Below are 452,945 nucleotides of genomic sequence, written 5' to 3' on the forward strand. Positions count from 1 at the left end.
GCGCACGGCGAGGGCGGCTCGCTGGTGGCCACGGCCAGCACGGCGGCGGTGGAGGGTGCGGCGCGCAACAGCCACTACGGTGCCTCCAAGGGGGCCGTCACGGCCATGGTGCGCGCGCTGGCCGTGGAGCTGGCGCGCCACAGCATCCGCGTCAATTCCATCCTGCCGGGCTGGATCGAGACCGAGATGACCCAGCGCTCGTTCGCCAACGAGAAGTTCGCGGGGGCGGTGATGCCGCGCGTGCCGGCGCGGCGCTGGGGCTCGATCGACGACTTCGGCGGCATCGCGGTCTACCTGGCCAGCGACGCCGCGGCCTACACCACGGGTGAGCAGTTCGTCATCGACGGCGGCTACACCAAGTTCTGAACCGGCAGCCGCGCAGGCCGCCGGCCTACAGCGGCAGCGCGGGTGCTTTCCATACTGGCAGGAGCCGCGAAGGAGCTGCCATGCAACAGACACCGTTGCGCCATCTGGCGCTGTCCGTCGACGAGCCCGAACCGGGGCTGTACCACTGGATGATTCTCGAAAGCGAGGACGCCATGAAGACCTGGTTCGTGGTGGAGGCCTCCGACGACGCCTACGACACCTTCAGCGAGGCCTGGGAAGACGGTGCCTCGACCTTGCGCGGCATGGGCGACGGCCAGTACGGCCCGCGTGCCGAGACGGCGGAGGACGAGAGCGCCGACCCGGTGCTGGAGACCGGGCCCGGCGTGGACGACTGAGCTTCAGCCGCCGGAGCGCAGCAGACGTGCTGGCGACAACCGCAGCTGCGCGAGCAGCCACTGCGCGCCCAGGGCCAGGCTGAGCCCGCTGACGCCCAGTGCGGCCAGGGCGCCGGTCCAGTACAGGCCGCTGGCGTCCAGGTCCAGCTTCCCATGCAACAGCGTCACGGCCAGCCCACTGCCGGCCATGGTGGCGAACACGCTGGTCGCGCCGGCCAGCAGCGCGTACTCCCAGCGCAGCGCCAGACGCAGGCTGCCCAGGCGCGCGCCCAGCACGTGCAGCAGGCTCGCTTCATAGACCTGCCGGGCGCGGCTGGCTGCGACCACGCTGCTCAGCACCAGTAGGCTCGCGGCCAGGCAGATGCCCGCGATCACCGCCAGCGCGGCGCTGGCGCGGCCCAGCAGCAAACGGCTTTCGGACAGCAAGGCATCGGTGCGCACGCTGACGATGTTGGGGGCCACCGCGGCCAGCCGGTCCTGTGCGGCGATGGCCTGTTGCGGGTCGAGCCAGGCCGCGCCCACATGGCGCGTGATGAACGGGTCGAGCACGCCGTCGCTGAAGATGCCTTCCAGCCACAGCCGCGCCTGCAGCCGGCGCTGGCTGTAGATGGCGGACAGCAGGGCCTCGACGGGCTGGCCCTGGATGTCGAAGCGCAGGCGGTCGCCGACCTTCAGGCCGAGCTGGTCGGCCTCGCGGTCTTCCATGGCCACGAGCGGCGGCCCCTGGTAGTCGGCGGCCCACAGTACGCCGCGCTCGACCACCACATCGTCCAGGTTGCCGGCGCGCGTGGACAGCTTGTGCTCGTTGCGCGCCTCCCGCAGGCGGCCCGCGTCGCCGCTGTCGCGCAGCGCGTCGCCGTTCACGGCCGCCAGGCGGCCCAGCACCAGGGGCGCGGTCTGCAGCCGCTGCACCGGGCCGAGTTGCTCGTGCAGCAACGGCAACTGCTCTGTCTGCACGTCGTGCAGCACCAGGCCCGGGGCTTCGCGCGGCACGGTCTCGGCGATGGTGCGCAAGAGCGTGGCAACGACCAGCGTGCAGGCCACCAGCAGCGTCAGTGCCGTGCCCAGCGAGAGCAGGGCAGGTCGCAGCGCCGAGCCGGGCCGCTGCAGCCCTGCCAGCGCCAGGCGCAGTGCAAAGCCGGGCTGCCAGCGCGAGGCCAGCAGCCGACGCGCGAGCGCGCGCAGGATGCGCTGCACGCCTTCCAGCAGCACCAGCAGCGCCGCGACGACGGCCAGGAAGGCCCAGCCGATGCGCGCATCGGGCAGGCTGCCGACCAGCAGCGCGGCGATGGCCAGGCCGCAGGCGGCGCTCGCGGCCCAGGCCCAGGCGGGCGTGCGCAGCGCGGCCGCGTCCAGGCCGCGGAACAGCGCGGCCGGGGTGACCGCCAGCGCGCGGCCCAGGGCCGGCAGCGCAAAGGCCAGCGCGGTCAGCACACCGAAGCCCATGGCCAGCGCGGCCGGGCCGGCCATGGTGGCCAACTGCGGCCCGAGCTGCTGCACCAGCGGCAGGCTGCGCGCCGCGAGTGCAGCGCCGGCCAGTGCCAGCGCGCCGCCGGCCAGCGCGCCGCCGGCCAGCACGCCGAGCGCGCTCGCGGCCACGGCCAGCATCAGCACCTGCAGCAGCACCAGGGCCACGAGCCGCGCATCGCGCAGGCCCAGCGCACGCAAGGTGGCCAGCGTGGCGAGCTTGCCCTGCAGGTAGGCCTGCACGCTGTTGAACACGCCCAGGCCGCCGATGAACAGGGCCGACAGGCCGATCAGCATGAAGGCCGAGCCGACCTGCTCCAGCACCTCGGCCACGCGCTCGCTGCGCTGCGCGAAGCTGCGCACCTCGGCGTTGGACTGCGGGAAGGCGGCGACGAAGTTGTCGCGCCAGGCCGCAGGCGGCGTGGCAGTGCGCACGCGGTAGTGGTATTGCACGCGGCTTGCCGGCTGCACCAGGCCGGTGGCCTGCAGCGCGCCTTCGGCCAGCAGCACGGGCGCGCCGTTCCAGTCGGCGCGCAGGCTGCGGTCGGGCTGGCGTGCGATCACGGCGCGCACCTGCAGCGTGAGATCGCCCAGCTGCACGGTGCTGCCCGGTGCCAGGCCCAGGCGCCGGGCCAGCACGCCGTCCACGGCCAGGCCCCAGTGGCCGCCCCTCTGCGCCAGGGCATCGGCCAGCGGCTGCTCCGGTGACAGCGTGACCTGGCCGTACAGCGGGTAGCGCGCATCGGCGCTCTGCAGCGCCACCAGTTGGGCGCGGCCGTCCGGCACGCGCAGCATGCTGCGCAGCGCGATCGCGCGCGAGACCTCGCCGCGCGCCTGCACCCAGTCGAGTTCGGCCGGCGGCAGCGGGTCGGACTGGCGCACTTCCAGGTCGCCGCCGAACAGCGCGCGCGCATCCTCCTGCAGCGCGCCGGCCACCTGGCGGTACAGGCCGCCGCTGGCCGCCACCAGGGCCACGCCCAGCGCCAGGCAGGCGCAGAACACCCAGAGCTGGCGGCCGCTCGCGCGCAGGTCGCGCCAGGCCAGGCTAAGCAGCATGGGCATGCTGCGTTTCCTCGAGCTGCCCTTCGTGCAGGCGCAGCACGCGCTGGCAACGGGCGGCGAAATCCATGTCGTGCGTCACCAGTACCAGCGTGGCGCCGGCTTCGGCGTTCAGCTCGAACAGCAGTTCGCGCACGCGCGCACCGGTCTGGTCGTCCAGGTTGCCGGTGGGCTCGTCGGCCAGCAGCAGGCGCGGGCCGTGCACGAGCGCGCGCGCGATCGCCACGCGCTGCTGCTCTCCGCCCGAGAGCTGGCCCGGATAGTGGTGCTGGCGCGCGGCCAGGCCCACGCGGCGCAGGAAGTCGCGCGCCTTCGCCTGGGCATCGCGCCGGCCGGCCAGTTGCAGCGGCAGGGCCACGTTGTCCAGCGCCGTGAGGCTCGCAAGCAGGTGGAAGGACTGGAACACGATGCCGATGCGCTCGCGCCGCAGGTCGGCCAGCGCGTCGCGGTCCAGGGCGTCGAGCGCCTGGCCGTCCAGCAGCACACGGCCGCCCTGCGGCCGCTCCAGCCCGGCCAGCAGCAACAGCAGCGAGGTCTTGCCCGAGCCCGAGGGCCCGGCGATGGCCACGCTCTGGCCCGCGGGAATGGTCAGGTTGACGTCGCGCAGCACGTCCACGCGCGATGTGCCCAACGCATAGTGCAGGGCCAGGTGCTGGAGTTCGATCATGGCCGGGTGGGAGCCCGGCCGGTGCGTTTCGGTTCCGCCCGCCGTGCGGGCTTTACGCGGCGTTGGCGTCGCGGCCGATCTCGGGCCAGCGGTGGTGCAGCCAGATCCAGGCCACCAGGCCCACGCCCATCATGAGCAGCGAGGCCAGCGCCAGCAGCACGGTGGAATGCATGACCAGTGGCGCGATCACGCCGGCCACCACGCCATTGGCCGTGGAGCCGACCACGGCCTGCAGCGAGGAGGCCATGCCGCGCCGCGCGGGATACAGGTCCAGCACCAGCAGCGTGACCACGGGCACCATGAGCGCCCAGCCGAAGGCGAACACGGCGATCGGCGGCAGTGCCCAGAGCGGGTGGGCCGTCCACAGCAGGTTGGCGGCCAGGTTCAGCACCGCCACCACCGTCATGATCAGGAAGCCATGGCGGATCTGCCGCTTGGGCGCGATGCGCCCGGCCAGCCGGCCGCTGGCCCAGGCACCGCCCATGATGCCGGCAATGGTCAGGATGAAGAACCAGAAGAACTGCGTGGGCGCCAGGCCCATCAGCGTGCCCAGGAACTCGGGCGCCGACAGCACGTACAGGAACATGCCGTTGAACGGCACGCCGCTGGCGAAGGCCAGCAGCACGAAGCGCGGGTCAGACAGCAGCTGGCGGTAGCCGCGCATGAGGTCGGGCACATGGAAGGGCTGGCGCTGCGCTGGCTGCAGCGTCTCGGGCAGCAGCCGCCAGTTGCTGATCCAGAGCAGGGCGCCCACGGCGGTCAGGAACCAGAACACGCTGTGCCAGCCCAGGTGCACGAACAGCCAGCCGCCCACGATGGGCGCAATCGCCGGTGCCACGCCGAAATAGATGGTCACCTGGCTCATGACCTTCTGCGCCTCGGCTGGCGGGTAGACGTCGCGGATCACCGCGCGCGAGACCACGATGCCTGCGCCGGTGGACAGGCCTTGCAGCGCGCGGAAGAAGACCAGCTGGCCGATGTTCTGCGACAGCGCGCAACCGGCCGAGGCGATGGTGAACACCGCGATGCCCCACAGCACCACGGGCCGGCGGCCGAAGCTGTCCGACAGCGCGCCGTGGAACAGGTTCATGAACGCGAAGCCGAACAGGTAGGCCGACAGCGTCTGCTGCATCTCCACTGGCGTCGCGCCGAGCGAGCGGGCGATGCCGGAGAAGGCCGGGATGTAGGTGTCGATCGCGAACGGGCCCAGCATGCCCAGCATCGCGAGCAGCACGGCAAGGGCCCAGCGCGGGCCGCGCCACAGCGGCGTGGCCTCTGCGCTCATGGGTGGCTCCGCTTACAGGCCGGCTGCTGCGCGCAGCACGGCAGCCTTGTCGGTCTGTTCCCAGGTGAACTCAGGCTCTTCGCGGCCGAAGTGGCCGTAGGCGGCGGTCTTCTGGTAGATCGGGCGCAGCAGGTCCAGCATCTGGATGATGCCCTTGGGACGCAGGTCGAAATGCTCCTGCACCAGCGCGGCGATCTTCTCGTCGGAGATCACGCCCGTGCCTTCGGTGTAGACCGTCACGTTCATCGGGCGGGCCACGCCGATGGCGTAGGCGACCTGGATCTGGCACTGGCGCGCCAGGCCCGCGGCCACGATGTTCTTGGCCACATAGCGTGCGGCGTACGCGGCCGAACGGTCGACCTTGGACGGGTCCTTGCCCGAGAATGCGCCGCCGCCGTGCGGGCAGGCGCCGCCGTAGGTGTCGACGATGATCTTGCGGCCGGTGAGGCCGCAATCGCCCTGCGGGCCGCCGATGACGAAGCGGCCGGTCGGGTTGATCAGGTACTTGGTGTCCTGCAGCCATTCCTTGGGCAGCACCGGCTTGATGATCTCTTCGATGATGGCCTCGGTGAAGCTGGCCTTCATCTTGGTCGGCGTCTCGCTCTGGTCGGGGTGGTGCTGGGTCGAGAGCACCACGGTGTCGATGCTGTGCGGCTTGCCGTCCACATAGCGCATCGTGACCTGGCTCTTGGCGTCCGGACGCAGGAAGGGCAGGCGGCCGTCCTTGCGCAGCTGCGCCTGGCGTTCCACCAACCGGTGCGCGTAGTAGATCGGCGCGGGCATCAGCTCGGGCGTCTCGTCGCAGGCGTAGCCGAACATCAGGCCCTGGTCGCCGGCGCCGATGTTCAGGTGGTCGTCGCTGGCGTGGTCCACGCCCTGGGCGATGTCGTTGGACTGCTTGTCATAGCAGACCATGACCGCGCAGCCCTTGTAGTCGATGCCGTAGTCGGTGTTGTCGTAGCCGATGCGCTTGATGGTGTCGCGCGCGACCTGGATGTAGTCCACATGCGCGTTGGTCGTGATCTCGCCGGCCAACACCACGAGGCCGGTGTTGGTCAGCGTCTCGGCGGCCACGCGCGAGCGCGGGTCCTGCTCGAAGATCGCATCCAGGATGGCGTCGGAGATCTGGTCGGCCACCTTGTCGGGATGGCCTTCGGAGACGGATTCGGACGTGAAGAGGAAATCGTTCGCCATTTGAATAAACTCCTTCGCTTTGCAATGAAAGGCGGTTGCGTTGCGCGTTGCCTCTGGCGGGGAGCTCGTGGCGAACGCTTTAGCAGTTGTGTTTAACGTCGCCCTGCAAGTAGTTCAATAACTCAGCGACCGCGGCGATTCTAGCGTTCCGATGACCAAGATGTTTTGCTGCCGCCCTGTCGGCCTGCTGGCGAAATGAGCGGCTTTGCGATTGCCCTGCTGCGCCTGCTCGCGCCCCTGCCCCTGTCCTGGGTGCGGGCGCTGGGTGCGCTGCTGGGCCGGCTCCTGTACGCGCTGGTCGGCAGCCGCCGGCGCATCGCGCTGACCAACCTGGCGCTGTGCTTCCCGCAGATGGCGCCAAGCGAGCGCGAGGCGCTGGCGCGGCGCCACTTCGTGGTCTTCGTCCAGGCCTGGCTGGACCGCGCCTGGCTCTGGCACGCCCGGCCGGAAGTGGTGCGGGAACGCCTGCACATGACAGGTGCGCTGCACGAGCTGGACGGCACCGCGCCCACGCTGCTGTTCGCGCCGCACTTCGTCGGCCTGGATGCGGGTGCGACGGCGCTGTCGCAGCAGATTCCGCGGCAGTTCGCCACCATCTTCACCGCGCAGTCCAACCAGACCGTCGACATCTGGGTGGCGCGCGGGCGCCAGCGCTTCGGCAATGCCAAGCTCTACAACCGGGCCGACGGCATCAAGCCCGTGGTCGCGGCATTGCGGGCCGGTGAGCCGGTGTACCTGCTGCCTGACATGGACTTCGGTGCGCGCGACTCGGTGTTCGTGCCCTTCTACGGCGTGCCGGCCGCCACCGTGCCCTCGCTGGCCCGCTTCGCGCGGCTGGGCCGCGCACGCGTGGTGCCGGTGGTCACGCGGCTGACGCCCACGGGCTACGAGGTGCAGATCCTGCCGGGCTGGGATGGTTTCCCGGGCCCCGACGCCGTGGCGGACACGGCCCTCATGAACGAGCGGCTGCAGGGCTACATCGACACCATGCCCGAGCAGTACTTCTGGGTCCACAAGCGCTTCAAGACCCGCCCGCCCGGGGCGCCCTCGGTTTACTGAGCAGCAGCGGGGGCAGCGGCCTCGGGGTGGGCCCAGCGCCACAGCAACTGGCTGGCCTGGTCGATGCCCTGGCGCTTGAGCGCCGAGAACAGCATGGCCTCGCCACCGCCCGCGTTGAGCTTGGCGATGGCCAGCGCCTTGCTGGCTTCCATGCGCGTGAGCTTGTCGGCCTTGGTCAGGAGCAGCAGGAACTTCAGACCCTCTTCGACGCGCGGACGCACCACTTCGAGCAGCACCTCGTCGAGCTCGGTCAGGCCCAGGCGCGGGTCGCACAGCAGCACGATGCCCTTGAGGTTCTCGCGCGTGACGAGGTAGTTGGCCATCACCTGCTGCCAGCGGATCTTGTCGGCCTTGGGCACGGCCGCATAGCCGTAGCCGGGCAGGTCGGCCAGCACGGCGTCGGTCACGCCCTGCTTGCCAAGTGCGAACAAATTGATGTGCTGGGTGCGCCCGGGTTTCTTGGACGCGAAGGCCAGCTGCTTTTGCTGCGTGAGCGTGTTGATGCAGGTGGACTTGCCGGCATTGGAGCGGCCGACGAAGGCGATCTCAGGCAGGTCCAGCGCGGGCAGGAACTCCAGCTTGGGGGCCGTGGTCAGGAAGCGGGCGGTGTGGAGCCAACCCGATGCGACGGCAGCGGCGGAGGGGGCCGGTGCGGCGGCGGCGGGAGCGGGAGCTGTCATGTAGGTGCGGGGATGGCGTGGGGTCGCATTGTAGAATCGCCCGGTTTTGCGTACATAAAACCACCCTCGATATGAAGTTGCTTGCCACCATGGTTCTGGCTGCAGTGTTCGCAGCGCCTTCGTTCTCCAGCCATGCCGCCGACGCGGCGCCGGCCGCCGCGCCCAAGGCTGCGAAGCCCGACCTGGTCAAGGGCGAGCAGGGCTACACGGCGGTGTGCGCGGCCTGCCACGGTGCCGACGGCAACTCGGCCATCGCTGCCAACCCCAAGCTGGCGCACCAGCACCCGGAATACCTGGTCAAGCAGCTGCACGAGTTCAAGGACGGCAAGCGCAACGACCCGGTCATGAAGGGCTTCGCCTCGGCGCTCAGCGACGAGGAGATGCGTAACATCGCCTACTGGCTGACCTCGCAGAAGCCCAAGGCCGGCTTCGCCAAGGACAAGGAGCTCGTGCAACTGGGCGAGCGCATCTTCCGCGGCGGCATCCCGGACCGCCAGGTCGCGGCCTGCGCCGGCTGCCACAGCCCCAACGGCGCGGGCATCCCCTCGCAGTACCCGCGCCTGTCGGGCCAGCACGCCGACTACACCACCACGCAGCTGGTTGCCTTCCGCGACGGCAAGCGCAAGAACAACGCCCAGATGACGGGTGTGGCGGCCAAGATGAACGACCGCGAGATCCGCGCCGTGGCCGACTACATCGCCGGCCTGCGCTGAACCCTGCACCGCGCACGCCCGCAGCCGGGCGGAACCAAATGCCCGATTCCCACCCCAAGGAACGGGCGCCACGGCGGGCCGGCTGGTACAGCGGCCCGTTTTGTTTTTGACCGGGGCCTTGCACGATGACCACCACCACCCACGGCCTGCGCGTTCGCAGCGGCTCGCAAGCCTGGCGGGCCGCGGTGGAGCTGCTCTCGTCGATGCGCTTCGCGATCGCGCTGCTGACCATCATCTGCATCGCGTCCATCATCGGCACGGTGCTCAAGCAGCATGAGCCGGCCAACAACTACGTCAACCAGTTCGGCCCGTTCTGGGCGCTGCTGTTCGAGAAGTTCAGCCTCAACGCGGTCTACAGCGCCTGGTGGTTCCTGCTGATCCTGACCTTCCTGGTCATCAGCACCACGCTGTGCATCGCGCGCAGCACGCCCAAGATCTTCGCGGACCTCAAGGTCTACAAGGAGAGCATCCGCGCGCAGAGCCTGAACGCCTTCCACCACAAGGCCAGCGCCGTGGTCGCCGGCCAGCCCGAAGCCGCGGCGGCGCGCGTGGGCCAGGCCCTGGCCAAGGCCGGCTGGAAGGTCAAGCTGCAGCGCCGCGAGACACCGGCCGGCGAGGGCTGGATGGTGGCCGCCAAGGCCGGTGCGGCCAACAAGTTCGGCTACATCGCCGCGCACAGCGCCATCGTGCTGGTCTGCATCGGCGGCCTGCTGGACGGCGACCTGGTGGTGCGTGCCCAGACCTGGTTCAACGGCAAGACCATCTACAAGGGCGGCGGCATGATCGCCGACGTGGCGCCGGAGCACCGGCTGTCCATGCGCAACCCGACCTTCCGCGGCAACCTCATGGTGGCCGAGGGCACGCAGTCCAGCACGGCCATCCTGGCGCAGTCCGATGGCGTGCTGCTGCAGGACCTGCCGTTCGCGGTGGAGCTCAAGAAGTTCATCGTCGAGTACTACTCGACCGGCATGCCCAAGCTGTTCGCCAGCGAGATCGTGGTCCACGACCGCGAGACCGGCGCCCAGACGCCGGCGCGCGTGGAGGTCAACCATCCTTTCAGCTACAAGGGCGTGGAGATCTACCAGTCCAGCTTCGACGACGGCGGCTCCAGCGTGCAACTCAAGGCCGTGCCGCTGGTGCCGGGCGGCAAGCCCTTCGAGGTCGAGGGCGTGATCGGGAGCAGCACGGAGCTCAACCGTGGCGACGAGAAGATGACGCTGGAGTACCAGGCCCTGCGCGTGATCAACGTCGAGAACCTGACGGGCCAGACCGACAGCGCTGTGGACGTGCGCAAGGTCGACCTGCGCGGCGCCATCGACGCACGCCTGGGCGCGGGCAACAAGACGGTGACGCACCGCGAGCTGCGCAATGTCGGCCCCAGCATCACCTACCGGCTGCGCGATGCGGCCGGCCAGGCCCGCGAGTACCACAATTACATGCTGCCCGTGGACACCGGCGACGGCGTGGCGGCATTCCTGCTGGGCGTGCGCGAGACGCCGGCCGAGTCCTTCCGCTACCTGCGCGTGCCGGCCGACGAGAACGCCAGCATGGACACCTTCCTGCGCCTGCGTGCCGACCTCATGGACCCGGCCCGGCGCGCCGCTGCGGTGCAGCGCTATGCCACGCGCGCGGTCGATCCGCAGCGTCCCGAGCTGGCCGAGCAACTGGCTGCGTCCGCCGCCAAGGCGCTGGCCCTGTTCGCGGGCGAGGGCGCTGCAGCCTCGGCCACGCCGCGCGGCGGCCTGCAGGCGATCGCCGACTTCATGGAGACCAACGTGCCCGAGGCCGAGCGCGGCCGTGCCGGCGAGGTGCTGGTGCGCATCCTGAACGGTGTGCTGTTCGAGCTCGTGCAGATGGGCCAGGAGCGCGTGGGCGCCAAGCCGCTGGACAGCAGCGAGAAGACCCAGGGCTTCATGACGCAGGCCGTGCTGTCGCTCAGCGACGCCTCGCTGTACCCTGCGCCCATGGTCTTCCAGCTCGTGGACTTCAAGCAGGTGCAGGCCAGCGTGTTCCAGGTGGCGCGCGCGCCCGGGCGCAACATCGTCTACCTGGGCTGCCTGTTCCTGATCCTGGGCATCTTCGCGATGTTGTATGTTCGTGAACGCCGCCTGTGGGTCTGGATGGCGCCGAACGGCGACGCCACCCAGGCCACCATGGCCTTGTCGTCCAACCGCCAGACGCTGGACGTGGACCGCGAATTCGACCTGCTCAAAAGCCGGCTGATCGGCGCCAAGACCGGCGCCAAGGAGTGAGACGATGAACACCATCACACGCAGCCCCAGCGACACGCTGGTGCTCCACGAGGGCTTCCTGGCCCGCCGCAGCGGTTTCGACTGGCTGTTCGCCCTGCTGGTCGTGGCCGGCGGCGTGTTCGCGTTCTCGCGCTACCACGCGGCCATGGACATCTACGAGAAGTGGATCCTGGCGGGCGCCGTGCCCAGCCTGATCTGGCTGGGCTGGTTCTGGCGTCCGCTGCGCATGCTGATGCTGGTGGTCGCCGGCCTGGCGCTCCTGGCCATCGCGTCCTACCAGGTCGACGGCCGCGGCGACCTGGCACGCGCCGACCAGGTGTTCTGGCTCAAGTACTTCCTGTCCAGCCAGTCGGCCATCCTGTGGATGAGCATGCTGTTCTTCGTCAGCACGGTCTTCTACTGGGGCGGCATGCTCACGCGCAACCCGGCCGCGGCGCTGGAACTGCTGGGTTCGCGCATCGCCTGGGCGGCCGTCACGATGGCGCTGGTCGGCACCATGGTGCGCTGGTACGAGAGCCACCAGCTCGGCCCGGACATCGGTCACATCCCGGTCAGCAACCTGTACGAGGTCTTCGTGCTGTTCTGCTGGCTGACGGCCGCCTTCTACCTGTACTTCGAGGACCAGTACCGCACACGCGCGCTGGGCGCCTTCGTGATGCTGGTCATCAGCGCGGCGGTGGGGTTTTTGCTCTGGTACACGGTGGTGCGCGAGGCGCACGAGATCCAGCCGCTGGTGCCGGCCCTCAAGAGCTGGTGGATGAAGCTGCACGTGCCGGCCAACTTCGTCGGCTATGGCACCTTCGCGCTGGCGGCCATGGTGGCCTTCGCCTACCTGATCAAGCAGCAGGCCGGAGAGACGCGCTGGTGGCGCCTGGCGCCGCTGTGGGCCTTGGGCGTGGTGTTGTGCTTCGAGCCCATCGTGTTCCGCCAGGGCGGGGTGACGGGTGGCAGCAGCTACTGGGCCATCTACTTCGGCGTCTCGGCGCTGATCGTCGCGGCCATTCTGTTCGGCCGGCGCCGCATCGCCGAGCGGCTGCCCGCGCTGGAAGTGCTCGACGACGTGATGTACAAGGCCATCGCGGTCGGCTTTGCCTTCTTCACCATCGCCACTGTGCTCGGTGCGCTGTGGGCTGCCGAGGCCTGGGGCGGTTACTGGAGCTGGGACCCCAAGGAGACCTGGGCGCTGATCGTTTGGCTCAACTACGCGGCCTGGCTGCACATGCGGCTCATGAAGGGCCTGCGCGGCACCGTGGCGGCCTGGTGGGCGCTGGTGGGCCTGGCGATCACGACCTTCGCTTTCCTGGGCGTCAACATGTTCCTGTCGGGCCTGCACAGCTACGGAACGCTTTGAGCAGCGGCGGGTCCCACGACGAGACCTCTTGAGGAGCTTGCGATGCTGATCCGGATCCACGACGACGCCCACCCCCGCACCAGCGAGATCACGCCGCAAGGCGTCTACGCCGAGCGCCGCCAGCTGATGCGCTGGATGGCCGGCGGCGCGGCCGGCGCCGCGCTGGCGGGCTGGGCGCAGCGCGATGCGCTGGCCCAGGTGGCGCGGCCGGGCAAGCTCGCGGCCTTGCCGGGGGCGCGTTCCGCCGTGGCCGGTGCGGTGACGATGGAGAAGCTGACCTCCTACCAGGACGCCAGCACCTACAACAACTTCTACGAGTTCGGCACCGACAAGGCCGATCCGGCGCGCAATGCGCACACGCTCAAAACCGATCCCTGGAGCGTGGAGATCGAGGGCCTGGTCAAGAAGCCCGGCAAGTACGCGCTCGAGGATCTCCTCAAGCTCTCCGCCCAGGAAGAGCGCATCTACCGCATGCGCTGCGTCGAGGGCTGGTCCATGGTCATCCCCTGGGTCGGTTATTCGCTGTCGGCGCTGATCCAGAAGGTGGAGCCGCAGCCGAGTGCCAAGTACGTCGAGTTCCTGACCCTGGCCGACCCCAAGACCATGCCCTTCGTGGGTTCGCGCGTGCTGAGCTGGCCTTATGCCGAAGGCCTGCGCATGGACGAGGCCATGCATCCGCTGACGCTGCTCTCGTTCGGCATGTACGGCGAGGTGCTGCCCAAGCAGAACGGCGCGCCGGTGCGCCTGGTCGTACCCTGGAAGTACGGCTTCAAGAACGCGAAGAGCATCGTCAAGATCCGCTTCGTCGACAAGGAGCCCGCGACGGCCTGGAACAAGGCCGCTGCCAACGAGTACGGCTTCTATTCCAACGTGAACCCCAACGTGGACCACCCGCGCTGGAGCCAAGCCACCGAGCGCCGCATCGGCGAGGACGGGCTGTTCGCCAAGAAGCGCAAGACGCTGATGTTCAACGGCTACGAGGCCCAGGTCGGGCAGCTCTACGCTGGCATGGACCTCAAGAAGAACTACTGAAGTGAAAGCGTTGCTGCACCCTGCGGCCAAGCCGCTGGTGTTCGCGCTGTGCCTGCTGCCGCTCGCCTGGCTGACCTGGGGTGCGTTTGCCAACACGCTGGGCGCCAACCCGGCCGAGCACCTGATCCGCGCCGCCGGCGACTGGACGCTGCGCTTCCTGTGCATCGTGCTGGCCGTCACGCCCTTGCGCCAGCTCGCCGGCTGGCCCGCCCTGGCCCGCTTTCGGCGCATGCTGGGCGTGTTCTGCTGGTTCTATGGCGCCGTGCACCTGCTCTGCTACGCCTGGTTCGACATGGGCTTCGATGTGCCCGACATCGCCGCCGACATCGCCAAGCGGCCGTTCATCCTGGTCGGCTTTCTGGGCCTGGTGCTGCTGACGCTGCTGGCCGCGACCTCGTTCAACCGCGCCATCAAGGCGCTGGGCGCAAAGCGCTGGCAGGCGCTGCACCGTGCGGTCTATGCCGTCGCGGGCCTGGCCTTGCTGCACTTCTTCTGGATGCGCGCGGGCAAGAATGACTTCGGCGAGGTCGCCATCTACGCGGCGATCCTCGGCGTGCTGCTGGCCTGGCGGCTGTGGCGCCGTTTCAGCCCGGCAGCAGCGACTCGCCGCGCATCTGCGCCTGCGCGTCCTCGCGCGCGCGGATGAGGTGGGCGGCCTGGCCGTCGACCAGCACCTCGGCCGCCCGGCCGCGCGTGTTGTAGTTGCTGGACATGCTCATGCAGTAGGCGCCGGCCGAGAGCACGGCCAACTGGTCGCCGGGCTGCACGGCCAGCCTGCGGTCGCGGCCCAGCCAGTCGCCGCTTTCGCAGACCGGGCCGACCACGTCGTAGACGGTCGGCGCATCGGCACGCGGCGTCAGCGGCACGATCTGGTGGAATGCCTGGTACATGGCCGGGCGCGGCAGGTCGTTCATGGCTGCGTCGACGATGCAGAAGTTCTTCTGCGTTCCTGGCTTCAGGTACAGCACCTCGGTCAGGCACAGGCCGGCGTTGCCGACCAGCGAGCGGCCGGGCTCGATCATGAGCAGCCGGTCGCCGTAGCCGCGCGCGTCGAGCTTGGCCAGCAGCTGCTGCCACAGGCCGTCGGCCGCCGGCGGCGCGTCGTCGCCGGGCGCGCCATAGACGATGCCCAGGCCGCCGCCGAAGTCGATGTGTTCGATCCGGATGCCGGCCGCCTCGATCGCGTCGACGAGGTCGAGCACACGGTCCATCGCATCCAGGTAGGGCGAGGCGTCGGTGATCTGCGAGCCGATGTGGCAGTCGATGCCGACCACCTGCAGACCCGCCAGGCCGGCCGCATGGCGGTACAGCGCCAGGGCCTCGTCGTGCGCCACGCCGAACTTGTTGCCCTTCAGGCCCGTGGAAATGTAGGGATGCGTCTTGGCGTCCACGTCGGGGTTCACGCGGATGCTCACGCGCGCGCGGCTACCGTGCGCGCGCGCCACCGCGTCGAGCACGTCGAGTTCGGCGGCGCTCTCCACGTTGAAGCAGGCGATGCCGTGGTCCAGCGCCAGGCGCATCTCGGCGCGGGTCTTGCCCACGCCCGAGAAGATCACCTTGGCCGGGTCACCGCCGGCCGCCAGCACGCGCTGGAGTTCGCCGCCCGAGACGATGTCGAAGCCGCAACCCGCGCGCGCGAACAGCTGCAGCACGGCCAGCGTGGAGTTGGCCTTCATCGCATAGCAGATCTGCGCGCGCCGGCCTGCGAAGCCGCGCTGGTAGGCTGCCAGCGCATCCAGCATCGCGGCCTTGGAGTAGACGAACAGCGGCGTGCCGTGCGCGGCCGCGAGGTCGGCCAGGCGCACGCCTTCGACGTGGAGCGCACCGTCGTGCTGGTGGACGTGGGGATGGCCGGGCAGGGGCGTGGTGGTCATGGGGCAGGCAGCGAAAAGAGGAAGATGTTATGCAGGCCTGGCCAGCCATGCCATGTGCAAAGCAAGGCCTGGAGCGCCCGGCGCTTTCAATTCAACGGCGCTGGCAGCGCCCGGCCTTCACTTGCTCGGCAGCGGCAAGGGCTGGGTCGCTGGCATCAGCGACGGCAGCTCCTGGGCCTCGGGCGCCGGCGTGGCCGAAGCCGGCATCGAGGGACGCAAGGCCTGGCCCAGCGAGGCGCGGTTGCGCGCAGCGGCGTCCTTGGCGTAGTAGAGATCGCCCTTCTGGCCGCATGCTGCAGCCAGCAGCGCCAGCAAGGCCGCACCTAGAATCTTTGGCATAGAAGACATCCGCAAAATTATGACCGACCCCGAATTCATGGACCGTGCCGAGCAACTCCTGGCGGCCGTGGAAGCCAGCTGCGACCGCATCAACGACGAAAGCGATGCCGACCTGGACAACCAACGCGTGGGCGGCATGGTCACGCTGGCCTTCCCCAATGGCAGCCAGATCGTCGTGAACCTGCAAAAGCCGCTGCACGAGGTCTGGCTGGCCGCCCAGTCCGGCGGCTACCACTACCGCTTCGCCGACGGCCAGTGGCGCGACACCAAGGGCGGCGCCGAGTTCTTTGCCCAGCTGTCCAGCGATGCGAGCGCTCAGGCGGGCCAGGCGCTGGTCTTTTCCTAGTTCCGGAAGAGGTCGAGGATGCGGTTGCGCTCCTCGGCCGGCGGCGGCGCCGCCACCGTGCCACCGTTGCCATTGCTGCTAGGCAGCGGCGTGTCCAGGCCCAGGCTGTTGACGCCGGCGTTGTGGGCGTATTCCTCGTAGAACCACTCGCCGCCGCTGTTGACCACGCCGGGCGGCGGCGTCAGCGTGGCCACCGGCACGCCCTTGAGCGCCGTCTCCATGAAGTTGATCCACACCGGCAGCGACAGTCCGCCGCCGGTCTCGCGTGAGCCCAGGTTGCGCGGCTGGTCGTAGCCGATCCAGGTGACGGCCGCCAGCGTGGGCTGGTAGCCGGCGAACCAGGCGTCGATGGCGTCGTTGGTGGTACCGGTCTTGCCGTACACGTCGGGGCGCTTGAGCGTGGCCTGCGCGCGTGCGGCCGTGCCGCGCAGCGTGACCTCGTTCAGCAGGCTGTTCATCACGAAGGCGTTGCGCGCAGGGATGGTGCGCATGGATTCGTCAAGCACCGGCGGCTGCGTTTCCACCAGGATGCGGCCCTTGTGGTCGGTCACCCGGGCGATCAGCCAGGGATTGACGCGGTAGCCGCCGTTGGCGAACACCGAGTAGGCCGCCACCATCTGCATGGGCGTGACCGAACCGGCGCCCAGCGCCATGGTCAGGTAGGCCGGGTGGCGCTCGGCTTCGAAGCCGAAGTGCGTGATCCAGTCCTGCGCGTTCTTCGCGCCCACGGCCTGCAGCACGCGGATGGAGATCATGTTCTTGGACTTGGCCAGGCCCGTGCGCAGCGTCATCGGGCCATCGAACTTGCCGTCGTAGTTCTTGGGCTCCCAGGGTTGGCCGCCGGTGAAGCCGGCATCGAAGAACAGCGGGGCGTCGTTGACCACGGTGGCCGGCGTGAAGCCTTTCTCCAGCGCGGCCGAATAGATGAAGGGCTTGAAGCTGGAGCCGGGCTGGCGCCAGGCCTGGGTGGCGTGGTTGAACTTGTTCTTCTGGAAGTCGAAGCCGCCCACCAGCGCGCGCACGGCACCGCTGCGCGGGTCCATCGCCACGAAGGCGCCCTCGACCTCGGGCAGCTGGGTGATCTCCCAGGTGTTCTTGGGCGTCTTGACCGCGCGGATCACGGCACCGCGGCGGATCTTGATGTTGGGCGGCGCCGCAGCGGCCAGGCCGGACTGCGCGGGCTTCAGGCCGTCGCCCGTGATCTCGACCTCGTCGCCGTTGCCGCGCACCGCCAGGATGCGCTTGGGCGTGGCCTCCAGCACCACGGCCGACAGCACGTCGCCGTTGTCGGGATGGCCCAGCAGCACGTCGTCGATGGCGTCTTCCAATTCAGCGCCACCGGCCGGCAGCGTCACGAACTTCTCGGGGCCGCGGTAGATCTGGCGGCGCTCGAAATCCATGATGCCGCGGCGCAGCGCGTTGTAGGCCGCGACCTGCTCGCTGGTGTTGAGCGTGGTGTAGACGTTCAGGCCGCGCGTGTAGGTGGCATCGCCGTATTGGGCGTACATCAGCTGGCGCACCGTCTCGGCGACGAACTCCCCGTGCACGCGCGCGCCCTCGTTGCCCGGGCGGATGCGCAGTTCCTCGTTCTTGGCCTGCTGGGCCTGGGCGGCCGTGATGAAGCCGTTCTCCAGCATGCGGTCGATGATGTAGAGCTGGCGCACGCGCGCACGGTTCGGGTTGCTGATCGGGTTGTAGGCCGAAGGGGCCTTGGGCAGGCCGGCCAGCATGGCGGCCTGGGCCACCGTGATGTCCTTGAGCGGGCGGCCGAAGTAGGTTTCCGCCGCCGCGGCGAAGCCATAGGCCCGGTTGCCCAGGAAGATCTGGTTCATGTAGATCTCCAGGATCTTGTCCTTGGAGAGCAGGTGTTCGAGCTTGAAGGTCAGCAGGATCTCGTAGATCTTGCGCGTGTAGGTCTTCTCGGAGGAGAGGTAGACGTTGCGCGCCACCTGCATGGTGATGGTGGAGGCGCCCTGGCTCTTCAGGTTGCCCAGGTTCGCCAGCGCGGCACGGGCCACGCCCTTGTAGTCCACGCCGCCGTGCTCGTAGAAGCGCGCGTCCTCGATGGCCAGCACCGCGTCCTTCATGACCTGGGGGATCTCGGCGATCGGCACGAGGTTGCGGCGTTCCTCGCCGAACTCGCCCAGCAGCAGGTTGTCGGCCGAGTACACGCGCAAGGGCAGCTTGGGGCGGTAGTCCGCCAGGTCGGAGATGTCCGGCAGGTTCGGGTAGGCCACGGCCAGGGCGATGGCCACCATCAGGGCCACGGCCGCGACGCCCGCCGCCGCGATGCCCACCAGCCAGACCAGCACGCGGCCGACCCAGCCCCACGGACTGCGCGGGGTGGAGGGGGCGGCCTTGGGAGCGTCGCCGGGGGAAGACTTTGAAGGCATAGGGACTCGCGGGATGGCGCCGGCCGGGGCCGGGCGCGGGGCGTCATTTTGCCCTGCCACCCGTGGGCTGCGGGATTCCCGCGCAGGGGCTGCGTCCTGCCGTTGTTACAAATCCGGGCACCTTGGTGCCGCGAGACACGTCTGCTTTTACCAACGCCGCATGCGCGGCAGCGTACACAAGCGGTTCCCGCTCCAAACTGTTGCTGATAGCATCCATAAAGCTTGTCAGCATTTGTAGCTATATCCGAGCAATTCAGGGGCCTTGATTGATCTCTTTGGGGACGATGTTCAGCCGTAGACCGGCCCCGCTGCTGGGGATCGACATCAGCACGTCCAGCATCAAGCTGGTGGAACTCGACCATGACCCCGCCGGACGCCTGGTGCTCACGCGCTGCGCCATCGAGCCGCTGGAGAACGGCTGGATCACGGACGGCAACATCGAGAAGTTCGATGAGGTGGCACAGGCGCTGCGCCGGCTCGTCAAGCGCAGCGGCACGCGCACCAAGAACGTGGCCATGGCGTTGCCGCCCTCGGCCGTCATCACCAAGAAGATCGCGCTGCCCGGCGGCCTGACCGAGCAGGAGATGGAGTTCCAGGTCGAGTCCGAGGCCAACCAGTACATCCCGTTCTCGCTCGACGAGGTGAGCCTCGATTTCTGCGTGGTCGGGCCGAGCGCCGGTGGCTCTGGCGACGTGGAGGTGCTGATCGCCGCCTCGCGCAAGGAAAAGGTGCAGGACCGCCAGGGCCTGGCCGAGGCGGCGGGGCTGAATCCGGTGGTGCTGGACATCGAGTCCTTCGCCTCGCGGCTGGCCGTCGGCCGGCTGGTGGCGCACCTGCCGAACGAAGGCGCGGGCCAGATCGTGGCCCTGTTCGAGATCGGTGCGATGACCACCAGCATGCAGGTGCTGCGCGACGGCGAGGTGCTGTACGACCGCGACCAGGCCTTCGGCGGCGCCCAGCTGACCCAGCTGATCGTGCGCCAGTACGGCTTCTCGGCCGAGGAGGCCGAGCAGAAGAAGCGCAGCGGCGAGCTGCCGCCGGACTATTCCAGCAGCGTGCTGGCCCCGTTCGTCGAGGGGCTGTCCCAGGAGATCGGCCGGGCGCTGCAGTTCTTCTTCACGAGCACGCCGCACAACAAGGTCGACCACGTGATGCTGGCTGGCGGCTCGGCGCCGCTGGCGGGGCTGACGGAGGCGGTCACGCTGCACTCCTCGTTTCCGTGCAGCTTGGCCAATCCCTTCGACGGCATGGAGATGGGCAAGGACGTGCGCACGGCGCGCATGGGGCGCGAGGCCCCCGCCTACCTGACTTCCTGTGGCCTGGCGTTGCGCAGGTTTCCATGACGACAGTACGCATCAACCTGCTGCCGCACCGCGAGGCGGCGCGCAAGGCCCGCAAGGAAGCCTTCCAGGTCATGCTGGGCGTGTCGGCCCTGGTCGGCCTGGCGGTGGCCGGCGCGATCTACCTGTGGTTCCAGGCGCGCATCGAGAACCAGCAGGGGCGCAACCAGTTCCTGCAGTCGCAGATCCAGGTGCTGGACGTGCAGATCAAGGAAATCGCCACGATCGAGCAGGAGATCACAGCGCTGACGGCGCGCCAGAAGGCGGTGGAAGACCTGCAGGCCGACCGCAACCTGCCCGTGCACCTGCTCAACGAGCTCGTCAAGCAGCTGCCCGACGGCGTCTACATCACCAGCCTCAAGCAGGACGACCAGGCCGTCACGCTGCAGGGCGTGGCCCAGTCCAACGAGCGCATCTCCGAACTGCTGCGCAACCTGGCCGACAACACGCCCTGGCTGTCCAAGCCGGACCTGGCCGAGATCGTCGCCGGCAACGTGGCCCTGGGCCCGCGCGACAGCCGGCGTGTGGCCAATTTCAACCTGCGTGTGCGCCTGGTGCGTGCCAGCGAGGTGGCGGCCGCTGCCAAGGCGGCTTCGGCGCCTGCTGCTGCGAAACCCTGAAGAAGCGAGCGCCATGGCGACCCAACCCAAGAAGGCCCGCTCCATCGATGTCGCTGCGCTGCAGGCTCGGATCGCCGGGCAGTTCCGCAACCTGCATCCGTCCGATCCCTCGCAGTGGCCGCCCCTGCCGCGCGTGCTGCTGCTGGCCTTCGTGGCGCTCGCCGTGCTGGCCGTGGCCTGGTTCGCCTACCTCAGCAGCTTCGAAGACGACCTGATCGCCGAGCAGAACAAGGAAACGGAGCTGCGCAAGACCTACGACCAGCGCCTGGTCAAGGCCGTGAACCTGGACGCGCTCAAGAAGCAGCGCGAGCAGATCCAGCAGTACGTGACGCAGCTGGAGCGCCAGCTGCCCAGCAAGGCCGAGATGGCGGCTCTGCTGTCCGACGTGAACCAGGCCGGCCTGGGCCGCAGCCTGCAATTCGACCTGTTCCGTCCGGGCCAGGTGGTGGTGCGCCCGTACTACGCCGAACTGCCGATCGCCCTGCGCGTGACGGGCCGCTTCCACGACATCGGCGCCTTCGCGGCCGACGTGGCCAACCTTTCGCGCATCGTGACCCTGAACAACATCGCCATCGTGCCCGCCCGCGACGGCGCGCTGACCATGGATGCCACGGCACGCACCTTCCGCTACCTGGACGCCGACGAGATCGCCGCCCAGAAGGTCCCGGCCAAGGGAGGCGGCAAGTGAGCCGGCTGCTGCGGTCGGCCGGGCTGGGGGCGTGGGTGGCCGCTGTGCTGCTGCTGAGCGCCTGCACGGGCAACGACCAGGACGAACTGCAGCAATGGATGGCGGAGCGGCGCAGCCAGGTGCGCACCAAGGTGACGCCTTTGTCTGCCCCCAAGCAGTTCGTGCCGCAGGCCTACACGCAGGAAGCGTCCGTCGACCCGTTCAGCCAGCAGCGGCTGGCTTCGGTGCTGCGGCAGGACGCGGCGCCGAGCGCCAGCAACAGCGGCCTGATCGGCCCCGAGCTGGCGCGCCGCAAGGAGCCGCTGGAGGCCTATCCGCTGGACGCGATGACCCTGGTCGGCAACCTGCGCCGCGCCGGCGCCCCGGTGGCGCTGGTCCGCGTGGACAACCTGCTGTACCAGGTGCGGGTGGGCGAGCACCTGGGCCAGAACTACGGAAAAGTCACCAAGATCGACGAAGCGGAGGTGCTCCTGCGCGAGATCGTGCAGGACGGCAGCGGCGAGTGGATCGAGCGCGCGGCGAGTCTGCAGCTGCAGGAGAAAGTCAAATGAACAAGCACAACCACCGTCCCGGCAGCATCCTCGCGCGGGGCATGGCAGCGTTCGGGCTGGCGCTCGCCTGCTGCGGCGCCTGGGCCGTGCCGGCCATCCAGTCGGTCAGCGGTGCGGTGCAGAACGGCTCCGAGATCGTGCGCATCGACCTCAGCGAAGCCCCGGCCGCCCTGCCGGCCGGCGTGGCCATCCAGTCGCCTGCGCGCATCGCGCTGGACTTCGCTGGCGTGGTGAGCACGATGCCGCGCACGCCCATCGACATCAACCAGGGCAACCTGCGCTCGGCCAGCGTGCTCAGCGTGGGCGACCGCTCGCGCGTGGTGCTCAACCTCAAGCAGGCCACCTCGTACAAGGCCTTGCTGCAGGGCAATACGGTGCTGATCGTGCTCGACCCCGTGGCGTCTGCATTGCCGGCCAGCCCGGCGCCCGTGTTCCCGGATGCCGGCGCGCAGGGCCGCGCGGCGCTGCGCGACCTCGATTTCCGGCGTGGTGCCGACAACACAGGCCGCGTGCTCGTGGGCCTGGGCAGCAGCCAGGTCGGCGTGGACGTGCGCCAGCAAGGCCAGAGCCTGGTCGTGGAGTTCCTCAATTCCTCTCTGCCCGAGGGCCTGCGGCGCCGGCTGGACGTGGGCGACTTCGGTACGCCAGTGCAGACCATCTCGACCTTCCAGGTCGGCGACCGCGTGCGCATGGTCATCGAGCCGCGCGGCAATTGGGAGCACAGCGCCTACCAGAGCGAAGGCCAGTTCGTGGTCGAGGTGCGGCCGCAGCGCGTCGACCCGAACCGCCTGAGCCAGGGGCCGGGCTTCAGTGGCGAGAAGCTGTCGCTGAACTTCCAGAACATCGAGGTCCGCGCGCTGCTGCAGGTGATCGCCGACTTCACCAACTTCAACGTCGTCACCTCCGACTCGGTCACCGGTGCGGTCACGCTGCGGCTCAAGGACGTGCCCTGGGACCAGGCGCTGCAGATCATCATGGACGCCAAGGGCCTGGGCATGGAGAAGAGCGGCAGCGTGCTGTGGATCGCGCCCAAGGACGAGATCGACGCGCGCAAGAAGAAGGACCTGGAGTCCGCCGCGGCGCTGGAGAACCTGGAGCCGCTGCGCACCCAGTCGTTCCAGATGAACTACGCGCGGGCGGTCGACATCGCCGCGCAGATCACCAATGCGGGCGGAGGCGGCACCGGCTCCACGGGCAACAGTCGCTTTCTGAGCACCCGCGGCACGGCCATTCCGGAGCCGCGCACCAACCAGCTGTTCGTGACCGACGTGGCGAGCCGGCTGGAGGCCGTCAACGAACTGATCAAGAAGCTCGACGTGGCGGTGCGCCAGGTGCTGATCGAGGCGCGCATCGTCGAGGCCTCCGACACCTTCGGCAAGTCGCTCGGCGTGCGCCTGGGCGGCGGCAACGGCAACGGCTACAGCATCGGCGGGGGCAACCGCATCGTGGCCGGCACCAGCTACAGCAACGCCACGGCCGCGGCGAACGGCAATGCCATCAACACCAGCAGCAACTTCGTCAACCTGCCGGCCACGGCCCAGGGCAGCGCGACCGAGGCGGCCAGCTTTGCGGTGTCGATCTTCAAGGAGGGGGTGGGCCGCTTCCTCACGCTGGAGCTGTCGGCCATGGAAGCCGACGGCAAGGGCAAGGTGGTGTCCAGCCCGCGCGTGGTGACGGCCGACCAGACCAAGGCCTTGATCGAGCAGGGCACGGAACTGCCCTACCAGGTCGCCACCTCCAGCGGTGCGACATCGATCGCCTTCCGCAAGGCCAACCTCAAGCTGGAGGTGACGCCGCAGATCACGCCCGAGGGCAACATCATCCTGGACCTGGACGTGAACAAGGACAGCGTGGGGCAGAGCACCTCGGCCGGTTTTGCCATCAACACCAAGCACATCAAGACCCAGGTGCTGGTGGAGAACGGCGGCACGGTGGTGATCGGCGGCATCTTCGAGCTGACCGAGAACGACGACGTGACCAAGGTGCCGCTGCTGGGCGACATTCCCATCGCCGGCAACCTGTTCAAGAGCCGCACGCGCACGTCGAACAAGACGGAGATGCTGGTGTTCATCACGCCGAAGATGATCGCGGACCGGATGGCGGGGCGCTGAGGCGCCAGGCTGCGGCACAGACACAGAATCACAAGAGGGAAGAGCTATGCGTTGGATGCGATACCTGGCGGCGGTGGCCGTGGCTGGATTGGTGGCGGGTTGTGGAGGGGGCGGGGGCTCCACCGGCAGCACCGGTGGCAGCAACGGCGGTGGCACGACGACGCCGACGATGACCGTGGCTGTCATCAACAGCGGTGGTGCCGTCGTGACCAGCGTCAGCGTGGGTGGCGCAGCCATGGCCCGAGCCACTTTGCGGGATGCGTCCGGTGCTGCGATTGCCGGCCGCCTTGTCAACTTCACTGTCTCCGACGAAGCCATTGCGGCGTTGTCGCCGGCAACGGCCCTGACAGACGCTTCTGGTGTTGCCCAGGTGAGTGTCGAACCTGCTTCGCTGTCCGCGCGCGGCGCGGCTTCGGTGACGGCCAGCGCAACGGTCGGCGAGACCGCAGTGTCCGGCAGCACCGATTTCTCGGTCTCCGCGTCCAGCTTGGCGTTGTCGGCACTGTCGATCAGCCCGACTGCGCTGGCGTCGGGTGGGAACGCCACCGTGTCCACGACCGCGAGCATCGCTGGTGTTGCGGCCGGCGCGACGCCGGTCAATGTTGCGTTCTCTGCATCCTGCGGTCGCATCGATGGGCAGGACACCGGCTCTGGCGGCTTCAGCAAGACGACAAATGGCAGCGGTGTCGCCTCGGTGACCTATTCTGCTGTTGACAGCGCGGGGCAGCCTTGCAGCGGAACGGTGACCGTGACCGCGTCCAGTGCGGGGGCCTCGGCGCAGACGGGAACGCTGACCGTGGCGGCGCCTGTGGCCAACACGGTGACGTTCGTCGATGCCACGCCGCAGCAGATCTTTGTTGCCGGAAGTGGAGCGGCTGAGCAGTCCGTGCTGCGGTTCCGCGTGTTGTCGTCCGTTGGCACGTCGCTGGCCAGCGTGCCCGTGCAATTGAGCATCGAAACCAACCCTGGTGGTGTCGGACTCGACGCTTCGGGTTCCCCGGCGGCTGTCACCAAGACCAGCGATGCCGATGGCTACGTGTCCGTTTCTGCGTTCTCGGGAACCATTCCTGGCGCCGTCAAGGTGCGGGCCGCGCTGGTCAGCAGCCCAACGGTGTTTGCTGAGTCGCAGTTCCTGACGGTTGCTTCGGGTCCTCCTTCCCAGCGCTTCATGAGCCTGTCGGCTGGCCAGTTCGCGTTGGAGGGCTGGGCGGTGGATGGGACGTCGACGACGTTGACCGTGCGCTTGGCTGATCGCCAAGGCAATGCGGTGGAAGATGGCACGGTCATCAATTTCACGGCGGAAGGTGGTCAGGTCGCCCGCAGCTGCGCGACCACGCGCACCAACAACATCTCGTCCTGCTCCGTGACCTTCGTGACGCAGAATCCGCGCTCTGTCGGTGGGCGTGCTTCGGTGCTGGCCTACACCGAGGGCACCAAGGACTATGTGGATGTGAATGGCAACAACATCTTCGATGCAGGCGATACCCTCGTTCAGATCGGCGATGCCTACCGCGACGACAACGAGAGCAATGTCTTCGATGCAGGAGAGTTCGTGGTACCGCGTGGTGCCAGCGGAGCTTGTACTGGCGCTGGTGGTGCTTTCCCGTCGAGGTCCAATACTTGTGACGGCGGCTTGGCCACCACGGTTCGTCAGCAAGCGGTCCTGCTGTTCGCGTCGACGACGCCTGCAATTTCCTCTGTTTCTGCAACGCGCAGCAGCCTCAGCTTCAAGCTCCACAGCTCGGACAATCTGTTGTTGCCAATGCCTGCGGGTACCCGGGTCACGGCAACGACTTCACCGACGACTTGCTTGATAGACAATATTGCAGGGGCTCCGCTTGCGGATGCCCGTCCGACGCCTGGAAGACCGCTGGAGGATTTGGCGACGACGGTGGCGCTGTCCTTGAGTGGCTGTGCTGCCGGTAGCGCTGTGACGATCACGGTCACCGCTCCTTCGGGTCTGGCCACGACGTTCCCTGCTGTGACATTGCCTTGAGGTTTCTGTTTGAACATAGCGCTAGTCGGCCTGCCCGGATCGGGCAAGTCGACCGTCGGTCGCCAACTGGCGCGCCGACTCCAACTCCCCTTCGTTGACGCCGACCAATGGGTCGAGCGGCAACTCGGCTGCTCGATCCGCGAGTACTTCGAGCGCGAGGGCGAGGTCGGCTTCCGCGACTTCGAGCAGCAGGCGCTGGCCGACATCGCGGCCGCCGGCCCGGCCGTGATCGCCACCGGTGGCGGTGCCGTGCTGCGCGAGGCCAACCGCGCCTGCCTGCGCCAGAACACGCGGGTCTTCTACCTGTTCGCCACGCCGGAGGAGGTCTACCGCCGTCTGCGCCACGACCAGGTGCGGCCGCTGCTGCAGGTGGCGGATCCGCAGGCCCGTTTGCGCGAACTCTTCGCGCAGCGCGATCCGCTGTACCGCGAGACCGCGCACGAGGTCATCACGATCGGCCGGCCATCCACGGCGGCACTGGTCAACACCATCGCCGAGATCGTGCAGCGTCCGCCTGTCTGAGCGCTGCGGCTTACACTCGGCGCCCTCATGGACGCCACCCTTTCCGCCCTCCCCACGGCCCAGGTGCAGATCGCGCTGGGCGAGCGCAGCTACCCGATCGCCATCGGCGCGGGCCTGTTCGACCGGCCCGACACCTACGCCGCCGTGCCCAAGGCCGCAGCGGCATTGATCGTCACCAACACCCTGCTGGCGCCGCTCTACGCGCAGCGCCTGCAGCAGGCACTGGCCGGGCGCTATGCCGCCGTGCACACCGTGGTGCTGCCCGATGGTGAGGCCTACAAGACCTGGGAGACGCTGAACCTCATCTTCGACGCGCTGCTGTCGCGCGGCTGCGACCGCAAGACCGTGCTGTTCGCGCTCGGCGGTGGCGTGGTGGGCGACATCACGGGTTTCGCGGCCGCCAGCTACATGCGTGGCGTGCCCTTCGTGCAGGTGCCGACCACGCTGCTGGCGCAGGTGGATTCCTCGGTCGGCGGCAAGACGGCCATCAACCACCCGCTGGGCAAGAACATGGTGGGTGCGTTCTACCAGCCGCAGCTGGTGGTCTGCGACCTGGACGTGCTCAGGACGCTGCCGCCGCGCGAGCTCAGCGCCGGCCTGGCCGAGGTCATCAAGTACGGCCCCATCGCCGACGCGGCCTTCCTCGACTGGATCGAGGCCCATGTCGACGCACTGCGTGCAGGCGACCCGGCCGCGCTGGCGCATGCCGTGCAGCGCAGCTGCGAGATCAAGGCCGATGTCGTCGGCCAGGACGAGCGCGAGGGCGGGCTGCGCGCCATCCTGAACTTCGGCCACACCTTCGGCCACGCGATCGAGGCCGGCATGGGCTATGGCGCCTGGCTGCACGGCGAGGGTGTGGGCTGCGGCATGGTCATGGCCGCGCGGCTGTCGCAGCGCCTGGGCCTGCTGGACGCTGGGCAGGTGGAGCGGCTCACGCGCCTGGTCGAACGCGCCGGCCTGCCCACGGTCGGGCCCATCCTGGATGCGGCCGACAACCCCGGCCGCTACCTCGAACTCATGCGCGTGGACAAGAAGGCCGAGGCCGGCGAGATCAAGTTCGTGCTGATCGATGGCATTGGCCGCGCCGTGGTGCGCGGCGCGCCCGACGCGCTCGTGCGCGAGGTCGTCGACGCCTCCTGCGCCTGAACGCGATGCAAGGCGTGCTGGCTCCCTACGCCTGCGATCCGGCCGCGAGCCGGGGACGCCGGCATGCCGAGGTGCCGGCGCCCACGCGGACCGAATACCAACGCGACCGCGACCGCATCGTGCATTCCACCGCGTTTCGCCGTCTGGTCTACAAGACCCAGGTGTTCCTGAACCACGAGGGCGACCTGTTCCGCACGCGGCTCACGCATTCGCTGGAGGTGGCGCAACTGGGCCGCTCGGTTGCGCGCTCGCTGCGACTCAACGAAGACCTGGTGGAGGCCATCGCGCTCGCGCACGACCTGGGCCACACGCCCTTCGGCCACGCCGGGCAGGATGCGCTGAACGCCTGCATGGAACCGTGGGGCGGCTTCGAGCACAACCTGCAAAGCCTGCGCATGGTGGATCAGCTCGAGGAGCGCTATCCGCGCTACGACGGACTGAACCTCTCGTTCGAGACGCGCGAGGGCATCCTCAAGCACTGTTCTCGCGCCAATGCCGAGCGGCTGGAGGCCGAGTGCCCGGGCGACGTGGGCCTGCGCTTCCTGGAGCGCACCCAGCCCAGCCTGGAGGCGCAGCTGTGCAACCTGGCCGACGAGATCGCCTACAACGCGCACGACATCGACGACGGCGTGCGCTCGGGCCTGCTGGTCATGGCGCAACTCGAAGAGGTGCCGCTGTTCGACGACCACCGCCGTGCCACGCTGCGCGAGCATCCAGAGCTGGCCGGCCGCCGGCTGCTGTACGAGAGCATCCGCCGCATGCTGAGCGCCCAGGTCTACGACGTGATCGATGCGAGCAGCGCGGCGCTGGCGCGCGCGCAGCCCGGCAGTGCCGATGCGGCACGCCGCTGCGTCCCGCTGATCGGCTTCGGCGAGGCCATGCGCGATGCTTCACAGCAGCTCAAGCGCTTCCTGATGCGCAACCTGTACCGGCATGCGCAGGTGGTCGAGGTCACGGGCCGGGCCAAGGCCGTGGTGCAGGAGCTGTTCGCGGCCTACCAGCAGGCACCGGCCGAGATGGCGGGCGGCTTCGCCGAGCGCGCGGCCTCTCGCTTCGCTGCCGTGGGCATGGAGGGACAGGCCCGCGTCGTGGCCGACTACATCGCCGGCATGACCGACCGTTTCGCCGCGCGCGAGCATGAGCGGCTGACCGGCCAGCGCCTGCTCGGATGAGTGCCATGCCTTCTGAAGACCTCGTCCGCGCCGACACGCAGCGCTGGCTGGAACGCGCCGTGATCGGCCTGAACCTGTGCCCTTTCGCCAAGGGTGTCGTGGCCAAGGGGCAGCTGCATGTGGCCGTCAGCGACGCGCGCGGCGACGATGCCGTGGAGGCCGTGCTGCGCGACGAAATCCAGGCGCTGCTGGCGCTGGACGCCGAGGTTCGCGACACCACGCTGCTGGTGCTGCCGCGCGCGCTGCACGACTTCCTGGACTTCAACGACTTCCTGGACCGCGCCGATGCCGTGCTCGACGAACTCGACGCCGTCGGCGAGCTGCAGATCGCGAGCTTCCATCCCGGCTACCAGTTCGCCGGCACCGATCCCGACGACGTGACCAACTGCAGCAACCGCGCGCCGTACCCCATGCTGCACCTGCTGCGCGAGGACAGCGTGGAACGTGCCGTCGCGGCCTTTCCCGATGCTGCCGAGATCTTCGAACGCAACATGGCCACGCTGGAGAAGCTCGGCGCGGATGGCTGGGCCGCGCTCGGCGTCGGCGCCACCAAGGAATCCCCATGAAACGCCAAGCCAAGGTTCCGGTGGATCCGGCCGCGGCCCTGGCCGCCGAGCTGCGGCCCGGCCAGTCCATCGAGTTGCTCAAGGAGCTGCACATCCTCACGCGCGAGGGCAAGCTCAACCAGGACTCGCGCCGCAAGCTCAAGCAGGTCTACCACCTCGTGCAGTTCATCGAGCGCGAGATGCGCGAAGGCTTCGCGCCCGACGCAGCCGTCACGTTGGCCGACCATGGCGCAGGCAAGTCCTATCTGGGCTTCATGCTCTACGACCTGGTGTTCGCGCAGCGGCCCGGCCATGTCTACGGCGTCGAGACGCGTGCCGAACTGGTCGACAAATCGCGCGTGTTGGCCGAGCGGCTGGGTTTCGGCCGCATGTCCTTCCTGAACCTCAGCGTGGCCGAGGCGGGCGAATCCAAGCAGCTGCCGCCGCGCATCGACATCGTCACGGCCCTGCATGCCTGCGACACCGCCACCGACGACGCCATCCGCTTCGGCCTGCAGAAGGATGCCGCCAGCATGGTGCTGGTGCCCTGCTGCCAGGCCGAGGTGGCGGCCAGCCTGCGCCAGCACAAGGCGCTGGCGCTGGCGCGCACGCCGCTGGCCGAGCTCTGGCGCCATCCGCTGCACACGCGCGAGATCGGCAGCCAGCTGACCAACGTACTGCGCTGCCTGTACCTGGAGGCCTGCGGCTACCAGGTCACGGTGACCGAGCTCGTGGGCTGGGAACACAGCCTCAAGAACGAACTCATCGTGGCGCGCAAGACCGGTCGCGGCAAGCGCAGCGCGGCCGAGCGGCTGGGCCAGCTGCTCGACGAATTCGGCCTGCAAGCGCTGCGCGAGACCCGCTTCGACCTGCTGCCGGCCTGAAGAGACATGGCGCGCCTGCCCCGCCTGTCCCTGGCCGGCCAGGTGCACCACGTGCTGCAACGCGGCAACAACCGCCAGCCCATCTTCACGACCGCCGAGGAACACGCGGCCATGCTGCAGCTGCTGGCGCAGGAGTGCCGTAGCGCGGGCGTGGCGCTGCACGCCTACGTGCTGATGCCCAACCACTTCCACCTGCTGTTGACGCCGCCGCAGGAGGGCGCGCTCTCGCACGTCCTGCAGGCCGTGGGGCGCACCTACGTGCGCCGCTTCAACCTGGCCCATGGCCGCAGCGGCACGCTGTGGGAGGGGCGCTACCGTTCCACGGTCCTGCAACCCGAGCTGTACCTGCTGCCCTGCATGGCCTACTTCGATCTGAACCCCGTGCGCGCCTCGCTGGTGCAGGCGGCCAAGGACTATCCCTGGTCCAGCCATGGCCACTACGCGGGACTGCGCAACGATGGCTGGCTCACGCCGCCGCCCGCCTACTGGGCGCTGGACAACACACCGTTCGCGCGCGAGGCCGCATACGCCAGCATGGTGCATGAAGGCGTCACATCGGCGCAGCAGGATGCACTGACACGCTCCGTTCTGGGGGGCTGGGCACTGGGCGACGAGGGGTTCGTGGCGCGTTTGCAGCAATCCGCGCCGCGCCGGCTCACGCGCAGCCAGCCGGGCCGCCCGCGCAAGACCTCCTGAGCATCGGCCGTCGCCGTGTACACAAGGGCGGTGATCGGCCTGGATTTGATGTGTCCCTAGATATTTTCTGATGAAAAAACTCGGGATTTAAAAGGGATCTGACCCTATTTTTTCTGCTTGGCATCCTTGTTGCAACGCACTATGCTCCGCTTCCCCCGCGATTGAGTGAAAACCCGAAGGAGTGCGTCGATGACCACGGATGCAGAAATCCAACACCTGGCCCAGCACGGCCTGTATTCCGCCGCACACGAGCACGACGCCTGCGGCCTGGGCTTCGTGGCCCACATCAAGGGCGAGAAGCGGCACGACATCGTGACCCAGGCGCTCAAGATCCTGGAGAACATTGACCACCGCGGCGCAGTGGGCGCCGACAAGCTCATGGGCGACGGTGCCGGCATCCTGATCCAGATCCCCGACCTGCTGTACCGCGAAGAGATGGCCAAGCAGGGCGTGACGCTGCCACCGGCCGGCGAATACGGCGTGGGCGTGATCTTCCTGCCCAAGGAACACGCCTCGCGCATGGCCTGCGAGCAGGAGATCGAGCGCGCCATCAAGGCCGAAGGCCAGGTCCTGCTGGGCTGGCGCGACGTGCCGGTCAACAAGGACATGCCGATGTCCCCGGCCGTGCGCAAGACCGAGCCCATCCTGCGCCAGGTCTTCATCGGCCGCGGCGCCGACGTGATCGTGCAGGACGCGCTGGAGCGCAAGCTGTACGTGATCCGCAAGACGGCCAGCGCCAACATCCAGAACCTGGAACTGAAGCACTCCAAGGAGTACTACGTCCCCTCCATGTCCAGCCGCACCGTGGTCTACAAGGGCCTGCTGCTGGCCGACCAGGTGGGCGTGTACTACGTCGACCTGGCCGACGAGCGCTGCGTCTCGGCCATCGGCCTGGTGCACCAGCGCTTCTCCACCAACACCTTCCCCAAGTGGCCGCTGGCCCACCCGTACCGCTATGTCGCCCACAACGGCGAAATCAACACGGTGCGTGGCAACTACAACTGGATGCTGGCGCGCGAGGGCGTGATGTCGTCCCCGGTGCTGGCGGCCGACCTGGCCAAGCTGTACCCGATCAGCTTCGCCGGCCAGTCCGACACGGCCACCTTCGACAACTGCCTGGAACTCATGACCATGGCGGGCTACCCGATCGCCCAGGCCGTGATGATGATGATTCCCGAGCCCTGGGAGCAGCACGAGAAGATGGACGAACGCCGCCGCGCGTTCTACGAGTACCACGCCGCCATGATGGAGCCCTGGGATGGCCCGGCCTCCATCGTGTTCACCGATGGCCGCCAGATCGGCGCCACGCTGGACCGCAACGGCCTGCGCCCCTCGCGCTACATCATGACCGACGACGACATGGTCATCATGGCGTCCGAGTCCGGCGTGCTGCCGATTCCCGAGCACAAGATCATCAAGAAGTGGCGCCTGCAGCCCGGCAAGATGTTCCTGATCGACCTGGAACAGGGCCGCATGATCGAGGACGAGGAGCTCAAGTCGCTCGTCGTCAACACCAAGCCCTACAAGCAGTGGATCGAGAACCTGCGCATCAAGCTGGACGACCTGTCGGAAACCTCCGGCGCGCCGTCTGACAGCGCTGTCTCGCTGCTGGACCGCCAGCAGGCCTTCGGCTACACGCAGGAAGACATCAAGTTCCTGATGAGCCCGATGGCGCAGGCCGGTGAAGAGGGCATCGGCTCCATGGGCAACGACAGCCCGCTGGCCGTGCTGTCCTCCAAGAACAAGCTGCTCTACAACTACTTCCGCCAGATGTTCGCGCAGGTCACGAACCCGCCGATCGACCCGATCCGCGAGGCCATCGTGATGTCGCTGAACAGCTTCATCGGCCCCAAGCCCAACCTGCTGGACATCAACCAGGTCAACCCGCCGATGCGGCTCGAAGTGAGCCAGCCCATCCTGGACTTCGCCGACATGGCCAAGCTGCGCGACATCGAGCGCATCACCCAGGGCAAGTTCCGCTCGGCCACGCTGGACATCACCTACCCGGCCGACTGGGGCCGCGAGGGCGTGGAAGCCAAGCTGGCCTCGCTGTGTGCCGAGGCTGTCGACGCGATCAAGGGCGGCGCCAACATCCTGATCGTGTCCGACCGCGCCGTGAGCGCGACCCAGGTCGCGATTCCCGCCCTGCTGGCCTCCAGCGCGATCCACCAGCACCTGGTGCGCGAGGGCCTGCGCACCACGGCCGGCCTGGTCGTGGAAACGGGCAGCGCGCGTGAAGTGCACCACTTCGGCGTGCTGGCCGGCTACGGTGCCGAAGCCATCCACCCCTACCTGGCCATGGAGACGCTGGCGGCCATGCATGCCGACCTGCCCGGCGCGCTGTCGGCCGAGAAGGCCGTCTACAACTACGTCAAGGCGATCGGCAAGGGCCTGTCCAAGATCATGTCCAAGATGGGCGTGTCGACCTACATGTCGTACTGCGGCGCGCAGCTGTTCGAGGTCATCGGCCTGAACAACAGCACGGTCGACAAGTACTTCAGCGGCACCGCCAGCCGCGTGGAAGGCATCGGCGTGTTCGAGATCGCCGAAGAAGCGCTGCGCATGCACGCGGCTGCCTTCGGCGACGACCCGGTGCTGGCCGGCATGCTGGACGCCGGCGGCGAGTACGCCTGGCGCACGCGTGGCGAAGAGCACATGTGGTCGCCCGACGCGATCGCCAAGCTGCAGCACAGCACGCGCGCCAACAACTGGAACACGTACAAGGAATACGCGCAGATCATCAACGACCAGAGCCGCCGCCACATGACGCTGCGCGGCCTGTTCGAGTTCAAGATCGATCCGTCCAAGGCCATCCCGGTGGACGAGGTGGAAGCCGCGTCCGAGATCGTGAAGCGCTTCGCCACGGGTGCGATGTCGCTGGGCTCGATCTCCACCGAGGCGCACGCCACGCTGGCCGTGGCCATGAACCGCATCGGCGGCAAGAGCAACACGGGCGAGGGCGGGGAAGACCCCGCGCGCTACCGCAACGAGCTCAAGGGCATCCCGATCAAGCAGGGCGACACCCTCAAGAGCATCATCGGCGACAAGGAGGTCGAGGTCGACCTGCCTTTGAAGGACGGCGACTCGCTGCGCTCGCGCATCAAGCAGGTGGCCTCGGGCCGCTTCGGCGTGACGGCGGAGTACCTGTCGTCCTCCGACCAGATCCAGATCAAGATGGCCCAGGGCGCCAAGCCTGGCGAGGGCGGCCAGCTGCCCGGCGGCAAGGTCACCGAGTACATCGGCAAGCAGCGCTACGCCGTGCCGGGCGTGGGCCTGATCTCGCCCCCGCCGCACCACGACATCTACTCGATCGAGGACCTGGCGCAGCTGATCCACGACCTGAAGAACGTGGCGCCGCACGCCTCCATCAGCACCAAGCTGGTGTCCGAAGTGGGCGTGGGCACGATCGCCGCGGGCGTCACCAAGTGCAAGAGCGACCACCTCGTGATCGCCGGCCACGACGGCGGCACGGGCGCCTCGCCCTGGTCGTCCATCAAGCATGCCGGCGGCCCCTGGGAAATCGGCTTGGCCGAGACCCAGCAGACCCTGGTGCTGAACCGCCTGCGCGGCCGCGTGCGCGTGCAGGCCGACGGCCAGATGAAGACCGGCCGCGACGTCGCCATCGGCGCGCTGCTGGGCGCCGACGAGTTCGGCTTCGCCACTGCGCCGCTGGTGGTCGAGGGCTGCATCATGATGCGCAAGTGCCACCTGAACACCTGCCCCGTGGGCGTGGCCACGCAGGACCCGGTGCTGCGCAAGAAGTTCTCGGGCAAGCCCGAGCACGTGGTGAACTACTTCTTCTTCGTCGCCGAGGAAGTGCGCCAGATCATGGCGCAGCTGGGCATCCGCAAGTTCGACGACCTGATCGGCCGCGCCGACCTGCTGGACATCAAGAAGGGCATCGCCCACTGGAAGGCCAGGGGCCTGGACTTCTCGCGCCTGTTCGCGCTGCCCGAGGTGCCGGCCGATGTGCCGCGCTTCCATGTCGAGAACCAGGAGCATGGCCTGGAGCACAACCTGGACACGCGTCTGATCGAGAAGGCCAAGGACGCCATCGAGAAGGGCGAGAAGGTGCGCTTCATCGAGGTGGCCCGCAACGTGAACCGTACCGTGGGCGCCAAGCTCTCGGGCGCCGTCACCCGCGTGCACCCCGAAGGCCTGCCGGACGACACCATCCACATCCAGTTCGAGGGCACGGGCGGGCAATCGTTCGGCGCCTTCCTCGCCAAGGGCATCACGCTGTACCTGATCGGCGAGGCCAACGACTACACGGGCAAGGGCCTGTCGGGCGGCCGCGTGGTCGTGCGCCCCAGCCTGGACTTCCGTGGCGAGGCCGTGCGCAACATCATCGTGGGCAACACCGTGATGTACGGCGCGACCACGGGCGAGGCCTACTTCTGCGGCGTGGCCGGCGAGCGCTTCGCCGTGCGGCTGTCGGGTGCCACGGCCGTCGTGGAAGGCACGGGCGACCACGGCTGTGAGTACATGACGGGCGGCACCGTCGCCGTGCTGGGCAAGACCGGCCGCAACTTCGCCGCCGGCATGAGCGGCGGCGTGGCCTATGTGTTCGACGAGGACGGCCAGTTCGCCAGCCGCTGCAACCCGGCCATGGTCACGCTGGAGAAGGTGCTGACCACGGCCGAGCAGACCGCCACCGTCAAGCGCGGCCACTGGCACGCCGGCCAGACGGACGAGGCCATCCTGCGCAAGCTGCTGGAAGACCACCACCGCTGGACCGGCAGCAAGCGCGCGCGCGACCTGCTGGACGACTGGGCCAACACGCGCGGCAAGTTCGTGAAGGTGTTCCCGAACGAATACAAGCGCGCCCTGGGCGAGATCCACGACCGCAAGGTCGAGCTGGCCAGCAGCGGCAACAACGCGCACGTGGGGCTGGAGCCGCACGCAGTCCGTCAGCCCGCCAAGGTCTGAACGCAGCCAGAACAACGAGGAAGAACACGATGGGAAAGATCACCGGCTTCATGGAGCACGAGCGCATCGAGGAGGGCTACAAGCCCGTCGAGGAGCGCTTGAAGCACTACAAGGAATTCGTGGTGGCGCTCACGCCCGAGCAGGCCAAGGTCCAGGGCGCGCGCTGCATGGACTGCGGCACGCCGTTCTGCAACAACGGCTGCCCGGTCAACAACGTCATTCCGGACTTCAACGACCTGGTCTACCGCAACGACTGGCAGAACGCGTTCGCGGTGCTGGACTCCACCAACAACTTCCCCGAGTTCACGGGCCGCATCTGCCCGGCGCCCTGCGAGGCCGCCTGCGTGCTGAACGTGAACGACGACGCCATCGGCATCAAGTCGATCGAGCACGCCATCATCGACAAGGCCTGGGAAGAGGGCTGGGTCACGCCGCGCCCGGCCAAGCACAAGACCGGCAAGAAGGTCGCCGTGGTCGGTTCCGGCCCGGCCGGCCTGGCCGCCGCCCAGCAGCTGGCGCGTGCCGGCCATGACGTGACCTTGTTCGAGAAGAACGACCGCGTCGGCGGCCTGCTGCGCTACGGCATCCCCGACTTCAAGATGGAGAAGTCGCACATCGACCGCCGCGTCGAGCAGTTGCAGGCCGAGGGCGTGACGATCAAGACCAGCACGGTCGTGGGCACCTGGCCCAAGGACTCCAAGGTCACGAACTGGGCCAAGCACAGCGTCACGCCCGAGCAGCTGCAGAAGGACTTCGACGCCATCGTGCTGACCGGCGGCTCCGAGCAGTCGCGCGACCTGCCCGTGCCGGGCCGCGACCTGGACGGCATCCATTTCGCGATGGAGTTCCTGCCGCAGCAGAACAAGATCAACGCGGGCGACAAGCTCAAGGGCCAGCTGCGCGCCGATGGCAAGAACGTCATCGTGATCGGCGGCGGCGACACCGGCAGCGACTGCGTGGGCACCAGCAACCGCCATGGCGCCACCAGCGTGACGCAGTTCGAGGTGATGCCGCAGCCGCCCGAGGTCGAGAACCGTCCGCTGACCTGGCCCTACTGGCCGATCAAGCTGCGCACCAGCTCCAGCCACGAGGAGGGCTGCGAGCGCGAGTTCGCGATCTCCACCAAGGAGTTCATCGGCGAGAAGGGCAAGGTCACGGGCCTCAAGACCGTGCGTGTGGAGTTCAAGGACGGCAAGCTGGTGGAGATCCCGGGCACCGAGGTGGTCATGAAGGCCGACCTCGTGCTGCTGGCCATGGGCTTCGTGAACCCGGTGGCCTCGGTGCTGGAATCCTTCGGCGTCGACAAGGACGCCCGCGGCAACGCCAAGGCGACGACCGAGTTCGATGGCGGCTATGCCACCAACGTGCCCAAGGTCTTCGCGGCCGGCGACATGCGCCGCGGCCAGTCCCTGGTGGTCTGGGCGATCCGCGAGGGCCGCCAGGCCGCACGCGCGGTCGATGAGTTCCTGATGGGCTTCTCGGACCTGCCGCGCTGATGCGCCTTAGGGGAATAGCCGCGTATACGATCGCCCGCGCGGCATCCCTTATCATCGTCCAAGGCCGGAGCTCTCCGGCCTTCTTGTTTTGATGGACGCTATCCCCGCCCCTGCCGCACCCCTGGTTGAACTCAAGGACCTCTCGTTTTCATACGGAGAGCGTCCGATCCTGGATGGCGTTTCGCTGACCATTCCGCGCGGCAAGGTCACAGCGCTGATGGGTGCCTCGGGCGGTGGCAAGACCACCGTGCTGCGCCTGATCGGCGGGCAGATCCGCGGGCAGAAGGGCCAGACGCTGTTCGATGGCCAGGATGTGGCGGCGCTGGACCCCACCGGCCTGTACGCGATCCGCCGCCGCATGGGCATGCTGTTCCAATTCGGCGCGCTGTTCACCGACCTCGATGTGTTCGAGAACGTGGCCTTCCCGCTGCGCGAGCACACCGACCTGTCCGACGCTCTGGTGCGCGACATCGTGCTCATGAAGCTCAATGCCGTGGGCCTGCGTGGCGCGCGCGATCTGATGCCCAGCGAAGTCTCGGGCGGCATGGCGCGCCGCGTGGCGCTGGCGCGCGCCATCGTGCTCGACCCCGAGCTCGTGATGTACGACGAACCCTTCGCCGGCCTGGATCCGATCTCGCTGGGCACGGCGGCCAAGCTGATCCGCCAGCTCAACGACGCCATGGGCCTGACCAGCATCGTCGTCTCGCACGACCTGGACGAGACCTTCGCGATCGCCGACCAGGTCATCGTGCTGGCCAACGGCCGGATCGCTGCGCAGGGCACGCCGGCCGAAGTGCGCGCCAGCACCGATCCGCTGGTGCACCAGTTCGTCAACGCCGAGGCCGAAGGCCCCGTGCAGTTCCATTACCCCGGCCCGAACATCGACCAGGACTTCGGTCCCACGCATGGGCCTTCCGTGGCGGTGCGCAAGAAATGAGCTGGTACAAGCCCGCCGACATCGGCTTCGCCGCGCGCACCGCCCTGGCCGACCTCGGCGAGGCCGCGCGCCTGTTCGTGCGCCTGCTGGGCCTGGGTGGTGCCAGCCTGCGCCGCTTCGGCCTGGTGCGCGACCAGATCCACTTCCTGGGCAACTACTCGCTGGCCATCATCATGGTCTCGGGCCTGTTCGTGGGCTTCGTGCTGAGCCTGCAGGGTTACTACACCTTGCAGCGCTACGGTTCTTCCGAGGCGCTGGGCCTGCTGGTGGCGCTGAGCCTGGTGCGCGAACTGGGGCCGGTGATCACGGCGCTGCTGTTCGCAGGCCGCGCTGGCACCTCGCTGACGGCCGGCATCGGCCTCATGAAGGCCGGCGAGCAGCTCACCGCCATGGAGATGATGGCCGTGGACCCGGTCAGCCGCGTCCTGGCGCCGCGCTTCTGGGGCGGCGTCATCGCCATGCCCCTGCTGGCCGCGCTGTTCTCGGCCGTCGGCATCATCGGCGGCTGGCTGGTCGGCGTGGTCATGATCGGCGTGGATGCGGGCGCCTTCTGGAGCCAGATGCAGGGCGGCGTGGACTGGCTGGCCGACGTCGGCAACGGCGTGCTCAAGAGCATCGTGTTCGGTTTCACGGTCACCTTCGTCGCGCTGCTGCAGGGCTGGCGCGCCCAGCCCACGCCCGAGGGCGTGTCGCGTGCCACCACGCGCACCGTCGTCGTGTCCTCGCTGGCCGTGCTGGCGCTGGACTTCGTGCTGACGGCCGTGATGTTCAATATTTAAGGGCCCGCGAGCCGGGTAAGAGGGAAGGCGATGCAACGTTCCAAGACGGATGTGTGGGTGGGGTTGTTCGTGCTGCTGGGCGCGGCTGCCATCCTGTTTCTCGCGCTGCGCGCGGCCAACCTGACCAGTCTGAACTTGTCGTCCACCTACCAGATCGCCGCCAAGTTCGACAACATCGGTGGCTTGAAGCCCAAGGCGGCGGTCAAGAGCGCGGGCGTGGTCGTGGGCCGCGTGGAAACCATCGAATTTGATGACAAGAGTTTCCAGGCGCGTGTGACGCTGGCGATGCAGAGTCGCTACACTTTTCCCAAGGACAGTTCGCTCAAGATCCTGACCAGCGGCCTGCTCGGCGAGCAGTACATCGGCATCGAGGCCGGTGCCGACGACAAGAACCTCTCCGCAGGCGATACCGTGACCACCACGCAATCGGCTGTGGTGCTGGAGAATCTGATCGGCCAGTTCCTCTACAACAAGGCAGCAGACACGCCCGCGGCGCCTGCGCCAAAAAAATAAGGGTACCCCGCCATGAAGTTCTCTTTCGTCCGAACCCGTGCTGCCATTGCCGGCGTGCTGGTGCTGGCCTTGCTTGGCGGCTGCGCCACCGGCCCGAACGCCGACCCGCGCGATCCGCTGGAGCCGTTCAACCGCGGCGTCTACAGCTTCAACGAAGGCGTGGACCGGGCCGTGCTCAAGCCCGTGGCCCAGGTCTACAACGACACGCTGCCCAGCCCGGTGCGCACCGGCGTGCGCAACTTCTTCAACAACCTGGCCGACGCCTGGACCGCCGTGAACGCGCTGCTGCAACTGCGCGGCCAGGCGGCGGTCGAGAGCCTGTTCCGCTTCCAGGTCAACACCGTGTTCGGCCTGGGCGGCCTGATCGACATCGCCAGCGACGCCGACATCCCGCGCCACCGCGAGGACTTCGGCAAGACCCTGGGCCGTTGGGGCGTGCCGACCGGTCCCTATCTGGTGCTGCCGCTGCTGGGCCCGTCGACCATCCGCGACACCGCTGCGCTGCCGGTGGATACCTGGGGCAACCCGGTCTCGCACCTGGACGACCATGGCGCGCGCTATGGCCTGTACGGCCTGCGCATCATCGACACGCGCGCGCAACTGCTGCGCACCAGCACCGTCCTGGACGAGGCGGCGCTCGACAAGTACAGCTTCACGCGCGACATCTACCTGCAACTGCGTGGTGCCACGGACTACGACGGCAATGCCGATGATCCGGATGCGCAGCCGGCGGCGGCGCCGGCAAAGTAGGCGGCTGCACATTCTGTTGCACCCTGCCTGGCCTCCGCGGAACCAGAACGCGGCCGGCGGCTTCCAAAATCCCATGCATACACAGGGGCCGCGTGCCCCGTCGGAGAGAGCGAAATGATGAACCGCAGACAACTGGCCCGCTGGGCCGGCGTGGCCAGTCTGGTGCTGGCCCAGGGCATATCCAGCCTGGCCCTTGCCGCCGACGAGGCCCCGGACGCCCTGATCACCCGCCTGTCGACCGACGTGCTGGCTGCCATCAAGGCCGACAAGTCGATCCAGGCTGGCGATGTCAGCAAGATCGTCACGCTGGTCGACACCAAGATCATGCCCAACGTGAACTTCCAGCGCATGACGGCTTCGGCGGTCGGCCCGGCCTGGCGCCAGGCCACCGATGCGCAGAAGCAGAAGCTGCAGGACGAGTTCAAGGTGCTGCTGGTGCGCACCTACTCCGGCGCGCTGGCCCAGGTCAGCGACCAGGAGATCTCCGTGCGCCCGCTGCGTGCCGCGGCCGAGGACAAGGAGGTCGTGGTGCGCTCCGAAGTGCGCGGCCGCGGCGATCCGGTGCAGCTGGACTACCGGCTCGAGAAGACGCCAGGCGAGGGTGCCGGCTGGAAGATCTACAACCTCAACGTGATGGGCATCTGGCTCGTGGAGACCTACCGCAGCCAGTTCTCGCAGGAGATCAACGCCAAGGGCCTCGATGGCCTGATCGCGGCGCTGGCCCAGCGCAACAAGTCCAACGAGAAGAAGAGCGGCTGATGCTGGTGTTGCCGGCCGCGCTGACGCATGCCGAGGCCTCGGCCTCGTTGCACATGCTGTTGCAGGGCTTGGCCTCGCAGACCGGGCCGGTGCTGGTGGATGCCAGCGCGCTGCGGCGTTTCGACTCGTCGGCGTTGGCCGTGCTGCTGCAGTGCCGGCGCGAGAGCATGAGCCAGGGCCGTGGCTTCACGGTGCGCGGACTGCCGGAGCGGCTGCGTTCGCTGGCCAGGCTGTACGGTGTGGACCTGCTGCTGCCGGCTGCCGTCTGAGCCTTTCCCGCCGCCTGCAGCAAAAGCCGGCGGCCTTTAGAATGCCGGGTTGCCCATGCCCGCCATCTCCTTTCAGTCCGTCAGCAAAACCTACTCGGGTTCCAAAGGCGGCAGCTCCCCCTTCCGTGCACTCGACGATGTCAGCTTCGACATCGCGGAGGGCGAATTCTTCGGTCTGTTGGGCCCCAACGGCGCTGGCAAGACCTCGCTGATCAGCATCCTCGCCGGCCTCTCGCGCGCCAGCAGCGGCCGCGTGGCCGTGCACGGGCACGACGTGCAGGGCGATTTCGCGCAGGCCCGGCGCAAGCTCGGCGTGGTGCCGCAGGAGCTGGTGTTCGACCCCTTCTTCAACGTGCGCGAGGCGCTGCGCATCCAGTCCGGGTACTTCGGCGTGCGCAACAACGAGGCCTGGATCGACGAGCTGCTGGAAAGCCTGGGGCTGTCCGACAAGGCGAACTCCAACATGCGCCAGCTGTCCGGCGGCATGAAGCGGCGCGTGCTGGTGGCCCAGGCCCTGGTGCACCGCCCGCCCGTGATCGTGCTGGACGAGCCAACGGCTGGTGTCGACGTGGAACTGCGCCAGACGCTGTGGCAGTTCATCGCCAAGCTCAACAGGCAGGGACACACCGTGCTGCTGACCACGCACTACCTGGAGGAAGCCGAAGCCCTGTGCACGCGTATCGGCATGCTCAAGCAGGGCCGCATGGTGGCCCTGGCCGAGACCAGCGAGCTGCTCAAGTCCGCCTCCAGCAACGTGCTGCGCTTCAAGGTGGATCGTGAGCTTCCGCCCGCATTGGCGCGCACCGCGCGCGTGACCGGCCGCATCGTGCAACTGCCGGCCCAGGGCGCGCTCGAGATCGAGCAGTACCTGGCGGCCGTGCGCCAGGCCGGCCTCACGGTGGAAGACGTGGAAATCCGCAAGGCCGACCTGGAGGACGTGTTCCTGCAGGTCATGGCCGCCGAACGCAACCCCGACGCATTGGTGGCCTGATGACCGGCTGGCAAACCCTGTTCTACAAGGAAGTGCTGCGCTTCTGGAAGGTCGGCTTCCAGACCGTGGCCGCGCCCGTGCTGACGGCCGTGCTGTATCTCTTGATCTTCGGCCACGTGCTGGAAGACAAGGTCAAGATCTACGACACCATCGGCTACACGGCGTTCCTGGTGCCCGGCCTCGTGATGATGAGCGTGCTGCAGAACGCGTTCGCCAACAGCTCGTCCTCGCTGATCCAGAGCAAGATCATGGGCAGCCTGGTGTTCGTGCTGCTCACGCCGCTGTCGCACTGGAGCTGGTTCGTGGCCTACGTGGGTTCGTCCGTGGTGCGCGGGGTGCTGGTGGGCTTCGGCGTGTTCCTGGTCACGGTGGGCTTCACGGGCGTGCACATGGTGGCGCCGCTGTGGATCGTCGTGTTCGCCGTGCTGGGTGCGGCGCTGCTGGGCACGTTGGGCGTGATCGCCGGGCTGTGGGCCGAGAAGTTCGACCAGATGGCCGCGTTCCAGAACTTCCTGATCATGCCCATGACCTTCCTGTCGGGCGTGTTCTATTCCATCCACTCGCTGCCGAGCTTCTGGCAGACCGTGAGCCATCTGAACCCGTTCTTCTACATGATCGACGGCTTTCGCTACGGCTTCTTCGGCATCAGCGACATCTCGCCGTGGACCAGCCTGGCCATCGTGGGCACGGCGCTGGTGGTGGTGAGTGCCATCGCCGTGCACCTGCTGCGCATCGGCTACAAGATCCGCAACTGAAATTTCTGCCCATGACCGCCGACCAACTCCGCTCCCTGATCGCTGCCGGCCTGGCCTGCGAGCATCTGCATGTGCAGGGCGACGGCCGGCATTGGTACGCGACCATCGTTTCCACGGGCTTCGCGGGCAAGCGCCCGATCCAGCGGCACCAGATGGTCTACGCGACGCTGGGTGAGAAAATACGCAACGACGAAGTGCATGCGCTGTCGATGAAGACCCTGACGCCCGACGAGTGGGTGGCCCAGGGCCAGCCCCAGCACTGAGCGCTTCCCTTCGCCCGCAGCGGCCCCTGCTGTGCGGGCCTGATTTCCTGAACGGCTTCTGATGGACAAACTCTTGATTCGCGGCGGCCGCCGCCTGAGCGGCGAGGTGCGCATATCCGGCGCCAAGAACGCGGCCCTGCCCGAGCTGTGTGCAGCCCTGCTGACCGACGAGAAGGTCGAACTGTCCAACGTCCCGCACCTGCAGGACGTGGCCACCATGCTCAAGCTGATCCGCAACATGGGCGTGGCGGTCGAGCAGCACGACGACGGCCGCGTGGCGATCAACGCGCGTGCGCTGTCCAAGCCCGAGGCGCCGTACGAGCTGGTCAAGACCATGCGTGCCTCGGTGCTGGCGCTGGGCCCGCTGCTGGCGCGCTTCGGCCATGCCACGGTGTCGCTGCCCGGCGGCTGCGCGATCGGCTCGCGGCCCGTGGACCAGCACATCAAGGGGCTGCAGGCCATGGGCGCGCAGATCGTGGTCGAGCACGGCTACATGCTCGCCAGGCTGCCCGAGGGCCGCACGCGCCTGCGCGGTGCCCACATCACGACCGACATGGTCACCGTGACCGGCACCGAGAACTTCCTGATGGCCGCTGCGCTGGCCGAGGGCGAGACCATCCTGGAGAACGCCGCCCAGGAGCCCGAGATCCCCGACCTCGCGGAGATGCTGATCGCCATGGGCGCTCGCATCCACGGCCACGGCACGCGCCGCATCGTCATCGAGGGCGTGGAGCGCCTGCACGGCTGCACGCACGCCGTGGTGGCCGACCGCATCGAGGCCGGCACCTTCCTGTGTGCGGTGGCCGCCACGGGCGGCGACGTGCTGCTGCAAGGGGCGCGCGCCGACCACATGGATGCCGTGATCGAGAAGCTGCGCGACGCGGGCGCCCGCGTGCAGGCCGTCGAAGGCGGCGTGCGCGTGCAGGCCGATGCGCCGGCCTACGAATTCCTGCGCGCCCAGAACTTCCGCACCACCGAATACCCGGGCTTCCCGACCGACATGCAGGCCCAGTTCATGGCGCTCAACTGCATCTCGCAGGGCGCGAGCAAGGTCACCGAGACCATCTTCGAGAACCGCTTCATGCACGTGAACGAGCTGGTGCGCCTGGGCGCGCGCATCCAGATCGACGGCAAGGTCGCGCTGATCGAGGGCGCGCCGCGCCTGTCGGGGGCCACCGTCATGGCGACCGACCTGCGCGCCTCGGCCAGCCTGGTCATCGCCGGCCTGGTGGCCGACGGCGAGACGCTGGTCGACCGCGTCTACCACCTGGACCGCGGCTACGACCGCATGGAAACCAAGCTGCGTGGCATCGGCGCAGACATCGAACGGGTGAAGGCATGATCACGCTGGCTCTGTCCAAGGGACGCATCTTCGACGAGACGCTGCCGCTGCTGCGCAGCGCCGGCATCGAGGTGCTGGAAGACCCCGAAACCTCGCGCAAGCTGATCCTGGCGACCAACCAGCCGGACCTGCGCGTGGTGCTGGTGCGCGCCACCGACGTGCCGACCTATGTGGAATACGGCGGCGCCGACCTCGGCATCACGGGCCGCGACACGCTGATCGAGCACGGCGGCCATGGCCTGTACCAGCCGCTGGACCTGGACATCGCGCGCTGCCGCATCAGCGTGGCCGTGCGCAAGGACTTCGACTACGCCACGGCCGTGCGCCAGGGCTCGCGCCTGCGCGTGGCCACCAAGTACGTGGGCATCGCGCGCGACTTCTTCGCCACCAAGGGCGTGCACGTGGACCTGATCAAGCTCTACGGCAGCATGGAACTCGCGCCGCTGACGGGGTTGGCCGACGCCATCGTCGACCTGGTCTCCACCGGCAACACGCTGCGCGCCAACGGCCTGGTCGAGGTCGAGCGCATCATGGACATCAGCTCGCGCCTGGTCGTGAACCAGGCTGCGCTCAAGCGCAAGCAGGTGGCGCTGCGCCAGGTCATCGACGGCTTTGCCGCGGCGCTGCGCCAGCCGGCCGGGAGCGCCGCATGACGCTGTCGGCCCGCCCGTTGCGCCTGGCGACCACGCAGGCCGATTTCGAGGCCCAGTTCAAGGCGCGCCTGCACTGGTCGGCCGACACCGATGCCGCGATCGAGCAGCGCGTGGCCGAGATCCTGGCCGACGTGCAGCAACGCGGCGATGCCGCAGTGCTCGAGTACACGCGCCGCTTCGACGGCCTGGATGCGCCCGACCTGCAGGCGCTGACGCTGCAGCCGGCCGAACTCAAGGCCGCCTTCGATGGCCTGCCCGACGCCCAGCGCAAGGCCTTGCAGGCCGCCGCGCAGCGTGTCCGCGCCTACCACGAGGCCCAGAAGAAGGCCTGTGGCGAAAGCTGGAGCTACCGCGACGCCGACGGCACGCTGCTGGGCCAGAAGGTCACGCCACTGGACCGCGTGGGCATCTACGTGCCGGGCGGCAAGGCCGCCTATCCGTCCAGCGTGCTCATGAACGCGATTCCCGCCCAGGTGGCCGGCGTCGGCGAGATCATCATGGTCGTGCCCACGCCGCGCGGCGAGAAGAACATGCTGGTGCTGGCCGCCGCCTACGTTGCTGGCGTGACGCGCGCCTTCACGGTCGGCGGCGCCCAGGCGGTGGCCGCGCTGGCCTACGGCACGGCCACGGTGCCGGCCGTGGACAAGATCACCGGCCCCGGCAACGCCTACGTGGCCGCCGCCAAGCGCCGCGTGTTCGGCACCGTGGGCATCGACATGATCGCCGGCCCCAGCGAGATCCTGGTGCTGGCCGACGGCAGCACGCCGGCCGACTGGGTGGCGATGGACCTGTTCAGCCAGGCGGAGCACGACGAACTCGCGCAGAGCATCCTGCTGTGCCCCGACGCCGCCTACATCGACGCCGTGCAGGAGGCCATAGACCGCCTGCTGCCCGCCATGCCGCGCGCCCAGATCATCGCCGCCAGCCTGAATGGCCGTGGCGCGCTGATCCACACGCGCGACATGCAGGAGGCCTGCGCCATCAGCAACCGCATCGCGCCAGAGCACCTGGAGGTCAGCAGCGCCCAGCCGCACCGCTGGGAGCCGCTGCTCAAGCACGCCGGTGCCATCTTCCTGGGCGCCTACACGAGCGAGAGCCTGGGCGACTACTGCGCCGGCCCCAACCACGTGCTGCCGACCTCGGGCACGGCGCGCTTCTCCAGCCCGCTGGGTGTCTACGACTTCCAGAAGCGCAGCAGCCTGATCGAGGTCAGCGCGGCTGGTGCCCAGGTGCTGGGGCCCATCGCTTCCGTGCTGGCCCGTGGCGAGGGCCTGCAGGCCCATGCCCGTGCGGCCGAACTGCGCCTGAATCCATGACCGCATCACTCGCCCCCCGTCTCGCCAAGCTCATCCGCCAGGACGTGCAATCCATGCACGCCTACGCCGTGCAGGACGCCAGCGGCCTGCTCAAGATGGACGCGATGGAGAACCCGTACCGGCTGCCCGCCGCGCTGCAGGCGCAGCTGGGCCACCGCCTGGGCGCCGTGGAACTCAACCGCTACCCCGGCAGCCGGCTCGACGACCTGCGCGAGGCGCTGGCACGCCATGCGCAGATGCCCGAAGGCTTCGGCCTCATGCTCGGCAACGGCTCGGACGAGCTGATCTCGCTGTTGGCGATGGCCTGCGACCGGCCCGGCGCGACCATCCTCGCGCCCGTGCCCGGCTTCGTGATGTACGCCATGAGCGCGCAGCTGCAGGGCCTGAACTTCGTCGGCGTGCCGCTCACGGCCGACTTCGAACTCGACGAGGCTGCCATGCTGGCCGCCATCGCCGAGCACCGACCCGCCATCGTCTACCTGGCCTACCCGAACAACCCCACGGCCAACCTGTGGGACGACGCGGCGATCGAGCGCATCGTGGCCGCCGCGCCGGGCCTGGTGGTCATGGACGAGGCCTACCAGCCCTTCGCCAGCCGCAGCTACATCGACCGCGTGGCGCGCCACGGCCATGTGCTGCTGATGCGCACGCTGAGCAAGTTCGGCCTCGCCGGCGTGCGCCTGGGCTACATGATGGGCCCGGCCGCGCTGATCGCCGAGATCGACAAGGTGCGCCCGCCCTACAACATCAGCGTGCTCAACGCCGAATGCGCACTGTTCGCGCTGGAACACGCCGAGGTGTTCGACGCCCAGGCCGCCGATCTGCGCAAGCAGCGCGATGCCTTGCTGCCCGCGTTGCGCGCGCTGGGCCTTCAGGTCTGGAAGAGCGACGCCAACATGGTGCTCGTGCGCGTGCCGGGCGGGGATGGTTCTGCGCAGGCCGTGTTCGAGGGCATGAAGGCCCGCGGCGTGCTCGTGAAGAACGTTTCTAAAATGCATCCTTTGCTGGCCAACTGCCTGCGCCTGACGGTCGGCAGCGCCGACGACAACGCCCAGATGCTGCGGGCCCTGCAGCAATCCCTATGAGCAGCCTAGTTCCCACACCCACCGCGCCACTCGCGCGCATCGCCGAGGTCAGCCGCAACACCGCCGAGACCAAGATCACGGTACGCGTGAACCTGGACGGCACCGGCCAGGCCAAACTGGCCACCGGCATCGGCTTCTTCGACCACATGCTGGACCAGATCGCGCGCCACGGCCTGCTCGACCTGGACATCGCGGTGGAAGGCGACCTGCACATCGACGGCCACCACACCGTGGAAGACGTGGGCATCACGCTGGGCCAGGCCGTGGCCAAGGCCATCGGCGACAAGAAGGGCATCCGGCGCTACGGCCATGCCTACGTGCCGCTGGACGAAGCGCTGAGCCGCGTGGTGATCGACTTCTCGGGCCGTCCAGGCCTGGTGCTCAACGTCCCGTTCACGAGCGGCATGATCGGTGCGTTCGACACCCAGCTCACGCACGAGTTCTTCCAGGGCTTCGTCAACCATGCCTTCGTGACGCTGCACATCGACAACCTGCGCGGGGTGAATGCGCACCACCAGTGCGAGACCGTGTTCAAGGCCTTCGCACGCGCACTGCGCGGCGCGCTGGAGTTCGACCCGCGCGCGCTGGGCACCATTCCCTCCACCAAGGGTTCGCTGTAATGGCCGGCAACACCGTGGCCGTGGTCGACTACGGCATGGGCAACCTGCGCTCGGTGTCGCAAGCCGTGCAGGCTGCCGCAGCCGGTGAAGGCGTGGACGTGATCGTGACCAGCGATCCGGCACAAGTCCGCGCCGCCACACGCGTGGTGCTGCCGGGCCAGGGTGCCATGCCCGACTGCATGCGCGAGCTGCGCGACTCCGGCCTGCTGGAATCGGTGCTCGAAGCCGCGGCCAGCAAGCCCCTGTTCGGCGTCTGCGTGGGCATGCAGATGCTGCTGGACCGCAGTGCCGAAACCCGTTCCGGCGACGCCGGCGGCACCACGCCCGGCCTGGGCCTGATCGCGGGCGAGGTGCTGCGCTTCGAGCTTCAGGGCCGCACCCAGCCCGATGGCAGCCGCTACAAGGTGCCGCAGATGGGCTGGAACCGCGTCGCACAGCAGCAGCCCGGCGGGCACCGCCACCCGGTCTGGGGCGAGGTGCCGGACCAGAGCTGGTTCTACTTCGTGCACAGTTTTTACGCGCGTCCGTCGGATCAGCGCCACAGTGCAGGCTTGACGGAGTACGGGGAAACCTTTACCTGCGCCATCGCCCGCGATAATATTTTTGCGACCCAGTTCCACCCGGAGAAGAGTGCAGCGCATGGTCTGGCGCTGTACCGCAACTTCCTCCACTGGAATCCCTGACCCCTTCCTTCCCACCGCTCCAGGCTGCACTCAGCACCATGCTCCTCATTCCTGCAATCGATCTGAAAGACGGTCAATGCGTGCGCCTCAAGCAAGGCGACATGGAACAGTCCACCACCTTCAGCGACGATCCGGCCGAAATGGCGCGCAAGTGGGTCGACCAGGGCGCGCGCCGCCTGCATCTGGTCGACCTGAACGGCGCTTTTGCCGGCAAACCCAAGAACGAGATGGCCATCCGGCGCATCCTGAAGGAAGTGGGCAGCGTGGTCGATGTGCAACTGGGCGGCGGCATCCGCGACCTGGACACCATCGAGCGCTACCTGGATGCGGGCCTGCGCTACGTGATCATCGGCACCGCCGCGGTCAAGAACCCCGGCTTCCTGCACGACGCATGCACGGCCTTTGGCGGCCACATCATCGTGGGCCTGGATGCCAAGGACGGCAAGGTCGCCACCGACGGATGGAGCAAGCTCACGGGCCACGAGGTCGTCGACCTGGCCAAGCGCTTCGAGGACTACGGTGTCGAGTCCTTCATCTACACCGACATCGGCCGCGACGGCATGCTCACGGGCATCAACATCGACGCCACCGTCAAGCTGGCCCAGGCCCTGACCACCCCGGTGATCGCCTCCGGCGGCCTGTCCAACATCGGCGACATCGAGAAGCTCTGTGAGGTCGAGAGCGAAGGCGTCGAAGGCGTGATCTGCGGCCGCGCCATCTACACCGGCGACCTGGACTTCGCCAGCGCGCAGGAGCGCGCCGACAACTACAACAATGGTTGAGCTGGCGGCCGCGGCCGAATCCTTCCGCGGCCAGCCCTGCCTGCGCCTGACCTGGGGCCCCGACGACAGCCTGCTCGTGGCCCTGCATGGCGCCCACGTGCTGTCGTGGACCGGTGCCGGGCGTGAACGCCTGTACCTGAGCCCTGCGGCGGTGTTCGACGGCCAGGCCGCCATCCGCGGTGGCGTGCCGGTTTGCCTGCCGCAGTTCAATGCGCGCGGCCCGCTGGCCAAGCACGGCTTTGCGCGCAACCTGCCCTGGCATTGCGGCGGAGCGCGCGTGGATGCGGCGTCGGGCGATGTCTTGCTGACGCTGGTCCTCGACAGCGATGCGGCCACGCGCGCCTCGTGGCAGGCGGACTTCCGCTTCGCGCTGACGCTGCGGCTTGGCGCTGGCCGGCTGGAAATGCTGCTGGAACTGGAGAACACCGGCGCCGCGGCCTGGACCTTCACGGGCGCACTGCACACCTACCTGCAGGTGCAGGACATCGCCGGCGTGCGGCTGCAGGGCCTGGACGGCCAGCCTTGCTGGGACGCCCTGGCCGACACCCGCGCCACGCACGTCGGCGAGCTGCGCTTCGACGGCGAGTTCGACCGCGTGTTCCGTGCCGCTCCCGCGCCACTGCGCCTGCTCGATGGCGACACCCGGCTGGAGATCGCCCAGAGCGCGAGCTTCGAAGACACCGTGGTCTGGAACCCCGGCGCGGCCAAGTCCGCCACCATGGCCGACATGGCGCCCGGCAGCTACGCGCAGATGCTGTGCGTGGAGGCCGCCCAGGTCGAGCGCGCGCTGAGCCTTCGGCCTGGCGCGCAGTGGACGGGCTGGCAGCGCCTGACCGTCGTCGCCTGATTCCTCCCTTTTTTCCGAGCAGAACGCCCATGCTGGCCAAACGCATCATTCCCTGCCTGGACGTCACGGGCGGCCGTGTCGTCAAGGGCGTCAATTTCGTCGAACTGCGCGATGCGGGCGACCCCGTGGAGATCGCGGCGCGCTACAACGAGCAGGGCGCCGACGAACTCACCTTCCTCGACATCACCGCCACCAGCGATGGCCGCGACCTGATCCTGCCCATCATCGAGGCGGTGGCCTCGCAGGTCTTCATCCCGCTGACCGTGGGCGGCGGGGTGCGCACGGTCGCCGACGTCCGCCGGCTGCTCAATGCCGGCGCGGACAAGACCAGCTTCAATTCGGCCGCCATCGCCGATCCGGAAGTGATCAACCAAGCCTCGGACAAGTACGGCGCGCAGTGCATCGTGGTGGCCATCGACGCCAAGCGCCGCAGCCCGGAAGATGCCGCGCAGCGCGGCGCCGGCTGGGATGTGTACAGCCATGGCGGGCGCAAGAACACCGGCCTGGACGCCGTGCAGTGGGCCGCCGAGATGGCGCGGCGCGGCGCGGGCGAGATCCTGTTGACCAGCATGGACCGCGACGGCACCAAGTCCGGCTTCGACCTGGCGCTCACGCGCGCCGTCAGCGATGCCGTGAATGTTCCGGTGATCGCCTCGGGCGGCGTCGGCAACCTGGACCACCTGGCCGACGGCGTGCAGTCGGGCGGTGCCGACGCCGTGCTGGCCGCCAGCATCTTCCACTACGGCGAGTTCACCGTGGGCCAGGCCAAAGCCCACATGGCCGCGCGTGGCATTCCCGTGCGGCTTTGATGTCATCGTGATCGCCGAGAATCCCGCGATGGACTGGTTGGACGACGTGAAGTGGGATGCGCAGGGCCTGGTGCCCGCGATCGCCCAGGAAGCCGCGAGCGGCGATGTGCTGATGTTCGCGTGGATGAACCGCGAGGCGCTGCAGAAGACCTTCGAGCTGCAGCGCGCCGTGTACTTCAGCCGTTCGCGCGGCAAGCTCTGGTTCAAGGGCGAGGAGTCCGGCCATGTGCAGACCGTGCACGAGATCCGGCTCGACTGCGACGCCGACGTGGTGCTGCTCAAGGTCACGCAACTGGGCCACGAGCCCGGCATCGCCTGCCACACGGGCCGGCACAGTTGCTTCTTCAGCAAGCTCGAGGCCGAGGGCGGCGGTGCGCGCTGGCAGGCCGTCGATCCGGTCTTGAAAGACCCCGAGTCCATCTACAAGTAGGCCGCATGAGCACTTTGTCCCAGGATGCATTGGGCCGCCTCGCGGCCGTGATCGAGAGCCGCAAGCCCGCGGCCGGCGGTGACCCCGAGGCCAGCTACGTGGCCCGGCTGCTGTACAAGGGGCCGGACGCCTTCCTCAAGAAGATCGGCGAGGAGGCGACCGAGGTCGTCATGGCCGCCAAGGACATCGACGCCGGACGCGGCGACGCCGCGCACCTCAAGGGCAAGTTCGTCGCCGAGGTGGCGGACCTGTGGTTCCACTCGCTGGTGGCGCTGGCGCACTACGGTGCCGGGCCCGAGGATGTGATCGCCGAGTTGCTGCGCCGCGAAGGCACCAGCGGCATCGAGGAAAAGGCCTTGCGCAAGGCCGTTGCACGCGAAGGAGACGGCCGTGGCTGATGACATCGTCGACGTTCAGGTCAAGGACAGCGAACAGGCCCAGCAACTCAAGACCGTGGGCTGGATCAGCTACCTGCTGCACCTCGTGGTGGCGGTGGCGGCCGTGGTGCCCTCGGCCCAGCCCAGCATCGGCCTGCTGCTGATCGCGCTCGTGATCGACCTCGTCAAGAAGTCAGATGCCGAAGGCACCTGGCAGGCCAGCCACTTCTCCTGGCGCATCCGCTCGGTGCTGTGGGCCGGCGTGCTGTACCTGGTCACGCTGCCGCTGTTCTTCCTGTTGTACCTGCCCGGCGCCATCGCCTGGCTGGTGATTTCCATCTGGTTCCTGTACCGCATCGTGCGGGGCATGGTGGACATGAACGCCAGCCGCCCGGTCGGCCTGTCCCGTTGAGCGAGCCCGCATGCACGATCCCGATTGCCTGTTCTGCAAGATCGCCCAAGGGCAGATCCCGTCCCGCAAGGTCCACGAGGACGACGAGTTCTTCGCCTTCCACGACATCCGCCCGGCCGCGCCCATCCACTTCCTGATCGTCCCCAAGCACCACGTGGCCTCCATGGCCCAGGTGACGGACGAGCACGCGCCCATGCTGGGCCGCATGCTCACGCTGGCGCCGCGGCTGGCGCTGCAGGAAGGCTGCAACCCCTATCCCGATGGTGGCTTCCGGCTGGTGGTGAACACCGGCTCCGAAGGCGGCCAGGAGGTGCATCACCTGCATCTGCATGTCCTGGGCGGCCCGCGCCCCTGGGCGCGCGGCTGATCCGTCTTATTCGCCCTGCGCGGGAATGGTTCATCCCGCGCACTAAAATTCAACGCAATTCGTTAGGAGTACTTCCATGGGTTCTTTTTCCATCTGGCACTGGCTGATCGTGCTGCTGATTGTGGTCATGGTGTTCGGCACCAAGAAGCTCAAGAATATGGGCAGCGACCTGGGTGGCGCCGTCAAGGGTTTCAAGGACGGCATGAAGGACGGCAGCGCGCCGGAAGACAAGGCCGCGACCGGCCCGAACGCGCAGGTGGGCACCACGGCGGCCAACGCCGAGAAGTCCACCATCGACGTCGAAGCCAAGACCAAGTCCTGATCGTCCGCCCGTGATCGATCTCGGCATCTCGAAGATGGCGCTGATCGGCGCGGTGGCGTTGATCGTCATCGGGCCGGAGAAGCTGCCGCGCGTGGCCCGCACGGTGGGGGCCTTGCTCGGCAAGGCGCAGCGTTACGTGGCCGACGTCAAGGCCGAGGTCAACCGCTCCATGGAGCTGGACGAACTCAAGAAGATGAAGGACACGGTGGAAGGTGCCGCACGCGACGTGCAGACCTCCATGCAGACCACCGCCAGCGAGTTCGAGAAGGACTGGGCTGCCACCACGGCCGGCCTGGACGGCAGCACGACGGCCTCTTCCGACAGCACGACGGGCGAGGGGTTCGTGCAGTACCCCGAGTACAAGCACCCCAAGAAGCACTGGCGTGTGAAGCAGGGCGCCATGCCGCAGTGGTACAAGGCGCGCACCGGCGTGCGGACCAAGGCCTTGTCCGGCGCAGCGCGGGTGGCCCGCTACCGGCCCCAGAAACTCAATTGACCACGGTTCGCACCGTGTCCGGCCGGCGCAGCAGCCCGCCGCCCATCCGCTTGCACCATGCCTGATCCGAACAAGAAGGAAGACGAACTCGCCGGTACGGAGCAGCCGTTCGTAGAGCACCTGATGGAGCTGCGCGACCGGCTGATCAAGGCCGTGGTCGCGATCGGCATCGTGGCGGCGGTGCTGGCGGTCTATCCGGGACCGGGCGCGCTGTACGACCTGCTGGCCGCGCCGCTGGTGTCGGCCCTGCCGGCGGGGGCCACGCTGATCGCCACGTCGGTGATCTCACCGTTTCTGGTGCCGCTCAAGATCCTGCTGATGGCGGCCTTCATGATCGCGCTGCCGGTCGTGCTCTACCAGGTCTGGGCCTTCGTGGCACCGGGTCTGTACTCGCACGAGAAGAAGCTGGTGATGCCGCTGGTGATCTCCAGCACCATCCTGTTCCTCGTCGGCGTGGCGTTCTGCTACTACTTCGTGTTCGGCCAGGTGTTCAAGTTCATCCAGAGCTTTGCGCCCAAGAGCATCACGGCGGCGCCTGACATCGAGGCCTACCTGGGCTTTGCGCTGAGCATGTTCCTGGCGTTCGGCCTGGCCTTCGAGGTGCCGATCGCGGTGGTGGTGCTGGCGCGCGTGGGCATCGTCACGGTGGACAAGCTCAAGAGCTTCCGCGGCTACTTCATCGTGGTGGCCTTCGTCGTGGCCGCCATCGTGACGCCGCCGGACGTGGTGTCGCAGCTGGCGCTGGCCATCCCCATGTGCATCCTGTACGAGGTCGGGATCTGGGCGGCCCAGCTGTTCATCAAGCACACCAAGGCCCCGGAAGAAACCGAAGCCGAGGCCAGCGGCAACGGCTCGTAGATCAGGGCCGCTGCGCGCGCTGCGGCTTGGGCCGCACGCCCGGCGTGACCTGCAGGCGCAGGCGTTCCTCGCGCCGCAGCACTTCGAACTCCGAGGCCTCGCCGGGCTTGAGCGCGGCCACGGACGACAGCAGCTCCGTCACGTTGCCGATGGCCTTGCCGGACACCGCGGCGATCACGTCGCCCGGCCGCACGCCCGCCTGCGCCGCCGGGCCGTTCTGCAGCACGCCCGTGATGATCACGCCGGCCGTGGTCTTCACGCCGAAGGTCTCGGCCAGTTCGGGCGAGAGGTCGTTCGGCTCCACGCCGATCCAGCCGCGGCGCACCTGGCCGTCGCGCACGATGCCTTCGAGCACCAGCTTGGCGGTGGACACGGGGACCGCGAAGCCGATGCCCATGCTGCCGCCCGAGCGCGAGTAGATCGCGGTGTTGATGCCCAACAGGTTGCCTGCCGTGTCGACCAGCGCGCCACCCGAGTTGCCGGGGTTGATGGCGGCATCCGTCTGAATGAATTCCTGCAGCGGGCTCATGCCCAGCTGGTTGCGGCCCAGCGCGCTGATGATGCCGCTGGTGACCGTCTGGCCCACGCCGAAGGGGTTGCCGATGGCCAGCACCTGGTCGCCGACCTGCAGCGCGTCCGAGCTGCCCAGCACCATGACGGGCAGCTTGTCGAGGTCGATCTTCAGGATTGCCAGGTCGGTTTCGGGATCGGTACCGATGACCTTGGCCTGGGTGCGCCGGGCGTCGTTGAGGATCACCTCGATCACGTCAGCGCCTTCGACCACATGGTTGTTGGTCAGCACATAGCCTTCGGCGCTCACGATCACGCCGCTGCCCAGGCCGGCGCGCGCCTCGCCGCCGCGGTCGCCGAAGAAGAAGCGGAACCACGGGTCGTTGCTGTTGGGGTGGGGCTGGGCTGCCGTGCTGGTGTTGATGCTGACCACGGCGGGCGCTGCGCGCTTGGCCGCCGGGGCGAAGCTGCCGGCCGCCACGGTGCCGGGCGGTACGGCCGGTGCTTCGATGACCGAGATGCTGCTGCCCGTGAAGCCGCGCTTGCCCAGCCACTCCGGCTTCAGGGTGGCGACAACGAAGTAGGCCGCGAGCAGCACGGTCACGGATTGGGAAAAGAGCAGCCAGAAGCGCTTCATGGTGGCAATGGGAAATCCGGGAAAGCGCGCATTGTCGGCCATGGCGGTAGGCGCCTCACGGGCCGTACGCGAGCCCCCGGTCTGCAGAATTGCGGGTAAACCCTTAGAATTGCGCCCCTGCGTCAGCCGCTGCGTTCCCCGCCATGCCGAACCGGACACCCCGGTGGCGCGCATGGCCCCAGGCCCCATCCGGACCCCCGTCGAACGATCCCCATCGTGCCGCCCATCCCGCGGCCGCGTCCTGCGCAGACGCGATCCTGCCTCCCGTTCCCGGAAAAAGCCTCTATGACCACCATCGTTTCGGCGGCGTCCCAGCCGGACGCCGCACCCCGACGACCGCTCACCCGCCGCGATCTCCGCACCCTCGGCCTCTCGGCCCTGGGCGGCACGCTGGAGTTCTACGACTTCGTCGTCTTCGTCTTCTTCGCCAACGTGCTGGGCGCGTTGTTCTTCCCGGCCGACCTGCCGGACTGGATGCGCCAGCTGCAGACGCTGGGCATCTTCGCGGCCGGCTACCTGGCGCGGCCGCTGGGCGGCATCGTCATCGCCCACTTCGGCGACATCCTGGGACGCAAGCGCATGTTCACGCTGTCGATCTTCCTGATGTCCGTGCCCACGCTGGTGATCGGCCTGTTGCCCACCTACGCGTCCATCGGCATCGCCGCGCCGCTGCTGCTCTTGGCCATGCGCATCCTGCAGGGGGCAGCCATCGGTGGCGAAATGCCGGGGGCCTGGGTCTTCGTGGCCGAGCATGTGCCCAAGCGCCACTACGGCCTGGCCGTGGGCACGCTGACGGCCGGCATCACGGGCGGCATCCTGCTGGGCTCGCTGGTCGCCGTGGCGCTCAACACCCACTACACGCCGGTCGAGATCCACGACGGGGCCTGGCGCATCCCGTTCATCCTGGGCGGCGTGTTCGGCCTGGTGTCGGTCTACCTGCGCCGTTTCCTCGAAGAGACCCCGGTGTTCCAGGAGTTGGCCGAGCGCAAGAAGGTGGCGCGCGAGCTGCCCGTGAAGACCGTGCTGCGCGAACACCGTGCCGCCATCGTGCTGGTCGCGCTCATGACCTGGGTGTTGTCCACCGCCATCGTGGTCGTGATCCTGTTCACGCCGGCCTACCTGCAGAAGGTGTTCCAGATTCCGGCCAAGCTCTCGCTGCAAGCCAACCTGGCCGCGACCTTCACGCTGACCCTGGGCTGCGCGGTGGTGGGCTGGGCATCCGACCGGTTCGGCACCCGGGCCGTGATGCTGGTCGGCTGGGGCGGGCTGTTCGCCACGACCTATCTGTTCTACCTGGGCCTGCCGGGCACGTCCGCGTCGCTGGTGTGGAGCTATGCGCTGGTCGGTTTCTTCGTCGGCTCCATCGCGCTGCTGCCCATCGTGGGGGTGCGCGCCTTCCCGCCGGCCGTGCGCTTCTCCGGGCTCTCGTTTGCCTACAACATGGCCTATGCGGTCTTCGGCGGCTTCACGCCGGTGCTGATCAGCGTCTGGCAACAGGTCGACGTGATGGCGCCGGCCCACTACGTGGCCGGTGTCGCAGTGCTGGGCTTCCTGATCGGCCTGTGGCCCTTCGCCTCGCGCGGTTGGCAACCGCGCGCCTGATCGGCGGTATGGCCTGAGACAATTCGGCCATGCACACCACCACGCGCGACGAATTGCTGCAGGCCTGCGATGCACTGCTGCAGCCGGCCCGTTTCAAGGACTACGGGCCGAACGGCCTGCAGGTGGAGGGCAAGGCGCCGATCCGCCGGCTCGTCAGCGGCGTCACGGCCAGCCGGGCGCTGATCGAGGCAGCGATTGCCGAGGAGGCGGACGCCATCTTCGTCCACCACGGCCTGTTCTGGCGTGGCCAGAGCGGCACCGTCACTGGCTGGATGAAGCAGCGCCTGGCGCTGCTGCTCGTGCACGACATCAACCTGCTGGCTTACCACCTGCCGCTGGACGCGCACCCTGAACTGGGCAACAACGCGCAGCTGGGCCGCGTGCTGGAGCTGCCATTGGAATCGACGCGCTTCGGCGAGCAGGACCTCGGGTTCGTGGGGCAGGGCGCGTTCGCCGATGCGCAGGCGTTGGCACGGCATGTGGAGCGGCGCCTGGGCCGCGGCGTGACGCTGGTCGACCCCGGGCACGGCCGGCCGCTGCGCCGCATCGCCTGGTGCACGGGCGGCGCGCAGTCGTACTTCGAGGCGGCCATCGCGGCCGGCGCGGATGCCTTCATCACGGGCGAGATCTCCGAGCCGCAAGCCCATCTGGCGCGCGAGTGCGGCGTGGCCTTCCTGGCCTGCGGCCACCATGCGACCGAACGCTACGGCGCGCCGGCAGTGGCCGCCCATGTCGCGGCCCAGTTGGGCATCGCGCACCGTTTCATCGAGATCGAGAACCCCGCGTGATGGTTGCGCTGCCGATCGCCATCAGCATGGGCGATGCCGCAGGCATCGGCCCCGAAATCATCGCCAAGGCTTTCCAGGCGGAGCCTGCGCTGCTGCAGGGCTGCTTCGTGGTGGGCGATGTCGGCCTCATGCGGCGTGCGCTGGCGCTGCTGGCGGGCGTTGCACCGGCGCTGGCACCGATCGCGACGCCCCAGCAGGTCTGGCAGCTGCCGCCGCGTTGCATTCCGGTGCTGCAGCCGGGCCCTGATACGCCCGCCATGCCCTACGGCGCCGTCAGTGCGGTGGCCGGCCGCCTGGCCGCCGATTGCGTGGCATGGGGCGCGCGCGCTGCCTTGCGCGGCGAGGTGGCGGCGCTGGTGACGGCGCCGGTGCACAAGGAGGCACTGTCCGCTGCGGGCGTGCCCTATCCGGGCCACACCGAGTTGCTGCAGGCCGAGGCCGCGGCCCATGCCGGCCGGCCCGTGGCCGAGATGCCGGTGCGCATGATGCTGGCCAATCCGGAGCTGCGCACTGTGCTGGTCAGCATCCACGTGTCGCTGCGCGCCGCGCTGGACGCCGTGACCTTCGACAACGTGCTGCAGACGCTGCGCATCACGCACGCCGCTTTGGCTGCGGTGCTGGGCCGCACGCCGCGCATCGGCGTGGCCGGCCTGAACCCGCATGCGGGCGAAAGTGGCCTGTTCGGCCACGAAGAGATCGAGACCATCGCGCCAGCCATGGCGGCGGCGCGCACCGAAGGCATCGATGCCCAGGGGCCCTATGCGCCCGACACGGTGTTCATGCGCGCTCGCACGGGCGCCTTCGACGTGGTCGTGGCCATGTACCACGACCAGGGCCTGATCCCCGTGAAATACCTCGGTGTGGAGCAGGGCGTGAACGTGACCCTGGGCCTGCCGCTGGTGCGCACCAGCCCGGACCACGGCACCGCGTTCGACATCGCCGGCACCGGCCGGGCCGATGCGCGCAGCCTCGTCGAGGCCTTGCGCATGGCGCGCCAACTGGCGCGCGGCTGAAGCGAACTACTTCTTCAGGCTGTCGCGGATCTCGCGCAGCAGCATCACGTCTTCGGGCGTGACCGGGGCGGCAGGTGCGGGTGCCGGTTCCGCGCGCTTGAGGCGGTTGATCTGCTTGACCATCATGAAGATGATGAAGGCCAGGATGGCGAAGTTCACCGCGATGGTGATGAAGTTGCCATAGGCCAGCACCGGCACGCCGGCCTTGCGCAGGGCGTCCAGCGTGTTCGGCACGCCGGCTGGCGCGGTGCCCAGCACCACGAAGAGGTTGGAGAAATCCAGTTTGCCGAAGACCAGGCCGACGACAGGCATGATCAGGTCGGCCACCACAGAGTCGACGATCTTGCCGAAGGCGCCACCGATGATCACGCCGACGGCCAGGTCGATCACATTGCCCTTGACCGCGAACTCCCTGAATTCCTGCATCATGCCCATGGCATCCCCTCGCTTCGGTGAGTGAAAAACCCGCGCATTCTCGCTGCATTCGCCTGTCGCGCAGGGCGCACAGACCGCATCAGCGCGCCTTGAGAGCGAATAACCCTGTCCGCTACAATCTTTTGTTGACTCCAATAAGAGACTATTGAGGAACCCCATGAGTGACATTCCAGTCGACCGTAGCAAGCGGACATGGCTGATCGCCTCCGGTTGCGCGGGGGCGGTAGGTGGTGTGGCAACCGCAGTTCCGTTCGTGAGCACATTTCAGCCTTCGGAGCGCGCCAAGGCTGCGGGTGCCGCTGTCGAGGTCGACATCTCCGCACTCAAGCCCGGCGAGAAGGTCACCGTGGAGTGGCGTGGCAAGCCGGTGTGGATCATCAAGCGCACGCCCGAGCAACTGGCCGAGCTGCCCAAGCTCGACAGCCAGCTGGCCGACCCCAAGTCGCTGCGCAAGCCATCCGAGCTGACGCCCGAATACGCACGCAACGAGGGCCGCTCGATCAAGCCCGATGTGCTGGTCGTGGTGGGCATCTGCACCCACCTGGGCTGCTCGCCGGTCGACAAGTTCACGCCCGGGCCCCAGCCCTCGCTGCCCGACAACTGGGAGGGCGGCTTCCTGTGCCCCTGCCACGGCTCGACCTTCGACCTGGCCGGCCGCGTGTTCGCCAACAAGCCCGCGCCCGACAACCTCGAAGTGCCGCCGCACCAGTACCTGACCGACACGCGCCTGCTCATCGGCGACGACAAGAAGGCTTGAGGGGGCACGACGGACATGGCTGAATTCAAGGAAATCTCGCCCAACGCGCCGATTGGCGCGCATGTGACCAACTGGCTGGAGAACCGGTTCCCGACCGCGTTCGACGCCTACCGCGTCCACATGTCGGACTACTACGCGCCGAAGAACTTCAACTTCTGGTACATCTTCGGCTCGCTGGCGCTGCTGGTCCTGGTGATCCAGATCGTCACCGGCATCTTCCTCGTGATGCACTACAAGCCCGATGCGAACCTCGCGTTCGCCTCGGTCGAGTACATCATGCGCGACGTGCCCTGGGGCTGGCTGATCCGCTACATGCACTCCACGGGTGCCTCGGCCTTCTTCGTGGTGGTCTACTTGCACATGTTCCGCGGCCTGCTGTATGGCTCCTACCGCAAGCCGCGCGAGCTGGTCTGGGTGTTCGGCTGCGCGATCTTCCTGTGCCTGATGGCCGAGGCCTTCATGGGCTACCTGCTGCCCTGGGGCCAGATGTCCTACTGGGGCGCCCAGGTGATCGTGAACCTGTTCGCCGCGATCCCCTTCATCGGCCCCGATCTGGCGCTGCTGATCCGCGGCGACTACGTGGTCGGTGACGCCACGCTGAACCGCTTCTTCAGCTTCCACGTGATCGCCGTGCCGCTGGTGTTGCTGGGCCTGGTGGTGGCGCACCTGCTGGCGCTGCACGATGTGGGTTCCAACAACCCCGACGGCATCGAGATCAAGGCCACCAAGGGCCCGAACGGCAAGCCGCTGGACGGCATCCCGTTCCACCCGTACTACACGGTGCACGACATCTTCGGCGTGTGCGTGTTCCTGATGGCCTTCACGGCGGTGATCTTCTTCGCCCCCGAGTTCGGTGGCTACTTCCTCGAGTACAACAACTTCATCCCGGCCGACCCGCTGAAGACGCCGGCGCACATCGCGCCCGTCTGGTACTTCACGCCGTTCTACTCGATGCTGCGCGCCATCACGAGCGAGATGATGTATGTGCTGATCGCCTGCGTGGTGCTCGGTGCCGGCCTCATGACGCTCAAGCTGCGCCTGCCTGGTTTTGTCAAGGCGTTCATCGTCGTCGCGGCCGTGGCCGCAGTGGCCATGATGCTGTCGATCGACGCGAAGTTCTGGGGCGTGGTCGTCATGGGCGGCGCCGTCATCATCCTGTTCTTCCTGCCCTGGCTGGACCACAGCCCGGTCAAGTCGATCCGCTACCGTCCGAGCTGGCACAAGTATGTGTATGGCGTCTTCGTCATCAACTTCGTGGTGCTGGCCTACCTGGGCGTTCAGGCTCCTTCGCCGATCGGCGAGCGGGTCTCGCAGGTCGGCACGCTGTTCTATTTCGGCTTCTTCCTGCTGATGCCCTGGTGGAGCCGCCTGGGCGAGCCCAAGCCGGTGCCCGCGCGCGTGACCTTCAACCCGCACTGAGCCCACGGAACAGACGAAGACCATGAAAAAGAATCTCCACGGTTTCATCGCTGGCCTGCTGCTGTCGCTGGGCCTGGCCGCCGGCACCGCGCACGCGGCCGAAGGCGGCATTGCCTGGGACAAGGCGCCGGTCAAGACCAACGACATGGCGTCGCTGCAAAACGGTGCCAAGCTGTTCGTCAACTACTGCCTGAACTGCCACTCGGCGGCGTTCATGCGCTTCAACCGGCTGCAGGACATCGGCCTGACCGAGCAACAGATCAAGGACAACCTGCTGTTCACGACCGACAAGGTCGGCGAGACCATGAAGGCCGCGATCGACCCGCGCCAGGCCAAGGAATGGTTCGGCGCCAACCCGCCCGACCTCACGCTGATGACGCGCTCGCGCTCCGGCCATGGCGGCACGGGTGCCGACTACCTCTACACCTACCTGCGCACCTACTACCGCGACGAGACCAAGGCGACGGGCTGGAACAACCTGGCCTTCCCCAGCGTCGGCATGCCGCACGTGCTATGGGAACTGCAGGGTGAGCGCAAGCCCGTCTTCGAGGAAATCCAGAGCCATGGCCATGCCACTGCCGTGTTCAAAGGCTGGGAGCAGGTGAAGCCGGGCACAATGACGCCCCTGCAATACGATCAGGCCGTTGGCGATCTGGTCAGCTTCATGGCCTGGATGGCCGAACCCGCACAGAACACGCGCGTGCGCGTGGGCGTCTGGGTGCTGCTGTTCCTCGCGGTCTTCTCGGTCATCACCTGGCGCCTGAACGCTGCGTTCTGGAAAGACGTCAAGTAAGCAGTCCATGCCCGGCAGCAGCAGGCTGCGGGCGTGATCAGAGTGGGTGCGGATGCCGCACCCACTCTTTTTGGTTTTTTAGGAGTCTTCTCTCATGATGGTCTTGTACTCGGGAACGACCTGCCCCTTCTCCCACCGTTGCCGCTTCGTGTTGTTCGAAAAGGGCATGGATTTCGAAATCCGCGACGTCGATCTCTACAACAAGCCAGAAGACATCAGCGTCATGAACCCGTACGGCCAGGTCCCCATCCTGGTCGAGCGCGACCTGATCCTGTACGAGTCGAACATCATCAACGAGTACATCGACGAGCGCTTCCCGCACCCGCAGCTGATGCCCGGCGACCCGGTGGACCGCGCCCGCGTGCGCCTGTTCCTGCTCAACTTCGAGAAGGAACTCTTCGTGCACGTCAGCCTGCTTGAGAACCGTGCCTCCAAAGGCAACGAGAAGGCGCTGGAAAAGGCCCGTGCCCACATCCGCGACCGCCTCACGCAGCTGGCCCCGGTGTTCCTCAAGAACAAGTACATGTTGGGCGAGAACTTCTCGATGCTGGACGTGGCCATCGCCCCGCTGCTGTGGCGCCTGGACTTCTACGGCATCGACCTCAGCAAGAACGCGGCGCCGCTGCTCAAGTACGCCGAGCGCATCTTCTCGCGCCCGGCCTACATCGAAGCACTGACGCCGTCCGAAAAGGTCATGCGCAAGTAAGCACGGGAAGCTGGACCGGATGAACGCGCTCGACGCCACTTCCACCCGCCCGTACCTGATCCGGGCGCTCTACGAATGGTGCACCGACAACGGCTTCACGCCGTACATCGCGGTGCTGGTGGACGAGACCGTGCAGGTGCCGCGCGAATACGTCAAGGACGGTGAGATCGTGCTGAACGTGAGCTTCGACGCCACCAGCGCGCTCAAGCTCGGCAACGACTTCATCGAGTTCAAGGCGCGCTTCGCGGGCACCGCCCGCGAGATCCTCGTGCCCATCGGCCGCGTGATCGCCATCTACGCCCGCGAGAACGGGCAGGGGATGGCCTTCCCCTCGCCGGTGGCTGCCGCCGCTGCGCCCGAGGCCGCACCGGCCCCTGCCGGCGCGCCTTTGCCAGCCGAGGCGCCCGATGACAAGGCGCCCAAGGTGCTGCAGCTCGCGCCGGTCGAATCCGCTGACGAGGGCGCCGAGCCCGAGCCGCCCAAGCCCGGCGGTGGCGCGCCCCGCCCGGCGCTCAAGCGCGTCAAGTGACCGCGTAGAATCGCCGCTGGTTTTCGCCGATTTAGCTCAGTTGGTAGAGCACCCGCCTTGTAAGCGGACGGTCGTCAGTTCGATTCCGACAATCGGCACCACCGGACAGTCTCAGGACGTCCCACAACCCGCATGCCGGCCCGGCATTGCGGGTTTTTTCTTGGCTATGCAGTGCCACTGCGTGCCATGGGCCAGCGTTTCGGCGGCAAACAGAAGTTGCTGGTGGTGGGTGTACCCCGAGGTCAGTCTGGCAAAGGCCCGCAAGCGACGCGAGCAGGCGCGAGAAGGAGCAGACGCACGTGGCCGAGACCGTCAACACCTTCGGCGCCGTGGCGATGGAGTGGCATGCGATGAGGGCCAAACGCGGTGAAGCCGCCACGACCACGGGCAAGCGTCTGGCCCACCTCGAAACCCATGTGCTCCCCGAGATCGGCGGTCGGCCCATCGAAGACCTCAAGCCTTCCGAGGTGTTGGCGATGCTGAACAAGGTCGTCGACGGCGGCAGTGCCTACACGGCCACCCGTCTGCGTGAGATCTGCGGCCAGATCTTTCGCTATGCCATCGCCACGGACCGCGCCGACCGCAACCCGGCGGGCGATCTGCGTGGTGCGTTGGAGGTTCCGCGGGTCAAGCACCGGCCGGCGTTGACAACGCGGCGCGAGTTCGGCGAGTTCCTGCGCAACCTGCTGACCTACGAAAACTGCCAGCCGATGACCAGGCTGGCGGCCCGCCTCGCGGTGCTGACGTGGACCAGGCCGGTCGAGCTGCGCACGGTGCGGTGGGAGCACTTCGACCTTGAAGCCAGGGAGTGGCGGGTTCCGGCCGCGAACATGAAGGAGGGCAAGCACCTGCAAGCCCACACGGTGCCGTTATCCGCTCAGGCTTTGTCGGTACTTGCCGAACTGCGAGCGCTCAATGGGGAGCGTGGGCAGTGGCTGTTTCCAGGCAACCACGGTGCCGACAGCATCATGAGCGAAAACACCTTGAACTTGCTGTTCAAGCGGATGGGCTACGAGGGAAAGCAGAGCCACCATGGGCTGCGAGCCTCAGCGCGTAGCCAGCTGTCTGAGCGGGGCTGGTCAGCGGCGGCGCTGGAGACGCAGTGGACCATGCGGAGCGGAGCAAGGTCGTGGCCGCCTATGCACGCAGTGAGCATCTCGTCGAGCGGCGGAAGATCATGGGACGATTGGGGCGGGCTGGTCGCTGCGATGGAGCGCGGTGACAACGTTGTGCCGTTGCGGCCGGCAGCGTAGAGCTTGCTGTAGTCCATGCAACCGGTTCACATGACGCGCCTGATACTCAAAGAATTCCCCGAGTGCGAGTAATCCAATCTCTTTGGCGAATTTCCCTTGTTGGACTCAAATAGTCAGAGATTCTTTAGTGAGCAAGGCCGAAAAAAACCCCGGATGAAGAAGCATATTGCGTATAAGTAGGGGGAATCACGCAAACTACCAGAAGGCTGCTACTGCACTGCGAAAAAAAAGGAAGAAACCAAAAATGTACGTAACTGGTTTTATCCACCCGATAAACTCAATGATGCGATCCGTCACCAGATGCTGAAAAGACAGTGCTGGTCGTTTATCAAGGTCCCTGAGCGTGCTTCCTGGCGATGCCAACGGCGCCCAGTACTTTCTCATAAAATCGTCACCACTAAAGTAATGACTGTGCCCTCCAGGGAAAAACCGATTCTTGAAAAGCTTATCTTGGAAGCCGAAGAAACCGACTTTTCCCGCCATCCCTCCGCCAAGTACAACGGCCTGACTCAAATAGAGAACGTAGTCATCATCCCCGCAATCGTTGACCACGCGAATTCCCGCATTGTTAAAAGAAGAAAAGTCAAAGGACATTGGTAAGATGCTGCCGCCCAGAACCACTGTATGCACAGGAACCTCTCGGTTCTTTAGTATCCGCTTTAGGGCGCGGACAACCAAGTATGTTCCAAAGCTGTGGCAGTAAATGGCAAAGGACTTATCTTTATCTGAATCAAAAAGTTTGCAAAGCTTTCTCTCCAGGATGACGATCTGAATCCAACGAAGTGGGGGGATTAGAAGAGAAAGTACAGAGAAAATTCCGTACTTGTAAGCATGAGCCGATACTGGACCAACCACCTCTGCGACCAGTCGTGCGAGCCGCCCCTGCCACGCGCCAAAGGTTTGCACGCCATGAACTGTAATCAATCCAAACTTTTCATCATTGACGGAGCGTTTCAGGCGAGAAGAATATGTGTAGGAGATGGCTTGGATAATGGATTTCCGCCAAGCTGCCTCTCCTATGCGAGCTTCAACAATAACTTGGCAATGCTGCGAGAAGCTTTCACGATACCGCTCCAATGAAGAGGAATTTGCCGTTATTCCAATAATTCTCTCCGGTTTCATGTATAGCTTTGAGCGAGATACGACCTCAAGCAACTCAATGCCGCCCTTTGGGATTGGCGTTTCGCCGGATCGTCTTGGAAGCATTACATCGAGTATCAGCGCATCGTAGTGCCACTTCTGGAGAAGATTTTTTGCGGAGTTCAGGCAGTCTGCCGAATGTATCTCAACTTCGTCACCAAAATCTGAGCCTGCGATTTCGGCTTGGAGTGCAGAGGCGCGAACTCTATCATCATCAACGATCAGTATCAGCAATTTTTACCCGCATTAAACATCATCAGCTCAAGCTCATTTTTCCAAGAAATCTGAGATCCATCGTAGTAAATCATTCCAAAGAACGCTGATCCGCATTCTTTCAGCATGATCTCTTTTAGTTGCTCGAAGGAAAAAGATGCCCCTTTGTCGCTGAACGACTTATATTGAGTGATAAATATTATCTTCTCGCCTCTGTGGTGTCGAGATATCTTCCGGCCGATCTCACGGCCCGCGAAGGGCCTAAATCTTCCGCCGCTCTGAGCCTCGTTCTTGTCGTAGGTCGGTAGACTAATATCGGCAATAACGATGTCGTAAAGTTTTGACTCAAATTCCTGGCAGCCTGAAGAGAAGGAATGCGCTTCGGTTATTTCGAGGGGCATTCTCTTGAGAGATTGAAGAAAATCAATAATGCGCACTCTTTTGAATGAGTTGTCTTCTATTAGTAAAACGCTAGTTGCCATATATGACCTTGGCGACTACTTGTTCATCGCGACGGCTCAGAATAACGTCGTTTTTTGAGCGCCCATTCTTTATCTGATTGAATGCTTTGAAAACGCCCGATCCGCCCTCGGCGCGAAGTAGTACAAAAGATCGTTCTGCGCGAATCTCTTCATTTACTTTTGACAGATGCGATGATTTGATCTTCTCGCCCTGCTCAGCGCTAAGCTCGTTGATCACCTCAGCGTGCACCATCTCGCCGATCACCGTGGCGTTGATCACGACTTTTGTATTTCGCCCGTATCCACTATGGCGAAAGCAATTGTCCAGCAAGTTGATGAACGCAATGATCACTGGGCGGACCTCCATAGGGGGGACGCTTATTTTCGATACGTCCCAAGAGATATTCAGGATGAAGTTTCCAACGACCCCCTTGACGCGTTCGAATGAGCTTACGGCAGTTCTAATTACATGATCGAAGGAGCGGCGCTCAAAACCAGATATGCGACTGCGCTGGAACCATTCTGTCACTGTCGTCACGTCCTCATTTATTAGTGTCCTTGAGCGCTGAATAGCATCCGCCATCTTAAGTCTAGGCGCATCATTGCAAGCCTCAGACAGGTCTCGATCTAACTCATCAATGAGTTTATTCGCGCTGGCCCGAAACTCTTGATCAAGGCGCTCTCTAAGTATTTGAAGTTGCTTCTCCACAAGCTTCCACATCAAACTCAGAATCGCTTCAATTGCGTGTCCTGCTGACTGGCTTCTTCCGACCTTATCGGCAAGACCGTCAAAATCAACCGTAGATAGTTCAATATTGATGCCTTCCTCACCTGTGGCGACGGAGATTTGCATTAGCGTCTCAGTTTTGTCGAGTAGGAGCGCCCAGGATTTCGAAAAGTCATAAAGGATCTCGTCAAACCGATTTAGTATCGGATTGGTAAAAAACGAATTGGCGTCGCGCCAATAAACGTTTGGTCGGACGAGGCTGGCCTTGTCGATCTCTGTGAGCAGAGTAGCCTTTTCAAGCCTTGATCGCATGAGATTCGAGAAAAATCCATGGCGAATCTCCGTGCTCAGATTCTTGTCAAGTCCGTGCATCTCCTCAAATAGAAATGCGTTCCTTACAACCGAGAACATTCGAACTAGCAGTTCAGAGCGTCTGCCAGTCGCGAAGGCAACCGTTTCATTGGGCAATGAGGCACTGTGAAGGAGGGTGAGCTTATCGTCAGACTCTTTGGACGATTTTGCCTTAATATAAGAGGAAAAAAGCGCTCGAATTTCTTCATGCACTTGTTTTGCAATAACTCCGTCATCCACATATATCTTCGGGCCATTTATTCGGTTGGTGTCGGCCTCGACTATCGCCTCTTCAACTAGTTCCTCAACTTCTTGCATTCGGCTTTCTGTGGATATTTCTCCGCGATCAAGCAAATTGTCGAGGATTTGAACGCGCTCGGCTCGCAACATGTCGGTGTCGGAGAAGCAACTTAGATAATCTAGGACTTCCAATGAACATATGTCGCGAAAGAAGAACGCTTCGGCTTCGTTGAGTGTGTCGATAGACGCAAGCATCTCGCTAGGTCGATCACACTCACAAGAATGAAGAAGTTCTTCCACACATTCGTTCAGAACATAGTCTTTGTCGCTAGACACATAGCGCAGATAGTGGAAACAGACGATGGCGGCATCTAGCGTCGATATCCGTTGCCGTTCTATTACATCAACCAATCGTCCGAGCGGTAGACTCAAGTGGCTGTGATAATTTCCGAGAAGGTGGCGTGCGGCAACAGGAATGAGTCGCTCCTCCTCGTTGTACTTAAAATATGCTGTCGTGTATATCTCAAGGAGATCCTTTTGCAGTCCAGCAGATGCTTCAACATCTTTAAGCGCCAGTTCAACCTCTTCCACTGGCGAATTTGCCTCAATGAGGGCCTGGACAGACCAGCGAGCCGCTCGCTCCCTTGGAATTGGGTCGGAATCCTCCCCTATCCTACGCCCCAAGAATCCCACTGCATCGTTGCCGGCCAATTGAAGCGCGAGTGGGGTGGCACTTTTTGTACTTAAACAAGAGAGTTGAGCTGCTCGTCGGACATCCTTTTCTAGATAGCCGTAGGGCAACGCCATGTATAGATGGGCCTGAATTTCCAAGCTGCATGGAAGCCCGTGCAGTCTAATAATCCAAGATACCAGATCGTCTTTTGCCTGCCTGCTTGTGTCATCCAGCCTGTAAATGGAGCTGAGTGCATTGACTGTCTCTACAAACAATCCTTCGCCTGACAAGCGTTCAGACGGAGAAATCCTTGCAAGCGACTTTGCTACCACTGTCAAGATAGGTAGGGGGAGTGAGCTTCGCAACGAGTAATTCTGCACTTCTGCAAGAACTTGAAAATATTCGCCCTGCTCATACAGAGCCGTAACCTGGTCTACGAATATTTCGCAGTCGCCCGATTCTATTGATTGAGCGTCAGTCAAATCAGCCAGCAACGGATCACGCACTGATCTCTGAATCCTTGCAAGCGTTGACGGGCGGGGTAGATACTTCGCTGCTTCGCCTTCAGGCATGCACCGAAGTTCTCTTAGAATTGCGACGAGACCTTCATAGAGGTCTATTGCTTGGAGTCCTTGAAGGCCTCGAAAACCCTCGGAGTAGTCATCGGTGCTAAGGAGAGGATTGGGGCTGCACAGAATTCCTATCACTGCCGCAGCGTCCTCCATTCCAGCCTGAGTATATTCTCGGACTACTGCGCCTACCATCTCCCGCCAATGAAGCAGAGCTCCCTTATTTGTACCAATTATTAGTTGGTATGCGGCGGCCATGTACCCTATAAAGCGACTTGTTTTTTGCAGGTTCTGACACAGTTCGTTCACCTCTTCAGATCGGCCGAGTAGTGAGTGCAGCAGAATTTTCAGTCGCAAATACCAATACCCATCGCCAGCTTCAGCTCTCAGTTGGTCCAGTGTCTTGAGAGCCTGTTCATAGTCCCCCATGACAATGGCCGCTTCGATCACCGGTCGAGTATCTAGATACTTCTGTATTCGTTCGCGATTACTCTCAATTAGCTGGGAGTAAAGGATCCAACCTGGCTCCGATGGCCGGTCTCCAGTTAGGAATATGTCGGAGGGCTGAATATCAATGAGATTTCCTTTGAAGGCGTTAAACCTTGATTTGAACTTCGAGGTTCGCGCGACGATCGCGAGTTTTTCGGCAAGTCTCTCCGGTGGTTCGGTGATGAGGACTGTTTGTAGCGCGACGTCGAAGCTTTCCGCATCGAGTGCGCCGGAGGTAATAGGATTGCTCAGAACCAACCATGCGGATGGTTTTTTCTTGTATGGAGTGCGGCCCATATGTGTTCAGTCGTTGTTCCGAGGTAGGAGCGGGCGGATCGTAGCAATTTGTAGCATCCAACAGATTGTGGAGCCATGCGTGAGCTGCAGGAACTTCTGCACCCATTTGCGCGATGGCAGTTGCGGTTGATGGAGAGGCGGCCTCGGACGAACGGGGCGTTTGTTGGTTGCAGCTCGGCCGGCTGCTATAGACGCACAGCACTCGATCACCGCTGTTCTGAGCCTATCGTGAGGCTTTGATCTCCCGATGTTCCCGAGCGAGTGGTCTCGGTGGTAGGGCGGACCGACGATCTTTCGAAGTGCGAATGGACGGTGCCCGGAAGCGCTGGCGCGCAGACGCCTTGATCACGCAACGCGGCCTTGTCCTACAGCCGCATGCGCCTGCCAGTCGCCGAACCGTCACATGGCGCACCTACCATCTCGTCCGTTGGCGCTCGCGCCCCTGTCCACTAGGAAGTGTGGGCTGCTGGAGATCAGGCTTCTCTCGCCCCACCCGAGCGCATCGGGGAGAACTCCCCAGAGGGTCGTAAACGTGAACCGCGCAAGAGTCCACGACCAATTCCAAAGCCCGCCACCGTGCGGGCTTTTTCGTGCCCGCACGCGTCATCGTCGACCGGTGCGAGGCGGCGCAGATTTGGCACAAAGCAACAGGCCCCAGCTGGATGCATGCGAACCGCACGGAGCATCGCTATGCTGTGGCATCCGTCCAAGGAGGTTTCGTTGCCCGCTGAATCGCAGAGCCGAATCCCGCGCTTGACGCTGTTCCAGCGCAGGTTGTGCAAGCAACTCGGAATGCCGCCGCTGCAAGTGGCGCGCTTGACGCGGACGGACGTGCGAATACCGACGCGCCCCAGCTGAGGCCGCCCTGCGGGGCTGGCGCCTACGCCATCGGCCGCCAGGCCGTCTCCTGGCGCGTGTCTTCTCCCTCGAAGGTCACCCGCAACAGCACCTTCGGGCGATGGTGCTCCAGGGGCGCATGTGCGCTGTGCACCCAGGCCTTGACCACGCGCAGCCGGCCGGTGTCCATCTTGTGGGCCCAGTGCTGCTCGCCGTCGTGTTCGACGAAGCCGATGTGCGCCCAGGTCTTCCACAGGCCCCAGAAGCGGGGGCAGCGCAGCCAGACGCCAATGGCTTCCGGATGCTTGCTGGCGGCTTCGCGGCGCAGCTGCACTTCGGCACCCTGGCGTGCGAAGGCCTTGATCAGGTCGGAACGCCCTCCAAGGGCGGTGCCTGCAACGACTGCCGAATAGGTCCTGCGTGCCATGGTGTCTCCCGCCACAGAATTTAGCGAGGGCGTTGCGCTCTGCGCCGGCAGAGGGTGCAACTGGGGGTTTCAAGCGTCACATCTGTGTACGAAGCCAGGCCGCCGGTTTCGTTGGTTTCATGCCGGTCGCGCTGGTTCGGCGCCAGGTGTCCGCGGCCTTGTCCTACTTGCGGGGCGGTGGTCGGGCGATGGCGGCACCATGACGTGCGGTGCAAGCTTCACGCTCGCCCTTGTCCTTTCCCTTCCTTCCCAGCGGCGCGCGGCAGCCGCTGGCCGATGTCCATGCCCCATGCCTGGCAGTTCTTTCGCGCCGGTGGCGTCGATCAGGTCCTGATCGCCCGCGGCGCCGACCTTCTTCATCTGCGCGAACTCGACCAGAAGCTCTGGGTTGCGCTGGCCTGTCCCACGCGTGGCCTGCATTTCGATGCACGCACGCTGGACCTCATCGACACCGACAACGATGGCCGCATCCGCGCACCCGAGTTGATCGAAGCCTGCGAATGGGCCTGCGCCCGCCTGCGCGACCCGGAGCGCCTGCTGCGCGGTGGCGACCGGCTGGCCCTGGCGGACCTGGCCGGGAGCGAGGAGGGCCAGGCACTGGTCGCTGAGGCGCGGCGCACCTTGGTCGGTCAGGGCCACGCCGATGCCGCAGACATCGGCCTGGCCGAACTGGCGGAGCGGCAGAAGCACCTGGCAGGCGAGCGCTTCAACGGCGACGGCATCGTCGTGCCGGCCACGGCCCAGGACGACGGGGCGCTGCGCGTGCTCATCGAGCAGATCGTGGCGACGCAGGGCGGCGTGGCCGATGCCAGCGGCACACCGGGCGTGGACGAAGCGCGCGTCAAGGCCTTCTTCCATGAGGCCGAGGCGCTGTTCGCCTGGCATGCCCAGGGCGAGCGCGACTGCGGCACGCTGCGGGCAGCGGCGCAGGCCGTCGAAGCCGTGTATGCCAAGGTCGAGGATTTCTTCGCGCGCTGCCGCCTGGCCAGCTACGACCCGGCGGCCGCCGCTGCGCTGAGCGTGCCCACGCCCGAGCAGCTGCGCAGCCACGCGCTGCAGCCGCTGGCGGTGGACGCGGAACCGCTGGCGCAGTTGCCGCTGGCGCCAGTGGCGGCCGGCCGCGCGCTGCCACTGGACGCCATGGCACACCCGGCCTGGCAGGCCGCCCTGCGCACGCTGCGCGACAGCGCCGTGCGGCCCTTGCTCGGTGCGCAGGTGGGCGATGCGCTAGACGAGGCCGGCTGGCAGCGCCTGAAGGCGCATGTCGCGCCCTGCCGGGCCTGGCTGCTGCGGCGCCCGCCGGGCGCGGTCGCGGCGCTGGGCAGCGAGAAGCTGCGCGCACTGGTGGGTGAGACGGTGGCACTGGCCCAGGCCCGCGTGCTCGACCTGATCGCGCAGGACGTGGCCGCAGGTGGCCAGCAGGGCCGCGTGAACGCACTGGAAAAGCTGTTGCGGCTGCAGCGCGACCTCGCGGTGCTGGTGCGCAATTTCGTCTCGTTCGAGGCCTTCTACCACCGCGAGGGCGCCGTGTTCCAGGCCGGTCGTCTGTTCCTGGACGGGCGCAGCTGCGAGCTGACGGTGCAGGTGGCCGACGCCGCCAAGCACGCCGTGGTTGCCGGCTTGGCCAAGACCTATCTCGCGTACTGCGAATGCCAGCGCGGCAAGGAGAAGATGACGATCGCCGCCGCGTTCACGGCCGGCGATGTGGACTTCCTGTTCGTGGGCCGCAACGGCCTGTTCTACGACCGCGAGGGGCGCGACTGGGACGCACGCATCGTCAAGGTCATCGAGAACCCGATCAGCATTGGCCAGGCCTTCATGTCGCCGTACAAGAAGTTCCTGCGCATGGTCGAGGAGCAGGTCGCCAAGCGCGCCGCCGCCGGCGATGCGATGCAGCAGAAAGGCCTGGGCAACCTGGCGGGCCAACTGGCCACGGTGGACAAGGCCGCGCCGGCGGCGGCCGTGCCGGGCGCTGCCGCCGCCAGTACGCGCGGCCGCTTCGATGTCGGCACCGTGGCGGCGCTGGGCGTGGCGCTGGGCAGCATCAGCGCCGTCATGGTGGGGCTGTTCACCAAGTTCGTCGATCTGGGGTGGTGGATCCCGATGGGTGTGCTGGGCATCGTGCTGTCGATCTCCGGTCCCAGCATGCTGATCGCCTGGCTCAAGCTGCGCCAGCGCAGCCTGGGCCCCATCCTGGACGCGAGCGGTTGGGCCATCAACGGCCGCATGCGGCTCAACGTGCGGCTGGGCGCTTCGCTGTCGCAGACGGCGCAGCTGCCGCCGGGTACGCGCCGGCTGCGCGACCCCTTCGCACCGCGCAGCGCCACGCCCTGGCTCGCCGTGCTGCTCGTGCTGGCCTTGGGCTTGGCGGCCTGGCGCTGGGGGCTCTTCGCGGCGTGGCTGCCGGCGGCCTGACCGTCATTCGCGCGGCGGCGCTTCGCCGGTGTGCCAGGCGGGCAGCTGCCAGCCCGTCCACAGGGCGATGGCGCGCAGCAGCAGCGCAGTGCTGGCCCCGGCCACCATGCCGAGCCAGTCGTCCATGCCGAGCCGGTGCCCCAGCACCACCACCCAGGCGCCCATGAAAGCGCAGACGGCATAGGGCTGGTGGTCGCTGAAGGCGCGCGGAATCTCGTTGCAGACGATGTCGCGCAGCACGCCGCCGAACACGGCCGTCATCGTGCCCATCAGCACGGCGACCACGGCCGGCGAGTCGGCCTGCAGCGCGATCTGCGTGCCGCTGGCCGCGAACAGGCCCAGGCCGAACGCGTCGGGCCATTGCATGGCGCGCTCGGTCGCGGCGAAGTGGCGGGTGCGCATGAACATCATGGCCGCCACGCACAGCGCCAGCAGCGCCCAGAGCCAGCCCGCATGCTCGACCCAGAAGAAGGGCCGGCGGTCCAGCAGCACGTCGCGCAGCGTGCCGCCACCGAAGGCCGCCAGGCCCGCGACGATGCACACCCCCACGGGGTCGAGCCGCTTGCGCGCCGCCGCCAGCAGCCCGGATGCTGCGAAGGCGAGCGTGGCGGCGGTCTCGATCACGATCTGCGCGTTCGACAGCGTCAGCACCTGGGCCAGCGGAAGGGCTTGCATGGCCGGGGATGGTAGCGAGCCGGATGCGCATTTGTCCGACACCGCGGGGCGGGCAGGCGGCGCAGCATCGGGCCATGACACATCCATCCATGCAACTTCTGGTGGAGGAGCCCATGCCGGGCGCCTTCGTGTGGACCCTCGCCGAGACCGACGCACGCGGCCGCCCGACCAAGGTGGCGCGCCGCGCACTGGAGCCCAGCGACAGCTACGAGGCCGCGCTGGCCGCGGGCACGCATGCGCTGAACGTACTGATGCGCGCCCAGTCGGCCCCCGCACCGGCCTGAAACGGCGCGGCGCGGTCCGCCGTCCGCGGGCAGGGCCCTGGCACGATCTGCAACCCTTGTGGCTGCAATTGCACGGCCGCAGGGGGTACCCTCGGGGTCTCTTCCTGGAGACAAGACCCCCATGCCCGTTCTGGAGACCAAGCTCAACGTCCGCTCTGCGGAGTTCCAGGCCAATGCCGAGGTGCTGCGCGCCGCCGTCGCCGACCTGAACGCCAAGCTGGCGCAAACGGCGGAGGGCGGTGGCCCGGCTGCACGCGCCAAGCACCAGTCGCGCGGCAAGCTGCTGCCACGCGAACGCGTGCAGATGCTGCTGGACCCTGGCACGCCCTTCCTCGAGTTCTCGCCGCTGGCCGCGCTGGCCATGTACCCCGACCGCGACGGCAGCGACAGCGCGCCCTGTGCCGGCATCATTTGTGGCATCGGCCGGGTCAGCGGCGTGGACTGTGTGGTGGTGTGCAACGACGCCACCGTCAAGGGCGGAACCTACTACCCGATGACGGTCAAGAAGCATCTGCGGGCACAGGAGATCGCGCAGCAGAACCAGCTGCCCTGCATCTACCTCGTCGATTCGGGCGGCGCCAACCTGCCGAACCAGGACGACGTGTTCCCCGACCGCGAGCACTTCGGCCGTATCTTCTACAACCAGGCGAACATGAGCGCCCAGGGCATCGCCCAGGTAGCCGTGGTGATGGGCTCGTGCACGGCCGGCGGCGCTTATGTGCCGGCCATGAGCGACGAATCCATCATCGTCAAGGAGCAGGGCACGATCTTCCTGGCCGGCCCGCCACTCGTGAAGGCGGCCACCGGCGAGGTGGTCTCGGCCGAAGACCTGGGCGGTGGCGACGTGCACACGCGCCTGTCCGGGGTGGCCGACCACCTGGCGCAGGACGACGCCCATGCGCTGGCGCTGGCGCGCCAGGCCGTGGCCCACCTGAACCGCAGCAAGGCGCCGCAGATGGCGCTGCAGCCCAGCCGCCCGCCGCGCTTTGCCGCCGAGGAGCTGTACGGCGTGATCCCGGCCGACACGCGCAAGCCCTACGACGTGCGCGAGGTCATCGCCCGCATCGTGGACGACAGCGCCTTCGCCGAGTTCAAGGCGCGCTACGGCACCACGCTGGTCTGCGGCTTCGCCCACATCGAGGGCATGCCGGTGGGCATCGTCGCCAACCAGGGCGTGCTGTTCTCCGAAGCCGCGCAGAAGGGCGCGCACTTCATCGAGCTGTGCGGCCAGCGCAAGATTCCGCTGGTGTTCCTGCAGAACATCACCGGCTTCATGGTCGGCAAGAAGTACGAGAACGAGGGCATCGCGCGCCACGGCGCCAAGATGGTCACGGCCGTGGCCACGGTCAACGTGCCCAAGTTCACCGTGGTCATCGGCGGCAGCTTCGGTGCGGGCAACTACGGCATGTGCGGCCGCGCGTATTCGCCGCGCTTCCTGTGGATGTGGCCCAACGCGCGCATCAGCGTGATGGGCGGCGAGCAGGCCGCCAGCGTGCTGGCCACCGTCAAGCGCGACGGCATCGAGGCCAAGGGCGGGCAGTGGAGCGCCGAGGAAGAGGCCGCCTTCAAGGCGCCGATCCGCGAGCAGTACGAACACCAGGGCCACCCCTACTACGCCACGGCCCGGCTCTGGGACGACGGCGTGATCGACCCGGCCGACACTCGCCGCGTGCTGGCGCTCGGCCTGTCGGCCGCGTTGAACGCGCCCATCCCCGAGCCGAAGTTCGGCGTGTTCCGCATGTAAGGAGGCCCGCATGGCCATGCTCACCACCCAGGTCCAGAACCACATTGCCACCGTCACGCTCACGCGCGGCGACGTGCGCAACGCCTTCAACGACGAGCTCATCGCCGCACTGACCCAGGCCTTCGGCGAACTCGGCGGGCGTGCCGACGTGCGCTGCATCGTGCTGGCGGCCGAGGGCAAGTCCTTCTGCGCCGGCGCCGACCTGAACTGGATGCGCCGCATGGCCGACTACACGCGCCCGGAGAACCTGGCGGACGCCGGCAAGCTCGCCGAGATGCTGCGCGTGCTCTACACCTGCCCCAAGCCGACCATCGCGCGCGTGCAGGGCGACGCCTATGCCGGCGGCACGGGCCTGGTGGCGGCCTGCGACATCGCTGTCTCGGCCGACACGGCGGGCTACTGCCTGTCCGAGGTCAAGCTGGGCCTGATCCCGGCCACCATCAGCCCCTACGTGGTCCGCGCCATGGGGCCGCGCGCCGCGCACCGCTACTTCCTGACGGCCGAGCGCTTCGACGCGGCCGAGGCGCTGCGCATCGGCTTCGTGCACGCCGTGGTGCCGGCCGAGGCCCTGGACGCCAAGGTGGCCGAACTCGCGCAGGCGCTCGTGAACGCTGGCCCTGAGGCCGTGAAGGCCTGCAAGAAGCTGGTTCAGGACGTGGCGGGGCGCGCCATCGACGCTGAGCTGATCGCCGCCACGGTGGAGGGCATTGCCGACATCCGCGCCAGTGCCGAGGGCCGCGAGGGCGTGCAGTCCTTTCTGAACAAGCGCGCTCCGGCCTGGCTGCCGGCGCGCTGAGCATGGACCTGCTGGCCTCCTGGTGGAACGCGCTGGTCGCCTGGCTGGGCATGGCCGCGGGCCAGGCCGGCAGCGCCGCGCAGGCGGGCGCCAGCGGGCTGGACATGGCGCAGCTGCTGGCCCTGGCCGGCGTGCTCGGCTGGGCCAGCGGCATCCGGCTCTACGCCGTGGTGTTCCTGGTCGGCATGTCCGGGTGGCTGGGCTGGCTGCCACTGCCCGCAGGGCTGCACGTGCTGCAGCACCCGGCCATGCTGGCGGCCAGCGGCTTCATGCTCTTCGTGGAGTTCTTCGCCGACAAGATCCCGGGGCTGGACTCGGTGTGGGACCTGCTGCATTCGGTGATCCGCATTCCGGCCGGCGCCGCGCTGGCGGCCGGCGTGTTCGGTGCCGACAGCGGCACCATGGGGGCGGTGGCCGGCCTGCTGGGTGGCTCGCTCGCGGCCACCGCGTTCGCCACCAAGGCCACGGCGCGCGCGGCCGCCAACACCTCGCCCGAACCCTTCTCCAACCTGGGCCTGAGCCTGCTGGAGGACGGCCTCGTGGTGGCGGCCGTCTGGCTGGCGACCCACCATCCCGTTGCCTTCGGCATCTGCCTGCTGCTCGTGCTCGTGCTGAGCGTGCTGCTGCTGGTCGTGCTGTTCAAGTTCCTGCGCCTCGTGGCGCGCAAGCTGGCCTCCCTCTTTTCGAACACCGCATCCCAAGGTAGCTGAGACATGTTCAAAAAAATCCTGATCGCCAACCGTGGCGAGATCGCCTGCCGCGTGGCTGCCACGGCGCGCCGCATGGGCGTGCAGACCGTCGCCGTCTACTCCGACGCCGATGCCAACGCCCAGCATGTGCAGGCCTGCGACGAGGCCGTGCACATCGGCGGCAGCGCGCCCAAGGACAGCTACCTGCGCTGGGAGCGCATCCTCGAGGCCGCCAGGGCCACGGGCGCGCAGGCCATCCACCCGGGCTACGGCTTCCTGAGCGAGAACGAGGAATTCGCCCAGGCCTGCGCCGCCGCCGGCCTGGTTTTCATCGGCCCGCCCGCCTCGGCGATCCAGGCCATGGGCCTGAAGGCCGAGTCCAAGCAGCTCATGGAGAAGGCCGGCGTGCCGCTGGTGCCGGGCTACCACGGCAGCGACCAGGATCCGGCCCTGCTGGCGCGCGAGGCCGACCGCATCGGCTACCCCGTGCTGATCAAGGCCAGCGCGGGCGGCGGAGGCAAGGGCATGCGCGCGGTCGACACGCCTGCGGACTTCGCAGCGGCGCTGGCCTCGTGCAAGCGCGAGGCCATCAACAGCTTCGGCGACGACGCGGTGCTGGTCGAGAAGTACGTGCAGCGCCCGCGCCACATCGAGATCCAGGTGTTCGGCGATACCCAGGGCAACGTGGTCTACCTGTTCGAGCGCGACTGCTCGGTGCAGCGCCGCCACCAGAAGGTGCTGGAAGAGGCGCCCGCGCCCGGCATGCCGCCCGCCATGCGCCAGCAGATGGGCGAGGCCGCCGTGGCCGCGGCGCGTGCCGTGCACTACGTGGGCGCCGGCACGGTGGAGTTCATCGTCGAGCAGCGCGCCGACGGCACGATGAACTTCTTCTTCATGGAGATGAACACGCGGCTGCAAGTGGAGCACCCGGTGACCGAGGCCATCACGGGCCTGGACCTCGTGGAATGGCAGCTGCGCGTGGCCAGCGGCGAGCCGCTGCCGCTGCGCCAGGACCAGCTGCGCATCCAGGGCCATGCGATCGAGGCGCGCATCTGCGCAGAGAACCCCGACAAGCAGTTCCTGCCCGCCACGGGCACGCTGCACGCCTACCAGCTGCCCGACTGCGTGCGCTTCGAACGCGGCGCGGTGCGCGTGGACTCGGGCGTGCGCGAGGGCGACGCGATCTCGCCGTTCTACGACTCCATGATCGCCAAGCTCATCGTGCACGGCGACACGCGCGAACAGGCGCTGGCGCGGCTGGACCAGGCGCTGGCCGCCATGCGCGTGGTGGGTGTGCAGAACAACGTGCAGTTCCTGCGCCATGTGCTGGCCAGCCGCTCCTTCGCCCAGGCCGACCTGGACACCGCGCTGATCCAGCGCGAGCAGGCCGTCTTGTTCAACCAGGAACCGCTGGGGCGCGATCTGGCCGTCGCCGGTGCCGTGGCGCAGCTGCTGCAGGCCGAGCAGGCAGCAGCGGCACCGGCGCCCGGCACCTGGGCCGACCCCTGGAGCCGGCGCGATGGCTGGCGTGCCTACACGCCCATGCTGCGACGCATCGACTACGTCTTCCGCGGCGAGGAGGGCGCGGCCGAGCTGCGCGTGCTGCACGACGGCGCTCTGCAGCTGCGCGTGGGCGAGTCCACGGGCGTGCTGGCCTCCAGCACGCGCGCCGATGGCCGCATCGACCTGCAGTTCGCCGGCCAGCGCGTGGTGCTGGGCTGCGTGCGCCAGGGCGAGACCGTGCACCTGTTCGCGCCACAGGGTGCCACGCAGGTGCTGCTGGTCGATGCGCTGGCCCATGCCGGCGAACACCAGTCCGAAGGCGGCCGGCTCACGGCGCCGATGCCGGGCAAGGTGGTGTCGTTCTCGGTCAAGGCCGGCGACAAGGTCGCCAAGGGCCAGGCCCTGGCGGTGATGGAGGCCATGAAGATGGAACACACCATCGCCGCGCCGGCCGACGGCACCGTGGCCGAGCTGCTCTACGCGCCGGGCGACCAGGTGGCCGAGGGGGCGGAGCTGCTCAAGCTGGCGGCGTAGTTAGCATCGGACCTTTTCACCGAAGGTTCGAACCCGATGCGCATCACCGTCTGCCTCCCCGAGAAGCCCGAGCCCTGGGTCCAGGGCCTGCAACAGGCGCTGCCCGAGGCCGAGGTCCTGGCCTGGGAGCCGGGCCAGCCGGCAGCGGACTACGCCGTGGTCTGGGCACCGCCGCAGTCCTTCATCGACGCGCAACCCCGACTGCAGGCGCTGTTCAACATCGGCGCGGGCGTGGACGCGCTGATGCAGCTCAGCATCCCGGCCAGCACGCGCATCGTGCGGCTGGACGACGCCGGCATGTCGGTGCAGATGGCCGAGTACGTCTGCCATGCGCTGATCCGGCATTTCCGCGAGTTCGACGTCTACGAGGCCGAGGCCCGCGCCGGCCGCTGGGTCTACCGCAAACCGCGTGAGCGCGCGGACTTCCCGGTCGGCATCCTGGGCCTGGGGGTGCTGGGCGAGCGCGTCGCCAAGGCCGTGGCGCAGTTCGAGTTCCCGGTGCTGGGCTGGAGCCGTTCGCGCAAGGAGATCGAGGGCGTGCGCGCCTATGCGGGCGAGGCGCGGCTGGGCGACTTCCTGGTCGGCACGCGCGTTCTCGTCAACCTGCTGCCGCTGACCGATGCCACGCGTGGCATCCTCAACAAGACCACGCTGTCGGCACTGCAGCCGGGCGGCTACCTCATCAACATCGCGCGCGGCGGCCATTTGGTCGAAGACGACCTGATCCCCTTGCTCGACAGCGGCAAGCTGGCCGGCGCGACGCTCGATGTGTTCGAGACCGAGCCGCTGCCGGCCGCGCATCCGTTCTGGCAACACCCCAAGATCAGCATCACGCCGCACGGCTCGGCGCGCACGCTGCGGCGCGAGTCGATCGCGCAGATCGCCGGCAAGATCACGGCGCTGGCGCGTGGCGAGGCCGTGGCTGGCGTGGTGGATCCGGAGCGCGGCTACTGAGGGCTACAGCAGCCTCCGTGCGTCGTGCTGGCGCAGCACCGCGCAGAGCGCTGCGTCGTCGCGGCCGAAGCTGAAGTCGGCGAAGTCGAAGCCTGGTCCCACGGTGGCGCCCACGTAGGCAAAGGCGCCGAGCGGTTCTGCCGCCTGCCACCAGTGTGCCGGCACCACATGGCGCGGCGCGTGGCCGGCTTCGTCCACGGGCGCGAGGTCCACGTGCGTGAGTTGCGACAGGTCGGGCGGCAACAGCCACAGCCGCAGCGGCCCGGCTTCGAGCAGGTGCCAGGCCTCGTCGGAGGCCACGCGGTGCCAGGCCGAGAACTGGCCGCGTTCCAGCAGGAAGTCGATGCTGGTCAATGCGCTGCGCGGTGGGCGGCCACCGTCGGCCTGCACGCTGGCGGCCGAACGGAACCATTCGCGGAAGTCACCGCCCTCGGGATGGGGCTGCAGGCCAAGGGCGGCGCGCAGCACGCTTGCGCGACCGGGTGGAGGGCGTGGATGTTCCATTTGATGCATCATGGCATCTTTTTGGATGCAGGCACGCCATGCGAACGACCGTGACCATCGACGACGAGCTCTACGCCCAGGCATTGGAAGTGGCCGATCCCGACCTGGACAAGGCCGACCTGTTCCGTGAGGCCATGCGCACCTTCGTGCGCGTGCAGTCCGCCAAGCGCCTCGCGGCGCTGGGTGGTCAGGCGCCGCAGATGCCGCAGGTGCCCCGGCGTCGCGGCGAATCCGCCATGCCATGACGGTGCTGGTCGACACCTCGGTCTGGGTCGCCCATTTCCGGGAACGCCACGCGGCCCTGGTCGAACTGCTCGAAGCGGACCAGGTGTTGGCACATCCCATGGTGCTGCTCGAGCTCGCTTGTGGCACGCCGCCAGCGCCGCGCGCCCGCACGCTGGCCGCGCTGGGGCGCTTGCGCCAGGCCGCGTCGAGCAGCATGGCGGAGGTCATGGCCTTCGTGGAGCGTGAGAAACTGTACGGCCTGGGCTGCGGCCTGGTCGACATCACGCTGCTCGCATCCACCCTGATCACGCCGGGCGCCCGGTTGTGGACGCTGGACCGGCGTCTGGCCGAACTGGCCCAGCGCTTCGGCATCGCGCATGCCGCGCCCATGCACTGACGGCGCGCGCGGCCGGCTGGCACGATCCGATACCCGCTTGGCCGACCAGGTGCCGCGCGATGCGCTAGGCTTGCGGGCTTGCCCGCAGCAACCCCCAAGAGACAGACCATGACGCTCCCCACCCGCGTGAAGATCATCGACGTCGGCCCGCGCGACGGCCTGCAGAACGAGAAGCAGCCGGTGCCGGCCGAGGCCAAGATCGGCCTCGTGCACCGCCTGCAGGAGGCCGGCCTGCGCGAGATCGAGGTGACGAGTTTCGTGAGCCCCAAGTGGGTGCCACAGATGGGCGACAACGCGCAGGTCATGCACGGCATCCGGCGCCAGAGCGGCGTGCGCTACTCGGTGCTGACGCCCAACCTCAAGGGCCTGGAGGCCGCCATCGCCGCGCCGCGCGAAGAGTGGCCCGACGAGATCGTGGTCTTCGGCGCCGCCAGCGAGGCCTTCAGCCAGAAGAACATCAACTGCTCGATCGCCGAGAGCATCGAGCGCTTCGCGCCCGTGGTGGATGCCGCGCTGGCCAAGGGCATCGCCGTGCGCGGCGCCATGTCGTGCACGGTGGGCTGCCCCTACGAGGGCGAGATCGCGCCCGAAAAGGTGGGCTACCTGGCGGGGCTCATGAAGGGCATCGGCGTGCAGCGCGTGGACGTGGCCGACACCATCGGCGTGGGCACGCCGCTCAAGGTGCGGCGCGCCATCGAGGCGACGCTGGCGCACTACGGCGTCGACGCCATCTCGGGCCACTTCCACGACACCTATGGCCAGGCCCTGTCGAACACGCTGGCCAGCCTGGAGATGGGGGTCTGGAACTTCCAGTCCTCGGTGGCCGGCCTGGGCGGCTGCCCCTACGCCAAGGGCGCCACCGGCAACGTGGCGACCGAGGACGTGGTCTACCTGCTGCACGGCATGGGCATTGAAACCGGCATCGACCTGGACAAGCTGATCGACGCCGGGGTCTACATCAGCGAGGTGCTGGGCCGCGAGCCGCACTCGCGCGTGTCCAAGGCCATCCGCACCAAGCGCTGCGCTTGAACGGGGAGGAGAAGATGGAACTGCATGTCTGGATGGCCTACTGCGTGGCGGCCTGGGTGATCGCCCTGTCGCCGGGCTCGGGCGCGGTGCTGAGCATGAGCCACGGGCTCTCGTACGGCGTGCGCAGCACCACGGCCACCATCGTCGGCCTGCAGATCGGTCTGGCGGTCACGCTGCTCGTGGCCGGGGCCGGCATCGGCGCGCTGCTGATGGCCTCGGCCGTGGCGTTCACGGTGGTCAAGGTGCTGGGCGCGGGCTACCTGCTGTGGCTGGGCTGGCGCCAGTGGCGCGCGCCCGTGCATGGCGACGCGGACACCGGCGTGGTGGCGGGCGAGGCCGCGCTGTCGGTGGGCCAGCGCGTGTTGCGCGGCGCGCTGACCAACATGACCAACCCCAAGGGCATCGTGTTCATGGTGGCCGTGCTGCCGCAGTTCATCGATCCGGCACGGCCGCTGTGGCTGCAGCTGCTGGTGCTGCTGGCCACCACGGTGGCGGTCGACATGGTCGTCATGCACGGCTACGCCTGGCTGGCCTCGCGGCTGCAGCGCGTGTTGCGCAGCGCGCGGGCGCGACGGTCGCAGAACCGCGTGTTCGGCGGCGTGCTGATGGCCATGGGCGCCAGCCTGTTCCTGGTCAAACGTGTCTCGAACTGAGGAAGAAAACGTGTGTGGAGCTGAGTTGACGGCACTGCCTGAGGGCGTGCAGCGCGTGGCGCGCGCATTGCAGGACAAGGCGCATCCGCATGCGCCGCGCATGCTGGACGATGCCGCGCGCACGGCCCAGCAGGCGGCCGATGCGCTGGGCATCGCGGTCGGGCAGATCGCCAAGAGCATCATCTTTCGGCGCAAGAGCGACGACGCGGCCGTGCTGGTCGTGACCTCGGGCGACCGGCGTGTGGACGAGAAGAAGGTCGATGCGCTGGTCGGCAAGACCGGCCGCGCCGATGCCGAGTTCGTCAAGAGCCGGACCGGCTTTTCCATCGGCGGCGTGGCGCCGCTCGCGCACACCACGCCGCCGGTCACGCTGATCGACCGCGAGCTGTTCCGCTTCGAGGAGATCTGGGCTGCGGCTGGCCACCCGCACGGCGTGTTCAAGCTGCGGCCGCAGGACCTGGAGGCGCTGACCGGCGCCCCCGTGGCCGACGTGGTGCAAGCACCGTGACCCCGGCCCAGGCCCTGCTGCGGCGCGGTCCGCGCATGCTGGCTGCGGCCGGCGATGTGGGTTCGCCCTGCGTCTCGGTCTGCCGCATGGGGGGCGACGGCCTGTGCGAAGGCTGCCTGCGCCGGCTCGAGGAGATCGCGGGCTGGTCGCGCATGGACGATGCCGCACGCCGTGCCGTGTGGCGCCTGGTGCTGGAACGCGCAAGCGAGGCTGTGGCATGAAGAAAATCGACTTCTATCTGGATTTCCTCTCGCCCTACGCCTACCTGGCGTTCGAGACGCTGCCCGTGGCGCTGCAAGGCCTGAGCTACCAGGTGCAGTACAAGCCCGTGCTGCTGGGCGCCGTGCTGCGCGCGCACGGCCTGCGCGGCCCGGCCGAGATTCCGGCCAAGCGCAGTTTCATTTACCGCCAGGTGCTGTGGCTGGCGCACCAGCATGGTGTGCCCATGGAGCTGCCGGCCGAACATCCCTTCCCGCCCCTGCCGCTGCTGCGCCTGGCACTGGCCTGCGGCGCCGGCCCGCAGCCCAACCGCTATGTCTGCGAGACCGTGTTCCGCCATGTCTGGCGTGGTGGCGCCGATGCCAATGCACCCGAGCGCCTGCAGCAGTTGGCGGCCGACTTGGCGCCGGTGCGCGAACCGGCCGGCGAGGCCGTCAAGGCGCAACTGCGTGCCAACACCGAGGCCGCCACGGCGGCCGGCGTGTTCGGCGTGCCTGCACTGGTGGTGGACGGCCGCGTGTTCTGGGGCCTGGACGCGCTGCCCATGCTGCGCGCCTACCTCGAAGGCGATGCCTGGTTCGCGACCAGCGCCTGGGACGAGGCGCCCCTTCGGCCCTCGGCGCTCGACCGCCAGCCATAGTCCTGCTGCGCGGCGCGGGCAGAATCGCGCCACGATGCAGCCTTCTACCGCGCTCCACCAGCACCCGGACCGGGTGCTGTTGCACAACGAAGTCCATGCCCGGCCGCCCGAGGCGCTGGCGACGCCGTTGGCCATCACCCACGTGGTCATGCTGGCCGATGCCGCAGGCCGGGCTGCGAGCCGCGCCCACCTGGCGGCGCTGCTGCGCGACCACCACCAGCCGCTGCCCGACGACCACACCACGCACCTGCGCGCGAGCCTGGGACCGTTGCGCCTGCGCTGGGAGCTGCACACCGAGTTCGTGACCTGGACCTTCATGCTGCCCATGACGGCCCCGCCCGCGGCCGAGCGCGTGGCCGACAGCGCCACCGCCGAGGTGCCCCGGGACTGGCTGGCCGCGCTGCCCGGCCAGTGCCTGTCGCACCTGAATCTGTGGGTGCTGTCCGCGCGCGACGGCGAGGTCGAGGCCCTGGCGCGCCATTGGCTGCACGAGGACCCGCAGGTCGGCTCCAGCGTGGCGGGCGGGCTGGCCGAGGTCTACACCGACTTCACGATCCATGCCGACGGCAGTTCGCGCATGCTGCTGCGCGTGGGCAGCCTGTCCACGCGCCGCTTGGGCCGGCTGGTGCAGCGGCTGCTCGAGATCGAGACTTACCGCATGGTCGCCATGCTGGGTCTGCCCGCGGCGCGCCGCGCCAGCGCCGTGCTGGCCAGCGCCGAGGGCGAACTCGCGGCGTTGGCCGAGGCCATCCGCAGCGCCGACCGCGACGCCGAGCCCGCGTTGCTGGACCGCCTGACGCGGTTGGCCGGCCAGGTCGAGAGCCAGCACGCGGCCACGCATTCGCGCTTCTCGGCCAGCGGCGCCTACTTCGAGCTCATGGACAGCCGCATCGCCGACATCGCCGAAGTGCGCCGCGCCGGCTTGCAGACGATTGCCGAGTTCATGGACCGGCGGCTGACGCCCGCGCGCAAGACCTGCGAGTGGGCGGTGCGCCGGCAGGACGCGCTGTCGCAGCGCGTCTCGCGCATCAGCAACCTGCTTCGCACGCGCGTGGAGATCGAGCAGCAGCAGAGCAGCCAGGCGCTGCTGGCCACCATGAACACGCGCCAGGACCTGCAGCTCAAGCTGCAGTCCACTGTCGAGGGCCTGTCGGTGGCGGCCATCACCTACTACATCGTCGGCCTGGTCAGCTACCTGGCCAAGGGCGCGCAGAAGCTGGGCTGGCCCTGGTCGGCCGAGAGCACTGCAGCGCTCGCGATTCCGCTCGTGGCCGGCTCGGTCTGGTGGTCGTTGCGGCAGCTGCACCGGCGCATGTTCAGCCATTGAGGTCGGACAACCCACATCCTGAAACGGAGCCTGCGGGTTAGTACCTGAGTTGTAAGAATGCGTTGGCCCGGTGTCAGAGACGGGTCAGTGCGCACTCCAAAAATGCGGCCAGGCCCCGTCCCGGGGCCGGCTACAACAGGAGACAACGCAATGGCAGCCACAATGCAAGGGGGCAAGCCGGTCGCGGCCAGCCGCCCCATGACCAAGGAGGAGCGCAAGGTCATCCTTGCCTCGTCCATCGGCACCGTGTTCGAGTGGTACGACTTCTACCTCTATGGCACTCTGGCCGTGATCATCGGCAACCAGTTCTTCTCGGCGCTGGACCCCGCTTCCCGGACCATCTTCTCGCTGCTGGCCTTCGCGGCCGGCTTCATCGTGCGGCCGTTCGGCGCACTGGTGTTCGGGCGCCTGGGCGACATGATCGGGCGCAAGTACACCTTCCTCGTGACCATCCTGCTGATGGGCTTGTCGACCTTCATCGTCGGCCTCTTGCCCGGCTACGCGAGCATCGGCGTGGCGGCGCCCATCATCCTGATCGTCCTGCGCATGCTGCAAGGCCTGGCGCTGGGCGGCGAGTACGGTGGCGCGGCCACCTACGTGGCCGAACATGCGCCACCGGGCAAGCGCGGCTTCTACACCTCGTGGATCCAGACCACGGCCACGTTGGGGCTGTTCCTGTCGCTGCTGGTGATCCTGGGCGTGCGCACCGCCATCGGCGAGACGGCGTTTGCCGAATGGGGCTGGCGTATCCCGTTCCTCGTCTCCATCCTGCTGCTGGGCGTGTCGGTCTACATCCGGCTGTCCATGAACGAGTCGCCGGCCTTCGTGAAGATGAAGTCCGAAGGCAAGGTGTCCAAGGCACCGCTGACCGAGTCCTTCGGCCAATGGCGCAACCTCAAGATCGTGATCCTGGCGCTGGTGGGCCTGACCGCCGGCCAGGCCGTGGTCTGGTACACGGGGCAGTTCTATGCGCTGTTCTTCCTGACGGGCGCGCTCAAGCTCGACGGCGCCACGGCCAACATCCTGATCGCGATCTCGCTGGTCATCGCCACGCCGTTCTTCGTGATCTTCGGCAGCCTGTCGGACCGGATCGGCCGCAAGCCCATCATCATGGCCGGTTGCCTGCTGGCCGTGCTGACCTACTTTCCGGTGTTCAACGCGCTGACCAAGGCCGTCAACCCGGATCTGGCCGCGGCGCAGGCCAAGAACCAGGTGATCGTGACGGCCGACCCCAAGGAATGCTCGTTCCAGTTCAACCCCACCGGCACCTCCAAGTTCACGAGCTCCTGCGACATCGCCAAGCAGGTGCTGTCGGCCAGCTCGGTCAGCTATGAGAACGTGGCCGGTCCGGCCGGCGCGCCGGCGACCATCAAGATCGGCGAGCAGGTCATCACGAGTTACAACGCGGCGGGACTGGCGGCCGACGAGCTCAAGGCCAAGGACTCGGCGCTCAAGAAGGCCGTGGCCGACGACCTCAAGGCCGCGGGCTACCCGGCCAAGGCCGACCCGGCGAAGATGAACACCTTCCTGACCATCGTGATCCTGGTCTACCTGGTGATCCTCGTGACCATGGTCTACGGGCCGATCGCCGCCATGCTGGTCGAGATGTTCCCGACCCGCATCCGCTACACCTCGATGAGCCTGCCGTACCACATCGGCAACGGCTGGTTCGGCGGCCTGCTGCCGGCCACCGCGCTGGCCATCGTGGCGCAGACCGGCAACATGTACAACGGCCTGTGGTATCCCATCATCATCGCAGCCGTCACGCTCGTCATCGGTACCTTGTTCGTCAAGGAAACCAAGGACAACGACATCTACGCCAACGATTGAGCGGCGCCCAGCGCCCCAAATGACAAGGCCCGGATCACCGGGCCTTTTTTATTCCACGCGCGCGATGCGCCCTTCCTCGTCGTGGTGCACGGTGACGATGTTCATCTGCTGCCAATGCGCGACCTCTTCCGGCTGGCGGCCATGGATGGCCGCGAGGTCCGCCGGCGTGGGCGGCTCGAAGCCCTTGCGCCGGTCCACACCGCGAAAGCGCAGGTGGTTGTACTTGGCCCAGGCCATCAGGCCGCCGCCCAACAGCAGGATCACGAGGGCGTACATGCCCAGCACACCGAGGAAGCTGGCGTAGCCCTCCGTGTCGATCATGTGGAACTTGAACTGGTAGCCGAAGAAGGCCCAACCCAGAACCGTGATGAGCGGCAGCCACAGCACCACCCACAGCAGCCAGAACACCGCCGTCAGCACGCCGAAGACCGCGCGCTGGTTGCCGCTCTGCAGGTCTGGGCGCTCGATGATGAGCGGGTTGGTGGGGCGCTGGCCCAATTCGATGGAAAGACTGCTCATGTCTCACTCCCTGATCATGGTTGGGCCCGGATGCCGCGGTCCGGGCTGACCCAGGTGGCGCGCTTGCTGCCGCGCAGGATCACGCGCGGCACGGCCACCAGGGTGGTGAAGACGTTGAGGATCCAGAACGCCAGCGGATACCAGATCATCCAGTAGTAGTTGCGGCCCAGGCCCTGCTCGTAGCGGCGGTCCAGGAACATGGACACGGCGAACTGCAGCAGGCAGGTGGTGCCGATCACGACGCCGTGCCAGCCCGGGATCAGCGTGTCGACATGCCAGGGCGCAGGGATCTGTACGAACAGGCCCGCGATCCAGAGCAGGATCACCGCGGCCATGGTGTAGGCCCACAGCACGCTCGTGAAGTACTCGATGTAGACCGGGATCATGCGGCGGTGCCGCCACTGGCCGAACACGGCGCGCCGGCCGAACAGCACCTGCGTGCCCCCCATGGACCAGCGCAGGCGCTGGCGCCACAGGCCGCGGAAGGTTTCGGGCATCAGGATCCAGCACAGCGCTGCGGGCTCGAAGCGCACGTCCCAGTGGCGCAGTTGCAGCCGCCAGCTGATGTCGATGTCCTCGGTCAGCGCGTCGGGGTTCCAGTAGCCGGCGTCGTGCAGCGCCGCGCGTCGGAAGCACACCATCACGCCGGACACCGTGAACACCTTGCCGTAGGTGCGCTGGGCGCGCTTGATGAGGCCGATGATGGACGAGAACTCGCCGACCTGGATGCGGCCCAGCAGCGTGGAGCGCGTGCGGATGCGCGGGTTGCCGCTCACGGCGCCCACGCGCGGGCTGGACAGCAGCTGACGCATCATCCAGCGCAGGCAGTGCGGATCGACGATGGAGTCGCCATCGATGCACAGGAAGTAGTCATAGCGGGCCAGCGCGGCGGCCGTGTTGAGCCCAACGGCCTTGCCCTGGTTGGCGGCCAGGTGGATGGCGCGGATGCGGCTGTCCTCACGCGCATAGCGGTCGATCAGGGCCGGCGTGGTGTCGGTGCTGCCGTCGTCGATCAGCAGGATCTCGAACTCGGGGTAGTTCAGCGCGCGCAGGGCCGCCACGGTCTCGTGCAGGTTGGCGGCCTCGTTATGGCAGGGCACGAACACGCTGACCGGTGGGTAGGAGGGCAGCGGCGGCGGCTGGTCGTAGGCCGGGTCCTTGCGCTCGTAGTGGAAGTAGTAGTACAGGCCGCCGCACATCCACACATAGGACATGAACAGCGGGTAGTAGAAGGTGAAGTCGAACAGCCAGCCGATGCTGCGGCCCAGGTTGAAGTCCATGCGGTTTCTCCTGTGGCTCAGAAGCGCCAGGTGGCGTGCAGGTAGATGTAGCCCTTGGTCTCGTACACGCCGTCGTACGGGAAGCGGCGCGTGCCGACGCCGTAGCGGGTCGAGAAGTCGGGGCCGATGTTCCACTCGTGCTCGTAGCGCAGGTCGTGGAAGAAGTTCCAGCCGTAGTCCTCGCGCATCCATCCGCCCCCCGGGGCGTGTACGTCGCTGAACTGCTTGTAGCTGCCAATGGTGATGGCGGCGCGCTGGTTGAAGCTTTTGTCGTAGCGCCGCCAGGTCAGCCAGTCGCCAGCCAGCGTGACCGATAGGGCCATGTCGCGCGCCGGATTGAAGTAGATCGCGTCGCGCAACGTGTTGGCGCTGGCGTAGAAGGCCGGCTGCAGATCCAGCGTCTTGCCGTAGCCGCTGTACAGCCGCTCGGTCCAGCTCACGGCGAGCGACTTGCGACGGTTGCCGTCGTTGAAGTCGTAGTAGGCGAGGTCGGCTGCGACGCGGCGCGACTCGTTCCACTGGTAGGCCGCGCCGACCAGGCTCTTGCTGGCATGCAGGTAGCGCGGCGCGTTCAGGTAGTTTTCCGCGTCCGGCATGCGGCCCTTGAGCGGGAAGTCGTTGGTCTGGCTCTCGTGCCGGGCACGCACCGAAAAATGGTCGCCGAATTGGCGGCTGCCGCTGATGGCCCAGTAGGCGTCGTCGCCGTTGCGCAGGTCCCGGCCCACTTCCATGCTGGCCTGCCAGTCGCGGCGCGTGATCTCGATGCCCATGCCGACGCGCTCGTGCTTGGCCGAGTTGTCGTCGAAGCTGGCGCGCGCCAGGTGGTGGTTGGCGTAGACGCGCTGGCCGTCGCCGAACATACCGCTGTACAGCGTGGACTCCCAGACCAGATCGTTGTTGCCGGCCACATGGCCCTGGCCCAGGCCGCGCGTGGCGCCGCTGACGAGCAGCGGGCGCTTGCTGCGTTCCCAGGCGCGGACCAGGCGCTGCACGGCAGGGTGTTCAGGGGCGCTGCGTTGCAGGTCTTCGATGGCCGAGCGGGCTCGGGCGATGTCGCCTTGGGCCCAGATGGCTTCGGCCATGCCCACGCGCGCGCGGATGTTGTCGGGCGATCCGTTCAGCACGGCCTGGAAGCGTTCCGCGGCTGCGCGGGGCAGGCCGCGCCGCGCCAGCAGTTCGCCCTGGTCGAGCCACAGGCCGGCGTCGTTTGGCAGTTCGACCTGCAGGGTGTTCAGCGCCGCCTCGGCTTCGTTCAGGCGGTCGGCGAAGCGCAGCAGCATGATGTCGGTCCGGCGCGCAGAGACGCTGGCACCGCTGTCACGCAGCTGGTCCTGCGACACCGCTTCGGCGGCGGGGAAGTTCTCGGCCTCGACCTCGGCAAAGATCAGGCCGGAGCGGGCTGCGGCGTTGGTCGGCTCCTGCTGCAGCACGCGGCGGTACAGCGCGCGCGCTTCTGCCGGTTGGCGCAGTTGCAGTTGTGCATCTGCCGCAGCCAGCACGACATAGCTGGGCTGAACGCCCTCGGCCTCGAGTTCTCGGAACTGCGCGAGGGCTTCTTCCGCCTGGCCGCGCTGCCGCAGCGCAACGGTGCGGTCGCGGCGCAGGCGCAGCAGCACATCGTTGGCGCCTTGCCGGCGGGCTTCGTCGATGAGCCTGGTGTTTTCGGCCAGGGCGGCGTCGATGGGCGCGTAGCGTGCCGGCGTGAAGTCGCGGTCCAGCACCTCGATGGCTTCACGGATGTGGCGGCCGTTCGTGGCCTGCGCGTCGGCCAGCGTCGGCGCGGGAGCGGGGGCCGGTGTGGCAGCAGCCACAGGCGCAGGCGCTGCCGGTATGGCTGCAGGAGCAGGCGCGGCCACGGCAGGTGGCTGCGCGCCCAGGGCCAATAAGCGTTCGCCGAAGGGCCGCGCGCGCTGGTCTTCGCCGCGCGCCTGCAGGGCTGCGAAGGCCGACTGCAACATGGGCACATCCTGCCGTGCCAGCACCAGCGTACGGCGCAACTGCGCGTCTGCCTGGGCCGGCTTGCCATCGGCCAGCAGCGCCAGGCCCGCCCCCAAGGCGGCATCGGCACTGCGCGGACGGCGTTGCGCCAGCAACCCATAAGCCTGGGCTGCGCGCGCACCGTCGTTGCGGCTCAAGGCCGACTTGCCGATGGCGGCCAGCACGTAGTCCGGCGTGGAGGTTCCCAGGCGCAGCGATCGGCTGCTGGCCATGGCCTCTTCGTGCCGTTCGGCCCAGCTTTGCACGGCGATCAGGTCGTGCCGCACATCGAGGCGGCGCGGGTTCTGCGCCAGCAGATCCTGCAGCGTGGCCAGGGCGCTGTCGTACTGGCCGGCACGCGCTTGGGCGATGGCCTGTCCGTAGCGATCAGCCGCCCAACCGGGAAGTGCGAAGCTGGCCAGCAGCAGTGCTGCGAGGCAAGCCTGCACGCGTGAGCGGGCGTGGCGCTGGCTGGGCGCCCGGCTCATGCGGCCGACCGCGCGGCCGACAGGCCGCGCCGGCGAATGCCCCACAGGCCCAGCAAGGCGGCGCTGAACAGCGCCACCGAGGTGGGTTCCGGCACCTCGTTGTACAGGTTGCCTTCGTCGATGCTCGTCCAGGCGGTGGCGCCGGGGCCGCGCCAGCCCAGGTCGATCACGCCGGCTTCCAGGCGGTTGAAGTAGGTCATGTCGATGCCGTAGTAGCCTTGTTCCAGGTACAACTCGTCGATGCCGTTCATGGCCAGCAGTTCGTACAGGCCACGCCCGCTGCTGCCCGCCAGGGTGTCGTGCGCCATGCCGAGGCTGGCGTTCATGCCGGTCAGCGTGAAGGTGAACCCATCATCGGCGAACACGCCGAAATCGTAAACACCTGCAGCACCCACGTAGAGGTAGCCGGAGAACACGGCCGCATAGTTGAACTCGCCGCTGCAGTGCGCCAGGCTCTCGGCCTCCGTTTGCAGCGGGCAGCCGTTCGCGCCGCCGACGATGGGGGCCAGCGCGCGCTGGTAGTCCTCGCCCCAGACACCGTAGGCGCCGCTGGCCTGGGTGTTGTTGTAGATGTTGTTGGCGTAGCTGACCTGGCCCGTGCTGGTGGCGGTCTTGGTCACGTAGGGATTGCTGCCCGAGGCGATGCCGCCGATGTCGCTGGTGGACCAGATGCCGGTACCCCAGCTGTAGGCGCCGATGGCCTGGGTCTTGCCGGTCTCGTCGGTGTAGACCTGGTTGCTGAAGCGCGCATCGTTCTGCACCTTGTACCAGGTGCCGGCCAAGCCACCGGCCACGCTGCCGGTCGGCGCAGCGCCGGTGATGAGCGGATTCAGCGTGACGGTGGTCGCCGCAGCGGCCGACGACAGCGCCACGCCTGCGCACAGCAGGGCGATCTTGGACAGCTGCAAGCGAAGGGTGGATTTGCTCATGTTCAGTACCTAGTGCGGGTTGGTTTGTATGCAGTGAATTGTGGAAACTTCTGAGAAATCGACTTGTGAATAAGTCGACGCAGCGGACTGCTGCGAGGCGTTGCAGACCGGTCTTTCGGAAGACCCGGACGGTCTTTGTGAACATTTGCACGCTTTCAAGCACGGATCAAAACGCCTTCCTACAATCCTCCGCCCTCCACGTCTGCCACCCTCCAATACGCCATGTCCCAGGGAACCATCGCCATCCGTGGCGCGCGCCAGCACAACCTCAAGAACTTGGACCTCGACATCCGCACCGGCGAGTTGACGGTGGTGACCGGGCCCAGTGGCTCGGGCAAGTCCAGCCTGGTGTTCGACACGCTCTACGCCGAAGGCCAGCGCCGCTATGTCGAGACCTTCTCGGCCTACGCGCGCCAGTTCCTGGACCGCATGGACAAGCCCGCCGTGGACAAGGTGGAAGGGGTGCCACCGGCCATCGCCATCGACCAGACCAACCCGGTGCGCTCCTCGCGTTCCACGGTGGGCACGATGACCGAGCTCAACGACCACCTGAAGCTCTTGTTCGCGCGCGCCGGCCAGCTGTTCGACAAGGTGACGGCGCAGCCCGTGCGCCACGATTCGCCCGACAGCATCTACGCCCAGCTACAAGCGCGCGCGGCAGAGCAGGGCGATCCGCGGCTGGTGCTGACCTTTCCGGTCGAGCTGCCGGCCAACACCTCGGCCGAGCAGGTGGCCGAATGGCTGTCGGCCAGCGGCTTCACGCGCATCCAGGCCGAGCGCGAGGTGGGCACGCCGGCCGGCCCGCGCAAGCTGCTCGACGTGGTGGCCGACCGCTTCCGCCTGGCCGGCACCGAGCGCGTGCGCGCGGTCGAGGCCATCGAGACCGCGCTCAAGCGTGGCGCGGGCCGGCTCAACGTCTACGCGCTCGCGGCCGATGCCGAGGCCGCGCCCGACATCTGGCGCTTCTCCACGGGCCTGCACTGCCCGGACAGCGACCTGCGCTACGCCGATCCGATTCCGTCCATGTTCTCGTTCAATTCGCCGGTCGGTGCCTGCGAGGCCTGCCGCGGCTTCGGCCGCGTGATCGGCGTGGACTACGACCTGGTCATCCCGAACGACAAGATGACGCTGCGCGCCGGCGCCATCAAGCCCATGCAGACGCCCGCCTGGCAGGAGGCGCAGGACGACCTCATGCGCCACGCCGAGGCCGCCGGCATCCCACGCGACACGCCGTACAAGCAGCTCACGCCCGAACAGAAGCACTGGGTCATCCACGGCTCGCCGAACTGGAACGGCAAGTGGAACCAGCACTGGTTCGGCGTCAAGCGCTTCTTCGAGTACCTGGAGAGCAAGGCCTACAAGATGCACATCCGCGTCTTGCTGTCCAAGTACCGCAGCTACACGCCGTGCGAGACCTGCGGTGGCGCACGGCTGAAGACCGAGAGCCTGCTCTGGCGCCTGGGCAGCAAGGAAGACGCCGATGCCGTGCTCGAACCCGCCAAGCGCTTCCTGCCGCAGGGCGTGCAGTGGTCGCGTGCGCAACTCGAGGCGCTGCCGGGCCTGACACTGCACGACCTCATGCTGCTCCCGATCGACCGGCTGCGCCGCTTCTTCGACCGGCTCTCCTCCCGCACACAGGCGGTCGACCAGGGCGAGGCCCAGGCCCTGCGCCTGCTGTTCGAGGAGATCACGACGCGGCTGCGCTACCTCTGCGACGTGGGCATCGGCTACCTCACGTTGGACCGCCAGAGCCGCACGCTGTCGGGCGGCGAGGTGCAGCGCATCAACCTCACGACCGCGCTGGGCACCTCGCTGGTCAACACGCTGTTCGTGCTGGACGAGCCCAGCATCGGCCTGCACCCGCGCGACATGCACCGCATCATCGAGGCCATGCACCGCTTGCGTGACGCCGGCAACACGCTGGTCGTGGTCGAGCACGACCCGGCCGTGATGTTCGCGGCCGACCGCATGATCGACATGGGCCCCGGCCCGGGCGAGCGCGGCGGCCAGATCGTGTTCGACGGAACCACGGCGCAGCTGCGCCATGCCGACACGCTGACCGGCCAGTACCTGGGCGGGCACAAGCAGATCGGCATCGGCCAGCGCCGCGCGGTCGGCGACAACACGCCGCGCCTGATCCTCGAAGGCGCGCGCGAGCACAACCTGCGCGATGTCTCTGTCGACATCCCGCTGCAGCGCCTGGTCTGCGTGACCGGCGTCAGCGGCTCGGGCAAGTCCACGCTGATCCAGGACGTGCTGGCGCCCGCGCTGGTGCGGCATTTCGGTCGCGCCACCGAATCACCGGGCCTGCACGACCGCCTGCTCGGCGCCGACCACCTGGCCGACGTGGTCTACGTGGACCAGTCGCCGATCGGCAAGACCGCGCGCTCCAATCCCGCCAGCTACGTGGGCGCCTGGGACGCCATCCGCGCGCTGTTCGCCGACGCACCGCTGGCGCGCCAGCGCGGCTACACGCCGTCGAAGTTCAGTTTCAACAGCGGCGACGGGCGTTGCCCGACCTGCGGCGGCTCGGGCTTCGAGCATGTGGAGATGCAGTTCCTGTCGGACGTCTACCTGCGCTGTCCGGACTGCGATGGCAAGCGCTACCGGCCCGAGATCCTGGAGGTGCACATCGAGCGCCGCGACGTGGCCCAGGCCAAGCGCCGGCCCTTCAGCGTGGCCGATGTGCTGGATCTCACCGTCAGCGAGGCCGCGCAGGTGTTCGAGAACGACCGCGAGGTCGTGCGCGCGCTGCAGCCCATCCTCGACGTGGGCCTGGAATACGTGAAGCTGGGCCAGCCCGTGCCCACGCTGTCGGGCGGCGAGTCGCAGCGCCTCAAGCTTGCGGGCTTCCTGGCCGAGGCGGCGAAGACTGCCGCGTCCTCGCGCCAGAGCCTGGCGCGCAAGGGCACGCTGTTCCTGTTCGACGAGCCGACCACTGGCCTGCACTTCGACGACATCGCCAAGCTCATGCGCGCGCTGCGCAAGCTGCTCGACGCGGGCCATTCGCTGGTCGTGATCGAGCACAACCTGGACGTGATCCGCGCCAGCGACTGGCTCATCGACATGGGCCCCGAGGGCGGCGATGGCGGCGGCTTGGTGGTGGCCACGGGAACGCCCGAGCAGGTGCGCGAACATCCCACGTCGCACACGGGCGCCGCGTTGCGCGAGTATGAGGCCGCGATGCAGCCAGGCCAGCCGCTGCTGGCGGCCGAGCCGGCCGCGCGTTACGCCGCGCCGCCCAACGAGGCCATCGAGATCGTCAACGCCAAGGAGCACAACCTGAAGTCGCTGTCGGTGAACATCCCGCGCGGCAGCTTCAACGTGGTCACGGGCGTCAGCGGCTCGGGCAAGTCCACGCTGGCCTTCGACATCCTGTTCAACGAAGGCCAGCGCCGCTACCTCGAATCGCTGAACGCCTACGCGCGCAGCATCGTGCAGCCGGCAGGACGGCCCGAGGTCGACGCGGTCTACGGCATCCCGCCGACGGTGGCGATCGAGCAGCGCCTGTCGCGCGGCGGCCGCAAGTCCACGGTGGGCACGACCACCGAGGTCTGGCACTTCCTGCGCCTGCTCTACGTCAAGCTGGGCATCCAGCACTGCGTGAAGGACGACGCCCCCGTGCAGCCGCAGACGCCCGACAGCATCGCGGCCCAGCTGCTGCGCCAGTTCCGCGGCCAGCACATCGGCCTGCTGGCCCCGCTGGTCGTCAACCGCAAGGGTGTCTACACCGAGCTCGCGGACTGGGCGCGGCCGCGCGGCTACACGCATCTGCGCGTAGACGGCAACTTCCTGCCGACCACGGGCTTCCCGCGCATCGACCGCTTCAAGGAACACACGATCGAGCTGCCCGTGGCCAGCCTGGACGTGCTGCCTGCCAACGAAGGCCGGCTGCGCGATGCGCTGGCCCAGGCGCTGGAACACGGCAAGGGCGTGGTCCATGTGCTGAGCCAGCTCGATGGCCTGCGCGTGGCCCTGGCCGACGCCCAACCCACCGCCCACATCGGCGAGCTGCTGGTGTTCTCGGCCAAGCGTGCCTGCCCGGTCTGCGCGACCTCGTACGCCGAGCTCGACCCGCGCCTGTTTTCCTACAACAGCAAACACGGCTGGTGCCCCGACTGCGTGGGCACGGGTGTCAAGCTCACGAAGGAGCAGCGCGCCGTCTACGACGACTCCGTGCGCGATGACGACAACAAGGGCCGCGAGCAGACCTTCGCCGAACCCGAGGCCGAGGACGTGGGCGAGCACGCCTGCCCCAGCTGCGCCGGCACGCGGCTCAATCCCACGGCGCGCGCCGTGCGCTTCGACGGTCGCGCGATCTCCGACATCGCGCGCATGTCGGTGCGCGATGTGCGCAGCTGGGTCCAGGCCCTGCTGGCCGCCGGCCGCCTGTCGGCACGCGAGGCCGACATCGCCCGCGACCTGCTGCCCGAGATCGCCAGCCGGCTGGAGTTTCTGGAAGAGGTGGGCCTGGGCTACCTGACGCTGGACCGCGGCGCACCCACGCTGTCGGGCGGCGAAGCCCAGCGCATCCGCCTGGCCGCGCAGCTGGGCAGCAACCTGCAGGGCGTCTGCTACATCCTGGACGAGCCGACCATCGGCCTGCATGCGCGCGACAACCACATCCTGCTCAACGCGCTGCACAAGCTCGGCGACAAGGGCAACACGCTGGTCGTCGTCGAGCACGACGAAGACACGATCCGCCGCGCCGACCATCTGATCGACATCGGCCCAGGTGCCGGCAAGCGCGGCGGCCGCCTCGTCGCGCAGGGCAATGCACAGGACCTGGCGAACGCCGAGGATTCCGTCACCGGCCGCTACCTGCGCGATGCCATGCGCCATCCGCTGAAAGCGCGCAGGGGCACGGAGCCCGGCACCAGCTGGCTCTCGGTGCGCGGCGCGCGCGAGCACAACCTGCAGAACGTCGATGCCGAGGTGCCGCTCAAGCGCCTGGTCGTCGTGACCGGCGTCAGCGGCTCGGGCAAGTCCACGCTCGCACGCGACGTGCTGCTGTCCAACGTGCAGACCGTGGTCGCGCAGAAGTCCACCCAGGCCGGCCTCGCGGCGCTGACGCTGCACGGTGCCAGCTGGACCGGCTGCGACGAGGTGCGCGGCTACGAGCAGATCGACCGCGTGCTGGAGGTCGACCAGACCCCCATCGGCAAGACCCCGCGCAGCTGCCCGGCCACCTACATCGGTTTCTGGGACACCATCCGCAAGCTGTTCGCCGAGACGCTGGAGGCCAAGGCGCGCGGCTACGGCCCCGGCCGCTTCTCGTTCAACACCGGCGAGGGCCGCTGCCCGAGCTGCGAGGGCCAGGGCATCCGCACCATCGCGATGAGCTTCCTGCCCGACGTGAAGGTGCCCTGCGAGAGCTGCCACGGCGCGCGCTTCAACCCCGAGACGCTGGCGGTCAGCTGGCGCGGCAAGAGTATCGGCGAGGTGCTGCAGATGGAGGTCGACGAGGCGGTGGAGTTCTTCGCCAGCATGCCCAACATCGCGCACCCTTTGCAGTTGCTCAAGGACGTGGGACTGGGTTACCTCACGCTAGGCCAACCCTCGCCCACGCTGTCGGGCGGCGAGGCGCAGCGCATCAAGCTCGTCACCGAACTCAGCAAGGTGCGCGACGACGTGGGCCGCCGCGGCCAGAAGGCGCCGCACACGCTGTACGTGCTGGACGAGCCCACGGTGGGCCTGCACATGGCCGACGTGGAGAAGCTGATCCGCGTGCTGCACCGCCTGGTCGATGGCGGCCACAGCGTGGTCGTGATCGAGCACGACCTGGACCTCATCGCCGAGGCCGACTGGGTGCTGGACCTGGGGCCTGAGGGCGGTGACGGCGGCGGCCGCATCGTCGGTGCGGCGCCGCCGGAGGAACTCGTGCGCCTGGGCACGGCGACGGGCAAGGCACTGGCGCCGGTGCTGGCGCGCTGACGCCTACTTGGCGTAGGACTCCAGCGGCTTGTCGTTCGGCTCGCGGAACAGCTGCTGCAGCGTGTCGCTCATGGCCAGGTTCAGGTTGGCGTTCTTCGGCGGGATCGGCGACATGAACCACTTGGCATAGAGCTTGGCGGCGTCGCCCGACAGCATGAACTTGCGCAGCGAATCGTCCACGGCCTTCTTGAACGCCGGGTCGTCCTTGCGGAACAGCAGCGCGATCGGCTCGGAAGCCAGGGCCTCGCCGACGATGCGAAAGCCGGTGGGATTGCGGCCATTGGCGATCAGGCCCGCCAGCAGGTTGTCGTCGAGCACGAAGGCGTCGGCCCGGCCCGATTCCAGCATCAGGAAGCTGTCGAAATGGTCCTTGCCCAGCACGGTCGGGATCTCGATGTTCTTCGTCTTGGCGTAGCCGCGCAGCAGTTGCACGGCCGTGGTGCCGGTCGATGCCGCCACGTTGCGGCCGGCCAATTGCTCGAACGAGGTGATGTTCGAGTCGACGCGCACCGCCATGCGCACCTGGCTCACATAGCTGGTCAGCCCGAAGGCCACCTGCTGCTGGCGCGTGAGGTTGTTGGTGGTGGGCCCGCAGCCGATGTCCACCGTGCCGTTCTGCACCAGCGACATGGTGTTCTGCGCGGTCAGCACCTTGTAGTCGAGCCTTGCGCCGGGTGCGATTTCCTTGAGCACGTGTTCGCACAGCTCGACGTGGTAGCCGACGAATTTCTCGTTGGCGCCGAGCGCGTAGGCCATGGGTGCGGAGGCTTCCCGCACACCGAGCACCACGGCGCCGGTGGCCTTGATCTTGTCGAATGTGCTGGTTGGGGGCGTGCCCTGGGCTGCGGCTGCGCAGGCGAGGGTGGCGATGGCAAGGGATGCCGCGGTGCGGTGGAGCTGGTTCATGGCGTGGTCGGGATGGGTTGGTGCATGCAGTTTGGATGCGTCGTCACCCTAGCTGTTCCTCTGCATACCGTCCATGGCAGAAACGCGGATGCCGCGTGCCGTGCCGGCCTATCCCGCTGGATTCCCGCGCGTCATGGTGTTCCCGCCCCGGGCACGTCGACCGGCGTCGCCCAGACCGCCGCCTCGCGCGCGGCCTGGCGCGCGGCTTCGTGGAAGTCCGGGGCCACGCACAGGAACAGCGTGCGCCGGTCCGGCCCGCCCAGCGTCAGCGCGAAGCAGCCCATGTTGCCGGTGGGAATCGACTGCAGGATCTCGCCGCCCGGCGCCATGCGCACGGCGCGGTGGCCCACGGCGTCGGCGAACCAGACCGCACCCTCGGCGTCCAGCACGGCCCCGTCCGGCGCCGCCTTCAGGCTGCCCAGCACGGTGGGTACATCGGTCATCGATGGCTGCGGCCCCCACACCGCCCAGTCGCGCCGCGGGCCCAGGCCGCCGTCGGCCTGCACATCGAAGGCCGAGATGCGGTTGCCCATGGTCTCGCAGACGACCAGGGTGCGGCCGTCGGGCGTCAACATGGCGCCGTTCGGAAAGTGCAACCCCTCGGCCGCCACCGACACCGTGCCGTCCGGGTCCACGCGCGCAAGCCGGGCCAGCGCCGGTGGACCGCCGCCCATGAGGTCGAAGCCAAAATTGCCCACGTAGGCGCGGCCTTGGCCATCGACCACCATGTCGTTGGCATGGCCGCAGGCCACGCCCGACAGGTCGGCGTGCTGCACGAGCCGGCCGTCGGCCTCGCGCCGCAGCACGCGGCGGTCGCGCATGGAGACGACCAGCAGCCGCCCGTCCGGCAGCCAGCCCAGGCCCGACGGCTGCTGCGGCACCGCGGCGATGGTCTCGGTCCGGCCGTCCAGGCCGACCGCGATGACGCGCTGCGTGTAGAAGTCCGACAGCCAGAGCCGGCCATCGTGCCAGCGCGGGCCCTCGAGAAAGCTGTAGCCGGTGATCAGTTCGGAAAAGCGCGGTTCCGCCATCGGGTCTCCTGTTCTGTGCGGCCGGATGCTGCCGCGGGCCGCAGCATCATAGGCAGCGCGCGCCCAGGGACATCACCGATGCGGGCCGCTGCCATGTGGTGTTGAATGGCGCGCTTTGCATCCGCCACGATGAGAAACCGCTCCATGTTCCGCCGTTCCCTGCTGGGCGCCACCGCGCTCGCCTCGCTGACCACGCTCGTGGCCCCCGTCACCGCCCAGGCCCAGGCCTGGAAGAACTTCCCCAGCAAGCCGATCAAGCTCGTCATCGCCTTCCCGGCCGGTGGCCCGACCGACATCACCATGCGCTCGCTGGCCGACAACGCGGCCAAGGTGCTGGGCCACCCCGTCATCATCGAGAACAAGCCCGGCGCCGGCGGCACCCTGCCCGCACAGGCACTGCAGATCTCGCAGCCCGACGGCTACACCATCGCGCAGATTCCGCTGGGCGTGTTCCGCCTGGGCTACACCACCAAGATCAACTGGGACCCGATCAAGGACATCAGCTACGTGATCAACGTCACGGGCTATGCCTTCGGTGTCGTGGTGCCGACCGACAGCCCGTTCAAGACCTGGGCCGACTTCGTGGCCTACGCCAAGGCCAACCCCGGCAAGCTGACCTACGGCTCCACCGGCACCCTGACCAGCCCGCACCTGACGACGGAGATCATCGCCCAGCAGGCCGGCATCGACCTGCAGCACGTGCCCTACAAGGGCAGCGCCGACCTCATGCTGGCCGTGGTCAGCGGCCAGCTCATGGCGGCGGTGGACTCCACGGGCTTCGCGCCGCAGGTCGAGGCCGGCAAGCTGCGCGTGCTCAATACATGGGGCGAGAAGCGCCTGCCCAAGTTCCCCGATGCGCCCACGCTCAAGGAGCTGGGCTACAACATCGTGCAGAACTCGCCCTTCGGCATCGGTGCGCCCAAGGGCACGCCGCCCGAGGTCGTCAAACGCCTGCATGACGCCTTCAAGAAGGCCATGGAAGAGCCGAGCTACGTGGCCACGCTGGCCAAGTACGACATGCTGCCCGACTACAAGAGCACGGCCGACTACACCCAGTTCGCGCGGGACACGGTGGCGCGCGAGAAGGTCGTCATCGAGAAGCTGGGGCTGGCCAAGCCGCAGTGACCACAGTGGCCTGACGCGGCATCATCGCGTCATGGCCCGTTCCGAATCCTCCACGCCAACCGACTGGCAGGTCGTGCACGTGCATCCGCACGCGCCGGCCAAGCCGGACCATGGCGCGCCGTGCAACGGCTGCGGCATGTGCTGCCTGCTGGAGCCCTGTCCGCTGGGCATGCTGCTGTCGCGTCGCAGGCGTGGCGCCTGTGTCGCCGTGCGCTGGGACGGCGCGCAGGGCCGCTACCTGTGCGGCGCGCTGAGCGCCCCGGCCGAGGTGCTGGGCGCGCGCTGGCTGGCGCCGCTGGCGCGACGCTGGATCGCGGCAGGCATCGGCTGCGATGCACGTTTCAGCATCGCGCCCGATGCCGAGGAGATCACTCCGGCTCGATCCCGGCCGCCCGGATGATCTTGCCCCAGCGCTCCAGCTCGCCGAGCTGGAATTTCGCCAGTTCCTCCGGCCCCATGAAGGCGGCTTCCTGCCCGGTCTTCTCGATGACCTGCTGCACGTTCGGCGCGGCCAGCGCCTCGCGCACCAGGCTGGCCATCTTCTGCACCACCGGCGCGGGCGTGCCGGCCGGTGCGTACAGCGCGTTCCAGTAGCCGAACTCGTAGCCCGGCAGCGACTCGTTGATCGCCGGCACCTCGGGCGCCAGCGGCGAGCGTTTCGGGCTGCTCATGCCCAGCGCACGCAGCTTGCCGGCCTTGACCTGCGGCAGGCTGGTCGTGAGGTCCACGATCATGAGGTCGATCTGCCCGCCCACGAGGTCCAGCACGGCCGGCGGGTTGGCCTTGTAGGGCACGTAGTTGAACTTGGTGCCCGTGGCCTGCTGGAACAGTTCGGTGGCGATCTGGGCCGAGGAGCTGCCCGAGCCGTAGTTCAGCTTGCCGGGCTGCGCCTTGGCCAGCGCCACGAGCTCGGCCACGTTGTTCGCCTTGACCTGCGGATTCACCACCAGTGCCAGGTAGCCGCGCGCCAGCAGCGCCACCGGCGCGAAGTCCTTGATCGGGTCATAGGCGATCTTCCTCAGCAGGTGCGGATTCGCAGACTGCGTGGTGTTGGTCGTCATGAACAGCGTGTAGCCGTCCGGCTGGGCCTTGGCCACGTACTGCGCCGCGATGCTGCCGAAGGCGCCGGCACGGCTCTCGACGATCACGGGCTGTCCGCTGAGGCGTGTGATCTCGGCGCCCATCGCGCGGGTCAGGCCGTCGGTGGCGCTGCCGGGCGTGGAGCCGATGACGATGGTGATGGGCTTGGCCGGGAAGGCCGGCGTCTGGGCCGAAGCCAGGGGGGCGATGCAGGCCGTGCAGGCGAGCGCGATCATCGCGCGACGTGTGCGCATGGTTTGTCTCCGGTGAAGTGGAAGGAAAAAGCGGGAAGGCTCAGCGCAGCAGGTTCCAGCCGCCGAGCAGGCTGCGCAGCTGTTGTTGCTGCTTGTCGCTCAGCGGCCAGGCCGAAGGCGGCCGCGTGGCGCCGCAGTCGTTGCCCATGAGTTGCAGCGCGCTCTTGACCACGGTCACATTGGTGCCGTTGTTCTCCTGCGCACGCAGTTCCTCGAAGGGCAGCATTTCTTCGATGAGGCGCATGGCCAGTGCCTGGTCGGCGGCCTCGAGCGCGTTGTAGATCGCGACCGAGCGCTCGGGCAGCACGTTGATGAGGCCGGAGGTGAAGCCACGCGCGCCGACCGCGTAGAACGGCGGCGCCCAGACCTCGGCCAGGCCGCCGACCCAGGCCAGCTGCCGGTTGGCCGTGCGGCGCATGGCGGCGGCCAGCACCAGCGGCGTCGGCGAGGCCCACTTGATGCCCACGACCTCGGGGACGCGGCACAGCGCCTCGATCGCATCCAGGCCGATGTTCTCGTTGCGCAGGTACAGCACCAGCGGCAGGCCGGCGCCGGCCTCGGCGATGCGCTGCACATAGGCCAGCACGCCGCGCGGCGCGACGAAGGGGTCCGGCGGCTGGTGCACCATGAGCGCGTCGGCGCCGGCTTCGCGCGAGACGCGCGCCAGCGCACAGGCCTCGCCCACGCTGCGGCCCACGCCGGCCAGCAGCGGCACGCGGCCGGCCACGCAGTCGGCCGCGATGGCCACGGCGCGCTCGGCCTCGGCCGGCTGCAGGCCGTAGAACTCGCTGGTGTTGCCGTTGGCCACGAGCACCTGCACACCGGCCTGCACGGCGCGGTCGACCACGGGCTTCAGCGGTGCGGCGACCACGCGGTCCTGCGCGTCGAAGGGCGTGACCAGGATGCCGGAAATGCCGTTGAGCGCCTGGCGCAGCGCGGGACCTTGGAACGAGGGCATGGGGGAGAACTCCAGGAAGCGGTGAAACGGGGTGCTACTCTAGAAAGGCAGCCCGCCGTCGTCCAATCCAATCTGGCGATCCCGCCATCCAAGTTCTGAATCGTGTTCCAGCTCTCGCAACTGCGCTGTTTCGTCGCCGTCGCCTCCGAACTGCATTTCGGCCGTGCGGCGGCGCTGCTGCACATGACCCAGCCGCCGCTCACGCGGCAGATCCAGCTGCTGGAACACGAGCTCGGCGTGCAGCTGCTCGAACGTGCGGGCGGCACGGTGCGCCTGACGCCGGCCGGTGCCAGCTTCCTGCGCGAGGCCGAGGACATCCTGCGCCGCAGCCAGGCCGCCATGCTGGCCGCGCGCCGCGCCATGCGTGCCGATGCGGGCACGGTCACGCTGGGCTTCATCGCGGCGGCCAGCTTCGCGCTGCTGCCGCAGGTGCTGGGCGCGATCCGCGCTGCGCTGCCCGATGTGGAGGTGGTGCCGCGGGAGCTGCAGACGGTGGACCAGCTCGACGCGCTGGGCAGCGATCGCATCGACCTGGGCATCGTGCGGCCGTTCGCGCCGCGCAGCTTCGCGGCCTCCTGCATGCTGCTGCGCGAGCCGCTGCTGCTGGCCGCGCCCGCGGGCCACGCCATGTCGCACGGCGAGGCCGCCACGCTCGCCGAGCTGCAGGGGCAGCCCTTCATCGCCTATTGCCCGTCGGAGACGCGCTACATCTACGAGCTCATCGCGGGTCGGCTGCGTGCCGAGGACGTGGCACCCGACACCGTGCTGACACTGAGCCACACGCACTCCATCCTGGCCATGGTCGACGCGGGCTGGGGCGTGGCGCTGGTGCCGGCTTCCGCGCAGCGCCTGGGCTACGCACGGGTCGCGTTCCGGCCGCTGCGCGACCCGGCCGGCCTGCACGCCGAACTGCACCTGGCCTGGCGCGCGCAGAGCCGGCATGTGGTGGCCGACACCGTGCGCGAGGTACTGCAGCGCGGCGTCTAGGTGCGCTGGGCCAGCACCAGGCGCGCAAATTCGGCGAAGCCCGCGCCGCGCGCGCCCTGCGCCACGTAGCGCGGCAGGTGCGCCAGCTGCGGCACGAAGCGCGCGATGTTGGCGACGCCCACGCTGTTCTCGAACACCTCGAACATGCGCGCGTCGTTGGTCGAGTCGCCCACGTAGGCCCACTGGCCGAGCTCGGCGTCCAGGTCGCGCTGCCAGAGTTCGCGCACGATCCAGCGCGCGCCCTGCAGCTTGTCGTGCGTACCGAACCAGGCATTCACATGGATGGAGGAGACCGTGGCGTGCAGGCCGGCGCCGTGCATGGCCTGCACCACGGCATCGATCTGCGCCTGGTCCAGTTGCACGAACTCGCTGTGGTCGATGGCGATGTCGGTTTCGCGGCCCGCCGAGTCGCCGGCCCGCAGCGCGCCCGGGATGCCGTGCTCGATCTGGGCCAGCGCCTGCTGCATGCGCGCGAAGTTGGCAGCGCGCGTGGCAGCGTCCTGCAGGTAGCGCTTCTCCACCAGGCCGTCGGCCCCGCGCAGCAACGCGACGGCACCGTTCTCGGCGACGATGGCATCGACCGGCCACGCCGCTGCGAACGGCAGGCTCCAGCCGACGGAGCGGCCCGTGATGGCGACCACCGCGAGGCCCGCAGCGCGCAGGTCGGCCAGGGCCTGCAATGCGTCCGCGGTGATGGCGCCCTCGGTGGTGAGCGTGTCGTCGATGTCGGTGAAGACGCCGCGCAGGGCGAGCGAAACGGTCGCAGGCCAGTTCATCGACAAGGGCTTCATGGGCTGTTCACGGGTTTTGCTTGTGTCTGAAGACGAGGTGGCGGGCCAGCAGGTAGTTGACGACCAGTCCCCCCGCACTGCCGAGCGCGACGCCCACGGCGGGCGCGTGGTCGCCACGCAGCCCATGCAGTGCGCCCAGGTAGACGAGATAGTTCACGACGCCTCCGCCCAGCATGGATGCCAGGTACCTGAGGTACTCGCGCAGCACGGCGGGAGCGGACGCGTGCGGGTCGCGGCCCGTGAATGTCAGGCGCCGGTTGAGTGCCCAGGTGGCCGTGGCAGCGCACAGGAAGGAGATGAGGCGCGCCGCATACCAGCCCAGCGTGTCTGACAGGGCATAGAGCGTCGCCACGTCCACGACGAAGCCGATGGCTCCCACCACGCAGAAGCGTGCGAACGTGCCGACCTGTCTCACTTCATGGCCCCGAGGCGGGCCTGGCGAGCGGGATCGACAGGTAGTGCCGGCGCTTCACCTCGCGTCTGCCCACGGTCACGGTGTGGAGCACCGCGCCGCAGACGAACGACAACATGGCGCACATCATCAGACCGGTCACCAGCACGGCCGTAGGAAGACGTGGAACCAGCCCGGTCTGCATGTAGGTCAGGGCCAGCGGCAGGCTGAGGCCGACCGCCAGCAAGGCCAATGCGCCCGCGACCCAGGTGAAGAAGCGCAGCGGGCGCTCGGTGATGAACAGCTTGGCGATGGTCTTCACGATGCGCCAGCCGTCGCGGTAGGTCGACAGCTTGCTGGTCGATCCTTGCGGCCTGGCGCGGTAGACGACCGGTACTTCGGCCATCGGCATGCGCAGTTCCAGGGCGTGCACCGTCAATTCGGTCTCGATCTCGAAGCCTTGCGAAATCGCCGGAAAGGATTTGACGTAGCGACGCGAGAACACGCGGTAGCCAGACAGCATGTCGCCGAGCGTTCCCCCGAAGATGCGCGAGACGGCCTGCGTCAGGCCTTGGTTGCCCCAGCGGTGCCCGGGGCGGTAGGTCTTGGTGTCTGCCGCATCGTCGGTGCGGTGACCGACCAGCATGTCCAGCGGTTGTTCCTGCAGCAGGGCAACATGCTCGCGCAGGCGGCTCGGATCGTAGGTCGCATCGCCATCCACCATGACATAGATGTCGGCCTCGACATCGGCAAACATGCGGCGCACCACGTTGCCTTTGCCGCGCAAACCGACGTGCACGACATGTGCGCCGTGCGCACGCGCGATGCTGGCGGTGTCGTCGCTCGATGCGTTGTCGAAGACGTACAGCTGCGCCTGCGGCAGGGCCAGCCGCATTTCGTCCAGCGTCATGGCGATAGCGGCCGCCTCGTTGTAGCAGGGGATGACAACGGCAATGCGCATGGCGGGGTGATCGGAGAAAACGGTGGATGCCAAGATCATGGTGCGACCGGGGTCCGCAGGCGGTACAGCTGGACACTGCCATCGCTGCGCAGCAGCTCGAACCAGTCGCCGAATGCCGGCTGCGTGACGAGGCCAGGCACGCGCTCCGTGTCGACCACGAGCGCATCGAAGTGCTGGCTCGACAGTTTGCGGTGCATCTGCTGTGCAGGCAGATTTTGCACATCCCGGTAACGCCAGGGGCCGAACACCTCGCCCCAGACAGGCTGGGGGGCGTAATAGAGCGAGTCCTCCACACCCAGCTGGTAGATCCGGCCAATGGGGTGCGCGCGCAGATGCTCCCAGATGCCGTAGCCGCGCACTTTGTCGCGCAGCATGGCGTTCCTGGCCTCTGCCGTCGCCGCGATGCCTTTGCTCTGCTTGTGGAATCCGGCCATGGCGGCAACCGCAACGGCGATGACCAGCAGCCAGGCTGCGCCTCGCGCGACGGGGTGCGCTTGCGCCCGCTGCAAGGTCGGTACACGGGCAAGCATGTGCAGCACGCTGGCCACGGACAGCAATGCCAGCAACGGATAGGCGGGAATGAGGTAGCGCGGGTAGCGTGAACTCACCAACCAGACGAGCAGCATCCACCCGCACAGCCAGATGGCCCCGCGTGTGGCGGCAGATTGCCGCAACGCGGGCAGCCAGGGTGCCAGCAACGCGGGCCACAACAACCAGGATGGACGTCCCGCGTTGCGCCGCAGGTCGGCGAACTGGCCTTGGTGGTCTGCGGCGTCCCAGTCGGTGAATCCGAAGAGGGGGCCGCCGATCGGGTTGAACGGATCGCCGGTGGCGATGGCGTTGCGTGCATACCAGTACGCACACGGCAATGCCAGGCTGGCCGTGGCGATCAGCAGGGTGGAGGCGCGCCGGTCGTGCCGCAGCAAAGCGATCGCGAAGAAGGGCAGCAGGCCAAGCGCCTGGTACTTGGAGCCTACCGCCACACCGAGCAGGAAGGCGCTCGCCGCCAACCAGGTCCGTTGCCGGCCGCCACTGCGCCAATGCACGAACGCAATGGCGGCGGCCAGCACGAACATGGCCACACCCATGTCGACGTAGGCGTTGTCGTATTCGCCCTTGGTCAGCAGGAGCCAGAGAATGGCTGCAGAGGCGCCGACGATGCGACTGGCGTGGCGGGCGCCCAATGCATAGACCAGCCAGGCAGTGAGCCAGCCGGCGGCCGCATGGAACAGGTGCGGCAGGATGTCATTGCCGAACAGCAGCGCGGCGGCGTAGAGCAGGTCGAAGTTGTACGGAAACCAGGGGTAGCGCAACCAGGGGTTGACCTGCAACCGACCCGTCTCGGCCCACTGCTGCGCATGCGGCAGGTGGTACATGAGTTCGTCCCAGGCCAGCGGTGGCCCCAGAGGGCGTGGCAGCACGGAGAGCAAGGCCAGCGCCAGGCAGGCCAGTGCAATGCGGTCGCCGAATCCTGCTGCGGGCCATGTGGAAGCTGGCGCTGGCGCGCGTCGCCGCATGTGCACCAGCTGGTGGCAGGCGGCCAGCAAGCCCAGGACCCACAGCGTGCCGACCGCATGTACTGTGAGCCATCCGAAGACGGCGAGGGCCTGCAGCGCGCAGATGGCCATGCCCAGGCCGAAGACGACCGCGAACGGTGTCGTCAGGCCAGTTGCCAGCGGTGCAGACCTGCCAACGCAGCCCAGCGCGAGGTGGCCCACACCCCAGGCTGCCAGCAGAACCATGCCCAGCAAGGCGTAGTGCTGGAGTGCAAAAAGCAGTGCCTGCATGATGGCGGCCGTTGTGCGGCCGATCAGCCCGCGTTCTGCAGCGCCAGCCCCGCATGCTCGCGCAGCGGGTGGAAGTGGATCTTCGGAAAGCGCTCCTGCGCCAGCCGCACGTCGTAGGGCGAGGTGCACAGATAGGCCAGCGTGTCGGCCGCATCGCGCGCCATGCGGGCCGGGTAGGCGTCGATGAACTGGCGCAGCTCGGCCGGCGTGTCGGCGGTGATCCAGCGCGCGCCCGTGTACTGGCAGCCTTCCAGCCGGATGTCGGCGTCGTACTCGGCCTTCAGGCGGTGCTGCACCACCTCGAACTGCAGCTGGCCCACGGCGCCCAGCAGCATGGCGCCGCCGGCCTCGGGCTTGAACACCTGGATCGCGCCTTCCTCGCCGAGCTGGGCCAGGCCCTGCTGCAGCTGCTTGGTGCGCAGCGGGTTGCGCAGGATCACGGTCATGAACATCTCGGGCGCGAAGAAGGGCAGGCCGGTGAACTGCAGGTTGGCGCCGTCGGTGATGGTGTCGCCCAGCTGCACGCCGCCGTGCGTGGTGAAACCGATGATGTCGCCCGCATAGGCCTCGTCCACGGCCTCGCGGCGCTGGCTCATGAAGGTCACGACCGAGGTCGGCCGCAGCTCCTTGGATGTGCGCTGCACCTTGAGCTTCATGCCCGGCGTGTACTTGCCCGAGGCCATGCGCACGAAGGCGATGCGGTCGCGGTGGTTGGCGTCCATGTTGGCCTGCACCTTGAACACCACGCCGGCGAAGTCCTTGTCCTCGGGCTGGATCTCCTTGGTGACGGGCTGGCGGTTCACCAGCACCGTGCTGATGCGCTTTTGCGGCGGCGGTGCCAGGTCGACCAGCGCGTCCAGCACCTCCATCACGCCGAAGTTGTTGACACCCGAGCCGAAGAACACGGGCGTCTGCTTGCCGGCCAGGAAGGCGGCATGGTCCCAGGCGGGCGAGGCGCCCGTGGCCAGCTCCATGCTGTCCATGGCCGTCGTGAATTCGCTGCCGAAACGCGCTTCCAGCGCGGCACGGTCCGCCAGGGGCATGGTGTCGAAGTCCTGCGGCCGGCGTTCGCTGCCGGACTCGAACACCGTCATGGCCTGGGTGCGCAGGTTGATGATGCCGCCGAAGGCCTTGCCCTGGCCGACCGGCCAGGTCATGGGCACGCAGGGCATGCCGAGTTCGCGCTCCACCTCGTCCAGGATGTCGAGCGGCTCGCGCACCTCGCGGTCCATCTTGTTGACGAAGGTGATGATGGGCGTGTCGCGCTGGCGGCAGACCTCGATCAGCCGGCGCGTTTGCGCTTCCACGCCGTTGGCCGCGTCGATCACCATCAGTGCCGAGTCCACGGCCGTCAGCACGCGGTAGGTGTCTTCGGAGAAGTCCTTGTGGCCCGGCGTGTCGAGCAGATTGACCACATGGTCGCGGTAGGCCATCTGCATGACCGAACTGGCCACCGAGATGCCGCGCTGCTTCTCGATCTCCATCCAGTCGGAGGTGGCGTGGCGGCTGGCCTTGCGCGCCTTGACCGAGCCGGCGATCTGGATCGCGCCGGAGAACAGCAGCAGCTTTTCGGTCAGCGTCGTTTTACCCGCGTCGGGGTGGGAAATGATGGCGAAGGTGCGGCGACGCCGGGTTTCGGAGACGAAGGACAAAGCGCGGTTCCAGGTGAAGGGGGCGGGCGGCGCGGCAGGGGCGCGGCCGGAAAACCGCTATTTTCGGGCAAACCCGGATCAGCGCGGGCAGCGGCCGTCGACGGGCATGGAGCCGTCGCGGCATTCGGTCAGGATGGGCGCGCTGCTGCGGGGCGGGGCGTCGCCCTGCACATAGACGATCTTCTTGCTGCCCATGGCGCAGCTGCCGACCACCTGGCCCGGCGCGCTCTGCGCGGCGTCCACCACGGTGACCACGGGATTGGCGATGCCGCCCGCGCGGATGCGCGCCTCGATGCCGCTGCGGATGGCTTCGCAGTTGTCGGCGGCGTGGGCGCTGCCGGCGAGCAGGCAGAGCACGGGGATCAGCCAGGGTTTCATCGTGGCGAGTGTCGCAGCTGCAAGAATGCCCCGCGTGACGAAAGTTTCGATGCTGCGCCAAGCGGCCTTGCCCTGCCTGCTGGCCGCGCTCTCGGCCTGCACGCCGGTGCGGGCGCCCCTGGTGGCCTACACCTGCGAAGGCGGTGTGCGGCTGGACGTGCGTTTCGAGCGCAACCATGCACTGGTGAGCGTGCCCGGCGGCGGCGAGGCGCGGCTGGCGCAGCAGGCCAGCGGCTCGGGCTTCTGGTACGCAGGCGCCGGCCACCAGCTGCGCGGCAAGGGCCAGGCCCTGCAGTGGACGGTGGGCGAGGCCCAACCGCTGGCCTGTCTTGTGCTCGGCCCCTGATCAGATCAGGTTGCGCATGGCCTGCGCGGTTTCGCGCAGTACGGGCAGCACGCGTGCGACGGCGTCGTCGCTGCTCTCGTGGCCCATGGGCATGGTGATGTTGAGCGCGCCCACCACCTCGCCGTTGCGGTCGCGCAGCGGTACGGCGATGCCGCGCGAGTTCAGGTCCAGCTGCTGCTCCGACAGCGACCAGCCCTGCGCGCGGATGCGCGCGAACTCCAGCCGCAGCCGGTCCTTGCTGGCGATGGTGTGCGGCGTGAACACGCGCAGTTCGTGGGTCTGCAGCCACTGCTCGGCCTCGGCTTCGATCCGCAGCGCCAGCATCAGCATGCCCGAGGCCGTCAGCTGCAGCGGCACGCGCGCGCCCAGCACGTAGCCGGTGTTCATGCTGCGGTTGGGGCCGTTGCGCGCGATGTAGACCACGTCGTCGCCGTCCAGCACCGCCAGATAGGCCGTTTCGTGCGTGCCCATGGCCACGCGCTGCAGAAAGGGTTGCACCACGCGGGGCAGCCGCGCCGATTCCAGGTAGGACTGGCCCAACCTCAGCACGCGCGGCGTGAGCCAGAACAATTTCCCGTCGCCGGCCACATAGCCCAGGTGCTGCAGGGTGAGCAGGTAACGCCGCGCCGCGGTGCGCGTCATGCCGGTGCGCTGGCCGATCTCGCTGGCTGTCATGCGCGGGTGGGCGTCATCGAAAGCCTCGATCAGCCCCAGGCCACGGTCCAGCCCGGCAATCCAGTCGCGCCGGTGCAGGCCGGCTGGCGCGTTGTCAGAGGGATCGATCATCAGTGAAAACCCTTGATGCGAGCGATAATCGCACGTTTTTGTTCGATTATCGATCGATGGCGGATTGTTTGCTCTGTGCGATGTGGAGGCCAGCTCTTTAGAGTTCGATCCGTCGCACTTGCCGTGCGATTGTCGAACAGCTTCACTCTTCAGGAGACAAACCATGAGCACCCCATCCGCCGCGCACGCGCCGCAGGGCCGGCACCAATCCAAGAAGGCCGCCGCCAGCGGTTGGATCGGGTCCGCGCTGGAGTACTACGACTTCTTCATCTACGCCACGGCCGCGGCGCTGATCTTTCCGCAGATCTTCTTCCCCAAGGGCGACCCCGGCATCGCCATCATCGCCTCGCTGGCCACCTATGGCGTGGGCTATGTGGCGCGCCCGATCGGTGCCTTCGTGCTGGGCCACATCGGCGACACGCACGGCCGCAAGAAGGTGCTGGTCTGGTGCATGTTCCTGATGGGCTTTTCGACCATCGCCGTCGGCCTGCTGCCGACCTACGAGCAGGTCGGCCTGTGGGCGCCATTCCTGCTGGTGGTCTGCCGCCTGGTCCAGGGCTTCGCCGTGGCCGGCGAGATCTCGGGCGCCAGCTCCATGATCCTGGAGCACGCACCGTTTGGCCGCCGTGGCTTCTTCGCCAGCTTCACGCTGCAGGGCGTGCAGGCCGGCCAGATCCTGGCCGCCGCCGTGTTCCTGCCGCTGGCGCACTACATGCCCGAGGAATCGTTCAACACCTGGGGCTGGCGCATCCCGTTCCTGCTGTCCTTCATCGTGATCGTGGCCGGCTACATCATCCGCCGCGAGGTGGACGAGACCCCCGCCTTCACCGACAAGACCGAACAGAAGCAGCGCGCCCGCTCGCCCATCGTCGACGCCTTCAAGTACAGCTGGCGCGACATGCTGCGCGTGGTGCTGATGGCGCTCATGAACGTGATCCCGGTCGTGGCCACCATCTTCGGCGCCGCCTACGCGGTGCAGCCGGCCTACGGCGTGAACTTCGCCAAGGACGTGTACCTGTGGATCCCGGTGATGGGCAACATCCTCGCGGTGCTGGTGATCCCCTTCGTCGGCAACCTGTCGGACCGGATCGGCCGCAAGCCGCCGATCATCGTGGGCTCGCTCGCGGCCGGCCTGCTGGCCTTCGGCTACCTGTACGCCATCAGCATCCACAACGTGACGCTGGCCATCGTCATGTCGCTGCTGATGTGGGGCGTGGTCTACCAGGGCTACAACGCGGTGTTCCCGAGCTTCTATCCCGAGCTGTTTCCCACCCGGACCCGCGTCTCGGCCATGGCCATCTCGCAGAACGTGGGCACGGCCATCACCGCCATGCTGCCGGCGCTGTTCACCGTCGTGGCCCCGCCCGGTGCGCAGAACATCTGGCTGACGGTGGGTGCCATCGCCTTCGGCATCACGGTCATCGCGGCGCTGGCCGCCGCCAGTGCCCGCGAAACCTTCCGCATCCAGATGCAGGACCTGGGCCGGCCCGATGCGCAGCCCGTGCCGCTGGCCGACTACCAGCGCCAGCGCGCGGCGGCCGTGGCCCAGGGCCGCACCGGTTCCTGATGTGCCCGATGCATCTGACAATGCGCCACCTGTCCCCGAACGCACCGCACACACCATGATCTCCGGCAAAACCACGCTGATCGCCCACCTGGGCTACCCCACGGCCACCTTCAAGGCGCCGATGATCTACAACCCCTGGTTCGAGCAGCAGGGCATCGACGCGGTGGTCGTGCCCATGGGCGTGCTGCCGGAGGACTACGCGGTCTCGCTGCGCCAGATCATGCGCTTCACCAACCTGCGCGGCGCGCTGGTCACGATGCCGCACAAGGTCGTCACGCTGGACCTCGTGGACGAGGCCACGCCCACGGCGCGCATCGCCGGTGCCTGCAACGCCATCCTCAAGCGGCCCGACGGCAGCCTGCTGGGCGACATGTTCGACGGCGCCGGCTTCGTGCGCGGCGTGCAGCGCAAGGGCCGCAGCTTCGCCGGCGCGCGCGTGCTGGTCTCGGGCGCGGGCGGCGTGGGCTCGGCCATCGCGGCCTCCATCGCCCAGGCCGGCGCGGCCGAGCTGGCGCTGTTCGACGCGCGTGCCGAATCGGCCGAGGCCCTGGCCGCGCGGCTGCGCCAGCACTACCCCAGCCTCACGGTGCGCACCGGCAGCAAGGACCCGGCCGGCTTCGACATCGTCGTCAACGCCACGCCGCTGGGCATGCAGGAGGGCGACCCGCTGCCCTTCGACATCGACCGCATCGCGACGACTGCCTTCGTCGGCGAGGTCGTCATGAAGAGCGAGTACACGCCGCTGCTGCGCGCCGCCATGGACAAGGGCTGCGCCGTGCAGGTCGGCACCGACATGCTGTTCGAGCAGATCCCGGCCTACCTGGAGTTCTTCGGCTTCGGCACGACCACGCCCGAGGCGCTGCGCGCTGTGGCCAGGCTGCAGTACTGAATGCTGTGGCCATGAGCCTCTTCGAAGGCTACCTTTCCACCCCCGAGGCCGTGGCCGCGTTTAGCGGCTCCGGCGTGGTGGCGGCGATGCTGCGTTTCGAGGCGGCACTGGCCCAGGCCCAGGCCGACGAGGGCCTGGTTCCGCCGGCGGCGGCACGTTCCATCGTGGGCAGCTGCCGCGTCGAGCTGTTCGACGTGGAGAAGATCGTGCGCGACAGCGGCCGCGCCGGCAGCGTGGCCATCCCCCTCGTCAGGGCGTTGCGCGAGGCCGTGGGACTGTTCAACGCCGAGGCCGTGGCCTGGACGCACTTCGGCAGCAGCAGCCAGGACGTGATCGACACTGCGCTGGTGCTGGTCACGCGCGACGCGCTGGCCCTGGTCGACGCCGACCTGCAGCGCTGCACCGAGGCGCTGCTGGCGCTGGCCGAGCGGCATGCCGACACGCCCATGCTGGCGCGCACGCTGATGCAGCCGGCCTCCGTCACCAGCCTGGGCTTCAAGTGCGCCGACTGGGCTGCGCCGCTGGTGCGTGGCCGCCAGCGGCTGCAGCAGGCCGCGGCCCAGGCGCTGCAGCTGCAACTGGGCGGTGGCGTCGGCACCCTGGCGCAGATGCGGTCGGACGCACCGCGCGCCGCGGCCGTGCGTGCGCGCGTGGCCGCGGCACTGGGCTTGCGCGATGGCGGCAGCGCCTGGCACACGCAGCGCGACGACTGGGTGGCGCTCGCCTGCGCGCTGGGCGTGGTGACAGGCAGCCTGGGCAAGCTCGCGGCCGACCTGGCGCTGCTGGGCCAGCACGAGGTCGGCGAACTCATGGAGCCGGCCGAGTCCGGTCGCGGCATCTCGACCGTGATGCCGCACAAGCGCAATCCGGTGGCGTCCATGGTGGCCCTGTCGGCCGCCCAGCGCGTGCCGCAGCGTGTGGCGGCCTTGCTGGCCGGCATGGTGCAGGAGCACGAGCGTGCGCTCGGCGCCTGGCAGGCGGAACAGGCCGAATGGTCATCGCTGTGGATGTCGGCGCACGGCAGCCTGCGCGCGTTGGCCACGGCCCTGCCGGGCCTGCGCGTGGATGCAGCCCGCATGCAGGCCAACATCGACCACGTCCGCGCTGGGTTGCCGCACGAAACCGTGCAGGAGTGGTTCGCGCCGACGCTGGTGGAGATCGCCAGCGTGCAGGCACGCCACCGCGTGGCCGAGCTCAGGCGCGTGGCTGCCTGAACCAGTCTTCGAACTGTTCGGCCGGCATGGCCTGGGCGAACAGGTAGCCCTGCGCGTAGTCGCAGCCGGCCTCCAGCAGCAGGGCGCGCTGCGCGAGCGTCTCCACGCCTTCGGCGATCACGGCGATGCCGAGCTGGTGCGCCATCACGATCATGGCCTTGCACAGTGCCAGGTCGTTCGAACCCGGCGCCAGTCCGGCCACGAAGGACTTGTCGATCTTGATGAAGTCGATGTCGTAACGCTGCAGATAGGCCAGCGAGGAGTAGCCCGTGCCGAAGTCGTCCAGCGACACGCCGATGCCCGCCTGGCGCAGCGCCAGCAGGTGCTCGGCGACGTTGGGGCTGGGGTCCAGCAGCAGGCTTTCGGTGATCTCCACCGTCAGCGCATGGCGCGGCAGCCGCAGTGCGGCCAGCTCGCGCAGCCATTGCGCGTGGTCTTCGTCGGCACGGTGGAACTGCACGGGCGACTTGTTCACGCTGATCTGAAAGCGCGGGTCGAACTGCGCGCGCCAGCGCTGGGTCTGGCGCGCGGCTTCGCCGAACACCCATTCGCCGATCTGGATGATCATGCCGTTGGCCTCGGCGATGGGCACGAAGTCCATCGGCGCCATGCGGCCGCGCTGCGGATGGCGCCAGCGCAGCAGCGCCTCGGCCATGTGCACCTCGCCGCTGGCCAGCGCGACGATGGGCTGGTACTCGACACTGAACTGGCGCGCCGACAATGCGCCATGCAGGTCGTTGGCGACGCGGGCGCGCAGCTGGGCGCCTTCCTGCAACGCCGGCGTGAAGTAGCCGAAGCGGTTGCGCCCACCGTCCTTGGCAGCGTAGAGCGCCTGGTCGGCCTGGCGCAGCAGGTCGTCCACGGTCTGGCCATCGCCAGGGTAGAAGGTGATGCCGATGCTGGCACTCACGAAGGCGGGCTCATCGCCGAGGTGGAAGGCGCGTGCCAGCTCGCGCAGAATGGCCTGCACGATGCGCTCGACTTCGCGCACCTCGCGCAGTTCGGGCAGCACCACGGTGAACTCGTCTCCGCCCATGCGGGCCACGGTGTCGGAGGCGCGCACGCAGCGGCTGATCCGCTGCGCGGCCTCGACCAGCAGGCGATCGCCGCCCTCGTGGCCCAGCGTGTCGTTGACGGCCTTGAAGTGGTCCAGGTCGATGAACAGCAGCGCCAGCTGCAGCCGTTCGCGGTCGCACCGCAGCATGTGCTGGCCCAGCCGGTCGCGCAGCATGCGGCGGTTGGGCAGGCCGGTCAGTGCGTCGAAGTTGGCCTGGTGCCAGATCAGTGCCTCCGCTTCCTTGCGCTGCGTGATGTCGGTGTGCGTGCCCACCATGCGCAGCGGCTTGCCGTGTGCATCGCGGCTGATCACCATGCCGCGCGCAAGCACCCACTTCCAGCTGCCGTCTGCGCACAGCACCCGGTGTTCGTTCACGTAGCTGGGAGCGTGGCCTTCCAGGTGCGCCCGGCGGTCGTGGAGCATCCGAGCCTTGTCGTCCGGGTGCGTGCGCTGGTCCATGGCGTGCGGGGTGGGGCGCAGGTCGTGCGCGCCGAAGCCGTACATCTCCAGGCAGCGGCGCGACATCCTGGCCACGCCCTCGGCGAGGTTCCAGTCCCAGACGCCGTCGCCGGTGCTCTCCAGCGCGAGCTTCCAGATCTCGTCGCGCCGACGCAGTTCGGCCTCGGCGCGCACGCGTTCGGTGATGTCTTCCACCGTGCCTTCGTAGAACAGGATGTGGCCGGCGGCATCGCGCACCACGTGGGCGTTCTCGCTGACCCAGATGCGTTCGCCGGTCTTGTGGCGGTAGACCTCGGAGACGAAGCCGCGCACGTAGCCCTGGCGCTCGAGCAGGTCACGGAAGACCGTGCGGCGCGACGGCTCCACATACCACTGGCGGGCGATGTCCTGCATCGCGGCGATGAGTTCGGCCTCGTGCGTGTAGCCGTTCAGCTGCACCTGCGCCGGGTTGGCGCGGATCTGCCGGCCATCGGGCGAGGACCGGTACGCCCCGATGGGCAGGAAGTCGAACAGCGTCGAGAAATCGACGGCCTGGGCTTGTGTGGCGGCGGGCACCAGTGGGCTAGGTGGGTCGGCGGTTTCCATGCGCGGCGTATTGTTCCGACGAATCGTGCAAGTGCGCACATGCATTCGTGTACTTTTGCACGGTATGGGCTGGAGCATTCCCTAGCTGCGGCGCAGGGCGATGCAGCCCGCCAACGCCACGCCGGCCAGCGCCAGCGGAAAGCCCAGCAAGGGCGAATGGTCCAGCAGCCAGCCGGAGGCGGCCGAGGCACAGGTGCTGCCCAGGGTGTACGACAGCACCAGCACGGCCGTGCTGTTGACCAGCGTGATGCCCTGCTCGCGCGCGCCGATGTCGATCATGGCCAGCGTGTAGAGGCTGCCGGCCGCACCGCCCCAGGTGAAGGCCAGCAGCCAGGCCAGCCAGCCCAGTTGTGCGACGAAGGGCATCGCGCAGGTCGCGACCAGCGTGACGGTGGCCAGAGTGCGCATGAGCCGGCGCCGGCCCTGCGCCGGGTCGGCGAAGCGGTCGGCCAGCATGCCGACGGGCAGCATCAGCACGGCACTGCCCAGGCCGCTCGCGGAGACCAGCAGCGCCGCGGCCGCGGCCGTCAGGCCCAGGCTCAGGCCGTACAGCGGCAGCACCGAGGTGATGCCTGCCTCGAAGAAGCCACCGACGAAGCCGGCCAGCATGATCACCGGGTGCGCGCGCAGCGCGGCCCAGACACCGCGCAGGCCGACGTGGGCCGCGTGTGCATCGTCTGCCGGTGGCACGCGCGGGATCAGCAGGCTGGCCAGCAGCCCGGCAGCCATGCAACCCACGGCGATCCAGGGTGCGGCGGGCGCGTCGGCGCCGACCCAGACCAAGAGGGCCGGGCCGATCACGAAGGTCGCGCCCACCATGGTCTCGAACAGGCCCACGTTGCGCCCGCGCGTGCGCGCGGTCGAGAACTCGGCCACCAGCGCCTCTGCCAGCACCCAGCGCAGGCCCGAGGCCGCGCCGGCCAGCATCTCAAGTGCGAACCAGACCGGCAGTTCGCGCGTGAGCGCGAAGCCGCAGCAGGCCAGCGCCGGCACAGCCGCCGACAGCCATAGCGTCTGCCTGCGCCCGAGCGCGCGCGTGACCCAGGAAGAGAACGGCGTGACCAGGAAGATCGCCGCCCAGCCGGTGGCCGCGAACAGACCGGCCAGGGTGCTGGAGACCGCCGCGCCCTTGAGTTGCAGCAGCAGCCAGGGCGTGACCATGAAGTAGCCGACCAGTTCCAGGAAGGTGGAGACGAAGAGGGCGACAAGGCCCAGCGCCGGGGCGCGTGCGGCAGGCATGGCAGAAGGCATGGAGGATGCGAGGGGCGGGCGATTGTCGCCAAGGCCGGCCCTCCTATAATCGCGCGCTTCCGAGGAGCGTTGCAGCGCCAGCATGGCGCGAGGCTCGGATTCCATTCGCAACGACGCTCGCCCACGCTCCGTGCGGTGAGTTCATTCCCCCAAAGCGTGGTCGTCTTCAACCTGTCCCTTCCCGGGACCACGGAGCCGTCATGAACGCCCCTGCCTCTTCCAAGCAACTGCTGAACACCGATTGCGCCATCGCCGACCTGGGCCTCGCCGCCTGGGGCCGCAAGGAAATCGCCATCGCCGAAACCGAAATGCCCGGCCTGATGGCCATCCGCGACGAGTTCGCCAAGAGCCAGCCGCTCAAGGGCGCGCGCATCACGGGCTCGCTGCACATGACGATCCAGACCGCCGTGCTGATCGAGACGCTGCAGGCGCTGGGCGCGCAGGTGCGCTGGGCCTCGTGCAACATCTTCTCGACGCAGGACCACGCCGCCGCCGCCATCGCGGCCTCCGGCACGCCGGTGTTCGCCATCAAGGGCGAGTCGCTGGTCGACTACTGGGACTACACGCACCGCATCTTCGAATTCACGGGCAAGAACGACGGCCCCAACATGATCCTGGACGACGGCGGCGACGCCACGCTGCTGATGCACCTGGGCGCCAAGGCCGAGAAGGACATCAAGGCCCTGGGCCGCGCCAAGAGCGAGGAAGAGAAGATCCTGCACGCCGCCATCAAGGCCAAGCTCAAGGTCGATCCGACCTGGTACAGCCGCCGCCTGAAGAACATCATCGGCGTGACCGAAGAGACCACCACCGGCGTGCACCGCCTCAACGAGATGTCGGCCAACGGCACGCTGCAGATGCGCGCCATCAACGTCAACGACTCGGTGACCAAGAGCAAGTTCGACAACCTGTACGGCTGCCGCGAGTCGCTGGTGGACGGCATCAAGCGCGCCACCGACGTGATGATCGCCGGCAAGGTGGCCGTGGTGGCCGGCTACGGCGACGTGGGCAAGGGCTCGGCCCAGGCCCTGCGCGCGCTGTCGGCCCAGGTCTGGGTGACCGAGATCGACCCGATCAACGCGCTGCAGGCCGCCATGGAAGGCTACCGCGTCGTGACCATGGAATACGCCGCCGACAAGGCCGACATCTTCGTCACGACCACCGGCAACAAGGACGTGATCCGCTACGAGCACATGGTGGCCATGAAGGACCAGGCCATCGTCTGCAACATCGGCCACTTCGACAACGAGATCGACGTCGCCGCGCTGGAAAAGAACTGCCAGTGGGAAGAGATCAAGCCTCAGGTCGACCACGTGATCTTCCCGAAGGTCGGCCGCAAGCCAGGCAAGCGCATCATCCTCTTGGCCAAGGGTCGGCTGGTGAACCTGGGCTGCGGCACGGGCCACCCGAGCTACGTGATGTCGTCCTCGTTCGCGAACCAGACCATCGCCCAGATCGAGCTCTACACCAAGCCCAAGGAATACAAGGTCGGCCAGGTCTACGTGCTGCCCAAGCACCTGGACGAGAAGGTTGCCCGCCTGCAGCTGTCCAAGCTCGGCGCGCAACTGAGCGTGCTGACCAAGGAGCAGGCCGCCTACATCGGCGTGCCGGTGCAGGGCCCGTACAAGCCCGACACCTACCGCTACTGATGGCGGCGGGCCTGGGCATGCGTGCCGACCAACTGCTGGTGGACCGCGGCCTGGCCGCATCCCGCTCGCAGGCCCAGCGGCTCATCGCCGCCGGCCTGTCCTGGCGCGTGGGCAACGGGCCCTGGAAGGCCGTTGCCAAGAACCGCGACGAACTGCCGGAGGCGGCCGAGCTGCAGCTGGCGGATGCGGCCGAGTCGCGCTACGTCTCGCGCGGCGGACTCAAGCTCGAAGGCGCTCTGCAGTCCAGCGGCGTCGACCCGGCCGGCCTGGTCTGCCTGGATGTCGGCCAGTCCACGGGCGGCTTCACCGACTGCCTGCTGCAGCACGGTGCGGCGCATGTCGTGGGCGTGGACGTGGGCCACGGCCAGGTCCATGCGCGGGTGCGCGCGGACGAGCGCGTGGACTGCATCGAGGGCGTGAATGCGCGCGCGCTGCAGGCCGAACACCTGGGCGATGCGCTACCTGCGGAGGGCTTCGGCCTCATCGTGGGCGATCTGTCCTTCATCTCGCAGACGCTGGTGCTGCCTGCCGTCGTGCCGTTCTTGGCCGACGACGGCGCATTGCTGATGCTGGTCAAGCCGCAGTTCGAACTGCAGCCCGGACAGGTGGGCAAGGGCGGCATCGTGCGCGACGAGAGCCTGTACCCCGTCGTGCGCGCGCGCATCGAGGCCTGCTGCGCCGAGCTGGGCCTGGCGGTGGCCGGCTGGTGGGACAGCGCGATCAGCGGGGGCGACGGCAACCGCGAGTTTTGGATCCTGGGGAGAAAGCAAGCATGAACACGGGCACGCAACCGGCCACGCCGGTCAGCTACGAGTTCTTTCCGCCGAAGACGCCCGAGGGCGCGGTCAAGCTGCGCGGCGTGCGCCAGGCGCTGTACGCGCGCAAGCCGCAGTTCTGCTCGGTCACCTACGGCGCCGGTGGCTCGACGCAGCAGGGCACCTTTGGCACCGTGGGCGAGATCCTGGCCGAGGGCGTGGACGCGGCCTCGCACTTCTCGTGCATCGGCGCCACCAAGGAGACCGTGCGCACGCAGCTGGCCGAGTTGCGCGCCATGGGTGTCAAGCGCCTGGTGGCGCTGCGCGGCGACCTGCCCAGCGGCTACGGCGCGGGCGGCGAGTTCCAGTACGCGAGCGACCTCGTGGCCTTCATCCGCGCCGAGACCGGAGACGCCTTCCACATCGAGGTGGCGGCGTACCCGGAAGTGCATCCGCAGGCGCGCTCGCCCGAGGCCGACCTGCAGGCCTATGCGGCCAAGGTGCGTGCGGGGGCCGACTCGGCCATCACGCAGTACTTCTACAACGCCGACGCCTACTTCCGCTTCTGCGCGGACAGCCAGCGCCTGGGCCTGGACGTGCCCATCGTGCCGGGCATCATGCCGATCGGCAGCTCCACGCAGCTCATGCGCTTCTCGGATGCCTGCGGTGCCGAGATCCCGCGCTGGATCCGGCTGCGGCTGCAGGCCTTCGGCGACGACACGGCCTCCATCAAGTCCTTCGGCCTGGACGTGGTGACCACGCTGTGCGAGCAGTTGCTGCGCGGCGGTGCGCCGGGGCTGCACTTCTACACGATGAACCAGTCGGTGGCCACGCTGGAGCTCTGCCGGCGCCTGGGCCTGTAGATCGTTTGACACAGCGCAAGCCGGCGGCGGGTTCGGGCCGCCGGTGCCGCGCTGTTTGAGGCGCATCAAGTCGCGCACGCCACGGTCCTTCTGTAATCGGTCTCGGGAGTGTTCCCGGACCGATGACAGAGAAAAGACCATGAACAAGCAATTGATCGCCGCGGCCGTGCTGGGCCTGGCGGTGGCGGCCCCCGCAATCGCACAAAGCACCGCGACCGGACCCTGGCAGGTGCGCGTGCGCGCCGTGCACCTGAACAGCGACAACGGCGACAGCACGGGCCTGGGCTTGTCCATCAACAACAAGACCATCCCCGAAGTCGACATCAGCTACTTCTTCACGCCCAACATCGCCGCCGAGCTGGTGTTGACGATCCCGCAGAAGCACGACCTGCGTTCCAACGGCACCACCATCGGCACGCTGCGCCACCTGCCGCCCACGCTGACGGCGCAATACCACTTCAACCCGACCGGCAGTGTGCGGCCCTACGTGGGTGCCGGCGTCAACTACACGCGCTTCAGCTCGGTGCACCTGCCGGCCGGCGTGGGCATCGACCGCAGCAGCTTCGGCGGCGCGCTGCAGCTGGGCGTGGACATTCCGCTGCCGTACAAGAACCTGGTGCTGAACTTCGACATCAAGAAGGTCTGGCTGGGCACGGACGTGAAGGTCGCGGGCACCAAGGTCGGCAGCTTCGACGTGGACCCCGTGCTGTTCGGCGTGGGCCTGGGCTGGCGCTTCTAGCCGATGCCCAGGGCCAGAGCCAGCGCATGGCCCTGGCGCCGCAGCCGGCGCGAGCTTGGCGTCAGCCGCGCCTGCTGTTGCACGAGGTGTTGCGCCTCGGCCAGCTGACCGCCGCGCGCAAGTGCGTCGATGTAGATCTGCTGGAACAGATCGCGCTGCGCGTGGCTGCCGCCGATCTCGCGCAGGCGGGGCAGGGCGCGGGCCAGTCCATACGCTGCGTCCGCATGCTGCCCGCGCGCATGGGCCACGAGGCCCTGGGCCGCTGGCAGGGCGATCTCTCGCCAGTGATGATCTTCGGCCGCGCGCTGCGCGAGGTTGGCCAGCAACTGGCCGGCCTCGGGCCGGCCTGCGCGCGCCAGGCCGTAGAGGTACTGCAGATCCAGGAAGGCCAGCACCTGGTCGGCCACGCGCGGGGCAAGCCAGGTCGCCAGCTCCTGCCAGCGTGCACCCACGTCGGCGCCGGCCAGTTCAAGCCGCGCGAGCAGCGAGACCGCGTTGATCTGGTCCTGCGAGTAAGCCGGCAGCACGCCCCAGACCTGTTCGTCGTACAGCCGCAACGCATCGTCGAACTGTTCCAGTTCGATTGCGAACAGCGCGGCATGCCACCAGTTGTGCGTACGCATGAAGGAGTTCAGGCCGGCCCAGTGCGGTGCCATCGCCGCCATGAATTGTTGGCCTTCCGCGATTCGCCCCTCGGTCAGCATCACGTGCGCGAGCGCGTGGTGTGCCCAGGGCTCACCGGGTTCGCCTGCGAGTGCCTGCCGCGCGGCGGCCTCGGCCTCGTCCAGGAAGTGACATTGCTCCCAGCCAAAGGCCAGCATGCCGTGCAGCTGCGGCACGTCGCCAGCGGCTGGCAGTACGGCGCGCGCCAGCCGCAGCATGCCGGGCGCATCGCCGCGGTTGAACAGGTGGTACTGGCCGAGCTTGACGGAGACCAGGTCGCGCGGACATTCGACGGCCTGTTCTTCGTGCAGCGTGATGGCGCGGGCGATGTCGCCGGCCACCCAGGCCGCGACGGCGGCCACGAAGCGCTGTTCGCGCGGCGTCGTCCTTGCGGCCGCGGCTTGCGCGCGCTCCACGTGCGGCCTGGCGGCAGCTGGCGCACCGGGCGTCTCGGCGAACATCTGCAGCGCTGCGGCGTAGGCCTGCACGAGCGCAGCGGACTCGCTGTCCGCGATCTCCAGCAGCGCCACCGCGCGTGGCTCGTAGCGCAGCAGGCCCTGCACGAAGTCGTCGACGCGCGCAAGGCTCGCCGCGTCGTCCAACGTGACGGGGTTGCCCAGGCTGTCGACGGGCATGCCGGTCAGCTCAACCCCAGGACAGGGCGCCCAGGTCGTTGGCGAAGATCGGCAGGCTGGTCCACAGGCCCTTGACGTTCTTCTTGGCGATGGTGGGGAACTGCGGCTGGTACAGAAAGCCGTTGGCCGCGTCCGTGGCCAGCAGGCGCTGGGCGTCGCCGAGCAGCTTGTTGCGCTCGGCCAGGTTGCCCGTGGCCATGAGCTTGTCGTACAGCGCGCGGTACTCCTTGGAGTCGTAGCCCCAGTAGTAGTCGGGCTTGGCGTAGTTGTTGAGGTCGAAGGGCTCGACGTGCGAGACGATGCTCAGGTCGAAGTTGAAGCCGCCGCCGTAGGTGCCCGACAGCCACTGCGCCCATTCCACGTTCTGCGTCTTCACGGCGATGCCGATCTTGGCCAGCTGCGCCGTGATGACCTCGCCGCCCTGGCGGGCGTACGGGGGCGGCGGCAGCGTCATGGTCAGTTCCAGCGGCGTCTTGATGCCCGACTCCGCCATCAGCTTCTTCGCCTTGTCCAGGTCGAAGGGGTTGATGCCCGTGGTGTCCACGTAGCCCGGCGCGCCGGGCACGTAGTGGCTGCCGATGGGCGTGCCGAAGCCGTCGGCCGCGCCGTCGATCACCATCTTGCGGTCGATGGCGGCCAGGATGGCGCGGCGCACGCGCAGGTCCTTGAGCGGGCCGCGGCGGTGGTTGAAGGCCAGGATGGTTTTGGCGCGCGAGCCGGCCAGGATGGTCTGGAACTGCGGGTTGCCCTTGAACTGCGCGACCACGCGCGTGGCGATGCGCGGGAACGCGTCCACGTCGCCGGCCAGCAGCGAGGCGGCCTGGGCGGCCGGGTCGGAGATGAAGCGGAAACCGATGCGCGAGAGCTTGGCCGCGGCGGGGTTGCGGTAAGCCGCCCACTTGCGCAGCCACAGCGCCGAGCCCTTGTTGTAGCTTTCGAGCTGGTAGGGGCCGGTGCCGACGGGCTTGGCGGTGTTGGTGTCCACGCTCTTGGGCTCGACGATGACGGCCGTGGCCTGGCCCAGCGCGAACGGCAGGTCGGGGTCGATCTCCTTGTTCAGCAGCACCACGGTGTAGTCGTCGACCGCCTGCACACCCAGGTTGGCGAAGGTGCGCTTGTCCTTGTTGGTGCTCTTCTCGCCGCCGGCACGTTCGAACGCGAACTTGACGGTCTGCGCGTTGAAGGGCTCGCCGTTGTGGAACTTGACGTCCTTGCGCAGCCGGAAGGTGTAGGTCTTGAGGTCGGGCGAGACGTCCCAGCTCTCGGCCAGGAGCGGCACGACGCGGCCGTCGGGCTGGATCTTGGTCAGCGTCTCGTAGATGCTGTAGAGCGTGACCTCGGCGATGGAGGCGGCGGCGCTGACGGTCGGGTCCAGGCCCGTGGGCTCCAGCGTCATGCCCAGCACCATGGCGTCCTTGCGGTTCTGCGCAAAGGCCGGCAATGCGGTGCTGAGAGCGCCAGCGGCGCCGGTGGTCAGGACGGTACGGCGGTTCAACATCTCTACGTCTCCCAAAGAACAAGCAGGAAAAACCGGCGGACCATACCTCAAATCGGACGCCGGTCCGGCGGTTCGGCGCGCGGCACGGCCGCCAGCAGCGCCTGGGTGTAGGGGTGCTCGGCGTGCTGGAACAGCCGCGCCGTCTCGCCGCGTTCGACGATGAGGCCGCGGTGCAGCACGCAGACCTCGTCGCACAGGTGGTGCACCACAGCGAGGTCATGGCTGATCAGCAGGTAGCTCACGCCGTACTTCTCGCGCAGGTCCTGCATGAGGTTGAGCACCTGGGCCTGCACCGAGACGTCGAGCGCGCTGACGGGCTCGTCGGCCACGATGAGCTTGGGCCGCGTGATGAGCGCGCGGGCGATCGCGATGCGCTGGCGCTGGCCGCCCGAGAACTCGTGTGGGTACTTGTCCAGGTCGGTGCTGCGCAGGCCCACGGCGTCCAGCATCTCGGCGGCGCGCTGGCGCTGCTCGCTGGTGCTCGATCCGGCCAGGGCCGCCAAGGGTTCGGCCACGATGCGGGCCACGGTCTGGCGCGGATCCAGCGAGCCGTAGGGGTCCTGGAACACCATCTGGAAGTCGCGCCGCGCCGTCTTCAGCGCATCGGTGTCCAGCTGGTGCAGGTCCTGGCCCTGCAGGCGCACGCTGCCGCTGGTTGGGCGGTCCAGCGCCATGATCAGGCGCGCGATGGTGGATTTGCCGGATCCCGATTCGCCGACGATGCCCAGGCTGCGGCCGGCCTGCAATGCGAAGCTCACGCCGTTGAGCGCACGGACCATGGGCGGCGGGCCGAACAGGCTTTCGCGCGGCATTGCGTAGTGGCGCACGAGGTCCTGCACTTCCAACAATGCCGTCGTCATGCCGTCGCTCCAGCGATCTCTTGCAGGCGGATGCAACGCACCGCATGGTCGTGCGGTAACAGCGTCGGCGGCGGGGGCGTGGCCTCGCAAGCGGGCACGGTGTAGGCGCAGCGGCCCGCGAACGGGCAGCCCGGCGGCAGGTCGACCAGCTCGGGCACGCTGCCGGCGATGGTCGCCAGCCGGTGGCCCTTGGCCGCGCCCAGCGCGGGCCGGGCCGCGAACAGGCCCTGCGTGTAGGGATGGGCGCGTGCTGCGAACACGGCGGCCGTGGGCCCGCTCTCGACCACGCTGCCGCCGTACATGACCAGCATGCGCGAGACGGTCTGCGCGATCACGCCGAGGTCGTGCGAGATCAGGATCAGCGCCATGCCGCGCTCGGCCACGAGCTCGGCCAGCAGGTCGAGGATCTGCTTCTGGATCGTCACGTCCAGCGCCGTCGTGGGCTCGTCGGCGATCAAAAGGTCAGGCTCGCAGGCCAGCGCCATGGCGATCATGATGCGCTGGCGCTGGCCGCCCGAGAACTGGTGCGGGTAGGCGTCCAGGCGCTGCGCTGCGTCGGGGATGCCCACACGGTCCAGCAGGGCCAGGGCCTCGCGCCGGGCGTCTGCCTTGGACAGGCCGCGGTGCAGCCGCAGCGGCTCGGCCACCTGGCGCGCGATGGTGTGCACCGGGTTCAGCGCCGTCATGGGCTCCTGGAAGATCATCCCGATGCGGTTGCCGCGGATCTTGCACATCGCGGATTCGGGCAGGCCCACGAGTTCCTGGCCGCCGAAGCGGATGCTGCCGCCCACGCGCGCGTTGGCGGGCAACAGGCCCATCAGCGACATCACGGTGATGGACTTGCCGCAGCCCGATTCGCCGACGATGCCCAGCGTTTCGCCGCGGGCCAGGTCGAAGGAGACGCCGCGCACGGCGTCGGCCGGGCCGCGCTGCGTGGTCAGGCCGATGCGCAGGTCGCGCACCTGAAGAAGGGGTTCGCTCATTGCGTTCATCGGGCGCGGGCCAATCGCGGGTCGAGCAGGTCGCGCAGACCGTCGCCCAGCATGTTGAGCCCCAGAACGGCCAGCGCGATCGCCAGGCCCGGGAACACGGCCAGCAGCGGCTGCTGGAACATCAGCGTCTGGGCTTCGCTGAGCATGCGGCCCCAGGACGGCTGCGGCGGCTGCGTGCCCAGGCCCAGGTAGGACAGCGCGGCCTCGGCCAGGATGGCGATGGCGAAGCGGATCGTGCTCTGCACGATCAGCGCGGCCGAGATGTTGGGCAGCACGTGCTGGAAGGTGATGGCCCAGGCGCCCTTGCCGCAGGCGCGCGCGGCCGTCACGTACTCGCGCGCCCAGACCGCTTTGGCCGAGCCACGGGCGATGCGCGCGAACATCGGGATGTTGTAGATGCCGATGGCGACGATGGCGTTGACGATGCCGGGCCCGAACACCGCCGTCAGCATGATGGCCGACAGGATGGCCGGGAAGGCCAGCGAGAAGTCCGCCAGCCGCATGATGGCTTCCTCGACCCAGCCGCGCCTGGCTGCGGCCAGGAGGCCCAGCGCCGTACCGGCGACGAGGCCGATGCCGACCGCGATCACGCCGACGAGGATGGACGCGCGCGCACCCACGAGCAGCAGCGAGGCCACGTCGCGGCCGAAGGCGTCCGTGCCCAGCCAGTGGCTGGCCGTGGGCCCCTGCAGCTTGTTGGCCATGTCCATCTCCAGCGGCGCCCAGGGCGTCCAGAGGTAGGAGAGCAGGGCGGCGGCCAGCAGCAGCGCCGTGAGCACGGCGCCGATCACGAAGCTGCGGTGGCGCAGTGCGCGCGACCAGAAGCTGGGTGCCTGCGCGGCAGGGAGGACGGCGCTCATATGTCGGACGCCTTCAAGCGCGGGTCGATCACGGCATAGAGCAGGTCGACCACGAAGTTCACGATGACCACCATGGCCGCCAGCAGCATCACGCAGTTGCGCACCACGATCAGGTCGCGGTTGGCAATCGACTGGAAGATCAGCCGGCCCAGGCCAGGCAGGTAGAACACGTTCTCGACCACGATGGTGCCGGCCATGAGTTCGGCGAACTGCATGCCCATGACCGTGATGACGGGGATCAGAGCGTTGCGCAGCACATGGCCCCAGAGCACGGCGCGCTGGCGCAGGCCCTTGGCGCGCGCGGTGCGCACGAAGTCTTCGCGCATGACCTCGAGCACGGCCGAGCGCGTGATGCGCGCGAGGATGGCGGCCTGCACCACGGCCAGCGACAGCGCGGGCAGCACCAGGGCCTTGAGGCCTTGCAACAGGCCCTCCAGGCCCTCGCCCCAGCCGTCGAAGCCGCCGGCCGAGAACCACTGCAGCTTCACCGAGAACAGCAGGATCAACAGGATCGCGAACCAGAAGTTCGGGATCGCGATGCCGACCTGGGTCAGGCCCATCAGGCCCACGTCGCCGATCTGGTTGTGCCTGGACGCGGCCGTGACGCCCACGATCAGCGCCAGCACGGTGGTCAGCAGCATGGCGATGATGGCCAGCGGCATGGTCAGCGCGAGGCGTTCGAGGATCAGGTCCAGCACCGGCGAGCCGTAGGCGTGGCTATCGCCGAGGTTGCCGGTGACGAGGCCGCCGATCCAATGCCAGTAGCGGGTCCAGGCCGGCTGGTCCAGGCCCAGCTTGCTCGCGAGCTCGGCCACGGCCTCGGGCGAGGCATCGGGCCCGAGCAGGATTTGCGCGGCATTGCCGGGCAGGATGTCGAGCACCAGGAAGACGATGACCGAAGCGCCGATCAGCGTGGCGACCAGGGTGGCGAAGCGCTTGGCCAGGAACAGGCTCATGGTGCGCCGCGAAATGTTGTGGGCCTTGGGCCTTGTGTGGGGCGGGTCATCGCGGCCGCCATGATAGCCACCGCGGCGCCGGCTGGATAATCGCGCCATGGCCCTGACCATCACCGATGAGTGCATCAACTGCGACGTGTGCGAGCCCGAGTGCCCGAACGACGCCATTTCCATGGGCGAGGCGTTCTATGAGATCGCGCCCAACCGCTGCACCGAATGCGTGGGCCACTTCGACGAGCCGCAGTGCGTGCAGATCTGCCCGGTGGCCTGCATCCCCGTGCACCCGGACTTCGTGGAGAGCAAGGAGACGCTCTGGGCCAGGTACCGGCGGCTTCAGGCCGAGGCCGGCAAGCCGGTCTCCGGTGCAGCGCCTCAGGCCTGAGGCGCGGCCGGCGGCGGCTCCGGCCGAGGTGGTTTGGGCCGGGGCGGCTTGCTGGTGTGGATCTGCATCATGGCCTGCGTGAAGTCGCCCGCCACCAGCAGCGGCAGCGCGCGCACCGAGCGCTGGATGCATTCGTCGATCGCGTCGCGGTGCTCGGCCATCGGCTTCTTGAGCACCCAGCTCAGCACCTGGTCCTTGGCGCCCGGATGGCCGATGCCCAGGCGCAGCCGCCAGTAGTCGGGCGAACCCAGCTGGGCGTGGATGTCGCGCAGGCCGTTGTGGCCGGCGTGGCTGCCGCCCTGCTTGAGCTTGACCTGGCCCGGCACGATGTCGAGCTCGTCGTGCGCGACCAGCACCTCCTCGGGCGCGATCTTGAAGAAGCGCGCGAGCGCCGCGACCGACTTGCCCGACAGGTTCATGAAGGTCTGCGGCTCCAGCAGCCACAGCGTCTGGCCCTGGAACTGCGCACGCGCCGCCAGTCCGAAGTAGCTTTTCTCGGGCACGAGAGAAACCTTCAGCTCGCGTGCCAGCGCGTCGATGAACCAGAAGCCGGCGTTGTGCCGGGTCTGTTCGTAGTCAGAGCCCGGGTTGCCCAGGCCGACGAAGAGCTTGATCCCCATGGCCGCGATTATTCCGCCGAGATCTTGGCGGCGCGGATGATGCGGCCGTTGGCCTCGTATTCGGCCGCGATCGTGCGTGCGAACTCGGCCGCCGTGCCGCCCGTGGGCAGGTTGTCGGTGGCCTGCAGCTTGGCGCGCAGGTCGGGCGTGGCCAGGGCCTTGTTGATCTCGGCGTTGTAGCGCGCGAGCAGCGCGGCCGGCAGGCCCGCAGGCGCGAAGATGCCGAACTGCGAAGACAGGTTGGCGGCCGGCACGCCGAGTTCGGCCAGCGTGGGCACCCGGGGCAGGCTGTCCAGGCGTGTCGGCGAACCCACGGCCAGCGGACGCAGCTTGCCGCTGCGGATGTGGTTGACGAGCGCGGGGCCGGCGTTGGTCGACAGGATCTCGAACTGCCCGCCCAGCGCATCGTTGAGCTGCTGGCCGCCGCCCTTGTAGGGGATGTGCGTGATGTCCACGCCGGTCACGGCACGCAGCTGGGCCAGCATGATGTGGCCCAGCGAGGCCTGGCCGGAGGTGGCCCAGCGCACGGCGCCGGGCTGGTCGCGCGCGAGTTCGAGCACGGCCTTGAAGTCGGGCGCGGCGCAGGCGGGCGTGGCCGCGAGCACCACGGGCGAGACCATCACGCTGGCCACGGGCGCGATGTCCTTGAGCGGGTCGAACGGCGACTTGCCCAGGTGCGGGTTCAGCACCAGTGGGCTGACGGCCGAGAAGCCCAGCGTGGCGCCGTCCGGCGCGGCCTTGGCCACCATGTCCATGCCGATGCTGCCGCTGGCGCCGGCCCGGTTCTCGACGATGACGGTGGTGCCCAGTTGCGCGGCCAGCTTGTCGGCCAGCGCACGCGCGACCACGTCGGACACGCCACCGGCGGGGTAGGCCACGACGATGCGCACGGTCGACAGAATGGACTGGGCGAGGCCGGCCACCGGCAGCACAGCCAGGGCGCCCAGCACACTGCGGCGGGACACGGAGAGATTCATGGATCGGTGTTCGACAAATGCGGAAATGAAAACGGCCCGCCGAGGCGGGCCGTCGTGGCGAAGCGCAGAGCTTACTTCTTGCCCTTGCCCTTGGCAGGAGCGGCCGGGGCAGCAGCCACCGGTGCCACTTCTTCTTCGACCACCGGTGCGGTGGCCGAAGCCAGCACCGGAGCCTTGCGGCCGTGGCTGACCCACTTCACGCCCTTGGGCAGCTTGATGTCGTTCAGCGTCACGGTGCCGTTGTTCTTCAGGCCCGACAGGTCGACTTCGATGAACTCGGGCAGATCGGCCGGCAGGCTGTTCAGTTCGAGTTCGGTCGTCACGTGGTTGACCAGGTTGTGGTCCAGCTTGACGGCGTCGGACTCTTCCTCGCCCTTGAAGTGCACGGGCACCTTCTTGTTCAGGCGGGTCTTGGCATCGACGCGCTGGAAGTCGATGTGCAGCACCAGCTGGCGGAACGGGTGCATTTGCACGTCACGCAGCAGAACCTTGCTGACCTGGCCGGCCACTTCCATCTCCAGCACGGAGGAGTGGAAGGCTTCCTTCTTCAGGGCGTGCCACAGTGCGTTGTGGTCCAGCTCGACGAGCTGGGGCTCGCCGGCGCCGCCGTAGACGATGCCGGGGGTCCGGCCGGTGATGCGGAGACGGCGGCTCGCACCCGTGCCCTGCTTGGCGCGCTCAAAAGCGACGAATTTCATGGTGAACTCCTGTAGGAACGGGCCGCGACCAGCCTGCGCTCCGGTTGAAAAAACGCCGCCACGCGCAAGGCGGGGGCGGCGTTGCTTGTGCTCCCGGCTCAGAACAGGTTGTCCTGGTCCGAGAACAGACTCATGACCGACTCGCCCTTGGCAATGCGCTGGATCGTCTCGGCGATCAGCGGTGCCACGGTGAGTTGGCGGATCTTCTTGCAGCCCGCAGCGGATTCGCTGAGCGGGATGGTGTTGGTGACGACGACTTCGTCCAGGGCCGAGCCCTGGGTGATGCGTTCGATGGCCGGACCCGAGAAGATCGGGTGCGTGCAGTAGGCGTAGACCTTCTTGGCGCCGCGCTCCTTGAGCACCTCGGCCGCCTTCACGAGCGTGCCGGCGGTGTCGATCATGTCGTCCATGATCACGCAGTTGCGGCCGTCGATCTCGCCGATCACGTGCATGACTTCGCTGACGTTGGCCTTGGGGCGGCGCTTGTCGATGATGGCCATGTCGCAGCCCAGCTGCTTGGCCAGCGCACGTGCGCGCACCACGCCGCCCACGTCGGGCGACACCACGATCAGGTCTTCGTAGTTCTGCTGGCGCAGATCGCCCAGCAGCACGGGCGAGGCATAGATGTTGTCGACCGGGATGTCGAAGAAACCCTGGATCTGGTCGGCGTGCAGGTCCATGGTCAGCACGCGGTCGACACCGGCGGACTGCAGCATGTTGGCCACGACCTTGGCCGTGATCGGCACGCGGGCCGAACGCGGACGGCGGTCCTGGCGGGCGTAGCCGAAGTAGGGGATGACGGCACTGATGCGCTCGGCCGAGGCGCGCTTGAGCGCGTCGACCATGATCAGCAGTTCCATCAGGTTGTCGTTGGTCGGCGCGCACGTGCTCTGCACCACGAACACGTCGCGGGCACGCACGTTCTGGTTGATCTCGACCGTGACTTCTCCGTCGGAGAAGCGGCCGACGCTGGCGGCGCCCAGCGTGATGCCGAGGTGGTGCGCGATCTCAGCGGCCATACCGGGATTGGCATTGCCGGTGAAGATCATGAAATCGGGATGGAGGGCCTGCATCACGTGCCTCGGCTGAGTTAGCCAGAAAAAACAAAGGGCCTGAACTCAGGCCCGACTTGTCAGGTGGCAGGGGAAGAAGGATTCGAACCTTCGCATGCTGGAATCAAAATCCAGTGCCTTAACCAACTTGGCGACTCCCCTACACAGGTGTCCGGCAAAGCCGTCCACCGATCAATTGTCTCCGGATGCCCACCCCGCCAAAGGATGGACGCCCATGTTGCTGCAAATCCGTGCCCGCCAACCCTGCGGAACGACCGGTTGGTCATCACGATCCCAGAGTGCAAACACTGCGCTTCCAGAGCCCGTCATTCTGCCATTTTTTCCGTGTGCCGAGAGCCATTTGAGGGCATCTGCAACATCGGTACTCAGGGCCTGAGCGACGTCTTGCAAGTCGTTTCTACCGAAGTAGAAGGGCTGTGCAGCAAAGCCTAAGAGTATAGCACTATCAGAATCGCGCTTCAACGAAGGAGACCCAAAAATTTTTGCAGTCTCCAGTCCCTGGGGTGGTTTGACCACCAGGAAGCGGGCCGGCGGCACATCGACGGGCTGCATGGATTCGCCGATGCCTTCGACCCAGGCGTTGCGCCCGTAGAGGAAGAAGGGCACATCCGCGCCCAGCTTCAGGCCGATGGCCGACAGTTGGCGCACGCTGAGGTTCAGCCCCCACAGCCGGTTCAGCGCCAGCAAGCAGCTCGCCGCGTCCGACGAGCCCCCGCCCATGCCGGCCTGCGCCGGCACCCGCTTGAGCACCCCGATGTGCGCGCCCAGCCGCGTGCCGCTGGCCTGCTGCAGCGCGCGCGCGGCGCGCAGCGTGAGGTCGTCGGCCGGCAGCGCGGGGCCGAGGTCTTCGCGGCTCAGCTGGCCGTCGCTGCGCAGTTCGAAGTGCAGCGTGTCGTGCCAGTCGATCAGCATGAAGACCGACTGCAGCAGGTGGTAGCCGTCGGCGCGCCGGCCCGTGATGTGCAGGAACAGGTTGAGCTTGGCCGGCGCCGCGACCTCGTACAGCGCCTTCATGGCAGCTGCAGCACGATGCGCAGTTCGGCCGTGGGCAGCGGCGCGCTGCGGCGCGCGATGAGGCGCCCATCGGCGATGCGCGACAGGTCGGCCTGCCAGCCCGGCACATCGGCCGGCTGGCCGTCGAGCCAGGCGAACAGCGCGGGCAGCGGCAGCGCCGTGCCTGTGGCCTCCTGGGTCAGTGCGTCGATCGATGGGTACTGGCGGCGCTGGCCATCGGCCTGGAGCTCGGCCATGCCGGGCGCCCAGCGCAGCTGCGCGAGCGTGGCGCCGAGTGGCGAGTACAGCGAAAGCTCGCCGGCCTGCGGCGCGCCGCGCAGCTCGAAGCCGGCCGAGAACGACTGGGGCTTGTCGCCATCGACCTGCAGGCCGAGCCGGCCGTTCCAGTAAGGCTGGCCTGCCGTGTCGGGCGCACGGGGCGGCAGGGCGCAGGCGCTCAGTCCCAGCGCGGCCGCCAGCAGCAGCGCGCGCCGCGCCAGCACCCCACTCATTGCAGCCCGGGCACGCGCAGGCGCTTGAGCGTGGTGCGCAGGGTTTCGTTGTCGGCGTTCAGGCCCAGGCCTTCGCGCCAGATGGCGACGGCGCGTTCGCGCTGGCCGCCGGCCCACAGCACCTCGCCCAGGTGGGCGGCGATCTCGGCATCGGGCTTGGCCTGGAAGGCCTGCGACAGGATCTTCTCGGCCTCCGCCCGGTTGCCCAGGCGGAACTCCACCCAGCCCAGGCTGTCGGCGATGAAGGGGTCGTTCGGCACGATCTCCAGGGCTTTCTGGATCAGGCGCTTGGCCTCGTCCAGCCGCACGTTGCGATCGGCCAGCGAATAGCCCAGTGCGTTGTAGGCATGGTGGTAGTCCGGCCGCAGCTCGATCAGCCGGCGCAGCAGGCGCTCCATCTCGTCCAGCCGCGAGAGTCTTTCGGCCACCATGGCCTGCTCGTAGAGCAGGTCGGTGTCGTTCGGCTCGCGCTCCAGCGCCTGCTGCAGGCGGTCGTAGGCCTCCTGGTAGCGCTTGGCATCGCGCAGCAGCTGCACCTCGGCGTTGAGCTTGGCGCGGGCCTCGGCCTCGTTGCGTTCGGGCAGGCCGCGGATCAGCGCGCGTGCCTCGTCGAACCTGCCCTGGCGCGCGAGCAGCGAGGCACGGCGGTTCTGCGCCGCCAGCATTTCCTCGGCGTTGTCGATGCGGCCCAGCCAGCCCTCTGCGGCGACGAAGTCCTTGCGCTTCTCGGCGGCCTGCGCCAGCACCAGGTAGGCCTGGTTCATGGCGCGCTTGCGTTGCTCGCTCTCGGGCAGTGGCTGCGCGAGCGCGAGAAAGCGCTTGAGCGACGCCTCGGCCTGCTCGGGGCGGCTGTCCTGCACCTGCACCGAGCCCAGCACGAGCCAGCCGTCCGGAAACTCTGGGTAGCGTGTGGTCAGCTGCTCCAGCTGCGTCGCCGCTTCGGCGTAGCGCATCTCGTCGAGCAGGCCGCGGGCGTAGGCCAGCTGCATCTCGGGCGAGGGGCTGGCCTGCAGCTGGCGCTTGACGATCTCCTCGGCCTGCGGCTGGCTGCGGCCGAACAACTCCAGCGCCAGGATGGCCGGGGCCTGCGCGCCGGGCTCGATCTCCTGCCCGCTGCGGGCGGCTTCCAGCGCACCGGGCGCGTCGCCTGCCAGCAGGCGCATGCGGCCCAGGGTGGCCCAGGCCGATGCACCCGTGGTCTGGTCCTGCAGGTAGCCCTGCAGCGACTGCTCGACGGCCTGCAGCGCGAGCTTCTTGTCGGGCACGCGGCCGTACACGCGTGGCACGGCCAGGATGGCGGCATTGCGTTCCATCGGTGGGCTGCTCGCGATCTCGCTGCGCAGCGGTTCGACGGATTCCAGCACCCGGTTGGCCGCGACCAGGATCTGCAGCAGGAACCGGTTGGCCTCGCGCGACTGCGGCAGCGTGTCGCGCCAGGCACGCGCTGCGCGCAGCGCGGCGTCGGGCGAGCGCGACTGCAGCGCCAGTTCGACCGCGCGCTGGAACAGCTGCGGGTCCTTGGCCTTGATGGCAGCGTCGAGGATCAGCGCGTAGCCGGTCGCGCGCTCGCCGCCGGAGGCGTTCATCTCGCCCAGCAGCAGCTCGTAGAACAGTTCCGCGGTCAACGCGGATGGGGTGGTGGGTGGTGGTGCTTCGCCGTCGGTGGCGGAAGGTGCTTGCGCATGCGCCGGCAGCAGGCCCAGCAGCAATGTCAGCGAGACAAGACCACGGGCGGCCGGTCGCAGGAGACGCTTCATCGGCCCATCATAATGCAGCCCGCCAAGCCCCACGGACCATGCCTGAACTGCCAGAAGTTGAAGTCACGCGCCGCAGTTTTGCCGAGCGCATCGCCGGCGCGACCGTGACCGGTGTGCGCCTGGGCAAGCCGTTGCGCTGGGCCCTGGGTGTCGCACCCGAGGCCCTGGTCGGCCGCCGCGTGCAGGCCGTGCGCCGGCGCGGCAAGTACCTGCTGCTGGACCTGGACCGCGGCCTCTTGCTGCTGCACCTGGGCATGTCGGGCAGCCTGCGCTTCGACCTGCAGATGCAGCCCGCAGGCCCGCACGACCACTTCGACCTGGAAACCTCGCTGGGCCTGTTGCGCCTGCACGATCCGCGCCGCTTCGGCGCCGTCGTGCATGCCGACAGCCAGGACGCGCCCGAGGCGGTGAAGCTGCTCGGCCGCCTGGGCGTGGAGCCGCTGGACGAAGGCTTCGACGCCGCCGTCTTCCACGCCGGCCTGCGCCTGCGCGCGGCGCCCATCAAGCAGGTGTTGCTGGCCGGGGAGCTCGTGGTCGGCGTGGGCAACATCTATGCGTCCGAGGCCTTGTTCCTGGCCGGCATCCGCCCGACCACGCGGGCGCGGCGCATCGGGCCGCTGCGCGCGCGCAAGCTGCATGCGGCCGTGCGCGAGGTGCTGGCGCGTGCCGTGCAGCGCGGCGGCAGCAGCCTGCGCGACTTCTCCAATGCCTACGGCGAGCAGGGACACTTCCAGTTGGAAACCATGGTCTACGACCGGGAAGGCCTGCCGTGCCGCGTCTGCGGCACGCCGATCCGCGCGCTGCGCCAGGGCCAGCGCTCGACCTTCTTCTGCCCGCAGTGTCAGAAAGCATGAGCGGACCGGATCCGCGCGAGCCCGGTTGGGCCGCTCAGCAGGTCGTGCAGTGGCAGGCCACCCATGGCCGCCACGCGCTGCCCTGGCAGAACACGCGCGACCCGTACCGGGTCTGGCTGTCCGAGATCATGCTGCAGCAGACCCAGGTCGCGGCCGTGCTGGGCTACTACGCGCGCTTCCTCGCACGCTTTCCCGACGTGCAGGCCCTGGCCGCCGCCAGCGAGGACGATGTCTTCGCGCACTGGGCGGGCCTGGGCTACTACAGCCGCGCACGCAACCTGCACGCCTGCGCGCGCCAGGTGGTGGCCTTGCACGGCGGGCAGTTTCCACGCACGGCCGAGGCCTTGCAGACCCTGCCCGGCATCGGCCGCTCCACGGCGTCTGCAGTGGCGTCCTTCTGCTTCGCCGAGCGCGTGGCCATCCTGGACGGCAACGTCAAGCGGGTGCTCACACGGCTGCTGGGCTATGGCGAAGACCTGGCCGAGGCCCGGCACGAGCGCGCGCTTTGGGCGCTGGCGACCGAGCTGCTGCCGCAGACCGACCTGGACCAGGCCATGCCACGCTACACCCAGGGCCTGATGGACTTGGGGGCCACGGTCTGCACGGCGCGCAGCCCTTCCTGCCTGCTGTGCCCGCTGCAGTCGCGCTGCGTGGCCCGGCATGAAGGCCGCATGCAGGACTACCCGGTCAAGACGCGCAAGCTCAAGCGCGGCCGGGCCGATTGGTGGCTGCTGTGGGCCGAGGATGCCGAAGGCCGCATCTTCATCGCGCGGCGCCCGTCCACGGGGATCTGGTCGGGCCTGCACTGCCTGCCCGTGTTCGAGGGCGAGGATGCGCTGCTGGCCGCCTTGCCGGCCGGTGCCCGTGCCCAGGCCCAGCCGCTGCCGCCTTTCACGCATGTGCTGACGCACAAGGACCTGCTGCTGCACCCGGTCCACGTGCAGCTGTCGCAGGGCGACCTGCCGCGCGAAGGTCAGTGGCTGCTGCCCGGAGAGCTGGCCGGCATCGGCCTGCCGGCCCCGGTCAAAAAACTGTTGAGCCCCATTTCGGGTCTGGTGCCGGCCCCATGACACTGCCGGCGTGGGCGTCCATCTCCCGGTGGCGCTTGAGCGTGACCCAGTTGCGGCTGAAGCTCCTGGCCAGTTGCTCGACCAGGTAGACCGAGCGGTGCTGGCCGCCCGTGCAGCCGATGCCCACCGTCACGTAGCTGCGGTGGTCGCGCGCGAGCGGCTCCATCCAGTGCGTGAGGAAGCGCTCGATGTGCGCGAACATCTGGCCGACCTCGGCGCTCTGGCTGAGGAAGTCGGCCACCGGCGCGTCCATGCCGGTCAGGGGCCGCAGGTCCGGGTCGTAGTGCGGGTTGGGCAGCATGCGCACGTCGAACACGTAGTCCGCGTCGAGCGGGATGCCGCGCTTGAACGCGAAGGACTCGAACACCAGCGTGAGCTGGCTGTTGGGCGCGGCGATCAGCGACTTGACGTAGCCCTGCAGCTGCGAGGCGCGGATGATGCTCGTGTCGATCACGTGGGCCTGCTCGCGCAGGTCGGCCAGCAGCTCGCGCTCGAGCTCGATCGCCTCGTAGAGCGCGTTCTGCTGGTCCAGCAGGTCGCGCCGCGACAGCGGATGGCGGCGCCGCGTCTCGGAATAGCGGCGCACCAGCGTGTCGGTGCCCGCGTCCAGGAACAGCGACTTGACCGTCACGCCCTGGCCGCGCAGGGCCGCGAGCTGCGCCGGCACGAGGGGAAGAGAGGTGGCGCTGCGCACATCCATGGCAATCGCCACGCGCCGGCTGCCGTGCTTTTGCTCCAGCTCCGCGAGGTTCAGCAGCAATTCGGGCGGCAGGTTGTCGACACAGTAGTAGCCTGCATCTTCCAGCGCGTGCAGCGCCACCGACTTGCCCGAGCCGGACATGCCGGTGATCAGCACGATGTCCAGGTTGCCGGGCTCCGTGCTCACGATGCCACCTCCGTGCCCTCGCGCGCATGCGCAGGCTGCGCTGGTCGGTGGCCGGCGCCATGCGCGCTGCCGTCGATCCCCGCTGCGCGGGGCCCCTCGCCGGGTGTCATCGCTAGAGTACCTGCGCGCTGCGCGCTTCGGTGCCGAGCACCTTGGGGCGGCGCGGCGGTGCTCATGTCGCCACCCCCAGCATCTCGCGCGCATGGGCCAGCGTGGTGCCCGACAGCCGCTCGCCCCCGAGCATGCGGGCCACCTCGGCCACGCGCTGCTCGCCCTGCACCTCGCCGACGTGGCTGAGCGTGGCCGCGCCTTCGCGCTGTTTGGCGACGACCAGGTGGTGGTCGGCACAGGCCGCCACCTGCGGCAGGTGGGTCACGGCCAGCACCTGGCGGTCGGTGCCCAGCTGTTTCATGAGCCGGCCCACGGTCTCGGCCACGGCACCGCCCACGCCCGAGTCGACCTCGTCGAAGATCAGCGTGGGCGCGCCGCCCAGCGCGCTGGTGGTCACGGCGATGGCCAGCGCGATGCGCGAGAGCTCGCCGCCGGACGCCACCTTGCCCACCGGGCGCGGCGTGCTGCCGGCATGGCCGGCCACAAGGAACTGCACCTCGTCCAGGCCATAGGCCGCCGGTTCGGCCAGCGGCTCCAGCGCCACGGCGAAGCGGCCGCCCTGCATGCCCAGGCTCTGCATGGCGGCCGTGATGGCCTTGGCCAGCTTAGGCGCGGCCTGGGCGCGGGCCTTGGCGATGCGCTTGGCCTCGGCCTCGAAGGCCGCGAAGGCCTGGCGCTCGTTGCGTTCCAGCGCGGCCAGGTCGGCGGCCGCGTCGAGCTTGGCGAGCTCCTCTTTCCAGCCGGTCCATAGGGCCGGCAGCTCGGCGGGCTGGCGCTTGTAACGCCGGGCCAGGCCCATCCACTGGGCCAGCCGCTCGTCCAGCGCCGCCAGGCGCTCGGGGTCCAGTTCGGTACGGCGCTGGCTGGCGTGCAGCGAATGCAGTGCGTCCTCGGCCTGGGCGAGGCTGTTGGCCAGCACCTCGGCCATCTCGGCGTATTCGGGGGCCACGTGCTGCTGCTCGGCCAGCGCGGCATGGGCGCGGGTGAGGCCGCGCAGCGCGCCCTGGTCGTCGTCGTCGAGCGCGGCGATGGCCGTCTGCAACGCATCGATCAAGGCCTGGGCATGGGACAGGCGGCCGTGATCGGCGTTCAGCGGCTCCCACTCATCATCGCCGGGCGCGAGCTTGTCGACCTCGGCGATCTGCCAGGCCAGGCGCTCGCGTTCGCGTTGCAGCGAATCCTGGGCCTGGCGCGCATCGGCCAGGCTGCGCGCGGCCGTGCGCCACCCGGCCCACAGGCGTTCCAGCGGCGCCAGGTCCAGGGCGGCATAGCCGTCCAGCAGGCCGCGCACGCTGGCGGGGCGGGTCAGGCTCTGCCAGGCGTGCTGGCCGTGGATGTCCAGCAGCAGTTCGCCCAGTTCGCGCAGCTGCGTGGCCGTGGCCGCGCTGCCGTTGATCCAGGCGCGGCTCTTGCCTTGCGCATCGACCATGCGGCGCAGCAGCAATGCGTCCGACGCGTCGAAGCCGGCCTGCTGCAGCCAGTCCAGCACGGCCGGTGTGGCATCGAACTCGGCACTGACCTCGCTGCGCGCCGCACCTTCGCGCACCACGCCTGCGTCGGCCCGGCTGCCCAGGGCCAGCTGCAGCGCATCGATCAGGATGGACTTGCCTGCGCCGGTCTCGCCGGTCAGCACCGTGAAGCCGCCGGACAGGTCGAGTTCCAGTTCGCGCACGATCACGAAATCGCGCAGTTGCATGCGCCTGAGCATCTTCAGCCGCCTCCGTTCCAGTGCAGTTTGGCCCGCAGCGTGTCGAAATAGTGCCAGCCCTTGGGATGCAGGAAGCGCACGCGGTGCTGCGAGCGCCGCACCGTGATGCGGTCGCCTTGCTGCAGCGAGGCCAGCGACTGCATGTCGAAATTGGCGCTGGCATCGCGTTCGGACACCAGCTCGACGGCCACCTCGGCCGGGTCGGCCAGCACCAGCGGCCGGTTCGACAGCGAATGCGGTGCGATCGGCACCAGCACCCAGCCCGGGATCGAGGGATGCATGAGCGGCCCGCCGGCCGACAGCGCATAGGCCGTCGATCCGGTGGGCGTGGCGACGATCAGCCCGTCGCAGCGCTGGTTGGACATGAAATGCCCGTCGATCTCGATGCGCAGCTCCACCATGCCCGAGGTCGGGCCGCGGTTGATCACCACGTCGTTCATCGCCCGCGCGTCGAACACGCACTCGCCTGCGCGCATCACGCGCGCATGCATGAGGCTGCGGTGGTCTTCCTCGTAGGCGCCGGCCAGCATGGGGGCCAGCGTGGTCTGGTAACCCTCCAGCGGGATGTCGGTGATGAAGCCCAGCCGGCCCTGGTTGATGCCGATCAGCGGCACGCCGTAGGGCGCCAGCTGCCGGCCGATGCCCAGCATGGTGCCGTCGCCGCCGACCACCAGGGCCAGGTCGCACTGCTCGCCGATGGCCTCGATGTCCTGGGCCTCGAACTCGTGCAGGCCGGCATTGGCCTGGGTCTGCCGGTCCACCACCAGCTCGCAGCCCTGGCTGACCAGGAACTGCGCGATCTCGCGCATGGCCGGTGACGGCGTCGAGGACGAACCGCCGAAGGCCGAAGGCTGGTACTTGCCGAACAGCGCGACCCGGCGGAACGTGGATTTCATTGGCAAATTACATCACTAAAATGTGCCAATGCTGGATGACAGAGCCAAGTTGTTGATGAAAGCGCTGGTCGAGCGCTACATCGCCGATGGCCAGCCCGTGGGCTCGCGGACATTGTCCAAGGCCTCGGGCCTGGAGCTGTCGCCCGCCACCATTCGCAATGTGATGTCCGACCTCGAGGAACTGGGCCTGATCGCCAGTCCCCACACCTCGGCCGGGCGCATCCCCACGGCCCGCGGCTACCGTCTGTTCGTCGACACCATGCTGACGGCCCAGCGCGACCAGCTGCCGGCGCAGCGCCTGGCGGCCGAGCAGCCGCAGAAGGTCATCGCCAACGCAGCCAACCTCCTGTCCAGCCTGTCGCAGTTCGTTGGTGTGGTGCTGGCGCCGCGCCGGGCCTCGGTGTTCCACCACATCGAGTTCCTGCGCCTGTCCGAGCGGCGCGTGCTGGTCATCATCGTCTCGCCCGACGGCGACGTGCAGAACCGCGTGCTGTTCACCGAGGCCGACTACACCCAGTCGCAGCTGGTCGAGGCGGCCAACTACCTGAACGCCAACTACGTGGGCATGGCCTTCGAGCAGGTGCGCGACAAATTGGCCAGCGAGGTCGAAACCCTGCGCAGCGAGATCGCCACGCTGATGCAGGCCGCCGTCAACCTGAGCACCGATGCCTCGGACGCGCAGGACGAGGTCGTGATCTCGGGCGAGCGCAACCTGTTGGCCATCAGCGATTTCTCCAGCGACATGCGGCACCTGCGCCGTGCCTTCGACCTGTTCGAGCAGAAGACGCAGCTGCTGCGCCTGCTCGACGTGTCCAGCCGCGCCGAGGGCGTGCGCATCTACATCGGCGGCGAGAGCCAGGTCGTTCCGTTCGAGGAGCTGTCCGTGGTCAGCGCGCCCTACGAGGTCGACGGCCAGATCGTCGGCACGCTGGGCGTGATCGGCCCCACGCGCATGCCCTACGACCGCATGATCCAGATCGTGGACATCACCTCCAAGCTGGTCAGCAACGCGCTGAGCCGGCCGCGCTAGCACCCCTACAATCGGCGCCGCCCGCCACCGGTCGCGACCGGTACGGCGCGGGGCCCTAGCTCATGTTGGTTAGAGCAGCGGACTCATAATCCGTTGGTGCCGAGTTCGACTCTCGGGGGCCCTACCAACACCCCTGCAGTGCTTGAGGCCATGCCCGATGGATGGCGCAGTGCCCATCGCAGGTCGGCCACATGTGTTCGCCGTGCCATCCGGGGCTTCTGCCACAGACCTGTCAGACTCGCACCACGACCTTCCTGGTGCCCTGGCCGTCATTTCCATCTGAGCGCACCGCAGTCCTGGAGCGCATGCAATGACGGAATCCATTCTCCTGACCACCGCACGGGTCACCACCTTCGATGGCGACCGGCTGCTGACCGGGGCCAGCGGCTTCTTCTTCGAGCGCGCGGAGCGGCTGTTCTTCGTGACGAGCCGGCACGTGCTGCAGGACGCGCCCAGCAAGCACCACCCCAACCGCATCGAGATCGAGCTGCATGTCGATGCCGTGAACCTCACGCGCTCGGCCATGCTGTCGGTCTGGCTGTTCAAGGACGGCAAGAGCCAGTGGCGCCAGGGCCAGGACTCGGGTGGCGAGATCGACGTCGCCGTCATCGAGATCGACCGTGCCACCGTGCCGGCGGCGGCCGAGTTCCGCTGCTTCACCGCCGCGCACCTGCAGGTCGAATTGAGCCAGGTCGAGGTCGGCACGGGGCTGCTGGTGGTCGGCTTCCCGCTGGGCTTTCACGACACGATGTACCACCTGCCCGTGGTGCGCCATGCCGTGATCGCTTCGGCCTTCGGCATCCGCTTCCAGGGGCAGGGCTTCTTCCTGACGGATGCGCGCACGCACCGTGGCACCAGCGGTGCGCCCGTCGTCATGCGCGATGCCACGGCCGGTGCAGCGCTGCCCTGGAAGCTGCTGGGCGTGCACTCGTCCCGCATCGACATGGGCACGCGCGACCTGGTGCTGGACGAGTCGCTCGGCCTGAATGCCGCCTGGTATGCCGCCATCCTGCTGACGCTGACGGCGTGATCGCTCAGTAGCCGCCCATGGTGGCCAGCCGGTCGGCATGAAAGCCGGCATCGCCGTAGCGCTCCTGCAGCACGCGCACGCGCTTCATGAAGAAGCCCATCTCGAACTCATCGGTCATGCCCATGCCGCCGTGCATCTGCACACCTTCCTGCACCGCCAGCGTGGCGCTGCGGCCGGCACGGGACTTGGCGACCGACACGGCGGCGCTGGCTTTTGCGGGGTCGGCGTCCAGCGCCTGCAGGGCCTGGCCCACGGCGGCGCGGGCCAGTTCGATGTCCACCATGAGCACCGCAGCGCGGTGCTGCAGCGCCTGGAATTCGCCGATCACGCGGTCAAACTGGCGGCGCTCCTTGAGGTAGGCCAGGGTCCGCGCGAACACTTCATCGGCGATGCCCAGCAGCTCGGCCGCGGCGGCGGCGCGGCCTGCGTCCAGTGCGGCCTGCAGCGCGGCGTTGCCCTGGTCGGGCGCGCCGAGCAGGGCATCGGCGCCCAGCTGTACATCCTGAAGTTGCAGCCGGGCCGAAGCCTGGGAGTCCACCATTGCCACGCGTTCGGTCTGCACGCCCGGTGTGCCGCGTGGCAACACGAACAGCCCGATGTCGCCGGCTCCACGGCCCGTGCGGGCCGCCACGACGAGCAGGTCCACGGCATGGCCGAACTCGACGAAGGTCTTGCTGCCGTTCAGCACCCAGCCTTCGCCGTCGCGCCGCGCGGTCAGCGCGATCTGCGCCGGATCGTGCTTGCTGCGCTCGTCCACGGCCAGCGCCGCGATGCGTTCGCCGCTCGCAATCGCCGGCAGCAGCGCGGCGCACTGGGCCTCGCTGCCGGCGGCGCGGATGGCACTGGCCGCCACGATGGCAGACGCGCTGAAGGGCAACACGCTCAGGTGCCGGCCGATTTCCTGCATGAGCAGGCCGGCGTCGGCATGGCCCAGGCCCAGGCCGCCATGCACCTCGGGCACCAGCATGCCCGTGAATCCCAGGCCGGCGAAGCGCTGCCACAGCCCGCGGTCGAAACCATCGCCCGTGGTCTGGGCGCGCAGCGTGCGCAGTTGTGCCACAGGCGCCTGTTCGGACAGAAAGGCGCGCGCGCTGTCGCGCAGCATGGTCTGTTCCTGTGTGGGGAGATAAGACATGGGATCAGGCTCCGGGCAGTTCGAGGATGCGTTTGGCGACCACGTTGAGCTGCACCTCGCTGGTGCCGCCCTCGATGGAGTTGCCCTTGGTGCGCAGCCAGGCGCGCGCCGCGTGTCCCTGCTGCGAGCGCGCGCTGTCCCACTCCAGCGCGTCGCCGCCGCCGGCGGCCATCAGCAGTTCGTGTCGGCGCTTGTTGAGTTCGGCGCCGTAGTACTTGAGCACCGAGGAGAAGGCCGGGTGCGCCTGCCCCGCGCGCGCCACCTCGCCGAAGCGTGCCAGCAGCGCGCGGAAGGCCGCCTCGTCCACCTCGAACTCGGCGATCTGCGCGCGCAGCAGCGGGTCGGCCAGCCGCCCCTGTGCGTCGGCACCCACCTGCTCCAGCGCCGTGCGGCCCAGCGGCGTGGGCGCGGCGCGGTCGCCGATGGCGCTGATCATCTCGCGCTCGTGCGTGAGCAGGTACTTGGCGACCGTCCAGCCCGCGCCGGCCTGGCCGACCAGGTTGCGCTTGTCCACGCGCACGTTGTCGAAGAAGGTCTCGCAGAACGGCGACTTGCCCGAGATCAGCAGGATGGGCCGGGTCGAGACGCCTTTGCTCGCCATGTCGAACAGCACGAAGCTGATGCCGGTGTGCTTGCTGGTCTTGGTGTCGGTGCGCACCAGACAGAAGATCCAGTCGGCCTTGTCGGCGTAGGAGGTCCAGATCTTCTGGCCGCTCACGACGAAGTGGTCGCCCTGGTCCTCGGCGCGCGTCTGCAGCGAGGCCAGGTCCGAGCCCGCGCCGGGCTCGGAATAGCCCTGGCACCAGCGGATCTCGCCGCGCGCGATCGGCGGCAGGTGTTCCAGCTTCTGCGCCTCGGTGCCGAACTTCAGCAGCGCCGGCCCCAACATCCAGATGCCGAAGCTCGACAGCGGCGGCCGGCAGCCCAGTGCGCGCATCTCCTGCGCCAGCACCTTGGCCTGCTCGGGCGAGAGGCCGCCGCCGCCGTAGTCGCGCGGCCAGGCCGGCACGGTCCAGCCGCGCGCGGCCATGCGCTGCAGCCACAGGCGCTGGGCCTCGCTGCTGAAGCGCGCGTTGCGGCCACCCCAGCACATGTCGTCCTCGCTCGCCACGGGCTGGCGCATCTCGGGCGGGCAGTTGGCTTCGAGCCACGCGCGCGTTTCGGCGCGGAAGGTGGCGAGTGCTTCATGGCTGTGCATGGCGACCTCAGATGGTGACGCCACCATCGACCACGATGGCCTGGCCGGTCATGAAGGAGCCCGCCTTCGACGCCAGGAACACGGCGGCCCCCGCGATCTCGTCGGGCTCGCCGATGCGGCGCAGCGGCGCGTTGGCCGTGGCCTTGGCCAGCGTGTCCGGGTTCTCCCAGAGCGCGCGCGCGAAGTCGGTGCGGATCAGGCCGGGTGCGATGCAGTTCACGCGTACGTTGTGCGGTCCGTATTCCACCGCGAGGTTGCGGGCCAGCTGGAAGTCGGCTGCCTTGGAGATGTTGTAGGCCCCGATCACGGGCGAGCCGCGCAGGCCGCCGATGGACGAGACGATGACGATGGCGCCGTCCCTGCGTTCCACCATCTGCGGCGCGACGAAGCCGATCAGCCAGTGGTTGGCGATCACGTTGTTCTCCAGCACCTTGCGGAACTGCTCGTCCGCGATGCCGGCCATGGGCCCGTAGTAGGGGTTGGACGCCGCGTTGCAGACCAGGATGTCGATGGCGCCCAGCTGCCGGTTGGTTTCATCCACCAGGTGCTTGAGCTCCTCTTTGGACGAGATGTTGGCCGGCACCGCGATCGCGCGGCCCGCGCCGTGGCGTGCGTTGATGCCCGCGGCCACCTCGTCGCAGGGCCCGGCCTTGCGCGAGGAGATGACCACGCGCGCGCCTTGCTCGGCCATGCGCTCGGCGATGGCGCGGCCGATGCCGCGCGACGAACCGGTGATGACGGCGACCTTGCCGTCGAGTGCGAAAAGTGACATCGCTTGCTCCTGTGTGTGGTCGTTCTGATGAAACCTCATTTTCTAAACCCATCATCAAGTGGGTCTTGTAATGTGAGAGACATCCACAGGTGGGGCATACCCCACGTTCCAATTTCGGACCGAATCACTAGACTGCGCTGACCAAAACGCCCCGCGGCACAGTGCTGCCGCAGCGGGCGCAACGACATCAAAGGAGACACATGCGATCACCCGTGACGCTTTGCCAACGATGTTCCCTGGCCGCTTGCGCGGGTGGTGGGCGGGGCTGAACCATGCACGCCTACGTCGCCCGCCGCCTGCTCTCGCTGTTGCCGACCCTGGTCATCGCCAGCCTGATCGTGTTCATCTCGATCCGGCTCATCCCGGGCGATGTGGTCGATCTCATGCTCAGCAACAACGACATCTCGGCCGAGCCCAAGAGCCGCGACCAGCTCATCGCCGCGCTGGGCCTGGACAAGCCGATGTGGAAGCAGTACCTGCTCTGGGTGCGCGCCATCGTGTTCCATGGCGACCTGGGAACCTCGCTCTGGCAGGGCACCTCGGTGGCCGAGCAGATCGGCCACCGCCTGCCCGTGACCATGGAGCTGGGCCTGATTGCGCTGGTGGTCTCGCTCACCATGGCGCTGCCCATCGGCATCTACTCGGCCATGCGCCAGGACACGGCCGGCGACTACGCCGCGCGCTCCTTCTCCATCCTGCTGCTGGCCGTGCCCAGCTTCTGGCTCGGCACCATGGTGGTGGTGTTCCCCTCGATCTGGTGGGGTTGGTCGCCGCCCATCGACTACGTGGGCTTCTTCGCCAACCCCTGGCAGAACCTGCAGCAGATGGTGGTGCCGGGCATCGTGCTCGGAACCTCGCTGTCGGCCATCACCATGCGCATGACACGCACCATGATGCTGGAGGTGCTGCGCCAGGACTACATCCGCACCGCGCAGGCCAAGGGCCTCAGCGAGCGCGTGATCGTGCTGCGCCATGCGCTGCGCAACGCGCTGATCCCGGTGGTCACCCTGATCGGCCTGCAGGCGCCGCTGCTGTTGGGCGGCGCCGTGATCATCGAGCAGATCTTCGTGATCCCCGGCATGGGCATGCTGCTGCTGGAGGCCGTGAGCCAGCGCGACTACCCCATCGTCACCGGCGTGTTCCTGATCGTCGGCGTGGCGGTGCTGTTCATCAACCTGTTGGTCGACCTGAGCTACGGCCTGCTCGACCCCAAAGTGAGGAACCGTTGAGCATGACCACCGCCACCAGTCTGCCCGTCGCAAGCCCCGTTCCGGTGACCGGTGGCGTCCTGGCCTTCCTGCGCCGGCTCGTGCGCGAGAAGCCGCTCGGCGCAGCCGGCGGCGCGCTGCTGCTGTTCTTCCTGTTCTGCGGCGTGTTCGCGGACTTCATCGCGCCGCACGGCTTCAACGACATCGCGCCGGCCGAACGCCTCAAGCCGCCCGGCGCCGCGCACTGGTTCGGCACCGACAACCTGGGCCGCGACCTGCTGTCGCGCTGCATCTACGGCGCGCAGCTGTCGGTCATCATCGGCTGCGCTGCCGCCTTGCTGGCCACCGTGATCTCGGCCGTGCTGGGCATCGTCAGCGGCTACTTCGGCGGCAAGATCGATCTGTTCATGCAGCGCTTCGTCGATGCCTGGATGAGCTTTCCCGACCTGGTGGTGCTGATCGTGGTGGTCTCGGTGCTGGGCCCGGGCATGCCGCAGATCATCGTCACGCTGGGCGTGCTGCTGGGCATCGCGGGCTCGCGCATCGTGCGTTCGGCCGTGATCTCGGTGCGCGAGAACACCTATATCCACGCCGCGCAGTCGCTCGGCGCCTCGTCGCCGCGCATCCTGTGGCGCTACGTGCTGCCCAACGTGATGCCGCCCATCATCGTGCTGTTCACCACGCGCGTGGGCACGGCCATCCTGGCCGAGTCGGGCCTGTCCTTCCTGGGCCTGGGCGTGCCGCCGCCGGCACCCACCTGGGGCTCCATGCTGTCGGGCAGCGGGCGCACCTTCATGTTCGAAGGGCCCTGGCTGGCGCTGGCACCGGGCCTGTGCCTGACGGCCGTGGTCTACGCCACCAATGTGTTCGGCGACGCCTTGCGCGACCTGCTGGACCCGCGCATGCGCGGCACGCGCTGAGCACCGCCAATTCCAAGAATGCAAGGAGACCGCATGACCGCATCCCGCAAGTTCGCCAGCGTCCTCGTGGCCGCACTGGCCGCCGCCTCGGCCTTCGCCCAGGCCCCCGCCAAGCCGCAGTACGGCGGCACCATCAACATCGGCACCATCTTCCTGACGGTGCCGCCGCTGTCCTTCGACAGCGCCGACTGGACCTGGAAGTTCAACCACGACATGGGCCTCACCTACGAGTCCCTGTTCGCGGCCGACCTGTCCAAGGCCAAGCGCAACGGCGGCCCCTACGACTTCACCATCGACGCCTTCCTGCCCAGCGACGCCATCCGCGGCGAACTGGCCGAGAGCTGGAAGATGCTGGACAACCCGCGCCGCGTGGAGATCAAGCTGCGCAAGGGCGTGATGTTTCCGGCCAAGGAAGGCGTCATGGCTGCGCGCGAGCTCACTGCGCAGGACGTGGTCTACAGCTACAACCGCTACGAGCAGAGCGCCAAGAAGATCCCCAACTACTTCGACCATGTCGAGAAGGTCGAGGCCACGGACGCCAGCACCGTGGTGTTCACCTTCAAGGCCTTCCACGCCGAGTGGGACTACCGCTTCGGCTGGGGCTACTACTCGGCCATCGTGCCCAAGGAAGTCGTGGAGGCCGGCGCCAAGGACTGGCGCAAAGCCAATGGCACCGGCCCCTTCGGCATCAGCAACTACGTGCAGGGCAACACCGTCACCTTCACGAGGAACGCCAACTACTGGGACAGCGAGACCATCGCCGGCCAGAAGTACAAGCTGCCCTTCGTCGACACCATCAACTACCGGCAGATCAAGGACGAGTCGACCTACCTCACGGCGCTGCGCACGGGCCGCCTGGACCTGCTGGAGGTGGTGGGCTGGACGGCGGTGGACGAACTCAAGAAGAGCGCGCCGCAGCTGCAGTGGAGCCGCTACCTGGCCGTCAACGGGCCCGTGCTGGCGCTGCGCGTGGACACCAAGCCCTTCGACGACATCCGCGTGCGGCGCGCGCTGAACATGGCGGTCGACCGCGACCAGATCATGAAGTCCTTCTACGGCGGCAACGCCGAGTTGATGTCGTATCCGATGCATCCGTCGTACGGGCCGTACCACGAGCCCGTGTCGTCCATGCCGGCCAGCATCCAGGCGCTGTTCAAGCACGACCCCGAGCAGGCGAAGAAGCTGCTGGCAGAGGCCGGCCTGGCCAAGGGCTTCACGTTCAAGGTGCAAACGCATTCCGGCAGCCTGGACAACGACCTGCTTTCGCTGATCGCGGCCCAATTGGCCAAGGTCAACGTGAAGATGGAGATCCAGGTTATGGAGTACCCGGCCTACCTGTCGGCCATGACCACCAAGACCAACGCGCCGGGCTACTTCGTGAACCTGGCCGCGACCAACCCGACCACGGCGCTGCGCAAGACCTTCGTCACGGGCCAGACCTGGAACCCCTCGCAATACAGCGACCCGGCCTTCGACAAGCAGGTCGACGCCATGCTGGCCGAGCCCGACGAGGCCAAGCGCCAGCAGCTGCTGCGCGGCATGACGCGCGAGATCCTCGACAAGGCGCCGCACATCTGGCTGCCCACGCCCTACCGCTACACGGCCTGGTGGCCCTGGGTCAAGAACTACAACGGCGAGCTGCGCGCGGGCGCGGAGCGGCCCGGCCCCATCCACGCGCGCATCTGGATCGACCAGGAGCTCAAGAAAAAGATGGGTTTCTGAAGCACCGCGGCGCGGCCGCAAGGCGCGCCACCCGCCACAAGAAGGAGACAGCATGACCCCCTTGCGCAACATTGCCGGCCTGGCGCTGCTGGCGGCAGGCGCCGCGTTCGCCCAGGCTCCGGCCAAACCCCAGTACGGCGGCACGCTCAACGTCGGCACGGTCTACGTCACGCGCACCGCGCTGTCCTGGGACGGCGCCGACTGGAACTGGAAGTTCAACCACGACGCCGGCCAGATGTACGAGCAGCTGTTCGCGGCCGATCTGTCCAAGGCCCAGCGCAACGGCGGCAAGCAGGCCTTCGCGGCCGACGCCTGGGTGCCGTCCGACGCCATGCGCGGCGAGCTGGCCGAGAGCTGGAGCTGGACCGACCCGCTGACGCTCACCGTCAAGCTGCGCAAGGGCATCAAGTTCCCGGCCAAGGAGGGCGTGATGGCCGAGCGCGAGCTCGTGGCCGACGATGTGGTGTTCTCGTACACTCGGATGGACAAGAGCCCCAAGCGGATTCCGACCTACTTCGACCACATCGACAAGGTCGAGGCCACCGACAAGCACACCGTGGTGTTCCGCTTCAAGAGCTTCAACGCCGAGTGGGACTACCGCTGGGGTTGGGGCTACTACTCCAGCGTGGTGCCGCGCGAGGTGGTGGAAGCGGGAGCCGGCGACTGGCGCAAGGCCAACGGCACGGGGCCCTTCCTGCTCAGCAACTTCGTGGCCGGCAATTCCAACACCTACGTCAAGAACGCCGGCTACTGGGACAAGGAGAGCATCGGCGGCCAAGCCTACCAGCTGCCCTTCGTCGACAGCATCACTTACCGCACGATCAAGGACGAATCCTCGCAGCTGACCGCGCTGCGCACGGCGCGGCTCGACATCCTGGAGACCATCCGCTGGACCTCGGTGGACGAGCTCAAGAAGAACGCGCCCGCGCTGAAGTGGAAGCGCTTCCTGGCCACCAGCGCCAACTACCTGGCCATGCGCGTGGACCAGAAGCCCTTCGACGACATCCGCGTGCGGCGTGCGCTGAACATGGCCGTCAACAAGCAGGAGGTGGTCAAGCAGTTCTACGGCGGCAACGCCGAGCTGTTCAGCTTCCCGATGAGCCCGGCCTTCGAGGGCTACTACGAGCCGCTGTCGGCCATGCCGCCCGAGGTCCAGCAGCTGTTCACGTACGACGTCGAGGGCGCCAGGAAGCTGCTGGCCGAGGCCGGCCATGCCAAGGGCTTCAGCTTCAAGGTGCAGGTCTGCGCCTGCGAGCCCAACAGCATGGAGCTGCTGCAGCTGCTGGCCGGCTACCTGCAGAAGGTCAATGTGCGCATGGAGATCCAGTCCATGGAGTACGCGCCCTTCCTGTCGGCCATGACGTCCAAGACCAACGCGCCGGGCTACTACATGAGCAACGGCTTCACCAACCCGACCACCTCGTTGCGCAAGAACTTCATGTCGGGCCAGACCTGGAACGCCGCGCAGTGGGCCGACCCCAAGTTCGACGCCCAGATGGAGGCCATCTACGCCGAGCGCGACGAGCCCGCGCGCCAGGCCAAGATCAAGCATGCCACGCGCGACATCCTGGCCGCTGCGCCCTACATCTTCATGCCCACGCCGTACTACTACGCGGCCTGGTGGCCGTGGGTGAAGAACTACGACGGGGAGTTGTTCGCCGGCGCGGCGCGGCCGGGGCCGATCTATGCACGCATGTGGGTGGACCAGGAGATGAAGAAGAAGATGGGATTCTGAAATGCAGCGCCCTCAACTTCCGAACTGCGGCTCCAGACCCACGGGCCGAGCGCAGCGATGGCCCGAGTCCCAGGCCGAGCGCAGCGATGGCCCGTGTGGGACTTCCCCCTGTGCCCCTGCCGAGGAGCGCAGTGCCATGGGCTGCGCGGGGACCCTCGCGCTTCAACATCTGACTCATTGCGCTTGTTCGAATGCAGTGAACGAAGTGAACAGCATGAGTTGCGCAATGCAGCCCATGGCGCGAGCACCGCAGGTTGCCCGGAGCGCTAGCGTAGGGACAGGGGCACCGGGGTCGCCTTCTTTTGCTTACTTTTCTTGGCGAGACAAGAAAAGTCAGTCGGGGTGTGGGGGAGAAGCCCCCACCTCCTCACCTCGATCCACCGTAGTGTCATTTGTTGGCACCAGAGGCCGGGATTGCCCCCGGCAGTGCAGTCACTTTCTCTTGTTTCGCCAAGAGAAAGTAACCAAAGAGAAGGCGACCCCGGTGCCCACGACCCTCCGCTGGCGCTTCGGGCAACCTGCGGTGCTCGCGGCCTGGGCGCATTGCACAACTCGCACCACTCACTGCGTTCGTTCAGCTCGGACAAGTGCAATGAGTCAGATGACAAAGCGCGAGGTTCCCCGCGCCGCCCAGGCCACTGCGCTCCTCGGCGTGGGCACAGGGGCCCCGGGAGCGGGGTCACATGCGGGCCATCGCTGTGCTCGGCCGCGCGGCTTCCCGGCGCTCCGTTTTGAGGACAACTGACATGTCACCAATCCTTCAAGTCCAGGGCCTCACCACCCGCTTCCAGACCGAGCGCGGCCTGTTCACCGCCGTGGACGATGTGTCCTTCGACGTGCATGCCGGCCAGACCCTGGCCATCGTCGGCGAGTCCGGCTCGGGCAAGAGCGTGACGGCCATGTCCATCATGCGGCTGATCCCCGAGCCACCCGGCCGCATCGAGGCCGGCCAGGTGCTGTTCGACGGCAAGGACCTTTTGAGGCTCAGCGAGTCGGAAATGCGCCAGGTGCGCGGCAACCGCATCGCCATGATCTTCCAGGAGCCCATGACCAGCCTGAACCCCTCGCTGACCATCGGCTTCCAGATCGCCGAGGCGCTGATGCTGCACCGCGGCCTGGACCGCGCCGCCGCCGAGGCCGAGACCATCCGCCTGCTGGAGAAGGTGCGCATCCCCGCCGCCAAGACGCGCTTCGGCGAGCACCCGCACCGCTTCTCAGGCGGCATGCGCCAGCGCGTGATGATCGCCATGGCGCTGGCCTGCCGGCCCCAGCTGCTGATCGCCGACGAGCCCACGACGGCGCTGGACGTGACCATCCAGGCGCAGATCCTGGAGCTCATCAAGACCCTGCAGGCCGAGGAGGGCATGGCCGTGCTGTTCATCACGCACGACATGGGCGTGGTGGCCGAGATCGCCGACCGCACGGTGGTCATGTACAACGGCAGGGCGGTCGAGAGCGGCAGCACCGAGGACATCTTTGCGCGCGCCGAACACCCCTACACGCGCTCGCTGCTGTCGGCCGTGCCGCGCCTGGGGGCGATGCACGGGCGGCTGCGGCCCATGCGCTTCCCGGTGGTGGACCGCGCCACAGGTCTCAGCGACGTGCCCACAGAGGTGGCCGACACCGTGGCCACCGGCGTGCCACCGGTGCTGGAGGTGCGCAAGCTCACCACGCGCTTCGAGGTGCGCGGCGGCATGCTGGGCCAGGTCACGGGCCGCGTGCACGCGGTGGAGAACGTGTCGTTCAGCCTGCAGCCCGGCGAGACGCTGGCGCTGGTGGGCGAATCGGGCTGCGGCAAGACCAGCACGGGCCGCTCCATCCTGCGGCTGGACGAGCCCGTGGCCGGCGAGATCCTGCTCGATGGGCAGGACCTGCTCCAGCTGCCGAAGTCCGCCCTGCGCGAGCAGCGCCGCCACATGCAGATGATCTTCCAGGACCCCTACGCGAGCCTGAACCCGCGCATGAAGGTCGGCGAGGCCATCGCCGAGCCGCTGCTGATCCACGGCCTGGCCACGCCCGCTGCGGCGCTGACCCAGGTGGCAGAGTTGCTGCGCCGCGTGGGCCTGGCGCCCGACATGGCCAGCCGCTACCCGCACGAGTTCTCGGGCGGCCAGCGCCAGCGCATCTGCATCGCGCGCGCGCTCGCGCTCAAGCCGCGGCTGATCGTGGCCGACGAATCGGTCTCCGCGCTCGACGTGTCGGTCAAGGCCCAGGTCATCAACCTGATGCTGGAACTGCAGGAGCAGATGGGCCTGGCCTATCTGTTCATCTCGCACGACATGGCCGTGGTCGAGCGCATCGCCCACCGCGTGGCCGTGATGTATTTGGGCGAGATCGTCGAGATCGGCCCGCGCGAGGAGGTCTTCGGCAACCCGCAGCACCCCTACACCAAGCGCCTGCTGGCGGCCGTGCCGATTGCTGACCCGGCGCGCCGGCTGCAGAAGCGCCCGGTGTCCAACGACGAGATCAAGAGCCCCATGCGGCCAGTCAGCTACGTGCCGCCGCAGCGCCAGGTGCGCGCCGTGGGGCAGCGCCACTCCGTGATGGAGTGGGACGACAGCTGGGAAAAAGCCCTGCCCGCAGCGCAGCCGGCATGAGGGCTGGCCCGTCTGTCGCGCAAGTGATCGCAGGCGCTGCGCCGCTTTGGCACGCTGGCCCTCCCATTCCAACACCACGAGGACAAGCCATATGGCGGAACAACTGAGCGGCAAGGTCGCCATCATCACGGGCGCCGGCTCGGGCATCGGTCGTGCCGCGGCGCTGCGCTTCGCGGCCGAGGGCGCACGGCTGGTGCTGGGCGACAAGACCGAGGCCGTGCACGCCACCGCGCGCGCCGTGCAGGAGGCCGGCGGCCAGGCCGTCGCGCAGCAGATGGACGCAGGCCTGGAGCCCGACGTGGCCCGGCTCGTCGCCACCGCACAGCAGCAGTACGGCCAGCTCGACGTGGCCTTCGCCAACGCCGGCATCTCGGGCGGCCGCGCCGGCATCTTCGAGCTCACGCCGCAGGACTGGACCGAGGTGCTGCGCGTGAACCTGATCGGCCCCTGGCTCATGGTCAAGCACGCGGGCAAGGCCCTGGCGGACGCGGGCCGCGGCGGCTCCATCATTTGCACGGCCTCGGTGGCCGGCATCCGCTCGGGCGCGGGCGGGGCGGCCTATTCGGCGTCCAAGGCCGGCGTGATCAACCTGGTGATGGTCTCGGCCCAGCAGCTGTGCGAGAGCAATGTGCGCGTCAACGCGATCTGCCCGGGCCTGACCGAGACCGGCATGACCCAGCCCACCTTCGACTACGCGCGCGAGAAGGGCGTGGACCACAAGCTCGGCCGCCTGAACCCGCTGCGCCGCGCGGCCCAGCCCGAGGAGCTGGCCCAGGTGGCGTTGTTCCTGGCCTCCGACCAGAGCAGCTATGTGAACGGCCAGGCCATCGCGGTGGACGGCGGGCTGTCGAGCTCGCACCCCGTGACGCGCCAGTTGCCCGGCCAGACCGCCGTGTAAGGAGAACCCATGGACCTGAACTACTCCGCCGAAGAACTGGCCTTCCGCGACGAGGTGCGCGGCTGGCTGGACGCCAACCTACCCGCCGACATCCGCGACAAGGTCACGCACTACAAGGGCCTGAGCAAGGACGACATCCTGCGCTGGCACCGCATCCTGGCCGCCAAGGGCTGGGCCGTGCCGCACTGGCCGGTGGAGTGGGGCGGCACGGGCTGGGACATCACGCAGCGCTACCTCTACGAGGAGCAGTTCGGCCTGGCCGGCGCGCCGGCGCTGCCGTCCTTCGGCCCCAGCATGTGCGCTTCGGTGCTGCTCAAGTTTGGCACGCCGCAGCAGAAGCAACATTTCCTGCCGCGCATCCGCGAGGGCCAGGACTTCTGGGTGCAGGGCTATTCGGAGCCCGGCGCGGGCTCGGACCTGGCCGCGCTCAAGACGCGCGCCGTGCGCGATGGCGATGTCTACCGCGTCACGGGCCAGAAGATCTGGACCACGCTGGGCCATTTCGGCGACTGGATCTTCTGCCTGGTGCGCACCGACGCCACGGCCGAAAAGCGCCAGGACGGCATCAGCTTCCTGCTGATAGACATGCAGACGCCCGGCATCACGGTGCGCCCGCTGATCCTCATGGACGGCGGCCACGAGGTGAACGAGGTGTTCTTCGACGAGGTGGCGGTGCCCGTGCAGAACCTCGTGCACGAGGAGAACAAGGGCTGGACCGTGGCCAAGTACCTGCTGGGCCACGAGCGCATGGGCTCGGGCAATGTGGGCGGCTCGCGCCGTGAGCTGGCGGCCCTCAAGGCCCTGGCCCGGCGCGAGCAGAAGGATGGCAAGCCGCTCATGGCCGACCCGCGCTTCCGCGACCGGCTCTCGCGCGTGGAGATCGAGCTCGACGCGCTGGAGCTGACCTCCATGCGCTTTCTGGACAAGATGCGCCGCAGCGGCCAGCCGCCCGGTGCCGACGTGTCCATGCTCAAGATCCGCGGCACCGAGGTGCAGCAGATGATCACCGAACTCATGATGCAGGCCGCCGGCCCCATGGCCCAGCTGTTCAAGGCGGAGGAGGGCGGTGCCATCGACCATGTGAGTTCGCGCCTGGCGCCGCGTTACTTCAACTACCGCAAGGCCAGCATCTACGCCGGGTCGAATGAGATCCAGCGCAACATCATCGCCAAGATGACCTTGGGGCTGTGAGCGGGAACACGACATGAACTTCGAACTCAGCGACGAACAGCAGCAACTTTCCGAGTCGGTGCGCAAGTACCTCGCCAGCCACTACGGCTTCGAGCAGCGCAAGGCCGTGATCGCATCCCCGCAGGGACAGAGCGAGGCCGCCTGGCGCGCCTTCGCCGAGATGGGGCTCACGGCCATTGCGCTGCCCGAGGCCGATGGCGGCTTCGGCGGTGGCGCGCTGGACCTCATGCCCGTCATGGAAGCCCTGGGCGAGGCCCTAGTGGTCGAGCCCCTGCTGGACGGCATCGTGGCTGGCCGCCTGCTCGCACGCACGGCCAGTGCGGCGCAGCGCGCGGCCCTGCTGCCGGGCCTGGCCGATGGGACGGCCGCGCTGTCCCTGGCCTACCTGGAGCCCGGCCGCCGCTACGCGCAGGCGCCGGAGACCACCGCCGCGCGCCGCAACGGTGCCGGTTGGGTGCTGGACGGCGCCAAGAGCGTGGTGGTCGGCGCGGCCACTGCCGCACGCCTCATCGTCTCGGCCCGCACCGAGGGCGGCACCAGCCTCTTCATCGTCGACCCACGCGCGGCCGGCGTGACGCTGAACCCCAGCCGCACGGTGGACGGCCTGCGCGTGGCCGACGTGGCCTTGCGCTCCGTGCAACTCGGCGCCGATGCGCTGCTGGGTGCCGAGGGCGCGGCCCAGCCGCAGCTCGACGAGGCGCTGGACTTCGCCTGCGCGCTGCAATGCGCCGACGCCATCGGCGCCATGCGCTACGCCCACGAGGCCACGCTGGAGTACACCAAGACGCGCAAGCAGTTCGGCACGCCCATCGCCTCGTTCCAGGTGCTGCAGCACCGCATGGTGGAGATGCTGATCACGCTGGAGCAGGCGCGTTCCATGGCCATCCTGGCCGCGGCGCGCGTCGATGGCGCGGTCGATGCCGAGCAGCGCCGCCGCGCGGTCTCGGCCGCCAAGGTCAAGATCGCCGACGCGGCCCGGCTCATCAGCCAGGAGTCGGTGCAGCTGCACGGCGGCATGGGCATGACCGAGGAGCTGAAGGTCTCGCACAGCTTTCGCCGCCTGACCATGGCCGGCCAGCGCTTCGGCGACGCCGACCACCACCTGGAGCGCTTCGCCGCCCTGGACTAAGAGCTTGAGAGGCGATCGCTTGGGCTCACGCAAGACCCCGGCAAGTGTCGGTTGGCGGACGAATGATGGAGCGCGGGGTCTTGCCCTGTGGGCCGCGGCACCCGCAGTCGCCGGGCGGCGTTGCGCCGCTTGCCCATATCTCGATATGGGCCGCGCGACGCGCCTTGCCCAGCGGCTGCGGGCACCACGTCGTGAGCCCAATCAATTGCCTCTCAAGCTCTGACCCAAGGAAAACCCTAGACGCGGCTGTCCCCGGCTGGACTGTCCGCGCCCTGGGGGGCTTCCATACTCATCGGATGAACGCAGCACTTCCCCCCAGCACGCCAGCGGGCCTCGCGTCCGTGGACAGCGTCACCGCCCTGCTCGAAGGCGTGGGCTACATCGCCTCGCGCCCCATCGCCACCGCGCTCTACCTGGCCCACCACCTGCGCAAGCCGGTGCTGATCGAAGGCCCCGCCGGCGTGGGAAAGACCGAACTGGCGGTCTCGGCCGCGCGCGCCCTGCAGTTCGAACTGCTGCGCCTGCAGTGCTACGAGGGCCTGGACGACAGCAAGGCGCTGTACGAATGGAAGTACGGCAAGCAGCTGCTCTACACGCAGATCCTCAAGGAGAAGATCGGCCTCTTGGTGGACGACGCCGACACGCTGGACGGCGCGTTCAAGAAGCTCGCGGGCTTCCAGGACCTGTTCTTCTCGCGCGAGTTCCTGGAGCCGCGCCCGCTGCTGCAGGCCATGGAGCAGCCCGGCGGAAGCGTGCTGCTGATCGACGAGATCGACAAGTCCGAGGAGTCCTTCGAGGCCCTGCTGCTGGAGGTGCTGGCCGACTACCAGGTCACCATCCCCGAGATCGGCACCATCCGCGCCGAGGTGCCGCCGCTGGTCATCCTCACATCGAACAACACGCGCGAACTCGGCGACGCGCTCAAGCGCCGCTGCCTGCATCTGCACATCGGTTTTCCCGATGCGGCGCTGGAGCAGCGCGTGCTGCGCGCACGCGTGCCGGGCATCCAGGGCCAACTGCTGGCCCAGCTCGTGGCCTTCGTGCAGGCGCTGCGGGCCGACAACATTCGCAAGCCGCCGTCCATCGCCGAGTCGGTGGACTGGGCGCGCACGCTGATGTTGTTGCACGCTAGCGTGCTCGACGAGCAGACGGTGCGCGACACGCTGGGCGTGCTGCTCAAGCGCGAGACCGATGTGCGCGAGGTCGACGGCCGGCTGGCGAAGATGACCCAGGCCGCGCTGGCCGCCGGCTGATGGACAGCATCCTCGCCGGCTTCGTGCGCGCGCTGCGGGCCGCGGGGGCCGAGGCGTCCACGGCCGAGACCATCGACGCGGCACGCGCGCTGGCGCTCGTGGGCTATGCCGACCGCGCCGGCCTCAAGGCCGCGCTGGGCCTGGTGCTGGCCAAGTCCGAGGACGAGAAGCAGATCCACGACGAGGTCTTCGACCTCTATTTCGGCCGGCCGCAGCCGGTGGCCATGGAGCAGGCGGCTGCGCAGCTGCGCACGGGCGATGCCGAGGTCGATGCGCTACTCGACCTGGCCCAGCCCGGCGCGGACGGGCAGGGTGGCGACCCCCTGGCTGCTGCGCTCGCACGTGCCGCCGCCAGCGCCGGCGTGGACGAGATCCGCTTTGCCACGCAGACCGGCTACTACGCGCGCCAGATGCTGGAGGCGCTGGGCATTGCGCCGCTCGAAGCCCGGCTGGCCGCACAGCGCGCCGACCCCGAGGCCCAGGCCGAGGTGCAGGCCCTGGAGATGGCGCGCGACCAGCTGCGCCGCCAGGCCCGCGCCGTCGTGCAGCAGCGCTACGCGGTCTTCGGCAAGCCCGCCACCGAGGCCTTCATGACCGAGGTGGTGGTCACGCGCGCGCTGGGCCGCATGGCGCCGGCCGAGATGGAGCGCATGAAGGCGGCCGTCGCGCGCATGGCGCGCAAGCTGGCGGCGCGCCACGCACGCCGCCAGCGCGTGGAGCTGCGCGGCCAGCTGGACCTGCGCCGCACCATGCGCGCCAACGCCGGCCACGACGGCGTGCCCGTCACCCTGGCCTTCAAGCACCGCCGCCGCGACAAGCCGCGCATCGTGGCGGTCTGCGACGTCTCGGGCTCGGTGGCCTCCCATGTGCGCTTCCTGCTGCTGTTCCTCTACGCGCTGCACGACGCCGTGGGCGATCTGCGCAGCTTTGCCTTCTCCAACCGCCTGCAGGACGTGGCCGAGCCGCTGGAGAAGCTGCCCTTCGATGACGCGATGGCGCTGATCCTCAAGGAGGTCGGCAACGGCTCCACCGACTACGGCCAGGCCTGGGTGGACCTGCACGACCGGCATTGGGACGCGATCGACCGCCGCACCACGGTGATCGTGCTCGGCGACGGGCGCAGCAACGGCTCGGATCCACGGATCGATCTCTTCGCCGAACTGGCGGGCCGTGCCAAGCGTGTGGTGTGGCTGTGCCCCGAGGCGGAGGGGCGCTGGGGCACGGGCGACAGCGCGATGCTCCAGTACAGGCCTTACTGCACCAGCATGCGCCATTGCGCCACGGCGAACGACCTGGAACGCACGCTGGACGAGGCGCTGGAGGCCTACCACTGATGAGGCGACCCACTGCGCCCCGAGGCCGAGCGAAGCGATGGCCCGGATCCCAGGCCGAGCGCAGCGATGGCCCGTGTGGGACTTCCCCCTGTGCCCCTGCCGAGGAGCGCAGTGCCATGGGCTGCGCGGGGAACCTCGCGCTTCAACATCTGACTCATTGCGCTTGTTCGAGCGTAGTGAACGCAGTGAACGGTGCGAGTTGCGCAATGCAGCCCATGGCGCGAGCACCGCAGGTTGCCCGGAGCGCCAGCGGAGGGACAGGGGCACCGGGGTCGCCTTCTTTTGCTTACTTTTCTTGGCGAGACAAGAAAAGTAAGTCCGGGTGTGGGGTGGATAGCCCCACCTCCGAACGCCGATCAGCAAGTAGTGTGCATAGAACCCACTGCTTCAAACCAAGCCTCAGGGACCGGGATATGCCCCCGGCAGTGCAGTCACTTTCTCTTGCTCCGCCAAGAGAAAGTAACCAAAGAGAAGGCGGCCCCGGTGCCCCCGTCCCTCCGCTAGCGCTCCGGGCAACCTGCGGTGCTCGCGGCCTGGGCGCATTGCACAACTCGCACCACTCACTGCGTTCGTTCAGCTCGAACAAGTGCAATGAGTCAGATGTTGAAACGCGAGGTTCCCCGCGCCGCCCAGGCCACTGCGCTCCTCGGCGTGGGCACAGGGGTGGGAGCGGGGTCACACACGGGCCATCGCTGCGCTCGGCCGCGGCGCTCCACCGACAACCGACATGACCGACACCACCTCCACACCGACCGACCACGGCTTCGACGAAGCCACGCTGCAGACCTGGCTCGCGCAGAACGTCCCCGGCTTCACCGGCCCCATGACCGTCAGCAAATTCCCCGGCGGCCAATCCAACCCCACCTACAGCATCACCACCCCCACCCAGCGCTACGTGATGCGCGCCAAGCCCGGCCCCGCGGCCAAGCTGCTGCCCAGCGCCCACGCCGTCGAGCGCGAGTACACCGTGATGCAGGCCCTGCACGGCAGCGGCGTGCCGGTGGCGCGCATGCTCGCGCTGTGCAGCGACGAGGCCGTCATCGGCCGCGTGTTCTTCATCATGGAGCATGTGGAGGGGCGCGTGCTCTGGGACCCGGCCCTGCCCGGCATGGCTCCGGCCGAGCGCGCCGCCCACTACGCCGAGATGAACCGCGTGATCGCCGCGCTGCACCGTGTGCCCTTCGCCGAGCGCGGCCTGGCGGGCTACGGCAAGCCTGGCAACTACCTGGAGCGCCAGATCGGCCGCTGGGGCAAGCAGTACCAGGCCTCCATCACCACGCCCATCCCCGAGATGGACGCGCTGATGGACTGGCTGCCGGCCCACATCCCGGCCAGCGGCCGCGACGAGCAGGCCTGCATCGTCCACGGCGACTACCGGCTCGACAACATGATCTTCCACCCCACCGAGCCGCGCGTGCTGGCCGTGCTGGACTGGGAGCTGTCCACGCTGGGCCACCCGCTCGCGGACTTCAGCTACCACTGCCTGGTCTGGCATGTGGAGCCGTCCACGCAGCGCGGGCTGGAGGGGCTGGACCTGGCCGCGCTGGGCATCCCCACGCTCGATACCTACATGGCCATGTACTGCGAGAGCAGCGGGCTCACCACGCCCGAGGTGCTGCGGCAGGACTGGTCGTTCTACATGGCCTACAACCTGTTCCGCCTGGCCGCCATCGCCCAGGGCATCGCCAAGCGCGTGGAGGCCGGCACGGCATCCAGCGCCCAGGCCAGGGCGGCCGGCGCCAGCGCCGCACCGCGTGCGCGGCGTGCCTGGCAGTGGGCGCAGCAAGCCTGAACAACATCAACGGAGACAAGCCCATGCCCACCTACCGCCCGCGCGCCCTGCTGCCCGACGACCAACCCGGCCCCTGGAGCGATCCGGTGGCCATCGCCTACACGCAGCGCGACGTGCTGCTGTACGCCGTGGGCATCGGCTGCAGCGACCTGCGCCATGTCTACGAGCAGCACCCGCAGTTCGCCGTGTTTCCCACCTTCGCGATCCGCTGGGGCGCGGCCGGCCTGAAGCTCGACACGGAAGCCATCCCGAATTCGCCGGGCCCGCTGATGCTGGACGCCGAACGTTATCTGGAGCAGCTGGCCCCATTGCCCACCGAGGGCCAGGTGCAGGTGCGCGCGCGGCTGCTGTCCGTGCACCCGCGCCCGCGCGGCGCGGCCTTCGCCGAGGTCGAGGCCGAGGTCATCGATGCCAGCGGCCAGGTCTGCGTGCGCATGGTCAGCGGTTCGTTCCGGCGCGGCGTGGCGGCGCTGGGCGACATCGAACCCTTCGAGGGCGCCGGCATCGCGCGCTCGACCAAGCGCAGCGTGCCCGAGCGCGCGCCCGACCTTGACCTCTCGGTGACCATCCCCGCCAACCAGGCCCACATCTACCGGCTCTCGGGCGACTACAACCCGCTGCACATCGCGCCAGACGCAGCCAAATTCGGCGGCTTCGAGCAGCCCATCCTGCACGGCCTGTGCACCTACGGCCACTGCGGCCAGCTGCTGCTGGGCGCGCTGTGCGGTGGCGACGCGGCGCGCTTCCAGTCGCTGGGCCTGCGCTTCTCGTCGCCGGTCTACCCAGGTGACAGCCTGCGCATCGTCGGCTGGCACGACGGCCCCGGCCAACTGGTCTTCGAAGGGCGGGTGGGCGACAAGACCGTCGTCTCCAACGCCAGCTTTCGCCACCACTGAATTCCATCAGGAGCCTTCCCATGTCCGAACCCACCGTGATCGACACCGGCACCCCCGAGCTGCTGGCCCAACTGGACGCCGGCGTGCTGACGCTGACCATGAACCGCCCCGACGCGCGCAACGCCATGAGCCGCGCCATGAACACCGCCCTGCAGGAGCAGCTGGCGCTGGCCGAGTTCAACCATGCCGTGCGCTGCATCGTGCTGACGGGCGCGGGCAAGGGCTTTTGCGCGGGCGGCGACGTCAAGGGCATGGCCGCCAGCGGCGACGGCACGGTGGGCGCGCAGACCATCGACCAGGCCATCCACCGCCAGCGCGTGAACCAGCGCGCCACGGCCGGCAAGCTGTTCAAGATGCCCAAACCCACCGTGGCCGCGCTGCCGGGCGCAGCCGCTGGCGCCGGCCTCGCGCTGGCCCTGGCCTGCGACCTGCGCATCATGGCCAGCACCGCCGTCATGACCACGGCCTTCGCCAAGGTCGGCTTCTCGGGCGACTATGGCGGAAGCTACTTCCTCACCCAACTGGTGGGCACGGCCAAGGCGCGCGAGCTGTACTTCCTGTCCGAGCGCGTGGGCGCCGACGAGGCCCTGCGCCTGGGCCTCACGAACTGGGTCTGCGCGCCCGAGGAACTGGCCGAACGCACGCGCGCGCTCGCGCTGCGCCTGGCCACCGGCCCCACCGTGGCCTACCGCTACATGAAGGAAAACCTCAACCGCGCGCTGGCCGGCGAGGTCGACGACTGCATGGACCTGGAGGCCACGCACCACGTGCACTGCGGCCAGACCGAGGACCACCGCGAGGCCACCAAGGCCTTCGTGGCCAAGCGCGAACCCGTGTTCAACGGCCGCTGACATGGCCCAGCCCACCACCCGCGCCGAGGCCATCGCCACGCTGACCGCGCCCGGCATGCCCTATGCGCTGGAAGAGGCCACCGCGCTGGGCCGCCGCGTGCGCGTGTTCGCCAATGCCCCAGCATCGCTGCGCGCGCTGTACGAGGACACCGCGAGCGACCTGCCGTTCCTGGTGTACCAGGACGAGCGCATGACGTTCCGCGAGGCCTGGGCTGCCGCCAGCCGCATCGGCCATGTGCTGGTGCACGGCTGCGGCGTGCGGCCCGGCGAGCGCGTGGCGATTGCCATGCGCAACTACCCCGAGTGGGTGCTGGCCTTCTGTGCTATCACCAGCATCGGCGCCGTGGCCGTGGCCATGAACGGCCACTGGCAGGCCGACGAGCTGCTCTACGGCCTGCAGGACAGCGGCGCCCAGGTGGTGCTGGCCGACGCTGAACGTCTGGCGCGGCTCACGCAGCCGCAGGTGCGCGCCGCGCTGCCGCAGCTGCAATGCCTGGCCGTGCGCACCGACGAACTGCCGCCCGGCGTGCGCGCGCTGCGGTCCCTGACGGACCCGCTGGACGATGTGCCCATGCCGGCCGCGGACATCGCGCCCGACGACCACGCCACCATCCTCTACACCTCGGGCTCCACGGGCCATCCCAAGGGCGTGGTGTCCACGCACCGCAACATCCTCTCGGCCCTGCTGTCCTGGGAGCTGGACCGCGCCGTTGCCGAGCGCGTGGCCGGCCTGGAGCCGCCGGCCGTGCCGCCGCCGCAGCCCGGCACGCTGCTGGCCATCCCTCTGTTCCACGTGTCGGGCCTGCACGCGTCCTACCTGGTCGGCTACCGCATGCAGCGGCGCATGGTGGCCATGTACCGCTGGGACGCCGAGCAGGCGGCCGAGCTCATCGCACGCGAACGCCTGACCTCCATCAACGCGCCCGCCGCCATGACCGGCGACCTCGTGCGCGTGGCGCGGCAGAACAGGCACAGCCTGGCCACGCTGCTCACCGTGGGCGGCGGCGGCGCACCGCGCGCGCCCGAGCAGGTGCGCCAGATCGGCGCGAGCTTCGGCCAGGCCCTGCCCAACACGGGCTGGGGCATGACCGAGACCAATGCCATCGGCACCGGCATCGGCGGCGAGGACTACCTGGCCCGCCCAGCCAGCGCGGGCCGCTGCGCGCTGGTGCTGGAACTCAAGGTCGTCGACGAGACCGGCCGGGCCCTGCCGGCGGGCGAGCGCGGCGAGCTGCTGGTGCGTGGCACCTCGGTGTTTCCGGGGTACTGGAACCGGCCGGAGGCCAATGCGCAGTCCTTCCTCGAAGGTGGCTGGTTCCGCACCGGCGACGTGGCCTACCTGGACGAGGAGGGCTTCCTGTTCATCGTCGACCGCATCAAGGACCTCATCATCCGCGGTGGCGAAAACATCGGCTGCGGCCAGGTGGAAGCCGCGCTGCTGCTGCACCCCGACGTGCATGAGGCTGCTGTCTACGCCGTGCCCGACGAACGCATGGGCGAGGAGGTGGGCGCCACGGTGTACGGCGCGCCGGGCCTGGACGTGGAAGCCCTGCGCGCCTTTCTGGCCCAGCACCTCGCGCGCTTCGAGATCCCGCGCTATGTCCGGGTGGCGCCCGGGCCGCTGCCGCGCACGCCGTCCGGCAAGATCCTCAAGCGCCAGATCCGGCAGGCAGCGCTGGCGGAACACCCGGGCCACGCCGCCAGCGTGTGAGCACCCCCGTCACCGCGTCCAGCCACAGCCTGGCCGGCCGCTTCGTTGCCGGGCCGATCGCGCCCACGCTGATGCGCTTCGCGCTGCCGCTGCTGGCCACCAACCTGCTGCACGCGGCGACCGGCACCTGGGCGGCGGTGTGGGTCGGCCAGCTGCTGGGCGCCAGCGCGCTGCCGGCCGTGGCCACCGCCGCCGTGCTGCTGTTCATGCTGATGGGCGCGGTGATGGGCATGGGGACGGCTGCCGGCGTGGCCATCGGCCAGTCGCTGGGGGCGGGCGACCTGCATGCCGTCAAGCGCGTGGCCGGCTGCGCGCTGGCCTTCGTCACCGGCTTTTCGCTCATCGTCGCGGCAGCGGGCTGGGTGCTGGCGCCGCTGCTGATCGACGCGTTGGGTACACCTGCCGAGGTGCGTGCCTACGCGGTCGTGCACCTGCGCTTCACCTGTCTGTCGATGCCGGCCATCTTCGTCTACCTGGTGCTGGTCATGATGCTGCGCGGCAGCGGCGATGCGCGCACGCCGTTCCGCTTCACGCTGGTCTGGATCGGCCTGTCGCTGCTGCTGGTGCCACTGCTGCTGCGCGCCTTCGGCATCGCCGGCGTGGGCCTGGCCAACCTGCTCAGCGCTGGCACCGCGCTGGCCGCGCTGCTGGCCTACGTGTACCGCCGCCGCCTGCCCATCGCGCTGCACGGCGACGACATCCGCCACCTGCGGCCCGAGCGTGCGCTGCTGCTGCTCATGCTGCGGCGCGGCGTGCCGATGGCGCTGGAATCCATCGTCACGCAGGGTGCCTACTTCGCGCTGCTGGGCCTGGTCAACCGCTACGGCGCCACCACGGCCGCCGCCTACGCGGGCGCGGCCCAGCTGTGGACCTATGTGCAGGTGCCTGGCAACGCGCTGGCCGCCTCCATGTCGGCCATGGCGGCCATGAACATCGGCGCCGGCCGCTGGCCGCGCGTGGAGCAGATCGCGCTGCGCGGCTGCCTGGCCGGCCTGGCCGTCTCGACCACGGCCACGCTGCTGATCTATGCGCTGGGCGCGGCCTTCGACGACCTGCCGCTGCGCCTGTTCATCCGGACCGATGGCGAAGTGCTGGCGCAGGCGCGCCGCATCAACTTCATCGCGCTGTGGGGCTGGATCGCGCTGTCCATCACCATGGGCCTGTTCGCCGTGGTGCGCGCCAACGGCGCCATGCTGGCGCCCACGCTGGTCTTCATCGTCACGATGTGGGTGTTTCGCGTGCCGTTCGCGGTATGGCTGGAACCCTGGCTGGGCAGCGCCGCGATCTGGTGGAGCTTTCCGTTCGGCAGCATCACCTCGGCGCTGCTGGCCTGGGCCTATTACCGCTGGGGCAGCTGGCGGCGCCGGCCGCTGATGTTGAGCCCGCTGGCCAGCACGGCGGCCGCCGCCGCGGCGGCCGATACGTATCTCGGCGAGTAGCCGCGCCTCAGGAGGCCACCACGACCAGCACCTGGTTCTCCTGCACCTCGTCGCCTTCGCCGACCAGCAGCTGCTGCAGCACGCCGTTGGCGGTGGCGTCCAGCGGGATCTCCATCTTCATGGACTCGAGGATCAGCAGCGTGTCGCCGGCGGCAACCTGGTCGCCGACCTGGCGCTCCAGTTTCCAGACTTTTCCGGTGACGGGGGATTCGATGCGGTGCATGCCCATGGTGTGGTGTCTCCAGTGCGAATGGCTGCTCGATTGGACCGGCGCGCGGGCCTGCGAGACATAGGGGAAAACACTCCGAAATTGTTAACAAATGACAGTTTCAATGGACGCCTCGGATTTCTAGAATCAACGCGCCAAGGTGCATGTCAGAGATGCCACACGCCCGCAAGACCCCTGCCAAAACCGCTGCAAAGGTCTCGTCCAGCGCCGCTGGAACGTCGACGGGGCGCGCCGTGCGCAAGGCCGCGAAGACCGCCGCGGCGACGACGGCCACCACCGCCACCACCGGCGAGCAGATCGCCAAGCAGCTCGGCCAGGCCATCCTCGAAGGCCGCCATGCCATCGGCGCGCGCGTCGGCGAGCAGGCCGTGGCCGAGATGTTCTCGGTCAGCCGCGGGCCCGTGCGCGATGCGCTGCGCATCCTCGAACGCCAGGGCCTGATCGAGATCCAGGCGCGCCGTGGTGCGCGCGTACGCCATCTCTCGCACAACGAGGTCGCCGACATCTTCAACGTGCGCGGCGTGCTGCTGGGCCTGGCGGTGCGCTACCTCTCGCGCAACCCCGACAAGTCCGGCCTCGCCGAGGTCGATCCGCGCCTCGCGCAGCTGCGCAAGCTGGCCGTGCAGAAGAAACCCTCGCTGCTCGATTTCGCGCAGGCCACGGGCCGCGTGGCCATGGGTCTGCTGGCCGCCTGCCGCAGCCCCAAGGTGCTGCAGACCACCTACCGCGATCTGCCGCACGATGCGCTGTGGCGCATGCTGTGGGTCAAGCCCGCGCCGCCGGACTACGAGAGTTCGGCGCGGCGCACCGCGACCTACGAAGACTACGCGCAGCTGCTCGAGACGATCCGCGCCAGCGATGCCGACGCGGCCGAGGCGCTGATGCGCAAGATCATGAGCAACACCCGCGACGAGGTGCTGCACTACCTGGGCCTCCTGGACGCCGACGACGCGGATGCCTTCCGCCGCCAGGTGCTCTGAGGTCTTGACCCACACGGCCCCACCATGCTCGAAGTCCAGGATCTCTCCGTGTCCTTCCTCACCGCGCGTGGCCAGGTGGCGGTCACGCGCAAGCTGAACTTCTCCATCGCGGCCGGCGAGCGGCTCGGCGTGGTGGGCGAGAGCGGCTGCGGCAAGTCGGTCACCGGCCTGTCCATCCTGCGGCTGCTGCCGCCGCAGAACACCGTGATCGAGGGCCGCGTGCGGATGCAGGGGCAGGACCTGGTCGGCCTGCCCGAGGCACGCATGCAGGCCATCCGCGGGCGCGACATCGCGATGATCTTCCAGGAGCCGATGACCGCGCTGGACCCTGTGTTCAGCATCGGCCACCAGATCGCCGAGGCCTACCGCTGCCACTTCCCGGTGAGCGCGGCCGAGGCGCGTGAGCGCGCGGTCCAGGCGCTCGCGCGCGTCGGCATCCCCTCGCCCGCGCGCCGCTTCGACGAGTACCCGCACCAGTTCTCCGGCGGCATGCGCCAGCGCGTGATGATCGCCATGGCCCTGATCTGCGAGCCCAAGCTGTTGATCGCCGACGAGCCCACCACCGCGCTGGACGTCACGGTGCAGGCCCAGATCACCGACCTGCTGCGCGAACTCAGCGAGCGCGCGGGCACGGCCATGCTGTTCATCAGCCACGATCTGGGCGTGGTGGCCGAGGTCTGCACGCGCATGCTGACCATGTACGCGGGCGAGATCGTCGAGGACGGCCCGGTCGACGCCGCGCTGGTGCGGCCGCGCCATCCCTACACCTCGGGCCTGCTGCGCTCGCTGCCGCGGCTGGCCAAGCGGCGCGAGGCCCTGCCGTCGATCCGGGGCCGTGTGCCCTCGCCGAGCGAGATGCCCGCTGGCTGCCGCTTCCGCGAACGCTGCGACCACGCCCTGCCGCACTGCGTCGAGGAGCAGGTGGCGCAGCAGGTCGAGGTCGGCCACCTGGCGCGCTGTGAACGTGCCACCGAGCTGAGCCTGCCGGGAGTGCTGAATTGACTGCCGCCACAGCCGCGCCGCCGCTGCTCAGCGTGCGCGACCTCGCCATCCGCTTCCCGTTGCCCGAGCGCGGCCAGACCGTGCGCGCCGTCGACGGCGTGAGCTTCGATGTGCTGGCCGGCGAGACCTTCGGCATCATCGGCGAATCGGGCTCGGGCAAGACCACGTTGGGCCGGGCCCTGGTGTCGCTGCTACCGCCGACCGAAGGCCAGGTGCTGCACGACGGCGTGGACCCGCGCACGCTGGGCGCGCGGGCGCTGCGTGCGCACCGGCGCGACTACCAGATCATCTTCCAGGACCCGCATGCCGCGCTGAACCCGCGCCAGCGCGTGCTCGACAGCGTGTGCGAGCCGCTGGAGATCGCCGGCGGCATGAACGCGGCCGAGCGCGAGCGCCGCGCGCTGCAGGCGCTGGACCGGGTCGGCATCGCGGCCGAGTACGCGCAGCGCTACCCGCACATGCTGTCGGGCGGGCAGAAGCAGCGCATCAACATCGCGCGCGCGCTCACGTTGCAGCCCAAGCTCATCGTCTGCGACGAGGTGGTGGCGGCGCTGGACGTGTCGATCCGCGGCGACGTGCTGAACCTGTTCGCCGACCTGCAGCGCGAGCTGGGCCTGACCTACGTCTTCATCACGCACGACTTGTCGGTGGTCTCGCACGTGAGCGACCGCATCGCCGTGACCTACCTGGGCCGGCTCATGGAGGTCGGGCCGACCGAGGCCGTGGGCGAGCGCCCGCTGCACCCCTACACCGAGGCGCTGATGTCGGCCGACCCGCTGCCGCTGCCCTCGCACCTGCGCACCCACAAGCGCATCGTGCTGCAGGGCGAGATCCCGAGCCCGATCGACCCGCCCTCGGGCTGCCGCTTCCGCACGCGCTGTCCCAGCGCGCAACCGCGCTGCACGGCCGAGGTGCCGGCCTGGCGCGAGCTGCGGCCCGCGCACTGGGCGGCCTGCCACTACGCCACGGCCGACGGGCCGCCGCAGCGGCAAGGCCCCTGAGCGCGCGGCCCGCGGCAGAGCGCTTCACAGAACACCACAGAAGGAGACAAGCATGAGCCAGCCAGCATCCGCATCCGAAACCGAGCGCGCATCCTTGGGGTTGTCGCGCAGAGACCTCATGGTGATGGCCGGCGCCATCGCCGGCACGGCCGCCACGGGCGGCGCCTGGGCCCAGGCCGCCGCCCCCAAACGCGGCGGCGTGCTCAAGGTCTCGGCCAACGCCAACCCTTCCAGCCTGGACCCGGCCACGGGCGGCGCGGGCTCCGACCACACCTTCCTGTGGACCATCTTCGACACCCTGGTCGAGTGGGACTACCAGACGCTCAAGACCAAGCCGGGCATGGCCAGGTTCTCGTTCCCGGACCCGCTGACCATGGTGCTGGACATCCAGCCCGGCATCGTCTTCCACGACGGCACGCCGATGAACGCCGAGGCTGTCAAGTTCAACTTCGACCGCAACCGGCAGGACCCACGCTCCAACATCAAGGCCGACCTGCAGAACGTGGGCGAGGTGCTGGTCAGCGGCCCGCTGCAGGTGACGGTGAAGCTGCAGCGGCCCGACACCGCGCTGCCGGCCATCCTGTCGGACCGCGCCGGCATGATGGTCTCGCCCAAGGCCGTGCAGGCGCTGGGCGCCGAGCATGACCGCAAGCCGGTGGGGGCCGGCCCCTGGAAGATCGTGCGCTGGGCGGCCAACGAGAAGGTCGAGGTCACGCGCGCCGACAACTACTGGCGCAAGGACCGCGCCTTCGTCGACGGCATCGAGTTCTTCATCATCCCCGAGCTGGCCACGGGCCTGCGGGCGGTGGTCAGCGGGCAGAACGACTTCGCCTACCAGGTGCCGCCGCGGCTGATCCCCCTCATCACCAAGGCCAAGCAGCTGCGCCAGATCAGCGGCCCCACCCTGTACTGCCTGCAGCTGTACCTGAACATGGCCAAGCCGGGCCTGGACAAGCTCAAGGTGCGCCAGGCCATCAACCATGCGGTGGACCGCCAGGCCTTCGTGAAGGGCTCGCTGGCCGGCGTGGGCGAGCCCGCCTACATGAACCTGCCCAAGAGCCACTGGGCCTTCGACGAAAGCCTGGTGGGCCTGTACCTGCGCGACGTGGCCAAGGCGCGCCAGTTGCTCGCCGAGGCCGGCTACAAGGACGGCATCGAGCTCTCCGTGGGCAGCTACACCGACCAGGATTCGGTGCGGCGCAGCGAGATCATCATGGAGCAACTGCGCGAGGCCGGCATCCGGCTCAAGTTCATCACCGGCACCATCCCCGAGATCAGCGGCCAGTTCTTCGGCACCGAGAAGAAGTTCGACATGCTGCTGTCGGCCTGGACCGGCCGGCCCGATCCGAGCATGACCTACAGCCTGATGTACAGCAAGGACGCCTACTTCAACGCCGGCCGCGTGGACACCGGCAAGGAGCTGGCCGACATGCTGGCCGAGAGCCGCGTGGCCGAGCGCATCGAGTCGCGCACGCTGATCTTCCGGCGGCTGCAGCGCCATGTGATGGAGAACGCGCTGGTGGTGCCGCTGGCCTTCCAGTACGAGCTGGTGGCCGCCTCGTCCAAGGTCCAGGGCTACACGTCCAACCTGCTGGGCAAGCCCAAGTACGAGTTCATCGCGCTGCAATGAATGCTGCCCTGAACGAGAGCGGGGGCGTGCCATGCTGAGCTCGGGGCGCCTGCGCGTGGTCCGGCGGCGGCTGCTGCAGGCCGTGCCGGTGCTGGTGCTGGCCACCTTCGTGGTCTACAGCCTGCTCAAGCTGATGCCGGGTGACATCGCGATCACGCTGGCCGGCGAGAACGCGACCGAGGCCCGCATCCACGAGATCCGCGAGATCTACGGCCTGAACCGGCCCTTTCTCGTGCAGTACGGCAGCTGGCTCGCGCATGCCGTGCAGGGCGACCTGTCGCGCTCGCTGGCCACCGGCGAGGAGGTGGCGCGCTCGATCGCGCGGGCCTTCCCGAACACGCTGCTGATCGTGGTGCTGGCCATGGGCGTGGCGCTGCTGGTCGGCGTCCCGCTGGGCATGCTGGCCGCCAGCCGGCCCGACGGGCTGCGCGACCGGGCCGTGACCTCCATCGCCTCGCTGGGCATCGCCGTGCCCAACTTCTGGCTCGCCATGCTGCTGGTGGCCTGGCTGGCGCTGGACTTCGGCTGGTTCCCCGCCACCGGCGCCAAGCCGCTGCAGGACGGCATCTGGCCCGCGCTGCACCACGCCATCCTGCCGGCGCTGGCGCTGGCCGCGGGCGGCGTGGCCGAGGTCTCGCGCCAGCTGCGCAGCTCGCTGGTGGAGATCCTGTCCTCGCCGCCCGTGCGTACGCTGCGCGCCAAGGGCCTGAGCCCCGCCGCCATCCTCTGGAAGCACGGGCTCAAGAACGCCGGCGTCAACCTGCTGACCGTGGTCACGCTGCTGTTCAACCGCATGCTGGCGGCCACGGTGGTGGTCGAGGCCGTGTTCGCCATCCCGGGCATGGGCAACCTGATCGTCAACGCCGCGCTCACGCGCGACCTGCCCGTGGTGCAGGGCGTGGTGTTCGTGATGGTGCTGGTGGTCATCGCGGTGAACCTCACGGCCGACCTGCTCTACACCTTCCTCGACCCGCGCATCGCATGAGTACCGTCCAACCTCTCCAAGATGTCGGCACCGTGGTCCGCCCGCCGGCGGCCCGGCCGACCGGCATCCGCCGCCTGCTGGCCTGGCTGCGCAGCGACCTGCGCGCCGCGCTGAGCCTGGCCTTCCTGGCCTCCCTGGTGGTGCTAGCCCTCACCGCGCCGCTGATCGCACCCTATACCGTGGAGGCGCAGGACCTGGACAACACGCTGGCCGCGCCCAGCGCCGCGCACCTGCTGGGCACCGACGACCTGGGCCGCGACGTGTTCAGCCGCATGCTGCACGGCGCCGCCAGCACGTTGTACGCCAGCCTGCTGGCGGTCGGCATCGCCATCGTGCTGGGCGTGCCCGTGGGCCTGCTGGCCGGCTACCGGGGCGGCTGGGTGGACGATGGCATCAGCCGCTTCATCGACGCGCTGCTGTCCTTCCCGTCCATCGTGCTGGCCATCGCCGTCACCGGCGCGCTCGGCATCGGGCTGACCAACGGGATGATCTCGGTGGGCATCGTGTTCTCGCCGCAGCTGGCGCGGCTGGTGCGGGCGCGCGCGCTGGTGGTGCGGCAGGACCTGTATGTCGATGCCTCGCGCTGCTTCGGCGCGAGCACGGCGCGCATCCTGTGGCGCCATGTGCTGCCCAACACCGTGCAGCCCGTGATCGTGCAGGTCACGCTGCTGCTGGCGGCGGCGCTGCTGGCCGAGGCCTCGCTGAGCTTCCTGGGCCTGGGCATCCAGCCGCCCAGTCCGAGCTGGGGCTCGATGCTGGCGCGGGCGTACCAGAACATGGAACTGGCCCCCGAGCAGATGTACGCGCCCGGCATGGCCATCCTGCTGACCGCGCTGGCCTTCAACACGCTGGGCGAGTCCATGCGCGTGGCGCTGGACCCGACCACCAAACGCTGAACGACAAGGAGACACACCGATGACCTGGACCCCCGAACTCGACGAACTGGTGCAACGCCAGGGCATGGCCCGGCAGATGGGCGGGCCCGACAAGGTGCAGCGCCAGCACGATGCCGGCCGGCTGACGGTGCGCGAGCGCATCGACCGGCTGGCCGATGCCAAGAGCTTCCACGAGGTCGGCGAGCTGTCCGGCATCGGCACCTACGACGCCGAGGGCAGGCTGCAGCAGGTGATGCCGGCCAATTGCGTGTTCGGCCGCGCGCGCATCGACGGCCGGCCCGTGGTGCTGGTCGGCGACGACTTCACGGTGCGCGGCGGTTCGGCCGATGCCTCCATCGCCGCCAAGCCGATGATGGCCGAGGACATGGCCGCGTCCTTCCGCCTGCCCATCGTGCGCATCATCGAAGGCTCGGGCGGCGGCGGCTCGGTCAAGACCATCGAGACCAAGGGCGCGTCCAACCTGCCGGGCGGCGTGGACCAGACGCGCGGCTTCTACATGATGACGGCCAACCTCGGCGAGGTGCCCGTGGTCGGCCTGGGCCTGGGCTCGGTCGCCGGGCTCGGCGCGGCGCGGCTGGCCTCGAGCCACTTCTCGGTCATGACGCGCAGCTCGGCCATGTTCGTGGCCGGCCCGCCGCTCGTGGCGCGGCTGGGCCAGAGCCTCACCAAGCAGGAGCTGGGCGGAGCCGACATCCAGGCCCGCAGCGGCGCGATCGACCAGGTGGTCGACACCGAGGAGGAGGCCTTCGACTGCGTGCGGCGCTTCCTGTCGTACCTGCCTTCTTCGGTTCACGGCGTGCCGCCCGTGTTGCCCAGCCAGGACGACCCCGCGCGCGCCGACGAGGCGCTCATGCAGGCCGTGCCGCGCAACAAGCGGCAGGTCTACAAGATGCGGCCCATCATCGCCGCGGTGGTCGATGCGGGCAGCTTCTTCGAGATGGGCGCGCAGTTCGGGCGCAGCATCATCACCGGGCTGGCGCGCATCGACGGCCACCCGGTGCTGCTGCTGGCCAGCGACCCCTACCACTACGGCGGCGCCTGGAGCGCAGACGCCTGCCAGAAGGTGGTGCGCTTCGTCGACCTGGCCGAGACCTTCCACCTGCCTGTCGTCTACCTGATGGACTGCCCGGGCTTCATGATCGGCCAGGAGGCCGAGCGCACGGCCACCATCCGCCACGGCGTGCGCGCCATGGCCGCGATGAACCAGACCACCATGCCCTGGTGCACGGTGATCGTGCGCAACGCCTTCGGCGTGGCCGGCGCGGCCCACCAGCCCAGCGGCCGGCTGTCGCTGCGCTATGCCTGGCTGTCGGCCAGCTGGGGCTCGCTGCCGCTGGAGGGCGGCATCGAGGCCGCCTACCGCGCCGACATCGACGCGGCCGAAGACCCGGCCGCCGAGCTGCGCAAGATCGAGGCCCGCCTCAACGCGCTGCGCTCGCCCTTCCGCAGCGCCGAGAAGTTCTGGGTCGAAGAGATCATCGACCCGCGCGCCACGCGCGAGCGCCTGGTCGATTTCGTGCACCTGGCCGAGCCGCTGCGCACGCCGGGCCGCAGCGGCCCGGCCATGCGGCCGTGAGGGGCGGCCGATGACGGGCGCCACACCCCAGCGTGCCGCTCTGGCCGGCCTGCGCGTTCTGGAGATCGGCGGCGGCGCGGCCGCGGCCTACTGTGGCCGCCTGCTGGCCGATGCCGGTGCCGAGGTCTGCAGCACGGCCCTGCGCGAGCCGCTGCGCCTGGCCGGCATCGTGCGCGCCGACGACCCCGTCGAGCAGGCCTACGGCCACTGGCTCGCGGCCGGCAAGGCGCTGCTGCCGGCCATGGCGCAGGACGCGGTGCAGGCGCTGAGCCGCGGCTTCGACCTGGTGCTGGTGGGCGAGGCCTCGCAGTGCGCGGCCGCTGCGCTGCAGCCGCGCGTGGCCAGCATCGATCTGTCGTGGTTCGGCCGCTGGGACCCACGCCACGGCTGGCCCGGCAGCGACCTGGTCGTGCAGGCCTTGAACGGCATGCCCCACATGGTCGGCCGGGAGGACGGACCGCCGCTGGCCAACGGCGACCGGCAGGCCACCATGGTCGGCGGTGTCACGGCCTACATCGCCGCCTGTGCCGCGCTGCTGGCCGAACCTGCGGGCGCGCCGCGCCGGCTCGAGGTGTCCATCGCCGAGGCCAACCTGGTGCTGGCCGAGATGCACATGTACTTCTTCCAGCGCGACGGCCAGCCGATGCGGCGCTGGGGCATCAACCGCTTTGCGCCCAACAGCCCGGTCGGCATCTACCCCTGCCGCGAGGGCTGGGTCGGCATCACCGTGGCCACGCCCGACCAGTGGCGCGCGCTGTGCGAGGCACTGGACCTGAAGACCATGGCCGCCGACGAGGGCCTGGCCACGCGTGAACTGCGCTTCGGCCGGCTGGACGAGGTGGAGGAGGGCCTGTGCGCCGCGCTGGCCCGGCGCACGGCCACCGAATGGGCCGCGGTCGGGCGCGACTACCGCGTGCCCATCGTCGTGGTGCCCGATGCCGAGGGCATCCTGCAGCACCCGGTCTTCGGCGCGCGCGCATCGCTGAGCCGGCTCGCGCTGCCCGGCGGCGCGGTGCAGGTGCCGCGCACGCCCTTCGGCCTCACGGAGACGCCGGTGCCGACCCAGCTGGCGCCCGCGCGCGCCGTGGCGGCCGAGCACCCGGCGGGCCAGGCGCTGTCCGGCGCCGCGCCGGCCGAGTCGCCCCACGCGCCGCCGTTGCAGGGCATCACGCTGGTCGACTTCTCGATGGGCTGGGCCGGGCCGCTGGCTTCGCGCCTGCTGGCCGATCTGGGCGCCACCGTGGTCAAGGTCGAGGCGGCGCGATACCCCGACTGGTGGCGCGGCGTGAACTGGACGCCCGAGTTCATCGCCGAGCGCGGCTACGAGCTCTCCAGCATCTTCTGCGGCATGAACCGCGGCAAGCAGGGCGTCAGCATCGACCTGACCACCCCGGCCGGCCGGCAGATTGCGCGCGACCTCGTGCGCAATGCCGACGCCGTGGTCGAGAACCAGGCCGCCGGCGTGATGGCCAAGTTCGGCCTGGACTACGCGCAGCTGCGCGAAGTGCGGCCCGACGTGGTGATGGCGTCCATGTCCTGCTTCGGCACGGGCAACGCCTGGTCCGGCACGCGCGCCTACGGCTCCACGCTGGAGCAGGGCAGCGGCCTGCCCAGCTTCACGGGCACACCCGGCACCGCGCCGACCATGACGCACCTGGCGCACGGCGACCCGGTCGGCGGCCTCTACGGCTGCGCCGGCCTGCTGACCGCGCTGGTGCACCGCCGCCGGCACGGCCAGGGGCAGTACGTGAACATCAGCATGGTCGAGGCCATGCTGCAGTTCACCACGCCGGCGCTGCTGGCGCACCAGTTGGCGCCCACCGCACCACTGCGGCGCGGCAACCGGCGTGGCCACGCCGTGCCGCACGGCATCTACCCGGCCGCCGGCGACGACCAGTGGCTGGCGCTGGAGGTGGCCGACGCGCAGGGCTTTGCCGCGCTGTGCGGGCTGCTGGGCCGCAGCGACTGGGCGCAGGACCCGGCGCTGCGCACTTTGGCCGGCCGGCGTGCGCATGAGGACGCCATCGACGCGGCCATCGCCGCCTGGTCGCGCCCGCAGGCGCCCGCTGCGGCCGCGGCCGCATTGCGCGCGGCCGGCATCGCTGCGGCACCCGTGCTGCGTGCCGACCAGCTCGAAGCCGACGCCGACCTGGCCGGTGCCGACCTGTTCATCGACCTCGCGCGTGCCGTGTCCGGCCCGCAGCGCCAGGTCGGCCCGGCCATCCGCCAGGACGGCCAGCGCCTGGGCGCGCACAGCCCGGCGCCTCTGCTCGGCGAGCACAGCCAGGCCGCGCTGCAGGCCCATGCCGGCATCGGCCCGGCGCGCTTCGACGCGCTGGTGGCCGAGGGCGTGATCGGCCTGTCGCCCAAGCCCGCGCGCAACCTTGTGTAGATCCACTTTCAGGAGACCTGACCATGACCCATCCCGCACCCGGCTCCGACGCCTGGCTGAACCAGGTCCGCGAAGAGCCCATAGCCCCGGACCGTCCCATCATCGACCCGCACCACCACCTGTGGCATTCGCGCGGCGACTGGGGGCCCTACCTGCTGGGCCAGCTCTGGGCCGACACGGGGGCCGGCCACAACATCCGCAAGACCGTGTTCATCGAATGCCGGGCCAGCTACCGCGCCGAGGGGCCAGAGCATTTGCGCAGCGTGGGCGAAGCCGAATTCGTCGCCGGCATCGCACGCGCGAGCCGCGAGGGCGGTGGCGGCGCCGAGATCGCGGGCTTCGTCGGCCACACCGACCTGCGCCAGGGCGAGGCGCAGCTGCGCGAGGTACTGGCCGCGCAGCAGGACGCTGCGCAAGGCCTGTTCCGCGGCATCCGCCACGCCGGCGCGCGTGACCCGAATCCCGAAGCCCTGAGCATCCCCGGCCGCGGCAGCGAGGGCCTGTACGCGGATGCCGACTTCCGCGCCGGCGTGGCCCTGCTGGGCCGCCTGGGCCACAGCTACGACACCTGGCACTACCACCACCAGAACCCCGCCTTCGCCGCGCTCGCGCGTGCCGTGCCGGACACGACGCTGGTGCTGGACCACTTCGGCACGCCGCTGGGCGTGGGTGGCTACGCCGGCCAGCGCGACGCGATCTTCAGCCAGTGGCAACGCGACATCGCCGAGATCGCGCGCTGCCCCAACGTGGTCGCCAAGCTCGGCGGCCTGGCCATGCCCGACAACGGCTTCGGCTGGGACCGGCGCGCGTTGCCCGCCAGTTCGGACGAACTGGTCGAGGCTCAGGGCCGCTACTACCGCCACACCATCGAATGCTTCGGCCCGCAGCGCTGCATGTTCGAAAGCAACTTCCCGGTGGACCGGCGCTCGCTGCCCTATGTGAGCTACTGGAACGCGATGAAGAAGATCGCCAAGGGCTATTCGGCGGACGAGCAACACGCCATGTTCCATGGCACGGCGCAGCAGGTGTACCGGCTCTGAACGCTGCAGCAGCCCCCAGCGCGGCGCACCCCTCAAGGAATGGAGACGAGATGGAGCTTTTCTTTCAGCAGGTCCTCAACGGCCTGACGCTGGGCGGCATCTACAGCCTGGTGGCACTCGGGCTGACGCTGGTCTACGGCATCCTGCACGTGCCCAACTTCGCGCACGGCGCGTTCTACATGGTCGGTGCGTTCGCGTCCTTCCACCTCATGGTGGCGTGGGGGCTGAACTACTGGGTGGCCATGGCCGGTGCCGCGCTGTGCGTGGCGGTGCTGGCCACGCTGGCCGAACGCCTGGTGTTCCACCCCTTGCGCAACGCCAGCGGGCTGCATCCCATGATCGCGGCCATCGGCCTGCTGCTGTTCCTGGAGGCCGGTGCGCAGGCCATCTGGGGCGCAGACTTCCACCGCATGCCGACGCCCTACGGCGGCATGGTCGAAGTGGCCGGCGTCACCGCGCCGGTGCAGCGCCTCTTGATCATCGGCGCCGCCTTCGCGCTGATGCTGGCGCTGCACCTGTTCCTCACGCGCACGGTCATGGGCTCGACCATCGTCGCCATGGCCCAGAACCGCGACGGGGCCTCGCTGGTGGGCATCGACGCCAACCGCGTCGCCATGCTGACCTTCGCCATCTCGGGCGCCCTCGCCGCCGTGGCGGCCGCCTTGTTCGCGCCGATCAACCTGGTCTTTCCGGCCATGGGCAATCTGGTGATCACCAAGGCCTTCGTCATCATCATCCTGGGCGGCATGGGCAGCGTGCCGGGCGCCATCGTCGGCGGCCTGATCATCGGCTTCGCCGAGAGCTTCGGCGCCTTCTACATCTCGACCGACTACAAGGACATCATCGCCTTCGCGATCCTGGTGATCATCCTGTCGCTGCGCCCACAGGGCATCTTCTCGAAGGGGGCGCACTGATGGGCGCGGGCGCTGCACGCATCGGCTGGGCCGCGCTGTTCGCGGCCGGCCTGGCGTTTCCGCTGCTGGCCCGCAACGACTACCACCTCACGGTGATGTCGACCGCCTACATCTTCGCGCTGGCCACCCTGGGCCTGAACCTGATCGTGGGCTACACGGGCCAGTTCAACCTGGCCCACAGCGGCTTCATGGCGGTCGGTGCCTACACCGTGGGCATCCTGACGGTCGACCACCAGGTGCCGTTCTGGATCGCGTTTGCGCTGTCGGGTGTCTTCGCCACCGTGCTGGGCTTCTTCGTCGGCATCGTGTCGCTGCGGCTGAAGGGCCACTTCTTCTCGATCTTCACGATGTCGGTGGGCTACATCATGTTCCTCGTCATCGAGAAGTGGGACGGCCTGACCCACGGCCCCGTCGGCATCATCGGCATTCCGGTGCCGTCGCCGATCGGCCCGCTGCGCTTCGAGACGCCGCTGTCGCTGTACTACCTCGTGTTCGCCGTGCTCGTGGTGGGCGTCTGGCTGATGCACCGCATCACGCGCTCGCTGCTGGGACGCTCGTTCATGGCCATCCGCAACAGCGATGCGCTGGCCGAGTCGATCGGCATCAACCTGATGCGCACCAAGCTGCTGGCCTTCATGCTGTCGGTGTTCTACGCGGGCATGGCCGGCGGCCTCTATGCCGGCTTCGTGCGCTTCCTCGGCCCGGGCCTGGCGGGCGTGGAGACCACGTTCGACATGACGGTGTCGATGCTGGTCGGCGGGCTGGGCACCCTGCTCGGGCCGCTGGTCGGCGCCATCATGATGCCCTGGCTCGCGCAGTACCTGCAGTTCCTGCAGGAGTACCGCTTCATCGTGTTCGGGCCCATCCTGATCCTGCTGGTGATCTTCGTGCCGCACGGCATCGTCGGCAGCTTCCTGGCCTGGCGCGTGCGCCGCGTCGCGGCACAACGTGCACCGGCGGGAGGAGATCGCCATGCTTGAGATCAGCCACCTGACGAAACGCTTCGGCGGCCTGGCGGCCGTCAACGACGTCAGCACCACCATCGAGGCCGGCCGCATCAACGCCATCATCGGCCCCAACGGCGCTGGCAAGACCACCTTCTTCAACCTGATCAACGGCGTGCACCGGCCCACCAGCGGGCGCATCGTCTTCCAGGGCCAGGATGTCACCAACCTGCCAGCGGACCAGATGGCGCGCCTGGGCATCGCGCGCACCTTCCAGACCACGACGCTGTTCGACGTGGCCAGCGTGCTCGACAACCTGATCGTCGGCCACCGCCTGCGCACGCGCTCCGGTCTCTGGGATGTGCTGGTCGGCTCCCGGCGGCTGCGGCAGGAAGAGCAGGCCTGCCGCGAGAAGGCGCGTGCGGCGCTCGACTTCGTCGGCCTGGCCCACCTGGAGCACCGGGTGGCCGGCGACATCTCGCAGGAAGAGCGCAAGCGCCTGGCGTTTGCGCTGGCCTTGTCGACCGACCCGTCGCTGGTGCTGCTGGACGAGCCCGCCGGCGGTGTGAACCCGGACGAGACGCTCGGCCTCGCCGAGCTGATCCGCAAGATGGTGAGGAGCGGCCTGACCGTCTGCCTGATCGAGCACAAGATGGACATGATCATGAGCCTGGCCGACAAGATCCTGGTGCTGAACCATGGCGAGCGCATCGCCGAAGGAACGCCGGCCGAGATCCGCCGCAACCCGGCCGTGATCGATGCCTACCTCGGCACCGACCACGCGGGCATCGACCATCTGGAGACCGCCGATGCTCGCGCTTGACCAGGTCAGCCTCAACTACGGCAGCTTCCGCGCACTGGACGGCGTGAACCTGCATGCGCGCGAGGGCGAACTCGTGGTGCTGCTGGGCGCGAACGGTGCCGGCAAGAGCTCGATCTTCCTGACCGCCAGCGGCCTGCACAAGGCAGCCGGCGGCAGCATCAAGTTCCAGAACCGGGAACTCGTCGGCATGAAGCCGTCGCAGATCGTGGCCTCCGGCGTGGTGCAGTGCCCGGAGGGGCGCAAGCTGTTCCCGCAGATGTCGGTGCTGAAGAACCTCACGCTGGGCGCCTATGTGCACCGCGGCGACCGTGCCGGCAACCAGAAGGTGCTGGACGAGGTGCTGGGCATGTTCCCCATCCTCGACGAGAAGAAGGACGATCCGGCCGGCTCCCTGAGCGGCGGCCAGCAGCAGATGGTGGCCATCGGCCGCGCACTGATGGGCCGGCCCAAGGCACTGCTGCTGGACGAACCCTCGCTCGGCCTCGCACCTCTGGTGGTCAAGATGGTGTTCGAGGTCATCCAGCGCATCAACCAGGCCGGCACCACGGTGCTGCTGGCCGAGCAGAACGCCTTCGCGGCACTGCGCATCGCACACCGCGCCTATGTGCTGGAGCGTGGACGCATCGTGCTCGAAGGCGACCGCGAAAGCCTGCTAAACAACGAAGCCGTGCGGCGCGCCTACATCGGCGCCTGAGCGTTTATTTTTCACACGAAGGAGACTGCCATGCGTTTGCAACCCACCCGTCTTGCCACCGCACTCGCCGCCGGGCTGGTGCTCACTGCCCCTGCCTGGGCGCAGGAGGTCGTGAAGATCGGCTTCTCGGGCCCCCTGAGTGGCGGCGCTGCCCTGTACGGCAAGAACGTGCTGGACGGCATGAACATGGCCGTGGACGAAATCAATGCCGCAGGCTTCGAGGTCGCCGGCAAGAAGTACAAGCTGGAGATCGCGGCGCTGGACGACAAGTACAACCCGTCGGAGACCGCCATCAACGCGCAGCGCCTGGTGCAGGAGAGCAAGACACCGGCCATCCTGGTGCCGCACTCTGGCGGGATCTACGCCCTGCAGACCAACAACGAAGCGCAGAAGTACCTGGTGCTGGCCTACAGCAGCACACCGCAGATCACCGCGCGCGGCAACAAGCTGACCTTGCGGATTCCGCCGGACTTCACCTCTTACATCGAGCCCTTCATCAACTACACGACGAAGAAGTTCGGCAAGAACGTGGCCATCGCCGATGCCGACCACGACTACGCCAAGGCCTGGAACGCAGCGTTCAAGCCCCTGCTCGAAAAGGCCGGCGGCAAGGTGGTGGCCGACAACCCCATGAGCTACACGCGGGCGACGGACTTCTACAGCGGTGTCAGCCGCGCGCTGGCCGGCAAGCCCGATGTGCTGTTCATCGGCGGACCGTCGGAGCCGACCGGTCTCGTGGTCAAGCAGGCCCGCGAACTCGGCTTCAAGGGCGGCTTCATCCTGATCGACCAGGCCAAGCTGGACGAGGTGGCCAAGGTCAGCGGCGGTTACGGTTCGCTCAACGGTGCCATCGGCGTGCTGCCGGTCATGGAAGACAAGCTGCCCGAGTCGGTCGCCTTCGTGCAGCGCTTCCAGAAGCTGTACCCGAACCGGCTCGTGACCTCGGAGACTTCCTTGAATTACAGCGCCGTCCATGCCACTGCGCTGGCCATGAAGCTGGCCGGCAGCGTGACCGACGCCACGGCCATCCGCGCCAAGCTCAGCGAGGCCTTCAAGACCATGCCGCGCAGGGAGAACATGTTCGGGGTGTCCGGTGTTGACGCTACTGGCAGTTCGGAGGCGGATGGGCGGGCTGCGGTGGTGGAGGATGGGAAGATTCGGGAAGTCATGCTGAACTCGCTCAAGTAGGCGGGGCTTGAGAGCGCGAGGTGGCTCCGGTCACGGTGTCGCAGTCGGGCAGCACGAAGTGGTTGTCAGCAAGCGGCAGCGCGGCATCGAAGAGATTGCGCGCTGCCCCAACGCGGTTGCCAAGCTCGGCAGCCAGGCCATGCCCGACAACGGCTTCGGCCGGGACCGGCGCGCGCTGCCGTATGTGGGCTGCTGGAATGCGATGAAGAAGATCGCGGCCGGGTGTTCGCAGGGGGAGCCGGAGGCGATGTTCTGGGGGACGGCGGAGGGGGGCCATCGGACGGGCGGGGACGTCCTCGCCAGGCGTCTGCTTCCCGATGCCCGGAACCCCGGGTCGCGCTTTCGTCGCAATGGACGAAGCGCCGCGGTGTGCCCGAACACTAAGCTGCGGCCCATGTCGACCTACCTTGCCCTCGTTTGCGACAGGCTCTCGGACGACCTGTCGGGCCTGCAGTTGCGCGCGTTGCCGCGCCGTGCACTGGAACCGTCCGAGGTGCGGGTGCGCATCCACGGGGCTGGCCTGAACTTTCCCGACCTGCTGATGACACGCGGCGGCTACCAGTTCAAGCCCGAACTGCCGTTCGTGCCCGGCATGGAAGGCAGCGGCACGGTGGCCGAGTGCGGTGCGCAGGTGTCGGGCTGGCGACCCGGCGACGAGGTCTGCTTCAACGAGAAGACCGGTGCCCTGGCGCAGGAGATCGTGTTGCCGGCCACGGCGCTGCGGCGGCGGCCGCAGCAACTGGACCTGGACGAGGCCGCCTGCCATCACGTCACCGGCCTGACGGCCGTGGTGGCGCTGGAGGTGGTGGGCAAGCTGCAGCCGTCCGAGCGCCTGCTGGTGCACGGGGCGCGGGGCGGTGTCGGCCACGCCTGCGCGCGGCTCGGCCAGTATCTGGGTGCCGAGGTCATCGCCACGGCCACCGATCCACAACAGATCACGGCGCTGGCGGCCCTGGGCATCCGCACGGTGAGCGCCAGGCCCGGCTTTCGGGATGCCGTGCTGCAGCACACCGACGGGCACGGGGCCGACGTGGTCGTCGACCCAGTCGGCGGCGATGTCTTCGACGAATCCATGCGGGCCGTGGCCTGGGGCGGCCGGCTGCTGGTGCTGGGCTTCGCCAGCGGCCGCATCGCGACGCTGGCCACCAACCGGGCGCTGATCAAGGGCCTGGCCGTCTTCGGCGTGCGCGCTGGCGAGTACCTGCGCCGCCATCCGGAGCAGCGCGCGCAGGTGTTTGCGCGCGTGGAGGCCCTGGCCAACCAGGGCGTGCTGCGGCCGCTGATCGGCTGCAGCTACGCGCTGGGCGAGGCCGTGCAGGCGCTGCAGGCCTTGGAAGGCCGCGGGGTGCCCGGGAAGATCCTGGTGCGCGCGGACGGCGCATAGCGTGGAGCGGCTGGCTCAGGCGTAAGCCTGGAACTGGTTGCTGTCGCGGCTGAGCAGCTGCATCAGCTTCGGGTGGATGAACAGCTTCTCCTTGCCGAACGGCATTTCGCGCAACACGCCGAGGTCGGCCAGGTCGTGCAGGTAGCGCGATGCGGCCTGGCGCTGGGCGATGCCCTTGTCCACGAGGTTGCCGATGCGGCAATAGGGCTGTTCGAAGACCACGTCCACCAGCTCCCGGCTGTAGATCTTGGGCAGCCGCGTGCGCACATGCTCGGTGGTGTGTTCGGCAAGCGTGCGGATGGCGGCAATCTTGCTGGTCGTCCATTTCGATGTGTCGGCCACGGCCTGCAGCATGAACAGCAGCCACGGCTCCCAGGCCTGGTCGCGGGTGATGCCGAGCAGCAGGCGGTAGTAGTCGGCCTTGTGCGCAATCACGTGGCGGCTCAGGTACAGGATGGGCAGGCTCAGCAGCTCTTGCTGGATGAGATAGAGGATGTTGAGCACGCGGCCGGTGCGGCCGTTGCCATCGATGAACGGATGGATCGCCTCGAACTGGTAGTGGCCCACTGCCATGCGGACCAAGGGGTCCAGTTCGGTCTGCTCGTGCAGAAAACGCTCCCAGTTGGCCAGCATGTCGCGTAGGCGGGCTTCGCCTTCGGGCGGGGTGTAGACCACCTCGCCGGTGCGGTCGTTGGCAAGCTGGGTGCCGGGGGTGCGGCGGATGTCCATCTCCACGCCCTTGAGCGTACGGCAGACATCGACGGCGGTGGCCGTGCACAGCGGCCGCGCCTGGAGCGACTGGAAGCCCTGGTGCAGGGCGGTGCGGTAACGCAGCGCTTCCTTGGTGGCGGCATCGGCGCTGTCGTAGCCCTGCGCGTACTGGAACAGCTGGTCGGTCGTGGTGACGATGTTCTCGATCTCCGAACTGTCCTTGGCTTCCAGCAGCGGGATGGTGTTGATCAGCATCGCCTGGTTGGGGATGAGCTCGGCCGCCTGCTTGAGTTCGGCCAGCGCGGCGCGCGCCTCGATGCAGGCCTTGAGCACGACCCTGGTTTCCAACGCGTGCGCCGGAGGAAGTGCAGGCAGCAGGTTGTAGGGCTGCTCGGGGCGCCAGGCGGGGATGGCGTCGGTCATGGTGCAAAAAGCCTGTTTTGTCGACAGGTAGGGAGCGTATGTCGCAGGCGGCGACACGTCAATGGAACGTGTTCTTGTTCTTTGGAAATAACGACACGTTGTGGTTGCTCTCTAGAACAATGTGGACCCGGGACGATAAGAAGGCGCCCGCGCCACCGCCTTACTTGGTGAAACGCTGCCCCTCCGCCGCCATCCTCTCCAGCAACGGCGACACGGTGAACCCCGGGCCCATCCGCCCCCCATACCCCTTGAGCTTCTCGACGACGGTTCCCAGTCCCACCGTATCCGCATAGAACATCGGCCCACCTCGGTACACCGGCCACCCGTAGCCGTTGACCCACACCACGTCGATGTCGCTGGCCCGGATGGCAATCCCCTCGTCCAGGATCTTGGCCCCCTCGTTGACCATGGCGTACACGCAGCGCTCCAGGATCTCTTCCTTGCTGATCTCTCGCGCCACCTTGCCCTGTTCGCCCATGAGGTCACGGATGATCCCGCGCGTGACCTCGCTGGGCTTGGCAATGCGCGTGCCGTCCACCACCTCGTAGTCGTAGTAGCCGGCACCGTTCTTCTGGCCGCGCCGGTCCATCTCGCACAGGCGCTCGCGGATGGTGGCGCCCTTGCTGGTCTCCTTGCTCCAGCCGATGTCCAGGCCCGCGAGGTCGCTCATCGCGAACGGGCCCATGGGCAGACCGAAGTCGTAGAGCACCTGGTCGATGTCCCAGGGCATGGCGCCTTCCAACACCATGGCCTGGGCCTGGGCGCTGCGCGCGGCCAGGATGCGGTTGCCGATGAAGCCGGGGCACACGCCCGAGACGGCCGCCACCTTGCCGATCTTCTTGGCGATCTGCATGGCCGTGGCCAGCGCAGTGTGGCTGGTCTCGGCACCACGCACGACTTCCAGCAGCTTCATGACGTTGGCCGGCGAGAAGAAGTGCATGCCCACCACGGCCTCGGGCCGTGAGGTGGCGGCGCTGGCGATCTCGTTCACGTCCAGCGCGGAGGTGTTGGTGGCCAGTACGGCGCCGGGTTTGCAGATGCGGTCGAGCTTGCCGAAGATCTCCTTCTTGACGGCCATGTTCTCGAACACGGCCTCGATGACGAGGTCGCAGTCGGCCAGCGACTCCATCTGCAGGCTGCCCGTCAACAGGGCCATGCGCTGCTCGACCTGCTCGCTGGTGAAGCGGCCACGCTTGGCCGAGTTTTCGTAGTTCTTGCGCACCACGGCCAGGCCGCGGTCCAGCGCGGCCTGCTGGGTCTCCACCAGCACGACCGGGATGCCGACGTTGGCGAAGTTCATCGCGATGCCGCCACCCATGGTGCCAGCGCCGATGATGCCGACCTTGGCCACCTTGACCGTCGGCGTGTCGTCGGGCACGTCGGGGATCTTGGTGGCCTTGCGCTCGGCGAAGAAGGCGTAGCGCTGCGCGATGGAAGGCGTGCCGGCCACGAGTTCGGTGAACAGCCGGCGCTCGGTGGCCAGGCCTTCGTCGAAGGAGAGGTTGACGGCGGCCTCGACGCACTGGATGTTGGCCTCGGGGGCCGGGAAGCCGCGGAACTTGCGTGCGTTGGCCTGGCGCACGTTGGCGAAGATCTCGGGATGGGCGCGCGCGGCGATGAGCTTGTCGTCGTTGTCGCGCACCTTGCGCAGCGGCCGGTTCTCGGCCAGCACGGTCCGCGCGAACGCGATGGCGCCGGCGCGCAGTTCGCCCTCGGGCACCAGCGCGTCGACCAGGCCCATCTCCAGGCACTTCTTGGCCGGCACATGGCTGCCGTTGAGGATCATGTCCAGCGCCTGCTCCACGCCCACGATGCGCGGCAGGCGCTGCGTGCCGCCCGCGCCCGGCAGCAGGCCCAGGTGCACCTCGGGCAGGCCGCATTTGGCGCTCGGCACGGCCACGCGGTAGTGGCAGCACAAGGCAACCTCCAGACCGCCGCCCAGGGCCGTGCCGTGGATGGCGGCGATGACGGGCTTGGATGCGTTCTCGATCTGGTCCTGCGCCTCGCGCAGCGAGGGCGCCTTGGGCGGCTTGCCGAATTCGGTGATGTCGGCGCCGGCCAGGAAGGTGCGGCCGTCGCAGATCAAGACCACGGCCTTGATCGCAGGGTTGGCGTTGGCCTCGCGCATGCCTTCCACGATGGCCTCGCGCATGACCTGCGAGAGCGCATTGACGGGTGGGTAGCTCAGCGTGAGGACGCCGATGTCGCCTTCGATGGCGAGCGAGCGGGCGGGAACGGTGGCAGCGGTCATGGGATGTCTCCGAAGTGGGTTGTCGTTTCAGTGATGGGGGGCTGCGCGAGAGGAGCTGGGGCCGAGCGCAGCGATGGCCCGTGTGTGACCCCGCTCCCGGGGCCCCTGTGCCCACGCCGAGGAGCGCAGTGGCCTGGGCGGCGCGGGGAACCTCGCGCTTTGTGAACTGACTCATTGCACTTGTTCGAGCTGAACGAACGCAGTGAGTGGTGCGAGTTGTGCAATGCGCCCAGGCCGCGAGCACCGCAGGTTGCCCGGAGCGCCAGCGCAGGGTCGGGGGCACCGGGGTCGCCCTTTCTTTGGTTACTTTCTTTCGGCGAAACGAAAGAAAGTGACTGCACTGCCGGGGGCATATCCCGGCCTCTGGTGCCAGCAAATGACACTACGGTGGATCGGGGTGAGGAGGTGGGGGCTTCACCCCCACACCCCGACTTACTTTCTCTTGCTTCGCCAAGAGAAAGTAAGCAAAGAGAAGGCGACCCCGGTGCCCCTGTCCCTACGCTAGCGCTCCGGGCAACCTGCGGTGCTCGCGCCATGGGCTGCATTGCGCAACTCGCACCGTTCGCTTCGCTCACTACGCTCGGACAAGCGCAATGAGTCAGATGTTGAAGCGCGAGGTTCCCCGCGCAGCCCATGGCACTGCGCTCCTCGGCAGGGGCACAGGGGAAATGCCGATCCGGGCCATCGCTGCGCTCGGCCTGGGGCTCGGGCCTTTGCTGCGCTCGGCCGCGGTATGGGGTGTGGGCTGGGGTTGTCATCTCCACCTCAACCTCCCGGCGGCGCCAGGATGCCGGTGAACAGCGGTTGGGCGTAGAGCGGCACGGCATCGTCCATGTCGATGCCGGCCACCCAGGTGCGCAGCGACGAGGCGGCGTTGACCATGCCGGCCACCTGCTGCGCGGCCAGGCTGGCATCGACGGGGCGGATGGCGCCTTCGCGCATGCCGTCCACGATGAACAGGCCGAAGCGCTCGGTCAGCTGGTTGCCGCGCTGGATGGGGTCGTGGCGTGCGCCCTCGGCCAGCACGCTGCGCGCCGAAGAGCGCAGCAGCGGCCCGGCCTCGGACAGCTGGAAGCGCACCAGCGCGCAGCTGCTGGCCACGAGCCGCTCCCAGCCCGAGGCGGTCTGCGCCATGGCCTGCAGCTGGGTCTGGCGGATCACGTCGAAGCTGCGCGCGAAGCACTGGGCGACGAGATCGTCCTTGCTCGCATGGTGGTGGTAGAACGAGCCCTTGGTCAGGTGCAGCCGGGCCGAGATCGCGTCGACCGAGGCGCCGCGGAAACCCTGTTCGTTGACCAGCGCCGTGGCCGCGCGCAGGAAGGCCTCGCGCACCTCGGTGCCTTCGGCCTGCGTGGCCTGCAGAACCGGGCCGGGCTGGGCCTGCCAGCGCCGCGGGTCGGTGGCCAGGCCGCCGAGCAGCAACTCGGCCAGCGCGTCGGCGGCCAGCAGATAGTCCTGGGGCTCGTAGCGGTCGATCCAGGTGCGCATGATGTTGGCCAGGGCCAGCAGCAGGTGCGTGCGCGCATTGCGCTGGGCCGGGTTCCAGCCGGCGCTGGGGAAGCATTCGCGCAGGCTGCGGAACAGCGCGTTGTAGGCCGCGACTACCTGGTCCACCTGCGGCGTGGCCAGCGCGCGGATCTCGTTGAACGAGACCAGCGCGCCGCGCCGGCCCGTGGCGATGTCGGCCAGCAGCGCGGCCTGGCCATGCAGGAAGGCGCGGATGCGGCGCTCGGGCGTGGGCTCGGCCAGCGCGGCCTTCACCACCTCGTGCATGGCCGCCACTGCCTGCAGCATGCAGTCGGCCGCGAGGTCTTCCTTGCGGCGGTGGTAGTAGCCCACGCTGGCCTTGTGCAGGCCCACGCGCTCGGCCACGCCGGCCAGCGTGACGCCCTTCATGCCATGCCGGTTGAACTCCTCGGCCGCGGCAGCCAGGATGGCCTCGCGCTTGACCTGGAAGCGGTCGGTGGTGCGGCTGGCCGGCGCCTGGGTGGCAGGGCGCCGGCGTGTGGGCGCAGCAGCCGCCGTCACAACACCTCGAACAGGCCCGCGCCGCCCATGCCGCCGCCGATGCACATGGACACCACGACATGCTTGGCGCCGCGGCGCTTGCCTTCCATGAGCACGTGGCCCGTGAGGCGCGCGCCGGTCATGCCGAAGGGGTGGCCGATGGCGATCGAGCCGCCGTTGACGTTGTAGATGTCGGGGTCGATGCCCAGCTTGTCGCGGCTGTACAGGCACTGGCTCGCGAAGGCCTCGTTGAGCTCCCACAGGTCGATGTCCTGGATCTTCAGGCCGTGGCGTTCCAGCAGGCGCGGGATGGCGAACACGGGGCCGATGCCCATCTCGTCGGGCTCGCAGCCGGCCACGGCCCAGCCCTTGAACGCGCCCAGCGGCTGCAGGCCGCGGCGCTCGGCCTCCCTGGCTTCCATGAGCACGACGGCGGCGGCGCCGTCGGACAGCTGGCTCGCGTTGCCCGCGGTGACGAACTTGCCCGGGCCCTTGACGGGCTCCAGCTTGGCCAGGCCGGCGAGCGTGGTGTCGGGCCGGTTGCACTCGTCGCGGTCGACCACGGCATCCACGTAGCTCTCGGCCTTGGTCACCTTGTCGACGACCTTCATGCGCGTTTTGACCGGGACGATCTCGTCCTTGAACTTGCCGGCCTCCTGGGCCGCGGCCATCAGCTGCTGCGAGCGCAGCGCGTACTCGTCCTGGTACTGGCGCGACAGGCCGTAGCGCTCGGCCACGATGTCGGCGGTGTCGATCATCGGCATCCAGAAGGCGGGATGCTGCTGCTCAAGGAGGGGGTCGCGGCCGCCGCCGCCGCCGCCCTGCAGGCTGATGGAGTCCACGCCGCCGCCGACCATGACGTCGGCGTTGCCCTCGACGATGTGGTGCGCTGCCACGGCGATGGCGTTCAGGCCCGAGGAGCAGGCGCGGTGCAGCGTCATGCCGGCCGTGGTGACGGGCAGGCCGGCCAGCAGCGCGGCGGCGCGCGCCACGTTGCCCGACGAGGCCACGCAGCCGGCGATCACGTCCTCGACCTCGGCCGGGTCGGCGCCCGAGCGTTGCACGGCATGGCGGATGGCATGGCCCAGCATGGTCATGGCGGGCGTGTCGTTGAAGCCGCCGCGGCCGGCCTTGGCGAGGCCGGTGCGGGCATAGGAGACGATGACGGCTTGGCGCATGGGGTGTCCTGTGGGTTGGGGATGAAGAGCGCGGGGCGGGCTGCGTGTCCGGTGCGGGACAAGCCGTACCCCAGGGATGAAACGCCAAAAATGGTAGCGGTGCAGTCGGCCATGCTGCTCGGTGCAAACCCTGTAAGCCGCTGTCGCGGATTGGACTCCGCGGCGCATGGCGATCTTCCATACTGCATGTCTGAAACAACCGACAGACACACCGATCAACAGCACGCCTGGAGACCCCTGACCATGAGCAAACCCACCCCGGCATTCGGGTTCAATCCCACCGACGAACTGAACGACCTGCGCATGTCCGCCAAGGCCTTGCCGCTGTACGAGCACGTCAAGCGCTTCGTCGCCGAGACCGTGACGCCGATGGCCGCCAAGTACGAAGAGCTGGGCAAGAACCGCGTGGGCGCAGAGCGCTGGCAGTACGCGCCGGGCCAGCTGGAGCTGCTCAACGCCGCGAAGGACCAGGCCAAGAAGGAAGGCCTGTGGAACTTCTTCCTGCCCGACGCCGAGACCGGCGAGGGCCTGTCGAACCTGGACTACGCCTACATCGCGTCGGAGCTCGGCAAGGTGCCGCTGGCCAGCGAGAGCATGAACTGCTCGGCGCCCGACACCGGCAACATGGAGGTGCTGGAGCGCGTGGGCACGCCCGAGCAGAAGGAGCGCTGGCTCAAGCCGCTGCTGAACGGCGAGATCCGCTCGGCCTACGCGATGACCGAGGTGCACCACGCCTCATCGGACGCCAAGAACGTGGCCACCAGCGCGGTGCTCGATGGCGACGAGTGGGTCATCAACGGCGAGAAGCACTACATCTCGGGCGCGGGCAGCCCGCGCTGCAAGATCCTGATCACCATGGTGCGCACCAGCCCCGATGCGCCTTCGCACAAGCAGCAGTCCATGATCCTGGTGCCGACCGACACCCCGGGCGTGAAGATCATCGGTGCCATGCATGTGTTCGCCGAGGACCATGCGCCGCACGGCCACATGCACATCGTGTTCGACAACGTGCGCGTGCCCAAGTCCAACATGCTGCTGGGCGAGGGCCGCGGCTTCGAGATCTCGCAGCTGCGCCTGGGCCCGGGTCGCATCCACCACTGCATGCGCTCCATCGGCGCAGCCGAGAAGGCGCTGGACCTGATGGTCGAGCGCGGCATCTCGCGCGAGGCCTTCGGCAAGCAGCTGGCCTGGCTGGGCGGCAACGTGGAGATCATCTCGCGCGCGCGCATCGAGATCGAGAGCATGCGGCTGATGGTGCTCAAGGCCGCCAAAGCCATGGACGTGCTGGGCAACCGCGAGGCGCGCCAGTGGGTGCACATGGTCAAGGCCATGGTGCCCGAGCGTGTCTGCAAGATCATCGACCAGGCGATCCAGATGCACGGCGCGCTGGGCGTGTCGCAGCACACGCCGCTGGCCCACATGTACGCGCAGCAGCGAACGCTGCGCCTGGCGGACGGCCCGGACGAGGTGCACCACCTCGTGGTGGGCCGCAACGAGATCCGCATGCACGAGGGTGGCAAGGAAGACGACGCCAGCATGGCGGCGGTGTTCCGGAACTGAACGGCGGCGGCTCGCGGACAATCGCGGCCGCCCCATGAACACCTCTCCCGCGCAGACCACCAAGTTCGCCGACAAGCGCGAGGCGCTGATCGCCTCTGCGTCCGGCCTGCTCAACGAGCACGGCATCCGCGGCACCACGCTGTCGGCCGTGGCCGAGGGTGTCGGTCTCGTCAAGAACAGCGTCACCTACTACTTCCGGCGCAAGGAAGACCTGGCGGCGGCCTGCTACCTGCGCAGCATCGATCTCTACAACCGCCTGACCGACGCGGCCATGGCGCAGACCGGCCTGCCGGCGCGGCTGGGCGCGCTGCTGCGGGCGCACGCGGAGCTGCAGGCGTCGGTGGAGCAGGGCCGGCATGCGCCCGTGACGCGCTTTCACGACCTGCGTGCGCTGCGTGGCGAGCACATGGTGCCCGTGTACGCGGCCTACGAAGACATGTTCCGCCGGCTGCGCCGCCTGCTCAACGACGACGAGGCCACGGCGGACCGCAGCGCCGCCAATGCGCGCACGCACATCGTGCTGGGCGTGGTCAACGCGCAGCGCGTGTGGCTGCTGCGGCACGAGCCCGAGCGCTTCTGCGCCGTGGCCGACAGCATGCTGGGGCTGTTGCTGCGCGGGCTCATGGCGCCCGGTGCGCGCTGGCAGGACCAGGGTTGCGAGGCGCGCTGGCAACTGGGCTCGGCCGACCTCTCGCCCTCGGCCGCCTTCCTGCGCACGGCCACGCAGCTCATCAACGAGCAGGGGTACCGCGGTGCCTCGGTCAACCGCATCGCCGAGCGGCTGAACATGACCAAGGGCGGCTTCTACTACCACAACGAGACCAAGGACGACCTCGTCGCCTGCTGCTTCGACCAGACCTTCGCCATCGTGCGCCAGGCGCTGGCCCAGGCCGAGCGGATGGAGGCGAGCGGCTGGGAGCGGCTCAGCGCGGTGGTGCGCGCGCTGGTGCTGTTCCAGATCACGCCCGACGGCAGCCCGCTGCTGCAGTGGTCGGCCGTGCCCGCGCTGCCGGACGCGGCCGAGCGCAGCCGCATCCGCCAGGCGCTGGGCCGCATCGGCGAGCGGCTGGCCTCGCTGGTGGTGGGCGGCATGGTGGACGGCTCGGTCCGGCCGCTGGACCCGATGCAGGCGGCGCAGCTGGCGATGGTGGGCATCAACGCCGCGGCGGAGCTGCAGCGCTTCGTGCCGGGCACGACGCCGCAGGCGGCCGTGGAACTCTACGTGCGGCCCTTGCTGATGGGGCTGGAGTAAGGCTCAGCCGAACAGGCCGGCGCGGCGCTGCAGGACTTCGGTCGACAGCACGTTGAGCAGGCCGTCCTGGGTGTCCAGCACGCGGATGCGGCGCAGGTCCTGCATGCCCTGGTTCAGGCGCTGGCGGCTGGTGGCGACCAGCTGCGCCAGGTCGGTCTGCGTGAGCGGCAGCGCCACGCGGAAGCCTTCGTCCTGCGGCTGGCCGAAGCGCTGGCCCAGGTCGAGCAGGCAGGCGGCCAGGCGCTGGCTCAGCGGCGCGCTCGCGGCTTCGAGCACGGCGTGCATCCAGGCGCTCTGGCGGGCCGAACTCCAGCGCAGCAAGGCGTGGCGCAGGTCGGCATGGTGGGCGGTGAGCCGGCGCAGCGCGTCGGCGCGCAGCGAGACCACCACGCTGTCGACATGGGCGTGCGCACTGCAGGCCTCGGGCAGGTCGCCGGCCACGCCTTCGCCGAACCATTCGCCCGGCGCGACGAGCGCGGTGCTCAGTTGCCGGCCCGAGGCGCTGACGCTGTTCAGGCGCACCGCGCCGCTGGCCACGCCGTGCCAGGCCGTGGCCTGCGCACCCTGGTGCAGGATCTGCTCGCCGGCCTTCACGGTGCTGGGTTGCAGCGACTCCACGAGCGCTTCGCGTGCGGCGCTGCCCACGTCGGCCAGCCAATCGGCCGCCAGCAGGGTGCGCTGTTGCGCCGGTGAGGCCAGGGGCGGCCGTGGCCGCTCCAGCGTCCAGGAACGCAGGTTCGCATTCGAGCCAGGCTCGGGGCGCCAGACCAGGGCGTGCAGCGGAACGAAGCGGTCGGAGACGGCGGAAGCGTGCAGGTTCACGTGTGGAGCGGCGTGGCAGAGGAAGGACAATGGCCCGCTGACGGCAGGCCGGGGAGACCCGCAGCTTGCCAGCGGTGCCTTCCGATGGCGAATGCAATGTGCGCATCACGCGGTATGTGCCGCGTGCATAGCCTGCCCAACCCTGGCGCGAGACCATGCAGCTGTCCCGAATCGACCTGAACCTGTTCGCCGTCTTCGACGCGATCTACCGCGAGCGCGGCATCACGGCGGCTGCGCGCCAGCTGCACCTGTCGCAGCCCGCGGTGAGCCATGCGCTGGCGCGCTTGCGCGAACTGCTGGGCGACCCGCTGTTCGAGCGCCAGGGCAATGTGATGACGCCCACGCCAATGGCGCGCAGCCTGGCCGGCACGGTGCGCTCCTCGCTCGGCGGGCTGGACCAGGCGCTGCGGCAGGTCGGGCAGTTCGACCCGGCCAGCAGCCAGCGGCTGTTCAAGGTGGCGACCAGCGGTTCGGCCGAACTGTCCTTCCTGCCGGACCTGGCCGAGCGCGTGGCGCGCGAGGCGCCCGGCATCCGGCTGGCCACGGTGCGGGCCGACCGCGGCAACCTGGAGGAAGACCTGCGCAGCGGCGAGCTCGACCTGGCGCTGGACATCGGCTTGCCGCTGACGGCGGAGATCCGGCGCCAGCAGATCGGCGCGAGCGAACTCGTGGTGCTGGCCCGGATCGGCCATCCGGCCATCGGCCCGGGCTTCGACATGGAGGCCTACCTGGCGCAGGAGCATGTGCTGGTGACGGGGCGTCGGCGCGGCGTCGGGCTCGAAGACGTGGCGCTCGGCCGCCTGGGCATGCGGCGCCGGATCCGCGTGCGCTGCCAGCGCCACGGCGCCGCCAGCGCCATCGTCGCGCGCACCGACCTGTTGGCCACCATGTCGCGCTCGCAGGCCGAGCTGGACAACGTCCAGGCCGGCATCCAGGTGCTGGCCCTGCCGGTGGCGTTGCCGGCGCTGGAAACCTTCGTGTACTGGCATGCGACGGCCGATGCGGACCCGGCGTCGCAGTGGTTCCGCAGGGCCTTCCTGGAGGCGCTGCAAGGCTGATGGGGCCTTCCCTGGCCGCTGCATGGCTGACACAAGGGTTGGCACGGCCCATGCTATTCTTGCCGCGCCACAGTCGCCGGAGGGCCCAGAGCCTCGAACGGCGCGGCAAGAACCATCTCCCGCCGGCCTGCGCCGGCATTGCAAAGAACACCACATGATTCTTGTCACCGGCGGCGCCGGCTACATCGGCTCCCATGTCTGCGTCGAACTGCTGCAAGCCGGCCACGACGTCACCATTTTTGACAATTTTTGTAACAGCAACCCCGAGTCGGTGGCGCGCATCGAACGCATCGCGGGCAAGGCGCCCAGACTGGTGCGTGGCGACATCCGCGACCGGGCCGCGCTCGTCGATGCATTGAAGACGAGCGGCGCGAGCGCCGTGATCCACTTCGCCGGGCTCAAGGCCGTGGGCGAATCGGTGCAGCAGCCGCTCTCTTATTACGACAACAACGTCGTGGGCACGCTGCGCCTGCTGGAGGCCATGCGCGAATGCGGTGTGCAGCAGCTGGTGTTCAGCTCGTCGGCCACGGTCTACGGCGACCCGCAGCGCCTGCCGCTGACAGAGGACCATCCGCTGTCGGCCACCAACCCCTATGGCCGCAGCAAGCTCATGATCGAGGACATGCTGCGCGACCTGCAGGTGAGCGACGCGTCCTGGCGCATCGCCATCCTGCGCTACTTCAACCCGGTGGGCGCGCATGCCAGCGGCCTGATCGGCGAGGACCCGCGCGGCGTGCCGAACAACCTGATGCCTTACGTGGCCCAGGTGGCCATCGGCCGGCGCGAGCAGCTGCAGGTCTGGGGCAACGACTACCCGACGCCCGACGGCACCGGGGTGCGCGACTACATCCACGTGGTGGACCTGGCCGTCGGCCATTTGCGTGCGCTCGAGCGGCTGCAGACGCAGGAGGGCGGCCTCACCGTCAACCTGGGCACCGGCACCGGCTACAGCGTGCTCGACATGGTGCGCGCCTTCGAAGAGGCCAGTGGCAAGCCCGTGCCTTACCAGCTGGCGCCGCGCCGCGCCGGCGACGTGGCCTCCTGCTATGCCGACCCGGCCGCGGCGCTGGCCGTGCTGGGCTGGCGTGCCGAACGCGACCTCGTGGCCATGTGCCAGGACGCCTGGCGCTGGCAGAGCAGCAATCCCAACGGCTACGCCGCCTGAACCCGATTCCAACTCCGTCTGAAGCAACCATGCTGATCCAACCTGTTGTCCTGTCCGGTGGCTCCGGCACCCGCCTGTGGCCGCTGTCGCGCGAGAAGTACCCCAAGCAGCTGCTGCCGCTGATCGGCGAGGATTCGCTGCTGCAGGCCACGGTGCGCCGTGTCGAGGGCCTGGCCGGCGTGTCCGTCGCCGCGCCCATGGTGGTCTCCAACGAGGAGTACCGCTTCGTCATCGCCGAGCAGCTGCGCCTGATGGGCAAGCCCGGCACCATCGTGCTGGAGCCTTCTGGCCGCAACACCGCACCCGCGCTGACGCTGGCCGCGCTGGCGGCGCGCCGCGACGGCGCCGACCCGGTGCTGCTGGTGATGCCGGCCGACCATGTGATCGTCGATGTGCCGGCCTTCCAGGCCGTCGTGGTGCAGGGCGCGCAACTGGCCGAGGCCGGCGCCGTGGTGACCTTCGGCATCACGCCCGACACGCCCGAGACCGGCTACGGCTACATCCAGTCCGGCGCGGCCTTCGAGGGGGGCGCGCACCGCATCGCGCGTTTCGTCGAGAAGCCCGACCGCGCCACCGCCCAGGGCTACCTGGACGCGGGCGGCTACGCCTGGAACAGCGGGCTGTTCATGCTCAAGGCCTCGGTCTGGCTGGCGGCGATCGCGGCCTGCCGCGCCGACATCCTGGCCGCCTGCGAAGACGCCTTCGCCAAGGGCTCGGCCGATGGCGAGTTCCTGCGCGTGGACAAGGCCGCCTTCACGGCCTGCCCGAGCGACTCCATCGACTACGCCGTCATGGAGCGCCTGGCTGCCGGCGGCCGCGAAGACCTGCCCGCCGGCGTGGTGCTGCCGCTGTCGGCCGGCTGGTCCGACGTGGGCGCCTGGGACGCGCTGTGGCAGGTGCTGCCCAAGGATGAGAGCGGCAACGTGAAGCAGGGCGACGTGCTGCTGCACGACAGCCACAACACGCTGGCGCTGTCCGAAGGCCGGCTGATCGCCTGCGTGGGCGTGGACAACCTGATCGTGGTGGAAACCGCCGACGCCGTGCTGGTGGCCAACAAGGACAAGACGCAGGACGTCAAGAAGATCGTCGACGCGCTCAAGCGCGAAGGCCGCTCCGAAGGCCAGCTGCACCGCAAGGTGTTCCGGCCCTGGGGCTGGTACGACAGCGTGGACAACGGGGCGCGCTTTCAGGTCAAGCGCATCGTGGTCAAGCCGGGCGGCCAGCTGTCGCTGCAGATGCACCACCACCGCGCCGAGCACTGGATCGTGGTCTCTGGCACGGCCAGGGTCACGCGCGACAAGGAAAGCTACCTGGTCTCAGAGAACGAGTCGACCTACATCCCGCTGGGCTCCACGCACCGGCTGGAAAACCCGGGCCGCCTGCCGCTGGAGATGATCGAAGTGCAGTCGGGCAGCTACCTCGGGGAGGACGACATCGTGCGCTTCGAGGATGTCTACGGCCGCTCGCAATGAACATCGCCAGCACGTCCGCAGTCCAGGCCGCCACGGCCAGTGCGGCGTCGTCGTCGGCGCCGGCCGACGGGGTGCAAGCCAGCGTCCAGCTGCGCGTGCTGAAGAAGGCCCTGGACGCCCAGGAAGCCGCGGCGGCGGCGCTCATCGAATCCTTGCCGCCGCCACCGCCCGTGCCGCAGGGCATGCTGGGCACGCGGCTCGACGTCTACGCCTGAGCCGCGGCCCCGCCGCGTGAAGCGGCTCAGCCGGTGTTGCGCAGCCCGGCCGAGATCCCGTTGATGCAGATGTGGATGCCGGTGCGCACGCGCTCGTCGGCCTGGCCGGCGCGGTAGCGGCGCACCAGTTCCACCTGCAGGTGGTGCAGCGGGTCGATGTAGGGGAAGCGGTGGCGGATCGAGCGCTGCAGCGATGCGTTGCCGGACAGGCGCTGCTTCTCGCCCGTGATCTGCGCCAGTGCCTGCGCCGTGCGCTGCCACTCGGCCTCGATCGCGCCGAACACCTTCTTGCGCAGCCGCGCGTCGCTGACCAGTTCGGCATAGCGCGAGGCCAGCTGCAGGTCGCTCTTGGCCAGCACCATGTCCATGTTGGACAGCAGCGTGCGGAAGAAGGGCCACTGGCGGTACATCTTCTGCAGCAGGGCCAGGCGGTCCTTGGCGGCGGTCACCTTTTTGCGGCCCGCGGCGGCCTCGTCCTGCCCGTCGCCAGCCAGGAAGGTCTCGACCGCCGAGCCGAAGCCGTACCAGCCCGGCAGCGTGAGCCGGCACTGGCCCCAGCTGAAGCCCCAGGGGATGGCGCGCAGGTCTTCGATCTTCTGGCTGGCCTTGCGCGAGGCCGGGCGCGAGCCGATGTTGAGCTCGGCGATCTCGCGGATCGGCGTGGACTCGAAGAAGTAGTCGGTGAAGCCCGGCGTCTCGTAGACCAGATGCCGGTAGGCGCGCATGCTGGCCTCCGAGAGCAGGGCGGCCGCGTCGAGGAAGGCCGGCGTGGCGGCCTTGGTCGGCTGCAGCAGCGTGGCCTCCAGCGTGGCGGCGACCAGGGTCTCCAGGTTGCGCCGGCCGATCTCGGGGTTGGCGTACTTGGAGCCGATCACCTCGCCCTGTTCGGTCAGCCGGATCTGGCCGCGCACGGTGCCGGGCGGCTGCGCCAGGATGGCCTGGTAGCTCGGGCCGCCGCCGCGGCCGACGGTGCCGCCGCGGCCGTGGAACATGCGCAGCGTGATGTCGTGGCTGCCGGCGAGTTCGTCGAACAGCTCGACCAGGGCCAGCTCGGCGCGGTAGAGCTCCCAGTTGCTCGTGAAGATGCCGCCGTCCTTGTTGCTGTCCGAGTAGCCCAGCATGATGTCCTGCTCGCCACCGGAGCGCTGCACCAGCCGTGCGATGCCGGGCAGCGCGTAGAACTCGCGCATGATGGGCGCGGCGTTGCGCAGGTCCTCGATGGTCTCGAACAGCGGCACCACGATCAGGTCGCAACTGGCGCCTTCGCCGCGCGCGCCCTTGGCCCGGGCGTCGTCCAGCAGGCCGTGCATGAGGCCGACTTCCTTCTGCAGCAGCAGCACCTCCAGCAGGTCGCTGACGGTTTCGGTGTGGCTGATGATGTAGTGGCGGATCGCGTTGCGGCCGTAGCGCTGCAGTACGCTGCGCGCGTTCTCGAAGATCGCGAGTTCGTGGCGGGCCAGGTCGGAATACTGCGCGCCCAGCACGCGCAGCGGGCGGGCGTCGTTGAGCAGGCGCAGCAGCAGTTCGCGCTTGGCCGCCTCGTCGAGCGCGGCGTAGCTCGGCTCCAGGCGTGCCGTGGCCAGCAGTTCGGCCACCACCTCCTCGTGCTTGTCCGAGCTCTGGCGCAGGTCCAGCGTGGCCAGGTGGAAGCCGAACACGTCGACGGCGCGGATCAGCGGATGCAGGCGCTGCGCCGCGAACGCCGCGCCATGGTGCGACTTGAGCGAGGCCTCGATGGTGCGCAGGTCGGCCAGGAAGTCCTCGGCCTTCAGGTAGGCGTTCTGCGGCGCGACGGCATGGCGCGCGGCGTCGCCGCCCGTCAGCGTCTTGAGCGTGGCCGCGAGGCGCGCGTACATGCCGGTCAGCGCGCGGCGGTAGGGTTCGTCCTTGCGGTGCTCGCTGGGGTCGGGCGAGCGCTCGGCCAGGGCCTGCATCTCGGCCGGGATGTCGACCAGACGGGCCGACAGCGAGAGCTCGGCGCCCAGGTGGTGCACCTCGGTCAGGTAGTGGCGCAGCGCCATCTCGGCCTGGTGGCGCATGGCGTATTCCATGGTCTCGGCGCTGACGTTGGGGTTGCCGTCGCGGTCGCCGCCGATCCACTGGCCCATGCGCAGGAAGCTGGCCACCGGCTGGTTGCCGAGCTCGCGCTCCAGTTGCGCGTAGAGCTTGGGGATCTCGCGCAGGAAGGTCGCCTCGTAGTAGGACAGCGCGTTCTCGATCTCGTCGGCCACCGTGAGCTTGGAAAAGCGCAGCAGCCGCGTCTGCCACAGCTGCATCACGCGGGCGCGCAGCTGGGCCTCGTTGGCGGCGAGTTCGCGCGGCGTCAGCGCGTCGCGGCCGCCGCCGGACAGCAGGGCACGCTGGCGCACTTCGTCGCGCGCGGTGAGCAACTGGGCGATGTCGCGCTCGGCATCGAGGATGCTCTTGCGTTGCACCTCGGTCGGGTGGGCGGTCAGCACGGGCGAGACATAGCTCGTGGCCAGCGTCATCGCGATGGCCTTGGGCGAGATGCCGGCCCAGCGCAGGCGCGACAGCGCCACGTCGATGCTGCCTTCCTGCGTGTTGCCGGCGCGCTCGTGCACGGCGCGGCGGCGGATGTGGTGGCGGTCCTCTGCCAGGTTGGCCAGGTGGCTGAAGTAGGTGAAGGCGCGGATCACGCTGACGGTCTGGTCGGCCGTCAGGCTCTTGAGCAGCTTCTTGAGCGCCTTGTCGGCCTCCTCGTCGGCGTCGCGGCGGAAGGCGACCGAGAGCTTGCGCACCTGCTCGATGAGTTCGAAGGCGGGCGCGCCATCCTGCTCGCGGATCACGTCGCCGAGCAGTCGCCCCAGCAGGCGGATGTCCTCGACCAGGGGCCGCTCCGCATCGCGCGCCGCGGCACGGCTGCGCTGGGGCGTCTCGTCGTTGGCAGGGGCCGCGGCGGCAGCGGCGGGAGAGGGCGCCTGGTCTTGTGTTTTCATGTTGGAACGGGGGCTGTGCAAGCGCCCTGCAAGAAGAATGCCATGCCCTGATGCGGGTTGACCCCATGCTAGCATCCGGCCCCCGCGGCCGATTACGAACTGGTTACCTGCGTGCGCTCTCATCCTTCTTCCACCATCGTCATCGCCACCCGGGAGAGCCGCCTCGCGCTGTGGCAGGCCGAGCATGTGCAGGCCTTGCTCGAGCAGCGCGGCCACACGGTTGCATTGCTGGGCATGACCACCCGCGGCGACCAGATCCTGGACCGCTCGCTGAGCAAGGTGGGCGGCAAGGGCCTGTTCGTCAAGGAGCTGGAGACCGCGCTCGAAGATGGCAGCGCCGACATCGCCGTGCATTCGCTCAAGGACGTGCCCATGGAGCTGCCGGCCGGTTTCGCGCTGGCCTGCGTGCTGGAGCGCGAAGACCCGCGCGACGCTTTCGTCTCCCCGCGATACGCATCGCTGGACGCCCTGCCGCAGGGCGCTGTGGTCGGCACCTCCAGCCTGCGCCGCACCGTGCTGCTGCAGGCACTGCGGCCGGACCTGGACATCCAGCCGCTGCGCGGCAACCTGGACACACGGCTGCGCAAGCTCGACGAAGGCCAGTTCGCGGCCATCGTGCTGGCGGCCGCCGGCCTCAAGCGCCTGGGTCTCGCGGAGCGCATCCGCGAAGTCTTCGCACCCGAGCGCATGCTGCCGGCCGCCGGCCAGGGCGCCTTGGGCATCGAGGTGCGGGCCGACCGCAGCGACCTGCTGGACGCGCTGGCGCCGCTCGCGCACCAACCGACCTGGAAGGCCACGGCCGCCGAGCGCGCCGTGAGCCGTGCCATGGGGGGCAGCTGCTCGATGCCGCTGGCTGCGCATGCGCTGTGGGCCGATGGGCGCTTGCAGCTGCGCGCCGCCTGGGGCGACCAGGAAACCCGGGGGGCGCTCGTGCGGGCGGACGTCGCGGGCCCTGTCGATGGCCTGGTTGCCGCCGAAGCACTGGGCCAGCAGGTGGCCGAGGCCCTGCAGGCCGGTGGTGCCCGCAAGGCGGACTGACGCGCGCATGCGCGTGCTGGTCACCAGGCCTTTGCGCGAAGCGCTGCACTGGTGCGAGCAGCTGCGCGCACGCGGCTTTGCGGCCGAGCCGCTGCCCCTGATCGCCATCGTCCCCACCGATCCTGCGCCCGTGGCCCAGGCCTGGGCGCAGCTCGCGCAGTGCCGCGCCGCCATGTTCGTGAGCGCCAACGCGGTCGAGGCCTTCTTTGCGGCGAAGCCCGCGGCACTCGGCTGGCCCGCGCAGACGGCGGCCTGGGCCACCGGCCCCGGCACGGCGCGCGCTCTGCGGGCGGCCGGTGTGCCGGCGCAGGCACTGGTCGCACCGCCTGCCGATGCTCCGCAGTTCGACTCCGAGGCGCTGTGGTGCCTGGTCGGCAGCGATGCCAGCCTGGCCGGCGCCCAGGTGCTGATCGTGCGCGGCACCGATGCCGATGGCCGCCTGGCGGGCCGGCCCTGGCTGGCCGACCAGCTCGCGGCCGTTGGCGCGACCGTGCATGCGCTGGCCGCCTATGCGCGCCAGTTGCCGCGCTGGGATGCGGCAACGCGTGAACGGGCCGCGGGCGCGACCGACGCGCTGTGGCTGTTCAGCAGTTCCGACGCGGTGCGCCACCTGCAGCAACTGCTGCCCGGCGCCGACTGGCGCACCACGCGCGCGCTGGCCACGCATGCGCGCATCGCCGAGGCGGCGCGCGCGGCCGGTTTCGGCCGGGTCGACACCGTGCGCCCCGCTCTGGACGACATGGTCGCGTCGATAGAATCCGCCCGATGAACGCTGCCGAGCTGTCTTCAGAACCCCTGCCGGGCCAGGCCGCTGCAGGGCCAGCCCTCCAAGCCCGGCCGCCGGCCACCACCGCACCGCGGGTGCTCGTGCTGTTCCTCGCCTTGCTGGTCGTGCTGGCGCTGGCGGCAGTCGGCCTGCTGTGGCAGAAGGTCGGCGGCATGCAGGAAAACCTCGCCCGGCAAAGTGCCGACACGCAGGCCCGCGCGATGGAAGCCCGGGCGGCGGCCCGCGAAGCGCAGGATCTCGCCCGCGAGACCGCTGCCCGCCAGGCCGTGACCGACACCAAGCTCGGCGAAGCCACGCTGCAGCGTGGGCAGATCGACGAGTTGCTCGCGAGCCTGTCACGCTCGCGTGACGAGACCCTGGTCGTGGACCTCGAGTCCTCGCTGCGGCTGGCCCAGCAGCAGGCCCAGCTGACGCTGACGGCCGAGCCCTTGCTGGCGGCGCTGCGCACGGCCGACCAACGCCTCGAACGGGCGGCCCAGCCGCGGCTGGAGCCCGTGCGCCGCGCGGTTGCGCGCGACACCGAGGCGATCCGCTCCACGCAGATCGCCGACACCCAGACCATCCTCGAGAAGCTCGACGACCTGGTGCGCCAAATCGACGACGTGCCCATGCTCAACGCCGTGCTGGCCGCCAACCTCGCCAAGGGGCAGGTGGAGGCCGAGCCGCCTTCCGAGCAATGGTGGCTGCGCATCTGGCAACTGGTGCGGACCGAGGCCGCGCGGCTCATGCGCGTGTCGCGCATCGACCAGCCCGAAGCCGCGCTGCTGGCGCCCGACCAGACCTACTTCCTGCGCGAGAACCTCAAGCTGCGCCTGCTGAACGTGCGCATGGGCCTGCTGGCGCGGCAATTCCCGTCGGCCCGCGCCGATGCCGCGGCCGCGGCCTTCATGCTGCACCGTTACTTCGACCCGGCGGCGCGGCGCACGCAGCAGTTCGCCAACACGCTGTCCGAGGTGCAGGCACAACTGAAGGCGGTGGAGCTGCCGCGCATCGACGAAACGCTGTCGGCCCTGGCCACGGCGGCAGCGGGGCGCTGAACCGCATGATGCGCGCCCTGCTGTGGTTCCTCGCGCTGTTCGGTCTGGCGGCCGGTGCCGCGCTGCTGGCTGGCAACAACCAGGGAACGGTCACGCTGTTCCTGCCGCCCTACCGCGTCGATCTGTCGCTGAACCTGGTGCTGGCCACGCTGGCGCTGGGCTTCGTGCTGCTGCACCTGGCGCTGCGCGGCCTGTCGGCCCTGTTCTCGATGCCGCGCCAGGCCCAGCGCTGGCGCCTGCAGCAGCGCGAGCGCGCCATGCACGCCGCCGTGCTGGACGCGCTGACGCACCAGCAGGCCGGCCGCTTCCTGCGTGCACGCAAGGCGGCCGAGGCGGCGCTGCAGCAGGAAGAGATGCTGGCAGCCAGCGGGCATCCGGTCCAGCACGCCGGCAAGCTGCGGGCCACCGCCCACCTCGTGGCCGCCGAGAGCGCCCACGCGCTGCAGGACCGCACGACGCGCGAAACGCACCTGCAGCAGCTGCTCAAGGAAACCGAAGCGCGTGAAGCGCAGGAGACGCGCGAAGGCGTGCAGCTGCAGGCCGCGCGCTGGGCGCTGGCCGACCGCGATCCGCAGGCTGCGCTGCAGTGGCTGGACGCGATGCCGCAGGGTGCATCGCGCCGCACGCTGGCGTTGCGGGCGCGGCTCAAGGCCACGCGGCTGTCGCGCCAGACCCTGCCGGCGCTGGAGACGGCGCGGCTGCTGGCCAAGCACCGGGCGTTCTCGCCCGAGGCTGCGCACCTGATCCTGAAGGGCCTGGCCCTGGAGCTGATCCAGGGCGCACACGATCCCGTGCAGCTGCAGCGCGCCTGGGCCGAGCTGGAGCCGGCTGAGCAGACCATGGCCGAGGTCGCGATCCAGGCCGGCCACCGCCTCGCGGCCCTGGAGGGCGATGTGGCCTTGTCGCGCCAATGGCTGCAGCCGGTGTGGGACGAGCTGCTGCGCGCGCCCAAGCTGCGCGAGCAGGTGCCGGTGCTGGTCAAGCTCATCCATGCGCTGGAGGAAGGCTTCGGCGCAGAGGCCGGCGCGAGCGACCTGCAATGGCTGGAACGCATCGAGGCCGCCCAGCGCCAGCATCCCGAGAGTGCCGAACTCAAGTACCTGGCCGGCATCGCCTGCCTGCGCCACCAGCTGTGGGGCAAGGCCCAGCAACTGCTCGCACAGGCCCAGGGCCGGCTGCAGGATGCGGAGCTCAGGCGCAATGCCTGGCGCGCGCTGGCGGCGCTGGCCGAGCAGCGCGGCGACAGCGTCGCTTCGCAGCAGGCGCTGCGCGAGGCTGCGCTGCTGTAGATCCCGGCTCGGCGAAGGCTGCCGCGGGCGTGCGGCGCTGCGACAACGTCGCCCTCCTGCCGGAGTTGGTGACTGCACCCCGGCGCCGCGCTCTGCACGCCGTCCACGGTGACGCCGCGCATCCCATGCCGGACCTCAGCCCGGTGTGCTGAAAACGCCGGGCAAAAAAAAGACCGCCTCGAGAGGCGGTCTTTTCGTTGGGGCGCTACCGGCTTCAGAACGGCAGCTGCATGCTGCCCAGGTCGCGGCGGGTCTCGACCAGGATCAGCGGCTCGTCAGAGATCTGGACCACGGGCGGGCGCTCACGCGGCACATGCACGGGTTTGGGCTCGGCGGCGATGGCGGCTTGCACGGCAGCGCTCTTGGCGGTGTCGGTGGAGATCCACTGCAGGCCGGAGCCAAGCGCGATCTGCTCCAGTTCGCCGACCGGCAGCGTGAAGGCCGGCACCTGGGGCAGGACGGCCGCGGCGGGTGCCGTGGCGACGGGAGCCGGTGCAGGCACGGGTGCCGGTGCCGGTGCGGCCACCACGGGTGGAGCCACCGCCGCCTGCACAGGTTCCGGTGCGGCCGCGGCTTGCGGCGCGATGGGCATGGCGGGTGCCACGTCGGCAGTCTCGCCATCGGCTTGGTCGGCCGGGCGCGGACCGCGCTCGCCACCACGCTCGCGGCGGTCGCGGCCGTAGCGGTCGCGCGACCGCTTCTCGCGGCGCGGCGCTTCTTCTGCATCGGCACGCGGGGCGGCTTCATCTGCGTCAGCGGACGGGGCTTCGGCGGTGCCTTCGGCCTGTGGTGCGGCTTCCGGCGCCTGCGGTGCCGAGAAGTAAGACGCGCGATCGGTGCGCTCCGCACGGGCCGGTGCATCGTTCACCGCCTCTTCGCCGGTGTTGCCGGTGGCTTCGGCATCGCCGCCCACACGTTCCTCGCGTTCGCCACGGCCCCGGCCACGGCCCCGGCCGCCTTCGCGTGGCTCACGGGGTTCACGCGGCTCGCGTGCTTCGCCGCGTTCGCTGCGCTCGGCATTGCGTGGCGGGCGCTGGCGCTCGGCCGGGGCCTGGTCTGCGCCTGCTTCGCCATTCAGCGGCAGCGCGGCCTGGCCTTCGTTGCGGGCGTCGGCATCGGCGCGCTGGCGTGCGCCCTGGCGTTCACCGCGGCCACGGCCGCGGGCCTCGGCGCCTTCGCCGCGGACCTCGTCGGCGCGCGGTGCGCGGGGTTCACGCGGCTCGCGGGCCTCGCGCGGTTCGCGGCCTTCGCGGCCTTCGCGCGGCTCGCGCCCTTCACGGCCTTCGCCGTTGCGGCCACGGTTGCCACGGCCACCACGGCCCTGGCCTTCGCCGCGCGGACCACGGCCTTCCGTCTTGGGCGCAGCCGCGGGTGCAGGTGCAGCCATGGGCGCGGGTGCCACGGGCGCCGGCGCGGGGGCCGGACGGGCGCCGAACAGGCTCTTGATGAAGCCGAGGAAGCCCTTTTCCTCGTGCACGGGCGGCACGTAGGCGGCGGGTGCCGGCGCAGGTGCCGGAGCGGGCGCCTCGACGGGCTTGGCCACGGGTTGCGGGGCCGGCGCGTCGGGCAGCACGCCCTTGATCAGCGGGGTCTGCTTGTTGGTGGGTTCCTGCGAGCGGCGCGTGACGCCGGTGCGGTCCTCGACCTCTTCGGCGAGCTTGTAGCTGGCCTGCATCTGGTCCAGGCGCGGGTCGTCGTGCTTGAGCCGCTCCATGCGGTAGTTCGGCGTTTCCAGCGTCTTGTTGGGCACCATCAGCACGCTGATGCGCTGGCGCAGTTCGATCTTGGCGATCTCGGTGCGCTTCTCGTTGAGCAGGAACGAGGCGACCTCGACCGGCACCTGGCACAGCACCGAGGCCGTGTTGTCCTTTTGCGACTCCTCCTGGATGATGCGCAGGATCTGCAGTGCAGAGCTTTCGGTGTCGCGGATGTGGCCGGAGCCGCCGCAGCGCGGGCAGGGGATCGAGGAGCCTTCGGACAGCGCTGGGCGCAGGCGCTGGCGGCTCATCTCCATGAGGCCGAACTTGCTGATGGTGCCGAACTGCACGCGGGCGCGGTCCTGGCGCAGCGAATCGCGCAGCCGGTTCTCGACCTCGCGGCGGTTCTTGGACTCCTCCATGTCGATGAAGTCGATCACGATCAGGCCGCCCAGGTCGCGCAGGCGCATCTGGCGGGCCACTTCCTCGGCGGCCTCCAGGTTGGTGCGGGTGGCGGTTTCCTCGATGTCGCCGCCGCGGATGGAGCGGGCCGAGTTCACGTCGACGGAGACCAGCGCTTCGGTGTGGTCGATCACGATGGCGCCGCCGGAGGGCAGCGTCACGGTGCGGGCGTAGGCCGATTCGATCTGGTGCTCGATCTGGAAGCGGCTGAACAGCGGCGCGTCGTCGCGGTAGCGCTTCACGCGCGGTGCGTGCTCGGGCATCACGTGCGCCATGAACTGCTGCGCCTGCTCATACACGTCGTCGGTGTCGATCAGGATGTCGCCGATGTCGTGGTTGAAGTAGTCGCGCAGCGCGCGCACCACCAGGTTGGATTCCTGGTAGATGAGTTCGGGCTTGCGCAGGCTCTTGGCGGCCTCGTCGACGGCCTTCCAGAGCTTGAGCAGGTAGTTCAGGTCCCACTGCAGTTCGGGGGCGCTGCGGCCGATGCCGGCGGTGCGGGCGATGATGCTCGAACCCTTGGGGTACTCGAGCTGGTCCATCGCCTCCTTGAGCTCGGCCCGGTCGTCGCCCTCGATGCGGCGCGAGACGCCACCGCCGCGCGGGTTGTTGGGCATCAGCACCACGTAGCGGCCGGCCAGCGAGATGAAGGTGGTCAGGGCCGCGCCCTTGTTGCCGCGCTCTTCCTTCTCGACCTGCACGACCAGTTCCTGGCCTTCGCGGATCACATCGTTGATGCGCGCCTGGCTGACCGAGACACCCTCGGCGAAGTACTGGCGGGAGATTTCCTTGAACGGCAGGAAGCCGTGGCGGTCTTCGCCGTAGTCGACGAAGCAGGCTTCGAGCGATGGCTCGACCCGCGTGACCACGGCCTTGTAGATGTTGCCCTTGCGCTGTTCGCGCCCTTCGATCTCGATTTCGTAATCGAGCAGCTTCTGCCCGTCAACGATGGCCAGGCGGCGCTCTTCGGCCTGCGTGGCATTGATCAGCATCCGTTTCATGGGTAGCGTCCTCTGGGCTCCACTGGAGCCCGGTGTGTCGTCAAAACGTCGTGGTTCCGTGGGAACCTGTTTGATGCCTGAACGAACGCGCTTGAAACGAAGGGAATTGCCGGAGAGCCGTCACTCACGAGCCATCGGGCTCGCGCAATGGGGCATGGGCGCGTGGATGGAGCAAGGGCTGTGCAGGGCCTGTCCGGGCCGCGGGTGCGGCGATCGGCCAGGCGTGCCGGGGTGGTGCGTGGCTTGCGCGCAAACCCGGCCAGGCGGGCGCTCGCCCGGGCTGGCAGGTTCGGGAAGGGGGCCTCCACACCATGTTCTTGCTTTGATCCGCCAGCCTGGCTGCGCTGCCATGGGCAGCCCGGCCAGGCCGGTTTGGGGTATTCCGTATCAGGGTTTCAATTGCGTCAGCCCGCCTTGAAAGCCACCGGCTGCCACCTGAGGCCGCACGGGCCGGGGGTCTGCAGCCGACGCCTGCAAGTGGCATCGCCTCCCAGCGTGTTCGGAGTCGTGCTCTAAACTCGTGGTTTATCAAGCACTTAGGCCGAGACGCTGGTGAAAAATATTATAGGTGCAGCGCAGGCCCCGTCGGCGCCGGCTGCACAGCTCGTTGAAATCGGCCCGGATGCCGAAGGCCAGCGCCTGGACAACTACCTGCTGCGCGTGCTCAAGGGCGTGCCCAAGACCCATGTCTACCGCATCATCCGCAGCGGCGAGGTGCGCGTGAACAAGGGCCGCGCCGATGCCGCCACGCGGCTGGCGCTGGGCGACAGCGTGCGGTTGCCGCCCCTGCGCCTGTCCGAGCGCGCCGAGGAAAAGGCCGAAGCCATGGCGCGCAGCACGCCGGCCCGCAGCTTTCCGGTGCTGTACGAGGACGAGGCCTTCCTGGCCATCGACAAGCCGGCCGGCGTGGCCGTGCACGGTGGCAGCGGTGTGGATTTCGGCGTGATCGAACAGCTGCGCATGGCCCGGCCCGGCGCCCCCATGCTGGAGCTCGTCCACCGGCTGGACCGCGAGACCTCGGGGGTGCTGCTGGTGGCCAAGAAGCGCAGTGCGCTCCGGCACCTGCAGGACCAGTTCCGCGAGCGCGAGACCGGCAAGACCTACCTCGCGTTGGCGCTGGGCCAGTGGCCGGCCAAGTGCAAGGTGCTGGACAAGCCGCTGGTGCGCTACCTGCTGCCCGGCAAGCCCGGCACCGAGGGCGAGCGCCGCATGCGCATTGCGGCCGCCGACGATCCGCAGGGCATGCGGTCCATCACGCTGGTGCGGGTGGCCGAAACCTTTGCCGACTACAGCCTGCTGGAAGTGACCATCAAGACCGGCCGCACGCACCAGATCCGTGTGCACCTGGCCAGCGAGGGCCATGCGATCGCGGGCGACGACAAGTACGGCGATTTCGCACTGAACAAGGCGCTGGTCCGCCAGGGGCTGTCGCGCATGTTCCTGCACGCCTGGCGGCTGCGGCTCACGCACCCGGCCAGTGGCGAGACGGTGCAGCTGGAGGCGGCATTGCCTCCCGATCTGGCCGGTTTCCTGGCGGCCTGCCGGCCGGCTGTCACGGGCCAGGGGTGACAATCGCCGCATGCAAGCCAGACGCTTTGACCTGATCGCCTTCGACTGGGATGGCACGCTGTTCGACTCGACGGCCATCATCACGCGCTGCATCCAGGAGGCGGTGCGCGACGTCGGCGGCACCGTGCCCACGGACACCGCAGCTTCCTTCGTGATCGGCATGGCGCTGCCGCAGGCGCTTGCCCACGCCGCGCCGGACGTGCCGCGCGAGCGCTACCCCGAATTGGCAGCGCGCTACCGCGTGCACTACATGCAGCACCAGAACGACATCGTGCTGTTCGACGGCGTGCTGGAGCTGCTGCGCGCGCTCAAGCAGCAGCAGATCCTGTTGACCGTGGCCACCGGCAAGTCACGCCGTGGCCTGGACGAAGCCCTGCGCGTGGTGGAGTTGCAAGGCCTGTTCGATGGTTCGCGTACGGCCGACGAGACCGCCGGCAAGCCGCATCCGCGCATGTTGCACGAGCTCATGCGCGAGTTCGACGTGGCGCCCGAGCGCACGCTGATGGTCGGCGACACCACCCACGACCTGCAGATGGCGCTGAACGCGGGCTGCTCCAGCGTGGGCGTGGGCTATGGTGCGCATCCCCACGGCGAATTCGCCGCGCTGCAGCCGCTGTTCGTGGCCCATTCGGTCCGCGAACTGCACGACTGGCTGCTGGTGCCGGCCTGAAGCTTGCATGCAGCGCCGCCATGGACCGCGTCGCCCTGTGCAATTCCCGTGACCTCGCCGAGGGCGGCGAGGCCGTGCCCTTCGATGTGCTGTACCAGGGCCAGACCTGCCGCGCATTCGCCGTGCGCTGGCGCGGCCAGGCCCATGCCTACCTGAACCGCTGCACCCACGTGGCCATGGAGATGGACTACCAGCCCAACCGTGTCTTCGACGACAGCGGCGAGTGGCTGCTGTGCGCCACCCACGGCGCCGCCTACCGGCCCGATTCCGGGGCCTGCGGCGGCGGTCCATGCCGCGGTGGCCTGGTCAAGATTGCGCTGTCCGAGTCGGATGGCGTCGTGCATTGGCATACTCAGCCCCAATTGCAACCCGTTTTCTTCTAGTAGCCTTAACGCCATGAGTGAACCGCACCCCGCCGGCTCCCCCCCGTCCGATCCGCAATGGGAGCGCAGCCTGCTGGAGCGGCTGGCCTTTGCATCGCTGAAAGAGCAGCGCGCTGCCCGCCGCTGGAAGATCTTCACGCGACTGGCCTGGCTGGGCTTCTTCATCGCGCTGGCCTGGCTGTTGCTGCTGCGCGCCGCGCCAACGACCGACACCTCGTCCACGCACACTGCCGTGGTCGAGATCAAGGGCGAGATCGCCTCGGGCGCCGACGCCAGCGCCGAGGCCATCGTGGCCGCCATGCGCAGTGCCTTCGAGGACCAAGGGGCGCAGGCCGTCGTGCTGCTCTGCAATTCGCCTGGCGGCAGCCCGGTGCAGGCCGGCATGGTCAATGACGAGATCCTGCGGCTCAAGGCCAAGCACAACAAGCCGGTCTACGCCGTGGTCGAGGAGGCGTGTGCCTCGGCCGCCTATTACATCGTCGTGGGCGCCGACAAGATCTTCGTCGACAAGGCCAGCATCGTGGGCAGCATCGGCGTGCTGATGGACGGCTTCGGCTTCACCGGCCTCATGGACAAGCTGGGCGTGGAGCGTCGCTTGTTGACAGCGGGTGCCAACAAAGGCTTCCTCGACCCGTTCAGCCCCATGAGCGAACACCAGCGCACGCTGGCGCAGAACATGCTGGACACCATCCACCAGCAGTTCATCGGCGTGGTCAAGAAGGGCCGTGGCGACCGGCTCAAGGAAACCCCCGAGACCTTCAGCGGCCTGTTCTGGAGCGGCGAGCAGGCCGTGCAGATGGGGCTGGCGGACCAATTGGGCAGCCTGGACTACGTGGCGCGCGACGTGGTCAAGGCCGAGGAGATCGTCGACTACACGCGCCGTGAGAACGTGGCCGAGCGGCTGGCCAAGCGCTTCGGTGCGGCCATGGGCGAGGGCGCCCTGCGCGCGCTGCAATCGGTGCCGGCGCTGCGCTGAGCGCTCTCAGCGTCCGATCGCAAAGACCGCGGGTGCGTCGGGCAGAGGCTCGGCGTGCTGGCGCCAGGCCTTCACGGTCTGGCTCAGGATGCTGGCCTTGTCCAGTGTCAGGCCGGTGGCAATGGCCAGCCGCGTGTTGTGCTGCAGCGTTTGCACGAGTGCGCGGCGCAGGGTTTCCGTGCGGTAGGGCGTTTCGATGCACAGCTGGGTCTGGCCAGTCTTGAGCGCCAGGGCCTCGAGTTGGCGCACGCGCTCGGTGCGGGCCTCGGCATCCTGCGGCAGGTAGCCGACAAAAGCGAAGTTCTGCCCGTTGAGGCCGCTGGCCGCCAGCGCCAGCAGCAGGGCGCTGGGGCCGACCAGGGGCACGACCGGCACGCCCAGGGCATGGGCGGCGCGCACCACCGAACTGCCCGGATCGGCCACCGCGGGCATGCCGGCTTCGCTGACCAGGCCGATGTCGTGGCCCTGCAGTGCGGCCGCCAGCAGCGGTGTCGCGTCGAAACCGGGGCCGTGGTCGCCCTTCTTGTGCACTTCGCGCGGCAGTTCCGTCATCGTCTGCTGCTGCAGCGGCAGGGCGAGCGGCACGACGCCGTCGACGCGCTTGAGGTAGGCGCGCGTGCTCTTGGCGTTCTCGCAGATCCAGTGCGACAGCCGGGCCGCCACCTGCAGCGTGCCCAGCGGCACGGCATCCTGCAGCGGTGCCTGCTCGGCGCAGCCGAAGTCCAGCGGCGCCGGCACCAGGTAGAGGCGGCCGCTCACAGCAACTTGACGCCGGCGGCGCGCAGCATGCGGCTGGTCTGGATCAGCGGCAGGCCGATCAGTGCAGTCGGGTCGTCGCTCGTGATGGCGTCCAGCAGCACGATGCCCAGGCCTTCGCTCTTGGCGCTGCCGGCGCAGTCGTAAGGCTGCTCGGCCTGCAGGTAGGCCTCGATCTCGGCGTCGTCCAGGTTGCGAAAGCGCACCTGCACGGGCACCAGCGCGGTCTGCGCGAAGCCCTGCGCGGCGTGCACGACCGACAGCGCGGTCTGGAACACCACGGTCTGGCCGCGCATGGCGCGCAGCTGGGCGGTAGCGCGTGCGTGGTCGCCAGGCTTGCCGAGCGGCTGGCCGTGCAGGTCGGCGACCTGGTCGGAGCCGATCACCACGGCGTCCGGATGTTGGGCGGCAACGGCCCGGGCCTTGGCCAGGGCCAGGCGACGGGCGAGGTCGGCCGGCGCTTCGCCGGCCAGAGGGGTTTCGTCGACCTCGGGCGCGACCACATCGAAGGCGATGCGCAGGCGTGTCAGCAGTTCGCGGCGGTAGCGCGAGGTCGATCCCAGGATGAGGCGTGGCATGGCGCGATTCTCTTACACTGCCCCGCATGACAGCCCCCAAGCAGGCACGTGGCCTGGACATCAAGGCCTTCGCCCAATCGGGTGGTGATCGCCAGCAGGAAGACCGGCTCGCCGACCACCCGCGCCTTTTGGAAGAGGCCTCGGGCCATGGTGCCGACCGGCCGGTGCGCTGGCGTGCCGTGGGCCAGATGCGCGACGCGGCCGGCGTGGTGCCGCAGATCTGGCTGCATCTCATGGCCGAAACCGAGCTGCCGCTGACCTGTCAGCGCTGCCTGGAGCCGGTGGACGAGCCGTTGGCGGTGGACCGCTGGTTCCGCTTCGTGGCCGACGAGGCGCAGGCTGCGCGCGAGGACGAGGATGCCGACGAGGATGTGCTGGTGCTGGACCCGGCCTTCGACCTGCAGGCCCTGGTCGAGGACGAGTTGCTGATGGCGCTGCCGCTGGTGCCGCGCCACGAACACTGCCCGGGCGAGGTGCGGATGGAGGTGACCGATCCCGGCTTTGCGCAGGCCCTGGCCGACAAGCCCAACCCTTTCGAGGTGTTGGCCGACCTCAAGCGCAAGCCCGGTGGGGGCGCTCGCTAGCCGAAGCGTTCGAAGCCGGGCTATAATGGCTGGCTTCGCGTGCCGCGGGCCTGATGTTGTCGGGCTCGATTTTGGCCAGATCGCTCCAGATATCTCCCTCGGTGAGAGTTTTCGGGTTGCGATCCCCGCAAACCTCTACTTTGATTCAAGGAGCCAAGCATGGCAGTCCAGCAAAACAAGAAATCGCCGTCCAAGCGCGGCATGCACCGTTCGCACAACGCGCTGAACGTGCCCGGCATCGCCGTGGAACCCACCACCGGCGAAACCCATCTGCGTCACCACATCAGCCCGAACGGCTTCTACCGTGGCCGCCAGGTGCTCAAGAACAAGTCCGAAGCCTGATCGTTTCGCCCACAAGGCCCGTGGCTGCCTCGCGTAGCCGACGGGCCTTTGTTTTGGTGACCGTTCACTTCCATCTCGAATTCGTGCGTCCCGTGGACGTACAGTCGCGCCCATGATCACTGTGGCTGTCGACTGTATGGGGGGCGACCATGGCCCCGGCATCACGCTGCCGGCGTGCCAGGCGTTCCTGGCGAAGCATGCTGATGCGCAGCTGCTGCTGGTCGGCCTGCCCGAAGCCCTGAAGGACTTCTCGCACCCGCGTGCGCGCGCCGTTCCAGCCAGCGAGGTCGTCGGCATGGACGACCCGGTGGAGGTCGCGCTGCGCAAGAAGCGCGACTCGTCCATGCGCGTGGCGATTGCCCAGGTCAAGGACAAGGCGGCCGACGTGGCCGTGTCCGCCGGCAACACCGGCGCGCTGATGGCGATCGCACGCTACCTGCTCAAGACCGTGCCCGGCATCGACCGACCGGCCATTGCCACCCAATTGCCCAATGCGCGCGGTGGCGCCACCACGGTGCTGGACCTGGGTGCCAACGTGGACTGCACGGCCGAACACCTGCTGCAGTTCGGCCTCATGGGAGCGGCGCTTGTGTCGGTGCTCAAGGGGCACGACGAGCCCACGGTCGGCCTGCTCAACATCGGCGAAGAGGCGATCAAGGGCAGCGAAGTCATCAAGCAGGCGGGCGAACTGTTCCAGGCTGCGCATGCCGCCGGCCACCTGAACTTCCATGGCAATGTGGAAGGCAACGACATCTACAAGGGCACGACCGACATCGTCGTCTGCGACGGCTTCGTCGGCAATGTCGCGCTCAAGAGCAGCGAAGGCGTGGCGTCGATGATCAGCGGCTTTTTGAAGGCCGAGTTCTCGCGCAGCATCTGGACCAAGGCTGCTGCGGTGGTCGCCTATCCGGTGCTGCAGGCGCTCAAGCAGCGTGTGGACCACAGGCGCTACAACGGTGCAGCACTGCTGGGGCTGCGCGGCCTGGTGTTCAAGAGCCATGGCTCGGCTGACGCCTTTGCGTTCGAACAGGCGTTGAACCGCGGCTATGATGCGGCGCGCAACAAGCTGCTGGAGCAGGTGCAGGCACGTATCGCCAAGACCGCGCCGCAGCAGGCCCTCGATTCGGGAATTTCGGCCCCAATCGAGTTGGCAGCCCACTGACAAGCATCCATGCCCACCTATTCCCGCATCACGGGGACCGGCAGCTACCTGCCGCCGCGCCGCCTGAGCAACGCTGACCTGGCCGCCGAACTGGCCGCCAAGGGTGTCGAGACCTCCGACGAATGGATCGTCGAGCGCACCGGCATCCGGGCGCGCCACTTCGCCGCGCCGGACGTCACCTGCAGCGACCTGGCCGTGCCGGCCGCGCAGGCGGCCATCGAAGCCGCGGGCATCGCGCCGCAGCAGATCGACCTCATCATCGTCGCGACGTCCACGCCGGACATGGTGTTCCCCTCGGCCGCCGCGATCCTGCAGCACAAGCTCGGCATCGCCGGCTGCCCGGCCTTCGACGTGCAGGCTGTGTGCAGCGGCTTCGTCTACGCGCTGACTGTTGCCGACGCGATGATCCGCGCCGGCAACGCCACGCGCGCGCTGGTGGTCGGCTCCGAGGTGTTTTCGCGCATCCTCGATTTCAACGACCGCACGACCTGCGTGCTGTTCGGCGACGGTGCCGGCGCCGTGGTGCTGGAGGCGTCGGAGACGCCAGGCATCCTGGCCAGCGACCTGCATGCCGATGGCAAGCATGTCGGCATCCTGTGCGTGCCCGGCCATGTGTCCGGCGGCGCGGTGCTGGGCGATCCACTGCTCAAGATGGACGGCCAGGCGGTGTTCAAGCTGGCCGTCGGCGTGCTCGAAGACGCGGCGCGTGCCACGCTGGCCAAGGCTGGCAAGACGCAGGACCAGATCGACTGGCTGATTCCGCACCAGGCCAACATCCGCATCATGCAGAGCACCGCGAAGCGCTTGAAGCTGCCGATGGACAAGGTCGTCGTGACCGTGGACCAGCATGGCAACACCTCGGCGGCCTCGATTCCGCTGGCCCTGGACCACGCCGTGCGCCAGGGCCAGGTCAAGAAGGGTGATCTGCTGATGCTCGAAGGTGTCGGCGGTGGGTTCACCTGGGGCGCCGTCCTGCTGAATTTCTGAGGAAACCGTGCGCGACGGGCACCTGCCAAGGTACCCACGCGCCTCCCAAGTCATGACCACACCATTCGCATTCGTTTTTCCGGGCCAGGGTTCGCAGGCCGTCGGCATGCTGGACGGCTGGCAGGGCCACGCCGTCGTGGCCCAGACGCTGGCCGAGGCCTCCGAGGCGCTGGACGAGGATGTCGCCAAGCTGATCCACGAAGGTCCAAAGGAAGCCCTGGCGCTGACCACCAACACCCAGCCCGTGATGCTGGTGGCCGGCGTGGCCGCCTATCGTGCCTGGATTGCCGAGACCGGTCTGGTGCCGGCTGTGGTCGCGGGCCACTCGTTGGGCGAATATTCGGCGCTGGTCGCCTCCGGGGTGCTGACGCTGGCCCAGGCCGCGCCGCTGGTGCGCTTTCGCGCGCAGGCCATGCAGGACGCGGTGCCCGTGGGCGTCGGTGCGATGGCTGCCATCCTTGGCATGGACAGCGCCCAGGTCGCAGCGGGCTGTGCCGAGGCGCAGGCCGCGCTGAACCAGCCCGGGGAAGTGGTCGAGGCCGTGAACTTCAACGACCCGGCGCAGACCGTGATCGCCGGCAGCAAGCTGGCGGTCGAGAAGGCTTGCGAGTTGCTCAAGAGCAAGGGCGCCAAGCGCGCGCTGCCGCTGCCTGTGTCCGCGCCGTTCCATTCCAGCCTGATGCGCCCCGCCGCCGAGCGCTTGCGTGAACGCCTGGCCGGTCTCACACTGGCTGCGCCGCAGATTCCCGTGCTCAACAACATCGACGTGGCCGTGCAGCAGGATGCCGACGCGATCCGCGACGCGCTGTACCGCCAGGCTTTCGGCCCGGTGCGCTGGGTCGAGTGCGTGCAGGCCATCAAGGCGCGCGGCATCGGCACGCTGATCGAGTGCGGGCCCGGCAAGGTGCTGGCCGGCCTGGTCAAGCGCATCGACGCCGAACTGGCCTCGGCCGCCGTCTACGACCCTGCCACGCTGGTCCAGGCCAGGGCACAGATCGAAGGAGCGACGGCATGAGCGCACCCGCCATTTCCGAACAGGTCGCGCTGGTCACGGGCGCCTCGCGCGGCATCGGCGCCGCCATCGCCCTGGAGCTCGCAAGGCGCGGCTTCAAGGTGGTCGGCACGGCCACGAGCGAAGCCGGCGCTGCCAACATCACGCAGGCGCTGTCCGGCCATGCCGGCAGCAGCGGCCGCGTGCTGGACGTCAACGATGCCAAGGCCGGCGAGGCATTGGTCGAGGCCATCGCTAAGGAGCATGGCGCGCTGCACGTGCTGGTCAACAACGCGGGCATCACGCGCGACATGCTGGCCATGCGCCTCAAGGACGAGGACTGGGACGCCGTGCTGGACACCAACCTCAAGGCCGTGTTCCGCATGAGCCGCGCCGTCATGCGCGCGATGATGAAGCAGCGCTATGGCCGCATCGTCAACATCACCTCGGTGGTGGGAGCGTCCGGCAACCCGGGCCAGGCCAACTACGCGGCCGCCAAGGCCGGCGTGGCCGGCATGACACGCGCACTGGCGCGCGAACTGGGCTCGCGCGGCATCACGGTCAACTGCGTCGCGCCGGGCTTCATCGCCACAGACATGACCGACAAGCTCTCGGACGAGCAGCACAAGGCGCTGCTCGGCCAGATCCCGTTGGGCCAACTGGGCAAGCCATCCGATGTGGCCCATGCCGTGGCCTATCTCGCCTCGCCCGAGGCGGCCTACGTGACGGGGCAGGAACTGCACGTCAACGGCGGCATGTACATGTAGCCGGCGGGGCGGCCGGCGGATTCCCTGCGCAGCGGGGGGCAACTGTCGGTGAAGCCGCCTCGCTAAAATCACCGATTCTTTACAAACCCTAAGAGGGAACCATGAGCGATATCGAAGCACGCGTCAAGAAGATCATTGCCGAGCAACTGGGGGTGGAGGAGTCGCAAGTCACGAACGAGAAGTCGTTCGTTGCCGACCTGGGCGCCGACTCGCTCGACACCGTCGAACTGGTCATGGCGCTGGAAGACGAGTTCGGCATCGAGATCCCGGACGAAGACGCCGAGAAGATCACCACGGTGCAGAACGCCATCGATTACGCCAACAGCCACCAGAAGGCCTGAGGCCGAAGGGAACCGCCGCTTATGTCGCGTCGTCGTGTCGTCGTCACAGGTCTGGGCTGCCTGAGCCCGGTTGGAGCAACGGTGGAATCGTCCTGGCAGGCCTTGCTGGCTGGCCAGTCCGGCATCGATCTGGTCCAGAGCTTCGACGCAAGCAACCTGGCCTGCAAGTTCGCAGGTGAAGTCAAGGGCTTCGACGTCGCCAGCTACATCCCCGACAAGGAAGCGCGCCACATGGACCGCTTCATGCACCTGGGCATTGCTGCGGCATGCCAGGCGGTCGCGGACTCCGGCCTGGCCACGGGCGAGGCCTTGGGCGAGGAAGAGGCCACGCGCATCGGCTGCAACATCGGCTCGGGCATCGGCGGTCTGCCCATGATCGAACAGACCCACGCCGAACTGGTGAACCGCGGCCCGCGCCGGGTGTCGCCGTTCTTCGTGCCGGCCTCGATCATCAACATGATTTCTGGCCACGTCTCGATCAAGTACGGCTTCAAGGGCCCGAACATCGCCGTGGTCACGGCCTGTACCACCGGCCTGCATGCGATCGGCCTGTCGGCCCGCATGATCGAGTCCGGCGATTGCGACGTGATGGTGGCCGGCGGCGCCGAGTCCACGGTCTCGCCGCTGGGCATCGCTGGCTTCGCTTCCGCACGTGCCCTGAGCACGCGCAACGACGATCCCAAGGGCGCATCGCGTCCCTGGGACAAGGGACGCGACGGCTTTGTGCTCGGCGAAGGGGCCGGCGTGGTCGTCCTCGAAGAGTACGAGCATGCCAAGGCCCGCGGCGCCAAGATCTACGCCGAAGTCGTTGGCTTCGGCATGTCGGGCGACGCGTACCACATCACTGCGCCCAACGTGGACGGCCCGCGCCGCTCCATGCAGATGGCGTTGCGCAACGCGGGCCTGAATCCAGACGAGGTCCAGCACCTGAATGCGCACGGCACCTCCACGCCGCTGGGCGACGCGAACGAGACCAACGCCGTCAAGGCGGTGTTCGGCGAGCACGCGTACAAGCTGGCGATCAACTCGACCAAGTCCATGACCGGCCACCTGCTGGGCGGCGCGGGCGGCATCGAGAGCGTGTTCACGATCCTGGCACTGCACCACCAGAAGATTCCGCCGACGATCAACCTGACCGATCCGGACCCGGAGTGCGACCTGGACTACTGCGCCAACACGGCCCGCGATGCCCGCATCGACGTGGCGCTGAAGAACAACTTCGGCTTTGGCGGCACCAACGGGTCGCTGGTGTTCAAGCGCGTCTGAGCCATCCGCAACCTTCCTGTTCGGCATGCACAGCGCTCCGGCGGTCCGTTATCCGGTGCCGCGGTCCGCGCGTGCCGGCCGCGCATTGGCATGGCTGTGCCTGGCCCCGGCCGTTCCCTGCCTCTATGGCTGGGCATCCGGCTTGCCGGCAGCGGCATTGGCCGCCGTCGGAGCCAGCTGGTTGCTGGCAGCGGCCGTCCTCTTTCTCCAATGGCGCGGCATGCATGCCGGCCGGTTGCGCTGGGATGGTCAAGCCTGGTGGTGGCTGGCGGACGATGCAGCGCAGGCGGATGAGCACGCCGTGACCGTGGCCCTGCACCTGGATCTGCAAGCGGCCGTGCTCGTGCGCATGGTGGGTGCGCCTGGCCGTGTGCATTGGCGCTGGCTGGAGCGTGCCGCTGCGCCTGCCGGCTGGAGCGCACTGCGCCGAGCCCTGTGCCAGCGCAGCGTCGCGGCACCCGCGGTGCCGGAGCCTCAGCGGTGAGCGGGGCGACGCCCCCGGCAGGCGACAGCGACCTGGTGCTGGTCGAGCGCGCGGTAGCTGGCGACCAGCGCGCGTTTGAACTGCTGGTGCTCAAGTACGAGCGCCGCATCCAGCGGCTCATCGCCCGCATGGTGCGCGATGTGGACCTCGTCGAGGACATCGCCCAGGAAACCTTCATCCGCGCCTACCGCGCGCTGCCGAAGTTCCGCGGCGATGCACAGTTTTACACTTGGCTGTACCGCATCGCGGTCAACACGGCCAAGAAGACGCTGATGGATTTCAAGCGCGATCCCACCGTTGCGGAAGCCGCGCTGCGCTCCGGCGACAACGACGATGAAACTTACCGCGGCGAAACCGAACCAATCAGCCATGAGACGCCGGACACCGTGCTGGCGGCCAAGCAAATCTCTTCGGTGGTGAACATGGCGATGGAGGCCTTGCCCGAGGATTTGCGCCAGGCCGTGACGCTGCGCGAGATCGAGGGTCTCAGCTATGAAGAAATTGCCGAAGCCATGGATTGCCCCATCGGAACCGTGCGTTCCCGCATCTTCCGGGCGCGCGAGGCGATTTCGGCCAAGGTCAAGCCCCTGCTGGAAAACCAGTCGGGCAAGCGCTGGTGACAGCGCGGCGGAAACAGTGATGCAGGTGACGACGATGAACCAGGACGATGTGTTGAAGCTGCACGAACGGCTTTCGGCGTTGGCCGACGGCGAGCTCGATGGCGACGAGGCCGCGCAGCTGATGGCGGTGCCCCAGGCCGGGCGCGACGGCCTGCACGCGACCTGGCAGACCTACCACCTGATCGGCGACGTGCTGCGCGGTGGCGAGCAGACCGCCGTGCACGCGTCTTCCGACTTCCTGTCGCGCCTGCAGACACGGCTGGCGCAGGAGCCGCCACTGATGCCTGCGCGCCCGGTGACCATGCCGGTGGCAGAGCCCGTGGCCGTGGTGGTGCATGGCCGCGAGCCGGCCAACGATGCGAGCTTCCGCTGGAAGATGGTGGCGGGTTGCGCGTCCTTCGTCGCGGTCGCGGCGCTGGCCTGGACTGTGGTCGGTGGGGCTGGTTCCGCCGTGCCGCAGCCCCAGATGGCCGCCGTCGAGGCGCCCGTGGTGGAGGCCAAGGTGGCGCCGCAGGTCGTCGAACACGAAGTGCGGCTGCCCAGCGGCGAGGCGCAGGTGATGTTGCGTGATGCGCGCCTGGACGAGTTGCTGGCCGCGCACAAGCAGGCGGGCAGTTCCAGCGCGCTGCAGATGCCCGTGCCCGCCGGCCTGCTGCGCAGCGCCACGTTCACGGCGCCGGAGCGTTGATGGCCGGTCAAGGGTGAGTTTGCTGTCGATGTCCATGCTGTCCTCCGGCCGCGCTGCGGTGGCCGTGGTTTCCCTGGGTCTGGCCGCCTGTACCGTGCTGGCGCAGGTCGCTCCGGCGACGGTGGATGCCGTGCCTGCGGCGGTCGAGCAGCGCAGCATTGGCGAGTGGCTGACGCGCATGCACGATGCCTCGCGCAAGCGCGCCTACACGGGCACCTTCGTCGTGTCGTCGGAGGCCATGCTGGCCAGCGCGCGCATCTGGCATGCCTGCGAAGGCGAGCAGCAGATCGAGCGCGTGGACGCGCTGACGGGGCCGCCACGCACCACCTTCCGGCGCAACGACCATGTCGTCACCTTCCTGCAGGACAGCAAGGTCGCGCGCATGGAAAAGCGCGAGGCCCTGGGGCTGTTCCCCAATCTGCTGCAGGCCGCCGACACCTCGATCGCCGAGTTCTACGGTGCCAAACGTCTCGGCCAGGACCGCGTGGCCGGCTTCGAGGCCGACATCGTGCTGCTCAAGCCCAAGGACAAGCTGCGCTTCGGCTACCGGGTCTGGAGCGAGAAGAAGTCCGGCCTCGTGATCAAGCTGCAGACGCTGGATGTGGACGGCAAGGTGCTCGAGCAGGCCGCCTTCTCCGAACTGCAGATCGACGCGCCGGTGCGGCTGGAAAACCTGGCGCGCATGATGAACAAGACGGCTGGCTACCGCACCGAGCGGGTGGAGACGCTGGCCACGGATGCGGCCACCGAAGGCTGGGCGCTCAGCGAGCCTGTGGCGGGCTTTCGCTCCATGAGCTGCATCAAGCGCGCGCCGCAGCCGGGCATGCCGCCCAGCACCATGCAATGGGTGTTTTCCGACGGCCTCGCCTCGGTGTCCTTGTTCGTCGAGCCTTACGATGCTCAGCGCCACCTCAAGGAGGGGCTGGTGGGAATGGGCGCGACACAATCCCTGATGCGCCGCAGCGAGGACTGGTGGCTGACCGCCGTGGGCGAGGTCCCGGTGGCCACGCTCAAGAGCTTTGCCGCAGCGCTGCAGCGCACCCGCAAATAGATGAGCCATGGGGCGCAGGCCCCTGTGAACCATGTGATGGAGAGAGGTGGATGACGATGTCGAGCTTCGCCGGACGACAACTGCGCGTGCAGGCCATGGCCTGGGCCATGGCGCTCACCGCAACCCTGGCGCTCGCGCCGCATACGCCGGTCCTGGCGCAGCAGGTGCGCGCGCTGCCGGACTTCACCGACCTGGTCGACCAGGTCGGTCCCTCGGTGGTGAACATCCGGACGGTCGAGCGCGCGGCCGCGCGTCCGGGCCCGGGTGGCACGGACGAGGAGATGCTGGAGTTCTTCCGCCGTTTCGGCATTCCGCTGCCCAACATTCCGCGCCAGGGCCCGCGCCCGCAGCAGCCCGATGGCGAGTCGCAGCCGCGCGGCGTGGGTTCGGGCTTCATCCTGAGCGCCGACGGCCTGATCATGACCAACCACCATGTGGTCGACGGCGCGGACGAGGTGCTGGTCACGCTGACCGACAAGCGCGAGTTCAAGGCCAAGCTGATCGGCTCGGACAAGCGCACCGACGTGGCCGTCGTGAAGATCGAAGCCACGGGCCTGCCGGCCGTCAGGCTGGGCGACGTCAACCGCCTGCGCGTGGGCGAGTGGGTCATGGCCATCGGCTCGCCGTTTGGCCTGGAGAACTCGGTGACGGCCGGCATCGTCAGCGCCAAGCAGCGCGACACGGGTGACTACCTGCCCTTCATCCAGACCGACGTGGCGATCAACCCCGGCAACTCCGGCGGGCCGCTGATCAACATGCGCGGCGAGGTGGTGGGCATCAACAGCCAGATTTACTCGCGCTCGGGCGGCTTCATGGGCATCTCGTTCGCGATCCCGATCGACGAGGCCACGCGCGTGAGCGAACAGCTGCGCGCGACCGGCCGCGTTTCGCGCGGCAAGATCGGCGTGCAGATCGAGCAGGTCACCAAGGACGTGGCCGAGTCCATCGGCCTGGGCAAGCCGCAGGGTGCGCTGGTGCGCAGCGTGGAGCCCGGCTCGCCAGCGGAGAAGGCCGGCATCGAAGCGGGCGACATCATCACGCGCTTCGAAGGCCGTGTGATCGAACGCTTCGGCGAGCTGCCGCGCCAGGTCGGCAACACCAAGCCCGGTACCAAGAGCGCCATCACCGTGTTCCGCCGTGGCGCAACCAAGGAGCTCAGCATCCTCGTGGCCGAGATCGAAGCCGAGACGCCGGTTGCCAAGGCCCCGGCCAAGGAAGAGCGCCCACGCGGTTCCGCCGCAGGCCAGGCCCTGGGCCTGGTGGTCAACGAGGTGCCCGATGCGCAGAAGAAGGAGATGCGCATCAAGGGCGGCGTGAAGGTCGACGCCGCCACCGAGGGTGCGGCACAGGCCGGCCTGCGTGAGGGCGACGTGATCGTCGCGATCGCCAACACGGAGATCGCGGGCGTCAAGGACTTCGAGGCCGTGATTGCCAAGGTCGACCGCAGCAAACCAGTGAACGTCCTGTTCCGGCGCGGAGACTGGGCACAGTACGCGCTGATTCGCGCGCAACGCTGAGCGGATTGCCGCTGATAAAGGCCCCAATCTCTGCTCAGGTTTGCAGGGAATGGGGCTGGCAATGGTGGCGCCGATGCGACTCTCTGCTGTTTTTTTTAACAGTATTTTTTTTCTGACTTGGAAGTTAGCGCCCGCCAGCTTTTTCAGGCCATCAAGCGGTTTGGATAGAATCAAGCGTGCAATGTTGGCGGACTGGGCATATTGAACCGTTTGCCAATCCACGATGCGGGATGCCAACAGGCAACCACCCGGCGATCCACAGGGCGCCCACAAGTTGTCCAGAGCCCTATTCAGGAATCCTGTGGATAAGTTGTAGATAAAATGCTTGTTGTGACCCTGCAACGACCCCTTGGACCAGTTCCCTCGGCTATGCAGTTCAGCCTTTTTGCCTACAATGAAGTTCCAACTATCGCAGTTGCCAAAGATTGTTGGTTCTGGGCGCGTCGTTGATCGACGCGCCCTTTTTCTTTTTGTGCGCCCTCTAAATTCAATTACTTAAAGCTTCCCGTTGATGCAGCACATCAGAAATTTTTCGATCATCGCGCACATCGACCATGGCAAATCGACGCTCGCAGACCGCCTGATCCAACGCTGCGGCGGCCTCGCGGAGCGCGAGATGGAAGCCCAGGTGCTCGACTCGATGGACATCGAAAAAGAGCGTGGGATAACTATCAAGGCACAGACGGCGGCATTGAAGTACACCGCGCGTGACGGCAAGGTCTACAACCTCAATCTGATCGACACGCCGGGCCACGTGGACTTTTCCTACGAGGTGAGTCGCTCGCTGTCTGCATGCGAAGGTGCGCTGCTCGTGGTGGACGCGTCGCAGGGCGTCGAAGCACAGACCGTGGCCAACTGCTACACCGCGCTGGACCTCGGTGTGGAGGTGCTGCCGGTGCTCAACAAGATCGACCTGCCCAACGCCGATCTGGACAACGCGCGCGCCGAGATCGAAGACGTGATCGGCATCGACGCCACCGATGCGATTGCCTGCTCGGCCAAGACCGGCGTCGGCATCGACGAGATCCTCGAGGCCGTGGTCGCCCATGTGCCCGCGCCCAAGGGCAATCCTGACGCGCCGCTGCGCGCGATGATCATCGACAGCTGGTTCGATTCGTACGTCGGCGTCGTCATGCTGGTGCGCGTGGTCGACGGCCGCCTGGTCAAGGGCGAACGCTTCAAGATGATGGCCTCGGGCGCGGCCTACAACGCCGACAACCTAGGCGTCTTCACACCGGCCAACGAGCCGCGTCCTGCGCTCGAAGCGGGCGAGGTGGGCTACATCATCGCGGGCATCAAGGAGTTGCAGGCCGCCAAGGTCGGCGACACCGTCACGCTCGAGAAGAAGCTGCCCAACAACCTCGGCCCTGCCGAGGAGCCGCTGCCGGGCTTCAAGGAGATCCAGCCGCAGGTCTTCGCCGGCCTGTACCCGACCGAAGCCAGCGAGTACGACTCGCTGCGCGATGCGCTCGAGAAGCTCAAGCTCAACGATGCCTCGCTGCACTACGAGCCCGAGGTCAGCCAGGCGCTGGGCTTCGGCTTCCGCTGCGGCTTCCTGGGCCTCCTGCACATGGAGATCGTGCAGGAGCGGCTCGAGCGCGAGTTCGACCAGGACCTGATCACGACCGCGCCCAGCGTGGTCTATCAGGTCATGAAGAACGACGGCGAAGTGATCATGGTCGAGAACCCGTCCAAGATGCCCGACATCGGCAAGACGGCAGAGATCCGCGAGCCCATCGTCACCGTGCACCTGTACATGCCGCAGGAGTACGTGGGTGTGGTCATGACGCTGGCCAACCAGAAGCGCGGCGTGCAGATGAACATGGCCTACAAGGGCCGCCAGGTGGTGCTGACCTACGAGATGCCGCTCGGCGAGATCGTGCTGGACTTTTTCGACAAGCTCAAATCCGTGAGCCGCGGCTACGCGTCCATGGACTATGAGTTCAAGGAGTACCGCGCCTCCGACGTGGTCAAGGTCGACATCCTGCTCAACGGCGAGAAGGTCGACGCGCTGTCCATCATCGTGCACCGCAGCCAGTCGCAGTACCGTGGCCGCGCCGTGGTGGCCAAGATGCGCGAGATCATTTCGCGCCAGATGTACGACGTGGCGATCCAGGCTGCCATCGGGGCCAACATCATCGCGCGTGAGACAATCAAGGCTTTGCGCAAGAACGTCCTGGCCAAGTGCTACGGCGGCGATATTTCCCGCAAGCGCAAGCTCCTCGAAAAACAAAAGGCTGGCAAGAAACGCATGAAGCAGATTGGCTCGGTGGAAGTTCCTCAGGAGGCCTTCCTGGCCATTTTGCAGGTGGAAGACTGATGCCGGTCATCACTGCCGCCATCCTCGCCGGCTTCGTGGCCTACGCGGGGGCCTGGTACCTTGGGCGCCTCGAAGGCAACTTCGCACTGTTGCTGTTCCTCGCAACCTTCGTGACCGGCCTGTACTGGCTCGCCGAGCGCTTCTATTTCCTGCCACGACGACGCAAGGCTGTGGCGGTACTCGAGCAGCAGACTGCGCAACGCAAGCAGGACCTGGCCGCCAAAGGCATCACCCAGGTCGACAACGTGGACCTGGCCGAGGCCAAGAGCCGTCTGCTGATGCAGCCCTGGTGGCTGGACTGGACCGCCGGCCTGTTCCCGGTGATCCTGGTGGTGTTCCTGCTGCGCTCCTTCCTGTTCGAACCGTTCAAGATCCCCTCGGGCTCGATGATCCCGACGCTGCTCGTGGGCGACCTGATCCTGGTCAACAAGTACCACTACGGCGTGCGCCTGCCGGTCATCAACACCAAGATCACCGAAGGCAATCCGCTGCAGCGCGGCGACGTGGTGGTGTTCCGCTACCCGCCCAAGCCCAGCCTGGACTACATCAAGCGCGTGGTCGGCGTGCCTGGCGACGAAGTGGCCTATCTCAACAAGCGCCTGACCGTGAACGGTCAGCCCGTGCCCACCAGTTCCGTGCCCGAGTTCTTCGACCAGGACGCGATGCGTTACTTCAAGCAGTACGAGGAAAAGCTCGGCGACAAACCGCACCGCCTGCTGATCGACGATGATCGCCCCGCCTTCATCCCCGGCGTGGAGAACTTCGCCGGCAAGGACCAGTGCCGCTACAGTGTCGAGGGTGTGGTCTGCAAGGTGCCCGAGGGCAACTACTTCATGATGGGCGACAACCGCGACAACTCGCTGGACTCGCGCTATTGGGGCTTCGTGCCGGACGCCAACATCGTCGGCAAGGCTTTCTTCATCTGGATGAACTTCGGCAGTTTCGGGCGCATCGGCGCCTTCAATTGAGGAGGCGGACAGTGCGGACTCTTTCGCAGCATCGGCGTCTGGGTGGCCGGCAGACCGGCCTGAGCTTTTTCGGCGTGGTCATCCTCGGCGCCATTGTGGTGTTCTGTTTCGTGGTCGGCGCCAAGGTCGTACCGACCGTGGTGGAGTACCAGGCCATCCGCAAGGCGGCCGACCGCGCCGCCGCGGGTACCACCGTGGCCGAAGTGCGTTCGCTGTTCGACCGTTCCGCAGCCGTGGACGACATCTCGTCCATCAAGGGCACGGACCTTAACATCAGCAAAGAAGGCGAGAAGGTCGTCGTGTCCTTCGCCTACAACAAGGAGATCGAGCTCTTCGGCCCGGCCTACCTGCTGCTCAAGTACCAGGGCCGGTCCCGCTAGTGTTTCCGCGTGAATCCTGACCTCGCGGCGCTGCAGCAGCGCCTGCACTACCGCTTCTCCGACGAACGCCTGCTGCTGCGCGCCGTCACCCATCGCAGTTTTTCGGCCGACCACAACGAGCGCCTGGAGTTCCTGGGCGATTCGGTGCTGAACCTGTCCATCTCCGGCCTGCTGTACCAACGCCTGGCCGACCTGCCCGAAGGCGACCTCTCGCGCGTGCGTGCCAACCTGGTCAAGCAGGACACGCTGCACGGCATCGCCGTCGGCCTGGACCTGGCGGCGGTGTTGCGTCTGGGCGAGGGCGAGGCGCGCTCGGGCGGCTTCAAGCGGCCGTCCATCCTGGCCGATGCGCTGGAAGCCGTGATCGGCGCCACCTACCTGGACGGCGGTTTCGCCGCGGGCGAGGCCCTGGTGCAGCGCCTGTTCGCCAAGGTCACCATCAACCCGCAGATGCAGGCCATCGGCAAGGATCCGAAAACGGCCTTGCAGGAGTGGCTGCAAGGCCGCAAGATGAAGCTGCCGGCCTACACCGTGGTCAGCATCCTGGGCGCGGCCCACAGCCAGACCTTCGACGTGGAGTGCGCCATCGAGGAGATGGGCCTGCGCGAACGCGGCATCGGCGGTTCGCGCCGTGCCGGCGAACAGGCCGCCGCCACCGCCATGCTGGCCAAACTGAAAGTGAGCAAGCCATGAGCGAAGAAGCCAATCCCCCCCTGCCGGAGATCCCGCCGGTGCCGGGCGCCGAGGGCCAGCGCTGCGGCCTGATCGCCATCGTCGGCAAGCCCAACGTGGGCAAGTCCACGCTGCTCAATGCGCTGGTCGGCCAGAAGATCAGCATCACCTCGCGCAAGGCGCAGACCACGCGCCACCGCATCACCGGCATGCGCACGCGCGGCGCTACGCAGTTCGTGTTCGTCGACACGCCGGGTTTCCAGACCCGGCACGACAACGCGCTGAACCGCTCGCTGAACAAGACCGTGCTGGGCGCGGTCGGCGATGTGGACCTGGTGCTGTTCGTGGTCGAGGCCGGCAGCTTCACGCTGGCCGATGCCAAGGTGCTCTCGCTGCTCAAGGAGGGCACGCCCGTGGTGCTGCTGGCCAACAAGCTGGACAACGTGCACCGGCGTGCCGAGATCGCGCCCTGGCTCAAGTCCATGCAGGAGCGCCACGCGTTCGCCGAGTTCGTGCCCATGTCGGCCAAGAACGCCAAGGACATCGAGCGCCTGTTCGGCATCTGCGAGAAGTACCTGCCCGAGCAGGCCTGGTTCTACGCCGAGGACGAACTGACCGACCGCAGCGAGAAGTTCCTCGTCACCGAGACCGTGCGCGAGAAGCTGTTCCGCCTGACCGGCGACGAGCTGCCCTACACCTCGACCGTCATCATCGACCAGTACAGCGAGGAGCCCGGCCGCGGCCCGAACAAGCGCCTGGTGCGCATTGCCGCCACCATCGTGGTCGAGCGCGACGGCCACAAGGCCATGGTGATCGGCGACAAGGGCGAGCGCATCAAGCGCATCGGCACCGAGACGCGTGTCGAGCTCGAGAAGCTCATGGACGCCAAGGTCTTCCTCGAGCTGTGGGTCAAGGTGCGCTCGGGCTGGGCCGACGACGAAGCGCGCGTGCGCTCGTTCGGTTACGAGTGAGCATGTGGCCGTCCGACGGGTTCTCGACGAGCCGGCCTATGTGCTGCACCGCTACGACTGGAGCGAGTCCAGCCTGATCCTGGACGTGTTCACGCGCCGCCATGGGCGCGTGGCGCTGGTGGCCAAGGGGGCCAAGCGGCCCAGTTCGAGCTTTCGCCCCGTGCTGCTGCCTTTGCAGGCGCTGCGCCTGGCCTTCGGTGGCGACGGCGAGATCCGCACGCTCAAGGGCGCGGAATGGGGCGGCGGCCACGTCATGCCGACCGGTGACGCACTGCTGGCCGGCTACTACCTCAACGAGCTGCTGCAGCGCCTGCTGGCGCGCGAGGACGCGCACCCCGAACTGTTCGATGCCTATGGCCAAGCGGTCGCGCTGCTGGCCTCTGAGCACGGCGAGGCCTTGCAGCCCGTGCTGCGCAGCTTCGAGCTGCTGCTGCTGCGCGAGACCGGCGTGCTGCCGGCGCTGGATCTGCAGACCGCCACACTGGCGCCGCTCGAGCAGGACACCCAGTACACGCTGGTGCCCGAAGGTGGCCTGCGCGAGCGCCATGGCGACGACCGGGCCGGCCTGGCGGGCGCGCAATGGGTTTCTCTGCACGAGGCCATGCAGGACGTCGCGCCCTTCATGGCCACGCTGCACGCGGGCGCCCACTTGGCATCCGCGCTCAAGCCGCAGCTGCGCACCCTGCTGCACTACCATTGCGGTGGCACCCCGCTGCACACCCGGCAGCTGATGATGGACCTGCAAGCCCTATGACCTCCCACCCTTCCGCGCGCTGCGCGCTGTCCGTCAACGTCAACAAGGTTGCGCTGGTGCGCAACACACGGCACCTGGGCATTCCCAGCGTGCTGCGCGCGGCCGAGCTGTGCCTGCAGGCCGGCGCCCAGGGCATCACCGTGCACCCACGGCCCGATGCGCGCCATATCCGCGCGGACGACGTGCACGCACTGGCCGCGCTGATGCAGGCCTGGCCCGACCGCGAATACAACATCGAGGGCAACCCCTTCCAGAATCTCATGGACTTCGTGCGCGCCGTGCGGCCCGCGCAGTGCACCTTCGTGCCCGATGGCGAAGACCAGTTCACGAGCGACCATGGCTGGGACCTGGCCAAGGACGGCGAACGCCTGCGCCCGCTGATTGCCGAAGCCCAGGCCCTGGGCGTGCGCGTGAGCCTGTTCATGGACCCGGAGCCGGGCGCCATGGCCGCGGCGCGTGCCGTCGGAGCCGACCGCGTGGAGCTCTACACCGAGCCCTATGCCGCGGCCTTCGGTGGCCCGCGCCAGGCGGAGGTGCTGCAGGCCTTCGCCCAGTCCGCCAAGGCGGCCGCCGCAGCCGGCCTGGGCGTCAACGCCGGCCACGACCTCAACCGCGACAACCTCACGCCCTTCCTGGCGGCCTGCCCGGCCGTGCAGGAGGTCTCCATCGGCCATGCGCTGGTCGCCGACGCGCTGGAACTGGGCTACAGCGAAGCCGTGCGCGCCTACCTGGCCTGCATAGCAGCCGCATGATCCACGGTCTGGGCACCGACATCTGCGACGTGCGGCGCATCCGCGAGAGCGTGGAGCGCCATGGCGAGCGCTTCGCCGAGAAGGTGCTCAGCGAGGCCGAACTGGCCGTCTACCGCCGCCGCAGCGCACGCTGGCCCGACCGCGGCCTGCGCTACCTGGCCACGCGCTTCTCGGCCAAGGAGGCCTTCAGCAAGGCCATTGGCCTGGGCATGCGCATGCCTATGACCTGGCGCACCTGCGAGATCGCCAACCTGCCAAGCGGCCAGCCCGTCATCGTGCTGCACGGCGTACTCAAGACCTGGTTCGAGGCGCAGGGCCTGACGGCACACGTCACGCTGACCGACGAGACCGACTACGCGGCGAGCTTTGTCGTCGTGGAAAAAAACTGAAGATGCAACACGCCCCCCTGATCCTCGACATCGCCGGCACCCTGCTGACCGACGACGACCGCCGCCGCCTGAGCCATCCGCTCGTGGGCGGGTTGATCCTGTTCGCGCGCAACTGGCAGGATCGCGCCCAGCTCACGGCGCTGTGCGCCGAGATCCACGCCCTGCGCTCCGATCTGCTGATCTGCGTGGACCACGAAGGCGGCCGCGTGCAGCGTTTCAAGAGCGATGGCTTCACGCACCTGCCACCCATGCGCGCGCTGGGCGAGCTCTGGCTGCGCGCCGACGAGCAGCAGCCCGGCGAAGGCGCAATGGCCGCCATGGCCGCTGCCACCGCCTGCGGCTATGTGCTGGGTGCCGAGCTGCGTGCCTGTGGCGTGGATTTCAGCTTCACGCCCGTGCTCGACCTGGACCACGGCGGCAGCGGCGTGATCGGCGACCGCGCTTTTGCGCGCGACCCGCGCGTGGTCGCCATGTTGGGGCGCGGGCTCACCCAGGGCCTGCTGCAGGCCGGCATGGCCAACTGCGGCAAGCACTTCCCCGGCCACGGCTTCGTGCGTGCCGATTCGCACACCGACACCCCCATCGACCGCCGCAGCCTCAAGGCCATCCTGGCCGACGACGCCCAGCCCTACCGCTGGCTGGACGGCGTGCTGACGGCCGTGATGCCCGCGCACGTGGTCTACACCAAGGTCGACGCGCGCCCGGCCGGCTTTTCGCCACGCTGGCTGCAGGACATCCTGCGTGGCCAGCTGGGCTTTGACGGTGCGGTATTCAGCGACGACCTCAGCATGGCCGGCGCACGCCAGCTGGACGGTCGCACCCTGTCCTACACCGAGGCCGCATTGGCCGCGCTGCAGGCGGGCTGCGACCTGGCGCTGCTGTGCAACCAGTCGCTGGGCGACGGCACGGCGCTGGACGAACTCATCAATGGCCTGGCCCGGGCGCAGATCGAGGGCCGCTGGCAACCGTCAGAAGCCTCCGAGCAACGCCGGCTGGCCCTGCTGCCGCGCACGCCGGCCACGGACTGGGATGTGCTCATGACACAACCGGCCTACATGCAGGCGCTCTGGAAGCTGCCCTGATGAGGCTTCAGGCGCCGTACAGCGTGCGCGCCTGGTAGGCCAGGCCGGCGGCCACGCCGCCGAACAGATCACCCTCGACCAGCGGCACGCCCGCGAAGCCGGCCTGCAGCGCGGCCTGGAACGGCCGCAACGCCGACGAGCCGCCGGTCAGGTAGACGGCATGCAGCTGGTTCGGCGCGATGCCGGCAGCGCGCACGCAATCCTGCGCGCAGGCCACCACGCGCGCGAGCAGCACGTCGAGCTCTTCAGCCAACTGCGCCGGTGTCAGCGCGATGGCCAGCCCCGGCTCGATGCAGTCCAGCGCCATCGCGGTGTCGGCGTCGCGCAGCGAGGCGGCGATCTTGGCCCGCTCCACGGTTTCCGCGATGCGGTGGCCCTGGCCTTCGCCGACCACGTGCAGCAGCCGGTCGTGCAGGCGCAGGTCGCTGTAGTTCACGCGCAGTGCACGTGCCTCGCGCACGGCGCGCGGACCCGACACCCAGTGGATCAGATGCCAGGACGAGAGCTCGAAGAACATCGCGCTGGGCACCTCGCGCCCGCTTGGCCCGTGGTGGCCGAAGCCCAGCGCCGGCATCACGCGCGCCAGATTGAGGCGCTGGTCGAAGTCGGTGCCGCCGATGTGCACGCCGCGCGTGGCCAGCACGTCGCCGCTGCGGTCGGTCGCATCGGCGCGGCCGGGCGCCAGTCGCACGACCGTGAAGTCCGAGGTGCCGCCGCCGATGTCGGCCACCAGCACCAGCGACTCGCCCGCGATGCGGCGCTCGTAGTCCAGCGCCGCGGCGATGGGTTCGAACTGGAAGGCGATGTCCTCGAAGCCCGCGCTCAGCGCGGCGGCGCGCAGGCTGTTTTCGGCCTGGCGGTCGCGCGCGGCGTCGTCGTCGACGAAATGCACGGGCCGGCCCAGCACCACGCGGCGCGGCCGGGCGCCCAGCTGCCGTTCTGCACGCGTGGCCAGTTCGGACAGGAACAGCGCCACCACGTCCTCGAAGCGCACCAGCTGGTCGCCGATGGCCGTGGTCTCCTGCATCAGCGCGCTGCCCAGCACGCTCTTGAGCGAGCGCATGAGCCGGCCTTCCAGGCCCGCCAGGTACTGCTCCATGGCGTCGCGGCCGAAGTGGCGTTGGCCTTCCTCGGTGTTGTAGAAGACGGCCGTGGGCAGCGTGGTGGCCGCACCTTCCACCGCCAGGGCCTGTGCCAGGCCGCTGGCGCCTACCCAGGCCACGGCCGAATTGGAGGTGCCGAAGTCGATGCCGAGTGCCGGCGCAGAGGTCTTCACAGCGACAGCGTGGCCGGGTCGGTGCGCCAGCGGCGCAGCGACTTCTGGAAGAACAGCGCGTTGGGCACCTGCAGCAGCGCGCCGGCGTGCTCGGCCGTCACGTCCTCCAGCGTGGTGTAGACCAGCTGGATGTCGATCACGCGGCCCTTGATGCCAGGCTTGTCGCCCGAGTCGATCAGCTCCACCACATCACCGAGCCGGAACGGCCGCGTGCTGAAGATCAGCACCGCGCAAAACAGGTTGGACAGCACGCTCCAGGCCGCGAAGAAGGCCACCGCGGCCACCGTCACGAAGCCCGTGAAACCGGTCCACAGCACCGTGGCCGAGACGCCGAGCCGCTCCATCACGAGCAGGAAGGCCGCGCCGTAGATCAGGTAGCGCAGCATGTTGCGCACTGGCGCCACGAGATCGGTCGGCAGCTGGTAACGCAGGCCCACGCGCGTGACCAGGCGGCGCAGCAGGTACTGCAGCAGCCAGGCTACGACCAGGATGCCGACGATCTGCAGCCCCGGCACGATGATGTCGATCCAATCGTGCGCCCACAGGGGCAGGTACTCGCGCAAGCGCAACAACTCAGCCCTCGCGGCGCAAAGCGGGGAACAGGATCACGTCGCGGATGCTGGGCGAGTCCGTCAGCAGCATCATGAGCCGGTCGATGCCGATGCCGCAGCCCCCCGTGGGGGGCATGCCGTATTCGAGTGCGCGCACGAAGTCGTGGTCGAAGTACATCGCTTCGTCGTCGCCGCTGTCCTTGGCGGCCACCTGCGCCTGGAAGCGCGCGGCCTGTTCTTCGGCGTCGTTGAGCTCGGAGAAGCCGTTGCCGAACTCGCGGCCCGTGATGTACAGCTCGAAGCGCTCGGTCACTTCGGGCCGCGCGTCGTTGGCGCGCGCCAGCGGCGAGATCTCGGTCGGGTGCTCCATGATGAAGGTCGGCTGCCAGAGCTTCTCTTCCACGGTCTCCTCGAAGTACAGCACCTGCAGGCTGGCCAGGCTGCGCTTGGACAGGCGGTCTTTCTCCTCCGTCATGCCGAGTTTGCGCAGCGCCGCGATGAGCCACTCGGTGCTGTCGACGTTGTCGCCGGCTTCGGTGTGGGCCACGATGGCCTCGCGGATGGTCAGGCGTGCGAACGGCTGGGCCAGATCGACAGGCTTGCCACCGTAGGTCAGGGCCAGCGTGCCGCAGGCCGTCTGCGCGGCGTGGCGGACCAGCGCCTCGGTGAAGTCCATCAGGTCGCGGTAGTTCCAGTAGGCCGCGTAGAACTCCATCATCGTGAACTCGGGGTTGTGCCGGACCGAGATGCCTTCGTTGCGGAAGTTGCGGTTGATCTCGAACACGCGGTCGAAGCCGCCGACGACCAGGCGCTTCAGGTACAGCTCGGGTGCGATGCGCAGGAACATCTCCTGGTCCAGCGCGTTGTGGTGCGTGGCGAAGGGCTTGGCGTTGGCGCCGCCCGGGATCGGGTGGAGCATGGGTGTCTCCACCTCGAGGAAGCCGTTCTCGACCATGAAGCCGCGGATCGCCGAGACGGCCTGGCTGCGCGCCGTGAAGCGCGCACGCGCGTCGGCGTCGGTGATCAGGTCCACGTAGCGCTGGCGGTACTTCTGCTCCTGGTCCTGCATGCCGTGGAACTTGTCGGGCAGCGGGCGCAGCGACTTGGTGAGCAGGCGCACGCTGGTGGCCTTGACCGAGAGTTCGCCGGTCTTGGTGCGGAACAGCGTTCCCTCGCAGCCGACGATGTCGCCCAGGTCCCAGTGCTTGAAGGCGGCCAGGGTTTCCGGGCCCACCAGGTCCTGCGTGATGTAGAGCTGGATGCGGCCGGTGGCGTCCTGCAGCGTGGCGAAGCAGGCTTTGCCCATGACGCGCTTGAGCATCATGCGGCCGGCCACCACGGCGCGCACGGCCTGGGGCTCGAGCGCATCGTTGGCCACGCCTTCGTGCGCGGCCTGCAGCGCGGCGGCCTTGTCCTGCGGCTTGAAATCGTTGGGGAAGGCCACGCCGCCGCCTTCGGCCTGCAGTGCGCGCAAGGCCTTGAGTTTCTCGCGCCGCTCGGCGATGAGCTGGTTGTCGTCGGTGGCGGTGGGCGTGCTGGTGGGTTCGGACATGGCTGAAAAGAACGGGTGGCGCGCGGGCGGGCTGCCTGCGGCGAACCCGCCATTTTAGAAGCTCAATGGGACACCCCGTCGCGGGCCAGCACCTTGCGCGCGGTGCGCCACAGGATCAGCAGATCCAACCGCAGGCTGCTGTGCTGCAGGTACCAGTGGTCGAACGCGACCTTGGCGGGGATCGGCAGCTCGTCGCGGCCGTTGATCTGCGCCCAGCCCGTGAGGCCGGGCGCCAGTGCATCGACACCGTGCTGCGTGCGCAGTGAGACCAGGTCGTGCTGGTTGAACAGGGCCGGGCGCGGGCCGACGAAGCTCATGTCGCCCAGGAGAATGCTCCAGAGCTGGGGCAGCTCGTCCAGGCTGCTCTTGCGCAGGAAGCTGCCGATGGGGGTCAGGTACTGCTCGGGGCGTTCGAGCAGGTGCGTGGCGACGGCCGGGGTGTCGGTGCGCATGCTGCGGAACTTGGGCATGCGGAAGATGCGGTTGTGGCGGCCGACGCGGTCGGACCAGTAGAGGGCGGGGCCGGGGGAGGTGAGGCGGACCAGCAGCGCGAGCGAGAGCAGGACCGGCATGAGCACCACCAGCGCCGGCACCGCCACCAGCAGATCGAACAGCCGCTTCATGGCGTGCGCAGCGGTGCCATGGCCCGCCGCAGGCCCTCGGCCACTCCGACGACGGGGGTCCAGCCCAGCAAGGTGCGGGCCAGTGTGCTGTCCACCTGCAGCGAATCGCACAGCCGTTGTGCCGCCGCGCGCCGGCCCAGCAGCGTGCCGGCGGCGCGCAACCACGCGGAAGGCACCGGCAGCAGGTGCGGGCTGCGGCGTCCGGCGGCGGCCGCCATGCGGGCGATCCATTGCGGGGTCGACAGGTCCTCGCCATCGGCAACCAGGAAGGTCTGGTTGCGGGCGGCGGGATGCTTGGCGCACAGCGTCAGGAAATCGACGAGGTTGTCGACCGCGACGAAGCTGCGGCGGTTGTGGATGGCGCCCAGCGGCAAAGGCCAGCCGCGCGCCACAGCTCGTGCCAGCTGCGCGAAGTTGCCCGGTGCACCGGCACCGTAGACCAGCGGCGGTCGCACGATGACGTGCGCCAGGTCGGCGGCTGCGACGATCAACTGCTCGCACGCGAGCTTGCTGCGGCCGTAGGCTTCCTCCGGTGCCGGCGCGTCCCGCTCGGTGAACGGGGCGTCCACGGTGCGCTGGCCATGGACGCCGACCGAACTCACGAACACCAGGCGCGCCGCACCCTGCGCGCGGCAGATCTCCACCAGAGCGGCGGTGGTGCGCAGGTTGTCGGCGAAGTCGTCGTCGTGCGCCTGGCCCGGGCGGTGCGCGCGCGCGGCCAGATGGATGAGCACATCGCCCGCGCGCACCCATGGAGTGAGAGCCACTGTCGTGTACGCCGCCACCACACCGTCGACCGCAGGCCCGGCGCGCCGGCCTATGCCCGCGCACGGGCGGCCGAGCGTGCGCAGGTGCTGCACCAGGGCGGCGCCGATGAAACCGCTCGCGCCCGTGACGACCAGGCGGCTCATCGCCGCGCCCCCGCGAGAAAGGACAGGGCCACGCCCACGCGGTCGACCAGCACGCGCCGCATGTGCCCGGCCTGCAGTGCCAGGACCAGCCGGTCGATGGCGCTCAGGCGCTGCAGCCGCACGATGCAGGGCAGGCTCTGGGCATCGCAGAAGCGGGCGATGTGCAACACCTGCTCGCGGTACCAGCCATCGCGCACCATCTGCCAGCGCTTGTGCCACATCTGCCAGCCCGAGCGTGAGCCGAACACATTACCGCCATGCTGGCGGTAGCGCAGGCTGGGCCAGGGATCGGTCCACCAGCTGTAGCCGCGGCTGCGCACCCAGGCCTGGATCAGCCAGTCGTGGAAGCCGATGGCCGGCAGCTGCGCGGCCTTGGCCCGGATCTCGCCGGCCAGCAGCTGCGCAGGTGTCCAGCGCAACACATAGGTGCAACCGGGCCCGGCCGATTCGAACAGGTGGTTCCACGGTCCGGGCGGCTGGTCCTTGCGGATCAACTGCTCGCGCCCGTCCGGCCAGAACGCCACCACGTTCGTCGAGATGGCATCGACACCGCGTGCGCGGATGGCCTCCACCGCGCGGCACAGCTTGTCGGGGTGCCAGACGTCGTCCTGGTCTGCCAGAGCCACGAAGTCGCAGGGATGGTCCGGCACCAACGACAGCAGATGGAAGAAGTTCGCAGCGGCCGAGCCAAAGCGCCGTCCGCTGCTGACCAGCTCGGCCGGTTGCTCCGCGCACCACTGCTCCAGCGCCGCCAGCGTGCCGTCGGTGGAGCAGTCGTCGCTGACCAGCACCCGCAAGTTGACATCGCGTTGCGCGGCCAGGCTGTCGAGCTGCTGGCCCAGCCAGGGGCCGCCGTTGTGGGTGGCCAGCAGGACGAGCACGCGGGGCAGCGTGCTCATGTGGCGACTGACCGCGTGGGGCCGAGGATGGTGTCGAGGATGCGCAGCGCCGCGGCGGACTGGCGCTTCAGCAGCTGTGCTGCGGTGGGGCGCGGCGCGGGGGCCACCGTCGCCAGCGCCAGCAGGTCGGCGGCGCTAGCGGCCTTGACCACGGCCACGCCGTCCCGATCCATCGATGCATTAAAGACGCCATCGACATCGATCTGCGCGGATGTCACACCGACGCTGGCGGCCTCATGCAGCACCGTCGACGAGTAGCCGACCACGAGCGCCGAGCGCTGCAGGCAGGCATCGAGCGGCCCGGTGTCGAGTTGGGTGAAGCCGAAACCGTGCGCCAGTGTCCGCTCGCAGGGATGGGGGCGGAACACCACCTCGGCCTGCGCCGCGAGCAGCTGGGCCTCCAGGCTGCGCAGGCGGTCGAGGTAGCGTGCGCCGAACGCTGTATTGCACTGGTGCCAGCCCTCGCCCAGCAGTGTGATGCGCATGCCGGCTGGCGCGGGCCCGTCCGCTGCCACGCGCGGAATGAAGAAATCGGGCTCCACGAGGAAGCGCGTGGCCGCAGCGCTCTGCGCGATCAGTGCGGCATCCAGTTGGGAGCGGACCACGTTGATGTTGGACAGGCTGCCATCGCGCTCGGCGATCGCGCTGCTGATGTGGAAGATGCCGTGCTGCAGGCACACCGTCGTGAGGCCCAGGCGCTGCGCGGCCAGCACCACGGCCCGGCCCAGCGGCAGCGCGTCCGAATGGTGGACCAGCGTACCCGTGCAGATGCCGGCCAGCCGCAGCTGGGCCGCGAACAGGCGCACGGCCACCTGGCCGACACGCTGTTGCCAAGCGGCCGGCAGGAACAGCGCGGCAGTCAGCAGCAGGTACAGAGGCGATGCCGGCACGTACACGCCGCCATGCCGCAGCGCCGACAGCAGCAAATGCGGCGCACCGACCCAGGCGGCGCCGCAGCTGGGCAGCCTGGCGATCCAGGCGGCTGGCGGAGTGGTCAGGAACAGCAGGCGCTGGGGGCGCGCGCCGCGGATGCGGCCAGCGCAGGCGTCGACGGCCAGCCAGGCCAGGTCGAACGGCAGTGCCAGCGCCAGTGCCAGCGCGCGCCGCAGGTACAGCGCACGCGCGAAGCGGAAAAACAGGACGCCGGCCTGGCCAGGTTCACGCTGCCGGGCGTAGGAGAACACATCGCTCATGCGGCAGGCACCATGGGCGAGGCTGCGCGTGTCTTCAGCACGCCGAGCAGCAGCAGTCCACCCAGCACGCCGGCAGCAAGCCAATTGGGCTCTTGGAGCTGCCATGCCAGCAACACCCCTGCTGCGAAGGGCAGCAAGCCCGCCAGGTGGATCAGGCAGACCAGCCCGTCCTGGCTGCGGCCGTACAGGATGTTGGCCGCCCCGGTCGTGCTCGCCGACACGGTGTAGGCCACGAGCAGCAGGTAGCCGAACAGCTTGTGCTCGCCCAGCACGGGCTTGTCGATGAAGGCGATGACCGCGTCGATCAGCAGTGCGTAGGCGGCCAGCGCGGCCAGCCCCATGCCGAGCGCCCAGCGCCGCATGGAACGCAGCACGGGGGCTGGGTCGGCCGACGCGGTGGCGGCCGCGCTGATCAGGCGCGGCGACAGCCGCGCGAGGATGCCCGCATCCAGCATGGCCAGATAGGCGGCGGCCACGGCCACATAGAAGCCGTAGATCCCGGTCATCGCCACGCCAAAGATCTGCTCCATGGCCGTGCGGTCCAGAGAGAACAGGGCGCGCAGCGCCAGCGTGCCCAGCAGCAGCCGTGGTAGCAGCGCCCAGGCCTTGCGGAAGTAAGCGGCGGGTGCCTGGCTGGTTGCTACTGCGCGCGCCGTGACCGGCACCCGCCAGCAGCCGAACGCCACGGCCGCGCCCAGGCCAGCGGTCCATGCTTGGCACACTCCGGCCAGGTGCACATCCGCGCTGGCATGGACGTTTGCGGCCCAGGGCAGCATCCAGGCCGCCGACTTCAGGAACAGGACCGCGTTGGCCGAGCTCGGCCGTCCGCAGACGATCAGCACGCGCACCAGTTCGGCGGAGATGGTTTCGCCAGCCACGATGGCCAGCAGCCAAAGCACGAGCCAGGGTGCAAGCGTGTGCGCCGACGCCAGACTGCCGACCAGCAGCGCCAGAGGCAGCGACGCGGCCAGCAACAGCCCCTGCGCGCGGACGGTGGCGGCCAGCGTGCAGCGGGCGGCCAAGTACTCGCGGTGCGCATAGGCGTAGAAGTCTGCGCCGCCCAAGTAGACCAGGAAGGCGCTGGCGGCTGCGATGTAGGCGTAGGTGCCGAATTCGTCCAGCGGCATCACCTTGGCCAGGTAGAAGGTGAAGGCCGCCCGGACCGTGATGGTCAGGCCGCGCAGCACCATGTCGCCCAGCAGGCCAAGGCTCACGAGAGCAGGTCCCAAGTCACTGGGGTGCCGGCCGGGGCGGCCCGGCCGATGCGGCGGCCTAGCACCGCGTCGAAGTGCTTGGGCGCCAGGCCGTCGCCGGGCCGCACGATGCGCAGGTCGGCCGCGGCCAGCGTTTCGCCGGCCTGCATGTCGCGGCCGATGTAGAGCGTGCGGCGAAAGCGTCTGGACTTCTCTTCCGCCGCGGTGCCGCCGTACATCACCTCGCCCAGCGCCTGCCAAGCGCGTTCGGTCTCGGTGCGCAACTGGCGGAACTCCTCGGGCTCGAGAGAGAAGCTGGCATCGACGCCGCCGTCTGCGCGGCGCAGCGTGAAGTGCTTCTCGACCACCGTGGCCCCCAGGGCCACGGCGGCGACGGCTGCGCCGCAGCCCATGGTGTGGTCGGACAGCCCGACCTCGCAATCGAAGGCTTGGCGCAGGTGCGGGATGGTGCGCAGGTGGGTGTTCTGCGGCGTGGCCGGGTAGGTGCTCGTGCACTTAAGTAGCACCAGTTCCGGGCAGCCGGCGGCCAGCGCAGTGCGCACGGCCTCGTCGATCTCGGCCAGCGTCGCCATGCCGGTCGAGATGATCATGGGCTTGCCGGTGGCCGCGACCTTGCGGATCAGAGGCAGGTCCGTGTTCTCGAACGAGGCGATCTTGTAGGCGGGCACGTCCAGCGATTCGAGGAAGTCCACCGCGGTGGTGTCGAACGGCGAGCTGAAGCAATGCAGCCCGTGCGCGGCGGCGCGCGCCATGATCGGCCCATGCCACTTCCAGGGCGTGTGCGCCTCTTCGTAGAGTTCGTACAGCTGGCGGCCGGCCCAGGGGCTGTCGGCGTCCTCGATGACGAAGCCCGGGCCGCGCACGTTCAGCGTCATCGTGTCGGCGGTGTAGGTCTGCAGCTTGACCGCATCGGCACCGGCCTGCGCGGCGGCGTCGACGATGGCCAACGCGCGCTCCAGCGAGCGGTTGTGGTTGCCCGACATCTCGGCGATCAGGTAGGGTCGCTCGGCCAGGCCGATGGCGCGTCCGGCGATCTTCATGCTGCGGCTCCCGGCTGCAGCGGCTTGGTCCAGCCCTTGCCGGCCGGCGCGTAGCCCGCGGCTTCGAACAGGCGGGCGGAAGCTGTGTTGCCGGCCAGAACCTCGGCGTACAGGGTGGTGGAGGAGGGCTGCATGGTCCGGTATTGTGTTTCAGCGGCGGCCAGCAGCGGGCCGCCCAGTCCCAGGCCCAGCAACTCGGGGTCGAGGTGGATCGAGACCTCGGCACGCCTGTCGTCGAGCCGGTCGAAACGCACGCTGCCGACCGGGATGGCACCTACTTGTCCGACCCACAGGCTGCGGCTGGGGTCGGCCAGCACGCGGTCCAGCCAGGCGGCGTGAGCGGCCGGTGCGATCGGCGCGCCATTGCGCGATGCCGCGCGCACGACGGCGTGGTTGCGCCAGCGCAGCAGCAGGTCCCGGTCGGCAAGCCGCACCGGCCGCACGCCGACCTGTGCGGCCAGCAGCCGCAGCGCCACGCGCTGCGCACCGCGCCCGTCGACCCATTCTAGGCTGCGCTCGTGCAGGCGCTGCCGGCCTGCTGCATCGGCGATGAGCCGGGCCACGGCCGCGCCGACGGTGTCGATCGCCAGCGGCGCGCCGGGCGGCAGCGTGGCCACCGCCCCGCTGGCGCCGAGCAGTGGGATGCTGTGTTGCTGGTTCGGCGCCACGGCCAGTGCCAGCGTGGGCGCGCCGATGCAGCAGCGTTCCCACAAGGCCCCGCCGCCGGCACCGATCTGCAGGTCGTGGCGCGCGAAGAAGCTCGCTAGATCGGGCTGGTCCAGCAGCAGCGTGGTATTGGGCCATTGGCCAGCCAGGCGGGCCAGCGCCGCGCGGTGCGGGTTGGCCGAGGTTGTGGCGATCTCCACCGGCCCCGCGAAGCCGGCGTGCTCGCGCAGCGCGCGCAGCACGAGCGTGCTGGCGTCGGCGCCGTCGGTGCCGCCCATGAACACGCCGATGCTGCGCACCCTGGCCTGGAAGCGGTGCCGGGGCGCGGCGGCATAGGCCGGCGCCAGCAAGGCGTAGCGCGGGCCGCCGAGGATGGGCGTGGTGGGTGCGATGCAGCGGCCGTACTTGTGCCGGTGGTCGGGGGCGGCGAGGTTGTGGTCGACCAGCAACCCGGCCTGCAGCGGCCGGTCCGCGAGGTCGTCGACCACGGCCACCTCGGCGTGCAGCGCAGCGGCGACGGCGGCATGCCAGCGCGCGTCCAGCGCGTAGTGGTCCACCACGATCCAGGCCGGCGGGGCGGCCGCCAGCGCTGCCACAGTCTGCTGCGCATCTTGCTCCCACGGCACGTGCGGGCCACCGTCCGCCGGCAGCAGAACGAGGGCCAGGCCGCGCAGCTGTGCTGCGAGATCCAGCCCCAGGTCGCGGCTGACGAAGACCACCTCGGCGCCGGCCGAACGCAGCGCCAGCGCCAGTGACAGGCAGCGCTGCAGGTGCCCCAGCCCCATGGCGGCGCTGGCATCGGCGCGCACGGCGACCTGCATGGCGTTCAGCGCAGCTTGAACAGCGGCACCAGCGGCGTGCAGCGCAGCGCGGCTTGCAGTCCCTGGGCATCCAGCGTGCGGCCGATCTCCGGCAGCACGCTGTCGTAGGCGCGCAGCAGGGCGTCCACGTCGGCGTCGGAGTGCGCGTAGCTCATGTTGTGTGTGCCCACGGACAGGAAGCCCTGCTGGTGCATCTCCTGCATCCACAGGGTCTTGATGTCGAACGCGGTCGCGCCACGCGCATCGCGGATGTTCAGAAAGCTCCAGCTGGGGTGGCCGCTGACCGAGAAGATGTCCTGCAGGCCGTGGGCCTGGAGCAGGCTGGCTGCGCCGTCGATGAGCCGCTGGCCACGGCTGGCCAGCGTGGCCGTGACGGGCTCGCGCTGCAGCTTTGTCAGCGTGGCCCTGGCCGCCGCCAGCGACAGGGTCTCGCCGCCGAAGGTGAACGAGAAGAAGATCTCCTCCATGAGCCGCATGAGGTCGCGGCGGCCGGCCACTGCCGAGACCGGATAGCCGTTGGCCAGGCCCTTGCCGAAGGTCGCGAGGTCAGGCGTGACGCCGAACAGGGCCTGGGCGCCGCCATTGGCGAAGCGAAATCCCGTGATCGTCTCGTCGAACACCAGCAGCGCGCCGTGCTGCTGCGCGAGTGCTTGCACGCCCTGCAGGAAACCGGCCTCGGGGAACGCGACGTTCATGGGCTCGAGCACGACGGCCGCGAACTGCCCGTGATGGGCCTGCAGCACGGCGCGCAGCGAGTTCAGGTCGTTGTAGGCGAACACATGGGTCAGGTCGCGCACGGCTTGCGGCACGCCCTGGTGCCGCGCGGTGCTGCCGATGTACCAGTCCTGCCAGCCGTGGTAGCCGCAGACCGCGACATGCTCGCGGCCGGTGGCGGCGCGTGCGAGCCGCACGGCGCCGGCGGTGGCGTCCGAGCCGTTCTTGCCGAAGCGCACCATCTCGGCGCAAGGCACCATCTCGCAGATCAGCTCGGCGACCTCGGCCTCGAGCCGGTGCGGTAGCGAGAAGATCACGCCGTCGTCCAGTTGCGCGCGCACGGCCTGCGTCACGTCCGGATCGTTGTAGCCCAGCGTGATGGAGGCCAGGCTACTGACGAAGTCGGTGTAGCAGTTGCCGTCCATGTCCCAGACCCGCGCGCCTTCACCGCGGTCGATGAAGTAGGGAGAGGCGCCGTAGGGATACTGCGTGCGGCTCTTGCTGAAGGTCTGGCTGCCGAGCGGGATCACGCGCTCGGCGCGCGCCAGGTAGTCCATCGAGGCTTGGAAGGATTTCATGCAGTCAGGCCGTAGGCCTGCTCCAGGGATTTGCGACACAGGCTGAGTGCCACGCGTTCTTGGGGACCGGCCGCCCAGCCCTCGCTGTCGTGCTGCAGGGACAGCTTCTCGACCAGCACATACGCCGGGTTGGCAAGGAACAGCCGGGCATGGTCCATCTTGTAGGAGTGCAGGCCCGGACGGTGGTGGTAGGCTCGCCGGCACGGCACCGCGGGGTCGAAGTCGAGGATGGCCAGCAGCCCGCCGTCGCGCAGCACGCGGTCGGCTTCGGCCACCACACGCTGCAGCAGCGGGCGGTCGACGAGGTACAGGCAGAAGCCGAACCAGACCACATCGAAGCTGGCATCGCCGTAGGGCAGGGCATCGGCCGTGGCCACCTGCAGCGCCAGCACCGGACTGCGGGCCTGGCCTGCCGCCACGGCCGCGGCCGAGGGGTCCACGCCATGGGCCTGGATCGGACGCAGGCGGCCCAGTAGCTCCAGGTTGGCGCCTTGGGCGCAGCCGATCTCCAGCACCGTGGTCGGATGGTCGGGCGCCAGCTGCCGCGCCACCCGTTGCACCACGGCCTCGCGCTGGGTACTGTGCTGCGCCAGGGCCGCGCGGTTGCGGGCCAGCCATGCGTCGCCCTCGCCGCCGAGGAAGGCGGATTTCTGCGGCAGTGCCGTCATGCCTGGCCTCCTTCCTGGGCCAGGCTCTTGGCCAACCCCTCGTTGCGCGCGTGCGCGTTGCGTTGCAGGCGGTCGGGCGCCTGGGCGATGGCGCGCAGCATGTCGTACAGGTCGAAGTGCGGCCGGCCGAGCGTAGCCACAAGCTCGCGCACCACGTCGAGGTCGTCAGCGTAGTCCACGGTCAGGCGCAGGCCGGAGAAGTCGGCGATGGCCTGCACGTTGGCGTGCACGCAGCCGTTGTCTGCGCTGCGCATCCAGGGCGTGACATGTTCGCGCTCGGAGGGCAGCGCTGCATGCCGGGCGGCCCGGTCGAGAGTGGCGCGCGTGAAGCACTCCACATCCAGTCCGTCCGGAAAGCTGGGCGGCGCGGTGTTGGTCGCGTAGTCGGCGCCGGCGCTGCGCCGGGCCGCTACCACCTCATCGATGAGCTGCGGGTCGATCAGCGGACAGTCGCCGGTCAGCCGGACGATCTCGTCGGCCTGGCTGGCGGCGGCGGCCGTGGCATAGCGTTGCAGCACGTCGTGCAGGTCGCCGCGGTACACGGGCAGGCCGGTCTGCGCCAATACGGCGGCGATCGGGTCGTCGCTGGCATCCGTGCTGGTCACGACGACGACCTCGTCGAGCAACTGCGCACGGCGCGCCCGGTGCACCATGTAGACGAGCAGGGGCTGGCCCGCGAGGTCCGCCAGCGCCTTGCCGGGAAGGCGGGTGCTGGACATGCGGGCCTGGATCAATGCGACGGTGCGTGTCATGGGGCGGCCTGTGTCCAGGTGCGGGGATCGATGACCCGGAGGTCGGATTCCTGCAGGTCGGCGGCGTGCAGCGGCGCGGCGCGGTCCCAGGCGTCCAGGATGGCCTGGAACTGCGCCAGGCTGTCGGCGCCGACCAGGCAAACCGAGGCTGCACGGGTGGCCTTGACGCTGCCGAGCGCCGCTTCCAGCGGTGCGGTGCCCCGGGCCCGGCACCAAGCGTGCCAGCGGCGCAGCGCGGCCGCCGCGGCGGGCAGCCGGGCACAGGCGTGCGCTTCGTCCATCAGCAGCAGGCCTTGCAGGAACACCGAACGCAGGTGGATTTCTGTGGGACGTGGCGTCGATGCCACCAACTGCGTGAAGCGGCGGTCCAGCGCGTTGCCTGGCAGCTGCGCGACCGCGATCGGCCAGCGTGCCTGGAGGGCTTGCAGGGTGTCCGGTGCGTAGCACGACACGCCCAGTGCGATGCCATGCTGGTCGGCGACGCGCGCGCAGGCGCCCCAGAGCGCAGGGCCCTGCGGTGCCAGCAGGTCGTCGCTGCGGTGGAACAGCAGCGTGCGCAGCGTGCCCGACCCGATCCGGTGCAGGCTGCGCTCTACCTGGTCGCGGGCCCAGTCCTGCAGGGCCGGACCCGCCAGGCCCGCCGGGCAGGGCTGGATCTTGCTGACAACCTGGAACGCGTGCAGGTGTGCCAGCGCCGACAGCTGTGCCTCGATGTCGCCATAGGCGGGGGCCGTGTCGAGCACGCGCACGCCGCGCTCGGCCGCGCAGGCCAGGATGTCGCGGACCTCGGTCTGCGGCACGGGTGCCGTGCGGCCCGCCACGCCATAGGCGAGGCCGAACTGCACGGTGCCCAGGCCCAGTTCCATGTCAGGCCTCCAGCACGCGCCGCAGGCAGTCGGCGACGCGTTGCTGCTGCGCCGGTGCCAAGGTCGGGAACAGTGGCAGCGACAGGGCGCGGCCGTAGTAGCGCTCGGCCACCGGAAAGTCGCCCGGTGCGAAGCCACGCGCGCGGTAGAAGGGCTGGGTATGGATCGGGATGTAGTGCACGTTCACGCCGATGCGCGCATCGCGCAGGGCCTGGAACACGGCGCTGCGGCCGACCGGCGTGCGGGTCTCGTCGACCTCGACCACGTAGAGGTGCCAGGCGCAGCACGACAGCGCCGAGCGCGGTGGCAGCACCAGGGGCAGTTCGGCGAGCAGCGCGTCGTAGCGGTCGGCCAGTGCCTGCCGCTGCGCCTGCAATGCGTCCAGGCGCGCCAGCTGCGACAGGCCGAGGGCGGCCTGCAGGTCCGTCATGCGGTAGTTGAAGCCCAGCGATTGCTGCTCGTAGACCCAGGGCTCGGTCTCCGTCAGCTGGAAGTCGGTCACCTCGCGGGTCATGCCGTGCGCGCGCAGCAGGCGCAGCTGCTTGGCGAGAGCGGCGTCCTGCGTCGTCACGATGCCGCCTTCGGCCGTCGTCACGATCTTGACGGCGTGGAAGCTGAAGACCGTCAGGTCGGCGTGCCGGCTGCCGACCGGCTGGCCCAGATGGCTGGCGCCCGTGGCATGGGAGGCGTCCTCGATGATGCGAAAGCCGTAGTGGTCGGCCAGTGCGCGGATGTCCTGCATGGCGCAGGGCAGGCCGGCGAAGTCCACGGGGATCACGACCTGGGGCAGGCGGCCTTCGCGCGCGGCCTGCTCCAGCTTGGCGCGCAGCGCGTCCACGCCCATGTTGCGCGTGCGCGCATCGATGTCGACGAAATCGATGTCGGCGCCGCAGTACAGCGCACAGTTCGCCGAGGCGAGGAAGCTGTTCGGGCTGGTCCAGACCAGCGTGCCCGGCCCCACGCCCAGCGCGAGGCAGGCCAGGTGCAGCCCGGCTGTGGCATTGCTGACGGCAACGGCATGCTGCACCGCATGCCGCGCGGCAAACGCGGCCTCGAAGGCCGGGATCTGGGGCCCCTGGGTCAGGAAGGGCGAGCGGAGCGTCGCGACGACCGCCGCGATGTCGTCCTCGGAGATGGTTTGGCAGCTGTAGGGCAGCCAGGGCAGCGCGGATGCGTCGTCGGGTGGCGTCACGGTGCCGGGGCCTCCTGGGCGGACACATGGTCCTGGATCAAGGCCCGCAATTGTTCCACCGTGAGGAATTCTGGGTTGCGGTCGCTGCTGTACGAGAAGCCCGCAGGCACCGGCTGCGCGCCGGTGCGCCGGCAATACGCGTCCAGGCTGTCGGCGCCGCCTGCGGGCAGGATTGCGTAGTAGGCGCCCAGGTCCACGGTGTTGTAGCTGTCGCTGGCGGTGATCATCTCCTCGTGGATTTTCTCGCCGGGCCGCACGCCGACCTGCACCTGCCGGCATTCCGGCGCGATGGCCTGTGCCACGTCGGTGATGCGGTAGGACGGAATCTTGGGCACCAGGATCTCGCCGCCCAGGGCATTCTCCAGGCTCCACAGCACCATGTTGACGCCTTCCTGCAGGCTGATGTTGAAGCGGGTCATGGCCGGATCGGTGATCGGCAGTTCGCCCGAGGCACGCCGGCCCAGGAAGAAAGGGACCACCGAGCCGCGGCTGCCCATCACGTTGCCGTAGCGCACCACGCTCAGGCGGATGTCGCGCTTGCCGCGGATGTTGTTGGCGGCGACGAACAGCTTGTCCGAGCAGAGCTTGGTGGCGCCATACAGGTTCACGGGCGCGGCCGCCTTGTCGGTGGACAGTGCCACGACCCGCTTGACGCCGGTGTCCAGGCAGGCCTCGATCAGGTTCTGCGCGCCAATGACATTGGTCTTGATGTATTCGAAGGGGTTGTATTCGGCGCTGACGACCTGCTTGAGGGCTGCTGCATGCACGACCAGATCGATGCCTTCCAGCGCCCGGCGCAGGCGGGCCTCGTCGCGCACATCGCCGATGAAGTACCGCAAGCCGGGGTACTGCCGGTCCGAGAAGCGCTGCTGCATCTCGAACTGCTTGAGCTCGTCGCGCGAGAACACCACCAAGCGCTTGATGGTGGGGCAACGCGTGAGCACCTCCTGGACGAAGGCCTGTCCGAACGAGCCCGTGCCGCCGGTGATGAGGATGGAGTGGTTGGGGAGCATGGCCTGTGTCTTCAGAGGTGGGGCGCGGGTGTCAAGACGATCCTTCCGGTCGGAAGCTCGGCACCAGCCGGCGCAGCAGCGCCAGCATGTGTGCAGTCTCGCCGTGGCGTGCGGCATCGATCAGCGCCTGCAGCGGCGCGCGCAGCGCGTCCCAGCCCAGGTGTTCTTCATGTGCCCGCAGGATCCGCGGATGTTCTGTGGCTTCGGGGTTGTCGCCGATCAGAAGCTCCTCGTAGAGCTTCTCGCCTGGGCGCAGTCCCATGAAGACCAGATCGATGTCGCCGCCGGGATGCTCGGGCGTGCGCACCGACAGGCCGGCGAGCTTGGCCATGCGCAGTGCCAGGTCGTGGATCTTCACGGGACGGCCCATGTCCAGCAGGAACACATCGCCGCCGCTGCCCATGGCGCCGGCCTGCAGCACCAGCTGCGCAGCCTCGGTGATGGTCATGAAGTAGCGCGTGACCTCGGCATGCGTCACGGTCAGCGGGCCGCCGGCGGCCAGCTGGCGCCGGAACAGCGGCACGACGCTGCCGCTGGAGTCCAGCACGTTGCCGAAGCGCACCATGCAGAACTGCGTGCTGCGGGCCAGCACCACGGCGCCGGCATCGGCCGGCATGTCGAAGCCGATGGTCGGGCTGGCGGCCAGTGCCTGCAGGATCATCTCGGCCACGCGCTTGCTGGCGCCCATCACGTTGGTGGGGCGCACCGCCTTGTCGGTGGACACGAGCACGAAATGCTCGACCCCGCTCGCGATGGCCGCACGGGCCAGGTTCAAGGTGCCGAGCACGTTGTTCATGACGCCTTCGGTGGCGTTGTCCTCGACCAGCGGCACATGCTTGTAGGCGGCTGCGTGGTACACGCTGGTAGGCCGCCAGGTGCGGCACAGCGTGGCCAGCCTGGCGTAGTGGACCACGCTGCCGAGCACGGGAACCAGCTCGGTGTGTCCGCCCTGCAATGCACACAGCCCGCGCAACTCCTCGTGGATGCTGTACAGCGCGAACTCGCTGTGGTCCAGCAGCAGCAGGCGCTGCGGACGCTCGCGCACGATCTGGCGGCACAGCTCGCTGCCGATGCTGCCGCCGGCGCCCGTGACGAGCACCGTGCGGCCGGTCAGGTTGCGCGCCAGCAGTTCGGGACGCGGCGGCACGGGCTCGCGGCCGAGCAGGTCTTCGATGTCCAACTCCCGGATGTCCTGCACGCTCACGCGGCCGGACGCCAGGTCTGCGAGGCCGGGCAGTGTGCGCACGCGCACGCCCAGTGGTTGCAGCCGCTGGATGATCTGGTTGCGGCGTTCGCGCGTGGCGCTGGGCAGCGCCAGCAGGATGTCGCTGATGCGCAAGCGCGGCACCAGCGAGCGCAGTTCGTCGGGCGCGTAGACCCTGGTGCCGTTGATGCTGCGGCCGACCTTGCCGCGGTCGTCGTCGATGAAACCCAGCAGGCGGTCCGGTTGGCGTGCGCTGGCCAGGGCGGCGGCCATCTGGGCGCCGGCCGAGCCGGCGCCGTAGACCAGCAGGCGCATGCCGCTGTTGCGGCCGCGCCTGCGCACCAGATGGTCGAGCAGCGAGCGTGCCGCCGTGCGGCTGGCCACCACGAGGATCAGGAAGATCAGCGGCTGCAGGATGCCCAGGCTGCGCGGCACGACCGGCAGGCCGGATTTCTGCAGCGCGAGCAACACGGCCGACAGCAGCACGACGTACAAGGCCGTGGCCTTGGCCGCTGCGCTCAGTGCCGAAAGGCCGGCGTAGCGCAGGATGGCGCGGTACAGGCCGAAGTGCGCGAACAGCGGTATCGACAGCAGCGGCGCAGCCGCATACACGACCCATTGGTGCGGCGACGGCCAGTGCAAGGTGTCCAGGCGCAGCGTGAAGGCCAGCCACATGGCCAGCAGCGCGAGCACGGAGTCTGTCGCCATCACGGCCAGACGCTTGATCCGGGGCGGCCAGTTCAGGATGGTGGCCGGTGCGAGCAACTCTGGCATCGCTCAGCCGGGCTGGTTGTGCTGGGCCAGCAGATCGCCCACCAGCTCCAGCCGCACCAGCGGGTTGTCCAGTTCCATGAGCTGCTGCTTCACCGTCGGCGGCAGCGGCAGCAGTTCGCACCAGCGGTTGGACAGCCAGCCGCAGTCGTCCCAGCGCCAGGGCGCGCGCAGCGGCCATTGGTCTTCGGGAATCGCGCGCGCGCGCCAGCTGTCCAGCAGCTGTTCGAGCGCCGTGGCCACCTCGCGCAGGTCCTCTGGCACCGCCACGGGGGCGTCGTCGGGGAGCATCTGCGCGTCGGCCATCCACAGCCCATGCGGCAATTGGCGCGCGGCCTGGATGCGAAAGCGCGTGCCACCCTCGCAGACGATGTTCATGAGTCCCGGCTGCGGCCGGTCGAACGCGCGCACATGGGCCAGCGTGCCGACCTGCAGGAATTCCTCCGCCGGTGCCCCGGCGCGGCGCACCTCGCTGCCCTGGTGCAGGGCCACCACGCCAAAGGGCTTGCCCTCGCGCTGGCATTGGCCGATCAGGTCGAGGTAGCGCACCTCGAAGATGCGCAAGGGCAGCAGGCCACCCGGGAACAGCACGGTGGACAGCGGAAACAGGGGCAGGGGCGAGGGGATCAAGGGGCGGACGGCAATGGTGCAGCCGCTATCATCCCATGCGCTTTTTATTCGACCGCATGCTGTACCAAATCTCCGCCTTTCTGCTCGAAGTCATCGCCGGGCTGCTGGGCAGCGCCTGCCTGCTGCGCCTGTACATGCAGCACCAGCGCATCCCGTTCGGCAACCCGATCGGCAGCCTGGTGTTCGCACTGACGGATTGGCTGGTGCTGCCGCTGCGCAAGGTGCTGCGGCCCGTGGCGCGTTGGGACCTGGCCAGCCTGGCCGGCGCCTTCCTGCTCAAGCTGGCGCAGTACTTCCTGCTCTGGCTGGTGACGGGCGGCGCACTCGTCGTGGTGCCGGTGATGGCCTTGTTCGGCGTGATCGGCCTCGTGATCTACGGCCTCACGGGCCTGCTGATCGTCTACGCCGTGATGTCCTGGGTGCAGACGCAGTCGCCGCTCTACGACGTGCTGTCCCGCCTGCTGGCGCCGCCGCTGCGGCCGCTGCGGCGCATGGTGCCGCTGGTCGGCGGCATGGACCTCACGCCGCTGATCCTGCTGGTGCTGCTGCAGGTGGCGTCCATCGTGCTCCAGCACGCCTTGCGCGGCGTGCTGGGTGGCATGGTCCTGTAGAAAAGCCGGTCAGCTGGCGCTGACGGCGTCGGCCGGCTGGCGCTGCAGCATGGCCAGCGAGCTGGCGATGGTGCGGCGCAGGTCCTTGCGGTTGCAGATCAGGTCGACCGCACCCTTTTGCTGCAGGAACTCGGCGCGCTGGAAGCCTTCGGGCAGCGTCACGCGCACGGTGGACTCGATCACGCGCGGGCCGGCGAAGCCGATCAGCGCCTTGGGTTCGGCGATCACCATGTCGCCGACGAAGGCGAAGCCGGCGCTCACGCCGCCCATGGTCGGGTCGGTCAGCACGCTGATGTAGGGCAGGCCCTTCTTGGCCAGGCGCGTCAGGGACGCGTTGGTCTTGGCCATCTGCATCAGCGACAGCAGGCCTTCCTGCATGCGCGCACCGCCGGTGGCGGTGAAGCAGATGAAGGGCACCTTCTGGTCGATGGCCGCGTGCACGCCGCGCACGAAGCGCTCGCCCACCACGCTGCCCATGCTGCCGCCCATGAACTCGAACTCGAAGCAGGCGACCACCACGTTCAGCCCATGGAGCGCGCCGCCCATGACGATGAGCGCATCCGTTTCCTCGGTGTTGTCCAGCGCTTCCTTGAGCCGCTCGGGGTACTTGCGGCTGTCCTTGAACTTGAGCGGGTCCATGGGCAGGACCTCGTGGCCGATCTCGTAGCGGCCTTCGGGGTCCAGAAAGCTGTCCAGACGCGCGCGCGCGCCGATGCGGTGGTGGTGGCCGCAGGTCGGGCAGACGTTCAGGTTCTTTTCCAGATCCGTCTTGTAGAGCACGCTCTCGCAGCTCGGGCACTTGATCCACAGGCCCTCGGGCACCTGGCGGCGCTCGGCAGGGTCGCTGGGCTGGATCTTGGCGGGAAGCAGTTTTTCGAGCCAGGACATGGGATTGGCTACTCCGGAGGGACGAACGGGGTGGGGATTATGCGTCGAGCGCCGAACGGATGCCGCGCAGGAACGCGGCGGCCGTGGGGGCGACCTGGTCGCGCGGCTGGTCGTCGAGCAGCTGGATGATCCTGCTGCCGATGACCACGGCGTCGGCCACGCGGCCCACGGTCTGGGCCGTGGCGGCGTCGCGGATGCCGAAGCCAACGCCCACGGGCAGTTGCACATGGCGGCGGATGCGCGGCAGCATGGCCTCGACCGCGGCCGTGTCCAGCGTGCCCGCGCCCGTCACGCCCTTGAGCGAGACGTAGTAGACGTAGCCGCTGGCTACCTCGGCCACCTGGCGCATGCGCTCGTCGGTCGAGGTGGGCGCCAGCAGGAAGATCAGGTCGATGTTCTTGGCGCGCAGGCGGGCCGCGAAGTCCACGCATTCCTCGGGCGGGTAGTCGACGACCAGCACGCCGTCCACACCGGCGGCCGCCGCGTCACGCGGGAAGCTGTCGGCACCATGGCGCTGCTCGTAGCGCTCGACCGGGTTGGCGTAGCCCATCAGCACCACGGGCGTCTGCGCATCCTGGTCGCGGAAGGCTTTGACCATGGCGAACACCTGGGCCATGCCGATGCCCAGCGCCAGGGCTTTTTCACCCGCCTCCTGGATCACGGGGCCGTCGGCCATGGGGTCGCTGAACGGCACGCCGAGTTCGATCACGTCGGCGCCGGCCGCGACCATGGCGTGCATGAGTTCGGGCGTGACGTCGGCGTACGGGAAGCCGGCCGTGACATAGGGGATCAGGGCCTTGCGGCCATCCGCCTTGAGCCTGGCGAAGGTGGCTTGGATGCGGCTCATTGCTGGCCCCCCTTCACGGCGTGGCCGCGCATGGAGGGGCGGTCGTAGAAGTCCTCGCCCGACAGGTCGGCCACGGTGCCGATGTCCTTGTCGCCGCGGCCGGACAGGTTCACGAGGATGCTCTGGTCCTGGCGCATGGTTGGCGCCAGCTTGCGGGCGTAAGCGAACGCGTGGGCCGACTCCAGCGCAGGGATGATGCCCTCGGTGCGGCACAGATAGTGGAAGGCATCCAGCGCTTCGGCGTCGGTGGCGCCGACGTATTCGGCCCGGCCGATGTCCTTCAGGAAGGCATGTTCCGGCCCCACGCCCGGGTAGTCCAGGCCGGCGCTGATGCTGTGCGTCTCGGTCACCTGGCCGTTCTCGTCCTGCAGCAGGTAGGTACGGTTGCCGTGCAGCACGCCTGCGCTGCCGCGCTGCAGGGATGCAGCGTGCTTGCCGCTGTCCAGGCCCTGGCCAGTGGCTTCCACGCCGATCAGGCGGGTGCCTGCATGGTCGATGTACGGGTAGAAGATGCCGATGGCATTGCTGCCGCCACCCACGCAGGCCAGCACGGCGTCGGGCTGCTCGCTCTTGCAGCCGGCGGCGGCCAGCATCTCGGGCATCTGCACCAGGCATTCGTTGCCGATCACGCTCTGGAAGTCGCGCACCATCATCGGGTAGGGGTGCGGGCCGGCCACGGTGCCGATGATGTAGAAGGTGTTGTCCACGTTGGCGACCCAGTCGCGCATGGCCTCGTTGAGCGAGTCCTTGAGCGTCTTGCTGCCGCTGTCCACGGGCACCACGGTGGCGCCGAGCAGCTTCATGCGGAACACGTTAGGGCTCTGGCGCTTGACGTCCTCGCTGCCCATGTAGACCACGCACTCCAGGCCGTAGCGCGCGCAGATCGTGGCGGTGGCCACGCCGTGCTGGCCGGCGCCGGTCTCGGCGATCACGCGCGGCTTGCCCATGCGCTTGGCCAGCATGGCCTGGCCGATCACGTTGTTGATCTTGTGGGCGCCGGTGTGGTTGAGGTCTTCGCGCTTGAGGAAGATCTGCGCGCCGCCGTGTTCCTGGCTGCTGCGCGCGGCATGGTAGACGGGCGAAGGCCGGCCGACGAAATGCGCCAGTTCGCTCTCGAATTCGGCGATGAACTCGGGGTCGTTCTGGTAGCGGGCGTAGGCCTCGCGCAGTTCGGCGATGGCGTGGGTCAGCGTCTCGGAGACGAAGCTGCCGCCGTAGACGCCGAAATGGCCTGAGGCATCAGGCTGTTGATAAGGGGTCGACATGTTGAATCTCTGCAAAGTGCGCGTCGGCGGCGCGAACGGCCGCGACGAAGCGGTTGATCTTGTCGGCGTCCTTGATGCCCTTGGAGGCCTCGACGCCGGAACTCACATCAACGGCCAGCGACAGCGCGCGTGGCCGCACCTGCAAGATGCCATCGGTCACGTTTGCAGGCGTGAGTCCACCACTCAAGACGAGGTGAGAGTCGACGCTTGTTGGCAGGAGTGACCAATTGAATGCCTTGCCGCCGCCGCCGTATCCCTCGACATGGGCGTCGAGCAGGATGGCCTGGGCTTGGGAGAATTCGGCCGCGAATCTTACCAAGTCGAACCGACCTGCGTTTTCATCCAGCGGAATGCGGGCCGCGCGCAGGAAGGGGCGGGCCGGGTGCGCCGTGGCGGCCAGGCACTGGGCCGGCGTCTCGTCGCCGTGGAACTGAACCATGGCGCCGGGCACCTGGTCGCAGGCGGTGGCGACCTCTTCGGGCGGCGTGTTGACGAACAGCAGCACGGGCGTGACGAAGGGCGGCAGCCGGCGGGCGAGCGCGGCCGCGCGCTGCGGCGTCACGTAGCGCGGGCTCTTGGCGTAGAGCACGAAGCCGACGGCGTCGGCGCCAGCGGCGACGGCGGCGTCCAGGTCCTGCTCGCGCGTGATGCCGCAGATCTTGATGCGGGTTCTGATCATGGGAAAACCTCTGGCCCGGGGCGGGCCGCGGTGGGAGCGCTCTCAGACGGGGCAGCGCTCAGGGGAGCCAATCATAGGCAGCCGTGCGTTCCGGCAGGCCCCAATGGTCTTCGTAGCGCGGGCCCAGGAAGTACAGGCCGTCCGGCGAGAAGGTGGGCGCCGCCACCTGGCGGTTGCGTGCGGCCAGCACCTCGGCCATCCATTCCACGGGCCGGTCGCCCTTGCCGACCACGAGCAGGCAGCCCATGAGGTTGCGGATCATGTGGTGCAGGAAGGCGTCGGCCTCGAACTCGAAGCGCCAGTAGGCGCCGCGTCGCGTGATGTCGATCCGGCGCATGGTCTTGACGGGCGTGCGCGCCTGGCACTGCGAGGCGCGGAACGAAGTGAAGTCGTGCTCGCCCAGCAGCAACTGGGCGGCCGCCTGCATGGGCACCTGGTCCAGCGGGCGGTGCACCCAGCCGATGCGGCCACGCTCCACACTGGGCCGCACGGGCGATTCCATGAGCACGTAGGCGTAGCGCCGGCCGATGGCGCTGGCGCGGGCGTGGAACTGCGCCGTGACCGGCTGCGCCCATTGCACGGCGATGTCGCCCGGCAGGTAGCTGTTGGTGCCGCGCACCCAGGCATGGGTCTCGCGCACGACCGTGGTGTCGAAGTGCACGACCTGCATGAGACCGTGCACGCCGGCGTCGGTGCGGCCGGCGCAGATGGTGCCGATGTCCTGCTGCGCGAAGCTGCGCAGCGCCTCCTCGAGCTTGTCCTGCACGGTCTTGCCAGAAGGTTGGCTCTGCCAGCCATCGTAGGCCTGGCCCGCATAGCTGACCCCGAGTGCCAGGCGCACCGTCGAATCCTCGTCCGCCAAGATGGGTCAGCCGAGCTCGGCCAGGAAGCGCTGGGCCTGGGCCTTGAGCGGCCCGGTGGCTTCGGCCAGCACCTCTTCGGCCAGCGCACGCGCGCCGTCGTCGTCGCCGATGGCCTGGAACTCCTCGGCCAGGGCCAGCTTGGTGGCGAGCGGGTCGTCGGCGTCCGGTTCGGCGATGGGCTCGGCGGCCGGGGGCTTGCTGGCGGGTTCTCCGAGGTCCAGCGACAACGAGCCCAGGTCGAACGACAGCGGGTCGGTGTCGGCGGCAGGTAGGGGCGCAGGGGCTGCTGCCAGGGGCGCCTTGTAGGTGCTCTGCACGTCGAAATCGAGGTCCATGGCCTCGGCCATGGGCGGGGCTGGGGGCTCGGTATCGGGCACAGGCTTGGACGGGACGGCCGGCGGGGCCGGGCTGTCGTCGTCGCCGAGGTCCAGGCTGATGTCCGGCATTGGCATTGGCTGCAGCGCGGGTGCGGGCGGCGCGGGCGGCGTCAGCATGGAGTCGGGCCACAGCGATTCGCCGCTGTCCTCTTCTTCGGCGTCGGCGGGCGGCGGCGTCGCAGCAGCAGCGCCTGCGACGGCGGCAGCAGCGGCTGCGGCGCCAAGGCCGGCCACCGCGGCATCGCGCCAGAGCGGGTGCTCGGGTTGCAGTGTGCGGCCCAGCGCGGCGATGGCCTCCCACTCGGGGCCGGTGCCGTCGGTCAGCGCGTGCGCCTTCTCGGCCGTGGCCTGCAGCGCGATCGCGTCGCGGCGCTTGGCGTAGATTTCGGCCAGCTTGGCGTGGATGGCCACGCGCTCGGGCGTGGTGCGCAAGGCTTCCTTGAGGATCTCCTCGGCCTGCAGGTCGCGGCCATAGGCCAGGTAGACCTCGGCCTCGGCCACGGGATCGACCTCGCTGCTGGTGTCGAACTGGCTGGGCGAGTAGACGGCCGAGGCCGCAGCTTCGCTTTCGGCGGCGGTGTCCACATGCTGGCCGCCGCTGCTCGCGAAGAACGACTCCACCGGCTCCTGCAGGCGGCTTTCTTCATCAGCTGCCTGGCGGCGCTGGCGCGCGCGGTAGATGCCCAGTGCGGCCAGCAAGGCGATCAGCGCCGCCGCAGCGGCCAGCAGCCATGGGTTGCTGCGCAGCCTGTCAAGCAGGCCAGCTTCGTCCTGCATGGGCACCGGTCCGGGCGCCGGCAGGGCCTGGGCGGCAGAGGTTGGTTCTGCGGCAGGTGCAGGTGGTACGGGTTCCGGTTCGGGCGCGGGCGCGGACGCAGCAGCTTGCGGTGCTGGTGCTGGCTCCGCAGGTTCTGGTGCAGGCGCCGGTGCCGGTGCTGGTGCGGGAGCGGGAGCGGGCGCTGGAGCCGGTGCGGAAGAGGCTGCACCCCCAGCGCCCAGCTTGTTGAGCGCGTCGATGTTGCGCGACAGTTCCGCAACGCGCTCTGAGGCTTCCTTGCCGGCCTTGTCGCGCGCGATCTTCTCTTCCTGCGCGCGGCTCTGCACGCCGCCCTTGGACAGGGTGAGCCGGTCGGGCGCCGTCGCCGCGGGCCGGTTGTCTTCGACCCTGCCCTGCACGCGGCCACTGGCCGAACGCTGCGCGCCGCCGGGTACTGCGGGCACCTGGCCCGCCATCTGGCTGCGATAGGCATTGAAGTCGCGCGACTGGGCCGCGATGGTGCGCGTGGCCTCGTCCGCGGGAATGGCGGCGGCCTGGTTCGCGCTGGGCAGATCCAGCACCGCGCCTGCGCGCAGGCGGTTGACGTTGCCGTCGATGAAGGCGTTCGGATTGCCGCGCAGCATGGCGACCAGCATCTGGTCGAGCGAGACGTTGGGCGGCTTGTTGGCGGAGGCGATGCGGCTGGCGGTATCGCCGCGTCGCACCGTGGCGGTTCCCGGTGCGGCGCTGGGTGCCGGTGCCGATGCCGCCGCCCGTGCTGCCGGCGCTGCGGGAGCGGGGGCTGGCGCTGGAGCGGGGATGGGGGCCGGTGCTGGTGCAGGGACTGGCGCTGGTGCAGGAGTGGGCGCTGGCATGGGCGCTGCAGCGGCGGGAGGCGGCGCAGGCGAGCGTGCGGCCGGCGGCGCCACGGCGGCGCCGGGTGGCAACTGCGGCGCCGTCGGCGCAGCGGCTTGGCGTTGCTGCGGCGGGTCTAGCAGCAAGGTGTAGTCGCGCACGACCCGCCCGGAGGCCCAGTTGGCCTGCAGGATCAGGTCGATGAAGGGTTCGCTGACGGGCTGGTCGCTGCTGAGCCGCAGCACGGTACGGCCGTCGGCCCGGCGGGCCCGCTCGATGCGCACGCTGCCGAGGGCAGCGTTGTATTCGAGGCCGGCCGCCCGGAAGGCCTGCGGCGTCGCGATCGCGGCCTGCAGCGTGCGGGACTCTTCTTCCGTGATGTCCGGCAACTCGATCTCGGCGCGCAACGGCTCGCCCAAGGCCGATTGCACGGTGGCCCGGCCCAGCGTCAATGCCTGGGCCTGCTGTAGCGGGGCGAGGAGGGCCGCGGTGGCGGTCGCGGCCACCATGCCGCGCTTCCAACCCTGCAGAGCCGGCTTCACCTTTGGTTTGTCATCGGCCTGTTCAGCAGCATTGGAACGTTTGATCATGCAAATGGACGGGCCGACTTGGTTACTAAAAAGAACGGTAGCAGCAATGCTTTAGGCTGACAAGCTCAAGCGGGTTCGAACCTGGCCTGCATTCCGGCAGGCCATTCTCGCTGCACTGCAATGTTGCCAGACGACAACGGCCCGCCAGGGGCGGGCCGTGTCAGTGGGGCGTGGGGTGGCTCAGGCCTGCAGCAGCACGCGCAGCGTACGACGCAGCGGCTCGGCGGCGCCCCACAGCAGTTGGTCGCCGATCGTGAAGGCGCCCACGTATTCCGGGCCCATGGCCAGCTTGCGGATGCGGCCGACCGGGATGTTCAGGGTGCCCGTGGTGGCCACGGGCGTCAGGCCCTTGAGCGTGTCTTCGCGCGTGTTCGGCACCACGCGCACCCATTCGTTGTCGGCGGCCAGCATGGCTTCGATGTCGGCCAGCGGCACGTTCTTCTTGAGCTTGAAGGTCAGCGCCTGGCTGTGGCAGCGCATGGCGCCAATGCGCACGCAGAAGCCGTCGACCGGCGTGATGCCGGTGCCGAAGGACGGGCCTTGGCCCAGGATCTTGTTGGTCTCGGCGCCGCCCTTCCACTCTTCCTTGGACATGCCCCATTCGGCATCGTCCTGCGACTTGCCCAGGCCCAGGTCCTTGTCGATCCAGGGGATCAGGCTGCCGCCCAGCGGCACGCCGAAGTTGGCCGTCTCGTCCGCCGTCAGGGCCTTCTGCTTGGCCAGCACCTTGCGGTCGATTTCGAGGATGGCGGACTTGGGGTCGTTGAGCAGGTCGCGCACCTCGCCGTGGATGCTGCCGAACTGCGTCAGCAGTTCGCGCATGTGCTGGGCACCGCCGCCGGAGGCGGCCTGGTAGGTCATGGTGCTCATCCACTCGACCAGGCCGGCCTTGTACAGCGCGCCCACGCCCATCAGCATGCAGCTCACGGTGCAGTTGCCGCCGATCCAGTTCTTGCCGCCCTTGGCCAGTGCGCGCTGCATCACGGGCAGGTTGACGGGGTCGAGCACGATGACGGCGTCGTCCTTCATGCGCAGCGTGGAGGCGGCGTCGATCCAGTGGCCGTTCCAGCCGGCGGCGCGCAGCTTGGGGAAGACTTCGGTGGTGTAGTCGCCGCCCTGGGCCGTGATGATGATGTCGCAGCGCCTGAGCGCGGCGATGTCGTAGGCGTCCTGCAGCGTGGTCTCGTTCTTGGCCTGCGCGGGGGCCTTGCCGCCCGCGTTGGAGGTCGAGAAGAACACCGGCTCGATGAGCGCGAAATCGCCCTCGGCCTGCATGCGGTCGATCAGGACCGAGCCGACCATGCCGCGCCAGCCGACGAGGCCGACCAGATTACCTACCTTCATCACATTGCCCTTTCAAGTAAAAAAAACAAACAGCGCCTAGAAGGACTGCTCGCCTGGCGCGTCGACAGCCAGGAAGGGCGCACGACGAACCAGGCTGAGTCAGCCCGTAATGGTGGTCGTGGTTTTTGTGGAGATGTCGGCCGCCGCAGCCATACCGAACGGCATGGACAGAATTGCGGAGCAGGCGGCGGCGGACATGGGGCGCGATTCTAGCCCAGCGCCTTCAGCACTGCATCGCCCATCTCGCGCGTGCCGACCTTGGTCGTGCCTTCGCTGTAGATGTCGGGCGTGCGCAGGCCTTGCGCCAGCACTTTCTGCACAGCCGCCTCGATGCGGTCGGCAGCAGCGGCTTGGTTGAGCGAGAAGCGCAGCATCATCGCGGCCGACAGGATCGTGGCCAGCGGGTTGGCCACGCCCTTGCCGGCGATGTCGGGTGCGCTGCCGTGGCTGGGCTCGTACAGGCCCTGGTTGCTGCTGTTCAGGCTGGCCGAGGGCAGCATGCCGATGGAGCCGGTCAGCATGGCGGCGGCGTCCGAGAGGATGTCGCCGAACATGTTGCCGGTCACGACCACGTCGAACTTCTTCGGTGCCTTGACCAGCTGCATCGCGGCGTTGTCCACGTACATGTGGTCGAGCGCGACGTCGGGGTACTCCTTGCCGATCTCGGTGACCACGTCCTTCCAGAGCTGGAAGGTCTCCAGCACGTTGGCCTTGTCCACGCTGGTCACGCGCTTGTTGCGCTTGCGCGCGGCCTCGAAGGCCACGCGGGCGATGCGCTCGATCTCCGGGCGCGTATAGCGCATGGTGTCGAAGGCTTCCTCTGCACCGGGGAAATGGCCGTCGGGCGAGACACGGCGGCCGCGCGGCTGGCCGAAGTAGATGTCGCCGGTCAGCTCGCGGATGATCAGGATGTCCAGACCCGACACCAGCTCGGGCTTGAGGCTGGAGGCGCCGACGAGTTGCTCGTAGCAGATGGCGGGGCGGAAGTTGGCGAACAGGCCCAGGTTCTTGCGCAGGCCAAGGATGGCCTGTTCGGGCCGCAGCGGGCGGTCCAGCGTGTCGTACTTCCAGTCGCCAACCGCGCCGAACAGCACGGCGTCGGCCTCCTTGGCCAGCTTGAGCGTGGCCTCGGGCAGCGGGTGGCCGTGGGCGTCGTAGGCGGCGCCGCCGACCAGGGCGGTTTCCAGCTCGAGCTTCAGGTCAAGAGCCTTGAGCACGCGGACGGCCTGTTCGACGATTTCGGTGCCAATGCCGTCACCCGGCAGAACTGCGATTTTCATGTGCGTAGAAAGTAGGTTGAAGGATCAGGCAGACAGCATGGTGTTGGCCAGCCAGGGCTTGGCCGCCAGGCGTTCGGCCTCGAAGGCACGGATCTTGTCGGCATGGCGCAGCGTCAGGCCGATGTCGTCGAAGCCGTTGAGCAGGCAGTATTTGCGGAAGGGTTGCACGTCGAACGCGATCTCCTCGCCCTGCGGCCGCACGATGACCTGGCGCTCCAGGTCTACCGTCAGCTGGTAGCCCGGGAAGGCGAAGCACTCGTCGAACAGCTGGGCGATCGTGGCCTCGGGCAGCACGATGGGCAAGAGTCCGTTCTTGAAGCTGTTGTTGAAGAAGATGTCGGCAAAGCTCGGCGCCAGGATGGCGCGGAAGCCGTACTGGTCCAGCGCCCAGGGCGCGTGCTCGCGCGAGGAGCCGCAGCCGAAGTTCTTGCGCGCCAGCAGCACCGAGGCGCCGGCGTAGCGCGGCTGGTTCAGCACGAAGTCGGGGTTGGGTTTGCGCGCAGACTCGGGCACGCCGGGCTCGCCCTTGTCGAGGTAGCGCCACTCGTCGAACAGGTTGATGCCGAAGCCGGTCTTCTTGATCGACTTCAGGAACTGCTTGGGGATGATGGCGTCGGTGTCGACGTTCTCGCGGTCCATCGGCGCGACCAGGCCCTTGTGGATGGTGAATTTCTGCATGGCGGTATTCCTGTGTTTATTTGGCCGAGCGCTCGATGGCTTCGCCGGCACGTTGCACGTCCTTGCCAACGCCCTTGACGGTGTTGCAGGCGGCCAGCGCGAGAGCGGCGGCCAGCAGCAGTGCGGTGGTGGCTTTCATGGTGTGCCGCTCCTTCAGGCGAACTGGCGCACGTCGACGAAATGGCCGTGCACGGCGGCGGCCGCGGCCATGGCCGGGCTCACCAGGTGGGTGCGGCCGCCGGCGCCCTGGCGGCCTTCGAAGTTGCGGTTGCTCGTGGAGGCGCAGCGCTCGCCTGGCTCCAGCCGGTCGGCGTTCATGGCCAGGCACATCGAGCAGCCCGGTTCGCGCCATTCGAAGCCGGCGGCCTTGAAGATCTCGTGCAGGCCTTCGCGCTCGGCCTGCTCCTTCACGAGGCCCGAGCCCGGCACGACCATGGCGAGCTTGACGTTCTTGGCGACCTTCTGGCCCAGCTTCTTGACCACGGCGGCGGCCTCGCGCATGTCCTCGATGCGGCTGTTGGTGCAGCTGCCGATGAAGACCTTGTCGACGAAGATGTCGTCCAGCGCCTTGCCCGGCTCCAGGTTCATGTAGGTCAGCGCGCGCTCGATGGCGCCGCGCTTGTTGGCGTCCTTCTCCTTGTCGGGATCGGGCACGCGGCCGTCGATGCCCAGCACCATCTCGGGCGAGGTGCCCCAGGTGACCTGCGGCACGATCTGCGTGGCGTCGAGTTCGACCACGGTGTCGAACTTGGCGCCCGCATCGGAGTGCAGCGTCTTCCAGTAGGCCACGGCCTGGTCCCAGGCCACGCCGGTCGGTGCCAGCGGGCGGCCCTTGACGTACTCGATGGTCTTGTCGTCCACCGCCACCAGGCCGGCGCGTGCGCCGCCTTCGATGGCCATGTTGCAGACCGTCATGCGGCCTTCCATGGACAGGCCGCGGATGGCCGAGCCCGCGAATTCGATGGTGTAGCCCGTGCCGCCGGCCGTGCCGATCTTGCCGATGATGGCCAGCACGATGTCCTTGGCGGTGACGCCCTTGGCCAGCGCCCCATCGACCTTGACCAGCATGTTCTTGGCCTTCTTGGCCAAGAGCGTCTGCGTGGCCATCACGTGCTCGACCTCGCTGGTGCCGATGCCGTGCGCCAGCGCACCGAAGGCGCCGTGCGTGCTGGTGTGGCTGTCGCCGCACACCACCGTCATGCCCGGCAGCGTGGCGCCGTTCTCCGGGCCGATCACGTGCACGATGCCCTGGCGCTTGTGCATGAAGGGGAAGAACGCGGCCGCGCCGAACTCCTTGATGTTGCTGTCCAGCGTGGTGATCTGCTCCTTGCTGATCGGGTCGGAGATGCCGTCGTAGCCCTGTTCCCAGCCCGTGGTGGGCGTGTTGTGGTCGGCCGTGGCCACGATGGAGCTCACGCGCCAGACCTTGCGGCCGGCCTGGCGGATGCCTTCGAAGGCCTGCGGGCTCGTGACCTCGTGCACCAGGTGCCGGTCGATGTACAGCACCGCGGTGCCGTCTTCCTCGGTGTGGACCGTGTGCTCGTCGAAGATCTTGTCGTAGAGGGTGCGCGCACCCGCTTGGCTGGTGGTGAGGCTCATGGGCTTCTTTCGTGGGGGACTGGTTTATTCAAACGGGTTCAGACGGTCAGGGCCTGGTCCGTGGACTGCGGCTCGTCGATGGTTTCTGGTGGCGGCGCCAGGTGCTCGACGAGCAGCCGCGCAGTGACAGGCAACGTGGAGAAGTCGCGCGCCACCATGCGGATCTGGCGCTCGGCCCAGGCGTCGCTGAGCGGCACGTGTTCGAGGTCACCGACGCCGTGCATGAGCTCGAACGCGCGCTGCGGCATCACGCCGATGCCCAGGCCGTTGTGGATCATGCGGCACATGGCGTCCAGGCCCGTGACCTGGATGCGCAGCTTGATGGCGTGGCCCAGCTGCGCGGCGGCGCTGCGTGTGGCCAGGTGGATGGAGCTGTTGCTGGGCAGGCCGACCTGGTCGAAGGCCAGCGAGGCCTCGTACGGCACGGCGCCGCGGCCGGCCAGCGCATGGCCGCGCGGCACGATCAGCACGAGCCGGTCGCGCCGGTAGGCGCGCGTCTGCAGGGCCTCGCCAGCGGATTCGGCCGCCGCGGCATTGCACAGCCCCAAGTCGGCCGCGCCTTCCTGCACGGCGCGCACGATCTCGCTGGACAGGTGCTCCTCCAGGTCGATCTTGATGCCGCCATGGGCACGCACGAAGGCGCCCAGGTCTTCGGGCAGAAACTGCACGATGGCCGAGATGCTGGCGTGCACGCGCACATGGCCGCGCACGCCGTCGGCGTACTCGCTGAGCTCACCCTGCATGCGGTCCAGGCTGAACAACACCGAGCGGGCATGGTGCAGCAGGCTTTCGCCGGCCGGCGTGAGGTCCACGCCGCGCGCATGGCGGTACAGCAGCGTGGTCTGCAGCAGGGTTTCCAGGTCCGACAAGCGCTTGCTGACGGCCGAGGCGGCGATGAATTCGCGCTCCGCCGCCTTGCCGATGCTGCCCAGTTCGTAGACGGCCACGAACAGCTGCAAAGACGTGAGGTCGATGCGGCGGGCAAAGTTACGTTCGGAGGGCTTCATCATGGTGGGGCATCGCCTGTGGCGACGGGGGTGGCCATTTTCCTACGGTTTTCGTGCGCATGGCATCGCGGATCACGATGCCCCTCCTGCCGGCCGTGGACGAGAAAAAGCCCCGCGGGCCAGGGGGCCGGCAGGGCTCAGCGCCTGAAGGCGAGCGGCTATCAGCGCTTGGCGAGCGGCTGCACGTCGCGCTTGACGGAACCCGTGAACAGCTGGCGCGGCCGGCCGATCTTGTACTCGGGGTCGCCGATCATTTCGTTCAGCTGGGCGATCCAGCCAACCGTGCGGGCCAGCGCGAAGATGGCCGTGAACAGCGGCACCGGGATGCCGATGGCGCGCTGCACGATGCCCGAGTAGAAGTCCACGTTCGGATACAGCTTGCGCGAGACGAAGTACTCGTCTTCCAGGGCGATCTTCTCCAGCTCCTTGGCCAGCTTGAACAGCGGGTCTTTCTCCAGGCCCAGCTCGGTCAGCACCTCGTTGCAGGTTTCCTGCATGAGCTTGGCGCGCGGGTCGTAGTTCTTGTAGACCCGGTGGCCGAAGCCCATCAGCTTGACGCTGGAGTTCTTGTCCTTGACCTTCTTGATGAACTCGCCGATCTTCTCGACACCGCCTTCGCGCTGGATGTCATAGAGCATGTTCAGCGCGGCCTCGTTGGCACCGCCGTGGGCAGGGCCCCACAGGCAGGCGACACCGGCGGCAATGGCGGCGAACGGGTTGGTGCCCGAGGAGCCGCACAGGCGCACCGTGGAGGTGGAGGCGTTCTGCTCGTGGTCGGCGTGCAGGATGAAGATGCGGTCCAGCGCGCGCTCGAGCACCGGGCTGACCTTGTACTCCTCGCAGGGCGTGGCGAACATCATGTGCAGGAAGTTGCCTGCATAGCTGAGGTCGTTGCGCGGGTACATGTACGGCTGGCCGATGGTGTACTTGTAGGCCATCGCGACCAGCGTCGGCATCTTGGCGATCAGGCGGATCGCGGAGATGTTGCGGTGCTCCGGATTGTTGATGTCCGTGCTGTCGTGGTAGAAGGCCGACAGGGCGCCGACCAGACCGGTCATGATGGCCATCGGGTGCGCATCACGGCGGAAGCCACGCAGGAAGAACTGCATCTGCTCGTTGACCATGGTGTGGTTGGTCACGAGCTTGGTGAACTTGCCCTTTTCCTCCGTGTTCGGCAGCTCGCCGTACAGCAGCAGGTGGCAGGTTTCCAGGAAGTCGCAGTTGGTGGCCAGCTGCTCGATCGGGTAGCCGCGGTACAGCAGTTCGCCCTTGTCGCCGTCGATGTAGGTGATGGCGGACTGGCACGACGCCGTGGACAGGAAGCCCGGGTCGTAGGTGAACATTCCGGTTTGCGCGTAGAGCTTGCGGATGTCCACGACATCCGGACCGACGTTGCCCTGGTACACAGGCAACTCAACGCTCGGACTGCCATTGCTGAACGACAGCGTGGCTTTGTTTTCGGCTAGTTTCATGTTCACCCTTTCAGCGGTTTTCTCGTAACAGATTCAGGACAGCGCGCGTCTCGGCGTTGTCCAGCGCAGGACTGACCTGTTCCAGCGTCTTGCGTGCCAGTTGCAGGTCGAGCAGGTCGTGGTCTCCCAATTCCATCAATTGCGACAGGGCGTCGGCCTGTGCCGCAGTGACATTTGGACCGTGGCGTTCGAAGAATCGTTCCAGGAACAGATCGTTCTCCAGCAGGCCGCGCCGGCAGCGCCAGCGCAGCATCGCCAGCGCGCGTTCGTCGAGGACTTCCTGCGCTTGGGCCACGGCATCAGACGGTGCGAAGCACCATCATCTCCTTGATCTTCCCGATGGCCTTGGTCGGGTTCAGGTGCTTGGGGCACACGTCCACGCAGTTCATGATCGTGTGGCAGCGGAACAGGCGGTACGGGTCTTCCAGGTTGTCCAGGCGCTCGGCCGTGGCTTCGTCGCGGCTGTCGGCGATGAAACGGTAGGCCTGCAGCAGGCCGGCCGGGCCGACGAACTTGTCCGGGTTCCACCAGAAGCTCGGGCAGCTCGTGGAACAGCTCGCGCACAGGATGCACTCGTACAGGCCGTTCAGTTCCTCGCGCTCCTCGGGCGATTGCAGGCGTTCCTTGTCGGGTGCCAGGCTCTCGGTGATGAGGTAGGGCTTGATCGAGTGGTACTGCTTGAAGAACTGCGTCATGTCCACGATCAGGTCGCGGATCACGGGCAGGCCGGGCAGCGGCTTCAGGACCACGGGGTCCTTCAGCGTGTTCATGTTGGTCAGGCAGGCCAGGCCGTTCTTGCCGTTGATGTTCATCGCGTCCGAGCCGCAGACGCCTTCGCGGCAGGAGCGGCGGAACGAGATGGTCGGATCCTGTTGCTTGAGCTTGACCAGGGCGTCCAGCAGCATGCGCTCGCTGCCGTCGAGTTCGATCTCGACGGTCTGCATGTAGGGCTTGGCGTCCTTGTCCGGGTCGTAGCGGTAGATCTGGAATGTGCGCTTCATCGTGTGGGACCTTGTTAGAACGTACGGACCTTGGGCGGGATCGAATCGACCGTCAGGGGCTTCAGGTTGACCGGCTTGTAGGTCAGGTTGTTGCCTTCGCTGTGCCACAGCGTGTGCTTCATCCATTCCTTGTCGTTGCGGCCCAGCGGGAACTCGGCGTGGTCGGCCGGGTGCTCGTAGTCGTAGACGGTGTGGGCGCCGCGGCATTCCTTGCGGGCGGCGGCCGAGGTCATGGTGGCCTGGGCGACTTCGATCAGGTTGTCGACTTCCAGGGCTTCCATGCGGGCCGTGTTCCAGACCATGGACTTGTCCTTCAGCGTGACGCCGGAGACGCGGTCACGGATGGCGTTGACCTTGGTCACGCCTTCGTCCATGCTGGCCTGCGTGCGGAACACGCCGGCGTGCTGCTGCATGGTGCTGCGGATGTCGTTGGCCACGTCCTGGGCGTAGGCGCCGCCGGTGGACTCCTGCAGCTGGTTCAGGCGCGCCAGGGTCTTGTCGCCCGCATCGGCCGGCAGTGGCTTGTGCTCGCCGCTGCCTCGGATGAAGTCGACGATGTGCTTGCCGGCCGACTTGCCGAACACCAGCAGGTCGAGCAGAGAGTTCGTGCCCAGGCGGTTGGCGCCGTGCACCGACACGCAGGAGCATTCGCCGACCGCGTACAGGCCGTTGACGACGTTGTTCTGCTGGCCGTCGTGCGTGACGACCTGGCCGTTGATGTTGGTCGGGATGCCACCCATCTGGTAGTGGATGGTCGGCACCACAGGGATCGGTTCCTTGGTGATGTCGACGTTGGCGAAGTTGTGGCCGATCTCTTCCACCGAGGGCAGGCGCTTGCGGATGGTGTCGGCGCCCAGGTGGTCCAGCTTCATCAGGATGTAGTCCTTGTTGGGACCGCAGCCACGACCTTCCTTGATCTCCTGGTCCATGGAGCGCGAGACGAAGTCGCGCGGCGCCAGGTCCTTCAGCGTGGGCGCATAGCGCTCCATGAAGCGCTCGCCGTTGCTGTTCAGCAGGATCGCGCCTTCGCCGCGGCAGCCTTCGGTCAGCAGCACGCCGGCGCCGGCCACGCCGGTCGGGTGGAACTGCCAGAACTCCATGTCCTGCAGCGGGATGCCGGCGCGTGCCGCCATGCCCAGGCCGTCGCCGGTGTTGATGAAGGCGTTGGTCGATGCCGCGAAGATGCGGCCGGCGCCGCCGGTGGCCAGCAGAACGGCCTTGGCCTGCAGCGCGTAGAGCTCACCGGTTTCCAGTTCGAGTGCGGTCACGCCGACCACGTCGCCGCTTTCGTCGCGGATCAGGTCCAGTGCCATCCACTCGACGAAGAAGTTGGTCTTGGCCTTGACGTTCTGCTGGTACAGCGTGTGCAGCATGGCGTGGCCGGTGCGGTCGGCTGCGGCGCAGGCGCGTTGCACGGGCTTTTCGCCGTAGTTGGCGGTGTGGCCGCCGAACGGGCGCTGGTAGATCGTGCCGTCCGGGTTGCGGTCGAACGGCATGCCGAAGTGCTCGAGCTCGATCACGACCTTCGGGGCTTCACGGCACATGAACTCGATGGCGTCCTGGTCGCCCAGCCAATCGGAGCCCTTGATGGTGTCGTAGAAGTGGTAGTGCCAGTTGTCCTCAGACATGTTGCCCAGCGAGGCGGACACGCCGCCTTGCGCCGCCACCGTGTGCGAACGCGTCGGGAAGACCTTGGACAGCGAGGCGACCGACAGGCCGGCGCGCGAGAGTTCGAGCGCGGCGCGCATGCCGGAGCCGCCGGCGCCGACGATGACGACGTCGAACTTGCGTTTGTTGATGTTCTTCTTGGTGTAGCTCATGCTCACAGTCTCCAGATGACTTGGATGGCCCAGCCGGCACAGCCGACCAGCCAGACGATGGTGAAAATCTGGAGCACGAGACGGAGCCAGACTGCTGCGGTGATGTAGTCCATCAACACGTCGCGCATGCCCACCCACACGTGGTAGAGCAGGGCGATGATCACGGAGAAGGTCAGCACCTTCATCCATTGGGCAGAGAAGATGCCGGACCACAGGTCGTAGCCGATGGGGCCCTTGGTCAGCATCAGTTGCGCGAGCACGATGACCGTGAACAGCGCCATGAGCACGCCGGTGACGCGCTGCGCCAGCCAGTCGCGCAGGCCATAGTGCGCACCGACGACGATGCGTTTGGATCCGTAGTTGACAGCCATGGGGAGACTTTTCCTTGTTGTGATCAGTAAACGCCGAACAGCTTCAGACCCAGCACCAGCGTGAGGCCCAGGCTCAGCGCCAGCACGGTAACGGCCGAGGTCTTGCCGAACTGCTTGTTCACGGCGTTGTGACTCACGTCCATCCACAGGTGACGCAGGCCCGCGATGAAGTGGTGCAGGTAGGCCCACATCAGCGCCAGCACCACCAGCTTGAGGAACCAGCCTGGTGCGAAGCCCAGGCCGGTGTTGAACGCGGCCTTGAAACGCGCGAACGACAGTTCGGACGTGACCGAGGTGTCGAACATCCAGATGATGAAGGGCATCAACAGGAACATCAGCACCCCGCTGGCGCGGTGCAGGATGGACACCCAGCCCGCAGCCGGCAGCCGGTAGGTCGGCAGGTCGGTGAGGGCGTTGATGTTGCGGAACTCGGGGCGTTTGGGTCGTGCTGAGGAGGCGGCTTCTGTCATGAATGCGCTTTCGTGGATGTAACTGCCTTGTAATTGTGTCGCGGCGGTTAGCCCAAAATTCTATTGCAATGCAACAGGGCAAACGCGACGAAGCGTTGCAAAGCCAGTCGCACATGCGTCTGGCGCTGCGCGAATGTCAGCTCAGATCGTTGCGGTAGTGGTGCGTGTCGGTGCGGTAGAGGCCGCGCCGCAGCTCCATCGGCGTGTCGTTGTAGGTGTAGGCCACGCGCTCTACGCTGAGCAGCGGCGTGGCGGGTGCGACCTGCAGGATGGCGGCCTGGTCGGCGTCGGGCAGTACGGCGCGGATCTTCTCTTCGGCACGCACCATGCGCACGCCGAACTCGGTTTCGAACAGCGCGTAGGTGGGCCCGCGAAAGCCCGCCATGCGCTCGGCCGTGAGGCCCTTGAAGGGGCCGCCTGGCAGCCACAGGTCTTCGAGGATGGTTGGTGTCTGCGTGCCGCCATCGGCGGCGAAGGAGAGCACGCGGCGCACCTGCATCACCGCGTCGCCGCTGCGCAGGCCGAGCGCGCGCGCGATCTCGGCGTTGGCGCGGGTGCGTTTGCATTCGAGGAAGCTGCGCTGCGCCGGGCCTTCGCGGTCCACGTCGCCGTCGTCGGGCACGAGCTTCAAGAAGCGGTAGCGCACATGCTGCTCGGTGTGCGTCGCGACGAAGGTGCCCTTGCCCTGGCGCCGCACCAGCAGGTTCTCGCCGGCCAGTTCGTCGACCGCCTTGCGCACCGTGCCCTGGCTCACGCGGAAGCGGGCGGCCAGCTCGATCTCGCTCGGGATCAGCTCCCCGGGCTTCCACTCGCCGGCCTGCAGGCGCTGCAGGATCAGGCCCTTGATCTGCTGGTACAGCGGGCTGAAGGCCGGTGTGGCGTTCGGACCCGTGTCCAGGGATGGCTCTGCGGCGTTGCCAGGGATGGGTGCGGGCATGGAACTTGGGGCGGGTGCCGGGAGTCGGAACGCCTGGCGGGGTTGGGTGACGCGCGGACGGCCGGCGTCGCCGCCAGCCTTCCATGCCCGCGCACGCGGCGCCGCAGCGTGCGGCTGCGGGGTAGTCAATCTTATCTTATATAAGACATAAGACAAATTGACCACTTTCATGGAACACGGGTAAACTCTAGGGCTGTCCCCCGGGCCTGTGCGCTCGATGTTCCGTCGCCTGGGCGGGGGTGTTTCTCCCTCCTTCCTTTCCGGAGCCTTCCTCATGAGCAAAAAGCCTGTCCGCGTGGCCGTCACTGGTGCAGCTGGTCAAATCGGTTACGCCCTTCTGTTCCGCATCGCGTCGGGCGAAATGCTGGGCAAGGACCAGCCGGTGATCCTGCAATTGCTGGAGATCCCGGACGAGAAGGCCCAGAAGGCGCTCAAGGGCGTGATCATGGAGCTGGACGACTGCGCGTTCCCGCTGCTGGTCGGCATCGAGGCCCACAGCGACCCGATGACCGCGTTCAAGGACACCGACTACGCGCTGCTGGTCGGCTCGCGTCCGCGTGGCCCCGGCATGGAACGTGCCGAGCTGCTGGCCGTGAACGGCGCCATCTTCACGGCCCAGGGCAAGGCGCTGAACGCCGTCGCCAGCCGCAACGTCAAGGTGCTGGTGGTCGGCAACCCGGCCAACACCAATGCCTACATTGCCATGAAGAGCGCGCCGGACCTGCCGCGCAAGAACTTCACCGCCATGCTGCGCCTGGACCACAACCGCGCTGCCAGCCAGCTGGCCGCCAAGACCGGCAAGCCCGTGGCCGACATCGAGAAGCTGACCGTCTGGGGCAACCACTCGCCCACGATGTACGCCGACTACCGTTTCGCCACGATCAAGGGCGAGAGCGTGGCCAAGATGATCAACGACCAGGTCTGGAACGCCGACACCTTCCTGCCCACCGTCGGCAAGCGTGGCGCCGCCATCATCGAAGCCCGCGGCCTGTCGTCGGCTGCCTCGGCCGCCAACGCCGCCATCGACCACATGCGCGACTGGGCTCTGGGCACCAACGGCAAGTGGGTCACCATGGGCATCCCGTCGGACGGCCAGTACGGCATTCCGAAGGACGTGATGTTCGGTTTCCCCGTCACCTGCGAGAACGGCGAGTACAAGCTGGTCGAGGGCCTGGAGATCGACGCGTTCAGCCAGGAGCGCATCAACAAGACGCTGAAGGAACTGCAGGACGAGCAGGCCGGCGTCGCCCACCTGCTCTGATCCACGGACGTTCGCACGCTCCCATGGCCGACTGGAACCCCGCGCTGTACCGTCGCTTCGAGGACGAGCGCACGCGCCCGGCGGCCGAGTTGCTGGCCCGTGTGCCTTTGGGACGTGCGACGTTCACGGTGGACCTGGGCTGCGGCCCGGGCAACTCCACCGAATTGCTGGTCAAGCGTTTTCCGCAGGCGCGGGTGGTCGGCGTCGACAACTCCGCGTCCATGCTGGTCAGCGCGCGCGAGCGGCTGCCCAGCGCTGAATTCATCGAATCCGACATCGCCAGCTGGACGCCCGCCCCGGGCGAGGCGCCCGACCTGCTGTTTGCCAACGCCTCGCTGCAGTGGGTGCCGGATCACGCCGAACTGCTGCCTAGGTTGTTTGGGCTGCTGGCTCCGGGGGGCGTGCTGGCGATCCAGATGCCCGACAACTGGCAGGAGCCCTCGCACCGCCTGATGCGCGAAGTGGCGCGCGACCCGGCCTGGGCCACGCAGATCGGCGATGCCGAGCGCCTGCGCACGCCGTTGCTGGGCATCGGCCGCTACTACGACCTGCTGGCGCCGTTGGCGGCCGAGGTCGATGTCTGGCACACCATCTACCAGCATCGCATGGCCGCCCCTGCCGCCATCGTCGAGTGGCTGCGCGGCACCGGCCTGCGTCCCTTCGTCGACCGGCTGTCCGATGCGCAACGGGCCGGCTTCCTGGCCGAGTACGAACGCCGCATCGACGCGGCCTATCCGCTGCGCGCAGACGGCCAGCGCCTGCTGGCCTTCCCGCGCTTGTTTCTCGTGGCCCGCAAGGCCGAAGACTCCGCGCCATGACCCGTTCGAACCCCGCCCATCCACGCGACGTGCTGCTGGGCGCGCACGCCGGCCAGATCGTGCTGCCGGTGTGCGACCACTACAGCGGCGTCGAGCTGCGCATGCGCAAGAGCCTGACGCTGCAGGCCGAGATGATCGAGGAGTTCGGCGCCTGCGTGTTCGACGTGACGCTGGACTGCGAAGATGGCGCCCCCATCGGCGGCGAAGCCGACCACGCCGCGCTGGTCGTCGCCCTCGCGCAGGCCGCCGACCCGCGTGCCCGCGTGGCCGTGCGCGTGCACCCGGTGGACCATCCTTCCTTCGAAGCCGACATGGCGGCCATCGCCGGCCAGGCCGGCGGCCGGCTGGCCCACATCATGGTGCCCAAGGTCGAGAGCGTGCAGGACGTCGAACGGGCCGAGCGCGCCTTGCTGGCTGCCGGTGCCGCCGACCTGCCGCTGCAGGTGCTCGTCGAATCGCCCGGCGCCGTGCACCGCGCCTTCGACATCGCCGCGCATCCGCGCGTGCAGTCCATCAGCTTCGGGCTCATGGACTTCGTTTCTGCCCATGCGGGCGCGATCCCGGCCGAGGGCATGAGCGCCCAGGGCCAGTTCACGCATCCGCTGGTGGTGCGTGCCAAGCTCGAGATCGCCTCGGCTTGCCACGCACATGGCAAGGTGCCCTCGCACTGTGTGGTCACCGAGTTCAGCGACGCCGACGCGATGCGCGCGGCCGCCCGCCGCGCCGCGCGCGAGTTCGGCTACACGCGCATGTGGAGCATCCACCCCGCGCAGATCCGTCCCATCGTCGAGGCACTGGCCCCCAGCGCCGAAGAGATCGATACCGCGAGCCGCCTGATCCAGGCCGCGGTGTCGGCCGACTGGGCACCTGTCGCGTTCGAGAAGCAGTTGCACGACCGTGCCAGCTACCGCTACTTCTGGCAGGTGCTGGAACGTGCACACCAGACCGGCCGGCCCCTGCCTGCCGAAATGCATTCCTATTTTTCCGACCATCCGGCCCAGACCGCGCCGGCCAAGGAGGCATGAGCATGATGAAGTCCACGCTGTTGACCCTGGTTCTGGCCGCCTCGGCCGGTGTTGCATTGGCCCAGAGCGACGCCGCCAAGGCGCCTGCGAAGGCGGCGGCCAAGCCGGCCGCCAAGAGCACCGCGGCCAAGGCGCCCGCCAGCAGCACCAAGACGAACACGGCCAAGACGACCACCGCCAAGAAGCCCGCGCCTGCCAAGGGCAAGCTCGACGTGGACCAACTGGCTGCACACGCGCCCGCCACCGAAGCCGTGCTGGGCGCCGCCGAGCTGGCGATCGCCGAACGTGTGCACGTCGGTGCGCTGCCCTGCGAACTGGGCAACACCGTGCAGCTGACGGCCGATGCTGCCAAGCCGGGCTACTTCGACCTGCAGATCGCCAAGACGCGCTACCGCCTGATTCCTGTGGCCACCACCACCGGCGCCATCCGCCTGGAAGACGCGCATTCCGGCGCCGTCTGGCTGCAGCTGGCCAACAAGTCCATGCTCATGAACCACAAGCTCGGTCAACGCATGGCCGACGAATGCAAGAGCCCGCAGCAGGTGGCCGTGGCCGAGCAGTTCAAGCTCACACCGCCGCCCAGCGTGCTCGACGCCGCGCCGGCACCGGCCCAACTGCCCGCTGGCACGGCCGTTGCTGCGCAGCCGGCGGCCAACCGCTGACCGCGCGCGCACCCCTTTCCCCACATCCCAGAACCGGAGAAGAACGCCATGTTGCAAGCCTACCGTGAACATGTTGCCGAGCGCGCCGCGCTCGGCATCCCGCCGCTGCCCTTGTCGGCGAAGCAGACGGCCGAGCTCATCGAGCTGCTGAAGGCACCGCCCGCGGGCGAGGAGGCGTTCCTGCTGAACCTGATCACCAACCGCGTGCCGGCCGGTGTGGACGACGCCGCCAAGGTCAAGGCCAGCTACCTGGCGGCCGTGGCGCACGGCACCGAGAAGAGCCCGCTGATCTCGCGCGCCAAGGCCACCGAGCTGCTGGGCACGATGCTGGGCGGCTACAACATCGGCCCCATGGTCGACCTGCTCAAGGACGCCGAGGTCGGCACCGTGGCCGCCGACGGCCTCAAGAAGACGCTGCTGATGTTCGACCAGTTCCACGACGTCAAGGAACTGGCTGACGCCGGCAACGCCAATGCCAAGGCCGTGCTGCAAAGCTGGGCCGATGCCGAGTGGTTCACGGGTCGCCCGGAAGTGCCGCAGAGCATCACCTTCACGGTGTTCAAGGTGCCGGGCGAGACCAATACCGACGACCTGTCGCCCGCGCCCGACGCCACCACGCGCCCGGACATTCCGATGCACGCGCTGGCCATGCTCAAGAACAAGCGCGAAGGCGCAGCCTTCGTACCCGAGGAAGACGGCAAGCGCGGCCCGGTCAAGTACATCGAGGAGCTCGTGGCGCGCGGCCTGCCCGTGGCCTATGTGGGCGACGTGGTCGGCACCGGCTCCTCGCGCAAGTCCGCCACCAACTCGGTGCTGTGGTTCACCGGTGACGACATCCCCTTCATCCCGAACAAGAAGTTCGGCGGCATCTGCCTGGGCACGAAGATCGCCCCGATCTTCTACAACACCATGGAAGACGCCGGCTCGCTGCCGATCGAGCTGAACGTGGACCAGATGAACATGGGCGACACCGTCGAGCTGCGCCCCTACGAGGGCAAGGCGCTCAAGGACGGCCAGGTTATCGCCGAGTTCAAGGTCAAGAGCGAGGTGCTGTTCGACGAAGTGCGCGCCGGCGGCCGCATTCCGCTGATCATCGGCCGCGGCCTGACGTCCAAGGCGCGCGAAGCCCTGGGCCTGCCGGCGTCCACGCTGTTCCGCCTGCCGCAGGCTCCGGTCGATTCCGGCAAGGGCTTCTCGCTGGCGCAGAAGATGGTCGGCCGCGCCTGCGGCCTGCCGGAAGGCCAGGGCGTGCGCCCGGGCACCTACTGCGAACCCAAGATGACCTCGGTCGGCTCGCAGGACACGACCGGCCCCATGACGCGCGACGAGCTGAAGGACCTGGCCTGCCTGGGCTTCTCGGCCGACCTGGTCATGCAATCGTTCTGCCACACGGCCGCCTATCCCAAGAAGGTGGACGTGAAGATGCACCACGAGCTGCCCGACTTCATCAGCACGCGCGGCGGTATCTCGCTGCGCCCGGGCGACGGCGTGATCCACAGCTGGCTGAACCGCCTGCTGACGCCCGACACCGTGGGCACGGGCGGCGACTCGCACACGCGTTTCCCGATCGGCATCAGCTTCCCGGCCGGCTCCGGCCTGGTGGCCTTCGCGGCCGCCACCGGCGTGATGCCGCTGGACATGCCCGAGTCCGTGCTCGTCAAGTTCAAGGGCAAGATGCAGCCCGGCGTGACCTTGCGTGACCTGGTCAACGCGATCCCGCTGTACGCCATCAAGCAAGGTCTGCTGACGGTCGAGAAGAAGGGCAAGAAGAACATCTTCTCGGGCCGCATCCTCGAGATCGAAGGCCTGCCGGACCTGAAGGTCGAGCAAGCCTTCGAACTGTCCGACGCCTCGGCCGAGCGTTCGGCCGCCGGCTGCACGGTGCACCTGAACAAGGAGCCCATCGCCGAGTACATCAACAGCAACATCACGCTGATGAAGTGGATGATCGCCGAGGGCTATGCCGACGCGCGCACGCTGGCACGCCGCATCGCCGCGCAGGAAGCCTGGCTCAAGGACCAGCAGCTGCTCAAGGGCGATGCCGACGCCGAGTACGCCGCCGTGATCGAGATCGACCTCGCGGACATCCACGAGCCCATCGTGGCCTGCCCGAACGACCCGGACGACGTGAAGACGCTGTCCGACGTGGCCGGCGCCAAGATCGACGAGGTGTTCATCGGCTCGTGCATGACCAACATCGGCCACTTCCGCGCCGCTTCCAAGTTGCTCGAAGGCAAGCGCGACATCCCGGTCAAGCTGTGGATCGCACCGCCGACCAAGATGGACGCGCACCAGCTGACCGAGGAAGGCCATTACGGCGTGTTCGGCAATGCCGGCGCCCGCACCGAGATGCCGGGCTGCTCGCTGTGCATGGGCAACCAGGCCCAGGTGCGCGAAGGTGCGACCGTCATGTCGACCAGTACCCGCAATTTCCCGAACCGTCTGGGCAAGAACACCTTCGTGTACCTGGGCTCGGCCGAACTGGCCTCGATCTGCTCCAAGCTGGGCCGCATTCCGACCAAGGAAGAGTACCTGGCCGACATGGGCGTGCTGACGGCCGCCAGCGGCCAGATCTACCAGTACCTGAACTTCGACAAGATCCAGGACTACACGGACGTGGCGGACAAGGTTCCGGCCTGATCTTTCCAGCGGGTGCACTGCCCGCGCCCAAAGAGAAAGCCCGCATCGCGGGCTTTTTCTTTGGTAGACGAAGGAGCCTTATTCCTTGGGCCGGAAGCTGATGGTCATGAGCCCGGGCACGCGGCCGTCGGTGTCGCGCGGCATGGTTTCGGTCTTCTCGATGGCGCGCAGTACGGCGTCGTCCCATGCCTTGTTGCCGCTGGACTTGGTGAGGCGCTTGCCGACGATGGTGCCGTCGGGTGCGCTGCGCACCTCGACCTCGGCGCTCGGGTTGCCCTGCACGCTGTCGGGAAACACGATGTTGGGCCGCACGCGTGCCGCCACGCGCGCACCGTAGCTGGCCGAGGGGCCAGAGGACTGCAGCGCGCTGCCGGTGGCCGTGGCGCCGCCGCTGGCGCCAGCCATGCCTTGCATGCGGCGGATGTTTTCCTGGCGGCGGGCCTCGGCGGCCTTCTCGTCGGCCGCCTTCGCCGCTGCCTGTTGCTGCTTGCGCTTGGCTTCGGCTGCCTCGGCCGCCTTGCGTTCTTCGGCGTCGGCCTTTTTCTGTGCCTCTGCCTTCTTCTGGGCTTCGAGTTTCTTCTGCGCTTCGGCCTTCTGCAGGGCTTCACGCTTGGCCTCGGCCAGGTCTTCCTGGCGCTGCTTCTCGGCTGCGGCCTTCTTCTGCTGCTCGCGCCGCTCGACCAGCTCGCGCTCGCGCTCCTTGCGCTCGCGTTCCTGCTTCTCGCGCTCCAGCGCGATCTGCGCGTCGCGCACGCTGGTGTCGGGCGGCGGGGCGGCCTTTGGCGGTGCTGGTGGCGTCGGCGGCGGCTCGACCTTGGGTTGGGGCTTGGGCGGTTCGGGCTCGGGCTGCACGGCCGGCGGTTCGACGGCACGCGGCGCCGCCTGCTGGCGCACGGACGACCAGATCTCGGCTTCCACCGCCGGGGTTTCCTGCGACTTCCAGTTCACGCCCCAGGTCAGCGCGGCGATCAGCAGCGCATGCGCCACCAGCGCCAGGCCGACGGAGCGCAGCAGGCCGCCCTGTTGCGGTGGTGCGAGGCTGGACGGGTCCAGCGCGGCGTGGGTCAAGGTGGCCATAGCCCTCGCTTACTGGCCGAGTTGCACCGACAGGCCCACCCGCGCGACGCCGGCGCGCTGCAGCGCGTCCATGGCCTTGACCACGGTCTCGTACTTCACGTTGCGGTCGGCACTGATCACGACAGGTGCATTGGTGTCGTCGCCCTGCGCGCGCTTGACGGCGGCCGCCAGTTCGCGCTGCGAGACCTGCTGGCTGCCGTCACCGCCCTTGACCTCCAGCCGCTCGTCTTTGTTGATGACGACCTGGATGATTTTGTCAGGCTGGCGCCCGGCCTTGCCCACGCTGGGCAGGTCGATCAGGCTGGGCGTGACCATGGGCGCCGTGACCATGAAGATGATCAGCAGCACCAGCATCACGTCGATGAAGGGCACCATGTTGATCTCGTTCATGGTGCGGCGGCCGCGGCCTCGGGAGATCGTTCCTGGCATCTCAGTGGCCCGAAGGCGACTGCGTCGCCACGTTGCGCTGCAGGATGTTGCAGAACTCTTCGATGAAGGTTTCCAGGCGGATCGCGGTGCGGTCGATGTCGCGCGCGAAGCGGTTGTAGGCCACCACAGCCGGGATTGCGGCGAACAGGCCGATGGCCGTGGCCACCAGCGCTTCGGCGATGCCGGGCGCCACGGTGGCCAGCGTGACCTGCTGCATGCTGGCCAGGCCGGTGAAGGCGTGCATGATGCCCCAGACCGTGCCGAACAGGCCGACGTAGGGCGAGACCGAGCCGACCGAGGCCATGAACGAGAGGTTGGTCTCGATCACGTCCATCTCGCGCTGGAAGCTGGCACGCATGGCGCGGCGCGCGCCGTCCATCAGCGTGCCGGCGTCGGAGATGCGGCGCTCGCGCAGCTTCTGGTACTCGCGCATGCCGCTGGCGAAGATGCGTTCCATGGGGCCGGCGCTCTTGGCGTTCTGCGTGGCTGCCGCGTGCAGTTCGTTGAGGTTGCTGCCGGACCAGAAATCGCGCTCGAACTCCTCGTTGAGCGCGTGCACCTTCTTGAGCGCGAACAGCTTGCGGAAGATCGCCGCCCAGCTCGCGATGGAGACGCAAACCAGCAGCGCCATCACGAACTGGACGACGAAGCTGGCGTTGAGCACCAGGTGCAGGATGGACATGTCCTGGTTCATCGGGGACTCCGGACGGAAGGGCGCAAGGTAGGCGTCATGGATGTTCGAGCACGTTCAAAACGGAGGGCGGGATTCTCGCAGGGCGCAGCGTGTCGGCCTGGACCCAGCCGATGCGGATGCTTCCCTCGCAAAGAACGGGCCCACCGGGCTCCGGCCCTGCCAGCACCTGCTGGGCCAGTAGGAGCGAGGCGGCGCCGAAACGTTCCACGCGCACGGTGACCAACAGTTCGTCGTCCAGCCGCGCGGGCTGCAGGTAGCGCACCTCGGTCGCGCTGACGACGAACATGCCGCCGCTGGCGTCCTTGAGCGCGCGCTGGCCGATGCCGCGCGCGCGCAGCCATTCGGTGCGGGCACGTTCGAAAAACTTCAGGTAGTTCACGTAGAACACGATGCCGCCGGCATCGGTGTCTTCCCAGTACACGCGCACCGGGAAGTGGAAGACATCGGCCGTCATGCGAGCAGGGTGCGCAGGCGCGCCACGGCTTCCTGCAGGTGGGCCATGGAACTGGCGGTGGAGAAGCGGATGAAGCGGCCGGTGTCGGCCTGGCCGAAATCGCGGCCCGGCGTCACGGCCAGGTGGGCCTGGCGCATCAGGGCGAACGTGAGGTCCCAGCTGCCCTGCACGCCCAGGCGCTCGCAGGCCTGGGTGCAATCGGCCCAGGCGTAGAAGGCGCCGTCGGGCATGATGGGCACCTTCAGGCCCAGCGCGTCGAGTGCCGGCACGAAGTAGTCGCGCCGCGCGCGGAATTCGGCGCGGCGCTGCTCGTACAAGGCGATGCTCTCGGCCTCGAAGCAGGCCAGCGCGGCATGCTGGGCCACGGTGCTGGCGCAGATGAACAGGTTCTGCGCGATGCGCTCGATGACTGGCACCAGCGCATCGGGCACGACCAGCCAGCCCAGCCGCCAGCCCGTCATGTTGAAGTACTTGGAGAAGCTGTTGATGCTGACCACGTCCTCGCCCAGCCCCAGCGCGCTGCGGCCGAAGGCCGGGTCGTAGGACAGGCCCAGGTAGATCTCGTCGACGAGCGTGATGCCGCCACGCGCCTGGACCTGGGCGTGGATGCGGGCCAGTTCGTCGGGCGCGATCGAGGTGCCGGTCGGGTTGGACGGCGAGGCCAGCAGCACGCCGCGCGTCTGCGCGTTCCAGGCCGCGGCGACCTTGTCGGCGCTGAGCTGGAAGCGCTCGGCCGCCGTCGTCGGCAGCAGCACGGCGCGGCCTTCGGCGGCGCTGACGAAATGCCGGTTGCAGGGATAGCTCGGGTCCGGCATCAGCACTTCATCGCCGGCCTCGATCAGCGCGAGGCAGGCCAGTTGCAGCGCGGCCGAGGCACCGGCCGTGACCACGATGCGGTGCGCCGGAACCTGCACGCCCAGGCGCTCGGCATACCAGGCGCTGATGCGCTCGCGCAGCTCGGGCAGGCCGGTGGCCTGGGTGTACTGCGTGCGGCCATCGCGCACGGCGCGGGCGGCGGCTTCCTGGACCAGCGGCGGCGCGGTGAAGTCGGGCTCGCCGATGTTCAGGAACACCATGGGCTGTGAACCGCCGGCCACCTCGCGTGCGAGCGCGGCGGCCTCTTTGGCCACCTCCATCACGTAGAAGGGTTCGATGGCCTGGGCCCGGCGCGAGATTCTCATGCGCTTGACGGCTTCTTCTTGCCGCGGTCGGCCTCGACCTCGGTGGCGCGCAGCTGCGGCGACAGGCCGTTCAGGATGCCGTTGACGTACTTGTGGCCGTCGGTGCCGCCGAATTCCTTGGCCAGCTCGATGCACTCGTTGAGCACCACGCGCCAGGGCACGTCCGGGCAGTGGCGCATCTCGTAGATGCCGATCCACAGGATCACATGCTCGATCGGCGAGATGCGCTCCATGGTGCGGTCCAGCAGCGGCTCCATCAGTGCATCCATCTGGCCCGCCTCGGCGATGCAGCCGTGCAGCAGGGCGTCGTAGTGCACGGCATCGGCCTTGTGGAAGCCCGACAGGTCGCGCGTGAAGACGTCGATGGCCGCCGCGTCGTTGCCGCTCACCACGTGCTGGTACAGCGCCTGCAGCGCGAACTCGCGTGCGCGGCTGCGTGCGTTCTTGGCCGCGGCCTTGCGCGCGCCGGTGGCGGTGCGGCCGGTGCGGGTCTGGTGGCCCTGAGGGGTCTCGGGGGCGCTGTCGTCTTGGGATTCGGTCATGGGCGCAGTTGTTCGAGCAGGCGTGCCATCTCGACCGCCACGCGGGCCGCGTCGCGGCCTTTGTCGGTCTGGCGGGCCACGGCCTGCTCCATGTTTTCGGTGGTCAGGATCGCGTTGGCGATCGGGATGCTGTGGTCCAGTGCGATGCGGCTCACGCTGGCGCCCGATTCGTTGGCCACCAGCTCGAAGTGGTAGGTCTCGCCACGCACGATGCAGCCCAGCGCGACCAGGGCGTCGTAGCGGCGCGAGGCGGCCATGGCCTGCAGCGCGGTCGGCACTTCCAGCGCGCCGGGAACGGTCTCGTGGCGGATCTGTTCGGCAGCGACGCCCAGGGCGGCCAGTTCCTGCTTGCAGGCGTTGGCCAGCGCGTCGGTGATGTCGGCGTTGAAACGGGCCTGCACGATGCCGATGGACAGGCCGCGGCCATCCAGGCGGGGATCGTTGCCGGCGAGTTCGCCCTGGTTGGCACCCTTCATTGTTCTTCCTTGTCTTGGCCGGGCGTGAGGTAACCCGTGCTTTCCAGGCCGTAGCCCGTCATGCTGGGCATGCGGCGCGGGTTGCCCATCAGACGCATGCGGTGCACGCCGCAGTCGCGCAGGATCTGCGCGCCCACACCGTAGGTGCGCAGGTCCATGCGGCCGCGTTCGGGCGCCTGGGCGGCGCGGGCCGTGCCTTCGAACTGGGCCAGCAGCTCGGCCGCGCTTTCGCCGCAGTTGAGCAGCACGGCCACGCCGGCGCCTTCGCGCGCGATGTGCTCCAGGCTGGACGGCAGCGTCCAGGAGTGCATGGAGCGGTCGACTTCGAGCAGGTCGAGCGCGGACAGCGGCTCGTGCACACGCACGGCCACGCTGGTTTCCGGGCTCCAGCTGCCCTTGACCAAAGCCAGGTGCACGCTGGCGCTGGGCTTGTCCTGGTAGGCGTGGGCGGTGAACGGGCCGTACGCGGTCTGGATCTCGCGGGTGCCCACGCGCTCGACGAGCGATTCGGTGCGGCTGCGGTACTCGATCAGGTCGGCGATGGTGCCGATCTTCAGGCCATGCTGGGCGGCGAACAGCTGCAGGTCCGGCAAGCGGGCCATGGTGCCGTCCTCGTTCATGACCTCGCAGATCACGGACGCCGGGCTGCAGCCGGCCATGACGGAGAGGTCGCAGCCGGCTTCGGTGTGGCCGGCGCGCATGAGCACACCGCCGTCCACCGCCTGTAGCGGGAAGATGTGGCCGGGCTGCACCAGGTCTTCGGCGCGCGCGTTCGGCGCCACGGCGGCCTGCACGGTGCGCGACCGGTCGGCAGCGGAGATGCCGGTGGTCACGCCCTCGGCGGCCTCGATCGAGACGGTGAAGGCCGTGGAGTGCTTGGCGCCGTTGCGCGCCACCATGGGCGGCAGGCGCAGGCGTTCGCAGAGCGCGCGCGACAGCGTCAGGCAGATCAGGCCGCGCGCATGGCGGGCCATGAAGTTGATGGCCTCGGGTGTCACGTGGTCGGCGGCCAGCACCAGGTCGCCTTCGTTCTCGCGGTCTTCCTCGTCCACGAGGATGACCATGCGGCCGGAGCGCAGCTCGGCCACGATGTCCGCCACCGGGGAGATCGGGGCTGGGGAGAGGGATGTCATGCGTTGTTGTCCTTGTCCAGCCGCAGCATGCGTTCCACGTAGCGGGCGATGGTGTCGATCTCCAGGTTCACGGGCGAGCCCTGGCGCAGGTCGCCCAGGGTCGTGTGCTCCACAGTGTGCGGGATCAGGTTGATGCGGATCACGCAGCCGCCGGCCACATCCTCGACGGCATTGACCGTCAGGCTGACGCCCTGGACCGTGACAGAGCCCTTGTAGGCCATGTAGCGGGCCAGTTCGGTGGGCGCCAGGATGTCCAGCGCCCAGCTTTCGCCGACCTGCTCGAAGCGCTGCACATGGCCCAGGCCGTCGACATGGCCCGAGACGATGTGACCGCCGAGCCGGTCGTGCGCGCGCAGCGCCTTCTCGAGGTTGACGCGGCCGGTGTCGGCCAGGCCCGCGGTGCGGGCCAGCGATTCGGCCGAGACGTCGACGGTGAAGCGCAGCGCGGGGGCGTCCAGCGTCGTGACCGTCATGCAGGCGCCGTTGAGCGCGATGCTGTCGCCCAGGCCCACGTCGTCGAGGTAGCCGGTCGGCGTCTCGATGACGAGCCGCTTGCCGTAGCTGGAGGAGCTGCCGAGGTCGTGGACAGCGGCGATGCGCCCCACTCCGGTGATGATTCCCGTGAACATAGCCGCGCATTTTCGCAGGCTTTGCGCCAGCGCCGGGCGCGTGGGGTCAGAACCGGTCGCGGCCGGGGACGCGGGCGAGGATGCGCAGGTCGGCGCCGACGCGTTCCACGGCGCCCCATTCCAGCGCCTGGGCTTGGGCCAGGTCGTCCAGCGGACCCAGGCGCGCCATGCCCATGCCCTGGCCGATCAGCTTGGGGGCGAGGTAAACCAGCAACTCGTCCACCAGCCCCTCGCGCAGCAGCGAGCCGTTGAGCTGGGTGCCGGCCTCCACGTGGACTTCGTTGACCTCGTGCACGGCCAGATCGCGCAGCAGGGCGGCCAGGTCGACCTTGGCCGCGGTCTGCGGTGTCGGGCCGGGTACGACGGTGACAGTGGCGCCGCGCGCACGCAGCGCATCGGCCTTGGCCGCATCGTCGCTGGCGGTGTAGATGAGCAGCTGGCGCTCGGGACCGAACAGCTTGGCCGTCAGCGGCAGTTGCAGCCGGCTGTCGACCAGCACCAGGTGTGGCTGGCGCGTGCTGGGCACCAGGCGCACGTCGAGCTGGGGATCGTCTTGCAGGACGGTGCCGATGCCGGTCAGCACGGCACATGCACGCGCGCGCCACGCATGGCCGTCGGTGCGGGCGGGCGTGTCGGTGATCCACTGGCTGCGGCCATCGTCCAGCGCCGTGCGGCCGTCCAGCGAGGCGGCGATCTTCATGCGCACCCAGGGCTGGCCGCGGACCATGCGGCTGAAGAAGCCGATGTTGAGCGCGCGCGAAGCGGCGGCACCCGGCCCGCACTCGACTGCGACGCCGGCCGCCACGAGGCGAGCCAGGCCCTGGCCGGCCACCTTGGGGTTGGGGTCTTCGCAGGCCGCGACGACGCGGGCCACGCCGGCGGCGATCAGCGCATCGCAGCAGGGGCCGGTGCGGCCATGGTGGGCGCAGGGTTCCAGCGTGACCCAGGCTGTGGCGCCGACCACCGAATGGCCTTGCGCCTGGGCATCGCGCAGCGCCATGACTTCCGCATGCGGCCCACCGGCCTGCTGCGTGAAGCCACGCCCGAGCACGCGGCCGTGGGCGTCGCTAAGCACACAGCCGACGCGTGGGTTGGGATTGGACAGGGTCAGCGCCTGTTCGGCCAGCGCCATTGCCTCGGGCATGAAATCGGGGGTCACGCCCCGGATTGTCGGGGATCGCTCAGGGCTGCTCGCGCCAGCCGGCCCGCGCGCCCACGGTCGCGCTGGTGCGCAGCGCCATTTGCTGGCCGGAGGCGGAGCGCAGCAAGGCGTCGCGGTGGCCAGGGCGGCGCGACAGCAACGCCGGGCCGGCCGGCGCGCTGGCCATGGCCAGCGGCTGCGCCTGCAGACTGGTGTCGGCCAGCACGAAGGGCGGCTGGGCCGGCGGCATGCCGGTCAACAGGTTCAGCACCGACACCCAACTGCGCCCCGCGTTGCGCGGCCCGGTGCCGCCGAAGGGCGCCACGCTGCGCACCAGCAGCTTGTAGCCTTCGAGCAGCTGCGGGTTGTGCAGTACGCGCTGGCCGGGGTGCGGGAGATCGATCCACCATCCGCGCGACCGTACAGCGCCCTCGGGTTGCGCCAGGCTCTGGATGCGGTGGTAGTCCGTGCCTTGCGAGATGCTGGCCTCGCCGTAGGCCAACGCGCTCAGCGTGTCGGGGCGCCGGCAGGCGGCTTCGTCGGGCTGCAGCGGGTCGGACGGGCCGCGGTCATGCAGGCCGTACAGCGACTGCGGGTTGGTGATGGGACTGTCTTGGTCCAGCAGGTGGCGGCCGGTGCCGAATGCCAGCATCCATCCACCCTGGGGATGCGGCTGCGCATACGGCGCCGTGGTGATGGGCTGGCGGCGGCCTTGTGCGTCGCAGGCGGTGAAGAGGCGGCTGGCGCGCCAGCCGCTTTCGGAACCGCCCAGGTCGAAGCGCCACAAGCGCCCCTGCAGATCGCCGGCATAAGCTAGGTCCACGCGGCCATCGCCGTCGGTGTCGAGCAGTCTCGGCATCGCCAGACCGTTGCCGTCCGCATAGGTGCACGGCGCCCCGGCCATGCAGGGCGACAGGCGCAGCAGCTCGCGGCCTTGGTCGAGGTACTGCACGAGCAGGGCCGGCCGGCCCGCGCGGCTGAAATAGCCGTTGCCGATCACGAGTGCCCAGCGGCCGTTGGCCATCTGCACGATGTGGCGCGCATGGTTGGCGTTCGCGTCGTCGAGCACGGGTGGGGCGTGCAGCTGGCCGATGTCGGCATCGGTGCCATCGGTGGTGTCGGCGACGACGAGATCGGCCTCGCTGGCCGAAGCGAAGCGGTCGGGCGCGCCCACATCCAGCACCACGTAGCCCGGCCCGCCCATGCCGAGACCGGCGACGAGCAGGCTGCGCGGCGCGGCCTGCGCGCCGACCGGGGCTTCGCCGCCGAACAGCGGACCATCGACCGCCGCTGTGCCGGACCGACGCTGCAGCCGGCGCGGCACATAGGCCAGCAATTCGCTTCCATCGTCGGCGGCGAACCCGTGCAGCATGCCGTCGGTAGCGCCGGCATAGACCATGGTGGGGCGCGCCAGCGCGCCGCCACGCCCCGCGATGAACCACAGGTTGGCGTTGCGTACCGCGCCCAGGGGCGTGTTGCCATACTGCGCGACCAATGCGGCCCAGGCTGCGCTGCCGCGCTCCACGCCCGCGCTGGCCAGGACGCGCGATGCAGCGCCCAGGCCTTGCAGCTGCCGGGCAGCGCTCCAGCGCGGATGGCTTGCCGCAGGGCTGTCCAGGGCTTGCACATCGCCGGTGGCGTCGTCGTACCAGCCGACGAAGCGCTGCTGGCTTTGCATCTGGCTGCCCGAGGCGGCGGCGACCGTGCTGGGCTGCGGCTCGGCGGTGGCGTTGGTCGCGAGTACGCTGAGCAAGGCAGCACAGGCGCGCAGGGTCAACGGTTTCATTGCAACTGGCTCCTGGGATAGGGCACGAACAGGCTCCTGAGCACCACCTGCGTACCAGGCTTGCGGCCTTCTGCCAGTGCGGTGATACGGTAGACGAAGGGGCGCGCCGGGTCCGGCAAGGCGTGCTGCAGGCTGGCCGGTGTGGGGCCTGCGCCGCGGAACAGGAAAATCTCGACCCAGTACCAGCCGCGCACACTGGGTTCCGGCGCCGCGCCATCGCTCGCCAGGGTGAACTGCCCAAGATGAGCTCCGAGCGGTTGTGGCAGGGGGCCGGTGCGGGCCAAGGCTTGCAGGCTGCTGGGCACGCAGATGCCATCGCGGCAGGGCACCGCCGCGCCGACCTGGAGCAGAGCGCGCACCTCGTCGAACTCGTCGGTGTCTTGCGGAAAGTAGGGGGCCGTGGCGACCGATGCCGTGCCGCGTTCGCGGCAGCCGATGAAGCCGCTTGCAGTGCGCTGCGGCTCCACAGGGCTGGGGTGGCAGGGCGCATCGCCACGACGTCCGAGGATGTCGGCCTCGGCGTCCAACAGCAAGGCCTCGGCCATGGCCTGCGCGCGCAGGCGGTCGGACTGGTGCCCAGCCACCATCTCGTGCAGCAATCCGGCGCGGGCGCTGGCCAGCACCGCCAGACCGGCAAGCACCAGGGCCACCATCACGCTCAGCAGGGCGATGCCACGTTCTTGCATGCTGATCTCACTGGCCGGTGGAATGGAGGTTGCGCAGGCTGAACGTGGCGTAGGCCACGCGGTGCAGCCGGCCATCTGCGGCCTGGTCCACGCCCTGACAGTTGCGCACGCCTGTTGCCTGTGGGTGCGGGCCTTCGCTGCGCAGCTGCAGGCAGACTTGGACGACAGCCACGTCGGCCCACCGGCCGGCCATGTCGTCGGCGTCGACGAACCGGAACTGGTCGCCACCGGAGCCGGCCGAGCGGATCCCATAGAGCACCTGGAAGTCCTCCACACCGTCCACGATGACCTGGCTGCCGCTGGCCGCCTGCGCCCCAAGGCAGCGCAGGCTGCCGTTGGCCACGAAAAAGCGGCTGTCAATGCGGATGCCTTGGGCCGCGGCGTCAGGGCGATTGCCAAGGCAATCGTGTGCCTCGCCGTTGTCTTGGTAGCTGGCGCTCAACGCGTCGGGTGCGCCCGCGCGGCCATTCTCGCCCTGCACGGCGTAGCCACCGGTCGCATAGCCGTCGAACGCGGTACTGAAACGCACGCTGCCGTCGGTGTTCTCCGCCAGGTCGACGGCGCCGGCTTGGCGCAGTTGCAGTCCGATGGCGCGCAACGCGATGTCCGCGCGCTGCTGCACTCGGAGCGCATCGCCGTGGACGGCGGCGCTGGCCTGCACGAATGCCAGCGTTCCCATGGCCGTCAGCACGACACCCATCCCCACTGCGAGCGCCACGACGAGTTCCAGCAGCATACGGCCGCCTTGCCGTTCAGAATGGGACGTAGGTGACATGGCAGTTGCTCTGCACAGGGCAATCGAGGCTTGTCGCCGGCGCCAAGGCGCTGGCGCCGGTTGAACGCCAGGAGATCGCGATTCCCATCTGTCGACCGCTCCCGCCCACGGCGAACACATGGGCGTCGCTGCCAGGAAGCGCTTGCGCCAAGGCATCGCGCCATGCAGACAAGTCGGCGCGTGCCAATGCGCTACCCAGGCAGGGCGCACTGCGGCAATCCGCCGACGCCGGACGCTCGCCCCAAGCCAGCTGGTAGCTACCGCTTGCTGCTGCGTTGCGGTTGAAGAGCATGCGGTCTGCGAGATCCTCGGTCAGGAGAAGCGCCATGCTGCGTGCGGCGGTGTCGCGGCCGTCGCTCAGGTGCCGCGCCTGGGTCCAGGCCAGCGCACCGATGCCGGTCGACAGCACGAGCATGGCCACCAGCGATTCCAGCAAGGTGATACCGGTCTGGTGCGTGCGATGGTTGAGGTTCAGCATGTGGCTACCCCCGTGACGGTGCGCACACGCCCTGTGCGGTTGACGCACAAGACGGTGGTCATCGGTGTGACTTCTGCTGCTGGAGAGATGACGAACTTGTGGGCAACCAGCACAGGCACGCCGCTTCGGCTGAACTCCATCGCGGGTCCGCCGCCTGGGTGCGTCAATCGCAGGCCGGGTGGCGGAACGAAGCGCTGCAGTGTCCGTGCTTCGCCCGGTAGTGCCGCTTGCACATCCCAACCGCAGCCCCAGTCGTGTACGGTGGCCAGCAGCGCACCGCAGTCGATCCGCCGCTGCAGTGCGATCGGGGCGTTGCGTCGCACTGCCTCCCAGCGTGCCAACTGCATTGCGCTGGTCAGTTCGGTGCGCACCGTGGCGACGCGCTGGCGCAGCAAAAGGTCGCGCCACGCAGGCCCGGCCAGCGAGACCAGCACACCAACGATCAGCAGACAGACCATGGTCTCGACCAAGGTCACGCCTGCAACGGCGCTGTGCGCGCCAACCCTCAAACGGAAGAACCTCATGACGACCTCTCAGCGCTTTGGCAGGAGGCAGTCTAAGGATTCAATTGCTTACAAAAAAGATGAGAAGTTCACGGCAAGTCCTTCTGCATACGATTTGCCGAATTTTTCAGCGTTTGACCTCGTCGACGAGTGTCTTGAACTCCTCGATGTCGGCGAAGCTGCGGTAGACGCTGGCAAAGCGCACGTAAGCCACCTTGTCGAGCTTTTTCAACTCGCGCATGACGAGTTCGCCGATGGACTGCGATGGAATTTCGCGCACGCCCAGGTTCAGCAATTTCTCTTCGACGTGCTCGATCGCCGCGTCCATCTGCTCTGTGCTGACGGGTCGCTTGCGCAGCGCCAGCGCGAAGGAAGAGCGCAGCTTGGCCGGTGAGTACTCGGTGCGCCGGCCATCCTTCTTGACCACGGCCGGGAAGCTGACTTCGGCGCGCTCATAGGTTGTGAATCGCTTGTCGCAGCCGGCGCAACGTCTGCGCCGACGGATGAAGTCGCCGTCTTCCGAAACCCGGGTCTCGGCGACCTGGGTTTCGGTATGGCCGCAGAAGGGGCACCGCACAGCGGACTTGCGCTCGCCCGCCCGATCAGCGGTAGACCGGGAAACGCTGGGTCAGCGCAGCGACCTTGGCGCGCACCTGGGCCAGGTTGGCTTCGTCGCGCGGGTTGTCGAGCACGTCGGCGATCAGGTGTGCCGTGGCATGGGCTTCTTCCGTACCGAAGCCGCGCGTGGTCATGGCCGGGGTGCCGACGCGCACGCCGCTCGTGACCATCGGCTTTTCCGGGTCGTTCGGGATGGCGTTCTTGTTGATGGTCATGTGGGCGGCGCCCAGCACGGCCTCGGCTTCCTTGCCGGTGATGCCCTTGGCGCGCAGGTCGACCAGCATCACATGGCTTTGCGTGCCGCCGCTGACGATGCGCAGTCCACGCGCCGTCAGCGTCTCGGCCACCACGCGGGCGTTGTCGAGCACGCGCTGCTGGTAGCCCTTGAATCCGGGCGTCAGCGCTTCCTTGAAAGCCACGGCCTTGGCCGCGATCACGTGCATCAGCGGACCGCCCTGCAGGCCCGGAAACACGGCGCTGTTGATGGCCTTCTCGTGCTCGGCCTTCATGAGGATGATGCCGCCGCGCGGGCCGCGCAGGCTCTTGTGCGTGGTGGAGGTCACCACATCGGCATGCGGAACCGGGTTGGGGTAGACGCCTGCAGCGATCAGGCCGGCGTAGTGCGCCATGTCGACCATGAAGATCGCGCCGACATCGCGCGCCACCTTGGCGAAGCGCGCGAAATCGATGTGCAGGCTGTAGGCCGAGGCGCCAGCGATGATCAGCTTGGGCTTGGTTTCGTGCGCGCGACGCTCCATCGCGTCGTAGTCGATCTCTTCCTTGGCGTTGAGGCCGTAGCTCACCACGTTGAACCACTTGCCGCTCATGTTCAGCGCCATGCCGTGGGTCAGGTGGCCGCCTTCGGCCAGGCTCATGCCCATGATGGTGTCGCCGGGCTTGAGGAAGGCCAGGAACACGGCTTGGTTGGCCGAGGCGCCGCAGTGCGGCTGCACGTTGGCGGCGTCTGCGCCGAACAGTTGCTTGACGCGCTCGATGGCCAGTTGCTCGGCCACGTCCACGTACTCACAGCCACCGTAGTAGCGGCGGCCGGGGTAGCCCTCGGCGTACTTGTTGGTCAGCTGCGAGCCCTGTGCGGCCATGACGGCGGGCGAGGCGTAGTTCTCGCTGGCGATCAGCTCGATGTGGTCTTCCTGGCGGCGGTTCTCGGCCAGGATGGCGGCGTACAGCTCGGGGTCGGTTTGTTCGATCAGGATGTTGCGGTCGTACATGGCAGTCCTCAGAGGTATGGCCTTGTATCAGTACAAGGGCTGCCCAGGCGAACGGCTGAACGCGGGGGATCACAAGGATCCTGCGGTACGCTTCCCAGTGGTTGTCGAGGAGCTTATGAAAGTCCGGCGGTTCCACGTCAGCATGCGGTCTGCGCTTGACCGCTGCCTATCGCCAGTTGCGTACGGGCGCTAGTGTAGCCGAGCCACCGGCCCGGCTGCCCGCGTCAGGAAGCGCTCTGAGACAGCGACAGCAGCGTGTCGTCGGCCTTGGTTTGCACGGGGGCAAGCTGCGGTTCTTCGGCCGGTGCGGCTGCCGGAATCACGCGCGGCTCGGGCGGTGGCAGCGTGCGGCCGGTGGCCACCTGAAACAGCCGGGCGTGTTCGGCCAGCACCTTGAGCGCATAGTTCTGGCCTTGTTCACCGAGGCCATCGCCCACGTAGTGGCGCAGGCCGCCCTCGATGGAGCCGGCGCGGGCAATGCACTCCTGCAGCACCTTGACGCCGACCTTGAGGTTGGTGACCGGGTCGAACGCCGCCAGCGTGCCGCCGAAGCGGTCGTACTTGGCGGTGTGCACGCGCGTCATGACCTGCATCAGGCCCTGGGCACCCACGGTGCTTTGCGCAAACGGGTTGAAGCCGGACTCGACCGCCATGATGGCCAGGATCAGGGTCGGATCGAGCTTGGTCTGGCGGCCCACATCGTAGGCTTCTGCCACCAGCGCGCCGAGCGGCTCGGGCGCGACGCGGTACTTCTTGCTGAGCCAGAACGCCACGGCGGCCTGCTGCTTGGGCAGCTCGGCCGGGTTGGTGGCGGTGGCGCGCTCGATCGCGCCGGGCTCGGACGGTTGCCAGGCGGCTTCGGTGGTGGCGATGTGGCGCTCCTGCAGCCAGCCCATCAACTCCACTTCCGCGGACTGACGCAGGTCGGGCCGCGCCAATGCGGTACCGGCACACACCACCACGACCAAGCCCAGCAGGGCGAAGCCGTTGTGGGTGATCTCGAAGAACCCTTGGGCGACGTCGGACGCGAACGTCCTCAGCCCTTGCCCGATGTTCTGTAAAAGCTCCATAGCCTTCCTTCTCTCAGAAGCCCGCCGCCACGGCGCGGGGCTGTGGCGGAAGGGCTTGTCGATCGGATGGGGTCCATGTCCGGAATCGCGGTGTTCCTGCAGAAGGATGCGACTCTTGGCCTCGTGGCACTACGGGAAAACCCCAGGGTCCCCTGTTGGGGCTGGCGGATTCTAGAAGTGGCTTTAATAACAAGTCAAGAATATCAATTCTATTCTTTATTCTCTATGGGAATTTTAAAAGTGGGCGGGCTAGGCAGTTTGTGTCAACACAAGCGCATCAATGGCGAACACTTTTGTCATTGAAATACCGGCTTTGCCAGAGCTTGTGGTGGCGACTAGAGTGAAGGCGCTTGCCTGACAGCGAGCATTCCACCGGTAGGAGCAGTTCTGCGGCATTCGTGCCAAGGGTTGCAGCCCCGGTCACCCCTTGGAGGCAATACCTTGCCTCCACCGCATGGCAGGACATTGACCTCCAGCCTGCGAAAACGGCGGCGAAAGACGATGAGTCCGCTGCCCGGTCCGGCGTCCAGGATCTTCCTGGCGCCGGGCTTTCTTGTTGGGGCCGGCGCAGTAGGATGCCGGCATGTTCGCAGCGCTTCGCTCCCGTCTTCCCCTCTGGCTGCAACGCCTGGCCCTGACTCTCCTTGTCTTGGCGTTTTTCTGGAGCGCCGGCATGCTGTGGGTGCCGTGGCTGCTCAAGCCCCAGGCCGAGCGTGCCATCGGCGAGGTGCTGGGCCGCAATGTGCAGATCGGCAAGGTGGAGTTCCGCCCCTGGAGCCTGGAACTCACGCTGCAGGATCTGGCCGTGCGCACCCAGGACGGCGCAGGCGACCAGCTGCACATCGGCCAGATCTACGTCAATGCGGCGCTGGCCTCGCTCTGGCGCCTGGCACCGGTGCTCGATGCGCTGGAAGTGAGCCAGCCGCGGCTGCAACTGCGCCAGCAGTCGCCGGGGCACTACGACATCGACGACGTTCTGGCGCGCCTGTCGGCGCCCTCGGACAAGCCGCCGGGCGAGCCGCCGAGGTTCGCGCTCTACAACCTGGCGCTGACGGACGGGGCCGTCGAATTCCAGGATGACGTGGTCGGCCGCCAGCACTGCCTGCGTGGGCTCCAGCTGGGCCTGCCCTTCCTGAGCAACCTGCAGGCCGACCGCGAAGTCCAGACCCAGCCCCGGCTGGCGTTCACGCTCAACGGAAGCACCTTCGACTCTTCCGCCCAGAGCACGCCGTTCCTGGATTCGCGCAAAACGGCGGCGCACTTCGCCATCCGTGGTTTCGATGTGCAGCCCTACCTGCCCTACTGGCCGAAGGGGCTGCCGGTCAAGTTGCAGGGCGGTGTGCTGGAGGCCGATCTGGCCCTGGATTTCGAGCAGACATCGAACGCCTCCGTGGTCGTCAAGGGCCAACTGGGCCTGCATGGCCTGCAACTGCAGGACGCTGGCGGTGGCGAATTGCTGCGGGTCGAGCGCATCGCGCTGGACGTGGCCGAGTTGCGCCCGCTGCAGCGCGTGCTCCGGCTGGCCTCGCTCGAGATCGACGGGCCGCAGTTGCGGGTGGAGCGTGACGGCGCTGGCCGGCTGAACCTGTTGCCTGCTGCGCCAGCGACGGCAGAGCCTGCGCCAGCCGCCGAGCCGGCCGTCCCTGCGCCGGCCTGGTCGGTGGTGCTGGACAAGGCCGTGCTGCAGGGCGGGCGCATCGCCTGGCACGACCAACTGGCAGTGCCCGGCGGGCCGCCAGCAGAACTCTCGATGGACCAGTTGACGCTGGCGCTGCAGGAGCTGGCCTATCCCTTCACCCAGCCCATGCGCTTGCAGGGCTCCGCCCGGATCGGCGGCGTGGCAGCTCTGGCCTTCGAGGGCAGCGCGACCGACCAGGCGGCCGACCTGCATGCCACGCTGGACAAGGCCCCGCTGGAACTGGGCGCACCCTACCTGGCCGCCGTGGTCAAGCCGCGCCTCAAGGGCGAGCTGTCGGCGCGGCTGGCACTGGCCTGGAAGGCCGAGGGCGGCCTGGTGCTCAACGCCGAGCAGCTCAGCGTCGCACAGCTCGCGCTGGCCACAGCCGAGCCCACCGACATCCGCAAGCTGGAAGTGCGCGACGCCCGCGTCGATCTGGCCAACCGGTCCGTGGACGTGGGCCGCGTGCAGGTGGAGCGGCCCCGCCTGGCGCTGGCGCGCGATGCCAAGGGGCGCTGGATGTTCGAGGACTGGCTGGTGCCTGCGCGCGCCGAGCCTGCACCGACGCCCGCGCCGGCAGGCGCGCCCTGGCGCGTCGGTCTGCGCTCCGTGGAAGTCGACGAAGGTGTCCTGGGCTATGCCGACCAGTCCACGGCGAGGCCGGTCGCGCTCGCCGTCTCTGCGCTCAAGCTGCGGGCCGGCCCTTTGCAACTCGACCAGCGCGCGCGCCTGGTGCCCGTGGAATTGTCGGCCGCCATCGCCGCCGGCAAGACGACGCCGGGCAGGCTTTCGCTGCGCGGCCAGCTGGCGCTGGAACCGATGGTCTTGCAGGCCGACCTTGACCTGCAGGCACTGCCACTGCACGCCTTGGAGCCTTACTTCGGGGAGGCGCTCAACGTGCGGGTGCAGCGCGCCGACACCAGTTTCAAGGGCAGCCTGCGGTATGCGGCCCTGAGCGGCGGTCCGGCATTGCGCGTGGCGGGTGACCTGGGCATCGACGACCTGCGCGCCCAGCAGGGCACTGCCGACACCGCGCAAGCCACCACCGGGCGCGACCTGCTGACCTGGAACACGCTGCGCCTGCGCGGCCTGGCACTCGAGATGGCGCCCGGCGCGGCGCTCGCTCTGGCCGTGGACGCAACGGCGCTCAGTGATTTCTACGCGCGCGTGATCGTCGACGAGACCGGCCGCATCAACCTGCAGGACCTGGTCAAGGCCGCGCCCGCTGAGGCCACGGCCGCTGCCGCTCCGCCCGCCCCGGCACCGAACATCCGCTTCGGGCCGATCCAGGTGCAGGGCGGCCGCGTGCTGTTTTCCGACCGCTTCGTCAAGCCCAACTACACGGCCAACCTCACAGAGCTGCAAGGCCGTCTGAGCGCCTTCGATTCGGCCGGCGTCGCTGGAGGCCAGCCGGCCATGGCCGACCTCACGCTGCGCGGCCGGGCCGAAGGTACGGCCTCGCTGGAGATCGACGGCAAACTCAACCCGCTGGCCAAGCCGCTGGCGCTGGACATCCGTGCCAAGGTGCGCGATCTGGAACTGCCGCCGCTGTCGCCGTATTCCGTCAAGTACGCCGGCCACGGCATCCAGCGCGGCAAGCTCAGCGTGGATCTGCACTACGAGGTGCTGCCCAACGGCCAGCTCACGGCCAGCAACAGCCTGGTGCTGAACCAGCTGACCTTCGGCGACCCGGTGCCGGGCGCGCCGGCCAGCCTGCCCGTGCGCCTGGCCACGGCCCTGCTGGCCGATCGTAATGGCGTGATCGACCTGAATCTGCCGATCCAGGGCTCGCTCAACGACCCGCAGTTCAGCATCGGACCGGTGATCCTGAAGATCCTCGGCAACCTGATCCTCAAGGCCGTGACCGCGCCGTTCAGCCTGCTGGCCAGCGCCTTTGGCGGTGGCGGAGAGGAGCTCGGCAAGGTGGACTTCGCGCCTGGCCTCGCCACGCTCGACAAGGACGCCGAACAGCGGCTCGACAAGGTCGCCCGTGCATTGACCGACCGGCCGGGCCTCAAGCTTTCCGTGATCGGCACGGCCAGCCCCGAGGCCGAGCGCGAGGCCTTGAAGCGCGCACGGCTCGGGCGCCTGGTGCAGGCCGAAAAGCGCCGCGAAGTCGTGGCCACGGGCCAGCCGCTGCCTGCGCAGGGGGGCGGCGCCCCGCCGACCGTGGTCAGCGCAGAGGAATACCCGGCCCTGTTGAAGTCGCTCTACGCCCGCGCCGAGCTGGCCGACAAGCCGCGCAATGCGCTCGGCGTGGCCAAGGAATTGCCTGTGCCCGAGATGGAGGCCCTGCTGCTGGCCGACATGCAGGTCTCCGACGAATCCGTGCGCAACCTGGCCGTGCAGCGCAGCGTGGCCGTGCGCGACTACCTGGCCGCGCAGCAGGTTCCGCTGGAGCGCCTGTTCCTCGGCGCGCCGCGCACCGTGGCGTCCGAAACCGGCTGGGCGCCGCGCGCGGAACTGGAGCTGGCCACGCCCTGAAACCACCGCGCAGCGGTACCGGCGCAAAAGCAGCGAAAATAGCGGGCTTGGCGCGCCGACCGGTGCGCCCCTCATGGATCCTGCGGCCGCCCGATTTGCCGAGGCGGCCGCTTCTTTTCGCAGAACACCCGTGGTGACAACGACTCCTTCCAAATCCCATGATTCCCAGGCGCTGGACGCCCTGACCGGTGGCGCCTTCACCGCGCCGACCTCGGGCGAGCGCACCGCGCGCATCCGCGACTGGCTGGCCGGCAACCCGGACGCCGAGCTGATCCAGCAGGTGTTCCAGGAACTCAGCGTGCGCGACCGCGGTGCTGCCAAGCCACTGCGCGAGAAGCTCGACGAGATCAAGCGCGCGCGTGGCCAGGAAGCCCTCGCATCGGAATGGGCCGCCAAGGCCCAGGCGCTGTTGGAGTTGCCGCGCCTGAACATCGCCGACGCCATGGCCTGGCAGCGCGACGCGGCCAAGGCCGGCGCACCGCTGTCCAAGGAGCCCCTTTCCGCGCTCAGGACGAAGCTGTCCGAGCGCGTGCGCGGCATCGAGGACCTGCAGCACCGCGTGCAGGTGCAGCGTGAGGCCGCCGTGCTGCTGGCCCAGCGCATCGAAGTGCTGTCGACCAAGCCCTGGCAGGACGCACAGGCCGCGCTGGAGGCCCTGCGCACCGACGTCGCCGCCTGGCAGCAACAGGCCGACACGCTGGCGCAAGACACCAACTGGGCCAGCGTGGACGGCAAGTTCCCGCCGCTGCTCGACGCCTCCAAGGCCCAGCTGCTGGTGGTCTGGGATGCCTTCCAGGCTTCGCTGGAGCAGGCCCGCCTGGCTTCGGAAAACGCCGATGCGCCGCTGCCGCCCGTGCGCGTCTGGGCCGATGCGCTGCGCCTAGCGCGTGGCGAAGTGCCCGAACCCGTGGCTACCCCGGCTGCGGCGCCCAAGCCGGCGCGCCCCGCCGTCGATCCGGCCCAGCGTGAGCAAGCCGAGGCGCGCGTGAGCGAAGCCCTGGCCAAGCTGCAGCAGGAAGTGGCCGAAGGCCATGGCAAGGCCAGCAGCGCCGCCGCGACCGCGCTGCGTGCCGTGCTCAAGGACCATGGCCGCCATGTCGGCGACAAGCTCGAAGCCGAAGTCCACACTGCGCTGGTCTCGGCCGGTGAACTCGAAGGCTGGCAGCGCTGGCGCGCCGACCAGCTGCGCGAAGAACTCGTGATCAAGGCCGAAGGCCTGCTCAAGCGGCCCGAAGGCCATGCGCTGGGCGGCCGCAAGATGCAGGACACGCTGCGCCAGATGCGCGAGCAGTGGAAGCAGACCGACCAGGGTGGCCCCGCCAACCACGCACTGTGGAAGCGCTTCGACGAGGCCTGCAACGCTGCCCACAAGGTCGTCGAAGAATGGCTGGACAAGCGCAAGACCGAAGCCGCCGAGCACAAGGCCCAGCGCCTGGCGTTGCTGGAAGAACTGAAGGCCTGGGCCGCCGAACATGCCACATCCACCGACTGGAAGCTGCTGGGCCGTTCCCTGCACCAGTTCGACAACCGCTGGCGCGAAGCCGGCCATCTGGGCGAGAAGGCCTTTGCCGACCTGCAGAACCAGTGGAAGGAAGCCATCCAGGCTGCTGCGGCGCCGCTGGAACAGGCGCAGCAGGCCAGCATCGACCGTCGCCGTGCCTTGATCGAGGAAGCCAAGGTCCTGGGCGCGGCCCCCATGCTGCGCATCGATGCCGTCAAGGCGCTGCAGCAGCGCTGGCAGTCCGAAGCGCAGACCATTCCGCTGGAGCGCAAGTTCGAGCAGAAGCTATGGGATGCCTTCCGCAAGCCGATCGACGAAGCCTTCCAGCGCAAGACCGAAGAGCGCGAGAAGGCCGCCGGTGCCATGAGCCAGGTCGACCGTGCCGTGCTGGATGCGGCCCGTGCGGTGGAAGCCGCCAACGCGAGCGGTGACGCACAGAAGATCCGCAGCGCGCTGGCCGCGCTGGAGGCTGCCACGCGTGGCCAGGCCGCTGCCGCTGCGGCGGCGGCCGCGCCATTGGCCGCTCCCGCGGCTGCCGAAGCGCCTGCAGACGCAACCGCCACGCTGGCCGATGCGCCGACCGACGCAGTGCCCGAAGGCGAAGCCGCCGCCGAAGCACCGGCGCCTGCGCCTGCGCCTGCGCCCGCCCCGGTTCCCGTACGCAAGCCCGTGGTGGCCATGCGCGGCGATGACCGCCCCGGCATGCAGAAAGCCCAACCTGCGCCGGCCCGCGGCGGCGCACGCTTCGGCGACCGGGACCGCGGCCCTGCACGCCCCGGTGACAACCGCTTCGAGCCGCGCCGCGACGGCCGCGACGGTGGCCGCTTCGGCGACCGCCCGCCCATGGCAGACCGCGGGCCGCGCCTGGGCGATGCCGCTTTCCGCGCCCAGCGCGAGGCGACCGAACACGCCCAGGCCGCGCTGCGCAAGCTGGCGGCCCAGGCCCACGGCGAAGTGCTGACCAATCTGCTGGGTGCCTGGGAGAAGCGCGCGGCCGAGCAGGTGCCTAGCGCGCAGGAATTGGGCGGCGGCGTCAATTCGGCGGTGCGCGGCCAGTGGGTGCAGAGCATTGCTGCGCCTGCCGGCGATGACAAGGCGGCTGCCGAAGCGCTGCTGCGCCTGGAGATCGCTGCCGAGGCGCCGACGCCGGCCGAGCAGATCAGCGCACGCCGCATGCTGCAGCTGCAATTGCTGACGCGCCGCAACGACCCGTCGCCGGCCCAGACCTGGGCGCAGGACACCGCCAAGGTGCTGGCCAGCCCCTACGACGCGGGCACCGCCAGGCGGGTGCAGAACGTGCTGAAGGTGCTGCTCAAGCGCTGATCGGTGCTTACCAGATCCCGCGCCACCATGGCGCGGGCAACAAAAAAGCGCCCGAGGGCGCTTTTTTTTGTGGGGAAGCCGCTCGCTCAGACGCGCTTGCGGTATTCGCCCGTGCGGGTGTCGATTTCGATGCGGTCGCCTTGCGCCACGAACAGCGGCACCGGCACTTCGAAGCCGGTGGCGATCTTGGCCGGCTTGAGCACCTTGCCCGAGGTGTCGCCCTTGACGGCCGGCTCGGTCCAGGTGATTTCGCGCTCGACGCTGGTCGGCAGTTCGACCGAGATGGCCTTGCCGTCGTAGAACACCACTTCCAGCTCCATGCCGTCTTCCAGGTAGTTCAGTGCGTCGCCCATGTTCTCGGCTTCGACTTCGTACTGGTTGTACTCGGAGTCCATGCAGACATACATCGGGTCGGCAAAGTAGGAGTAGGTGCAGTCCTTCTTGTCCAGCACGATCTGGTCCATCTTGTCGTCGGCCTTGAACACCACTTCGGTGCCGAAGTTGGCGATCAGGCTCTTGAGCTTCATGCGCACGGTGGCGGAGTTGCGGCCGCCGCGGCTGTATTCGGTCTTCAGCACGACCATGGGGTCCTTGCCGTGCATGATCACGTTGCCGGCGCGGATTTCTTGAGCGATCTTCATAAGCGTTCTGCGGAGAGGTTGGTTGCCCGGCCCCGTTAGGGTGCCGGGGCGCAACCCTGTACTCTGCGGGCTGCGTCAAGGTTGCGAGATTTCTTTGGGAAATTTCGCAAAGCCCGCGATTTTATCGCCTTTCGGCAACGAAGTGGCGCAGCTGGCTGACGAGGTCCGTCTGCGCGAGCAGGCTTTTGCGTGCGGATTGCACGCAGGTGCGCCATTCATCCAGCAGTGCAGGCGTCAGCGGGGGCAGGTCGGGAGCGGCCAACCCATTCCAGGCGGCATGGAAAGTGCGCAGCGAGGGCGGGGCCTGCAGCCAGTCCAGGAAGGCTTCCAGCTTCTCGTGGTGGGCACCATCATGCTGCGGGTAGATCTGCCAGACCAGGGGCTGGCCGGCCCACAGCGCGCGCACCAGCGAATCCTCGCCCCGCACGCAATTGAGGTCGCAGGCCCAGAGCAGCGCGTCGAATTCCGGCTGGGGCCGGGGCGCCAGCCAGTGCAGGCGCAGGCCGGGTGGGAGGTGCAAAGCGCGCACCGCGGCCGTTGCGCGCCCCGGCGTGATGAGCAGCTGGGCGCTGGCCTCGGCCACGCGCTGCAGCAGCGCCGGCAGGGCCGGTGGCTCATAGCAGAACAGCGAGACGGCCAGGCCGCCGTCCGCCAGGCCCTGCTGGCGGCGCCAGTCGGTCCTGTCGAATGCGGCCTGGCGCTGCAGCAGGTCGGGTTCGCGCAGCAGCCCGCCCGTGTTGGGCGTGAATCCCGGGTAGTAGAACCAACGCGTGCGGCCCGTGGCTGGGCCGGTCATCAGCGGCGAGGGCAGGGCGTGGCAGCGCGCCACATAGGCCTCGGCCGAGAGGTATTCCAGGTTGATCCAGACCGGAGGTGGCTCCGCCTGGCCAAAGGCCTGGAGCCAGGCCGCCGGCGGCTCGCAGCCGAAGGCCTCGACGACGACCTCGCCCAGGCCACCGGGCGGAGCCGCTTCCGGCCAGGGATGGACCTGCACGCCCGCCTGCCCCTGCGGCGCCATCCAGGCCAGTGCGCTGGCGTCGTCGCACCACAGGCGGACCTGCTCGCCCCGCAGCGCCAGATCGGCCGCGAGCCGCCAGCACACGCCCAGGTCGCCGTGGTTGTCCACCACGCGGCACAGGATGTCCCAGGTCATGCGGCCACCCCCGCATCGGCCTGCAGGTGCTCGACCAGCAGCCGCGCCGCACCGCCGGGCTGCTCGTCGGCGCGCAGGCACAGCATCAGCCGGCGCCGGGCCCAGGGCTCGTCCAGCGCCACGAGCCGGATCGACAGCGCGCTCTTGTAGATCTGCGCACTGCCGCGCGGCAGCACGCCCAGGCCCATGCCGGACGCCACCATCAGGCACAGCGCGTCGTAGCCCGAGACCTGCATGCGCAGCCTGAGCGGCAGGCCGGCGTCGGCGGCCGCGCGCTGCAGCTGGTGGTGGATCGCGCTGCCCGGGTGCGTGGAGACCAGTTCATAGGGCAGCACCTCGGCCAGCCGCACCTGCTTGCGCCGCGCCAGCACGTGGCCGGCCGGTAGAGCCAGCACGAGCTCGTCCTCGCGGTAGGGCAACAGCCGCAGGTGGGCGCCGTAGTGGCCCTCGTTCAGGATGCCCAGGTCGGCCGCGTTCTCGGCCACGCTGCGCGCGATGGCGCTGCTGATCTGCTCCTGCAGCTGCACCTGCACGCCCGGGTGTTTGGCCATGAAGCGCTGCAGTTCGCCCGGCAGGAACTGCGTGATGGCCGAGATGTTGGCCACCAGCCGCACCTGGCCGCGCAGGCCGCTGCCGTACTCGCGCATCTGCAGCGCGATGCCGTCCAGGTCGTGCAGCACGCCGCGTGCGAGGTTCAGCAGCGCCCAGGCCGCGTCGGTCGGCTGCATGCCGCGGTTGCTGCGCGCGAACAGCTCCACGCGCAGCTGCTGCTCCAGCTCCGCCAGGCGCCGGCTCGCGGCCGAAGGCGCGATGTGCTCGCGCGCGGCGGCGCGCGCGATGGCGTTCTCTTCCATCACGGCGACGAACAGGCGCAGGGAGAGCGGATCCAGCTTCATGGGCCGCGATCGTAGCCGCCATGCCGGATTGCGATGGCAGCTTCGCGCATCGGGGTTTTGCGCTGGCAGCGGCCTGGCGCATGATGCGCGCCGTTCGCAATGCAGGAGACGAGACGATGGAGACAGACAAGCCGCTGGCCCTGGCCGGCGTGCGCGTGGTCGAGATGGGACAGCTGATCGCCGGCCCGTTCTGCGGCAAGACGCTTGCGGAGTTCGGCGCCGACGTGGTCAAGATCGAGGCGCCCGGCGGCGGTGACCCCCTGCGCAACTGGCGCATGCTGCAGAACGGCACCTCGGTCTGGTGGCAGGTGCAGTCGCGCAACAAGCGCTCGCTGGCGCTGGACCTGCGCCAGGCCGAGGGCCAGGACATCGCGCGCAGGCTCATCGCCGAGGCCGACGTGCTGATCGAGAACTTCCGCCCCGGCACGCTGGAGGGCTGGGGCATGTCGCCCGAGGAGCTGCACCGTCTGAATCCGGGCCTGGTCATGCTGCGCATCTCGGGCTACGGCCAGACCGGGCCCTACCGCGACATGCCCGGCTTCGGCGTGGTCGGCGAGGCCATGGGCGGGCTGCGCCACCTGACCGGCGAGCCGGGCCGCGTGCCGGTGCGCTGCGGCATCTCCATCGGCGACACGCTGGCCGCGCTGCACGGCGCCATCGGCGTGCTGACGGCGCTGTACCACCGCAAGGTCAACGGCGGCCAGGGCCAGGTGATCGACGTGGCCTTGCACGAGGCCGTGTTCAACTGCATGGAAAGCCTGATCCCCGAGTACAGCGCCTTCGGTGCCGTGCGCGAGGCCGCTGGCAGCGCCCTGCCCGGCATCGCGCCCAGCAACGCCTACCCCTGCAGCGATGGCTGGGTCCTGGTGGCCGGCAACGGCGACAGCATCTTCAAGCGCCTGATGGCCGCCATCGGCCGTGACGACCTGGCCACGGCGCCCGACCTGGCCGACAACGCGGGCCGCGTCGCGCGCGTGACCGAGATCGATGCGGCGATTGGCGTCTGGGCCGCGGCGTGCAGCGTGCAGCAGGTGCTGGATGCGCTGGGCGCGGCGCGCGTGCCGGCCGGCAAGGTCTACACCGCGCGCGACATCGCCGAGGACCCGCACTACCGCGCACGCGACATGCTGCTGGAACAGACCACGCGAGATGGCGACACCGTGACCGTGCCGGGCATCGTGCCCAAGCTCTCGGGCACGCCGGGCCGCATCCGCACGAGCGCGCCGCGCCTGGGCGACGACACCGATGCGGTGCTGGCCGAGGCCGGCCTCACGGCCGAACAGATCGCGCTGCTGCGCGCCAAGGGAGTGATCGCATGAGTACCGACATCTGGCAAGGCGCCGGCCGGCGCATCCACATCCAGGAGGTCGGCATGCGCGACGGCCTGCAGATGGAGCAGGCCTTCGTGCCGACCGAAGACAAGATCGCGCTGGTCAACGCGTTGTCGGCGGCCGGCCTGTCCAAGATCGAGGTCACTTCCTTCGTCTCGCCCAGCGCCATCCCCGCGCTGCGCGACGCCGAGATCGTGATGCGCGAGATCACGCGCGTGCCTGGCGTGGTCTACACCGCGCTGGTGCCCAATGTGCGTGGGGCCGAGCGCGCCATCGAGGCCCGCACCGACGAGCTGAACCTGGTCATGTCGGCCAGCGCCACGCACAACCTGGCCAACCTGCGCATGACGCAGGAGCAGTCCTTTGCGGCGCTGGCACAGGTGATCGCCACGGCGCAGGCCGCGGGCGTGCCGGTCAACGTCTCGCTGTCCTGCGTGTTCGGCTGTCCGATGGAGGGCGACGTGGCGCAGGAGGCCGTGTTCGGCTGGGTGAAGCGCTTCGTCGACCTCGGTGTAGCCGGCATCACGCTGTGCGACACCACCGGTATGGCCTATCCCTCGCAGGTGCTGCCGCTGGCAGCCGCCGCGCGTGCCCGCTGGCCCGGCGTGCTGTTCACGCTGCACTTCCACAACACGCGCGGCATGGGCCTGGCCAATGTGCTGGCCGGCATCGCGGCGGGTGTGGACTGCTACGACACCTCGCTGGGGGGGCTGGGCGGCTGCCCCTATGCGCCGGGCGCTTCGGGCAACGTCTGCAGCGAGGAGATCGTGCACGCGCTGCAGCTCATGGGCTACGACACGGGCGTCGATCTGGAAGGGCTAGTCGCCACGGCCCGGCGCCTGCCCGCGCTGATCGGCCACGAGCTGCCGGGCCAGATCGCCAAGGCCGGCCGCCGGCTGGACCTGCACCCGGTGCCTGCCGACTTCGAGGCCACGCGTGCCCGCGCTGTGGCGCGGGCCTGAATCCATTCAACGAGGAGACTGAGCATGATCGTTCGCCGCACCCTGCTGCTGGCCCTGGCTGCCAGCGCGCTGGCCGCCCAGGCGCAAGACAGCTATCCCAGCAAGCCCATCACGCTGGTCGTGCCACAGGCGGCCGGTGGCGCCAACGACGCCATCGCGCGCGTGCTGGCGCAGCGCCTGTCCGAGCAGCTGCACCAGAGCGTGGTGGTCGACAACAAGCCCGGTGCCGGCGGCACGCTGGCCACGGCCAACACCGCGCGCGCCAAGCCCGACGGCTACACGCTGCTGGTGACGGCCGACAGCGCGCACGTGATCGGCCCGGCGCTTTACAAGAGCCCCGGCTTCGACCCGGTGAAGGATTTCGTGCCCGTGGCGCCCATCGCCACGGCCGGCTACACGCTGGTGGCCAACCCGTCCTTCCCGGCCAACAACGTGGCCGAGCTCATCGCACTGGCCAAGGCCGCGCCGGGCAAGTACAGCTATGCCTCGGCCGGCAACGGCACGCTGAACCATTTGATCGGGGAGATGCTGCAGAAGGCCGCCGGGATCCAGCTACAGCACATTCCCTACAAGGGCTCGGCGGCGGCCGCGGCCGACGTGGCTGGTGGGCAGGTGCCGCTGTCGGTGCAGAGCCTGCCCTCGGTCATCGGCCTCGTGAAGAGCGGCAAGCTCAAGGTGCTGGGCGTGGTCAACGAGAAGCGCGTGGCCGCACTGCCCGACGTGCCCACCATCGGCGAGACGCTCAAGGGCTTCGGCCAGGCGCCCTGGTACGCGATGTTCGCGCCGGCCGGCACGCCCGCGCCCATCGTGGCGCGGCTGCAGGCCGCCGTGGCCAATGCCCTGGAGCAAAAGGAAACGGTCGAGAAACTGGCCGGCGTGGGCTGCGAGCCGTTCAAGGGCTCGGCCCAGCAGCTCGCCGCGCTGGTGCAGACCGACCTGCCCAAGTGGGCGCGCGTGGTCAAGGAAACCGGCGCCCAGGTGGATTGATTTTTTGACAGGAGACATGAACCCATGCAACGCATTCGCCGATCCCTGCTCACGCTGGCAGCGCTGAGCGCCATCTCGGGCGCAGCCCTGGCCCAGGCCTACCCGAACAAGCCCATCACCATGGTCGTGCCCACGGCCACGGGCGGCACGACCGACCTGTCGGCGCGCATGCTGGCCCAGGCCCTGACGCCCGTGCTGGGCCAGTCCGTGATCGTGGACAACAAGGGCGGCGGCAACGGTGCCATCGCGGCCGGCATCGTCAAGCGTGCGCCGGCCGACGGCTACACGCTGCTCATGCAGTACTCGGGCTACCACGTGATCTCGCCGCACCTGACCCGTGTGCACCAGTGGGAGCAGGCCGACTTCCAACCCGTGGCCAACGTGATCTCGGCGCCGCAGATCATCGTGGTGCGCGAGGGCCTGCCCGTGAAGACGCTGGCCGAGCTGATCACCTACGCCAAGGCCAACCCCGGCAAGCTCAACTACGCCTCCTCGGGCAACGGCTCGCTGCAGCATGTGACGGGCGCGATGCTGGAGCAGCAGGGCGGCATCAAGATGGTCCATGTGCCCTACAAGGGCACGGGCCCGGCGCTGCAGGACCTGCTGGGCGGCCAGGTCGACCTGACCTTCGGCACGGCACCGCCCTTCATGCCGCACATCCAGGCCGGCAAGCTGCGCGTGCTGGCCGTCACCGGCAAGCAGCGCCTTCCGAGCCTGCCCGACGTGCCGACCACGGCCGAGGCCGGCCTGCCCAAGGTGGACGCCACCTCCTGGTTCGCGCTGTTCGCGCCGGCCGCCACGCCCAAGGCCGTGGTCGACAAGCTCGCGGCCGATGCGCGCACCGTGGTGCAGAGCGCCGAGTTCCGCAAGAAGGCCGAAGAGCAGGGCGCCACGGCCGACTATCAGGACCCGGCGCAGCTGGGCGCCAAGGTCAAGGCCGACCTGGCTGGCTGGGCCGAGGTGGTCAAGAGCGCGCGCATCGAGGCCGAGTAGCACCACGGCGCGGGTGGCGCCGGGGCACGGCCACAATACGGCCATGCCTTCGATGCATTCCGATGAACTGCTCGCCCAGGTGGCCGCGCTGCCCGCGCTGCCGGGCGTGTACCGCTATTTCGACGCTGCCGACCAGTTGCTCTACGTCGGCAAGGCGCGCGACCTCAAGAAGCGCGTCTCCAGCTACTTCCAGAAGACCCACGGCGGCACGCGCATCGGCCACATGGTGGCCAGCATCGCGCGCATGGAGACCACCGTGGTGCGCTCCGAGGCCGAGGCGCTGCTGCTCGAGAACAACCTGATCAAGGCGCTCGGTCCCAAGTACAACATCCTGTTCAGGGACGACAAGAGCTACCCCTACCTCAAGATCACCGGCGCCGGGCCCACCGAGCTGTCGACCTCGCGCCAGACCGCGCCCTCGGACTTCCCGCGCGTGGCCTACTACCGCGGCGCGGTGGACAAGAAGCACCGCTACTTCGGCCCCTTCCCGAACGCCTGGGCGGTCAAGGAATCCATCCTGCTGCTGCAGAAGGTGTTCCGCCTGCGCACCTGCGAAGACACCGTGTTCATGAACCGCACGCGGCCTTGCCTGCTGTACCAGATCAAGCGTTGCTCGGGGCCCTGCGTGCACTACATCGCGCCCAACGACTACGCCGAGGACGTGCGCAACGCCGAGCGCTTCCTCGACGGCGAGACCCAGCTCGTGCTCAAGGGCCTGGAGCAGCGCATGATGGCCCATGCCGAGAAACTGGAGTTCGAGCAGGCGGCCGAGCTGCGCAACCAGATGGGCGCACTGTCGCGCGTGCTGCACCAGCAGTCGGTGGACACGGGCTCGGACAAGGACGCCGACATCCTGGCCGTCAAGGTCCACGGCGGGCGCGCCTGCGTGAACCTGGCCATGGTGCGCGGTGGTCGCCACCTGGGCGACCGGCCGTACTTCCCGAGCCATGTGGACGATGCCGTGGCCTTGCAGGCGGCCGAGGCCGAGAGCGATGCACAGGCTGCCACACCGGTGGAAGTGCAGGTGCTCGAGGCCTTCATCGCCCAGCACTACACGGGTGTGGCCGTGCCGCCGCTGCTGATCACCAGCGAGGCTGTTTCAAAAGACCTGATCGCGGCGCTGTCGGCCGACAGCGGCCAGCGCGTGACCGCTCAGCACCAGCCGCGCGAGCAGCGCCGCCAGTGGCTGGAGATGGCCGAGAAGAATGCCGCGCTGCAACTGGCCCGGCTGCTCGCCGAGGAGGGCTCGCAGCAGGCGCGCACGCGCGCGCTGGTCGAGGCGCTGGACCTCGCGCCAGACGCGCTGGAGCAGTTCCGCATCGAGTGCTTCGACATCTCGCACACGGCAGGCGAGGCCACGCAGGCCTCGTGCGTGGTGTTCCAGCAGCACAGGATGCAGAGCGCGGAGTACCGACGCTTCAAGATCGAAGGCATCACGGGCGGCGACGACTACGCCGCCATGCGCCAGGTGCTCACGCGGCGCTATGCCAAGTTTTCGCCGCAGGCCATCGCGGAGGCGCCGGCCGAAGCGGGGGAGGCTGCACAGGTCGAACCGCAGGCCGAGGCAGCGCCGCCATCCAAGGCCCGCATGCCCGACCTCGTGCTGGTCGATGGCGGCCGTGGCCAGGTGTCGATGGCGCGCGAGGTGTTCCAGTCCCTGGGCCTTCCCATCGGCCTCATCGTCGGCGTGGAAAAAGGCGAGGGCCGCAAGGTCGGGCTGGAAGAACTCGTGTTCGCCGACGGCCGGCCCAAGGCCCAACTGGCGCGTGACTCGGCCGCGCTGATGCTGGTGGCCCAAATCCGCGACGAGGCCCACCGCTTCGCGATCACGGGCATGCGCGCGGCGCGTGCCAAGGTCCGCACGGGCGGCAGCCGCATCGAGGAGATCCCGGGCATCGGCCCCAAGCGCCGGGCCCGGCTGCTGCAGCGCTTCGGCGGTGTGCGCGGCGTGGCCGCGGCCAGCGTGGACGACATCGCCACCGTCGAAGGTGTCTCGCGCGAACTCGCCGAACGCATCTACAAAGCCTTGCACTGAGACCTGACCGGCGCCGAAAGGCCGTTCGGTCGCATGCCACAATGCCCGCCATGTTCTGGACGATTCCCACCATCATGACGTGGACGCGCATCGTCGCGATCCCGATCATCGTGGGGGTGTTCTACCTGCCGCTGCCGGTGGCCACCTGCAACCTGATCGCCACCGTGCTGTTCGTGGTGTTCGCTGCCACCGACTGGCTGGACGGCTACCTCGCGCGCAAGCTCAACCAGACCTCGGCCTTCGGCGCCTTCCTCGATCCGGTGGCCGACAAGTTCCTGGTCTGCGCGAGCCTCCTGGTGCTGGTGCATCTGAACCGGGCCGACGTGTTCGTCGCGCTGATCATCATCGGCCGCGAGATCGCCATCTCGGCGCTGCGCGAGTGGATGGCGCAGATCGGCGCATCCAAGAGCGTGGCCGTGCACATGATCGGCAAGCTCAAGACCACGGTGCAGATGGTGGCCATCCCCTTTCTGCTCTACGACGGCCGGCTGTTCGGCTTCGTCGACACCGCACTGTGGGGCATCGTGCTGATCTGGATCGCCGCCGTGCTGACGGTCTGGTCCATGGTCTATTACCTGCAGAAGGCGATCCCCGAGATCCGGGCCCGCACCAAATGAGCCTGTCCAGCGGCTGGGTGCGGTCCATGCCGGTGGTGTTCGTGCTGATCTGGAGCACCGGTTTCATCGTGGCGCGCTACGGCATGCCGCAGTCGCCGCCGCTCAAGTTCCTGGCCATGCGTTTTGCGCTGGCATTGCTGTGCTTCGGTGCCTGGGCGCGCCTGGCGCGCGCGGCCTGGCCGAGCGGCCGCCGGCAGTGGCTGCACCTGGCCGTGACGGGCGTGTTCATGCACGCGGGCTATCTGGGTGGCGTGTGGGCCGCGGTCAAGCTCGGCATGGGGGCGGGCCTGGTGGCCTTGCTGGTGGGGTTGCAGCCCGTGCTCACGGCGATCTGGGTTGCTGCGCGCGGCGGCCAGGTCGCCGGCCGGCAATGGGCCGGCCTGGCGCTGGGCTTCGGCGGTCTGGCGCTGGTGGTCTGGCACAAGCTGGGGCACGGCGAGGTCGGCGCGCAGAACCTCGTGCTGGCATTGCTGGCGCTGGCCAGCATCACCATCGGCACGCTCTACCAGAAGCGCTACCTTGCGCCCTGTGCCGTGCCCACGGCCAACTGTGTGCAGAACCTGGCCGCGCTGCTGGTCACGCTGCCGCTGGCGCTCTTGCTGGAGACCGAGGCCATCCGCTTCAACGCCGAATTCATCGGCGCCATGGCCTGGTCGGTCCTGGTGCTCACGCTGGGCGGCAGTTCGCTGCTGTACCTGATGATCCAGCGCGGTGCGGCCACGGCCGTGACCAGCCTGCTGTACCTCGTGCCGCCCACCACCGCGTTGATGGCGTGGGTGCTGTTCGGCGAGCCCATCACTGTTTTCACCCTGGCCGGCACCGCGTTGACGGCCTTCGGCGTGGCGCTGGTCGTGCGCCCGCCGGCCACCACCAAGAGGAGCACACCATGAGCAAGAAACGCATCGCCGTGATCGCCGGCGACGGCATCGGCAAGGAAGTCATGCCCGAGGGCCTGCGCGTGATGGAGGCGGCCGCCAGCCGCTTCAACATCGACCTGCAGTTCGACCACTTCGATTTCTCCAGCTGGGACTACTGCGAGAAGCACGGCAAGATGCTGCCCGACGACTGGAAGGAGCAGATCGGCGGCCACGACGCGATCTACTTCGGCGCCGTGGGCTGGCCCGAGAAGATTGCCGACCATGTGTCGCTGTGGGGCTCGCTGCTGCTGTTCCGCCGCGAGTTCGACCAGTACATCAACCTGCGTCCGGCGCGCCTGATGCCCGGCATCGTCGCGCCCGTGGTGCGGCGCGACGGCAGCGCCCGCGCGCCTGGCGAGATCGACATGTACATCGTGCGCGAGAACACCGAGGGCGAGTACTCCTCCATCGGTGGGCGCATGTACGAGGGCACGCCACGCGAGATCGTGATGCAGGAGACCGTGATGTCGCGCCACGGCGTGGACCGCGTGCTCAAGTTCGCCTTCGAGCTTGCGCAGTCGCGGCCCAAGAAGCACCTGACCAGCGCCACCAAGTCCAACGGCATCGCGATCACCATGCCTTACTGGGACGAGCGCGTGGCCGCCATGGCCAAGGCCTATCCGGGCGTGACGCTCGACAAGTTCCACATCGACATCCTGACCGCGCACTTCGTGCAGCGGCCCGACTTCTTCGACGTGGTGGTGGCATCGAACCTGTTCGGCGACATCCTGTCCGACCTGGGCCCGGCGTGCACCGGCACCATCGGCATCGCACCCAGTGCCAACCTGAACCCCGAGCGCACCACACCTTCGCTGTTCGAGCCTGTGCACGGCTCCGCGCCGGACATCGCAGGCAAGGGCATCGCGAACCCGATCGGCCAGATCTGGTGCGGCGCGATGATGCTGGAATTTCTGGGCCACAAGGACGCCCACGACGCCGTGCTCCGGGCGATCGAGGCCGCGCTTCAGCCCGGCAGCGGCGCGCCGCGCACGCCGGACATCGGCGGCAAGGCCTCGACATCGGACCTGGGCCGCGCGATTGCGCAGGCCCTCTGAGCGCGCCTGCAAACTGGTGGATGCGGGTGCGCGCGAGGCGTTTTGGCGCACCCCAAATGCGTCTAGAATCCGCGTCCGCGCCGCACGAGAGACCATGGCTTGCAAGCCTGTTTCGAGGTGGTCGCGGCATTGCTGACGCCGCAACAATTCGTTCCCATTCCCCCAGCCAGATGCGCGCCGCTTCTCGTGCGGGCCGTGGAAACATTTCGTGTCGAATCCGACCACACAACCCAAGTGAGGGACCCTCGTGAACAAGACTGAACTCATCGAACACATCGCCAACAACGCCGACATCTCCAAGGCTGCCGCCACGCGCGCCCTGGAGTCGACCATCGAGGCGGTCAAGAAAACCCTGAAGAAGGGTGGCACGGTGTCGCTGGTGGGCTTCGGTACCTTCGCGGTGGGCAAACGCGCGGCCCGTACGGGCCGAAATCCCCGCACCGGCGCGGCGATTAAAATCAAGGCTGCCAAGGTTCCCAAGTTCCGTCCGGGCAAGGCGTTGAAAGACGCCCTGAACTGATCCGATTTGCAGTGGGGTGCTTAGCTCAGTTGGTAGAGCGGCGCCTTTACACGGCGTAGGTCGGCGGTTCGAGACCGTCAGCACCCACCACCCACTCCGGCCAAGGCGAACGTTGCGTTCGCCTTTCGTTTTTCTGCGAGACCATTTGCATGTTCGACTTCGTCCGCCAGCACACCAAGATCATGATGGGACTGCTGTTCCTTCTGATCATCCCGTCGTTCGTGTTCTTCGGGTTGGAAGGCTACACGCGGATGAACGAAGGTGGCCATGTGGTGGCGCGCGTGGCCGGCTCGGAGATCAAGCAGATCGAGTGGGACAACGCGCACCGCAACGAGGTGCAGCGCATGCTGGCGCAGACGCCCACGCTGGACGCGCGCCTGCTCGATTCGCCCGAAGCCAAGTACGCCACGCTGGAGCGCCTGGTCCGTGACCGCGTGCTGGCCGTCGCGGCCGACGAAGCCCATCTCGTGACCACCGATGGCCGCCTGGCGCGCGCGCTGCAGGAAGACCCGGCCATCGCCAGCCTGCGCAAGCCGGACGGCAGCCTGGACTTGGAGCGCTACCGCCTGCTCGTGGGCGCCCAAGGGATGACGCCCGAGATGTTCGAGGCCAACGCGCGCCGCCAGATCTCCACGCGCCAGGTCATGGCCGGCGTGGGCGAATCGGCATTCGGTGTGGCCGCTGCGGCGGACGCCACCTTCGGTGCCTTCCTGCAGCGGCGTGAAGTGCAGGTGGCGCAGTTCCCGACCGGCGACTTCAGCGCAGGCCTGAAGCCGACCGAGGCCGAACTGGAGGCCTGGTACAAGGACCACGTGGAGCAGTTCCGCGCGCCGGAGCAGGCCAAGATCGAGTACGTGGTGCTGGACCTGGACGCAGTGAAGAAGAACATCGCGGTGAACGAGGACGACCTCAAGACCTTCTACACGCAGAACAATGCCCAGCTGGCCGGCAAGGAAGAACGCCGCGCCAGCCACATCCTGGTCGATGCACCCAAGAGCGCCTCGGCCGATGAGCGCGCCAAGGCCAAGGCCCGTGCCGAGCAACTGCTGGCCGAAGTCCGCAAGAACCCGGCCAGCTTCGCCGACGTGGCCCGCAAGAACTCTGACGACAAGGGCTCCGCGGCCAGCGGCGGCGATCTGGACTACCTGGCCCGCAGCGCGATCGACAAGCCCATCGCCGATGCCATCTTCGGCCTCGGCAAGAAGGGCGACATCAGTGATGTGGTGGAGTCGGACTTCGGCTACCACGTGATCCAGCTGACCGACATCCGCGCCCCCAAGGTGCCGAGCTTCGCCGAGATGCGCACCCAACTGGAGGGCGAGCTGCGCACCCAGCAGGCGCAGCGCCAGTTCGCCGAGACGGCAGAGACCTTCACGAACACGGTCTATGAACAGTCCGACAGCTTGAAGCCCGTGGCCGACAAGCTCAAGCTGCAGATCCAGACCGCCACCGTCACGCCCGTGCCAGCGGCCGGTGCTACTGGCCCGCTGGCCAATGCCCGCCTGCTCGAGGCGGTGTTCTCGGCCGACGCCACGCAGCAAAAGCGCAACACCGAGGCCATCGAGGTCGGCACGAACCAGCTGGTTTCCGCGCGGGTGGTCGAGCACAGCCCGGCCCGCACGCAGGCGCTGGCCGAGGTGCAGGACCAGGTCCGGGCCCGCTGGATCGCACAGCGCGCGGCCGAGCTCGCCAAGCAGAAGGGCGAGGCACAGCTCGCCGAATGGAAGGCGCAGGGCGACAAGGCCAAGCTGCCGGCGGCCGTGACCATCGCGCGCGACGACACGCACCAGTTCCCGGCCAAGCTCATCGACGCCGCGCTGCGCGCAGATCCCGCCGCCCTGCCGGCGCTGCTGGGTGTCGACCTGGGCGAGCAGGGCTATGCGGTGGTCCGCGTCGACAAGATCGCGTCGCCGCGCGCGCTGCCGGCCGAGGCCGAGCAGCAGGTGCGCCAGCAGTACGCGCAGACCTGGGCAGCGGCCGAGACCGTGGCCTACTACAACCTGCTCAAGGAGCGCCTCAAGGTCCGCATGGAAGTTGCGGCACCTGCAGGGATGCCGGCGCAATGAGCCTCAAAGCTGGGTTATACTGCTGAGCTTTCGTGGTGGCTGTAGCTCAGTTGGTAGAGTCCCAGATTGTGATTCTGGTTGTCGTGGGTTCGAGCCCCATCAGTCACCCCACCGAATTGCCGTGAAGCCTGCGTGATGCAGGCTGACTGGCCAGATGCCTGACCTTCCGAGGTCAGGCATTTTTTTTTCCGCATCGCAAGCTGCGCTGAACAGATGCGCATTTTCTGCAACAGTAACTCCTGGACTTGGCCTTCTGCCCGCGCGGATGTGCTAGTGTGCACCGTTGCGTCGCCGGGCCTGCGGCCCAACGTCCGCAAGCCGTGCCCGCACATGGGAGAACAAGCTTGAACAGCAGTGGGAATCCGTCGGGTGAACATGCCATCGAAGGCGCGTTGGCGGCGGACCACTTTTACCTCGACGAAGGCGCCGAGGCGCAGGGCCTGCAAGGCATGCCGGCCGAGCTCGTGGCGGTGTTCAACAACCTGCCCGTCATGGTCTGCTGCATGGACTTCGGCGCCGAGGTGCCGGTGCTGTACTGGAACCGAGAGTGCGAGCGCTGCTCCGGCTACAGCGCCGCCGAGATCGTGGGCAATCCCGGCGCCTTGCAGCTGCTCTATCCCGAGCCGCTGTACCTGGCCCGCAAGACGGCCGACATCGTGGCCCAGGGTCCGCATTTCCGCGGGTTCGAGTGGACACTGAGCAGCAAGGCCAATGGCAAGCGGCGCATCGCCTGGTCCTCGGTCGGGGGCCTGGCCGCGCAGGGCGGCCAGCGCTGGTGCCTGGGCCTGGACATCACGGCGCACTCGGAGTCGCACCGGCTGCTGCGCGACCGCGACAAGCTGCTGACCTCCGTGTTCCGCCACCTGCCCGACATGGTCTACCTCAAGGATGGCGAGGGCCGCTGGTTGCTCGCCAACCCGACCGCGCGCGCCGTGCTGGGCCTGGCCGAGCAGGCGGGCCGCAGTTCCAGCAGCCTGGAGGTGGTCGAGCCGAGCCGCCCGGCCGCCATCGACCTGAGCCACAGCGCGCTCACGGAGGAGGCGACCTGGCAGTCCGGCCGCCTCTCGCACGTGCAGGAGGCCAACGACGACGGCCACGGCAACCTGCGCTATTACGACGTGATCCGCGTGCCGACCTTCGGCCGGCGCGGCCAGCGCCTGCACCTGCTCGTGGTGCGGCGCGACGTGACCGACCAACGCGTCGCGGCCACCAAGCTGGAACTGGCCGGCCGCGTGCTGGAGCAGAGCACCGACGGCATCATCATCACCGACGCGGACAACCGCATCATCATGGTCAACGCGGCCTTCGCCGAGATCACCGGCTACCAGGCCGAGGAGGTGTTGGGCCGCGACCCACGGATGCTGGCCTCCGGCCAGCACGACAAGGCCTTCTATGCGCAGATGTGGGCCGTGCTGGCCGAGCAGGGCCGCTGGAGCGGCGAGATCTGGAACCGGCGCCGCAATGGCGAGGTGTACCCGCAGTGGCTGAGCCTGTCGGCGCTGCGCCAGCGCAGCACGGACGAGATCACGCACTACGTGGCGGCCTTCTCCGACCTCAGTTCGCGCAAGGCGGCGGAGGAGAAGATCGCCTACCTGGCCAGCAAAGACGTGATCACCGGTCTGCCCAACCGCGCCCAGGCCACGTTGCAAGCCAGCCTGGCGCTCAAGCATGCCGAGCTCAGCAACGACCGCGTGGCCTTGATCGTCATCGACGTCGACAACTTCAAGACGCTCAACGACTCGCTGGGCCACAGCGTGGGCGACCAGTTGCTGCGCGAGATCGGTGCGCGCCTGCTGGGCCAGGCGCGCGAGCGCACCATGGTCGGCCGCTTGAGCGGCGACGAGTTCATGGTGCTGCTGTCCGGCGTGCACAGCACGACCGAGGCTGCCCATGCCGTGCGCGCACTGATGGACCTGCTGGGCCAGCCTGTGGTGCTGAGCGATCTGCCCGTGAACGTCTCGGTCTCCGCCGGCATCGCCATGTTTCCCAGCGACGGGACCGACTTCGACACGCTGTTCGGCCGGGCCGATGCCGCCATGTTTGCCGCCAAGCGCAAGGGCCGGGCGGCCTACCAGTTCGCCAGTGCGCTCATGAACGAGGCCGCCATCGACCGGCTGCAGATCGAGGCCTCGCTGCGCCGCGCGATCGAGAACCAGGCGCTGCGCCTGGAATACCAGCCGCTGGTGCACCTGGCCAGTGGCCGCATCGTCGGTGCCGAGGCGCTGTGCCGCTGGGACGATCCCGAGCGCGGCGCCGTGCCGCCCGGCGTGTTCATCCCGATCGCCGAGGACTGCGGCCTGATCGAGGCGCTGGGCGGCTGGGTGCTCAAGACCGCAGCGCTGCAACTGCGTGCATGGCATGACGCCGGCCACACCGAACTCATGATGGCGGTGAACCTGTCGGCGCGGCAGTTCCAGCGCGGGGTCGTGCTGCAGCAGGTGGAGGATGCGCTCGTGGCCTCGGGCATCGCGCCCGACCGGCTTGAACTGGAACTGACCGAGACCGTGCTGCTGCACGACGGCGACGCGGTCATGGCCACGCTGCGCCGCCTCAAGGCGCTGGGCACCAAGCTCTCGATGGACGACTTCGGCACTGGCTATTCCAGCCTGGCTTACCTGCGCCGCTTCAAGTTCGACAAGATCAAGATCGACCGTTCCTTCGTCTGCGACCTCATTGACGACCCGGACAACGCCGCCATTGTGCGCGGCATCATCTCGCTGGCGCAGAGCCTGGGCCTGTCGGTGCTGGCCGAGGGTGTGGAGACAGAGGCCGTCGCCCAGCGGCTGAAGCACCTGCAGTGCACCTTCGCGCAGGGCTATCTGTTCGACCGGCCGTTGCGGCCGGAGGCCTTCGGCGCCCGGCTGGGCGCGTCCTGAACGCTCAGGCTCCGGGGTTCACGAGCACCAGCTTGCCCTTGACGCCGCGCGAGCCCATGTGGGCATAGGCGGCCTTCAGTTCGGACATGGGCATGGTGCTGTCGATGACGGGCTTGATCTTGCCCTGCGCGTACCACTGCGCCAGTTCGGCCAGCGCGGCTGCGCTGGCCTGGGGCTCCTGGCGTGCGAAGCCACCCCAGAACACGCCGACGATGGACGCGCCCTTGAGCAGGGCCAGGTTCAGCGGCAGCGAGGGGATCGGGCCCGCGGCGAAGCCGACCACCAGGTAGCGGCCGCGCCAGGCGATCGAGCGGAAGGCCGGCTCTGCGAACTCGCCGCCCACCGGGTCGTAGACCACGTCGGGGCCCTTGCCGTCGGTGAGCTTCTTGATCTCGTCGCGCAGGCTGCCCGAGGCGGTGTGCTCGCTGTAGTTGATGGTCGCATCCGCGCCCAGGGAGCGGCACAGCGCGCACTTCTCTTCGCTCGAGGCCGCCGCGATCACGCGCGCACCCATGGCCTTGGCGATCTGGATCGCCGAGGTGCCCACGCCACCGGCCGCGCCAAGCACCAGGACGGTCTCGCCGGCTTTCAGTTGCGCTCGGTCCACCAGTGCATGGTGCGAGGTGGCGTAGATCATGATGAAGGCCGCCGCATCCACGTGCGGAAAGCCGGCCGGCAATGGCATGCAGGTGGCGGCCTGCGCCAGCGCATGGGTGCCGAAGCCGCCGGTGCCGGCCAGGCAGGCGACGTTCTGGCCCACCGCCACATTGCGCACGCCTTCGCCCACGGCCTCGACCACGCCGGCGAACTCCGAGCCCGGCACGAAGGGCAGCTCGGGCTTCATCTGGTATTTGTTCTGAACGATCAGCAGGTCCGGGAAGTTCAGGCTGGCCGCGTGGATGCGCACCAGCACCTGGCCGGGGCCGGGCTGCGGCGTCGGCAATTCCTTCCAGACCAACGCGTCCACGCCCACCGGGTTCTCGCACAACCATGCCTGCATCTCGTGTCTCCTTGGGTTCAGCCTTGACGGATGAGGCGCATGATAGGCGGCGGCCCGGGTGGGCCGGGCGGTGCTTTGTCCCGCCGGCGACGCCCGTGACGCCAGACATCGCGCCCCTACAATGCCGGCACTTCGAGCCATGCCCATGAAGATCCTGATCTGCAACGACGATGGTTACCAGGCACCCGGCGTCGCCGCGCTGTACGAGGCGTTGAAGGACGTCGCCGAGGTCGAGGTGATCGCACCCGAACAGAACAACAGCGCCAAGTCCAATGCCTTGACGCTGAACGCGCCGCTCTACGTGCACCAGGGCGCCAACGGCTTTCGCTATGTCAACGGCACCCCGGCCGACTGCATGCACATCGCGTTGACCGGGCTGCTCGGCTACCGGCCGGACTTGGTGGTCTCGGGCATCAACAACGGCGCCAACATGGGCGACGACACCATCTATTCCGGCACGGTGGGCGCGGCCATGGAGGCCTACCTGTTTGGCGTGCCGGCCGTGGCGTTTTCGCAGACCGAGAAGGGCTGGCAGCACCTGGACGCCGCCGGTGCCACGGCCCGCGCGCTGGTGCAGCAACTGATGCAGCGCCATGCCGTGGGCGACGCGCCCTGGCTGCTCAACGTGAACATTCCGAACCGGCCGCTGGACCAGCTCAAGCCGGCCAAGGTCTGCCGCCTGGGCCGGCGCCATGCCGCAGAGCGCGTGATCACCATGGACAGCCCGCGCGGCGAGACCATGTACTGGATCGGCGGCGCCGGTGCGGCCAAGGACGGCGCCGATGGCACGGATTTCCACGCCACGGCCCAGGGCCATGTGTCGATCACACCCTTGCAGGTGGATCTCACGGACCACCCGCGGCTGGCGCACTGGACGGACCTGCTCGCCGGCGTATCGGGCGGGGCGCGCTCCGCGGCGTGATGGGCACGCGTCCGAGCTTTCCCGCACGTCTGAACAACGGTCCGGCACCCGCGGCCGTGCCCGCGCGTGCACGCGTGGCGACACAGCCGTCGGTGCCGATGGCACCGGCCCGCGCCGATTTCAGTGCCATGCGCCAGCGCATGGTGCGGCGGCTGGCGACAGGCGGCATTCAATCGCAGGCGGTGCTGACCGCCATGGGCACGGTCGAGCGTGACCGCTTCATCGACAGCGCGCTCGTGGCCCAGGCCTACGAAGACACCAGCCTGCCGATCGGCCTGAACCAGACCATCTCCAAGCCCAACGTGGTGGCGCGCATGTGCGAACTCCTGCTGGGTGCCGAGCTTGCGCGCGAGGGCAAGCCCGCGCGCGTGCTCGAGATCGGCACGGGCTGCGGCTACCAGGCGGCCGTGCTGTCGCTGCTGGCGCGCGAGGTCTACAGCATCGAGCGATTGCGCGGCCTGCACGAGAAGGCGCGGGAGAACCTGCGCCCGTTCCGCCTGCCCAATGTGCACCTGCTGTTCGGCGACGGAATGGCCGGTTACGCCAAGGGCGCGCCTTACGCCGCCATCATCGCCGCGGCCGGTGGCGAGGCGGTGCCGCAGGCCTGGCTGGACCAGCTGGCCGTCGGCGGACGCCTGGTCGCGCCGGTGGCTGGGCAAGGTGGACAGCAGGCGTTGGTGGTGATCGACCGCACGGCCCAAGGGCTGCGCCAGCAGTTGCTCGAGGCCGTGCATTTCGTGCCTTTAAAATCCGGCGTTGCTTAAACGGAGTGCGTACATGGTGTTGGGCGAAGGGCGGCGATGGCACGGGGTGGTGGCGCTGATGGTGGCGTTGGCCCTGGGGGCGTGCGCGAGCCGCAATGCGCCTGTGCGGGGAGCGCCGGTGGAAAACCGCGGCACCAGCGCAGGCGAACAGATCGCGTCGGTGCCGGCGGAGGCACCGGCCAAACCGGTAGACCCGAATGCGGGCAAGCCGGGCTACTACACGGTCAAGCCCGGTGACACGCTGATCCGCATCGGCCTGGAAACGGGCCAGAACTGGCGCGACATCGTGCGCTGGAACAACATCGAGAACCCCAACCTGATCGAAGTCGGCCAGGCCTTCCGTGTGGTGCCGCCAGGCGCCCATGTGGCAGAGAACGGTGTGGTCTCGCGGCCGGTGGCGCCGTCGAGCAGCGCGCAGGCGACGCCGCTGGGCCCGGCCGGTGCGCCGCGGCCTGCCGCGAGCGCGGCCTCAGCGCCGGTGGCCGAGCCCACGCCGCCCGCATCTGCAGCACCGCCAGCCGTGGCCGCCACAGGCGGCGGCGAGGACATGGTCTTCATCTGGCCGGCTTCGGGCAGCATGATCGGCGGCTTCGACGAGGCCAAGAACAAGGGCGTGGATCTGGCGGGCAAGGCCGGCGATGCCGTGCTGGCCGCGGCCGACGGCAAGGTGGTCTATGCCGGTGCCGGCCTGCGCGGCTATGGCAACCTGATCATCCTCAAGCACAACAACACCTACCTCACGGCCTACGCCCACAACCAGTCGCTGCTGGTCAAGGAAGACCAGACCGTGCGCAAGGGCCAGAAGGTGGCCGAGATGGGCAACAGCGACGCCGACCGCGTCAAGCTGCACTTTGAGATCCGGCGCCAGGGGCGGCCGGTCGATCCGCTCAAGTACCTGCCGCCGCGTCCGGCTCCGTGACATGAAGAAGCGCAACGCATCCAGCCCAGCCCCCGAGCCGGATGCGTTGAAGGCGCCTTCTTTGGAACCGCAGGCGCCGCCGTCCAGTGAACGGGCGGCCTTGCTGGACGACGCGCCGCTCGACGGCGAATCCAGCGACATCCTGACCATGTACCTGCGCGACGTGCGGCGCACCGCGCTGTTCTCGCCGCAGGAGGAGTTCGATACCGCGATGCGCGCGCGTGCCGGCGACTTCGAAGCCCGCCAGGCCATGATCGAGCACAACCTGCGGCTCGTCGTCAGCATCGCCAAGAACTACCTGGGCCGCGGCGTGCCCATGAGCGATCTGATCGAGGAGGGGAACCTCGGCCTCATGCACGCCATCGACAAGTTCGAGCCCGAGCGCGGCTTTCGCTTTTCGACCTATGCCACCTGGTGGATCCGCCAGTCGGTCGAACGGGCCGTGATGAACCAGGGCCGCGTCATCCGCCTGCCCGTGCACGTGGTGCGCGAACTGCAGCAGGTGCTGCGGGCGCGGCGCACGCTGGAGAACGATTCGGCCTTCCAGGCGCTGCGCCCTGATGGCGTGCGCGTGGACGACGTGGCCTCGCTGCTGGGCCGCGACGTGCAGGAGGTCGCCGACCTGCTGGCGCTGGCCGAGACGCCGCGCTCGCTCGACGCCTCGCTGGACCGCACGGAAGAGAGCGGCACCCTGGTCGACACCTTGACCGATGACCAGTCGCCCGACCCGTCCAGTCTCACGCACTCGCGCGAGGTCGAAGAATTGCTGGAGACCTGGATCGGCGCGCTGTCCGCGCGCGAGCGCGAGGTGCTGGACGGCCGTTTCGGCCTGCACGACCGCGAGCCAGAGACCCTGGACACGCTCAGCGAGCGCTTGAGCCTCACGCGTGAGCGCGTGCGCCAGATCCAGAACGAGGCGCTGCGCAAGCTCAAGCAGCACCTGGGGCGCAACGGCGTCGACCGCGACGCGCTGCTGTAGCCGCGCCCGGGCGGCACGGGGCGTGCCTGAGACAATCGGGCCATGTCCGACGTTTCTCCCCAAGATTTGGCTGCCCCCCACGACACTGCGAACGATGCGAGCCCGCCGCCGCCCTGGCTGGTGGTGCATGCGGTCGACCTCGAAGCGCAGGGCGTGGCGCGGCGCCCGGACGGCAAGGTCGTGTTCATCGAAGGGGCCTTGCCGACCGAGCGCGTGCTGGCCAACGTGCACCGCAAGAAGAGCCATTTCGAGCATGCCAGCCTGACGGCGGTGCTACGCGAGTCTGCCCAGCGTGTGCAGCCGGCCTGCCCGCATTTCGGTCTGCACGCAGGCGCCTGTGGCGGCTGCAAGATGCAGCACCTGCACGTGGCGGCGCAGGTGGCCGTCAAGCAGCGCGTGCTGGAAGACAACCTGTGGCATCTGGGCCGGCTGCGCCCCGAGAGGGTGCTGCGCCCGATCGAGGGCCCGGCCTGGGGCTACCGCGACCGTGGCCGCCTGTCGGTGCGCTACGTGCGCAAGAAGGGCGAGGTGCTGGTCGGCTTCCACGAGCGCAAGAGCCGCTATGTGGCCGACATGCGCGAATGCCGCGTGCTGCCGCCCCATGTCAGCGCGTTGCTGCTGCCGCTGCGCGCGTTGATCGGCGCCATGGACGCGCGCGAGACCTTGCCGCAGATCGAACTGGCTGTGGGTGCCGACGTGACCGCGCTGGTGCTGCGCCACATGGAGCCGCTCAGCGCGGGCGATCTCGCGCAGCTGCGGGCCTTCGCCGGCACCCACGGCGTACAGTGGTGGCTGCAGCCCAAGGGGCCGGACACCGTGCACCTGCTGGACGAGGGCGGGCCGCAGCTGAACTACCGCTTGCCCGAGTACGGCATCGAGATGCCTTACCGGCCGACCGATTTCACGCAGGTCAATGCCCACATCAACCGGGTGCTCGTGCACCGGGCGCTGGGCCTGCTGGACGTGCAGCGCGACGAGCGCGTGATCGACTGGTTCTGCGGCCTCGGGAACTTCAGCCTGCCGCTGGCCACGCAGGCGCGCGAGGTTCTGGGCATCGAGGGCAGCGAGGCGCTGGTGGCCCGTTCCCGCGACAACTACCAGCGCAACGCGGCCACGCGTGGCAGCCGTGGTCCGTTGGCGCCGACGCGCTTCGCCGCCCGGAACCTGTTCGAGATGACGGCCGAGCAACTGGTGGCCGACGGCACGGCGCAGAAGTGGCTGGTCGACCCGCCGCGCGAAGGCGCGCATGCGCTGGTCCAGGCGCTGGCGCAACTGCGCCAGGGACCGGAGCGGGCCGACTGGCAGCCGCCCCAGCGCATCGTCTATGTGAGTTGCAACCCTGCCACGCTGGCGCGTGATGCAGGCATCCTGGTCAACGAAGGGGGCTACCGCTGCGTGGCCGCCGGCGCGGTGAACATGTTCCCGCACACCGCCCACGTGGAAAGCATCGCGCAGTTCGAGCTGGTACCGCGCTAAGGGGCTGCGGTCAGGAGCCGCGCGCGCCGCGGCGTTCGGTCTTGCCCTCGGGTGGGCTGCTGGCCACCGATTCCTCGGTGGACTCGGCCTTGGGCGAAGGGATCACGGCAGGCACGCCCTCGACTTTGTTCTCGCGCATGTACTGGTCCATCTCGCGCCAACCGGCGAAGATGGCCGCGCGCGGCGCCTTCGGGTTCAGCGCATAGCAGTCTTCCAGCGCGCGCTGGGCGTGGCGGCAGCCGCCGCCCGTGGCCTTGGCGTCGGCCTCGCGCGCGAGCAGCTTGGGGTCGGGGTAGATGCCCGGAATCTCACAGCCCGCCAGCAGCGAGGCGACGCTCAGGATGGCGAAAAGACGTGCAGACATGGGCGGCCTCGGACGGGGGATGCGTTCATTATCGGCACGGGTGCCCGTGACGTTGAGCGAAAAATGCGCGCAAATGGAAAAGGCCCCGAAGGGCCTTGCGTGCGAGGCAGGGCGGTGCTCAGTCGCGCTCGCCGCCCATGATGCCCAGCAGGGCCAGCAGGCTCTGGAACACGTTGAACAGGTCCAGGTACAGAGCCAGCGTGGCGCTGATGTAGTTCGTCTCGCCACCGTCCATGATGCGCTTGAGGTCATACAGCATGAACGCGCTGAAGATGCCGATCGCGGCGACTGACAGGGCCATCATGCCGGCCGTGGAGCCCACGAACACATTCACGATGCCGCCCACCAGCAGCACGATGGCGCCGACGAACAGCCACTTGCCCATGGAAGACAGGTCGCGCTTGATGACCGTGGCCAGGCTGGCCATGGCCAGGAACACACCCGCCGTGCCGCCAAAAGCGGTCATGACGAGTTCGGCACCGTTCGAGAAGCCCAGCACCATCGCGATCATGCGCGACAGCATCAGACCCATGAAGAAGGTGAAGCCCAGCAGTACGGGCACGCCAGCGGCCGAATTCTTGGTCTTTTCGATCGCGAACATGAAGCCGAAGGCGCCACCCAGGAACACCATCAGGCCCAGGCCGCCGCTCAGTGCGGCCGTGATCCCGGTGGACACGCCGACCCAGGCGCCCAGCACCGTGGGCAGCAGGCTCAGGGCCAGCAGCCAGTAGGTGTTGCGCAGCACCTTGTTGCGCTGCTCCTGGGAAACCTCAAAACCGCCGTAGCCGGCGTCGTAAGTACGTACTTGATTGGTCATGGATGAGCTCCTCATTGCCTTGATCGGCAGTTGCGGGAATTCTAGGGAGATTCAAGAGGCCGGCTGCAATACCACTGCAGGGTCCACCCTTATTGTGCAAAGGGATTTCTTCGGGTCGTTCGTGCCGGCAACGGGGCGGGTTTTGTTTATGCTCGCCGTCTTTCCTTTGCAAAGAGCACCATGAAGACCAAGTCCTTTCTCGAACTGTCCGACCTGAAGGCGATCGCTGCCGCCGCCGAAGCCGAAGCGCTCAAGAACAACTGGGCCGTGACCATCGCCATCGTCGACGACGGCGGCCACCTCCTGTGGCTGCAGCGCCTGGATGGCGCGCCCGCCGTGTCGGCCCACATTGCCCCGGCCAAGGCCAACACGGCGGCACTGGGTCGCCGCGAGAGCAAGGTCTACGAGGACATCGTCAATGGCGGCCGCACGGCCTTCCTGAGCGCACCCGACCTCAAGGGCCTGCTCGAAGGCGGCGTGCCGATCCTGAAGGACGGCAATTGCATCGGCGCCGTGGGCGTGAGCGGCGTGAAATCGACCGAAGACGCACAGATCGCCCGCGCCGGCATTGCCGCCATCGGCCTGTAGTCGCGTCGTTCCCCAAAACAAAAGCCGGCCCATCGGGCCGGCTTTGTCGTTCTGGCGTGGAAAAAATGCGTGGCTGGCGGAGCAAAGCCCGTTGGCTGGCAAAAACGACCCTTGGAGACTGAGGACCAGTCCTGGAGTCGCCCCACGATGAAACCTATTTGGTCAGGATCAGCTTGCCGAGTTTGGTCGTCTGCAGGCGGTAGATGGCGCCGTTGTGCTTGATCTCCACGGCCTTCTGGCCGCGCAGCAACTCGTGGCTCTCGACCGAGAGGGCATCTGCCGCGCTGAGCTGCGACATGCCCGCAGCCGCGAAGCGCTGGAGCGCGGCGGCGTTACCGGACATCAGGGGATGGGTGGCTGCGTGCATGGTGTCGGTCCCTTGGTCAACTTGCGATGAGTTAATGATAACGATTCGCAGTTGAGAGTCAAGAAAAGGGGCGAAGTATTTTTTCGCCCCTGTTGTCCTCGGGGTTGCGTCGTCAGGGCTTGGGTTCGGTGATGAAGCCGATCTTGCGCACGCCGGCCTGGCGGGCGAACGACATGGCCTGGGCCACGCGTTCGTAGCGCACCTCGCGGTCGCCGCGGATGTGCAGCTCGGGTTGCGGCTCCTTGCTGCCTTCGGCCTGCAGGCGCGGCAGCAGGTCCTCGTCGCTGATGCGGTTCTCGTTCCAGTAGTAGCCGCCATCGGCGGCCACGGACAGGCGGATGGTCTCCGGCTTGGCATCCTCCTGCTCGCTGCTGGCGCGGGGCAGGTCGATGTTCACCGCATGCTTCATCACCGGGATGGTGATGATGAAGATGATGAGCAGCACCAGCATGACGTCGACCAGCGGCGTCATGTTGATCTCGTTCATCACCTCATCGGCGTCGTCCTGGGTGCCGAAGGCCATGTCAGGCCCCCTTCTTCATGGCCACCACGTTGGCCGTGCCGCCCGTGGCCACGCGGGCACCGGTGACGAAGTAAGCGTGCAGGTCGTGCGCGAAGCTGTTGAGCTTGTTCAGCACCGACTTGTTGCCGCGCACCAGTGCGTTGTAGCCCAGCACCGCCGGAATCGCGACCGCCAGGCCCAGGGCCGTCATGATCAGCGCCTCGCCGATGGGGCCGGCCACCTTGTCGATGGTGGACTGGCCCGACAGGCCGATCGCCAGCAGCGCGTGGTAGATGCCCCAGACCGTACCGAACAGGCCTACGAATGGTGCGGTGGAGCCGACCGAGGCCAGGATGGCCAGGCCCGATTGCATGCGGGCCGTGGTGGCATCGATGCTGTTGCGCAGCGTGCGCGTGACCCAGTCGCTGACGTCCAGGGTGTCGTGCAGATGGGCCTTGGTGTTGCGGTGGTGGGCGGTGGCTTCGCGGCCTTCCTCGGCCAGGCTCCGGAAGGGGTTGCTCGGGTCCTTGCCCAGCTTGGACATGCCGGTGGCGAAATCCTCGCTGTGCCAGAAGCCGTCGGAGGCATTGGCCATCTTCTTGTAGCGGATGATGTCCAGCGTCTTGATCAGGATCACGATCCAGGACGACAGCGACATGACGAGCAGCATGATGGCCACGCCCTTGGTCACGATGTCGCCTTGTTGCCAGACATTGGCGAGGCCGAAATGGGATTCCATGCGTTACTCCAGGAGAAAGAAGAAAAAAGTTATTCGAGGACGTAGTTGACCGGCGCTTCGTACCACATGGCCTGGACCACGCCGTTGACCTTGCCCGGCACGTAGCGGCACTTCATGACGTACTCCATGGCCGAGCGGTCCAGCCGCTCGAAGCCGCTGGAACGCTTGATCTCGGCGCGCTCGGGCTGGCCGTTGGTGCCGATCAACACGCGCACCAGCACCTTGCCCTGTTCGCCCAGGCGCCGGCTGATGGCCGGGTAGACGGGGCTGGGGTTCTGCAGGTAGCTGGCGTCGCTGGACGGCAGCTGGATCTTGGGTGGTGCCGGCGGTGCGGGCGGCGGCGGTTCGGGCGCAGGCGCGACGGGCTGCTCGATCGGTGGCAGCGGCGCTGGCGGCGCGACCACACCGGTGGGCGCGGCCGGTGCCGGTGTGGGGTCCTGGATCGCCTGGGGCTGCGGCGGTGGCGGCAGTGTCGGTGCCTTGGGCTTGACCACGGGCTTTTGCACCTTGGGCGGCGTCGGCGGGGCGGGCGGCGGCGGCGGGGGCGGCGTGGGTTTGGGCGGCTCGATGAACTGCGACAGGATCTCGACCGGCACGATCACCTCCACGGCGCGGACCAGCAGGCCGCTCTGCAGCGCCCACAGGGCCGCGGCGTGGAAGGCGATCACGCTGCCGACGATGACCGTGTTGCGGCTCAAGCCACTGCGTTCGGGGTAGGTGCTGGAAGCCATGGTGGAAAGGACAAATGCCAAAGCAGGCGCCGGAGCGGCGCCTGGTGGAAGAACGCTTGATGCGGAGTGTGGCGGTCCGGGCCTATCTGCGGAAAATCCACCAGGCCGAACCGACGACCAGAATCAGGCTGCCGCCGAGAGAGAACAGTTCCATGCAACGCCTTCGGTCATGCTGCTGGCGAGCTTGGGAACCGTGGCGTCGAGGCCGCGGTCATCGGGCCCGATGGCGCTGTGCAAGGCCGCGACGGGGTGCATGCGGCTGCACTGGTCGACGACGTCGCGGGCGCACCCTTCGCAACGGCCACATTGCGTGGCCACGCCCAGTTCGAGCTGGATGTCGTCGAAGCTCAGACCGGCCCGCACATGGCGGACGATTTCGCGGTCGGAGATCCGGTTGCACACACAGACGATCATGGCGGTGAAGGCGGGTTGGTGGCTGGCTGGTGAGTGTTGCAGCTGATTATAAATACGAATTCATCGCATTTGTGCAATTCATTGGCGCGAAGGCGGTTGCGCTGTGGGGATTTAGGGCACTGGCGGAGGGCTGCGCCAGAGCATTTGCGGGCTGCAGTGGGCCAGGCTGGCGCAGCCGCACAAGGCCATCGCGATCTCCAGCTCGTCGCGCAGCAGGCGCAGCACATGGGCCACGCCCACTGCGCCGGCGTTGGCCAGGCCCCAGACCACTGGGCGCCCGACCAGTACGGCACGGGCTCCGAGGGCCATGGCCTTCAGCACATCGGTACCGCGGCGAATGCCCCCGTCCACCAGCACGGGCAGGGCGGTGCCGACGGCGTCGACGATGGGCGGCAGCAGCGCCGCGGTGGGGGGCATGGTGTCCAGGGTCCGGCCGCCGTGGTTGGAGACGATGATCCCGCCCAACTGCAAGGCCGCCGCCTGGCGCGCGTCATCGGCATGCGTGATGCCCTTGAGCAGCACCGGCAGCCGGCTGATGGACTGCAGCCATTGCACATCGTCCCAGGTCGGGGCGTGCCGCAGCAAAGCGTCGAACATCGCGCTCTGGCCTGGCGCGAGCGTGACGGGCGCTACCGGGGGCAAGTTCGCCAGGTTCACCGCTGCCGCATGGGGCGGCACCTGGAAGCCGGCACGGCGTTCGCGGTCGCGCGCGCCACTGGTCGGCGCGTCCACGGTCAGCACCAAGGCCTCGTAGCCGGCCTGTTCGGCCCGTTGCACCAGCTCGCGCGTGAAGCCGCGGTCGTGCTGCAGATACAGCTGGAACCACAGCGGACCGCGGCCCGGCGCGTGCGCGATGGCTGCGGCAATGGTTTCCAGCGGTGTGCTGGCCTGGGTGCTCAGCACCAGCCCGGCACCGAGTGCGGACGCCGCATGGGCCGTGGCCAGTTCGCCGTCGGCGTGCGCCATGCGCTGGAACGCCACCGGGGCCACGAGGATGGGGTGGGGCCACTGGCGGCCCAGCAGTTCCACGCGCGTGTGCCCGCCGTGCAGCGGCCGCAGCACACGCGGGTGCAGCTGCAGCGCATCCCAGGCTGCGCGGTTGGCGCGCAGCGTGATTTCGTCGCCCGCGCCGCCGCTGAAGTACGCCCAGGCGTTGTCGTCCAGCCGCGTGCGGGCATGGGCCTCGTGGTCGGCCAGCGTGGCCAGGCCGCTGGGCAGGCGGTCGACAGCGGGAACGGGCGGTGGTGCTGCGGGCATGCCAGCAGTATCGCTACCGCGCTGGCTCAGGTCTCGGCCCAGCGCCGGACCAGGTTGTGGTACAGCGCGGTCAGGCTCAGCACTTCGGCGCTGTCGCCGCCACGGGCGCGCAGCTTCTGGATGGTCTGGTCGAGCTCGAACAGCATGTGGCGCTCGGTGTCGTCGCGCACCAGGCTCTGCAGCCAGAAGAAGGCGCCGATGCGGGCACCGCGCGTGACGGGCTCCACGCGGTGCAGGCTGCTGGAGGGGTAGAGGATCAGGTCGCCGGCCGGCAGCTTGACCTCATGCGTGCCGTAGGTGTCGGACACGACGAGCTCGCCGCCGTCGTACGCGTCGGGATCGGTCAGGAACAGCGTGCACGACAGGTCGGTGCGCAGGCTGCTGCCGTCGGGCAGCATGCGCATGGCGCTGTCCACGTGCATGTCGTATTGGCCGCCGCCCTCATAGCGGTTGAACAGCGGCGGCTCGAAGCGCCGCGGCAGGGCCGCGGCATGGAACAGCGCCGAGCGCGACAGCGCCGCCAGGATCTGTTGGCCCAGCTGGCGCGCCAAGGGCGTGCCAGTGGGCAACTGCAGGTTGCGCTTGACGGCTGCGCCCTGGACGCCCGCCGTGCTGCGGCCGTCTTCCCAGTCGGCGGCGGCCAGCGCAGTGCGCATGGCCTGCACGGCAGCGGCGTCCAGCACCTCGGGAACATGCAGCAACACGGCGGTTCCCGGCTCAGAACTTCAGCGTGGCCGTCATCACGGCAGAGCGCGGCGTGCCGATGGTGGCGCGGTTGCCGGCGTTGTTGATGCGCGCGATGTAGAACTTGTCGGTCAGGTTGAACACGTTGAGCTGCAGCGAGAAGTTCTTGTTGACCTCGTAGCCCAGCATGGCATCCAGCACCGTGTAGCTCGGGATCTGCGGCACGAAGGCCACTGCCGCCGTGTTCGTTGATCGGGCCTGGGTGTCCACGTAGCGCACGCCGCCACCCACGGTCAGGCCGAAGGGCAGCTTGTAGGTGCTCCACAGCGTGGCGGTCAGCTTGGGCGAGTAGCGCACGGCAGCGCCCGTCGTCGTCGCCGTGCGCAAGCCCTCGATCACCTTGGCGCTGGTGTTGGCCACGCCTGCGATCAACTGCCAGGCCGGCGTGATCTGGCCGATGGCGCTGAGCTCCACGCCTTGCACGCGGGTCTTACCGTACTGGTCGACCGCGCCGGTCACCGGATCGGCTGTGCCAACTTCGTTGGTGTTGTCGGTGCGGAACAGGGCCGCGGTCAGTGCCAGGCGCTTGTCCAGCACATCCCACTTGGTGCCGAGCTCCGCGGTGCGGGCCTTCTGCGGGTCCATGTTCGGGCTGTTGCTGTTGCCGGCCGTGGTGTTCAGCGCGAAGTCGCTGCCTGGCGGCCGCGCCGACGTGGCGTAGGCCGCGTAGATGCTGCCATTGGGCGCGGGCTTGTAGACCACGCCGAGCTTGCCGGTGAACATGCTGTCGGAGTCCGACAGCCTGGTGGCGGCCGTGGTCGCGCCCGTGGCCGGCAGGCTCAGGTACTCGGTGCGGTAGTGTTCCCAGCGCACTCCGGCGCTGACCTGCCAGGCCGGGCTGAGCTTGATGGTGTCGAACAGGTAGGCTGCTGTGGTCGTCACCTCGCCCTGGGTGCCGGCGCCGTTCGGTGTCACCGGAACCAGGGGTCGGCCCATGTCCGGCGCGTAGAGGCTGGCGAAGGCCTGGTAGCTGGCCGGCGTCACGACGCCGGTGGTAGGGTTGGTGCTGGCCGGGATCAGCACGCCGTTGCTGGCGTTGATGTTGGCGGCCAGTGTGCCGTTGGTCTGCTTCTCGCGCGCCAGTTCCACGCCACCGCTGAAGCTGTGGTCCAGCCCGCCGAGCTTCAGGTCCGCCGTGATGTTGGTCTGGTTCGCCAGGATCTCGTTGCGTTGCAGCTTGCCTTGCGGCAGCACGCGGATCATCCAGGAAGCGGGATCCGCTGCGTTCGTGCCCGGTGCAAAGCCACTGGAAAACGGCGCCGTCAGCACCAGATCCTGCTTGGTGCGGCCCCAGCGTGTGATGTTGCGCACCGTCACGCCCGGCGCCAGGTCGTGCTCGATGCGGGCCGTGAACATGTCGGAATCGACGTCGTCATGGTCGGACGACCAGCCGTAGAAGTTGCTTTCGTCGACCGCGGGGAAGCTGGTCGCGCCACGCGGCGCGGACGCCGACCAGCCGGGCAGGCGCGTCGTCACGAAGCCGCCGTCCGGCCGGTTGCGCCGGTTCATGTGCAGGTAGGAGAAATAGGTCCGCGTCGGCGTGCCCAGGCCCAGGGCCAGAGAGGGCGCGAAGCCCCAGCCCTTGTTCTTGACCTCGTCGCGGTCGACCACGCCGCTGTCCTGCGCCATCAGGTTCAGGCGGAACGCGGCGGTGCCGGACTCGTTGAGCTTGCGGTTCAGGTCCAGCGTGCTGCGCTTGAGGCTGCCGCTGCCCAGGCTCACGGTGGCGTTGGCGTCGTTCTCGGCGAACGGCAGCTTGCTCTGCAGGTTGATGTAGCCGTTCGGCGAGCCACGGCCGATGTCGGTGCCGGCCGGGCCCTTGACCACCTCGACCTGCTCGATGTTGAACATGTCGCGCGTGATGGTGCCCACGTCGCGGATGCCGTCCACGAAGATGCTGCCCTGTGCGTCGAAGCCGCGCAGGTAGACCGCATCGCCGGTGGCGGTGTTGCCGTTCTCGCCCATCTGCATGGTGATGCCGGGCGTGTTGCGCAGCGCGTCGGTCAGCGTGGTGGCGGCCTGGTCGCGCAGCACTTCCTTCCTGATGACGGTGATGGTCTGGGGCGTGTCCACCAGCGGCTGCGTGAGCTTGGGCGAGGAGGCGCGCTCGGCCTTGTATTCGCTTTCGGCGGTGGATTGGACCTGCACTTCGCGCAAGGTGCCGGACGTGGTCTGGGCGGCGACCGGTAGTACGGCCATAGCGACCAGGGTCGCGGCCGCGGCGCTGCCCGCGCGCGGGTGCTTGCGGCTGATGATGTAAGACATGGATGCTCCGTTGGATCTGCGGGGATGGCCTGGCTGGCTGGCGCAGATCGGCCCCGGAGGGGCGCAAAGGAGCGGGTGGCGGGCTAGGGAATGTGCCGCCGGTCAACGGCCGCACAAGGCGCATGGATGATATTTATTCTCATTCTTCTTGGGAAGTGTGACGTTGTGTGACGGCAACGTCACGCCCCAGTCACGCCTCACATTGGCGGCCGCACCCAGCCGCCGCCCAATGCCTTGTACAGGTCCACTGCCGAGGTCAGCCGCGCCAGCCGCTGCTGCGCCAGGCTGTCCTGGGCCGAGAACAGCGTGCGCTGCGCGTCCAGCGTGCTGAGCAGGTCTTCCACGCCCTCGCGGTAGCGCAGTTCGGCCAGGCGCAGCGAGCGCTGGGCCTCGTCGCGGATTGCCAGTTGCGACAGCTCCTGGCTGCGGTTGCGCGCGATGTTCGAGAGGCTGTCCTCCACCTCCTTGAGCGCGCTGTGGATGGAGGCGCGGTAGTTCTCCACCAGCACGCGGCGTTGCGATTCGCTGACCAGCACCTGGTTGCGCAGCCGGCCGCCGTCGAATAGCGTCTGTGCGACCGAGCCCGTGAGCCCCAGGCTGAAGGTCGGGTTCGCCAGCGACAGCAGCGCGCTGCTGGCCAGCCCGGTCGAGCCCGAGAGCTGGATGCTGGGCAGCAGGGCCGCGCGGGCTGCGGCCACATTGGCGTCGGCCGACTGCAGCGCGGCTTCGGCGCTGGCCAGGTCGGGGCGGCGCAGCAGCAGGTCCGACGGCAAGCCCGGCGCCACGGCCGGTACGGCCAGCGCGTCCAACGGCATGCCGGCCACCGTGAAACCCTGCGGCGCGCGGCCCAGCAGCAGGGCCAGCGCGGTCAACGCCTGGCGCTGCTGCACCTGCAGCGGCTCGATGGTGGCGCGCTGGCTCAGCACCGTGGTGCGCTGGCGCGACAGATCCAGCGCCGAGGCTGCGCCGTTGTCGTAGCGCGCCTGCACGATGCGGAACACACGCTCGGCGATGGACAGGTTCTCCTGCGCGATCGCGAGCCGCACGCGCAGCGCCAGCACCTGGAAGTAGGCATTGGCCACCGCGCTGCTGACGGATAGCCGCACCGTCTGCAGGTCGTAGCGGCTGCCTGTTAGCGCGGCCTGCGCGCCGTCCACGTTGGCGGCCAGCCGGCCCCACAGGTCGATCTCGTAGCTGGCCGACAGCGACACACCCGAGGAGCGCGCACTGCTGCCGCTGGCACCCGAGGGATCGGTGTAGCGGTCCGCCGTGCTGGCCCCACCCGAGAGCGAGGGGAACAGCGAGGCACCGGCATTGCGCACCGCCAGTTCGGCCTGGCGCACGCGTTCGGCCGCGATCGCGAGGTCCGTGCTGTCGGCGAGCGCCTGCTCGACCAGCGCCGCGAGCTCGGGCGCGGCAAAGCTGTGCCACCAGTCGGGTTGCAGCGCATCCAGGCCGGCCGGCGCTTCGGAAAACTGGGTCGGCACGGCCGGTGCCTCGCGCGCGGGCTCCACCGGCGGCGCGGCGCAGCCAGCGGCGACGAGCGTGAACAGGGCGGCGAGGGCAGTGCGCCGAAAAGGTGGAAAAAGCATGGGCAGACAACTCATTCGGAAGACAGTGCCACGACCGGGTCCAGCCGCGCGGCCTTGCGCGCCGGCAGCCAGCCGAACACCAGGCCGGTGGCGAACGCGCAGCCGAAGGCCAGCAGCACGGGCGTGAGCGAGTACTGGATCGGCGTGTCGAAGGCCGCGATGATGGACGCGGTGACGAGCCCGCCGGCCACGCCGATGGCGCCGCCCAGCGCAGAGACCACCACCGCCTCGATCAGGAACTGCTGCAGGATGTTGCGCTCGCGGGCGCCCGTGGCCATGCGGATGCCGATCTCGCGCGTGCGCTCGGTCACCGAGACCAGCATGATGTTCATCACGCCGATACCGCCGACCAGCAGCGAGATCGCGGCGATGGAGCCCAGCAGCATGGTCATGGTGTTCTGCGTCTGCGCGCTGGCCGCCAGGATCGAGGCCATGTTGCGGATCTGGAAGTCCACCACCCCGTGGCGTTCCAGCAGCAGCTTCTCCACGGCGTCCTGGGTCTCGTCGATGCGGGACACATCGTCCACCGCCACTGTCACGTTGCGCAGGAAGCGCTGGCCCGACAGCCGCAGGCTGCTCGTCGCATAGGGCAGGAACACCACGTCGTCCTGGTCGCTGCCCGTGGGCGAGGCACCGCGCTCGGACATCACGCCCACCACCTGCAGGATCAGGTTGTTGATCAGCACGTACTGGCCCACCGGGTCGGTGCCGTCGGCGAACAGGGCATTGGCCACGGTCTGGCCCAGCACCGCCACCTTGGCGTAGGTCCGGTCGTCCTCCTCGCTGAAGAAGGTGCCCTGCGCCACCGGCCATTGCCGCGCCAGCGGGAATTTGGCCGAGGTGCCGTTCACGGTCGTGCTGTAGTCCGCGCCCGAGCGCCGCAGCGTGGCCGTGCTGCTCTGCTCCGGCACGGCCGCCAGCACATTGGGCACCGCGTCGATGGCATAGACGTCGGGCAGCACCAGCGTGGCCGTGCTGTTGAAGCCGCGCTGGTTGGGCGCGCCCGGCCGCACCAACAGCAGGTTCGAGCCCATGGCGCTGATGCGGTCGATCACGGCCTGCTTGGCACCATCGCCGATGGCCAGCATGGCGATCACCGAACCCACGCCGATCACGATGCCCAGCAGCGTCAGCACGGAGCGGAACACGTTGGCGCGCAATGAGCGCAGCGCCATCTTGGCGGCCTCGACCACGTCGCCCAGGAAGGAGCCGCCACCGCGGTGCGGCGGCGGCGCGAAGGCGGTGGTCTCGGGCGGCCGGTCGGCGGTACCGCTGTCCGACAGGATGTGGCCGTCCTTGATCTCGATGAGCCGGTGGGCGTGCTCGGCCACCTCGCGTGCGTGGGTGATCAGGATCACCGTGTGACCGCGCGCCGACAGGTCGGCCAGCAGGGCCATCACGTCGGCACCGCTCCTGCTGTCCAGTGCGCCCGTGGGCTCGTCGGCCAGGATGATGCGCCCGCCGTTCATGAGCGCCCGCGCGATCGACACGCGCTGCTGCTGCCCGCCAGACAGCTGGTTGGGCCGGTGGTGGTGGCGTGCGCCCAGCCCCAGCCCGTCCAGCAGCTCCAACGCATGCGCATGGCGCCGGGCCGCCGGCATGCCGGAGTACATGGCAGGCACCTCGACGTTCTCGGCCGCGCTGGCGGTGGCGATCAGGTTGTAGCTCTGGAACACGAAACCGAAGTCGTCGCGGCGCAGCAGCGCGAGCTCGTCGCGCGAGAGCTGCGCAACGTCGCGGCCCAGGAAGTGGTAGCTGCCCGTGGTCGGCCGGTCCAGGCAACCCAGGATGTTCATGAGCGTGGACTTGCCCGAACCCGACGCGCCCACGATGGCGATGAACTCGCCCTCGCGAATGCTCAGGTCGATGCCGTGCAGCACTTGCACCGACAGTTCGCCGTTGGCGTAGGTCTTGGTGACGCCCTTCAGTTCGATCAGCGGTGCGCCCGGCGGGAAGGCCGCAGGCGTCAGCGCCGGATCTTCCGCCGGCTTCATCAGCGCGGGCCTCCGGGCGGCACCATGGGCATGCCGCCACCGCCCTGCAGACCGGAGCGCTGCTGGCCGGCGCCCTGGCTGCCACGCGCGGCCGAGGCCGCGCCGGCCGGCTGGCGCAGACCGGCGATGACCTCATCGCCCTCGGCCAGGCCGGACAGGATCTGCACCTGCACGCGGTTGCCGATGCCGATCTCCACGCGGCGTTCCTCGGTGCGGCCTTCTGCGTCGATCACGCGCACGGTGGCCTGGCGCGGTCCGCGCTGCGGCATGCCGGTCGGGCCCATGAACAGGCCACGGTTGACGGCCTCGGCAGCCTGGTCTGGTGCACGCACGGCGGCTACACGCTCGGCCGGTGGCGCGTCGGCCTTCACGGGCGTGCGGGGACCGGCGTCGGCACCCTCGCGTCCGCGCCGGCGCTCGGCCGGCTGGCCTTCGGTCGGCGCACGCGCGCTTGAGGCAGCGGCCGTGGGAGCCGATGCAGCGCCAGCCGGACCGCCAGCCCCGCCTGGTCCCGATTGGCGGCGCGGCCCGCGCGGCTGGCTCTGCACAGCGCCGGCCGGCACCAGCAGCGTGCCTTGCGCCTGGGCCGCGATGAAGAACACCTGGGCCGTCATCGAGGTCATGAGCCGCTGGTCGGCGTTGGGCACGTCGAACAGCGCGTTGTAGAGCACCACGTTGTTGGTCACGGTGGGCGTGGGCTCGACCTTGCGCAACTGACCGTACCAGCGCTGGCCCTGGCTGCCGAGCGTCGTGAAGTACACCGGCATGGCCACGCGCAGCCTGCCGACGTCGGCCTCCGACACCTGGGTCTGCACCGTCATGGTCGAGAGGTCGGCCACGCGCAGGATGATGGGCGCGGACTGGTTGGCATTGAGCGTCTGGCCCTGGCGTGCCGTGACCGAGACCACGGCACCCGAGATGGGCGCGTAGATGCGCGCGTAGTTCAGGTTGGCCTCGTTGGCGCGCAGCAGGGACTGGGTCTGCTCGATCGAGGCCTTCTGCGCCGCCAGCTGGGCCTCGGCCGAACGCAGGTTGTTCTCGGCCGTGCGCAGCGCCTCGACCGTGGTGGCGTCGGCCGCCATCAGGTTCTTCTGGCGCAGGTGCTGGTCGCGCGCCAGCACCAGGGCCGCCTCGCGCACCAGCAGGTTGGCCTGCAGGTTGCGCAGGCCGGCACGGCTGGCGTCCACGTTGGCCAGCAGCACCGTGGGGTCGATCTCGGCCAGCAGGTCGCCCTGCTGCACGATGGAGCCCACCTCCACATGGATCCTCTTGAGCTGGCCGCTGACCTGGGCGCCCACGTCCACATAGTCGCGCGGCTGCAATGTGCCCGTGGCGGTGACCAGATCCTCGATGTCGCCGCGTTGCACCTGGACGATCTGGTACTGGTCGCGCGGGTTCTCTGCCTGGAGCCAGGTCTTCCAGCTCAGGTAGCTGCCGGCTGCGAGCAGGGCGACGGCTGCAACGAGTCCGGCCACGCGGGGCCAAAGGGGTTTTCGGGTGGAGGGCAAGGTGCGGACTGAAATTTGTTACAGACAGTAGCGCGCGAGTATGCCGGCACACGGCCCGCAGCCGATGTGCATTGTGTTGCCCGAACGTGGCGCTGCGGTAAAGCCATTGCGCCAATGAAAAACGGCGGGGAAAACCCCGCCGTTGCCATCGAAAATTTCAGCGCTGCGTCACTCAAGCTCGCCCATCTGGCTTTGCAGGTAGTTCTGCAGGCCGACCTTCTGGACCAGGTCGATCTGGGTTTCCAGGAAGTCGATGTGCTCTTCGGTGTCGTCCAGGATGCCTTGCAGCAGGTCGCGCGAAACGTAGTCGCGCACGGTCTCGCAATGGGCGATGCCATCCTTGATGGTGGCCTGCGCGCCGTATTCCATCTTGAGGTCGCAGTTCAGCAGCTCGGGCACGTCTTCGCCCACCATGAGCTTGCCCAGATCCTGCAGGTTGGGCAGGCCGTCCAGCATGAAGATGCGGTCCATGAGCTTGTCGGCGTGCTTCATCTCGCCGATGGATTCCTCGTATTCCTTCTTGGCCAGCTTGGTCAGGCCCCAGTGCTTGAGCATGCGGTAGTGCAGGAAGTACTGGTTGATGGCGGTCAGCTCGTTCTTGAGTTGCGCCTGCAGGTGTGCGATGACTTGGGGGTCGCCTTGCATGGGGTGTTCCTTTTTATGCTGCTGTGATGTGGATCAAGACGCGCATTCTCGTGCTCCTGCCAGGCAGGCACCAGCCAAAGCCCCCGTGTTCGCGGTGTGGCTGCGGCTGACATTGATAGGCGTTCTTGCTCAGGGCGTGACAGAACGATGGCCGCGCATTGGCTTTTTCAATGCAGCCCATATCGGCAAACGATTGGTCTGCGCCTGGGGTGGGGGTTAAAGTTCGGGCTTCGCGATTTCCCAACTGCCTTCATAGGAACAACATGTCTTTGATCAACACGCAAGTCCAACCCTTCAAGACCACCGCCTTCGTGAACCGCGCCGGCAAGGGCGAGTTCATCGAAGTGACCGAAGCGACGCTGAAGGGCAAGTGGTCCGTCCTGATCTTCATGCCGGCAGCCTTCACGTTCAACTGCCCGACCGAGATCGAGGACGCTGCCGAGAACTACGCCGAGTTCCAGAAGGCCGGTGCCGAGGTCTACATCGTGACGACCGACACGCATTTCTCGCACAAGGTCTGGCACGAAACCTCCGACGCCGTCGGCAAGGCCAAGTTCCCGCTCGTCGGCGACCCGACGCACCAGCTGACCAACGCCTTCGGCGTGCACATCCCCGAAGAAGGCCTGGCACTGCGCGGCACCTTCGTGATCAACCCTGATGGCGTGATCAAGACGCTGGAAATCCACTCCAACGAAATCGCCCGCGATGTGTCGGAAACCCTGCGCAAGCTGAAGGCCGCCCAGTTCACCGCCGCCAACCCTGGCCAAGTCTGCCCGGCCAAGTGGAAGGAAGGCGCCAAGACCCTGACGCCTTCGCTGGACCTGGTCGGCAAGATCTAAGCAGCCGGCAACGGCGGGGCGCAAGCAGCGCCCACGAGCCGGACAGCGTCATGGCGGTCATCCGCCATGCCGTCCGGCTTTTTTTCGCCCGCTCAACCCCCATCTAACTCGAAATTGAAAGGAATCCACCATGCTCGACGACCAACTCAAGACCCAGCTCGGCGCCTACCTGGAGCGTGTCACGCAGCCGTTCGAATTGGTGGCTTCCCTGGACGACAGCGAGACTGCCCGCGACATGCGCAGCCTGCTGGAGACGATCCAGAGCCTGCGCAGCGACAAGATCACGCTGCGCTTTGACGGCACCGATGCGCGCAAGCCCTCGTTCAGCGTGCAGCGCACGGGCGCCAGCACACAGCTGCGCTTTGCCGGCCTGCCGCTGGGCCACGAATTCACGTCGCTGGTGCTGGCGCTGCTGTGGACCGGTGGCCACCCGCCCAAGGTCGAACAGGACCTGATCGACCAGATCAAGGCGCTGGACGGTGACTACCAGTTCGAGGTCTTCATGGGCCTGGACTGCCACAACTGCCCGGACGTGGTGCAAGCCCTGTCGCTGATGGCCGTGCTGAACCCGCGTGTGCAGACCGTCGTCATCGAGGGCAATGCCTTCCACAAGGAAGTGACCGAGCGCGAGATCATGGCCGTGCCCATGGTGTTCCTGAACGGCGAGGTGTTCGGCGCAGGCCGCATGTCGCTCGAAGAGATCGTCGCCAAGCTGGACACCGGCGCGGCTGCGCGCGAGGGTGCCAAGCTGTCCGCCAAGGACCCCTACGAGGTGCTGATCGTGGGCGGTGGCCCGGCTGGTGCTGCCGCTGCCGTCTATGCGGCGCGCAAGGGCATCCGCACGGGTGTGGCGGCCGAACGCTTCGGCGGCCAGGTCAACGACACGCTGGGCATCGAGAACTACATCTCCATCGTGGAGACCGATGGGCCCAAGTTCGCTGCGAACCTGGAGGCCCACGTGCGTGCCTACGAGGTCGACATCATGAACCTGCAGCGCGCCGACAAGCTGGTGCCTGCGACCGAGCCGGGTGGCCTGGTCCAGGTGCAACTGGCCAACGGCGGCGTGCTCAAAGGCAAGACCGTGATCCTGTCCACCGGCGCGCGCTGGCGCAATGTCAACGTGCCCGGCGAGGCCGAGTACCGCAACAAGGGCGTGGCCTACTGCCCGCACTGCGACGGCCCGCTGTTCAAGGGCAAGCGCGTGTCGGTGATCGGTGGCGGCAACTCCGGTGTCGAGGCCGCGATCGATCTGGCCGGCATCGTGAGCCACGTGACCCTGGTCGAGTTCGCCGACCAGCTCAAGGCCGACGCCGTACTGGTGCGCAAGCTGCTGAGCCTGCCCAACGTGACCGTGCACACCAACGCCCAGACCACCGAGATCACCGGTGCCGAGGGCAAGGTCAACGGCCTGCGCTACAAGGACCGCGCGACCGGTGCCGAACACCTGGTGGCGCTCGAAGGCGTGTTCGTGCAGATCGGCCTGGTGCCCAACACCGAGTGGCTCAAGGGCACGGTGGAGCTGTCCAAGCACGGCGAGATCATCGTCGACGCACGGGGCCAGACCTCCGTGCCCGGCGTGTTCGCGGCGGGTGATGCGACGACCACGCCGTACAAGCAGATCGTCATCGCAGCGGGCGAGGGCGCGAAGGCGGCACTCAGCGCGTTCGACCACCTGATCCGCAGCCCCGCACCGGCACACGCCTGAGCCGTCGCAGCTCCTTTTGCGCCCCGAAGGCGCGCGAGGGCTGCCTTCCTACACGCGCGGCCTGCGAACCGTCGTAGGCTGCGCGCCATGTCTTCCCAACCCTTGCGCCTGTGGCGCCGGCTGCGCGAGCAACTCTGGTTCAAGCCTGCATGGTGGAGCGTGATCGCCACCGTCGTCGCCCTCGCCGCCGTGCTGGCCAACGGCCTCGTGCCCGACGGTGTGCTGCCCGACGTCGAGCGGCAGACCTTGCAGAGCCTGCTGACCATCATCGCGTCGAGCATGCTGACCGTCAGCACCTTCTCGTTGTCGATCCTCGTGCAGGCCTTTTCCTCTGCGGCGGGCAGTGCGACACCGCGGGCGCTGCGCGTCATCATGGCCGACGACAACGCGCAGACCGCGGTGGCTACCTTCATCGCGGCGTTCATCTACGCCGTCATCGCGCTGCTGGCGCTTGGACTGGGCTACTACGGGTCCACGGGCCGGTTCGTGCTGCTGCTGGTCACCATCGTCGTGGTGGTGCAGGTGATCGTGATGCTGATCCGGTGGATCCGAACCCTGTCGCAGCTCGGTCGGCTGGGCCACACCATTCAGCAGGTGGAGGCGGCAGCCAGTACCGCGTTGCGGGAGCACTGGCGCGCTCCGACGCTGGGTGGCCGGGCGCTCGCGAGCGCCTGCCATCTGCCTGGCGTGCCGCTGCGCGCCCTGTCCACGGGCTATGTGCAGCACCTGGACATGCCGGCTCTGCAAGAGCAGGCGCAGGCCGGGCAGTGGGAGATCCGGCTGTGCCTGCGGCCCGGCATGTTCGTCGTGCAGGGCCAGGTGCTGGCCATGGTGGCCGCGCCACCAGGCGCCCCCGCTGCGCTGACGCCGGAGCAACGGGCGGCGCTGCACCGTGCCATCGAAGTGGGGGCAGACCGCAATTTCGCGCAGGATCCGCGCTTCGGGCTGCTGGTGCTCAGCGAGATCGGCCAGCGCGCGCTGTCGGCGGCCGTGAACGACGCCGGCTCCGCCATCCAGGTTGGCGGCGCCATCACGCGCGTGCTGGTCGACGCCTGGGCGCGGCGCGGGGCCGCGCAGCAGGCCGAGCCGCCAGCCGTGCTGCCGTGCGACCGTGTCCACGTGCCGACGCTGGACGATGCCGAACTCGTGCGCGACGCGTTCATGCCGCTACAGCGCGATGCCGGCGGCGTGGTGGAGGTGCACACGCGCTTGACGAAGCTGCTCGAGGCCATCGCCGAGGCAACGGGTGGCAGCCTGGCTGCCGAAGCACGCAGGCTGGCCTGGCGCGGCTGGTTGCTGGCGCGCGAGAAGATCGTGCTGGATGACGAGCGTGCCGAGCTGGAGCGGCTCGCGCGTCGCGCCAGCGGGCGTGCGGCTCAGTAGGTGAGCCGCTCGGGCCGCACCTCCTGCAGGATGGTGGTGGCGATCTCCTCGATCGACTTGGTCGTGGTGCTGAGCCAGCGGATGCCGCTGCGCCGCATCATGGATTCGGCTGCGGCCACCTCCATGCGGCAGTTCTCGATCGAGGCATAGCGCGAGTTGGGCCGGCGCTCGTTGCGGATTTCCGAGAGCCGCTCGGGGTTGATCGTCAGGCCGAACAGCTTGGCGCGGTGTGGCACCAGCGAGGGCGGCAGGTGGTTGCGGTCGAAATCTTCCGGGATCAGCGGGTAGTTGGAAGCCTTCAGCCCGTACTGCATGGCCAGGTAGAGCGAGGTCGGTGTCTTGCCGCTGCGAGAGACGCCGACCAGGATCACGTCGGACTGCTGCAGGTCGCGGTCGCTCTGGCCGTCGTCGTGTTCCAACGAAAAGTTGATCGCGGCGATGCGGTCGTTGTAGGCCTGGCTCTTGCTGATGTCGCTGAAGCGGCCCACGCGGTGGTGCGACTTGATGCCCATCTCCACTTCGAGCGGCCGCACGAAGGTGCCGAACATGTCCAGCAGCATGCCGTTGCAGTGCTGCTCGAAGAACTGCAGCACTTCCACATTGACGATGGTCGTGAACACCAGCGGCTTGCGGTTTTCGACCTCCGCCGTGTGGTTGATCTGGCGCACTGCCTGGTGGGCCTTGTCGATGGTGTCGATGAAGGGCAGGCGCACGTGGCGCGTCTTCATGTCGAACTGCGCCAGGATGGCGTTGCCGAAGGTTTCGGCGGTGATGCCCGTGCCGTCGGAAATGAAGAATACGGTGCGGGTCGTCATAGGTGCTCCAGAAACTGCGCGGCCATTTTGCAGGAACTGTGCCTACACACCGCGCCCGGGCTGGCCCCTACAATGCCGCCCCAATGTCTCAGATTTTCACCATGTGGTGCGCGCGCACACAGCAACGACAACGACGTTGCGCCGCCGGCATGGACGACGTTGCTGACGGCGGGGTGTCCTGCGGGCAGCGTGCAGACGGTTTTTCAACCTTTGGAGCTTTCCCATGTCTGCACTCTTTGAGGCGACCGCCCTGGTCGTACCGTTTGAAAACCTGAGAATGGACGACGTCGAGTCGGTTGGCGGCAAGAACGCCTCGCTCGGCGAAATGATCTCGCAGCTGCCCCAGGGCGTGCGCGTGCCCACCGGCTTCGCGACTACCGCCCACGCCTTCCGCGAGTTCCTCGCGCACGAAGGCCTGACCCAACGCATCGCCCAGCGCCTCGCCACGCTGGACATCGAGGACGTGCGCGCGCTGGCCGCCGCCGGCGCCGAGATCCGCGGCTGGATCGAGGCCCAGCCGTTCCCGGCCGACCTGGAAAAGGGCGTGCGCGACGCCTTCGCCAAGCTCTCGGCCGGCAACGACCAGGCCAGCTTCGCCGTGCGTTCGTCCGCCACCGCCGAAGACCTGCCCGACGCCTCGTTCGCAGGCCAGCAGGAGACCTTCCTGAACGTGGTCGGCATCGAGGACGTGCTGCACAAGATGAAGGAGGTGTTCGCCTCCCTCTACAACGACCGCGCCATCAGCTACCGTGTGCACAAGGGCTTCGCCCACGACGTGGTGGCCTTGTCGGCCGGCGTGCAGCGCATGGTGCGCTCCGACCTGGGTGCGGCCGGCGTGATGTTCACGATCGACACCGAGTCCGGCTTCGACCAGGTGGTGTTCATCACCTCCAGCTACGGTCTGGGCGAGACCGTGGTGCAGGGCGCCGTGAACCCCGACGAGTTCTACGCCCACAAGCCCATGCTCAAGGCCGGCAAGAAGGCTGTGATCCGCCGCAATCTGGGCAGCAAGCTGATCCAGATGGTGTTCGCCACGCCCGAGGAAAAGAAGGCCGCTGGCCGTCTGGTCAAGACCGTGGACGTGCCGACCGAGCTGCGCAACCGCTATTCGCTGACCGACGCCGAGGTCGAGCAGCTGGCCCAGTACGCCCTCGTGATCGAGGAGCACTACGGCCGCCCGATGGACATCGAGTGGGGCAAGGACGGCACCGACGGCCAGCTCTACATCCTGCAGGCCCGCCCGGAGACCGTGAAAAGCCAGCAGGCCGGCAAGGCCGAGCAGCGCTACAAGCTCAAGGGCCGCAGCGCCGTGCTGGCCGAAGGCCGTGCCATCGGCCAGAAGATCGGCACCGGCCCGGTGCGCCTGGTCCACCACATCAGCCAGATGGACGAGGTGCAGCCCGGCGACGTGCTCGTGACCGACATGACCGACCCGAACTGGGAGCCGGTCATGAAGCGCGCCAGCGCCATCGTGACCAACCGGGGCGGGCGCACCTGCCACGCCGCCATCATCGCGCGCGAATTGGGGATCCCGGCCGTGGTCGGCTGCGGCGACGCGACCGAGCGCCTGAAGACCGGCACGCTGGTCACCGTGAGCTGTGCCGAGGGCGACACCGGCCACATCTACGACGGCCTGCTGGAGACCGAGGTCACCGAGGTCGAGCGCGGCGCCATGCCCGAGATCAAGACCAAGATCATGATGAACGTGGGCAACCCGCAGCTGGCCTTCGACTTCTGCCAGCTGCCCAACAGCGGTGTCGGCCTGGCGCGGCTGGAGTTCATCATCAACAACAACATCGGCGTGCACCCCAAGGCCATCCTGGACTATCCGAACGTCGATGCCGATCTCAAGAAGGCCGTCGAGTCGGTGGCCCGCGGCCATGCCTCGCCGCGCGCCTTCTACGTCGACAAGGTGGCCGAGGGTGTCGCCACGATCGCTGCGGCCTTCTGGCCCAAGCCCGTGATCGTGCGCCTGTCGGACTTCAAGTCCAACGAGTATCGCAAGCTGATCGGCGGCAGCCGCTACGAGCCCGAGGAAGAGAACCCGATGCTGGGCTTCCGCGGCGCGGCGCGCTACATCAGCGCCGACTTCGGCGAGGCCTTTGCGATGGAATGCCAGGCGCTCAATCGCGTGCGCAACGACATGGGCCTGTCCAATGTGCAGATCATGGTGCCCTTCGTGCGCACCTTGAAGCAGGCTGCGCGCGTGACCGAACTGCTGGCCGTGCATGGCCTCAAGCGTGGTCAGGACGATCTCAAGGTGATCATGATGTGCGAGGTGCCCAGCAACGCCATCCTGGCCGATGAGTTCCTCGAGTACTTCGACGGTTTCTCGATCGGTTCGAACGACCTGACCCAGCTCACGCTCGGCCTGGACCGCGATTCGGGCCTGGAGATCCTGGCCGCCGACTTCGACGAGCGCGATCCGGCCGTGCAGGCCATGCTCAAGCGCGCCATCGAGGCCTGCAAGTCCAAGGGCAAGTACGTGGGCATCTGCGGCCAGGGTCCCAGCGACCATCCGGACTTCGCGCAGTGGCTGGCCGACCAGGGCATCGAGTCGATCTCGCTGAACCCGGACACGGTGGTGGCGACCTGGCAGCAGCTGGCGCGCTGAAGGCTCGGGCCCAAACACTGCACCATCAGGGCGCCTTCGGGCGCCCTTTTTGATGAGAACAGCCGCGCCCGTGCGTGGCGCAGAGGAGACGACGGATTGCTGCGAGGTCTGCTGTTGTTGCTATGGGCGGTGCTGGCTTTCGGGCCGGCCTGGTTCGCGCGCGACCTCGACATCACCGTTGCCGGCTGGCCGCTGAACTACTGGCTGTGCGCGCAGGGCGCCGTGATCGGCTTCATCGCCATCGTGGTGGTCTACGCACGGGCCCTGCGCGGCAGCGAGACTGCCGTCGCCCATGGCCGGCTGCACCGCATCTTCGGACTCTACGTGCTGTGCCTGCTGGCCTTCCTGGCCGCGATGGCGCTGGCCGAGCGTGTCGGCCTGCCGCGCCCCTGGATCGGCGCCATCTTCCTGTTCTCCAGCCTGGCGTTGTACGCGGGCATCGGCATCTTCTGCCGCACGTCGGACGCGCGCGAGTACTACGTGGCCGGCCGCAGCGTGCCGCCCGTCTACAACGGCATGGCGACGGCGGCGGACTGGATGAGTGCGGCCTCCTTCATCAGCCTGGCCGGCGGCTTGTACCTGCAGGGCTTCTCGGGCCTGCCCGGACAGGCCGGCGGCCTGGCCTATGTCCTGGGCTGGACGGGCGGCTTCTGCCTGGTGGCACTGTTGATCGCGCCGGCCCTGCGCCGCGCCGAGATCTACACCGTGCCCGACTACTTCGCCCAGCGCTTCGGTGGCCGCTGGCCGCGCGTGCTGGCGGCGCTGGCGGCGGTGCTGTGCTCCTTCACCTATGTCGTGGCGCAGATCTACGGCGTGGGCCTCATCGCCTCGCGCCTGACCGGCGTGCAGTTCGAGATCGGCATCCTGCTCGGTCTGGGCGGTGTGCTGGTCTGCAGCTTCCTGGGCGGCATGCGGGCCGTCACCTGGACCCAGGTGGCGCAGTTCGTGATCCTGATCCTGGCCTTCCTGATCCCGGTGTCCTGGCTGGCCTACAAGCAGCTCGGCAATCCGGCGGCGCCCTTTGTCTACGGGCCGCAGCTGAGCCAGATCGCGGTGCGCGAGGCCGAGCTCGCCGCCGCCCCGGCCGAGCAAGCCGTGGTGGCCGAGTTCGCGCGCCGCGCCGCCGCCTACGAGGCCATGCTGCGCGACGTGCCCGCCGCGCTCACGCGCGAGCGCCTGCAGGCGCAGCAGCGCCTGCAGCAGCTGCGCGCGGCCGGTGCATCCGATGCCGAGCTGCGCGAAGCCAGCCGCGTGCTGAACGCGCTGCCCGCGACCGAGCAGGCCGCGCGCGAACGCTGGACGCGCGCGCTGGCGGAGATGCAGGAGCGTTCGCGCCCGCTGGGTGGCGTGGCGCCCATGGCCACGCCGTTCAGCGGCCATCCTGACGGCACGCCGGCCGAGCGTGGTGCCTTCTCGGCGGCGCGCCTCAACTTCCTCGCGTTGATGCTGTGCCTGATGCTGGGCACGGCCGGTCTGCCGCACCTGCTCACACGCTTCTTCACCACGCCCTCGGTCGCGGGCGCGCGCAGTTCGGTGGCCTGGTCGCTGCTGTTCATCTCCCTGCTCTACATCGCGGCGCCGGCGCTGGCCGTGCTGGTCAAGCACGAGGTGCTCAGCGAACTGGTGGGCAAGAGCTTCGACGACCTGCCGGCCTGGATCGCGCAGTGGGCGCGCGTCGACCCCGCGCTGGTTTCGGTGGCCGACGTGAATGGCGACCGCATCCTGCAGTTTGCCGAGATCCGCCTGGGCGCGGACCTCATCATGCTGGCCACACCCGAGATCGGCGGACTGCCCTACGTCATCGCCGGGCTCGTTGCGGCCGGTGGCCTGGCGGCCGCCCTGTCCACGGCTGACGGCTTGCTGTTGACCATGGGCAACGCCTTCGCGCACGACCTGTACCTGCAAAGCGGCCGGCGCCGCGTGGGCGCGATCTACAGCGTGGTGTTCTCCAAGTTCGCCTTGCTCATGGTGGCGCTGGCGGCCGCCTACGTAGCGGCCTGGCGCTCGGCCGACATCCTGTACCTGGTCACGGCGTCGTTCTCGCTCGCGGCGTCGACCTTCTTCCCGGCCCTGGTGGCCGGCATCTTCTGGCGCCGCACCTCGCGCGCGGGTGTGGTGGCCGGCATGCTGGCCGGTGCCGGCGTGACCCTGGGCTACATGCTGGCCCACCATCCCGTGGTGCGCGGCTGGACCGGGTTTGCCGGGCCTGGCCTGTGGTTCGGCATCCAGCCCGCGGCGTCCGGCGTCTTCGGCCTGGCGGCTGCAACATGCGCCATTGTGGCGGCCACTTTGCTGTCTCGAAAAGCCGGGCTATAATGCTCGGCTTTGCCTTGCCACACTGCAGTTGACGCCGCAGGTGGTTCTGGCCTCCAACCCTTGAAAGAGGGCGGGGCTTTACTCTTAAGGAGAGTCCATGCGTCATTACGAAATCATCCTCATGATCCACCCGGATCAGAGCGAACAGGTTCCGGCCATGCTGGAACGCTACAAGTCCATGATCACCAACGGCGGCGGCAGGATCCACCGCGTGGAAGACTGGGGCCGTCGTCAACTGGCCTACATGATCAACAAGCTGGCCAAGGCGCACTACCTGTGCGTCAACATCGAGGCCGACCAGGCCGTGATGAGCGAGCTCGAGCACGCCTTCAAGTTCAACGACGCCGTGCTGCGCCACCTGACGGTCCAGCTGAAGAAGGCCGAGACCGGCCCGTCTTCGATGATGAAGACCGTCGAGCGCGAAGAAGCCCGCAAGACCCAGCAGGCCGAGACCGCCGGCCAGCATTGAGGACGGCACTGCAGCAGAACGCAATGTTTCGCCGCGGGCAGGCTTGGCAGGCATGAACCACCTGCTGCTGACCGCGTCGATCGCTGAACTGAAGGCCCTGCGCTACACCCCGGCCGGCTTGCCCGCCCAGGATCTGGTGCTGGAACACGAGTCAGAGGTCGAGGAAGCGGGGCAGACCCGGCACATCAAGGCAAGCATCCGTGCTGTGGCCTTCGGTGCCGTGGCCGAGCGGATGCGCAGGCAGGTGGTTGGCAGCAGCTGGCGGTTCGCCGGCTTCGTCACCAATCCGCGCGCTGGCAAGGGTCTCGTTCTGCACGTGCAAGAGTTTCAACCAGTTTCAACAGATTCATCAGGAGCCCACCATGGCCGGACCTAGGCGTTTCAACAACAAGGACAAGCGTCCCAAGCGCAACACCCAATCGCTGCTGTTCAAGCGCAAGCGCTTTTGCCGCTTCACCGTGACCGGTGTCGAACACATCGACTACAAGGACATCGACACGCTGCGCGATTTCATTGCCGAGAACGGCAAGATCATCCCGGCGCGTCTGACGGGCACCCGTGCCTTCTTCCAGCGTCAGCTGAACACGGCCATCAAGCGCGCGCGTTTCCTCGCGATGCTGCCGTACAGCGACCAGCACCGCATCTAAGGAGCGATGACCATGCAAATCATTCTGCTCGACAAGGTCGTGAACCTCGGCAACCTCGGCGAAATCGTCAAGGTCAAGGATGGCTACGCCCGCAACTTCCTGATCCCGACCGGCCGTGCCCGCCGTGCCACCGAATCGGCCAAGGCCGAATTCGAAGCGCGCCGCGCCGAGCTGGAAAAGGCCGCCGCCGCCAAGCTGGCCGAAGCCCAAGCCCAGGGCGACAAGCTGTCCGGTACCACCGTCAAGCTGACCCAAAAGGCCGGCGTGGACGGCCGCCTGTTCGGCTCGGTGACCAACGCCGACATCGCCGAAGAGCTGGACAAGCTCGGCTACAAGGTTGCCAAGTCGCAAGTGCGCATGCCCAACGGTCCGATCAAGACCGTCAGCGAAAGCACCGTGAGCGTGGCCCTGCACACCGACGTGGTCGTCGAGATCAACGTCTCGGTCTACGGCGAAACCGCCTGATTGCTGCGGTCTGCTGAAAAGCCGCCAGGCGCGAGCCCGGCGGCTTTTTGTTTTTCGGCTTGCATTCTCCACAGCTTGCAGCAGGTAAATCACTGCTGTTCCACTGCTTATGCACAGGCTTGTCCCATGCTTGTTCCATGCGGTCAGCGCTGTAGCGGCGTAGCATGCCGCGCTTGTCTTCGAGGACCCCGATGTCTGCCATGTTCTCCATCGATGACGATCCGCAGGATCGCCAGATCGCGCAGTTGCGCGTGCCGCCGCATTCCATCGAGGCCGAATCCAGTGTGCTGGGTGGCCTGTTGCTGGACAACGCGGCCTGGGACCGCGTCGGCGACGTGCTCAAAGACGGCGACTTCTACCGTTACGAGCACCGGCTGATCTTCGCGGCCATCCGCGACCTCGTGAACGCCAACAAGCCGGCCGACGTGATCACGGTCTACGAGGTGCTGCAGTCCGTCGGCAAGGCCGATGACGTGGGGGGGCTGTCCTACCTGAACTCGCTGGCGCAGTTCGTGCCGAGCGCGAGCAACATCCGCCGCTACGGCGAGATCGTGCGCGAGCGCGCCATCCTGCGCAAGCTGGTCACGGCCAGCGACGAGATCGCCACCAGCGCCTTCAACACCCAGGGCCGCGCGGTCGACAAGATCCTGGACGAAGCCGAGCAGAAGATCTTCAACATCGGCGAAGAGGGTGCGCGCAACAAGCAGGGCTTCCAGGCCATGGAGTCGCTGGTCGTCGACCTGCTGGACCGTGTGCAGGAGATGGCCGACCAGCAGAACGAGATCACGGGCGTGCCCACGGGCTTCTACGACCTGGACCGCATGACCTCGGGCCTGCAGCCCGGCGACATGGTGGTGCTGGCCGCGCGCCCCTCCATGGGCAAGACAGCCTTCGCCGTGAACATCGCCGAGCACGTGGCGCTCAACGAAGGTTTGCCTGTCGCGATCTTCTCGATGGAAATGGGCGCGTCCCAGCTGGCCGTGCGGATCGTCGGCTCGATTGGCCGCGTCGACCAGAGCCACCTGCGCAACGGCCGGCTGACCGACGACGAATGGCCGCGCCTGACCGAGGCCATCGAGAAGCTGCGCAGCATCTCGCTGCACATCGACGAGACGCCGGGCCTGTCGCCCAGCGAATTGCGCGCCAACGCGCGGCGGCTGGCGCGCCAGTGCGGCAAGCTGGGTCTGATCGTGGTTGACTACCTGCAACTGATGAGCGGCTCGGGCGGCGGCAGCGACGAGAACCGTGCCACCGAACTCGGCGAGATCTCGCGGGGCCTCAAGATGCTCGCGCGCGAATTGCAGTGCCCGGTGATCGCGTTGTCGCAGCTCAACCGCAGCGTGGAGCAGCGGCCCGACAAGCGACCCATGATGTCTGACCTGCGCGAGTCCGGCGCCATCGAGCAGGACGCGGACATCATCATGTTCATCTACCGCGACGAGTACTACACCAAGGACGCCTGCAAGGAGCCCGGTGTGGCCGAGGTGATCATTGCCAAGCAACGCAATGGCCCGACCGGCACCGTCAAGCTCGCCTTCCTGCGCAACATCACCAAGTTCGAGAGCCTCGCGGCCGGCTCGGACGACGGCTACTGATGGCGGCCGCCACCACCCGCGCGGACGTCGCCGCGGCGCACGAACGCCTGCGCCAGGGCCCGGCCGATTTCCTGCGCACCACGCCGCTGTGGCGCCTGCCCGGCGCGGCCCTGGGCCTGGCCTGCGCCGAGGTCTGGCTCAAGCTCGAGCACCTTCAGGTCTCTGGCAGCTTCAAGGCGCGCGGCATGCTGCACCGGCTGCTGGCGCAGCCCATCCCTGCCGCGGGCGTGGTCGTCGCTTCGGGCGGCAACGCCGGCATCGCCACCGCCGCGGCCGCCCAGGCCCTGGGTGTGCGCTGCGAGGTGTTCGTGCCGACCATCTCCTCGCCGGCCAAGCAGGCGCGCCTGCGTGCGCTGGGCGCCGAGGTGCAGGTGGTGGGCTCGGCCTATGCCGATGCCCTGGCCGCCTGTCTGGCGCGCCAGCAGCAGACCGGTGCGCTGCTGACCCATGCCTACGACCAGCCCGAGGTCGTGGCCGGCGCCGGCACCTTGGCGCGCGAGATCGAGGAGCAGGCCGGCGGCCTGCCTGACAGCCTGCTCGTCAGCGTGGGCGGTGGCGGCCTGATCGGTGGCATCGCGGCGTGGTGCGAAGACCGCTGCCATGTCGTCGCGCTGGAGCCGGCCCTGGCGCCCACGCTGTTCCGTGCACGCGAAGCCGGCGCGCCCGTCGATGTCGATGTGGGCGGCGTGGCCGCCGACTCGCTGGGCGCCAAGCGCATCGGTGCGATCAGCTGGGCCACCACGCAGCAGCATGTGCAGACCGCGCTGCTGCTCGACGACGACGCCATCCGCCTGGCCCAGCAATGGCTATGGCGCGAGCTGCGCCTGGCTGTCGAACCCGCGGCCGCACTGGGCTTGGCGGCACTGCAAAGCGGCGCCTACGTGCCGCGAGCCGACGAGCGCGTCGGCCTGGTGCTGTGCGGCGCCAACGTGGACCTGGCAACCCTGGCCTGAAAACTAGAATCCAACGATGCTGGACATCACCCTTCTCCGAAAAGACCTGGACGCCGTCGTCGCACGCCTCGAACAGCGCAAGAGCCCGCAGCCCTACCTCGACGTGGCGGCCTTCAAGGCCCTGGAAACCGAACGCAAGACGCTGCAGACCCGCACCGAGGAACTGCAGGCCAGGCGCAACGCCTTGTCCAAGCAGATCGGCCAACTCAAGGCCAAGGGCGAGAGCGCCGAGGCCGTGATGGCTGAGGTCAATGCGCTCAAGGCCGAGCTCGAAGCCTCCGCCGCCCGGCTGGACCAGCTGCAGCCCGAACTCCAGCAGCTGCTGCTGGCCGTGCCCAACCTGCCGCACGAGAGCGTGCCCGTCGGCGCCGACGAGCAAGGCAACGTGGAACTGCGCCGCTGGAGCCCGGACGGCCAGGACCCGAAGCCGCTGGCCTTCCCGCCGCGCGATCACGTGGACATCGGCACGCCGCTGGGCCTGGATTTCGAGATGGGCGTCAAGCTCTCGGGTTCGCGCTTCACGGTCATGAAGGGTCCCATCGCGCGCCTGCACCGCGCGCTCGCCCAGTTCATGCTGGACACGCAGACGCAGGAGCATGGCTACACCGAGTGCTACGTGCCCTATGTCGTCAACGCCGACAGCATGCAGGGCACCGGCCAGCTGCCCAAGTTCGAGGGCGACCTGTTCGCGGCCAAGAAGGGCGGCCAGGAGTCCGAGCCCGTGCCCGACCACCAGGCCCTGTACCTGATCCCCACGAGCGAGGTGCCGCTGACCAACTTCGTGCGCGACAGCATCGTGGCCGAGTCCGAGCTGCCGATCCGCCTGACCGCGCACACGCCGTGCTTCCGTTCGGAAGCCGGCAGCGCCGGGCGCGACACGCGCGGCCTGATCCGCCAGCACCAGTTCGACAAGGTCGAGATGGTGCAGATCGTGCACCCCGAGAAGAGCTACGCCGCGCTGGACGAGATGACCGGCCATGCCGAGACCGTGCTCAAGAAGCTCGGCCTGCCGTACCGCGTGCTGTGCCTGTGCACGGGCGACATGGGCTTCGGCGCGGCGCGCACGCACGATCTGGAGGTCTGGCTGCCGGCGCAGAACACCTACCGCGAGATCAGCTCCGTCTCCAACTGCGAGGCCTTCCAGGCGCGCCGGCTGCAGGCGCGCTTCAAGAACGCGCAGGGCAAGAACGAGTTGCTGCACACGCTCAACGGTTCGGGCCTGGCCGTGGGCCGCACGCTGGTCGCGGTGCTCGAGAACTACCAGAACGAAGATGGTTCTGTGACGGTCCCGGAAGTTTTGCGGCCCTACCTTGGCGGAATCGCGCGTTTGTCCTGCTAGAATCGTGGGCTTCGCAACCCGGGTCGACCGCCGGGTGCCACAGTGAATTGCAGGAGAGGTGGCAGAGTGGTCGAATGTACCTGACTCGAAATCAGGCGTACCGCAAGGTACCGTGGGTTCGAATCCCACCCTCTCCGCCAAAAAGCAAAAAGCCTTGCAAGTCGTGACTTGCAAGGCTTTTTTGTTTGCGGCGCCGATTCAACGCCTTGGTGGTGACCAGCGCACGCGCGGATGCTGGATCGGCACTGCGTGCGCCGTGGACATGGCTCAGGTCGCTGCCAGATGCTTGCCGACGAGGCCCGTCATCTCGAACATGGTCACCTCGTCCTTGCCCATCACCGCCTTGAGCGCGTCGTCGCACAGGATGTTGCGTTTGTTTGCAGGGTTTTGCAGCTTGTGGGCCTTGATGTAGTCCCACAGCTTCTTCGTGGCTTCCGTGCGGGCAAGGGGCTCGGCACCCACGACGCGGGCCAGCGCTGCGCTGGGGCGCAGGGGCTTGTTGAAGGCGGTTTGCTTCTTTGGGGTGGTGGCTTCGGTCATTGCTGATTCCTTCGAAAAAGGGCGCGAGCATAGCCGGAAAGGAGGACGCACCTTTTTCAGGACGTTGCTCGCCACTCCGTTCGTGCAGCCCTGGCGTGCGGGGCGTCGCCGTGTGCGCAGGCTTCAGGGCGCGTGCGGCCGCCATGTGAAGCCGGCCTCGGGCTGGTCGCGGTAGCGCTCCTTGAGCACGCGGCGCAGCAGCTTGCCGTTGTCCATGCGCGGCAGCGCGGCATCGAACACCACGGAGCGCGGCAGCTTGGTGCGCGCCAGCCGGCCCTGCAGGTAGGCCAACAGGGCCTGGGCGCGCGCGGCGTCGGCGCTGAGGCCGGGGCGCAGGCGCACGATGGCCTTGGGCACCTCGCCGAAGTCGGCGTCGGGCACGCCGACCACGCCCACGTCGTCCACGTCCGGATGCGGCGCCAGCGCGTCCTCGATCTCCTTCGGATAGACGTTGACGCCGCCCGACAGGATCAGGTCGGCACGCCGGTCGCTCAGGAACAGGTAGCCATCGGCGTCCAGGTGGCCGATGTCGCCGTAGGTGGCCCAGCCCTGTGCGTTGTACAGGCCGCGCGTCTTGTCCGCGTCGTTGAGGTAGCTCGCGCCGGGCATGCCCGAGAAGTAGATCGCGCCGATCTCGCCGGCAGGCAGCGCGGCGCCGTCCTCGCCGACGATGTGCACGCCGCAGCCCAGCGCCTTGCCGACCGTGCCCGGCCGCGCACGCCATTCCTGCGGCCCGGCGACCGTGATGCCCACGCCCTCCGAGCCGGCGTAGTACTCGTGGATGACATCGCCCCACCAGTCGAGCATGGCGCGCTTGACCTCCACGGGGCAGGGCGCGGCCGCGTGGATGGCCACGCGCAGCGACGACAGGCCGTACCGCGCGCGCACCTCCTCGGGCAGGCGCAGCAGGCGGCCGAACATGGTCGGCACCCATTGGCTGTGGCTCACGCGGTGGCGTTCGATCAGGGCCAGTGCCTGTTCGGCATCGAACTTCGGCATGACCACGGCCGTGCCCCCCAGCCCGATCACGCGCAGCGTGTAGCGCAGCGGTGCCGCGTGGTACAGCGGCGCGGGCGAGAGGTAGACCGTGTCGGCGCCGAAGCCGTAGAGCTGGCGCCAGCTGTCGATGTCGGGCGGCACCTGCCCCATGGGCAGGCGTGGCGCCAGCGCGCGCTTGACGCCCTTGGGCCGCCCCGTGGTGCCCGAGGAGTACAGCAGGTCGCGTCCCTGCGGGCGCTGCGAGAGCTGCTCCCAGATGGCCGGCAACTCCTGCGCCGGGACGCTGGCCAGTGCCTCCTCGTAGCCCGACCAACCTGCGCGCTGGCCGTCGAGCACCACCAGCATCAGGCCGGGTGGCAGGTCCAGGCCGGCGCCCGGCCCTTCCAGCATGGCCTGCGAGGCCACGAACACGCGGGCGCCGCAGTCGCGCAGCAGGTAGCCGATCTCGCCCGGCGAGAGCTGCGTGCCGATGGGCGTGTGGTACAGGCCCGCGCGTTCGGCGCCCAGCGCCAGTTCGACGAGCTCGGCGCGGTTCTCCAGCAACATCGCGATGCCGTCGCCGGGCGCGAGGCCCAGCCCGGCGAGCCAGCCGGCGATGCGCGCGGCGCGCAGGGCGAGTGTGCCGTGCGTGACGGCGCGGCCGCTGCCGCCGTCGATGAAGGCCGGCTTGTCGGCCGCGACGCCGCCCGGCAAGGGGGGCAACCACCCGGGGAGCGGAGGTGTCATGGGATCTCGTGGAAGGCTTGGGGAAAAGTCATGATCCCGTGCCGCCAAAGCAGCACAGACCCGTGCTTACCCCGAGCCTGTCGCACAGGCAACAGGCCGGCGGCGCAAAGCTCCCAACACTCGCCGCATCGCGATGTCGCGGACCCTCATCGAAAGGACACCCCTATGGCAGACAGCCTGCAAACCGAAGTGCGCGGCAACGTGCTCGTGATGACCATGCACCGGCCCGAGGCGCGCAACGCCATGGACCGTGCCACCTCCGAGGCGTTGGCCGCCGCGCTCGACGAGCTCGATGCGCGCGACGACCTGCGGCTGGGCGTCGTCACGGGCTCCGGCGGCACCTTCTGCTCGGGCATGGACCTCAAGGGCTTCCTGCGCGGCGAACGGCCCATGGTGGAAGGCCGCGGCTTCGCGGGCCTCACCGAGCGGCCGCCGCGCAAGGTGCTGATTGCCGCGGTGGAGGGCTATGCGCTGGCCGGCGGCTTCGAGATGGTGCTGGCCTGCGACCTCGTCGTGGCGTCGCGTGCTGCCAAGTTCGGCCTGCCCGAAGCCAAGCGCGGCCTGGTGGCGTCCGCGGGCGGGCTCATGCGCCTGCCGCGCCGCATCCCCTACCACGTGGCCATGGAGTTCGCGCTGACGGGCGACATGCTGGACGCCGAGCGCGCCCATGCCCTGGGCCTCGTGAACCGCCTGGCCGAGCCGGGCCAGGCGCTGGCCGGCGCGCTGCAACTGGCCGAGAGCGTGGCCGCCAACGGCCCGTTGGCCGTGGCGACGAGCAAGCGCATCGTGAGCGAGTCGGCCGACTGGAGCCAGGCCGAGATGTTCGAGCGCCAAAAGCCCATCGCGGCCCCGGTGTTCACCTCGTCCGATGCGCGCGAAGGCTCGGCCGCGTTCGCGGAAAAGCGCAAGCCGAACTGGACCGGCCGCTGATCAGCTGAGTGGCTTCTGGTGCTGGTGCCGCGCCAGCCCATGGCCATGCGAGTGGCCGTGGTCCGGCGCCGCCAGCGGCACCACGTGCACGGCGCCGTGCCGCACGCCGCGCAGTGCCACCAGCCGCTCGGCACAGGCCTGCACCGCGGCGAGCGGGCCGCGCAGCACGGCCGTCTCCAGGCAGTCCTCGTGGTCCAGGTGCGTGTGCAGGCTGCTGACCACGAGGTCGTGGTGTTCGTGCTGCAGGTCCAGCACGCGCCGCGCCACGGTCTGGTCGTGGTGGTCGTAGACGTAGCTGACCGTGGCCACGCACCATGGGTCCACGGGCGTGAAGGCCGCGCTGGCCGGAACCGCCAGCGAGGCATCGCCCAGGCGCGAGCGGATCAGGTCGCGCACGGCTTCGGAGCGGTTCTCGTAGCCCTTGGCCGCGATCAGTTCATCGAACTGCCGGGCCAGCGCATCGTCCAGCGAGATGGTGAAGCGTTGCATGCGCGCGAGTGTGCCGCATCGCCAAGGCACCGCCGTGGGCTGCGGCGCCCGTGCCCGCTGTCGTGGTGCACCGCCGCAGTGCGTGCAACAGCATGACCGTCATCAAAGCGTGTGACAAACGCATACCACCTTCAGTGTTTTCCTGGGGCGAGGGGGTTTTCATCTTCGGTACAGTTCTTGATAGGTCGGTTGGACCTACTACGGAGATTTTTGAAATGACACAGAAGATCGCTTACGTCACCGGCGGCATGGGCGGCATCGGGACCGCCATCTGCCGGCGCCTGCACAAGGAAGGCTTCAAAGTGATCGCTGGCTGCGGCCCCACGCGCGACCACGCCAAGTGGATCGCCGAGCAGGCGGCCGAGGGCTACACCTTCTACGCCTCGGCGGGCAACGTAGGCAATTGGGATTCCACGGTCGAGGCCTTCACCAAGGCCAAGGCAGAGCATGGAAGCATCGATGTGCTGGTCAACAACGCGGGCATCACCAAGGACCGCATGTTCCTCAAGATGACGCGCGATGACTGGGACGCCGTGATCGAGACCAACCTGAACTCCATGTTCAACGTCACCAAGCAGGTGGTGGGCGACATGGTCGAGAAGGGCTGGGGCCGCATCGTCAACATCTCCTCCGTCAACGGCGAGAAGGGCCAGGCCGGCCAGACCAACTACTCGGCCGCCAAGGCCGGCATGCACGGCTTCACGATGGCACTGGCGCAGGAACTGGCCAACAAGGGCGTGACCGTCAACACCGTGAGCCCGGGCTACATCGGCACCGACATGGTCAAGGCCATCCGCCAGGACGTGCTCGACAAGATCGTCGCCACCATCCCGGTCAAGCGCCTGGGCCAGCCCGAGGAGATCGCCTCCATCATCGCCTGGCTGGCTTCCGACGAAGGCGGCTACTCCACCGGGGCCGACTTCTCGGTCAACGGCGGCCTGCACATGGGCTGACAGGCCTCGGCCTTGCCACAGCAGACCCGCCTCGGCGGGTTTTTTCGTTTCGGGGGCGGACGCGTTGCGGTGCTACGGTAAATTGCCCCGCACCAGGCCAGGCACCACAGACCAACCCGAAAGACCACCGACATGCCGCACAGCGTCTCCCTGATCAGCACGATCGCCGTCGGTCTGGGCCTGGCCTTGGTGTTCGGCTTTCTCGCCGCGTGCATCCGCTTGCCGGCCCTGGTGGGCTACCTGTTGGCGGGCGTGGTGATCGGCCCGTTCACGCCGGGTTTCGTGGCCGATGCCGGGATCGCCGCGCAACTGGCCGAGATCGGCGTGATGCTGCTGATGTTCGGCGTGGGCCTGCACTTCTCGCTGGACGACCTGCTGGCCGTGCGCAAGATCGCGCTGCCCGGCGCGGTGGTGCAGATGGCGGTGGCCACGGCGCTGGGCATGGCGCTGGCCACGCTGTGGGGCTGGAACCTGGGTGGTGCGCTGGTGTTCGGCCTGTCGTTGTCGGTGGCCAGCACCGTGGTGCTGCTGCGCGCGCTGGAGAGCCGCGGCGTGCTCGATTCCTTCAACGGCCGCATCGCGGTGGGCTGGCTGGTCGTCGAAGACCTGGCCATGGTGCTGGTGCTTGTGCTGCTGCCGCCGCTGGGTGGCTGGCTGGCCGGTGGTGACGTGGCCGATGCCAACGCGTTGTGGAAGACGCTGGGCTTCACGCTGCTGCAGGTCGGCGGCTTCGTCGCACTGATGCTGATCGTCGGGCGGCGCTTCTTCCCGTGGTTGCTCTGGCAGGTGCAGCGCACCGGTTCGCGCGAGCTGTTCACGCTGTGCGTGGTCGCGGCGGCCGTCAGCATCGCGTTCGGTTCCACCGCACTGTTCGGCGTGTCCTTCGCGCTGGGCGCCTTCTTCGCCGGCATGGTCATGCGCGAGTCCGAGTTCAGCCACCGCGCGGCCGAGGAATCGCTGCCGCTGCGCGACGCCTTCGCCGTGCTGTTCTTCGTCTCGGTCGGCATGCTGTTCGACCCCATGGTGCTGGTGCAGCGGCCGCTGCAGGTGATCGCCGTGGTCGGCATCATCGTGGTCGGCAAGTCGATCGCCGCCGCGGCCCTGGTGCTGGCCTTCCGCTACCCGCTCAACACGGCGCTGACGGTCTCGGCCAGCCTCGCGCAGATCGGCGAGTTCTCGTTCATCCTGGTGGGCCTGGGCGCCTCGCTGGGCCTGCTGCCGCCCGAAGGCCAGAGCCTGGTGCTGGCCGGCGCGCTGATCTCCATCGCGCTGAACCCCGCGGCCTTCTACTGCTCCGAGCCCATGCAGCGCTGGATCCTCGCGCGCTCGGCCGTCGCGCGGCGCATGGAGGCGCGCGACGATCCCATGGCCGAACTGCCCACGCACACCGAGCAGAAGTACCTGGCCCAGCAGGTCGTGCTGGTCGGCTACGGCCGCGTGGGCCGGCGCATCGCGGCCACCATGCAGGCGCACCACATTCCCTTCGTCGTGGCCGAGCAGAACCGCGAGACCGTGGAGCGGCTGCGCGGCGAAGGCGTGGCGGCGGTGTTCGGCGACGCGTCGGAGCCGGCCACGCTGATCCAGGCCCACATCGCACGCGCGCGCATGCTGGTCATCGCCACGCCCGATTCGCTCAACGTGCGCCAGATGATCGCGGTGGCGCGCGCGCTGAATCCCGGGATCGAGATCGCCGTGCGCACGCACAGCGAGACCGAGGCGCGGCTGCTCAACGAGGAGCAGGCCGGCCGCGTGTTCCTGGGCGAGCAGGAGCTCGCACAGTCCATGGCGCGCCACGTGGTGGAGCGCACCACGGTCGGCGCGCCCGCGCACTGACTCAGCGTTGCGTGCTGGCGCGCAGCCGGCTCACGTCGAATTCGCTGACGCTGGCCGCCTGGTTGCCCCAGGCGCCGCGCACATAGGTCAACACGGCCGCGATCTCGCGGTCCGTCAATGCCAGCACGAAGGGCGGCATGCCGTAGGGCCGCGGGTTGCCGGCCGTGGCCGGCGTGAAGCCGCCATGCAGCACCACCTGCACGAGGTTGGCCGTGGACGCCATGGTCACGGCCCGGTTGCCGGCCAGCGGTGGGTAGGCCAGGCCAGCGCCTTCTCCACGCTCGCCATGGCACTGGGCGCACTGCTGCTCGTAGCGCTCGCGGCCCAGCGTGGCGGTCTCCGCACTGGGTGCCACGCGCGCGGGCGGCGGCGGGGCCGGCTGCTGCGGCAGCGCCTGCAGGTAGACCGCCATGGCCGTGAGGTCCTCGGTCGTCAGGTGCTGGGTGCTGCGCAGCACCACCTCGGCCATGGGGCCGGCGGCCCAGCCGCGCGGCGCCACGCCATTGCGCAACAGCGCCACGACCTCGTCCACGGGCCAGTCGGCCACGCTGGCCTCGCTGGCGGCGGTCAGCGCGGGCGCGTACCAGTTCTGCATCGGGATCAGGCCGCCGGACAGCGGCAGCCGCTCGTCGCTGGCACCCCAGGCGTTGCGCGTGGTGTGGCAGGCCGCGCAATGGCCCAGGCCGCGCACGAGGTAGGCGCCACGGTTCCACTCGGCCGTCTGTGCGGGCTCGGCTTGGTACGCGCCGGGCCGGAAGTACAGCGCGCGCCAGACCGCCAGCGCGGCCTGCTGGTTGTAGGGGAAGCGCAGTTCGTGCGCGAGGTTGGGCCGGGCCACAGCCGGCTGGCTGCGCAGAAAGGCGAACAGCGCGTCCGCGTCGGCGCGCGTGACTTCGGTGAAGCTCGTGTACGGGAAGGCTGGCACGAGCAGGCGGCCATCGCGCGAACGGCCATGGTGCATGGCGCGCCAGAATTCCGAGGCGCTCCAGGCGCCCAGGCCGTGCGTGGGGTCGGGCGTGAGGTTGCTGCCGTAGACCGTGCCGAAGGGCGTGGGGATGGGCGTGCCGCCCGCGAACGGCTCGCCGCCGCGCGCCGTGTGGCAGGCCGCGCAGTTGCCGGCCTGGGCGAGGTAGGCGCCGCGCGCGATCAACGCGGGCGTGGCCGGCACGGCGGGCTCGGCCACGGAGAGGTCCGGCTCGCCGCGCACGTTGAGCCACCAGACCAGCGCGCTGGCGGCGGCCAGCAGCAGCACGAGCGCGCCGAGGAACTGCGACAGGCGCTTCATCGCGCACCCCCGAGTTCGGGCGCGCTGCCGCAGGCCAGCGTGTTGCCGGCCGGTGCCTGGGCCACGGCCTTGGCTTCGGCGGGCACGGGCTGGGCTGCGAGCCAGCCCGAGACCGCCGCCACGTCGGCATCGGCCAGGCGCTGGGCCACATGGGCCATGCAGTCGGGCGCCAGCGCGCGGCGCTGGCCGGTCTTCCAGGCGCCGAGCTGGCCGTTGAGGTAGTCGCGCGGCAGGCCCAGCAGGCCCGGCACGTTGGGCGCCACGCCGGTCATGGCCGCGCCATGGCATTGCACGCAGGCCGGCAGGCCGCGCGCGGCATCGCCGTGCTGCACGAGCTGGCGGCCACGTTCGATCAGCGCGGGCGGCGCCGTGGCAGGTGCGGGCGGCGGATAGGGCACCTCGAGTGCCGCGAAGTAGCCCGCGATCTCGCGCAGGTAGTCGTCGCTGAGCCGGTCCACCATCTGCGTCATGAGGCCGTAGTGGCGCCGGCCGTCGCGGAAGTTCAGCAACTGGTGGTAGAGGTAGCCCGCCGGCTTGCCCGCGATGCGCGGGTAGTAGCCGTCGGGCCCGGCACGCCCCGCGGGGCCGTGGCAGACCGCGCAGGCGACCATGCGCTGGGCCATGGTGTCCTGCACGGTGGGCGGCGCGGCCTGGGCGGCACCGGCCAGCAGCGTGAAGGCAAGGAGCAGGGCTGGGCGCAGAGCGCGCGTGGCAGGACTGGTGTTCACGGCGGTCGATGATGCCCCAAGCCGCCGCGGCACGACAGCATCAGTTCGCCGGGGCTGGACCGGATCAGATGTCCCCCGGGTGACGCCGTCGTCCGTTCCGACGATTCGCGTGCGGCCACGCGCGCGCACAGTGCGGGCCTGGCCATCCAAGGGAGACGACCTGTGTCTGGGGCACTGAACGACGAAGAACTGCGCTTTCGCGACGAGGTGCGCGATTTCCTCGCGCACGCGCTGACACCCGAGCTGCGCCTGGCCGGCCGGCGCTGCAGCGGCATCTTCACCGAATACCACGACGGCAACCGCTGGCACCGCATCCTCGCCCAGCGCGGCTGGAGCGTGCCGCACTGGCCGGTGGAGCACGGCGGCACCGGCTGGACGCCGGTGCAGCACCACATCTTCGCGAGCGAGCTGGCCGCGGCCGATGCACCGCCGCGCGCACCCATGGGGCCGGGCATGGTGGCGCCCGTCATCATCGCCTTCGGCACGCCCGAGCAGCAGCAGCGCTGGCTGCCCGCCATCCGCAGTGGCGAGGACTACTGGTGCCAGGGCTACTCGGAGCCCGGCGCGGGCTCGGACCTGGCCTCGCTGCAGTGCCGCGCCGTGCGCGAGGGCGACGACTACGTGATCAACGGCACCAAGATCTGGACCACGCACGCGCAGTACGCCAACCGCATGTTCTGCCTGGTGCGCACGGCCACCGGCGGCAAGCCGCAGGCCGGCATCAGCTTTTTGTGCTTCGACATGGACGCGCCTGGCATCACGGTGCGGCCCATCATCAGCATCTCGGGCGACCACGAGCTGAACCAGGTGTTCTTCGACAACGTGCGCGTGCCCGTGTCCGGCCGCATCGGCGAGGAGAACCAGGGCTGGACCATCGCCAAGTATTTGCTGCAGCACGAGCGCGGCGGCAGCTATGCGCCGCAGCTGCGGGCGCGGCTGCGGCGCCAGCGCCGCGCGTTCGCGCAGGCGAACCTGCGCGGTGCGGAGGCCGGCGACCTGGCGCTCCAGCTCGCCGAACTGGAGTGCGCGGTCGACGCGATGGACGCCATGGACATGGCCGCCCTGCGCGCGCAGGTGCGCGGCGAGCCGCGTGGCATCCGGCCGTCCATGGGCAAGACCCTGGGCACCGAACTGCGCCAGCGCCTGGACGAGCTGGCCGTGGAGATCGCCGCCCAGTACGCGGCCGTGGGCCTGCCGCTGGACGACCGCCTGGACGGCCCGCTGCCGCTGCCCGAGGACGCCGTCTACGCGATGTCGGCCTACCTCAACGACCGGGCTGCGAGCATCTACGCCGGCACCAACGAAGTCCAGCGCAACCTGATCGCAGCCCATCTCCTGGCGAATTGACATGGCAAACGAAGACACCCTGGGCATGCTGCAGGACAGCCTGGCCCGCTACCTGGAAGACCGCCACGGCTTCGAAGCGCGCCTGTCCGCGCTGCGCGATGCCGACACCGCGCCGCCGCCGTTCTGGCCCGGCCTGGCGCGCGAACTCGACCTGCTGCGCGCCGCGCTGCCCGAGGCCCAGGGCGGCCTCGGCCTGGGCCTGGCCGCGCACCTGGCCATCATGGAAACGCTGGGCGCCTCGCTCGCCGCCCAGCCCTACCTGGCCACCATGGTGCTGGGGGCCGGACTGCTGCAGCGCCACCCCGGTGCCGCGGCCGATGCGTTGCTGGAACAGGTGGTCGCAGGCCGCGCCGTGCTGGCCTTCGCGCATGGCGAGGCCGAGGGCCGCCACAGCCGCGGCTGGGTGCAGACGCGCCTCGCGCGCGACGGCGAGGGTTGGCGCCTGGACGGCCGCAAGGCCGTCGTCCACGCCGCGCCCTGGGCCAGCCACTTCATCGTGAGCGCGCGCAGCGCCGGCGCGCCGGATGCGGCGCAGGGTGTGTCGCTGCTGCTGGTGCCGCGTGGCACACCGGGCCTCAGCCTGCGCGCCTACCCGCTGCGCGACGGCGACCGCGCGGCCGAGCTGGCCTTCGACGACGTGCGCCTGCCGGCCACGGCGCTGCTCGGAGAGGCTGGGGCGGCGCTGCCGCAGATCGAGCAGGCGCTCGACGAAGCCACGTTGGCCGTCTGCGCCGAATCGCTGGGCGTGCTGCGCCGCCTGCTGCGCGACACGCTGGACTACGTGCGCCAGCGCAAGCAGTTCGGCGCCACGCTCTCCAGCTTCCAGGTCGTGCAGCACCGGCTGGCCGACATGCACATGGCGCTGGAGCAGGCCATCGCGCTGACGGGCCAGGTCGGCGAACGGCTGGCGGCCGGCGGTGTCACGCCGGCCGAGCGCGCGCGCGCCGTGTCCTCGGCCAAGGTGGCCGCGTCCAAGGCCTGCAAGGCCGTGGGCCAGGGCGCGGTGCAGCTGCATGGCGGCATGGGCATGACCGAGGAACTGGCGGTGGGCCACTACATGCGGCGCGCCACGCTGATCGAGGGCTTGTTCGGCCCGGTGTCCTGGCACCTGCGCCGCGTGGCCGATCTGGCCGAGGCCGCTGCATGACGGCGGCGCTGCCCGACAACACCCCCATCCTGGTCGGCATCGGCGAGGCCGTCCACCGCAGCAAGGAGCCGCCCGGCCTGGAACCGCTGGCGCTCATGGAGCAGTCGCTGCGCGCGGCCGAGCAGGACGCCGGTGCGCCGCTGCTGGCGGGCCTGGACGCGCTCGACGTGGTGTGCGAGTACTCCTGGCCCTACAGCGACGCGCCCGGCCTGCTGGCCGCGCGCCTGGGCTGCCGCCCAGCCCATAGCGTCTACGGCGAGACCGGCGGTGAATCGCCCGTGCGCTTCATCCACGAGGCTGCGCTGCGCATCGCGCGCGGCGAGAGCGAGGTCGCGGCCATCGTCGGCGCCGAGTCGCGCTACACCGTCGATGCAGCGGCCAAGGCCGGCCTGGCGCTGCCCTGGACGCCGCGCGACGACAGCGTCAAGCTCGTGCGCGGCACCGTGCTGTGCCATCCCGTGGCCGTGCAGCTGGGCGCCTTCATGCCCACCACGATCTACCCGTTCTACGAGAACGCCACGCTCGCGCACTGGGGGCTCACGCCACGCCAGGCGCACGCCGAGTCGGCGCGGCTGTGGGCGCGCTACTCCGAGGTGGCCGCAGACAACCCGCACGCCTGGCTGCACCGGCGCTTCACGCCCGAGGAGGTGGCCGAGCCCGGCCCCGCCAACCGGCTGATCGCCTGGCCCTACACCAAGCACATGGTGGCCAACCCCGTCGTCAACATGGGCGCGGGCGTGCTCCTGACCAGCGTGGGCCGGGCGCGCGCCCTGGGCATCCCGCCGGCGCGCTGGGTCCACCTCTGGGGCGGCGCGGCCGCGCGCGAGCCGCGCGACTACCTGCAGCGCGACCACTACGTCGGCTCGCACGCGCAGGACCTGGTCATGGAGACCGTGCTGGCGCAGGCCGGTGGCGACGCCGCCGCCTTCGACATGCTGGAGCTGTACAGCTGCTTCCCGGTCGTGCCCAAGATGGCACGGCGCACGCTGGGCCTGGCGGCCGATGCACGCATGACGTCCACCGGTGGCCTGAGCTTCTTCGGCGCACCGCTCAACAACTACATGACGCACGCGGCCTGCGGCCTGGTGCGGGCGCTGCGTGCCGCGCCGGGCAAGGCTGCGCTGCTGTACGGCCAGGGCGAGTACGTGACCAAGCACCACGCGCTGGTGCTGGGCGCCGATCCGGCGCCGCCCGGCGCGCTGGCCGAGGACTACAGCGTGCAGGCCGCGGCGGATGCACGCCGTGGCGCGGTGCCCCCGCTGGTGCTGGACCATGCCGGCGCGGCGCAGCTGGAAACCTTCACCGTGATCTACGGCCGCGACGGCCAGGCCACCCACGGCGTGGTGATCGCGCGCACACCGGCCGGCGCACGCCTGATGGCGCGCGTGCCGCCGCACGATGCCGCCGCACTGGCGGTGCTGACCGACGCCGACCGCAGCCCCGTCGGCCACGCCGGGCGCACGGCACCCGGCGAGGATGGGCTGCTGGTCTGGGCGTTCGCGTGACCGTCCTGGAGGCGTCCGCAGCCGGCCAACGGCCGGCAGCTCAGCGAACGCCCCCGGCGAGCTTGGCGCCCAATCCGATCAGCGCCAGGCCCGCCAGCCGGGTTGCGGCTCTCCTGGCCCCGGCAAAGCCTGCCAGGCGCACGGCAACGAGGTTTCCCACCAGCACCAGCGCCGCCTGGTAGGCCAGGCTCAGCACGGTGACGTGCAGCATCATCACAGGCAGAGTGGCCGCGGACGCCCCCGGTTTGAGGAACAAGGGGAAGAACGCGACAAAGAACAGCAGCACCTTGGGGTTGGTCAGGCTGACCAGGACCGCCTTGCGGAAGTAGGCCGCCGCGGGCTGCGCGGGTGCCGGCTGGGCCGGCCCGCCGCTGGCCGGGCTGCGCAGCAGCTGGACACCCAGCCAGACCAGGTAGGCCACGCCGAACCACTGCAGCACCTGGAACACCACCGGCCGGGCCTGCATGAGGGCTGCAAGGCCCAGCGCAGCGCCCACCATGAACACCAGGTCGCCCAGCAGCGTGCCGAGGACCGCGGCCATGCCGGCCGCGCGGCCCTGGCGTGCCGTGGCGTCGAGGATGGCGATCGTGCCCGCGCCAGGAACGGCCTGGAACACGAGGATGGCGGTGACGAAGCTGGTGTAGTTCTGGATGTCGAGCATGGGGCAGGTGCGCTGGAGCCGAAGTGGTCCACGATGATCGGCCGCCAGCCCGCGCCCGCACAGTGCTTTTTGACGGCCATGGCGCGGTCTCACCGTGCATTCTTCTGGTGAAATCCACCGATGGCACAGATGGACAAGACGGTGTTGGATGCAGTGGCCTGGCGCCTGCTGCGTGCATTGCAGGCGGATGCGCGCGCGCCGTTGAAGGCGCTTGCCGAGGCGGCGGGGCTCTCGGTGGCCGCCACGGCGGAGCGGCTCAAACGGCTGCAGGACGCCGGCATCGCCCAGCGCTTCGTGGCCGAGGTGGATGCGGAGAAGGTGGGCTACCCCGTCAAGGCCATCGTGGGCATCACCGCCACCCAGCCCGGCAAGAAGGCGCTGCTGGAGCGGCTCGGCCGCGCGCCCGAGGTGATCGAATGCCACCACGTTGCCGGTGCGGACTCCTACCTGATGACCGTCGTGGCCACCGGCCTGGCCGACCTGGAGCGCTTCATCGGGACCATCAACGGCTACGGGGAGACGCGCACGTCCATCGTGTTCTCCACCCCCATCGAACGCCGCGGCCTGGTGCCGCCCGGCTCGGCTCGGCGCCCCTGAACGGCCGGCTTCCCCGCATTCACCACTTGGGAATGCGCAGGGTCTTGCTGACCATCAGCGTGCCCGACAGCGCGAACAGCAAGGCCATCGGGTGCAGCGCCCATGGCCCCAGCAGCCAGGCGCCACCGTAGAGCCCGTCGCCGATGCGGCCCTGCCAGGCGGCGAATGCCAGCACGGCCGTCAGCACCACGCTGGTCGGAATCGGCGTGCCCTCGAAGTACTTGACCTTGCCGCCCTCGCTGCCCTCGGCCAGCGCCTCGGCCGTCACGTTGAAGCGCGCCAGGCGGCTCACGCCGCAGCAGACGAAGTAGACGAGCATGGCGATGTCCCAGCCCCCCGTGAGGCCGGCCGCGAAGCCCAGCGTGGCCGGGCCCACGCCGAACGAGATGACGTCGGCCAGCGAGTCGAGCTCGCGCCCCAGTGCCGAGTGCTGCTGGCGCCAGCGCGCGATGCGGCCGTCGAGCACGTCGAACACGAACGCGATCGGCGTCATCAGCGCGGCCAGCAGGAAGTGGGTCGTGTCCCGCGTGACGAGGAACTGCATGGCCAGAAACACCGAGGCCATGCCGAAGGCCGCGTTGCCCAGCGTGAAGAAGTCCGCGAGGTGGAAGCCGCGCAGCATGGAGAAGTGGCGTGGGGATCGGGGCAGGGCGCTCATGTGAGGATTCTCCTGGAGCCTGGAGCTTGATGGCCATTGTGCGTGCCGGCTGTGGGGCAAGCTTGCCATCGCCTGTAGGCGAACGGCGGTGGCTGACAGGGCTTGGCGTTGCGCGATGACAGCCGGCCGCACCGGTCTGGCGGCAAGCTGGACCGACCATGGCCACCCCTGCCGCTCTCGCCGCCTACCACGCCAAGCGCAACTTCGGTCGCACCTCCGAGCCCCGCAGCGGCGGCAAGCGCTCGCCGGCCGGCCAGCCGAGCTTCGTCGTGCAGAAGCACTGGGCCAGCAGTCTGCACTACGACTTCCGGCTCGAGATCGACGGCACGATGAAGAGCTGGGCCGTGCCCAAGGGGCCCAGTCTCGATCCGCACGACAAGCGGCTCGCCGTGCAGGTGGAGGACCATCCGATTTCCTATTCCAGCTTCGAGGGCCAGATTCCCGAGGGACAGTACGGCGCGGGCAAGGTCATCGTCTGGGACAAGGGCCACTGGACCCCGGTGGGCGATCCCGCGGCCGGCTTGGCCAAGGGCAACCTCAAGTTCGAGTTGCACGGCCACAAGCTGCAAGGCCGCTGGGCGCTCGTGCGCATGCACGGCAAGGGCAAGGACCGCCAGCCGCCCTGGCTGCTGGTCAAGGAAAAGGATGCGTTCGAGCGGCCGGCCACGGAGTTCAGTGTGGTCGACGAGATGCCCGACAGCGTCAAGGCCCTCGCTGCGCCACCAGCGCCGAAGGCGGCGCAGCCGCCGCAGGCCGCGTTGCCGGCCACGCTCGCGCCGCAGCTGGCGACGCTCGCGAGCCGGCCGCCGGCCGATCCGGCCGACTGGGTCTACGAGATCAAGTTCGACGGCTACCGGCTGCTTGCGCGCGTCGAAGGCCGCGCCAGCCAGCAGCGGGTGCAGCTGTTCACGCGCAACGGCAACGACTGGACGCACAAGCTCAAGGCGCTGCATGCCGAGCTCCTGCGCCTGGACCTGCCCGAAGGCTGGTACGACGGCGAGATCGTCGTGATGGACCACAACGGCCTGCCCGACTTCGGCGCGCTGCAGCAGGCCTTCGACGTCTCCAGGACCCAGGCCATCGTCTACTACCTGTTCGACCTGCCCTACTGCGCCGGCCACGACCTGCGCGAGCAACCCCTGCAGGCGCGTCGCACGCTGCTGGCCTCGCTGCTGGAGGGAAGGAAGTCCGACCTGGTGTTCTATTCGGCCACCTTCGACGCACCGCCCGGCGAGGTGGTCGGCACCGCCTGCAAGCTCGGCCTGGAAGGCGTGATCGCCAAGCGCAAGGGTGCGCCCTACGTTTCGCGCCGCAGCGACAGCTGGCTCAAGCTCAAGTGCAGCCAGCGCCAGGAGTTCGTGGTCGTGGGCTTCACCGAGCCGCAGGGCAGCCGCACCGGCTTCGGCGCGCTGCTGCTGGGTGTGCACGGCAAGGATGGCAAGCTGGTCTATGCGGGCAAGGTCGGCACGGGCTTCGACCAGGCCGCGCTCAAGAAGCTCGCGCGCCAGTTGGCAGGCCTGGCCACGCCACGCAGCCCGCTGGCGGACACGGCCGATGTGGAGGGCAAGCCGCACTGGGTGAAGCCGCAACTGGTGGCCGAGGTCACGTTCGGCGAATGGACGCGCAGCGGCCGCATCCGCCATGCGGTGTTCCACGGCCTGCGCAGCGACAAGCCGGCCAAGGCCATCGTGCGCGAGCGCGCCGCGCCGCCGCCCAGGCCTGCGAAGAAGGCCGCCGACGACAGCGGCGCCCATGCGCTGTCCACCCGTTTCAAGGTCACGCACCCCGAGCGCGTGATCGACGCCAGCACCGGCACGACCAAGATGGACCTCGTGCGCTACTACGCGCTGGTGGGCGATCTGGCGTTCGAGCATCTCAAGGGCCACCGGCCCGTGGCGCTGGTGCGCGCGCCGGCCGGCATCGGCAAGCAGCTGTTCTTCCAGAAGCATGCCGAGATCGAGAAGCTGCCTGGTCTGCGCCAACTCGATCCGGCGCTGGACCCCGGCCACGCGCCGCTGCTGGCGGTGGCCAGCGCGCGCGGCCTGCTGTCGGCCGCGCAGTGGAACGTGGTGGAGCTGCATTCCATGAACGCGCTGGCCGCGTCCTTCGAGCGGCCCGACCGGCTCGTCTTCGACCTGGATCCCGGCGAGGGCGTGCGCTGGCGCCAGATGCAGGAGGCGGCCGAACTCGTGCACGCCTTCCTGGAGCAACTGGGCCTGCCGGCCTTTCTCAAGACCAGCGGAGGCAAGGGGCTGCACGTGGTCGTGCCGATCAAGCGGCTGCACAGCTGGGGCCATGCCAAGGGCTTCGCCCAGGCCGTCGTGCAGCACCTCGCGCGCACCATCCCCGACCGCTTCGTGGCCAAGAGCGGGCCGCGCAACCGCGTCGGCAAGATCTTCGTGGACTACCTGCGCAACGGGCGGGGCGCGACCACGGTCTGCGCCTGGTCGGCGCGCGCGCGGCCTGGCATGGGCGTCTCGGTGCCGCTGGCCTGGGATGAGCTGCCCTCCCTGAAGCGCAGCGACCAATGGAACGTGCGCAACGTGCACGAGCGGCTGGACGTGGGCAACGCGCCCTGGCAGGGCTATGCGCGCGCCGCCACCTCGCTCAAGACCGCGATGAACACCATCGGCTTCGCACCGGACTGAACAACGCCAGGCGGTTGCTGCACAAGCGGGCCTGATTTCCTACATGCGACGGCCTCGCCGTCCGACGAACTCCGCGCGGGGCGCTCCGAACAATGGCGCAGACCTCAACAACAGGAGAAACCGGTGGCAGCTTCCCTTCCCTTGGCATCGACGCGGCTCGAGACCGCCGTCGATGCACCGGCCGGCGCCGTTTCCTGGGGCGCCATCCTGGCCGGCGGTGCCGCCGCGGCGGCGCTCTCGCTGATCCTGCTGATCCTGGGCGCAGGCCTGGGCCTGACCTCGCTGTCGCCGTACGGCGGTGCAGGCGCTAGCGCCATGGCGCTGGGCATGTCGGCCGTCGTCTGGGTCATGGTCACGCAGGCGCTCGCATCGGGCATGGGCGGCTACATCGCCGGCCGGCTGCGCACGCGCTGGGCCGGTGTGCAGGGCGACGAGGTGTTCTTCCGCGACACCGCCCACGGCTTCCTGGCCTGGGCCGTTGCCACGTTGGCCACGGCCGCCTTGCTGACCACCGCCATCGGCAGCGTGGTGGGCGGTGCGGTGAAGGTGGGGGCCACGGTGGCTGGCGGTGCCGCCACGGCCGCGGTGGCGACAGCCGCGCAGGACGCGGGCGCATCGGGCAGCGAGGGCCCGGCCAGCTACTTCATCGACAGCATGTTCCGCCGCCCGGCGGGCCCGGCCCAGGCCGGCGAGGTGGCTGCGGCCGAACCGGTGCCCGCGGCCGAGGTGGCCCGCATCCTGGCGCAGGCCGGCAAGGACAAGCCATTGGCGGCCGAAGACCAGCGCTACCTGGGGCAGCTCGTGGCCGAGCGCACGGGCCTGTCGCCGCAGGAGGCCGAGCAGCGTGTCGCCGACACCGTGGGCCGCATGCAGGCCAAGGCGCGCGAGGTCGAGGCCGCTGCACGCGACGCTGCCGAGAAGGCGCGCAAGGCCGGCATCACGGCGACGCTGTGGCTGTTCGTCTCCATGCTGCTGGGCGCCTTCAGCGGCAGCCTGGCGGCCACCTGGGGCGGCCGCGAGCGCGACGCCTGAATTCTCTGTTCCATCCTTTCACAACAACCCGGAGGTCTCCATGCGCTCCCTGCTGCTGTTCTTTCTCGGCGTGCCCATCCCCATCATCATCCTGATCGCCTTGTTCGTCCGCTGAGCCGGTCGCGAACCCGATCCCCGCGCCGCGGCCCGGCGCTTGCTTGCCACAAGAACCTATGACAGACACCTGCGATGCGGGCCTTCCCTGGCCCATGGGCATGCACCTGCGCGACGGCGGTGCGAACTTCGCGCTTTATTCGAGTGCGGCCGAAGCCGTCGAACTGTGCCTGTTCGACGCCGAGGGGCGCGAGGAGCTGCGGCGCATCCGGCTGCCGGCGCGCACCGAGGACATCTGGCACGGCTTCGTGCCCGGTCTTGAGCCCGGCACCCGCTACGGCGTGCGCGTGCTGGGCCCCTTCGATCCCGGCGACGGCCAGCGCTGCAACCCGGCCAAGCTGCTGCTGGACCCCTACACCCGCGCCATCGACCGGCCGCTGCGCGGCGATGCCGTGACCTTCGGCTATCCGCTGGGCCATGAAGAGCAGGATCTCGCACGCGACGACAGCGACAGCGCGGCCGTGGCGGCCAAGTCCGTCGTGATCGCGCCCGATTTCGACTGGCAGGGCGACCGGCCGCCGGCCGTCCCCATGGCCGACTCGATCTTCTACGAAGTCAACGTGCGCGGCTTCACCAAGAACATGCCGGGCGTGCCCGAGGAACTGCGCGGCACCTTCGCAGGCCTGGCCAACCAGGCGGCGATCGACTACCTCAAGCGCCTGGGCGTCACGGCCGTGCAGTTGCTGCCCGTGCAGGCCTTCAACGACGAGGGCCGGCTGGTCGACGCGGGCCTGGCCAATTTCTGGGGCTACAACACCATCGGCTTCTTCGCGCCGGAGCCGCGCTACTGTTTCAAGGGCACGGACGGCGGCGTGGCCGAGTTCCGCGGCATGGTCAAGGCCCTGCACCAGGCCGGCATCGAGGTGATCCTGGACGTGGTCTACAACCACACCTGCGAGGGCAACCACCTGGGCCCGACCATGGGCTTCAAGGGCATCGACAACGCGGCCTACTACCGGCTGACGGAGGACCGGCGCTACTACAACGACTTCAGCGGCACCGGCAACACGCTGGACGTGAGCAACCCGCCCGTGCTGCGCATGGTCATGGACAGCCTGCGCTATTGGGTCGAGGAAATGCACGTGGATGGTTTTCGCTTCGACCTGGCGCCGGCGATCTCGCGCGACGCGGCGGGCGCCTTCGACCACCGCACGCCGTTTCTCTCGGCCGTGGCGCAGGACCCGGTGCTGCGCCGCGTCAAGATGATCGCCGAGCCCTGGGATCTGGGCGACTACGGCTACCAGGTCGGCGGCTTTCCGGTCGGCTGGTCGGAGTGGAACGGCAGCTACCGCGACGAGGTGCGCGACTTCTGGCGCAATGCCGACGACAGCCTGCCCACCTTCGCCTCACGCCTGTGCGGCACGCCCGAGATCTTCGCGCCCTCGCGCCGCCCACCCTCGGCCAGTGTCAACATCGTGACCGTGCACGACGGCTTCACGCTGCGCGACCTGGTCAGCTACAACGAGAAGCACAACGAGGCCAACGGCGAGGACAACCGCGATGGCGAGAGCCACAACCGCAGCTGGAACTGCGGCGCCGAAGGTCCGACCGAGGACGCCGGCGTGCTGGCCTTGCGCGCGCGCCAGCAGCGCAACCTGCTGGCCACGCTGTTCATGTCGCGCGGCGTGCCGCTGCTGCTGGGCGGCGACGAGATCGGCCGCACCCAGCAGGGCAACAACAACGCCTACTGCCAGGACAGCCCGATCTCCTGGTTCGACTGGAGCGACGGCGCGCGCGACGACGCGCTGTTCGCGTTCACGGCCAAGCTGATCCGGCTGCGCAAGGAGCTGGCCGTGCTGCGCAGCCCGCACTGGCCGGTGGGCGATGGCGAGCATCCCGACGCCACCTGGTACAGCGTCTGGGGCCTGCCCATGGCCGAGGACGAGTGGCAGCACCCTGGTGCGCGCTGCCTGCAACTCGTGTTCGACGGGGCTGCCGACCACGCCAAGGGCCGTGCGACGCAGCCCGGCCCCTCGGTGCTGCTGCTGTTCAACGGTGCGCCCGAGGCGCATCTGTTCACGGTTCCGCCCGAGACGCGCTTCGGCCCGGCCTGGCAGCTGCGCATCGCGACCGACCGCGCACAGCTGCCGGCACGGCGCGCCCGGCGCATCGCGCCGGGTGCCAAGCTGCGGCTCAAGGCCCACGCCATGATGGTGCTGACGCAGGGGCCGGCGGCGTAGGGCGTTCTCCTACCGCGGCTTGCGCCGCGGACCGATCCGGCGCGCCCGGTGCGGACCGTAGGCTGCAGGCAACCCGTCAAGGTGACGGTTGTTCCGTGTCCCCATCGTCCGATCCGGAGAATCGTCCATGACGCATGCGAACCGCAGCGTGCTTGCGCTGCTGAACCGACGCACCACCGAGGGCTTCTACACCGCGATCCTGCTGGCCTGCCTGGCGTTCGCCGGCATGCTGCTGGCCCCGAGCGACCACATGGAGCCGCTGCTCGCGCTGGCCTGGCTGTTCATGCTGTCGGCCATCGCCTTTCTGGTCGGCAAGCTCGGTCTGGAGCTGGTGCTTGAACCCGGCCCGTGACGCGCCCTGCGAGACGGGGTGGCCGCAGCAGGGCATTGAACCTAGATTCGGCAGTTGACCGCTCGCAGCCCTTTGGCAAGCCGCATGAACACTGGACTTGGCGTCTCCGATACCCCTCACCTTCTGGGTGAGGCCGCCATGCACCCGCCGGCACCGCGCTCGCCGCGCCAGGCTGCGTTGCTCCTCCTTGCGCACAGGAGTGCGCCACGTCGTCGCGCCTTGCCTGGCACGCCGATCACGGCACCCTCGGGCGCATCCAACTGCCGAATCTAGGTTGAAAGGGTTCTTCGCAAGCTGCTCCACAAGCGCTGCTTTCCTACGTGCGGGCTGCGGCTGCGGTGCTAGATTGGTCGCGCCGAACGAGGAGCCCCCCATGCACAAGCCTGCATCCACCCTCTTGCCGACCCTGCTGGCCGCAGCCGCCCTGCTGGCGGGCTGCGCCCAGGGTGTCGGCCATCCCGCCAGTCCGGCCGCCGTGTCGGCGCCGCGCGCCGGATCGAGTGCGCTGGTCAAACTCGTGGCGGTCGACGGCCAGCCGCGCGGGCAGGCCGTGCTGAGCTCCGTGGCCGAGGGTGTGGAGATCGTCGTGAATGCCGAGGGCCTGACGCCGGGCCTGCATGGCCTGCACGTCCACGTCAACGGCCAGTGCGCGCCCGGGCCCGACCCCAGCGGCAACACCATCCCCTTCGGTGCCGCGGGCGGGCATTTCGACCCGGAGGCCACGGGGCGCCATGGCCACCCCGAACACGATACGCAGCGCCATGCCGGGGATGTGCCCAACCTGCTCGTCGATGGCCAGGGCAAGGGCGTGCTGCGCTTCACCAACCCCAAGATCACGCTGCTGCGGGGGGCCAAGAACTCCGTGCTGGGCCGCTCGCTCGTCGTGCACGCCGACGCCGACGACTACAGGACCAACCCGGCCGGCAATTCGGGCGGCCGCGTGCTGTGCGGCGTGATCGAGCCCGCACGGCTGGACGCCGTGGTCGGCAGCGTGCCCACCTCGCGCCACCTGCGCTGAACCACGGACCACGCGGCGCGTGCGGGCGCGCCTGCTCAGCCCGCGGTGCAAGTGAACACTTCAACCCGAAAGGAAACCACCATGAGCGAGAAGAAGGCCAGCGTGCACTGGGAAGGGGCCGGCAAGACCGGCAAGGGCGCGATCAGCACCGAGACCGGCGCGCTGAAGGACTACCCCTATGGATTTGCCAGCCGCTTCGAGGACGACCGGCGTGGCACCAATCCGGAGGAGATCGTCGGCGCCGCGCACGCTGCCTGCTTCACGATGGCGTTTGCCTTCGCGTGCGAGAAAGCCGGCGTGGCGTTGCAGCAGGCCGACACCCAGGCCAGCGTGCGCCTCGTCAAGGACGGCGAGGGCTTCAAGATCGACCGCATCGCGTTGACGCTGACCGCCAAGGCGGCGGGGCTGGATGAGGCCAAATTCCAGGAGCTGGCCCGGGGTGCCAAGGCCGGCTGCCCGCTGTCCAAGGCGCTGGCCGCGGTGCCCGAGATCACGCTTTCGGCGACGCTTCAGGCCTGAGGTTCGACCGCAGATCCAGGGTCTTCTTCGCCCGCGACCGAGCCGTTGTCGGCCTTGGGCGCAGCCAGCTGGGCCAGCGCCGCAGCGGCGCCGGGCTCCGTGCGCGCGAGTTGCGCGGCCAGGGCCGTGAGGCCGGCGGCACCGTCGCGCGTCAGTTGCGCAATGGCCTGGCCGGCTTCCTTGGGCGACGCGAAGCCCTGGCTTTGCAGCAGCAGCGCGCCGCCCGCATCGACCAGCTTGAAGTAGAACAGCCCATCGGCCTCGCGGTACTGCTTGAAGGCCGGCACCGCAGCCTTGGCCGCCTTGGCGGGCTTGGCCGCCTGCGCCTGAACACCCAGCGGGCGCAGGCCCACGGCGTGGCGCAGCGTGGCGATGAAGGGGCTGGCCGTGCGGCGGGCCTTCTGGGCACCTGCCAGCAGCACGCGCTCGACGCTGGCGGGATCGTCGATGCAGCGCTGGTAGGTGGCGCGCATGGGGCCGACCTCGCGGTCGATGCGTTCGAACAGGGCTTGCTTGGCATCGGCCCAGGAGATGCCGCCTTCGAAGGCGCGGCGAAAGGCGTCCGTCTCGGCGGGCTCGGCGAGGGCCTGGTAGATCTGGAACAGGGCCGAGCCTTCGGTGTCCTTGGGCTCACCAGGGCCGCGCGAGTCGGTCACGATGCCGGCGATGAGCTTGCGCATCTGTTCGCGCGGCGCGAAGAGCGGGATGGTGTTGTCGTAGCTCTTGCTCATCTTGCGGCCGTCCAGGCCGGGCAGCAGGGCCACGTCGTCCTCCACCGCCGCCTCGGGCAGCACGAAATGCTCGCCATAAGCGTGGTTGAAGCGCTGCGCCATGTCGCGCGCCATCTCGATGTGCTGCACCTGGTCGCGGCCCACGGGCACCTTGTGGGCGTTGAACATCAGGATGTCGGCGCCCATCAGCACGGGGTACATGAACAGGCCCGCCGTCACGTCGTGGTCGGGCTCGGTACCGGCGGCGGCGTTGCGGTCCACCGCGGCCTTGTAGGCGTGGGCGCGGTTCAGGATGCCCTTGCCCGTCACGCAGGTCAGGAACCAGGTGAGTTCGGGGATTTCGGGGATGTCGGACTGGCGGTAGAAGGTCACGCGCTCGGGGTCCAGCCCGCCGGCCAGCCAGGTCGCGGCGATCTCCAGCGTGGAGCGCTGGATGCGCTGCGGATCGTCGGTCTTGATCAGCGCGTGGTAGTCGGCGAGGAAGTAGAAGCTGTCGGTGCCGGCCGCCTGGCTGGCGCGGATGGCGGGGCGGATGGCGCCCACGTAGTTGCCCAGGTGGGGGGTGCCGGTGGTGGTGATGCCGGTCAGGACGCGCAGCGTGCTCATGGGAAGGGTCTCAGCGGATCAGGAGGGAAAAAGGCGTCAGCAGCAGGTCGAGGAACTCGAAGGTCAGGCCCATGATGGGGCGCAGCCATAGCGTGCCGACCACGCCGGCCAGCACCAGGCCCATGACGATGAAGAAGCCCCAGGGCTCTACACGCGACAGCAGCACCGCCTGCTTGTACGGTAGCAGTCCGACCAGCACGCGCCCGCCGTCCAGCGGCGGCAGCGGGAACAGGTTGAAGGCGAACATCACCACGTTGACCAGCATGCCGGCCTGGCACATCTTGACGAAGAAGGGCTCGGTGACGCCCACGGCCACCAGCAGGTAGAACGCGACGCCCCACAGCAGGGCCTGCACCAGGTTGGCGAGCGGGCCGGCCAGGGCCACCCACACCATGTCGCGCTTGGGATGGCGCAGCCGGCCGAACTGCACCGGCACGGGCTTGGCGTAGCCGAACACGAAGGCGCCCGAGGTCGCCAGGTACAGCATGATGGGCATCACGATGGTGCCCAGGGGGTCGATGTGCTTGACCGGGTTCAGCGTCACGCGGCCGAGCAGGTAGGCGGTGTTGTCGCCGTAGTGCCGGGCCACGTAGCCGTGGGCCGCTTCGTGCACCGTGATGGCGAACAGCACGGGCAGCGCGAAGATCAGCAGGTTCTGGAGGATGGCGTCGAAATTCACGGGCGGATTCTCACAGGCCCAGCGCTGCCAGCGAGCCACGGCCTTCGCGCACGATCTCGGGGTCGCCGCCCGTGCCCATGGGCACCAGGTCGATCACCGTGGTCGGCTCGGACGGGCAGGCGCCTGCATCGAGCACAGCAGCCAGCTGGTGCTCGAAGCGCTCGCGGATCTCGGCCGCGTCGTGCAGCGGCTCGGTCTCGCCGGGCGGGATCAGCGTGGTGGCCAGCAGCGGCGCGCCGTGCAAGGCCAGCAGTTCCTGCAGTGCCTTGTGCTCGGGCACGCGCAGGCCGATGGTCTTGCGCGAGGGGTGGCTCACGCGACGCGGCACTTCCTTGCTGGCCTCCAGGATGAACGTGTAGGCGCCGGGCGTGGCCGACTTGAGCAGCCGGTACTGCTTGTTGTCCACCCGCGCGTAGTTGGCGAGTTCGGACAGGTCGCGGCACAGCAGCGTGAGGTGGTGCCGGTCGTCCACGCCGCGCAGGCGACGCATGCGGTCCACGGCGGACTTGTCGTCCAGGTGGCAGACCAGCGCATAGCTGGAGTCCGTCGGCACGGCGATCACGTCGCCCTTGGCGAGCAGCGCCACGGCCTGCTTGAGCAGGCGCGGCTGTGGATTCTCGGGATGGAGTTCGAAGTACTGGGCCATGGTGTCACCTGGAAAGACGGCCCTCGCGCAGCGTGAGCCAGGCGCCGAGCGCGCCGCAGACGGCGACCAGCGCCATGCCCAGCAGCGACCAGCCGTCCGGTACGTGCGAGAAGACCAGCCAGCCGCCGAGCATGGCGAAGCCGATCTGGCCGTAGAGGTAGGGCGTCAGCGTGGCGGCCGGCGCGCGCGAGTAGCCCAGGATCAGCAGGAAATGGCCGACGGTGGCCATCGTGCCCATGAGCAGCAGCCCGGCCCACAGCCGCCAATCCGGCAGCTGCACCCAGACGAAGGGCAGCGGGATGGAGGCCGCCAGCGTGCCGATCCAGCCGGTGTACAGGTGGGTGGTCAGCGGTGCATCGGTGCGCGCGAGCTTGCTGGTCAGCACCTGGAACCAGGCGTTGGTCGCCACCAGGGCCAGCGGCAGCAGCAGCCGCCAGTCGAAGGCTTCGTCGCCGGGCCGGATGATGACCATGGTGCCGACGAAGCCGCCGATCACCAGCGCCCAGCGCTGCGGCGACACACGCTCGCCCAGTGTGCGCGCGGCCAGCAAGGTGATGACCAGCGGCGTGATCATGACGATGGCCGTGAATTCGCCGACCGGCATGGTCTTGAGGCTCAGGAAGGCCAGCAGGCTGCTGGTGAGCAGCAGCACCCCGCGCAGCAACTGGAAGCGCGGATGGGCCGTGCGCAGCATCTTCAGGCCCTGGCGCGGCAGCACGATGGCCGTGGTGGCGATGGCCTGGAATGCGTAGCGAAACCACAGGCCCATGAGCAGCGGCACGGTCACGGTGACGGCCTTGGTGGTGGTGTCCAGCACGGCGAAGCAGGCGACGGCGCACAGCACCAGCACAATGCCGCCCAATGGCGAGGCGGGCAGTGCGGCGGGACTCACTGGATGCGGTCCGCCAGCAGCTCCCAGACGGGGGTCAGGTCGCCCGGCAGGTAGGGCAGTGCCCCCAGGTCGCAATGGCTCTCGCCCGGGCTGTGGAAGTCGCTGCCGCGCGAGGCCGCGAGGTCGAACTCCCGCGCGATGCCGGCGTACTCGACGTACTCGGCCGGCGTGTGGCTACCGGTCACGACCTCGACGCCGCGGCCGCCGTGCGCCTTGAACTCGCTGAACAGTGCGTACTCTTCGGTGGCGTTGAACTTGTAGCGGCCCGGGTGGGCGATCACGGCGATGCCGCCGCACTGGGTGATCCAGGTGACCGCGTCCTTGAGGTTGGCCCAACGGTGCGGAACGTAGCCGGGCTTGCCTTCGGTCAGGTACTTGCGGAACACCTCGGGCGTGTCCTTGCAGTGACCGGCCTCGACCAGGAAACGCGCGAAGTGGGTGCGCGAGATCAGCGCCGGGTTGCCGACGAACTTGAGCGCGCCCTCGTAGGCCCCGGTGATGCCGACCTTGGCCAGGCCCTCGGCCATCTCCCGCGCGCGCGGGCCGCGGCCGTCGCGCGTGTCGGCCAGGCCCTGCTGCATGCGCGGGTCTTCGGCGTCGAAGCCCAGGCCCACGATGTGCACGGTCTCGCCCGCGAAGGTGACGGAGATCTCGGTGCCGGTCAGGTAGCGCATGCCATGGGCCTTGGCCGCGGCCGCGGCGCGCCGCTGGCCGCCGATCTCGTCGTGGTCCGTCAGGGCCCACAGTTCGACGCCGTTGGCGCTTGCGCGCTGCGCCAGCTCCTCGGGGGTCAGCGTGCCGTCGGAGACGACGGAGTGGCAATGCAGGTCGGCGTTGAGGATGGAAGGCACGGCGGGCATTCTAGGTGGGCCCTCCATTCTCGAAGGTCGCCCCGGCGGCAGTGGCCGCCCAAAAAACAAAACCCGCTCGGTGGAGCGGGTTCGTGGAGGGTGCTGCGGGCCGGAGCCCTGCCATCACTTCAGCTTGATTTCCTTGTACTCGACGTGCTTGCGAGCCTTGGGATCGAACTTGGTGATCAGCATCTTCTCGGGCATGAGCTTCTTGTTCTTGGTCGTGGTGTAGAAGTGACCCGTGCCGGCAGTGGATTCCAGCTTGATCTTCTCGCGTCCGCCTTTGGTAGCCATGGTGATTCCCCTTCGCTTAAGCTGCTTGGCCGCGTGCGCGCAGGTCTGCGAGCACGGCGTCGATGCCGTTCTTGTCGATCAGGCGCAGGCCGGCGTTGGAGATGCGCAGGCGCACCCAACGGTTCTCGGTCTCCACCCAGAAGCGGCGGTATTGCAGGTTCGGCAGGAACCGGCGCTTGGTCTTGTTGTTGGCGTGGGAAACGTTGTTCCCGACCATCGGGCCCTTGCCCGTGACTTCACATACGCGTGACATGGTCACTCTTCCTATGAACAGCTGGCACCTGGTCCCGAAAAAGGGCGATCAGGTGGGTGACAGCTTGACCTCGCCATGAGCAGGTGGCGGTGACCTGTTTGCCTGAGATTCGGCAAAGCCAGCGATTATAGCCAGCTTTGCGGATCACTCCTGCTGCTCGAGAAAACGCTGGGCATCCAGCGCCGCCATGCAGCCCGTGCCGGCGCTCGTGATGGCTTGGCGGTAGATGTGGTCCTGCACGTCGCCCGCCGCGAACACGCCGGGCACACTGGTCATGGTGGCCATGCCTTTCAGGCCCGACTGGGTCACGATGTAGCCGTCCTTCATCTCCAGCTGGCCCTGGAAGATCTCGGTGTTGGGCCGGTGGCCGATGGCGATGAAGCAGCCCTTGAGGTCGATGTCGCGGGTGCTGCCGTCGCGCTGGTCCTTCAGGCGGATGCCGGTGACGCCGCTGGCGTCGCCCTTGACCTCGTCCAGCGTCTGGAACAGCTGCAGCTCGATCTTGCCTTCCTTGACCTTCTCGGCGACCTTGTCGACCAGGATGGGCTCGGCGCGGAACTTGTCGCGGCGGTGCACCAGCGTCACCTTGCGTGCGATGTTGGACAGGTACAGCGCCTCCTCGACGGCGGTGTTGCCGCCGCCGACCACGCAGACCTCCTGGTCGCGGTAGAAGAAACCGTCGCAGGTGGCACAGGCCGAGACGCCCTTGCCCATGAAGGCTTCTTCGGACGGCAGGCCCAGGTACTGGGCCGAGGCGCCGGTGGCGATGATCAGCGCATCGCAGGTGTAGGTGCCGCTGTCACCGGTCAGCGTGAACGGGCGCTTGCTGAAATCGACCTTGTTGATGTGGTCGAACACGATCTCGGTGTTGAAGCGCTCGGCATGTTCCAGGAAGCGCTGCATCAGCTCGGGGCCTTGTACACCATGCACGTCCGCGGGCCAATTGTCGACTTCGGTGGTGGTCATGAGTTGGCCGCCCTGCGCGATACCGGTGATCAGCAAAGGCTTCAGATTGGCGCGCGCGGCGTAGACAGCGGCGGTATATCCCGCAGGACCCGAGCCCAGGATCAGGACTTTGGCGTGTTTTTCAGTCGACATCAGCGGTTCTTTCGAGCGGAATTTGCACACATAGTGTGTACAGGTGAGGTGTTTTCCCACAGAATCAAGCGAGGGCGCCTGCCCGCGCCGCAGGGTGTGGATTTTGCCCTTGAACGCCATTTGCTCTGTTGAGCGGGGGCAACCAACAACAAGGAGTCATGGTCGTGTCGATGCTGTCGAATCTGGAGTTGCTGTTGCGCGTGCCCCTGTTTTCCATGCTGAGTGGAGAGCAGGCCAACCTGGTGGCGCAGGCGGTCAGCAAGCGGCGCGTCAAGCGCGGCGAGACCATCGTCGAGCAGGGCCGCAAGACCAATGCGCTGTTCATCCTGCTGAGCGGCCGCTGCCGCGTGGTGACCACCGACCCGCGTGGCCGCGAGGTGATCATCGCCACGCTGCGTCCGGCCGACTGCATCGGCGAGATGAGCCTGATCGACAGCGAGCCGCACTCGGCCACGGTGCTGGCCGAGGTGCAGACCGATGTGTTGGTGCTGGGTCGCGCCGAGTTCGACCGCTGCGTGGCCGACAACCCGCAGATGGCGCGCGCCGTGATGACGGGCCTGGTCAAGCGCCTGCGCCGCGCCGACCAGAAGATCGAATCGCTGGCCCTGATGGACGTGTATGGCCGCGTGGCCCATGCGCTGCTGGAGCAGGCCAGCACCGATGCGGCCGGCGTGCTGCAGATCCGCGACAAGATCTCGCGCCAGGACATCGCCAAGATGGTGGGCGCCTCGCGCGAGATGGTCAGTCGCGTGATGAAGGATCTCGAAGAGCGCGGCTACATCGAGACGCAGGAAAGCGGCGCCATCCACATCAAGGAACGGCTGACCAGCCTGGCCTGAGTCCGGAGGGCATCGGGTAAGCTTGCGCGCTGCCCCCATGACCTATTCGCTCAATACCCTCAATTCATCGCAGGGCGCAGAGCCGCCGCGCTCGGGCATCGTCCGTTTCGCGCGTGAGTTCAGCCTGCTGCTGGGCCTCCTGGCCCTGTCGTTCTGGTTCATCGCCCTGATCAGCTACTCGCCGCAGGATGCGGCCTGGTCCACCTCTGGAGGACCGGGCGGCACGCGCAACTGGGGTGGCCGGCTTGGCGCCCTGGTGGCCGATCTCAGTTACTTCGCCCTGGGCTATTCGGTCTGGTGGTGCGTTGCCGCTGGCGTGCGGTCCTGGCTGACCCACCTGGCGCGCTGGATGCGTGGTGCCCAGCCGCAGCGCCGCGCCGTCGGCGGGGGGCTGCTGGGCTTTTACATCGGCCTGGCGGTGCTGCTGCTGGCCAGTTGCGTGCTGGAGTGGTCCCGCCTGTACCGGCTGGAACCCGGCCTGCCCGGCGATGCCGGCGGCGTGCTGGGGTACCTGGTCGGTCCGCTGGCCACCAAGTGGCTGGGCTTCGCCGGCTCCGGCCTGATCGCCATCGTGGCCGGCATCATCGGCGTGGCGGCGGTGTTCCGCTTCTCCTGGGCCCAGGTGGCCGAGCGCGTGGGTGCGCGCGTGCATGCGCTGGTCGAACTGCGCCGCGAAAAGCGCGAGGCCGCCGAAGACCGTGCCCTGGGCAAGCAGGCCGTGCGCGAACGCGCCGAGGGCACGCTGGACCCGGTCGAGGCGCTCGAGGAGCGCGTCGAAGCCGGCGAGGAGCCGGCGCGCCTGGTGCGCACGCCCAAGCCGGTCAAGCCCGCGGTGGTCATCGAGCCGCAGACGCTGGCCGAACCGCAGCCCAGCGCGCGCGTGGTCAAGGAGCGCCAGAAGCCCTTGTTCATCGAAATGCCCGATTCGCGCTTGCCGCAGGTCGACCTGCTGGACGCCGCACAGGTGCGCCAGGAAACCGTCTCGAACGACACGCTGGAGATGACCAGCCGCATGATCGAGAAGAAGCTCAAGGACTTCGGTGTGGAAGTGACGGTGGTGCTGGCCTCGCCGGGCCCGGTCATCACGCGCTACGAGATCGAGCCGGCCACGGGCGTCAAGGGCTCTCAGATCGTCGGGCTGGCCAAGGACCTGGCGCGCTCGCTGTCGCTGGTGTCGATCCGCGTGGTCGAGACCATCCCGGGCAAGAACTACATGGCGCTGGAATTGCCCAACGCCAAGCGCCAGTCGATCAAGCTGTCCGAGATCCTGGGCTCGCAGGTCTACCACGAGGCCAAGTCCATGCTGACCATGGGCCTGGGCAAGGACATCGTGGGCAACCCCATCGTGGCCGACCTGGCGAAGATGCCGCACGTGCTGGTGGCCGGTACCACGGGTTCGGGCAAGTCGGTCGGCATCAACGCGATGATCCTGTCGCTCCTGTACAAGGCCGAGGCGCGCGATGTGCGCCTGCTCATGATCGACCCCAAGATGCTGGAAATGTCGGTCTACGAAGGCATTCCGCACCTGCTGGCGCCGGTGGTCACCGACATGAAGCAGGCCGCCCATGGCCTGAACTGGTGCGTGGCTGAGATGGAGCGCCGCTACAAGCTCATGAGCAAGCTGGGCGTGCGCAACCTGGCCGGCTACAACACCAAGATCGACGAGGCCAAGGCGCGCGAGGAGTTCATCTACAACCCCTTCAGCCTGACGCCGGACGACCCCGAGCCGCTCAAGCGCGAGCCGCACATCGTGGTCATCATCGACGAGCTGGCCGACCTCATGATGGTGGTCGGCAAGAAGATCGAGGAGCTCATCGCGCGGCTGGCGCAGAAGGCACGCGCGGCCGGCATCCATCTGATCCTGGCCACGCAGCGCCCCAGCGTGGACGTGATCACCGGCCTGATCAAGGCCAACATCCCGACCCGCATCGCGTTCTCGGTGGGTTCGAAGATCGACAGCCGCACCATCCTGGACCAGATGGGCGCCGAGGCGCTGCTGGGCATGGGCGACATGCTCTACATGGCCAGCGGCACCGGCCTGCCGATCCGCGTGCACGGCGCCTTCGTCAGCGACGAGGAAGTGCACCGCGTGGTGGCCTACCTCAAGAGCCAGGGCGAGCCCGACTACATCGAGGGCGTGCTCGAGGGTGGCACCGTCGACGGCGAGAGCACCGACTATGGTGGCGAGGGCGGCGACGGCGGCGAGAAGGACCCGATGTACGACCAGGCCGTGGAGGTCGTGCTCAAGCACCGCAAGCCCAGCATCTCGCTGGTGCAGCGCCACCTCAAGATCGGCTACAACCGCGCCGCGCGCCTGGTCGAGGACATGGAGAAGGCCGGGCTGGTCAGCTCCATGAGCGGCAGCGGGCAGCGCGAGATCCTCGTGCCCGAGCGCGCCGAATGAACCAAGTGCGCACTGGCCGACTCCCAGACTCCATGCCATTCAAACCCCTGCGGACCCTGGCCATCGGCGGTCTGCTCGCACTGGGCCTGTCCGCCGTCCACGCCGACGCGCTCGACAGCCTCGAAGCCTTCGTCAAGACCGTCAAGAGCGGCCGCGCGGCCTTCACGCAGACCGTCACTTCGCCGCCGCGCGAGGGCCAGGCGGCCCGCAGCAAGACCTCCAGCGGCAGCTTCGCGTTCCAGCGGCCGAGCCGCTTTCGCTTCGACTACACCAAGCCCTTCGAGCAGACCATCGTGGCCGACGGCCAGACGCTGTGGATGCACGATGTGGACCTCAACCAGGTCACGGCGCGCAAGCAGGCCGATGTGCTGGGCTCCACGCCGGCCGCGCTCGTGGCTGCCGCCCCCGACCTGGCCGCGCTGCGCACCGACTTCGACCTCAAGGCCGCGCCCGACAAGGACGGCCTGCAGTGGGTCGAAGCCACGCCCAAGGCCAAGGACGGCCAGCTGTCGTCCGTGCGCGTGGGCCTCAAGCCCGGCGACAAGGGGCCCGAGCTGGCCGCGCTGGAGATCGCCGACAGCTTCGGCCAGCGCTCGGTGCTGCGTTTCAGCCAGGTCGAAGTCAACCCGGCGCTGCCGGCCACCACTTTCCAGTTCAAGCCGCCGGCCGGTGCCGACGTGCTGCGCCAGTAAGCCGATGCAGCGGCGCCTGGCCTTGCCGCTGCTGCTGGCCTGCGTGCTGGCCGCCTGTGGCACGGCGCCGCCGGGCTTGCGCCGGCCCGCCGCCGGCCGGCTCGATCCCGAAGGCGCGAGCGACGTGGCCATGCATGCGCTGGGCCTGGTCGGCACCCCCTACCGCTACGGCGGCAACACGCCCGATGGCGGCTTCGACTGCAGCGGCCTGATCGGCTACGTCTACCGCCATGGCATCACGCCGGTGCTGGCGCCGCGCACGGTGGCGCAGCTGGCCGGCTGGGGCGCGGAGGTCGAGCGCGACACGCTGCGCACCGGCGACCTCGTGGTGTTCGGATCGCGCGCCACCCATGCCGGCATCTATGTGGGCGAAGGGCGCTTCGTGCACGCCCCGTCCACGGGCGGCACGGTGCGGCTGGACCGGCTGGACGGCCCGTACTGGTCGCGCCAGCCGGTTGCGTTCCGCCGGCCCTGATCCTGCGCACTCAGCTGCGCGTGACCCGGTCCAGCAGGCTGTACCAAGCCACGCCCGCCGCGATGTAGAAGCGCTGCCAGCGGTGCATCGGGATCGGCGCGATCGGCGTGATCGGAAACGGGAAGTCCGCGCCGGTGTCGAGCAGGCGGCCCGCGAGGTGCTTGCCCATGCTGGTGGCCAGGGCCACGCCGCGGCCGTTGTAGCCGAGGGCGATGCTCAATCCCGGCGCCGGCTCATGCACATGCGGCATGAAGTCGCGCGTGACGGCAATGCGGCCGGCCCAGCGGTAGGCGCAGTCGACCGGCCCCAGCTGGGGGTAGAGCAGCTGCAGCGAGCGTTCCAGGTGGGCGAAATCGGCTGGCCCCTGCGGGTCGGCGAAGTGGCCGCGCCCGCCCATCAGCAGCCGGCCCGCGGCGTCGCGGCGGAAGTACAGCAGCAGGCGCTGAGAGGTCGAGACCGTTTCGCCGCCAGGCAGGATGCTGCGCGCCGCCTCGCCCTGCAGCGGTGGCGTGGCGACGATGAAACTGTTGGCCGTGAGCACGGTCTGCCGCAGCCCCGGCCACAGCGCAGCGGTGTAGCCGTTGGTGGCGATGACCACGCGGTCTGCGTCCACCACGGCGCCGCTGGCGGTGGTTGCGCGCCAGCGCTGCCCGTTGCGCTGCAGCTGCACCACCTGGGTGCTGCCATGCACCATGGCGCCGGCTGCCTGCGCGGCACGCGCCAGGCCGCGCGCATAGGCCAGCGGCTGGATCGCGCCAGCCCGGCCGTCCAGCCAGCCACCGGCGAAGGCGTTGCTGCCCAGGCGCTGCGCCAGCGCGTCGCGCGCCAGCATCTGCACCGGCTCGCCGCGCGCTGTCCATTGGCGTGCGCGCGCGTGCATGGCCGCCACCGCCTCGTCGGTGTAGCCCACCTGCAGCCAGCCCTGGCGCACCGGCTGGCAGTCGATGCGGTGGCGGGCGATCAGGTCGAACACCAGGTCGGCCGAGCGCGAGACGGCCTGCACCAGCGCCTCCCCGCGTTCGGGGCCGTACAAGCGCAGCAGGTCCTGCGGGTCGTGCTTGAGCGTGGGGTTGACCTGGCCGCCATTGCGCCCGGAGGCCCCCCAGCCCGGCTCCTGCGCCTCCAGCACGCGCACGGCGACACCGGCCTCGGCCAGGTGCAGGGCGGTCGACAGGCCGGTGTAGCCGCCGCCGACCACCAGCACGTCGGTGCGCACGCTGTCGGCCAGCGCGGGCGTGGGCGGGGCCGGCGGTGCGGTCGCGGCCCACAGCGATGGCGGCAGGGGCTGGGTGCCGGTGGCAGCCTCGCGCGGGGCGGGCAGTGCAGGCTTCGTCATCCCACGGCCTCGCCGCCCTTGAGCACACGCCGCAGGAAGTCCTGCGTGCGCGGCTGTCGCGGTGCGCCGAGCACCTGCTCGGCCGCGCCTTCCTCGACGATCACGCCGCCATGCAGGAAGCAGACGCGGTCTGCCACATCGCGCGCAAACCCCATCTCGTGCGTGACCACCACCATGGTCATGCCCTCGTCGGCCAGCTGGCGCATGACGCCCAGCACGTCGCCGACCAGTTCGGGGTCGAGCGCCGAGGTCGGCTCGTCGAACAGCATGGCCTCGGGACGCATCGCCAGCGCCCGGGCGATCGCCACGCGCTGCTGCTGGCCGCCGGACAACTGGGCCGGATACGCCGCCGCCTTGTCCGACAGGCCGACCTTTTCCAGCAGCGCCAGCGCCGCCTCGCGCGCCCAGCGCGGGTCCTCACGCCGGACGTGGACCGGCCCCTCCATCACGTTGGCCAGCACGTCGCGGTGCGGGAACAGGTTGAAGCGCTGGAACACCATGCCCATGCGGCTGCGCAGGGCGTGGATGCTCTTGCTGTCGCGGTCCACCGGCTGGCCGAAGGCCGTGATGCGGCCGCCCTCGTAGGATTCCAGTCCGTTGATGCAGCGCAGCACCGTGGACTTGCCCGAGCCCGAGGGTCCGATCAGGCACACCACCTCGCCGGCATCCACATGCAGGCTCACGCCACGCAACACCTCGTGTGCGCCGTAGCGCTTGTGCAGCTGGTCGATGCGGATCATCGTTTTCTCCCCGCGCCCAGGCGTGCTTCGAGCCGACGCAAGGCCCAGACCAGCGGTAGGCTCATGAGCAGGTAGAGCAGGGCCACCAGCGTGTAGACCGTCATGTTCTGGAAGGTGGAGGCGGCGATGAGCTGGCCGGCGCGCGCCATCTCCGCCACCGTGATCGTGGAGACCAGCGAGGAGTCCTTGAGCATCATCACCAGGGTGTTGCCGTAGGGCGGCAGCGCGATGCGGAAGGCCTGCGGCAGCACCACGCGCCGCATCACCATGGCCGAGCGCATGCCCATGGCCTGCGCCGCCTCGCGCTGGCCCGGGTCCACGGCCTCGATGCCGGCGCGGATGTTCTCGGCCTGGTAGGCCGAGTACGCGATGCCCAGGCCGATCACGCCGGCCTGGAAGGCCGTGAGCTGGATGCCCAGGTCGGGCAGCACGAAATAGATGTAGAACAGCTGCACGATGATCGGCAGGCCGCGGATCAGGTTCACCACCGTGGCGCCGAACCAGGCCACGGGGCGCAAGGGTGAGAGCTTGAGCAGCGCCAGCGCCAGCCCGAGCACGCTGCTCAGCAGAAAGGCCAGCACGGTCACCTGCACCGTGACCACCGCCCCCTGCAGCAGGATGGGCAGGAAGTCGCGGGCGTGCTGGAGGAAGGTCGGGGCATTCATGGCAGGACCTGCAGGCCGCGGCTCAGATGCCCCACTTCTTCACGATGCCGGCCAGCGTGCCGTCGGCCTTGACCGCGGCGATGGCCTTGTTCAGGCTGGCCAGCAGTTCAGCGTCGCCCTTGCGCACCACCAGGCAGACATCGCCCACGTTCACGGGCTGGTAGCCGGCGACGAGCTTGATGCCCTTGAAGGTGTTCTGCTGGATCTGGTAGGCCATGATGGGCTGGTCGCCCAGGCCCGCCTTGATGCGGCCCAGCGCGAGGTCGCGCGTCATGTCGGCCACCGAGTCGTAGCTGCGCACCTCCTTGAAGATGCCCTTCTTGTTCAGCATGTCCAGGAACACGGTGCCGACCTGGGCACCGACGATCTCGCCCTTGAGCTCGTCCAGCGAGGTGTAGGCCTTGGGGTCCTCGGCCTTGACGATGAGGCCTTCGCCGTAGGAGTACACCGGGCTGCTGAAGTCCACCACTTCGGCGCGCGCCGCGGTCTTGAGCATGGCTGCGGAGATGACGTCGATCTTGTTGCCGGTGAGCGAGGGGATCAGCGCGGAGAACACCGTCTGCTGCACCTCCACCTGGTAGCCGGCTGCCTTGGCCACCGCCGTGGCGGTGTCCACCATCATGCCCTGGATGGTGTTGGACTTGACGTCCAGGAAGGTGAACGGGATGCCGGTCGCCGTGGCGCCGATCTTCAGCGTCCTGGCCCCCTGGGCATGGGCCAGAGGAGCCAGGGGAGCCAATGCGGTGGCGCAGGCGGTGAGTGCGAAGCGGCGGGTGAACGATGGCATGGTGAAACTCCTTCAGGACGGCGAAATGCAGGAACCACAATGGGGCACGCAAACGTGCTGAAATTGCTCCATGCAACACGCATGCCACTTAATGATTTAACAACATCTCTTATTGAATCTGATATGGTGACAAGCACCACTTGCAAATCGATATGCGATTTTTAAGACGAGAGCATCCATGACGGAGATTCCCCCTGGCGAAGAGCGCCACCTGCTGTTCAACCAATCGGTCGAGAAGGGGCTGGCGGTGCTGCGGGCGTTCAACGCGCAGCGCCGCACCATGCACCTGGCCGAGATCGCCGAAGCCGCCGGCATCAACAAGAGTTCGGCGCAGCGCATGGTCTTCACCTTCGAGCAGCTGGGCTACATCCGCAAGCATCCGGCCACGCGGCGCTACCAGCTCACGCCGCGGGCCATGGAGATCGGCTTCGCCTACCTGGCGGCCAATGCGCTGATCGACGCCGCCAACCCGTTCCTGGCCGAACTGGCCAAGCTCTCGGCCGAGACCTGCAACCTGACCGAGCCCGACGGGCTGGACATGGTCTACGTGGCGCGCTTCGTGAGTGCCCAGTCGGTGCCGGTGCACATGCCCATCGGCAGCCGCATCCCGATGTACTGCGCCGCCTCGGGGCGGGCCTGGCTCAGCGCGCTGCCCGAGGACGAGGCGCGCGCGCTGGTGCAGCGCTCCGACCGGGTGGCGCACACCGCCGCCACCAAAACCCAGGTGGACGACATCATGGACGCGGTGCGCCAGGCCCGCGAACGCGGCTATGCCACCAACCAGGAGGAGCTGTACCTGGGCGACATGACCTTGGCAGCGCCAGTGCTCGGCGCGCGCGGGCGGCCCGTGGCGGCCGTGCATGTGGTGGCGCCGACCAGCCGCTGGACCATGGAAGAAGCCATGCAGCGCCTGGCACCGGCACTGCTGCAGTGCGCGCGTGCGGTGTCGAGTTCGGCGCGCTTGATCGACTGATTCAGACCGGCGTGGCCTGCGCGCGCAGTTGCGGCTGGCGCGCCAGCACCGCGTCGCGCGGCCCGGCGTCGCGCACGCGGCCGGCCTCCATGACGACGATCTGGTCGAAGTGCGACAGCAGGCTCATGCGGTGGACGGAGGCGATCACGCAGGCCTGCGGGAAGGCGTCGGCGATGCGGTCCAGCACCCGCCCCTCGGTGGCCGGGTCGAGCGCGCTGGTCGGCTCGTCCAGCAGCAGCAACGAGCTGCCGCGGGCGGCCAGCACGCCGCGCGCCAGGCACAGGCGCTGGCGCTGACCGCCCGAGAGGTTGGCGCCGCGCTCGGTCAGTGGCGTGTCCAGGTCGCCGTGCAGGCCGGCCAGCACCTCGTCGAAGGCGCTGGTGTGGATGGCGGCCAGCAGGTCGGCATCGTCCTGCGGCAGGCCGAACGCCAGGTTCTCGCGCACGCTGGCCTCGAACACCTCGGTCTCCTGCGGGATCAGCGTGGCGATGTTGCGCAGCCGCGACCAGTCCTCTGCCTGGCCGTCGAGCAGCAGCTGGCCCGAGGCGGGCGGGTACAGGCCGGCCAGCACGCGCAGCAGCGTGCTCTTGCCGCCACCGCTGGCACCGACCAGCGCCACGCGCTGGCCGCGCGCCAGCTGCAGGTCGACCGCGCGCAGGCCGTGGCCGCGCGCACTGTCGGCGTAGTGCCAGTGCAGGTCGCGCAGCGCCAAGCTGCGCCAGGCGGCGCCGGCATCCAGCCGCTCGGCGGCTTCGTCGGCGCGCTGCGGCGCGGCCAGCAGCGGCTCGGCGCTGCGGTAGTCGGTGTGCATGCGCGCAAAGCTCTGGAAGTTGCCGGCCATGGAGCCGATCACGGTGGCGGTCTGCTGCGCGTACTGGTAGATCATGAACACGCCGCCCAGCAGCACGGCCTCGCCCGGCGTGCGCGTCTGCCAGACGTAGAGCACCACCAGGCCCCAGGTCAGCGCCAGGCCCAGGATGTCCACGGTGAACCACTTGCCCTCGCCGACGATGGTCGCGCGGCGCAGCGGGCCCGAGACCGCGCGCATGCGCAGCCGCATGAGTGCGCGCGAGGCGGCGGCCAGGCGCAGGCCGATCACGGTGGCGGTGTTGCCGATGAAGTCCACCAGGGCAGCGACGTAGCGCCGGTCGGCATCGTTCTCCTGGCGCGCCAGCAGCATCAGTGCGCGGTCGAAGCGCAGCACCACCGTGACGATCAGCACATAGCCGCCCAGGGCCAGTGCGCCGCTGCTGCGCGAGAGCAGCGTCAGCGCGATCAGCGGTCCGAAGAAATTGACGATGTTCTGCAGGTAGACGAACTGGTTCTGCGCGAAGTCCGCCAGCGCCCGGCTGGCCTGGTGCACGCGGTGCTGCAACTCGCCCGAGTGCTGGGTGCCGTGCCAAGCCAGCGGCGCGCCCGCGATGCGCGCGTAGAGCCGGTCGCCGAGCTGCTCGCGCACGTGCACGGCCACGTTGCGCTCGAGCACGCGGCCGGGGCCGTGCATGAGCCAGGAGGCGAGGTAGATGCCCAGCAGCGCGGCGATCCACTGGGCGGCGCCCTGCAGTTCGCCGCGCTGCAGCGCGTTGATGCCCTGGGCCGCCAGCCAGGGCATGGCCAGGCGCACCACCTGGGCACCGCCCAGAAGCGCCATGGCGCCGGCCAGTTGGACGCGTGCGCCCTCGGCGTGGCGCCACAGCGCGGCATAGAGCTCGCGCGCGGCATGCGCGGGAGAACTGGGGGAATGAACTTGCATGCGCAGACTCGAACGCCCGTGCAGTACCCAGGGCGAGGGCGCATGGTATCGCCCCGGCCGCGCGGCGCTCGCCAGTGCCGTGTCAGCCGGCCGCCATCACCAGCTGGGTCTGCGTGACCACGGCGCAGAGCTTGCCTTCGGCGTTGCGGATGCTGGTCTGCCAGACCATGGTGGTACGGCCGCGGTGCAGCGCCACGCTCTCGCCCGTGACCATGCTGCCCTGCCTGGCGCCGGCCATGAACTTGGTGCTGGAGTCGGTGGTCGTGGTGCGCTGGCCCGCGCCCAGCTGGATGAAGGTGCCGACTGCGCCCAGCGTGTCGGCGAACGCCATGTACGCGCCGCCGTGCAGGATGCCGCCGGCGGTGCACAGGTCTGGCCGCACGGCCATCTCGGCCAGCACGCGTTCGGGCGACAGCGCGGTCAGGCGCACGCCCATGAGGCCTGGGAACAGAGGGTCGAGCCGGGCCTGGACGGCGGCGAGGTCGGACATGCGCAAGTCTCCTGGGGTTGTCGTGCGATGGTCAGTGGCCGGCGGCGTGGCGCGCGTGCAGCTTCTGCATGCCGCCGAGCCAGCGCTCGTAGTCCTGGCCCTTGGCGCGCAGGTACTGCAGCACCTCGGGGTGCGGCAGCACCAGGAAACGGCCGTCCTGCATGGCCTGCACCACGTCGCCGGCCACCTGCTCGGGTGGCAGCACGCCGTCGTGCGCGGCCGAGCTGTCCGTGCCCTTGACCATGGGCGTTCGCACCGACTGCGGACACAGGCAGGCCACGCCCAGGCCGCGCCGACCGTAGGCGATGCGCAGCCATTCCGCGAACGCCACGGCCGCGTGCTTGGTCACGGCGTAGGGCGCGGTCTCGACGATGCTGAGCAGCCCCGCGGCCGAAGCCGTGACGAGGAAGAAGCCCTCGCCGCGTGCCACCATCTCGGGCACGACGGCACGCGCGGCCCAGACATGGGCCATGCCGTGCACCTGCCACATCGCATTCCAGAGTTCGTCGTCGAGCTCGATGCCGCCGGGTTGGCCCAGGATGCCGGCGTTCGACAGGTAGGCATCGACCTGGCCGAAGCGCTCGCGCGCCACGGCCACCAGGGCCTGGATCTCGGCCTCCTGGCGCACGTCGCAGCGCAGCGCCAGGCCCACGCCCGCGGGCAGGCTGTCGGCCACTTCCTGTGCCGCCGCCTGCTGGATGTCGGCAACGACCACCCCACGCGCGCCTTCGGCGGCGTAGCGCTGCGCCAGGCTGCGGCCGATGCCGCTGGCCCCGCCCGTGACGATGACGACCTTGTTCCGGATGTCCATGCTTCACCTCGTGGATGCGCCAGCGCGCGATGGGCGCCAGTGTGTCAGCTCGGGGCCGCGCCCTGTGTCGCGGTGTAGACGGCATAGACCGACTGGCTCGCGATCATGAACAGCCGGTTGCGCTTGGGCCCGCCGAAGGTCAGGTTGCCGCAGACCTCGGGCAACCGGATGCGGCCGATCAGCTTGCCCTCGGGGTTCCAGACCGTGACGCCGTTGTAGCCCACGGCGCGGCCCGCGTTGCTGGCCGCCCAGATGTTGCCGAACACGTCGGCACGGATGCCGTCGGGCCCGCACTTGACGCCGTCGACCATGCAGTCGCTGAACACGCGCTGGTTCGACAGCTTGTGGTCCGCGCCCACGTCCAGCACATGGATGTCGCCCTTGCCGGCCGGACCGGTGCTGGCCACGTAGAGCTTCTTGAAGTCGGGCGAGAAGCACAGGCCGTTGGGGTTGGGCACCTTGTCGTCGGCGATCGCCACGTCGAGCCGGCCGCTCGGGTCCCAGCGGTAGACCTGGGTCGGCAGTTCCTGGCGTGCATCGCTCACGCCGGGCGGCTGGCCGATGCGGTTGTTGAGCCGGCCCGCGCGGTTGCTCTTGCCGCCGGCCGGATCGGGTGTGCCCTCGTACAGCTGCGCGCCGTAGGGCGGGTCGGTGAACCAGATGCTGCCGTCAAGGTGTGGCACGGCGTCGTTCGGCGAATTCAGGCGCTTGCCGTTCCACCGGTCGGCCAGGATGGTGATGGAGCCGTCGAGTTCGTAGCGCACCACGCGGCGCGTCAGGTGCTCGCAGCTGATCTGGCGGCCCTGGTGGTCGAAGCAGTTGCCGTTGCTGTTGTTCGACGGCGAGCGGAACACCGAGACATGGCCGTCGTCCTCGATCCATCGGTGCTGGCGGTCGGCCGGGATGTCGCTCCACAGCAGGAACTTGCCGACCGAATTCCAGGCCGGGCCTTCGGCCCAGCCGGCGCCGGTCCACAGGCGCTGGATCGATGCGTTGGGCTGGGCCAGGTCGTTGAAGGACGGGTCGACCGCGATCACGTCCGGGTCCCAGAAGTAGGTTGTGGGCGGAGCGCCGGGACCGAAGTCGCGCGGCGGTGTGGTCACCGTGCTGGGCGGGCCCGGCGTGCCCTTGGTCTGCGCGCCCGCGCCGGCCGCGGCCAGCGCCGCCAGGCCGGCGCCCGCCTGCGAGAGGAATCTGCGCCGGGGCGGCGTGCTTGCAAGGGGGGCGCTTTCGTCGGCGTGCGCCTGGCCTGAAGTGGCGTTCAATGCCATGCAATGTCTCCTCGTTGTGTGATGCCTCTGGGCGAGGCACGCCACGATAGGAGGCATCAGGTCATCAGACAAGTCGGCGCGCGAGGCGTTACAAATGGATGCGTACTGCGCCGGGCTTGCCCGGATGGACGGCGCCGTGGCGCCCACCGAGCATGCGGGTACCGGTGCTTCTGCATCCGCCATCGCCGCCACCATGACCGATACCTCGTCTTCCGCCGATCCCGCCGCGCAACGCCCGCTGCCCGCCATCGATCTGCAGGGGCTGCACTGGGGCGCACCGTTCCAGTGGCTGGCCGCGGGCCTGCGCGACCTGGGGGCGGCATGGCGCCAGTCGCTGTTCTTCGGTGTGTGCTTCTGGTGCATGGCTGTGGTGCTGATGCGTGTGTTCATCGCCCGCCCCGAATACGCCATGACCCTGGTCTCGGGCTGCTTCCTGATCGGCCCGTTCCTGGCCATGGGCCTGTACGACATCAGCAGGCGCCGCACTGCGGGCCTGACACAGGACCTGGGCGCCTCGCTGATGTGCTGGGACCGGCACATCGGCAGCATGGGCCTGCTGGTGTTGGTGCTGATCGTGCTGGAGCTGCTCTGGGGCCGCGCCTCGCTGGTCGTGTTCGCGGTGTTCTTCGATACCGGCATGCCGTCCACGGCGGGTGTGCTGGAGGCCATCTTCAACCCGCGCAACCGGGCGTTCGTGGCGGTGTACCTGCTGGTGGGCAGCGTGTTCGCGGGGCTGGTGTTCTCCACCTGCGCGGTCTCCATCCCGATGATCCTGGACCGCGACACCGACGCCATCACCGCCGGCCTGCGCAGCATCCAACTGGTGCTGGGCCGGCCGGGCGTCATGCTGCTGTGGGGCGCGCTGATCGTGCTGCTGACGCTGGCCGCGTTCATGCTGCCCTGGGCGCTGGGCATCCTGGCCGTGGTGCCGTGGCTGGGCCACGCGACCTGGCATGCGTACCGCCAGGCCACTGCGGCGGCGTAGGCACCCAGGCCGTCCGTCGCGGCCGCACGTCGGAGCGCAGGGGCCGGCCCGCCCGACAATGTGCGCATGTCTCCCACGCCCCGCACCTCCCGCTCGCCTGCCGCCCCGCACCAGCCCCTGCCCGAGCGGCTGCGACCCAAGACGCTGGGCGAGGTCGTTGGTCAGCAGCAGTTGCTGGGCGAGGGCATGCCGCTGCGCATCGCCTTCGAGTCGGGCCGCCCGCATTCCTGCATCCTGTGGGGCCCGCCCGGCACCGGCAAGACCACCATCGCGCGGCTCATGGCCGATGCCTTCGATGCGCAGTTCATCGCGATCAGCGCGGTGCTCGGCGGCGTCAAGGAGATCCGCGAAGCTGTCGAGCGCGCCACCATCGCGCGCGACGGGCTGGAGCAGCGCGGCACCATCGTCTTCGTCGACGAGGTGCACCGCTTCAACAAGAGCCAGCAGGACGCCTTCCTGCCGCATGTGGAGAGCGGGCTGTTCACCTTCATCGGCGCGACCACCGAGAACCCCTCGTTCGAGGTCAACTCGGCTTTGCTGTCGCGGGCCGCGGTCTACGTGCTGCAGCCGCTGGGCGAGGAGGAGCTGCGCCAGATCGTGGCCCGGGCCCAGGCCATCCAGGCCGTTCCCGCCATCGAGGACAAGGCGCTGGACCGGCTCATCGCCTATGCCGACGGCGATGCGCGCCGGCTGCTCAACACGCTGGAGACGCTGGCGGTGGCCGCGCAGCAGGAGAAGCTCGTGTGCATCGACGACGCCTGGCTGGTGCGCGTGCTGGGCGAGCGCATGCGCCGCTACGACAAGGGCGGCGACCAGTTCTACGACAGCATCAGCGCGCTGCACAAGTCGGTGCGCGGCTCCGACCCCGACGCCGCGCTGTACTGGCTCGTGCGCATGCTGGACGGTGGTGCCGAGCCGCGCTACATGGCGCGCCGCCTGGTGCGCATGGCCAGCGAAGACATCGGCCTGGCCGACCCGCGCGCGCTGCGCTTGGCGCTCGACGCGGCCGAGGTCTACGAGCGCCTGGGCTCGCCCGAGGGCGAACTGGCGTTGGCCGAATGCGTGGTCTACCTGGCCGTGGCGCCCAAGTCGAACGCGGTCTACACCGCCTACAACCAGGCGCGTGCCTTCGTGAAGCAGGACGGCACGCGGCCCGTGCCCATGCACCTGCGCAACGCGCCGACCAAGCTCATGAAGAGCCTGGACTACGGCAAGAACTACCGCTACGCGCACGACGAGGACGAGGGCTTCGCGGCCGGCGAGCGCTACTTTCCCGACGGCATGGACGAGCCCCAGTTCTACCGTCCTGTGCCGCGCGGACTGGAACTCAAGATCGGTGAGAAGCTGGCCGCGCTGCGCGAGAAGAACCGCCAGCAGCGCGGCTGAAACGGCGCTTTTCACAGAGGGAAAACCCCGTCTGAATACACGCCAAACCGGCGGATACCCGTGACTACAATCCCGCCCCAACCCGCTGCTGGCACAGGCTTGGCGGGCTTTTTGCTAGTCCCCACAAAGGGCTATGCGCAGGGCGTACCGGAACGGAGAAGTCGATGGATATCTTGCTACAGCAGATCATCAATGGTCTGGTCATGGGCAGCATGTACGCACTGGTGGCCTTGGGCTACACCATGGTGTACGGCATCATCAACCTGATCAATTTCGCCCACGGCGAAGTGCTCATGGTGGGTGCGCTCACAAGCTGGTCGGTCATCGGCCTCATGCGCGACGGCATGCCGGGTACACCCGGCTGGGTCATCCTGATCATCGCCATGGTGATCGCCTGCATCGTCGCTGCCACACTGAATTTCGTGATCGAGAAGGTGGCCTACCGGCCGCTGCGCAACAGCCCCAAGCTGGCCCCGCTGATCACGGCCATCGGCGTCTCCATCCTGCTGCAGACGCTGGCCATGATCATCTGGAAGCCCAACTACAAGGCCTACCCCACGCTGCTGCCCAGCGACCCCATCCACATCGGCGGCGCGGTGATCTCGCCCACGCAGGTGCTGATCCTGGGGCTCACGGCGGTGTCGCTGGCCGTGCTGATGTGGCTGGTCAACTTCACCAAGCTGGGGCGCGCCATGCGTGCCACGGCCGAGAACCCGCGCGTGGCCGCGCTGATGGGTGTCAAGCCCGACGTGGTGATCTCCGCCACCTTCATCATCGGCGCCGTGCTGGCGGCGATCGCCGGCGTGATGTACGCCTCCAACTACGGCACGGCCCAGCACGCGATGGGCTTCCTGCCCGGCCTGAAGGCCTTCACGGCCGCGGTGTTCGGCGGCATCGGCAACCTGGGCGGCGCCGTGGTCGGCGGCATCCTGCTGGGCCTGATCGAGGCCATCGGCTCGGGCTACATCGGCCAGCTCACGGGCGGCGTGCTGGGGAGCCACTACTCGGACATCTTCGCCTTCATCGTGCTCATCATCATCCTCACGCTGCGGCCCTCGGGCCTCCTGGGCGAGCGGGTGGCGGACCGGGCCTGAGGAACGATGCCATGAGCTTCCTGCAAAAGAACAAGCCGCTGACCCTGGTGGTCTGCGCCATCGTGCTGATCGCGTTTCCGCTGGTGCTGCAGAACTTCGGCAACGCCTGGGTGCGCATCGCCGACATGTCGCTGCTGTACATCATGCTGGCGCTGGGCCTGAACATCGTGGTGGGCTATGCCGGCCTGCTGGACCTGGGCTTCGTCGCGTTCTTCGCGGTCGGTGCCTACATGTTCGCGCTGCTCGCTTCGCCGCACCTGACCGACACCTTCGAGGCGTTCAAGGCCATGTTCCCGAACGGCCTGCATTCCTCGCTATGGCTCGTGATACCGCTCGGGGCCGGCATTGCAGGGCTGTTCGGCATGCTGCTGGGCGCGCCCACGCTCAAGCTGCGCGGCGACTACCTGGCCATCGTGACGCTGGGCTTCGGCGAAATCATCCGCGTGTTCCTGAACAACCTGGACCATCCGGTCAACCTGACCAACGGCCCCAAGGGCATCAACCAGATCGACTCGGTCAAGCTGTTCGGCCTGGACCTGGGCCGCTCGCTGAAGATTGGCGACTTCACGCTGCCGTCGGTCACGCTGTACTACTACCTGTTCCTGGCGCTGGTCGTCATCAGCATCGTCATCTGTCACCGGCTGCAGGTGTCGCGCATCGGCCGCGCCTGGATGGCGATCCGCGAAGATGAGATTGCTGCCAAGGCCATGGGCATCAACACCCGCAACATGAAGCTGCTGGCCTTCGGCATGGGTGCGGCTTTCGGTGGCGTGGCGGGCTCCATGTTCGGCGCTTTCCAGGGCTTCGTCTCGCCCGAGTCGTTCAGCCTCATGGAGTCGGTCATGATCGTCGCCATGGTGGTGTTGGGCGGCATCGGCCACCTGCCCGGCGTGATTTTGGGCGCGGTGCTGCTGTCGGCCCTGCCCGAAGTGCTGCGCTACGTGGCCGGCCCGCTGCAGGCCATGACCGATGGCCGGCTCGACGCGCCCATCCTGCGCCAGCTGCTGATCGCGCTGGCCATGATCGTCGTGATGCTGCTGCGCCCGCGCGGGCTGTGGCCTTCGCCCGAGCACGGCAAGTCGCTCAACAAGAAGATGGCACCCGACCCGGTGCCCGGTTCGGCTCAGGCCATCACGCCCGGCGTGGACACGCCGGCTGACGCGGTGCCTGGTGCGGCCAACCGGCCCATGTCCATCAACCCCTGAAGCGAGACGGACATGGCAGACACGGTTCTCAACGTCAGCGGCATCTCCAAGCGTTTCGGCGGCCTGCAGGCTCTCAGCGATGTGGGCATGAAGATCGAACGCGGCCAGGTGTACGGCCTGATCGGCCCCAACGGTGCCGGCAAGACCACCTTCTTCAACGTGATCACGGGGCTCTACACGCCCGACAGCGGCAGCTTCGAGCTGGCTGGCAAGCCCTACAAGCCGACCGCCGTGCACGAGGTCGCGCAGGCCGGCATCGCCCGCACCTTCCAGAACATCCGGCTGTTCGCCGAGATGACGGCGCTGGAGAACGTCATGGTGGGCCGCCACGTGCGCACGCGCTCGGGCCTGCTCGGCGCGATCTTCCGCACCGGCGGCTTCAAGAGCGAGGAACTGGCCATCGCCCAGCGCGCGCAGGAGTTGCTGGACTATGTGGGCATCGGCCGGCTGGCCGACTACAAGGCGCGCACGCTGAGCTACGGTGACCAGCGCCGCCTGGAGATTGCGCGCGCGCTGGCCACCGATCCGCAGCTGATCGCACTGGACGAGCCCGCCGCCGGCATGAACGCCACCGAGAAGGTGCAGCTGCGCGAGCTCATCGACCGCATCCGCAAGGACAACCGCACCATCCTGCTCATCGAGCACGATGTGAAGCTGGTGATGGGCCTGTGCGACCGTGTGACCGTGCTCGACTACGGCAAGCTGATCGCGCAGGGCACGCCGGCCGACGTGCAGAAGAACGAAAAAGTGATCGAGGCTTACCTCGGCACGGGAGCGCATTGATGACTGTTCTGTTGAAAGTGAACGGCCTGCAGGTGGCCTACGGCGGCATCCAGGCCGTCAAGGGCATCGATTTCGAAGTGCGCGAAGGCGAGCTGGTCTCGCTGATCGGCTCCAACGGCGCCGGCAAGACCACCACCATGAAGGCCATCACGGGCACCTTGCCAGCCAGCGGCGGCCAGATCGAGTACCTGGGCAAGCCCGTGCGCGGCCAGGGCGCCTGGGATCTCGTCAAGCAGGGCCTGGCCATGGTGCCGGAAGGCCGCGGCGTGTTCGCCCGCATGACCATCACCGAGAACCTGCAGATGGGCGCCTACACGCGCAACGACAAGGCCGAGATCGCCAAGGACATCGAGAAGATGTTCAGCATCTTTCCGCGCCTGCGCGAGCGCAAGGACCAGCTGGCCGGCACCATGTCGGGCGGCGAGCAGCAGATGCTGGCCATGGGCCGCGCGCTCATGAGCCGGCCCAAGGTGCTGCTGCTGGACGAGCCGTCCATGGGACTGTCCCCCATCATGGTGGACAAGATCTTCGAGGTGGTGCGCGACGTGCATGCCCAGGGCGTGACCATCCTGCTGGTCGAGCAGAACGCCAGCCGCGCGCTGGCGATCGCCGACCGCGCCTACGTGATGGAGTCCGGCATCATCACCATGAACGGCGAAGGCAAGGCCATGCTCAGCGACCCCAAGGTGCGGGCCGCCTACCTGGGCGAGTGAGCCCTGGCATGGCGGCCTGCGCCGCTACGCGATGTCCAGCTGGTGCATCCCGAACTGGCCGGCCTTGCGGTCGGCGAAGAACCACTGCAGCGTCTCGCGCACGGTCTTGAACGCGATCTCGTCCCAGGGAATCTCGTGTTCGTGGAACAGCCGCGCTTCGATGGTCTCGTGGCCGGGGTCGAAGCGGTCGTGCAGCAGCTGGGCGCGGTAGAACATGTGGACCTGGCCCACACGCACCACGTTGATGAGGCTGAACAGCTCGCCCATCTCGTAGGCCGCGCCGGCCTCTTCGTCGGTCTCGCGCGCGGCACCCTGGGCCGTGGTCTCGCCCAGTTCCATGAAGCCGGCCGGCAGCGTCCATTTGCCCCAGCGCGGCTCGATGTTGCGCTTGCACAGCAGCACGCGCTCGTCCAGCACCGGCACCGTGCCGACCACGATCAGCGGATTCTCGTAGTGGATGGTCGCGCAGGCCGGGCAGACCGCCCGCTCCTTGGTGTCGCCGTCGTCCGGCACGCGGTAGACCACGGCGGTGCCGCAGTTGCGGCAGTGCTTGAGGGGGGGGCGAATGCTCATGGCGGGGCAGTGTAAGAGGACTGGTGGCGCTGTGTCGCACCGCCAGTCACGCGGCGGTGTCAGCCGGTGATCTTGACCGTCAGGCTTTCCAGCCCCGCCACGCCACCCGACAGCACGTCGCCCGCCACCACGGCCGCCACGCCTTCGGGCGTGCCGCTGTAGATCAGGTCACCGGGCTGCAGCGTCCAGGCGGCCGACAGGTGTTCGATGGTCTCGGCGATGTTCCAGATCAGCTTGGAGACATCGCTGCGCTGGCGGTCCTGGCCGTTGACCTGCAGGAAGATCTCGGCTTTTTCGACATCGCCGGCCTGGGCGACGGGCGTGATCGGGCCGATCGGCGCGGACTGCTCGAAACCCTTGCCGATGCACCAGGGCCGGCCCTGCTTCTTCATCTCGCCCTGCAGGTCGCGGCGCGTCATGTCCAGGCCCACGGCATAGCCGAAGATGTGCTTGTGCGCATCGGCCGCCTGGATGTTTTTGCCGCCCGTGCCGATGGCCACCACGAGCTCGATCTCGTGGTGCAGGTCTTTCGTCAGGCTGGGGTAGGCGATGGCGCCGGTCTGGCCGGCGGCCACGGGCACCACGGCATCGAACGGCTTCATGAAGAAGAAGGGCGGCTCGCGGCCCGTGAAGCCCATTTCCTTGGCGTGCTCGGCGTAGTTGCGGCCCACGCAGTAGACGCGGTGCACCGGAAAGGTAGCGGACTGGCCGACCACGGGCACGGCGACGGTGGGGGCGGGGGGGAAGACGAAGCTCATCGCAACCTTTCTGCTGGGAAATGCGGCCCGCACCCTGCGGACCCTGTGATGCGCGAGGCAGTGTGCCACGGCTTCGGCGTGCCCGAGCGCGAGGCCGCGTCCGACAGCCGGTCGGCGCCATCGCGGCTGGCCGGCGCCGCAAGGCGCCGGTACAACTCGTAGCACATCGTCATCGGGCGGCGACGGCGGCGGGTGTGCAATGCCGCTGTGCGCCACAACAACAGGAGTCTTCCATGACCACACACATGTCCTCTTCTTCCTCCACGACCAGGGTGCGCGCTCCGCGCGCCGGTGTTGCCGCCGCCGTGGTGCTCGCACTGGCCCTGGGCGGCTGCGCCAACATGAGCGAAACGCAAAAGGGCACCGCCGTCGGTGCTGGCGTGGGTGCGGGTGTCGGCGCCCTGGTCGGCCAGGGCCGCGGCGCGGCCATCGGTGCCGGCGTCGGTGCGCTGGGCGGCTACATCTGGTCTTCGCACATGCAGAAGAAGAAGGCCGAGATGGAGCAGGCCACGGCCGGCACCGGCGTGGCCGTGACGCAGACGGCCGACAACCAGCTCAAGCTGGACATTCCGAGCGACATCTCGTTCGACACCGGCCGCGCCGACATCCGCCCGACGCTGCGCCCCATCCTCGACCAGTTCGCCAATGGCCTGCGCGACCAGCCCAACACCGAGGTGCGCATCATCGGGCACACCGACTCCACGGGCTCGGACGCCGTCAACGACCCGCTCTCGCTGCAGCGTGCCAACAGCGCACGCGACTACCTCACGGCGCGCGGCGTCGATGCGCGGCGCATCCTGACCGCGGGCCGTGGCTCCCATGAGCCGGTGGCCGAGAACAACACCGATGCCGGCCGCGCCAAGAACCGGCGTGTCGAGATCTTCCTGGCCGAACGCCAGGGCTGAGACGGGATTCACCCCGCCCGCACGCGGGCGGGGCGGCTTGCCTAACATCGGAGGATGCCTTTTTCTTCCGATCCCGAGGCACCGCGCGGCCTGCCGCCCGGTGCCTTGCTTGCTTTGGGCCTCGCCGCCTTCGGCAGCGCCTTCGCCATGCGCCTGACCGACCCGTTGCTGCCGCGGCTGGCGCAGGAGTTCGCCGTCTCGCTGGCACAGGCCGCGCAGGTGGTCACCGTGTTCTCCATGGCCTACGGCCTGGCGCAGTTGCTGTTCGGCCCCCTGGGTGACCGCTTCGGCAAGTTCCGCGTCATTGGCTGGGCCGCCATGGCCTGTGCTCTGGCATCGGTGGCCAGTGCGCTGGCGCCGGGCCATGCGGAGCTGGTCGGCGCGCGCCTGCTGGGTGGCATCGCGGCCGCCGCGATCATCCCGCTGTCCATGGCCTTCATCGGCGACATGGTGGCCTATGCCGACCGCCAGCCCGTGCTCGCGCGCTTCCTGGTCGGGCAGATCCTGGGCATGTCCAGCGGCGTGGTCGTCGGCGGCCTGGCGGCCGACCACCTGGGTTGGCGCCTGCCGTTCTGGGGGCTGGCGGCCTGGTTTGTCGCCATTGCGCTGACCATGCAGCGCGTCGGCCGGCGTGTGCCGCGGCCCAGTGGCGCACCCGCTGCCGGCAACCCCGTGCGCCGCATGGCCGGCGAGTTCGCCAAGGTGCTGTCCGTGCCCTGGGCACGCGTGGTGCTGGCCACCGTGTTCCTCGAAGGCGCGTGCATCTTCGGTGCCTTCGCCTTCATTGCCGTGCACCTGCACACGGTGTTCCACCTGCCGCTGGCCGCCGCGGGCGCGACGCTGATGGCCTTCGGCGCGGGCGGCATCCTGTTCGCGTTCGGCGCACGGCCGCTGGTGGCGCGCATGGGCGAGACGCAGTTGGCGGCCTGGGGCGGTGCCATCGTCGCGCTGGCGTTGCTGGGCATGGCCTGGGCGCCCGCCTGGTGGTGGGCCGTGCCGGGCTGCCTCGCGGCCGGCCTGGGCTTCTACATGCTGCACAACACCTTGCAGACCAATGCCACGCAGATGGCGCCCGAGCGCCGTGGCGCCGCCGTGTCCTCGTTTGCCTGCTGCTTCTTCCTGGGCCAGGCCATCGGCGTGTGGCTGGCCGGCCTGTCGGTGGCCGAGCACGGCACGCGGCCGCTCATGGTGGTCGGGGCGCTGGGCACGCTGGTGGTCGGCGCCGTGTTCGGCCGCCTGCGGGCGCGCCATTCCGCCAGGGCGCTGGCCGCGGCCGCTTGAGCGCTGCGGATAATCGCCAGCCCGATCCCCGACGCCCGCCGCCATGAAGCTCTACAGCTACTTCCGATCCTCTGCCTCCTACCGCGTGCGCATCGCGCTGGCGCTCAAGGGCATTCCGTACGCGTATGTGCCGATCCACCTGGTCAAGGGCGAGCAGCGCGGCGATGCCTTCGCGGCCCTGTCGGCCGACCGCCTGGTGCCGGTGCTCGAGGTCGATGGCGTGGCGCTGTCGCAGTCCCTGGCCATCATCGAGTACCTCGAGGAGACGCACCCCGAGCCACGGCTGCTGCCCAGCGAGCCCCTCGCGCGCGCGCAGGTGCGTGCGCTGGCGCAGACGATCGCTTGCGAGATCCACCCCATCAACAACCTGCGCGTGCTCAAGTATTTGTCGCAGGAGCTGCGGGTCGACGACGGCGCCAAGACCGCCTGGTACCGGCATTGGTGTCGCAGCGGGCTGGAGGCCGTGGAGCGCCAGCTGGCACAGCTGCGCGCGGCCCATGGCCCGGCGACCTTGTGCTTCGGCGACCGTCCCACACTGGCCGACTGCTGTCTGGTGCCGCAGATCTTCAACGCGCAGCGCTTCGCGGTCGACCTGTCCGGCCTGCCGCTGACCATGGCCGCCTACGAGGCCGGCATGGCCTTGCCGGCGGTGCAGCAGGCCCAGCCCTCGGCTTGTCCGGACTCCGAGGGCTGATGGACCTGCTGTTGCCCGACTGGCCCGCGCCTGCCAACGTCCAGGCGCTGATGAGCCTGCGTGACGGCGGCGTCTCGGCACCGCCCTACGCCAGCCTGAACCTGGGCGACCACGTGGGCGACGAGGCCGCTGCCGTGCAGCGCAACCGTACCCTGCTGGCCGAACGGCTGGGCGCCACGCCGGTGTTCATGCAGCAGGTCCATGGCACGGCCGTGGCGTGCCTGCCCAGTCCGCATGCCGTGCCCGTGGCCGACGCCTGCATGAGCCTTGCGCCGGGCCTGGCCTGCACCATCATGGTCGCGGACTGCCTGCCCGTGCTGTTCTGCGACACCCAGGGCCGCGCCGTCGCGGCCGCCCATGCCGGCTGGCGCGGCCTGGCCGCGGGCGTGCTCGAGCACACCGTGGCGAGCCTGCGCCGCGCCGTGCCGCAGGCGCAGTGGCTGGCCTGGCTGGGGCCTTGCATCGGCCCGGCGGCCTTCGAGGTCGGTGACGAGGTGCGCGCCGCGTTCGTGGCGCAGTCGGCGGCGGCAGCGGACTGCTTTCGTGCGCACACCGCGGGCAAGTGGCTGGCCGACCTGCCCGCGCTCGCGCGGCTGCGGCTGGCGGCACTGGAGTTGCACGGCATCCACGGCAACGACAGCAGCGCGCCGTGGTGCACCGTCGGCGATGCCTCACGGTTCTTTTCGCACCGGCGCGACCGCGTCAGCGGGCGCATGGCCGCCTGCATCTGGCTGGCCGGCTGAAACCTGGCGCAGGGCCTCCTGCTGGGCCGCAAACTCGGCCGCTTCGCGGGCCCGCAACATCTTGCGGCGGGCCGGCGCCAGCATCAGGTAAACCACCAGTGCCACCGGCAGCAGGCCGTAGAGTACAAAGGTCACCAGGGCACCGAGCAGCGTGCCCTGTGTACTGGTGGCTTCGGCCACTGCCATCATCAGCGCCACATACATCCAGGCGATCACGACCAGATACATAACGTAAAAAGAGTTGCCGCACCTCACAGGGTGCTGCTGTAATCAGGGTTTACCCCAGGCATTCTGGGGGGTGAGGGTCGAGGAGACGCAATGCATTCTCAAGCAGACTGGGCGCAAGCTGCCCAGCAGTTCCAGAGCCTGATGGGCGACATGCTCACCAAGGCCATGCAGCAAGCCGGGGGCACGCCGATGGGGGCGCCCGCAGCGACTGGCTTGCCGGCACTGTCGTTCGCACCCGACAAGCTGCAGGAGTTGCAAAAGCAGTACCTCAGCGAGGTCGGTGCCCTGTGGGGCCAGAACATGCAGCAGTCGCTGCAGCGCGACAGGCGCTTCGCTGGCGAGGCCTGGTCCGGCAACCCCGTGGCCGCCTTCTCGGCCGCCAGCTACCTGCTCAATGCACGCACCCTGATGAGCCTGGCCGACGCCGTGCAGGGCGACGAGAAAACGCGTGCACGCGTGCGCTTCGCGGTCGAGCAGTGGATGGCTGCCTCGGCGCCCAGCAACTTCATGGCGTTCAACGCCGACGCGCAGGCGCTGGCCCTGAAGACCAAGGGTGAGAGCATCGCCAAGGGCATGCAGAACCTGCTGCACGACATGCAGCAAGGCCATGTGTCGATGACCGACGAGAGCCTGTTCGAGGTCGGCCGCAATGTCGCCACGACCGAGGGCGCCGTGGTGTTCGAGAACGAACTGTTCCAGCTGCTCGAATACAAGCCGCTGACGGCCAAGGTCTACGAGCGCCCCTTCCTGCTGGTGCCGCCTTGCATCAACAAGTTCTACATCCTCGACCTGCAGCCCGAGAACTCGCTGATCCGCTACGCGGTGGAGCAGGGCCACCGCACCTTCGTCGTGAGCTGGCGCAATCCCGACCAGTCGCTGGCGCACAAGACCTGGGACGACTACATCGAGGACGCCGCCATCCAGGCCATCGGCGTGGTGCAGGACATCACGGGCGCCAAGCAGATCAACGCGCTGGGCTTCTGCGTGGGCGGCACCATCCTGACCACGGCCGCGGCCGTGCTCGCCGCGCGCGGCGAAAAGCCGATTGCCGCGCTCACGCTCTTGACCACGCTGCTGGACTTCACCGACACCGGCATCCTGGACGTGTTCATCGACGAGAACATGGTCAAGTACCGCGAGATGCAGATGGGCAAGGGCGGCCTCCTGCCCGGTGGCGACCTGGCCTCCACCTTCAGCTTCCTGCGGCCCAACGACCTGGTCTGGAACTACGTGGTGGGCAACTACCTCAAGGGCGAGACGCCGCCGCCGTTCGACCTGCTCTACTGGAACAGCGATTCCACCAACCTGCCCGGCCCCTTCTACGCCTGGTACCTGCGCAACACCTACCTGGAGAACCTGCTGGTGCAACCCGGCAAGGCCACGGTCTGCGGCGAGCAGATCGACTTCTCCAAGCTGCAGATGCCTGTCTACGTCTACGGCTCGCGTGAAGACCACATCGTGCCCATTGGCGGCTCCTACGCGTCCACCCAGCATCTGCCGGGCAAGAAGCGCTTCGTGATGGGCGCTTCGGGCCACATCGCCGGCGTGATCAACCCACCGGCCAAGAAGAAGCGCAGCCACTGGATCGGCAGCGACACCCAGTTCCCCACCGATGTGCAGGACTGGCTGGCCGGCGCCACCGAGCATCCGGGCAGCTGGTGGACAGATTGGTCCAGTTGGCTGGCCGGCCATGCCGGTCGCCAGGTCGCCGCACCGCGCGGCTACGGACGCGCACAATACGAGGCCATCGAGCCTGCGCCCGGCCGCTACGTCAAGGCCAAGGCCTGATTCCGACATCCCGATTTCCGCAACCCAAGCATCGTTAGGAAGAGACACCATGGAAGACATCGTCATCGTCGCCGCCGCACGTACCGCCGTGGGCAAGTTCGGCGGCAGCCTCGCCAAGATTGCAGCACCCGAACTGGGCGCCGCCGTGCTCAAGGAACTGCTGGTGCGTGCCAAGCTGAGCCCCGAGCAGATCAACGAAGTCATCCTGGGCCAGGTGCTGGCCGCGGGTTCGGGCCAGAACCCGGCACGCCAGGCGGTCATCAAGGGTGGCCTGGCCCAGGCCACGCCGGGTCTGACCATCAATGCCGTGTGCGGCTCCGGTCTCAAGGCCGTGATGCTGGCCGCCCAGGCCGTGGCCTATGGCGACAGCGAGATCGTCATCGCCGGCGGCCAGGAGAACATGAGCGCCGCGCCCCACGTTCTGCTGGGCTCGCGCGACGGCCAGCGCATGGGCGACTGGAAGATGACCGACACCATGATCACCGACGGTCTGTGGGACGTGTACAACCAGTACCACATGGGCATCACCGCCGAGAACGTGGCCAAGAAGTACAGCATCAGCCGCGAAGCGCAGGACGCACTGGCGCTGGGCAGCCAGCAGAAGGCCGCTGCGGCCCAGGAAGCCGGCAAGTTCAAGGACGAGATCGTCCCCTTCACGATCCCGCAGAAGAAGGGCGACCCCATCGTCTTCGCGAGCGACGAGTTCATCAACAAGAAGACCAGCGCCGAAGCCCTGGCCGGCCTGCGCCCCGCCTTCGATAAAGCCGGTGGCGTGACCGCAGGCAATGCCTCCGGCATCAACGACGGCGCTGCCGGCGTGGTCGTGATGACCGCCAAGAAGGCCGCGGCCCTGGGCCTGACCCCGCTGGGCCGCATCGCCAGCTTCGCCACCGTGGGCCTGGACCCGGCCATCATGGGCATGGGCCCGGTGCCGGCGGCGCGCAAGGCGCTGGAGCGCGCCGGCTGGAAGCCCGGCGACCTCGATCTGCTGGAGATCAACGAAGCCTTCGCGGCCCAGGCCTGCGCCGTCAACAACGAGATGGGCTGGGACACCAGCAAGGTCAACGTGAACGGTGGTGCCATCGCCATCGGCCATCCGATCGGCGCGTCCGGCTGCCGCATCCTGGTCACGCTGCTGCACGAGATGGGCCGGCGCAATGCCAAGAAGGGCATCGCCTCGCTGTGCATCGGTGGCGGCATGGGCGTGGCGCTGACGATCGAGCGCTGAGCGGCCGCCTCACCATGAAGAACGGGCCTGCGGGCCCGTTTTCTTTTTTTCAGGGCTGCTGCGCCAGCGCGCGCAGCTTGTCGGGGTTGCGGATGGCGTAGATGGTCACGATCTTCTCGCCATCGGTCACGAACGCCTGGGCCGATTCCAGCCGGCCGTCGACATAGCGCAGCAGTCCCGGCTCGCCGTTGACCGTGGCGATGCGGTAGACCACGGCATCCGGGTGGCGCCGGAACGTGGCGTAGACCAGGTTGGCGATGCGGAACGCGCCCTGCAGCACCTTGCCGAAGGAGGGCACCTTGCCGCCGCCGTCGCCGATCAGTTCGGCGTTCTCGGCCAGCAGCGCCTGCAGCGCATCGCGCGCGCCACTGCGCGCGGCCGCGACGAAGCGCTCCAGCACGCGCAGGTGCGCCTCGCGCGGCACGGCGAAGCGCGGCTGCTCGCGCTGCACGCGTTCGCTGGCCCGATGCACGAGCTGGCGGCAGGCCGCCTCGCTCTTGTCGAGCAGCTTGGCGATGTCGGCGTAGTCCTGGTCGAACATCTCGCGCAGCAGGTAGGCCGCGCGCTCCTCCGGCGCCAGCCGCTCCAGCACCCACATCATGGCCACCGAGAGCTCGCCGGCCTGCTCGGCCAAGGCCTCGGGCGTGCGTTCGTCGAGTTCCACCAGCGGCTCGGGCAGCCAGAAGCCCACATAGGCCTCGCGCTCGGTCTTGGCCGCGCGCAGCCGGTCGAGCGCGAGCCGTGTGACCGTCGTCACCAGCCAGGCCTCGGCCGATTGCACGGCCGCCTGGTCGCTGCCGTGCCAGCGCAGCCAGGCGTCCTGCACCACGTCCTCGGCGTCGGCGCGCGTGCCCAGCATGCGGTAGGCGATGGAGAACAGCCGGGGGCGCGCAGCGGTGAAGGGGTCGGGAACAAGCGCCTGCATCAGTCCTCGTCGCGGTGGGTTTCCGCGATGGTACGGAAGTCCTCGGCCACGACCAGGAAGGCATCGACCACGTCCGGGTCGAAGTGCTTGCCGCGGCCTTCCTGCAGGATGCGCAGCGCCTCCGCATGCGGCAACGCGGGCTTGTAGACGCGTTTGCTGATCAGCGCGTCGTAGACGTCGGCCAGCGCCATGAGCCGCGCCGACAGCGGGATCGCATCGCCCGCCAGTGCCTGCGGGTAGCCCGAGCCATCCCACTTCTCCTGGTGCGACAGCGCGATCTCCTTGGCCAGCGACAGGAAGTCCACCTTCATGCCGAGGCGCTGCTCGGCCTCGGCGATGGCTGTGTGGCCCAGCGTGGTGTGGCTCTTCATGACCTCGAACTCTTCCGGGGTGAGTCGGCCCGGCTTGAGCAGGATGTTGTCCGGGATGCCGACCTTGCCGATGTCGTGCAGCGGCGCGGACTTGTACAGCAGCTCAATCGTGCGCTCGGTCAGGTAGTTGGAGAAGCGCGGGTGCGTCTTCAACTGCTCGGCCAGCCGGCGCACATAGAGCTGGGTGCGCCGGATGTGCGCGCCGGTCTCGTTGTCGCGCGTCTCCGCCAGCGAGGCCATGGCCATGATGGTCACGTCCTGGATCGCCTGCACCTCGGCCGTGCGCTTGGCCACTTCGGCCTGCAGGTAGGCGCTCTTGTCGCGCAGGAAGTCCGCGTGCGCCTTGAGCGTCAGGTGCGCATGCACGCGCGCCAGCACGATGGGCGGGCTGATCGGCTTGGTGATGTAGTCGGCCGCGCCCAGCTCCAGCCCGCGCGTCTCGTCCTCCACCTCCGAGCGCGCGGTCAGGAAGATCACCGGGATGTCGCGCGTGCGCGGCTCGGCCTTGAGCCGGGCGCAGACCTCGTAGCCGTCGATGTCCGGCATCATGATGTCCAACAGGATCAGGTCCGGCGGCGGGTCGGCGTTGGCGATGCGCAGGCCGCGCTCGCCGTGGTTGGCCACCTTGACCTTGTACAGGTCCTTGAGCAGCGCGCTCATGAGCGAGAGGTTGTCCGGCGTGTCGTCCACCACCAGCACGGTGGGCCGGGTCTGGGCGTTCGTGGTGTCCGTCATGCAACTGCTCCTGCCGTCTCGGTGTCCTCGGTGCGCCACGCGGTCACGCGGTTGCGGCCGTTCTTCTTGGAGTGGTACAGCGCCTGGTCCGCCAGGTCGATCAGTGCGGCGGGGTCCGCCATGCCAGCCTCCAGTTCGCCAACGCCGAAGCTCATGGTCACGCGCACGCCGGGGTGGTCGCGCAGGGAGGCGCCCAGCGTGGTCGCGATGTCTTCGCGCAGCCGCTCGGCCACCTCGCGCGCTTGCACCAGCGTGCTGCCGGGCAGCACCACACAGAACTCCTCGCCGCCGTAGCGGCCGACGAAGTCCTCGATGCGCAGCCCGCGGCTCAGCGCCCGGGCCGCGCCCTGGATCACCTGGTCGCCGCCGCCGTGGCCGTACTTGTCGTTGACGGCCTTGAAGTGGTCGATGTCGCACATGATGCAGGTCAGCGGCGTGCCGTTGGCGCGCGCCTCGGCGAAGCGCTGTTCGGCCTGCTGCATCAGCGAGCGACGGTTGAAGATGCCGGTCAGCGCGTCGCGCGTGGCCAGCAGCGTGAGTTCCTCGTTCTTGCGCTCGATCTCCTTCTGCGAGGCGCCCAGGTCTTCCAGGGCCACGCGCAGCTTCTCTGTGCGCTCCTGCAGTTCCGTCACATCGGCGAAGCTCGCCAGGCAACCGCGCACGCGGCCGTTGTCGGTGATGGGCGAGCAGTTCAGCACCAGCCGCAGCGCCGGCAGGCGCGGCCGCACCACATGCATCGGCACACCCAGCACGGGCGCCTTGTCCTGCACGGCCTGGCGCCAGGGCGGCGGATTGCGCCGCTCGGCCGGCAGGCTGTCCACCAGCCAGCGCAGGTCCGTGGCATCGCGGCCGGTCAAGGCCTTGGCCTCCTGGCCGTCGACCAGCGTGAAGGCCTTGTTGGCCAGCATCACGTGGCCCACGGTGTCCAGCACCAGCACACCTTCGGTCAGCGTGTCGAAGGCCGTGCGCACGCGCTCGGGCACGGCGGCGTTCGGGTCCAGGTGGCGCAGCACGCGGCGCAGGTACAGCGAATAGACCAGCAGGCCGACCACCGAGATGAAGGCCAGCCAGTGCAGCAGCGGCTCGCGCAGCCAGCCCGCCAGCGTGGTCGGGTACAGCGGCTGCATGACGAACTGGATCTCGCCCCAGCGCTGGTTGCCCACCATCAGCGGGATGCGGATGTTGTCCAGCGTGGAACTGCTGCCGGTCTCCAGGTGCCAGCCGCGCTGGTGATCGCCGACCTGGGCCAGCACCTGGCCATGCTGGTCGAGCACCCGGGCCGACAGCAGCCGCGGCTCGTGCGCGCGTGCATCGGCCAGCAGGCGCTGCAGCTGCGGGGCGCCAGCGGCATCGGAACTCAGCATCCTGGCCACGTCCTGGGCCACGGTGCGGGTCACCAGGGCGTGGTGGTTGCGCACCAGTTCGCCGCGGTCGCTCGGGTAGCCCGTGAACATCTCGGCGATCAGCACCAGCGTGACCATGAGCGACACCAGCCCGAGCGCGACGCGCACGGCCGGAGTGAACAGCTGGCGCCACCATCCCATCAGATTCACTGCTTGTCCTCCGCCACGGTTTCCCCGTCCTCGCGCCGGGCATCTTCGGGTTCGGTCCCAATGGCATTGTCTTCCTTCGCATCGCCGAAGGGCTGCTGCGCGCGCGGGTCGCGCGGCCCGCGCTGGCGCCGGTTCAGCACGGGCAAGGGGTCCATGCTGGTCCAGGCCGGGGACATGGCCAGCAGGCTGGCGAGCAGGGCGCTGCCGCGGCTGGCCCAGAACGCCGCTCCGAGGCCGATGGCGATGCCACCGGCCAGGGCCTGGTCCAGCGTTGCGCTGGCCTGCAGCGCGTCGCCGCGGGTCTCGTCGGCGGTGTCGGCGACTACCGGGAGCGCGTCGGGCCATGGGCGACGGCCAGTCTGGGCGCTGGCATCGCCAGGCTGGCTGTGCAGCAGGTCCGGCAGCAGCAGCTCGGGCAGGCCGATCTCGCCCCAGGCGGCGTGGTAGTCGGACTGGCGCCATTGCACGCGCAGCAGCAGGTCGGCCGGCAGCGGCTGCTGCGTGGCCGGCGCCAGCAGCACAGCGGGGGCGGGCCGGGTGCCGGGCACATGGTCGGCGTGCGCCGCCTCGGCGCCACCCGCGAACTGCGGGCCGCCTTCCTCCGCGTCTGTTTCGCCGGCTGCGGGATCGCTGCCGATGCCCGGACGGACGCCCGTGGCCGGCAGGCCTGGCAAGACGGGCACCGCCACCGGCGGCGTGGATCCCGGCACGGGCGCGGCCGGCACCGGGTTGGGTTGCACGACCGGATTGCCCGTGACCGTCACCAGCACCTGGTAGTCGCCCGTGCGTTCGCCGTCGCCGACGCGGACCAGCACCTCGTAGAGGTTGTCGCCATCGGCATCGCGCGGCGCCAGGAACAGCGGCGGGACGCGGAACGACAGCCGGCCGGTGGACGCGTCGATGGCGAACAGCGCGACATCGGCGCCGCCGGCCAGCGCGTACTGCAGCGGCTGGCCGTTCGTGCCGGTTGCCTGCACCGTCGTGACCGCGGTCTGCTGCTCGGGGATGCTGACCTGCACGGTGCCGCCCGGGAACCCACCGCCGTCGACAACGTCGCGCACGCGCACCGTCAGGTCCAGCGCGGCGCTGTGCAGGCCGTCGCTGACGCCGATCACCACGGCGTAGTCGTTGTCGCCGTCGGCATCGACCGGGGCCTCGCGGTCCGGTGCCTGGACGAAGCGCAGCGCGCCGGTCTGTGGGTCGATGGTGAAGCGCGCTGCGTCGGCGCCGCCCACGATGCTGTAGCGCAGCGTCTCGGCCGGCAGGTCGGCGTCGACTGCCTGCACGCGCACGACTGCGGTGCTGTTCTCGGGCACCTCGACCACGCCGCCCGGCGTGGTGAAACGCGGTGCGTTGTCGTTGACGGGCGTCACCTGCACGGCCAGCTGCTGCTCGCTGGATTGGCGGCCGTCGCTCACGCGCACGCGCACGTCGTAGAGGTTGTCGCCGTTGGCATCGGCCGGGATCTCGAAATCGGGCGCGGTGGTGAAGCGCAGCGCCCCCGTCTGCGCGTCGATGCTGAAGCGCGCCGCGTCCGCGCCGCCGACGATGCTGTAGACCAGCGCGCTGGCCGGCGAATCGGCATCGCTGGCGGTCACCTGCAGCACGCTGGCGGTGTTCTCGGGCACGGCCACGCTGGCCGGGCTGGTGATCACCGGGGCCTGGACGTTGGTGTTGCGCACCGCCACGTTGAACGCCGTCTCGCTGCTGCTGCCGTCGGACGAGGTCGCCAGCACCTTGATCGTGAAGCCGTCGGCGTCCTGGAGCCGCGTGCCGTCGGCCACGGTCACCACGCCGGTCTGGGCATCGATGGCGAAGCGGCCGTCGGCGTCGTCGCTGAGGCTGTAGCGCACGGTGTTGTTGCTGCCGTCGGCGTCCACGGCCTGGACGGTGACGCCCACGGTGGCACCGGTGGCGGCGTTGTCGTCGACGCGGTTGGGCGCGGGATCGGTGTCCACCGACGGGCCCACGGCGAACTCGTTGACGTCGGCCAGGGCGATGGTGAAGGCCGTGTCGGTGGTGGAGCCGTCCGAACTCGTGGCGCGCACCACGATGCCGTGCGTGGTGGCGCTCTCGTAGTCGAGCAGGCTGCCGTCGGCCACGGTGACCACGCCCGTCGTGGCGTCGATGGCGAAGCGCCCGCCGGCGTCGTCGAGCAGCGCGTAGCTCACGGTGGCGCCGGCATCGGGGTCGCGCGCGAAGGCCGTGATGCCCACGGGCGTGCCGGCGGTGGCGTTCTCGGGCAGGCGGTTGGGCGCCGGGTCGGTATCGACCACGGGCGAGATCACGGCCTCGTTCACGTCGCTCAGCGCGACCGTGAAGCTGGCGCTGGAGGTCGAGCCGTCCGAGGAGGTGGCCAGCACCGTGATCTGGTGGCTGGTGGCGCTCTCGTAGTCCAGCAGGCTGCCGTCGGCCACGGTGACCACGCCGGTGGTGGCGTCGATGGCGAAACGCCCACCGGCGGTGTCGGTGAGCGCGTAGCTGACGGTGGCCGTGCCGTCCGGGTCCAGAGCTTGCACCGTGATGCCGACGACAGTGCCGTTGGCCGCGTTTTCGGCCACGGTATTGGCAGCCGCATCCACGTCGGTCACGGCACCGATGGGCGCCTCGTTCATGTCCGTGAGGTTGATCGTGAAGTTGGCGCTGGTGCTAGAACCATCCGACGAGGTGGCCACCACCGTGATCTGGTGGCTTGTCGCCGCCTCGTAGTTCAGCAGCGAGCCGTCGGCCACGGTCACCACACCCGTGCTGGCATCGATGGCGAAGCGCCCACCGGCGGTGTCGGTGAGCGCGTAGCTGACCGTGGCCGTGCCGTCCGGGTCGGTGGCGCTGGCCGTGATGCCGACGACAGTGCCATTGGCCGCGTTCTCGGCCACGCTGTTGGCGGCCCCATCCACGTCGGTCACGGCTCCCACCGGCGCTTCGTTCAGGTCCGTCAGGTTGATCGTGAAGTTGGCGCTGGTGCTAGAACCATCCGACGAGGTGGCCACCACCGTGATCTGGTGGCTTGTCGCCGCCTCGTAGTTCAGCAGCGAGCCGTCGGCCACGGTCACCACACCCGTGTTGGCATCGATGCTGAAGCGGCCACCGGCGGTGTCGGTCAGGCTGTAGCTCACCGTGTCCGGCGTGTCCGGATCGTCCGCGAAAGCCGTCACACCCACGACCGTGCCGTTGGCCGCGTTCTCGGCCACCTGGTTGGCGGCGGCATCGACGTCGGTCACCGCGCCCACGGGGGCTTCGTTGACGTTGGTCACCGTCACGCTCAGGGCCTGGTCGTCCGAGAGCACGCCGTCCGTGGCCCGCACGATAACCTCGTAGACGTTGTCGCCATTGGCGTCCAGCGGGTTCTCGTGGTCCGGCGCGCCGATGAAGCGGAGCACGCCGGTCGTGCCGTCGATGCTGAACAAGACTGCGTCCGCGCCGCCCGCGATGGCATAGGTGGGCGTGGTGCCGTCGGGGTCGGTGGCCGTTACGGTGGTCACTGCCGTGCCGTTCTCGACCACCGACACGCTGGCCGTGGCGCCGCCACCATTGCTGGTGATCACCGGCGCGTCGTTCACGGCCGTGACGGCGATGTCGCGCGTGGCGGCCGCGCTGTTGGCCGTGCCGTCGTTGACCACGAAGGAGACCGTGCGCGTGGCCGTGCTGGGGTTGTCGCTGCTGTTGACGTAGGTGATGCTGCGCAGCGCGGCCTGGTAGTTGGCCACGGTGGCGCTGCCGCTCAAGGTCAGCACGCCGGTCGCCGCGTTCCAGCTGCCGGTGATGCCGTTCTGGTCCGCGAAGGCCAGCACGTCCTGTCCGTTGGCGTAGTTGGCGCTGAACGTGACCGTGGCACCGCTCAGGTGGGTGTTGTCCGCATCGCTGACCGCCACGCCTGGGTCCACCGCCGTCGCGGACGCGTTCTCGGTGTAGCCCAGGGAAGTGCCTGTGGTGGTGACCACCGGTGCGTCGTTGACGGCCGTGACGGCGATGTCGCGCGTGTCGGCCGTGCTGTTGGCCGTGCCGTCGCTGACCACGAAGGACACGGTGCGCGTGGCTGTGCTGGGGTTGTCGCTGGTGTTGAGGTAGGTGACGCTGCGCAGCGCCGCCTGGTAGTTGGCCACCGTCGCACTGCCTGTGAGCGTCAGCACGCCGGTGGCGGCGTTCCAGATGCCCGTGATGCCGTTCGCGTTGACGAAGGCCAGCACGTCTTCGCCGTTGACATAGTTGGCGCTGATGCTGACCGTGGCGCCCGTGAGGTTCGTGTTGTCCGCGTCGCTGACCGTCACGCCCGGGTCCACCGCCGTGGCGGCCGCGTTCTCGGTGTAGACCAGCGCACTGCCCGTGGTCGTCACCACGGGCGCGTCGTTCACGGCCGTCACCGTGATGTCGCGCGTGGCGGCCGTGCTGGTGGCCGTGCCATCGGTGGCGCTGAAGGACACGGTGCGCGTGGCCGTGCTCGGGTTGTCGCTGGTGTTGACGTAAGTCACGCTGCGCAGCGCGGCCTGGTAGTCGGCCACCGTGGCGCTGCCCGTGAGCGTCAGCACACCGGTTGCGGCATTCCAGCTGCCCGTGATGCCATTGGCGTTCACGAAGGCCAGCACGTCCTCGCCGTTGACGTAGTTCGCGCTGATGGACACCGTGGCGCCCGTCAGGTTGGCGTTGTCCGCGTCGCTGACGGTCAGGCCGGGGTCCACCACTGTGGCCGCGGCGTTCTCGGTGTAGGCCAACGTGGTGCCCGTGGTCGTGACCACCGGCGCGTCGTTCACTGCCGTCACGGAGACGTTGCGCGTGGCAGCCGTGCTGTTGGCCGCGCCGTCGTTGACCACGAAGGACACGGTGCGCGTGGCCGAGCTCGGGTTATCGCTGGTGTTGACGTAGGTGATGCTGCGCAGCGCGGCTTGGTAGTTGGCCACTGTGGCACTGCCCGACAAGGTCAGCACACCGGTCGCGGCATTCCAGCTGCCCGTGATGCCGTTGGCGTCCACAAACGCCAGCACGTCCTCGCCATTCACGTAGTTGGCGCTGATGGCGACCGTGGCACCCGTCAGGTTGGTGCTGTCGGCGTCGCTGACGGTCAGGCCCGGGTCGATGGCGGTGGCTGTCGCGTTCTCGGTGTAGGCGAGCATCGTGCCTGTCGTGGTCACCACCGGTGCATCGTTCACGGCAGTGACCGAGATGTCGCGCGTGGCGGCCGTGCTGTTGGCCGTGCCGTCGTTGGCCGTGAAGGACACGGTGCGCGTGGCTGTGCTGGGGTTGTCGCTGGTGTTGACGTAGGTGATGCTGCGCAGCGCGGCCTGGTAGTTTGCCACCGTGGCACTGCCACTCAGCGTCAGAACGCCAGTGGCCGCGTTCCAGCTGCCGGTGATGCCATTGGCGTTGACGAAGGCCAGTACGTCTTCGCCGTTGACGTAGTTGGCGCTGATGCTCACCGTGGCGCCTGTCAGGTTGGCGTTGTCCAGATCGCTGACGGTCAGGCCCGGGTCGATGGCGGTGGCCGCGGCGTTCTCGGTGTAGGCGAGTGGGGTGCCTGTCGTGGTCACCACCGGCGCATCGTTGAGCGCCGTGACCGAGATGTCGCGCGTGGCAGCCGTGCTGTTGGCCGTGCCGTCGTTGGCCACGAAGGACACGGTGCGCGTGGCCGAGCTCGGGTTGTCGCTGGTGTTGACGTAGGTCACGCTGCGCAGCGCGGCCTGGTAGTCGGCCACGGTGGCACTGCCCGACAAGGTCAGCACACCGGTGGCGGCGTTCCAGCTTCCAGTGATGCCGTTCGCGTTCACGAAGGCCAGCACGTCCTCGCCGTTGACGTAGTTGGCGCTGATGGCGACCGTGGCGCCCGTCAGGTTGGCGCTGTCGGCGTCGCTGACGGTCAGGCCCGGGTCGATGGCGGTGGCCGCGGCGTTCTCGGTGTAGGCGAGCGTGGTGCCTGTCGTGGTGACCACCGGAGCGTCGTTCACGGCAGTGACCGAGATGTCGCGCGTGGCGGCCGTGCTGTTGGCCGTGCCGTCGTTTGCCACAAAGGACACGGTGCGCGTTGCCGTGCTCGGGCTGTCGCTGGTGTTGACGTAAGTGACGCTGCGCAGCGCGGCCTGGTAGTTCGCCATGGTGGCGCTGCCCGAGAGCGTCAACACACCGGTTGCGGCGTTCCAGCTGCCCGTGATGCCGTTCGCGTTCACGAAGGCCAGCACGTCCTCGCCGTTGACGTAGTTGGCGCTGATGGCGATCGTGGCGCCCGTCAGGTTGGCGCTGTCGGCGTCGCTGACGGTCAGGCCGGTGTCGATGGCCGTGGCTGCCGCGTTCTCGGTGTAGGCGAGCGTGGTGCCTGTCGTGGTGACCACCGGAGCGTCGTTCACGGCAGTGACCGAGATGTCGCGCGTGGCGGCCGTGCTGTTGGCCGTGCCGTCGTTTGCCACAAAGGACACGGTGCGCGTTGCCGTGCTCGGGCTGTCGCTGGTGTTGACGTAAGTGACGCTGCGCAGCGCGGCCTGGTAGTTCGCCACGGTGGCGCTGCCCGAGAGCGTCAACACACCGGTTGCGGCGTTCCAGCTGCCCGTGATGCCGTTGGCATCCACGAACGCCAGCACGTCTTCGCCGTTGACGTAGTTGGCGCTGATGCTGACCGTGGCGCCCGTCAGGTTGGCACTGTCGACGTCGCTGACGGTCAGGCCCGGGTCGATGGCGGTGGCTGCCGCGTTCTCGGTGTAGGCGAGCGGGGTGCCCGTGGTCGTCACCACGGGCGCATCGTTCACTGCGGTCACCGAGATGTCGCGCGTGGCGGCCGTGCTGGTGGCCGTGCCGTCGTTGACCACGAAGGACACGGTGCGCGTGGCTGTGCTGGGGTTGTCGCTGGTGTTGAGGTAGGTGACGCTGCGCAGGGCGGCCTGGTAGTTGGCCACCGACGAACTGCCTGAAAGCGTCAACGTTCCGGTGGCGGCGTTCCAGATGCCCGTGATGCCGTTGGCGTTCACGAAGGCCAGCACGTCCTCGCCGTTGACGTAGTTCGCGCTGATGGACACCGTGGCGCCCGTGAGGTTCGTGCTGTCCGCGTCGCTGACCGTCACGCCAGGGTCCACCGCCGTGGCTGCAGCGTTCTCGGTGTAGTTCAGCGTGCTGCCGGTGGTCGTGACCACGGGCGCATCGTTCACGGCCGTCACCGTGATGTCGCGCGTGGCGGCCGTGCTGTTGGCCGCGCCGTCGTTGACCACGAAGGACACGGTGCGCGTGGCCGAGCTCGGGTTGTCGCTGGTGTTGACGTAGGTCACGCTGCGCAGCGCGGCCTGGTAGTCGGCCACGGTGGCACTGCCCGACAAGGTCAGCACACCGGTGGCGGCGTTCCAGCTGCCCGTGATGCCGTTGGCGTCCACAAACGCCAGCACGTCTTCGCCGTTGACGTAGTTGGCGCTGATGGCGACCGTGGCACCCGTCAGGTTGGTGCTGTCCGCGTCGCTGGCGGTCAGGCCAGGGTCCACCGCCGTGGCTGCAGCGTTCTCGGTGTACGCGAGCGTGGTACCTGTCGTGGTCACCACCGGCGCGTCGTTCACGGCGGTGACCGAGATGTCGCGCGTGGCCACGGTGCTGGTGGCCGTGCCATCGGTGGCGCTGAAGGACACCGTGCGCGTGGCCGTGCTCGGGTTGTCGCTGGTGTTGGCGTAGGTGATGCTGCGCAGTGCCGCCTGGTAGCTGGCCACCGTGGCGCTGCCGCTCAAGGTCAGCACGCCGGTGGCCGCATTCCAGCTGCCCGTGATGCCGTTGGCGTTCACGAAGGCCAGCACATCTTCGCCGTTGACGTAGTTGGCGCTGATGCTCACCGTGGCGCCCGTCAGGTTCGCGTTGTCGGTGTCGGCGACGGTCAGGCCGGCGTCCACGGGCGTCGCTGCCGCGTTCTCGGTGTAAGCCAGCGGGCTGCCCGTGGTCGTGACCACTGGCGCATCGTTCACGGCCGTGACCGCGATGTCGCGCGTGGCATCCGTACTGTTGGCCGTGCCGTCGTTGACCGTGAACGACACAGTGCGCGTGGCCGTGCTCGGGTTGTCGCTGGTATTGACGTAGGTGATGCTGCGCAGCGCCGCCTCGTAGCTGGCCACCGTGGCGCTGCCCGAGAGCGTCAGCACGCCCGTGGCCGCGTTCCAGCTGCCCGTGATGCCGTTGGCGTTCGTGAACGCCAGCACATCCTCGCCATTCACGTAGTTGGCGCTGATGCTCACCGTGGCGCCAGACAGGTTCGCGTTATCGGCGTCGGTGACTGCAAGGCCAGTGTCCACGGGCGTGGCGGCCGCGTTCTCGGTGTAGGCCAGCGGGCTGCCCGTGGTCGTGACCACCGGCGCGTCGTTCACCGCCGTGACCGCGATATCGCGCGCGGCAGCGGTGCTGTTGGCAGCGCCGTCGTTGATCGTGAAAGACACGGTGCGCGTGGCCGTGCTCGGGTTGTCGCTGGTGTTGACGTAGGTGATGCTGCGCAGCGCCGCCTGGTACTGCGCTACGGTGGCCGTGCCCGACAGCGTGAGCACGCCGGTCGCGGCATTCCAGTTGCCCGTGATGCCGCCCGCGTTCACGAAGGCCAGCACGTCCTGACCGTTCGCGTAGTTGGCACCGATCGTGATCGTGGCGCCCGTCAGGTTGGCGTTGTCGGCGTCGCTCACCGTGAGGCCGGTATCGACAGCCGTGGCTGCAGCGTTCTCGGTGTAGGCCAGCGTGGTGCCTGTCGTGGTCACCACCGGTGCGTCGTTCACGGCCGTGACCGAAATGTCGCGGGTGGCAGCCGTGCTGTTGGCTGTGCCGTCGTTGACCACGAAGGACACGGTGCGCGTGGTCGTGGCGGGGTTGTCGCTGGTGTTGGCATAGGTCACGCTGCGCAGCGCGGCCTGGTACTGGGCCACGGTGGCCGTGCCCGAAAGCGTCAGCACGCCGGTTGCCGCGTTCCAGCTGCCTGTAATGCCGCCTGCGTTCACGAAGGCCAGCACGTCCTCGCCGTTGGCGTAGTTGGCGCTGATCGTGACCGTGGCGCCCGTCAGGTTGGTGTTGTCGGTGTCGGCGACGGTCAGGCCGGCGTCCACGGGCGTGGCCGTCGCGTTCTCGGTGATGGCCAGCGCCGTGCCCGTGGTCGTCACCACCGGTGCGTCATTCACCGCGCTCAGGCCGATGTCGCGCGTGGCGGCGGCGCTGTCGGCCACGCCGTCGTTCACGGTGAACGTCACCGTGCGCGTGGCCGTGCTTGGGTTGTCGCTGGTGTTGACGTAGGTCACGCTGCGCAGCGCGGCCTGGTACTGGGCCACGGTGGCCGTGCCCGACAGCGTCAGCACGCCGGTGGCGGCGTTCCAGCTGCCGGTGATGCCGTTCTGGTCCACGAAGGCCAGCACGTCCTGGCCGTTGGCGTAGTTGGCCGTGAAGCGCACCACGGCGCCGCTCAGGTTGGCGCTGTCTCCGTCCGCCACGGTCAGGCCACTGTCCACGGGCGTCGCTGCCGCGTTCTCGGTGTAGGGCAGGGGAGTGCCGGTCGTGGTCACCACGGGCGCGTCGTTCACCGCCGTCACGTCGACCGTCATGCTGCGCGGCGTGGGGTCCAGGTCCGCGCCGCCGTTGGCCGTGCCGCCGCTGTCCTGCACCTGGAAGCTGAAGCTGGCGTAGCCCGCGCCATTGGCGTCGGCCGCAGGCGTGAAGCGCAGGTTGCCCGCCGTGATGTCGGCCACGGCGACGGTCTGCCCGGCCGCCACGGCCACCCCGCCCAGCGTGAGGCTGCCGGCGCCCGGCACGGTGGTGATGCGCACCGCCTGCAGGCTGTGGCCGTCCACGTCGGCGAAGCCGAAGTCGGCCACGGTGAAGGTGTAGGCCGTGTCCTCGTCGGTCGTCACCGTGTTCGGGGTGCCGCTGGGGGCATCGTTCACCGATGTGACCGCGATGTCGCGCGTGACGGCCGTGCTGCTGGCCGTGCCATCGTCGACCACGAAGGACACGGTGCGCGTGGCCGTGCTGGGGTTCTCGCTGGTGTTGACGTAGGTCACGCTACGCAGCGCGGCCTGGTACTGGGCCACGGTGGCCGTGCCGGACAGGGTCAGCACGCCGGTTGCGGCGTTCCAGCTGCCCGTGATGCCGTTGGCATCCACGAACGCCAGCACGTCTTCGCCGTTGACGTAGTTGGCGCTGATGCTGACCGTGGCGCCCGTCAGGTTGGCACTGTCGACGTCGCTGACGGTCAGGCCCGGGTCGATGGCGGTGGCTGCCGCGTTCTCGGTGTAGGCGAGCGGGGTGCCCGTGGTCGTCACCACGGGCGCATCGTTCACGGCCGTGACCGAAATGTTGCGCGTGGCGGCCGTGCTGTTGGCCGTGCCGTCGCCGACCACGAAGGACACCGTGCGCGTGGCCGTGCTCGGGTTGTCGCTGGTGTTGAGGTAGGTGATGCTGCGCAGCGCGGCCTGGTAGTTGGCCACCGTGGCGCTGCCCGAGAGCGCCAGCACGCCGGTGGCGGCGTTCCAGTTGCCCGTGATGCCGTTGGCATTCACGAAGCCCAGCACGTCCTGGCCATTCACGTAGTTGCCGCTGATCGTGACCGTGGCACCTGTCAGGTTGGCGTTGTCGGCGTCGGCGATCGCCACGCCGGGGTCCACCGCCGTGGCCGCCGCATTCTCGGTATAGGCCAGCGTGCTGCCCGTGGTCGTCACCACGGGCGCATCGTTCACGGCCGTCACTGCGATGTCGCGCGTGGCGGCCGTGCTGTTGGCCGTGCCGTCGTTGACCACGAAGGACACGGTACGCGTTGCGGTGCTCGGGTTGTCGCTGGTGTTGAGGTAGGTGATGCTGCGCAGCGCGGCCTGGTAGTTGGCCACCGTGGCGCCGCCCGAAAGCGTCAGCACGCCGGTGGCAGCGTTCCAACTGCCCGTGATGCCATTGGCGTTCACAAAAGCCAGCACATCCTGGCCATTCACGTAGTTCGCGCTGATGGACACCGTGGCGCCGGTCAGGTTCGTGTTGTCCGCGTCGCTGACCGCCACGCCAGGATCCACCGCCGTGGCCGCCGCATTCTCGGTATAGGCCAGCGTGCTGCCCGTGGTCGTCACCACGGGCGCATCGTTCACGGCCGTCACCGCGATGTTGCGCGTGGCCACCGTGCTGGTGGCCGCGCCATCGGTGGCCGTGAAGGACACCGTGCGCGTGGCCGTGCTGGGGTTGTCGCTGGTGTTGACGTAGGTGATGCTGCGCAGCGCCAGTTGGTAATTGGCCACCGTGGCACTGCCGCTCAAGGTCAGCACGCCGGTCGCCGCATTCCAGCTGCCCGTGATGCCGTTGGCGTTCACGAAGGCCAGCACGTCCTGGCCGTTCACGTAGTTCGCGCTCATGGACACTGTGGCACCGGTCAGGTTCGCGTTGTCCGCGTCGCTGACCGCCACGCCGGGGTCCACCGCCGTGGCCGCTGCGTTCTCGGTATAGGCCAGCGCCGTGCCCGTGGTCGTGACCACCGGCGCGTCGTTCACCGCCGTCACGGAGACGTTGCGCGTGGCAGCCGTGCTGTTGGCCGCGCCGTCGTTGACCGCGAAGGACACGGTGCGTGTGGCCGTGCTGGGGTTGTCGCTGGTGTTGGCGTAGGTGATGCTGCGCAGCGCCGTCTGGTAGTTCGCCAGCGTCGTCGTGCCCGTCAGGGTCAGCACCCCTGTCGCGGCATTCCAGCTGCCCGTGATCCCGAGCTGGTTGGTGAAGGCCAACACGTCCTGCCCGTTCACGTAGTTGGCGCTGACCGTGACGGTTGCTCCGGTCAAGTTCGCGTTGTCCAGGTCGCTGACGGTCAGGCCCGGATCGATGGCCGTGGCCGCCGCGTTCTCGGTGTAGGCCAGTGTGGTGCCCGTGGTCGTCACCACTGGCGCGTCGTTCACGGCCGTGATGGTGACCGTGGTGCTGCCCGTGCCGGCCAGCGCGCCGCCCCCGCCCTGCGGGCCCGCATTGCCGTCGCTGAACGACCAGGCCAGCGCGACCGAGGCCGGCGGCGCATCGCTGCTGTTGGCGTAACCGATGGCGCGCAGCACGTTGTTGACCAGCGTCTGCGTGGCGTTGGCGTTGAAGGTCAGCACCAGGGTGCCGCCGCTGTTGGTGGTGACGGTGCCCACCGTGGTGCCGCCGTAGACCAGGCTGGCGCCCTGCGTCAGCGCCGCGAGCGAGCCGCCCGTGGCCGCGAACAGGTCCTGCGCGTTGGCGCCGCCGTTGCGCGCCAGCGTGAGCGTGGCGCCGGCGTAGTTGCCGGCGGCGGCCAGTTCGGTGTCTACGGCCGTGGCGGCGGGCGCCAATGCCACGGCGGCGGCGTTCTCGGTGTAGGCGGCGTTGGCCGCCACGGTCAGCACCGGCGCCGTGTTGGCCGCCTGCACGTTGGCCGAGAACTCCGAGGTCGAGCCGTAGCTGCTGGCGCCGGTCTTCTCGGTGGCCGTGGCGCTGATCCAGGCGCCATGGCTCAGGCCGGCCGCGGCCAGCGTGGCATTGATGCTGGCGTTGCCGCTGCCGTCGGTCGTCACCTCCACGAAACCCAGGAACACATTGCCCTCGCCGTTGCCCGAGGCGTCCGTGCTGCCGTAGGGGATGCCGAAGAACTCGATGCGGTAGGTCTTGTTGGCCTCGCTGTTCAGGCTGCCGGTCACCGTGAACTGGTTGCTCGCCAGGCTGACCGACGCCAGCACGGGAAAGTTCTGCAGGTTGTTCGGGCCCGTGTCGGTGTCACCCACGTCGTTGGGCGTGACCGCGTTGTCTTCCAGCCGGATGCCCGGCCCGCCGTTGGAATGGATGGTGTTCCCCAGGATCGCATTGCCGGTGGTGCCGGACTGCGTGACCCACACGCCCGCCAGCCCGCTGCCCGCGATCAGGTTGCCCTCGCCTGCGGCCGTACCGCCCACCATGTTGTTCTGCGCGCCATCGGCGATGATCACGCTCTCGCCACCCAGGCCCAGCGGGGTGCCGCTGGCGTTGGTGCCCAGGTAGTTGCCGACCACGCGGTTGCCGGTGGCCTGTGCGCCCAGGAGGTAGATGCCGGCGCCCGACGTGCGCAGGCCCGAAATCACGTTGCGGTCGGCCGCCGTGGTGCCGCCGATGGTGTTGTTGGCGCTTTCCACCACCACGCCCCAGTTGCCCTGGGCGCTGGCGGCGGCGGTGTAGCTGCCGTCGGTCTGGATCGCGCCGATGTAGTTGCCCACGATCGTGTTGCCGCCCGAATCCTCCCGCAGGAAGATGGCCAGGTCGATGCCCTGGAAGGACAGCCCGCGCACCGTGCTGCCGCTGCTGCCCGCGCTGAACTCCAGACCTACCTGGCCGTCGGAGACACCTGTGCCCTGCAGCACGATGGCAGGCCGGTTGCCGTTGCCCGTGAAGCTGGCCGTGTCGGTGGTGCCGTCGATGACCACCGCGCGGCCGATGACCGGCAGCGCCGAGCCCAGCGTGATGGTGTGCACGCCGCTGCCCGCGATGTTGAAGTTCACCAGCGCAGGCAGGCTGCCGGCCGGCGTGTTGTTGATCGCGAGAAGGGCTTCGCGCAGGCTGATGAAGCCATCCGCGCCCTTGTCGGCCAGCAGCGTGGAGATGCTGGTCGTGTCGCCGTTGACCGTGTCGTCCGCCGTGTCCACCACCAGCACCGCCTGCGTGGTCGAGATCGCCACCACGCTCTTGGCGAACTCCGAGGTGTCGCTGAAGCTGCCGTAGCCCGCCACGGACCTGGTCGCCGTGGCCGAGATGAAGGCACCCGCCGCCACCGTCACGCCCAGCGTGGTCGAGAAGCTCGCGTTGCCGCTGCCGTTGGTCAACACGTTGACGAAGCCCAGGTAGGTCTGGCCTTCGCCATAGCCGGAGCTGTTGTTGGCGGTGTTGGCGAACAGCTCGATGCGCAGGTAGGTGTTGGCCGTGCTGTTGATGGTGCCGCTGACCGTGAAGCTGCCCGCGCCATCGGTGCGCGCCAGCGTCAGCACGGGGAAGTTCTGCAGGTTGTTGGCACCGGTGTCGCCATCGCCCGTGTCGTTGGCCGTGACGCCATCCAATCCAATGTCGATGCCCAAGCCGGTGTTGCCGTAGACCTTGTTGCCCAGCAGGGCGTTGCCCGCGCCCGCCGCGGGGAGCAGCACGATGCCGCCCTCGGCGGCGCTGAAGGCCACCACATTGCCCTGCAGCAGCGTGCCCGCCGTGCCGTTGTCGAGGTGGATGCCGCCGTAGGCCGTCGTGCCCCAGTTGGCCGTGCCGGCCGCGTCCGTGCCGATGCGGTTGCCTTGCACGGTGGTGCCTGTCGCAGCGTTCAGGAACACGGCGCCGCTGGTGCGGGCGATCCAGTTGCCCTCGCCGGCACCCAGGCCACCGATCAGGGTGTTGCTGGCGCCGGCCATCACCGCGATGCCATCCCCGGGGCTGGCCACGGCCGACAGCCCATCGGGCATCACGCCGATGTAATTGCCCTGCACCACCGTGCCGACCGTGCCGGTGACGAAGATGGCAGCGGCAGTGGCCCCTGCGAGCACGTTGCGGTCGGCCGCGCTGCTGCCGCCGATGCGGTTGCCGCTGCCCCGGTCCACATAGATGCCGTTGGCCACGGTCGTTCCCAGCAGCTGCCCCCCGGCGCCCACGGTGCCGATGTAGTTGCCGGCGACGAGGTTGTTGTTGGAGCCGACTTCCAGATAGATGCCGCTGTAGTCGAAGTTCGTGATCGCCAGACCGCGGATGGTGCTGCCGCTGGCGCCGGCCTGCAGCACCAGGCCGCTTTCGTTCTTGCTGGGATCGGCATTGCCGACGATCTGGATGGCCGGGGCGCTGCCATTGGCGGCAAAGCTGTCGTCGGTCGTGGCGTCGATGACCACCGGCCGCGCGATGTGCGGCAGGTCTTGCGCCAGCACAATGGTGTGCAGCCCGGTGCCGGCGATGGCGAAGTTCACCAGCGTGGGCAGGCCGTTGGCCACCGTGTTGTTGATGGCCTCGATGGCTTCGCGCAGGCTGATGAAACCGTCGGCCCCCTTGGTAGCCAGCAGTGTGGAAATGCTGGTGGTGTCGCCGTCCACGGTGTCGTCTGCCGTGGTCACGACCAGCACGTTCTGCTGCGTGGTGTGGATGGCCACCACGCTGCGCGCGAACTCCGAGGTGTCGCTGAAGCTGCCATAGCCCGCCACCGATTTCGTCGCCGTGGCCGAGATGAAGGCGCCCGCGGCCACGGTGGCCGACAGCGTGGCCGAGAAGCTCGCGTTGCCGCTGCCGTCGGTCAGCACATTGACGAAGCCCAGGTAGGTCTGGCCCTCGCCGTAGCCGGTGCTGTCGTTGGCCGTGCTGGCGAACAGCTCGATGCGCAGGTAGGTGTTGGCCGTGCTGTTGATCGTGCCGCTGATCTCGAAGCTGCCGCTGCCGTTGGTGCGCGCCAGCGTCAGCACGGGGAAGTTCTGCAGGTTGTTGGCGCCGGTGTCGCCGTCGCCCGTGTCGTTGGCCGTCACGCCCGCCGCGCCCAGGTCGATGCCCAGGCCACCATTCGAATAGATGCTGTTGGAGAGAACGGCATTGCCGGTGCCGGCATCTGTGTGGACCGCCACGCCGGACAAGCCGCTGCCGGCAATCAGGTTGCCTTCGCCAGGTGCGGTGCCACCGACCTGGTTGTTCGTTGCGCCGATGCGGATGTACACCCCCTCGCCGCCCAGGCCCAGCGGCGTGCCGCTGGCATTGGTGCCCAGGTAGTTGCCGACGATGCGGTTGCCCGTAGCCGTTGCGAGCTGCAGGTTCACGTTGGCGCCCGAGGTTCGCGCGCCCGCGATCACGTTGCGGTCGGCAGCCGTCGTGCCGCCGATGGTGTTGTTGGCGCTTTCCACGAGCACACCCCAGGTCGTCTGGGCATTGGTGGCGCTGGTGTAGCTGCCGTCGGCCTGCAACGGGCCGATGTAGTTGCCAGCGATGGTGTTGCCGTCGGAGCCCGCCCGCAGGTAGATGCCGGCCTCGAAACCCTGGATCACGAGGCCGCGCACTGTGCTGCCACCACTGCCGCTCCGCAAGTCCAGGCCGGTCCAGCCATTGGTGTAGCCGCCACCCTGCAGCACGATGGCCGGGCGGTTGCCGTTGGCCGCGAAGCTGTCGTCCGAGCTGGCGTTGATGACCACCGGCTTGGTGATGGCCGGCAGCGCCGAACCCAGCGTGATGGTGTGCACGCCGGTACCGCTGATGCCGAAGTTCACCAGCGTGGGCAGGCTGCCGGCCGGCGTGTTGTTGATGGCGATGAGCGCTTCGCGCAGGCTGATGAAGCCATCCGCGCCCTTGGTGGCCAGCAGCGTGGACAGGCTGGTGGTGTCGCCGTCCACGGTGTCGGCCGCCGTGGTCACGACCAGCACGTTCTGCTGCGTGGTGTGGATGGCCACCACGCTGCGCGCGAACTCCGAGGTGTCGCTGAAGCTGCCATAGCCCGCCACCGATTTCGTCGCCGTGGCCGAGATGAAGGCGCCCGCCGCCACGGTGGCCGACAGCGTGGTCGAGAAGCTCGCGTTGCCGCTGCCGTCGGTCAGCACATTGACGAAGCCCAGGTAGGTCTGGCCCTCGCCGTAGCCGGTGCTGTCGTTGGCCGTGCTGGCGAACAGCTCGATGCGCAGGTAGGTGTTGGCCGTGCTGTTGATCGTGCCCGTGATCTCGAAGCTGCCGGCACCGTTGGTGCGCGCCAGCGTCAGCACGGGGAAGTTCTGCAGGTTGTTGGCACCCGTGTCGCCGTCTCCGGTGTCGTTGGCCGTCACGCCCGTCGCGCCCAGGTCAATGCCCAGGCCACCGTTGCCGTAGATGCTGTTGCCCAGCACTGCGTTGCCCACGCCCGCCGTCGCGTCCGCGAACACGCCCCTGCTGCTCTGGTCCGCGATGAGGTTGCCCTCACCGGCCGCCGTGCCGCCGATCTGGTTGTCGTGCGCACCGTTGGAGAACCAGACGCCGTAGAAGCCGCCGCTGCCGCCGGCCACGCCGGCGGCGCCGGTGCCCAGGTAGTTGCCGATGACGCGGTTGCCGGTGGCCGTGTTCGCATCCAGCACGATGTTGGCGCTGGTGTTGCCGCTGACCACGTTGCGGTCGGCCGCCAGCGTGCTGCCGATGGTGTTGCCGCTGCTGCGCACGACGATGCCGTAGGCGTTGCCGCCGCTGCCCAGGCTGCCGTCCGCTGCCAGCGCGCCGATGTAGTTGCCGAGCAGGGTGTTGCCGCTGGAGCCTGCGTTGATCGTGATGCCGGTGTTGAAGTTCTGGATCGCCAGGCCGCGGAGGGTGCTGCCGCCGCTGCCGGTGTCCAGCCGCAGTCCGGTGGTCGTGCCCCCGGTGCCGGGCCCGGCCAGCACGATGGCCGGGCGGCTGCCATTGGCCGCGAAGCTGTCGTCGCTGCGGCCATCCATGAACACCGGCTTGGTGATGTCCGGCAGGGCCGTGGCCAGGTTGATGGTGTGCACGCCGGTGCCGGCGATGGCGAAGTTCAGCAGCGTGGGCAGGCCGTTGACCACCGTGTTGTTGAGGGCGATGAGGGCTTCGCGCAGGCTGATGAAGCCGTCCGCGCCCTTGGTGGCCAGCAGCGTGGAAATGCTGGTGGTGTCGCCGTCCACGGTGTCGGCCGCCGTGGTCACGACCAGCACGTTCTGCTGCGTGGTGTGGATGGCCACCACGCTGCGCGCGAACTCCGAGGTGTCGCTGAAGCTGCCATAGCCCGCCACCGATTTCGTCGCCGTGGCCGAGATGAAGGCGCCCGCGGCCACGGTGGCCGACAGCGTGGTCGAGAAGCTCGCGTTGCCGCTGCCGTCGGTCAGCACGTTGACGAAGCCCAGGTAGGTCTGGCCCTCGCCGTAGCCGGTGGCGTCGTTGCTGGTGCTGGCGAACAGCTCGATGCGGATGTAGGTGTTGGCCGTGCTGTTGATCGTGCCCGTGATCTCGAAGCTGCCGCTGCCGTTGGTGCGCGCCAGCGTCAGCACCGGGAAGTTCTGCAGGTTGTTGGCGCCGGTGTCGCCGTCGCCCGTGTCGTTGGCCGTCACGCCCGCCGTGCCCAGGTCGATGCCCAGGCCACCGTTCGAATGCATGCTGTTGCCCAGCATGGCATTGCCTGTGCCCGCCCCCGCGGCGATGAACACGCCCTGGTTGCTGTGGCCCGCGATGAGGTTGGCCTGGTTGGCGGCCGTGCCGCCGATCCGCGTATTGCTGGTGCCGGTACTGATGTAGACACCGATGGTGCCGCCATTGCCGCTGGCCACGCCGGCGGCGTTGGTGCCGATGTAGTTGCCCACGATCACGTTGCCCGTGGCCAAGGCTGAATCCAGCGTGATGTTGCTTGTGGTGTTGCCGCTGATCACGTTGCGGTCGACCGCCGAGGTACCGCCAATCGTGTTTCCCGCGGTGCGCACGATCAGGCCCCAGTTGTTGGTGCTGCTGCCGCCGATGGTGCCGTCCGTGCCCAGCCGGCCGATGTAGTTGCCGGCGATGGTATTGCCGGTCGACGTGCCCTCGATCCAGATGCCGGTCTGGAAGCCCTGGATGACCAGGCCGCGCACGGTGCTGCCGCCGCTGCCACTGCCGAGGGCCACCCCTTCGCCGCTGCTGGCCGCGCCCGTGCCCGACAACACGATGGCCGGACGTCCGCCGTTGGCCGTCGTGCTGGCAGTGTCGGTGCCGCCGTCGATGACCACAGGGCGCACGATGGTGGGCAGCTCCGTGCTCAGCGTGATGGTGTGGATGCCGCTGCCAGCGATGTTGAAGTTGATGAACGTGGGCAACGCACTGGCCGGTGTGTTGTTGATCGCGATGATGGCTTCGCGCAGGCTGATGAAACCGTCCGCGCCCTTGCTGGCCAGCAGCGTGGACAGGCTGGTGACATCGCCGTCCAGCGTGTCGGCGGCGGTGTCCACCACCAGGATGTTCTCCATGTCGTTGCGGCCCAAGGGCACACCGCTGATGGCCACCACGCTGCGCGCGAACTCCGAGGTGTCGGTGAAGCTGGTGTAGCTGCCGTCTGTGGCCCGGGTGGCCGTGGCCGAGATGAAGCTGCCGGCTTCCAGGTAGATGCCGGTGAAGGTCTTGGTGAACGTGGCATTGCCTGCCGCGTCGGTCAGCACGTCGACAAAACCCACGATGGTCTCGCCTTCACCGTAGCCGCTGGGGTCGTTGCCGGTATTGGCGAACACCTCGATGCGCAGGTACGTGTTGGCCGTGCTGTTGATGGTGCCGGTGATCTCGAACAGCGCCCAGTTGTCGGTGCGCGCCAGCGTCAGCACCGGGTAGTTCTGCAGGTTGTTGGTGCCGGTGTCTGTGTCGCCTGCGTCGTTCGGCGTGACGCCATCGAAGCCCAGGTCGATGCCCAGTCCCGCATTGCCGTAGATCTGGTTGCCGAGGATGGCATTGCCCGCACCTGCGGCGGAGGTCAGCAGGATGCCGCCGTTGGCGCCGCTGAAGGCCACCACGTTGCCCTGGACGAGGCTGCCGCTGGCGCCGCCGTCGAGGAACATGCCGGCGGCGATGCCCACGCCCCAGTTGGCGGTGCCCGCAGCATCCGTGCCGATGCGGTTGCCCTGGATGAGGGTGCCCGAGGAGGCGATCACACCAATGGCGCTGTAGTCGGTGCGGGCGATCCAGTTGCCCTCGCCGGCACCCAGGCCGCCGATCTGCGTGTTGTTGGCGCCGCTCGCGACCAGAATGCCCTGGCCCGGACTGCTCGCGGCGGAAAGGCCGTCCGGCATCACGCCGATCCAGTTGCCCTGCACCCGGTTGCCGATGGAACCCGAGCCATTGACGAAGATCGCGGTTTGGGGCACCCCGATGATCACGTTGCGGTCGGCCAGGCTGCTGCCGCCGATCTGGTTGGCGCTGGCGTTGTCGACCCAGATGCCGGCTTCCACCGTGGTGGCCAGCATGTGCCCACCCGCGCCGATCGTGCCCAGGTAGTTGCCGACGATGGTGTTGTTGTCCGATCCGGGCTCAATGTAGATGCCCGCGTAGAAGAAGTTCGTGATCGCCAGGCCGCGGATGGTGCTGCCGCTGGCACCGGCCTGCAGCACCAGGCCACTCTCGGTGTTGTTGCCATCGATCTGGATGGCCGGCTGGCTGCCGTTGGCGGCAAAGCTGTCATCCGTGCTGCCATCGATGATCACGGGGTTGGCGATGTAGGGAAGGTCCGAGGCCAGCGTGATCGTGTGCAGTCCGGTGCCGGCGATGTTGAAGTGGATCAGCGTGGGCAGGCTGCCGGCCGGCGTGTTGTTGATCGCCGTGATGGCCTCGCGCAGCGAGATGAAGCCGTCCGCGCCCTTGTTGGCCAGCAGCGTCGACAGGCTGGTGGTGTCGCCGTTGACGGTGTCGGCACTGGTGTCCACCACCAGCGTGTTCTGCGTGGTGGAGATGGCCACCACGTTGCGTGCGAATTCAGAGGTGTCGCTGAAGCTGTTGTAGGCCGCGTTGGACCGGGTGGCCGTGGCCGAGATGATGCTGCCTGCCGCCACCGTGGCGCTCAGCGTGACGGAGAAGCTGGCATTGCCCGAGGCGTCGGTCGCCACGTTGACGAAGCCGATGAAGGTCTGGCCCTGGCCGTAGCCCGTGCTGTCGCCGCTGGTATTGGCGTACAGCTCGATGCGCAAGAAGCTGTTGGCCGTGCTGTTGACCGTGCCGGCGATGTTGAAGGTACCCGCGCCATTGGTGCTCGCCAGTGTGAGCACCGGGAAGTTCTGCAGGTTGTTGGAGCCGGTGTCGGCATCGCCCGTGTCGTTGGGCGTCACGCCGTCGTAGCCCAGGTCGATGCCTAAATTGAAAGTGCTGGCATAGATCGAATTCCCCAGAATCGCGTTGCCTGAACTGTTCGCGCCCTGCATCCGGATCCCGCCGGTGGCATTTCCGGCGATGAGGTTTCCTTCTCCCGGATTCACGCCGCCGATCACATTGTTTTGCGCGCTCCCCGAAATCCACACACCGGTGCTGTTGAACATCAGCGGAGTTCCATCGGCGTCGGTACCGATGTAGTTGCCCACAACGTGGTTGCCCGCGGCGCCAGCCTGCAGGAGGATCGCGCCATTGTTGAAGCCCGCCATCACATTGCGATCGGCGGCATTCACGCCGCCGATCGTATTGTTGCTTCCGCCATCAACAAGGATGCCGGTGAAGGTGCTGCTGTTGGAGCTCGAATCGACGCCGCCGGTCGGCAGCAATTTTCCGATGTAGTTGCCCGCGATGGTGTTGCCATCCGAGCCTGCGCTGATCTGGATCGCCGGTCCTGTGAAGCCATTGATGACCAGGCCCCGGATCGTGCTGCCGTCGGCGTTGGCACCAAGCTGCAACCCGATGCTGACTGCTGCGCCGCCTTGCAAGACGATGGCCGGCCGCCCGCCGTTGGCCGCCACGCTGGCGGTGTCGCTCGTGCCGTCGATGACCACCGGCCGGTCGATGATGGGCAGCGCCGAGCCCAGCGTAATGGTGTGCACGCCGCTGCCGGCGATGTCGAAGTGGATCAGCGTGGGCAGGCTGCCGGCCGGCGTGTTGTTGATCGCCGTGATCGCTTCGCGCAGGCTGATGAAGCCGTCGGCGCCCTTGTTGGCGAGCAGTGCGTAGATGTTGCTGGTGTCGCCGTTGACCGTGTCGGCGGCGGTGTCCACCACCAGCGTGGTCTGTGCGGTCGAGACGGCCAGCACGTTGGCCGCGAACTCCGAGGTGTCGGTGAAGGCGCTGTAGGCCGCATTGCTCCTGGTCGCCGTGGCCGAGATGAAGGCGCCCGCCGCCACCGTGGCCGACAGCGTGGTCGAGAAGCTCGCATTGCCCGAGGCATCGGTGGCGACGTTGATGAAACCCAGGAAGGTCCTGCCTTCGCCGTAGCCCGTGCCGTTGGCGCTGGTGTTGGCGAACACCTCGATACGGAAGAAACTGTTGGCCGTGCCGTTGAGCGTGCCGGCGATGTTGAAGACACCTGCGCCATTGGTGCTCGCCGAGCTGAGCACAGGGAAGTTCTGCAGGTTGTTGGCGCCGGTGTCGGCGTCGCCGGTGTCGTTGGCCGTCACGCCGTCGCCGCCCAGGTCGATGCCCAGCCCCCCGCCGGTGTTGGCCGTGCCGTAGAGGCTGTTGCCCAGGACCGCGTTGCCCGTGCCGCCGAACACCGTGATGGCGTCGGACCCGCTGGAACTCTGGTTGGAGAAGGCCACCACGTTGCCCTGGCCTGCCGTCGTGCCGCCGATCAGGTGGTTGTCGCCCCTGATGCGCATGCCGCTGCTCCCGCCGCCCCAGTTGGCCGTGCCCGCCAGGTCGGTGCCGATGCGGTTGCCCTGCACCGTGATGCCGCTGGTGCCGTCGCTCAGGATGATGCCCGACACCGAGGTGCTGCCGATCCAGTTGCCCGAGATCACCATGCCCGCGCCGGAGGTGAACACCATGATGCCGGTCGGCGGGGTGCTGATGCGCGCCGTGCCGGCGGCATTGATGCCGATGCGGTTGTCCAGCACCTGCGTGCCACCGCCGCCGGTGTTGATGCCGACGCCCACGTCGCCCGCGCCGGAGATCATGTTGCCCTGGATCAGCGTGTTGGCCGACGAGGCACTGTTGATCCAGATGCCGGACTGCAGGCCCGTGAAGCTGGCCGTGCCGCTGGCGTTCGTGCCCACGTAGTTGCCCAGGATCCGGTTGCCGTCGCCGTCGGCGATCAGCACGGCGTAGAAACCCGCCGCCGTGCCGTCCAGGCCGATCACGTTGCGATCGGCCGCCGTGCTGCCGCCGACAATGTTGTTGCTGCTCTCGATCCAGATGGCGTCGTCGCCGGAGGCCACGGCCGCCTGCTCGCCGTTGGCGCCGACGGCGCCCAGGTAGTTGCCGACGATGGTGTTGCCGCTGGAGCCGGCCGTGATGCGGATGGCCGAGGCCGCGTTGTTCGAGGCGTAGTTCTGGATCACCAGGCCGCGGATGGTCGAGCCGCTGGAGCCGGTGCCCAGCCGCAGGCCGTCGCCCGCGATGCCGTTCACGTTGACGACGATGGCCGGCCGGCCACCGTTGGCCGTGACGCTGGCCGTGTCGGTGGTGCCGTCGATCACCACCGGCCTGGTGATGGTGGGCAGCAGCGACGACAGCGTGATGGTGTGCACGCCGCTGCCGGCGATGCTGAAGTTCACCAGCGTGGGCAGGCTGCCGGCCGGCGTGTTGTTGATCGCCGTGATGGCCTCGCGCAGCGAGATGAAACCGTCGGCGCCCCTGGTGGCCAGCAACGTGGAAATGCTGGTGGTGTCGCCATCCACCGTGTCGGACGCGGTGTTCACCACCAGCACGGCCTGCGTGCTGGAAATCGCCACCACGTTCTTCGCGAACTCCGAGGTGTCGGTGAAGCTGGCGTAGGCGCCGTTGGCGGCCTTGGTGGCCGTGGCCGAGATGAAGGCACCTGCCGCCACGGTGGCGGAGATCGTGGTGGAGAAGGTGGCGTTGCCCGAGGCATCGGTGGCCACGTTGACGTAGCCAAGGAAAGTCAGGCCCTCGCCATATCCCGAGCTGTCGCTGGCGACGTTGGAGAAAAGCTCGATGCGAAAGAAGCTGTTGGCCGTGCTGTTGAGCGTGCCCGTGATCTCGAAGCTGCCCGCGCCATCGGTGCGTGCCAGCGTCAGCACGGGGAAGTTCTGCAGGTTGTTGGCGCCGGTGTCGCCGTCGCCCGTGTCGTTGGCGGTCACGCCGGTTGCGCCCAGGTCCAGCCCCAGGCCGCCGCTGGAGTAGATGCTGTTGCCGAGGATGGCGTTGCCTGTGCCGGCGGCGGCATCGATGGAGACGCCTATGCCCGAATGCCCGGCGATCACGTTGCCTTCACCGGCCCCGACACCCCCCACCTGGTTGTTGAAGGAACCATCTGTGATCACGATGCCGCGGCTGGCACCGCTGCCGCTGCCGGCCACGCCTGCCGCATTGGTGCCGATGTAGTTGCCGATCACCCGGTTGCCTGTGGCGCCGGCGTTGTCGATGTTGACTTGCGCACTGGCGTTGCCGGTGATCACGTTGCGGTCGGCCGCCGAGGTGCCACCGATGGTGTTGTTGGCGCTGCGCACGTCGATGCCAAAGAGGTTGCCCGTCGTGCCTCCGGTGATGTTGCCATCGGCGCCCAGCGCGCCAAGGTAGTTGCCAACGATGGTGTTGCCGCTGGAGCCGATGGCGATGAAGACGCCCTCGTAGAAGCCCTTGAGGACCAGGCCGCGGATGGTGCTGCCGGCAGCGCCGCTGTTCAGTTGCAGGCCCGTGAAGCTGCGGGTGGTGCCGTCGAGCACGATGGCCGGCTGGCTGCCGTTGGCCGCGAAGCTGTCGTCGGTGGTGCCATCGATGACCACCGGCCGGTTGATGTGGGGCAGCACCGAAGCGACCGTGATGGTGTGCACGCCCGTGCCGGCGATGTTGAAGTTCACCAGCGTGGGCAGGCTGCCGGCGGGCGTGTTGTTGATGGCGGTGATGGCTTCGCGCAGCGAGATGAAGCCGTCGGCGCCCTTGGTGGCCAGCAGTGTCGACAGGCTGGTGGTGTCGCCGTCCAAGGTGTCGGTCGCCGTGTCCACCACCACCACGGACTGCGTGGTGGAGATGGCCACGACGCTTTTGGCGAACTCCGAGGTGTCGGTGAAGCTGCCGTAGCCGGCCACGGACCTGGTGGCCGTGGCCGAGATGAAGGCGCCGGCGGCCACGGTGGCACTGAGCGTGGTGGAGAAGGTGGCATTGCCGCTGCCATCGGTCAGCACGTTGACGAAGCCCAGGTAGGTCTGGCCCTCGCCGTAGCCGCTGGCATCGTTGCTGGTGTTGGCGAACAGCTCGACGCGGATGTAGGTGTTGGCCGTGCTGTTGATCGTGCCGCGGATCTCGAAGCTGCCGCTGCCGTTGGTGCGCGCCAGCGTCAGCACGGGGTAGTTCTGCAGGTTGTTGGGGCCGGTGTCGGCGTCGCCTGTATCGTTGGCGGTGACGCCGCCGGGAGCCAGGTCGATGCCCAGGTAGTTGGTGCCGTAGATCGAATTGCCCAGGATCGTGGCGCTTGTGCCAGAGGCTCGCACAAAGACGCCACCGGAGTCGGTGCTGTTGAGCCGGTTGGCGTAGGCGATCACGTTGCCCTGGCCTGCACCGGTGCCGCCAATCAGCACGCCGACGGCACCGCCGGTGACGGCAATGCCCTCGTCATAGATGCCCCAGGTGGCCGTGCCTGCCGCGTTCGTGCCCAGCCAGTTGCCCTGCACCGTGGTATTGCTGCCGCCCTGGATGTGGATGCCGGCGCCGTTGCCGCTGCTGAGCGGGGATGCGATGACGTTGCCCGCACCCACCGCACCGATGCGGTTGTTGTCGGCAAAGAAGACATAAATGCCGCGCGCGCCGTTGCTCACCTCATCCACCCCGAGCGCATCGATACCGATCCAGTTGCCCAGGATCTGGTTGCCGCTGCCCTCCACCCGGATGCCGTTGGACAGGTTGCCCGAGACCACGTTGCGGTCGGCGGTGGCCGCGCCGCCGATGGTGTTGTTGGCGCTGAGGACGTAGAGACCGTTGGCGCCATTGCCGGTGCCACCCGCCACGCCGGTGGCCGCCAGCCGGCCGATGTAGTTGCCGGCGATGGTGTTGCCGTCGGAGCCGGAGTCGATCTGGATGCCGTCGCCCTGGAAGTTCTGGATCACCAGGCCGCGGATGGTGGAGCCGCCCGAACCGCTGGCCAGCACCAGGCCGTCGGCGTTGAGGTTGTTGCCGTTCAGCACGATGGCCGGGCGGTTGCCGTTGGCCGCGAAGCTGGCGGTGTCGGTGGTGCCGTCGATGATCACCTGCTTGGTGATGCTGGGCAGGGCGGAGGCCAGCGTGATGGTGTGCACCCCGCTGCCGCTGATGTTGAAGCTGATCAGCGAGGGGCCGGAAGCCGCGTTGGCGTCGATGATGGCCTGGCGCAGCGTGCCGGCGCCGGAGTCGGCAGTGGTACTGACCGTCAGGACGTTGAGTGCCGTCGTGGCGCGGTAGGCGGAGAACTCCGAGGTCTCGTAGAAGCCCGTGAGGTTGGTGGAGGCGCGCGTGGCCGTGGCACTGATGAGCGCGCCGGTGGCAACGTTGGCGGAGAACGAGGCCGTGAAGCTGGCGTTGCCCGAGGCGTCGGTGACCACGGTGACGGCACCCAGGTAGACCCGGCCCTGGGCCGTGCTGGTGCCCGCGGGGCTGGCGTAGAACTCGATGCGCAAGCTGGTGCTGGCCGTGCTGTTGAGCGTGCCCTGCACGGCCACGGCGCTGCTGGCGTTGGTCTGAGCTCCCGTCAGCACCGGGAAGTTCTGCAGCCCGTTGGCACCGGTGTCGGCATCGCCGGTGTCGTTGGCGGTGGCGCCGTCGTTGCCCAGGTCGATGCCGATGGAGGACACGCTGGCGATCATGTTGCCCAGCACGCTGGCCACGGTGCTGGTGCCGGTGACGACCACGCCCTTGGCACCGCCGGCGATCACGTTGCCTTCGCCGACATTGGCGCCGCCGACCGCATTGGCGGTGCCGGCCGAAATGCTGATGTTGGCCGTGGGCGTGCCCAGGGTGGTGCTGCCTCCGTTGTTGGTGCCGACCAGGTTGCCCTGGACGGTCACGCCGCCGGTGGCGCTGCTGACGATGTTGTTGGTGTTGCCCGAGACCAGGTTGCGGTCGGTAAGCGCGCTGCCACCGATGGTGGTGGCGCCGCTGCCCGCCATCGAGATGCCGGTGGCGTTGGCGCTGACGGCTGTGCCCGCTGCGTTGGTGCCGATGAAGTTGCCGGTCACCGTGAGCCCGCCCACGCTGGTCAGGATGCCCGCGCCAGCGAAGCCGCCGATGGCCAGGCCGCTGACGCTGCTGCCGGCGCTGCCGGCGCCGAAGTTCAGGCCGTTGACGCCGGCCCCGGCGCCCGAGCCGTTCAGCGCGATGCGGATCACGGCGTTGCTGCCGGTGCTGGCGGTGTTGACGCTGGCGTCGGACTGCGTGTAGCCCAGGATGGTGGTCGCGCCGGTGATGGTGGGCAGCGCCGAGGTGAGGTTGATGGTCTGCAGGCCGGCGCCCGCGATATTGAAGTTGATCGTGTCGGCGCCTGCGTTGGCATTGGCGTCCGTGATGGCCTGGCGCAGCGTGCCGGCGCCGCTGTCGGCCGCACTGGTCACCGTGTAGGTGGCCAGCAGGCCCTGCCACTGGGCCTGGGTCTGCAGGCCGAAGGCCAGCTGGGCCTCGATGTGGCCGGTCTGCATCTCCAGGGTCCAGTTGCCGCCGAGCGCGGCGGCGCCGGTGGCGTCTGTGGAGGCCGCGACATCGGCGCCGGTCAGCTCGGCCAGGCCCTGCACGAGCGCGCGGCCGGCATCGTCGCTGGCCACGTCGCAGCCGTACAGCAGGATGTCGGCGCCCGCCGCCAGGTGGTTGCCCCAGCCGGCGATGTCGGCCGCGCGGGCGAGCAGTGCGTCGTTGTCCAGTGCGTCCTGGCCCAGCTGCACGGCGCCGGTGCCGCCGTGGCTCACGATGTGCAGCGCGGTCACGTCGCTGCGGCCGGCCAGCGCGGCCGTGATGGCGGCCACGCCGTCCTCGCCGGCGCCCACGCGCACCACCTCGATGCTGCGGCCTTCGGCGGCCTGGGCGGCGATGTCCTGCAGCAGGGCGTCGGCGTCGGGCACGCGCTCGTCCAGCACCACCAGTTCCACCTCCGGCTGCGCCTGCGCGGGCGCGGTGGCGTTTGACTGCTCGGCCTGGGCATCGGTCCGGGGCAGCGTGGCGGCCAGTGCGCCGGCCGGGGTGTCGGCCGAGTACAGGATGCGCCGCTCGATGTCCTCGAGCAGCGGGCGCTGGCGCGGCGGCAGGGGCATGGCGTTAACGCGCGGCGGCGCCGTTCATCGGGGTGGCGGGTGGGGTCTTGGCGGCGGCGGCCAGGCCCAGATCGGCGCGGCAGCGCAGGCCGGCCGGCAGGCTGCCATCGGCGTTGGGCAGGTCCAGCCGCAGCCGGAAGGTGTTGCTGGCCGGGTCCAGCACCTGGTCGATCTGCACGATGCTGGCGGTGCGCACTTCGGCGCCGGGCAGCTCGGGCGTCACCTGGATCTTCTGGCCGACCTTGAGCTGGCCGAACAGCGGCAGCGGCGCCACCAGCTCCACGCGCAGGGTGGCGACGGCGGCGATGCGGAACAAGGCCTTCTCCTCGAAGCGTTCGCCCAGGTTGGCGTAGCGCTCCACCACCACGCCGTCGAAGGGCGCGCGCAGCGTGCGCTGGGCCAGCTGGGCCTCGGAGGTGTTGACCTCGCGCGTGGCCGTGCGCAGTGCCTCGCGCACCTGGGCCACGCGTTCCTTGGCGACGCGGAATTCGGCCTCGGCCTGCTCCAGCGCCTGGGCCGAGACGAAGTTCTCGTCCTTGAGCGACTTGGCGCGGTCGCGCCGCAGCTCGGCCAGGTCGAGCGCGGCGACGGCGCCGCGCAGCTCGCCCAGGCTTTTGGCGCGCGACTGGGCCGCCTCGGCGCTGGCGCGCTCCACGTCCGAGCGCAGCGTGGCCAGCACCTGGCCCTTGCGCACGTGGTCGCCACGGTCGGCCTGCAGCGTCTGCACCACGCCGATGACCGCGCTGCCGACCTCGGCCACCTGGGCCGGCTGGATCAGGCAGGCCAATGCCTGCGGCGCCGGCTGGGCCTGGCTGGCCGGTGCCAGCAAGGCCGGCAGCAGGCCGAGCCAGGGCAGGGGGGAGCGGCGTGGCGGTGGGGGCATCGGCGGGTGGTGGTGCATCGGTGTGGGCGAATCAAGGATGGCACGGTCAGCGGCGCTGGCCTGTGAAGCACAGGCTGGCGTCGAAACGGATGTCGTGCTGGAACAACTGTTGCCGGCGCCGGGCCTGCAGCCGCTCGGTGCGCTGCTGCTCGCGCCGCAGCGCCCAGGCCAGCAGGGCGGGCGGCAGGGCGGCGCGGCCATCGGCGCGCACGCGGCCGGGCAGCAGGCGCAGCAGCCGGTGCAGGCCGGACAGCCGGGCGCCGGTGCCACCGGCCTCGTCCGTCGCGGCGGCCGGTGGCGGGCGCGGCACCAGCCAGGTCTCGTGGCTGCCAGGCTGGCCTTGGCGCGCGGCGCGGCCGGAGAGCTGGCGGTCGTGCCGGCGCGAGGCGTTGTGCTGGCAGCTCAGCACGTGCAGGCCGCCGGCGGCCAGGGCCAGGGCGTCCAGGTGGATGTCGGTGCCGCGGCCGGCCATGTTGGTGGCCACCGTGACCTGGCCGTGCGCGCCGGCCCGGGCGACGATGGCGGCCTCGGCGGCATCCAGCCGCGCGTGCAGCACCTGGTGGGCCACGCCGGCAGCGGCCAGGGCGGCGCCCATGGCCTCGCTGGCGGCGACCGAATCGCAGCCGACCAGCACCGGCCGCCCGCTGGCTGCCAGGGCCTGGATGCGCACGATGGCGGCGCGCTGGCGCGCTGCGTCGTCGGCGTAGCAGCGCAGCGGCCAGGCGCTGGCGCGGTCTGGCAGGCGCAGCGGCACGCGCAGCATGGTGCAGCCGTACAGCTGGCGCAGTTCGGTGCGGCCCTCGGCCAGCGTGCCGCTCATGCCGCACAGCCGGTGGTAGCGGCGGAAGAAGCGCTGGTAGGTCATCTGCAGCATGGTCTCGGACTCGGGCGGCATGGGGATGCCTTCCTTGAGCGCCACCAGGCCGTGCAGCCCGCGCGACCAGCGCCGGCCGTCGGCGATGCGGCCCGAGAGCATGTCGACGATGGCGATCTCGGGTTTCTTGCGCTGGGCCGGATCGCCGGGCACGACCACGTAGTCGCGGTCGCGCTGCAGCAGGTGGCGCGCCGTGAGCGCGGTGACCACGGTCTCGGCGCGGTGCTGGGCATTGACCCACAGCGGCCCCAGGCCCTCTGCCAGCCGGGCCAGGCGTTCCAGGCCGGCGGGAAGCATGGCGGCGCGCGCGGGCTGGCCCGAGAGCGCGAAGTCGTGGCCCGGCACGAGTCGGCCGGACAGCGCCCAGGCCTGCCACAGGAAGGCGCGGGCGGCGGGGTCGGCCACCTCGCGCGAGAGCACCAGCGGCATCTGCGCCTCGTCGATGAGGATGCTGTCGGCCTCGTCGATGACGGCCATGCACAGGCCGCGCAGCACCGGGCCTTGGCCGTCCTGGCTGGTCAGCGCACGCGCGCGCTGCTGCAGCGGTGCGCTGCCGGTGCCGTGGCGCATGCGGTCGCGCAGGTAGTCGAAGGCGGCCTCGCGCGCGGTGGCGTAGACCACGTCGGCGCCATAGGCGTGGCGGCGCTCGGCCTCGTCGTGGCGGGCACCGACCCAGGCGCAGCGCAGGTGCAGCAGCCGGTACAGCGGCGTGAAGGTCTCGGCGTCGCGCTGCACCAGGTAGTCGTTGGCGGTGAGCACGTGCACGGGGATGCCGGCGAGCGCGGCGACGCCGGCCGTCAGCGCCGCGGCCAGCGACTTGCCCTCGCCGGTGGCCATCTCGGCCAGGTGGCCGCGCAGCAGGGCCAGCGCGGCCATCAGCTGCGTGACGTAGGCCTGGCGGCCCTGGGTGCGGCGCGCGGCCTCGGCCACGTAGGCCAGGGCCTGGGCGGCGGCGGCGCCGTCCAGGCCACCGCGCAGCAGCAGCTGCTGCACGGGCTCGCGCAGCGCGGCGAAGGCCTGTTCGTCCAGCGCCTGCCACTGCGCGGCCTGGTCCCACACGGCCTGCGCGTGCCGGCGCCAGGCACCGGGCCAGCGCAGCGTGAAGGGCAGCGGCAGGCCGCGGCGCCAGCTGCGTCCGCCGGGCGGCTCGGGCCGCTCGGGGTAGCTGCCCCAGCGCATGCCGGGGACGGGCAGGGCGGTTGCGGGATTCATGGCGTCATGACCGTCCAGCGAACCGTGCACCCCGACTGGTCTGATGGCCGCGGAGCAGGCCGTTCCAGCAGACGCTTTGGCCCGGGCTCCGCCCGGCCGCTGGCGGCGCCCCCTTGAGGGGGTTGGCGGAGCGCGCAGCGCGCAGACTGGGGGAGTTTCATGATCTCGGATTGAAGTGGCCGAGCAGCAGTTGCTGCAGGCCGCGCAATGCTTGTTGTGCCAGCGGCGCCGTGCCGTGGTCGAAGCGCACCAGCGCGCGCGTGCCGAAGCGCGGGCTCGCACGCCCGTCCAGTTCGATGTCCATGACCACCACGGGCTGGCGCGTGCGCAGGCCGTCCGGGTCGGCCGGGTCGGTGGCGATGCGGCCGCCGGAGGCTTCGCCCAGCGCGGCGCTGGGCAGCTGGTTCAGCGTGCCGGGCACGCGCAGCGCGATGCGGCCGGCATGCGATTGCGCGGGGCTTTCGCGCAGCCGCACCGCGATGCCCAGTGTGCGACCGCGGACCAGCTCGGCCTGTTGCTGCGGCAGGGCCACCCGCACGGTGGTGGGCGCGGCAGTCAGCACGTAGCCAATGGCCTCGCCGCGGCGGCGGAACTGGCCGACCAGCTCGTCGTGCCGGGGCAGCACCAGCAGGCCGTCGGCCAGCGCCGGGACCTCGCGCACGGCCAGGCGCTCGTCCAGGCGCGCCAGTTCGGCCTCGTGGTAGGCCAGGCGCTGGCGCAGGTCGGGCGCGTCCTGCGGGGCGCGGTCGATGGCGTAGAACAGGCGCACATTGGCCTCGGCCACGTCGCCGGCCAGCGTGGCGCGCCGTGCCGGCAGCACCGGATCGTCCAGCAGCGCGATGCGCGCACCGGCCTGCACCTGCTGGCCGTTGGCGGCGTCCAGTTCGGCGATGAAGCCGTCGGTGCCGGCACGCAGCTGGGCGTTCTCGGGCAGCCAGACCACGCCCTCGGCGACGCTGGACTGCGGCAGCGGCACCAGCGTGACGAAGGCCGCCAGCGCGGCGCCGACCACGCCCGCACGCAGCCAGGCGCGCCGGCGCTCGCCGTCCTCGCGGCCGGACAGGCCCAGCATCTGCAGCATGTTCTTGAAGGGCACCACGGTGTTGGCGCCCAGCAGCACGACCAGCGCGGCGATGCCCAGCATGGCCGCGAAGCTGCCCAGCCACAGGCTGACGACGACGGACAGCACCACGCGGTAGGTCCACGACAGCGGCGCGTAGACCTGCAGCCAGATGCGCTCGCCGGGCAGGGGCTCGACCGGCGTGCGCACACGCACGCCGAACAGCCGTTGGCCCAGCGCCTCGGACCACCAGCGCCCGCTGCGCGTGGCGAGGTTGCGCAGGTCCAGCAGGTCGCACAGCACGAAGTAGCCGTCGTAGCGCAGCAGCGGGTTGCCGTTGGTCAGCACCGTGGACAGGGCGCCGGTGAGCATGACGACGAAGGCCAGGTCGCGTACCAGGCCGGGCTGCACCGCGAGCCACACGCCCATGGCGAGCGCGGCGATGGCCAGCTCGGCCAGGATGCCGGCGGCGCTCACCAGCGCGCGCTGGCCGCGCCGGCGCAGGCCGTCGGCGGCGGAGGCGTCGACGAAGGGCACGGGGCTCAGCGCGATCAGGGTCACGCCGGCCTGGCGCACCTCGCCGCCGTAGCGCTGCAGCGCCAGCGCGTGGGCGGCCTCGTGCAGGCCCTTGATGAAGGGATAGCACAGCCAGGCCAGCAGCACGTAGCCGGGCGAGGCGAGTACCTTGCCGGCGCCCTGGGCCAGTTCGTCCCAGTGCATGGCCGCGGCCAGCAGCGCCGGCAGCACGGCGGCCAGCCACAGCGCGAGGCCGGTGCGCGAGAACAGCCAGGGGCCGAGCGGGCGCAGCGGCGCCAGCAGGCGCGAGGGGTCGCCCAGCGGCAGCCGGAAGGCCAGCGGGTTGACGCCGCCGGCACGGCGCCGGCGGCGGCGGCGGTCCTGCGCGTGGAACAGGTTTTCCACGTCGGGCGTGACGTCGAACTGCAGCAGGTTGCGTCCGTGCAGGCCGACCAGCAGCTCGATGATCTCGGTCTGCGTGACGGCCTGGTGGGGCTGGGCCGCGAGCATCGCGTTCCAGATCTGCTGCACGCTGGACTGGCCATCGCAGCGGCCCACGAAGGCGTAGGCGGCATCGTTCAGGCGCAGCGCGTTGTCGTTGGTGAGGTCGCGCAGCACATGGAAGGGCTTGCCGCGCTGCACCTGCAGCCGCAGTTCGGCATGGGGCCGCAGCTGCGGGCGCAGGCCGGCCACGCGGTGCCAGCGCGGGTTGAAGAGCGATTCCTGCGCCGCCTGCGCGTCCGCATGCTGCGCACCTGCCTGGACGGAGCGGAGCCAGCGCATGGCTAGGCCACCCAGGACCACAGCGCCAGGCGCAGCCAGTCGGCCACGCCATGGAACCAGACCCAGCCCAGCGCGGCACGGCCGGTGTCCAGCTTGCCCACGCCCTCCAGGCCGGGGCGGATGCGTTCGGCGTCGGCCGTCACGTCGGTCTCCACCTCGAACACGTTGCGCCCCTCGACCGGGCGCGCCATGGGCGTGATGCGCACGGCGCGGATGGCCAGCGCATCCCAGGGCAGGGCCGACAGCGACAGCTGGCCGGTCTGGCCGACGCGGACACGGCCGATGTCGCGCTCGTCGACCTGCAGCATGACGCGGTAGCGGTCCAGCGGCGCCAGCTGCAGCAGCGGCTTGCCGCGCTCCAGTGGGGCGCCGAGCGACTGCGTCAGGTCGCCGTCGACCACGATGCCGGCGAAGGGCGCGGTGATGCGCGCGCGCGCCAGCTCGGACTCGACCAGGCCCAGGTGGGCCCGGGCCTCGTCCACGCGGGCCAGCGCGATGACCATGGCGGCACGGTCGGCGCGCGCCAGCGCACTGGCGTAGGCGTTCTCGTACTGGCCCAGTTCGCTGCTCCACTTGCGCTTTTGCAGTTGGAGGTCCTGGTCGGACATCTCCAGCAGCAACTGGCCGGCCGCCACGCGGTCGCCCGGGCGCACGTGCACGGCCTGAAGGTAGCCGTCGGCCGGCACGACGATGGCGCGCATCTGCTGGCCTTCGACGCGGGCCCGGCCGCCCACGCGGTACTCCACGGGCAGTGCCAGCGCCCCGGCCAGCACTCCGACGGCGCCGGCCAGCAACCAGGCCGTGCGGCGCCGGCTGTCGTCCGCCGGCGCCTGGCCCTGGCGCAGCCGCCGGTACCAGGGCTGCTCGCGCTGGGCCATCAGGTACAGCACCGGACCGGCCAGGCTGATGTTGTTCTCCAGTTCGGCCACCACGGCGGGCAGTTCGGGCGGCGCGCTGGTCCACTCGCAAGTGACGGCGCCCACGGCGCGGCCCAGGTGCACGATCGGCACGGTGGCCACGGCACCGCCGCGTTCGCCCAGCAGCAGCCGGTGGGCATGGCGGATGGCGGGCGCGCCCTCGGCGGGCCAGTGCACGCTGGCGCCCTGCTGGACGGCTTCGTCCATGGCGGCGGTGAGGGGGTTGAAGGCCTGGCGGTGCAGGTTCTCGCCACTGCCGTGCGACAGGGCCACGAGCTCGACCTGGTGGCCGCGCAGGAAGCCGACGCCGACCCGCGCGCAGCCCCTGCCGTTGGCCAGTTCGCTGGCGAAGGCGGTGGCCGCCTCGCGCAGCTGCCCATGTGCCAGCACCGTCGCCTGCAGGGCAAGCGCGAGGATCTGGGGGTCGGGCAGCCGCGGATGCATGGCAGGCACCTCAGCCTGTGCGCGGCCAGTCGGGCGGGATGACGGCAACGACACCGAAATGATGTGGAAGGCTGTTCATGTCAGATAAGTCCTGCATTCTGCAACAGTCGTCCTCGCTTATATCTGTTCGTTGCTTTGTGTGCACAAACTTCATGGCCTTTTATCGAGGACAAATGTCCGCACATCTATTTGTCGTGTGTGCTGCAACTTTCGTGCGTCAAAGCGTGGACATTTGGCGGCGGTTGATGAATCATTGGCTTACAAATTCCCGTGGCGGGAGGGGGCAGCGCAATGAATGTGTTGAGAAAGTTGAAGCTTTCGGCCCGGCTGGCCGTGCTGATCGCCATCTTCGCCATCGGCTTCGTGTTGTCCGGCGGCTGGGCCTTCAAGACCTTGGACACGCTCAAGGTCAACGGGCCGATCTACGAGCGCATCGTGCAGGGCAAGGACCTGATCGCCGACATCCTGCCGCCGCCCGAATACATCATCGAGTCCTACCTGCTGGTGCTGCAACTCGCGCGCGCGGGCGACGCGGGCCGGCAGCAGGCGCTGGCCGAGCGCATCCGCAGCCTGAAGGGGCAATTCGACGAGCGCCACGACTTCTGGCAGAAGCAGGCGCTGGAGCCGGAGATGGGCCGGCTGCTGCTGGACGATGCCTACCGTCCGGCACAGGAGTTCTACCGCCTGGCCTTCGACGAACTGGTGCCGGCAGCGCGCGTCGGCGACGCCGGCAAGGTGGCCAGCACCATGCAGCGGCTGGACGCGGCGTACGAGACGCACCGCGCCGCCATCGACAAGGTGGTCGAGTTGGCCACCAAGCGCGTGGAGACGGACGAGGGCGCCGCGCGCGCGCTGATCCGGCGCGACACCGCGCTGCTGCTTGGCATCATGGTGTTGGCCATGGTGGCGGCCGTGGTGATGGCGCTGCTGGTGGCGCGCAGCATCACCGCGCCGCTGCGCCATGCGGTGAAGGTGGCCCGGGTGGTGGCCTCGGGCGTGCTGAACAGCCGCATCCGCGTGCGCTATCCCGACGAGCCCGACCAGCTGCTGCGCGCGCTGCAGGAGATGAACGGCAGCCTGCAGCGCATCGTGGGCGAAGTGCGTTCGGGCGCCGACACCATCGCCACCGCCACCAGCGAGATCGCGCGCGGGAACGACGACCTGTCGGTGCGCACCGAGCGCCAGGCCAGTGCGCTGCAGCAGACGGCCGCAGCGATGGAGCAACTGACCAGCACGGTGCGCCAGAACAGCGACAGCGCGCGCCAGGCCAACCAGCTGGTGCAGACCGCCGCCCAGGTCGCCCAGCGCGGCGGCCAGGCCGTGAGCGAGGTGGTGCAGACCATGCAGTCGATCAACACCTCGTCCAAGAAGGTGGTGGAGATCATCTCGGTGATCGACGGCATCGCATTCCAGACCAACATCCTGGCGCTGAACGCGGCCGTGGAGGCGGCCCGCGCGGGCGAGCAGGGGCGCGGCTTCGCGGTGGTGGCGTCCGAGGTGCGCAACCTGGCGCAGCGCTCGGCCGGAGCGGCCAAGGAGATCAAGGCGCTGATCAACGATTCGGTGCAGCAGGTGGAAGCCGGCAGCACCTTGGTGGCCCGCGCCGGCAGCACCATGGACGAGGTGGTCCAGAGCGTGGAACGCATCACCGGCATCATGGCCGAGATCAGCGCGGCCAGTGCCGAGCAGATCAGCGGGCTGGAGCAGATCAACACGGCCATCACCGAGATGGACAGCACCACGCAGCAGAACGCCGCGCTGGTGGAAGAGGCGGCCGCCGCTGCGTCCTCGCTGCGCACCGAGGCCCACAAGCAGGCGCAGATCGTCGGCGTGTTCCAGCTCGACGGGCCCGCTTCCCAACTGGCATTGCCGCAGGCGGCCTGAAGACGGCGCGCGGCGGCCGTGCCGGCGATGCCCGACGCATCCGCGCCTGTTGCCGGCAGCCCGCCCTGGCGCCCGCTGCGCCAGGGCGTCACCTGGGTGGCCGTGGCGGCCTGCCTGGCGCTGGCGGTGCTGGTGGGCTGGCTGGTGCAGCAGTGGCAGTCGGAGGCGCTGCAGCGGGAGCTGCAGCGCGATGCGGACCAGCTGGTCGACCAGGTGCATGCCCTGAGCAGCGATGGCCGGGCCATGGGCGGCGTGCAGCTGCTGGGCCTGGTGGACCAGCACATCAAGCGCCTGCTCGATGGCGAGGCGACGGCGCAGGACCCGGCCCTGCAGGCCATGCTGGCGGCCGTCATCGGTGAGTACGGCGCCGACAACGCGCTGGTGCTGGACCGCCACGGCCGCACCGTGGCCTACCGCGCGCAGAACGGCAGCGGCCGCGGCCTGGGACGCGACCTGTCGATGCGGCCGTACTTCCGGCGGGCCATGGTCGGCGCGCCCAACCTGTACCCGGCGGTGGGCAAGAACACCGGCGAGCGCGGCATTTACCTGGCCGCGCCGGTGCGCGGGCGGCTCGATCCGCAGGCCGAGCCGGTCGGCGTGGCGGTGGTCAAGATCGGCATGGAGCGCATCGACGCGCAACTGGGCCGCTATGCCCACACGGTGCTGCTGGTGTCGCCGGAGGGCGTGGTGTTCGGCACCAACCGAAGCCAGTGGCTGTTGCACACGCTGGCACCCATCGCTGCCGCGGACCAGGCGCTGCTGGCGCGGGACGCGCGCTACGGCGACCTGTTCGCCAAGGGTGCGCCGCCAGCGCTGCCGCTGGTGGCGGTGGCCGGCGGCGGCCGGCTGGACGGGGTGCGCGTCGGGCGCGCCTTCGCCACGCTGGACTGGCCTGCCGCCCGGCGCGACTGGCAGCTGGTGGTGCTGCGGCCGCTGACCGCGGCCGAGCAGGGCGGCACGGCCCTGGCTGGGGCCGCGGCGGCCCTGGCGACCAGCCTGGCGCTGGCCGCCGCCTGGCTGCGCCGCCAGGCACGGCAGGCGCGGCGCGCCTGGGAGCGCGGGCAGGCCGAGGCGGCCGTGGCGCGCGAACTGGCCTTCCAGCAGCGCCTCATCGATGCCCTGCCCAACCCGCTGTTCCTCAAGGACGACCAGGGCCGCTACACCACCGTGAACCGGGCCTTCGAGGCCGCCTACGGCGTGCAGCGCGAGGACTTCATCGGCCGCACGGTGCTGGAGCTGCCCGTGCTCGATGCCGCCGCGCGCGAGGAAGCGCACCGCTGCGACATGGAGGTGGTGCGCAGCGGCGGGCGCATCCATCGGGAATTCGAGAACCGCTGGGCCGATGGGCGCGCGCACCAGACGCTGTTCTGGGGCCAGGGCCTGCGCGCGCCGGACGGCGGCACGGCCGGCATGGTCGGCGTGCTGCTGGACATCAGCGAGGAGGCGCAGGCGCGCGCTGCGCTGCGCGAGCGCGAGCAGTTGCTGCGCGACCTGCTGGAGTCTGCGCCCGGCACCGTGGTGGCGGCCGACGGCAGTGGCCGGGTGCTGTTCCACAACCAGAACGCGCTGGAGATGTTCGGCGTCGATGCCGACACGCTGGCGGCACAGGGCATGCGCGCCCGCTACGCCGATCCGTCGCAGCGCGCCGTGCTGATGGAGCGGCTGTGGCGCGAGGGCTTCGCGCGTGCGTCGGATCTGGAGATGGTGCGCGGCGACGGCAGCCGCTTCTGGGCCCAGCTGTCGTTCACGCGCGGCAGCTTCGGCGGGCAGCCCGACGTGGCCTTCGGCTGGTGCGTGGACATCACCGAGCGCAAGCGCACGGCCCAGGCCATGCAGGCCGCCAGGGAGGCGGCCGAGGCGGCCGCCGCGGCCAAGTCGGATTTCCTGGCCAACATGAGCCACGAGATCCGCACGCCGCTGAACACCATCATCGGCCAGGCGCACATGGCGCTGCAGGGCGAGTTGGGCGCGGCCCAGCGCGTGCACGTGCAGAAGGTGCACGCTGCGGCCCAGGCCCTGCTGGCGATCGCCAACGACGTGCTGGACTTCTCGCGCACCGAGTCGGGCCGGCTGGTGCTGCAGGAGGCCGATTTCGACCTGGATGCCCTGCTGGCGCGGCTGGTGGCGCGCCACGGGCCGTCGGCGGACGACAAGGGCCTGGCGCTGCGCCTGGATGTCGGCGAAGCCGTGCCGCGGCTGCTGTGCGGCGACGCGCAGCGGCTCGAGCAGGTGTTGGGCCAGCTGCTGGGCAACGCCCTGAAGTTCACCGCGCAGGGCGAGGTGGTGCTGCAGTGCCGGCACCGGCTTGCGGACAGCGGCGGTGTGGTGCTGCAGGTCGCCGTGACCGACACCGGCATCGGCATCGCGCCGGAGCAGCTCGGCCAGCTGTTCCAGCCGTTCCGGCAGGGGG

At 68.8% G+C, this 452,945-nt stretch carries 395 protein-coding genes, 6 tRNA genes and 2 riboswitches (2 of these 403 running past the window's edge); of the genes, 230 read left to right on the top strand and 171 right to left on the bottom strand.

Annotation, left to right across the window (positions count from 1 at the left end; all coding sequences use genetic code 11):
- Both ACSQ4M_RS12305 and ACSQ4M_RS12310 read left to right on the top strand, forming a co-directional pair.
- On the top strand, positions 1–366 hold the final stretch of the coding sequence (locus tag ACSQ4M_RS12305) for an SDR family NAD(P)-dependent oxidoreductase (protein ID WP_436189808.1). 411 nt of this gene lie to the left of the window's left edge; only the last 366 of its 777 coding nucleotides appear in the window; its start codon lies beyond the left edge, outside the window; the stop codon is at positions 364–366.
- Positions 367–446: 80 nt separating this feature from the next.
- Positions 447–722: a hypothetical protein gene (locus tag ACSQ4M_RS12310; protein WP_436189809.1), complete on the top strand. Its 276-nt coding sequence runs from the start codon at positions 447–449 to the stop codon at positions 720–722.
- Between the two features lie 3 nt (positions 723–725).
- On the opposite strand, the gene ACSQ4M_RS12315 is transcribed toward ACSQ4M_RS12310, so the two are convergent.
- The 4 genes from ACSQ4M_RS12315 to metK are packed head-to-tail and all read right to left on the bottom strand — an operon-like array spanning position 726 to position 6,394.
- The gene (locus ACSQ4M_RS12315) at positions 726–3,251 is read right to left on the bottom strand and encodes an ABC transporter permease (RefSeq protein WP_436189810.1); all 2,526 of its coding nucleotides are present in this window, start codon (positions 3,249–3,251) and stop codon (positions 726–728) included.
- Positions 3,235–3,915, bottom strand: coding sequence for an ABC transporter ATP-binding protein (locus tag ACSQ4M_RS12320; protein ID WP_436189811.1), 681 nt, complete (start codon positions 3,913–3,915; stop codon positions 3,235–3,237). The genes ACSQ4M_RS12315 and ACSQ4M_RS12320 overlap by 17 nt, the downstream gene beginning before the upstream one ends.
- A 52-nt stretch (positions 3,916–3,967) precedes the next feature.
- Positions 3,968–5,200 carry a multidrug effflux MFS transporter gene (locus tag ACSQ4M_RS12325; RefSeq protein ID WP_436189812.1) on the bottom strand — a complete coding sequence of 411 codons (1,233 nt, stop codon included), beginning with the start codon at positions 5,198–5,200 and terminating at the stop codon, positions 3,968–3,970.
- A gap of 12 nt (positions 5,201–5,212) precedes the next feature.
- Positions 5,213–6,394, bottom strand: coding sequence for a methionine adenosyltransferase (metK, locus tag ACSQ4M_RS12330; protein ID WP_436189813.1), 1,182 nt, complete (start codon positions 6,392–6,394; stop codon positions 5,213–5,215).
- Positions 6,395–6,589: 195 nt separating this feature from the next.
- On the opposite strand from metK, the gene ACSQ4M_RS12335 reads away from it, so the two are divergent.
- Positions 6,590–7,453: an LpxL/LpxP family acyltransferase gene (locus ACSQ4M_RS12335; RefSeq protein WP_436189814.1), complete on the top strand. Its 864-nt coding sequence runs from the start codon at positions 6,590–6,592 to the stop codon at positions 7,451–7,453.
- On the opposite strand, the gene yihA is transcribed toward ACSQ4M_RS12335, so the two are convergent.
- Entirely contained in the window at positions 7,447–8,133 is a 687-nt protein-coding gene (gene yihA / locus ACSQ4M_RS12340) for a ribosome biogenesis GTP-binding protein YihA/YsxC (RefSeq protein ID WP_056672161.1), read from the bottom strand. The genes ACSQ4M_RS12335 and yihA overlap by 7 nt on opposite strands.
- 71 nt (positions 8,134–8,204) lie before the next feature.
- Between yihA and ACSQ4M_RS12345 the strand changes: the two genes are divergently transcribed.
- The 5 genes from ACSQ4M_RS12345 to ACSQ4M_RS12365 all read left to right on the top strand — a co-directional run bounded on the left by ACSQ4M_RS12345 (position 8,205) and on the right by ACSQ4M_RS12365 (position 14,127).
- A complete protein-coding gene (locus tag ACSQ4M_RS12345) occupies positions 8,205–8,846 on the top strand; it encodes a c-type cytochrome (RefSeq protein WP_436189815.1) in 642 nt (213 codons plus the stop codon).
- Positions 8,847–8,971: 125 nt separating this feature from the next.
- On the top strand, positions 8,972–11,098 hold the full coding sequence (locus ACSQ4M_RS12350) for a cytochrome c biogenesis protein ResB (RefSeq protein ID WP_436189816.1): 2,127 nt from the start codon (positions 8,972–8,974) through the stop codon (positions 11,096–11,098).
- A 4-nt stretch (positions 11,099–11,102) separates the two neighbouring features.
- Positions 11,103–12,449: a c-type cytochrome biogenesis protein CcsB gene (ccsB, locus tag ACSQ4M_RS12355; RefSeq protein WP_436189817.1), complete on the top strand. Its 1,347-nt coding sequence runs from the start codon at positions 11,103–11,105 to the stop codon at positions 12,447–12,449.
- A gap of 42 nt (positions 12,450–12,491) precedes the next feature.
- The gene (gene msrP, locus ACSQ4M_RS12360) at positions 12,492–13,481 is read left to right on the top strand and encodes a protein-methionine-sulfoxide reductase catalytic subunit MsrP (protein WP_436189818.1); all 990 of its coding nucleotides are present in this window, start codon (positions 12,492–12,494) and stop codon (positions 13,479–13,481) included.
- A 1-nt stretch (position 13,482) separates the two neighbouring features.
- Positions 13,483–14,127: a sulfite oxidase heme-binding subunit YedZ gene (locus ACSQ4M_RS12365; protein ID WP_436189819.1), complete on the top strand. Its 645-nt coding sequence runs from the start codon at positions 13,483–13,485 to the stop codon at positions 14,125–14,127.
- Here the strand turns inward: ACSQ4M_RS12365 and lysA are convergent.
- Both lysA and lptM read right to left on the bottom strand, forming a co-directional pair.
- Positions 14,066–15,355, bottom strand: a complete 1,290-nt coding sequence (gene lysA, locus ACSQ4M_RS12370) for a diaminopimelate decarboxylase (protein ID WP_436189820.1) — start codon at positions 15,353–15,355, stop codon at positions 14,066–14,068. The two genes, ACSQ4M_RS12365 and lysA, sit on opposite strands and share 62 nt — an antisense overlap.
- A 117-nt stretch (positions 15,356–15,472) precedes the next feature.
- On the bottom strand, positions 15,473–15,694 hold the full coding sequence (lptM, locus tag ACSQ4M_RS12375; protein WP_436189821.1) for an LPS translocon maturation chaperone LptM: 222 nt from the start codon (positions 15,692–15,694) through the stop codon (positions 15,473–15,475).
- A 19-nt stretch (positions 15,695–15,713) separates the two neighbouring features.
- On the opposite strand from lptM, the gene cyaY reads away from it, so the two are divergent.
- Complete coding sequence (gene cyaY / locus ACSQ4M_RS12380; protein WP_436189822.1) at positions 15,714–16,040, top strand: iron donor protein CyaY; 327 nt, start codon at positions 15,714–15,716, stop codon at positions 16,038–16,040.
- Here cyaY and ACSQ4M_RS12385 read toward each other — a convergent pair.
- Positions 16,037–18,433, bottom strand: coding sequence for a penicillin-binding protein 1A (locus tag ACSQ4M_RS12385; protein WP_436189823.1), 2,397 nt, complete (start codon positions 18,431–18,433; stop codon positions 16,037–16,039). The genes cyaY and ACSQ4M_RS12385 overlap by 4 nt on opposite strands.
- 266 nt (positions 18,434–18,699) lie before the next feature.
- On the opposite strand from ACSQ4M_RS12385, the gene ACSQ4M_RS12390 reads away from it, so the two are divergent.
- The 39 genes from ACSQ4M_RS12390 (at position 18,700) to tatC (ending at position 54,544) form a co-directional block, all read left to right on the top strand.
- Complete coding sequence (locus ACSQ4M_RS12390) at positions 18,700–19,776, top strand: pilus assembly protein PilM (protein ID WP_436189824.1); 1,077 nt, start codon at positions 18,700–18,702, stop codon at positions 19,774–19,776.
- Positions 19,773–20,393 carry a PilN domain-containing protein gene (locus ACSQ4M_RS12395; protein WP_436189825.1) on the top strand — a complete coding sequence of 207 codons (621 nt, stop codon included), beginning with the start codon at positions 19,773–19,775 and terminating at the stop codon, positions 20,391–20,393. The genes ACSQ4M_RS12390 and ACSQ4M_RS12395 overlap by 4 nt, the downstream gene beginning before the upstream one ends.
- Before the next feature lie 13 nt (positions 20,394–20,406).
- Positions 20,407–21,081, top strand: coding sequence for a type 4a pilus biogenesis protein PilO (locus ACSQ4M_RS12400; protein WP_436189826.1), 675 nt, complete (start codon positions 20,407–20,409; stop codon positions 21,079–21,081).
- Complete coding sequence (locus ACSQ4M_RS12405; RefSeq protein WP_436189827.1) at positions 21,078–21,632, top strand: pilus assembly protein PilP; 555 nt, start codon at positions 21,078–21,080, stop codon at positions 21,630–21,632. The genes ACSQ4M_RS12400 and ACSQ4M_RS12405 overlap by 4 nt, the downstream gene beginning before the upstream one ends.
- The gene (pilQ, locus tag ACSQ4M_RS12410) at positions 21,629–23,743 is read left to right on the top strand and encodes a type IV pilus secretin PilQ (RefSeq protein WP_436189828.1); all 2,115 of its coding nucleotides are present in this window, start codon (positions 21,629–21,631) and stop codon (positions 23,741–23,743) included. Before ACSQ4M_RS12405 ends, pilQ begins: the two co-directional genes overlap by 4 nt.
- 46 nt (positions 23,744–23,789) lie before the next feature.
- Positions 23,790–25,739, top strand: coding sequence for a hypothetical protein (locus ACSQ4M_RS12415; protein ID WP_436189829.1), 1,950 nt, complete (start codon positions 23,790–23,792; stop codon positions 25,737–25,739).
- 9 nt (positions 25,740–25,748) lie between these two features.
- On the top strand, positions 25,749–26,261 hold the full coding sequence (locus ACSQ4M_RS12420) for a shikimate kinase (RefSeq protein WP_436189830.1): 513 nt from the start codon (positions 25,749–25,751) through the stop codon (positions 26,259–26,261).
- A 27-nt stretch (positions 26,262–26,288) separates the two neighbouring features.
- The gene (gene aroB, locus ACSQ4M_RS12425) at positions 26,289–27,407 is read left to right on the top strand and encodes a 3-dehydroquinate synthase (RefSeq protein WP_436189831.1); all 1,119 of its coding nucleotides are present in this window, start codon (positions 26,289–26,291) and stop codon (positions 27,405–27,407) included.
- Between the two features lie 5 nt (positions 27,408–27,412).
- Complete coding sequence (locus ACSQ4M_RS12430) at positions 27,413–28,579, top strand: deoxyguanosinetriphosphate triphosphohydrolase (RefSeq protein ID WP_436189832.1); 1,167 nt, start codon at positions 27,413–27,415, stop codon at positions 28,577–28,579.
- A complete protein-coding gene (locus tag ACSQ4M_RS12435; protein ID WP_436189833.1) occupies positions 28,576–29,145 on the top strand; it encodes a DUF1415 domain-containing protein in 570 nt (189 codons plus the stop codon). Before ACSQ4M_RS12430 ends, ACSQ4M_RS12435 begins: the two co-directional genes overlap by 4 nt.
- A complete protein-coding gene (locus ACSQ4M_RS12440) occupies positions 29,142–30,008 on the top strand; it encodes a class I SAM-dependent methyltransferase (protein ID WP_436189834.1) in 867 nt (288 codons plus the stop codon). The genes ACSQ4M_RS12435 and ACSQ4M_RS12440 overlap by 4 nt, the downstream gene beginning before the upstream one ends.
- Positions 30,009–30,014: 6 nt before the next feature.
- Positions 30,015–30,704 carry a transposase gene (locus tag ACSQ4M_RS12445; RefSeq protein ID WP_436189835.1) on the top strand — a complete coding sequence of 230 codons (690 nt, stop codon included), beginning with the start codon at positions 30,015–30,017 and terminating at the stop codon, positions 30,702–30,704.
- 189 nt (positions 30,705–30,893) lie between these two features.
- Entirely contained in the window at positions 30,894–35,633 is a 4,740-nt protein-coding gene (locus ACSQ4M_RS12450; RefSeq protein WP_436189836.1) for a glutamate synthase-related protein, read from the top strand.
- Between the two features lie 29 nt (positions 35,634–35,662).
- The gene (locus ACSQ4M_RS12455) at positions 35,663–37,129 is read left to right on the top strand and encodes a glutamate synthase subunit beta (RefSeq protein ID WP_436189837.1); all 1,467 of its coding nucleotides are present in this window, start codon (positions 35,663–35,665) and stop codon (positions 37,127–37,129) included.
- 91 nt (positions 37,130–37,220) lie between these two features.
- Entirely contained in the window at positions 37,221–38,066 is an 846-nt protein-coding gene (locus tag ACSQ4M_RS12460) for an ABC transporter ATP-binding protein (protein ID WP_436189838.1), read from the top strand.
- Positions 38,063–38,845, top strand: coding sequence for a lipid asymmetry maintenance ABC transporter permease subunit MlaE (gene mlaE / locus ACSQ4M_RS12465; protein ID WP_436189839.1), 783 nt, complete (start codon positions 38,063–38,065; stop codon positions 38,843–38,845). Before ACSQ4M_RS12460 ends, mlaE begins: the two co-directional genes overlap by 4 nt.
- A 30-nt stretch (positions 38,846–38,875) precedes the next feature.
- Entirely contained in the window at positions 38,876–39,358 is a 483-nt protein-coding gene (gene mlaD / locus ACSQ4M_RS12470) for an outer membrane lipid asymmetry maintenance protein MlaD (protein ID WP_436189840.1), read from the top strand.
- Between the two features lie 12 nt (positions 39,359–39,370).
- A complete protein-coding gene (locus ACSQ4M_RS12475; RefSeq protein WP_436189841.1) occupies positions 39,371–40,108 on the top strand; it encodes an MlaA family lipoprotein in 738 nt (245 codons plus the stop codon).
- 114 nt (positions 40,109–40,222) lie between these two features.
- Positions 40,223–40,867 (top strand): MlaC/ttg2D family ABC transporter substrate-binding protein, encoded by a 645-nt coding sequence (locus tag ACSQ4M_RS12480; RefSeq protein ID WP_436189842.1) that lies wholly within the window; start codon positions 40,223–40,225, stop codon positions 40,865–40,867.
- A complete protein-coding gene (locus ACSQ4M_RS12485) occupies positions 40,867–41,136 on the top strand; it encodes an STAS domain-containing protein (protein WP_436189843.1) in 270 nt (89 codons plus the stop codon). Before ACSQ4M_RS12480 ends, ACSQ4M_RS12485 begins: the two co-directional genes overlap by 1 nt.
- Positions 41,137–41,191: 55 nt before the next feature.
- Positions 41,192–42,127, top strand: coding sequence for an ABC transporter ATP-binding protein (locus ACSQ4M_RS12490; RefSeq protein ID WP_436189844.1), 936 nt, complete (start codon positions 41,192–41,194; stop codon positions 42,125–42,127).
- Positions 42,127–42,882, top strand: a complete 756-nt coding sequence (locus ACSQ4M_RS12495) for an ABC transporter permease (protein ID WP_436189845.1) — start codon at positions 42,127–42,129, stop codon at positions 42,880–42,882. Before ACSQ4M_RS12490 ends, ACSQ4M_RS12495 begins: the two co-directional genes overlap by 1 nt.
- 11 nt (positions 42,883–42,893) lie before the next feature.
- The gene (locus ACSQ4M_RS12500) at positions 42,894–43,145 is read left to right on the top strand and encodes a BolA family protein (protein ID WP_436189846.1); all 252 of its coding nucleotides are present in this window, start codon (positions 42,894–42,896) and stop codon (positions 43,143–43,145) included.
- Between the two features lie 61 nt (positions 43,146–43,206).
- On the top strand, positions 43,207–44,487 hold the full coding sequence (gene murA, locus ACSQ4M_RS12505; RefSeq protein WP_436189847.1) for a UDP-N-acetylglucosamine 1-carboxyvinyltransferase: 1,281 nt from the start codon (positions 43,207–43,209) through the stop codon (positions 44,485–44,487).
- Positions 44,484–45,140 (top strand): ATP phosphoribosyltransferase, encoded by a 657-nt coding sequence (hisG, locus tag ACSQ4M_RS12510; protein ID WP_436189848.1) that lies wholly within the window; start codon positions 44,484–44,486, stop codon positions 45,138–45,140. The genes murA and hisG overlap by 4 nt, the downstream gene beginning before the upstream one ends.
- On the top strand, positions 45,137–46,456 hold the full coding sequence (gene hisD / locus ACSQ4M_RS12515) for a histidinol dehydrogenase (protein WP_436189849.1): 1,320 nt from the start codon (positions 45,137–45,139) through the stop codon (positions 46,454–46,456). Before hisG ends, hisD begins: the two co-directional genes overlap by 4 nt.
- Complete coding sequence (gene hisC, locus ACSQ4M_RS12520) at positions 46,453–47,541, top strand: histidinol-phosphate transaminase (protein ID WP_436189850.1); 1,089 nt, start codon at positions 46,453–46,455, stop codon at positions 47,539–47,541. The genes hisD and hisC overlap by 4 nt, the downstream gene beginning before the upstream one ends.
- Positions 47,538–48,161: an imidazoleglycerol-phosphate dehydratase HisB gene (gene hisB / locus ACSQ4M_RS12525; RefSeq protein WP_436189851.1), complete on the top strand. Its 624-nt coding sequence runs from the start codon at positions 47,538–47,540 to the stop codon at positions 48,159–48,161. Before hisC ends, hisB begins: the two co-directional genes overlap by 4 nt.
- On the top strand, positions 48,161–48,844 hold the full coding sequence (gene hisH, locus ACSQ4M_RS12530) for an imidazole glycerol phosphate synthase subunit HisH (RefSeq protein ID WP_436189852.1): 684 nt from the start codon (positions 48,161–48,163) through the stop codon (positions 48,842–48,844). The genes hisB and hisH overlap by 1 nt, the downstream gene beginning before the upstream one ends.
- 38 nt (positions 48,845–48,882) lie before the next feature.
- The gene (gene hisA, locus ACSQ4M_RS12535) at positions 48,883–49,626 is read left to right on the top strand and encodes a 1-(5-phosphoribosyl)-5-[(5-phosphoribosylamino)methylideneamino]imidazole-4-carboxamide isomerase (RefSeq protein ID WP_056672264.1); all 744 of its coding nucleotides are present in this window, start codon (positions 48,883–48,885) and stop codon (positions 49,624–49,626) included.
- On the top strand, positions 49,619–50,473 hold the full coding sequence (locus ACSQ4M_RS12540) for a D-hexose-6-phosphate mutarotase (protein WP_436189853.1): 855 nt from the start codon (positions 49,619–49,621) through the stop codon (positions 50,471–50,473). Before hisA ends, ACSQ4M_RS12540 begins: the two co-directional genes overlap by 8 nt.
- A gap of 29 nt (positions 50,474–50,502) precedes the next feature.
- Positions 50,503–51,282: an imidazole glycerol phosphate synthase subunit HisF gene (gene hisF, locus ACSQ4M_RS12545; protein WP_436189854.1), complete on the top strand. Its 780-nt coding sequence runs from the start codon at positions 50,503–50,505 to the stop codon at positions 51,280–51,282.
- A 28-nt stretch (positions 51,283–51,310) separates the two neighbouring features.
- On the top strand, positions 51,311–51,712 hold the full coding sequence (gene hisI, locus ACSQ4M_RS12550) for a phosphoribosyl-AMP cyclohydrolase (RefSeq protein WP_056672838.1): 402 nt from the start codon (positions 51,311–51,313) through the stop codon (positions 51,710–51,712).
- 5 nt (positions 51,713–51,717) lie between these two features.
- Entirely contained in the window at positions 51,718–52,110 is a 393-nt protein-coding gene (locus tag ACSQ4M_RS12555) for a phosphoribosyl-ATP diphosphatase (RefSeq protein WP_436189855.1), read from the top strand.
- Positions 52,103–52,501: a DUF4870 family protein gene (locus ACSQ4M_RS12560; RefSeq protein WP_436189856.1), complete on the top strand. Its 399-nt coding sequence runs from the start codon at positions 52,103–52,105 to the stop codon at positions 52,499–52,501. Before ACSQ4M_RS12555 ends, ACSQ4M_RS12560 begins: the two co-directional genes overlap by 8 nt.
- Positions 52,502–52,511: 10 nt before the next feature.
- The gene (locus ACSQ4M_RS12565) at positions 52,512–52,868 is read left to right on the top strand and encodes a histidine triad nucleotide-binding protein (protein ID WP_436189857.1); all 357 of its coding nucleotides are present in this window, start codon (positions 52,512–52,514) and stop codon (positions 52,866–52,868) included.
- 76 nt (positions 52,869–52,944) lie between these two features.
- The gene (gene tatA, locus ACSQ4M_RS12570) at positions 52,945–53,190 is read left to right on the top strand and encodes a Sec-independent protein translocase subunit TatA (protein ID WP_056672276.1); all 246 of its coding nucleotides are present in this window, start codon (positions 52,945–52,947) and stop codon (positions 53,188–53,190) included.
- A gap of 10 nt (positions 53,191–53,200) precedes the next feature.
- Positions 53,201–53,686: a Sec-independent protein translocase protein TatB gene (tatB, locus tag ACSQ4M_RS12575; RefSeq protein ID WP_436189858.1), complete on the top strand. Its 486-nt coding sequence runs from the start codon at positions 53,201–53,203 to the stop codon at positions 53,684–53,686.
- 57 nt (positions 53,687–53,743) lie between these two features.
- Complete coding sequence (gene tatC, locus ACSQ4M_RS12580) at positions 53,744–54,544, top strand: twin-arginine translocase subunit TatC (RefSeq protein ID WP_436189859.1); 801 nt, start codon at positions 53,744–53,746, stop codon at positions 54,542–54,544.
- Position 54,545: 1 nt separating this feature from the next.
- On the opposite strand, the gene ACSQ4M_RS12585 is transcribed toward tatC, so the two are convergent.
- A complete protein-coding gene (locus tag ACSQ4M_RS12585; RefSeq protein WP_436194001.1) occupies positions 54,546–55,691 on the bottom strand; it encodes a S1C family serine protease in 1,146 nt (381 codons plus the stop codon).
- A 285-nt stretch (positions 55,692–55,976) separates the two neighbouring features.
- On the opposite strand from ACSQ4M_RS12585, the gene ACSQ4M_RS12590 reads away from it, so the two are divergent.
- Genes ACSQ4M_RS12590 through pdxA form a run of 3 tightly spaced genes read left to right on the top strand, consistent with a single transcriptional unit; the run spans position 55,977 to position 59,094 of the window.
- Positions 55,977–57,293, top strand: a complete 1,317-nt coding sequence (locus ACSQ4M_RS12590; protein ID WP_436189860.1) for an MFS transporter — start codon at positions 55,977–55,979, stop codon at positions 57,291–57,293.
- Between the two features lie 29 nt (positions 57,294–57,322).
- A complete protein-coding gene (locus tag ACSQ4M_RS12595; protein ID WP_436189861.1) occupies positions 57,323–58,081 on the top strand; it encodes a Nif3-like dinuclear metal center hexameric protein in 759 nt (252 codons plus the stop codon).
- Positions 58,081–59,094, top strand: coding sequence for a 4-hydroxythreonine-4-phosphate dehydrogenase PdxA (gene pdxA, locus ACSQ4M_RS12600; protein WP_436189862.1), 1,014 nt, complete (start codon positions 58,081–58,083; stop codon positions 59,092–59,094). The genes ACSQ4M_RS12595 and pdxA overlap by 1 nt, the downstream gene beginning before the upstream one ends.
- Positions 59,095–59,100: 6 nt before the next feature.
- Here the strand turns inward: pdxA and mscL are convergent, their stop codons facing one another.
- Positions 59,101–59,529, bottom strand: coding sequence for a large conductance mechanosensitive channel protein MscL (gene mscL / locus ACSQ4M_RS12605; protein WP_436189863.1), 429 nt, complete (start codon positions 59,527–59,529; stop codon positions 59,101–59,103).
- Between the two features lie 157 nt (positions 59,530–59,686).
- On the opposite strand from mscL, the gene petA reads away from it, so the two are divergent.
- The 7 genes from petA (at position 59,687) to ACSQ4M_RS12640 (ending at position 64,986) form a co-directional block, all read left to right on the top strand.
- On the top strand, positions 59,687–60,286 hold the full coding sequence (gene petA, locus ACSQ4M_RS12610; protein WP_436189864.1) for a ubiquinol-cytochrome c reductase iron-sulfur subunit: 600 nt from the start codon (positions 59,687–59,689) through the stop codon (positions 60,284–60,286).
- A 15-nt stretch (positions 60,287–60,301) separates the two neighbouring features.
- Complete coding sequence (locus ACSQ4M_RS12615) at positions 60,302–61,705, top strand: cytochrome b (protein ID WP_436189865.1); 1,404 nt, start codon at positions 60,302–60,304, stop codon at positions 61,703–61,705.
- A gap of 22 nt (positions 61,706–61,727) precedes the next feature.
- A complete protein-coding gene (locus tag ACSQ4M_RS12620; protein ID WP_436189866.1) occupies positions 61,728–62,498 on the top strand; it encodes a cytochrome c1 in 771 nt (256 codons plus the stop codon).
- A gap of 94 nt (positions 62,499–62,592) precedes the next feature.
- The gene (locus ACSQ4M_RS12625) at positions 62,593–63,204 is read left to right on the top strand and encodes a glutathione S-transferase N-terminal domain-containing protein (RefSeq protein ID WP_056672295.1); all 612 of its coding nucleotides are present in this window, start codon (positions 62,593–62,595) and stop codon (positions 63,202–63,204) included.
- A 19-nt stretch (positions 63,205–63,223) separates the two neighbouring features.
- Positions 63,224–63,733: a ClpXP protease specificity-enhancing factor gene (locus ACSQ4M_RS12630; RefSeq protein WP_436189867.1), complete on the top strand. Its 510-nt coding sequence runs from the start codon at positions 63,224–63,226 to the stop codon at positions 63,731–63,733.
- Between the two features lie 25 nt (positions 63,734–63,758).
- Positions 63,759–63,834: transfer RNA gene (locus ACSQ4M_RS12635), tRNA-Thr, on the top strand.
- Positions 63,835–64,032: 198 nt separating this feature from the next.
- Positions 64,033–64,986 (top strand): tyrosine-type recombinase/integrase, encoded by a 954-nt coding sequence (locus ACSQ4M_RS12640; protein ID WP_436189868.1) that lies wholly within the window; start codon positions 64,033–64,035, stop codon positions 64,984–64,986.
- Between the two features lie 195 nt (positions 64,987–65,181).
- Here ACSQ4M_RS12640 and ACSQ4M_RS12645 read toward each other — a convergent pair whose 3' ends face one another.
- From ACSQ4M_RS12645 to ACSQ4M_RS12660, 4 genes are all read right to left on the bottom strand, one after another.
- A complete protein-coding gene (locus ACSQ4M_RS12645) occupies positions 65,182–66,360 on the bottom strand; it encodes a response regulator (protein ID WP_436189869.1) in 1,179 nt (392 codons plus the stop codon).
- Positions 66,354–66,821 (bottom strand): hypothetical protein, encoded by a 468-nt coding sequence (locus ACSQ4M_RS12650; RefSeq protein WP_436189870.1) that lies wholly within the window; start codon positions 66,819–66,821, stop codon positions 66,354–66,356. Before ACSQ4M_RS12650 ends, ACSQ4M_RS12645 begins: the two co-directional genes overlap by 7 nt.
- A complete protein-coding gene (locus tag ACSQ4M_RS12655) occupies positions 66,811–70,146 on the bottom strand; it encodes a hypothetical protein (protein ID WP_436189871.1) in 3,336 nt (1,111 codons plus the stop codon). The genes ACSQ4M_RS12650 and ACSQ4M_RS12655 overlap by 11 nt, the downstream gene beginning before the upstream one ends.
- Positions 70,147–71,026: 880 nt before the next feature.
- Positions 71,027–71,410 carry a hypothetical protein gene (locus tag ACSQ4M_RS12660; protein ID WP_056672302.1) on the bottom strand — a complete coding sequence of 128 codons (384 nt, stop codon included), beginning with the start codon at positions 71,408–71,410 and terminating at the stop codon, positions 71,027–71,029.
- A 276-nt stretch (positions 71,411–71,686) separates the two neighbouring features.
- Here ACSQ4M_RS12660 and ACSQ4M_RS12665 point away from each other — a divergent pair, with 276 nt between their 5' ends.
- Positions 71,687–73,825, top strand: a complete 2,139-nt coding sequence (locus ACSQ4M_RS12665; protein ID WP_436189872.1) for a hypothetical protein — start codon at positions 71,687–71,689, stop codon at positions 73,823–73,825.
- Between the two features lie 3 nt (positions 73,826–73,828).
- On the opposite strand, the gene ACSQ4M_RS12670 is transcribed toward ACSQ4M_RS12665, so the two are convergent.
- On the bottom strand, positions 73,829–74,500 hold the full coding sequence (locus ACSQ4M_RS12670; RefSeq protein ID WP_436189873.1) for a trimeric intracellular cation channel family protein: 672 nt from the start codon (positions 74,498–74,500) through the stop codon (positions 73,829–73,831).
- A gap of 89 nt (positions 74,501–74,589) precedes the next feature.
- On the opposite strand from ACSQ4M_RS12670, the gene ACSQ4M_RS12675 reads away from it, so the two are divergent.
- The 6 genes from ACSQ4M_RS12675 to ACSQ4M_RS12700 all read left to right on the top strand — a co-directional run bounded on the left by ACSQ4M_RS12675 (position 74,590) and on the right by ACSQ4M_RS12700 (position 81,004).
- Positions 74,590–74,784, top strand: a complete 195-nt coding sequence (locus tag ACSQ4M_RS12675) for a hypothetical protein (protein WP_436189874.1) — start codon at positions 74,590–74,592, stop codon at positions 74,782–74,784.
- Between the two features lie 121 nt (positions 74,785–74,905).
- A complete protein-coding gene (locus ACSQ4M_RS12680; RefSeq protein ID WP_436189875.1) occupies positions 74,906–76,528 on the top strand; it encodes a carboxyl transferase domain-containing protein in 1,623 nt (540 codons plus the stop codon).
- A gap of 16 nt (positions 76,529–76,544) precedes the next feature.
- Entirely contained in the window at positions 76,545–77,324 is a 780-nt protein-coding gene (locus tag ACSQ4M_RS12685; RefSeq protein ID WP_436194002.1) for an enoyl-CoA hydratase/isomerase family protein, read from the top strand.
- Between the two features lie 2 nt (positions 77,325–77,326).
- Entirely contained in the window at positions 77,327–78,034 is a 708-nt protein-coding gene (locus ACSQ4M_RS12690) for a DUF4126 domain-containing protein (RefSeq protein ID WP_436189876.1), read from the top strand.
- Between the two features lie 3 nt (positions 78,035–78,037).
- On the top strand, positions 78,038–80,050 hold the full coding sequence (locus tag ACSQ4M_RS12695) for an acetyl/propionyl/methylcrotonyl-CoA carboxylase subunit alpha (RefSeq protein ID WP_436189877.1): 2,013 nt from the start codon (positions 78,038–78,040) through the stop codon (positions 80,048–80,050).
- A 36-nt stretch (positions 80,051–80,086) separates the two neighbouring features.
- Positions 80,087–81,004 (top strand): 2-hydroxyacid dehydrogenase, encoded by a 918-nt coding sequence (locus tag ACSQ4M_RS12700; RefSeq protein ID WP_436189878.1) that lies wholly within the window; start codon positions 80,087–80,089, stop codon positions 81,002–81,004.
- Positions 81,005–81,007: 3 nt separating this feature from the next.
- Here the strand turns inward: ACSQ4M_RS12700 and ACSQ4M_RS12705 are convergent, their stop codons facing one another.
- Entirely contained in the window at positions 81,008–81,472 is a 465-nt protein-coding gene (locus ACSQ4M_RS12705; protein ID WP_436189879.1) for a cupin domain-containing protein, read from the bottom strand.
- 74 nt (positions 81,473–81,546) lie between these two features.
- Here ACSQ4M_RS12705 and ACSQ4M_RS12710 point away from each other — a divergent pair, with 74 nt between their 5' ends.
- From ACSQ4M_RS12710 to ACSQ4M_RS12750, 9 genes are all read left to right on the top strand, one after another.
- The gene (locus tag ACSQ4M_RS12710) at positions 81,547–81,753 is read left to right on the top strand and encodes a type II toxin-antitoxin system VapB family antitoxin (RefSeq protein ID WP_436189880.1); all 207 of its coding nucleotides are present in this window, start codon (positions 81,547–81,549) and stop codon (positions 81,751–81,753) included.
- Positions 81,750–82,130 carry a type II toxin-antitoxin system VapC family toxin gene (locus tag ACSQ4M_RS12715; protein ID WP_436189881.1) on the top strand — a complete coding sequence of 127 codons (381 nt, stop codon included), beginning with the start codon at positions 81,750–81,752 and terminating at the stop codon, positions 82,128–82,130. Before ACSQ4M_RS12710 ends, ACSQ4M_RS12715 begins: the two co-directional genes overlap by 4 nt.
- 108 nt (positions 82,131–82,238) lie before the next feature.
- Positions 82,239–83,159 carry a hydroxymethylglutaryl-CoA lyase gene (locus tag ACSQ4M_RS12720; protein WP_436189882.1) on the top strand — a complete coding sequence of 307 codons (921 nt, stop codon included), beginning with the start codon at positions 82,239–82,241 and terminating at the stop codon, positions 83,157–83,159.
- Positions 83,160–83,173: 14 nt separating this feature from the next.
- Positions 83,174–83,812 (top strand): homoserine/homoserine lactone efflux protein, encoded by a 639-nt coding sequence (rhtB, locus tag ACSQ4M_RS12725; RefSeq protein ID WP_436189883.1) that lies wholly within the window; start codon positions 83,174–83,176, stop codon positions 83,810–83,812.
- 10 nt (positions 83,813–83,822) lie between these two features.
- Positions 83,823–84,320: a YbaK/EbsC family protein gene (locus ACSQ4M_RS12730; RefSeq protein ID WP_436189884.1), complete on the top strand. Its 498-nt coding sequence runs from the start codon at positions 83,823–83,825 to the stop codon at positions 84,318–84,320.
- A complete protein-coding gene (locus ACSQ4M_RS12735; RefSeq protein ID WP_436189885.1) occupies positions 84,317–84,541 on the top strand; it encodes a DUF1289 domain-containing protein in 225 nt (74 codons plus the stop codon). The genes ACSQ4M_RS12730 and ACSQ4M_RS12735 overlap by 4 nt, the downstream gene beginning before the upstream one ends.
- Positions 84,538–85,179, top strand: coding sequence for a 2-hydroxychromene-2-carboxylate isomerase (locus tag ACSQ4M_RS12740; RefSeq protein WP_436189886.1), 642 nt, complete (start codon positions 84,538–84,540; stop codon positions 85,177–85,179). The genes ACSQ4M_RS12735 and ACSQ4M_RS12740 overlap by 4 nt, the downstream gene beginning before the upstream one ends.
- A 34-nt stretch (positions 85,180–85,213) precedes the next feature.
- Positions 85,214–86,506: a DUF3422 family protein gene (locus ACSQ4M_RS12745; protein WP_436189887.1), complete on the top strand. Its 1,293-nt coding sequence runs from the start codon at positions 85,214–85,216 to the stop codon at positions 86,504–86,506.
- Between the two features lie 150 nt (positions 86,507–86,656).
- Entirely contained in the window at positions 86,657–88,336 is a 1,680-nt protein-coding gene (locus ACSQ4M_RS12750) for an MFS transporter (protein ID WP_436189888.1), read from the top strand.
- Positions 88,337–88,384: 48 nt separating this feature from the next.
- Here the strand turns inward: ACSQ4M_RS12750 and pgaD are convergent, their stop codons facing one another.
- From pgaD to ACSQ4M_RS12770, 4 genes are read right to left on the bottom strand one after another with little or no spacing between them, the layout of a single operon-like run.
- Positions 88,385–88,855 (bottom strand): poly-beta-1,6-N-acetyl-D-glucosamine biosynthesis protein PgaD, encoded by a 471-nt coding sequence (gene pgaD, locus ACSQ4M_RS12755; RefSeq protein WP_436189889.1) that lies wholly within the window; start codon positions 88,853–88,855, stop codon positions 88,385–88,387.
- Between the two features lie 14 nt (positions 88,856–88,869).
- Entirely contained in the window at positions 88,870–90,135 is a 1,266-nt protein-coding gene (pgaC, locus tag ACSQ4M_RS12760) for a poly-beta-1,6-N-acetyl-D-glucosamine synthase (RefSeq protein WP_436189890.1), read from the bottom strand.
- Positions 90,136–90,152: 17 nt separating this feature from the next.
- Positions 90,153–92,600, bottom strand: coding sequence for a poly-beta-1,6 N-acetyl-D-glucosamine export porin PgaA (pgaA, locus tag ACSQ4M_RS12765; RefSeq protein ID WP_436189891.1), 2,448 nt, complete (start codon positions 92,598–92,600; stop codon positions 90,153–90,155).
- Positions 92,597–93,529 (bottom strand): PEP-CTERM sorting domain-containing protein, encoded by a 933-nt coding sequence (locus ACSQ4M_RS12770; protein WP_436189892.1) that lies wholly within the window; start codon positions 93,527–93,529, stop codon positions 92,597–92,599. The genes pgaA and ACSQ4M_RS12770 overlap by 4 nt, the downstream gene beginning before the upstream one ends.
- Before the next feature lie 222 nt (positions 93,530–93,751).
- On the opposite strand from ACSQ4M_RS12770, the gene uvrA reads away from it, so the two are divergent.
- Complete coding sequence (uvrA, locus tag ACSQ4M_RS12775) at positions 93,752–99,463, top strand: excinuclease ABC subunit UvrA (RefSeq protein ID WP_436189893.1); 5,712 nt, start codon at positions 93,752–93,754, stop codon at positions 99,461–99,463.
- Between the two features lie 3 nt (positions 99,464–99,466).
- On the opposite strand, the gene ACSQ4M_RS12780 is transcribed toward uvrA, so the two are convergent.
- Both ACSQ4M_RS12780 and ACSQ4M_RS12785 read right to left on the bottom strand, forming a co-directional pair.
- The gene (locus ACSQ4M_RS12780; RefSeq protein ID WP_436189894.1) at positions 99,467–100,369 is read right to left on the bottom strand and encodes a transporter substrate-binding domain-containing protein; all 903 of its coding nucleotides are present in this window, start codon (positions 100,367–100,369) and stop codon (positions 99,467–99,469) included.
- A gap of 131 nt (positions 100,370–100,500) precedes the next feature.
- On the bottom strand, positions 100,501–101,400 hold the full coding sequence (locus tag ACSQ4M_RS12785) for an SMP-30/gluconolactonase/LRE family protein (protein WP_436189895.1): 900 nt from the start codon (positions 101,398–101,400) through the stop codon (positions 100,501–100,503).
- Positions 101,401–101,544: 144 nt separating this feature from the next.
- Between ACSQ4M_RS12785 and ACSQ4M_RS12790 the strand changes: the two genes are divergently transcribed.
- Positions 101,545–102,525: a Bug family tripartite tricarboxylate transporter substrate binding protein gene (locus ACSQ4M_RS12790; RefSeq protein ID WP_436189896.1), complete on the top strand. Its 981-nt coding sequence runs from the start codon at positions 101,545–101,547 to the stop codon at positions 102,523–102,525.
- Between the two features lie 31 nt (positions 102,526–102,556).
- Positions 102,557–102,925 carry a hypothetical protein gene (locus ACSQ4M_RS12795; protein WP_436189897.1) on the top strand — a complete coding sequence of 123 codons (369 nt, stop codon included), beginning with the start codon at positions 102,557–102,559 and terminating at the stop codon, positions 102,923–102,925.
- Here the strand turns inward: ACSQ4M_RS12795 and ACSQ4M_RS12800 are convergent.
- Positions 102,894–103,859 carry a Bug family tripartite tricarboxylate transporter substrate binding protein gene (locus tag ACSQ4M_RS12800; protein WP_436189898.1) on the bottom strand — a complete coding sequence of 322 codons (966 nt, stop codon included), beginning with the start codon at positions 103,857–103,859 and terminating at the stop codon, positions 102,894–102,896. The genes ACSQ4M_RS12795 and ACSQ4M_RS12800 overlap by 32 nt on opposite strands.
- 40 nt (positions 103,860–103,899) lie before the next feature.
- Positions 103,900–104,817 carry a dihydrodipicolinate synthase family protein gene (locus tag ACSQ4M_RS12805; RefSeq protein WP_436189899.1) on the bottom strand — a complete coding sequence of 306 codons (918 nt, stop codon included), beginning with the start codon at positions 104,815–104,817 and terminating at the stop codon, positions 103,900–103,902.
- Between the two features lie 102 nt (positions 104,818–104,919).
- Here ACSQ4M_RS12805 and ACSQ4M_RS12810 point away from each other — a divergent pair, with 102 nt between their 5' ends.
- Positions 104,920–105,804, top strand: coding sequence for a LysR family transcriptional regulator (locus ACSQ4M_RS12810; RefSeq protein ID WP_436189900.1), 885 nt, complete (start codon positions 104,920–104,922; stop codon positions 105,802–105,804).
- On the opposite strand, the gene ACSQ4M_RS12815 is transcribed toward ACSQ4M_RS12810, so the two are convergent.
- The 6 genes from ACSQ4M_RS12815 to ACSQ4M_RS12840 all read right to left on the bottom strand — a co-directional run bounded on the left by ACSQ4M_RS12815 (position 105,801) and on the right by ACSQ4M_RS12840 (position 111,764).
- On the bottom strand, positions 105,801–106,595 hold the full coding sequence (locus ACSQ4M_RS12815) for an HAD-IIB family hydrolase (protein WP_436189901.1): 795 nt from the start codon (positions 106,593–106,595) through the stop codon (positions 105,801–105,803). The genes ACSQ4M_RS12810 and ACSQ4M_RS12815 overlap by 4 nt on opposite strands.
- Before the next feature lie 7 nt (positions 106,596–106,602).
- Positions 106,603–107,010: a GtrA family protein gene (locus ACSQ4M_RS12820; RefSeq protein WP_436189902.1), complete on the bottom strand. Its 408-nt coding sequence runs from the start codon at positions 107,008–107,010 to the stop codon at positions 106,603–106,605.
- 1 nt (position 107,011) lies between these two features.
- Positions 107,012–107,947: a glycosyltransferase family 2 protein gene (locus ACSQ4M_RS12825; protein WP_436189903.1), complete on the bottom strand. Its 936-nt coding sequence runs from the start codon at positions 107,945–107,947 to the stop codon at positions 107,012–107,014.
- 35 nt (positions 107,948–107,982) lie between these two features.
- Complete coding sequence (locus ACSQ4M_RS12830; RefSeq protein WP_436189904.1) at positions 107,983–109,734, bottom strand: ArnT family glycosyltransferase; 1,752 nt, start codon at positions 109,732–109,734, stop codon at positions 107,983–107,985.
- Between the two features lie 23 nt (positions 109,735–109,757).
- Complete coding sequence (locus tag ACSQ4M_RS12835) at positions 109,758–111,386, bottom strand: peptide chain release factor 3 (RefSeq protein WP_436189905.1); 1,629 nt, start codon at positions 111,384–111,386, stop codon at positions 109,758–109,760.
- Positions 111,387–111,464: 78 nt separating this feature from the next.
- Positions 111,465–111,764 carry a DUF1161 domain-containing protein gene (locus ACSQ4M_RS12840; protein ID WP_436189906.1) on the bottom strand — a complete coding sequence of 100 codons (300 nt, stop codon included), beginning with the start codon at positions 111,762–111,764 and terminating at the stop codon, positions 111,465–111,467.
- Between the two features lie 34 nt (positions 111,765–111,798).
- Here ACSQ4M_RS12840 and ACSQ4M_RS12845 point away from each other — a divergent pair, with 34 nt between their 5' ends.
- Positions 111,799–112,110, top strand: coding sequence for an MliC family protein (locus ACSQ4M_RS12845; RefSeq protein WP_436189907.1), 312 nt, complete (start codon positions 111,799–111,801; stop codon positions 112,108–112,110).
- Here the strand turns inward: ACSQ4M_RS12845 and ACSQ4M_RS12850 are convergent, their stop codons facing one another.
- Complete coding sequence (locus ACSQ4M_RS12850; protein WP_436189908.1) at positions 112,111–112,896, bottom strand: IclR family transcriptional regulator domain-containing protein; 786 nt, start codon at positions 112,894–112,896, stop codon at positions 112,111–112,113. It lies immediately after the preceding gene.
- A 163-nt stretch (positions 112,897–113,059) separates the two neighbouring features.
- On the opposite strand from ACSQ4M_RS12850, the gene ACSQ4M_RS12855 reads away from it, so the two are divergent.
- The 3 genes from ACSQ4M_RS12855 to ACSQ4M_RS12865 are packed head-to-tail and all read left to right on the top strand — an operon-like array spanning position 113,060 to position 116,566.
- Positions 113,060–114,463: an MFS transporter gene (locus ACSQ4M_RS12855; RefSeq protein WP_436189909.1), complete on the top strand. Its 1,404-nt coding sequence runs from the start codon at positions 113,060–113,062 to the stop codon at positions 114,461–114,463.
- A gap of 55 nt (positions 114,464–114,518) precedes the next feature.
- Positions 114,519–115,352: a shikimate dehydrogenase family protein gene (locus ACSQ4M_RS12860; protein WP_436189910.1), complete on the top strand. Its 834-nt coding sequence runs from the start codon at positions 114,519–114,521 to the stop codon at positions 115,350–115,352.
- Positions 115,353–115,363: 11 nt separating this feature from the next.
- On the top strand, positions 115,364–116,566 hold the full coding sequence (locus ACSQ4M_RS12865; protein ID WP_436189911.1) for a lyase family protein: 1,203 nt from the start codon (positions 115,364–115,366) through the stop codon (positions 116,564–116,566).
- On the opposite strand, the gene ACSQ4M_RS12870 is transcribed toward ACSQ4M_RS12865, so the two are convergent.
- Together ACSQ4M_RS12870 and ACSQ4M_RS12875 are read right to left on the bottom strand one after the other, a co-directional pair.
- Positions 116,547–118,637: a putative bifunctional diguanylate cyclase/phosphodiesterase gene (locus ACSQ4M_RS12870; RefSeq protein WP_436189912.1), complete on the bottom strand. Its 2,091-nt coding sequence runs from the start codon at positions 118,635–118,637 to the stop codon at positions 116,547–116,549. The genes ACSQ4M_RS12865 and ACSQ4M_RS12870 overlap by 20 nt on opposite strands.
- Positions 118,638–118,748: 111 nt before the next feature.
- Positions 118,749–119,906, bottom strand: a complete 1,158-nt coding sequence (locus tag ACSQ4M_RS12875) for an MFS transporter (RefSeq protein ID WP_436189913.1) — start codon at positions 119,904–119,906, stop codon at positions 118,749–118,751.
- Between the two features lie 67 nt (positions 119,907–119,973).
- Positions 119,974–120,044: riboswitch (S-adenosyl-L-homocysteine riboswitch) on the top strand.
- Positions 120,045–120,118: 74 nt separating this feature from the next.
- On the opposite strand from ACSQ4M_RS12875, the gene ahcY reads away from it, so the two are divergent.
- From ahcY to ACSQ4M_RS12895, 4 genes are all read left to right on the top strand, one after another.
- Positions 120,119–121,567 carry an adenosylhomocysteinase gene (gene ahcY / locus ACSQ4M_RS12880; RefSeq protein ID WP_436189914.1) on the top strand — a complete coding sequence of 483 codons (1,449 nt, stop codon included), beginning with the start codon at positions 120,119–120,121 and terminating at the stop codon, positions 121,565–121,567.
- 17 nt (positions 121,568–121,584) lie between these two features.
- Positions 121,585–122,343, top strand: coding sequence for a TlyA family RNA methyltransferase (locus ACSQ4M_RS12885; protein ID WP_436194003.1), 759 nt, complete (start codon positions 121,585–121,587; stop codon positions 122,341–122,343).
- The gene (gene metF / locus ACSQ4M_RS12890; protein ID WP_436189915.1) at positions 122,340–123,185 is read left to right on the top strand and encodes a methylenetetrahydrofolate reductase [NAD(P)H]; all 846 of its coding nucleotides are present in this window, start codon (positions 122,340–122,342) and stop codon (positions 123,183–123,185) included. Before ACSQ4M_RS12885 ends, metF begins: the two co-directional genes overlap by 4 nt.
- 139 nt (positions 123,186–123,324) lie before the next feature.
- On the top strand, positions 123,325–123,924 hold the full coding sequence (locus ACSQ4M_RS12895) for an OmpW/AlkL family protein (protein WP_436189916.1): 600 nt from the start codon (positions 123,325–123,327) through the stop codon (positions 123,922–123,924).
- On the opposite strand, the gene ACSQ4M_RS12900 is transcribed toward ACSQ4M_RS12895, so the two are convergent.
- Genes ACSQ4M_RS12900 through ACSQ4M_RS12925 form a run of 6 tightly spaced genes read right to left on the bottom strand, consistent with a single transcriptional unit; the run spans position 123,921 to position 130,388 of the window.
- Positions 123,921–125,222 carry a tetratricopeptide repeat protein gene (locus ACSQ4M_RS12900; protein WP_436189917.1) on the bottom strand — a complete coding sequence of 434 codons (1,302 nt, stop codon included), beginning with the start codon at positions 125,220–125,222 and terminating at the stop codon, positions 123,921–123,923. The genes ACSQ4M_RS12895 and ACSQ4M_RS12900 overlap by 4 nt on opposite strands.
- Positions 125,223–125,232: 10 nt before the next feature.
- The gene (locus ACSQ4M_RS12905) at positions 125,233–126,720 is read right to left on the bottom strand and encodes an ABC transporter substrate-binding protein (protein WP_436189918.1); all 1,488 of its coding nucleotides are present in this window, start codon (positions 126,718–126,720) and stop codon (positions 125,233–125,235) included.
- Positions 126,721–126,767: 47 nt separating this feature from the next.
- The gene (locus ACSQ4M_RS12910) at positions 126,768–127,580 is read right to left on the bottom strand and encodes an ATP-binding cassette domain-containing protein (protein ID WP_436189919.1); all 813 of its coding nucleotides are present in this window, start codon (positions 127,578–127,580) and stop codon (positions 126,768–126,770) included.
- Positions 127,577–128,563, bottom strand: coding sequence for an ABC transporter ATP-binding protein (locus ACSQ4M_RS12915; RefSeq protein WP_436189920.1), 987 nt, complete (start codon positions 128,561–128,563; stop codon positions 127,577–127,579). The genes ACSQ4M_RS12910 and ACSQ4M_RS12915 overlap by 4 nt, the downstream gene beginning before the upstream one ends.
- Positions 128,564–128,568: 5 nt before the next feature.
- A complete protein-coding gene (locus tag ACSQ4M_RS12920) occupies positions 128,569–129,432 on the bottom strand; it encodes an ABC transporter permease (protein WP_436189921.1) in 864 nt (287 codons plus the stop codon).
- Positions 129,429–130,388, bottom strand: coding sequence for an ABC transporter permease (locus tag ACSQ4M_RS12925; RefSeq protein WP_436189922.1), 960 nt, complete (start codon positions 130,386–130,388; stop codon positions 129,429–129,431). The genes ACSQ4M_RS12920 and ACSQ4M_RS12925 overlap by 4 nt, the downstream gene beginning before the upstream one ends.
- Before the next feature lie 97 nt (positions 130,389–130,485).
- Between ACSQ4M_RS12925 and ACSQ4M_RS12930 the strand changes: the two genes are divergently transcribed.
- Positions 130,486–130,770: a YfhL family 4Fe-4S dicluster ferredoxin gene (locus tag ACSQ4M_RS12930; protein WP_436189923.1), complete on the top strand. Its 285-nt coding sequence runs from the start codon at positions 130,486–130,488 to the stop codon at positions 130,768–130,770.
- Here ACSQ4M_RS12930 and pth read toward each other — a convergent pair.
- The 8 genes from pth to ACSQ4M_RS12970 all read right to left on the bottom strand — a co-directional run bounded on the left by pth (position 130,761) and on the right by ACSQ4M_RS12970 (position 137,400).
- Positions 130,761–131,390 carry an aminoacyl-tRNA hydrolase gene (gene pth, locus ACSQ4M_RS12935; protein ID WP_436189924.1) on the bottom strand — a complete coding sequence of 210 codons (630 nt, stop codon included), beginning with the start codon at positions 131,388–131,390 and terminating at the stop codon, positions 130,761–130,763. The two genes, ACSQ4M_RS12930 and pth, sit on opposite strands and share 10 nt — an antisense overlap.
- 8 nt (positions 131,391–131,398) lie before the next feature.
- Positions 131,399–132,367 carry a Bug family tripartite tricarboxylate transporter substrate binding protein gene (locus tag ACSQ4M_RS12940; RefSeq protein WP_436189925.1) on the bottom strand — a complete coding sequence of 323 codons (969 nt, stop codon included), beginning with the start codon at positions 132,365–132,367 and terminating at the stop codon, positions 131,399–131,401.
- 71 nt (positions 132,368–132,438) lie between these two features.
- Positions 132,439–133,065, bottom strand: coding sequence for a 50S ribosomal protein L25/general stress protein Ctc (locus ACSQ4M_RS12945; RefSeq protein WP_114467172.1), 627 nt, complete (start codon positions 133,063–133,065; stop codon positions 132,439–132,441).
- 98 nt (positions 133,066–133,163) lie between these two features.
- The gene (locus ACSQ4M_RS12950; protein ID WP_436189926.1) at positions 133,164–134,138 is read right to left on the bottom strand and encodes a ribose-phosphate pyrophosphokinase; all 975 of its coding nucleotides are present in this window, start codon (positions 134,136–134,138) and stop codon (positions 133,164–133,166) included.
- Between the two features lie 64 nt (positions 134,139–134,202).
- Positions 134,203–134,279, bottom strand: a tRNA-Gln gene (locus ACSQ4M_RS12955).
- 30 nt (positions 134,280–134,309) lie between these two features.
- A complete protein-coding gene (gene ispE / locus ACSQ4M_RS12960; RefSeq protein WP_436189927.1) occupies positions 134,310–135,152 on the bottom strand; it encodes a 4-(cytidine 5'-diphospho)-2-C-methyl-D-erythritol kinase in 843 nt (280 codons plus the stop codon).
- On the bottom strand, positions 135,149–135,643 hold the full coding sequence (locus ACSQ4M_RS12965) for an outer membrane lipoprotein LolB (protein WP_436189928.1): 495 nt from the start codon (positions 135,641–135,643) through the stop codon (positions 135,149–135,151). Before ACSQ4M_RS12965 ends, ispE begins: the two co-directional genes overlap by 4 nt.
- Positions 135,640–137,400 carry a tetratricopeptide repeat protein gene (locus ACSQ4M_RS12970; RefSeq protein ID WP_436189929.1) on the bottom strand — a complete coding sequence of 587 codons (1,761 nt, stop codon included), beginning with the start codon at positions 137,398–137,400 and terminating at the stop codon, positions 135,640–135,642. The genes ACSQ4M_RS12965 and ACSQ4M_RS12970 overlap by 4 nt, the downstream gene beginning before the upstream one ends.
- Before the next feature lie 38 nt (positions 137,401–137,438).
- On the opposite strand from ACSQ4M_RS12970, the gene mutM reads away from it, so the two are divergent.
- Complete coding sequence (gene mutM, locus ACSQ4M_RS12975) at positions 137,439–138,254, top strand: bifunctional DNA-formamidopyrimidine glycosylase/DNA-(apurinic or apyrimidinic site) lyase (RefSeq protein WP_056672415.1); 816 nt, start codon at positions 137,439–137,441, stop codon at positions 138,252–138,254.
- Complete coding sequence (mutY, locus tag ACSQ4M_RS12980; protein WP_436189930.1) at positions 138,251–139,324, top strand: A/G-specific adenine glycosylase; 1,074 nt, start codon at positions 138,251–138,253, stop codon at positions 139,322–139,324. Before mutM ends, mutY begins: the two co-directional genes overlap by 4 nt.
- On the opposite strand, the gene rapZ is transcribed toward mutY, so the two are convergent.
- From rapZ to ACSQ4M_RS12995, 3 genes are all read right to left on the bottom strand, one after another.
- Positions 139,278–140,210 carry an RNase adapter RapZ gene (gene rapZ / locus ACSQ4M_RS12985; RefSeq protein ID WP_436189931.1) on the bottom strand — a complete coding sequence of 311 codons (933 nt, stop codon included), beginning with the start codon at positions 140,208–140,210 and terminating at the stop codon, positions 139,278–139,280. The two genes, mutY and rapZ, sit on opposite strands and share 47 nt — an antisense overlap.
- Before the next feature lie 172 nt (positions 140,211–140,382).
- A complete protein-coding gene (gene recN, locus ACSQ4M_RS12990; RefSeq protein WP_436189932.1) occupies positions 140,383–142,017 on the bottom strand; it encodes a DNA repair protein RecN in 1,635 nt (544 codons plus the stop codon).
- 14 nt (positions 142,018–142,031) lie between these two features.
- On the bottom strand, positions 142,032–142,925 hold the full coding sequence (locus tag ACSQ4M_RS12995; RefSeq protein WP_436189933.1) for an NAD kinase: 894 nt from the start codon (positions 142,923–142,925) through the stop codon (positions 142,032–142,034).
- A gap of 28 nt (positions 142,926–142,953) precedes the next feature.
- Here ACSQ4M_RS12995 and hrcA point away from each other — a divergent pair, with 28 nt between their 5' ends.
- The 3 genes from hrcA (at position 142,954) to ACSQ4M_RS13010 (ending at position 144,985) form a co-directional block, all read left to right on the top strand.
- A complete protein-coding gene (gene hrcA / locus ACSQ4M_RS13000) occupies positions 142,954–143,955 on the top strand; it encodes a heat-inducible transcriptional repressor HrcA (RefSeq protein ID WP_436189934.1) in 1,002 nt (333 codons plus the stop codon).
- A 49-nt stretch (positions 143,956–144,004) separates the two neighbouring features.
- Positions 144,005–144,082: transfer RNA gene (locus ACSQ4M_RS13005), tRNA-Ile, on the top strand.
- Positions 144,083–144,265: 183 nt separating this feature from the next.
- Positions 144,266–144,985 (top strand): trypsin-like peptidase domain-containing protein, encoded by a 720-nt coding sequence (locus ACSQ4M_RS13010; protein WP_436189935.1) that lies wholly within the window; start codon positions 144,266–144,268, stop codon positions 144,983–144,985.
- A 4-nt stretch (positions 144,986–144,989) separates the two neighbouring features.
- Here ACSQ4M_RS13010 and ACSQ4M_RS13015 read toward each other — a convergent pair whose 3' ends face one another.
- Genes ACSQ4M_RS13015 through ACSQ4M_RS13025 form a run of 3 tightly spaced genes read right to left on the bottom strand, consistent with a single transcriptional unit; the run spans position 144,990 to position 148,090 of the window.
- Positions 144,990–146,120, bottom strand: coding sequence for an acyl-CoA dehydrogenase family protein (locus ACSQ4M_RS13015; protein WP_436189936.1), 1,131 nt, complete (start codon positions 146,118–146,120; stop codon positions 144,990–144,992).
- Positions 146,121–146,124: 4 nt separating this feature from the next.
- Positions 146,125–147,318, bottom strand: coding sequence for an acyl-CoA dehydrogenase family protein (locus ACSQ4M_RS13020; protein ID WP_436189937.1), 1,194 nt, complete (start codon positions 147,316–147,318; stop codon positions 146,125–146,127).
- A gap of 7 nt (positions 147,319–147,325) precedes the next feature.
- Complete coding sequence (locus ACSQ4M_RS13025; protein ID WP_436189938.1) at positions 147,326–148,090, bottom strand: SDR family NAD(P)-dependent oxidoreductase; 765 nt, start codon at positions 148,088–148,090, stop codon at positions 147,326–147,328.
- Between the two features lie 272 nt (positions 148,091–148,362).
- Between ACSQ4M_RS13025 and ACSQ4M_RS13030 the strand changes: the two genes are divergently transcribed.
- The 15 genes from ACSQ4M_RS13030 (at position 148,363) to ACSQ4M_RS13100 (ending at position 168,766) form a co-directional block, all read left to right on the top strand.
- Positions 148,363–149,319, top strand: a complete 957-nt coding sequence (locus ACSQ4M_RS13030; RefSeq protein WP_436189939.1) for an ABC transporter permease — start codon at positions 148,363–148,365, stop codon at positions 149,317–149,319.
- Between the two features lie 2 nt (positions 149,320–149,321).
- Positions 149,322–150,218, top strand: a complete 897-nt coding sequence (locus ACSQ4M_RS13035; RefSeq protein ID WP_436189940.1) for an ABC transporter permease — start codon at positions 149,322–149,324, stop codon at positions 150,216–150,218.
- 33 nt (positions 150,219–150,251) lie between these two features.
- On the top strand, positions 150,252–151,940 hold the full coding sequence (locus ACSQ4M_RS13040; protein ID WP_436189941.1) for an ABC transporter substrate-binding protein: 1,689 nt from the start codon (positions 150,252–150,254) through the stop codon (positions 151,938–151,940).
- A gap of 52 nt (positions 151,941–151,992) precedes the next feature.
- Positions 151,993–153,675 carry an ABC transporter substrate-binding protein gene (locus ACSQ4M_RS13045; RefSeq protein ID WP_436189942.1) on the top strand — a complete coding sequence of 561 codons (1,683 nt, stop codon included), beginning with the start codon at positions 151,993–151,995 and terminating at the stop codon, positions 153,673–153,675.
- A 746-nt stretch (positions 153,676–154,421) separates the two neighbouring features.
- Complete coding sequence (locus ACSQ4M_RS13050; RefSeq protein ID WP_436189943.1) at positions 154,422–156,272, top strand: ABC transporter ATP-binding protein; 1,851 nt, start codon at positions 154,422–154,424, stop codon at positions 156,270–156,272.
- Between the two features lie 91 nt (positions 156,273–156,363).
- Positions 156,364–157,170 (top strand): SDR family NAD(P)-dependent oxidoreductase, encoded by an 807-nt coding sequence (locus ACSQ4M_RS13055; protein WP_436189944.1) that lies wholly within the window; start codon positions 156,364–156,366, stop codon positions 157,168–157,170.
- A 9-nt stretch (positions 157,171–157,179) separates the two neighbouring features.
- On the top strand, positions 157,180–158,361 hold the full coding sequence (locus ACSQ4M_RS13060; RefSeq protein ID WP_436189945.1) for an acyl-CoA dehydrogenase family protein: 1,182 nt from the start codon (positions 157,180–157,182) through the stop codon (positions 158,359–158,361).
- 13 nt (positions 158,362–158,374) lie between these two features.
- Complete coding sequence (locus ACSQ4M_RS13065) at positions 158,375–159,490, top strand: acyl-CoA dehydrogenase family protein (RefSeq protein ID WP_436189946.1); 1,116 nt, start codon at positions 158,375–158,377, stop codon at positions 159,488–159,490.
- A 296-nt stretch (positions 159,491–159,786) separates the two neighbouring features.
- Positions 159,787–160,743, top strand: coding sequence for an AAA family ATPase (locus ACSQ4M_RS13070; protein ID WP_436189947.1), 957 nt, complete (start codon positions 159,787–159,789; stop codon positions 160,741–160,743).
- A complete protein-coding gene (locus ACSQ4M_RS13075) occupies positions 160,743–162,077 on the top strand; it encodes a vWA domain-containing protein (RefSeq protein ID WP_436189948.1) in 1,335 nt (444 codons plus the stop codon). The genes ACSQ4M_RS13070 and ACSQ4M_RS13075 overlap by 1 nt, the downstream gene beginning before the upstream one ends.
- 727 nt (positions 162,078–162,804) lie before the next feature.
- Positions 162,805–163,869 (top strand): phosphotransferase family protein, encoded by a 1,065-nt coding sequence (locus tag ACSQ4M_RS13080; RefSeq protein ID WP_436189949.1) that lies wholly within the window; start codon positions 162,805–162,807, stop codon positions 163,867–163,869.
- 23 nt (positions 163,870–163,892) lie between these two features.
- Positions 163,893–164,765, top strand: a complete 873-nt coding sequence (locus ACSQ4M_RS13085; RefSeq protein WP_436189950.1) for a MaoC/PaaZ C-terminal domain-containing protein — start codon at positions 163,893–163,895, stop codon at positions 164,763–164,765.
- Positions 164,766–164,785: 20 nt separating this feature from the next.
- Positions 164,786–165,616: an enoyl-CoA hydratase gene (locus ACSQ4M_RS13090; protein ID WP_436189951.1), complete on the top strand. Its 831-nt coding sequence runs from the start codon at positions 164,786–164,788 to the stop codon at positions 165,614–165,616.
- 1 nt (position 165,617) lies between these two features.
- Positions 165,618–167,327: a class I adenylate-forming enzyme family protein gene (locus tag ACSQ4M_RS13095; RefSeq protein ID WP_436189952.1), complete on the top strand. Its 1,710-nt coding sequence runs from the start codon at positions 165,618–165,620 to the stop codon at positions 167,325–167,327.
- Entirely contained in the window at positions 167,324–168,766 is a 1,443-nt protein-coding gene (locus ACSQ4M_RS13100) for an MATE family efflux transporter (protein ID WP_436189953.1), read from the top strand. The genes ACSQ4M_RS13095 and ACSQ4M_RS13100 overlap by 4 nt, the downstream gene beginning before the upstream one ends.
- 7 nt (positions 168,767–168,773) lie before the next feature.
- On the opposite strand, the gene ACSQ4M_RS13105 is transcribed toward ACSQ4M_RS13100, so the two are convergent.
- Positions 168,774–168,995 carry an acetyl-CoA carboxylase biotin carboxyl carrier protein subunit gene (locus tag ACSQ4M_RS13105; RefSeq protein ID WP_436189954.1) on the bottom strand — a complete coding sequence of 74 codons (222 nt, stop codon included), beginning with the start codon at positions 168,993–168,995 and terminating at the stop codon, positions 168,774–168,776.
- Positions 168,996–169,228: 233 nt separating this feature from the next.
- Between ACSQ4M_RS13105 and ACSQ4M_RS13110 the strand changes: the two genes are divergently transcribed.
- The 15 genes from ACSQ4M_RS13110 to ACSQ4M_RS13180 all read left to right on the top strand — a co-directional run bounded on the left by ACSQ4M_RS13110 (position 169,229) and on the right by ACSQ4M_RS13180 (position 186,444).
- Positions 169,229–169,975 carry a GntR family transcriptional regulator gene (locus tag ACSQ4M_RS13110; RefSeq protein ID WP_436189955.1) on the top strand — a complete coding sequence of 249 codons (747 nt, stop codon included), beginning with the start codon at positions 169,229–169,231 and terminating at the stop codon, positions 169,973–169,975.
- Positions 169,976–169,999: 24 nt separating this feature from the next.
- Positions 170,000–170,977: an ABC transporter ATP-binding protein gene (locus ACSQ4M_RS13115; protein ID WP_436189956.1), complete on the top strand. Its 978-nt coding sequence runs from the start codon at positions 170,000–170,002 to the stop codon at positions 170,975–170,977.
- Positions 170,974–171,978: an ABC transporter ATP-binding protein gene (locus ACSQ4M_RS13120; RefSeq protein ID WP_436189957.1), complete on the top strand. Its 1,005-nt coding sequence runs from the start codon at positions 170,974–170,976 to the stop codon at positions 171,976–171,978. Before ACSQ4M_RS13115 ends, ACSQ4M_RS13120 begins: the two co-directional genes overlap by 4 nt.
- 52 nt (positions 171,979–172,030) lie before the next feature.
- On the top strand, positions 172,031–173,608 hold the full coding sequence (locus ACSQ4M_RS13125) for an ABC transporter substrate-binding protein (protein WP_436189958.1): 1,578 nt from the start codon (positions 172,031–172,033) through the stop codon (positions 173,606–173,608).
- A gap of 31 nt (positions 173,609–173,639) precedes the next feature.
- Entirely contained in the window at positions 173,640–174,593 is a 954-nt protein-coding gene (locus ACSQ4M_RS13130; RefSeq protein WP_436189959.1) for an ABC transporter permease, read from the top strand.
- Positions 174,590–175,489, top strand: a complete 900-nt coding sequence (locus ACSQ4M_RS13135) for an ABC transporter permease (RefSeq protein ID WP_436189960.1) — start codon at positions 174,590–174,592, stop codon at positions 175,487–175,489. Before ACSQ4M_RS13130 ends, ACSQ4M_RS13135 begins: the two co-directional genes overlap by 4 nt.
- A gap of 19 nt (positions 175,490–175,508) precedes the next feature.
- Positions 175,509–177,065, top strand: coding sequence for an acyl-CoA carboxylase subunit beta (locus ACSQ4M_RS13140; RefSeq protein ID WP_436189961.1), 1,557 nt, complete (start codon positions 175,509–175,511; stop codon positions 177,063–177,065).
- Between the two features lie 10 nt (positions 177,066–177,075).
- Positions 177,076–179,457 carry a CoA transferase gene (locus tag ACSQ4M_RS13145; RefSeq protein WP_436189962.1) on the top strand — a complete coding sequence of 794 codons (2,382 nt, stop codon included), beginning with the start codon at positions 177,076–177,078 and terminating at the stop codon, positions 179,455–179,457.
- Positions 179,458–179,480: 23 nt separating this feature from the next.
- A complete protein-coding gene (locus ACSQ4M_RS13150) occupies positions 179,481–180,497 on the top strand; it encodes an amidohydrolase family protein (protein ID WP_436189963.1) in 1,017 nt (338 codons plus the stop codon).
- Positions 180,498–180,547: 50 nt separating this feature from the next.
- The gene (locus tag ACSQ4M_RS13155) at positions 180,548–181,411 is read left to right on the top strand and encodes a branched-chain amino acid ABC transporter permease (protein WP_436189964.1); all 864 of its coding nucleotides are present in this window, start codon (positions 180,548–180,550) and stop codon (positions 181,409–181,411) included.
- Entirely contained in the window at positions 181,411–182,391 is a 981-nt protein-coding gene (locus ACSQ4M_RS13160; protein ID WP_436189965.1) for a branched-chain amino acid ABC transporter permease, read from the top strand. The genes ACSQ4M_RS13155 and ACSQ4M_RS13160 overlap by 1 nt, the downstream gene beginning before the upstream one ends.
- Complete coding sequence (locus ACSQ4M_RS13165; RefSeq protein ID WP_436189966.1) at positions 182,384–183,178, top strand: ABC transporter ATP-binding protein; 795 nt, start codon at positions 182,384–182,386, stop codon at positions 183,176–183,178. Before ACSQ4M_RS13160 ends, ACSQ4M_RS13165 begins: the two co-directional genes overlap by 8 nt.
- Positions 183,165–183,872 (top strand): ABC transporter ATP-binding protein, encoded by a 708-nt coding sequence (locus ACSQ4M_RS13170; protein WP_436189967.1) that lies wholly within the window; start codon positions 183,165–183,167, stop codon positions 183,870–183,872. The genes ACSQ4M_RS13165 and ACSQ4M_RS13170 overlap by 14 nt, the downstream gene beginning before the upstream one ends.
- 30 nt (positions 183,873–183,902) lie before the next feature.
- A complete protein-coding gene (locus ACSQ4M_RS13175; protein WP_436189968.1) occupies positions 183,903–185,060 on the top strand; it encodes an ABC transporter substrate-binding protein in 1,158 nt (385 codons plus the stop codon).
- A gap of 394 nt (positions 185,061–185,454) precedes the next feature.
- Entirely contained in the window at positions 185,455–186,444 is a 990-nt protein-coding gene (locus ACSQ4M_RS13180; protein ID WP_436189969.1) for an NADPH:quinone oxidoreductase family protein, read from the top strand.
- A 15-nt stretch (positions 186,445–186,459) separates the two neighbouring features.
- Here the strand turns inward: ACSQ4M_RS13180 and fic are convergent, their stop codons facing one another.
- The 4 genes from fic to ACSQ4M_RS13200 all read right to left on the bottom strand — a co-directional run bounded on the left by fic (position 186,460) and on the right by ACSQ4M_RS13200 (position 193,014).
- Positions 186,460–187,578 (bottom strand): protein adenylyltransferase Fic, encoded by a 1,119-nt coding sequence (fic, locus tag ACSQ4M_RS13185; RefSeq protein ID WP_436189970.1) that lies wholly within the window; start codon positions 187,576–187,578, stop codon positions 186,460–186,462.
- Positions 187,579–187,738: 160 nt separating this feature from the next.
- Positions 187,739–189,829, bottom strand: coding sequence for a 3-hydroxyacyl-CoA dehydrogenase NAD-binding domain-containing protein (locus ACSQ4M_RS13190; protein WP_436189971.1), 2,091 nt, complete (start codon positions 189,827–189,829; stop codon positions 187,739–187,741).
- Positions 189,830–190,594: 765 nt separating this feature from the next.
- A complete protein-coding gene (locus tag ACSQ4M_RS13195; RefSeq protein WP_436189972.1) occupies positions 190,595–191,857 on the bottom strand; it encodes a TetR/AcrR family transcriptional regulator in 1,263 nt (420 codons plus the stop codon).
- A complete protein-coding gene (locus tag ACSQ4M_RS13200; protein WP_436189973.1) occupies positions 191,854–193,014 on the bottom strand; it encodes an acetyl-CoA C-acyltransferase in 1,161 nt (386 codons plus the stop codon). The genes ACSQ4M_RS13195 and ACSQ4M_RS13200 overlap by 4 nt, the downstream gene beginning before the upstream one ends.
- 303 nt (positions 193,015–193,317) lie before the next feature.
- Between ACSQ4M_RS13200 and ACSQ4M_RS13205 the strand changes: the two genes are divergently transcribed.
- Together ACSQ4M_RS13205 and ACSQ4M_RS13210 are read left to right on the top strand one after the other, a co-directional pair.
- Complete coding sequence (locus ACSQ4M_RS13205) at positions 193,318–194,574, top strand: acyl-CoA dehydrogenase family protein (protein WP_436194004.1); 1,257 nt, start codon at positions 193,318–193,320, stop codon at positions 194,572–194,574.
- Positions 194,575–194,608: 34 nt separating this feature from the next.
- On the top strand, positions 194,609–195,826 hold the full coding sequence (locus ACSQ4M_RS13210) for a TetR/AcrR family transcriptional regulator (RefSeq protein WP_436189974.1): 1,218 nt from the start codon (positions 194,609–194,611) through the stop codon (positions 195,824–195,826).
- 3 nt (positions 195,827–195,829) lie between these two features.
- Here ACSQ4M_RS13210 and ACSQ4M_RS13215 read toward each other — a convergent pair whose 3' ends face one another.
- Positions 195,830–196,648: a Crp/Fnr family transcriptional regulator gene (locus ACSQ4M_RS13215; RefSeq protein WP_436189975.1), complete on the bottom strand. Its 819-nt coding sequence runs from the start codon at positions 196,646–196,648 to the stop codon at positions 195,830–195,832.
- 155 nt (positions 196,649–196,803) lie between these two features.
- Here ACSQ4M_RS13215 and ACSQ4M_RS13220 point away from each other — a divergent pair, with 155 nt between their 5' ends.
- The 4 genes from ACSQ4M_RS13220 (at position 196,804) to ACSQ4M_RS13235 (ending at position 200,558) form a co-directional block, all read left to right on the top strand.
- Positions 196,804–197,706: a LysR family transcriptional regulator gene (locus ACSQ4M_RS13220; RefSeq protein ID WP_436189976.1), complete on the top strand. Its 903-nt coding sequence runs from the start codon at positions 196,804–196,806 to the stop codon at positions 197,704–197,706.
- 154 nt (positions 197,707–197,860) lie between these two features.
- On the top strand, positions 197,861–198,871 hold the full coding sequence (gene galE / locus ACSQ4M_RS13225) for a UDP-glucose 4-epimerase GalE (RefSeq protein WP_436189977.1): 1,011 nt from the start codon (positions 197,861–197,863) through the stop codon (positions 198,869–198,871).
- A gap of 29 nt (positions 198,872–198,900) precedes the next feature.
- Entirely contained in the window at positions 198,901–200,343 is a 1,443-nt protein-coding gene (locus ACSQ4M_RS13230) for a mannose-1-phosphate guanylyltransferase/mannose-6-phosphate isomerase (protein WP_436189978.1), read from the top strand.
- Positions 200,340–200,558 carry a putative motility protein gene (locus tag ACSQ4M_RS13235; RefSeq protein WP_436189979.1) on the top strand — a complete coding sequence of 73 codons (219 nt, stop codon included), beginning with the start codon at positions 200,340–200,342 and terminating at the stop codon, positions 200,556–200,558. Before ACSQ4M_RS13230 ends, ACSQ4M_RS13235 begins: the two co-directional genes overlap by 4 nt.
- A gap of 26 nt (positions 200,559–200,584) precedes the next feature.
- Here ACSQ4M_RS13235 and ppc read toward each other — a convergent pair whose 3' ends face one another.
- Entirely contained in the window at positions 200,585–203,515 is a 2,931-nt protein-coding gene (gene ppc, locus ACSQ4M_RS13240) for a phosphoenolpyruvate carboxylase (protein WP_436189980.1), read from the bottom strand.
- 111 nt (positions 203,516–203,626) lie between these two features.
- Between ppc and hemC the strand changes: the two genes are divergently transcribed.
- From hemC to ACSQ4M_RS13260, 4 genes are read left to right on the top strand one after another with little or no spacing between them, the layout of a single operon-like run.
- Positions 203,627–204,553: a hydroxymethylbilane synthase gene (hemC, locus tag ACSQ4M_RS13245; RefSeq protein ID WP_436189981.1), complete on the top strand. Its 927-nt coding sequence runs from the start codon at positions 203,627–203,629 to the stop codon at positions 204,551–204,553.
- 7 nt (positions 204,554–204,560) lie between these two features.
- On the top strand, positions 204,561–205,322 hold the full coding sequence (locus ACSQ4M_RS13250; protein ID WP_436189982.1) for a uroporphyrinogen-III synthase: 762 nt from the start codon (positions 204,561–204,563) through the stop codon (positions 205,320–205,322).
- Complete coding sequence (locus ACSQ4M_RS13255; protein WP_436189983.1) at positions 205,319–206,377, top strand: uroporphyrinogen-III C-methyltransferase; 1,059 nt, start codon at positions 205,319–205,321, stop codon at positions 206,375–206,377. Before ACSQ4M_RS13250 ends, ACSQ4M_RS13255 begins: the two co-directional genes overlap by 4 nt.
- 8 nt (positions 206,378–206,385) lie before the next feature.
- Positions 206,386–207,666: a heme biosynthesis HemY N-terminal domain-containing protein gene (locus ACSQ4M_RS13260; RefSeq protein WP_436194005.1), complete on the top strand. Its 1,281-nt coding sequence runs from the start codon at positions 206,386–206,388 to the stop codon at positions 207,664–207,666.
- 214 nt (positions 207,667–207,880) lie between these two features.
- Here the strand turns inward: ACSQ4M_RS13260 and ACSQ4M_RS13265 are convergent, their stop codons facing one another.
- Complete coding sequence (locus ACSQ4M_RS13265; RefSeq protein WP_436189984.1) at positions 207,881–210,826, bottom strand: Rne/Rng family ribonuclease; 2,946 nt, start codon at positions 210,824–210,826, stop codon at positions 207,881–207,883.
- A gap of 552 nt (positions 210,827–211,378) precedes the next feature.
- On the opposite strand from ACSQ4M_RS13265, the gene ACSQ4M_RS13270 reads away from it, so the two are divergent.
- The 4 genes from ACSQ4M_RS13270 to ACSQ4M_RS13285 are packed head-to-tail and all read left to right on the top strand — an operon-like array spanning position 211,379 to position 214,424.
- Positions 211,379–212,395 (top strand): RluA family pseudouridine synthase, encoded by a 1,017-nt coding sequence (locus ACSQ4M_RS13270; protein WP_436189985.1) that lies wholly within the window; start codon positions 211,379–211,381, stop codon positions 212,393–212,395.
- 10 nt (positions 212,396–212,405) lie between these two features.
- Entirely contained in the window at positions 212,406–213,065 is a 660-nt protein-coding gene (locus ACSQ4M_RS13275) for an HAD family hydrolase (protein ID WP_056672538.1), read from the top strand.
- A 20-nt stretch (positions 213,066–213,085) separates the two neighbouring features.
- Entirely contained in the window at positions 213,086–213,448 is a 363-nt protein-coding gene (locus tag ACSQ4M_RS13280) for a Rieske (2Fe-2S) protein (RefSeq protein ID WP_056672540.1), read from the top strand.
- A 13-nt stretch (positions 213,449–213,461) separates the two neighbouring features.
- Positions 213,462–214,424 (top strand): S49 family peptidase, encoded by a 963-nt coding sequence (locus ACSQ4M_RS13285; protein ID WP_436189986.1) that lies wholly within the window; start codon positions 213,462–213,464, stop codon positions 214,422–214,424.
- Positions 214,425–214,430: 6 nt separating this feature from the next.
- Here ACSQ4M_RS13285 and ACSQ4M_RS13290 read toward each other — a convergent pair whose 3' ends face one another.
- Positions 214,431–215,183 (bottom strand): SAM-dependent methyltransferase, encoded by a 753-nt coding sequence (locus ACSQ4M_RS13290; RefSeq protein ID WP_436189987.1) that lies wholly within the window; start codon positions 215,181–215,183, stop codon positions 214,431–214,433.
- Positions 215,180–215,758, bottom strand: coding sequence for a Maf family nucleotide pyrophosphatase (locus tag ACSQ4M_RS13295; RefSeq protein WP_436189988.1), 579 nt, complete (start codon positions 215,756–215,758; stop codon positions 215,180–215,182). The genes ACSQ4M_RS13290 and ACSQ4M_RS13295 overlap by 4 nt, the downstream gene beginning before the upstream one ends.
- A 26-nt stretch (positions 215,759–215,784) precedes the next feature.
- Between ACSQ4M_RS13295 and ACSQ4M_RS13300 the strand changes: the two genes are divergently transcribed.
- From ACSQ4M_RS13300 to nagZ, 22 genes are all read left to right on the top strand, one after another.
- Positions 215,785–216,342 (top strand): YceD family protein, encoded by a 558-nt coding sequence (locus ACSQ4M_RS13300; protein WP_436189989.1) that lies wholly within the window; start codon positions 215,785–215,787, stop codon positions 216,340–216,342.
- 159 nt (positions 216,343–216,501) lie between these two features.
- Positions 216,502–216,684 carry a 50S ribosomal protein L32 gene (gene rpmF, locus ACSQ4M_RS13305; protein WP_005794249.1) on the top strand — a complete coding sequence of 61 codons (183 nt, stop codon included), beginning with the start codon at positions 216,502–216,504 and terminating at the stop codon, positions 216,682–216,684.
- A 112-nt stretch (positions 216,685–216,796) separates the two neighbouring features.
- Positions 216,797–217,846 carry a phosphate acyltransferase PlsX gene (plsX, locus tag ACSQ4M_RS13310; RefSeq protein WP_436189990.1) on the top strand — a complete coding sequence of 350 codons (1,050 nt, stop codon included), beginning with the start codon at positions 216,797–216,799 and terminating at the stop codon, positions 217,844–217,846.
- Between the two features lie 9 nt (positions 217,847–217,855).
- Positions 217,856–218,833: a beta-ketoacyl-ACP synthase III gene (locus ACSQ4M_RS13315; RefSeq protein ID WP_436189991.1), complete on the top strand. Its 978-nt coding sequence runs from the start codon at positions 217,856–217,858 to the stop codon at positions 218,831–218,833.
- A 52-nt stretch (positions 218,834–218,885) separates the two neighbouring features.
- On the top strand, positions 218,886–219,848 hold the full coding sequence (gene fabD / locus ACSQ4M_RS13320) for an ACP S-malonyltransferase (protein ID WP_436189992.1): 963 nt from the start codon (positions 218,886–218,888) through the stop codon (positions 219,846–219,848).
- A complete protein-coding gene (gene fabG, locus ACSQ4M_RS13325) occupies positions 219,845–220,591 on the top strand; it encodes a 3-oxoacyl-ACP reductase FabG (RefSeq protein WP_436189993.1) in 747 nt (248 codons plus the stop codon). The genes fabD and fabG overlap by 4 nt, the downstream gene beginning before the upstream one ends.
- A gap of 101 nt (positions 220,592–220,692) precedes the next feature.
- Positions 220,693–220,932: an acyl carrier protein gene (gene acpP, locus ACSQ4M_RS13330; RefSeq protein ID WP_056672556.1), complete on the top strand. Its 240-nt coding sequence runs from the start codon at positions 220,693–220,695 to the stop codon at positions 220,930–220,932.
- 21 nt (positions 220,933–220,953) lie between these two features.
- Complete coding sequence (gene fabF / locus ACSQ4M_RS13335; protein WP_436189994.1) at positions 220,954–222,198, top strand: beta-ketoacyl-ACP synthase II; 1,245 nt, start codon at positions 220,954–220,956, stop codon at positions 222,196–222,198.
- A gap of 157 nt (positions 222,199–222,355) precedes the next feature.
- Positions 222,356–222,682 carry a hypothetical protein gene (locus ACSQ4M_RS13340; protein ID WP_436189995.1) on the top strand — a complete coding sequence of 109 codons (327 nt, stop codon included), beginning with the start codon at positions 222,356–222,358 and terminating at the stop codon, positions 222,680–222,682.
- Complete coding sequence (gene rpoE / locus ACSQ4M_RS13345) at positions 222,679–223,302, top strand: RNA polymerase sigma factor RpoE (RefSeq protein ID WP_436189996.1); 624 nt, start codon at positions 222,679–222,681, stop codon at positions 223,300–223,302. Before ACSQ4M_RS13340 ends, rpoE begins: the two co-directional genes overlap by 4 nt.
- A gap of 19 nt (positions 223,303–223,321) precedes the next feature.
- Positions 223,322–223,990 (top strand): sigma-E factor negative regulatory protein, encoded by a 669-nt coding sequence (locus ACSQ4M_RS13350; protein ID WP_436189997.1) that lies wholly within the window; start codon positions 223,322–223,324, stop codon positions 223,988–223,990.
- A gap of 28 nt (positions 223,991–224,018) precedes the next feature.
- Complete coding sequence (locus tag ACSQ4M_RS13355; RefSeq protein WP_436189998.1) at positions 224,019–225,041, top strand: MucB/RseB C-terminal domain-containing protein; 1,023 nt, start codon at positions 224,019–224,021, stop codon at positions 225,039–225,041.
- A 50-nt stretch (positions 225,042–225,091) separates the two neighbouring features.
- Positions 225,092–226,558, top strand: a complete 1,467-nt coding sequence (locus ACSQ4M_RS13360; RefSeq protein ID WP_436189999.1) for a DegQ family serine endoprotease — start codon at positions 225,092–225,094, stop codon at positions 226,556–226,558.
- A gap of 511 nt (positions 226,559–227,069) precedes the next feature.
- Positions 227,070–228,878 (top strand): translation elongation factor 4, encoded by a 1,809-nt coding sequence (gene lepA / locus ACSQ4M_RS13365; RefSeq protein WP_436190000.1) that lies wholly within the window; start codon positions 227,070–227,072, stop codon positions 228,876–228,878.
- Positions 228,878–229,846, top strand: coding sequence for a signal peptidase I (gene lepB, locus ACSQ4M_RS13370; RefSeq protein WP_436190001.1), 969 nt, complete (start codon positions 228,878–228,880; stop codon positions 229,844–229,846). The genes lepA and lepB overlap by 1 nt, the downstream gene beginning before the upstream one ends.
- An 11-nt stretch (positions 229,847–229,857) precedes the next feature.
- Positions 229,858–230,226 (top strand): DUF4845 domain-containing protein, encoded by a 369-nt coding sequence (locus ACSQ4M_RS13375; protein ID WP_436190002.1) that lies wholly within the window; start codon positions 229,858–229,860, stop codon positions 230,224–230,226.
- Between the two features lie 9 nt (positions 230,227–230,235).
- Positions 230,236–230,919, top strand: a complete 684-nt coding sequence (gene rnc, locus ACSQ4M_RS13380) for a ribonuclease III (RefSeq protein WP_436190003.1) — start codon at positions 230,236–230,238, stop codon at positions 230,917–230,919.
- Positions 230,916–231,869: a GTPase Era gene (era, locus tag ACSQ4M_RS13385; RefSeq protein ID WP_436190004.1), complete on the top strand. Its 954-nt coding sequence runs from the start codon at positions 230,916–230,918 to the stop codon at positions 231,867–231,869. Before rnc ends, era begins: the two co-directional genes overlap by 4 nt.
- 4 nt (positions 231,870–231,873) lie before the next feature.
- Positions 231,874–232,623: a DNA repair protein RecO gene (gene recO, locus ACSQ4M_RS13390; RefSeq protein WP_436190005.1), complete on the top strand. Its 750-nt coding sequence runs from the start codon at positions 231,874–231,876 to the stop codon at positions 232,621–232,623.
- A complete protein-coding gene (locus ACSQ4M_RS13395) occupies positions 232,620–233,375 on the top strand; it encodes a pyridoxine 5'-phosphate synthase (protein ID WP_436190006.1) in 756 nt (251 codons plus the stop codon). Before recO ends, ACSQ4M_RS13395 begins: the two co-directional genes overlap by 4 nt.
- A complete protein-coding gene (gene acpS, locus ACSQ4M_RS13400; protein WP_436190007.1) occupies positions 233,372–233,764 on the top strand; it encodes a holo-ACP synthase in 393 nt (130 codons plus the stop codon). The genes ACSQ4M_RS13395 and acpS overlap by 4 nt, the downstream gene beginning before the upstream one ends.
- A gap of 2 nt (positions 233,765–233,766) precedes the next feature.
- The gene (gene nagZ, locus ACSQ4M_RS13405; protein ID WP_436190008.1) at positions 233,767–234,846 is read left to right on the top strand and encodes a beta-N-acetylhexosaminidase; all 1,080 of its coding nucleotides are present in this window, start codon (positions 233,767–233,769) and stop codon (positions 234,844–234,846) included.
- Positions 234,847–234,853: 7 nt separating this feature from the next.
- On the opposite strand, the gene ACSQ4M_RS13410 is transcribed toward nagZ, so the two are convergent.
- From ACSQ4M_RS13410 to ACSQ4M_RS13495, 18 genes are all read right to left on the bottom strand, one after another.
- Positions 234,854–236,122: an Hsp70 family protein gene (locus tag ACSQ4M_RS13410; protein ID WP_436190009.1), complete on the bottom strand. Its 1,269-nt coding sequence runs from the start codon at positions 236,120–236,122 to the stop codon at positions 234,854–234,856.
- Entirely contained in the window at positions 236,119–236,694 is a 576-nt protein-coding gene (locus tag ACSQ4M_RS13415; RefSeq protein WP_436190010.1) for a mechanosensitive ion channel family protein, read from the bottom strand. Before ACSQ4M_RS13415 ends, ACSQ4M_RS13410 begins: the two co-directional genes overlap by 4 nt.
- Before the next feature lies 1 nt (position 236,695).
- The gene (gene lysS, locus ACSQ4M_RS13420; RefSeq protein ID WP_436190011.1) at positions 236,696–238,225 is read right to left on the bottom strand and encodes a lysine--tRNA ligase; all 1,530 of its coding nucleotides are present in this window, start codon (positions 238,223–238,225) and stop codon (positions 236,696–236,698) included.
- 62 nt (positions 238,226–238,287) lie between these two features.
- The gene (locus ACSQ4M_RS13425; RefSeq protein ID WP_436190012.1) at positions 238,288–238,848 is read right to left on the bottom strand and encodes a sugar transferase; all 561 of its coding nucleotides are present in this window, start codon (positions 238,846–238,848) and stop codon (positions 238,288–238,290) included.
- Positions 238,845–239,759, bottom strand: a complete 915-nt coding sequence (locus tag ACSQ4M_RS13430; RefSeq protein ID WP_436190013.1) for an NAD-dependent epimerase/dehydratase family protein — start codon at positions 239,757–239,759, stop codon at positions 238,845–238,847. The genes ACSQ4M_RS13425 and ACSQ4M_RS13430 overlap by 4 nt, the downstream gene beginning before the upstream one ends.
- Positions 239,756–240,658 carry a glycosyltransferase gene (locus ACSQ4M_RS13435; RefSeq protein ID WP_436190014.1) on the bottom strand — a complete coding sequence of 301 codons (903 nt, stop codon included), beginning with the start codon at positions 240,656–240,658 and terminating at the stop codon, positions 239,756–239,758. Before ACSQ4M_RS13435 ends, ACSQ4M_RS13430 begins: the two co-directional genes overlap by 4 nt.
- Positions 240,655–241,851, bottom strand: coding sequence for a hypothetical protein (locus ACSQ4M_RS13440; RefSeq protein WP_436190015.1), 1,197 nt, complete (start codon positions 241,849–241,851; stop codon positions 240,655–240,657). Before ACSQ4M_RS13440 ends, ACSQ4M_RS13435 begins: the two co-directional genes overlap by 4 nt.
- Positions 241,848–243,065, bottom strand: a complete 1,218-nt coding sequence (locus ACSQ4M_RS13445) for a hypothetical protein (protein ID WP_436190016.1) — start codon at positions 243,063–243,065, stop codon at positions 241,848–241,850. The genes ACSQ4M_RS13440 and ACSQ4M_RS13445 overlap by 4 nt, the downstream gene beginning before the upstream one ends.
- On the bottom strand, positions 243,062–244,105 hold the full coding sequence (gene pseI / locus ACSQ4M_RS13450) for a pseudaminic acid synthase (RefSeq protein ID WP_436190017.1): 1,044 nt from the start codon (positions 244,103–244,105) through the stop codon (positions 243,062–243,064). The genes ACSQ4M_RS13445 and pseI overlap by 4 nt, the downstream gene beginning before the upstream one ends.
- Positions 244,102–245,592, bottom strand: coding sequence for a UDP-2,4-diacetamido-2,4,6-trideoxy-beta-L-altropyranose hydrolase (pseG, locus tag ACSQ4M_RS13455; RefSeq protein ID WP_436190018.1), 1,491 nt, complete (start codon positions 245,590–245,592; stop codon positions 244,102–244,104). Before pseG ends, pseI begins: the two co-directional genes overlap by 4 nt.
- A 5-nt stretch (positions 245,593–245,597) precedes the next feature.
- Positions 245,598–246,884 (bottom strand): aminotransferase class III-fold pyridoxal phosphate-dependent enzyme, encoded by a 1,287-nt coding sequence (locus ACSQ4M_RS13460; RefSeq protein ID WP_436190019.1) that lies wholly within the window; start codon positions 246,882–246,884, stop codon positions 245,598–245,600.
- Positions 246,881–247,552 (bottom strand): class I SAM-dependent methyltransferase, encoded by a 672-nt coding sequence (locus tag ACSQ4M_RS13465; protein ID WP_436190020.1) that lies wholly within the window; start codon positions 247,550–247,552, stop codon positions 246,881–246,883. The genes ACSQ4M_RS13460 and ACSQ4M_RS13465 overlap by 4 nt, the downstream gene beginning before the upstream one ends.
- A complete protein-coding gene (locus ACSQ4M_RS13470) occupies positions 247,549–248,304 on the bottom strand; it encodes a cytidylyltransferase domain-containing protein (RefSeq protein WP_436190021.1) in 756 nt (251 codons plus the stop codon). The genes ACSQ4M_RS13465 and ACSQ4M_RS13470 overlap by 4 nt, the downstream gene beginning before the upstream one ends.
- Positions 248,301–249,170 carry an aldo/keto reductase gene (locus ACSQ4M_RS13475; protein ID WP_436190022.1) on the bottom strand — a complete coding sequence of 290 codons (870 nt, stop codon included), beginning with the start codon at positions 249,168–249,170 and terminating at the stop codon, positions 248,301–248,303. Before ACSQ4M_RS13475 ends, ACSQ4M_RS13470 begins: the two co-directional genes overlap by 4 nt.
- Before the next feature lies 1 nt (position 249,171).
- On the bottom strand, positions 249,172–250,362 hold the full coding sequence (gene pseC, locus ACSQ4M_RS13480) for a UDP-4-amino-4,6-dideoxy-N-acetyl-beta-L-altrosamine transaminase (RefSeq protein WP_436190023.1): 1,191 nt from the start codon (positions 250,360–250,362) through the stop codon (positions 249,172–249,174).
- The gene (pseB, locus tag ACSQ4M_RS13485; RefSeq protein WP_436190024.1) at positions 250,359–251,375 is read right to left on the bottom strand and encodes a UDP-N-acetylglucosamine 4,6-dehydratase (inverting); all 1,017 of its coding nucleotides are present in this window, start codon (positions 251,373–251,375) and stop codon (positions 250,359–250,361) included. The genes pseC and pseB overlap by 4 nt, the downstream gene beginning before the upstream one ends.
- Before the next feature lie 31 nt (positions 251,376–251,406).
- A complete protein-coding gene (locus ACSQ4M_RS13490) occupies positions 251,407–253,353 on the bottom strand; it encodes a polysaccharide biosynthesis protein (RefSeq protein ID WP_436190025.1) in 1,947 nt (648 codons plus the stop codon).
- A 3-nt stretch (positions 253,354–253,356) separates the two neighbouring features.
- Positions 253,357–253,980, bottom strand: coding sequence for an LON peptidase substrate-binding domain-containing protein (locus ACSQ4M_RS13495; protein ID WP_436190026.1), 624 nt, complete (start codon positions 253,978–253,980; stop codon positions 253,357–253,359).
- 56 nt (positions 253,981–254,036) lie between these two features.
- On the opposite strand from ACSQ4M_RS13495, the gene ACSQ4M_RS13500 reads away from it, so the two are divergent.
- Positions 254,037–254,591, top strand: a complete 555-nt coding sequence (locus ACSQ4M_RS13500) for a YggT family protein (RefSeq protein ID WP_436190027.1) — start codon at positions 254,037–254,039, stop codon at positions 254,589–254,591.
- Positions 254,592–254,600: 9 nt separating this feature from the next.
- On the opposite strand, the gene accD is transcribed toward ACSQ4M_RS13500, so the two are convergent.
- The 19 genes from accD to ACSQ4M_RS13595 all read right to left on the bottom strand — a co-directional run bounded on the left by accD (position 254,601) and on the right by ACSQ4M_RS13595 (position 273,691).
- On the bottom strand, positions 254,601–255,479 hold the full coding sequence (accD, locus tag ACSQ4M_RS13505; RefSeq protein WP_056672604.1) for an acetyl-CoA carboxylase, carboxyltransferase subunit beta: 879 nt from the start codon (positions 255,477–255,479) through the stop codon (positions 254,601–254,603).
- A 37-nt stretch (positions 255,480–255,516) separates the two neighbouring features.
- Positions 255,517–256,326, bottom strand: coding sequence for a tryptophan synthase subunit alpha (gene trpA / locus ACSQ4M_RS13510; RefSeq protein WP_436190028.1), 810 nt, complete (start codon positions 256,324–256,326; stop codon positions 255,517–255,519).
- Positions 256,323–257,591: a tryptophan synthase subunit beta gene (gene trpB, locus ACSQ4M_RS13515; RefSeq protein ID WP_436190029.1), complete on the bottom strand. Its 1,269-nt coding sequence runs from the start codon at positions 257,589–257,591 to the stop codon at positions 256,323–256,325. The genes trpA and trpB overlap by 4 nt, the downstream gene beginning before the upstream one ends.
- Complete coding sequence (locus tag ACSQ4M_RS13520) at positions 257,566–258,270, bottom strand: phosphoribosylanthranilate isomerase (protein ID WP_436190030.1); 705 nt, start codon at positions 258,268–258,270, stop codon at positions 257,566–257,568. The genes trpB and ACSQ4M_RS13520 overlap by 26 nt, the downstream gene beginning before the upstream one ends.
- A gap of 58 nt (positions 258,271–258,328) precedes the next feature.
- On the bottom strand, positions 258,329–259,111 hold the full coding sequence (truA, locus tag ACSQ4M_RS13525) for a tRNA pseudouridine(38-40) synthase TruA (protein WP_436190031.1): 783 nt from the start codon (positions 259,109–259,111) through the stop codon (positions 258,329–258,331).
- Positions 259,112–259,138: 27 nt separating this feature from the next.
- Entirely contained in the window at positions 259,139–261,631 is a 2,493-nt protein-coding gene (locus ACSQ4M_RS13530) for a FimV/HubP family polar landmark protein (RefSeq protein ID WP_436190032.1), read from the bottom strand.
- A gap of 261 nt (positions 261,632–261,892) precedes the next feature.
- Entirely contained in the window at positions 261,893–263,056 is a 1,164-nt protein-coding gene (asd, locus tag ACSQ4M_RS13535) for an aspartate-semialdehyde dehydrogenase (protein WP_436190033.1), read from the bottom strand.
- A 209-nt stretch (positions 263,057–263,265) separates the two neighbouring features.
- Positions 263,266–264,336, bottom strand: a complete 1,071-nt coding sequence (leuB, locus tag ACSQ4M_RS13540; RefSeq protein WP_436190034.1) for a 3-isopropylmalate dehydrogenase — start codon at positions 264,334–264,336, stop codon at positions 263,266–263,268.
- 24 nt (positions 264,337–264,360) lie between these two features.
- Positions 264,361–265,014, bottom strand: a complete 654-nt coding sequence (gene leuD, locus ACSQ4M_RS13545) for a 3-isopropylmalate dehydratase small subunit (protein WP_436190035.1) — start codon at positions 265,012–265,014, stop codon at positions 264,361–264,363.
- Positions 265,015–265,030: 16 nt separating this feature from the next.
- Complete coding sequence (locus ACSQ4M_RS13550; RefSeq protein WP_186329904.1) at positions 265,031–265,153, bottom strand: entericidin A/B family lipoprotein; 123 nt, start codon at positions 265,151–265,153, stop codon at positions 265,031–265,033.
- A gap of 14 nt (positions 265,154–265,167) precedes the next feature.
- Positions 265,168–266,613, bottom strand: a complete 1,446-nt coding sequence (gene leuC, locus ACSQ4M_RS13555; RefSeq protein ID WP_436190036.1) for a 3-isopropylmalate dehydratase large subunit — start codon at positions 266,611–266,613, stop codon at positions 265,168–265,170.
- A gap of 38 nt (positions 266,614–266,651) precedes the next feature.
- Complete coding sequence (locus ACSQ4M_RS13560; protein WP_436194006.1) at positions 266,652–267,620, bottom strand: LysR substrate-binding domain-containing protein; 969 nt, start codon at positions 267,618–267,620, stop codon at positions 266,652–266,654.
- Between the two features lie 161 nt (positions 267,621–267,781).
- The gene (locus tag ACSQ4M_RS13565; RefSeq protein ID WP_436190037.1) at positions 267,782–269,092 is read right to left on the bottom strand and encodes a citrate synthase; all 1,311 of its coding nucleotides are present in this window, start codon (positions 269,090–269,092) and stop codon (positions 267,782–267,784) included.
- Between the two features lie 10 nt (positions 269,093–269,102).
- Positions 269,103–269,387, bottom strand: a complete 285-nt coding sequence (locus tag ACSQ4M_RS13570) for a succinate dehydrogenase assembly factor 2 (RefSeq protein WP_436190038.1) — start codon at positions 269,385–269,387, stop codon at positions 269,103–269,105.
- Positions 269,388–269,391: 4 nt separating this feature from the next.
- Positions 269,392–270,093 (bottom strand): succinate dehydrogenase iron-sulfur subunit, encoded by a 702-nt coding sequence (locus ACSQ4M_RS13575; protein ID WP_056672626.1) that lies wholly within the window; start codon positions 270,091–270,093, stop codon positions 269,392–269,394.
- Positions 270,094–270,107: 14 nt separating this feature from the next.
- Positions 270,108–271,913, bottom strand: coding sequence for a succinate dehydrogenase flavoprotein subunit (sdhA, locus tag ACSQ4M_RS13580; protein ID WP_436190039.1), 1,806 nt, complete (start codon positions 271,911–271,913; stop codon positions 270,108–270,110).
- A 2-nt stretch (positions 271,914–271,915) separates the two neighbouring features.
- Positions 271,916–272,284, bottom strand: coding sequence for a succinate dehydrogenase, hydrophobic membrane anchor protein (sdhD, locus tag ACSQ4M_RS13585; protein WP_436190040.1), 369 nt, complete (start codon positions 272,282–272,284; stop codon positions 271,916–271,918).
- Positions 272,285–272,307: 23 nt separating this feature from the next.
- Positions 272,308–272,754: a succinate dehydrogenase, cytochrome b556 subunit gene (gene sdhC / locus ACSQ4M_RS13590; RefSeq protein WP_436190041.1), complete on the bottom strand. Its 447-nt coding sequence runs from the start codon at positions 272,752–272,754 to the stop codon at positions 272,308–272,310.
- Between the two features lie 136 nt (positions 272,755–272,890).
- The gene (locus ACSQ4M_RS13595; protein WP_436190042.1) at positions 272,891–273,691 is read right to left on the bottom strand and encodes a GntR family transcriptional regulator; all 801 of its coding nucleotides are present in this window, start codon (positions 273,689–273,691) and stop codon (positions 272,891–272,893) included.
- A gap of 274 nt (positions 273,692–273,965) precedes the next feature.
- Here ACSQ4M_RS13595 and ACSQ4M_RS13600 point away from each other — a divergent pair, with 274 nt between their 5' ends.
- Genes ACSQ4M_RS13600 through acnB form a run of 5 tightly spaced genes read left to right on the top strand, consistent with a single transcriptional unit; the run spans position 273,966 to position 280,097 of the window.
- Complete coding sequence (locus ACSQ4M_RS13600; protein ID WP_436190043.1) at positions 273,966–274,952, top strand: malate dehydrogenase; 987 nt, start codon at positions 273,966–273,968, stop codon at positions 274,950–274,952.
- A 23-nt stretch (positions 274,953–274,975) separates the two neighbouring features.
- Positions 274,976–275,770 carry a trans-aconitate 2-methyltransferase gene (gene tam, locus ACSQ4M_RS13605; protein ID WP_436190044.1) on the top strand — a complete coding sequence of 265 codons (795 nt, stop codon included), beginning with the start codon at positions 274,976–274,978 and terminating at the stop codon, positions 275,768–275,770.
- Complete coding sequence (locus ACSQ4M_RS13610) at positions 275,767–276,795, top strand: HpcH/HpaI aldolase/citrate lyase family protein (protein WP_436190045.1); 1,029 nt, start codon at positions 275,767–275,769, stop codon at positions 276,793–276,795. The genes tam and ACSQ4M_RS13610 overlap by 4 nt, the downstream gene beginning before the upstream one ends.
- A 5-nt stretch (positions 276,796–276,800) precedes the next feature.
- Positions 276,801–277,457 carry a hypothetical protein gene (locus tag ACSQ4M_RS13615; protein ID WP_436194007.1) on the top strand — a complete coding sequence of 219 codons (657 nt, stop codon included), beginning with the start codon at positions 276,801–276,803 and terminating at the stop codon, positions 277,455–277,457.
- A gap of 48 nt (positions 277,458–277,505) precedes the next feature.
- The gene (gene acnB, locus ACSQ4M_RS13620; RefSeq protein ID WP_436190046.1) at positions 277,506–280,097 is read left to right on the top strand and encodes a bifunctional aconitate hydratase 2/2-methylisocitrate dehydratase; all 2,592 of its coding nucleotides are present in this window, start codon (positions 277,506–277,508) and stop codon (positions 280,095–280,097) included.
- A gap of 78 nt (positions 280,098–280,175) precedes the next feature.
- On the opposite strand, the gene tolA is transcribed toward acnB, so the two are convergent.
- The 18 genes from tolA to ACSQ4M_RS13710 all read right to left on the bottom strand — a co-directional run bounded on the left by tolA (position 280,176) and on the right by ACSQ4M_RS13710 (position 294,998).
- On the bottom strand, positions 280,176–281,174 hold the full coding sequence (tolA, locus tag ACSQ4M_RS13625) for a cell envelope integrity protein TolA (RefSeq protein WP_436190047.1): 999 nt from the start codon (positions 281,172–281,174) through the stop codon (positions 280,176–280,178).
- A 9-nt stretch (positions 281,175–281,183) separates the two neighbouring features.
- Positions 281,184–281,603: a protein TolR gene (gene tolR, locus ACSQ4M_RS13630; protein ID WP_436190048.1), complete on the bottom strand. Its 420-nt coding sequence runs from the start codon at positions 281,601–281,603 to the stop codon at positions 281,184–281,186.
- A 1-nt stretch (position 281,604) separates the two neighbouring features.
- Positions 281,605–282,297 carry a protein TolQ gene (gene tolQ / locus ACSQ4M_RS13635; RefSeq protein WP_436190049.1) on the bottom strand — a complete coding sequence of 231 codons (693 nt, stop codon included), beginning with the start codon at positions 282,295–282,297 and terminating at the stop codon, positions 281,605–281,607.
- A 34-nt stretch (positions 282,298–282,331) separates the two neighbouring features.
- Positions 282,332–282,751, bottom strand: a complete 420-nt coding sequence (gene ybgC / locus ACSQ4M_RS13640) for a tol-pal system-associated acyl-CoA thioesterase (RefSeq protein ID WP_436190050.1) — start codon at positions 282,749–282,751, stop codon at positions 282,332–282,334.
- On the bottom strand, positions 282,748–283,932 hold the full coding sequence (locus tag ACSQ4M_RS13645; protein WP_436190051.1) for a pyridoxal phosphate-dependent aminotransferase: 1,185 nt from the start codon (positions 283,930–283,932) through the stop codon (positions 282,748–282,750). The genes ybgC and ACSQ4M_RS13645 overlap by 4 nt, the downstream gene beginning before the upstream one ends.
- On the bottom strand, positions 283,929–284,474 hold the full coding sequence (gene nusB / locus ACSQ4M_RS13650) for a transcription antitermination factor NusB (protein ID WP_436190052.1): 546 nt from the start codon (positions 284,472–284,474) through the stop codon (positions 283,929–283,931). The genes ACSQ4M_RS13645 and nusB overlap by 4 nt, the downstream gene beginning before the upstream one ends.
- Positions 284,471–284,950 carry a 6,7-dimethyl-8-ribityllumazine synthase gene (gene ribH / locus ACSQ4M_RS13655; RefSeq protein ID WP_436190053.1) on the bottom strand — a complete coding sequence of 160 codons (480 nt, stop codon included), beginning with the start codon at positions 284,948–284,950 and terminating at the stop codon, positions 284,471–284,473. Before ribH ends, nusB begins: the two co-directional genes overlap by 4 nt.
- Complete coding sequence (ribBA, locus tag ACSQ4M_RS13660) at positions 284,947–286,083, bottom strand: bifunctional 3,4-dihydroxy-2-butanone-4-phosphate synthase/GTP cyclohydrolase II (RefSeq protein WP_436190054.1); 1,137 nt, start codon at positions 286,081–286,083, stop codon at positions 284,947–284,949. Before ribBA ends, ribH begins: the two co-directional genes overlap by 4 nt.
- Complete coding sequence (locus tag ACSQ4M_RS13665; protein ID WP_436190055.1) at positions 286,080–286,712, bottom strand: riboflavin synthase; 633 nt, start codon at positions 286,710–286,712, stop codon at positions 286,080–286,082. Before ACSQ4M_RS13665 ends, ribBA begins: the two co-directional genes overlap by 4 nt.
- Positions 286,713–286,758: 46 nt before the next feature.
- A complete protein-coding gene (gene ribD, locus ACSQ4M_RS13670; RefSeq protein ID WP_436194008.1) occupies positions 286,759–287,856 on the bottom strand; it encodes a bifunctional diaminohydroxyphosphoribosylaminopyrimidine deaminase/5-amino-6-(5-phosphoribosylamino)uracil reductase RibD in 1,098 nt (365 codons plus the stop codon).
- A gap of 37 nt (positions 287,857–287,893) precedes the next feature.
- Positions 287,894–289,639, bottom strand: coding sequence for a pilus assembly protein (locus ACSQ4M_RS13675; protein ID WP_436190056.1), 1,746 nt, complete (start codon positions 289,637–289,639; stop codon positions 287,894–287,896).
- Positions 289,636–290,325 carry a pilus assembly PilX family protein gene (locus ACSQ4M_RS13680; protein ID WP_436190057.1) on the bottom strand — a complete coding sequence of 230 codons (690 nt, stop codon included), beginning with the start codon at positions 290,323–290,325 and terminating at the stop codon, positions 289,636–289,638. Before ACSQ4M_RS13680 ends, ACSQ4M_RS13675 begins: the two co-directional genes overlap by 4 nt.
- A 7-nt stretch (positions 290,326–290,332) precedes the next feature.
- Positions 290,333–291,061 carry a PilW family protein gene (locus ACSQ4M_RS13685; RefSeq protein ID WP_436190058.1) on the bottom strand — a complete coding sequence of 243 codons (729 nt, stop codon included), beginning with the start codon at positions 291,059–291,061 and terminating at the stop codon, positions 290,333–290,335.
- Between the two features lie 16 nt (positions 291,062–291,077).
- Positions 291,078–291,578 carry a type IV pilus modification protein PilV gene (gene pilV, locus ACSQ4M_RS13690; protein ID WP_436190059.1) on the bottom strand — a complete coding sequence of 167 codons (501 nt, stop codon included), beginning with the start codon at positions 291,576–291,578 and terminating at the stop codon, positions 291,078–291,080.
- Entirely contained in the window at positions 291,572–292,102 is a 531-nt protein-coding gene (locus tag ACSQ4M_RS13695) for a GspH/FimT family pseudopilin (protein ID WP_436190060.1), read from the bottom strand. The genes pilV and ACSQ4M_RS13695 overlap by 7 nt, the downstream gene beginning before the upstream one ends.
- Positions 292,103–292,208: 106 nt before the next feature.
- Complete coding sequence (gene nrdR, locus ACSQ4M_RS13700) at positions 292,209–292,658, bottom strand: transcriptional regulator NrdR (protein ID WP_436190061.1); 450 nt, start codon at positions 292,656–292,658, stop codon at positions 292,209–292,211.
- Positions 292,659–292,683: 25 nt separating this feature from the next.
- A complete protein-coding gene (gene glyA / locus ACSQ4M_RS13705) occupies positions 292,684–293,928 on the bottom strand; it encodes a serine hydroxymethyltransferase (RefSeq protein ID WP_436190062.1) in 1,245 nt (414 codons plus the stop codon).
- A 34-nt stretch (positions 293,929–293,962) separates the two neighbouring features.
- A riboswitch (ZMP/ZTP riboswitch) is annotated at positions 293,963–294,118 on the bottom strand.
- Positions 294,119–294,152: 34 nt separating this feature from the next.
- A complete protein-coding gene (locus tag ACSQ4M_RS13710) occupies positions 294,153–294,998 on the bottom strand; it encodes a transglycosylase SLT domain-containing protein (RefSeq protein ID WP_436190063.1) in 846 nt (281 codons plus the stop codon).
- Positions 294,999–295,581: 583 nt separating this feature from the next.
- Here ACSQ4M_RS13710 and ACSQ4M_RS13715 point away from each other — a divergent pair.
- A complete protein-coding gene (locus tag ACSQ4M_RS13715) occupies positions 295,582–299,160 on the top strand; it encodes a DUF748 domain-containing protein (RefSeq protein ID WP_436190064.1) in 3,579 nt (1,192 codons plus the stop codon).
- A gap of 73 nt (positions 299,161–299,233) precedes the next feature.
- A complete protein-coding gene (locus ACSQ4M_RS13720; protein ID WP_436190065.1) occupies positions 299,234–301,984 on the top strand; it encodes a DUF349 domain-containing protein in 2,751 nt (916 codons plus the stop codon).
- Between the two features lie 86 nt (positions 301,985–302,070).
- On the opposite strand, the gene efp is transcribed toward ACSQ4M_RS13720, so the two are convergent.
- The 3 genes from efp to ACSQ4M_RS13735 all read right to left on the bottom strand — a co-directional run bounded on the left by efp (position 302,071) and on the right by ACSQ4M_RS13735 (position 304,674).
- Entirely contained in the window at positions 302,071–302,625 is a 555-nt protein-coding gene (gene efp, locus ACSQ4M_RS13725; protein WP_056672682.1) for an elongation factor P, read from the bottom strand.
- A gap of 121 nt (positions 302,626–302,746) precedes the next feature.
- Entirely contained in the window at positions 302,747–303,778 is a 1,032-nt protein-coding gene (gene earP / locus ACSQ4M_RS13730) for an elongation factor P maturation arginine rhamnosyltransferase EarP (protein ID WP_436190066.1), read from the bottom strand.
- Positions 303,775–304,674 carry a LysR family transcriptional regulator gene (locus ACSQ4M_RS13735; protein ID WP_436190067.1) on the bottom strand — a complete coding sequence of 300 codons (900 nt, stop codon included), beginning with the start codon at positions 304,672–304,674 and terminating at the stop codon, positions 303,775–303,777. Before ACSQ4M_RS13735 ends, earP begins: the two co-directional genes overlap by 4 nt.
- 116 nt (positions 304,675–304,790) lie before the next feature.
- Between ACSQ4M_RS13735 and ACSQ4M_RS13740 the strand changes: the two genes are divergently transcribed.
- From ACSQ4M_RS13740 to ACSQ4M_RS13800, 13 genes are all read left to right on the top strand, one after another.
- The gene (locus ACSQ4M_RS13740; RefSeq protein WP_436190068.1) at positions 304,791–305,993 is read left to right on the top strand and encodes a CaiB/BaiF CoA transferase family protein; all 1,203 of its coding nucleotides are present in this window, start codon (positions 304,791–304,793) and stop codon (positions 305,991–305,993) included.
- On the top strand, positions 305,990–306,967 hold the full coding sequence (locus ACSQ4M_RS13745; RefSeq protein ID WP_436190069.1) for a hydroxymethylglutaryl-CoA lyase: 978 nt from the start codon (positions 305,990–305,992) through the stop codon (positions 306,965–306,967). Before ACSQ4M_RS13740 ends, ACSQ4M_RS13745 begins: the two co-directional genes overlap by 4 nt.
- 24 nt (positions 306,968–306,991) lie before the next feature.
- Positions 306,992–307,954: a Bug family tripartite tricarboxylate transporter substrate binding protein gene (locus tag ACSQ4M_RS13750; RefSeq protein ID WP_436190070.1), complete on the top strand. Its 963-nt coding sequence runs from the start codon at positions 306,992–306,994 to the stop codon at positions 307,952–307,954.
- Between the two features lie 24 nt (positions 307,955–307,978).
- Positions 307,979–308,947 (top strand): Bug family tripartite tricarboxylate transporter substrate binding protein, encoded by a 969-nt coding sequence (locus ACSQ4M_RS13755; protein ID WP_436190071.1) that lies wholly within the window; start codon positions 307,979–307,981, stop codon positions 308,945–308,947.
- A 43-nt stretch (positions 308,948–308,990) separates the two neighbouring features.
- Positions 308,991–310,982 (top strand): excinuclease ABC subunit UvrC, encoded by a 1,992-nt coding sequence (uvrC, locus tag ACSQ4M_RS13760; RefSeq protein ID WP_436190072.1) that lies wholly within the window; start codon positions 308,991–308,993, stop codon positions 310,980–310,982.
- Between the two features lie 50 nt (positions 310,983–311,032).
- A complete protein-coding gene (gene pgsA / locus ACSQ4M_RS13765; protein WP_436190073.1) occupies positions 311,033–311,599 on the top strand; it encodes a CDP-diacylglycerol--glycerol-3-phosphate 3-phosphatidyltransferase in 567 nt (188 codons plus the stop codon).
- The gene (locus tag ACSQ4M_RS13770) at positions 311,596–312,489 is read left to right on the top strand and encodes a DMT family transporter (RefSeq protein ID WP_436190074.1); all 894 of its coding nucleotides are present in this window, start codon (positions 311,596–311,598) and stop codon (positions 312,487–312,489) included. Before pgsA ends, ACSQ4M_RS13770 begins: the two co-directional genes overlap by 4 nt.
- Positions 312,486–313,571 carry a tartrate dehydrogenase gene (locus ACSQ4M_RS13775; protein ID WP_056672700.1) on the top strand — a complete coding sequence of 362 codons (1,086 nt, stop codon included), beginning with the start codon at positions 312,486–312,488 and terminating at the stop codon, positions 313,569–313,571. The genes ACSQ4M_RS13770 and ACSQ4M_RS13775 overlap by 4 nt, the downstream gene beginning before the upstream one ends.
- A 247-nt stretch (positions 313,572–313,818) precedes the next feature.
- Complete coding sequence (locus ACSQ4M_RS13780) at positions 313,819–314,091, top strand: HU family DNA-binding protein (protein ID WP_056672701.1); 273 nt, start codon at positions 313,819–313,821, stop codon at positions 314,089–314,091.
- 14 nt (positions 314,092–314,105) lie between these two features.
- A tRNA-Val gene (locus tag ACSQ4M_RS13785) sits at positions 314,106–314,181 on the top strand.
- Between the two features lie 59 nt (positions 314,182–314,240).
- Entirely contained in the window at positions 314,241–316,157 is a 1,917-nt protein-coding gene (locus ACSQ4M_RS13790; protein ID WP_436190075.1) for a SurA N-terminal domain-containing protein, read from the top strand.
- A 35-nt stretch (positions 316,158–316,192) separates the two neighbouring features.
- Positions 316,193–316,268: transfer RNA gene (locus ACSQ4M_RS13795), tRNA-His, on the top strand.
- Positions 316,269–316,501: 233 nt separating this feature from the next.
- Positions 316,502–319,033: an EAL domain-containing protein gene (locus tag ACSQ4M_RS13800; RefSeq protein WP_436190076.1), complete on the top strand. Its 2,532-nt coding sequence runs from the start codon at positions 316,502–316,504 to the stop codon at positions 319,031–319,033.
- Between the two features lie 4 nt (positions 319,034–319,037).
- Here ACSQ4M_RS13800 and ACSQ4M_RS13805 read toward each other — a convergent pair whose 3' ends face one another.
- Complete coding sequence (locus ACSQ4M_RS13805) at positions 319,038–320,033, bottom strand: NADPH:quinone oxidoreductase family protein (RefSeq protein ID WP_436190077.1); 996 nt, start codon at positions 320,031–320,033, stop codon at positions 319,038–319,040.
- Positions 320,034–320,178: 145 nt separating this feature from the next.
- Between ACSQ4M_RS13805 and surE the strand changes: the two genes are divergently transcribed.
- From surE to rlmD, 5 genes are read left to right on the top strand one after another with little or no spacing between them, the layout of a single operon-like run.
- Complete coding sequence (surE, locus tag ACSQ4M_RS13810) at positions 320,179–320,955, top strand: 5'/3'-nucleotidase SurE (protein WP_436190078.1); 777 nt, start codon at positions 320,179–320,181, stop codon at positions 320,953–320,955.
- Positions 320,955–321,719, top strand: coding sequence for a protein-L-isoaspartate(D-aspartate) O-methyltransferase (locus ACSQ4M_RS13815; RefSeq protein ID WP_436190079.1), 765 nt, complete (start codon positions 320,955–320,957; stop codon positions 321,717–321,719). The genes surE and ACSQ4M_RS13815 overlap by 1 nt, the downstream gene beginning before the upstream one ends.
- A 13-nt stretch (positions 321,720–321,732) precedes the next feature.
- Positions 321,733–322,638: a peptidoglycan DD-metalloendopeptidase family protein gene (locus ACSQ4M_RS13820; protein WP_436190080.1), complete on the top strand. Its 906-nt coding sequence runs from the start codon at positions 321,733–321,735 to the stop codon at positions 322,636–322,638.
- Between the two features lies 1 nt (position 322,639).
- The gene (rpoS, locus tag ACSQ4M_RS13825; RefSeq protein WP_436190081.1) at positions 322,640–323,617 is read left to right on the top strand and encodes an RNA polymerase sigma factor RpoS; all 978 of its coding nucleotides are present in this window, start codon (positions 322,640–322,642) and stop codon (positions 323,615–323,617) included.
- Between the two features lie 42 nt (positions 323,618–323,659).
- Positions 323,660–325,093 (top strand): 23S rRNA (uracil(1939)-C(5))-methyltransferase RlmD, encoded by a 1,434-nt coding sequence (gene rlmD / locus ACSQ4M_RS13830; RefSeq protein WP_436190082.1) that lies wholly within the window; start codon positions 323,660–323,662, stop codon positions 325,091–325,093.
- A gap of 10 nt (positions 325,094–325,103) precedes the next feature.
- Here rlmD and ACSQ4M_RS13835 read toward each other — a convergent pair whose 3' ends face one another.
- Positions 325,104–325,457 carry a hypothetical protein gene (locus tag ACSQ4M_RS13835; RefSeq protein ID WP_436190083.1) on the bottom strand — a complete coding sequence of 118 codons (354 nt, stop codon included), beginning with the start codon at positions 325,455–325,457 and terminating at the stop codon, positions 325,104–325,106.
- 118 nt (positions 325,458–325,575) lie between these two features.
- A complete protein-coding gene (locus tag ACSQ4M_RS13840) occupies positions 325,576–326,274 on the bottom strand; it encodes a Bax inhibitor-1/YccA family protein (protein WP_436190084.1) in 699 nt (232 codons plus the stop codon).
- A 180-nt stretch (positions 326,275–326,454) separates the two neighbouring features.
- Between ACSQ4M_RS13840 and ACSQ4M_RS13845 the strand changes: the two genes are divergently transcribed.
- Positions 326,455–326,862 carry a GlcG/HbpS family heme-binding protein gene (locus tag ACSQ4M_RS13845; RefSeq protein WP_056672721.1) on the top strand — a complete coding sequence of 136 codons (408 nt, stop codon included), beginning with the start codon at positions 326,455–326,457 and terminating at the stop codon, positions 326,860–326,862.
- 154 nt (positions 326,863–327,016) lie between these two features.
- On the opposite strand, the gene hemP is transcribed toward ACSQ4M_RS13845, so the two are convergent.
- The 12 genes from hemP to bfr form a co-directional block, all read right to left on the bottom strand.
- The gene (gene hemP / locus ACSQ4M_RS13850) at positions 327,017–327,229 is read right to left on the bottom strand and encodes a hemin uptake protein HemP (protein ID WP_436190085.1); all 213 of its coding nucleotides are present in this window, start codon (positions 327,227–327,229) and stop codon (positions 327,017–327,019) included.
- 112 nt (positions 327,230–327,341) lie between these two features.
- A complete protein-coding gene (locus ACSQ4M_RS13855) occupies positions 327,342–327,752 on the bottom strand; it encodes an ExbD/TolR family protein (RefSeq protein ID WP_436190086.1) in 411 nt (136 codons plus the stop codon).
- A gap of 1 nt (position 327,753) precedes the next feature.
- The gene (locus ACSQ4M_RS13860) at positions 327,754–328,470 is read right to left on the bottom strand and encodes a MotA/TolQ/ExbB proton channel family protein (protein WP_436190087.1); all 717 of its coding nucleotides are present in this window, start codon (positions 328,468–328,470) and stop codon (positions 327,754–327,756) included.
- Between the two features lie 29 nt (positions 328,471–328,499).
- Positions 328,500–329,201: an energy transducer TonB gene (locus ACSQ4M_RS13865; protein ID WP_436190088.1), complete on the bottom strand. Its 702-nt coding sequence runs from the start codon at positions 329,199–329,201 to the stop codon at positions 328,500–328,502.
- 123 nt (positions 329,202–329,324) lie between these two features.
- A complete protein-coding gene (locus tag ACSQ4M_RS13870) occupies positions 329,325–329,615 on the bottom strand; it encodes a (2Fe-2S)-binding protein (protein WP_436190089.1) in 291 nt (96 codons plus the stop codon).
- Positions 329,616–329,726: 111 nt separating this feature from the next.
- Entirely contained in the window at positions 329,727–330,872 is a 1,146-nt protein-coding gene (locus ACSQ4M_RS13875; RefSeq protein WP_436190090.1) for an alpha-hydroxy acid oxidase, read from the bottom strand.
- 26 nt (positions 330,873–330,898) lie between these two features.
- Positions 330,899–331,576, bottom strand: a complete 678-nt coding sequence (locus ACSQ4M_RS13880; protein WP_436190091.1) for a Fe2+-dependent dioxygenase — start codon at positions 331,574–331,576, stop codon at positions 330,899–330,901.
- Positions 331,577–331,589: 13 nt separating this feature from the next.
- Positions 331,590–333,881 carry a catecholate siderophore receptor Fiu gene (locus tag ACSQ4M_RS13885; protein ID WP_436190092.1) on the bottom strand — a complete coding sequence of 764 codons (2,292 nt, stop codon included), beginning with the start codon at positions 333,879–333,881 and terminating at the stop codon, positions 331,590–331,592.
- Positions 333,882–334,078: 197 nt separating this feature from the next.
- Positions 334,079–335,473, bottom strand: a complete 1,395-nt coding sequence (locus ACSQ4M_RS13890; RefSeq protein ID WP_436190093.1) for an efflux transporter outer membrane subunit — start codon at positions 335,471–335,473, stop codon at positions 334,079–334,081.
- Positions 335,474–335,484: 11 nt separating this feature from the next.
- The gene (locus tag ACSQ4M_RS13895) at positions 335,485–337,467 is read right to left on the bottom strand and encodes a MacB family efflux pump subunit (RefSeq protein WP_436190094.1); all 1,983 of its coding nucleotides are present in this window, start codon (positions 337,465–337,467) and stop codon (positions 335,485–335,487) included.
- Positions 337,467–338,942, bottom strand: a complete 1,476-nt coding sequence (locus tag ACSQ4M_RS13900) for an efflux RND transporter periplasmic adaptor subunit (RefSeq protein ID WP_436190095.1) — start codon at positions 338,940–338,942, stop codon at positions 337,467–337,469. The genes ACSQ4M_RS13895 and ACSQ4M_RS13900 overlap by 1 nt, the downstream gene beginning before the upstream one ends.
- A 201-nt stretch (positions 338,943–339,143) precedes the next feature.
- Entirely contained in the window at positions 339,144–339,620 is a 477-nt protein-coding gene (gene bfr, locus ACSQ4M_RS13905; protein WP_056672737.1) for a bacterioferritin, read from the bottom strand.
- Between the two features lie 263 nt (positions 339,621–339,883).
- Here bfr and ahpC point away from each other — a divergent pair, with 263 nt between their 5' ends.
- From ahpC to ACSQ4M_RS13920, 3 genes are all read left to right on the top strand, one after another.
- On the top strand, positions 339,884–340,459 hold the full coding sequence (gene ahpC / locus ACSQ4M_RS13910) for an alkyl hydroperoxide reductase subunit C (RefSeq protein WP_436190096.1): 576 nt from the start codon (positions 339,884–339,886) through the stop codon (positions 340,457–340,459).
- A 130-nt stretch (positions 340,460–340,589) separates the two neighbouring features.
- Positions 340,590–342,164, top strand: coding sequence for an alkyl hydroperoxide reductase subunit F (ahpF, locus tag ACSQ4M_RS13915; protein ID WP_436190097.1), 1,575 nt, complete (start codon positions 340,590–340,592; stop codon positions 342,162–342,164).
- Positions 342,165–342,251: 87 nt separating this feature from the next.
- Complete coding sequence (locus ACSQ4M_RS13920; protein WP_436190098.1) at positions 342,252–343,547, top strand: DUF2254 domain-containing protein; 1,296 nt, start codon at positions 342,252–342,254, stop codon at positions 343,545–343,547.
- Here the strand turns inward: ACSQ4M_RS13920 and ppsR are convergent.
- On the bottom strand, positions 343,541–344,362 hold the full coding sequence (gene ppsR, locus ACSQ4M_RS13925) for a posphoenolpyruvate synthetase regulatory kinase/phosphorylase PpsR (RefSeq protein ID WP_436190099.1): 822 nt from the start codon (positions 344,360–344,362) through the stop codon (positions 343,541–343,543). The two genes, ACSQ4M_RS13920 and ppsR, sit on opposite strands and share 7 nt — an antisense overlap.
- 223 nt (positions 344,363–344,585) lie before the next feature.
- Between ppsR and ppsA the strand changes: the two genes are divergently transcribed.
- The 10 genes from ppsA to ACSQ4M_RS13975 all read left to right on the top strand — a co-directional run bounded on the left by ppsA (position 344,586) and on the right by ACSQ4M_RS13975 (position 354,900).
- Entirely contained in the window at positions 344,586–346,976 is a 2,391-nt protein-coding gene (gene ppsA, locus ACSQ4M_RS13930; RefSeq protein WP_436190100.1) for a phosphoenolpyruvate synthase, read from the top strand.
- Between the two features lie 96 nt (positions 346,977–347,072).
- On the top strand, positions 347,073–349,292 hold the full coding sequence (locus ACSQ4M_RS13935) for a VC_2705 family sodium/solute symporter (RefSeq protein ID WP_436190101.1): 2,220 nt from the start codon (positions 347,073–347,075) through the stop codon (positions 349,290–349,292).
- 97 nt (positions 349,293–349,389) lie between these two features.
- The gene (rpsF, locus tag ACSQ4M_RS13940) at positions 349,390–349,761 is read left to right on the top strand and encodes a 30S ribosomal protein S6 (protein ID WP_436190102.1); all 372 of its coding nucleotides are present in this window, start codon (positions 349,390–349,392) and stop codon (positions 349,759–349,761) included.
- A 52-nt stretch (positions 349,762–349,813) separates the two neighbouring features.
- Entirely contained in the window at positions 349,814–350,137 is a 324-nt protein-coding gene (priB, locus tag ACSQ4M_RS13945; RefSeq protein WP_056672745.1) for a primosomal replication protein N, read from the top strand.
- The gene (gene rpsR / locus ACSQ4M_RS13950; protein ID WP_056186748.1) at positions 350,124–350,408 is read left to right on the top strand and encodes a 30S ribosomal protein S18; all 285 of its coding nucleotides are present in this window, start codon (positions 350,124–350,126) and stop codon (positions 350,406–350,408) included. The genes priB and rpsR overlap by 14 nt, the downstream gene beginning before the upstream one ends.
- Positions 350,409–350,420: 12 nt before the next feature.
- Positions 350,421–350,873, top strand: a complete 453-nt coding sequence (gene rplI / locus ACSQ4M_RS13955) for a 50S ribosomal protein L9 (protein WP_436190103.1) — start codon at positions 350,421–350,423, stop codon at positions 350,871–350,873.
- 191 nt (positions 350,874–351,064) lie between these two features.
- A complete protein-coding gene (dnaB, locus tag ACSQ4M_RS13960; RefSeq protein WP_436190104.1) occupies positions 351,065–352,468 on the top strand; it encodes a replicative DNA helicase in 1,404 nt (467 codons plus the stop codon).
- A complete protein-coding gene (locus ACSQ4M_RS13965) occupies positions 352,468–353,421 on the top strand; it encodes a threonine/serine dehydratase (protein ID WP_436190105.1) in 954 nt (317 codons plus the stop codon). The genes dnaB and ACSQ4M_RS13965 overlap by 1 nt, the downstream gene beginning before the upstream one ends.
- Positions 353,422–353,437: 16 nt before the next feature.
- The gene (gene serS / locus ACSQ4M_RS13970) at positions 353,438–354,760 is read left to right on the top strand and encodes a serine--tRNA ligase (RefSeq protein WP_436190106.1); all 1,323 of its coding nucleotides are present in this window, start codon (positions 353,438–353,440) and stop codon (positions 354,758–354,760) included.
- Positions 354,761–354,812: 52 nt separating this feature from the next.
- Positions 354,813–354,900: transfer RNA gene (locus ACSQ4M_RS13975), tRNA-Ser, on the top strand.
- 127 nt (positions 354,901–355,027) lie between these two features.
- Here ACSQ4M_RS13975 and ACSQ4M_RS13980 read toward each other — a convergent pair.
- Together ACSQ4M_RS13980 and ACSQ4M_RS13985 are read right to left on the bottom strand one after the other, a co-directional pair.
- A complete protein-coding gene (locus ACSQ4M_RS13980; protein WP_436190107.1) occupies positions 355,028–355,300 on the bottom strand; it encodes an SWIB/MDM2 domain-containing protein in 273 nt (90 codons plus the stop codon).
- A 123-nt stretch (positions 355,301–355,423) separates the two neighbouring features.
- Positions 355,424–357,025, bottom strand: coding sequence for an AMP-binding protein (locus ACSQ4M_RS13985; RefSeq protein ID WP_436190108.1), 1,602 nt, complete (start codon positions 357,023–357,025; stop codon positions 355,424–355,426).
- A gap of 165 nt (positions 357,026–357,190) precedes the next feature.
- Here ACSQ4M_RS13985 and ACSQ4M_RS13990 point away from each other — a divergent pair, with 165 nt between their 5' ends.
- Positions 357,191–357,955 (top strand): crotonase/enoyl-CoA hydratase family protein, encoded by a 765-nt coding sequence (locus ACSQ4M_RS13990; RefSeq protein WP_436190109.1) that lies wholly within the window; start codon positions 357,191–357,193, stop codon positions 357,953–357,955.
- Here the strand turns inward: ACSQ4M_RS13990 and nikR are convergent, their stop codons facing one another.
- On the bottom strand, positions 357,956–358,444 hold the full coding sequence (gene nikR, locus ACSQ4M_RS13995) for a nickel-responsive transcriptional regulator NikR (protein ID WP_436190110.1): 489 nt from the start codon (positions 358,442–358,444) through the stop codon (positions 357,956–357,958).
- Positions 358,445–358,659: 215 nt separating this feature from the next.
- Here nikR and phbB point away from each other — a divergent pair, with 215 nt between their 5' ends.
- Entirely contained in the window at positions 358,660–359,397 is a 738-nt protein-coding gene (gene phbB, locus ACSQ4M_RS14000; RefSeq protein WP_436190111.1) for an acetoacetyl-CoA reductase, read from the top strand.
- 132 nt (positions 359,398–359,529) lie between these two features.
- Entirely contained in the window at positions 359,530–361,230 is a 1,701-nt protein-coding gene (gene ybaL / locus ACSQ4M_RS14005) for a YbaL family putative K(+) efflux transporter (protein WP_436190112.1), read from the top strand.
- A 1-nt stretch (position 361,231) separates the two neighbouring features.
- On the opposite strand, the gene ACSQ4M_RS14010 is transcribed toward ybaL, so the two are convergent.
- Together ACSQ4M_RS14010 and ACSQ4M_RS14015 are read right to left on the bottom strand one after the other, a co-directional pair.
- Complete coding sequence (locus tag ACSQ4M_RS14010) at positions 361,232–362,515, bottom strand: c-type cytochrome (RefSeq protein ID WP_436190113.1); 1,284 nt, start codon at positions 362,513–362,515, stop codon at positions 361,232–361,234.
- Complete coding sequence (locus ACSQ4M_RS14015) at positions 362,512–363,243, bottom strand: c-type cytochrome (RefSeq protein WP_436190114.1); 732 nt, start codon at positions 363,241–363,243, stop codon at positions 362,512–362,514. The genes ACSQ4M_RS14010 and ACSQ4M_RS14015 overlap by 4 nt, the downstream gene beginning before the upstream one ends.
- 162 nt (positions 363,244–363,405) lie before the next feature.
- Between ACSQ4M_RS14015 and ACSQ4M_RS14020 the strand changes: the two genes are divergently transcribed.
- Genes ACSQ4M_RS14020 through ACSQ4M_RS14030 form a run of 3 tightly spaced genes read left to right on the top strand, consistent with a single transcriptional unit; the run spans position 363,406 to position 367,242 of the window.
- Complete coding sequence (locus ACSQ4M_RS14020) at positions 363,406–364,590, top strand: acyl-CoA dehydrogenase family protein (protein WP_436190115.1); 1,185 nt, start codon at positions 363,406–363,408, stop codon at positions 364,588–364,590.
- 1 nt (position 364,591) lies between these two features.
- Positions 364,592–365,737 (top strand): acyl-CoA dehydrogenase family protein, encoded by a 1,146-nt coding sequence (locus ACSQ4M_RS14025; RefSeq protein WP_436190116.1) that lies wholly within the window; start codon positions 364,592–364,594, stop codon positions 365,735–365,737.
- Positions 365,734–367,242 (top strand): acetyl-CoA acetyltransferase, encoded by a 1,509-nt coding sequence (locus ACSQ4M_RS14030; protein ID WP_436190117.1) that lies wholly within the window; start codon positions 365,734–365,736, stop codon positions 367,240–367,242. Before ACSQ4M_RS14025 ends, ACSQ4M_RS14030 begins: the two co-directional genes overlap by 4 nt.
- Positions 367,243–367,282: 40 nt before the next feature.
- On the opposite strand, the gene ACSQ4M_RS14035 is transcribed toward ACSQ4M_RS14030, so the two are convergent.
- Positions 367,283–367,903, bottom strand: coding sequence for a LysE family translocator (locus tag ACSQ4M_RS14035; protein WP_436190118.1), 621 nt, complete (start codon positions 367,901–367,903; stop codon positions 367,283–367,285).
- A gap of 129 nt (positions 367,904–368,032) precedes the next feature.
- Here ACSQ4M_RS14035 and ACSQ4M_RS14040 point away from each other — a divergent pair, with 129 nt between their 5' ends.
- Positions 368,033–368,500 carry an Lrp/AsnC family transcriptional regulator gene (locus tag ACSQ4M_RS14040; RefSeq protein ID WP_436194009.1) on the top strand — a complete coding sequence of 156 codons (468 nt, stop codon included), beginning with the start codon at positions 368,033–368,035 and terminating at the stop codon, positions 368,498–368,500.
- A gap of 19 nt (positions 368,501–368,519) precedes the next feature.
- Here the strand turns inward: ACSQ4M_RS14040 and ACSQ4M_RS14045 are convergent, their stop codons facing one another.
- The gene (locus ACSQ4M_RS14045) at positions 368,520–369,158 is read right to left on the bottom strand and encodes a CDP-alcohol phosphatidyltransferase family protein (RefSeq protein WP_436190119.1); all 639 of its coding nucleotides are present in this window, start codon (positions 369,156–369,158) and stop codon (positions 368,520–368,522) included.
- A gap of 158 nt (positions 369,159–369,316) precedes the next feature.
- Here ACSQ4M_RS14045 and ligD point away from each other — a divergent pair, with 158 nt between their 5' ends.
- From ligD to ACSQ4M_RS14075, 6 genes are all read left to right on the top strand, one after another.
- Positions 369,317–371,806, top strand: a complete 2,490-nt coding sequence (ligD, locus tag ACSQ4M_RS14050) for a DNA ligase D (RefSeq protein WP_436190120.1) — start codon at positions 369,317–369,319, stop codon at positions 371,804–371,806.
- Positions 371,807–371,929: 123 nt separating this feature from the next.
- Positions 371,930–372,838, top strand: coding sequence for a hypothetical protein (locus ACSQ4M_RS14055; RefSeq protein ID WP_436190121.1), 909 nt, complete (start codon positions 371,930–371,932; stop codon positions 372,836–372,838).
- A gap of 173 nt (positions 372,839–373,011) precedes the next feature.
- Positions 373,012–375,132 (top strand): glycogen debranching protein GlgX, encoded by a 2,121-nt coding sequence (gene glgX / locus ACSQ4M_RS14060; RefSeq protein WP_436190122.1) that lies wholly within the window; start codon positions 373,012–373,014, stop codon positions 375,130–375,132.
- 127 nt (positions 375,133–375,259) lie between these two features.
- Positions 375,260–375,484: a hypothetical protein gene (locus tag ACSQ4M_RS14065; RefSeq protein WP_436190123.1), complete on the top strand. Its 225-nt coding sequence runs from the start codon at positions 375,260–375,262 to the stop codon at positions 375,482–375,484.
- A 373-nt stretch (positions 375,485–375,857) separates the two neighbouring features.
- Positions 375,858–376,502: a superoxide dismutase family protein gene (locus ACSQ4M_RS14070; RefSeq protein ID WP_436190124.1), complete on the top strand. Its 645-nt coding sequence runs from the start codon at positions 375,858–375,860 to the stop codon at positions 376,500–376,502.
- 81 nt (positions 376,503–376,583) lie between these two features.
- A complete protein-coding gene (locus tag ACSQ4M_RS14075) occupies positions 376,584–377,021 on the top strand; it encodes an OsmC family protein (protein WP_056672767.1) in 438 nt (145 codons plus the stop codon).
- Here ACSQ4M_RS14075 and ACSQ4M_RS14080 read toward each other — a convergent pair.
- From ACSQ4M_RS14080 to trxB, 8 genes are all read right to left on the bottom strand, one after another.
- Positions 377,012–378,358 (bottom strand): tryptophan--tRNA ligase, encoded by a 1,347-nt coding sequence (locus tag ACSQ4M_RS14080; protein ID WP_436190125.1) that lies wholly within the window; start codon positions 378,356–378,358, stop codon positions 377,012–377,014. The two genes, ACSQ4M_RS14075 and ACSQ4M_RS14080, sit on opposite strands and share 10 nt — an antisense overlap.
- A gap of 10 nt (positions 378,359–378,368) precedes the next feature.
- Positions 378,369–379,037: a site-2 protease family protein gene (locus ACSQ4M_RS14085; RefSeq protein ID WP_436190126.1), complete on the bottom strand. Its 669-nt coding sequence runs from the start codon at positions 379,035–379,037 to the stop codon at positions 378,369–378,371.
- 10 nt (positions 379,038–379,047) lie between these two features.
- Positions 379,048–379,683, bottom strand: coding sequence for an L-threonylcarbamoyladenylate synthase (locus ACSQ4M_RS14090; RefSeq protein ID WP_436190127.1), 636 nt, complete (start codon positions 379,681–379,683; stop codon positions 379,048–379,050).
- A gap of 4 nt (positions 379,684–379,687) precedes the next feature.
- Complete coding sequence (locus tag ACSQ4M_RS14095) at positions 379,688–380,575, bottom strand: DMT family transporter (protein ID WP_436190128.1); 888 nt, start codon at positions 380,573–380,575, stop codon at positions 379,688–379,690.
- Positions 380,572–381,426 (bottom strand): 3',5'-nucleoside bisphosphate phosphatase, encoded by an 855-nt coding sequence (locus tag ACSQ4M_RS14100; protein ID WP_436190129.1) that lies wholly within the window; start codon positions 381,424–381,426, stop codon positions 380,572–380,574. The genes ACSQ4M_RS14095 and ACSQ4M_RS14100 overlap by 4 nt, the downstream gene beginning before the upstream one ends.
- Before the next feature lie 123 nt (positions 381,427–381,549).
- Complete coding sequence (gene rpmG, locus ACSQ4M_RS14105; protein ID WP_056672770.1) at positions 381,550–381,720, bottom strand: 50S ribosomal protein L33; 171 nt, start codon at positions 381,718–381,720, stop codon at positions 381,550–381,552.
- A gap of 16 nt (positions 381,721–381,736) precedes the next feature.
- Positions 381,737–381,973 carry a 50S ribosomal protein L28 gene (rpmB, locus tag ACSQ4M_RS14110; protein ID WP_056672771.1) on the bottom strand — a complete coding sequence of 79 codons (237 nt, stop codon included), beginning with the start codon at positions 381,971–381,973 and terminating at the stop codon, positions 381,737–381,739.
- Between the two features lie 144 nt (positions 381,974–382,117).
- Positions 382,118–383,071 carry a thioredoxin-disulfide reductase gene (gene trxB / locus ACSQ4M_RS14115; protein ID WP_436190130.1) on the bottom strand — a complete coding sequence of 318 codons (954 nt, stop codon included), beginning with the start codon at positions 383,069–383,071 and terminating at the stop codon, positions 382,118–382,120.
- Between the two features lie 158 nt (positions 383,072–383,229).
- Between trxB and ACSQ4M_RS14120 the strand changes: the two genes are divergently transcribed.
- The 4 genes from ACSQ4M_RS14120 to ACSQ4M_RS14135 are packed head-to-tail and all read left to right on the top strand — an operon-like array spanning position 383,230 to position 387,481.
- On the top strand, positions 383,230–383,910 hold the full coding sequence (locus ACSQ4M_RS14120) for a Crp/Fnr family transcriptional regulator (protein WP_436190131.1): 681 nt from the start codon (positions 383,230–383,232) through the stop codon (positions 383,908–383,910).
- 37 nt (positions 383,911–383,947) lie between these two features.
- Positions 383,948–386,314 carry a DNA translocase FtsK gene (locus ACSQ4M_RS14125; RefSeq protein ID WP_436190132.1) on the top strand — a complete coding sequence of 789 codons (2,367 nt, stop codon included), beginning with the start codon at positions 383,948–383,950 and terminating at the stop codon, positions 386,312–386,314.
- A 32-nt stretch (positions 386,315–386,346) separates the two neighbouring features.
- Positions 386,347–387,006: an outer membrane lipoprotein chaperone LolA gene (gene lolA / locus ACSQ4M_RS14130; RefSeq protein WP_436190133.1), complete on the top strand. Its 660-nt coding sequence runs from the start codon at positions 386,347–386,349 to the stop codon at positions 387,004–387,006.
- 4 nt (positions 387,007–387,010) lie between these two features.
- The gene (locus ACSQ4M_RS14135; RefSeq protein WP_436190134.1) at positions 387,011–387,481 is read left to right on the top strand and encodes a C40 family peptidase; all 471 of its coding nucleotides are present in this window, start codon (positions 387,011–387,013) and stop codon (positions 387,479–387,481) included.
- A gap of 10 nt (positions 387,482–387,491) precedes the next feature.
- Here the strand turns inward: ACSQ4M_RS14135 and ACSQ4M_RS14140 are convergent, their stop codons facing one another.
- The 4 genes from ACSQ4M_RS14140 to ACSQ4M_RS14155 are packed head-to-tail and all read right to left on the bottom strand — an operon-like array spanning position 387,492 to position 391,009.
- Entirely contained in the window at positions 387,492–388,817 is a 1,326-nt protein-coding gene (locus ACSQ4M_RS14140) for an NAD(P)/FAD-dependent oxidoreductase (RefSeq protein WP_436190135.1), read from the bottom strand.
- Positions 388,814–389,557, bottom strand: coding sequence for an amino acid ABC transporter ATP-binding protein (locus ACSQ4M_RS14145; RefSeq protein WP_436190136.1), 744 nt, complete (start codon positions 389,555–389,557; stop codon positions 388,814–388,816). The genes ACSQ4M_RS14140 and ACSQ4M_RS14145 overlap by 4 nt, the downstream gene beginning before the upstream one ends.
- Positions 389,554–390,222, bottom strand: coding sequence for an ectoine/hydroxyectoine ABC transporter permease subunit EhuD (gene ehuD / locus ACSQ4M_RS14150; protein ID WP_436190137.1), 669 nt, complete (start codon positions 390,220–390,222; stop codon positions 389,554–389,556). Before ehuD ends, ACSQ4M_RS14145 begins: the two co-directional genes overlap by 4 nt.
- 22 nt (positions 390,223–390,244) lie before the next feature.
- Positions 390,245–391,009, bottom strand: coding sequence for an ABC transporter substrate-binding protein (locus ACSQ4M_RS14155; RefSeq protein ID WP_436190138.1), 765 nt, complete (start codon positions 391,007–391,009; stop codon positions 390,245–390,247).
- A gap of 178 nt (positions 391,010–391,187) precedes the next feature.
- On the opposite strand from ACSQ4M_RS14155, the gene ACSQ4M_RS14160 reads away from it, so the two are divergent.
- The gene (locus ACSQ4M_RS14160; protein WP_436190139.1) at positions 391,188–391,982 is read left to right on the top strand and encodes an IclR family transcriptional regulator; all 795 of its coding nucleotides are present in this window, start codon (positions 391,188–391,190) and stop codon (positions 391,980–391,982) included.
- A 1-nt stretch (position 391,983) separates the two neighbouring features.
- Here the strand turns inward: ACSQ4M_RS14160 and ACSQ4M_RS14165 are convergent, their stop codons facing one another.
- The 4 genes from ACSQ4M_RS14165 to ACSQ4M_RS14180 form a co-directional block, all read right to left on the bottom strand.
- Positions 391,984–393,735: an ABC transporter ATP-binding protein gene (locus ACSQ4M_RS14165; protein WP_436190140.1), complete on the bottom strand. Its 1,752-nt coding sequence runs from the start codon at positions 393,733–393,735 to the stop codon at positions 391,984–391,986.
- Between the two features lie 82 nt (positions 393,736–393,817).
- A complete protein-coding gene (locus ACSQ4M_RS14170; protein ID WP_436190141.1) occupies positions 393,818–394,225 on the bottom strand; it encodes a PaaI family thioesterase in 408 nt (135 codons plus the stop codon).
- Positions 394,226–394,256: 31 nt separating this feature from the next.
- Entirely contained in the window at positions 394,257–395,036 is a 780-nt protein-coding gene (locus ACSQ4M_RS14175; protein WP_436190142.1) for an SDR family oxidoreductase, read from the bottom strand.
- A gap of 44 nt (positions 395,037–395,080) precedes the next feature.
- Positions 395,081–396,307 (bottom strand): SMP-30/gluconolactonase/LRE family protein, encoded by a 1,227-nt coding sequence (locus ACSQ4M_RS14180; protein WP_436190143.1) that lies wholly within the window; start codon positions 396,305–396,307, stop codon positions 395,081–395,083.
- Between the two features lie 193 nt (positions 396,308–396,500).
- On the opposite strand from ACSQ4M_RS14180, the gene ACSQ4M_RS14185 reads away from it, so the two are divergent.
- The 6 genes from ACSQ4M_RS14185 (at position 396,501) to ACSQ4M_RS14210 (ending at position 402,473) form a co-directional block, all read left to right on the top strand.
- On the top strand, positions 396,501–397,292 hold the full coding sequence (locus ACSQ4M_RS14185) for a DUF2189 domain-containing protein (protein WP_436194010.1): 792 nt from the start codon (positions 396,501–396,503) through the stop codon (positions 397,290–397,292).
- 66 nt (positions 397,293–397,358) lie between these two features.
- A complete protein-coding gene (locus tag ACSQ4M_RS14190) occupies positions 397,359–398,678 on the top strand; it encodes a replication-associated recombination protein A (RefSeq protein ID WP_436190144.1) in 1,320 nt (439 codons plus the stop codon).
- Between the two features lie 164 nt (positions 398,679–398,842).
- On the top strand, positions 398,843–399,772 hold the full coding sequence (locus ACSQ4M_RS14195) for a branched-chain amino acid ABC transporter permease (protein ID WP_436190145.1): 930 nt from the start codon (positions 398,843–398,845) through the stop codon (positions 399,770–399,772).
- A gap of 11 nt (positions 399,773–399,783) precedes the next feature.
- Entirely contained in the window at positions 399,784–400,977 is a 1,194-nt protein-coding gene (locus tag ACSQ4M_RS14200; protein WP_436190146.1) for a branched-chain amino acid ABC transporter permease, read from the top strand.
- A 12-nt stretch (positions 400,978–400,989) separates the two neighbouring features.
- Positions 400,990–401,760 carry an ABC transporter ATP-binding protein gene (locus ACSQ4M_RS14205; RefSeq protein ID WP_436190147.1) on the top strand — a complete coding sequence of 257 codons (771 nt, stop codon included), beginning with the start codon at positions 400,990–400,992 and terminating at the stop codon, positions 401,758–401,760.
- Positions 401,760–402,473, top strand: a complete 714-nt coding sequence (locus ACSQ4M_RS14210; protein ID WP_436190148.1) for an ABC transporter ATP-binding protein — start codon at positions 401,760–401,762, stop codon at positions 402,471–402,473. The genes ACSQ4M_RS14205 and ACSQ4M_RS14210 overlap by 1 nt, the downstream gene beginning before the upstream one ends.
- 24 nt (positions 402,474–402,497) lie before the next feature.
- Here ACSQ4M_RS14210 and ACSQ4M_RS14215 read toward each other — a convergent pair whose 3' ends face one another.
- A complete protein-coding gene (locus ACSQ4M_RS14215) occupies positions 402,498–403,046 on the bottom strand; it encodes an NUDIX hydrolase (protein ID WP_436190149.1) in 549 nt (182 codons plus the stop codon).
- Between the two features lie 59 nt (positions 403,047–403,105).
- Positions 403,106–403,804 (bottom strand): fumarylacetoacetate hydrolase family protein, encoded by a 699-nt coding sequence (locus tag ACSQ4M_RS14220; protein ID WP_436190150.1) that lies wholly within the window; start codon positions 403,802–403,804, stop codon positions 403,106–403,108.
- 233 nt (positions 403,805–404,037) lie between these two features.
- Between ACSQ4M_RS14220 and ACSQ4M_RS14225 the strand changes: the two genes are divergently transcribed.
- From ACSQ4M_RS14225 to pgeF, 4 genes are read left to right on the top strand one after another with little or no spacing between them, the layout of a single operon-like run.
- On the top strand, positions 404,038–404,709 hold the full coding sequence (locus tag ACSQ4M_RS14225; RefSeq protein ID WP_436190151.1) for an OmpA family protein: 672 nt from the start codon (positions 404,038–404,040) through the stop codon (positions 404,707–404,709).
- A 54-nt stretch (positions 404,710–404,763) separates the two neighbouring features.
- Positions 404,764–405,990, top strand: coding sequence for an MFS transporter (locus tag ACSQ4M_RS14230; protein WP_436190152.1), 1,227 nt, complete (start codon positions 404,764–404,766; stop codon positions 405,988–405,990).
- A gap of 43 nt (positions 405,991–406,033) precedes the next feature.
- A complete protein-coding gene (gene maiA, locus ACSQ4M_RS14235) occupies positions 406,034–406,684 on the top strand; it encodes a maleylacetoacetate isomerase (RefSeq protein WP_436190153.1) in 651 nt (216 codons plus the stop codon).
- Positions 406,684–407,427, top strand: coding sequence for a peptidoglycan editing factor PgeF (gene pgeF / locus ACSQ4M_RS14240; protein WP_436190154.1), 744 nt, complete (start codon positions 406,684–406,686; stop codon positions 407,425–407,427). Before maiA ends, pgeF begins: the two co-directional genes overlap by 1 nt.
- On the opposite strand, the gene ACSQ4M_RS14245 is transcribed toward pgeF, so the two are convergent.
- Positions 407,356–407,655 carry a hypothetical protein gene (locus ACSQ4M_RS14245; protein ID WP_436190155.1) on the bottom strand — a complete coding sequence of 100 codons (300 nt, stop codon included), beginning with the start codon at positions 407,653–407,655 and terminating at the stop codon, positions 407,356–407,358. The genes pgeF and ACSQ4M_RS14245 overlap by 72 nt on opposite strands.
- Positions 407,656–407,745: 90 nt before the next feature.
- Between ACSQ4M_RS14245 and phaC the strand changes: the two genes are divergently transcribed.
- Together phaC and ACSQ4M_RS14255 are read left to right on the top strand one after the other, a co-directional pair.
- A complete protein-coding gene (phaC, locus tag ACSQ4M_RS14250) occupies positions 407,746–409,443 on the top strand; it encodes a class I poly(R)-hydroxyalkanoic acid synthase (RefSeq protein ID WP_436190156.1) in 1,698 nt (565 codons plus the stop codon).
- Between the two features lie 49 nt (positions 409,444–409,492).
- Positions 409,493–410,671 carry an acetyl-CoA C-acetyltransferase gene (locus ACSQ4M_RS14255; protein ID WP_436190157.1) on the top strand — a complete coding sequence of 393 codons (1,179 nt, stop codon included), beginning with the start codon at positions 409,493–409,495 and terminating at the stop codon, positions 410,669–410,671.
- Between the two features lie 49 nt (positions 410,672–410,720).
- On the opposite strand, the gene ACSQ4M_RS14260 is transcribed toward ACSQ4M_RS14255, so the two are convergent.
- The 8 genes from ACSQ4M_RS14260 to ACSQ4M_RS14295 form a co-directional block, all read right to left on the bottom strand.
- Positions 410,721–411,596, bottom strand: coding sequence for an RNA polymerase sigma-70 factor (locus tag ACSQ4M_RS14260; RefSeq protein ID WP_436190158.1), 876 nt, complete (start codon positions 411,594–411,596; stop codon positions 410,721–410,723).
- Complete coding sequence (locus ACSQ4M_RS14265; protein ID WP_436190159.1) at positions 411,596–412,702, bottom strand: response regulator; 1,107 nt, start codon at positions 412,700–412,702, stop codon at positions 411,596–411,598. The genes ACSQ4M_RS14260 and ACSQ4M_RS14265 overlap by 1 nt, the downstream gene beginning before the upstream one ends.
- Entirely contained in the window at positions 412,699–414,246 is a 1,548-nt protein-coding gene (locus ACSQ4M_RS14270; RefSeq protein ID WP_436194011.1) for a diguanylate cyclase, read from the bottom strand. Before ACSQ4M_RS14270 ends, ACSQ4M_RS14265 begins: the two co-directional genes overlap by 4 nt.
- Before the next feature lie 5 nt (positions 414,247–414,251).
- Positions 414,252–441,962 carry a cadherin domain-containing protein gene (locus ACSQ4M_RS14275; protein ID WP_436190160.1) on the bottom strand — a complete coding sequence of 9,237 codons (27,711 nt, stop codon included), beginning with the start codon at positions 441,960–441,962 and terminating at the stop codon, positions 414,252–414,254.
- A 4-nt stretch (positions 441,963–441,966) separates the two neighbouring features.
- The gene (locus ACSQ4M_RS14280; protein ID WP_436190161.1) at positions 441,967–442,845 is read right to left on the bottom strand and encodes an efflux RND transporter periplasmic adaptor subunit; all 879 of its coding nucleotides are present in this window, start codon (positions 442,843–442,845) and stop codon (positions 441,967–441,969) included.
- A 46-nt stretch (positions 442,846–442,891) separates the two neighbouring features.
- A complete protein-coding gene (locus tag ACSQ4M_RS14285; protein ID WP_436190162.1) occupies positions 442,892–444,931 on the bottom strand; it encodes a prepilin peptidase in 2,040 nt (679 codons plus the stop codon).
- A 157-nt stretch (positions 444,932–445,088) separates the two neighbouring features.
- Entirely contained in the window at positions 445,089–447,290 is a 2,202-nt protein-coding gene (locus tag ACSQ4M_RS14290; protein ID WP_436190163.1) for a hypothetical protein, read from the bottom strand.
- A gap of 2 nt (positions 447,291–447,292) precedes the next feature.
- Positions 447,293–448,651, bottom strand: coding sequence for an efflux RND transporter periplasmic adaptor subunit (locus tag ACSQ4M_RS14295; protein ID WP_436190164.1), 1,359 nt, complete (start codon positions 448,649–448,651; stop codon positions 447,293–447,295).
- A 291-nt stretch (positions 448,652–448,942) separates the two neighbouring features.
- Here ACSQ4M_RS14295 and ACSQ4M_RS14300 point away from each other — a divergent pair, with 291 nt between their 5' ends.
- Both ACSQ4M_RS14300 and ACSQ4M_RS14305 read left to right on the top strand, forming a co-directional pair.
- On the top strand, positions 448,943–450,535 hold the full coding sequence (locus tag ACSQ4M_RS14300) for a methyl-accepting chemotaxis protein (protein ID WP_436190165.1): 1,593 nt from the start codon (positions 448,943–448,945) through the stop codon (positions 450,533–450,535).
- A gap of 27 nt (positions 450,536–450,562) precedes the next feature.
- Positions 450,563–452,945 carry the 5' portion of a PAS domain S-box protein gene (locus ACSQ4M_RS14305; protein WP_436190166.1) on the top strand. Its footprint extends 455 nt past the window's final position, so only the first 2,383 of its 2,838 coding nucleotides appear in the window; it begins with the start codon at positions 450,563–450,565; its stop codon lies beyond the right edge, outside the window.

The sequence above is a fragment of the Pseudorhodoferax sp. LjRoot39 genome, from assembly GCF_964253035.1.
Lineage (GTDB): Bacteria > Pseudomonadota > Gammaproteobacteria > Burkholderiales > Burkholderiaceae_C > Pseudorhodoferax.

What these genes read in the sequence shown, in the direction of transcription:
- ACSQ4M_RS12310 (WP_436189809.1), top strand. Translation starts at nt 447, where the DNA reads ATGCAACAGACACCGTTGCGCCATCTGGCGCTGTCCGTCGACGAGCCC.
- ACSQ4M_RS12315 (WP_436189810.1), bottom strand. Translation starts at nt 3,251, where the DNA reads ATGCCCATGCTGCTTAGCCTGGCCTGGCGCGACCTGCGCGCGAGCGGC.
- ACSQ4M_RS12320 (WP_436189811.1), bottom strand. Translation starts at nt 3,915, where the DNA reads ATGATCGAACTCCAGCACCTGGCCCTGCACTATGCGTTGGGCACATCG.
- ACSQ4M_RS12325 (WP_436189812.1), bottom strand. Translation starts at nt 5,200, where the DNA reads ATGAGCGCAGAGGCCACGCCGCTGTGGCGCGGCCCGCGCTGGGCCCTT.
- metK (WP_436189813.1), bottom strand. Translation starts at nt 6,394, where the DNA reads ATGGCGAACGATTTCCTCTTCACGTCCGAATCCGTCTCCGAAGGCCAT.
- ACSQ4M_RS12335 (WP_436189814.1), top strand. Translation starts at nt 6,590, where the DNA reads ATGAGCGGCTTTGCGATTGCCCTGCTGCGCCTGCTCGCGCCCCTGCCC.
- yihA (WP_056672161.1), bottom strand. Translation starts at nt 8,133, where the DNA reads ATGACAGCTCCCGCTCCCGCCGCCGCCGCACCGGCCCCCTCCGCCGCT.
- ACSQ4M_RS12345 (WP_436189815.1), top strand. Translation starts at nt 8,205, where the DNA reads ATGAAGTTGCTTGCCACCATGGTTCTGGCTGCAGTGTTCGCAGCGCCT.
- ACSQ4M_RS12350 (WP_436189816.1), top strand. Translation starts at nt 8,972, where the DNA reads ATGACCACCACCACCCACGGCCTGCGCGTTCGCAGCGGCTCGCAAGCC.
- ccsB (WP_436189817.1), top strand. Translation starts at nt 11,103, where the DNA reads ATGAACACCATCACACGCAGCCCCAGCGACACGCTGGTGCTCCACGAG.
- msrP (WP_436189818.1), top strand. Translation starts at nt 12,492, where the DNA reads ATGCTGATCCGGATCCACGACGACGCCCACCCCCGCACCAGCGAGATC.
- lysA (WP_436189820.1), bottom strand. Translation starts at nt 15,355, where the DNA reads ATGACCACCACGCCCCTGCCCGGCCATCCCCACGTCCACCAGCACGAC.
- lptM (WP_436189821.1), bottom strand. Translation starts at nt 15,694, where the DNA reads ATGCCAAAGATTCTAGGTGCGGCCTTGCTGGCGCTGCTGGCTGCAGCA.
- cyaY (WP_436189822.1), top strand. Translation starts at nt 15,714, where the DNA reads ATGACCGACCCCGAATTCATGGACCGTGCCGAGCAACTCCTGGCGGCC.
- ACSQ4M_RS12385 (WP_436189823.1), bottom strand. Translation starts at nt 18,433, where the DNA reads ATGCCTTCAAAGTCTTCCCCCGGCGACGCTCCCAAGGCCGCCCCCTCC.
- ACSQ4M_RS12395 (WP_436189825.1), top strand. Translation starts at nt 19,773, where the DNA reads ATGACGACAGTACGCATCAACCTGCTGCCGCACCGCGAGGCGGCGCGC.
- ACSQ4M_RS12400 (WP_436189826.1), top strand. Translation starts at nt 20,407, where the DNA reads ATGGCGACCCAACCCAAGAAGGCCCGCTCCATCGATGTCGCTGCGCTG.
- pilQ (WP_436189828.1), top strand. Translation starts at nt 21,629, where the DNA reads ATGAACAAGCACAACCACCGTCCCGGCAGCATCCTCGCGCGGGGCATG.
- ACSQ4M_RS12415 (WP_436189829.1), top strand. Translation starts at nt 23,790, where the DNA reads ATGCGTTGGATGCGATACCTGGCGGCGGTGGCCGTGGCTGGATTGGTG.
- aroB (WP_436189831.1), top strand. Translation starts at nt 26,289, where the DNA reads ATGGACGCCACCCTTTCCGCCCTCCCCACGGCCCAGGTGCAGATCGCG.
- ACSQ4M_RS12430 (WP_436189832.1), top strand. Translation starts at nt 27,413, where the DNA reads ATGCAAGGCGTGCTGGCTCCCTACGCCTGCGATCCGGCCGCGAGCCGG.
- ACSQ4M_RS12435 (WP_436189833.1), top strand. Translation starts at nt 28,576, where the DNA reads ATGAGTGCCATGCCTTCTGAAGACCTCGTCCGCGCCGACACGCAGCGC.
- ACSQ4M_RS12440 (WP_436189834.1), top strand. Translation starts at nt 29,142, where the DNA reads ATGAAACGCCAAGCCAAGGTTCCGGTGGATCCGGCCGCGGCCCTGGCC.
- ACSQ4M_RS12445 (WP_436189835.1), top strand. Translation starts at nt 30,015, where the DNA reads ATGGCGCGCCTGCCCCGCCTGTCCCTGGCCGGCCAGGTGCACCACGTG.
- ACSQ4M_RS12450 (WP_436189836.1), top strand. Translation starts at nt 30,894, where the DNA reads ATGACCACGGATGCAGAAATCCAACACCTGGCCCAGCACGGCCTGTAT.
- ACSQ4M_RS12455 (WP_436189837.1), top strand. Translation starts at nt 35,663, where the DNA reads ATGGGAAAGATCACCGGCTTCATGGAGCACGAGCGCATCGAGGAGGGC.
- ACSQ4M_RS12460 (WP_436189838.1), top strand. Translation starts at nt 37,221, where the DNA reads ATGGACGCTATCCCCGCCCCTGCCGCACCCCTGGTTGAACTCAAGGAC.
- mlaE (WP_436189839.1), top strand. Translation starts at nt 38,063, where the DNA reads ATGAGCTGGTACAAGCCCGCCGACATCGGCTTCGCCGCGCGCACCGCC.
- mlaD (WP_436189840.1), top strand. Translation starts at nt 38,876, where the DNA reads ATGCAACGTTCCAAGACGGATGTGTGGGTGGGGTTGTTCGTGCTGCTG.
- ACSQ4M_RS12475 (WP_436189841.1), top strand. Translation starts at nt 39,371, where the DNA reads ATGAAGTTCTCTTTCGTCCGAACCCGTGCTGCCATTGCCGGCGTGCTG.
- ACSQ4M_RS12480 (WP_436189842.1), top strand. Translation starts at nt 40,223, where the DNA reads ATGATGAACCGCAGACAACTGGCCCGCTGGGCCGGCGTGGCCAGTCTG.
- ACSQ4M_RS12485 (WP_436189843.1), top strand. Translation starts at nt 40,867, where the DNA reads ATGCTGGTGTTGCCGGCCGCGCTGACGCATGCCGAGGCCTCGGCCTCG.
- ACSQ4M_RS12490 (WP_436189844.1), top strand. Translation starts at nt 41,192, where the DNA reads ATGCCCGCCATCTCCTTTCAGTCCGTCAGCAAAACCTACTCGGGTTCC.
- ACSQ4M_RS12495 (WP_436189845.1), top strand. Translation starts at nt 42,127, where the DNA reads ATGACCGGCTGGCAAACCCTGTTCTACAAGGAAGTGCTGCGCTTCTGG.
- ACSQ4M_RS12500 (WP_436189846.1), top strand. Translation starts at nt 42,894, where the DNA reads ATGACCGCCGACCAACTCCGCTCCCTGATCGCTGCCGGCCTGGCCTGC.
- murA (WP_436189847.1), top strand. Translation starts at nt 43,207, where the DNA reads ATGGACAAACTCTTGATTCGCGGCGGCCGCCGCCTGAGCGGCGAGGTG.
- hisG (WP_436189848.1), top strand. Translation starts at nt 44,484, where the DNA reads ATGATCACGCTGGCTCTGTCCAAGGGACGCATCTTCGACGAGACGCTG.
- hisD (WP_436189849.1), top strand. Translation starts at nt 45,137, where the DNA reads ATGACGCTGTCGGCCCGCCCGTTGCGCCTGGCGACCACGCAGGCCGAT.
- hisC (WP_436189850.1), top strand. Translation starts at nt 46,453, where the DNA reads ATGACCGCATCACTCGCCCCCCGTCTCGCCAAGCTCATCCGCCAGGAC.
- hisB (WP_436189851.1), top strand. Translation starts at nt 47,538, where the DNA reads ATGAGCAGCCTAGTTCCCACACCCACCGCGCCACTCGCGCGCATCGCC.
- hisH (WP_436189852.1), top strand. Translation starts at nt 48,161, where the DNA reads ATGGCCGGCAACACCGTGGCCGTGGTCGACTACGGCATGGGCAACCTG.
- hisA (WP_056672264.1), top strand. Translation starts at nt 48,883, where the DNA reads ATGCTCCTCATTCCTGCAATCGATCTGAAAGACGGTCAATGCGTGCGC.
- ACSQ4M_RS12540 (WP_436189853.1), top strand. Translation starts at nt 49,619, where the DNA reads ATGGTTGAGCTGGCGGCCGCGGCCGAATCCTTCCGCGGCCAGCCCTGC.
- hisF (WP_436189854.1), top strand. Translation starts at nt 50,503, where the DNA reads ATGCTGGCCAAACGCATCATTCCCTGCCTGGACGTCACGGGCGGCCGT.
- hisI (WP_056672838.1), top strand. Translation starts at nt 51,311, where the DNA reads ATGGACTGGTTGGACGACGTGAAGTGGGATGCGCAGGGCCTGGTGCCC.
- ACSQ4M_RS12555 (WP_436189855.1), top strand. Translation starts at nt 51,718, where the DNA reads ATGAGCACTTTGTCCCAGGATGCATTGGGCCGCCTCGCGGCCGTGATC.
- ACSQ4M_RS12565 (WP_436189857.1), top strand. Translation starts at nt 52,512, where the DNA reads ATGCACGATCCCGATTGCCTGTTCTGCAAGATCGCCCAAGGGCAGATC.
- tatA (WP_056672276.1), top strand. Translation starts at nt 52,945, where the DNA reads ATGGGTTCTTTTTCCATCTGGCACTGGCTGATCGTGCTGCTGATTGTG.
- tatC (WP_436189859.1), top strand. Translation starts at nt 53,744, where the DNA reads ATGCCTGATCCGAACAAGAAGGAAGACGAACTCGCCGGTACGGAGCAG.
- ACSQ4M_RS12585 (WP_436194001.1), bottom strand. Translation starts at nt 55,691, where the DNA reads ATGAAGCGCTTCTGGCTGCTCTTTTCCCAATCCGTGACCGTGCTGCTC.
- ACSQ4M_RS12590 (WP_436189860.1), top strand. Translation starts at nt 55,977, where the DNA reads ATGACCACCATCGTTTCGGCGGCGTCCCAGCCGGACGCCGCACCCCGA.
- ACSQ4M_RS12595 (WP_436189861.1), top strand. Translation starts at nt 57,323, where the DNA reads ATGCACACCACCACGCGCGACGAATTGCTGCAGGCCTGCGATGCACTG.
- pdxA (WP_436189862.1), top strand. Translation starts at nt 58,081, where the DNA reads ATGGTTGCGCTGCCGATCGCCATCAGCATGGGCGATGCCGCAGGCATC.
- mscL (WP_436189863.1), bottom strand. Translation starts at nt 59,529, where the DNA reads ATGGGCATGATGCAGGAATTCAGGGAGTTCGCGGTCAAGGGCAATGTG.
- petA (WP_436189864.1), top strand. Translation starts at nt 59,687, where the DNA reads ATGAGTGACATTCCAGTCGACCGTAGCAAGCGGACATGGCTGATCGCC.
- ACSQ4M_RS12615 (WP_436189865.1), top strand. Translation starts at nt 60,302, where the DNA reads ATGGCTGAATTCAAGGAAATCTCGCCCAACGCGCCGATTGGCGCGCAT.
- ACSQ4M_RS12620 (WP_436189866.1), top strand. Translation starts at nt 61,728, where the DNA reads ATGAAAAAGAATCTCCACGGTTTCATCGCTGGCCTGCTGCTGTCGCTG.
- ACSQ4M_RS12625 (WP_056672295.1), top strand. Translation starts at nt 62,593, where the DNA reads ATGATGGTCTTGTACTCGGGAACGACCTGCCCCTTCTCCCACCGTTGC.
- ACSQ4M_RS12630 (WP_436189867.1), top strand. Translation starts at nt 63,224, where the DNA reads ATGAACGCGCTCGACGCCACTTCCACCCGCCCGTACCTGATCCGGGCG.
- ACSQ4M_RS12650 (WP_436189870.1), bottom strand. Translation starts at nt 66,821, where the DNA reads ATGGCAACTAGCGTTTTACTAATAGAAGACAACTCATTCAAAAGAGTG.
- ACSQ4M_RS12655 (WP_436189871.1), bottom strand. Translation starts at nt 70,146, where the DNA reads ATGGGCCGCACTCCATACAAGAAAAAACCATCCGCATGGTTGGTTCTG.
- ACSQ4M_RS12660 (WP_056672302.1), bottom strand. Translation starts at nt 71,410, where the DNA reads ATGGCACGCAGGACCTATTCGGCAGTCGTTGCAGGCACCGCCCTTGGA.
- ACSQ4M_RS12665 (WP_436189872.1), top strand. Translation starts at nt 71,687, where the DNA reads ATGTCCATGCCCCATGCCTGGCAGTTCTTTCGCGCCGGTGGCGTCGAT.
- ACSQ4M_RS12670 (WP_436189873.1), bottom strand. Translation starts at nt 74,500, where the DNA reads ATGCAAGCCCTTCCGCTGGCCCAGGTGCTGACGCTGTCGAACGCGCAG.
- ACSQ4M_RS12675 (WP_436189874.1), top strand. Translation starts at nt 74,590, where the DNA reads ATGCAACTTCTGGTGGAGGAGCCCATGCCGGGCGCCTTCGTGTGGACC.
- ACSQ4M_RS12680 (WP_436189875.1), top strand. Translation starts at nt 74,906, where the DNA reads ATGCCCGTTCTGGAGACCAAGCTCAACGTCCGCTCTGCGGAGTTCCAG.
- ACSQ4M_RS12685 (WP_436194002.1), top strand. Translation starts at nt 76,545, where the DNA reads ATGCTCACCACCCAGGTCCAGAACCACATTGCCACCGTCACGCTCACG.
- ACSQ4M_RS12690 (WP_436189876.1), top strand. Translation starts at nt 77,327, where the DNA reads ATGGACCTGCTGGCCTCCTGGTGGAACGCGCTGGTCGCCTGGCTGGGC.
- ACSQ4M_RS12695 (WP_436189877.1), top strand. Translation starts at nt 78,038, where the DNA reads ATGTTCAAAAAAATCCTGATCGCCAACCGTGGCGAGATCGCCTGCCGC.
- ACSQ4M_RS12700 (WP_436189878.1), top strand. Translation starts at nt 80,087, where the DNA reads ATGCGCATCACCGTCTGCCTCCCCGAGAAGCCCGAGCCCTGGGTCCAG.
- ACSQ4M_RS12710 (WP_436189880.1), top strand. Translation starts at nt 81,547, where the DNA reads ATGCGAACGACCGTGACCATCGACGACGAGCTCTACGCCCAGGCATTG.
- ACSQ4M_RS12715 (WP_436189881.1), top strand. Translation starts at nt 81,750, where the DNA reads ATGACGGTGCTGGTCGACACCTCGGTCTGGGTCGCCCATTTCCGGGAA.
- ACSQ4M_RS12720 (WP_436189882.1), top strand. Translation starts at nt 82,239, where the DNA reads ATGACGCTCCCCACCCGCGTGAAGATCATCGACGTCGGCCCGCGCGAC.
- rhtB (WP_436189883.1), top strand. Translation starts at nt 83,174, where the DNA reads ATGGAACTGCATGTCTGGATGGCCTACTGCGTGGCGGCCTGGGTGATC.
- ACSQ4M_RS12740 (WP_436189886.1), top strand. Translation starts at nt 84,538, where the DNA reads ATGAAGAAAATCGACTTCTATCTGGATTTCCTCTCGCCCTACGCCTAC.
- ACSQ4M_RS12745 (WP_436189887.1), top strand. Translation starts at nt 85,214, where the DNA reads ATGCAGCCTTCTACCGCGCTCCACCAGCACCCGGACCGGGTGCTGTTG.
- ACSQ4M_RS12750 (WP_436189888.1), top strand. Translation starts at nt 86,657, where the DNA reads ATGGCAGCCACAATGCAAGGGGGCAAGCCGGTCGCGGCCAGCCGCCCC.
- pgaD (WP_436189889.1), bottom strand. Translation starts at nt 88,855, where the DNA reads ATGAGCAGTCTTTCCATCGAATTGGGCCAGCGCCCCACCAACCCGCTC.
- pgaC (WP_436189890.1), bottom strand. Translation starts at nt 90,135, where the DNA reads ATGGACTTCAACCTGGGCCGCAGCATCGGCTGGCTGTTCGACTTCACC.
- pgaA (WP_436189891.1), bottom strand. Translation starts at nt 92,600, where the DNA reads ATGAGCCGGGCGCCCAGCCAGCGCCACGCCCGCTCACGCGTGCAGGCT.
- ACSQ4M_RS12770 (WP_436189892.1), bottom strand. Translation starts at nt 93,529, where the DNA reads ATGAGCAAATCCACCCTTCGCTTGCAGCTGTCCAAGATCGCCCTGCTG.
- uvrA (WP_436189893.1), top strand. Translation starts at nt 93,752, where the DNA reads ATGTCCCAGGGAACCATCGCCATCCGTGGCGCGCGCCAGCACAACCTC.
- ACSQ4M_RS12780 (WP_436189894.1), bottom strand. Translation starts at nt 100,369, where the DNA reads ATGAACCAGCTCCACCGCACCGCGGCATCCCTTGCCATCGCCACCCTC.
- ACSQ4M_RS12785 (WP_436189895.1), bottom strand. Translation starts at nt 101,400, where the DNA reads ATGGCGGAACCGCGCTTTTCCGAACTGATCACCGGCTACAGCTTTCTC.
- ACSQ4M_RS12790 (WP_436189896.1), top strand. Translation starts at nt 101,545, where the DNA reads ATGTTCCGCCGTTCCCTGCTGGGCGCCACCGCGCTCGCCTCGCTGACC.
- ACSQ4M_RS12795 (WP_436189897.1), top strand. Translation starts at nt 102,557, where the DNA reads ATGGCCCGTTCCGAATCCTCCACGCCAACCGACTGGCAGGTCGTGCAC.
- ACSQ4M_RS12800 (WP_436189898.1), bottom strand. Translation starts at nt 103,859, where the DNA reads ATGCGCACACGTCGCGCGATGATCGCGCTCGCCTGCACGGCCTGCATC.
- ACSQ4M_RS12805 (WP_436189899.1), bottom strand. Translation starts at nt 104,817, where the DNA reads ATGCCCTCGTTCCAAGGTCCCGCGCTGCGCCAGGCGCTCAACGGCATT.
- ACSQ4M_RS12815 (WP_436189901.1), bottom strand. Translation starts at nt 106,595, where the DNA reads ATGAAGCCCTTGTCGATGAACTGGCCTGCGACCGTTTCGCTCGCCCTG.
- ACSQ4M_RS12825 (WP_436189903.1), bottom strand. Translation starts at nt 107,947, where the DNA reads ATGCGCATTGCCGTTGTCATCCCCTGCTACAACGAGGCGGCCGCTATC.
- ACSQ4M_RS12830 (WP_436189904.1), bottom strand. Translation starts at nt 109,734, where the DNA reads ATGCAGGCACTGCTTTTTGCACTCCAGCACTACGCCTTGCTGGGCATG.
- ACSQ4M_RS12840 (WP_436189906.1), bottom strand. Translation starts at nt 111,764, where the DNA reads ATGAAACCCTGGCTGATCCCCGTGCTCTGCCTGCTCGCCGGCAGCGCC.
- ACSQ4M_RS12850 (WP_436189908.1), bottom strand. Translation starts at nt 112,896, where the DNA reads ATGATCGATCCCTCTGACAACGCGCCAGCCGGCCTGCACCGGCGCGAC.
- ACSQ4M_RS12855 (WP_436189909.1), top strand. Translation starts at nt 113,060, where the DNA reads ATGAGCACCCCATCCGCCGCGCACGCGCCGCAGGGCCGGCACCAATCC.
- ACSQ4M_RS12860 (WP_436189910.1), top strand. Translation starts at nt 114,519, where the DNA reads ATGATCTCCGGCAAAACCACGCTGATCGCCCACCTGGGCTACCCCACG.
- ACSQ4M_RS12865 (WP_436189911.1), top strand. Translation starts at nt 115,364, where the DNA reads ATGAGCCTCTTCGAAGGCTACCTTTCCACCCCCGAGGCCGTGGCCGCG.
- ACSQ4M_RS12875 (WP_436189913.1), bottom strand. Translation starts at nt 119,906, where the DNA reads ATGCCTGCCGCACGCGCCCCGGCGCTGGGCCTTGTCGCCCTCTTCGTC.
- ahcY (WP_436189914.1), top strand. Translation starts at nt 120,119, where the DNA reads ATGAACGCCCCTGCCTCTTCCAAGCAACTGCTGAACACCGATTGCGCC.
- ACSQ4M_RS12885 (WP_436194003.1), top strand. Translation starts at nt 121,585, where the DNA reads ATGCGTGCCGACCAACTGCTGGTGGACCGCGGCCTGGCCGCATCCCGC.
- metF (WP_436189915.1), top strand. Translation starts at nt 122,340, where the DNA reads ATGAACACGGGCACGCAACCGGCCACGCCGGTCAGCTACGAGTTCTTT.
- ACSQ4M_RS12895 (WP_436189916.1), top strand. Translation starts at nt 123,325, where the DNA reads ATGAACAAGCAATTGATCGCCGCGGCCGTGCTGGGCCTGGCGGTGGCG.
- ACSQ4M_RS12900 (WP_436189917.1), bottom strand. Translation starts at nt 125,222, where the DNA reads ATGCCCGTCGACAGCCTGGGCAACCCCGTCACGTTGGACGACGCGGCG.
- ACSQ4M_RS12905 (WP_436189918.1), bottom strand. Translation starts at nt 126,720, where the DNA reads ATGTTGAACCGCCGTACCGTCCTGACCACCGGCGCCGCTGGCGCTCTC.
- ACSQ4M_RS12910 (WP_436189919.1), bottom strand. Translation starts at nt 127,580, where the DNA reads ATGACGACGGCATTGTTGGAAGTGCAGGACCTCGTGCGCCACTACGCA.
- ACSQ4M_RS12915 (WP_436189920.1), bottom strand. Translation starts at nt 128,563, where the DNA reads ATGAGCGAACCCCTTCTTCAGGTGCGCGACCTGCGCATCGGCCTGACC.
- ACSQ4M_RS12920 (WP_436189921.1), bottom strand. Translation starts at nt 129,432, where the DNA reads ATGAGCGCCGTCCTCCCTGCCGCGCAGGCACCCAGCTTCTGGTCGCGC.
- ACSQ4M_RS12925 (WP_436189922.1), bottom strand. Translation starts at nt 130,388, where the DNA reads ATGAGCCTGTTCCTGGCCAAGCGCTTCGCCACCCTGGTCGCCACGCTG.
- ACSQ4M_RS12930 (WP_436189923.1), top strand. Translation starts at nt 130,486, where the DNA reads ATGGCCCTGACCATCACCGATGAGTGCATCAACTGCGACGTGTGCGAG.
- pth (WP_436189924.1), bottom strand. Translation starts at nt 131,390, where the DNA reads ATGGGGATCAAGCTCTTCGTCGGCCTGGGCAACCCGGGCTCTGACTAC.
- ACSQ4M_RS12940 (WP_436189925.1), bottom strand. Translation starts at nt 132,367, where the DNA reads ATGAATCTCTCCGTGTCCCGCCGCAGTGTGCTGGGCGCCCTGGCTGTG.
- ACSQ4M_RS12945 (WP_114467172.1), bottom strand. Translation starts at nt 133,065, where the DNA reads ATGAAATTCGTCGCTTTTGAGCGCGCCAAGCAGGGCACGGGTGCGAGC.
- ACSQ4M_RS12950 (WP_436189926.1), bottom strand. Translation starts at nt 134,138, where the DNA reads ATGCAGGCCCTCCATCCCGATTTCATGATCTTCACCGGCAATGCCAAT.
- ispE (WP_436189927.1), bottom strand. Translation starts at nt 135,152, where the DNA reads ATGAAGGCGCTGTACGAGGTCGCGGCGCCGGCCAAGCTCAACCTGTTC.
- ACSQ4M_RS12965 (WP_436189928.1), bottom strand. Translation starts at nt 135,643, where the DNA reads ATGAGTGGGGTGCTGGCGCGGCGCGCGCTGCTGCTGGCGGCCGCGCTG.
- ACSQ4M_RS12970 (WP_436189929.1), bottom strand. Translation starts at nt 137,400, where the DNA reads ATGAAGCGTCTCCTGCGACCGGCCGCCCGTGGTCTTGTCTCGCTGACA.
- mutM (WP_056672415.1), top strand. Translation starts at nt 137,439, where the DNA reads ATGCCTGAACTGCCAGAAGTTGAAGTCACGCGCCGCAGTTTTGCCGAG.
- mutY (WP_436189930.1), top strand. Translation starts at nt 138,251, where the DNA reads ATGAGCGGACCGGATCCGCGCGAGCCCGGTTGGGCCGCTCAGCAGGTC.
- recN (WP_436189932.1), bottom strand. Translation starts at nt 142,017, where the DNA reads ATGCAACTGCGCGATTTCGTGATCGTGCGCGAACTGGAACTCGACCTG.
- ACSQ4M_RS12995 (WP_436189933.1), bottom strand. Translation starts at nt 142,925, where the DNA reads ATGAAATCCACGTTCCGCCGGGTCGCGCTGTTCGGCAAGTACCAGCCT.
- hrcA (WP_436189934.1), top strand. Translation starts at nt 142,954, where the DNA reads ATGCTGGATGACAGAGCCAAGTTGTTGATGAAAGCGCTGGTCGAGCGC.
- ACSQ4M_RS13010 (WP_436189935.1), top strand. Translation starts at nt 144,266, where the DNA reads ATGACGGAATCCATTCTCCTGACCACCGCACGGGTCACCACCTTCGAT.
- ACSQ4M_RS13015 (WP_436189936.1), bottom strand. Translation starts at nt 146,120, where the DNA reads ATGTCTTATCTCCCCACACAGGAACAGACCATGCTGCGCGACAGCGCG.
- ACSQ4M_RS13020 (WP_436189937.1), bottom strand. Translation starts at nt 147,318, where the DNA reads ATGCACAGCCATGAAGCACTCGCCACCTTCCGCGCCGAAACGCGCGCG.
- ACSQ4M_RS13025 (WP_436189938.1), bottom strand. Translation starts at nt 148,090, where the DNA reads ATGTCACTTTTCGCACTCGACGGCAAGGTCGCCGTCATCACCGGTTCG.
- ACSQ4M_RS13030 (WP_436189939.1), top strand. Translation starts at nt 148,363, where the DNA reads ATGCACGCCTACGTCGCCCGCCGCCTGCTCTCGCTGTTGCCGACCCTG.
- ACSQ4M_RS13035 (WP_436189940.1), top strand. Translation starts at nt 149,322, where the DNA reads ATGACCACCGCCACCAGTCTGCCCGTCGCAAGCCCCGTTCCGGTGACC.
- ACSQ4M_RS13040 (WP_436189941.1), top strand. Translation starts at nt 150,252, where the DNA reads ATGACCGCATCCCGCAAGTTCGCCAGCGTCCTCGTGGCCGCACTGGCC.
- ACSQ4M_RS13045 (WP_436189942.1), top strand. Translation starts at nt 151,993, where the DNA reads ATGACCCCCTTGCGCAACATTGCCGGCCTGGCGCTGCTGGCGGCAGGC.
- ACSQ4M_RS13050 (WP_436189943.1), top strand. Translation starts at nt 154,422, where the DNA reads ATGTCACCAATCCTTCAAGTCCAGGGCCTCACCACCCGCTTCCAGACC.
- ACSQ4M_RS13055 (WP_436189944.1), top strand. Translation starts at nt 156,364, where the DNA reads ATGGCGGAACAACTGAGCGGCAAGGTCGCCATCATCACGGGCGCCGGC.
- ACSQ4M_RS13060 (WP_436189945.1), top strand. Translation starts at nt 157,180, where the DNA reads ATGGACCTGAACTACTCCGCCGAAGAACTGGCCTTCCGCGACGAGGTG.
- ACSQ4M_RS13065 (WP_436189946.1), top strand. Translation starts at nt 158,375, where the DNA reads ATGAACTTCGAACTCAGCGACGAACAGCAGCAACTTTCCGAGTCGGTG.
- ACSQ4M_RS13070 (WP_436189947.1), top strand. Translation starts at nt 159,787, where the DNA reads ATGAACGCAGCACTTCCCCCCAGCACGCCAGCGGGCCTCGCGTCCGTG.
- ACSQ4M_RS13075 (WP_436189948.1), top strand. Translation starts at nt 160,743, where the DNA reads ATGGACAGCATCCTCGCCGGCTTCGTGCGCGCGCTGCGGGCCGCGGGG.
- ACSQ4M_RS13080 (WP_436189949.1), top strand. Translation starts at nt 162,805, where the DNA reads ATGACCGACACCACCTCCACACCGACCGACCACGGCTTCGACGAAGCC.
- ACSQ4M_RS13085 (WP_436189950.1), top strand. Translation starts at nt 163,893, where the DNA reads ATGCCCACCTACCGCCCGCGCGCCCTGCTGCCCGACGACCAACCCGGC.
- ACSQ4M_RS13090 (WP_436189951.1), top strand. Translation starts at nt 164,786, where the DNA reads ATGTCCGAACCCACCGTGATCGACACCGGCACCCCCGAGCTGCTGGCC.
- ACSQ4M_RS13095 (WP_436189952.1), top strand. Translation starts at nt 165,618, where the DNA reads ATGGCCCAGCCCACCACCCGCGCCGAGGCCATCGCCACGCTGACCGCG.
- ACSQ4M_RS13105 (WP_436189954.1), bottom strand. Translation starts at nt 168,995, where the DNA reads ATGGGCATGCACCGCATCGAATCCCCCGTCACCGGAAAAGTCTGGAAA.
- ACSQ4M_RS13115 (WP_436189956.1), top strand. Translation starts at nt 170,000, where the DNA reads ATGCTCGAAGTCCAGGATCTCTCCGTGTCCTTCCTCACCGCGCGTGGC.
- ACSQ4M_RS13125 (WP_436189958.1), top strand. Translation starts at nt 172,031, where the DNA reads ATGAGCCAGCCAGCATCCGCATCCGAAACCGAGCGCGCATCCTTGGGG.
- ACSQ4M_RS13130 (WP_436189959.1), top strand. Translation starts at nt 173,640, where the DNA reads ATGCTGAGCTCGGGGCGCCTGCGCGTGGTCCGGCGGCGGCTGCTGCAG.
- ACSQ4M_RS13135 (WP_436189960.1), top strand. Translation starts at nt 174,590, where the DNA reads ATGAGTACCGTCCAACCTCTCCAAGATGTCGGCACCGTGGTCCGCCCG.
- ACSQ4M_RS13140 (WP_436189961.1), top strand. Translation starts at nt 175,509, where the DNA reads ATGACCTGGACCCCCGAACTCGACGAACTGGTGCAACGCCAGGGCATG.
- ACSQ4M_RS13145 (WP_436189962.1), top strand. Translation starts at nt 177,076, where the DNA reads ATGACGGGCGCCACACCCCAGCGTGCCGCTCTGGCCGGCCTGCGCGTT.
- ACSQ4M_RS13150 (WP_436189963.1), top strand. Translation starts at nt 179,481, where the DNA reads ATGACCCATCCCGCACCCGGCTCCGACGCCTGGCTGAACCAGGTCCGC.
- ACSQ4M_RS13155 (WP_436189964.1), top strand. Translation starts at nt 180,548, where the DNA reads ATGGAGCTTTTCTTTCAGCAGGTCCTCAACGGCCTGACGCTGGGCGGC.
- ACSQ4M_RS13160 (WP_436189965.1), top strand. Translation starts at nt 181,411, where the DNA reads ATGGGCGCGGGCGCTGCACGCATCGGCTGGGCCGCGCTGTTCGCGGCC.
- ACSQ4M_RS13165 (WP_436189966.1), top strand. Translation starts at nt 182,384, where the DNA reads ATGCTTGAGATCAGCCACCTGACGAAACGCTTCGGCGGCCTGGCGGCC.
- ACSQ4M_RS13170 (WP_436189967.1), top strand. Translation starts at nt 183,165, where the DNA reads ATGCTCGCGCTTGACCAGGTCAGCCTCAACTACGGCAGCTTCCGCGCA.
- ACSQ4M_RS13175 (WP_436189968.1), top strand. Translation starts at nt 183,903, where the DNA reads ATGCGTTTGCAACCCACCCGTCTTGCCACCGCACTCGCCGCCGGGCTG.
- ACSQ4M_RS13180 (WP_436189969.1), top strand. Translation starts at nt 185,455, where the DNA reads ATGTCGACCTACCTTGCCCTCGTTTGCGACAGGCTCTCGGACGACCTG.
- fic (WP_436189970.1), bottom strand. Translation starts at nt 187,578, where the DNA reads ATGACCGACGCCATCCCCGCCTGGCGCCCCGAGCAGCCCTACAACCTG.
- ACSQ4M_RS13190 (WP_436189971.1), bottom strand. Translation starts at nt 189,829, where the DNA reads ATGACCGCTGCCACCGTTCCCGCCCGCTCGCTCGCCATCGAAGGCGAC.
- ACSQ4M_RS13200 (WP_436189973.1), bottom strand. Translation starts at nt 193,014, where the DNA reads ATGCGCCAAGCCGTCATCGTCTCCTATGCCCGCACCGGCCTCGCCAAG.
- ACSQ4M_RS13205 (WP_436194004.1), top strand. Translation starts at nt 193,318, where the DNA reads ATGTCCGCCAAGGCCTTGCCGCTGTACGAGCACGTCAAGCGCTTCGTC.
- ACSQ4M_RS13210 (WP_436189974.1), top strand. Translation starts at nt 194,609, where the DNA reads ATGAACACCTCTCCCGCGCAGACCACCAAGTTCGCCGACAAGCGCGAG.
- ACSQ4M_RS13220 (WP_436189976.1), top strand. Translation starts at nt 196,804, where the DNA reads ATGCAGCTGTCCCGAATCGACCTGAACCTGTTCGCCGTCTTCGACGCG.
- galE (WP_436189977.1), top strand. Translation starts at nt 197,861, where the DNA reads ATGATTCTTGTCACCGGCGGCGCCGGCTACATCGGCTCCCATGTCTGC.
- ACSQ4M_RS13230 (WP_436189978.1), top strand. Translation starts at nt 198,901, where the DNA reads ATGCTGATCCAACCTGTTGTCCTGTCCGGTGGCTCCGGCACCCGCCTG.
- ACSQ4M_RS13235 (WP_436189979.1), top strand. Translation starts at nt 200,340, where the DNA reads ATGAACATCGCCAGCACGTCCGCAGTCCAGGCCGCCACGGCCAGTGCG.
- ppc (WP_436189980.1), bottom strand. Translation starts at nt 203,515, where the DNA reads ATGAAAACACAAGACCAGGCGCCCTCTCCCGCCGCTGCCGCCGCGGCC.
- ACSQ4M_RS13250 (WP_436189982.1), top strand. Translation starts at nt 204,561, where the DNA reads ATGCGCGTGCTGGTCACCAGGCCTTTGCGCGAAGCGCTGCACTGGTGC.
- ACSQ4M_RS13255 (WP_436189983.1), top strand. Translation starts at nt 205,319, where the DNA reads ATGAACGCTGCCGAGCTGTCTTCAGAACCCCTGCCGGGCCAGGCCGCT.
- ACSQ4M_RS13260 (WP_436194005.1), top strand. Translation starts at nt 206,386, where the DNA reads ATGCGCGCCCTGCTGTGGTTCCTCGCGCTGTTCGGTCTGGCGGCCGGT.
- ACSQ4M_RS13265 (WP_436189984.1), bottom strand. Translation starts at nt 210,826, where the DNA reads ATGAAACGGATGCTGATCAATGCCACGCAGGCCGAAGAGCGCCGCCTG.
- ACSQ4M_RS13275 (WP_056672538.1), top strand. Translation starts at nt 212,406, where the DNA reads ATGCAAGCCAGACGCTTTGACCTGATCGCCTTCGACTGGGATGGCACG.
- ACSQ4M_RS13280 (WP_056672540.1), top strand. Translation starts at nt 213,086, where the DNA reads ATGGACCGCGTCGCCCTGTGCAATTCCCGTGACCTCGCCGAGGGCGGC.
- ACSQ4M_RS13285 (WP_436189986.1), top strand. Translation starts at nt 213,462, where the DNA reads ATGAGTGAACCGCACCCCGCCGGCTCCCCCCCGTCCGATCCGCAATGG.
- ACSQ4M_RS13295 (WP_436189988.1), bottom strand. Translation starts at nt 215,758, where the DNA reads ATGCCACGCCTCATCCTGGGATCGACCTCGCGCTACCGCCGCGAACTG.
- ACSQ4M_RS13300 (WP_436189989.1), top strand. Translation starts at nt 215,785, where the DNA reads ATGACAGCCCCCAAGCAGGCACGTGGCCTGGACATCAAGGCCTTCGCC.
- rpmF (WP_005794249.1), top strand. Translation starts at nt 216,502, where the DNA reads ATGGCAGTCCAGCAAAACAAGAAATCGCCGTCCAAGCGCGGCATGCAC.
- plsX (WP_436189990.1), top strand. Translation starts at nt 216,797, where the DNA reads ATGATCACTGTGGCTGTCGACTGTATGGGGGGCGACCATGGCCCCGGC.
- ACSQ4M_RS13315 (WP_436189991.1), top strand. Translation starts at nt 217,856, where the DNA reads ATGCCCACCTATTCCCGCATCACGGGGACCGGCAGCTACCTGCCGCCG.
- fabD (WP_436189992.1), top strand. Translation starts at nt 218,886, where the DNA reads ATGACCACACCATTCGCATTCGTTTTTCCGGGCCAGGGTTCGCAGGCC.
- fabG (WP_436189993.1), top strand. Translation starts at nt 219,845, where the DNA reads ATGAGCGCACCCGCCATTTCCGAACAGGTCGCGCTGGTCACGGGCGCC.
- acpP (WP_056672556.1), top strand. Translation starts at nt 220,693, where the DNA reads ATGAGCGATATCGAAGCACGCGTCAAGAAGATCATTGCCGAGCAACTG.
- fabF (WP_436189994.1), top strand. Translation starts at nt 220,954, where the DNA reads ATGTCGCGTCGTCGTGTCGTCGTCACAGGTCTGGGCTGCCTGAGCCCG.
- ACSQ4M_RS13350 (WP_436189997.1), top strand. Translation starts at nt 223,322, where the DNA reads ATGCAGGTGACGACGATGAACCAGGACGATGTGTTGAAGCTGCACGAA.
- ACSQ4M_RS13355 (WP_436189998.1), top strand. Translation starts at nt 224,019, where the DNA reads ATGTCCATGCTGTCCTCCGGCCGCGCTGCGGTGGCCGTGGTTTCCCTG.
- ACSQ4M_RS13360 (WP_436189999.1), top strand. Translation starts at nt 225,092, where the DNA reads ATGACGATGTCGAGCTTCGCCGGACGACAACTGCGCGTGCAGGCCATG.
- lepA (WP_436190000.1), top strand. Translation starts at nt 227,070, where the DNA reads ATGCAGCACATCAGAAATTTTTCGATCATCGCGCACATCGACCATGGC.
- lepB (WP_436190001.1), top strand. Translation starts at nt 228,878, where the DNA reads ATGCCGGTCATCACTGCCGCCATCCTCGCCGGCTTCGTGGCCTACGCG.
- era (WP_436190004.1), top strand. Translation starts at nt 230,916, where the DNA reads ATGAGCGAAGAAGCCAATCCCCCCCTGCCGGAGATCCCGCCGGTGCCG.
- ACSQ4M_RS13395 (WP_436190006.1), top strand. Translation starts at nt 232,620, where the DNA reads ATGACCTCCCACCCTTCCGCGCGCTGCGCGCTGTCCGTCAACGTCAAC.
- acpS (WP_436190007.1), top strand. Translation starts at nt 233,372, where the DNA reads ATGATCCACGGTCTGGGCACCGACATCTGCGACGTGCGGCGCATCCGC.
- nagZ (WP_436190008.1), top strand. Translation starts at nt 233,767, where the DNA reads ATGCAACACGCCCCCCTGATCCTCGACATCGCCGGCACCCTGCTGACC.
- lysS (WP_436190011.1), bottom strand. Translation starts at nt 238,225, where the DNA reads ATGTCCGAACCCACCAGCACGCCCACCGCCACCGACGACAACCAGCTC.
- ACSQ4M_RS13425 (WP_436190012.1), bottom strand. Translation starts at nt 238,848, where the DNA reads ATGAAGCGGCTGTTCGATCTGCTGGTGGCGGTGCCGGCGCTGGTGGTG.
- ACSQ4M_RS13430 (WP_436190013.1), bottom strand. Translation starts at nt 239,759, where the DNA reads ATGAGCCGCCTGGTCGTCACGGGCGCGAGCGGTTTCATCGGCGCCGCC.
- ACSQ4M_RS13435 (WP_436190014.1), bottom strand. Translation starts at nt 240,658, where the DNA reads ATGAGCACGCTGCCCCGCGTGCTCGTCCTGCTGGCCACCCACAACGGC.
- ACSQ4M_RS13440 (WP_436190015.1), bottom strand. Translation starts at nt 241,851, where the DNA reads ATGAGCGATGTGTTCTCCTACGCCCGGCAGCGTGAACCTGGCCAGGCC.
- pseI (WP_436190017.1), bottom strand. Translation starts at nt 244,105, where the DNA reads ATGAAGATCGCCGGACGCGCCATCGGCCTGGCCGAGCGACCCTACCTG.
- pseG (WP_436190018.1), bottom strand. Translation starts at nt 245,592, where the DNA reads ATGCAGGTCGCCGTGCGCGCCGATGCCAGCGCCGCCATGGGGCTGGGG.
- ACSQ4M_RS13460 (WP_436190019.1), bottom strand. Translation starts at nt 246,884, where the DNA reads ATGAAATCCTTCCAAGCCTCGATGGACTACCTGGCGCGCGCCGAGCGC.
- ACSQ4M_RS13465 (WP_436190020.1), bottom strand. Translation starts at nt 247,552, where the DNA reads ATGACGGCACTGCCGCAGAAATCCGCCTTCCTCGGCGGCGAGGGCGAC.
- ACSQ4M_RS13470 (WP_436190021.1), bottom strand. Translation starts at nt 248,304, where the DNA reads ATGACACGCACCGTCGCATTGATCCAGGCCCGCATGTCCAGCACCCGC.
- ACSQ4M_RS13475 (WP_436190022.1), bottom strand. Translation starts at nt 249,170, where the DNA reads ATGGAACTGGGCCTGGGCACCGTGCAGTTCGGCCTCGCCTATGGCGTG.
- pseB (WP_436190024.1), bottom strand. Translation starts at nt 251,375, where the DNA reads ATGCTCCCCAACCACTCCATCCTCATCACCGGCGGCACGGGCTCGTTC.
- ACSQ4M_RS13490 (WP_436190025.1), bottom strand. Translation starts at nt 253,353, where the DNA reads ATGCCAGAGTTGCTCGCACCGGCCACCATCCTGAACTGGCCGCCCCGG.
- ACSQ4M_RS13500 (WP_436190027.1), top strand. Translation starts at nt 254,037, where the DNA reads ATGCTGTACCAAATCTCCGCCTTTCTGCTCGAAGTCATCGCCGGGCTG.
- accD (WP_056672604.1), bottom strand. Translation starts at nt 255,479, where the DNA reads ATGTCCTGGCTCGAAAAACTGCTTCCCGCCAAGATCCAGCCCAGCGAC.
- trpA (WP_436190028.1), bottom strand. Translation starts at nt 256,326, where the DNA reads ATGAGCCGCATCCAAGCCACCTTCGCCAGGCTCAAGGCGGATGGCCGC.
- trpB (WP_436190029.1), bottom strand. Translation starts at nt 257,591, where the DNA reads ATGTCGACCCCTTATCAACAGCCTGATGCCTCAGGCCATTTCGGCGTC.
- ACSQ4M_RS13520 (WP_436190030.1), bottom strand. Translation starts at nt 258,270, where the DNA reads ATGATCAGAACCCGCATCAAGATCTGCGGCATCACGCGCGAGCAGGAC.
- ACSQ4M_RS13530 (WP_436190032.1), bottom strand. Translation starts at nt 261,631, where the DNA reads ATGGTGGCCGCGACCGCCACCGCGGCCCTCCTCGCCCCGCTACAGCAG.
- asd (WP_436190033.1), bottom strand. Translation starts at nt 263,056, where the DNA reads ATGAAGGTAGGTAATCTGGTCGGCCTCGTCGGCTGGCGCGGCATGGTC.
- leuB (WP_436190034.1), bottom strand. Translation starts at nt 264,336, where the DNA reads ATGAAAATCGCAGTTCTGCCGGGTGACGGCATTGGCACCGAAATCGTC.
- leuD (WP_436190035.1), bottom strand. Translation starts at nt 265,014, where the DNA reads ATGCAGAAATTCACCATCCACAAGGGCCTGGTCGCGCCGATGGACCGC.
- ACSQ4M_RS13550 (WP_186329904.1), bottom strand. Translation starts at nt 265,153, where the DNA reads ATGAAAGCCACCACCGCACTGCTGCTGGCCGCCGCTCTCGCGCTGGCC.
- leuC (WP_436190036.1), bottom strand. Translation starts at nt 266,613, where the DNA reads ATGAGCCTCACCACCAGCCAAGCGGGTGCGCGCACCCTCTACGACAAG.
- ACSQ4M_RS13560 (WP_436194006.1), bottom strand. Translation starts at nt 267,620, where the DNA reads ATGAAGCCCTCCGAACGTAACTTTGCCCGCCGCATCGACCTCACGTCT.
- ACSQ4M_RS13565 (WP_436190037.1), bottom strand. Translation starts at nt 269,092, where the DNA reads ATGAAACTAGCCGAAAACAAAGCCACGCTGTCGTTCAGCAATGGCAGT.
- ACSQ4M_RS13575 (WP_056672626.1), bottom strand. Translation starts at nt 270,093, where the DNA reads ATGAAGCGCACATTCCAGATCTACCGCTACGACCCGGACAAGGACGCC.
- sdhA (WP_436190039.1), bottom strand. Translation starts at nt 271,913, where the DNA reads ATGAGCTACACCAAGAAGAACATCAACAAACGCAAGTTCGACGTCGTC.
- sdhD (WP_436190040.1), bottom strand. Translation starts at nt 272,284, where the DNA reads ATGGCTGTCAACTACGGATCCAAACGCATCGTCGTCGGTGCGCACTAT.
- sdhC (WP_436190041.1), bottom strand. Translation starts at nt 272,754, where the DNA reads ATGACAGAAGCCGCCTCCTCAGCACGACCCAAACGCCCCGAGTTCCGC.
- ACSQ4M_RS13595 (WP_436190042.1), bottom strand. Translation starts at nt 273,691, where the DNA reads ATGCCCGCACCCATCCCTGGCAACGCCGCAGAGCCATCCCTGGACACG.
- ACSQ4M_RS13600 (WP_436190043.1), top strand. Translation starts at nt 273,966, where the DNA reads ATGAGCAAAAAGCCTGTCCGCGTGGCCGTCACTGGTGCAGCTGGTCAA.
- tam (WP_436190044.1), top strand. Translation starts at nt 274,976, where the DNA reads ATGGCCGACTGGAACCCCGCGCTGTACCGTCGCTTCGAGGACGAGCGC.
- ACSQ4M_RS13610 (WP_436190045.1), top strand. Translation starts at nt 275,767, where the DNA reads ATGACCCGTTCGAACCCCGCCCATCCACGCGACGTGCTGCTGGGCGCG.
- ACSQ4M_RS13615 (WP_436194007.1), top strand. Translation starts at nt 276,801, where the DNA reads ATGAAGTCCACGCTGTTGACCCTGGTTCTGGCCGCCTCGGCCGGTGTT.
- acnB (WP_436190046.1), top strand. Translation starts at nt 277,506, where the DNA reads ATGTTGCAAGCCTACCGTGAACATGTTGCCGAGCGCGCCGCGCTCGGC.
- tolA (WP_436190047.1), bottom strand. Translation starts at nt 281,174, where the DNA reads ATGGCCACCTTGACCCACGCCGCGCTGGACCCGTCCAGCCTCGCACCA.
- tolR (WP_436190048.1), bottom strand. Translation starts at nt 281,603, where the DNA reads ATGCCAGGAACGATCTCCCGAGGCCGCGGCCGCCGCACCATGAACGAG.
- tolQ (WP_436190049.1), bottom strand. Translation starts at nt 282,297, where the DNA reads ATGAACCAGGACATGTCCATCCTGCACCTGGTGCTCAACGCCAGCTTC.
- ybgC (WP_436190050.1), bottom strand. Translation starts at nt 282,751, where the DNA reads ATGACGGCCGATGTCTTCCACTTCCCGGTGCGCGTGTACTGGGAAGAC.
- ACSQ4M_RS13645 (WP_436190051.1), bottom strand. Translation starts at nt 283,932, where the DNA reads ATGAGAATCTCGCGCCGGGCCCAGGCCATCGAACCCTTCTACGTGATG.
- nusB (WP_436190052.1), bottom strand. Translation starts at nt 284,474, where the DNA reads ATGACCGAATCCCAAGACGACAGCGCCCCCGAGACCCCTCAGGGCCAC.
- ribH (WP_436190053.1), bottom strand. Translation starts at nt 284,950, where the DNA reads ATGAAGGGTGCCAACCAGGGCGAACTCGCCGGCAACGATCCCCGCCTG.
- ribBA (WP_436190054.1), bottom strand. Translation starts at nt 286,083, where the DNA reads ATGACATCCCTCTCCCCAGCCCCGATCTCCCCGGTGGCGGACATCGTG.
- ACSQ4M_RS13665 (WP_436190055.1), bottom strand. Translation starts at nt 286,712, where the DNA reads ATGTTCACGGGAATCATCACCGGAGTGGGGCGCATCGCCGCTGTCCAC.
- ribD (WP_436194008.1), bottom strand. Translation starts at nt 287,856, where the DNA reads ATGCCCGAGGCAATGGCGCTGGCCGAACAGGCGCTGACCCTGTCCAAT.
- ACSQ4M_RS13675 (WP_436190056.1), bottom strand. Translation starts at nt 289,639, where the DNA reads ATGAAACCGTTGACCCTGCGCGCCTGTGCTGCCTTGCTCAGCGTACTC.
- ACSQ4M_RS13680 (WP_436190057.1), bottom strand. Translation starts at nt 290,325, where the DNA reads ATGCAAGAACGTGGCATCGCCCTGCTGAGCGTGATGGTGGCCCTGGTG.
- ACSQ4M_RS13685 (WP_436190058.1), bottom strand. Translation starts at nt 291,061, where the DNA reads ATGCTGCTGGAACTCGTCGTGGCGCTCGCAGTGGGGATGGGTGTCGTG.
- pilV (WP_436190059.1), bottom strand. Translation starts at nt 291,578, where the DNA reads ATGCTGAACCTCAACCATCGCACGCACCAGACCGGTATCACCTTGCTG.
- ACSQ4M_RS13695 (WP_436190060.1), bottom strand. Translation starts at nt 292,102, where the DNA reads ATGAGGTTCTTCCGTTTGAGGGTTGGCGCGCACAGCGCCGTTGCAGGC.
- glyA (WP_436190062.1), bottom strand. Translation starts at nt 293,928, where the DNA reads ATGTACGACCGCAACATCCTGATCGAACAAACCGACCCCGAGCTGTAC.
- ACSQ4M_RS13710 (WP_436190063.1), bottom strand. Translation starts at nt 294,998, where the DNA reads ATGGAGCTTTTACAGAACATCGGGCAAGGGCTGAGGACGTTCGCGTCC.
- ACSQ4M_RS13715 (WP_436190064.1), top strand. Translation starts at nt 295,582, where the DNA reads ATGTTCGCAGCGCTTCGCTCCCGTCTTCCCCTCTGGCTGCAACGCCTG.
- ACSQ4M_RS13720 (WP_436190065.1), top strand. Translation starts at nt 299,234, where the DNA reads ATGGATCCTGCGGCCGCCCGATTTGCCGAGGCGGCCGCTTCTTTTCGC.
- efp (WP_056672682.1), bottom strand. Translation starts at nt 302,625, where the DNA reads ATGAAGATCGCTCAAGAAATCCGCGCCGGCAACGTGATCATGCACGGC.
- earP (WP_436190066.1), bottom strand. Translation starts at nt 303,778, where the DNA reads ATGACCTGGGACATCCTGTGCCGCGTGGTGGACAACCACGGCGACCTG.
- ACSQ4M_RS13735 (WP_436190067.1), bottom strand. Translation starts at nt 304,674, where the DNA reads ATGAAGCTGGATCCGCTCTCCCTGCGCCTGTTCGTCGCCGTGATGGAA.
- ACSQ4M_RS13740 (WP_436190068.1), top strand. Translation starts at nt 304,791, where the DNA reads ATGGAGACAGACAAGCCGCTGGCCCTGGCCGGCGTGCGCGTGGTCGAG.
- ACSQ4M_RS13745 (WP_436190069.1), top strand. Translation starts at nt 305,990, where the DNA reads ATGAGTACCGACATCTGGCAAGGCGCCGGCCGGCGCATCCACATCCAG.
- ACSQ4M_RS13750 (WP_436190070.1), top strand. Translation starts at nt 306,992, where the DNA reads ATGATCGTTCGCCGCACCCTGCTGCTGGCCCTGGCTGCCAGCGCGCTG.
- ACSQ4M_RS13755 (WP_436190071.1), top strand. Translation starts at nt 307,979, where the DNA reads ATGCAACGCATTCGCCGATCCCTGCTCACGCTGGCAGCGCTGAGCGCC.
- uvrC (WP_436190072.1), top strand. Translation starts at nt 308,991, where the DNA reads ATGCCTTCGATGCATTCCGATGAACTGCTCGCCCAGGTGGCCGCGCTG.
- pgsA (WP_436190073.1), top strand. Translation starts at nt 311,033, where the DNA reads ATGTTCTGGACGATTCCCACCATCATGACGTGGACGCGCATCGTCGCG.
- ACSQ4M_RS13770 (WP_436190074.1), top strand. Translation starts at nt 311,596, where the DNA reads ATGAGCCTGTCCAGCGGCTGGGTGCGGTCCATGCCGGTGGTGTTCGTG.
- ACSQ4M_RS13775 (WP_056672700.1), top strand. Translation starts at nt 312,486, where the DNA reads ATGAGCAAGAAACGCATCGCCGTGATCGCCGGCGACGGCATCGGCAAG.
- ACSQ4M_RS13790 (WP_436190075.1), top strand. Translation starts at nt 314,241, where the DNA reads ATGTTCGACTTCGTCCGCCAGCACACCAAGATCATGATGGGACTGCTG.
- ACSQ4M_RS13805 (WP_436190077.1), bottom strand. Translation starts at nt 320,033, where the DNA reads ATGCAGGCATGGTTGTGCGAGAACCCGGTGGGCGTGGACGCGTTGGTC.
- surE (WP_436190078.1), top strand. Translation starts at nt 320,179, where the DNA reads ATGAAGATCCTGATCTGCAACGACGATGGTTACCAGGCACCCGGCGTC.
- ACSQ4M_RS13815 (WP_436190079.1), top strand. Translation starts at nt 320,955, where the DNA reads ATGGGCACGCGTCCGAGCTTTCCCGCACGTCTGAACAACGGTCCGGCA.
- ACSQ4M_RS13820 (WP_436190080.1), top strand. Translation starts at nt 321,733, where the DNA reads ATGGTGTTGGGCGAAGGGCGGCGATGGCACGGGGTGGTGGCGCTGATG.
- rpoS (WP_436190081.1), top strand. Translation starts at nt 322,640, where the DNA reads ATGAAGAAGCGCAACGCATCCAGCCCAGCCCCCGAGCCGGATGCGTTG.
- rlmD (WP_436190082.1), top strand. Translation starts at nt 323,660, where the DNA reads ATGTCCGACGTTTCTCCCCAAGATTTGGCTGCCCCCCACGACACTGCG.
- ACSQ4M_RS13835 (WP_436190083.1), bottom strand. Translation starts at nt 325,457, where the DNA reads ATGTCTGCACGTCTTTTCGCCATCCTGAGCGTCGCCTCGCTGCTGGCG.
- ACSQ4M_RS13840 (WP_436190084.1), bottom strand. Translation starts at nt 326,274, where the DNA reads ATGACCAATCAAGTACGTACTTACGACGCCGGCTACGGCGGTTTTGAG.
- ACSQ4M_RS13845 (WP_056672721.1), top strand. Translation starts at nt 326,455, where the DNA reads ATGAAGACCAAGTCCTTTCTCGAACTGTCCGACCTGAAGGCGATCGCT.
- hemP (WP_436190085.1), bottom strand. Translation starts at nt 327,229, where the DNA reads ATGCACGCAGCCACCCATCCCCTGATGTCCGGTAACGCCGCCGCGCTC.
- ACSQ4M_RS13855 (WP_436190086.1), bottom strand. Translation starts at nt 327,752, where the DNA reads ATGGCCTTCGGCACCCAGGACGACGCCGATGAGGTGATGAACGAGATC.
- ACSQ4M_RS13860 (WP_436190087.1), bottom strand. Translation starts at nt 328,470, where the DNA reads ATGGAATCCCATTTCGGCCTCGCCAATGTCTGGCAACAAGGCGACATC.
- ACSQ4M_RS13865 (WP_436190088.1), bottom strand. Translation starts at nt 329,201, where the DNA reads ATGGCTTCCAGCACCTACCCCGAACGCAGTGGCTTGAGCCGCAACACG.
- ACSQ4M_RS13870 (WP_436190089.1), bottom strand. Translation starts at nt 329,615, where the DNA reads ATGATCGTCTGTGTGTGCAACCGGATCTCCGACCGCGAAATCGTCCGC.
- ACSQ4M_RS13875 (WP_436190090.1), bottom strand. Translation starts at nt 330,872, where the DNA reads ATGCCCGCAGCACCACCGCCCGTTCCCGCTGTCGACCGCCTGCCCAGC.
- ACSQ4M_RS13885 (WP_436190092.1), bottom strand. Translation starts at nt 333,881, where the DNA reads ATGTCTTACATCATCAGCCGCAAGCACCCGCGCGCGGGCAGCGCCGCG.
- ACSQ4M_RS13890 (WP_436190093.1), bottom strand. Translation starts at nt 335,473, where the DNA reads ATGCTTTTTCCACCTTTTCGGCGCACTGCCCTCGCCGCCCTGTTCACG.
- ACSQ4M_RS13895 (WP_436190094.1), bottom strand. Translation starts at nt 337,467, where the DNA reads ATGAAGCCGGCGGAAGATCCGGCGCTGACGCCTGCGGCCTTCCCGCCG.
- bfr (WP_056672737.1), bottom strand. Translation starts at nt 339,620, where the DNA reads ATGCAAGGCGACCCCCAAGTCATCGCACACCTGCAGGCGCAACTCAAG.
- ahpC (WP_436190096.1), top strand. Translation starts at nt 339,884, where the DNA reads ATGTCTTTGATCAACACGCAAGTCCAACCCTTCAAGACCACCGCCTTC.
- ahpF (WP_436190097.1), top strand. Translation starts at nt 340,590, where the DNA reads ATGCTCGACGACCAACTCAAGACCCAGCTCGGCGCCTACCTGGAGCGT.
- ACSQ4M_RS13920 (WP_436190098.1), top strand. Translation starts at nt 342,252, where the DNA reads ATGTCTTCCCAACCCTTGCGCCTGTGGCGCCGGCTGCGCGAGCAACTC.
- ppsR (WP_436190099.1), bottom strand. Translation starts at nt 344,362, where the DNA reads ATGACGACCCGCACCGTATTCTTCATTTCCGACGGCACGGGCATCACC.
- ppsA (WP_436190100.1), top strand. Translation starts at nt 344,586, where the DNA reads ATGTCTGCACTCTTTGAGGCGACCGCCCTGGTCGTACCGTTTGAAAAC.
- rpsF (WP_436190102.1), top strand. Translation starts at nt 349,390, where the DNA reads ATGCGTCATTACGAAATCATCCTCATGATCCACCCGGATCAGAGCGAA.
- priB (WP_056672745.1), top strand. Translation starts at nt 349,814, where the DNA reads ATGAACCACCTGCTGCTGACCGCGTCGATCGCTGAACTGAAGGCCCTG.
- rpsR (WP_056186748.1), top strand. Translation starts at nt 350,124, where the DNA reads ATGGCCGGACCTAGGCGTTTCAACAACAAGGACAAGCGTCCCAAGCGC.
- rplI (WP_436190103.1), top strand. Translation starts at nt 350,421, where the DNA reads ATGCAAATCATTCTGCTCGACAAGGTCGTGAACCTCGGCAACCTCGGC.
- dnaB (WP_436190104.1), top strand. Translation starts at nt 351,065, where the DNA reads ATGTCTGCCATGTTCTCCATCGATGACGATCCGCAGGATCGCCAGATC.
- ACSQ4M_RS13965 (WP_436190105.1), top strand. Translation starts at nt 352,468, where the DNA reads ATGGCGGCCGCCACCACCCGCGCGGACGTCGCCGCGGCGCACGAACGC.
- serS (WP_436190106.1), top strand. Translation starts at nt 353,438, where the DNA reads ATGCTGGACATCACCCTTCTCCGAAAAGACCTGGACGCCGTCGTCGCA.
- ACSQ4M_RS13980 (WP_436190107.1), bottom strand. Translation starts at nt 355,300, where the DNA reads ATGACCGAAGCCACCACCCCAAAGAAGCAAACCGCCTTCAACAAGCCC.
- ACSQ4M_RS13985 (WP_436190108.1), bottom strand. Translation starts at nt 357,025, where the DNA reads ATGACACCTCCGCTCCCCGGGTGGTTGCCCCCCTTGCCGGGCGGCGTC.
- ACSQ4M_RS13990 (WP_436190109.1), top strand. Translation starts at nt 357,191, where the DNA reads ATGGCAGACAGCCTGCAAACCGAAGTGCGCGGCAACGTGCTCGTGATG.
- nikR (WP_436190110.1), bottom strand. Translation starts at nt 358,444, where the DNA reads ATGCAACGCTTCACCATCTCGCTGGACGATGCGCTGGCCCGGCAGTTC.
- phbB (WP_436190111.1), top strand. Translation starts at nt 358,660, where the DNA reads ATGACACAGAAGATCGCTTACGTCACCGGCGGCATGGGCGGCATCGGG.
- ybaL (WP_436190112.1), top strand. Translation starts at nt 359,530, where the DNA reads ATGCCGCACAGCGTCTCCCTGATCAGCACGATCGCCGTCGGTCTGGGC.
- ACSQ4M_RS14010 (WP_436190113.1), bottom strand. Translation starts at nt 362,515, where the DNA reads ATGAAGCGCCTGTCGCAGTTCCTCGGCGCGCTCGTGCTGCTGCTGGCC.
- ACSQ4M_RS14025 (WP_436190116.1), top strand. Translation starts at nt 364,592, where the DNA reads ATGGCAAACGAAGACACCCTGGGCATGCTGCAGGACAGCCTGGCCCGC.
- ACSQ4M_RS14030 (WP_436190117.1), top strand. Translation starts at nt 365,734, where the DNA reads ATGACGGCGGCGCTGCCCGACAACACCCCCATCCTGGTCGGCATCGGC.
- ACSQ4M_RS14035 (WP_436190118.1), bottom strand. Translation starts at nt 367,903, where the DNA reads ATGCTCGACATCCAGAACTACACCAGCTTCGTCACCGCCATCCTCGTG.
- ACSQ4M_RS14040 (WP_436194009.1), top strand. Translation starts at nt 368,033, where the DNA reads ATGGACAAGACGGTGTTGGATGCAGTGGCCTGGCGCCTGCTGCGTGCA.
- ACSQ4M_RS14045 (WP_436190119.1), bottom strand. Translation starts at nt 369,158, where the DNA reads ATGAGCGCCCTGCCCCGATCCCCACGCCACTTCTCCATGCTGCGCGGC.
- ligD (WP_436190120.1), top strand. Translation starts at nt 369,317, where the DNA reads ATGGCCACCCCTGCCGCTCTCGCCGCCTACCACGCCAAGCGCAACTTC.
- glgX (WP_436190122.1), top strand. Translation starts at nt 373,012, where the DNA reads ATGACAGACACCTGCGATGCGGGCCTTCCCTGGCCCATGGGCATGCAC.
- ACSQ4M_RS14065 (WP_436190123.1), top strand. Translation starts at nt 375,260, where the DNA reads ATGACGCATGCGAACCGCAGCGTGCTTGCGCTGCTGAACCGACGCACC.
- ACSQ4M_RS14070 (WP_436190124.1), top strand. Translation starts at nt 375,858, where the DNA reads ATGCACAAGCCTGCATCCACCCTCTTGCCGACCCTGCTGGCCGCAGCC.
- ACSQ4M_RS14075 (WP_056672767.1), top strand. Translation starts at nt 376,584, where the DNA reads ATGAGCGAGAAGAAGGCCAGCGTGCACTGGGAAGGGGCCGGCAAGACC.
- ACSQ4M_RS14080 (WP_436190125.1), bottom strand. Translation starts at nt 378,358, where the DNA reads ATGAGCACGCTGCGCGTCCTGACCGGCATCACCACCACCGGCACCCCC.
- ACSQ4M_RS14090 (WP_436190127.1), bottom strand. Translation starts at nt 379,683, where the DNA reads ATGGCCCAGTACTTCGAACTCCATCCCGAGAATCCACAGCCGCGCCTG.
- rpmG (WP_056672770.1), bottom strand. Translation starts at nt 381,720, where the DNA reads ATGGCTACCAAAGGCGGACGCGAGAAGATCAAGCTGGAATCCACTGCC.
- rpmB (WP_056672771.1), bottom strand. Translation starts at nt 381,973, where the DNA reads ATGTCACGCGTATGTGAAGTCACGGGCAAGGGCCCGATGGTCGGGAAC.
- trxB (WP_436190130.1), bottom strand. Translation starts at nt 383,071, where the DNA reads ATGTCGACTGAAAAACACGCCAAAGTCCTGATCCTGGGCTCGGGTCCT.
- ACSQ4M_RS14120 (WP_436190131.1), top strand. Translation starts at nt 383,230, where the DNA reads ATGGTCGTGTCGATGCTGTCGAATCTGGAGTTGCTGTTGCGCGTGCCC.
- ACSQ4M_RS14125 (WP_436190132.1), top strand. Translation starts at nt 383,948, where the DNA reads ATGACCTATTCGCTCAATACCCTCAATTCATCGCAGGGCGCAGAGCCG.
- lolA (WP_436190133.1), top strand. Translation starts at nt 386,347, where the DNA reads ATGCCATTCAAACCCCTGCGGACCCTGGCCATCGGCGGTCTGCTCGCA.
- ACSQ4M_RS14135 (WP_436190134.1), top strand. Translation starts at nt 387,011, where the DNA reads ATGCAGCGGCGCCTGGCCTTGCCGCTGCTGCTGGCCTGCGTGCTGGCC.
- ACSQ4M_RS14140 (WP_436190135.1), bottom strand. Translation starts at nt 388,817, where the DNA reads ATGACGAAGCCTGCACTGCCCGCCCCGCGCGAGGCTGCCACCGGCACC.
- ACSQ4M_RS14145 (WP_436190136.1), bottom strand. Translation starts at nt 389,557, where the DNA reads ATGATCCGCATCGACCAGCTGCACAAGCGCTACGGCGCACACGAGGTG.
- ehuD (WP_436190137.1), bottom strand. Translation starts at nt 390,222, where the DNA reads ATGAATGCCCCGACCTTCCTCCAGCACGCCCGCGACTTCCTGCCCATC.
- ACSQ4M_RS14155 (WP_436190138.1), bottom strand. Translation starts at nt 391,009, where the DNA reads ATGCCATCGTTCACCCGCCGCTTCGCACTCACCGCCTGCGCCACCGCA.
- ACSQ4M_RS14160 (WP_436190139.1), top strand. Translation starts at nt 391,188, where the DNA reads ATGACGGAGATTCCCCCTGGCGAAGAGCGCCACCTGCTGTTCAACCAA.
- ACSQ4M_RS14165 (WP_436190140.1), bottom strand. Translation starts at nt 393,735, where the DNA reads ATGCAAGTTCATTCCCCCAGTTCTCCCGCGCATGCCGCGCGCGAGCTC.
- ACSQ4M_RS14170 (WP_436190141.1), bottom strand. Translation starts at nt 394,225, where the DNA reads ATGTCCGACCTCGCCGCCGTCCAGGCCCGGCTCGACCCTCTGTTCCCA.
- ACSQ4M_RS14175 (WP_436190142.1), bottom strand. Translation starts at nt 395,036, where the DNA reads ATGGACATCCGGAACAAGGTCGTCATCGTCACGGGCGGGGCCAGCGGC.
- ACSQ4M_RS14180 (WP_436190143.1), bottom strand. Translation starts at nt 396,307, where the DNA reads ATGGCATTGAACGCCACTTCAGGCCAGGCGCACGCCGACGAAAGCGCC.
- ACSQ4M_RS14185 (WP_436194010.1), top strand. Translation starts at nt 396,501, where the DNA reads ATGACCGATACCTCGTCTTCCGCCGATCCCGCCGCGCAACGCCCGCTG.
- ACSQ4M_RS14190 (WP_436190144.1), top strand. Translation starts at nt 397,359, where the DNA reads ATGTCTCCCACGCCCCGCACCTCCCGCTCGCCTGCCGCCCCGCACCAG.
- ACSQ4M_RS14195 (WP_436190145.1), top strand. Translation starts at nt 398,843, where the DNA reads ATGGATATCTTGCTACAGCAGATCATCAATGGTCTGGTCATGGGCAGC.
- ACSQ4M_RS14200 (WP_436190146.1), top strand. Translation starts at nt 399,784, where the DNA reads ATGAGCTTCCTGCAAAAGAACAAGCCGCTGACCCTGGTGGTCTGCGCC.
- ACSQ4M_RS14205 (WP_436190147.1), top strand. Translation starts at nt 400,990, where the DNA reads ATGGCAGACACGGTTCTCAACGTCAGCGGCATCTCCAAGCGTTTCGGC.
- ACSQ4M_RS14210 (WP_436190148.1), top strand. Translation starts at nt 401,760, where the DNA reads ATGACTGTTCTGTTGAAAGTGAACGGCCTGCAGGTGGCCTACGGCGGC.
- ACSQ4M_RS14215 (WP_436190149.1), bottom strand. Translation starts at nt 403,046, where the DNA reads ATGAGCATTCGCCCCCCCCTCAAGCACTGCCGCAACTGCGGCACCGCC.
- ACSQ4M_RS14220 (WP_436190150.1), bottom strand. Translation starts at nt 403,804, where the DNA reads ATGAGCTTCGTCTTCCCCCCCGCCCCCACCGTCGCCGTGCCCGTGGTC.
- ACSQ4M_RS14225 (WP_436190151.1), top strand. Translation starts at nt 404,038, where the DNA reads ATGACCACACACATGTCCTCTTCTTCCTCCACGACCAGGGTGCGCGCT.
- ACSQ4M_RS14230 (WP_436190152.1), top strand. Translation starts at nt 404,764, where the DNA reads ATGCCTTTTTCTTCCGATCCCGAGGCACCGCGCGGCCTGCCGCCCGGT.
- maiA (WP_436190153.1), top strand. Translation starts at nt 406,034, where the DNA reads ATGAAGCTCTACAGCTACTTCCGATCCTCTGCCTCCTACCGCGTGCGC.
- pgeF (WP_436190154.1), top strand. Translation starts at nt 406,684, where the DNA reads ATGGACCTGCTGTTGCCCGACTGGCCCGCGCCTGCCAACGTCCAGGCG.
- ACSQ4M_RS14245 (WP_436190155.1), bottom strand. Translation starts at nt 407,655, where the DNA reads ATGTATCTGGTCGTGATCGCCTGGATGTATGTGGCGCTGATGATGGCA.
- phaC (WP_436190156.1), top strand. Translation starts at nt 407,746, where the DNA reads ATGCATTCTCAAGCAGACTGGGCGCAAGCTGCCCAGCAGTTCCAGAGC.
- ACSQ4M_RS14255 (WP_436190157.1), top strand. Translation starts at nt 409,493, where the DNA reads ATGGAAGACATCGTCATCGTCGCCGCCGCACGTACCGCCGTGGGCAAG.
- ACSQ4M_RS14260 (WP_436190158.1), bottom strand. Translation starts at nt 411,596, where the DNA reads ATGCAGGCGCTTGTTCCCGACCCCTTCACCGCTGCGCGCCCCCGGCTG.
- ACSQ4M_RS14265 (WP_436190159.1), bottom strand. Translation starts at nt 412,702, where the DNA reads ATGACGGACACCACGAACGCCCAGACCCGGCCCACCGTGCTGGTGGTG.
- ACSQ4M_RS14270 (WP_436194011.1), bottom strand. Translation starts at nt 414,246, where the DNA reads ATGGGATGGTGGCGCCAGCTGTTCACTCCGGCCGTGCGCGTCGCGCTC.
- ACSQ4M_RS14275 (WP_436190160.1), bottom strand. Translation starts at nt 441,962, where the DNA reads ATGCCCCTGCCGCCGCGCCAGCGCCCGCTGCTCGAGGACATCGAGCGG.
- ACSQ4M_RS14280 (WP_436190161.1), bottom strand. Translation starts at nt 442,845, where the DNA reads ATGCCCCCACCGCCACGCCGCTCCCCCCTGCCCTGGCTCGGCCTGCTG.
- ACSQ4M_RS14285 (WP_436190162.1), bottom strand. Translation starts at nt 444,931, where the DNA reads ATGAATCCCGCAACCGCCCTGCCCGTCCCCGGCATGCGCTGGGGCAGC.
- ACSQ4M_RS14290 (WP_436190163.1), bottom strand. Translation starts at nt 447,290, where the DNA reads ATGCGCTGGCTCCGCTCCGTCCAGGCAGGTGCGCAGCATGCGGACGCG.
- ACSQ4M_RS14295 (WP_436190164.1), bottom strand. Translation starts at nt 448,651, where the DNA reads ATGCATCCGCGGCTGCCCGACCCCCAGATCCTCGCGCTTGCCCTGCAG.
- ACSQ4M_RS14300 (WP_436190165.1), top strand. Translation starts at nt 448,943, where the DNA reads ATGAATGTGTTGAGAAAGTTGAAGCTTTCGGCCCGGCTGGCCGTGCTG.